At 70.1% G+C, this 442310-nt stretch carries 406 protein-coding genes, 3 tRNA genes, 1 other RNA gene, 5 riboswitches and 1 other annotated feature (2 of these 416 cut by a window edge); of the genes, 228 read left to right on the forward strand and 182 right to left on the reverse strand.

All coding sequences use genetic code 11. From position 1 onward, the window contains the following. The 3 genes from ACSQ4M_RS24310 to ACSQ4M_RS24320 form a co-directional block, all read right to left on the reverse strand. Positions 1–233, reverse strand: partial view of a MacB family efflux pump subunit gene (locus ACSQ4M_RS24310; RefSeq protein ID WP_436194063.1) — the beginning only. The gene continues 1666 nt to the left of window position 1, outside the view; only the first 233 of its 1899 coding nucleotides appear in the window; the start codon lies at positions 231–233; its stop codon lies beyond the left edge, outside the window. A gap of 59 nt (positions 234–292) precedes the next feature. Then, the gene (locus ACSQ4M_RS24315) at positions 293–1501 is read right to left on the reverse strand and encodes an efflux RND transporter periplasmic adaptor subunit (RefSeq protein ID WP_436191974.1); all 1209 of its coding nucleotides are present in this window, start codon (positions 1499–1501) and stop codon (positions 293–295) included. Positions 1502–1570: 69 nt separating this feature from the next. After that, positions 1571–2833: a TIGR03862 family flavoprotein gene (locus ACSQ4M_RS24320; protein WP_436191975.1), complete on the reverse strand. Its 1263-nt coding sequence runs from the start codon at positions 2831–2833 to the stop codon at positions 1571–1573. A gap of 142 nt (positions 2834–2975) precedes the next feature. Between ACSQ4M_RS24320 and trxA the strand changes: the two genes are divergently transcribed. The 5 genes from trxA (at position 2976) to ACSQ4M_RS24345 (ending at position 8272) form a co-directional block, all read left to right on the forward strand. Next, on the forward strand, positions 2976–3308 hold the full coding sequence (trxA, locus tag ACSQ4M_RS24325; RefSeq protein ID WP_056673284.1) for a thioredoxin TrxA: 333 nt from the start codon (positions 2976–2978) through the stop codon (positions 3306–3308). Positions 3309–3509: 201 nt separating this feature from the next. Beyond that, on the forward strand, positions 3510–4772 hold the full coding sequence (gene rho, locus ACSQ4M_RS24330) for a transcription termination factor Rho (RefSeq protein WP_436191976.1): 1263 nt from the start codon (positions 3510–3512) through the stop codon (positions 4770–4772). A gap of 123 nt (positions 4773–4895) precedes the next feature. Continuing rightward, entirely contained in the window at positions 4896–5153 is a 258-nt protein-coding gene (locus ACSQ4M_RS24335; protein WP_056673290.1) for a type B 50S ribosomal protein L31, read from the forward strand. Positions 5154–5240: 87 nt separating this feature from the next. Then, positions 5241–6932: a hypothetical protein gene (locus ACSQ4M_RS24340; protein ID WP_436191977.1), complete on the forward strand. Its 1692-nt coding sequence runs from the start codon at positions 5241–5243 to the stop codon at positions 6930–6932. Next, positions 6932–8272 (forward strand): MATE family efflux transporter, encoded by a 1341-nt coding sequence (locus ACSQ4M_RS24345; RefSeq protein ID WP_436191978.1) that lies wholly within the window; start codon positions 6932–6934, stop codon positions 8270–8272. The genes ACSQ4M_RS24340 and ACSQ4M_RS24345 overlap by 1 nt, the downstream gene beginning before the upstream one ends. Here the strand turns inward: ACSQ4M_RS24345 and phoR are convergent. The 7 genes from phoR to pstS form a co-directional block, all read right to left on the reverse strand. Continuing rightward, a complete protein-coding gene (gene phoR, locus ACSQ4M_RS24350; RefSeq protein WP_436191979.1) occupies positions 8256–9596 on the reverse strand; it encodes a phosphate regulon sensor histidine kinase PhoR in 1341 nt (446 codons plus the stop codon). The two genes, ACSQ4M_RS24345 and phoR, sit on opposite strands and share 17 nt — an antisense overlap. Before the next feature lie 37 nt (positions 9597–9633). After that, a complete protein-coding gene (gene phoB / locus ACSQ4M_RS24355) occupies positions 9634–10392 on the reverse strand; it encodes a phosphate regulon transcriptional regulator PhoB (protein WP_436191980.1) in 759 nt (252 codons plus the stop codon). Beyond that, positions 10389–11090, reverse strand: coding sequence for a phosphate signaling complex protein PhoU (phoU, locus tag ACSQ4M_RS24360; RefSeq protein ID WP_056673305.1), 702 nt, complete (start codon positions 11088–11090; stop codon positions 10389–10391). Before phoU ends, phoB begins: the two co-directional genes overlap by 4 nt. A 31-nt stretch (positions 11091–11121) precedes the next feature. Next, positions 11122–11907, reverse strand: a complete 786-nt coding sequence (gene pstB, locus ACSQ4M_RS24365) for a phosphate ABC transporter ATP-binding protein PstB (RefSeq protein ID WP_436191981.1) — start codon at positions 11905–11907, stop codon at positions 11122–11124. A 24-nt stretch (positions 11908–11931) separates the two neighbouring features. Continuing rightward, positions 11932–12798: a phosphate ABC transporter permease PstA gene (gene pstA, locus ACSQ4M_RS24370; RefSeq protein WP_436194064.1), complete on the reverse strand. Its 867-nt coding sequence runs from the start codon at positions 12796–12798 to the stop codon at positions 11932–11934. Positions 12799–12836: 38 nt separating this feature from the next. Then, positions 12837–13799: a phosphate ABC transporter permease PstC gene (gene pstC, locus ACSQ4M_RS24375; RefSeq protein ID WP_436191982.1), complete on the reverse strand. Its 963-nt coding sequence runs from the start codon at positions 13797–13799 to the stop codon at positions 12837–12839. A gap of 120 nt (positions 13800–13919) precedes the next feature. Further along, positions 13920–14960: a phosphate ABC transporter substrate-binding protein PstS gene (gene pstS / locus ACSQ4M_RS24380; protein ID WP_436191983.1), complete on the reverse strand. Its 1041-nt coding sequence runs from the start codon at positions 14958–14960 to the stop codon at positions 13920–13922. Positions 14961–15134: 174 nt separating this feature from the next. Between pstS and ACSQ4M_RS24385 the strand changes: the two genes are divergently transcribed. The 12 genes from ACSQ4M_RS24385 (at position 15135) to ACSQ4M_RS24440 (ending at position 26637) form a co-directional block, all read left to right on the forward strand. Continuing rightward, a complete protein-coding gene (locus tag ACSQ4M_RS24385) occupies positions 15135–16640 on the forward strand; it encodes a Ppx/GppA phosphatase family protein (RefSeq protein ID WP_436191984.1) in 1506 nt (501 codons plus the stop codon). 162 nt (positions 16641–16802) lie between these two features. Continuing rightward, on the forward strand, positions 16803–18587 hold the full coding sequence (locus tag ACSQ4M_RS24390) for a nitrite/sulfite reductase (RefSeq protein WP_436191985.1): 1785 nt from the start codon (positions 16803–16805) through the stop codon (positions 18585–18587). A gap of 15 nt (positions 18588–18602) precedes the next feature. Then, positions 18603–19016: a DUF934 domain-containing protein gene (locus ACSQ4M_RS24395; protein ID WP_436191986.1), complete on the forward strand. Its 414-nt coding sequence runs from the start codon at positions 18603–18605 to the stop codon at positions 19014–19016. Positions 19017–19034: 18 nt separating this feature from the next. Then, positions 19035–19658 (forward strand): phosphoadenosine phosphosulfate reductase domain-containing protein, encoded by a 624-nt coding sequence (locus ACSQ4M_RS24400; RefSeq protein WP_436191987.1) that lies wholly within the window; start codon positions 19035–19037, stop codon positions 19656–19658. Between the two features lie 54 nt (positions 19659–19712). Beyond that, a complete protein-coding gene (gene cysD, locus ACSQ4M_RS24405) occupies positions 19713–20675 on the forward strand; it encodes a sulfate adenylyltransferase subunit CysD (RefSeq protein WP_436191988.1) in 963 nt (320 codons plus the stop codon). Then, the gene (locus ACSQ4M_RS24410) at positions 20675–22018 is read left to right on the forward strand and encodes a sulfate adenylyltransferase subunit 1 (protein WP_436191989.1); all 1344 of its coding nucleotides are present in this window, start codon (positions 20675–20677) and stop codon (positions 22016–22018) included. The genes cysD and ACSQ4M_RS24410 overlap by 1 nt, the downstream gene beginning before the upstream one ends. A gap of 124 nt (positions 22019–22142) precedes the next feature. Continuing rightward, positions 22143–22472 (forward strand): ferredoxin FdxA, encoded by a 330-nt coding sequence (gene fdxA, locus ACSQ4M_RS24415; protein WP_056673330.1) that lies wholly within the window; start codon positions 22143–22145, stop codon positions 22470–22472. Positions 22473–22485: 13 nt separating this feature from the next. Then, positions 22486–23508: an NAD(P)/FAD-dependent oxidoreductase gene (locus tag ACSQ4M_RS24420; RefSeq protein WP_436191990.1), complete on the forward strand. Its 1023-nt coding sequence runs from the start codon at positions 22486–22488 to the stop codon at positions 23506–23508. A gap of 45 nt (positions 23509–23553) precedes the next feature. Next, entirely contained in the window at positions 23554–24615 is a 1062-nt protein-coding gene (locus ACSQ4M_RS24425) for an SAM-dependent methyltransferase (RefSeq protein WP_436191991.1), read from the forward strand. Between the two features lie 34 nt (positions 24616–24649). Next, on the forward strand, positions 24650–25222 hold the full coding sequence (locus tag ACSQ4M_RS24430) for a DUF2878 domain-containing protein (RefSeq protein WP_436191992.1): 573 nt from the start codon (positions 24650–24652) through the stop codon (positions 25220–25222). Beyond that, positions 25215–26015, forward strand: coding sequence for a DUF1295 domain-containing protein (locus tag ACSQ4M_RS24435; protein ID WP_436191993.1), 801 nt, complete (start codon positions 25215–25217; stop codon positions 26013–26015). Before ACSQ4M_RS24430 ends, ACSQ4M_RS24435 begins: the two co-directional genes overlap by 8 nt. Then, a complete protein-coding gene (locus ACSQ4M_RS24440; RefSeq protein ID WP_436191994.1) occupies positions 26005–26637 on the forward strand; it encodes a DUF6134 family protein in 633 nt (210 codons plus the stop codon). Before ACSQ4M_RS24435 ends, ACSQ4M_RS24440 begins: the two co-directional genes overlap by 11 nt. Before the next feature lie 6 nt (positions 26638–26643). Here ACSQ4M_RS24440 and ACSQ4M_RS24445 read toward each other — a convergent pair whose 3' ends face one another. Beyond that, complete coding sequence (locus ACSQ4M_RS24445) at positions 26644–27567, reverse strand: LysR substrate-binding domain-containing protein (RefSeq protein ID WP_436191995.1); 924 nt, start codon at positions 27565–27567, stop codon at positions 26644–26646. A gap of 107 nt (positions 27568–27674) precedes the next feature. Between ACSQ4M_RS24445 and ACSQ4M_RS24450 the strand changes: the two genes are divergently transcribed. Together ACSQ4M_RS24450 and ACSQ4M_RS24455 are read left to right on the forward strand one after the other, a co-directional pair. Continuing rightward, complete coding sequence (locus ACSQ4M_RS24450; protein ID WP_436191996.1) at positions 27675–28439, forward strand: SDR family oxidoreductase; 765 nt, start codon at positions 27675–27677, stop codon at positions 28437–28439. Between the two features lie 131 nt (positions 28440–28570). Then, positions 28571–29812, forward strand: coding sequence for a serine hydrolase domain-containing protein (locus ACSQ4M_RS24455; RefSeq protein WP_436191997.1), 1242 nt, complete (start codon positions 28571–28573; stop codon positions 29810–29812). An 18-nt stretch (positions 29813–29830) separates the two neighbouring features. Here ACSQ4M_RS24455 and ACSQ4M_RS24460 read toward each other — a convergent pair whose 3' ends face one another. Further along, positions 29831–30628 carry a flagellar regulator YcgR PilZN domain-containing protein gene (locus ACSQ4M_RS24460; RefSeq protein WP_436191998.1) on the reverse strand — a complete coding sequence of 266 codons (798 nt, stop codon included), beginning with the start codon at positions 30626–30628 and terminating at the stop codon, positions 29831–29833. A gap of 218 nt (positions 30629–30846) precedes the next feature. Here ACSQ4M_RS24460 and ACSQ4M_RS24465 point away from each other — a divergent pair, with 218 nt between their 5' ends. Genes ACSQ4M_RS24465 through ACSQ4M_RS24480 form a run of 4 tightly spaced genes read left to right on the forward strand, consistent with a single transcriptional unit; the run spans position 30847 to position 36437 of the window. Next, complete coding sequence (locus ACSQ4M_RS24465) at positions 30847–31428, forward strand: DUF2760 domain-containing protein (protein WP_436191999.1); 582 nt, start codon at positions 30847–30849, stop codon at positions 31426–31428. Beyond that, the gene (locus ACSQ4M_RS24470) at positions 31425–33239 is read left to right on the forward strand and encodes an Hsp70 family protein (RefSeq protein ID WP_436192000.1); all 1815 of its coding nucleotides are present in this window, start codon (positions 31425–31427) and stop codon (positions 33237–33239) included. The genes ACSQ4M_RS24465 and ACSQ4M_RS24470 overlap by 4 nt, the downstream gene beginning before the upstream one ends. Next, entirely contained in the window at positions 33239–35956 is a 2718-nt protein-coding gene (locus tag ACSQ4M_RS24475; RefSeq protein WP_436192001.1) for an Hsp70 family protein, read from the forward strand. Before ACSQ4M_RS24470 ends, ACSQ4M_RS24475 begins: the two co-directional genes overlap by 1 nt. A gap of 52 nt (positions 35957–36008) precedes the next feature. Then, positions 36009–36437, forward strand: coding sequence for a DUF2177 family protein (locus ACSQ4M_RS24480; protein WP_436192002.1), 429 nt, complete (start codon positions 36009–36011; stop codon positions 36435–36437). 1 nt (position 36438) lies between these two features. On the opposite strand, the gene ACSQ4M_RS24485 is transcribed toward ACSQ4M_RS24480, so the two are convergent. The 3 genes from ACSQ4M_RS24485 to ACSQ4M_RS24495 are packed head-to-tail and all read right to left on the reverse strand — an operon-like array spanning position 36439 to position 38199. Next, a complete protein-coding gene (locus ACSQ4M_RS24485; protein ID WP_436192003.1) occupies positions 36439–36843 on the reverse strand; it encodes a tautomerase family protein in 405 nt (134 codons plus the stop codon). A gap of 19 nt (positions 36844–36862) precedes the next feature. Continuing rightward, entirely contained in the window at positions 36863–37525 is a 663-nt protein-coding gene (locus tag ACSQ4M_RS24490) for a ChrR family anti-sigma-E factor (protein ID WP_436192004.1), read from the reverse strand. Next, positions 37522–38199 carry a sigma-70 family RNA polymerase sigma factor gene (locus ACSQ4M_RS24495; RefSeq protein ID WP_436192005.1) on the reverse strand — a complete coding sequence of 226 codons (678 nt, stop codon included), beginning with the start codon at positions 38197–38199 and terminating at the stop codon, positions 37522–37524. The genes ACSQ4M_RS24490 and ACSQ4M_RS24495 overlap by 4 nt, the downstream gene beginning before the upstream one ends. A 119-nt stretch (positions 38200–38318) precedes the next feature. On the opposite strand from ACSQ4M_RS24495, the gene ACSQ4M_RS24500 reads away from it, so the two are divergent. The 3 genes from ACSQ4M_RS24500 to ACSQ4M_RS24510 are packed head-to-tail and all read left to right on the forward strand — an operon-like array spanning position 38319 to position 41721. Continuing rightward, a complete protein-coding gene (locus ACSQ4M_RS24500; protein WP_436192006.1) occupies positions 38319–39680 on the forward strand; it encodes an NAD(P)/FAD-dependent oxidoreductase in 1362 nt (453 codons plus the stop codon). Beyond that, a complete protein-coding gene (locus ACSQ4M_RS24505) occupies positions 39677–40471 on the forward strand; it encodes a DUF1365 domain-containing protein (RefSeq protein ID WP_436192007.1) in 795 nt (264 codons plus the stop codon). The genes ACSQ4M_RS24500 and ACSQ4M_RS24505 overlap by 4 nt, the downstream gene beginning before the upstream one ends. Continuing rightward, the gene (locus ACSQ4M_RS24510) at positions 40468–41721 is read left to right on the forward strand and encodes a class I SAM-dependent methyltransferase (protein ID WP_436192008.1); all 1254 of its coding nucleotides are present in this window, start codon (positions 40468–40470) and stop codon (positions 41719–41721) included. The genes ACSQ4M_RS24505 and ACSQ4M_RS24510 overlap by 4 nt, the downstream gene beginning before the upstream one ends. Before the next feature lie 149 nt (positions 41722–41870). Here ACSQ4M_RS24510 and ACSQ4M_RS24515 read toward each other — a convergent pair whose 3' ends face one another. Then, positions 41871–42008, reverse strand: coding sequence for a hypothetical protein (locus ACSQ4M_RS24515; RefSeq protein WP_436192009.1), 138 nt, complete (start codon positions 42006–42008; stop codon positions 41871–41873). Between the two features lie 50 nt (positions 42009–42058). Here ACSQ4M_RS24515 and ACSQ4M_RS24520 point away from each other — a divergent pair, with 50 nt between their 5' ends. Beyond that, entirely contained in the window at positions 42059–42859 is an 801-nt protein-coding gene (locus ACSQ4M_RS24520) for a hypothetical protein (protein ID WP_436192010.1), read from the forward strand. A gap of 9 nt (positions 42860–42868) precedes the next feature. Here the strand turns inward: ACSQ4M_RS24520 and ACSQ4M_RS24525 are convergent, their stop codons facing one another. Then, complete coding sequence (locus ACSQ4M_RS24525) at positions 42869–44665, reverse strand: ATP-binding protein (RefSeq protein ID WP_436192011.1); 1797 nt, start codon at positions 44663–44665, stop codon at positions 42869–42871. Positions 44666–44702: 37 nt separating this feature from the next. Beyond that, positions 44703–45023, reverse strand: a complete 321-nt coding sequence (locus tag ACSQ4M_RS24530) for a LuxR C-terminal-related transcriptional regulator (protein ID WP_436192012.1) — start codon at positions 45021–45023, stop codon at positions 44703–44705. 234 nt (positions 45024–45257) lie between these two features. On the opposite strand from ACSQ4M_RS24530, the gene ACSQ4M_RS24535 reads away from it, so the two are divergent. Beyond that, entirely contained in the window at positions 45258–45899 is a 642-nt protein-coding gene (locus ACSQ4M_RS24535) for a helix-turn-helix transcriptional regulator (protein WP_436192013.1), read from the forward strand. A 32-nt stretch (positions 45900–45931) separates the two neighbouring features. Further along, positions 45932–46720, forward strand: coding sequence for a lipase family alpha/beta hydrolase (locus ACSQ4M_RS24540; RefSeq protein ID WP_436192014.1), 789 nt, complete (start codon positions 45932–45934; stop codon positions 46718–46720). Here the strand turns inward: ACSQ4M_RS24540 and ACSQ4M_RS24545 are convergent. The 12 genes from ACSQ4M_RS24545 to ACSQ4M_RS24600 form a co-directional block, all read right to left on the reverse strand. Next, the gene (locus ACSQ4M_RS24545; RefSeq protein WP_436192015.1) at positions 46684–47928 is read right to left on the reverse strand and encodes a PP2C family protein-serine/threonine phosphatase; all 1245 of its coding nucleotides are present in this window, start codon (positions 47926–47928) and stop codon (positions 46684–46686) included. The two genes, ACSQ4M_RS24540 and ACSQ4M_RS24545, sit on opposite strands and share 37 nt — an antisense overlap. After that, positions 47897–48778 (reverse strand): patatin-like phospholipase family protein, encoded by an 882-nt coding sequence (locus ACSQ4M_RS24550; RefSeq protein WP_436192016.1) that lies wholly within the window; start codon positions 48776–48778, stop codon positions 47897–47899. Before ACSQ4M_RS24550 ends, ACSQ4M_RS24545 begins: the two co-directional genes overlap by 32 nt. Continuing rightward, positions 48775–49119, reverse strand: a complete 345-nt coding sequence (locus tag ACSQ4M_RS24555; RefSeq protein WP_436192017.1) for an STAS domain-containing protein — start codon at positions 49117–49119, stop codon at positions 48775–48777. Before ACSQ4M_RS24555 ends, ACSQ4M_RS24550 begins: the two co-directional genes overlap by 4 nt. A 17-nt stretch (positions 49120–49136) precedes the next feature. Continuing rightward, a complete protein-coding gene (locus tag ACSQ4M_RS24560) occupies positions 49137–49607 on the reverse strand; it encodes an ATP-binding protein (RefSeq protein ID WP_436192018.1) in 471 nt (156 codons plus the stop codon). Then, positions 49604–50995: an ATP-binding protein gene (locus ACSQ4M_RS24565; RefSeq protein ID WP_436192019.1), complete on the reverse strand. Its 1392-nt coding sequence runs from the start codon at positions 50993–50995 to the stop codon at positions 49604–49606. The genes ACSQ4M_RS24560 and ACSQ4M_RS24565 overlap by 4 nt, the downstream gene beginning before the upstream one ends. Continuing rightward, positions 50992–51351: a response regulator gene (locus tag ACSQ4M_RS24570; RefSeq protein ID WP_436192020.1), complete on the reverse strand. Its 360-nt coding sequence runs from the start codon at positions 51349–51351 to the stop codon at positions 50992–50994. The genes ACSQ4M_RS24565 and ACSQ4M_RS24570 overlap by 4 nt, the downstream gene beginning before the upstream one ends. Position 51352: 1 nt before the next feature. Then, positions 51353–52786, reverse strand: coding sequence for an ATP-binding protein (locus ACSQ4M_RS24575; RefSeq protein WP_436192021.1), 1434 nt, complete (start codon positions 52784–52786; stop codon positions 51353–51355). 189 nt (positions 52787–52975) lie between these two features. Next, complete coding sequence (locus ACSQ4M_RS24580) at positions 52976–54691, reverse strand: acetyl/propionyl/methylcrotonyl-CoA carboxylase subunit alpha (protein ID WP_436192022.1); 1716 nt, start codon at positions 54689–54691, stop codon at positions 52976–52978. After that, on the reverse strand, positions 54688–56259 hold the full coding sequence (locus ACSQ4M_RS24585) for a 5-oxoprolinase/urea amidolyase family protein (RefSeq protein ID WP_436194065.1): 1572 nt from the start codon (positions 56257–56259) through the stop codon (positions 54688–54690). The genes ACSQ4M_RS24580 and ACSQ4M_RS24585 overlap by 4 nt, the downstream gene beginning before the upstream one ends. Then, positions 56259–57017, reverse strand: coding sequence for a LamB/YcsF family protein (locus tag ACSQ4M_RS24590; protein ID WP_436192023.1), 759 nt, complete (start codon positions 57015–57017; stop codon positions 56259–56261). The genes ACSQ4M_RS24585 and ACSQ4M_RS24590 overlap by 1 nt, the downstream gene beginning before the upstream one ends. Before the next feature lie 12 nt (positions 57018–57029). Next, on the reverse strand, positions 57030–57686 hold the full coding sequence (gene pcp / locus ACSQ4M_RS24595; RefSeq protein ID WP_436192024.1) for a pyroglutamyl-peptidase I: 657 nt from the start codon (positions 57684–57686) through the stop codon (positions 57030–57032). Between the two features lie 23 nt (positions 57687–57709). After that, on the reverse strand, positions 57710–58681 hold the full coding sequence (locus tag ACSQ4M_RS24600) for a Bug family tripartite tricarboxylate transporter substrate binding protein (RefSeq protein WP_436192025.1): 972 nt from the start codon (positions 58679–58681) through the stop codon (positions 57710–57712). A gap of 186 nt (positions 58682–58867) precedes the next feature. Between ACSQ4M_RS24600 and ACSQ4M_RS24605 the strand changes: the two genes are divergently transcribed. The 7 genes from ACSQ4M_RS24605 to ACSQ4M_RS24635 all read left to right on the forward strand — a co-directional run bounded on the left by ACSQ4M_RS24605 (position 58868) and on the right by ACSQ4M_RS24635 (position 65455). After that, the gene (locus tag ACSQ4M_RS24605; protein ID WP_436192026.1) at positions 58868–59554 is read left to right on the forward strand and encodes a GntR family transcriptional regulator; all 687 of its coding nucleotides are present in this window, start codon (positions 58868–58870) and stop codon (positions 59552–59554) included. Positions 59555–59586: 32 nt separating this feature from the next. Beyond that, positions 59587–60450 (forward strand): peptidoglycan DD-metalloendopeptidase family protein, encoded by an 864-nt coding sequence (locus tag ACSQ4M_RS24610; RefSeq protein ID WP_436192027.1) that lies wholly within the window; start codon positions 59587–59589, stop codon positions 60448–60450. 102 nt (positions 60451–60552) lie between these two features. Further along, positions 60553–61260 carry a FadR/GntR family transcriptional regulator gene (locus tag ACSQ4M_RS24615; RefSeq protein WP_436192028.1) on the forward strand — a complete coding sequence of 236 codons (708 nt, stop codon included), beginning with the start codon at positions 60553–60555 and terminating at the stop codon, positions 61258–61260. Further along, positions 61260–62261, forward strand: a complete 1002-nt coding sequence (locus tag ACSQ4M_RS24620; protein WP_436192029.1) for an NAD(P)-dependent oxidoreductase — start codon at positions 61260–61262, stop codon at positions 62259–62261. Before ACSQ4M_RS24615 ends, ACSQ4M_RS24620 begins: the two co-directional genes overlap by 1 nt. After that, positions 62258–63424 carry a mandelate racemase/muconate lactonizing enzyme family protein gene (locus ACSQ4M_RS24625; protein ID WP_436192030.1) on the forward strand — a complete coding sequence of 389 codons (1167 nt, stop codon included), beginning with the start codon at positions 62258–62260 and terminating at the stop codon, positions 63422–63424. The genes ACSQ4M_RS24620 and ACSQ4M_RS24625 overlap by 4 nt, the downstream gene beginning before the upstream one ends. Before the next feature lie 25 nt (positions 63425–63449). Then, complete coding sequence (locus ACSQ4M_RS24630; RefSeq protein ID WP_436192031.1) at positions 63450–64433, forward strand: tripartite tricarboxylate transporter substrate binding protein; 984 nt, start codon at positions 63450–63452, stop codon at positions 64431–64433. Positions 64434–64462: 29 nt separating this feature from the next. After that, complete coding sequence (locus ACSQ4M_RS24635) at positions 64463–65455, forward strand: Bug family tripartite tricarboxylate transporter substrate binding protein (protein WP_436192032.1); 993 nt, start codon at positions 64463–64465, stop codon at positions 65453–65455. 54 nt (positions 65456–65509) lie between these two features. On the opposite strand, the gene ACSQ4M_RS24640 is transcribed toward ACSQ4M_RS24635, so the two are convergent. Then, a complete protein-coding gene (locus tag ACSQ4M_RS24640) occupies positions 65510–66016 on the reverse strand; it encodes a DUF1993 domain-containing protein (RefSeq protein WP_436192033.1) in 507 nt (168 codons plus the stop codon). Between the two features lie 193 nt (positions 66017–66209). Between ACSQ4M_RS24640 and ACSQ4M_RS24645 the strand changes: the two genes are divergently transcribed. Further along, positions 66210–66818: a response regulator transcription factor gene (locus tag ACSQ4M_RS24645; protein WP_436192034.1), complete on the forward strand. Its 609-nt coding sequence runs from the start codon at positions 66210–66212 to the stop codon at positions 66816–66818. Next, a complete protein-coding gene (locus ACSQ4M_RS24650) occupies positions 66815–68602 on the forward strand; it encodes an ATP-binding response regulator (RefSeq protein ID WP_436192035.1) in 1788 nt (595 codons plus the stop codon). Before ACSQ4M_RS24645 ends, ACSQ4M_RS24650 begins: the two co-directional genes overlap by 4 nt. Positions 68603–68612: 10 nt before the next feature. Here the strand turns inward: ACSQ4M_RS24650 and ACSQ4M_RS24655 are convergent, their stop codons facing one another. The 3 genes from ACSQ4M_RS24655 to ACSQ4M_RS24665 form a co-directional block, all read right to left on the reverse strand. Continuing rightward, complete coding sequence (locus tag ACSQ4M_RS24655; RefSeq protein WP_436192036.1) at positions 68613–69437, reverse strand: hypothetical protein; 825 nt, start codon at positions 69435–69437, stop codon at positions 68613–68615. A gap of 142 nt (positions 69438–69579) precedes the next feature. Continuing rightward, positions 69580–70995: an aspartate ammonia-lyase gene (gene aspA / locus ACSQ4M_RS24660; protein ID WP_436192037.1), complete on the reverse strand. Its 1416-nt coding sequence runs from the start codon at positions 70993–70995 to the stop codon at positions 69580–69582. An 86-nt stretch (positions 70996–71081) separates the two neighbouring features. Then, a complete protein-coding gene (locus ACSQ4M_RS24665) occupies positions 71082–72572 on the reverse strand; it encodes a PLP-dependent aminotransferase family protein (protein WP_436192038.1) in 1491 nt (496 codons plus the stop codon). Between the two features lie 96 nt (positions 72573–72668). On the opposite strand from ACSQ4M_RS24665, the gene gabT reads away from it, so the two are divergent. From gabT to ACSQ4M_RS24700, 7 genes are all read left to right on the forward strand, one after another. Further along, entirely contained in the window at positions 72669–73952 is a 1284-nt protein-coding gene (gene gabT / locus ACSQ4M_RS24670) for a 4-aminobutyrate--2-oxoglutarate transaminase (protein ID WP_436192039.1), read from the forward strand. 16 nt (positions 73953–73968) lie between these two features. Further along, entirely contained in the window at positions 73969–75429 is a 1461-nt protein-coding gene (locus ACSQ4M_RS24675) for an NAD-dependent succinate-semialdehyde dehydrogenase (protein ID WP_436192040.1), read from the forward strand. Between the two features lie 137 nt (positions 75430–75566). Beyond that, positions 75567–75673: riboswitch (TPP riboswitch) on the forward strand. An 86-nt stretch (positions 75674–75759) separates the two neighbouring features. After that, positions 75760–77898, forward strand: coding sequence for a TonB-dependent siderophore receptor (locus tag ACSQ4M_RS24680; protein WP_436192041.1), 2139 nt, complete (start codon positions 75760–75762; stop codon positions 77896–77898). 45 nt (positions 77899–77943) lie between these two features. After that, positions 77944–78019 (forward strand) — tRNA-Asn (locus tag ACSQ4M_RS24685). A 17-nt stretch (positions 78020–78036) separates the two neighbouring features. Further along, positions 78037–78112, forward strand: a tRNA-Asn gene (locus ACSQ4M_RS24690). Positions 78113–78201: 89 nt separating this feature from the next. Continuing rightward, on the forward strand, positions 78202–78549 hold the full coding sequence (locus ACSQ4M_RS24695) for a hypothetical protein (RefSeq protein WP_436192042.1): 348 nt from the start codon (positions 78202–78204) through the stop codon (positions 78547–78549). Continuing rightward, positions 78536–78769, forward strand: coding sequence for a hypothetical protein (locus tag ACSQ4M_RS24700; protein ID WP_056673431.1), 234 nt, complete (start codon positions 78536–78538; stop codon positions 78767–78769). The genes ACSQ4M_RS24695 and ACSQ4M_RS24700 overlap by 14 nt, the downstream gene beginning before the upstream one ends. Positions 78770–78799: 30 nt before the next feature. On the opposite strand, the gene ACSQ4M_RS24705 is transcribed toward ACSQ4M_RS24700, so the two are convergent. Further along, positions 78800–79345, reverse strand: a complete 546-nt coding sequence (locus tag ACSQ4M_RS24705; RefSeq protein ID WP_436192043.1) for a glycine zipper 2TM domain-containing protein — start codon at positions 79343–79345, stop codon at positions 78800–78802. Positions 79346–79444: 99 nt separating this feature from the next. Here ACSQ4M_RS24705 and ACSQ4M_RS24710 point away from each other — a divergent pair, with 99 nt between their 5' ends. Together ACSQ4M_RS24710 and ACSQ4M_RS24715 are read left to right on the forward strand one after the other, a co-directional pair. Further along, positions 79445–80455: an aldo/keto reductase gene (locus tag ACSQ4M_RS24710; protein WP_436192044.1), complete on the forward strand. Its 1011-nt coding sequence runs from the start codon at positions 79445–79447 to the stop codon at positions 80453–80455. A gap of 276 nt (positions 80456–80731) precedes the next feature. Further along, positions 80732–81364 carry a response regulator gene (locus ACSQ4M_RS24715; RefSeq protein WP_056673440.1) on the forward strand — a complete coding sequence of 211 codons (633 nt, stop codon included), beginning with the start codon at positions 80732–80734 and terminating at the stop codon, positions 81362–81364. A 71-nt stretch (positions 81365–81435) separates the two neighbouring features. Here the strand turns inward: ACSQ4M_RS24715 and ACSQ4M_RS24720 are convergent, their stop codons facing one another. From ACSQ4M_RS24720 to ACSQ4M_RS24730, 3 genes are all read right to left on the reverse strand, one after another. After that, positions 81436–82173: a hypothetical protein gene (locus ACSQ4M_RS24720; protein ID WP_436192045.1), complete on the reverse strand. Its 738-nt coding sequence runs from the start codon at positions 82171–82173 to the stop codon at positions 81436–81438. A 123-nt stretch (positions 82174–82296) separates the two neighbouring features. Next, the gene (locus tag ACSQ4M_RS24725) at positions 82297–82803 is read right to left on the reverse strand and encodes a disulfide bond formation protein B (RefSeq protein ID WP_436192046.1); all 507 of its coding nucleotides are present in this window, start codon (positions 82801–82803) and stop codon (positions 82297–82299) included. A 111-nt stretch (positions 82804–82914) separates the two neighbouring features. Continuing rightward, complete coding sequence (locus ACSQ4M_RS24730; protein ID WP_056673449.1) at positions 82915–83145, reverse strand: hypothetical protein; 231 nt, start codon at positions 83143–83145, stop codon at positions 82915–82917. 183 nt (positions 83146–83328) lie between these two features. Here ACSQ4M_RS24730 and ACSQ4M_RS24735 point away from each other — a divergent pair, with 183 nt between their 5' ends. Together ACSQ4M_RS24735 and ACSQ4M_RS24740 are read left to right on the forward strand one after the other, a co-directional pair. After that, complete coding sequence (locus ACSQ4M_RS24735; protein ID WP_436192047.1) at positions 83329–83925, forward strand: TetR/AcrR family transcriptional regulator; 597 nt, start codon at positions 83329–83331, stop codon at positions 83923–83925. After that, on the forward strand, positions 83922–85328 hold the full coding sequence (locus tag ACSQ4M_RS24740) for an MATE family efflux transporter (protein WP_436192048.1): 1407 nt from the start codon (positions 83922–83924) through the stop codon (positions 85326–85328). Before ACSQ4M_RS24735 ends, ACSQ4M_RS24740 begins: the two co-directional genes overlap by 4 nt. Here the strand turns inward: ACSQ4M_RS24740 and ACSQ4M_RS24745 are convergent, their stop codons facing one another. The 4 genes from ACSQ4M_RS24745 to ACSQ4M_RS24760 are packed head-to-tail and all read right to left on the reverse strand — an operon-like array spanning position 85329 to position 88456. Continuing rightward, positions 85329–85883, reverse strand: a complete 555-nt coding sequence (locus ACSQ4M_RS24745) for an NADPH-dependent FMN reductase (protein WP_436192049.1) — start codon at positions 85881–85883, stop codon at positions 85329–85331. A gap of 48 nt (positions 85884–85931) precedes the next feature. Continuing rightward, a complete protein-coding gene (locus tag ACSQ4M_RS24750; RefSeq protein ID WP_436192050.1) occupies positions 85932–86717 on the reverse strand; it encodes a MetQ/NlpA family ABC transporter substrate-binding protein in 786 nt (261 codons plus the stop codon). Positions 86718–86739: 22 nt separating this feature from the next. Continuing rightward, the gene (locus ACSQ4M_RS24755; RefSeq protein WP_436192051.1) at positions 86740–87411 is read right to left on the reverse strand and encodes a methionine ABC transporter permease; all 672 of its coding nucleotides are present in this window, start codon (positions 87409–87411) and stop codon (positions 86740–86742) included. Beyond that, positions 87404–88456, reverse strand: coding sequence for a methionine ABC transporter ATP-binding protein (locus ACSQ4M_RS24760; RefSeq protein ID WP_436192052.1), 1053 nt, complete (start codon positions 88454–88456; stop codon positions 87404–87406). The genes ACSQ4M_RS24755 and ACSQ4M_RS24760 overlap by 8 nt, the downstream gene beginning before the upstream one ends. A 106-nt stretch (positions 88457–88562) precedes the next feature. On the opposite strand from ACSQ4M_RS24760, the gene ACSQ4M_RS24765 reads away from it, so the two are divergent. Beyond that, positions 88563–89528, forward strand: a complete 966-nt coding sequence (locus tag ACSQ4M_RS24765; RefSeq protein ID WP_436192053.1) for a DMT family transporter — start codon at positions 88563–88565, stop codon at positions 89526–89528. Here the strand turns inward: ACSQ4M_RS24765 and ACSQ4M_RS24770 are convergent. Then, positions 89422–90558 carry an MFS transporter gene (locus ACSQ4M_RS24770; RefSeq protein ID WP_436192054.1) on the reverse strand — a complete coding sequence of 379 codons (1137 nt, stop codon included), beginning with the start codon at positions 90556–90558 and terminating at the stop codon, positions 89422–89424. The genes ACSQ4M_RS24765 and ACSQ4M_RS24770 overlap by 107 nt on opposite strands. Before the next feature lie 198 nt (positions 90559–90756). Between ACSQ4M_RS24770 and ACSQ4M_RS24775 the strand changes: the two genes are divergently transcribed. The 14 genes from ACSQ4M_RS24775 to yghU all read left to right on the forward strand — a co-directional run bounded on the left by ACSQ4M_RS24775 (position 90757) and on the right by yghU (position 105677). Then, on the forward strand, positions 90757–91980 hold the full coding sequence (locus ACSQ4M_RS24775; RefSeq protein WP_436192055.1) for an ABC transporter substrate-binding protein: 1224 nt from the start codon (positions 90757–90759) through the stop codon (positions 91978–91980). A gap of 200 nt (positions 91981–92180) precedes the next feature. Then, positions 92181–93098: a branched-chain amino acid ABC transporter permease gene (locus ACSQ4M_RS24780; protein ID WP_436192056.1), complete on the forward strand. Its 918-nt coding sequence runs from the start codon at positions 92181–92183 to the stop codon at positions 93096–93098. A 177-nt stretch (positions 93099–93275) separates the two neighbouring features. After that, the gene (locus ACSQ4M_RS24785) at positions 93276–94238 is read left to right on the forward strand and encodes a branched-chain amino acid ABC transporter permease (protein WP_436192057.1); all 963 of its coding nucleotides are present in this window, start codon (positions 93276–93278) and stop codon (positions 94236–94238) included. Beyond that, positions 94235–94984 (forward strand): ABC transporter ATP-binding protein, encoded by a 750-nt coding sequence (locus ACSQ4M_RS24790; RefSeq protein WP_436192058.1) that lies wholly within the window; start codon positions 94235–94237, stop codon positions 94982–94984. The genes ACSQ4M_RS24785 and ACSQ4M_RS24790 overlap by 4 nt, the downstream gene beginning before the upstream one ends. Continuing rightward, positions 94984–95694, forward strand: a complete 711-nt coding sequence (locus ACSQ4M_RS24795; protein ID WP_436192059.1) for an ABC transporter ATP-binding protein — start codon at positions 94984–94986, stop codon at positions 95692–95694. Before ACSQ4M_RS24790 ends, ACSQ4M_RS24795 begins: the two co-directional genes overlap by 1 nt. Positions 95695–95787: 93 nt before the next feature. Further along, positions 95788–97149 carry an aspartate aminotransferase family protein gene (locus tag ACSQ4M_RS24800; protein WP_436192060.1) on the forward strand — a complete coding sequence of 454 codons (1362 nt, stop codon included), beginning with the start codon at positions 95788–95790 and terminating at the stop codon, positions 97147–97149. 2 nt (positions 97150–97151) lie between these two features. Further along, positions 97152–97814 (forward strand): GntR family transcriptional regulator, encoded by a 663-nt coding sequence (locus ACSQ4M_RS24805; RefSeq protein WP_436192061.1) that lies wholly within the window; start codon positions 97152–97154, stop codon positions 97812–97814. Positions 97815–98017: 203 nt separating this feature from the next. Further along, complete coding sequence (locus ACSQ4M_RS24810; protein ID WP_436192062.1) at positions 98018–98695, forward strand: class II aldolase/adducin family protein; 678 nt, start codon at positions 98018–98020, stop codon at positions 98693–98695. Further along, complete coding sequence (locus ACSQ4M_RS24815; RefSeq protein WP_436192063.1) at positions 98692–99633, forward strand: 3-hydroxyacyl-CoA dehydrogenase NAD-binding domain-containing protein; 942 nt, start codon at positions 98692–98694, stop codon at positions 99631–99633. The genes ACSQ4M_RS24810 and ACSQ4M_RS24815 overlap by 4 nt, the downstream gene beginning before the upstream one ends. Positions 99634–99701: 68 nt before the next feature. Further along, on the forward strand, positions 99702–100412 hold the full coding sequence (locus tag ACSQ4M_RS24820; protein ID WP_436192064.1) for a M12 family metallopeptidase: 711 nt from the start codon (positions 99702–99704) through the stop codon (positions 100410–100412). Then, complete coding sequence (locus ACSQ4M_RS24825) at positions 100381–100875, forward strand: hypothetical protein (RefSeq protein WP_436192065.1); 495 nt, start codon at positions 100381–100383, stop codon at positions 100873–100875. Before ACSQ4M_RS24820 ends, ACSQ4M_RS24825 begins: the two co-directional genes overlap by 32 nt. 8 nt (positions 100876–100883) lie before the next feature. Then, positions 100884–102947 carry a caspase family protein gene (locus tag ACSQ4M_RS24830; RefSeq protein WP_436192066.1) on the forward strand — a complete coding sequence of 688 codons (2064 nt, stop codon included), beginning with the start codon at positions 100884–100886 and terminating at the stop codon, positions 102945–102947. Positions 102948–103106: 159 nt separating this feature from the next. Further along, the gene (locus ACSQ4M_RS24835) at positions 103107–104783 is read left to right on the forward strand and encodes a hypothetical protein (RefSeq protein WP_436192067.1); all 1677 of its coding nucleotides are present in this window, start codon (positions 103107–103109) and stop codon (positions 104781–104783) included. Between the two features lie 18 nt (positions 104784–104801). Further along, a complete protein-coding gene (yghU, locus tag ACSQ4M_RS24840; protein ID WP_436192068.1) occupies positions 104802–105677 on the forward strand; it encodes a glutathione-dependent disulfide-bond oxidoreductase in 876 nt (291 codons plus the stop codon). Here the strand turns inward: yghU and ACSQ4M_RS24845 are convergent. The 5 genes from ACSQ4M_RS24845 to ACSQ4M_RS24865 form a co-directional block, all read right to left on the reverse strand. Further along, positions 105674–106957, reverse strand: coding sequence for a flavin-dependent oxidoreductase (locus ACSQ4M_RS24845; protein ID WP_436192069.1), 1284 nt, complete (start codon positions 106955–106957; stop codon positions 105674–105676). The genes yghU and ACSQ4M_RS24845 overlap by 4 nt on opposite strands. 68 nt (positions 106958–107025) lie before the next feature. Continuing rightward, entirely contained in the window at positions 107026–107895 is an 870-nt protein-coding gene (locus tag ACSQ4M_RS24850) for a VOC family protein (RefSeq protein ID WP_436192070.1), read from the reverse strand. 110 nt (positions 107896–108005) lie between these two features. Further along, complete coding sequence (locus ACSQ4M_RS24855) at positions 108006–109949, reverse strand: response regulator (protein WP_436192071.1); 1944 nt, start codon at positions 109947–109949, stop codon at positions 108006–108008. Then, the gene (locus tag ACSQ4M_RS24860) at positions 109942–110406 is read right to left on the reverse strand and encodes a response regulator (protein WP_436192072.1); all 465 of its coding nucleotides are present in this window, start codon (positions 110404–110406) and stop codon (positions 109942–109944) included. Before ACSQ4M_RS24860 ends, ACSQ4M_RS24855 begins: the two co-directional genes overlap by 8 nt. A 14-nt stretch (positions 110407–110420) precedes the next feature. Then, entirely contained in the window at positions 110421–112607 is a 2187-nt protein-coding gene (locus tag ACSQ4M_RS24865) for an ATP-binding protein (RefSeq protein ID WP_436192073.1), read from the reverse strand. A gap of 131 nt (positions 112608–112738) precedes the next feature. Here ACSQ4M_RS24865 and ACSQ4M_RS24870 point away from each other — a divergent pair, with 131 nt between their 5' ends. The 3 genes from ACSQ4M_RS24870 to mnmC all read left to right on the forward strand — a co-directional run bounded on the left by ACSQ4M_RS24870 (position 112739) and on the right by mnmC (position 115398). Beyond that, positions 112739–113230 carry an EVE domain-containing protein gene (locus ACSQ4M_RS24870; RefSeq protein ID WP_436192074.1) on the forward strand — a complete coding sequence of 164 codons (492 nt, stop codon included), beginning with the start codon at positions 112739–112741 and terminating at the stop codon, positions 113228–113230. 65 nt (positions 113231–113295) lie between these two features. Continuing rightward, entirely contained in the window at positions 113296–113568 is a 273-nt protein-coding gene (locus ACSQ4M_RS24875) for an oxidative damage protection protein (protein WP_056673535.1), read from the forward strand. A gap of 6 nt (positions 113569–113574) precedes the next feature. Next, positions 113575–115398, forward strand: a complete 1824-nt coding sequence (gene mnmC / locus ACSQ4M_RS24880; RefSeq protein WP_436192075.1) for an FAD-dependent 5-carboxymethylaminomethyl-2-thiouridine(34) oxidoreductase MnmC — start codon at positions 113575–113577, stop codon at positions 115396–115398. Positions 115399–115452: 54 nt separating this feature from the next. On the opposite strand, the gene ACSQ4M_RS24885 is transcribed toward mnmC, so the two are convergent. From ACSQ4M_RS24885 to ACSQ4M_RS24900, 4 genes are all read right to left on the reverse strand, one after another. Then, on the reverse strand, positions 115453–116655 hold the full coding sequence (locus tag ACSQ4M_RS24885) for a branched-chain amino acid ABC transporter substrate-binding protein (protein ID WP_436192076.1): 1203 nt from the start codon (positions 116653–116655) through the stop codon (positions 115453–115455). A gap of 105 nt (positions 116656–116760) precedes the next feature. Continuing rightward, positions 116761–117102, reverse strand: coding sequence for a hypothetical protein (locus tag ACSQ4M_RS24890; protein ID WP_436192077.1), 342 nt, complete (start codon positions 117100–117102; stop codon positions 116761–116763). 4 nt (positions 117103–117106) lie between these two features. Continuing rightward, positions 117107–117538, reverse strand: coding sequence for a DNA polymerase III subunit chi (locus ACSQ4M_RS24895; protein ID WP_436192078.1), 432 nt, complete (start codon positions 117536–117538; stop codon positions 117107–117109). Positions 117539–117567: 29 nt separating this feature from the next. Continuing rightward, positions 117568–119052 (reverse strand): leucyl aminopeptidase, encoded by a 1485-nt coding sequence (locus tag ACSQ4M_RS24900; RefSeq protein WP_436192079.1) that lies wholly within the window; start codon positions 119050–119052, stop codon positions 117568–117570. A 23-nt stretch (positions 119053–119075) separates the two neighbouring features. Between ACSQ4M_RS24900 and lptF the strand changes: the two genes are divergently transcribed. From lptF to ACSQ4M_RS24925, 5 genes are read left to right on the forward strand one after another with little or no spacing between them, the layout of a single operon-like run. Beyond that, positions 119076–120191: an LPS export ABC transporter permease LptF gene (gene lptF, locus ACSQ4M_RS24905; RefSeq protein WP_436192080.1), complete on the forward strand. Its 1116-nt coding sequence runs from the start codon at positions 119076–119078 to the stop codon at positions 120189–120191. Continuing rightward, positions 120188–121288, forward strand: coding sequence for an LPS export ABC transporter permease LptG (gene lptG, locus ACSQ4M_RS24910; protein ID WP_436192081.1), 1101 nt, complete (start codon positions 120188–120190; stop codon positions 121286–121288). The genes lptF and lptG overlap by 4 nt, the downstream gene beginning before the upstream one ends. Further along, the gene (locus ACSQ4M_RS24915) at positions 121285–121641 is read left to right on the forward strand and encodes a sirohydrochlorin chelatase (RefSeq protein ID WP_436192082.1); all 357 of its coding nucleotides are present in this window, start codon (positions 121285–121287) and stop codon (positions 121639–121641) included. Before lptG ends, ACSQ4M_RS24915 begins: the two co-directional genes overlap by 4 nt. A 42-nt stretch (positions 121642–121683) precedes the next feature. Then, positions 121684–122625: a CysB family HTH-type transcriptional regulator gene (locus tag ACSQ4M_RS24920; RefSeq protein ID WP_436192083.1), complete on the forward strand. Its 942-nt coding sequence runs from the start codon at positions 121684–121686 to the stop codon at positions 122623–122625. A gap of 22 nt (positions 122626–122647) precedes the next feature. After that, positions 122648–123814, forward strand: coding sequence for a pyridoxal phosphate-dependent aminotransferase (locus tag ACSQ4M_RS24925; RefSeq protein WP_436192084.1), 1167 nt, complete (start codon positions 122648–122650; stop codon positions 123812–123814). On the opposite strand, the gene ACSQ4M_RS24930 is transcribed toward ACSQ4M_RS24925, so the two are convergent. After that, the gene (locus ACSQ4M_RS24930) at positions 123815–124786 is read right to left on the reverse strand and encodes a tripartite tricarboxylate transporter substrate binding protein (protein WP_436192085.1); all 972 of its coding nucleotides are present in this window, start codon (positions 124784–124786) and stop codon (positions 123815–123817) included. A gap of 160 nt (positions 124787–124946) precedes the next feature. On the opposite strand from ACSQ4M_RS24930, the gene ACSQ4M_RS24935 reads away from it, so the two are divergent. Continuing rightward, the gene (locus tag ACSQ4M_RS24935; RefSeq protein ID WP_082551431.1) at positions 124947–125105 is read left to right on the forward strand and encodes a DUF3309 family protein; all 159 of its coding nucleotides are present in this window, start codon (positions 124947–124949) and stop codon (positions 125103–125105) included. A gap of 4 nt (positions 125106–125109) precedes the next feature. On the opposite strand, the gene ACSQ4M_RS24940 is transcribed toward ACSQ4M_RS24935, so the two are convergent. The 3 genes from ACSQ4M_RS24940 to xseA form a co-directional block, all read right to left on the reverse strand. Continuing rightward, positions 125110–125748, reverse strand: a complete 639-nt coding sequence (locus ACSQ4M_RS24940; protein WP_436192086.1) for an FABP family protein — start codon at positions 125746–125748, stop codon at positions 125110–125112. Between the two features lie 90 nt (positions 125749–125838). After that, positions 125839–126420, reverse strand: a complete 582-nt coding sequence (locus tag ACSQ4M_RS24945) for a superoxide dismutase (protein WP_436192087.1) — start codon at positions 126418–126420, stop codon at positions 125839–125841. Between the two features lie 63 nt (positions 126421–126483). Further along, complete coding sequence (xseA, locus tag ACSQ4M_RS24950) at positions 126484–127785, reverse strand: exodeoxyribonuclease VII large subunit (RefSeq protein WP_436192088.1); 1302 nt, start codon at positions 127783–127785, stop codon at positions 126484–126486. 348 nt (positions 127786–128133) lie between these two features. Here xseA and ACSQ4M_RS24955 point away from each other — a divergent pair, with 348 nt between their 5' ends. From ACSQ4M_RS24955 to adk, 6 genes are all read left to right on the forward strand, one after another. Then, positions 128134–128769 carry a MotA/TolQ/ExbB proton channel family protein gene (locus ACSQ4M_RS24955; protein ID WP_436192089.1) on the forward strand — a complete coding sequence of 212 codons (636 nt, stop codon included), beginning with the start codon at positions 128134–128136 and terminating at the stop codon, positions 128767–128769. Further along, on the forward strand, positions 128766–129188 hold the full coding sequence (locus ACSQ4M_RS24960) for an ExbD/TolR family protein (RefSeq protein ID WP_436192090.1): 423 nt from the start codon (positions 128766–128768) through the stop codon (positions 129186–129188). Before ACSQ4M_RS24955 ends, ACSQ4M_RS24960 begins: the two co-directional genes overlap by 4 nt. Before the next feature lie 11 nt (positions 129189–129199). Further along, complete coding sequence (gene lpxK / locus ACSQ4M_RS24965) at positions 129200–130195, forward strand: tetraacyldisaccharide 4'-kinase (protein WP_436192091.1); 996 nt, start codon at positions 129200–129202, stop codon at positions 130193–130195. A gap of 30 nt (positions 130196–130225) precedes the next feature. Then, the gene (locus tag ACSQ4M_RS24970; RefSeq protein ID WP_056673586.1) at positions 130226–130408 is read left to right on the forward strand and encodes a Trm112 family protein; all 183 of its coding nucleotides are present in this window, start codon (positions 130226–130228) and stop codon (positions 130406–130408) included. A gap of 56 nt (positions 130409–130464) precedes the next feature. Further along, on the forward strand, positions 130465–131217 hold the full coding sequence (kdsB, locus tag ACSQ4M_RS24975) for a 3-deoxy-manno-octulosonate cytidylyltransferase (RefSeq protein ID WP_436192092.1): 753 nt from the start codon (positions 130465–130467) through the stop codon (positions 131215–131217). A 123-nt stretch (positions 131218–131340) separates the two neighbouring features. Then, complete coding sequence (adk, locus tag ACSQ4M_RS24980) at positions 131341–131997, forward strand: adenylate kinase (RefSeq protein WP_436192093.1); 657 nt, start codon at positions 131341–131343, stop codon at positions 131995–131997. A 1-nt stretch (position 131998) separates the two neighbouring features. Here the strand turns inward: adk and ACSQ4M_RS24985 are convergent, their stop codons facing one another. Next, a complete protein-coding gene (locus ACSQ4M_RS24985) occupies positions 131999–132964 on the reverse strand; it encodes an asparaginase (RefSeq protein WP_436192094.1) in 966 nt (321 codons plus the stop codon). A gap of 103 nt (positions 132965–133067) precedes the next feature. Here ACSQ4M_RS24985 and lexA point away from each other — a divergent pair, with 103 nt between their 5' ends. From lexA to ACSQ4M_RS25000, 3 genes are all read left to right on the forward strand, one after another. Continuing rightward, positions 133068–133757, forward strand: a complete 690-nt coding sequence (gene lexA, locus ACSQ4M_RS24990) for a transcriptional repressor LexA (protein ID WP_436192095.1) — start codon at positions 133068–133070, stop codon at positions 133755–133757. Between the two features lie 124 nt (positions 133758–133881). After that, positions 133882–134169 (forward strand): hypothetical protein, encoded by a 288-nt coding sequence (locus ACSQ4M_RS24995; protein WP_436192096.1) that lies wholly within the window; start codon positions 133882–133884, stop codon positions 134167–134169. Positions 134170–134254: 85 nt separating this feature from the next. Next, on the forward strand, positions 134255–135262 hold the full coding sequence (locus ACSQ4M_RS25000) for a D-2-hydroxyacid dehydrogenase family protein (RefSeq protein WP_436192097.1): 1008 nt from the start codon (positions 134255–134257) through the stop codon (positions 135260–135262). A gap of 32 nt (positions 135263–135294) precedes the next feature. Here ACSQ4M_RS25000 and ACSQ4M_RS25005 read toward each other — a convergent pair whose 3' ends face one another. Next, positions 135295–137493, reverse strand: coding sequence for a hypothetical protein (locus tag ACSQ4M_RS25005; RefSeq protein ID WP_436192098.1), 2199 nt, complete (start codon positions 137491–137493; stop codon positions 135295–135297). Positions 137494–137555: 62 nt separating this feature from the next. Here ACSQ4M_RS25005 and ACSQ4M_RS25010 point away from each other — a divergent pair, with 62 nt between their 5' ends. From ACSQ4M_RS25010 to ACSQ4M_RS25035, 6 genes are read left to right on the forward strand one after another with little or no spacing between them, the layout of a single operon-like run. Then, entirely contained in the window at positions 137556–139076 is a 1521-nt protein-coding gene (locus ACSQ4M_RS25010) for a 3-hydroxyacyl-CoA dehydrogenase (RefSeq protein ID WP_436192099.1), read from the forward strand. A gap of 13 nt (positions 139077–139089) precedes the next feature. After that, the gene (locus ACSQ4M_RS25015) at positions 139090–139872 is read left to right on the forward strand and encodes an oxepin-CoA hydrolase, alternative type (protein ID WP_436192100.1); all 783 of its coding nucleotides are present in this window, start codon (positions 139090–139092) and stop codon (positions 139870–139872) included. Between the two features lie 45 nt (positions 139873–139917). Continuing rightward, the gene (locus ACSQ4M_RS25020) at positions 139918–140637 is read left to right on the forward strand and encodes a Crp/Fnr family transcriptional regulator (protein WP_056673616.1); all 720 of its coding nucleotides are present in this window, start codon (positions 139918–139920) and stop codon (positions 140635–140637) included. Between the two features lie 31 nt (positions 140638–140668). Next, positions 140669–141754, forward strand: coding sequence for a phosphotransferase (locus ACSQ4M_RS25025; protein WP_436192101.1), 1086 nt, complete (start codon positions 140669–140671; stop codon positions 141752–141754). A 25-nt stretch (positions 141755–141779) separates the two neighbouring features. Continuing rightward, on the forward strand, positions 141780–143051 hold the full coding sequence (locus ACSQ4M_RS25030) for an acyl-CoA dehydrogenase family protein (RefSeq protein ID WP_436192102.1): 1272 nt from the start codon (positions 141780–141782) through the stop codon (positions 143049–143051). A gap of 13 nt (positions 143052–143064) precedes the next feature. After that, positions 143065–143757, forward strand: coding sequence for a glutathione S-transferase family protein (locus ACSQ4M_RS25035; RefSeq protein WP_436192103.1), 693 nt, complete (start codon positions 143065–143067; stop codon positions 143755–143757). Positions 143758–143776: 19 nt separating this feature from the next. Here the strand turns inward: ACSQ4M_RS25035 and ACSQ4M_RS25040 are convergent, their stop codons facing one another. The 6 genes from ACSQ4M_RS25040 to thiC all read right to left on the reverse strand — a co-directional run bounded on the left by ACSQ4M_RS25040 (position 143777) and on the right by thiC (position 151212). Further along, positions 143777–145387, reverse strand: a complete 1611-nt coding sequence (locus ACSQ4M_RS25040) for a methyl-accepting chemotaxis protein (protein WP_436192104.1) — start codon at positions 145385–145387, stop codon at positions 143777–143779. 302 nt (positions 145388–145689) lie between these two features. Then, positions 145690–147282, reverse strand: a complete 1593-nt coding sequence (locus ACSQ4M_RS25045; RefSeq protein ID WP_436192105.1) for a bifunctional hydroxymethylpyrimidine kinase/phosphomethylpyrimidine kinase — start codon at positions 147280–147282, stop codon at positions 145690–145692. Then, positions 147279–148103: a thiazole synthase gene (locus ACSQ4M_RS25050; protein ID WP_436192106.1), complete on the reverse strand. Its 825-nt coding sequence runs from the start codon at positions 148101–148103 to the stop codon at positions 147279–147281. Before ACSQ4M_RS25050 ends, ACSQ4M_RS25045 begins: the two co-directional genes overlap by 4 nt. Positions 148104–148106: 3 nt before the next feature. After that, positions 148107–148322: a sulfur carrier protein ThiS gene (thiS, locus tag ACSQ4M_RS25055; RefSeq protein WP_436192107.1), complete on the reverse strand. Its 216-nt coding sequence runs from the start codon at positions 148320–148322 to the stop codon at positions 148107–148109. Beyond that, complete coding sequence (locus ACSQ4M_RS25060) at positions 148319–149362, reverse strand: FAD-dependent oxidoreductase (RefSeq protein WP_436192108.1); 1044 nt, start codon at positions 149360–149362, stop codon at positions 148319–148321. Before ACSQ4M_RS25060 ends, thiS begins: the two co-directional genes overlap by 4 nt. Then, the gene (thiC, locus tag ACSQ4M_RS25065) at positions 149362–151212 is read right to left on the reverse strand and encodes a phosphomethylpyrimidine synthase ThiC (protein WP_436192109.1); all 1851 of its coding nucleotides are present in this window, start codon (positions 151210–151212) and stop codon (positions 149362–149364) included. Before thiC ends, ACSQ4M_RS25060 begins: the two co-directional genes overlap by 1 nt. Positions 151213–151304: 92 nt before the next feature. Then, positions 151305–151413: riboswitch (TPP riboswitch) on the reverse strand. A 147-nt stretch (positions 151414–151560) separates the two neighbouring features. Here thiC and ACSQ4M_RS25070 point away from each other — a divergent pair. From ACSQ4M_RS25070 to ACSQ4M_RS25080, 3 genes are all read left to right on the forward strand, one after another. Then, positions 151561–151637, forward strand: a tRNA-Arg gene (locus tag ACSQ4M_RS25070). A gap of 189 nt (positions 151638–151826) precedes the next feature. Beyond that, the gene (locus ACSQ4M_RS25075; RefSeq protein ID WP_436192110.1) at positions 151827–153518 is read left to right on the forward strand and encodes an AIPR family protein; all 1692 of its coding nucleotides are present in this window, start codon (positions 151827–151829) and stop codon (positions 153516–153518) included. Between the two features lie 28 nt (positions 153519–153546). Then, positions 153547–153858 (forward strand): HTH-like domain-containing protein, encoded by a 312-nt coding sequence (locus tag ACSQ4M_RS25080; protein WP_436192111.1) that lies wholly within the window; start codon positions 153547–153549, stop codon positions 153856–153858. A 42-nt stretch (positions 153859–153900) separates the two neighbouring features. Here ACSQ4M_RS25080 and ACSQ4M_RS25085 read toward each other — a convergent pair whose 3' ends face one another. Further along, positions 153901–154185, reverse strand: coding sequence for a helix-turn-helix domain-containing protein (locus ACSQ4M_RS25085; RefSeq protein WP_436192112.1), 285 nt, complete (start codon positions 154183–154185; stop codon positions 153901–153903). An 81-nt stretch (positions 154186–154266) separates the two neighbouring features. On the opposite strand from ACSQ4M_RS25085, the gene ACSQ4M_RS25090 reads away from it, so the two are divergent. The 4 genes from ACSQ4M_RS25090 (at position 154267) to ACSQ4M_RS25105 (ending at position 158248) form a co-directional block, all read left to right on the forward strand. Further along, positions 154267–154683 (forward strand): hypothetical protein, encoded by a 417-nt coding sequence (locus tag ACSQ4M_RS25090; protein ID WP_436192113.1) that lies wholly within the window; start codon positions 154267–154269, stop codon positions 154681–154683. A 325-nt stretch (positions 154684–155008) separates the two neighbouring features. Beyond that, the gene (locus ACSQ4M_RS25095; protein ID WP_436192114.1) at positions 155009–155257 is read left to right on the forward strand and encodes a hypothetical protein; all 249 of its coding nucleotides are present in this window, start codon (positions 155009–155011) and stop codon (positions 155255–155257) included. After that, positions 155254–157257, forward strand: a complete 2004-nt coding sequence (locus ACSQ4M_RS25100; RefSeq protein WP_436192115.1) for an AAA family ATPase — start codon at positions 155254–155256, stop codon at positions 157255–157257. The genes ACSQ4M_RS25095 and ACSQ4M_RS25100 overlap by 4 nt, the downstream gene beginning before the upstream one ends. A 448-nt stretch (positions 157258–157705) precedes the next feature. After that, a complete protein-coding gene (locus ACSQ4M_RS25105) occupies positions 157706–158248 on the forward strand; it encodes a hypothetical protein (RefSeq protein ID WP_436192116.1) in 543 nt (180 codons plus the stop codon). Here ACSQ4M_RS25105 and ACSQ4M_RS25110 read toward each other — a convergent pair. Further along, positions 158212–159437 (reverse strand): IS3 family transposase gene (locus ACSQ4M_RS25110; protein ID WP_157086564.1). Its coding sequence is split into 2 segments (ribosomal slippage): positions 158212–159149 and positions 159149–159437, totalling 1227 coding nucleotides; the frame shifts between segments, so codons are not numbered across the junction. The genes ACSQ4M_RS25105 and ACSQ4M_RS25110 overlap by 37 nt on opposite strands. Continuing rightward, positions 159043–159159: a sequence feature (AL1L pseudoknot), on the reverse strand. It overlaps the preceding gene by 117 nt. Before the next feature lie 94 nt (positions 159438–159531). Between ACSQ4M_RS25110 and ACSQ4M_RS25115 the strand changes: the two genes are divergently transcribed. The 6 genes from ACSQ4M_RS25115 (at position 159532) to ACSQ4M_RS25140 (ending at position 163575) form a co-directional block, all read left to right on the forward strand. Beyond that, complete coding sequence (locus tag ACSQ4M_RS25115) at positions 159532–159765, forward strand: hypothetical protein (RefSeq protein ID WP_436192117.1); 234 nt, start codon at positions 159532–159534, stop codon at positions 159763–159765. Between the two features lie 704 nt (positions 159766–160469). Continuing rightward, the gene (locus ACSQ4M_RS25120) at positions 160470–161312 is read left to right on the forward strand and encodes a hypothetical protein (protein ID WP_436192118.1); all 843 of its coding nucleotides are present in this window, start codon (positions 160470–160472) and stop codon (positions 161310–161312) included. Next, the gene (locus tag ACSQ4M_RS25125) at positions 161302–161571 is read left to right on the forward strand and encodes a hypothetical protein (RefSeq protein WP_436192119.1); all 270 of its coding nucleotides are present in this window, start codon (positions 161302–161304) and stop codon (positions 161569–161571) included. The genes ACSQ4M_RS25120 and ACSQ4M_RS25125 overlap by 11 nt, the downstream gene beginning before the upstream one ends. A gap of 178 nt (positions 161572–161749) precedes the next feature. Then, on the forward strand, positions 161750–162040 hold the full coding sequence (locus tag ACSQ4M_RS25130) for a hypothetical protein (protein WP_436192120.1): 291 nt from the start codon (positions 161750–161752) through the stop codon (positions 162038–162040). Between the two features lie 29 nt (positions 162041–162069). Next, positions 162070–162543, forward strand: a complete 474-nt coding sequence (locus ACSQ4M_RS25135) for a hypothetical protein (RefSeq protein ID WP_436192121.1) — start codon at positions 162070–162072, stop codon at positions 162541–162543. 474 nt (positions 162544–163017) lie between these two features. After that, a complete protein-coding gene (locus ACSQ4M_RS25140; RefSeq protein ID WP_436192122.1) occupies positions 163018–163575 on the forward strand; it encodes a hypothetical protein in 558 nt (185 codons plus the stop codon). Between the two features lie 30 nt (positions 163576–163605). On the opposite strand, the gene ACSQ4M_RS25145 is transcribed toward ACSQ4M_RS25140, so the two are convergent. After that, positions 163606–164847 carry a tyrosine-type recombinase/integrase gene (locus ACSQ4M_RS25145; protein ID WP_436192123.1) on the reverse strand — a complete coding sequence of 414 codons (1242 nt, stop codon included), beginning with the start codon at positions 164845–164847 and terminating at the stop codon, positions 163606–163608. Between the two features lie 697 nt (positions 164848–165544). On the opposite strand from ACSQ4M_RS25145, the gene ACSQ4M_RS25150 reads away from it, so the two are divergent. The 7 genes from ACSQ4M_RS25150 (at position 165545) to ACSQ4M_RS25180 (ending at position 175379) form a co-directional block, all read left to right on the forward strand. Further along, a complete protein-coding gene (locus tag ACSQ4M_RS25150; protein WP_436192124.1) occupies positions 165545–168493 on the forward strand; it encodes an EAL domain-containing protein in 2949 nt (982 codons plus the stop codon). Further along, positions 168490–168657: a hypothetical protein gene (locus ACSQ4M_RS25155; protein ID WP_436192125.1), complete on the forward strand. Its 168-nt coding sequence runs from the start codon at positions 168490–168492 to the stop codon at positions 168655–168657. Before ACSQ4M_RS25150 ends, ACSQ4M_RS25155 begins: the two co-directional genes overlap by 4 nt. Positions 168658–168709: 52 nt before the next feature. After that, on the forward strand, positions 168710–169552 hold the full coding sequence (locus ACSQ4M_RS25160; protein ID WP_436192126.1) for an HDOD domain-containing protein: 843 nt from the start codon (positions 168710–168712) through the stop codon (positions 169550–169552). Positions 169553–169561: 9 nt separating this feature from the next. Beyond that, positions 169562–170494 carry an ATP-binding protein gene (locus ACSQ4M_RS25165; RefSeq protein WP_436192127.1) on the forward strand — a complete coding sequence of 311 codons (933 nt, stop codon included), beginning with the start codon at positions 169562–169564 and terminating at the stop codon, positions 170492–170494. 81 nt (positions 170495–170575) lie between these two features. Next, positions 170576–171817 carry an HD domain-containing phosphohydrolase gene (locus ACSQ4M_RS25170; RefSeq protein WP_436192128.1) on the forward strand — a complete coding sequence of 414 codons (1242 nt, stop codon included), beginning with the start codon at positions 170576–170578 and terminating at the stop codon, positions 171815–171817. A gap of 705 nt (positions 171818–172522) precedes the next feature. Next, on the forward strand, positions 172523–174694 hold the full coding sequence (locus ACSQ4M_RS25175) for a phosphocholine-specific phospholipase C (RefSeq protein WP_436192129.1): 2172 nt from the start codon (positions 172523–172525) through the stop codon (positions 174692–174694). 19 nt (positions 174695–174713) lie between these two features. After that, positions 174714–175379: a PEP-CTERM sorting domain-containing protein gene (locus tag ACSQ4M_RS25180; protein WP_436192130.1), complete on the forward strand. Its 666-nt coding sequence runs from the start codon at positions 174714–174716 to the stop codon at positions 175377–175379. 317 nt (positions 175380–175696) lie between these two features. Here ACSQ4M_RS25180 and ACSQ4M_RS25185 read toward each other — a convergent pair whose 3' ends face one another. Further along, the gene (locus ACSQ4M_RS25185) at positions 175697–176413 is read right to left on the reverse strand and encodes a Bug family tripartite tricarboxylate transporter substrate binding protein (protein ID WP_436192131.1); all 717 of its coding nucleotides are present in this window, start codon (positions 176411–176413) and stop codon (positions 175697–175699) included. Here ACSQ4M_RS25185 and ACSQ4M_RS25190 point away from each other — a divergent pair. The 3 genes from ACSQ4M_RS25190 (at position 176307) to ACSQ4M_RS25200 (ending at position 177812) form a co-directional block, all read left to right on the forward strand. After that, positions 176307–177131, forward strand: coding sequence for an ABC transporter substrate-binding protein (locus ACSQ4M_RS25190; RefSeq protein WP_436192132.1), 825 nt, complete (start codon positions 176307–176309; stop codon positions 177129–177131). The genes ACSQ4M_RS25185 and ACSQ4M_RS25190 overlap by 107 nt on opposite strands. A gap of 109 nt (positions 177132–177240) precedes the next feature. Further along, positions 177241–177387, forward strand: coding sequence for a hypothetical protein (locus tag ACSQ4M_RS25195; RefSeq protein WP_436192133.1), 147 nt, complete (start codon positions 177241–177243; stop codon positions 177385–177387). A 107-nt stretch (positions 177388–177494) separates the two neighbouring features. Next, positions 177495–177812, forward strand: coding sequence for a hypothetical protein (locus ACSQ4M_RS25200; RefSeq protein WP_056673649.1), 318 nt, complete (start codon positions 177495–177497; stop codon positions 177810–177812). A gap of 37 nt (positions 177813–177849) precedes the next feature. On the opposite strand, the gene ACSQ4M_RS25205 is transcribed toward ACSQ4M_RS25200, so the two are convergent. Beyond that, positions 177850–178209: a hypothetical protein gene (locus ACSQ4M_RS25205; RefSeq protein WP_436192134.1), complete on the reverse strand. Its 360-nt coding sequence runs from the start codon at positions 178207–178209 to the stop codon at positions 177850–177852. Positions 178210–178494: 285 nt separating this feature from the next. Between ACSQ4M_RS25205 and ACSQ4M_RS25210 the strand changes: the two genes are divergently transcribed. After that, positions 178495–180096 (forward strand): sensor domain-containing diguanylate cyclase, encoded by a 1602-nt coding sequence (locus ACSQ4M_RS25210; RefSeq protein ID WP_436192135.1) that lies wholly within the window; start codon positions 178495–178497, stop codon positions 180094–180096. Here ACSQ4M_RS25210 and hglS read toward each other — a convergent pair. From hglS to ACSQ4M_RS25225, 3 genes are all read right to left on the reverse strand, one after another. Then, positions 180086–181468 carry a 2-oxoadipate dioxygenase/decarboxylase HglS gene (gene hglS, locus ACSQ4M_RS25215; RefSeq protein WP_436192136.1) on the reverse strand — a complete coding sequence of 461 codons (1383 nt, stop codon included), beginning with the start codon at positions 181466–181468 and terminating at the stop codon, positions 180086–180088. The two genes, ACSQ4M_RS25210 and hglS, sit on opposite strands and share 11 nt — an antisense overlap. Before the next feature lie 253 nt (positions 181469–181721). Then, positions 181722–183140 (reverse strand): FAD-binding oxidoreductase, encoded by a 1419-nt coding sequence (locus ACSQ4M_RS25220; RefSeq protein WP_436192137.1) that lies wholly within the window; start codon positions 183138–183140, stop codon positions 181722–181724. Then, entirely contained in the window at positions 183137–184141 is a 1005-nt protein-coding gene (locus ACSQ4M_RS25225) for a Bug family tripartite tricarboxylate transporter substrate binding protein (RefSeq protein ID WP_436192138.1), read from the reverse strand. Before ACSQ4M_RS25225 ends, ACSQ4M_RS25220 begins: the two co-directional genes overlap by 4 nt. Positions 184142–184386: 245 nt before the next feature. On the opposite strand from ACSQ4M_RS25225, the gene ACSQ4M_RS25230 reads away from it, so the two are divergent. After that, complete coding sequence (locus ACSQ4M_RS25230) at positions 184387–185283, forward strand: LysR family transcriptional regulator (protein WP_436192139.1); 897 nt, start codon at positions 184387–184389, stop codon at positions 185281–185283. A 6-nt stretch (positions 185284–185289) separates the two neighbouring features. Here the strand turns inward: ACSQ4M_RS25230 and ACSQ4M_RS25235 are convergent, their stop codons facing one another. From ACSQ4M_RS25235 to ACSQ4M_RS25265, 7 genes are all read right to left on the reverse strand, one after another. Next, positions 185290–186642, reverse strand: coding sequence for an LLM class flavin-dependent oxidoreductase (locus ACSQ4M_RS25235; protein WP_436192140.1), 1353 nt, complete (start codon positions 186640–186642; stop codon positions 185290–185292). 292 nt (positions 186643–186934) lie between these two features. Beyond that, positions 186935–187393: an azurin gene (gene azu / locus ACSQ4M_RS25240; protein ID WP_436192141.1), complete on the reverse strand. Its 459-nt coding sequence runs from the start codon at positions 187391–187393 to the stop codon at positions 186935–186937. 78 nt (positions 187394–187471) lie between these two features. Beyond that, positions 187472–188713, reverse strand: a complete 1242-nt coding sequence (locus tag ACSQ4M_RS25245; protein WP_436192142.1) for a M20/M25/M40 family metallo-hydrolase — start codon at positions 188711–188713, stop codon at positions 187472–187474. After that, positions 188710–190488 carry a 2-oxo-4-hydroxy-4-carboxy-5-ureidoimidazoline decarboxylase gene (gene uraD, locus ACSQ4M_RS25250; RefSeq protein ID WP_436192143.1) on the reverse strand — a complete coding sequence of 593 codons (1779 nt, stop codon included), beginning with the start codon at positions 190486–190488 and terminating at the stop codon, positions 188710–188712. Before uraD ends, ACSQ4M_RS25245 begins: the two co-directional genes overlap by 4 nt. Before the next feature lie 2 nt (positions 190489–190490). Continuing rightward, entirely contained in the window at positions 190491–191456 is a 966-nt protein-coding gene (puuE, locus tag ACSQ4M_RS25255; protein ID WP_436192144.1) for an allantoinase PuuE, read from the reverse strand. A 238-nt stretch (positions 191457–191694) separates the two neighbouring features. Next, positions 191695–192420 (reverse strand): GntR family transcriptional regulator, encoded by a 726-nt coding sequence (locus ACSQ4M_RS25260; protein ID WP_436192145.1) that lies wholly within the window; start codon positions 192418–192420, stop codon positions 191695–191697. 167 nt (positions 192421–192587) lie between these two features. Next, a complete protein-coding gene (locus tag ACSQ4M_RS25265) occupies positions 192588–193508 on the reverse strand; it encodes a LysR substrate-binding domain-containing protein (RefSeq protein WP_436192146.1) in 921 nt (306 codons plus the stop codon). A 120-nt stretch (positions 193509–193628) separates the two neighbouring features. Here ACSQ4M_RS25265 and gcl point away from each other — a divergent pair, with 120 nt between their 5' ends. From gcl to ACSQ4M_RS25320, 11 genes are all read left to right on the forward strand, one after another. Next, a complete protein-coding gene (gene gcl / locus ACSQ4M_RS25270) occupies positions 193629–195425 on the forward strand; it encodes a glyoxylate carboligase (RefSeq protein WP_436192147.1) in 1797 nt (598 codons plus the stop codon). A gap of 10 nt (positions 195426–195435) precedes the next feature. Next, the gene (hyi, locus tag ACSQ4M_RS25275; RefSeq protein ID WP_436192148.1) at positions 195436–196209 is read left to right on the forward strand and encodes a hydroxypyruvate isomerase; all 774 of its coding nucleotides are present in this window, start codon (positions 195436–195438) and stop codon (positions 196207–196209) included. 19 nt (positions 196210–196228) lie between these two features. Further along, positions 196229–197134 (forward strand): 2-hydroxy-3-oxopropionate reductase, encoded by a 906-nt coding sequence (locus ACSQ4M_RS25280; RefSeq protein ID WP_436192149.1) that lies wholly within the window; start codon positions 196229–196231, stop codon positions 197132–197134. 118 nt (positions 197135–197252) lie between these two features. Beyond that, positions 197253–197612 (forward strand): hydroxyisourate hydrolase, encoded by a 360-nt coding sequence (uraH, locus tag ACSQ4M_RS25285; RefSeq protein WP_436192150.1) that lies wholly within the window; start codon positions 197253–197255, stop codon positions 197610–197612. A gap of 235 nt (positions 197613–197847) precedes the next feature. Further along, positions 197848–199326, forward strand: coding sequence for a nucleobase:cation symporter-2 family protein (locus tag ACSQ4M_RS25290; protein ID WP_436192151.1), 1479 nt, complete (start codon positions 197848–197850; stop codon positions 199324–199326). A gap of 146 nt (positions 199327–199472) precedes the next feature. Further along, a complete protein-coding gene (locus tag ACSQ4M_RS25295; RefSeq protein WP_436192152.1) occupies positions 199473–200747 on the forward strand; it encodes a hypothetical protein in 1275 nt (424 codons plus the stop codon). Continuing rightward, positions 200744–201877, forward strand: a complete 1134-nt coding sequence (locus tag ACSQ4M_RS25300; protein WP_436192153.1) for a hypothetical protein — start codon at positions 200744–200746, stop codon at positions 201875–201877. Before ACSQ4M_RS25295 ends, ACSQ4M_RS25300 begins: the two co-directional genes overlap by 4 nt. A gap of 211 nt (positions 201878–202088) precedes the next feature. Further along, a complete protein-coding gene (locus tag ACSQ4M_RS25305; protein WP_436192154.1) occupies positions 202089–202919 on the forward strand; it encodes a metal ABC transporter solute-binding protein, Zn/Mn family in 831 nt (276 codons plus the stop codon). 2 nt (positions 202920–202921) lie between these two features. After that, positions 202922–203650: a metal ABC transporter permease gene (locus ACSQ4M_RS25310; RefSeq protein ID WP_436192155.1), complete on the forward strand. Its 729-nt coding sequence runs from the start codon at positions 202922–202924 to the stop codon at positions 203648–203650. 10 nt (positions 203651–203660) lie between these two features. Beyond that, entirely contained in the window at positions 203661–204167 is a 507-nt protein-coding gene (locus ACSQ4M_RS25315) for a Fur family transcriptional regulator (protein WP_436192156.1), read from the forward strand. A gap of 201 nt (positions 204168–204368) precedes the next feature. Continuing rightward, on the forward strand, positions 204369–208193 hold the full coding sequence (locus tag ACSQ4M_RS25320) for a response regulator (protein WP_436192157.1): 3825 nt from the start codon (positions 204369–204371) through the stop codon (positions 208191–208193). 303 nt (positions 208194–208496) lie between these two features. On the opposite strand, the gene ACSQ4M_RS25325 is transcribed toward ACSQ4M_RS25320, so the two are convergent. Further along, positions 208497–208886: an MAPEG family protein gene (locus ACSQ4M_RS25325; RefSeq protein ID WP_436192158.1), complete on the reverse strand. Its 390-nt coding sequence runs from the start codon at positions 208884–208886 to the stop codon at positions 208497–208499. 125 nt (positions 208887–209011) lie between these two features. Between ACSQ4M_RS25325 and ACSQ4M_RS25330 the strand changes: the two genes are divergently transcribed. Continuing rightward, complete coding sequence (locus tag ACSQ4M_RS25330) at positions 209012–209695, forward strand: response regulator transcription factor (RefSeq protein ID WP_436192159.1); 684 nt, start codon at positions 209012–209014, stop codon at positions 209693–209695. Here ACSQ4M_RS25330 and ACSQ4M_RS25335 read toward each other — a convergent pair whose 3' ends face one another. From ACSQ4M_RS25335 to ACSQ4M_RS25345, 3 genes are all read right to left on the reverse strand, one after another. Next, on the reverse strand, positions 209696–213628 hold the full coding sequence (locus tag ACSQ4M_RS25335) for a response regulator (RefSeq protein WP_436192160.1): 3933 nt from the start codon (positions 213626–213628) through the stop codon (positions 209696–209698). It lies immediately after the preceding gene. Positions 213629–213759: 131 nt separating this feature from the next. Further along, positions 213760–215013: an HD-GYP domain-containing protein gene (locus tag ACSQ4M_RS25340; protein ID WP_436192161.1), complete on the reverse strand. Its 1254-nt coding sequence runs from the start codon at positions 215011–215013 to the stop codon at positions 213760–213762. Positions 215014–215025: 12 nt separating this feature from the next. Beyond that, positions 215026–216657 (reverse strand): methyl-accepting chemotaxis protein, encoded by a 1632-nt coding sequence (locus ACSQ4M_RS25345; protein WP_436192162.1) that lies wholly within the window; start codon positions 216655–216657, stop codon positions 215026–215028. A 357-nt stretch (positions 216658–217014) separates the two neighbouring features. Between ACSQ4M_RS25345 and ACSQ4M_RS25350 the strand changes: the two genes are divergently transcribed. Beyond that, the gene (locus ACSQ4M_RS25350) at positions 217015–217581 is read left to right on the forward strand and encodes a restriction endonuclease (protein WP_436192163.1); all 567 of its coding nucleotides are present in this window, start codon (positions 217015–217017) and stop codon (positions 217579–217581) included. On the opposite strand, the gene ylqF is transcribed toward ACSQ4M_RS25350, so the two are convergent. After that, complete coding sequence (gene ylqF / locus ACSQ4M_RS25355) at positions 217578–218519, reverse strand: ribosome biogenesis GTPase YlqF (RefSeq protein WP_436192164.1); 942 nt, start codon at positions 218517–218519, stop codon at positions 217578–217580. The genes ACSQ4M_RS25350 and ylqF overlap by 4 nt on opposite strands. Before the next feature lie 244 nt (positions 218520–218763). Between ylqF and ACSQ4M_RS25360 the strand changes: the two genes are divergently transcribed. The 19 genes from ACSQ4M_RS25360 (at position 218764) to ACSQ4M_RS25450 (ending at position 240267) form a co-directional block, all read left to right on the forward strand. Beyond that, positions 218764–219570 (forward strand): class II aldolase/adducin family protein, encoded by an 807-nt coding sequence (locus ACSQ4M_RS25360; RefSeq protein ID WP_436194066.1) that lies wholly within the window; start codon positions 218764–218766, stop codon positions 219568–219570. A gap of 49 nt (positions 219571–219619) precedes the next feature. Then, positions 219620–221182 carry an ABC transporter substrate-binding protein gene (locus tag ACSQ4M_RS25365; RefSeq protein WP_436192165.1) on the forward strand — a complete coding sequence of 521 codons (1563 nt, stop codon included), beginning with the start codon at positions 219620–219622 and terminating at the stop codon, positions 221180–221182. Between the two features lie 79 nt (positions 221183–221261). Continuing rightward, positions 221262–222233 carry an ABC transporter permease gene (locus tag ACSQ4M_RS25370; RefSeq protein WP_436192166.1) on the forward strand — a complete coding sequence of 324 codons (972 nt, stop codon included), beginning with the start codon at positions 221262–221264 and terminating at the stop codon, positions 222231–222233. Positions 222234–222404: 171 nt separating this feature from the next. After that, on the forward strand, positions 222405–223247 hold the full coding sequence (locus ACSQ4M_RS25375; RefSeq protein ID WP_056673755.1) for an ABC transporter permease: 843 nt from the start codon (positions 222405–222407) through the stop codon (positions 223245–223247). Beyond that, on the forward strand, positions 223244–224893 hold the full coding sequence (locus tag ACSQ4M_RS25380) for an ABC transporter ATP-binding protein (protein ID WP_436192167.1): 1650 nt from the start codon (positions 223244–223246) through the stop codon (positions 224891–224893). The genes ACSQ4M_RS25375 and ACSQ4M_RS25380 overlap by 4 nt, the downstream gene beginning before the upstream one ends. After that, positions 224890–225798, forward strand: coding sequence for a 2-hydroxyacid dehydrogenase (locus ACSQ4M_RS25385; protein ID WP_436192168.1), 909 nt, complete (start codon positions 224890–224892; stop codon positions 225796–225798). The genes ACSQ4M_RS25380 and ACSQ4M_RS25385 overlap by 4 nt, the downstream gene beginning before the upstream one ends. Before the next feature lie 16 nt (positions 225799–225814). Next, the gene (locus ACSQ4M_RS25390; RefSeq protein ID WP_436192169.1) at positions 225815–227194 is read left to right on the forward strand and encodes an aminotransferase; all 1380 of its coding nucleotides are present in this window, start codon (positions 225815–225817) and stop codon (positions 227192–227194) included. A 1-nt stretch (position 227195) separates the two neighbouring features. Continuing rightward, complete coding sequence (locus ACSQ4M_RS25395) at positions 227196–228233, forward strand: histone deacetylase family protein (RefSeq protein ID WP_436192170.1); 1038 nt, start codon at positions 227196–227198, stop codon at positions 228231–228233. After that, entirely contained in the window at positions 228230–229474 is a 1245-nt protein-coding gene (locus ACSQ4M_RS25400) for a Zn-dependent hydrolase (RefSeq protein WP_436192171.1), read from the forward strand. Before ACSQ4M_RS25395 ends, ACSQ4M_RS25400 begins: the two co-directional genes overlap by 4 nt. Continuing rightward, positions 229471–230364, forward strand: a complete 894-nt coding sequence (locus tag ACSQ4M_RS25405) for a DMT family transporter (RefSeq protein ID WP_436192172.1) — start codon at positions 229471–229473, stop codon at positions 230362–230364. Before ACSQ4M_RS25400 ends, ACSQ4M_RS25405 begins: the two co-directional genes overlap by 4 nt. Positions 230365–230395: 31 nt before the next feature. Continuing rightward, positions 230396–231085 carry a GntR family transcriptional regulator gene (locus tag ACSQ4M_RS25410; protein WP_056673774.1) on the forward strand — a complete coding sequence of 230 codons (690 nt, stop codon included), beginning with the start codon at positions 230396–230398 and terminating at the stop codon, positions 231083–231085. 527 nt (positions 231086–231612) lie between these two features. Then, positions 231613–232317 (forward strand): SDR family oxidoreductase, encoded by a 705-nt coding sequence (locus ACSQ4M_RS25415; RefSeq protein ID WP_436192173.1) that lies wholly within the window; start codon positions 231613–231615, stop codon positions 232315–232317. Positions 232318–232335: 18 nt separating this feature from the next. Further along, positions 232336–233364: a histone deacetylase family protein gene (locus ACSQ4M_RS25420; RefSeq protein ID WP_436192174.1), complete on the forward strand. Its 1029-nt coding sequence runs from the start codon at positions 232336–232338 to the stop codon at positions 233362–233364. 2 nt (positions 233365–233366) lie between these two features. Then, a complete protein-coding gene (locus ACSQ4M_RS25425) occupies positions 233367–234458 on the forward strand; it encodes a phosphotransferase (RefSeq protein ID WP_436192175.1) in 1092 nt (363 codons plus the stop codon). Beyond that, on the forward strand, positions 234451–235728 hold the full coding sequence (locus ACSQ4M_RS25430) for an aspartate aminotransferase family protein (protein ID WP_436192176.1): 1278 nt from the start codon (positions 234451–234453) through the stop codon (positions 235726–235728). Before ACSQ4M_RS25425 ends, ACSQ4M_RS25430 begins: the two co-directional genes overlap by 8 nt. A 43-nt stretch (positions 235729–235771) precedes the next feature. Beyond that, a complete protein-coding gene (locus ACSQ4M_RS25435; RefSeq protein ID WP_436192177.1) occupies positions 235772–236548 on the forward strand; it encodes a sterol desaturase family protein in 777 nt (258 codons plus the stop codon). Beyond that, entirely contained in the window at positions 236487–237437 is a 951-nt protein-coding gene (locus tag ACSQ4M_RS25440) for a fatty acid desaturase (protein WP_436192178.1), read from the forward strand. The genes ACSQ4M_RS25435 and ACSQ4M_RS25440 overlap by 62 nt, the downstream gene beginning before the upstream one ends. An 8-nt stretch (positions 237438–237445) precedes the next feature. After that, entirely contained in the window at positions 237446–239350 is a 1905-nt protein-coding gene (locus ACSQ4M_RS25445; protein ID WP_436192179.1) for an iron-containing redox enzyme family protein, read from the forward strand. Next, the gene (locus ACSQ4M_RS25450) at positions 239347–240267 is read left to right on the forward strand and encodes a DUF6999 family protein (RefSeq protein WP_436192180.1); all 921 of its coding nucleotides are present in this window, start codon (positions 239347–239349) and stop codon (positions 240265–240267) included. The genes ACSQ4M_RS25445 and ACSQ4M_RS25450 overlap by 4 nt, the downstream gene beginning before the upstream one ends. 1 nt (position 240268) lies before the next feature. Here the strand turns inward: ACSQ4M_RS25450 and ACSQ4M_RS25455 are convergent, their stop codons facing one another. The 3 genes from ACSQ4M_RS25455 to ACSQ4M_RS25465 form a co-directional block, all read right to left on the reverse strand. Beyond that, positions 240269–241519 carry a D-amino acid dehydrogenase gene (locus ACSQ4M_RS25455; RefSeq protein ID WP_436192181.1) on the reverse strand — a complete coding sequence of 417 codons (1251 nt, stop codon included), beginning with the start codon at positions 241517–241519 and terminating at the stop codon, positions 240269–240271. Positions 241520–241629: 110 nt separating this feature from the next. Beyond that, entirely contained in the window at positions 241630–242127 is a 498-nt protein-coding gene (locus ACSQ4M_RS25460) for a cupin domain-containing protein (protein ID WP_436192182.1), read from the reverse strand. 14 nt (positions 242128–242141) lie between these two features. After that, entirely contained in the window at positions 242142–244013 is a 1872-nt protein-coding gene (locus tag ACSQ4M_RS25465) for a diguanylate cyclase domain-containing protein (RefSeq protein ID WP_436192183.1), read from the reverse strand. Between the two features lie 198 nt (positions 244014–244211). Here ACSQ4M_RS25465 and ACSQ4M_RS25470 point away from each other — a divergent pair, with 198 nt between their 5' ends. The 8 genes from ACSQ4M_RS25470 to ACSQ4M_RS25505 all read left to right on the forward strand — a co-directional run bounded on the left by ACSQ4M_RS25470 (position 244212) and on the right by ACSQ4M_RS25505 (position 251289). Continuing rightward, positions 244212–245258: an amino acid ABC transporter substrate-binding protein gene (locus tag ACSQ4M_RS25470; protein ID WP_436192184.1), complete on the forward strand. Its 1047-nt coding sequence runs from the start codon at positions 244212–244214 to the stop codon at positions 245256–245258. A gap of 9 nt (positions 245259–245267) precedes the next feature. Continuing rightward, positions 245268–246308, forward strand: coding sequence for an amino acid ABC transporter substrate-binding protein (locus ACSQ4M_RS25475; protein ID WP_436192185.1), 1041 nt, complete (start codon positions 245268–245270; stop codon positions 246306–246308). A 25-nt stretch (positions 246309–246333) separates the two neighbouring features. Then, a complete protein-coding gene (locus ACSQ4M_RS25480) occupies positions 246334–247395 on the forward strand; it encodes an amino acid ABC transporter substrate-binding protein (protein ID WP_436192186.1) in 1062 nt (353 codons plus the stop codon). Positions 247396–247622: 227 nt separating this feature from the next. Further along, positions 247623–248411, forward strand: coding sequence for a GntR family transcriptional regulator (locus tag ACSQ4M_RS25485; RefSeq protein WP_436192187.1), 789 nt, complete (start codon positions 247623–247625; stop codon positions 248409–248411). After that, positions 248408–249202: a transporter substrate-binding domain-containing protein gene (locus ACSQ4M_RS25490; RefSeq protein WP_436192188.1), complete on the forward strand. Its 795-nt coding sequence runs from the start codon at positions 248408–248410 to the stop codon at positions 249200–249202. Before ACSQ4M_RS25485 ends, ACSQ4M_RS25490 begins: the two co-directional genes overlap by 4 nt. 21 nt (positions 249203–249223) lie before the next feature. After that, the gene (locus tag ACSQ4M_RS25495) at positions 249224–249886 is read left to right on the forward strand and encodes an amino acid ABC transporter permease (RefSeq protein WP_436192189.1); all 663 of its coding nucleotides are present in this window, start codon (positions 249224–249226) and stop codon (positions 249884–249886) included. A 4-nt stretch (positions 249887–249890) separates the two neighbouring features. After that, positions 249891–250544 carry an amino acid ABC transporter permease gene (locus tag ACSQ4M_RS25500; protein ID WP_436192190.1) on the forward strand — a complete coding sequence of 218 codons (654 nt, stop codon included), beginning with the start codon at positions 249891–249893 and terminating at the stop codon, positions 250542–250544. After that, the gene (locus ACSQ4M_RS25505) at positions 250528–251289 is read left to right on the forward strand and encodes an amino acid ABC transporter ATP-binding protein (RefSeq protein WP_436192191.1); all 762 of its coding nucleotides are present in this window, start codon (positions 250528–250530) and stop codon (positions 251287–251289) included. The genes ACSQ4M_RS25500 and ACSQ4M_RS25505 overlap by 17 nt, the downstream gene beginning before the upstream one ends. Here the strand turns inward: ACSQ4M_RS25505 and ACSQ4M_RS25510 are convergent. Further along, positions 251258–252490, reverse strand: a complete 1233-nt coding sequence (locus ACSQ4M_RS25510; protein WP_436192192.1) for an MFS transporter — start codon at positions 252488–252490, stop codon at positions 251258–251260. The two genes, ACSQ4M_RS25505 and ACSQ4M_RS25510, sit on opposite strands and share 32 nt — an antisense overlap. Before the next feature lie 126 nt (positions 252491–252616). On the opposite strand from ACSQ4M_RS25510, the gene ACSQ4M_RS25515 reads away from it, so the two are divergent. The 3 genes from ACSQ4M_RS25515 (at position 252617) to ACSQ4M_RS25525 (ending at position 255896) form a co-directional block, all read left to right on the forward strand. Further along, positions 252617–253522 carry a LysR family transcriptional regulator gene (locus ACSQ4M_RS25515; protein WP_436192193.1) on the forward strand — a complete coding sequence of 302 codons (906 nt, stop codon included), beginning with the start codon at positions 252617–252619 and terminating at the stop codon, positions 253520–253522. A gap of 61 nt (positions 253523–253583) precedes the next feature. Then, on the forward strand, positions 253584–254504 hold the full coding sequence (locus tag ACSQ4M_RS25520; RefSeq protein WP_436192194.1) for a LysR family transcriptional regulator: 921 nt from the start codon (positions 253584–253586) through the stop codon (positions 254502–254504). A 135-nt stretch (positions 254505–254639) separates the two neighbouring features. Next, positions 254640–255896 (forward strand): sensor domain-containing phosphodiesterase, encoded by a 1257-nt coding sequence (locus ACSQ4M_RS25525; RefSeq protein WP_436192195.1) that lies wholly within the window; start codon positions 254640–254642, stop codon positions 255894–255896. A 10-nt stretch (positions 255897–255906) separates the two neighbouring features. Here ACSQ4M_RS25525 and ACSQ4M_RS25530 read toward each other — a convergent pair whose 3' ends face one another. The 7 genes from ACSQ4M_RS25530 to ACSQ4M_RS25560 form a co-directional block, all read right to left on the reverse strand. Continuing rightward, entirely contained in the window at positions 255907–256371 is a 465-nt protein-coding gene (locus ACSQ4M_RS25530) for a copper chaperone PCu(A)C (RefSeq protein ID WP_436192196.1), read from the reverse strand. Positions 256372–256401: 30 nt separating this feature from the next. After that, positions 256402–256989 carry an SCO family protein gene (locus ACSQ4M_RS25535; RefSeq protein ID WP_436192197.1) on the reverse strand — a complete coding sequence of 196 codons (588 nt, stop codon included), beginning with the start codon at positions 256987–256989 and terminating at the stop codon, positions 256402–256404. 14 nt (positions 256990–257003) lie between these two features. Next, positions 257004–259139, reverse strand: coding sequence for a TonB-dependent receptor (locus ACSQ4M_RS25540; RefSeq protein ID WP_436192198.1), 2136 nt, complete (start codon positions 259137–259139; stop codon positions 257004–257006). Continuing rightward, positions 259136–260518 carry a PepSY-associated TM helix domain-containing protein gene (locus ACSQ4M_RS25545; RefSeq protein WP_436192199.1) on the reverse strand — a complete coding sequence of 461 codons (1383 nt, stop codon included), beginning with the start codon at positions 260516–260518 and terminating at the stop codon, positions 259136–259138. The genes ACSQ4M_RS25540 and ACSQ4M_RS25545 overlap by 4 nt, the downstream gene beginning before the upstream one ends. After that, positions 260518–262497: a TonB-dependent receptor gene (locus ACSQ4M_RS25550; RefSeq protein WP_436194067.1), complete on the reverse strand. Its 1980-nt coding sequence runs from the start codon at positions 262495–262497 to the stop codon at positions 260518–260520. Before ACSQ4M_RS25550 ends, ACSQ4M_RS25545 begins: the two co-directional genes overlap by 1 nt. Positions 262498–262679: 182 nt before the next feature. Next, complete coding sequence (locus ACSQ4M_RS25555) at positions 262680–263039, reverse strand: DUF2946 family protein (RefSeq protein WP_436192200.1); 360 nt, start codon at positions 263037–263039, stop codon at positions 262680–262682. A gap of 130 nt (positions 263040–263169) precedes the next feature. Then, positions 263170–263745, reverse strand: coding sequence for a pseudouridine synthase (locus tag ACSQ4M_RS25560; protein ID WP_436192201.1), 576 nt, complete (start codon positions 263743–263745; stop codon positions 263170–263172). A 77-nt stretch (positions 263746–263822) separates the two neighbouring features. Continuing rightward, a riboswitch (cobalamin riboswitch) is annotated at positions 263823–264100 on the forward strand. A gap of 121 nt (positions 264101–264221) precedes the next feature. Between ACSQ4M_RS25560 and ACSQ4M_RS25565 the strand changes: the two genes are divergently transcribed. Next, positions 264222–264911, forward strand: coding sequence for an energy-coupling factor ABC transporter permease (locus ACSQ4M_RS25565; protein ID WP_436192202.1), 690 nt, complete (start codon positions 264222–264224; stop codon positions 264909–264911). Positions 264912–264966: 55 nt separating this feature from the next. Here the strand turns inward: ACSQ4M_RS25565 and ACSQ4M_RS25570 are convergent, their stop codons facing one another. The 9 genes from ACSQ4M_RS25570 to ACSQ4M_RS25610 form a co-directional block, all read right to left on the reverse strand. After that, on the reverse strand, positions 264967–265575 hold the full coding sequence (locus ACSQ4M_RS25570; RefSeq protein WP_436192203.1) for a vWA domain-containing protein: 609 nt from the start codon (positions 265573–265575) through the stop codon (positions 264967–264969). A 41-nt stretch (positions 265576–265616) separates the two neighbouring features. After that, a complete protein-coding gene (locus tag ACSQ4M_RS25575; RefSeq protein ID WP_436192204.1) occupies positions 265617–266693 on the reverse strand; it encodes an ATP-binding protein in 1077 nt (358 codons plus the stop codon). After that, positions 266690–270463, reverse strand: coding sequence for a cobaltochelatase subunit CobN (gene cobN, locus ACSQ4M_RS25580; RefSeq protein ID WP_436192205.1), 3774 nt, complete (start codon positions 270461–270463; stop codon positions 266690–266692). The genes ACSQ4M_RS25575 and cobN overlap by 4 nt, the downstream gene beginning before the upstream one ends. 717 nt (positions 270464–271180) lie before the next feature. Further along, complete coding sequence (gene cobW, locus ACSQ4M_RS25585; protein WP_436192206.1) at positions 271181–272224, reverse strand: cobalamin biosynthesis protein CobW; 1044 nt, start codon at positions 272222–272224, stop codon at positions 271181–271183. A gap of 25 nt (positions 272225–272249) precedes the next feature. Beyond that, positions 272250–273254 carry an LLM class flavin-dependent oxidoreductase gene (locus tag ACSQ4M_RS25590; protein ID WP_436192207.1) on the reverse strand — a complete coding sequence of 335 codons (1005 nt, stop codon included), beginning with the start codon at positions 273252–273254 and terminating at the stop codon, positions 272250–272252. Then, complete coding sequence (locus tag ACSQ4M_RS25595) at positions 273244–274017, reverse strand: ABC transporter ATP-binding protein (RefSeq protein WP_436192208.1); 774 nt, start codon at positions 274015–274017, stop codon at positions 273244–273246. The genes ACSQ4M_RS25590 and ACSQ4M_RS25595 overlap by 11 nt, the downstream gene beginning before the upstream one ends. Then, positions 274014–275030: a FecCD family ABC transporter permease gene (locus tag ACSQ4M_RS25600; protein WP_436192209.1), complete on the reverse strand. Its 1017-nt coding sequence runs from the start codon at positions 275028–275030 to the stop codon at positions 274014–274016. Before ACSQ4M_RS25600 ends, ACSQ4M_RS25595 begins: the two co-directional genes overlap by 4 nt. Continuing rightward, a complete protein-coding gene (locus ACSQ4M_RS25605; RefSeq protein ID WP_436192210.1) occupies positions 275012–275923 on the reverse strand; it encodes an ABC transporter substrate-binding protein in 912 nt (303 codons plus the stop codon). Before ACSQ4M_RS25605 ends, ACSQ4M_RS25600 begins: the two co-directional genes overlap by 19 nt. 690 nt (positions 275924–276613) lie before the next feature. Next, complete coding sequence (locus tag ACSQ4M_RS25610) at positions 276614–278815, reverse strand: TonB-dependent receptor (RefSeq protein ID WP_436192211.1); 2202 nt, start codon at positions 278813–278815, stop codon at positions 276614–276616. Positions 278816–278943: 128 nt separating this feature from the next. After that, positions 278944–279160: riboswitch (cobalamin riboswitch) on the reverse strand. Between the two features lie 171 nt (positions 279161–279331). Here ACSQ4M_RS25610 and ACSQ4M_RS25615 point away from each other — a divergent pair. Genes ACSQ4M_RS25615 through ACSQ4M_RS25625 form a run of 3 tightly spaced genes read left to right on the forward strand, consistent with a single transcriptional unit; the run spans position 279332 to position 281798 of the window. Beyond that, on the forward strand, positions 279332–280342 hold the full coding sequence (locus tag ACSQ4M_RS25615) for an ABC transporter substrate-binding protein (RefSeq protein ID WP_436192212.1): 1011 nt from the start codon (positions 279332–279334) through the stop codon (positions 280340–280342). Positions 280343–280344: 2 nt separating this feature from the next. Beyond that, positions 280345–280821 carry a nucleoside deaminase gene (locus ACSQ4M_RS25620; RefSeq protein ID WP_436192213.1) on the forward strand — a complete coding sequence of 159 codons (477 nt, stop codon included), beginning with the start codon at positions 280345–280347 and terminating at the stop codon, positions 280819–280821. Beyond that, positions 280818–281798: an isopenicillin N synthase family dioxygenase gene (locus tag ACSQ4M_RS25625; protein ID WP_436192214.1), complete on the forward strand. Its 981-nt coding sequence runs from the start codon at positions 280818–280820 to the stop codon at positions 281796–281798. Before ACSQ4M_RS25620 ends, ACSQ4M_RS25625 begins: the two co-directional genes overlap by 4 nt. Here ACSQ4M_RS25625 and ACSQ4M_RS25630 read toward each other — a convergent pair. Continuing rightward, the gene (locus ACSQ4M_RS25630; protein WP_436192215.1) at positions 281785–282732 is read right to left on the reverse strand and encodes an MBL fold metallo-hydrolase; all 948 of its coding nucleotides are present in this window, start codon (positions 282730–282732) and stop codon (positions 281785–281787) included. The two genes, ACSQ4M_RS25625 and ACSQ4M_RS25630, sit on opposite strands and share 14 nt — an antisense overlap. 63 nt (positions 282733–282795) lie before the next feature. Between ACSQ4M_RS25630 and ACSQ4M_RS25635 the strand changes: the two genes are divergently transcribed. From ACSQ4M_RS25635 to ACSQ4M_RS25660, 6 genes are all read left to right on the forward strand, one after another. Continuing rightward, a complete protein-coding gene (locus tag ACSQ4M_RS25635) occupies positions 282796–283212 on the forward strand; it encodes a VOC family protein (protein WP_436192216.1) in 417 nt (138 codons plus the stop codon). A gap of 65 nt (positions 283213–283277) precedes the next feature. Beyond that, a complete protein-coding gene (locus tag ACSQ4M_RS25640; RefSeq protein WP_436192217.1) occupies positions 283278–284318 on the forward strand; it encodes an SPFH domain-containing protein in 1041 nt (346 codons plus the stop codon). A 66-nt stretch (positions 284319–284384) separates the two neighbouring features. Next, entirely contained in the window at positions 284385–285884 is a 1500-nt protein-coding gene (locus ACSQ4M_RS25645; RefSeq protein ID WP_436192218.1) for a DUF4178 domain-containing protein, read from the forward strand. Positions 285885–285909: 25 nt separating this feature from the next. Beyond that, a complete protein-coding gene (locus ACSQ4M_RS25650) occupies positions 285910–286131 on the forward strand; it encodes a DUF350 domain-containing protein (protein ID WP_436192219.1) in 222 nt (73 codons plus the stop codon). A gap of 4 nt (positions 286132–286135) precedes the next feature. Then, positions 286136–287659 (forward strand): polyamine aminopropyltransferase, encoded by a 1524-nt coding sequence (locus ACSQ4M_RS25655; protein WP_436192220.1) that lies wholly within the window; start codon positions 286136–286138, stop codon positions 287657–287659. Continuing rightward, the gene (locus ACSQ4M_RS25660) at positions 287656–289227 is read left to right on the forward strand and encodes an FAD-dependent oxidoreductase (protein ID WP_436192221.1); all 1572 of its coding nucleotides are present in this window, start codon (positions 287656–287658) and stop codon (positions 289225–289227) included. Before ACSQ4M_RS25655 ends, ACSQ4M_RS25660 begins: the two co-directional genes overlap by 4 nt. Here ACSQ4M_RS25660 and ACSQ4M_RS25665 read toward each other — a convergent pair. After that, positions 289190–289594 carry an S-adenosylmethionine decarboxylase family protein gene (locus ACSQ4M_RS25665; protein WP_436192222.1) on the reverse strand — a complete coding sequence of 135 codons (405 nt, stop codon included), beginning with the start codon at positions 289592–289594 and terminating at the stop codon, positions 289190–289192. The genes ACSQ4M_RS25660 and ACSQ4M_RS25665 overlap by 38 nt on opposite strands. A gap of 16 nt (positions 289595–289610) precedes the next feature. Then, positions 289611–290051 (reverse strand): FKBP-type peptidyl-prolyl cis-trans isomerase, encoded by a 441-nt coding sequence (locus ACSQ4M_RS25670; RefSeq protein ID WP_436192223.1) that lies wholly within the window; start codon positions 290049–290051, stop codon positions 289611–289613. A 171-nt stretch (positions 290052–290222) separates the two neighbouring features. Between ACSQ4M_RS25670 and ACSQ4M_RS25675 the strand changes: the two genes are divergently transcribed. The 3 genes from ACSQ4M_RS25675 to ACSQ4M_RS25685 all read left to right on the forward strand — a co-directional run bounded on the left by ACSQ4M_RS25675 (position 290223) and on the right by ACSQ4M_RS25685 (position 292979). Further along, complete coding sequence (locus ACSQ4M_RS25675; protein ID WP_436192224.1) at positions 290223–290897, forward strand: PEP-CTERM sorting domain-containing protein; 675 nt, start codon at positions 290223–290225, stop codon at positions 290895–290897. 89 nt (positions 290898–290986) lie between these two features. Beyond that, positions 290987–292162, forward strand: coding sequence for a patatin-like phospholipase family protein (locus ACSQ4M_RS25680; RefSeq protein ID WP_436192225.1), 1176 nt, complete (start codon positions 290987–290989; stop codon positions 292160–292162). Between the two features lie 37 nt (positions 292163–292199). Then, positions 292200–292979 (forward strand): 3-hydroxybutyrate dehydrogenase, encoded by a 780-nt coding sequence (locus ACSQ4M_RS25685; protein ID WP_056673907.1) that lies wholly within the window; start codon positions 292200–292202, stop codon positions 292977–292979. Positions 292980–293015: 36 nt separating this feature from the next. Here the strand turns inward: ACSQ4M_RS25685 and ACSQ4M_RS25690 are convergent, their stop codons facing one another. From ACSQ4M_RS25690 to ACSQ4M_RS25705, 4 genes are all read right to left on the reverse strand, one after another. Beyond that, entirely contained in the window at positions 293016–293330 is a 315-nt protein-coding gene (locus ACSQ4M_RS25690) for a putative quinol monooxygenase (protein WP_436192226.1), read from the reverse strand. Between the two features lie 68 nt (positions 293331–293398). After that, positions 293399–294823 (reverse strand): efflux transporter outer membrane subunit, encoded by a 1425-nt coding sequence (locus ACSQ4M_RS25695; RefSeq protein WP_436192227.1) that lies wholly within the window; start codon positions 294821–294823, stop codon positions 293399–293401. Position 294824: 1 nt separating this feature from the next. After that, a complete protein-coding gene (locus ACSQ4M_RS25700; RefSeq protein ID WP_436192228.1) occupies positions 294825–298004 on the reverse strand; it encodes an efflux RND transporter permease subunit in 3180 nt (1059 codons plus the stop codon). Positions 298005–298022: 18 nt separating this feature from the next. Next, positions 298023–299297, reverse strand: a complete 1275-nt coding sequence (locus tag ACSQ4M_RS25705) for an efflux RND transporter periplasmic adaptor subunit (protein ID WP_436192229.1) — start codon at positions 299295–299297, stop codon at positions 298023–298025. Positions 299298–299554: 257 nt separating this feature from the next. Between ACSQ4M_RS25705 and ACSQ4M_RS25710 the strand changes: the two genes are divergently transcribed. Together ACSQ4M_RS25710 and ACSQ4M_RS25715 are read left to right on the forward strand one after the other, a co-directional pair. Continuing rightward, entirely contained in the window at positions 299555–300253 is a 699-nt protein-coding gene (locus ACSQ4M_RS25710; RefSeq protein WP_436192230.1) for a haloacid dehalogenase type II, read from the forward strand. A gap of 47 nt (positions 300254–300300) precedes the next feature. After that, positions 300301–301287: an LLM class flavin-dependent oxidoreductase gene (locus tag ACSQ4M_RS25715; RefSeq protein WP_436192231.1), complete on the forward strand. Its 987-nt coding sequence runs from the start codon at positions 300301–300303 to the stop codon at positions 301285–301287. Between the two features lies 1 nt (position 301288). Here the strand turns inward: ACSQ4M_RS25715 and ACSQ4M_RS25720 are convergent, their stop codons facing one another. After that, positions 301289–301489 carry a hypothetical protein gene (locus ACSQ4M_RS25720; RefSeq protein ID WP_436192232.1) on the reverse strand — a complete coding sequence of 67 codons (201 nt, stop codon included), beginning with the start codon at positions 301487–301489 and terminating at the stop codon, positions 301289–301291. A gap of 157 nt (positions 301490–301646) precedes the next feature. Here ACSQ4M_RS25720 and ACSQ4M_RS25725 point away from each other — a divergent pair, with 157 nt between their 5' ends. Beyond that, a complete protein-coding gene (locus tag ACSQ4M_RS25725; RefSeq protein WP_436192233.1) occupies positions 301647–302357 on the forward strand; it encodes a ProQ/FINO family protein in 711 nt (236 codons plus the stop codon). A 10-nt stretch (positions 302358–302367) separates the two neighbouring features. On the opposite strand, the gene ACSQ4M_RS25730 is transcribed toward ACSQ4M_RS25725, so the two are convergent. Next, entirely contained in the window at positions 302368–302850 is a 483-nt protein-coding gene (locus tag ACSQ4M_RS25730) for a hypothetical protein (protein ID WP_436192234.1), read from the reverse strand. 163 nt (positions 302851–303013) lie between these two features. On the opposite strand from ACSQ4M_RS25730, the gene ACSQ4M_RS25735 reads away from it, so the two are divergent. After that, entirely contained in the window at positions 303014–303637 is a 624-nt protein-coding gene (locus tag ACSQ4M_RS25735) for a glutathione S-transferase family protein (RefSeq protein WP_436192235.1), read from the forward strand. Between the two features lie 3 nt (positions 303638–303640). Here the strand turns inward: ACSQ4M_RS25735 and ACSQ4M_RS25740 are convergent, their stop codons facing one another. From ACSQ4M_RS25740 to ACSQ4M_RS25750, 3 genes are read right to left on the reverse strand one after another with little or no spacing between them, the layout of a single operon-like run. Further along, the gene (locus tag ACSQ4M_RS25740; protein ID WP_436192236.1) at positions 303641–303997 is read right to left on the reverse strand and encodes a translation initiation factor Sui1; all 357 of its coding nucleotides are present in this window, start codon (positions 303995–303997) and stop codon (positions 303641–303643) included. Then, positions 303997–305172 carry a PLP-dependent aminotransferase family protein gene (locus ACSQ4M_RS25745; RefSeq protein ID WP_436192237.1) on the reverse strand — a complete coding sequence of 392 codons (1176 nt, stop codon included), beginning with the start codon at positions 305170–305172 and terminating at the stop codon, positions 303997–303999. The genes ACSQ4M_RS25740 and ACSQ4M_RS25745 overlap by 1 nt, the downstream gene beginning before the upstream one ends. Before the next feature lie 18 nt (positions 305173–305190). Continuing rightward, a complete protein-coding gene (locus ACSQ4M_RS25750) occupies positions 305191–306801 on the reverse strand; it encodes a gamma-glutamyltransferase family protein (protein WP_436192238.1) in 1611 nt (536 codons plus the stop codon). Between the two features lie 72 nt (positions 306802–306873). Between ACSQ4M_RS25750 and nth the strand changes: the two genes are divergently transcribed. After that, positions 306874–307515 (forward strand): endonuclease III, encoded by a 642-nt coding sequence (gene nth / locus ACSQ4M_RS25755; RefSeq protein WP_436192239.1) that lies wholly within the window; start codon positions 306874–306876, stop codon positions 307513–307515. A 172-nt stretch (positions 307516–307687) separates the two neighbouring features. Here nth and ACSQ4M_RS25760 read toward each other — a convergent pair whose 3' ends face one another. Together ACSQ4M_RS25760 and cobT are read right to left on the reverse strand one after the other, a co-directional pair. Next, positions 307688–309859, reverse strand: coding sequence for a sensor domain-containing protein (locus tag ACSQ4M_RS25760; protein ID WP_436192240.1), 2172 nt, complete (start codon positions 309857–309859; stop codon positions 307688–307690). A gap of 9 nt (positions 309860–309868) precedes the next feature. After that, positions 309869–310942: a nicotinate-nucleotide--dimethylbenzimidazole phosphoribosyltransferase gene (gene cobT / locus ACSQ4M_RS25765; protein WP_436192241.1), complete on the reverse strand. Its 1074-nt coding sequence runs from the start codon at positions 310940–310942 to the stop codon at positions 309869–309871. A 121-nt stretch (positions 310943–311063) separates the two neighbouring features. On the opposite strand from cobT, the gene ACSQ4M_RS25770 reads away from it, so the two are divergent. Both ACSQ4M_RS25770 and ACSQ4M_RS25775 read left to right on the forward strand, forming a co-directional pair. Beyond that, on the forward strand, positions 311064–312269 hold the full coding sequence (locus ACSQ4M_RS25770) for a DUF3182 family protein (protein WP_436192242.1): 1206 nt from the start codon (positions 311064–311066) through the stop codon (positions 312267–312269). Next, positions 312250–313107 carry an alpha/beta hydrolase family protein gene (locus ACSQ4M_RS25775; protein WP_436192243.1) on the forward strand — a complete coding sequence of 286 codons (858 nt, stop codon included), beginning with the start codon at positions 312250–312252 and terminating at the stop codon, positions 313105–313107. Before ACSQ4M_RS25770 ends, ACSQ4M_RS25775 begins: the two co-directional genes overlap by 20 nt. Positions 313108–313125: 18 nt before the next feature. On the opposite strand, the gene ACSQ4M_RS25780 is transcribed toward ACSQ4M_RS25775, so the two are convergent. Both ACSQ4M_RS25780 and ACSQ4M_RS25785 read right to left on the reverse strand, forming a co-directional pair. Beyond that, entirely contained in the window at positions 313126–316140 is a 3015-nt protein-coding gene (locus ACSQ4M_RS25780) for an MHYT domain-containing protein (protein ID WP_436192244.1), read from the reverse strand. Positions 316141–316189: 49 nt separating this feature from the next. Further along, positions 316190–317674, reverse strand: a complete 1485-nt coding sequence (locus ACSQ4M_RS25785; RefSeq protein ID WP_436192245.1) for a cobyric acid synthase — start codon at positions 317672–317674, stop codon at positions 316190–316192. Positions 317675–317733: 59 nt separating this feature from the next. Between ACSQ4M_RS25785 and ACSQ4M_RS25790 the strand changes: the two genes are divergently transcribed. Beyond that, positions 317734–320424 carry a bifunctional acetate--CoA ligase family protein/GNAT family N-acetyltransferase gene (locus ACSQ4M_RS25790; RefSeq protein WP_436192246.1) on the forward strand — a complete coding sequence of 897 codons (2691 nt, stop codon included), beginning with the start codon at positions 317734–317736 and terminating at the stop codon, positions 320422–320424. Between the two features lie 107 nt (positions 320425–320531). On the opposite strand, the gene ACSQ4M_RS25795 is transcribed toward ACSQ4M_RS25790, so the two are convergent. The 3 genes from ACSQ4M_RS25795 to ACSQ4M_RS25805 form a co-directional block, all read right to left on the reverse strand. After that, positions 320532–321320: an SGNH/GDSL hydrolase family protein gene (locus ACSQ4M_RS25795; RefSeq protein WP_436192247.1), complete on the reverse strand. Its 789-nt coding sequence runs from the start codon at positions 321318–321320 to the stop codon at positions 320532–320534. Positions 321321–321407: 87 nt separating this feature from the next. After that, complete coding sequence (locus tag ACSQ4M_RS25800; protein WP_436192248.1) at positions 321408–322505, reverse strand: WD40/YVTN/BNR-like repeat-containing protein; 1098 nt, start codon at positions 322503–322505, stop codon at positions 321408–321410. Positions 322506–322517: 12 nt separating this feature from the next. Further along, positions 322518–322814 carry a MoaD/ThiS family protein gene (locus ACSQ4M_RS25805; RefSeq protein WP_436192249.1) on the reverse strand — a complete coding sequence of 99 codons (297 nt, stop codon included), beginning with the start codon at positions 322812–322814 and terminating at the stop codon, positions 322518–322520. A 93-nt stretch (positions 322815–322907) separates the two neighbouring features. On the opposite strand from ACSQ4M_RS25805, the gene ACSQ4M_RS25810 reads away from it, so the two are divergent. Beyond that, on the forward strand, positions 322908–324488 hold the full coding sequence (locus ACSQ4M_RS25810; protein WP_436192250.1) for a phospholipase D-like domain-containing protein: 1581 nt from the start codon (positions 322908–322910) through the stop codon (positions 324486–324488). A 1-nt stretch (position 324489) separates the two neighbouring features. Here ACSQ4M_RS25810 and ACSQ4M_RS25815 read toward each other — a convergent pair whose 3' ends face one another. Next, complete coding sequence (locus tag ACSQ4M_RS25815; RefSeq protein WP_436192251.1) at positions 324490–325161, reverse strand: YceI family protein; 672 nt, start codon at positions 325159–325161, stop codon at positions 324490–324492. Positions 325162–325221: 60 nt separating this feature from the next. Here ACSQ4M_RS25815 and ACSQ4M_RS25820 point away from each other — a divergent pair, with 60 nt between their 5' ends. Then, a complete protein-coding gene (locus tag ACSQ4M_RS25820; protein ID WP_436192252.1) occupies positions 325222–326148 on the forward strand; it encodes a ketopantoate reductase family protein in 927 nt (308 codons plus the stop codon). Positions 326149–326422: 274 nt separating this feature from the next. Then, the gene (locus tag ACSQ4M_RS25825) at positions 326423–327232 is read left to right on the forward strand and encodes a THxN family PEP-CTERM protein (protein WP_436192253.1); all 810 of its coding nucleotides are present in this window, start codon (positions 326423–326425) and stop codon (positions 327230–327232) included. A gap of 74 nt (positions 327233–327306) precedes the next feature. Here ACSQ4M_RS25825 and ACSQ4M_RS25830 read toward each other — a convergent pair whose 3' ends face one another. Beyond that, positions 327307–329034, reverse strand: a complete 1728-nt coding sequence (locus ACSQ4M_RS25830) for a methyl-accepting chemotaxis protein (protein ID WP_436192254.1) — start codon at positions 329032–329034, stop codon at positions 327307–327309. A gap of 203 nt (positions 329035–329237) precedes the next feature. On the opposite strand from ACSQ4M_RS25830, the gene ACSQ4M_RS25835 reads away from it, so the two are divergent. Further along, positions 329238–329471, forward strand: coding sequence for a DUF1653 domain-containing protein (locus ACSQ4M_RS25835; protein ID WP_436192255.1), 234 nt, complete (start codon positions 329238–329240; stop codon positions 329469–329471). A gap of 19 nt (positions 329472–329490) precedes the next feature. Here ACSQ4M_RS25835 and lpdA read toward each other — a convergent pair whose 3' ends face one another. The 17 genes from lpdA to ACSQ4M_RS25920 form a co-directional block, all read right to left on the reverse strand. Further along, complete coding sequence (lpdA, locus tag ACSQ4M_RS25840; protein ID WP_436192256.1) at positions 329491–330891, reverse strand: dihydrolipoyl dehydrogenase; 1401 nt, start codon at positions 330889–330891, stop codon at positions 329491–329493. A gap of 189 nt (positions 330892–331080) precedes the next feature. After that, positions 331081–332343 carry a dihydrolipoamide acetyltransferase family protein gene (locus ACSQ4M_RS25845; RefSeq protein ID WP_436192257.1) on the reverse strand — a complete coding sequence of 421 codons (1263 nt, stop codon included), beginning with the start codon at positions 332341–332343 and terminating at the stop codon, positions 331081–331083. Between the two features lie 2 nt (positions 332344–332345). Beyond that, complete coding sequence (locus ACSQ4M_RS25850; protein ID WP_436194068.1) at positions 332346–333350, reverse strand: alpha-ketoacid dehydrogenase subunit beta; 1005 nt, start codon at positions 333348–333350, stop codon at positions 332346–332348. Positions 333351–333409: 59 nt separating this feature from the next. Then, positions 333410–334645: a 3-methyl-2-oxobutanoate dehydrogenase (2-methylpropanoyl-transferring) subunit alpha gene (locus ACSQ4M_RS25855; protein ID WP_436192258.1), complete on the reverse strand. Its 1236-nt coding sequence runs from the start codon at positions 334643–334645 to the stop codon at positions 333410–333412. A gap of 128 nt (positions 334646–334773) precedes the next feature. Beyond that, a complete protein-coding gene (locus ACSQ4M_RS25860; RefSeq protein ID WP_436192259.1) occupies positions 334774–335139 on the reverse strand; it encodes a 5-carboxymethyl-2-hydroxymuconate Delta-isomerase in 366 nt (121 codons plus the stop codon). A gap of 10 nt (positions 335140–335149) precedes the next feature. Further along, complete coding sequence (locus ACSQ4M_RS25865) at positions 335150–335548, reverse strand: cytidine deaminase (RefSeq protein WP_436192260.1); 399 nt, start codon at positions 335546–335548, stop codon at positions 335150–335152. Continuing rightward, a complete protein-coding gene (locus ACSQ4M_RS25870) occupies positions 335545–336525 on the reverse strand; it encodes an aldo/keto reductase (protein ID WP_436192261.1) in 981 nt (326 codons plus the stop codon). Before ACSQ4M_RS25870 ends, ACSQ4M_RS25865 begins: the two co-directional genes overlap by 4 nt. A 66-nt stretch (positions 336526–336591) precedes the next feature. After that, complete coding sequence (locus ACSQ4M_RS25875; RefSeq protein ID WP_436192262.1) at positions 336592–340743, reverse strand: PAS domain S-box protein; 4152 nt, start codon at positions 340741–340743, stop codon at positions 336592–336594. Between the two features lie 217 nt (positions 340744–340960). Continuing rightward, positions 340961–345142, reverse strand: coding sequence for a response regulator (locus tag ACSQ4M_RS25880; protein WP_436192263.1), 4182 nt, complete (start codon positions 345140–345142; stop codon positions 340961–340963). 195 nt (positions 345143–345337) lie between these two features. Further along, positions 345338–346243: an adenosylcobinamide-phosphate synthase CbiB gene (gene cbiB / locus ACSQ4M_RS25885; RefSeq protein WP_436192264.1), complete on the reverse strand. Its 906-nt coding sequence runs from the start codon at positions 346241–346243 to the stop codon at positions 345338–345340. Beyond that, entirely contained in the window at positions 346240–346809 is a 570-nt protein-coding gene (cobO, locus tag ACSQ4M_RS25890; RefSeq protein WP_436192265.1) for a cob(I)yrinic acid a,c-diamide adenosyltransferase, read from the reverse strand. Before cobO ends, cbiB begins: the two co-directional genes overlap by 4 nt. A gap of 10 nt (positions 346810–346819) precedes the next feature. Then, positions 346820–347581 (reverse strand): ABC transporter ATP-binding protein, encoded by a 762-nt coding sequence (locus ACSQ4M_RS25895; RefSeq protein ID WP_436192266.1) that lies wholly within the window; start codon positions 347579–347581, stop codon positions 346820–346822. A gap of 721 nt (positions 347582–348302) precedes the next feature. Further along, entirely contained in the window at positions 348303–349277 is a 975-nt protein-coding gene (locus tag ACSQ4M_RS25900; protein WP_436194069.1) for a FecCD family ABC transporter permease, read from the reverse strand. A gap of 20 nt (positions 349278–349297) precedes the next feature. Further along, on the reverse strand, positions 349298–350164 hold the full coding sequence (locus tag ACSQ4M_RS25905) for an ABC transporter substrate-binding protein (RefSeq protein WP_436192267.1): 867 nt from the start codon (positions 350162–350164) through the stop codon (positions 349298–349300). Next, a complete protein-coding gene (locus ACSQ4M_RS25910; RefSeq protein ID WP_436192268.1) occupies positions 350161–350721 on the reverse strand; it encodes a bifunctional adenosylcobinamide kinase/adenosylcobinamide-phosphate guanylyltransferase in 561 nt (186 codons plus the stop codon). Before ACSQ4M_RS25910 ends, ACSQ4M_RS25905 begins: the two co-directional genes overlap by 4 nt. Continuing rightward, positions 350709–352043 (reverse strand): cobyrinate a,c-diamide synthase, encoded by a 1335-nt coding sequence (locus tag ACSQ4M_RS25915; protein WP_436192269.1) that lies wholly within the window; start codon positions 352041–352043, stop codon positions 350709–350711. The genes ACSQ4M_RS25910 and ACSQ4M_RS25915 overlap by 13 nt, the downstream gene beginning before the upstream one ends. Further along, complete coding sequence (locus ACSQ4M_RS25920; RefSeq protein WP_436192270.1) at positions 352028–353908, reverse strand: TonB-dependent receptor domain-containing protein; 1881 nt, start codon at positions 353906–353908, stop codon at positions 352028–352030. Before ACSQ4M_RS25920 ends, ACSQ4M_RS25915 begins: the two co-directional genes overlap by 16 nt. A gap of 68 nt (positions 353909–353976) precedes the next feature. Then, a riboswitch (cobalamin riboswitch) is annotated at positions 353977–354211 on the reverse strand. Positions 354212–354250: 39 nt separating this feature from the next. On the opposite strand from ACSQ4M_RS25920, the gene ACSQ4M_RS25925 reads away from it, so the two are divergent. The 10 genes from ACSQ4M_RS25925 to ACSQ4M_RS25970 all read left to right on the forward strand — a co-directional run bounded on the left by ACSQ4M_RS25925 (position 354251) and on the right by ACSQ4M_RS25970 (position 362161). Next, complete coding sequence (locus tag ACSQ4M_RS25925; protein WP_056674026.1) at positions 354251–354511, forward strand: cell division protein ZapB; 261 nt, start codon at positions 354251–354253, stop codon at positions 354509–354511. After that, positions 354508–354822: a cell division protein ZapA gene (locus tag ACSQ4M_RS25930; RefSeq protein ID WP_436192271.1), complete on the forward strand. Its 315-nt coding sequence runs from the start codon at positions 354508–354510 to the stop codon at positions 354820–354822. Before ACSQ4M_RS25925 ends, ACSQ4M_RS25930 begins: the two co-directional genes overlap by 4 nt. A gap of 64 nt (positions 354823–354886) precedes the next feature. Then, positions 354887–355066: non-coding RNA, 6S RNA (gene ssrS, locus ACSQ4M_RS25935), on the forward strand. Between the two features lie 28 nt (positions 355067–355094). Next, complete coding sequence (locus ACSQ4M_RS25940) at positions 355095–355904, forward strand: sulfite exporter TauE/SafE family protein (protein ID WP_436192272.1); 810 nt, start codon at positions 355095–355097, stop codon at positions 355902–355904. After that, positions 355901–356743: an SAM-dependent methyltransferase gene (locus tag ACSQ4M_RS25945; protein WP_436192273.1), complete on the forward strand. Its 843-nt coding sequence runs from the start codon at positions 355901–355903 to the stop codon at positions 356741–356743. The genes ACSQ4M_RS25940 and ACSQ4M_RS25945 overlap by 4 nt, the downstream gene beginning before the upstream one ends. 214 nt (positions 356744–356957) lie before the next feature. Beyond that, a complete protein-coding gene (locus ACSQ4M_RS25950; protein WP_436192274.1) occupies positions 356958–357923 on the forward strand; it encodes a choice-of-anchor A family protein in 966 nt (321 codons plus the stop codon). Positions 357924–357967: 44 nt separating this feature from the next. Next, positions 357968–358927 carry a glycerophosphodiester phosphodiesterase family protein gene (locus tag ACSQ4M_RS25955; protein ID WP_436192275.1) on the forward strand — a complete coding sequence of 320 codons (960 nt, stop codon included), beginning with the start codon at positions 357968–357970 and terminating at the stop codon, positions 358925–358927. A 33-nt stretch (positions 358928–358960) separates the two neighbouring features. Then, positions 358961–360235, forward strand: a complete 1275-nt coding sequence (locus ACSQ4M_RS25960; RefSeq protein WP_436192276.1) for a putative DNA modification/repair radical SAM protein — start codon at positions 358961–358963, stop codon at positions 360233–360235. Beyond that, a complete protein-coding gene (locus ACSQ4M_RS25965) occupies positions 360222–361670 on the forward strand; it encodes a UdgX family uracil-DNA binding protein (protein ID WP_436192277.1) in 1449 nt (482 codons plus the stop codon). Before ACSQ4M_RS25960 ends, ACSQ4M_RS25965 begins: the two co-directional genes overlap by 14 nt. Then, positions 361667–362161 (forward strand): flavodoxin family protein, encoded by a 495-nt coding sequence (locus ACSQ4M_RS25970; RefSeq protein ID WP_436192278.1) that lies wholly within the window; start codon positions 361667–361669, stop codon positions 362159–362161. Before ACSQ4M_RS25965 ends, ACSQ4M_RS25970 begins: the two co-directional genes overlap by 4 nt. 19 nt (positions 362162–362180) lie before the next feature. On the opposite strand, the gene ACSQ4M_RS25975 is transcribed toward ACSQ4M_RS25970, so the two are convergent. Beyond that, positions 362181–363083: a LysR family transcriptional regulator gene (locus tag ACSQ4M_RS25975; RefSeq protein WP_436192279.1), complete on the reverse strand. Its 903-nt coding sequence runs from the start codon at positions 363081–363083 to the stop codon at positions 362181–362183. Between the two features lie 115 nt (positions 363084–363198). Here ACSQ4M_RS25975 and ACSQ4M_RS25980 point away from each other — a divergent pair, with 115 nt between their 5' ends. From ACSQ4M_RS25980 to ACSQ4M_RS25990, 3 genes are all read left to right on the forward strand, one after another. Then, positions 363199–364065 carry a pirin family protein gene (locus ACSQ4M_RS25980; protein WP_436192280.1) on the forward strand — a complete coding sequence of 289 codons (867 nt, stop codon included), beginning with the start codon at positions 363199–363201 and terminating at the stop codon, positions 364063–364065. Between the two features lie 75 nt (positions 364066–364140). Further along, positions 364141–364767, forward strand: a complete 627-nt coding sequence (gene ycaC / locus ACSQ4M_RS25985; protein ID WP_436192281.1) for an isochorismate family cysteine hydrolase YcaC — start codon at positions 364141–364143, stop codon at positions 364765–364767. A 15-nt stretch (positions 364768–364782) separates the two neighbouring features. Beyond that, positions 364783–365472, forward strand: a complete 690-nt coding sequence (locus ACSQ4M_RS25990) for an isochorismatase family protein (protein WP_436192282.1) — start codon at positions 364783–364785, stop codon at positions 365470–365472. Positions 365473–365493: 21 nt separating this feature from the next. Here ACSQ4M_RS25990 and ACSQ4M_RS25995 read toward each other — a convergent pair whose 3' ends face one another. The 7 genes from ACSQ4M_RS25995 to hemN form a co-directional block, all read right to left on the reverse strand. Further along, on the reverse strand, positions 365494–365826 hold the full coding sequence (locus ACSQ4M_RS25995; RefSeq protein ID WP_436192283.1) for a hypothetical protein: 333 nt from the start codon (positions 365824–365826) through the stop codon (positions 365494–365496). Positions 365827–365891: 65 nt separating this feature from the next. Then, positions 365892–367193, reverse strand: a complete 1302-nt coding sequence (locus tag ACSQ4M_RS26000) for an HD-GYP domain-containing protein (protein ID WP_436192284.1) — start codon at positions 367191–367193, stop codon at positions 365892–365894. Between the two features lie 33 nt (positions 367194–367226). Next, on the reverse strand, positions 367227–368804 hold the full coding sequence (locus ACSQ4M_RS26005; protein ID WP_436192285.1) for a methyl-accepting chemotaxis protein: 1578 nt from the start codon (positions 368802–368804) through the stop codon (positions 367227–367229). A gap of 69 nt (positions 368805–368873) precedes the next feature. Further along, complete coding sequence (locus ACSQ4M_RS26010; RefSeq protein ID WP_436192286.1) at positions 368874–369296, reverse strand: hypothetical protein; 423 nt, start codon at positions 369294–369296, stop codon at positions 368874–368876. An 11-nt stretch (positions 369297–369307) separates the two neighbouring features. Beyond that, positions 369308–370501, reverse strand: a complete 1194-nt coding sequence (locus tag ACSQ4M_RS26015) for a porin (protein WP_436192287.1) — start codon at positions 370499–370501, stop codon at positions 369308–369310. Positions 370502–370849: 348 nt separating this feature from the next. After that, complete coding sequence (locus tag ACSQ4M_RS26020; RefSeq protein WP_436192288.1) at positions 370850–371560, reverse strand: sulfite exporter TauE/SafE family protein; 711 nt, start codon at positions 371558–371560, stop codon at positions 370850–370852. Between the two features lie 190 nt (positions 371561–371750). Then, positions 371751–373160, reverse strand: coding sequence for an oxygen-independent coproporphyrinogen III oxidase (gene hemN / locus ACSQ4M_RS26025; RefSeq protein WP_436192289.1), 1410 nt, complete (start codon positions 373158–373160; stop codon positions 371751–371753). Positions 373161–373275: 115 nt separating this feature from the next. Between hemN and fnr the strand changes: the two genes are divergently transcribed. Then, a complete protein-coding gene (gene fnr, locus ACSQ4M_RS26030; protein ID WP_436192290.1) occupies positions 373276–373995 on the forward strand; it encodes a fumarate/nitrate reduction transcriptional regulator Fnr in 720 nt (239 codons plus the stop codon). Here the strand turns inward: fnr and ACSQ4M_RS26035 are convergent. Genes ACSQ4M_RS26035 through ccoN form a run of 7 tightly spaced genes read right to left on the reverse strand, consistent with a single transcriptional unit; the run spans position 373973 to position 379056 of the window. Then, the gene (locus ACSQ4M_RS26035; protein ID WP_436192291.1) at positions 373973–374218 is read right to left on the reverse strand and encodes a hypothetical protein; all 246 of its coding nucleotides are present in this window, start codon (positions 374216–374218) and stop codon (positions 373973–373975) included. The two genes, fnr and ACSQ4M_RS26035, sit on opposite strands and share 23 nt — an antisense overlap. Positions 374219–374226: 8 nt before the next feature. Further along, complete coding sequence (locus ACSQ4M_RS26040; RefSeq protein WP_436192292.1) at positions 374227–374478, reverse strand: nitrogen fixation protein FixH; 252 nt, start codon at positions 374476–374478, stop codon at positions 374227–374229. A gap of 10 nt (positions 374479–374488) precedes the next feature. After that, positions 374489–375910: a cytochrome c oxidase accessory protein CcoG gene (ccoG, locus tag ACSQ4M_RS26045; protein ID WP_436192293.1), complete on the reverse strand. Its 1422-nt coding sequence runs from the start codon at positions 375908–375910 to the stop codon at positions 374489–374491. A 7-nt stretch (positions 375911–375917) separates the two neighbouring features. Further along, positions 375918–376817: a cytochrome-c oxidase, cbb3-type subunit III gene (gene ccoP, locus ACSQ4M_RS26050; RefSeq protein WP_436192294.1), complete on the reverse strand. Its 900-nt coding sequence runs from the start codon at positions 376815–376817 to the stop codon at positions 375918–375920. Positions 376818–376826: 9 nt separating this feature from the next. Beyond that, the gene (locus ACSQ4M_RS26055; RefSeq protein ID WP_436192295.1) at positions 376827–376964 is read right to left on the reverse strand and encodes a cbb3-type cytochrome oxidase subunit 3; all 138 of its coding nucleotides are present in this window, start codon (positions 376962–376964) and stop codon (positions 376827–376829) included. An 11-nt stretch (positions 376965–376975) separates the two neighbouring features. Then, a complete protein-coding gene (gene ccoO, locus ACSQ4M_RS26060; protein WP_436192296.1) occupies positions 376976–377599 on the reverse strand; it encodes a cytochrome-c oxidase, cbb3-type subunit II in 624 nt (207 codons plus the stop codon). 20 nt (positions 377600–377619) lie between these two features. Further along, complete coding sequence (ccoN, locus tag ACSQ4M_RS26065; protein WP_436192297.1) at positions 377620–379056, reverse strand: cytochrome-c oxidase, cbb3-type subunit I; 1437 nt, start codon at positions 379054–379056, stop codon at positions 377620–377622. Between the two features lie 150 nt (positions 379057–379206). Between ccoN and soxR the strand changes: the two genes are divergently transcribed. From soxR to ACSQ4M_RS26090, 5 genes are all read left to right on the forward strand, one after another. Continuing rightward, the gene (gene soxR / locus ACSQ4M_RS26070) at positions 379207–379671 is read left to right on the forward strand and encodes a redox-sensitive transcriptional activator SoxR (RefSeq protein ID WP_436192298.1); all 465 of its coding nucleotides are present in this window, start codon (positions 379207–379209) and stop codon (positions 379669–379671) included. 156 nt (positions 379672–379827) lie between these two features. Next, the gene (locus ACSQ4M_RS26075; protein ID WP_436192299.1) at positions 379828–380982 is read left to right on the forward strand and encodes an efflux RND transporter periplasmic adaptor subunit; all 1155 of its coding nucleotides are present in this window, start codon (positions 379828–379830) and stop codon (positions 380980–380982) included. Further along, positions 380979–384116: an efflux RND transporter permease subunit gene (locus ACSQ4M_RS26080; protein ID WP_436192300.1), complete on the forward strand. Its 3138-nt coding sequence runs from the start codon at positions 380979–380981 to the stop codon at positions 384114–384116. Before ACSQ4M_RS26075 ends, ACSQ4M_RS26080 begins: the two co-directional genes overlap by 4 nt. Beyond that, a complete protein-coding gene (locus ACSQ4M_RS26085; protein WP_436192301.1) occupies positions 384109–385536 on the forward strand; it encodes an efflux transporter outer membrane subunit in 1428 nt (475 codons plus the stop codon). The genes ACSQ4M_RS26080 and ACSQ4M_RS26085 overlap by 8 nt, the downstream gene beginning before the upstream one ends. 33 nt (positions 385537–385569) lie before the next feature. Beyond that, positions 385570–386151 (forward strand): superoxide dismutase, encoded by a 582-nt coding sequence (locus tag ACSQ4M_RS26090; protein WP_436192302.1) that lies wholly within the window; start codon positions 385570–385572, stop codon positions 386149–386151. Here the strand turns inward: ACSQ4M_RS26090 and ccoS are convergent. Together ccoS and ACSQ4M_RS26100 are read right to left on the reverse strand one after the other, a co-directional pair. After that, entirely contained in the window at positions 386148–386282 is a 135-nt protein-coding gene (ccoS, locus tag ACSQ4M_RS26095) for a cbb3-type cytochrome oxidase assembly protein CcoS (protein ID WP_056899354.1), read from the reverse strand. The genes ACSQ4M_RS26090 and ccoS overlap by 4 nt on opposite strands. Continuing rightward, the gene (locus ACSQ4M_RS26100; protein WP_436192303.1) at positions 386282–388639 is read right to left on the reverse strand and encodes a heavy metal translocating P-type ATPase; all 2358 of its coding nucleotides are present in this window, start codon (positions 388637–388639) and stop codon (positions 386282–386284) included. Before ACSQ4M_RS26100 ends, ccoS begins: the two co-directional genes overlap by 1 nt. A gap of 104 nt (positions 388640–388743) precedes the next feature. On the opposite strand from ACSQ4M_RS26100, the gene ACSQ4M_RS26105 reads away from it, so the two are divergent. Continuing rightward, on the forward strand, positions 388744–389187 hold the full coding sequence (locus tag ACSQ4M_RS26105; protein WP_436192304.1) for a universal stress protein: 444 nt from the start codon (positions 388744–388746) through the stop codon (positions 389185–389187). A 113-nt stretch (positions 389188–389300) separates the two neighbouring features. Beyond that, positions 389301–390476 carry a helix-turn-helix transcriptional regulator gene (locus tag ACSQ4M_RS26110; RefSeq protein ID WP_436192305.1) on the forward strand — a complete coding sequence of 392 codons (1176 nt, stop codon included), beginning with the start codon at positions 389301–389303 and terminating at the stop codon, positions 390474–390476. Between the two features lie 14 nt (positions 390477–390490). Here ACSQ4M_RS26110 and ACSQ4M_RS26115 read toward each other — a convergent pair whose 3' ends face one another. Together ACSQ4M_RS26115 and ACSQ4M_RS26120 are read right to left on the reverse strand one after the other, a co-directional pair. Continuing rightward, on the reverse strand, positions 390491–391258 hold the full coding sequence (locus ACSQ4M_RS26115) for an SDR family NAD(P)-dependent oxidoreductase (RefSeq protein WP_436192306.1): 768 nt from the start codon (positions 391256–391258) through the stop codon (positions 390491–390493). A 52-nt stretch (positions 391259–391310) separates the two neighbouring features. Next, positions 391311–391919, reverse strand: coding sequence for a DJ-1/PfpI family protein (locus tag ACSQ4M_RS26120; RefSeq protein WP_436192307.1), 609 nt, complete (start codon positions 391917–391919; stop codon positions 391311–391313). Positions 391920–392008: 89 nt separating this feature from the next. Here ACSQ4M_RS26120 and ACSQ4M_RS26125 point away from each other — a divergent pair, with 89 nt between their 5' ends. After that, positions 392009–393343 (forward strand): PLP-dependent aminotransferase family protein, encoded by a 1335-nt coding sequence (locus tag ACSQ4M_RS26125; RefSeq protein ID WP_436192308.1) that lies wholly within the window; start codon positions 392009–392011, stop codon positions 393341–393343. An 11-nt stretch (positions 393344–393354) separates the two neighbouring features. On the opposite strand, the gene ACSQ4M_RS26130 is transcribed toward ACSQ4M_RS26125, so the two are convergent. After that, entirely contained in the window at positions 393355–394344 is a 990-nt protein-coding gene (locus ACSQ4M_RS26130) for an NAD(P)H-quinone oxidoreductase (protein ID WP_436192309.1), read from the reverse strand. Between the two features lie 101 nt (positions 394345–394445). Here ACSQ4M_RS26130 and ACSQ4M_RS26135 point away from each other — a divergent pair, with 101 nt between their 5' ends. The 5 genes from ACSQ4M_RS26135 to ACSQ4M_RS26155 all read left to right on the forward strand — a co-directional run bounded on the left by ACSQ4M_RS26135 (position 394446) and on the right by ACSQ4M_RS26155 (position 397514). Continuing rightward, positions 394446–395378 (forward strand): LysR family transcriptional regulator, encoded by a 933-nt coding sequence (locus tag ACSQ4M_RS26135; RefSeq protein WP_436192310.1) that lies wholly within the window; start codon positions 394446–394448, stop codon positions 395376–395378. A gap of 245 nt (positions 395379–395623) precedes the next feature. Next, entirely contained in the window at positions 395624–395944 is a 321-nt protein-coding gene (locus tag ACSQ4M_RS26140) for a metalloregulator ArsR/SmtB family transcription factor (protein ID WP_436192311.1), read from the forward strand. Between the two features lie 7 nt (positions 395945–395951). Beyond that, the gene (locus tag ACSQ4M_RS26145; protein WP_436192312.1) at positions 395952–396386 is read left to right on the forward strand and encodes a YeeE/YedE family protein; all 435 of its coding nucleotides are present in this window, start codon (positions 395952–395954) and stop codon (positions 396384–396386) included. A gap of 10 nt (positions 396387–396396) precedes the next feature. Beyond that, positions 396397–396843: a DUF6691 family protein gene (locus ACSQ4M_RS26150; RefSeq protein WP_436192313.1), complete on the forward strand. Its 447-nt coding sequence runs from the start codon at positions 396397–396399 to the stop codon at positions 396841–396843. Beyond that, positions 396840–397514: a DUF599 domain-containing protein gene (locus ACSQ4M_RS26155; RefSeq protein ID WP_436192314.1), complete on the forward strand. Its 675-nt coding sequence runs from the start codon at positions 396840–396842 to the stop codon at positions 397512–397514. Before ACSQ4M_RS26150 ends, ACSQ4M_RS26155 begins: the two co-directional genes overlap by 4 nt. A 7-nt stretch (positions 397515–397521) precedes the next feature. Here ACSQ4M_RS26155 and ACSQ4M_RS26160 read toward each other — a convergent pair whose 3' ends face one another. Further along, complete coding sequence (locus tag ACSQ4M_RS26160) at positions 397522–398859, reverse strand: sigma-54 interaction domain-containing protein (RefSeq protein ID WP_436192315.1); 1338 nt, start codon at positions 398857–398859, stop codon at positions 397522–397524. 243 nt (positions 398860–399102) lie between these two features. On the opposite strand from ACSQ4M_RS26160, the gene ACSQ4M_RS26165 reads away from it, so the two are divergent. Genes ACSQ4M_RS26165 through ACSQ4M_RS26180 form a run of 4 tightly spaced genes read left to right on the forward strand, consistent with a single transcriptional unit; the run spans position 399103 to position 403705 of the window. Continuing rightward, on the forward strand, positions 399103–399294 hold the full coding sequence (locus ACSQ4M_RS26165; protein WP_436192316.1) for a YgaP family membrane protein: 192 nt from the start codon (positions 399103–399105) through the stop codon (positions 399292–399294). Between the two features lie 4 nt (positions 399295–399298). Then, the gene (locus ACSQ4M_RS26170; RefSeq protein WP_436192317.1) at positions 399299–400183 is read left to right on the forward strand and encodes an MBL fold metallo-hydrolase; all 885 of its coding nucleotides are present in this window, start codon (positions 399299–399301) and stop codon (positions 400181–400183) included. A 40-nt stretch (positions 400184–400223) separates the two neighbouring features. Next, a complete protein-coding gene (locus tag ACSQ4M_RS26175; RefSeq protein ID WP_436192318.1) occupies positions 400224–401900 on the forward strand; it encodes a TIGR01244 family sulfur transferase in 1677 nt (558 codons plus the stop codon). Further along, positions 401900–403705, forward strand: coding sequence for a SulP family inorganic anion transporter (locus ACSQ4M_RS26180; RefSeq protein ID WP_436192319.1), 1806 nt, complete (start codon positions 401900–401902; stop codon positions 403703–403705). Before ACSQ4M_RS26175 ends, ACSQ4M_RS26180 begins: the two co-directional genes overlap by 1 nt. 315 nt (positions 403706–404020) lie before the next feature. Here ACSQ4M_RS26180 and ACSQ4M_RS26185 read toward each other — a convergent pair whose 3' ends face one another. Genes ACSQ4M_RS26185 through ACSQ4M_RS26200 form a run of 4 tightly spaced genes read right to left on the reverse strand, consistent with a single transcriptional unit; the run spans position 404021 to position 408744 of the window. After that, positions 404021–405571, reverse strand: coding sequence for a malonate--CoA ligase (locus ACSQ4M_RS26185; protein ID WP_436192320.1), 1551 nt, complete (start codon positions 405569–405571; stop codon positions 404021–404023). Positions 405572–405590: 19 nt separating this feature from the next. Then, positions 405591–406577, reverse strand: a complete 987-nt coding sequence (locus tag ACSQ4M_RS26190) for a Bug family tripartite tricarboxylate transporter substrate binding protein (protein ID WP_436192321.1) — start codon at positions 406575–406577, stop codon at positions 405591–405593. A 54-nt stretch (positions 406578–406631) separates the two neighbouring features. Beyond that, positions 406632–408053, reverse strand: a complete 1422-nt coding sequence (locus tag ACSQ4M_RS26195) for a malonyl-CoA decarboxylase (RefSeq protein ID WP_436192322.1) — start codon at positions 408051–408053, stop codon at positions 406632–406634. A 22-nt stretch (positions 408054–408075) separates the two neighbouring features. Next, on the reverse strand, positions 408076–408744 hold the full coding sequence (locus tag ACSQ4M_RS26200) for a GntR family transcriptional regulator (RefSeq protein WP_436192323.1): 669 nt from the start codon (positions 408742–408744) through the stop codon (positions 408076–408078). A gap of 148 nt (positions 408745–408892) precedes the next feature. Between ACSQ4M_RS26200 and ACSQ4M_RS26205 the strand changes: the two genes are divergently transcribed. The 3 genes from ACSQ4M_RS26205 to ACSQ4M_RS26215 are packed head-to-tail and all read left to right on the forward strand — an operon-like array spanning position 408893 to position 409958. Next, on the forward strand, positions 408893–409399 hold the full coding sequence (locus tag ACSQ4M_RS26205) for a CinA family protein (RefSeq protein ID WP_436192324.1): 507 nt from the start codon (positions 408893–408895) through the stop codon (positions 409397–409399). Next, positions 409396–409620, forward strand: coding sequence for an oxidoreductase-like domain-containing protein (locus tag ACSQ4M_RS26210; protein WP_436192325.1), 225 nt, complete (start codon positions 409396–409398; stop codon positions 409618–409620). The genes ACSQ4M_RS26205 and ACSQ4M_RS26210 overlap by 4 nt, the downstream gene beginning before the upstream one ends. Then, on the forward strand, positions 409617–409958 hold the full coding sequence (locus ACSQ4M_RS26215; protein WP_436192326.1) for a tetratricopeptide repeat protein: 342 nt from the start codon (positions 409617–409619) through the stop codon (positions 409956–409958). Before ACSQ4M_RS26210 ends, ACSQ4M_RS26215 begins: the two co-directional genes overlap by 4 nt. 3 nt (positions 409959–409961) lie before the next feature. Here ACSQ4M_RS26215 and lgt read toward each other — a convergent pair whose 3' ends face one another. The 5 genes from lgt to ACSQ4M_RS26240 all read right to left on the reverse strand — a co-directional run bounded on the left by lgt (position 409962) and on the right by ACSQ4M_RS26240 (position 415378). Continuing rightward, positions 409962–410783, reverse strand: a complete 822-nt coding sequence (gene lgt / locus ACSQ4M_RS26220; RefSeq protein ID WP_436192327.1) for a prolipoprotein diacylglyceryl transferase — start codon at positions 410781–410783, stop codon at positions 409962–409964. A 101-nt stretch (positions 410784–410884) separates the two neighbouring features. Further along, a complete protein-coding gene (locus tag ACSQ4M_RS26225) occupies positions 410885–412411 on the reverse strand; it encodes a UxaA family hydrolase (protein WP_436192328.1) in 1527 nt (508 codons plus the stop codon). Between the two features lie 23 nt (positions 412412–412434). Beyond that, positions 412435–413424, reverse strand: a complete 990-nt coding sequence (locus tag ACSQ4M_RS26230; protein WP_436192329.1) for a Bug family tripartite tricarboxylate transporter substrate binding protein — start codon at positions 413422–413424, stop codon at positions 412435–412437. Between the two features lie 37 nt (positions 413425–413461). Beyond that, positions 413462–414388, reverse strand: a complete 927-nt coding sequence (locus ACSQ4M_RS26235; protein WP_436192330.1) for a 3-keto-5-aminohexanoate cleavage protein — start codon at positions 414386–414388, stop codon at positions 413462–413464. 24 nt (positions 414389–414412) lie between these two features. Beyond that, positions 414413–415378, reverse strand: a complete 966-nt coding sequence (locus ACSQ4M_RS26240; protein WP_436192331.1) for a 3-hydroxyacyl-CoA dehydrogenase — start codon at positions 415376–415378, stop codon at positions 414413–414415. A 286-nt stretch (positions 415379–415664) separates the two neighbouring features. Between ACSQ4M_RS26240 and ACSQ4M_RS26245 the strand changes: the two genes are divergently transcribed. Next, positions 415665–416447, forward strand: a complete 783-nt coding sequence (locus ACSQ4M_RS26245) for a GntR family transcriptional regulator (RefSeq protein ID WP_436192332.1) — start codon at positions 415665–415667, stop codon at positions 416445–416447. 27 nt (positions 416448–416474) lie between these two features. Here ACSQ4M_RS26245 and ACSQ4M_RS26250 read toward each other — a convergent pair whose 3' ends face one another. The 6 genes from ACSQ4M_RS26250 to ACSQ4M_RS26275 form a co-directional block, all read right to left on the reverse strand. Further along, positions 416475–417053 (reverse strand): DUF924 family protein, encoded by a 579-nt coding sequence (locus tag ACSQ4M_RS26250; protein WP_436192333.1) that lies wholly within the window; start codon positions 417051–417053, stop codon positions 416475–416477. Next, entirely contained in the window at positions 417028–418815 is a 1788-nt protein-coding gene (locus ACSQ4M_RS26255; protein WP_436192334.1) for a monovalent cation:proton antiporter-2 (CPA2) family protein, read from the reverse strand. Before ACSQ4M_RS26255 ends, ACSQ4M_RS26250 begins: the two co-directional genes overlap by 26 nt. 107 nt (positions 418816–418922) lie before the next feature. Then, positions 418923–419192 carry a hypothetical protein gene (locus tag ACSQ4M_RS26260; RefSeq protein WP_056664420.1) on the reverse strand — a complete coding sequence of 90 codons (270 nt, stop codon included), beginning with the start codon at positions 419190–419192 and terminating at the stop codon, positions 418923–418925. Positions 419193–419243: 51 nt separating this feature from the next. Continuing rightward, the gene (locus tag ACSQ4M_RS26265; protein ID WP_436192335.1) at positions 419244–419774 is read right to left on the reverse strand and encodes a hypothetical protein; all 531 of its coding nucleotides are present in this window, start codon (positions 419772–419774) and stop codon (positions 419244–419246) included. Positions 419775–419778: 4 nt separating this feature from the next. Further along, complete coding sequence (locus ACSQ4M_RS26270) at positions 419779–421155, reverse strand: aldehyde dehydrogenase family protein (protein WP_436192336.1); 1377 nt, start codon at positions 421153–421155, stop codon at positions 419779–419781. Positions 421156–421189: 34 nt separating this feature from the next. Next, entirely contained in the window at positions 421190–421963 is a 774-nt protein-coding gene (locus ACSQ4M_RS26275; RefSeq protein WP_436192337.1) for an SDR family oxidoreductase, read from the reverse strand. Between the two features lie 102 nt (positions 421964–422065). On the opposite strand from ACSQ4M_RS26275, the gene ACSQ4M_RS26280 reads away from it, so the two are divergent. After that, entirely contained in the window at positions 422066–422971 is a 906-nt protein-coding gene (locus tag ACSQ4M_RS26280) for a LysR substrate-binding domain-containing protein (protein ID WP_436192338.1), read from the forward strand. Between the two features lie 128 nt (positions 422972–423099). Continuing rightward, complete coding sequence (amt, locus tag ACSQ4M_RS26285) at positions 423100–426504, forward strand: ammonium transporter (protein WP_436192339.1); 3405 nt, start codon at positions 423100–423102, stop codon at positions 426502–426504. A gap of 7 nt (positions 426505–426511) precedes the next feature. Here the strand turns inward: amt and ACSQ4M_RS26290 are convergent, their stop codons facing one another. Then, positions 426512–427450, reverse strand: a complete 939-nt coding sequence (locus tag ACSQ4M_RS26290; protein WP_436192340.1) for a LysR family transcriptional regulator — start codon at positions 427448–427450, stop codon at positions 426512–426514. A gap of 100 nt (positions 427451–427550) precedes the next feature. Here ACSQ4M_RS26290 and ilvD point away from each other — a divergent pair, with 100 nt between their 5' ends. After that, complete coding sequence (ilvD, locus tag ACSQ4M_RS26295) at positions 427551–429242, forward strand: dihydroxy-acid dehydratase (RefSeq protein WP_436192341.1); 1692 nt, start codon at positions 427551–427553, stop codon at positions 429240–429242. Positions 429243–429257: 15 nt separating this feature from the next. On the opposite strand, the gene ACSQ4M_RS26300 is transcribed toward ilvD, so the two are convergent. Further along, positions 429258–429500, reverse strand: coding sequence for a TIGR04438 family Trp-rich protein (locus tag ACSQ4M_RS26300; RefSeq protein ID WP_436192342.1), 243 nt, complete (start codon positions 429498–429500; stop codon positions 429258–429260). A 94-nt stretch (positions 429501–429594) separates the two neighbouring features. Between ACSQ4M_RS26300 and ACSQ4M_RS26305 the strand changes: the two genes are divergently transcribed. The 3 genes from ACSQ4M_RS26305 (at position 429595) to ACSQ4M_RS26315 (ending at position 431380) form a co-directional block, all read left to right on the forward strand. Beyond that, positions 429595–429906 carry a c-type cytochrome gene (locus ACSQ4M_RS26305; RefSeq protein ID WP_436192343.1) on the forward strand — a complete coding sequence of 104 codons (312 nt, stop codon included), beginning with the start codon at positions 429595–429597 and terminating at the stop codon, positions 429904–429906. Between the two features lie 86 nt (positions 429907–429992). After that, entirely contained in the window at positions 429993–430706 is a 714-nt protein-coding gene (locus ACSQ4M_RS26310) for a helix-turn-helix transcriptional regulator (RefSeq protein ID WP_436192344.1), read from the forward strand. A 59-nt stretch (positions 430707–430765) separates the two neighbouring features. Next, positions 430766–431380: a glutathione S-transferase family protein gene (locus ACSQ4M_RS26315; RefSeq protein WP_436192345.1), complete on the forward strand. Its 615-nt coding sequence runs from the start codon at positions 430766–430768 to the stop codon at positions 431378–431380. Positions 431381–431506: 126 nt separating this feature from the next. Here ACSQ4M_RS26315 and acs read toward each other — a convergent pair whose 3' ends face one another. Beyond that, positions 431507–433510 carry an acetate--CoA ligase gene (gene acs, locus ACSQ4M_RS26320; protein ID WP_436192346.1) on the reverse strand — a complete coding sequence of 668 codons (2004 nt, stop codon included), beginning with the start codon at positions 433508–433510 and terminating at the stop codon, positions 431507–431509. 222 nt (positions 433511–433732) lie between these two features. On the opposite strand from acs, the gene ACSQ4M_RS26325 reads away from it, so the two are divergent. Both ACSQ4M_RS26325 and ACSQ4M_RS26330 read left to right on the forward strand, forming a co-directional pair. Further along, positions 433733–436258, forward strand: a complete 2526-nt coding sequence (locus tag ACSQ4M_RS26325; protein WP_436192347.1) for a membrane-bound PQQ-dependent dehydrogenase, glucose/quinate/shikimate family — start codon at positions 433733–433735, stop codon at positions 436256–436258. Between the two features lie 125 nt (positions 436259–436383). Then, positions 436384–436989 (forward strand): TIGR00645 family protein, encoded by a 606-nt coding sequence (locus tag ACSQ4M_RS26330; protein ID WP_436192348.1) that lies wholly within the window; start codon positions 436384–436386, stop codon positions 436987–436989. 18 nt (positions 436990–437007) lie between these two features. On the opposite strand, the gene ACSQ4M_RS26335 is transcribed toward ACSQ4M_RS26330, so the two are convergent. Continuing rightward, positions 437008–437910, reverse strand: coding sequence for a LysR family transcriptional regulator (locus tag ACSQ4M_RS26335; RefSeq protein WP_436192349.1), 903 nt, complete (start codon positions 437908–437910; stop codon positions 437008–437010). Positions 437911–437981: 71 nt separating this feature from the next. Here ACSQ4M_RS26335 and ACSQ4M_RS26340 point away from each other — a divergent pair, with 71 nt between their 5' ends. The 4 genes from ACSQ4M_RS26340 to proW all read left to right on the forward strand — a co-directional run. After that, positions 437982–439079, forward strand: a complete 1098-nt coding sequence (locus ACSQ4M_RS26340; RefSeq protein WP_436192350.1) for a mandelate racemase/muconate lactonizing enzyme family protein — start codon at positions 437982–437984, stop codon at positions 439077–439079. Between the two features lie 25 nt (positions 439080–439104). Then, complete coding sequence (locus tag ACSQ4M_RS26345) at positions 439105–440109, forward strand: Bug family tripartite tricarboxylate transporter substrate binding protein (RefSeq protein ID WP_436192351.1); 1005 nt, start codon at positions 439105–439107, stop codon at positions 440107–440109. Positions 440110–440471: 362 nt separating this feature from the next. After that, a complete protein-coding gene (gene proV, locus ACSQ4M_RS26350; RefSeq protein ID WP_436192352.1) occupies positions 440472–441671 on the forward strand; it encodes a glycine betaine/L-proline ABC transporter ATP-binding protein ProV in 1200 nt (399 codons plus the stop codon). 22 nt (positions 441672–441693) lie between these two features. Then, positions 441694–442310, forward strand: partial view of a glycine betaine/L-proline ABC transporter permease ProW gene (proW, locus tag ACSQ4M_RS26355; protein WP_436192353.1) — the 5' end (the start) only. 658 nt of this gene lie beyond the right edge of the window; only the first 617 of its 1275 coding nucleotides appear in the window; its start codon is at positions 441694–441696; the stop codon falls past the right edge of the window.

The raw sequence follows: 442310 nt of genomic DNA on the forward strand, positions 1-442310 counted from the left end.
AGCTGGTAGCGCTGGAACACGAAGCCGAAATGCTCGCGCCGCAGCGCGGCCAGTGCGTCGGCGTCGAGCGCGCCGACGGCGCGGCCGGCCACGCGGTAGCTGCCACGCGTGGGCCGGTCCAGGCAGCCCAGGATGTTCATGAGCGTGGACTTGCCCGAGCCCGACTGGCCGACGATGGCCACCATCTCGCCGGCGTGGATGCTGAGGTCGATCTCCTGGAGCACGGCCAGCATGCCATCGGCCACGGGGAACTCGCGCCAGATGCCCTGCAGCGCGAGCAGCGGCACCCCATTCACCGGGGCGGCCCCATGCGCGCGCCTGCGCCACGCAGCGCCTGGGCATCGCCCAGCACCACGCGTTCGCCTTCCTGCAGGCCTTCGAGCACCTCGGCGCGCACCTTGTTGTCGATGCCGATGCGCACGCTGCGCGGCTGGGCCTGGCCCTGCGCGTCGAGCACGCGCACCTGCTGGCGGCCGTCGGGCGCGCGCACGCCGAGCGCGCCGACCGGGATCGTCAGCGCTCCCTTGGCCTCGCCGCGCACGATGTAGACCGTGGCCGTCATCGAGATGCGCAGCGCGCGGTCCGGGTTGGCCACGTCGAACAGCCCGTTGTAGTAGATGGCCGTGGCACTGGCCGTGCTGTTGCTGCTGGTCGAGGACGACAGCGTGCTGCCGGCACTGGTCTTGATCGCGTCGGTGGCCGGCTCCACTGTGCGCAGCTTGGCCTCGAAGCGCTTGTCGGGTTCGCCCAGGATCGTGAAGTACACGCGCTGGCCGGGCCGCACGCGGGTCACGTCGGCCTCGGAGATCGAGGCCTTCACGGTCATGGTGTCGACCTGGGCCAAGATGACGATGGTCGGCGTGGTCTGGTTGGCGTTGACGGTGGTGCCCTCCTCGGTCACCACGGCCACCACCTGGCCGGCGATCGGCGCGACGATGCGCGTGTAGCCCAGGTCCACGCGCGCGGTGTCCACGGTGATGCGGGCCTGGGCCACCTGGGCCTGCAGCGCGGCGACGCTGGCGCGGCCGGTGGCGACGGCCGCCTCGGCGGTGTCCAGGTTGGCCTGCGAGGTCGCGTCCTGCGCGCGCATGCGGCGTTCGCGGCCCAGCGTGGTCTCGCTCTGGGCCAGCGTGGCGCGGGCCGAGGCCAGTTGCGCCTGGATGCTGGCCAATGCGGCTTCGGCCGTACGGATCTTGTTCTGCTGCGGCACCGAGTCGATCTCGGCCACCAGCTGGCCGGCCTGCACCTCGTCGCCGAGCCTGACCTTGAGCGACTTCACCTGGCCCGAAACCTGGGCACCCACGCTGACCTGGCGGAAGGCCTGCAGCGTGCCGTTGGCCAGCACGGTGTTCTCGATGTCGGCCCGCGTCACGGGCGCGGTGACGTAGGCCGGCGGCGGCGCAGCCGCGAAGACCCCACGGTACAGGCCATAGGCCAGGGCGAGCAGGACGGCGGCGGCGAGGACGAGGCGCAGGCGCCGCGGTACAGGAGAAGACGGCATAGGCGGGCGGCATTCTCGGCCAGGGCCATGACGCCCCTGCCCGCCCGTGGGTAAAGCTTTGTGAACCGGCTAGGCCTGCTGCAGGTGCGCAAGCACGCCCTCGGCCGCCACCACGCCGCTGGCCATGCAGGCCGTCAGCAGGTAGCCGCCGGTGGGGGCTTCCCAGTCCAGCATCTCGCCGGCGCAGAACACGCTGGGCACGGCCTTGAGCATCAGGCCGGCGTCCAGCGCCTCCAGCGCCACGCCGCCCGCTGTGCTGATGGCCTCGGCCACCGGCCGCGGCGCCGCGAGTTGCAGCGGCACGGCCTTGATCGCCAGGGCCAGCGCGGCCGGATCGTGCAGGGTCTCGGGCACCAGCACCTCGTGCAGCAGCGCGAGCTTGATGCCGTCCAGCGCGAGCCGGCTCTTCAGGTGGCTGGACAGCGAGCGCGCGCCGCGTGGGTGGCGGCAGGCGGCCAGCACCTGCTCGGGCGTGCGGTCGGGCAGCAGGTCCAGCCACAGCCGGGCCTGGCCTGCTCGCACGATCTCCTCGCGCAGCAGGCGCGATGCCGCGTAGACCAGGCTGCCCTCGATGCCCGTGGCCGTGGCCACGAACTCGCCCTTGCGCGCGAACCAGCCGCCCTGGCCATCGGCACAGCGCAGCGCGACCGACTTGAAGGGCTGGCCCGCGAAGCGCTCGGCGAAGTGCGCGCTCCAGCCGGCACCGTCCTGCGCGCGCGGCGTGGGCACAAGGTCGAAGCCGCAATTGGCCGCCGCCAGCGGCGTGATCGCCACCTGGCGCGCGGCCAGCAGCGGCAGCCAGGCCGCGTCCGAACCCAGGCGCGGCCAGCTGGCGCCGCCCAGCGCCAGCACCGTCGCGGCGGGCCGGGTCTGCACCGGGCCGGCGGGCGCGTCGAATTGCAGGCTGCCGTCCCCGGTCCAGCCGGTCCAGCGGTGCCGCATGTGCAGGCGCACACCGGCTTCGCGCAGGCGGTGCAGCCAGCCGCGCAGCAGCGGCGCGGCCTTCATGTCGACCGGGAACACGCGGCCCGAAGTGCCGACGAAGGTGGCTACGCCCAGGCCCTCGGCCCAGTCGCGCACGCCCTGCGCATCGAGCCGCGCCAGCCAGCCTCCCACCACGCCCTGCTGCGCGCCATAGCGCGCCACGAAGCGCGCGGCGTCCTCGGAATGCGTGAGGTTAAGCCCGCCCTTGCCGGCCAGCAGGAACTTGCGGCCGACCGAGGGCATGGCGTCGTAGAGGTCGACCGACAGGCCGGCGCGGGCCAGCCGCTCGGCCGCCATCAGGCCGGCGGGGCCACCGCCGACCACCGCGATTTGCGGGGTCTGCCTCATGTTTTTCCTGCCGTGCACGGCGCCTGTTCAATAGCCGCTTTGGCTATGGCGGCTATAGCCTTTCGGCCCCCGCTTGGGTACTTGGTTTCTGTCACAATGCCGCGACTTTAGCCGTACCGTATCACCATAAAGGAAGCGACCAATGGCCAACGAATTGATCAAGCATGTGTCCGACGCGAGCTTCGAAGCCGATGTGCTGAAGTCCGCCACGCCCGTGCTGGTGGACTACTGGGCCGAATGGTGCGGCCCGTGCAAGATGATCGCCCCGATCCTGGACGACGTCGCCACCGGCTATGCCGGCAAACTGCAGATCGCCAAGATGAACGTGGACGAGAACCGCGACATCCCCGCCAAGTTCGGCATCCGCGGCATTCCCACGCTGATGCTGTTCAAGGGCGGCGAGCTGTCCGCCACCAAGGTCGGCGCCATGAGCAAGGCCCAGCTGACCGCGTTCATCGACCAGCAGCTCGCCTGAGCTTCGCTCCACCGCCTGCCCGAACCGGTCTTCCCCGCACCGGCCCATCGGACAGGCGTTCTTTCCTGTCATAATCCCCCGCAGTTCACCGCTACCCCCACCAGGGGCCAGCGGTTCGATTCAGGTGCAAGGCGCTCGCCGCCTCATCCGCACCACCTCCCCCGCGTAAGCCACCACTGAACTCCCCGACGGAGTCACCCCATGCACTTAAACGAACTCAAGGCTCTGCACGTGTCCGAAGTCCTGCGGCAGGCCGAGGAACTGGAGATCGAGAACACGGGCCGCATGCGCAAGCAGGAGCTGATGTTCGCCATCATCAAGAAGCGCGCGCGTGCCGGCGAGCAGGTGTTCGCCGACGGCGTGCTGGAAATCCTGCCCGATGGCTTCGGTTTCCTGCGCAGCCCGGACACCAGCTACACCGCCAGCACCGACGACATCTACATCAGCCCGAGCCAGGTGCGGCGCTTCAACCTGCACACCGGCGACATGATCGAGGGCGAGGTGCGCACGCCCAAGGACGGCGAGCGCTACTTCGCGCTGAACAAGCTGGACAAGGTCAACGGCGGCGGCCCCGAAGAGAACAAGCACAAGGTCATGTTCGAGAACCTGACCCCGCTGTTCCCCAAGGAGCAGATGAAGCTCGAGCGCGAGCTCAAGGGCGACGAGAACATCACCGGCCGCATCATCGACATCGTCGCGCCCATCGGCAAGGGCCAGCGCGCGCTGCTGGTGGCCCCGCCCAAGAGCGGCAAGACGGTCATGATGCAGCACATCGCGCACGCCATCGCGGCCAACTATCCCAACAGCTACATGATGGTGCTGCTGGTCGACGAGCGTCCGGAAGAAGTGACCGAGATGCAGCGCTCGGTCAAGGGCGAGGTCATCGCCTCCACTTTCGACGAGCCCGCCGCCCGCCACGTGCACGTGGCCGAGATGGTGATCGAGCGTGCCAAGCGCCTGGTCGAGCTCAAGAAGGACGTGGTGATCCTGCTGGACTCCATCACGCGCCTGGCCCGTGCCTACAACAACGTCGTGCCCTCCTCGGGCAAGGTGTTGACCGGCGGTGTGGATTCCAACGCGCTGCAGCGCCCCAAGCGCTTCCTGGGCGCGGCCCGCAACGTGGAAGAAGGCGGCTCGCTGACCATCATCGGCACCGCCCTGGTGGACACCGGCAGCCGCATGGACGAAGTGATCTTCGAAGAGTTCAAGGGCACGGGCAACTGCGAAATCCACCTGGACCGGCGCCTGTACGAGAAGCGCGTGTTCCCCTCGATCCAGCTGAACCGCAGCGGCACGCGCCGCGAGGAACTGCTGCTGGCCCCCGAGATCCTGCAAAAGAGCCGCATCCTGCGCCAGTTCATGTACAACATGGACGAGATCGAATCCATGGAGCTGATGCTCAAGAACATGCGCGCGACGAAGACCAACACCGAGTTCTTCGACATGATGCGCCGCGGCGGCTGATCCCCTTGCCCGTGAATATGTGATAATCGCAGGCTTTTCGCGGCAAGTATTTCGGCTTTGGATTGCATGAGAGGTTCATGCAAGGCACGGGACGGCTGCCGCAGCTGAAACAGAGGAATTCCCATGAAAGAAGGCATCCACCCGAACTACCGCGAAGTGGTGTTCCAGGACATGTCCAACAACTTCCAGTTCGTCACGCGTTCGTGCGTGAACACCAAGGAAATGATCAAGCTGGAAGACGGCCGCGAACTGCCGCTGTTCAAGCTGGACACCTCGAGCGAATCGCACCCCTTCTACACCGGCACGCAGAAGTCGGTGGACAACATGGGTGGCCGCGTCGAGCGCTTCCGCAACCGCTTCGGCAAGACCGCTGCCAAGTAAGCAGCTGTTCGCAAGGCACGCAGCCCAAGGGCAGCCCGGTTCGACCGCGCTGCCCTTTTTGCTGCCCTCTTCCATCTTCTCCCGCCAGTGAACCAGCCCAGTCCCGCCATCGTCGCCCAGAGTTCGGTCCGCCGCCTGCCGCGCTGGCCCTTGCTGCTGCTCTGTGCTGCCTATGTGCTGGCCGGGTTCGTCGGGCGCGACCCGCTCAAGAACACCGACGTCGCCACCTTCGGCACCATGCTGGAGCTGGTCGCCGGCACCACCTCGTGGTGGGACCCCACGCTGATGGGCCAGCCCGAACCCGGCGTGCTGCTGCCGTTCTGGCTGGGCGCCGGTGCGCTGGCGCTGGCTCCGTCCTGGGTCGACCCGGCCTTCGCCGCGCGCATCCCCTTCATGCTGCTGTTGGCCGCGGCGCTGGCCTGCACCTGGTACGGCGTGTACTACCTGGCCCGCGCGCCGCGCGCCCAGCCGGTGGCCTTCGCCTTCGGTGGCGAGGCCCGCCCGGCGGACTACGCGCGTGCGCTGGCCGACGGCGGCCTGCTGGCCTTGCTGGCCTGCCTGGGGCTGGCCCAGCTCTCGCACGAGACCTCGCCGGCGCTGGTGCAGCTCAGCTGCGCAGCGCTGGCCTTCTTCGGCCTGGCAGCCCTGCCCTATCGCCAGGCCCAGGCGCTGGCCGCCCTGGCGGCCGGCCTGTTCGGCCTGGCGCTGTCCGGTGCCCCCACCGTGGCGGGGCTGCTGGGCCTGGGAGGCGCAGCCACCAGCCTGATCGAGCGCGGCGAGGACGACAGCCCGGCCGACCGGCGCCGTGCCGCCCTGTGCGTGCTGGTGCTGACGCTGGCGGCTGCGGGCACCGCCTTCGCGCTCGACCTGTGGCAATGGCGCATCGCGTTGCCGGCTGCGCAGTGGAGCAGCTGGCGCAGCCTGGGCCGCCTGCTGCTGTGGTTCACCTGGCCGGTCTGGCCGCTGGCGCTGTGGACGCTGTGGCGCTGGCGCAGCCAGCTGCTGGGCGGCCGGCCCGAACGGCATTTCGCCATCCCGCTGTGGTTCCTGCTCGTGCTGCTGGGCGGCACGCTGGTGGCCCCGCCCTCCGACCGCGCCCTGTTGCTGGGCCTGCCGGCCATGGCCGCGCTGGCCGCCTTCGCGCTGCCGACCTTCGGCCGCAGCATGGGGGCGCTGATCGACTGGTTCACGCTGCTGTTCTTCTCCAGCTGCGCCATCACGATCTGGGTCATCTGGATCTCGCTACAGACCGGCGTACCGGCCAAGCCGGCCGCCAACGTGTTCAAGCTGGCGCCGGGCTTCGAACCGGTGTTCTCGCCGCTCGCCTTCGTGCTGGCTCTGGTCGCCACGGGGGTCTGGATCTGGCTGCTGCGCTGGCGTGTCGGCCGCCACCCGTCCGCGATCTGGAAGAGCCTGGTGCTGCCGGCCGGCGGCACGGCGCTGTGCTGGTTCCTGCTCATGACGCTGGGCCTGCCCACGCTGAACTACGCGCGCAGCTACGCGCCGCTGGTGCGCCTGGTGCAGGCGCAGATGCAGGGCCCGCAGGGCTGCGTAGAGATCCACGGCTTCACGCGCGCGCAGATCGCGGCCTTCCGCTTCCACGGTGGCATGAACCTGCGGCCAGCCACGGACCAGCCTTCCGCCTGCCCCTGGCTCCTGGTGCATTCGGATGCCACCTCCACGCTGCGCGCCACCATCGGCGCCCAGCCCTGGGCCCTGGTGGGCTCCGTCCGCCGCCCGGCCGACAAGGACGAGGACATGCTGCTGTTCCGGCGCTGATGGCGTCGGCGGAACTCTCGCGCATCGCCCGGCACGCCGGCACCATCCTGGTCGGCCAACTGGCCGTGATGGCCTTCGGCGTGACCGACACGCTGGTGGCCGGCCGCCATTCCGATGCGGCACTGGCCGCGTTGTCGGTCGGCTCTGCCCTGTACATCAGCGTCTATGTCGGCCTCATGGGCGTGCTGCAGGCCCTGCTGCCGGTCTGGGCCGAACTGCGCGGCGGCGGCCGCGGCCAGGAGATCGGCCGCTCGGTGCGCCAGTCGCTCTACCTGGCCGCCGCCTGCGCCCTGCTCGGCTGCGGCGCGCTGCTGGCGCCCGCGCCGCTGCTGCGCTGGGCCGATGTGCCACCGGCCATGCGCGCCGAGGTGCAGGACTACCTGGCCGTGCTGGCCATGGCCTTGCCGCCCGCGCTGCTGTTCCGTCTCTACAGCACCTTGAACCAGGCGCTGGCCCGGCCGCTGTTCGTGACCTGGCTGCAGGTCATCGGCCTGGCGCTCAAAGTGCCGCTGTCCATCTGGTTCACCTTCGGCGGCGCGGGGCTGCCGGCGAGCGGCGCGGTCGGCTGCGCCTGGGCCACGCTGGTCGTGAACTACGCCATGCTGGCCGTGGCCTGGTGGATGCTGCACAGCCAGCCGCTCTATGCCGAACTGGCCATCCGCGCCCGCATCGAGGCGCCGGACTGGCGCCGGCTGGCCGAGTTCCTGCGGCTCGGCGTACCGGCCGGCCTCGCGGTGCTGGTCGAGGTGACCTCGTTCACGCTGATGGCGCTCATGATCGCGCGGCTGGGCACGGTGGCATCGGCCGGCCACCAGATTGCCGCCAGCATGACGGCCGTGCTCTACATGGTTCCGCTGTCGCTGGGCCTGGCGACCAGCGCGCGCGTGAGCTGGTGGCGTGGCCAGGACGACGCGGGCCGCGCACGCGCGAGCCTGCGCACCGGCCTGGCCCTGGCCGCCGGCATGGCGCTGCTGCTGGCCGGCACGGTGGCGCTGCTGCGCGAGCCCATCGCCGCGCTGTACGCGGGCAGCCCGGCCGTGGCTGCGGTGGCGGCAAGCCTCCTGGGCTGGGTCGCGCTGTACCACCTGGCGGATGCGGTGCAGGCGGTGAGCGTGTTCGTGCTGCGCAGCTACCGCGTGACGCTGGCGCCGCTGCTGGTCTACGGCCTGCTGCTGTGGGGCGTGGGCCTGTACGGCGGGCAGTTGCTGGCCTACCGCGGCCTGGGGCCCTGGCCGGCGCTGCAGTCGCCTACGGCCTTCTGGATGGCGGGTGCCGCTGCACTGGGCACCACCGCCGCCGTCTTCCTGCTGCTGCTCTGGCGCCTCACACGGGCGCGCTGAGCGGCGCGCTGGCCCGCACGCGACTGGCGGGGAACACGATGGCAAAGCGCGAGCCCTTGCCCAGCGCCGACTGGATGCGCAGCTCGGCACCATGGCGCTGCACCACGTGCTTGACGATGGCCAAGCCCAGGCCCGTGCCGCCGGTCTCGCGCGAGCGGCTGCGGTCCACGCGGTAGAAGCGCTCGGTCAGGCGCGGCAGGTGCTCGGGGGCCACGCCGGGGCCGGTGTCCTCGACGGAGAACTCCAGCTGGCCGGCCGGCAGCGTCTGCCAGGCCACCTTCACACTGCCGCCACCCGGCGTGTAGCGCACCGCATTGCTCACGAGGTTGGACAGCGCGCTCATGAGCTCGGTGCGCGAGCCCGCCAGCGCCAGCGCCGGCGGCGGCGCGAACTCCAGCGCATGGGGCGCGCTCTGGCCTGCCGTCAGCAGCGCCGACAGGGCCTGGACCTCGTCCTCGCATTCCGCGCTGAGCTGGTCCAGCGCCGTCCATTCGCCGCGGCCAGGTGGTGGGCTGCCTTCGATGCGCGACAGCGTCAGCAGGTCGCTGACCAGGGTCTGCATGCGCGAGGCCTGCTGCGCCATGAGTTCCAGGTAGCGCGCCCGCTCGGTCTCGTCCAGCGGCAGCGACTGCAGCGTCTCCACGAAGCCGGTCAGCACCGTGAGCGGCGTGCGGATCTCGTGCGAGACGTTGGCCACGAAATCGCGCCGCATCGCCTCGGCCTGCTCGAGTGCCGTGACGTCGTTGGACAGCATGAGCCGCCGGCCTTCGCCGTAGAAGTGCAGGCGCACGGCCAGCCGCACCGGGCGGCCGGCGCTGTCGCCACGGCCGGTGACGATGGCGTTGCGTGTGGGGTCGGGGTTGGCGTAGTAGGCCGTGAAGGCCGGGTCGCGCACCAGATTGCCGATCAGTTGCTCGTGGTCGCGCTCGGTGTCGATGCCGAAGTGCGCGGCCGCCGTCGGATTGCACCAGTTGATGCGCCCCTCCGCGTCCAGCAGGATCACACCGTTGGACGAGGCCTGGATCGCTTCGAGGAATTCCTGCAGCCGGCGCTCGCTGTCCTGCTGGCGGCGTTCTCCGATGCGCTGCTGGCGGCGCAGCCGGTCCGCGAACTCGCCCCACAGGCCGCCCATGCGCGGCAGGTTCTGGGGGTCGCCGTCACGCAGGCTGCGCAGCACGCGCAGCGCGCGCACCAGGTCGACCACCCACCAGGCCAGGCCCGCCAGCAGCATGCCGGCGCAGGCGGCAGGCCAGCCCCGCAACCACCAGCCCATGGCGGCACCGGCCACCAGCAGGACGACGAAACTCGTGAAACGCAACCACATGCGGACGATTGTCGCGGCTGCCCGCGCGGGCTGAGGTTCAGGAGGCGGACGCCGACGTGGAAGGCGCCGACGCGACGCGTGCGGCGCGGGTGGTGGCCACGGGTGCGACCGGCTGCGCCGTGATGCGGTAGCCCGCGCCGCGCACCGTCTCGACCATGGGGCCGGCCGCGCCCAGTGCCTCGCGCAGGCGCTTGACGTGCACGTCCACCGTGCGTTCCTCGATGAACACGTGGTCGCCCCAGACACGGTCCAGCAGCTGCGAACGGCTGTGCACGCGCTCGGCATGCTGCATGAGGTAGTGCAGCAGCTTGAACTCGGTCGGGCCCATCTTGAGCGGCTGGCCCTCGAAGCTCACGCGGTGCGTCGAGCTGTCCAGCAGCAGCGCGCCGATCTGCACCGAACCACCGGCCTGCTCCGGCGCGCGGCGCCGCAGCACGGCGCGGATGCGCGCCAGCATCTCCTTGGTGGAGAACGGCTTGGCGATGTAATCGTCGGCGCCCGCATCCAGGCCGGCCACGCGGTCGTGCTCGTCGCCGCGCGCGGTCAGCATGATGATGGGCACGGCCTTGGTGCGCGGGTCGGCGCGCCACTTGCGCGCCAGCGACAGGCCGCTCTCACCGGGCAGCATCCAGTCCAGCAGGATCACGTCGGGCAGCACCGCGTCCAGCTCGACCTGCGCGGTCACGCTGTCCATGGCCCAGGTCGGCTGGAAGCCGCTGTGGCGCAGGTTCACGGCCAGCAACTCGGCGATCGCGGGCTCATCCTCGACGATCAGGACACGCGGCATGTGCTTCATTGGACGGCGGACTCGACCTGTTCCATGCTGGCATGGCGCACGTCGGCTCCCTTGACGATGTAGATGATGAACTCGGCGATGTTCTTGGCGTGGTCGCCAATGCGCTCGATGGCCTTGGCCAGGAACAGCAGGTCCAGGCTGGCGGAGATGGTGCGCGGGTCTTCCATCATGTAGGTGATGAGCTTGCGCACGAAGCCGTCGAACTCGCGGTCGATCAGGTCGTCCTCCTTGAGGATGCTGACGGCGGCCGCCGTGTCCAGCCGCGCGAACGCGTCCAGCGCCTTGCGCAAGAGGCCCGAGGCCAGATCGGCCGAGACGCGCAGGTCCAGCGTCGGCAGCTGGCGCGCCGAGCCGCTCTGCGCAATGGACTTGGCCATGCGCGCGATCTTGGCGGATTCGTCGCCCACGCGCTCCAGGTTGGCCGTGGTCTTGGAGATCGCCAGCAGCAGGCGCAGGTCGCGCGCGGTCGGCTGGCGTCGGCCGATGATGGAGGCCAGCTCGCGGTCGATCTCCACTTCCATGGCGTTGACCTGCTGCTCGGCCGCCTCGACCTCGTCGGCCACCTCGGTGCTGAACTGGGCCAGCGCGTAGATCGCCTTGCGGATCTGCGATTCCACGAGCCCGCCGAGTTCCATGACGCGGCTGGACACGTTGTTCAGTTCGGCATCGAACTGGGTCGAAAGATGTTTGTCCGACATGTTGTGTTCCCTCTTGGACCAATGATCCGGATCAGCCGAAGCGGCCGGTGATGTAGTCCTCGGTCTCCTTGCGCTTGGGCTTGAAGAACAGCTGCTCGGTGGCGCCGAACTCCATCAGGTCGCCCAGGTACATGTAGGCCGTGTAGTCGCTGCAGCGGGCCGCCTGCTGCATGTTGTGGGTCACGATCACCACCGTGTATTCGGTCTTCAGTTCGGTGATCAGCTCCTCGATCTTGGAGGTCGAGATCGGGTCCAGTGCCGAGCAGGGTTCGTCGAGCAGCAGCACCTCGGGCTTGATGGCGATGCCGCGGGCGATGCACAGGCGCTGCTGCTGGCCGCCGGACAGGCCCGAACCGCTCTGGTTCAGCTTGTCCTTGACCTCGGTCCACAGCGCGGCCTTGCGCAGTGCCCACTCCACACGCTCTTCCATGTCGGTGGCCGAGAGGTTCTCGAACAGCTTCACGCCGAAGGCGATGTTGTCGTAGATCGACATCGGGAACGGCGTGGGCTTCTGGAACACCATGCCGACCTTGGCACGCACCAGGGCCACGTCCTGCTTGCTCTCCAGCAGGTTCTCGCCGTCCAGGATGATCTGGCCTTCGGCGCGCTGCTCGGGATAGAGCTCGAACATGCGGTTGAAAGTGCGCAGCAGCGTGGACTTGCCACAGCCCGAGGGGCCGATGAAGGCGGTGACCTTCTTCTCGGGGATTTCGAGGTTGATGCCCTTGAGGGCGTGGAACTTGCCGTAGTAGAAGTTCAGGTCCTTGACGGCGATCTTGGCGCGTTCCGTCACCGGGGCGGCGATGCTTGCGGGCATATCGGTTCTCTCTTGGGATTCGGTTTACTGCTTGGAGCGCGTCAGCACGCGGGCCAGGATGTTCAGGCCCAGCACGGCCACCGTGATCAGGAACACACCGGCCCAGGCCAGCTGTTGCCAGTTCTCGTACGGGCTCATCGCGAACTTGAAGATCGTCACCGGCAGGCTGGCCATGGGCTCGCCCATGCTGGAGGTCCAGAACTGGTTGTTCAGTGCGGTGAACAGCAGCGGTGCGGTCTCGCCGGCGATGCGGGCCACGGCCAGCAGCACACCGGTCACGACACCGGCACGGGCCGCGCGCAGCGTGATCGCCATGATCACCTTCCACTTGGGCGTGCCCAGGGCATAGGCGGCCTCGCGCAGGCCGGGCGGCACCAGCTGCAGCATGTTCTCGGTGGTGCGGATCACCACGGGGATCACGATCAGCGCCAGCGCGATGGAGCCGGCGATGCCCGAGAAGGAGCGCATCTGCGTGACGACCACGGCATAGACGAACAGGCCGATCACGATGGACGGGGCCGACAGCAGGATGTCGTTGACGAAGCGCGTCACCGACGCCAGCCAGCCCTTGGGTTCGTACTCGGCCAGGTAGATGCCGGCCATGATGCCGATGGGCGTGCCCACGCAGGTGGCGACCAGCACCATCAGGAAGGAACCGTACAGCGCGTTGGCGATGCCGCCCGCCTCGTTCGGCGGCGGCGTCATCTCGGTGAAGGTGGCGATGGCCAGGCCACCGACGCCCAGGCGGATGGTTTCCCAGAGGATCCAGACCAGCCAGAACACGCCGAAGGCCATGGCCCCCAGCGACAGGAACAGCGCGATCTGGTTGACCCGCTTGCGGCTGGCGTACTTGGCGGCCTTGCCGGCCTCGTAGGCGGCCTTGTTGAGCAGGGTCTGGCTGGTGCTGGGTGCGGGATTGGGAGTGGCGCTCACGACTTGGCTCCTTCGCTCTTGCGCAGGCGGGCCAGCAGCAGCTTGGAGCAGGACAGCACGACGAAGGTGATGAAGAACAGGACCAGGCCGAGATACATCAGTGCCGCCTGGTGCAGGCCGGCACCGGCTTCGGCGAATTCGTTGGCCAGGGCCGAGGTGATGGAGTTGGCGGCCTGGAACAGGCTCAGCGAATCGAGCTGGTTCATGTTGCCGATCACGAAGGTGACGGCCATGGTCTCGCCCAGCGCGCGGCCCAGGCCCAGCATGATGCCGCCGATGACGCCGGCCTTGGTGTAGGGCAGCACGACCTTGGACATGACTTCCCAGGTGGTGGCACCCAGGCCGTAGGCCGATTCCTTGAGCAAGGGCGGCGTCACTTCGAACACGTCGCGCATCACCGAAGCGATGAACGGGATGATCATGATGGCCAGGATGATGCCGGCCGACAGGATGCCGATGCCCACCGGGGGGCCGGAGACCAGCGCGCCCAGGTAGGGCACGCCGTTCAGAAGACTTTGCAGCGGTTGCTGCACGTAGGTCGACAGGATGGGGCCGAACACCAGCAGGCCCCACATGCCGTAGACGATGGACGGCACCGCAGCCAGCAGCTCGATGGCCGTGCCCAATGGGCGCTTGAGCCAGGCTGGCGACAGTTCGGTCAGGAACAACGCGATGCCGAAGCTGACGGGCACGGCGATCAGCAGCGCGATGACGGAGGTCGTCAACGTGCCGTAGATCATGACCAGGCCGCCGAACTCTTCCTGCACCGGATCCCAGGTGGTGCTGGTCAGGAACGACAGGCCGTACTTGGAGATCGCCGGCCAGGCGCCCTGGATCAGCGACAGCAGGATGCCGATCAGCAGCAGCAGCGTGAGCCAGGCCGCGCCCTTGGCGGCCAGGCCAAACAGCCTGTCTGCCATGGGACCACTGCGGGCCTTCTTGGGGGGAGGTGTTGTCATCGCGCGTTCGCCCCCTTTGCCGACACCCTTGCCGGACAGATCGAAAGGGGCGCCGTTCGCTGGAAGTGTAGAAGACACGTCAGTGGCTCGGCTGGTTCATGTCGCAGGACTGGTGGCTAATCAGTTCGCAGCCAGCGCGACCGGCTTGCCGGAAGCGTCGACGATCTGGCCCCAGGACTTCTCGATCACGCTCTTGACGGCGGCAGGCATCGGCACGTAGTCCAGGTCGCTGGAGGTCTTGTCGCCTTCCTTGTAGGCCCACGAGAAGAACTTCAGGGCGGAAGCGGCCACGGCCGGCTTGTCCTGCTTCTTGTGCATCAGGATGAAGGTCGCGCCGGTGATGGGCCAGGCACCGTCGCCGGTCTGGTTCGTCAGGATCTGGTAGAAGCTCTTGTCCCACTGGGCGCCGGCGGCGGCTGCCTTGAAGGCCTCGTCATCCGGGTGCGGGAACTTGCCCGATGCGTTCTGCAGCAGGGCGTAGGTCATCTTGTTCTGCTTGACGTAGGCGTACTCGACGTAACCGATCGAGTTGGGCAGGCGACCGACGAACGCGGCCACGCCTTCGTTGCCCTTGCCACCCGCACCAGTGGGCCAGTTCACGGCCGTGCCTTCACCGACCTTGTCCTTCCACTCGGCGTTGACCTTGGAGAGGTAGTTGGTGAACAGGAAGCTGGTGCCCGAACCGTCGGCGCGACGCACCGGGGCGATGGCAGCGTCCGGCAGCTTCACGCCGCTGTTCAGGGCCACGATGGCGGGGTCGTTCCACTTGGTGATCTTGCCCAGGTAGATGTCGCCCAGCACCTGGCCGCTGAGCTTCAACTCGCCGGCCTTGATGCCCTGGATGTTGACCACGGGGATCACGCCGCCGATCACGGTGGGGAACTGCATCAGGCCCTTGGCTTGCAGGTCGGCATCCTTCAGGGGCGCGTCGGAAGCGCCGAAGTCCACGGTCTTGGCTTCGATCTGCTTGAGGCCAGCGCCGGAACCGACGGACTGGTAGTTCACCTTGGTGCCGGTGGCCTTGTGGTAATCGGCAGCCCACTTGGCGTACAGGGGGGCCGGGAAGCTGGCGCCGGCGCCGGTCACGTCCTGGGCCGAAGCGAAGCCCGAGAGGGCCAGGCCCAGCAGGCCGATGGTGGAGAAGCGGATCGTCGATTGCATGAAAACCTCTTGCGGTGCTGAAGGTTGGTAACCAGGCGGCAGGATTGCCACCCTCGATGGCCGTGAATTTAAGAAGCTTGTGTGACAGCAACATGACACGAAAACGGTATGCAGACTTTTGCAAAAGCGCGCAGCGTTGCAGTGCAGCATCGGTGCTAGCATCCCGCCCCAGCCATGCAGAACGGAACCCTTCTCGCCGCCCTCGACCTGGGCTCCAACAGCTTTCGGCTGGAGATCGGCCGTCTGGACCATGGCCAGATCCGCCGCACCGAGTACCTCAAGGAAGTGGTGCGCCAGGGCAACGGCCTGGACGAAGCCCGCAACCTCAGCGAAGACGCGATGCAGCGCGGGCTGGACTGCCTGGCCCGGTTCGCCGAACGCCTGGCCGGCTTCCAGAAGCACCAGGTGCGCGCCGTCGCCACGCAGACGCTGCGCGAAGCGCGCAACCGCGACGAGTTCCTGCGCCGCGGCCATGCCATCCTGGGTTTCCCGATCGACGTGATCCCGGGCCGCGAAGAGGCCCGGCTGATCTACCAGGGCGTCTCGCGCCTGCTGCCGCAGTCCGAGGAACGCCGCCTGGTGGTGGACATCGGCGGGCGCTCGACCGAGATGATCCTGGGCCAGGGCTTCGAGGCCCGGGTCATGGAATCCTTTCGCGTGGGCAGCGTGGCCTGGTCCATGCGCTACTTTCCCAAGGGCGAATTCACGGCCGACGCCTTCCGCATGGCCCAGATCGCAGCCGAGGCGGTGCTGGACGAAGCCCTGGCCGCCTATGGTGCCGGCCATTGGGACACGGCCTACGGCGCCTCCGGCACGGTCGGCGCGGTGGCCGACATGCTGGCCGCGGCCGGCGGCCCGCCCGGCCTGATCCCGCGCGCCGGCCTGGAATGGCTGCGCGAACGCCTGCTCAAGGCCCGCTCGGTCGACAAGCTGCAGCTCGAGGGCATGAAGGACGACCGCAAGCTCGTGATCGGCGGTGGCCTGTCGGTGCTGCTGGCGATCTTCGATCTGCTGGGCATCAGCGAGATGTACGCGGCCGACGGCGCGCTGCGCCACGGCGTTCTCTACGACCTCATGGAACGCGACGGTGCCGACAGCGACGTGCGCTCGGCCTCGGTGCGCCGGCTGGCGCGCAAGTTCGACACCGACCAGGCCCAGGCCCAGCGCGTGGGCAACGTGGCCAACCAGTTCTTCGCGCAGCTGCAGGCCGGCGGCGAGCAAACGGCCGAGGAAATCGACCGCATGCAGCGCAAGCTGTCCTGGGCCGCGCAGCTGCACGAGATCGGCTTTCTGATCTCGCACAGCAGCTACCACCGCCATGGCGCCTACGTGCTCGACAACGCCGATGCGCCGGGCTTCGCCATGCCCGAACTGCACCGGCTGAGCCAGCTGGTGCTGGGCCACCGCGGCAAGCTCAGGAAGCTGGAGGCCGACCTGGCGGACCCTGCCCTGGCCCAGCAGCTGCTGGCCTTGCGGCTGGCCGTGATCCTGTGCCATGCCCGGCGCGATCCCGACATCGACGGTCTCAAGCTCTCGGCCGGCAAGGGCCGCCAGGCCTCGCGCACGCTGAGTTGCCGCACCGGCTGGACCGAGGCCTTCCCACAGTCCGCGCACCTGCTGCGCGAGGAAGCCCAGGCCTGGTCCAAGACCCCGTGGCCGCTGGCCCTCGGCGGTTTTTAACGGCTTTTAGCCGCCCCTGGCGCTTTGCTTATAACCAAGCACACATAGCGCCAGAACAAATAAGTAGTTTGGATCTAAGGACTCCTTCCTTAGAGTACGCGGGTTTCCACTGAGTCTTGACCCCGCCGGCCCTGCGCGGCCACCGCCTTCTCAAGCACCACGATGTACAAATACACAGATTTCGACCGCGAGTTCGTCCAGCTGCGTGCTGCCCAGTACCGTGACCAGCTCGAGCGCTGGCAGAAGGGCGAGCTGGCGGAAGACGAATTCCGCCCGCTGCGGCTGCAGAACGGCTGGTATGTGCAGCGCTTCGCGCCCATGCTGCGCGTCGCCGTGCCCTATGGCGAGCTGCAGTCCGCCCAGCTGCGCGTGCTGGCGAAGATCGCCCGCGAGTACGACGACCGCGGCGCGCACGACCTGGCCAAGGCCAACGCCGGCCTGTCGGACCTGACCAGCCTGCCCGACCATGTGGCCCACTTCACCACGCGCCAGAACGTCCAGTACAACTGGATTCCGCTGGACAAGAGCGCCGACGTGATGGACCTGCTGGCCAGTGTCAACATGCACGGCATCCAGACCAGCGGCAACTGCATCCGCAACATCACCAGCGACGAGCGCGCCGGCATCGCGGTGGACGAGATCGTCGACCCGCGCCCCTTCGCCGAGATCCTGCGCCACTGGAGCACGCTGCACCCCGAGTTCGCGTTCCTGCCGCGCAAGTTCAAGATCGCCATCAGCGGTGCCACCGACGACCGCGCCGCCACCTTCTGGCACGACGTGGGCCTGCACGTGGTGCGCAACGCCGCCGGCGAGGTGGGCTTTCGCGTGCTGGTCGGCGGCGGCATGGGCCGCACGCCCGTGGTGGGCACGGTGATCCGCGAGTTCCTGCCCTGGAACCAGATCATCAACTACCTGGAAGCCGTGGTCCGCGTCTACAACCGCTGGGGCCGGCGCGACAACATCTACAAGGCGCGGATCAAGATCCTCGTGAAGGCCGAAGGCCAGCGCTACATCGATGAGGTCGAAGAGGAATACGCTGCCATCCTGGCGCACGACGGCGCGGCCCACACCATCACCCAGGCCGAGCTCGACCGCGTGTCGGCCTCCTTCCACGCGCCCGCCCGGCCCGCCGCCGCCGAGGTCGACACCGCACTGCGCGCCGCCGCGCAACTCGACGCCAAGAGCGACGTGGACTACACGCGCTGGCTGCAGCAGAACGTGGCGCCGCACAAGAACCCCGAGCTGCGCATCGTCACGCTGTCCTTCAAGCGCGTGGGCTTCGCGCCCGGCGACGCCACGGCCGACCAGCTCGACCGCGCGGCCGACCTGGCCGACCGCTTCAGCGCCGGCGAAGTGCGCGTCACGCACGACCAGAACCTGGTGCTGCCCTGGGTGCGCGCCGAAGAACTGCCGGCGCTCTGGCAGGAGGCCCGCAAGCTGGGCCTGGCCAAGTCCAACGTGCGCCTGCTGACCGACATGATCGCCTGTCCCGGCGGCGACTTCTGCGCGCTGGCCAACGCCCGCTCGCTGCCGATCGCGCACGCCATCACGGCCCGCTACCAGGACATGGACGAGCTGCACGATCTGGGCGAGATCGACCTGCACATGAGCGGGTGCATCAACTCCTGCGGCCACCACCACACCGGCCACATCGGCATCCTGGGCGTCGACAAGGACGGCCAGGAGTGGTACCAGATCACGCTGGCCGGCTCGGACGGCTCCAACCTGTCGGGCGCGCCTGCAGCCGGCAAGGTGGTCGGCCCGTCCTTCGCCGCGGCCGAAGTGCCCGAAGTGATCGAGGCCCTGCTGGACACCTACCGCGCCCAGCGCAGCGGCGGCGAGACCTTCATCTCCACGCTGCGCCGCGTCGGCCACGACCCGTTCAAGGCCGCGGCCAATGCCGCCCGCGTCAGCACGGCGCGCAAGCCCGAAGCCCAGACCGCCTGAAGAAGAGCCGCCACGATGAACATCCTGACTTTCGAAGCCCACCAGGCCCCGGCCGAAGGCGACGCCAGCACGCTGGTGGTGGACAACACCGTCGATCCGCGCAGCATCGCGCTGGACGGCGTGCAGCGCATCGACCTCCACTTCCCCAAGTTCACCGACGGCCGCGCCTACAGCCAGGCCTACCTGCTGCGCCGCCGCCTGGGCTTCACGGGCGAGATCCGCGCCACGGGCGATGTGCTGATCGACCAGCTGGTGCAGATGGCCCGTTCGGGCTTCACGACGGCCGTGCTGCGCCAGGGCCTGAAGGCCGACGCCGCCCAGCGGCAGTTCGACCGCTTCAAGGGCTTCTACCAGGGCGATGCGTCGCACCCGGCGCCGCATTTCGCCGATGCCGACGCGGCCGAAGTCGAGCACCAGGTCGCCGCCTGAGCGAGCGAGGAATCCGCCATGTCCAGCATCGACCTCGCCCGCATCAACACCGAACTCGGCCGCAACGCGCCCGCGCTGGTGGATTGGGCCCTCGGCCTGCACCAGCCGGCCATCGTCACCACCAACTTCCGCCCGTTCGAGGCGGTCATCCTGCACCTGGTCACGCAGGCGAAGCCGGATGTGCCGGTGGTGTGGATGGACAACGGCTACAACACCGAGGCCACCTACCGCTTCGTCGACGAAGTCACCCAGCGCCTGAAGCTGAACCTGCACGTCTACCTGCCGCGCCGCTCGCGTGCACACCGTGAAGCCGTGGAAGGCGCCACGCCTGCGCTGGACGACCCGCGGCACCAGGCCTTCACCGAGGAAGTGAAGCTGGAGCCCTTCACCCGCGCGCTGCGCGAGATGGCGCCCAAGGTCTGGTTCACCGCCTTGCGCGCGACCGACACCGCCGTGCGTGCCCAGATGGAGCCGGTGAGCCTCAACCCCGACGGCCTGATCAAGGTCGCGCCCTTGCTGCACTGGTCGTCCAAGGAACTGCACGACTACTGCAAGGAACACGACCTGCCCAACAACTTCGACTATGTGGACCCCACCAAGGGTGAAGACAACCGCGAATGCGGCCTGCACCTGAGCCACTGAAGCCCACCTGAACCGATCAGGCCCATCCTGGCGCACCGAACAACCGACCCAACCATGAACGCCCGCACCCAATTCGAAGAACAAGCCGACGTGCTGCACCCGCCCGTTGCCCATGCGCCGCTGGCCGATGCCCAGCTCGACGCACTGGAAGAAGAAGCCATCTTCATCCTGCGCGAGGTGGCGGCCGCGTTCGAGCGCCCGACGCTGCTGTTCTCGGGCGGCAAGGATTCGCTGGTGCTGCTCAAGTGCGCCGAGAAGGCCTTCGGCGCGGGCCGCATCCCCTACCCGCTGCTGATGATCGACACCGGCCACAACTTCCATGAAGTGACCGACTTCCGCGATCTGCGCGCCAAGGAACTCGGCGCCGAACTCATCGTGCGCAGCGTGGAAGACTCCATGGCCCGCGGCACCGTGCGGCTGGCGCACCCGGGCGAATCGCGCAACGTGCACCAGTCGGTCACGCTGCTCGAAGCCATCGAGGAATTCCGCTTCGACGCGCTGATCGGCGGCGCCCGCCGCGACGAGGAGAAGGCCCGCGCCAAGGAGCGCATCTTCTCGCACCGCGACAGCTTCGGCCAATGGCAGCCCAAGGCCCAGCGCCCCGAACTGTGGACGCTGTTCAACACCCGGCTGCAACCCGGCGAGCACTTCCGCGTGTTCCCGATCTCCAACTGGACCGAACGCGACGTCTGGCAGTACATCGCCCGCGAGAACATCGCGCTGCCCTCGCTGTACTACAGCCACGAGCGCACGGTGGTGGAGCGCCGCGGCCTGCTGGTGCCCGTGACCGAACTCACGCCGTTGAAAGATGGCGAGGTGGCCGAACGCCGCCAGGTGCGTTTCCGCACCGTGGGCGACATCACCTGCACCTGCCCGGTCGAAAGCCTGGCCAGCACGCCCGACGAGATCGTCGTGGAGACGCTGCTGTCCGACGTCAGCGAGCGTGGCGCCACGCGCATGGACGACAAGACCTCCGAAGCCTCGATGGAAAAGCGCAAGAAGGACGGTTATTTCTGATGACTGCTACTTTGGAACACCCCGTGACGATCGCAGCCAACGACGCCGCACCCACTGCCGCGCTCAAATTCATCACCTGCGGCTCCGTCGACGACGGCAAGAGCACGCTGATCGGCCGCCTGCTGGTGGACAGCAAGGCCGTGCTGTCCGACCAGTTGGCCGGTGTGCAGCGCCAGGGCCAGGACGGCCGCGAGACCGACCTTGCGCTGCTGACCGACGGCCTGTCGGCCGAGCGCGAGCAAGGCATCACGATCGACGTGGCCTACCGCTATTTCTCGACCACGCGGCGCAAGTTCATCATCGGCGACACGCCGGGCCATGAGCAGTACACGCGCAACATGGTGACGGCCGCCTCCAGCGCCGACGCCGCCGTGCTGCTGGTCGACGCGACCAAGCTGGCCTGGCAGGACGACAGCTTCCCGCTGCTGGCGCAGACGCGCCGCCATGCGCTGCTGGTGCAGTTGCTGCGCGTGCCGGCCATCGTGTTCGCCGTGAACAAGCTCGACGCCGTGGCCGACCCCAAGCAGGCCTACACCCGCATCGAGGCCGCATTGCGTGGCTTCGCGACGGATGCCGGCATCGCGGTGGAGGCCATCGTGCCCGTCTCCGCGCTCAAGGGCTGGAACGTGGTCGACGCGGCGCCCTCCTCGCCCGATGGCAGCCACTGGTGCGGCTACCACGGCTTAAGCCTGCTGCGCATCCTCGAAGGCCTGTCGAACACACCGCCCGAGACCGGCCTGCCGCTGGCCTTCCCCGTGCAGTGGGTCGAGAAGTTCTCGTCCTCGTCCGACACGACCCAGGGCCGCCGCGTGTTCTGGGGCCGTGTCGCCACCGGCGAAGCAACGGTCGGCCAGCGCGTGCGCGTGCTGCCCAGCGGCCAGAGCGCCGTGGTGGCGCGTGTGCTGAGCCACGTGCGTGACGAGCAGGACGTCGCCGCAGGCCACAGCGCCGGCATCGTGCTCGACCGCGAGGTCGATGTCTCGCGCGGCGACTGGTTGCTGGCCGAAGCCGAGGACGGCACGGCACTGCAAGGCGCGCGCGAAATCTCCGCCACGGTCGCCTGGATGGACGACGAGCCGCTGGTGCCGGGCCGCGCCTACTGGGCGCTGCATGGCCACCGCTGGGTCAAGGCCAAGGTACGCCGCATCGTGCACAAGCTCGACATCCACACGCTGGCCGAGCAGGACGCTGCGCAACTGGAAGCCAACGCCATCGGCGAGGTCGAGCTGGTGCTGCAGGACAGCATCGCCACGCTGCCCTACGCCCAATCGCGCACCCTGGGTGCGCTGGTGCTGGTCGACCAGGCCTCGCACAAGACGGCTGCTGCCGTGCTCGTGCGCTGAATCTGCACCTTCTGCGTGCGCCTCACCCATGCCGGCCCAAGGGCCGCGCACGGGTGATCGTACAAATGTCCTTAAAATCGCGGGTTTCCCCCAGCGGCCTCGCCCGCCCGCACCGCCAAGCACCATGACCCACGTCGTCTCCGAAAACTGTATCCGCTGCAAATACACCGACTGCGTCGACGTGTGTCCCGTGGACTGCTTCCGCGAAGGCCCGAACATGCTGGTGATCGACCCGGACGAGTGCATCGACTGCGCGGTCTGCATCCCCGAGTGCCCGGCCAATGCCATCTTCGCCGAGGAAGACCTGCCCGCGGACCAGCTGGCCTTCATCAAGCTCAACGCCGAACTGGCGCTGGCCGATGGCTGGAAGAGCATCACCAAGCGCAAGGCGCCGCTGGCCGATGCCGACGAGTGGAAAGACAAGCCGAACAAGATCGCCGAACTGGTGAAGTGAAGCGGCGGTGCGCGTGATCGAGACCGACGCGCTCATCCTCGGCGCCGGCCCCGCCGGCCTGTTCCAGGCCTTCCAGCTGGGATTGCAGGAGATCCGGGCCCACATCGTCGACGTGCTGCCCTACGTGGGCGGCCAGTGCGCCGCGCTGTACGCCGACAAGCCCATCTACGACATTCCTGGCGTGCCGGTGTGCACGGGGCGCGAGCTCGTCGCCTCGCTGCAGCGGCAGGTCGCGCCGTTCGCGCCGCAGCTGCACCTGGGGCAGGAAGTCACTGAATTCGCCACGCTGCCCGACGGCCGCCTCCAGCTGACCACCGGCACCGGCAAGCAGTTCGTCGCGCGCACGGTGTTCATCGCGGCCGGCATCGGCGCCTTCCAGCCGCGTCGGTTGCGCATCGCCGGCATCGAGGCCTTCGAGGGCGGCGCGCTGCACTACCACGCGCCCGAGCCGACCAGCGTCGCCGGCAAGCACCTGGTCATCGCCGGTGGGGGCGAGGAAGCCGTGGCCTCGGCCATCGCCTTGGCCGATGCGTCACCGGCGTCGCTGACGCTGCTGCACCGGCGCGAGGCCTTTGAGGCCGAACCGCAGCAACTGGCCACATTGCAGCGCCTGCGCGAGAGCGGCCGCGTGCAGGTCGTGACGGGCCAGCCGACAGGCTTTGCGACGGGTGGCGATGGCGAACTCGTGCAGCTCGTGCTGAGCCATGCCGAGGGGGCGGACACGCCGCTGAACCTGGACCTGCTGCTCGTGCGCCAGGGCCTGTCGCCCCGGCTTGGCGCCCTCGCCGACTGGGGTCTGGCGATGGAGCGCAAACAACTCGTGGTCGACCCCACCACCTGCGCCACCAGCCTGCCGGGCGTCTATGCCGTGGGCGACATCAACCACTATCCGGGCAAGAAGAAGCTGATCCTGTGTGGCTTCCACGAGGCCACGCTGGCGGCGTACGACGCGGCCGAGCGGCTGGTCACCGGTCGCAAGGTGATGGTCGAATACACGACCACATCGACACGCCTGCACACGCTGCTCGGCATCTGACACCGCGCGGGTGATCCACCCGCTCCCCCGCCGCGTACCAGCGGCATGACGCGCAACCCCGACGTTTCCTCCGCCATCGCCCTGCGCTGGGCCGAACAGGGCCGGCTGCCCGACCGCGTGGTCCGCAGCGGCATCCGGCACCTGCTGCGCCAGCGCCTTGCGGAACTGCACAGCGGCGATGCCGAGGCCGGCGCCCAGCGGACCCAGGACTTCGTGGCGCAGATGCGCAGCGCCGCGCTGGCGCCGCTGCCCGAGAAAGCCAACGAACAGCACTACGAGGTGCCGGCCGCCTTCTTCGCCCAGGTGCTGGGCCCGCACCGCAAGTACAGCAGCTGCCACTGGCCGCCAGGGGTGAACACGCTGGCCGAGGCCGAGGCCACCGCGCTTGCCACCACCTGCAGTCGCGCGCAACTGCAGGACGGCCAGCGCGTGCTGGAGCTGGGCTGCGGCTGGGGTTCGCTCTCGCTCTGGATGGCCGAGCGCTACCCGAACAGCTGGATCACCGCACTGTCGAATTCACAGTCGCAGCGCGCATACATCGAGGCCCAGGCCCTGGTGCGCGGCCTGTCCAACCTGCGCGTGCTGACCCGCGACATCAACCGCTTCGACACCGACGAGCGCTTCGACCGCGTGGTCTCGGTCGAGATGTTCGAGCACCTGCGCAACTGGCCGCGCGCGTTCGCCCAGGTGGCGCGCTGGCTGCAGCCCGGCGGCCGGTTCTTCATGCACGTGTTCGCCCACCGCGAGGCGCCTTACGCCTTCGAGGTCCGCGACGAGAGCGACTGGATGAGCCGCCATTTCTTCTCCGGCGGCATGATGCCCAGCGACGACCTGGCCCTGCAGTGCCAGGACGATCTGCGGCTGCTGCAGCGCTGGCGCTGGGACGGCCGCCACTACCAGCGCACGGCTGCCGCCTGGCTGGCCAACATGGACGCCGGCCAGGCCGCGCTGATGCCGCTGCTGGCCGCGACCTATGGCGCGGACCAGGCCGGCATCTGGTGGCAGCGCTGGCGCCTGTTCTTCATGGCCGTGGAAGAGCTGTTCGGCCATGCCGACGGGCAGCAGTGGTGGGTCAGCCACTACCTGTTCGAGCGCCGCCCGGGCTGACAGCTTGCTGATGCCAAGCTGCTGGCCACAGCCCATGCCCGCCACCTTGCCCGCTGGCGCCAGGCCCACGCGTGCGATGCAGCTGGCGAACTTCGCGGTGTCCCAGGCGGCCTGGTTCGCCGCCGTGCTGGGGGCCGCCCACCACCAGCCGCTGGCTGGCACGCTCAGCGTTCTGGCGGCCATCGGCTGGCACCTGGCGGTGTCGGCGTGCCCAGCCCACGAAGCTGGCCTGGTGCTCTGGGCCTGCCTCGTCGGCGTGGTGGCCGAGACAGGGATCGTGCTGCAAGGGCACGTGGTCTACCCCTCGGGCCAGCCGTTCGCGCAACTGCCGCCCTACTGGATGGTGGCCCTGTGGGGCCTGTTGGCCATCGCGCTCAACGTCACGATGCGCTGGCTGCGCGGGCGCCTGTGGCTGGCGGCCGGGTTGGGTGCCGTGGTCGGGCCCATGGCGTTCTCCGCCGGCGTGCGCCTGGGCGGTGCGCAGTTCCTGCAGCCCGGCGCCGCGCTGGCCACGCTGGCGCTGGTCTGGGCCGCGGCGCTGCCACTGCTGGTGTGGCTGTCGGTGCGCTTCGATGGCGTGGCCGAACCGGAGCCGCCGCATGCCTGAGACCATGCCGCTGTGGGCCACGGCGCTGGCCGGCCTCGCCTTCACGCTGGCGGCCGCAGTGCTGGCCTGGCTGGCCAGCGTGGTGCGCCGCGATGTGAGCCTGGTCGACCGCTTCTGGGCGCCGCTGATCGTGGGCGCTGGCTGGGTCTACTGGGCGCTGCTGCCGGCGCCATCCGAGCGCGGCCTGGCCATGCTGCTGCTGGCCAGCCTGTGGGCGCTGCGGCTGGCGGCGTTCATCACCTGGCGCAACTGGGGCCACGGCGAAGACCGGCGCTACCAGGCCATACGCGCGCGCAACCAGCCGGGCTTCGCGTTCAAGAGCCTGGTCCTGGTGTTCGCGCTGCAGGCCGTGCTGGCCTGGTGGGTGTCGGCGCCCTTGCTGGCCGGGATGGTGGCTGGCAAGCCGCTGCATTGGCTCGACGCGCCGGGCCTGCTGCTGGCCGCGTTCGGCCTGGTGTTCGAGGCCGTGGCCGACCTGCAGCTGGCGCGCTTCAAGGCCACGGCCACGCACCAGGGCCGGGTGATGGACCAGGGCCTGTGGCGCTATTCGCGCCACCCGAACTACTTCGGCGAGTTCTGTGTGTGGTGGGGCCTGTGGCTCACGGCGCTGGCCGGCGGCTGGGGCTCTGCCTGGAGCATCGTGGCGCCGCTGCTGATGACGGTGTTGCTGCTCAGGGTTTCCGGCGTGCGCCTGCTGGAGCAGGACATCGCCGAACGCCGCCCGGCCTACCGCGACTACATGGTGCGCACCAACGCGTTCTTCCCTGGCCCGGTGCGTCCCCATGCGAACTGAACACAGACGACTGGCCTGCCTGGCCACCCTGTGGCTGGCCGCCCTGCCCGCGCTGGCCCAGACGCTGGACTTCGCGGTGACGCTGGACGACAAGCCCATCGGCGCGCACCGCTTCACGCTCGGCGGCACGCCGCAGGCGCGCACCGTGCGCAGCGAGGCCGCCTTCGCCGTCAAGCTGCTCGGGCTGACGGTCTACCGCTACCGCCACGAGGCCAGCGAGCAGTGGCGCGGCGACTGCCTGGCAGGCCTGCAGGCCGAGACCGACGACGACGGCAAGACCGGCAAGGTGGTGGCCCAGTCTGCCGGCGCGGGGCTGGAGGTCACCGGCCCGGCCGGCGTGCTGCAGTTACCGGCATGCGCGATGGGCTTTGCCTACTGGCACCCGGCCATGCGCACGCAGAGGCAGCTGCTCAACGCCCAGACCGGCCGCTACGAGGCCGTGCGGGTCCAGCGCCTGGGCAGCGGAACGGTGGCGGTACGCGGCCAACCGCAGGCGGCCGAGCGCTGGCGCATCGAAGGGCCGGAGCATCCGCTCGACGTCTGGTACACACCTGCCGGCGACTGGGTCGGCCTGGATTCCACCGTTGGCGGCGGCCGCCAGCTGCGTTACCGGCTGCGCTGAGCCGGTTCAAACAGCCTCCACCAGCCGCTCGAAGCCGCGCGCGCGGAACTGCTCCAGCACGAAGTCCACGAACACCCGCGTGCGCGCCGGCAGCAGCTTCTTGGCCGGGTAGTACAGCGAGATCGGCCCGGCCTCGGCCGACCAGCCCGGCAGCACCCGCACGAGGGCCCCGCTCTGCAACCAGGGCACGGCGAAGGGCATGGGCAACAGCGCCACGCCCAGGCCCAGCAGCGCGGCCTGGCACATGGCCTCGGGGTCGTCGAACACCACGCGCGTGCGCAGCGTGGCCGCCGCCACCTCGCCGTCGGCACGGCGCAGCGTGTACTGGTAGATGCGGCCGTTCTGGCTGGAACGGCGCACGATGCCGTCCAGCGCGGCCAGTTCGGACGGGTGGCGCGGCCCCCGCCGGCCTGCCAGGTAGCCCGGGGCCGCCACCGCCACGATGTGGATGCGGCCCAGCGTGCGCGCCACCATGCCCGGCTTGAGCTCCAGCCCGCCGCCGATGCCGGCGTCGAAGCCTTCGCCGATCAGGTCCACCTGGCGGTTCTCGAAGCGCCAGTCGGGCACCACGGCCGGGTAGCGCCGCAGGAACTCGTCGAGCAAGGGCACCAGGTAGGCGCGGCCGAAGGCCTGGCCCATGCTCACGCGCAGCGTGCCGGCGGGCTGGCGGTCCTGCTCGGCGGCATGGCCGACCGCATCGGCCAGCGCGGCCAGCGGGCCGCCGACCTGGGCCAGCAGGCGCTCGCCGCCCTCGGTCAGGCTCAGCTGGCGCGTGCTGCGCTGGAACAGGCGCACGCCGAGCTCGGCCTCCAGCCGCGCGATGTTCTTGCTGACCGCGGCCGGCGTGAGCTCCAGCAGCCGCGCAGCGGCCGAGAAGCTCCCGCGCTCGGCGGATTTGACGAAGCAGTCCAGGTGGCTCAGGGCAGGCATGCCGTAATTTTCAACCATTGGTTGAAATTGATCCATCCCATTCATGGCTACCGCGATCAGCCCATCGTCCCGACACTCCCTTCACCAACCACCCACAGGAGTTCTCCATGACCGCATCCACCACTTCCTCTTCCCCGGTCCTGGCCGGCAAGGCCGCCTTCGTCACGGGCGGCTCCCGCGGCATCGGCGCGGCCATCGTGCGCCGCCTGGCGCGCGACGGCGCGGCCGTGGCCTTCAGCTACGCCGGTTCCGAAGCCGCGGCGCGCGCCCTGGCCGCCGAGATCGCGTCCACCGGCGGCCGCGCACTGGCCGTGCAGGCCGACAGCGCCGACGCCGACGCGCTGCGCGCCGCCATCGACCGTGCCGCCGCCCAGTTCGGCCGGCTCGACATCCTCGTCAACAACGCCGGCGTGGCCGTGATGGGCGAATTGGACAGCTTCCGCCTGGAAGACCTGGACCGCACGCTCAACGTCAACGTTCGCGCCGTCTTCGTCGCCGTGCAGGCGGCCGCACGCCACATGGGCAGCGGCGGGCGCATCGTCAACATCGGCAGCACCAATGCCGAGCGCATGCCCTGGGCCGGCGGCGCCGTCTATGCCATGAGCAAGGCCGCCATCGTCGGCCTCACGCGCGGCCTGGCGCGCGACCTGGGCCCGCGCGGCATCACCATCAACAACGTGCAGCCCGGCCCCGTCAACACCGACATGAACCCGGCCGACGGCCCGATGGCGGCCGGCATGCACGGGCTGATGGCGGTGGACCGCCACGCCCACCCCGACGAGATCGCCGGCATGGTGGCCTACCTGGTCGGCCCGGAGGCCGGCATGGTCACGGGTGGCAGCCTGCTGATCGACGGCGGGTTCGCGGCGTGATGGCCGCCTGATTGCGTATTGAAACAATTGGGCGCGCTCGGCAGGCGCTCTCCGGGGGTTTACCCGTTCGTCACTTGAAGCCAAAGATCGGAAGAATCTGCGCGCTTAAACAACGAATCGGGAGACAAGGCATGACGATCACGCGGCGCCAACTCGCTTTTTCCGCCCTGGGCAGTACGTTTCTGGCCGGTTGTGCCAGCACGCCGGCCGTGCCGCGCACGGCCGTGTCGGCCGACCGGCTGGCTCGCATCGCGCCGGCGCTCAACGCCCAGGTGGGCATCGGCACCTTCGCGGGCGCAGTCTCGCTGGTGGCGCAGGATGGCAATGTCGTGCACCACGAGGCCGTGGGCTTCCTGGACGCGGCCAAGACCCGCCCGATGCCGCGCGACGCCATCTTCCGCCTGGCCTCGATGACCAAGCCCATCACCTCGGTGGCGACGATGATGCTGGCCGAGCAGGGCCAGCTCAAGATCAACGACCCGGTGACCAACTGGCTGCCCGAACTCAGGAACCTCAAGGTCGAGACGCCGCAGGGCGACGTGGCGCTGGCGCGGCCCATCACCGTGCAAGACCTGCTCATGCACACGGCCGGCCTGGTCTACGGCCCGGCCAGCCCCTCGCCGCGCATCGCCAAGATGTACGCCGAGCTCAACATCGAATCGCTGGAGACCGACATCACGGGCGACGAGATGCTCAAGCGCCTGGGCACCATCCCGCTGCTCTACCAGCCCGGCACCACCTGGTTCTATTCGATCGCCACCGACGTGCTGGGCCTGCTGCTCGAGCGCGTGTCGGGCAAGCGGCTCGATGCGCTGACTCAGGAACTGCTGCTCGGTCCGCTGGGCATGACCGACACGGCCTGGTGGGTGCCGCCCGCCAAGCGCGCCCGCCTGGCCGAGACGCTGGACAGCGACCCGCTCAAGGCCGCCATGACACGTGCCTACCGGCAGGACAGCGACCCGGCCCCGCGCCAGTACCTCAAGGGCGGCGCCGGGCTGACCGGCACGGGCGCCGACTACCTCAAGTTCGCGCAGATGGTGCTCAACGGCGGCACCGACGGCCGCACGCGCTACCTTTCGCGCAAGACCACCGAGTTCATGCTGTCCGACCACCTGGTCGGCAAGACCGGCGTGCCCAACGCCACCACCGGGCCGGGCTACGGCTTCGGCCTGGGCTGGGGTGTGCGGCTGTACGACGGCGTGGGCTGGACGCCCGGCAGCGTGGGTGACGCGATGTGGGCCGGCGCCTGGGGCACGAGCTTCTGGATCGACCCGCGCGAGCGGCTGGCCGGCGTGCTGATGGCGCAGTGCCCGTCCAACCGCATCCACACGCGGATGCTCTACAAGAACCTGGTGTACGGCGCGGTGTCCTGAACCGGCCTGGCGGCGCGCCTACAGCGCCGTGTCCTGGAACGCGCCCGCGCCCGAGCCTGGACCCATGCGCGCCAGCACCTTCTGCACGGCCTGCTGGCTGGCTTCGCCCAGGTCGACGAACTCGCAGCCGAAGTGCAGCTGCTCGCCCGCGAGGAAGGACTTGTAGGACCGGCGCGAACAGAGGTCCAGCCGCAGGTCCATCAGCACCACGGAGCCGAGTTCCAGCCGCACCCGGTCCAGCCGCAGGCCGGCCACCAGGTCGCGGTGCTCGGCCAGCGGGCCGCGCAGGCCCACGCCGCCCATCGACAGGTCGTCCACGGTCAGCACACGCCGCTTGCCCTTGGCCTGGAACACCGCGCGCAGCGTCGGCCCCAGCGGCGTCTCCTGCCGCGTGAAGCGGCGCCGCTGCAGCTGCAGCAGGCTGGCCGGCAGCGGCGCGCGGGCGGCCAGCAGGTCGCCGGCCTGCTGCTGCCAGGCGAAGTCGCCCTGGAACTGCAACCGCAGCCCCTCGGGCGCGGCCACCACCAGCGCGCCGCCCGCCGCGGGCGCCTGGGCCGCACGCACATGGAGCACGACGCGCCCCTCCGGTTCGACCACCTGCACCAGCCGGCCGCATTGCGGCGTGCCGCCATCGCCCGGGTACAGCGTGACGGGCTCGGCGCGCATGGCCAGGTCCCGCAGCACGGCCAGCACGCGGCGCGGGTCGTCCACCTGCAGCGCCGTGGGCACCAGCGCCTCGCCGATCGGCGCGATCAGCGGAAGTGCCGGATCGGCTTCGGGAGCAGGGTTGCGACTGAAGAACGAGGGCCAGATCATGCGGAGACAGCGGTAATGGCGGGCGGGAAGTATCCGGTTGTATCACCTCCGGCCGGCTGGGCCGGGCCGCCGGCCGCCGCCCGTCGGCTGTGGAGCGCAGCGCGCCCGGCACTGCGGCATTTCCCGTGGCGCGGGGCGGCATCGCCGCATCCAAGACAATAGCGGCCGCAGGGCCCGGCGTTCGACCGGGCCATCCGCCCTGTTGCGCACCATCTTCCATGACAGAACCACAAGCCCTCCCCTTCTTCTCCCGCCTGTCCCTGGCCATCGGCAGCTTCTTCGCGCTGCTGGGTGATGGCCGCCTGGCAGCGCGTGTGCAGTCTCTGCGCGACGGCGCGCCACTGGCCAGCGAAGTGCCGGCGCCGCCTCCCGTGCAGGCCCCGCCGCCCCCGCCACCGCCCGCACCCGTGCGTGCCACGGCCCATGTGGACGCCGCGCTGCAGCTGCTGGCCCTGTTGCAGCGCGAAGCGCGCTTCGTCGACTTCCTGCAGGAAGACATCGCCGCCTACTCCGATGCCGATGTCGGCGGCGCCGCGCGCCTGCTGCATGGCGGCGCGCGCAAGGTGCTGAAGGAGAGCTTCGACCTCGAAGCCGTGCGCCCCGAGACCGAAGGCAGCCGCCTGACGCTGCCGGCCGGCTTCGACGCCGCCGCCGTGCGCGTGACCGGCAACGTGGTCGGCCAGCCGCCGTTCACGGGCACGCTGCAGCACAAGGGCTGGCGCGCCACGGCCGTGCGGCTGCCGGCGCTGACCGAAGGGCATGACACGCGCGTGATCGCGCCGGCGGAGGTCGAGCTGTGAGCCGGTACGCCATCGGCATCGACCTGGGCACCACGCACAGCGCGCTCTCGTGGGTCGACCTGCAGGCCGAGGGCGCGGCGCCCGAAATCCTGCCCATCGCCCAGCAAAGCGGCCCCGGTGCCGTGCAGGACTTCGCCCTGCTGCCGTCCTTCCTGTACATGCCGAACGCGAGCGAATTCGCCGCCGGCGACCTGGCACTGCCCTGGAACGCCGCGCCCGCGCACATCACCGGAGAATGGGCGCGCAGCCACGGCGCACTGACGCCGATCCGCCTGGTCTCCAGCGCCAAGAGCTGGCTCGGGCATGCCGGCGTGGACCGGCGCGCTGGCATCCTGCCGGCCGATGCGCCGGCCGAGGTCGAACGCATCTCGCCGCTGGCCGCCAGCACGCACTACCTGCAGCACCTGCGCGACGCCTGGAACCACCGCCATCCCGAGGCGCCGTTCGAGCAGCAGGCGGTCACCGTCACCATCCCGGCCTCCTTCGACCCGGCCGCGCGCGAGCTCACGGCCGAGGCCGCCCAGGCCGCCGGTTACCAGGGCATCACGCTGCTGGAAGAACCCCAGGCCGCGCTGTACAGCTGGATCGCCGGCAGCGCGGGCGACTGGCGCAAGCAGGTCCAGGTCGGCGACGTGATCCTGGTCGTCGACGTGGGCGGCGGCACCAGCGACTTCTCGCTGATCGCCGTGACCGAGGACGCCGGCAACCTGCAGCTGAACCGCGTGGCCGTGGGCGAGCACATCCTGCTGGGTGGCGACAACATGGACCTCGCGCTGGCCCATGGCGTGGCGCGCGGCCTGGCCGCCGAGGGCAGGCAGCTGGACCCCTGGCAGATGCGCGCGCTGACCTACGCCTGCCGCCTGGCCAAGGAGCAGTTGCTCAGCGACGACCAGTTGCAGAGCGTGCCGCTGGTCGTGCCCAGCCGTGGCTCCAGGCTGATCGGCGGCTCGGTCAAGACCGAGCTGCAGCGCGAGCTGCTCACCACCATCCTGCTCGAAGGCTTCTTCCCGGCCGTGGAGAGCAGCGCCCGGCCCGTCAGCCGCCCGCGCGCCGGCCTCACGCAGATCGGCCTGCCCTATGCGCAGGATGCTGCCGTCACGCGCCACCTGGCCGCGCTGCTGGGCCGCCAGCTCGGCGCCACGGCGCAGCTGGCAGGCTTTGCGCAGGCCGAAGGCGCCAGCTTCCTGCACCCCACAGCCGTGCTGTTCAATGGCGGCGTGTTCAAGTCCGAGCTGCTGGTGGCGCGCGTGCTGGACACGCTGAACGCCTGGCTGGCCGCCGACGGCGCGCCCGCCGCGCGCTTGCTGCAGGGCGCCGACATGGACCACGCCGTGGCGCGCGGTGCGGCCTACTACGGCCAGGTGCGGCGCGGCCAGGGCATCCGCATCCGCGGCGGCACGGCCCAGGCCTATTACGTGGGCATCGAGTCCAGCATGCCGGCCGTGCCGGGGCTGGAGCCGCCCGTGCAGGCGCTGTGCGTGGCGCCCTTCGGCATGGAGGAAGGCTCGGAGGCGCCGCTGCCCCCGCAGCAGCTGGGTTTGGTGGTGGGCGAATCGGTGCGTTTCCGCTTCTTCGGTTCGTCCGTGCGGCGCGATGACCAGCCCGGCACCTTGCTGGACTTCTGGTCACCCGAGGAGCTGCAGGAACTCGCGCAGATCGAAGCCACGCTGCCGGCCGAAGGCCGCGCCGTCGGCGAGGTCGTGCCCGTGCAGCTGCGCGCGCGCGTGACCGAGATCGGCACGCTGGAGCTGCTGGCCGAGGCAGCCGGCGGCGCGCAATGGAAGGTGGAGTTCGACGTCCGCAGCGACTGATGACGGCCGCCTTCCGCATCGGCATCGACCTCGGCACGACCCACACCGTGCTGGCCTTCGCACCGGTCGGTGCGGACGAGATCCAGGTCTTCCCGGTCCCGCAGAGCATCGCGGCCGGCGAGGTCGCGCCGCGGCCCCTGCTGCCCTCGCTGCGCTTCCATGCGGCGCAAGGCGCGCTGGCGGCGGCCGACCTGCCGCTGCCCTGGCCCTCGGAGGAGCCTGCCATCCTCGGCGCCTTCGCGCGCGAACTGGGCCAGCAGACACCGGGCCGGCTCGTGGCCAGCGCCAAGAGCTGGCTGTCCCATCCCTCGGTGGACCGCACCGCCCCCATCCTGCCCTGGGGCGCACCGGACGAGGTGGCCAAGGTTTCGCCGCTCCAGGCCAGCGCCAGCTACCTGCGCCACCTGCGCCAGGCCTGGGACCAGGCCCATCCCGAGGCGCCGTTGGCGCAGCAGCCCACGGTGCTCACCGTGCCTGCCTCATTCGACGACGGCGCCCGCCAACTCACGCTGCAGGCCGCCGGCTTGGCCGGCCTGGGCACGGTCCACCTGATCGAGGAGCCGCAGGCCGCGTTCTACGACTGGGTGTTCGCCCACCGGGCCGACCTGGCCAGCCAGTTGGCCGGCACGCGCCGCCTGCTCGTGGTGGACGTGGGCGGCGGCACCACCGACCTCACGCTGATCGAGGTCACGCTGGACGCCACGGGCCAGCCGCAGCTCGCGCGCACCGGCGTGGGCGACCACCTGGTGCTGGGTGGCGACAACATGGACCTCGCGCTGGCGCGCTGGATCGAGCCGCGCCTGTCCGGCGGCCAGCCGGGTGTGCGGCTCAGCGCGGTCCAGCTGGCCCAACTCACGCAGCGCTGCCGCAGCGCCAAGGAACGCCTGCTCGCTCCGAACGGCCCGGTGGAGACCACGGTCACGCTGCAGGGCGGCGGCAGCCGGCTGATCGGCGGCGCACGCTCGGCCACGCTCACGCGCGCCGACCTGGACCGCCTGTTGGTCGAGGGCTTCTTCCCGCAGGTGGCGGCGGATGCCCAGCCACAGCGCGCCCGCAGCGCCCTCGTCGAGTTCGGCCTGCCCTATGCGGTTGATGCCGCTGTCACGCGCCACATCGCCGCATTCCTGCAGCGCCAGGGCGGCGCCCTGCCCGACACCGTGCTGCTCAACGGTGGCGTGTTCCATGCGCAGGTGCTGCGCGAGCGCCTGCTGGCCACGCTGCGCAGCTGGCAGCCAGCCGGTGCCCCGCCGATGCGCCTGCTCGATGCGCCGCAGCTCGACGCCGCCGTCGCGCGCGGCGCCGTCGCCTACGCGATGGCCCGCGCTGGCAGCGCGCCACGCATCCGCAGCGCTGCGGCGCGCGCCTACTACCTCGTGCTCGAAGACGGCCAGGGCGTCTGCGTGCTGCCGCATGGCACGCCCGAGGGCGAGGCCGTGCAGTTGAAAGCCCAGCGCTTCAGCCTGCGCCTGGGCCGCCCGGTGCGCTTCAACCTGGCCACCAGCGCCGTCGACCTGCAGCACCGCGCTGGCGACGTGGTCGCGCTGCAGGACGGCCTGCAGCGACTGCCACCCATCGCCACCGTGCTGCAACCAAAAGCCGGCGCGGCCGGCGAGGTGCAGGTGTTGCTCGATGTCCAGATCACCGAGGTCGGCACGCTGGAGATGCACTGCGTCGCTGCCGATGCGCCGCACCAGCGCTGGAAGCTCGAGTTCCAGCTGCGTGGCGATGTGGCCGCGCAGGATGTGGACACGCCCGTCGTCGCCCATCCGCGCCTGCCCGAAGCCCTGGCCGCCATCGCCCGCGTCTACGGCGACAAGAAGCAGGGCGTGGACGCCAAGGAAGTCCGCCAACTCCGCGCCACGCTGGAGCGTCTGCTCGGCGAGCGCGCCACCTGGCATGCCGCGTTGCTGCGCACGCTGTTCGGCGCGCTGCTGCAGGGCGCAAAGCGCCGGCGCCGCTCGCTGCAGCACGAGCGCAGCTGGTTCAACCTGGTCGGCTTCACGCTGCGCCCCGGCTTCGGTGACCCGCTGGACGGCTGGCGCATGGCGCAGATGTGGGAGCTGTTCGGCCCCGGCATCGCGCACAGCCACGATGCCCAGCAATGGTCGGAGTGGTGGACGCTGTGGCGCCGCATCGCGGGCGGGCTGGACGCCGAGCAGCAGCAGATGGTCTACGAGGTCATCGCCTACTACCTGCAGCCGCCCGGCTGCAACGACATCGCCACGCCCGAGGGACCGCCCATGCAGGCGCTGGACGAACTGCTGCGCATGGCGGCCTCGTTCGAGCGCATCGAGCCGGCCGACAAGACGCAGTTCGGCGGCTGGCTGCTGCAGCGCCTGCAGCAAGGCGCCACGGCCGAGCTCTGGTGGGCGCTCGGCCGCCTGGGCGCGCGCCAGCCGCTGTACGCCAGCCTGCACCACGTGCTGCCGCCCGCGACCGCGCAGGACTGGCTCGCGCAGATCGCCGCCATCGCGCCGGACTGGGCCCGCCATGAGGCGCCGGCCTTCGCGGTGGCCCAGATCGCGCAGGCCACGGGCGACCGCGCACGCGACCTGCCCGAGGCCCTGCGCCTGCAGATCGCCGAACAGCTGGAGGCCGCCCATGCCGCGCCGAGCTGGGCCGCGATGGTGCGCGCGCCCACGGTGCTGGACGAGGCCGACCAGCGCCGGGTGTTTGGCGAGGCGCTGCCGCCCGGGCTGGTGTTGCTGCGCGGGTGATCCAAAACGGCGGTGGCCGCGTACCGCCGGCATGTCCCGCCGGAGTCTGTCCATGCCGCTGCCCCAGATCGCCATCGCCTACGTCGCCGCCGCCCTCACCTTCCTGGCACTGGACGCCGTCTGGCTGGGCAGCATGGCCGAGCGCCTGTACCGGCCCGCCATCGGCCACCTGATGGCCGAGCGCTTCGCCATCGGGCCAGCCGCGCTGTTCTATGCGCTCTATGTGGGCGGCATCGTGTTCTTCGCCATCGCGCCGGCGCTGGAAGCACGCCGGCCACTGTTCACGGCCTTGGGCCATGGCGCGCTGCTGGGCCTGCTGGCCTACGGCACCTTCGACCTGACCAACCAGGCCGTGCTCAAGGACTGGCCCTGGCATGTGACGCTGGCCGATCTGGCCTGGGGCAGCTTCGTCACGGCGGTCGCGGCGGCGGGCGGCGCGGCGGCTGCACCGTGGCTGCATGGGCTGTTCGACAAGACCTGAACTAAACGTCGACCGGATAGCCCAGCTCGACGTCGCAGACCGGCAGGCCGCCGCGCACGCCGATGTTTTCCGGAGGCAATTCGTGCAGCCGGATCAGCACACAGGCGCCCGGGATGCCCAGCAGCGCCAGCCCGTCGACGAGCAGCCGGTACAGCCTGCGCTTGGCCGCCAGGGAGCGGCCCGGCAGCACGAAGATGCTGATGTTGGTCAGGCGCTCGGGGTCGGGGCAGTCGGTGCGCCCCAGGAAGCGGTGCGGCGCATGCACGACCAGCGTGACGTTGCGGTGGACCGGCGACACCTGGAAGGCCTGCACGATGGCCGCGTGAACGGTCTCCAGCAGCTGCACTTCCACCTCGGGTGCGTAGGTGGTCCGGATGTCGACGATGGCGCTGGGCATGGCCGGCATGGTAGCCAGCCCGCGCCCGCTACATCCCCACCAGCGCGCCCAACGAGCGCGCGAACCAGCCGTCGAACTCCAGCCGTCCCTCGATCGAGGCCAGGCAGATGCATTCGCTGCCGGCCTGCACCACCGGCTGGTGGTGCACCTGGGTGTCGGCCGCATCGAAGTCGCCCGCGCTGAACTGCGCCCGGCCGTCGTGAAAGCTGCCGTGCAGCACCTGCGTGAACTCGCGGTCGCTGTGCGTGTGCTGGGCCAGGTACATGCCGGCGGCGATGCGCAGCAGCACCACATTGGCAGAAGGATCACGCGGCACGCGCACCCGGGCATAGCGCATGCCGGGCGCCATCCAGCGCCAGCGCGTGATCTGGCAGCCGGCCAGTGCGCCCGGCCAGTGGGCGCCTGCCGGCAGCGGCGGCAGGCCACGCACGGGCACGGCCGCAGGTGCGGGGCGCGGCGCGTCGATGGCGGCCAGCGTGCGCGCCAACGCGTCCTCGCGCAGCGTGGCCGGCGCCAGCTCCTGCAGCAGCGCGCCGCCAGCGGCCTCGAGCACGCGCAGTTGCTCCTGGCACTGCGTGCAGCCGTCCACGTGGGCGGTCAGCACCAGCGCGGGCGCGGTCGGCAACTGCCCTGCCGCCAGGGCCAGCAACAGATCGTCGCCGGGGTGGTGTTGGATGCTTTCGGAACTCATGGCGTGGGGTCTTCGAACGCTGCCAGCAGGCGGCGCAAATGGTTCACGGCCAGCCGCACGCGCGACTTCACCGTGCCCAGCGGGATGCCCAGCTGCTCGGCGATGCGCGCGTGCGGCTGGTCTTCGTAATAGGACAGCTGCAGCACTTGCGCCTGCTCGGCCGGCAACTGGCGCAGCGCGGCCTGTACCTGGCGTTCCATGCGCAGGGCGTGCAGCTGGGCCGCGGGCTCGGGCGCGGCGTGCGCCAGGGCGTCGAGGTCGACGTCATCCTGCTGCAGCGCAGCCGCACCGCCCTGGCGGCGGAAGCGGTCCACGCGCAGGTTGCGCGCGATGGTGAAGACCCAGGTGGCGGCGCCGGCCTGGGCCGCGTCGAACTGCGCGGCCTTGCGCCACAGCTGCACCATGGTCTCCTGTGCCAGGTCCTCGGCCAGACCATCGTCGGTGCCGGCGCGCAGCAGGTAGCTCTTGATGCGCGGTGCGAAGTGGGCGAACAGCTGGCCGAACGCGTGGCGGTCGCCCGCCTGTGCCACGGCGCGCACCCAGGCGGCCAGTTCTTCGGGGCTGGGCGCTGGGCTGCGGGAACCGGGAGGGGGCACGATGGACAGATGGCTGGGACGCAGCCCGGACGCGACGGACTCCGTCGGTGCGGATGGAGGAAGCGGCTGCGGGTGCATGGTCGATCTTACGCATCCGGCCCGGCATCGGATCACTGTGGATCCTGCGCAGATCCAAACGGCCCGCGGCCGCGTAGAAGCCGCACAACATGGCCCAAAGGCTTCCAAGGATCTTGCGCATGCAGCCAGCACACACCTTGTCCCAGGCACCGTCCGCCAGGGCCGGCGCCCAGCCCCTGCGCGTGGCCGTGGTCGGCAGTGGCATCGCCGGACTGTCGGCGGCCTGGCTTCTGGGCCAGCGGCACGAAGTCCACGTGTTCGAGGCCGACCGCCGCCCCGGCGGGCACAGCCACACCGTGGATGCGCCGGGCCCGGGCGGAACCGTGGCCGTGGACACCGGCTTCATCGTCTACAACGAGCCCGCCTATCCCAACCTCACCGCGCTGTTCGCCCACCTGGGCGTGGCCACGCAGGCGACCGACATGTCCTTCGGCGTGAGCCTGGACGGCGGCGCGCTCGAATATGCGGGCACCGACCTCAACGGCCTGTTCGCCCAGCGCAGCAACCTGCTGCGTCCGCGCTTTTGGGGCATGCTGCACGAGCTGCTGCGCTTTTACCGCGAGGCCCCCGGCCACGCCGCCGCAGCCGGCCTGCAGCCGCTGGACGCTTACCTGGACCAGCACGGCTACGGCCGTGCGCTGCGCGAGGACCATCTGTACCCGATGGCCGCGGCGATCTGGTCGACCCCGGCCGCACAGGTCGGCCGCTACCCGACCGCCGCCTTCGTGCGCTTTTGCGAGAACCACGGCCTGCTGCGCGTGCGCGGCCGGCCGCGCTGGCGGACCGTGCAGGGCGGCAGCCGCAGCTACGTGCGCGCGCTCACCCAGGGTTTCGGCGAGCGCCTGCACCTGGACAGCGCCGTGCTGGAGGTGCAGCGCGGCGCCGAAGGCGTGCGCCTGCGCACCCACCGGGGCTGGCATCCCGAGCGCTTCGACCAGGTGGTGCTGGCCTGCCACGCCGACCAGGCCCTGCGCCTGCTGCCCGACGCCAGCGGCGAGGAGCGCCACCTGCTGGGCGCCTTCGGCTACAGCCGCAACCTCGCGGTGCTGCACAGCGACCCGGCGCTCATGCCGCGGCGCCGCGCCGTCTGGTCGGCCTGGAACTACCTGGCCGACCGCACGCGGCCCGATGCGCTGTGCGTGAGCTACTGGATGAACCGGCTGCAGGGCATCGCCGACGACCGGCCGCTGTTCGTCACGCTGAACCCGCCGCAGGCCCCGCGGCCCGAGCACCTGGTGCGCACCGAGGTCTACGAACACCCGCTTTTCGACGTGGAGGCGCTGCGCGCCCAGGCCCGGCTGTGGTCGCTGCAGGGCCAGCGGCGCAGCTGGTTCTGCGGCGCCTACTTCGGCGCTGGCTTCCACGAGGACGGACTGCAGGCCGGCCTGGCCGTGGCCGAAGCCCTGGGCGGCGTGCGTCGGCCGTGGACCGTGGCCAACGAATCGGGCCGCATCGTCCTGCCCAACGCGATGGCCGCATGAACAGCGCGCTCTACACCGGCATGGTCTCGCACCAGCGGCTGCGCCCGCTGCGCCACCGCCTGCGCTACCGCATGTTCTCGCTGCTGCTGGACCTGGACGAACTGCCGGCCCTGGCGGCGCGGCTGCGGCTGTTCTCGCTGGACCGCTTCAACCTGTTCAGCGTGCACCGGCGCGACCACGGCGCCGGCGAGCCCGAGGGCCCGCGCGCGCATGTGGAACGCCAGCTGCGTGCAGCCGGCCTGCCCGCGGGCGGCACGATCCGCCTGCTGGCGATGCCGCGCATCCTCGGCTATGCCTTCAACCCCCTCGCGGTGTACTTCTGCCATGCACCGACGGGGCCGCTGCAGGCCATCCTCTACGAGGTCAACAACACCTTCGGCGAACGGCACAGCTACCTGGTCCCGGTCCCGGTCGATCCCGCGCAGGACGGGGCCTGGATCGACCAGCGCTGCGACAAGCGCATGCACGTCTCGCCGTTCCTGCCGCTGGACATGCACTACCGCTTCCGCGTGCGGCCGCCGGGCGAGCAGTTGTCCATCGGCGTGCAGACCCACGATGCACAGGGCGCCGTGCTGCTGGCGCGGCTGGACGCACAGCGCCGCCCGCTCACCGACGGCGCGCTGCTGCGCGCCTTCTGCACGCACCCCTTGCTCACGCTCAAGGTCATTGCCGCCATCCACTGGGAAGCGCTCCAGCTGTGGCGAAAGGGTGCGCGCCTGCACCCACGCCCGCCGGCCCCGGCCGAGTCCGTCAGCTTTGCCAACCGCCCTTCGCCCGACCGCACCCCATGAAGCCTGCCACCGACCTGCAGCCCCACGCCGCCACGCCCAGCCCGCCCGCGACCTGGCTGCAACGCCTGCTGCGCCAGGCCCTGCGCCGCCAACTGGCCGAACTGCCCTGCGGCGAACTCACGGTGGTGTTGCCGCATGGCGAGCGCCTGCTGGCGCGCGGCAGCGCGCCCGGCCCGCACGCCCAGCTGGTGCTGCACCGCTGGCGCCCGCTGCTGCGCCTGGCGGCCCAGGGCGACCTGGGCCTGGCGCTGTCCTACCGCGACGGCGACTGGTCCACGCCCGATCTGGTGGCGCTGCTGCAGTTCGGCGCTGCCAACGACCAGCAGTCCGGCCAGCGGCTGCAGGGCAAGGCCTGGTCGCGCGCGTTGGCCCGGCTGGCCCACCTGCGTCGCGCCAACACCAAGCGCGGCAGCCGCGACAACATCGCCTTCCACTACGACCTGGGCAACGCCTTCTACGCCCAGTGGCTGGACGCCAGCATGCTGTACTCCAGTGCGCTGTACCGGCGGCCCGAGGCCACGCTCGAGGAAGCCCAGGCCGAGCGGCTGGACCGCATCGTGGCCCTGGTCGATGCGCCGCCGGGCGGCGAGGTGCTGGAGATCGGCTGCGGCTGGGGCGCGCTGGCGCTGGCCCTGGCGCATCGCCGCGGCGCGCAGGTGACCGGACTCACGCTGTCGACCGAGCAGCTCGCCTTCGCGCGCCGGCGCGCGCTGGCCGAGGGCTGCGCCCGGCAGCTGGACCTGCGCCTGCAGGACTACCGCGATGTGCAAGGCACGTACGCGCGCATCGTCTCCATCGAGATGGTCGAGGCCGTGGGCGAGGCCTGGTGGCCGACCTACTTCGCCACGCTGCGCGAGCGCCTGGCGCCGGGCGGCCATGCGGTGCTGCAGGCCATCACGATCGCCGACGCGCATTTCGAGGGCTACCGGCGCGGCGCCGACTTCATCCAGCGCTGCATCTTCCCGGGCGGCATGCTGCCCTCGCCCACCGCGCTGCGCGAACAGGCGGCGCGCGCCGGCCTGGTGCTGCAGGAAGAGCTGCTGTTCGGCGACAGCTACGCCGCCACACTGGTGGAATGGCGCCGGCGCTTCCTGGCGGCCTGGCCGGCCATCGCGGACCAGGGCTTCGATCTGCGCTTCAAACGGCTGTGGGAGTACTACCTCTGCTACTGCGAGGCCGGCTTTCGCAGCGGGCGCGTGGACGTGGGCCTGTACACGCTGCGGCACGCGGACGCACCACCGGGCGGATAGACGCGCACCCCGTGTTGATGGGATGACGGCGCAGCGAGCGGCGCGCCATCAATCAGCCTCACGCCGCTGAGCAGCCTGTCGGTGGACGGTCTGGCCGTTGACGCCGGCTACGGCGTACAGCCGGGGCCCGACGGCGCGCAGTTCACGAACTACGTGACCTTGGCCATCACGCCACCGCCTGGCGCCAGCGTGCCACCCGAGCGCCAGTTGCCGATCGGCTGGAGCGGCACGGACAACACCGTGGCCCTGGCCGCACTCGACCCGAGCGCGCGCGAGGCCAGGCTCAAGCTGCTGCACTTCAGCGGCTACGCCCTGCTGCTGGCGCGCCAGAGCACCAATGCCACGCTGGAGCCTGCCCGCCACCGGCTGGTCGGCGACGCCGAGGCCCGGCTGCAGAGCCTCACGGCCGAGCGGCCGCTGCAGGAGCGCCAGCGCCAGCTGCTGGGCCTGGCCGGCAGCCCCGGTCTGGCTGCAGGACGCCGAGGCCGCCACGGCCAAGTGCCTGAACTTCGAGCTGCAGATCGATTCGCAGATGGTCATGACCGAGGGCACGGACGTGGATGCGCACACCGTGCGCGAGAGCATCGGCACGCGCCTGCCGCTGCCGTTCAACCTGGGCATCGCCTTCTTCGAAAGCGGCGGTTCCTACGTGGCCGTCTCGACCGATGCGGCGCCCGTGAACTCGACGGCCTACTCCGTCGCCTACCAGTACACCTGTGCCTCGGTGAACAGCACCACGCCGCTGGGCCTCACCCTGCGCGGTTCGCCGGGCTTCACGGCACGCCAGGGCGGTGTGGCGCAGCGCGCCCAGGTCGAGGACTTCTACCTGACGCCGGCCTTCGCACCCACCGGCTTCGCCGGCTCCAGCTACAGCGTGACGCGCTCGACGCCGCGCAACCCCACAGGTTGCGAGAACCCGGCCACGCACACGGAGCACGAGAACTGGTTCACCTCGGCCCTGCCGACCTGGCTGGACCCGTTCGCCGACCCGACGCTGGCTCTGGCCATCCGCAACTGGACCACCGTCGGCGGCGCCGTGATGGCGACCAGGGAGGCCACCACGCGCAGCGAGGCCGGTGCAAGCGAGAACGTGACCGTGAACACGCAGCTGGTGCCGTTCCACAAGCCGGCGCCCTGAGGCAAGGCGTCAGTCGGTGGGCGGCGACCGACTGGCCGCCCGCGCATGCAGCGCCTCGTTGATCGCAGCGGCCAGGCTGCTGTCGGTGACGGGCTTGCGCAGGCAGGGCACGGCCAGCCGCTCTGCCTGCTCGCGCAGTTCCACCGAGCTGTCGGCCGACACCAGCACGGCGGGCAGGTCCAGCCGGTGCTGGCGCAGCAGCGCGATCGCCCGCAATCCATCCACCGCGCCCAGGCGGTAGTCCACCAGGGCCACGTCCGCCGGCTCGGCGGCCACCAGCGCGCAGGCCGCCTCCACCGTGGCTGCGACATGCACCACGCAGCCCAGGCTGGCCAGCGCATGCTGGTAGGCCAGGCGCACGGCCTCGTCGTCGTCCAGCACCAGCACGCGCCGCGCGATCAAGGCCGGCTGTGCGTGCGTGGCGTGACCGACCACCGGCGCGGACGCGCCGCAGGCCGGAATGTCCAGGTGCACGCGCGTGCCTTCGCCGACACGCGATTCGACCGCGTAGGTGATACCCAGCAGCTGCACCAGGCGGCGCACGATGCCCAGGCCCAGGCCATGGCCACCGCGCCGGTCGCGCTGCGGGTTGCCGACCTGCGCGAAATCCTCGAACACCTGCCCCTGGTCCCGCGCGTCCAGCCCCCGCCCGGTGTCCCACACCGTGAGCCGGATGCGGCTCCCGTCCAGTGGGCCGGCCTGCGCGCCGATGCTGCCGTGGTCGGTGAACTTCAGCGCGTTGTCGAGCAGGTTGGAGACGATGCGGCGCAGCATCTCCACGTCGCTGGTCACGAACAGCCCCTCCGCACATTCGCTGCGCAGTGCCAGCGACTTGGCATGCGCTGCAGGCCGGAAGCGCTCGCAGACACTGTCCAGGAAACGCTTGAGCGGGATCTGCTGCAGGCGCGGGTGCACCGCGCCGACATCGAGCTGCGAGATGTCGAGCAGACCGTCGAGCATCTGGCGCAGGACCTCGATACCTTCGCTGATTTCCTGGGCGATGGCGCGGCTCTCGCCATCCAGGTGCATGCGCGTCAGGGTGCCGCTGTTCAGGGCCAGGCTCTGCATGGGCTGGCGCAGATCGTGGCTGGCCGCGGCGAGGAAGCGGCTCTTGGACAGGTCCGCACGCACCGCGGCATCGCGCGCCTCGGCGAGCCGCTCGCGTTCCTGCGACAACTGCTCGAGCAAAGCGGCGTTTTCCGTGCGGATGCGAAATGCTTCCTCGAAGACGCGGCGGTTCTGTTCGGAAAAGCGGAACTGCACGCCCAGCAGCATCAGCAGCAACGCGGCGATGGCCCAGGACCACCAGTGCGGATGGCAGGCCCACACCAGCGCCGAAGGCACGATCACGCCGCCCTGCAAGCCGATGCTGACCGGCCGCGCGGTGTAGGAGGTGGAGGCGCTGCCGGCGGCCAGCGACATCGAGATCATCGTGAGCACCGCGCTGCCGGCCGTGTCCATCCAGAACATGAACACGGCGCTGGCGCCGTGCAGGCAGCCCAGCGCCAGCGTGCTCCAGGCGGCCTGGCGCAGCCGCGCGCGCACGGGCCGCTCCACCTGGGCCACCAGGCGACGGAACAGCGCCAGGCGCAGTTCCCGCGCCACCGTGACGGCGACCGCCCAGGCCACCGGCCAAGGCCATGACAGCCCGCCGACGATGGCCATGGCGGCGATCATGGCCACTGCGGCGAGGATCTGCCAACGCAGCTTGGAGGAGAACTCGGTGAAGGTCTGCAGCCGCAGCTCGTCGAGCTCGTCGAGCTCGTCGGCGAAACCGGCTGCCGTCGCATGGACGTCGGGGTGCATGGGGAAATCTCGCTGGGCCGGCGCCGTGCGTGCGAGGTCAGCCCAGCGCCTGCGCGGCGCCGGCCTGCAGCACGCGGCACAGGGCCGAGACGCGGCTCGTCACGCCGAGCGCCCGGTACACCATCGGCAGATGCACCTTGACCGTGCCCTCCGCGATGTCCGGGCGGCGCGCGATGCTCTTGTTCGGCAGCCCCTGCAAGGCCAGCGCCAGCACCTCGCGCTGGCGGCCTCCACGTCGAGCACGGACTGGAACTGCAAGGCCCCCGCCGACCCCGCCGGCTTCGCGGTGCATGTCCTCCTGCAGGCGCCGCGTACCGTTCCAGATCAGCGGATGGTCATCGACCAGCACAACATGCACAGCACACCTCCCTCCAGGCTGGCATGGCCGCCGGCAGCCTGGGCAGCCACCGGGGCGCACGCTGCCGCCAGCTTAGCCCACGCGGGCGGGTACCGGCACGGCATGCCACTAAACCAAAGCACTAGCCGTTGGACAACGACCGAAGGCGATGCCGCGCAGGCGACGGTTTACTGGTGGGCGCTGGACCCGCTGCCTAGACTTTCCCCATCGGTTTGACCACAGGAGGACCCCCAAATGCAGACAGCGACAACAGGCCCCGAGCGGGAAACCGTCAACGCCAACGCCGAGGCACCATGGGGCGGCGATGCCGTGCTGGCTGCGCTGCTGGCGGGGCTGGACCGGTGCGCCCACGGCATGGCACTGCTTGACGCCGAAGGCCAGGCGTGGTTCGCCAACACCAGTGCACGCGCCCTCTTCAAGCGTCTGGCGGGAGACGCGGACGCGGATCCGCAACGCCTGCGCTGGCCCAGCGACCGGCATGCCGCGCTCGCCAAGGTGTGCGGCCAGGGCCGCCGCGAGCTGGTGGAGCTGCGGCTGCCCAAGGGCAGCGTGTCGGTGGCGCTGCTGCCCGTGTCGCTGCCGGACCGGCAGCTGGCGTTCGCGCTGTTCGGCCGCGAGGAGATCTGCGGGCCCGTGGAACTGCAGCAGTTCGCGCTGCGCCACCAGCTCACGCTGGCCGAGACCCAGGTGCTGGGTGCGCTGTGCAAGGGGCTCGCGGCCAACGACATCGCGCTGGTGCACGGCGTCGCCCGCACCACCGTGCTCACGCAGATCGCGGCGATCCGCACCAAGACCGGCAGCCCCAGCGTGCGCGCGCTGCTGGCGATGATCTCGCGCATGCCGCAGCTGGTGCCGTTGATGGGTGTGGTGCACTAAGCTCTGCAGCCCCGCAATTGGAGACGCACACCATGGCCCGCATCGTTCTCGCGCACGGCATCCTCGGTTATGGCGACCAGGACCGATTCGGCGTCCGGATCCGCAGCCCCTATTTCAACGGCGTGGCGGCGCACTACGAGAAGAACCCGGAGCACGAGGTGCTGGTGCCCACGGTGCCGCCACTCGGCCCCCTGGAGGATCGGGCCGCGGCACTGGCCGCTGCCATCGACGCGCACTGGCCTGATCAGACCGGCATCGTGGTGATCGGCCACAGCATGGGCGGCCTGGACATCCGGCGCGCCGTAGCGCGCCACAAGGACACGCTCGCCAAGCGCATCCGCACGATTGCCTGCGTGGCCACACCGCACAAGGGAAGCCCGCTGGCGGATGCCGTGCTTGAAAAATCACACCCGTTGCGCCCCTTCATTCCGCCCATGTTGCTCAACCTGCTACAGCACCACACCGGCGCGGTCGATGACCTGCGCACAGACCGCACCCCGCAGGACGACGACGTGGAGGGCATCCGCTACCTGGAGGTCGGCTGCGACTGCACCCAGGCGGTTCGGCCGTCCGTGTTGTTCGAGCTGTCGCAGGAAATCGCCGGCTTGCCCCGCGTCGGCAACGATGGCGTCGTGACCCTGGAATCGGCCCGCTACAAGCATCGGCCGCTGCACGCCACCTGGCCGGCAGACCACCTGGACGCGGTCGGCTGGCCCACGGACGGATGGGGGGTGTTGCCGCTGCTGCAGGCCTTTGCCGGCTCGCCCGCAGACCACCTGCGCCGCTACGACGCCCTGCTCGCCGCGGCACTGGCGCCTTGAAGCCCACGCACCAGCCCGAACAGCGTCACATCGTCGTGCGGCTCGAAGCCGCCCACATGCGCGGCCAGCTGCGCGCGCACGCCGTCCACCAGCGCCTGCGCCGATGCGGCCGGCCGGACCAGCGCGCGGGCCAGCGCCTCCTCGCCGAACGGCCCCGTGGCGCCGCGCGCCTCGGTCGCGCCATCGGTGTAGAGGAACAGCCGGGCACCGGCCTGCAGCGACAGCGAGCGCACCGCGCAGCGCATGCCCGCCATCAGCCCCACGGCCGGCCCGGTGGTGCCGAGCCTGACCATCTCGCCGTCCGCCAGCTGCAGCAGGAATGGTGCCTCATGGCCCGCGTTGAGGTAGTGCAGCTGCCCGCTGCCCGGCTCCAGCAGCGCGAAGAACAGCGTGGCAAACATGTTCTCGTGGCCGTGCACGCTGGCGATGTAGTCGTTGGTGAAGGCCACGCTGCGCACCAGCGTGGCCTGCAGCGTCTCCGAGGGCACGACATGGCTGGCCACGGCGCGCAGCAGCGTGCGGAACAAGGCCATGTACAGCGCCGCGCCCACGCCCTTGTCGCAGACATCGGCCACCACCATGGCAAGCGCGCCCGTGGGCAACTGGTAGGCGTCGTAGAAATCGCCCCCCACCTGGCGCGCCGGCACGCAGCTGGCGCCGAGCGACCACCCGGCCAACTGCGGCAGTTGCGCGGGGAGAAAGCCGAGCTGGATGCGCTGGCCGATCCGCAGCTCGCGCGAGAGCGCCGCGAGCAGCTGGCTCCTGTGGTCCTGCAGCCGCTTCTTGGCCAGCGAGGATTCGATGCGCGCCTGCAGCACCACCGGGTTGAAGGGCTTGGAAACATAGTCGTCGGCCCCCAGCTCCAGGCAGCGCACCACGCTGTCGGTCTCGTCGATGGCCGAGACCATCACTACCGGCAGCTGCGCCAGCCGCGGGTCGGCGCGGATCTGCTGCAGCGCCGCGTAGCCGTCCATCTCGGGCATGGTGATGTCCAGCAGCACCAGGTCCCAGTCCTGGGCACGCAGCTGCTCCAGCGCTTCGCGGCCGTTGCTGGCGGTGCCGGTGGCGTGGCCCAGCCGCGCGATGCGGCGCACCAGCAGGTCGCGGTTGAGTTCGAGATCGTCGACCACCAGGATGCGCATGGGCCGCTCCGGCCCCGTGCCGCCCGCCCCGCCCTCAGGCGGCGGCAAGGTGCTGGCGGTCGGCATCGAACAGCGCCTGCAGGTAGGGCAGTTGCTGGCGGGCGGCCTCCTCGCCCTCCTGGATGATGTAGGGCACCTTGTGGGTGTCGAACAGGCGCACGCGCTCCTTGAACTGCGGCACGATCAGGATCATTTCCGAGTGGTGCGTGGCGCTGTGGAAGGCCACGCGCGACTTCTGCAGGTTGTTGGCCAGGATCGCGCTGAGCTGCGACGCGAAGCGGCTGGCGCTGCGGATGTTCTCCTGGTACGGCGTCTCGAACCCCAGCGCGACGATCACGCGGCTGCCGTTCTTCATCGCCACGCTGACCGGCATGGGGTCGGCCAGGTAGCCGTCGACCAGCAGCTTGCCGTCCAGCGCCACGGGCTTGAAGGCCAGCGGCAGCGAGGCGCTGGCGCGCAGCGCGGCGACCAGGTCGCCGCGCGTGAGTTCGACCAGCTCGCCGTTGGCGAAATCGGTGGCCGTGATGTGCAGCGGGATCGGCGCGTCCTCGATGCGCCGGTCGCCGAAGACAGCGCGGAACGCGGCCAGCATCGGCGCATCGTCGCGCAGCCCGAAGCTGTCGGCCCGAAAACCGAACAGCTTGGGCGCCAGCAGGCGCAGCATGCCCATGTGGTTGCGCTTGGCGGTGACCTGGCGCGTCCAGGTGCGCAGCGTGATGTCGGTCATGCGGGCGGCGTCGAAGCCGAAGGCCACGCCGGCAGCGAACAGTGCGCCGCCGCTGCAGCCAACCACCCGGTCGATGCCGATGCCGGCCTCGGACAGCGCCTTGACCACGCCGATAGACGCCGCGCACTTGACGCTGCCCGAGCCGATCACCAGCGTCACCGTGCGCTGCGGAATGGGCGCCGCGTTCATGCGCGGGCTCCGAAGCTCGCGACCGCCGCCGGGACGTCGGCGAAGATGTTGAGGATGCTCGTGAAGCCGGCGATCTCCAGCACCCGCGCCACGGGCGGCTGCAGCGCCGCCAAGCGCAAATCGCCGCCGGCCAGGCGGCAGCGCTTGACGGTGCCGAGCAAGGCGCGCAGGCCGGCGCTGCTGGTGTAGCCGACCTGCGCGAAGTCGGCGACCAGGCGGACGGCGCCCTGGTCGATGGCCTCGGCAAAGCGCTGCGTGAGTGCGTCGGCACTGAGGCTGTCGACGCTGCCGGCAATGGCCAGGACGAGCACTGTGTCGTGTGGGATGGTGGCGATTTGCACGTGGGTTCTCCTCGAAGTCAATCGGATGGGGTCGGCGGGAGCCGCTTCTCGATGGTCAGGACATTGCCGTGCCGCGGGTCGCGCCGGTAATGCTGGCGGTCCGACAGCTGGCGGAGCAGGTGCACGCCCAGGCCACCGGGCGCCCGCGCCTCGGCTGCGGCACGGGTGTCGGCCGGCGCCAGCGACAGCGGATCGAAGGGACGGCCCTGGTCGCTCAGCGTCAGCACGACGCGGCGCCCGGCGCCGTCCTGCACGGCCTGCACGGCCAGCACCAGCGGCCCCGGCCGTGCGGTCGGATAGGCATGCCGCATGACATTGACGCAGGCCTCCTCGGTGACCAGTTGCAGGTCGTGCAGCGCCTGCGGGTCCAGCCGCAGGCGCTGGCCGACGCGGGCGACCAAGGCCAGCAGCTGCGGCAGGTTCTCCATCTCGGCACGGCAGGCGACGCGGCCGGAGCAGCCCAGGTCCACGCCGCGCGGCCCTGTCATGTGGCGCGCTCCTGCAGTGGCAGCCAGACCGTGAAGCAGGCGCCCTCACCCAGCGTGCTGGTCACCTCGATGTCGCCACCCATGAGCCGGCACATGCGGCGGCTGATGGCCAGCCCCAGGCCGCTGCCGCCGAAGGCCCGCGTGGTGCCCGCGTCGGCCTGCAGGAAGGGCTGGAACAGGCGCGCGATCTCGTCGGCATGCAGGCCGATGCCGGTGTCCTCGACCGCGAAGCGCACCTGCCGCATGCCCGTGGGCGCCGTGTGCGTGCTGGCGCGCAGCCACACGTCGCCGGCATAGGTGAACTTGGCGGCGTTGGACACCAGCGCCACCAGCACCTGGCGCAGCCGCAGCGCATCCACGTGCAGCACCGCCAGCCCGGGTGCGAGCTCCACCTGCATGCGGTTGCCGTTGGCCTGCATCAGTGGCTGCGTGGCGGTCTGCACCGAGGCCAGCAGCCCGCGCAGGTCGCAGTCCTCGGCGTCCAGCTGCACGGTGCCGGCGTCCAGCCGGGTCAGGTCGAGCACGGCGTTGATCATGGCCAGCAGGTCCTTGGCCGAACCCTTGATACGGCCCAGGTCGGCCAGCGCGCCGGGCGGCACCGTGTCGGCCAGATCCTCCTCGAGCAGCTCGGTGTAGCCGATCACGGCATTGAGCGGCGTGCGCAGCTCGTGGCTCATGTTGGCGAGGAAGGCGCTCTTGGCCTTGTTGGCCGCCTCGGCCTGCGCACGCGCCTGCTCCAGGTTGAAGGCCTGGGCCTCGATCTCCTGGTTGCGCTGCTGCAGGGCCGAGCGGATGCGCGCGGTGCGCAGGGATTCCGCGTGGACGGCGTGGCCGAACAGCGTGAGGTACAGCGCCGCGCCCGCAGCCGACAGCGCCACGGTCAGCAAGGAGGTGTCGGGGCGCACCTCGAAGCCGTTGAGCGCACCGCCTGCGACCACGCCGACGGCCATCAGCGCCAGGCCGCGAACGGCATGGCGCCAGCCGCCCGATCCCAGGTTGGACGCGTGCATGGCACCGCCCAGTGCCACGATGATCCAGGGGTTGAAGCCCGAAAGGCCGCCATACATGCCCATCAGGAACGAATCCACCAGCAGGGCGCGCAACTCGCTGCGCTTGCTGTCCCGGGCGCGCCGGCTCAGCCAGTAGGCCAGGTGCGGCCAGGCCAGCATGACCAGTGCCACCCACCACATCTGCGCCGGCGGGCGCATCATGAAGACCGACCCCAGCAGCAGCGCGCCGGCCAGGTGGGCGCCGATGCGCACGGGGTAGTTCACGTGCACGGAGCCGTGCAGGCGGCGCGCGGGTGCACGGCCCTCGGCCGTTGCCGGCGCGGCCGCAGGCACTGCGCTGGCGCGGGTGGCTGCAGGCAGCGGCGGCAGTGCGGTCACAGCAGGCCTTCGATCTTGCGCAGCAGGCGCTCGAACTCGATGGGCTTGGTGTCGAAGTCGTCGCAGCCCGCCGCCAGCGCGCGCTCGCGGTCGCCCTCCATGGCGTGCGCGGTGAGTGCGATGACCGGGATCGCGCGCAACTGCGGGTCGGCCTTCAGGCGGCGCGTGGTCTCCCAGCCGTCCATGAGGGGCAGGCTCATGTCCATGAGCACCAGCGCCGGCCGGGCGCTGGCCGCCATGCCCAGGGCCTCCAGGCCGTCGACCGCCATGACCACCTCGTAGCCGCGCCGCGCCAGCCGGCGCGACAGCATGTCGCGGTTGAGTTCGTTGTCTTCGACCAGCAGGATGCGCACCATGTCAGTTTTCCGGGGTGCGTTCGGCGATGGGCAGGTGCGCCAGTACCGACGCGCGGAACTGGCTGCCTTCGCCGGCCTGGCTGGTGGCCGTGACGTCGCCGCCGAGCAGGCGGCACAGGCGCCGGCTGATCGCCAGCCCCAGGCCGGTGCCGCCGTAGTGGCGCGTGGTCTCGGCGTCGGCCTGCACGAAGGGCTGGAACAGCCGGCCCAGCTGCGAGGGCGTCATGCCGATGCCGGTGTCGCGCACCTCGAAGACCACGGTCGGCCGCCCGCCCGCGTCGTGCCCGCGCGTGACCTCGATGCGGATGCGGCCCCCGTGCGTGAACTTGGCCGCGTTGGACACCAGGTTGAACAGCACCTGCCGCAGCCGCATGAGGTCCGACTGCAAGGTGCCCAGGCCCGGCCCGGGTGGGAGCTCCAGGCGGTTGCCGTTGGCGGCCAGCAGCGGCTGCGTGGTCGAGGCCACCTGGTCCAGCAGGCCGGCGATCTCGAAGCGCTCGACGCTGAGCTCGATGCGGTCGGCCTCGATCTTGGACAGGTCCAGCACCTCGTTGATCATCTGCAGCAGATGCCGGGCCGCGCCCTTGATGCGGTCCAGGTCGCCGCGCGCCTGCACCAGGTCGCTGCGCCCGGCGAAGTCTTCCTCCAGCATCTCGGTGTAGCCGATCACCGCGTTGAGCGGCGTGCGCAGCTCGTGGCTCATGTTGGCCAGGAAGCTGCTCTTGGTGCGGTTGGCAGCCTCGGCCTGCTCACGCGCGCCCTCGGCCACCACGCGGGCCTCGTCGGCAGCGGCGCGGGCCTGCTCCAGATCCGCCTTCTGCTGTTCGATGACGCGGTTGCGCGCGCGCAGTTCGCGCCTCGCGGCAATCGCCTGGCGCGTCTGGAAATGCGACACCAAGCCGAAGGCGGCCGTGTAGGTGACGACGGCCAGCGCCGTCATGGCCTGGGCCAGCACCGGCACCGGCCAGACCTCGAAACCGAACAACAGCCCCGCCGTCCCCATGCCTCCCAGGAAGGCCGCGACGCCGAGCAGGCCCAGCCGCACCCCGCCGATGCTGAGGTTGGCCGCGTTGATGGCGGTGAACGAGACGATGCAGATCCACAGGTCCAACCCTGTCAGCAAGGAGAACGCCCCCATCAGCACGCTGTCGATCAGCAGGTTGCACTGCTCGGCGCGCTTGCTGTTGCGCACGCGGCTGGCGGCCAGGAAGGCCAGGTGCGGCCACAGCACCGCGGTGCCGCACATCAGCACCCAGAGGCCGAACGGCACGTCGCGCACGTGCAGTACCGAGACCGCCACCGCGCCGAAGAACGCGTGCCCCACCACGCGCAGGCCGTAGTCCAGCCGGACGGTGGGATGGACGCGGCGCGGCGCCACCGGGGGCGGCGCGCGCTGCGGAGCGGCGATCAGCGAAAGGTCGTGCGCGGGGTCCATGGAAGGCGGCACCGGCCATCCATGGGTACGGCGACACGGCGGCAGACTATGACCGCTCGCGCGCTCCGTGCGTCAGGTCCGGCGCGGGCAGAACCACAAATGTCCATGATTCGGTGGACAAAGTCTCGCCACGACGGGAAAACACCTATGGCACTGGATCACTCTGCACGGTCCTGACGAAGCTCGCGCTCATTCGATGCGCGCCAGCGCTGCGCCGGCCGCCAGGTAGGCGCCGGGCTCGGCCTGGCGGGCCAGCCGGCCGGTGCGGTGGGCAAGCACCTGGGTCTCCATCTTCATGGCCTCCATGACCGCGACGAGATCGCCTTCGGCGACGGCGGCGCCGTCCTCCACCTTCCACGCCGCCACGGTCCCGGCCACGGGGGCGGCCAGCGCGGCGGCGTCGACGGCGACCTCGGGCGCCGCCGCGGCCCGCGGGGCCTGCAGGCCGCCGAGCAGCGCGGCCGGCAGGCCCAGCTGCACGCGCCGGCCGTCGATCTCGATGGCTGTGCGCACGAGTGCCCCGTCGGCCTGCGGCGCGGCGCGCACGGCCGCCGCCAGGTCGTTGGCGAAGTCGGTCTCGATCCAGCGCGTGTGCACCGCGAAGCCGTCCTCGCCCGTGAAGTCGGCATGCGCCATCACCGCGCGGTGGAACGGCAGCACCGAGGCCAGGCCCTCGATGCGGAACTCCCGGAGCGCGCGCCGGGCCCTGGCGATGGCCTGCTGGCGCGTGGCGCCGGTCACGATGAGCTTGGCCATCAGCGAATCGAAGCTGCCCGGCACCACCGAGCCGGCGACCACGCCCGTGTCCACGCGCACACCGGGGCCGCCGGGCGCCTCGAACACCGCCACCGGGCCGGGTGCGGGCAGGAAGCCGCGGCCCACGTCCTCGGCGTTGATGCGGAACTCGAATGCATGGCCCTGCGGCGCGGGCGTCTGCAGGATGGACAGCGGCAGTCCGTCGGCCACGCGCAGCTGCTCGACCACGAGGTCGATGCCGGCCGTCTCCTCGGTCACCGGGTGCTCGACCTGCAGCCGCGTGTTGACTTCCAGGAACGAGACCGCGCCGCTGGCGCTGAGCAGGAACTCCACCGTGCCGGCGCCCACGTAGCCGGCGCGCGCACAGATGTCACGGGCGGATTGGTGGATGCGCGTGCGCTGCGCGTCGGTGAGGAAGGGCGCGGGCGCCTCTTCCACGAGCTTCTGGTTGCGCCGCTGCAGCGAGCAGTCGCGCGTGCCGAGCACGACCACATGGCCATGGGTGTCGGCGATGACCTGGGCCTCGACATGGCGCGGCCGGTCCAGGAACTGCTCGACGAAGCACTCGCCGCGGCCGAAGGCGGCCACGGCCTCGCGCACGGCCGAGGCGTACAGGTCGGCCACCTCGTCCATGGCACGCGCCACCTTGATGCCGCGCCCGCCGCCGCCGTAGGCCGCCTTGATGGCGATCGGCAGCCCATGCCGCTCGGCGAAGGCCAGCACCTCGTCGGCGCCTTGCACCGGGCCGGGCGTGCCGGCGACCAGCGGCGCGCCGACTTCCAGCGCGAGCTTGCGGGCCTGCACCTTGTCGCCCAGGGCGGCGATGGCGGCGGGTGGCGGGCCGATCCAGGTCATGCCGGCGTCCAGCACGGCCTGGGCGAAGCCGGCGTTCTCGGACAGAAAGCCGTAGCCGGGGTGGACAGCGTCGGCTCCGCTCTTCTTCGCGACGTCGAGCAGCTTGGCGATCGACAGGTAGGTGTCGGCCGGGCGGCTGCCCGCCAGGCCCCAGGCCTCGTCGGCCACGCGGGTGTGCAGGGCGTCGAGGTCGGGGTCGGCGTAGACGGCGACGGAGCGCACACCGTAGTCGGCGCAGGCGCGGGCAATCCGTACCGCGATCTCGCCGCGGTTGGCGATCAGCACTTTGTTCATGGCTCGATGGGCGCGAAGGCGCGGATGGGGTTGAAACGGATGCGGGCGCCGATGGGGATCTGGCCCGCCAGGTCGAGATGGTGTGGCGCCACGGCCGCGATGACGGGGTAGCCGCCCGTGAGCGGGTGGTCGGCCAGGAACAGCACGGGCTGGCCGCTGGCCGGCACCTGGACCGCGCCCAGGGCCGTGCCTTCGCTGGGCAGCTCGTCGTGGCGGCTGCGCGCGAGCGGCTGCGCACCGGCCAGGCGCAGGCCCACGCGGTTGGACTGCGGTGTGACGGACCAGGTCTGGGCCGCGAACAGGGCGATGGCCTCGTCGGTGAACCAGTCGGTGCGCGGGCCGGGCACCACGTCGAGCACCACGGTCTCGTGCAGCGTCGGCAAGGCGGGCGGCAGCTCGGGCGCACCGACCACGCCCTGAACCGTGGGCCGCACGGCCAGCCGGTCGCCGGCACGCAGCGGCTCCGGGCCGACCCTGGCCAAGGTGTCGGTGGCGCAGCTGCCCAGCACAGGCGCCACGTCGAAGCCGCCGCGCACGGCCAGGTAGGTGCGCAGGCCGGCCTCGGGCGCGCCGATCTCCAGCAGGTCGCCGTCGGCCAGTGCGAAGGCCGCGTGGCGCGGCAGCGGCCAGCGCCGGCCCGTGGCGTCGGTGCGCGTGAGCGGCCCTTCGGCGCCGGCCACGGCCAGCACCGTGTCGCCCTGGCTGCGCAGCGCGAAGCCGCCGTCCACGATCTCCAGCGCCGCCATGCCCGGCGCGTTGCCGGCCAGCCGGTTGGCGGCGCGCAGCGCGCCCTGGTCCAGTGCTCCCGAGGCCGAGACGCCCTGCCCGGCCTGGCCATGGCGGCCCAGGTCCTGGAACAGCGCCTGCAGGCCGGGCCGCACGATCTCCAGCGCCGGGCCGTCGCCGGCCACCGTCGGCGCCGCGGCGGGCGCGCTGCTGCGCGGGAGCGCCGGCCGCCCCGTCGCGTCGACGAAGCGCACGCGAAAGCCGGGCTGCAGCAGCGCCGGCACCGGCCGAGCGAGGTCCCACATGGGGGTGGCGGTGATGCCGATCAGTTGCCAGCCGCCCGGGCTCTGCTGCGGATAGACCGCGCTGAAATCGCCGGCCAAGGCCACCGAACCGGCCGGCACCTGGGTGCGCGGCGTCTTGCGGCGCGGCACGACGAGGCGCGGGTCGCCGCCGCTCAGGTAGGCGAAGCCTGGCGCGAAGCCGGTGAAGGCCACGGTGTATTCGCTGCCGGTGTGCCAGGCGATGACTTCCTCGCGCGAGGCGCCCAGCAGGTGGGCCACCGCGTCCAGGTCTTCGCCGCGGTAGTCGACGGCGATCTCGACCAGCGTGCCGGCGCGTTCGGCGGCACGGTCCAGCCGGCGACCGGCGATGGCCGTGGCCAGCGCCTGGGCCGACACCGCGCTGGGCCGGAACCGGACCAGGATGGTGCGCGCCGCGGGCACCAACTCCAGCACGCCTGGCAGCGGCTCGGCCTGCAGCGCGGCCAGCAGCGCCAGCGTCTGCGGCAGGTCGTCGAGTTCGACCAGCAGTGCGTCCAGGTTGACGGGCAGGAAACGCATCATGCGGCGAAGGCCTGCACCGTCACGCCGGCCTGCTCCAGCACCTGGCGCACCTGGCGCGCCATGGCCACGGCGCCGGGGCTGTCGCCGTGCACGCAGATGGAATCGGCCTGCACCCGCACGGTGCTGCCGTCGATGGCCTGCACCACGCCCTCCCGCGCGAGGCGCAGCATGCGCGCGGCCACGGCGTCGGGGTCGTGCAGCACGGAACCCTTCTCGCGGCGCGAGACCAGCGTGCCTTCGGGCGTGTAGGCGCGGTCGGCGAAGGCCTCGGCCACCACCGTGAGGCCGGCCTCGCGCGCCCATGCGACGAGCGGCGCGCCCGCCAGTGCGACCAGCACCAGGCCGGGATCGATGGCGCGGATCGCGGCGATCACGTCGCCGGCCTGGCGCCGGTCGTGCGCGATGGTGTTGTACAGCGCACCATGCGGCTTGACGTAGCGCACGCGCGTGCCGGCAACCTTGGCCAGGCCCTGCAGCGCGCCGATCTGGTAGACCACATCGGCCTGCAGGTCGCTGCTGGCCACATCCATGTTGCGCCGGCCGAAGCCGGCCAGGTCGGGATAGGCCACGTGGGCGCCGACGGCCACGCCCCGTTCGGCGGCGGCGCGCAGTGTCTTGAGGATGCCGGCCGCGTCGCCGGCATGGAAGCCGCAGGCCACGTTGGCGCTGGAGACGATGGACAGCATGGCGGCGTCGTCGCCCATGGTCCAGGCGCCCAGGCTCTCGCCGAGGTCGCTGTTGAGGTCGATGTGCATGGGGGGGTCCTTTCAATGCAATTGGCCACCGGCGGCGACGATGTCGGTCTCGACGGCCAGCGCCGTGCGCAGCGTCACGCGCAGCGCCTCCACCTGCGCCGCCAGGGCCATGCTGGGCAGGCCCGGGTGGCGGGCGGCCTGCTCGGGCAGGGCCGGCACGTGCACGAAGCCGCCGCGCACGCCGGGCAGGCCCGCGAGCCGGTGCATCAGCGCATAGAAGACATGGTTGCAGACGAAGGTGCCGGCGGTATTGGAGACGGAGGCCGGCAGGCCCGCGGCACGCAGCGCCTGCACGATGGCCTTGATCGGCAGCGTGGAGAAGTAGGCGGCCGGCCCGCCTGATACCACCGCGGTGTCCACGGGCTGGCGGCCGGCGTTGTCGGGGATGCGCGCATCGTCGCAGTTGATTGCCACGCGCTCGGGCTGCCACTCGGTGCGCCCGCCGGCCAGGCCCAGGCCGACGACCAGCCGGGGTTGCCACTGGGCCAGTGCGGTGTCGAGCCGCGCGGCGGCCTGGCCGAAGACGCAGGGCAGCTGCACGGCCCGCACGGTGGCGCCGCCGCAGTCCCAGCCTTCGAGTGCGCGCGCCACCTCCCAGGACGGGTTGATCGGGTCGTTGTCGAACGGCTCGAAGCCGGTGACGAGAACGTGGGAGGGGGCAATGGGCATCGGCATCCTCGGCAGGTTGGCGATCAGTCGACCTTGATGCCGGCGTCGTCGATCACCTTCTTCCAACGGGCCGCATCGGACTTGATCAGGGCGGTCAATTGTGCGGGTGCGCCGCCCACCACATCGAGGTTCATCTCGGCCAGCTTGGCCTGCACGTCCTTCTCGACCAGGATCTGGTTGATGCTCTGGTTGAGCTTCGTGACGATGGCCGGCGGCGTGCCCGTGGGTGCGACGAAGCCGTACCAGAAGGTCACGTCCAGGTCCTGCCCGCCGGACTCGGCCACGGTGGGCAGCTCGGGGTAGCCGGCCAGGCGCTTGTTGCTCGTGACCGCCAGCGCACGCAGGCGGCCACCCTTGACCATGGGCATGGCCTCGGGCACCAGCGCGATCATCAGCTGCGCCTGCCCGCCCATCACGTCCTGCAGGGCCGGCGCACCGCCCTTGTAGGGCACGTGCACCGGGTCGACGCCGTTGGCGCGCTTGTAGTACTCCATGCCCAGGTGGCTGGGCGTGCCGGCACCGGCCGAGGCGTAGCTCACGCTGCCGGGCTTGCTCTTGAGGTAGCTGCCCAGCTCGGCCATGGTCTTGACCGGCACCGAGGAATGCACCACCACCACGCTGGGCACCGTGGCCGCGAGCACGATGGGCACGAGATCCTTCTGCACGTCGTAGGGCAGCTTGGGATACAGGCCCGGGTTCACCGCCAGGCCGCTCAGCGTGGACAGCAGCAGCGTGTAGCCGTCCGGCGCCGACTTGGCCACGTGCGTGATCGCGATCTGCTCGCTGGCGCCGGGCCGGTTGTCCACCACCACTGGTTGGCCCAGTTGCTTGCCCAGCCGCTCGGCCACCAGCCGGGCCAGCGTGTCGGTGGAGCCGCCCGCCGCATAGGGAACGACGATGCGGATCGGCTTGGCGGGATAGTCGGCCGCGCTGGCGGACAGGGGCAACCAGGCCAGCAAGGCAGCGGCGGCAAGCAAGGGACGGCGGTTGAACATCGGTGGCTCCGGGCAGAACAGGGACTGGGACGACGGCAACAATCGCGGCAAATGATGGGACACATCACGATTGATTGTTGAACAATCGTAATTTGATTGGTCACGCAAATCAACAACAGTTTCCAGAAAATTTCTTGGGGTGTTCCACATGCTGGCTGGTTGTGGTTTCTGCTAAAAGGCCTGCCTATGCCGACGCCCGCCCTCGCCCCCTCTTCCGAACCGAACCTTGCCGAACGCCTGGCGGCCCGGTTGCGCCAACAGATCGCTGCTGGCGAGCTCGCCCCCGGCCAACGCCTGCCCGAGCAAAGCCTGAGCGAGAGCCTGGGCGTTTCACGCAACACGCTGCGCGAGGCCTTCCGCATGCTCACGCACGACGGTCTGGTCACGCACGCACCCAACCGCGGCGTCTGCGTGGCCGTGCCGAGCATCGCGACCATCATCGACATCTACCGCGTGCGCCGGCTCATCGAATGCCAGGCCCTGGCCCAGGCCTATCCGCGGCATCCGGCCAAGAAGCGCATGCGCGCGGCGGTGGAAACGGCGCTGGCCCGGCGCGCTGCGGCCGACTGGTCCGGCGTCGGCACGGCCAACATGGACTTCCACATGGCGGTGGTCGAGCTGGCCGACAGCGAGCGCCTGAACGGCATGTTCACGCCCATCCTGGCCGAGCTGCGGCTGGCCTTCGGCATGCTGCAGGACGCCGAGTTCCTGCACGCGCCCTATGTGGACATGAACGTGAAAATCCTGGAGCTGACCGAGGCCGGGCGCTATGCCGAGGCCGCGGCGGCATTGCAGGACTACCTCGTGCACTCCGAGCGCATCGTGCTGGCGGTCTACGCACGGCGGCTGGCGGAGACCGGCGCCCCGGGCTGAGAGGGGATGGGCACGGCGGCCACAATCGGCCCATGCCTTTCCACCCCTCCCGCCGAACCGCCCTGCTCGGCGCCGCCGGCCTGCTCACGCTGCCGGGCCTGCAGGCCGCACCCGCCAAGAAGCTCCCGCCACCGCCCGATGTCTGGCCACGGCCAGCGGTCGTCCCCGGCGGCGTGGCCCGCCTGTCGCTCGGCCCCGCCGCCACCCGCCCGCAGGCCCATGCCGGCGAGGTGCCGCTGCTGGTCGTGGGCGACGCCATCGAATGGACTGCCCTGGTCGGCATCGCACTGGCGGCCCCAACCGGCGACGCCGCGATCACGGTCACCGCGCCGGGCGAGGCGCCGCGCCGCGTGCCTTACCGGGTCTTGCCCAAGAAGTACCAGGAACAGCGCCTGACGGTCTCGCCGCGCACCGTGGACCTCTCGCCCGAGGACCAGGCCCGCTACGAACGCGAGCGCGAGCACCTGGCCGGCGTGATGGCCACCTTCAGCCCGGCGGTGCCGCCGCGGCTGCAGATGCAGGTGCCCGTGCCGGGCCGGCGTTCCAGTTCGTTCGGCCTGCGCCGCGTGTTCAACGGCCAGGCCCGCAATCCGCACAGCGGCATGGACATCGCGGCGGCCACGGGAACGCCCGTGCGTGCGCCGCTGGATGGCCGCGTGGTCGACGTCGGCGACTACTTCTTCAACGGCGGCACGGTCTGGCTGGACCATGGCGCCGGCCTGCTCAGCATGTACTGCCACCTGAGCGCGATGGACGTGAAGCCGGGCGACCAGCTGCGCGCAGGGGACGCCTTCTGCAAGGTGGGTGCCACCGGCCGCGTGACCGGACCGCACCTGCACTGGTCGGTGATGCTGAACCGGGCCATGGTGGACCCGGCACTGTTCATCGACGCCTGAAGACATCGAGCACCCGGCCTGGGTAAACCCCAGGCGCGGCCACGGCGCGGACACCCGAGAATTGGTTTAACCAGTTTGGCCTAACCAATTTGGTCTCACCAATTGACCGCTCACATCCTCGATACCAGCCACGTGCTGGCCCGCATCCTTCCGTTCATCCGCGCACGCGGCTATGCGCCAGGCGAGCGCATCCCGTCCGAGCGCGAGCTGGCGGAGCGCTTCCAGGTGAGCCGCGGCATCCTGCGCGAGGCGCTGGCGGCGCTGGAGGCCATGCGCGTGATCGAACGGCGGCCGCAATCGGGCATCTACCTGCGCGATGTCGCCCGCGAAGCCTCGGTCGACATGCTGGCGCTGGAAGCCGACCTGGGCCTGCCGATGTCCGGCGCCGATGTGCAGGACCTCAACGAGTTCCGCTCCATGCTGGAGGTGCAGTCGGTCGCACTGGCGTGCCAGCGCCGCACCGAGGCCGACCTGGCCCGCATCGACACCGTGCTGCGCGTCTCCGCCGACCGCCTGGCATCCGGCCAGTCGCTGGCCGAGCAGGACGCCGATTTCCACCGCGCGCTGTGCGCGGCCAGCGGCAACAAGCTGATCCAGCGCGCCGCCAATGCCTTCTGGCTGGCCTCGCGCGCACGGCGCGAACACTACTTCGCCGACCCGGCCAACGCCCGCCGCTCGCTGGCTCAGCACCAGGCCTTGCGCGATGCCGTTGCCCAGGGCGACGGCGCGCGTGCACAGGACGTGCTGAACGCGCATCTCGGCAACGTCGAGCGCTACTGGATGACCCAACTCGACCCCCGCTCCACCTGATGCCGGCAGAACGTCCCCTGGTCCTGCTGACCAACCCGATCGATGCGGCCGTCGCCACCGGACTGCAGCCGCAGTTCGAGCTGCGGCTCGCGCCCGCCACCGACGCCGCCACGCTGTGCGCAGCCGCGCGCGACGCCAGCTACATCGTAGTGCGTGCCGCGCTGCCGCCCGCACTGTTCGACAACGCCCCGCGCCTGCGCGCCGTGGTGCGGCATGGCGCTGGGCTGGACATGATCCCGGTGGGCCTGGCCAGCCACCACGGCGTGGCCGTGGCCAACGTGCCCGCCGCCAACGCCCAGAGCGTGGCCGAGTACGCCGTGGCCCAGATGCTGGCCCTGGCGCGCCGGCTGCCGGCGATCGACGCCGCACTGCACCGCGACGGCTGGCCGGCCGCACGCGCACTGGCCGACGGCGCCTGCGAGCTGCAGGGCAAGACCCTGGTGGTGGTCGGACTGGGCGCGATCGGCCAGGCGCTGGCACGCATCTGCACACTGGGCTTCGGCATGCAGGCCATCGGCGTGCGGCGCACGCCGCGGCCCGGCGGCGAGATCCGCGAGATGGCCTTGGACGATGCCTTGCCGCTGGCCGACCACCTGGTGCTGGCCTGCCCGCTCACGCCCGAGACCCGCGGTCTGCTCGATGCGCGCCGCCTCGGCCTGCTCAAGCCCGGCGCACGCCTGGTCAACGTGGCACGTGGCCCCGTGATCGACGAGGCCGCGCTGCTGGATGCGCTGCACAGCGGCCGCCTCGCCGGCGCCGCGCTGGACGTCTTCTCCACGCAGCCGCTGCCGCCTGCATCGCCCTTGCTGCAACTGCCCCAGGTCCTCGCCACGCCGCACCTGGCTGGCCTGACCGACGAGGCCATGGCCCGCATGAGCCGCGGCGTGGCCGACCAGCTGCTGCAGATGCTGCAAGGCCAACTGCCGCGCCACTGCGTCAACCCCGAGGCGCGCGAGGCCATCCTCGCGCGCTGGTCCACCCTGAACCGAGACAACCCATGAAGATCAAGAGCGTCCACGCGCGCTGGCTGCACGTCCCCATTCCCTACGAGAAGCAGCATGTGTCCGACTTCGGCCGCGTCGCCTCGTTCGACTCGGTGCTGGTGCGCATCGAGACCGCCTGCGGCCTGGTCGGCTGGGGCGAGGCCAAGGAAGAAGTCGGCAGCGAAGGCAACAGCCACGGCGTGGTGGCCATCGTCAACCAGAAGTTCGGTCCGCAGCTGGTGGGCGAAGACCCGCGCGACATCAACCGCCTGACCGAGCTGATGTACAGCGGCTGCCGCGGCCACTATGCCTTGGCCCATGGCCACGTGTTCCCCATCCTCGGCCGGCGTGGCGTGTCGGTGTCGGCCATGAGCGGCATCGACCTGGCGCTGTGGGACTTGCTGGGCAAGCATCTGAACGCGCCGGTCTGGCGCCTGCTGGGTGGGCGCAAGGCCGAGCGCATGCCGGCCTATGCCTCGGGCGGCTGGGCCGACGCCGACGGCATCGGTCGGCAATTGCTGGGCTACGTCGAGCGCGGCGGCTTCTCGGCCGTGAAGATGCGCGTGGGCGTGATCGACGGCGACCCGGTGAACTCCGCACGCCGCGTGCGTGCCGCACGCGAAGCCCTGGGCCCGGACATCGGCCTGGCCTGCGATGCCCATGGCACCTACACCGTGGCCGAGGCCAAGCGCTTCTGCCGGCTGGTGGAAGACTGCAACCTGCTGTGGTTCGAAGAGCCGGTGACGGCCGACGACAAGCGCGGCATGGCCGAGGTGCGCGCCGCCACGGCGATCCCGATCGCCACCGGCGAGAGCGAGTTCAACCGCTTCGACTTCCGCGACATCGCCGAGCTGCGCGCGGCCGATGTGTTCCAGCCCGACCTGGCCATCTGCGGCGGCATCTCCGAGGCCATGCGCATCGGCGCCATCGCCTCGGCCTGGAACCTCAAGCTGGCACCGCACCTGTGGACCGGGGCGCTGGCCTTCGCCGCCGGCATGCACGTGGCGGCGGCCTCGCCGGCCGGTTGGCTGCTCGAGTACTCGGTGGGTGCCAACCCGCTGCTGCAGGAGCTGGCCGAAGAGCAGTTCACCGTGTCCGCCGGCACGGTCGAGATCCCCGACCGGCCCGGCCTGGGCATCACCGTGCGGCAGGACTTCGTCGACCGCTACACGGTCGTCTGACGCAACATTTCAAAAAGGAGGAGACATGCAAGGTACCGCCCTGACCCGCCGCCGCGCCACCGCGCTCGCGGCCGCCGGCCTGGCCCTGCTGGCCTGCAACGCACGCGCGCAAACCGCGTGGCCGCACAAACCGATCCGCCTGGTCGTGCCGTTCGCGGCCGGCGGCACCACCACCATCCTCGCGCGGCTGCTGGCCGACCGCCTGGGCCAGGGCCTGGGGCAGCCGATGGTCGTCGACAACCGCGCCGGCGCCGGCGGCAACGTCGGCATGGACCATGTCGCCAAGAGCGAGGCCGATGGCTACACGCTGCTGATGGGACCGATCGGCATGGCGATCAACCCGGCGCTGTACGCCAAGATGCCATTCGACCCGTTGACGGACCTGACACCGATCGGTCTGTACGCGGGCGTGCCCAACCTGCTGGTGGTGAACCCCAGCGTGCCGGCGCAGAACCTGGCCGAGCTGATCGCGCATGCCAAGGCCAACCCCGGCAAGCTGCACTACGCGTCCAACGGCAATGGCACCTCCAGCCACCTGGCGGCCGAGATGCTGAAGTCCGCTGCGGGCGTGGACATCGTGCACGTGCCCTACAAGGGCGGCGCGCCGGCCATGCAGGACCTGATCGGCGGCCAGGTGGCGATGCTGTTCGACCAGATGCCGGCCGTGCTGCCGCAGGTGCAGGGTGGGCGCGTGCGGGCCTTGGGTGTCTCCAGCGCCAGGCGCTCGGCGGCCGCGCCGCAGGTACCGGCGATCGCCGAGACGCTGCCGGGCTTCGACATGACGGTCTGGTTCGGCATCCTGGCGCCACGCGGCACGCCGGCCGACATCGTCACGCGCGTGAACGCCGAGATGCAGCGCGTGCTGCAGGACACGGCGTTCCAGCAGCAACTGGCCGGCATGGGCGTAACACCGATGGGCGGCAGCGCCGACGCCTTCGCCAGCTACCTGCGCCGCGAGACCGAGCGCTGGGCCAAAGTCGTGCGCGACTCCGGCGCGCGCATCGACTGACGGCCTGCACCACTTCGAGGAGAACCTGCATGAAGATCCTGCCCGCCCTCACCCGCCGTGCTGCCGTGGCACTGGCCTGCGCCGCGGCGCTGGCGCCCGGCCTGGCCAACGCAGAGAACGACTACCCGAACAAGCCGATCCGCGTGATCGTGCCCTTCCCGCCCGGCGGCGCGTCCGACACGCTGGGCCGCCTGGTGGCCCAACACCTGCAGCAGGCCTGGGGCCAGACCGCGCTGGTGGAGAACCGACCTGGCGCGGGCGGCAACATCGGCGCCGAGGCTGGTGCCAAGGCCGCACCGGACGGCAGCACGCTGACGCTGGCGGCGGCCGGCTTCATGGCGGTGAACCCCTCGCTGTATCCCAAGCTCAACTACGACTCGGCCACCGACTTTCAGCCGATCGCGCTGCTGGTCAAGGCACCGCTGCTGCTGGTGGTGAACCCGGCCAGGGTGCAGGCGCACACCGCGCGCGAGCTGATCGACCTGGCCAAGCGCTCGCCCGGCAAGGTCACGGTCGGCAACGGCGGCACGGGCACGGCCCAACACCTGGGCGGCGTGAACTTCGCGCTGGCCGCGGGCATCGAGGTCGCGCACATCCCCTACAAGGGCAGCGCACCGGCCACCAACGACCTGCTGGGGGGCGTGTTCGACGCGCAGTTCGACAACCTCGTGACCTTGGTGCCCTTCGTCAAGAGCGGCAAGCTGCGTGCGCTGGCGGTGTCGTCCGCCAAACGCGTGGCGGCGCTGCCCGAGGTGCCGACGCTGGCCGAAGCGGGCCTGCCGGGCTTCGAAGACGGCACCTGGTACGGCATCGTCGCGCCGCGCGGCACGCCGCAGCCCATCGTCGACAAGCTGAACGCCGAGCTGCTCAAGATGCTGGCCCAGCCCGAGACGCGCGACAAGCTGCTGGCCATGGGCCTGGAGCCGGCCGGCAACAGCCCTGCCGACTTCGGGCAGCTGATCCGCAGCGACATCGCCAAGTACGCCAAGGTGATTCAGGCCGGCAAGGTCAAGATCGACTGAACGGGCGCGACGGGCGCCCCGCTGGCGCAGCGGATGGCACCCCTACTGGCCAGCTCAGGGCTGGCCGAGGTAGTCGCGCTTGCCGATCTCCACGCCGTTGTGGCGCAGGATGTTGTAGGTGGTCGTGACGTGGAAGTAGAAGTTGGGCACGGCGTGGCCCAGCAGGAACTGCATGCCCACGTAGTGCGTTTCCTTGTCGCCGCGCTTCGTCACGATGGCCTTGTCTTCCGTGCCGTCGATCTTGTCGGCCGGCACGCTTTGCAGGTAGGCGATGGTCTTGGCGACGCGTTCCTTCAGCGCGGCGAACGTGGTCTCGTTGTCCTCGAACACGGGCGCGTCCACGCCGGACAGGCGGGCGATGACGCCCTTGGCCGAGTCGCAGGCGATCTGCACCTGGGTGGCCAGCGGCAGCATGTCGGGGAACAAGCGGTAAGCGGTCAGCGTGGCATCGGCGATCTTCCTGGCGTCGATGTGGGCCTGCGCCTTGTCCAGGATCTTCGACAGGTTGCCGAGGATGTTGACGAAGCGCGGCACGCTGGCCTGGTACATGGAGATGGTCATGGGGAGTGTCTCGGGGTGGTTCCCGGCACAAGCGCCGGGGCGCGCGGATCATAGGGGGCCTGCATGCCTGCAGAATGCGCGGCCCGATTGGCCGACGCCGCGCAAGGTCAACGCGGCCGGACGCCGGAGCGCACCGATGGTGCACGCGGAATCGGAGATCATTGCGCCCCGCACGCCTGCGCCGACCTTTTCCATGCAACTGCTGCTGATCGACGACCATCCACTGTTCAGCCTCGGCTTCGCACACGCGCTGTCGCATGCCCGACCCGGCGTGCGCGTGCAGACGGCTGCCGGCGTGGAGGAAGGGCTGGCGTTGGCGCGCGCCAGCGCCGACCTGGAGATCGCCCTGATCGACTACCGGCTGGCGGCCCTCGACGGCCTGGAAGGCCTGCGCCGCTTCGGCGCCGCCCATCCGCTGGTGGCGCGCGTGCTGATCTCCGGCGACGAGACCACCGCGCTGGCGGCACGCGCACGCGCGGCCGGGGCATCGGGTTTCATCGGCAAGTCCATGGCCATCGCGCAGATCCTGCGCGCGCTCGACGCCATCTGCGCCGGACAGGAATGGTTCGGGCCGCAGGCGCTCGCCGCCCACGCCGATCTCCAGGGGCCGGGCACGCCCACGGCGCGCCAGCTCGAGGTGCTGGCCCTGGTCGCCACCGGGCAGCAGAACAAGCAGATCGCCGAGGCGCTGGGCATCGCCGAGCGCACCGTCAAGCTGCACGTGACGGCGCTGCTGGACAGCCTGGGCGCGCGCAACCGCACCCACCTGCTGGTGCTGGCACGCGAGCGCGGCCTGCTGTGAGCAGCACCGGCCCGGCACGGCCACGCTGGCGCAGCCTGTCGCTGCAATGGGTGCCGACCGAGGTCGAGGCCGAGCAGCTCGAGCGCATGGTGCGGACCACGCCGTGGTCGTGGTTGCTGAGCACGGTCGCGGCGCTGATCTGCTACCTGCAGTACGCCGACCATCCGGCCGGTGACAGCCTGCGCTGGTGGTTCGCCGCCTACGTGGCCGTGGTGGCCGCGCGCCTGGCACTGTGGGCCGCCTGGCTGCGCCTGCGCACGCAGATCGCACTGTGGGTGCTGCCGGCCCTGGGCACCACACTGGCCATGGCCGCGCTGTGGGGCGCCCTGTGCACGCTGCTGCCGGTGGACAGCAGCCCGCAGGCCGAATCCATCCTGCACATCGCGCTGGCCTGCGTGGCGCTGGGCGGCACTGCGCGCATGGCCTGCTTCGACCGCGCGCTGGTCGGCTATGTGGTGCTCATCCTCGGTCCCATGATCGTGCGCGACCTGCTGATCGGCGGGGCCTACCACTGGCTGATGGCCCTGCTGCTGTTCCTGATCGGCGTCTACGGGCTGCTGAACGGCACCAGCATCTCGCGCGCCCTGCGCGAGGTGCAGAACCAGCGCCGACGCAATGCCGAGCTGGTGGAGCAACTGCGCCAGGAAGCCGAACGCAGCAGCAGCGCGCACCAGCAGGCGCTGCAGGCCGGCGCGGCGAAGACGCGCTTCTTCGCCGCCGCCAACCACGACCTGCGCCAGCCGCTGCACGCCATGGGCCTGCTGGTGCACACACTGCGCACGCCGAACACGGGCGCCGCACCGCTGCCCGACATGGCCGGACGCCTGGCCGACTGCGTGGACGGCATGACGCTGGTGATCGATGGCCTGCTGGACATGAGCCGCATGGACGCAGGCGAGATGGCGCCGCAGTGGTCGGTGTTCGCACTCGACGAACTGGTGCGCGAATGCTGCGCGCCGCTGCGCATCGTGGCGCAGGCCCAGGGCCTGGCGTTCACCACCGACATCGTGCCGGCCACCGTGCGCAGCGACCGTGTGCTGCTGGCGCGGGTGCTGGCCAACCTGGTCTCCAACGCCATCCGCTACACGCACGAGGGCGCGGTCCACGTGGTGGCGCGGGCGGATGGCGGGCAGGTCCGCCTGACGGTGGAAGACACCGGCATCGGCATCGCGCCGGAGCACCTGCCCAGAATCTTCGATGCGTTCTACCAGGTCGGCAACGCCGGGCGCGACCGCCGTCTCGGCCTCGGGCTGGGCCTGTCGACGGTGCAGCGCATCGGCGCGCTGTTGTCGCTGCAACTGACGGTGCGCTCGCAGCCAGACCAGGGCAGCGCGTTCACGCTCGTGCTGCCGCGCGTGGCATCGGTGGCCGAAGGCAGCGGCGAGCTGGCAGATGCCGGCCCGTCCTCGCCGCTGCGGGGCCGGCGCGTGCTGGTCGTGGACGACGATGCCGATTCACGCGACGCCATGGTCCACCTGCTGGCCTCGTGGGCCTGCGCCGCGCATGGCGCGGCCAGCGCGGCCGCGGGCCTGGCGCGGCTGGCCGATGGCTTTGCGCCCGATGCATTGGTGGTGGACCTGCGGCTGGCCGAGGGCGCCAGCGGCATCGACGCAGTGCAGACCCTGCAGGCCGCGGCGGGCCGGCCGCTGCCCGCGCTGATCGTGACCGGCGATGCCGGCAGCGAGCACCTGCAGCGCGCACGGACGGCGGGCCTGCAGGTCTGCGTCAAGCCGGTGCGGCCAGTGCAGCTGCGCGCATTCCTGGCCCAGGCCTTCGCGGACTGAAGCAGCGGCGTCAGCGCTTGACGTGGCAGACGCCGTCGGGCGTCACGTTGATCGACTGCAGCACTGCGCCGGCGTTGGCGAACAGGCTCGGATTCTGGTCGCCGATCACGCACAGCTCGGTGGCGCTGGTCTTGGACCAGACCATGTGGTTCACGATGCCGGTGACCAGCGCCATGCGGGTCCAGTGCGCCGCGATGCCGGCAGCCGACTGCGCGGACGTGATCTCGCCCTGGCCGATGGTGGTGGGCGGCAGCGGTGCGCCCGTGCCCGTGCAATCGGCCGAGCCGTACTGCACCAGGCCGCTGCCCCAGGTGAAGCCGGTGTCGGAGGTCGGCGTCACGCGCACCAGGGTGCGTGCCGAGCTGGCCGCGCCGAGCCGCGTGCAGCGGCGCAGTTCCCAGTCGCCGGCCAGCGCCTGCACGCCGCCGGCCAGGGCCGCGCTGCAGGTGACGGTGACATCGCTGACATCCGCAGACGCCGTGCCGCTGCCATTGGCGACCACGCATTGCTGGCCTGCGGGCGGGGTCTTGACCGTGACGGCATAGGCCGCACCCGCGCCCACGGCCGTGGCGAACACCAGGCTGCCATTGGCGCCCACGCTGAGATCGTCGCTGCCGTTGTTCTGCAGCACCAGCGTCTTGCCGCTGTCCAGGCCCGTGACGGTGGCGGCGACCTTGAACCCGGCCGCGCCGGCGGGATCGTCGTCATCGTCGCCGCCACCGCCGCAGGCGGCCAGCACGAGCGGCAACGCGGCGAGCAGCAGGCAGGAGCGGCGTGCGGAAAACGGTGCAAAAAAGCGTGCGCAATGCACGGGCTGATGCGGGAGGCGAGGCATGGAATGTTCCTGTCGGTAGATGCGGGGTTGAGATGTCGCAATTGCTACCGGCATGGTGGCCTGGTGCGCCCCGTGCGGGAACAGCACCTTCGGGCAGGTGTGGCACCGCACACCCTGCCCGCCTCTTTCTCTCAGGACCGCTTCAGGGCCGGCTCAAGGGTGTCGGCTGCGTCAGCACCTCGGGCCGCAGGATCTCGTCGAGCTGCTGCTTGGTCAGCAGCCCCTTGGCCAGCACGATGGCGTAGACGCTGCCGCCCGTGGCATGTGCCTCCTGCGCCACGGCCGTGGCGTTGGCGTAGCCGATGTAGGGGTTCAGCGCGGTGACGATGCCGATGGAGTTGGCGACCAGCTCGCGCAGATGCTCGGCATTGGCCGTGATGCCGTCCACGCAGCGCGAGGACAGCGTGAGGCAGGCGCTGCGCAGATGCGCCACGCTCTTGAACAGGCTGTGCGCGATGATGGGCTCGAAGGCGTTGAGCTGCAGTTGCCCGGCCTCGGCCGCGAAGCTGACCGTGATGTCGTTGCCGATCACCTCGAACGCCACCTGGTTCACGACCTCCGGGATCACCGGATTGACCTTGCCCGGCATGATGCTGGAGCCAGCCTGCATGGGCGGCAGGTTGATCTCGTTGAAGCCGGCGCGCGGGCCGCTGGACAGGAGGCGCAGGTCGTTGCAGATCTTGGACAGCTTGACCGCCACGCGCTTGAGCACGCCCGACAGCTGCACGAAGGCGCCGCAGTCCTGCGTGGCCTCGATCAGATTGGGGGCCGTGACGAGCGGGATGCCCGTGATGCGCTGCAGGTGCTTCAAGACCAGCGGCGCGTAGTCGGGGTGGGCGGTGATGCCGGTGCCGATGGCGGTGGCGCCCATGTTGATCTCGCAGATCAGCAGCACGGCCTCGCGCAGGCGCTGCTGGTCTTCCTCGATCATCACGGCATAGGTGCCGAACTCCTGGCCCAGCGTCATGGGCACGGCGTCCTGCAGCTGGGTGCGGCCCATCTTGAGGATGTCCTTGAACTCCTCGGCCTTGCGCGCGAAGGACTGGCGCAGCACCTCCATCGCATCGACCAGCCCGCCGATGCCGAACCAGGTGGCGATCTTGAGCGACGAGGGATAGACGTCGTTGGTGCTCTGGCCGATGTTGACCTGCTCGTTGGGATGCAGGTGCTGGTACTGGCCCTTGGCATGGCCCAGCAATTCGAGCGCGCGGTTGGCGATGACCTCGTTGGCGTTCATGTTGGTCGAGGTGCCGGCACCGCCCTGGATCACGTCGACCACGAACTGCTCGTGCAGTTGGCCCGCCAGCAGCTCGTCGCAGGCGGCCGAGATGGCGTTGCAGCGCTTCTCGTCCAGCAGGCCCAGTTCGTGGTTGGCGTGGGCGGCCGCCTGCTTGACGCAGGCCAGGGCCTTGATGAGCTCTGGGTAGATGGAGATCGCGGTGCCGGTGATCGGGAAGTTCTCGACGGCGCGCAGCGTGTGCACGCCGTAGTAGACCTCGGCCGGTACCTCGCGGTCGCCCAACAGGTCGTGCTCGATGCGGAACGCGGGGGTGCTCATCTGGGGCTCCTTGGGTGGTGGTGGAAGCAGTGTAGGAGCGCGCCTGCGGCCATGGCATGCCGAGTTTGCATGCCGATCTGCCGGCGTCAGGCATGCCGCTCGAGCACGGCCGCGAGGCGGTCGAAGCCGGCACGGATCTCGGGTTCGGTCACGGCACCGTAGCCCAGCACCAGGCCCTTGTGCGGCGCGGGGCGGCGCAGGCTGTACATCGACAGCGGCCGCGTCATCACGCCAGCGGCCAGGGCCTCGTCCGCCACGGCGGCGTCATCGGCCCCATCTGGCAGGCCCAGCACCAGGTGCAGCCCGGCATCGCTGCCCAGCAAGGGCAAGCGCGTGCCGAAGCGCGCCGTGACGGCCTCGATCAGCACGGCCCGGCGCGCGGCATAGACGCCGCGCATGCGCCGGATGTGGCGCGCGTAGTGGCCTTCGCGCAGGAAGCGCGCCAGCACCACCTGCTGCAGCGTCTGGCCCTCGCGGTAGAGCTCGTTGAGCGCCCGCGTGAAGCTCTCGACCAAGTCGCGCGGCAGCACCAGGTAGGCCAGCCGCAGCGAGGGGTACAGCGTCTTGGAGAAGGTGCCCAGGTAGAGCACGCGGCCCTGCTCGTCCAGGCCCTGCAGCGCGGGCAGCGGCCGGGCGGCGAAGCGGAATTCGCTGTCGTAGTCGTCCTCGACGATCCAGACGCGGTGGCGCGCGGCGTAGTCCAGCAGCTGGCGGCGCCGGCCGTGGCTCATGAGCACGCCCGTGGGGTACTGGTGGGCGGGCGAGAGGAACATCAGCCGTGGCGGTTTTTCCAGCTGCTGCGCGCTCGGCGCCAGGCCTTCGGCGTCCAGATCCACGGGCTCCAGCGCGAGGCCGGCCGCGCGGAACATGGCGCGCGCGCCCCAGTAGCCCGGGTCTTCGAGCCAGACCCGGTCGCCACTGTCGGCCAACAGATGGGCCACGAGATGCAGCGCCTGCTGCGTGCCGCTGGTCACCACCACCTGGGCCGCATCGCAGGCCACGCCGCGCGTGCCGCCCAGGTAGTCGGCGATGGCCTCGCGCAGGGCCGGGTGGCCGGCGCCCGTGGCGTAGCTCAGGTGGGCCGGCTGCACCTCGCGCCAGGCCTGGCTCTGCAGGCGGCTCCAGACCTTGGCGGGGAACATGCGCACCTCGGGCACACCAGGCGTGAACGCGCCCCATTGCATGGGGCTGGCCAGTGCGCCCTGCACCAGGTCGGCACCGCGCTGCGAGAGCGGCGAGGCGGCCGCACCGCCGCCGCGCGGCGCAGCGCGCACACGGCCGACGAAGCCTGGCGCCGCCTCGGCCACATAGGTGCCGCGGCCCACGCCGGCCTGCGCCAGGCCTTCCAGCACGAGTTGCTCGTAGACCTGCACGACGGTGTTGCGCGCGATGCCCAGGGCCTCGGCCATGGCCCGCGTGGGCGGCAGCTTGTGCCCGGCGGGCAGCGTGGATTGCCGGATGCCACCCTGCAGGATGCGGTAGAGCTGCTGGTGGTTGTACTCGCCGTTGCCGGGCGCGAACTGCTGCAGCACGAAGTCCGGCAGCGCCTGCGCCTCCTGGCCTGATATTGGCTCCATTGGACTTGAATAAATTGGTTCTTTTGTTGGAATCAATGTATTCGTAGACTGCGCCCGTGTCCAGCCAACCCGGGCCTTGCAGGCCAGCACCCCGTCATGACCACCGCCCTTGAAACCAGCACCAACCAGCAGATCGACGCGCGCCGCGTCGCCGCCACGCCGCGCGGCGTGGGCATCGGCTTCCAGATCTACGCCGAACGCGCCGAGAACGCGCAGATCTGGGATGTGGAGGGCCGCCGCTACATCGACTTCGGTTCGGGCATCGCGGTGCTCAACACCGGCCACCGCCATCCGCGCGTGATGCAGGCGGTGAAGGAGCAGATCGAGCATTTCACGCACACGGCCTACCAGGTCGTGCCCTACGAGAGTTCGGTCGCGCTGGCGGAACGCCTGAACGCGCTGACGCCAGGCCAGCACGCCAAGAAGACGGCCTTCTTCACCACCGGCGCCGAGGCCGTGGAGAACGCCATCAAGATCGCGCGCGCGCACACGCGCCGCCCCGGCGTCATCGCCCTGACGGGTGCCTTCCATGGCCGCACCTTCATGGGCATGGCACTGACCGGCAAGGTCGTGCCCTACAAGACCGGCTTCGGCCCCTTCCCGGGCAGCATCTACCACGTGCCGGCGCCCGTTGCACTGCACGGCACCACGGTCAAGCAGTCGCTGGCCGCGCTGACGCAGCTGTTCAAGGCCGACATCGATCCCGAGCAGGTGGCCGCCATCATCGTGGAGCCGGTGCAGGGCGAAGGCGGCTTCTACGTGCAGCCACCCGAGTTCATGCGGGCGCTGCGCGAGGTCTGCGACCGCCACGGCATCGTGCTGATCGCCGACGAGATCCAGACCGGCTTCGGCCGCACCGGCAAGCTGTTCGCGATGGAGCACTACGACGTGCTGCCCGACCTCATGACCGTGGCCAAGAGCCTGGCCGGCGGCCTGCCGCTGTCGGGCGTGGTGGGCCGTGCCGAGATCATGGACGCGCCGGCCCCTGGCGGTCTGGGCGGCACCTACGCCGGCAACGCGCTGGCCATCGCCGCGGCCCATGCCGTGCTCGACGTGATCGCGGACGAGAAGCTCAGCGCCCGCGCCGAGCGCCTGGGCCAGCACCTGAAGTCGCGCCTGAACGCCCTGCGCAAGACCGTGCCGCAGATCAGCGACGTGCGCGGCCTGGGCGCCATGGTGGCCATGGAATTCGCCCAGCCCGACGGCACGCCCGATCCGGCGTTCACCAAGCAGGTGCAGGAGCGTGCCCGCGATGCCGGCCTGCTGCTGCTGACCTGCGGCGTGCATGCCAACGTGGTCCGCTTCCTGTTCCCGCTCACCATCGAGGACGCGCTGCTGGACGAAGGCCTGGACATCCTGGCCGCGGCCCTGCAGGCCTGAGGCAAAGGACGCGACCATGCTGCAACTCAAGGACCCCGGCCTGCTGCGCCAGCAGGCCTTCATCGCTGGCGAGTGGAAGGATGCCGACAGCGGCAAGACCACGGCCGTGACCAACCCGGCCAACGGCGAGACCATCGGCACCATCCCCATGTGCGGCACCGCCGAGACCGAGCGTGCGATCGCCGCAGCGGCCGTGGCCCAGCGCGCCTGGCGCGAGGTGCCGGCCAAGGAGCGCGCCGCCGTGCTGCGCAGGCTCAACGACCTCATGCTGGCCCACCAGGACGACCTGGCACTGATCATGACCACCGAGCAGGGCAAGCCGCTGGCCGAGGCCAAGGGCGAGATCGTCTATGCGGCCTCGTTCATCGACTGGTTCGCCGAGGAGGCACGCCGTGTCTATGGCGACACCATCCCTGCCACCAGCGGCGACAAGCGCATCCTCGCGCTCAAGCAGCCCATCGGTGTCACGGCCGCCATCACGCCCTGGAACTTCCCGACCGCCATGCTCACGCGCAAGGCCGGTCCGGCGCTGGCAGCGGGCTGCGCCATGGTGGTCAAGCCGGCCACACAGACGCCCTACTCGGCGCTGGCCTTCGCCGAGCTCGCGGCGCGCGCCGGCGTGCCCAAGGGCCTGCTGTCGGTGCTGACCGGCTCGGCGTCCGAGATCGGCGGCGAGATGACGCGCAGCCCGGTGGTGCGCAAGCTGACCTTCACGGGTTCGACCGAGGTGGGCCGCACGCTGATGCGCCAGTCGGCCGACACCATCAAGAAGCTCTCGCTGGAGCTGGGCGGCAACGCACCCTTCATCGTGTTCGACGATGCCGACATCGACGCCGCTGTCGAGGGCGCGATGGTCTCCAAGTACCGCAACACGGGCCAGACCTGCGTCTGCGCCAACCGCCTGTACGTGCAGCGCGGCGTGCTGGAGCAGTTCACGCAGAAGCTCGTGGCCAAGGTGCGGGCGCTGAAGGTCGGCAATGGCCTGGACGCTGGCGTGACCCAAGGTCCGCTGATCGACGCCAAGGCCGTGGCCAAGATCGAGGAGCACGTGGCCGATGCCGTGGCCAAGGGTGGCCAGGTGCTGACCGGTGGCAAGCGCCATGCGCTGGGCGGTCAGTTCTACGAGCCCACCGTGGTCGGCAATGCCACGGCGGAGATGCTGTTCGCCAAGGAGGAGACCTTCGGCCCGCTGGCGCCGATCTTCACCTTCGACAGCGAGGAAGAGGTCATCGCCCAGGCCAACGACACCGAGTTCGGCCTGGCCGCCTACTTCTACAGCCGCGACATCGGCCGCATCATGCGCGTGGCCGAGCAACTGGAGTCGGGCATGGTGGGCGTGAACACCGGGCTGATCTCCACGGCCGAGGCGCCCTTCGGCGGCGTCAAGCAGTCCGGCCTGGGCCGCGAGGGCTCCAAGTACGGCATCGAGGAGTTCCTGGAGACCAAGTACGTCTGCCTCGGCGGGCTTGACAAGTAGGCCTGGGCACCGCGCCGCCTGCCGCCCGGCACCGGCATCGACCAGCCCATGCGCACGCAGCGCGAGCGCATCCATCCAAACCACGGCCGTCACAAAGCCGAAATAGCTGGCCTAGAATCCTGCCCGCGCCCGCAAGGGCGCTTCGCTAGGGGTGTCGTGCGCTGCCAAGGCAGCGTGTGGCTGAGAAAGTCCCTTTGAACCTGATTGAGGTAATCCTCGCGCAGGGAAGCATTGACCAGATTGGGCCGCGCCACTGCACAGGTGGCCTCTCGCACGGCCATCAGAAGATCCGGCAGGCCGACCTGCTATGACGTCGAAAGCGTTGTGGCAATGAACCGTTTTTCTTTCCGACCGCATGCCCTGGCGGGCGCCGTGGCGGTGCTGTTCGCCTCGGCGACGGGCGCACAGACCACCGCGCCCACGCTGCCCACCGTGCGCGTGGAAGCCAGCCAGCAGGCGCCCCAGGCCGACATCACCGGCTTTGGCGACCAACCACTCAAGGAGTTGCCGATTTCGGCCACCGTGGTCGATGCCCAGGCGCTGCAATCCAGCGGTGCGCGCCGGCTTGCCGATCTGACGCAGTTCGACGCCTCGGTCACCGACGCCTACAACTCGCCCGGCTACTGGGACTACCTGAGCATCCGCGGCTTCACGCTGGACAACCGCTTCAACTACCGGCGCGAAGGCCTGCCGATCAGCGCGGAGACCTCGATCCCGCTGGACAACAAGGAGCGCATCGAGATCCTCAAGGGCACGAGTGGCATCCAGGCCGGCACCAGCGCGCCGGGCGGACTCGTGAACTACGTGGTCAAGCGTCCGACCGAGAAGGACCTGCGCAGCGCCACCGTGGAAGTCTCCGGCCGCGGCGGCGTGCTGGGCGCCATCGACCTGGGCGGGCGCTTCGGCGTGGACCGCGTGTTCGGCTACCGCTTCAACGTGGCGCACGAGACCCTGCGCCCGCGCATCGACGATCTGGATGGCCGACGCAGCCTGGTCGCGCTCGCGACCGACTGGCGCGTGGGCCGCGACACGGTCGTCGAGGCGGAGGTCGAGTGGAGCCACAAGTCGCAGCCCAGCCAGGCCGGCTACAGCCTGCTCGGCAACCGGCTGGCGCCCGTGCCCAGCCCGCACCTGAACCTGAACAACCAGCCCTGGTCGCAGCCCTCGGTGTTCGGCGCGCTGACGGGCACACTGCGCATCGAGCAGGCCTTGAATGCGGACTGGCGCTGGTCGGCGCAGGTGGGGCAGCAGCGCTTGAAGACGGATGACCGGTTGGCGTATGCCTTCGGCTGCAGCGCGGAGAACATCTGGGATCGCTACTGCAGCGACGGCACCTTCGACATGTCGGACTTCCGCAGCGAGAACGAGCAGCGACGGCTGACTGCCGCGCAAGTCAAGCTCAAGGGTCGCCTGGCCACTGGCAGCGCGCAGCACGACCTGGCCTTCGGCGTGCTCGGTTCGCGCCTGCGCAACCGCTTCGAAAACCAGACCTACCAGCCGGTCGGGATCGGCAACGTCGATGGCACTGCCATCACCCCGGCCAATCCGGTGCCGAACGACCAGAGCACCAACCGCGACGAGCGCTCGCTGGAGTTCTCGGCGCAGGACACCATCCGCTGGTCGCCGCAATGGACGACCTGGATGGGCCTGCGCCACACGCGGCTGCACCGCGAGAGCATCCGCACCCTGCTGGATGCCAACAGCGAGCCCAGCCCCACGGACTACGACGCCAGCCTCACCACGCCGTGGATCGCGCAGGGCTACCAGTTCGCCGACGGCCCCCTGCTCTACGCCAGCTACGGCGAGGGCGTGGAATCGCACCTGGTCCCGAACCGCAGTCGTTACCTCAATCCCGGGGTCGCCTTGCCGGTGCGCAAGTCCAGGCAATGGGAGCTCGGCGCCAAGGGCGGCGACGATGCCTGGAACTGGCAACTGGCCTGGTTCCGCATCGTGCGGCCGATGACGAACATCGATACCTGCAGCACCGGCTGCACCGGAGCCTACGACGGCGAGGCGGTCCACCAGGGCTTGGAGGGTACGCTGGGCTGGCGCGGCGGCCCATGGCGCCTCGACGGCGGCGCCACGGCCCTCGATGCCAAGCGCCGCGGCAGCGCGGACGCCTCGCTCAATGGCACCCGCCCCGTCAATGTGCCCAAGCTGGTGCTGCGCGGCCGGGCCTCCTACACCGTCGCCAGCATCCCCGGCCTCGCGCTGGACGGCACCGTGGTGCACGAAGGCCGTCGCTCCGTGCTTCCAGACGCGTCGATCGAGTTGCCCTCGTGGACGCGTGTCGACGCCGCGCTGCGCTATGCGACCAAGCTCGGCGGCACGGCCACGCATTGGACGCTGGGCGTCGAGAACCTGTTCGACCGCCGCTACTACAAGGAGTCGCCGACCCAGTTCGGCCACGTCTACCTGTTCACGGGCGCACCGCGGACTTTGCGGCTCGCGATGCAGGCGGATTTCTAAGCGCCGGAAAGTCGCAAAAAAGACGCTATAATCGTGGGCTACCGTTCCTCAATAGCTCAGTTGGTAGAGCGCCGGACTGTTAATCCGTAGGTCCCTGGTTCGAGCCCAGGTTGAGGAGCCAGAAATTCACCGATCTTTTCCTCAATAGCTCAGTTGGTAGAGCGCCGGACTGTTAATCCGTAGGTCCCTGGTTCGAGCCCAGGTTGAGGAGCCAGAAAGCCAAGGCCCTGCGTCGCACGATGCGGGGCCTTTCGCTTTGTCGCCACGCTTGCATCGGCAGTGTCCGGCCCCATGTACCAGAGCATGAAGACCACGCACTCCACCCTTTCCGAACTCGCACCGGTCCGCGTTCTGGCTGCATTGCTGGAGCGGCTCGAACACAGCGCCATTCCCGTCGATGCAGCCCAGTACCAGGCCGTGGTGGCACGGTTGGATGCAGCGTTGCGCACGGTGAAACCGAGCGATGCACTGCGGGATTTGCTGGCCGAACATCCAGCAGCCTCAGAGTTGTACGAAAATGCGCATTACGAGGTCGCTGGACTGTGCCGCTCGCCACTGGAGTCATCCGTGGCGGCCGAACAGCAGGCCAGGACCGTGATCCAGCGCGCAATGCAAACACCCAGGGAGAGTTCCGCCAATGGCCAAAGCTGAAGTGAAAACCGCAATCTTGGCTGACGGGTTACGCTACAAGACCAAGGTCTCCGGTTCGCCCTTCACCGCAGGTACGTCGATGGGCGGCTCCACGATGTCGTGCTTTCTGTGCGGCAAGCACCGCCTGCGTTCCCAACTGGGCACGCGCAAGGTGATCGGCAAGTCGCAAGCCGTCTGTGCTCCGTCCTGCAAGGAACTGGACGAACTGCTCGCCCGTTGAGCCCGGCGGCGCCTGTGCCGCCCGTTCGTTTCAATGTTCGAAATGGCCGTCGCCACCCCTTGGTGGCGGGCTTGGCTGCGCCTGCATGACGATGCCGGGCTGCAGTGGCGCGGGCACGACCTGCACTGCCAGCGTCGGCCCGGGATCCTGCGGCAACTGAACGCGGTATGACCTGCCGGCGTAGGCGTAGTGCACGTCGTAGGCGACCACCTGCGGCTGCGGCACGCCCTGCAGCGTGCAATGCCGCACCTGCTGCATCTGTGGCGCGGGCCGGCCTTCAATGCGCTCGCCCCACACGGCACCGAGCACCACGCCGAACAGGGTCGCCAGCGCGCGCCCCTCGCCGCTGCCGAAGCGGTTGCCGACGACACCGCCCGCCACCGAACCCAGCAAGGCACCGCCGCCGGTCTCGGCTTGCGGCGCGACCTCCTGCGCGATCCGGCACACCTGCTGCGCGACGGTGCGCTGCTGCACCACGGGCACGGCCGACAGCACCCGGGCCTGCTCCTGTGCGATGGCGGGCGCGGCCGCTCCGGCCGAAGCCGCCAGTACCATGCAGATCCAACGCTTGTTCATCGCGGCAACTCCAGGGCCAAGGCCCTCGGGAACGGAAGCGTCATTATGGTGACGGCCCGACGAGCACGCGCCATTCCCCTGCGTGACACCGGAGCACCCATGCACTACCGCCCTCTCGGCAAGAGTCCCCTGCGCATTTCCACCCTGTGCCTCGGCACGATGATGTTCGGCGACCAGACGGCGCTGGCCGAGGCCAGCGACATCGTCGCGCACGCCCAGGAGCATGGCGTCAACTTCCTCGACACGGCCGATGTCTACAAGCAGGGCGCATCCGAGGAAATGCTGGGCCAGGTCCTGGCGGGCCGGCGTCACCAGTGGATCGTGGCAACCAAGCTGGGCAACAAGATGGCCGATGCGCCCAACCACAGCCACTACTCGCGCCACTGGGTGCTGACCGAGGTGGAGAACAGCCTGCGCCGGCTGCGCACCGACCACATCGACATCTACTACCTGCACCGCGACTACGACGGGCTGGACCTGGAGGAGCCACTGCGCGCGATCGACACCTTGCTGCGCGCCGGCAAGATCCGCTACTGGGGCCTGTCGAACTTCCGCGGCTGGCGCATCGCGGAAGCCGCGCACCTCGCGCAACGCCTGAACATGCCCGGCCCCGCCGTCTGCCAGCCCTACTACAACCTGCTCAACCGCATGCCCGAGGTCGAGATCCTGCCGGCCTGCCGCCAGTACGGGCTGGGCGTCGTGCCCTACAGCCCGATTGCGCGCGGCATCCTGTCGGGCAAGTACCTGCCGGGCACCGCCCCGGACGCGGACAGCCGCGTGGGCCGCGGCGAAAAGCGTGTGATGGAAACCGAGTTCCGCGATGAATCGCTGCAGGTCGCGCAAACGCTGCAAGCCCATGTGCAGCACCGCGGCATCACGCTCGCGCAGTTCGCGACGGCCTGGGTGCTGGGCAGTGGCACGGTGTCCTCGGTCATCGCCGGCCCGCGCACGCTGGCGCAATGGAAGGACTACCTGCCCGCCCTGGACTATGCCCTCACCGCCGAGGACGAGGCCATCGTCAACCGGCTCGTTCCGCCCGGCCACCCCTCCACGCCAGGCTACACCGACCCGTCCTATCCCGTGGTCGGCAGACAGGCCCGGGCGGGCTGAGAACAGCACGGGCGAACACGACAAATGTCACGCCTGGCCCGACGGACTGCAGCGCGATGTCTTGTGGCTGCCATGGGCGCGGCCTACATTCACGGCGACGGCGGTGCGGCCAGTGCCCGCACCAGACAGATTGGCAGTCCAACGTGCCGACGCCGTCGCCAGATTCCGCTGCGCGCCCTGCGCAGCCCTGATTTGGCCGCTGTCCTACAGACGCCCCAGTGCGGCCAAAGTACAACCCCTTCCATAGCAACAACACGCTTCACCGGAAGGAGCCAGATGATCAAAGTCGGCATCGTGGATGACCACGCCATCGTGCGTTCAGGTCTGCGGCAGTTCTTCTCGGACCACGTGGATCTGCGCGTGGTCGGCGAAGCCGCCAGCGGTCGCGAAGCCATCGACCTGGTCCGCAACACAGAGATGGATGTGCTGCTGATGGACCTGTCCATGCCAGGACAAACCGGCATCGACGTGCTCGCCATGATCCGTGCCAAGGCGCCGGATCTCGGCATCCTGATCCTCTCGGGCTATCCGGAGGAACACTACGCGATGAACCTGATCCGCCAGGGTGCCAGCGGCTACCTGAACAAGGAATGCGATCCCATGGAGATCGTCAACGCGATCCGCACGGTCGCCATGGGGCGGCGCTACATCACCCCTGCCGTGGCCGAGTTGCTGGCCCAGCAGATCAACCGCAAGGGCGACGAGGCGCCGCACGAGCAGCTGTCCGAGCGTGAGTTCCAGGTGTTCCTGAAGCTGGCCAAGGGCGAGACCGCAGGCGACATCGCCAAGACCTTGTCGCTGAGCGTGAAGACGGTCAGCACCTACCGCACGCGGCTGATGGAAAAGCTCAACCTGAGCTCCAACAGCGACCTGACCTACTACGCGCTCAAGAACAAGCTGATCGATTGATCGGCGACCACGCCAAAGAAAAAGGGGCTCGCACACCGAGCCCCTTTTTCATGCCACGGAGAACCGCGGGCTCAACCCCAGCGCACGTCGCCATCCTCCGCCGCCGGCTGCACGTCGAACTGCAAGCGCACGGTCTGCGGGCCCCATTGCAGGCGCACGCCCTCGGCCTGCGCCAGCGCCTCCACGTCCGACCAGGTCAGCAGCCGGTAGGCCTTGGCGCGTTGTGCCGGGTCTTCGGCATCGGGCATGGGCTGCAGCGACATCGAGAGATTCGCCACCATGCCGTCGACGCCAGCCTCAATGCGCACTTGGGCTGGCATGGCCGCGGCGTCCGTCAGCGCCATCAGGCAAGCCGGCACCAGCGTGCGCAGGCCCAGGCGCGCGACGCGCGCGCTCTCTGCCTGGGTCGCGTCCACCACCGTGAAGCCGCGGAACGACAACTCGGTGGTCAGCAGATGCAGGCAGTCGGCGACCCCTTCGTTCAACGCGACCTGCTCGCCCTCGTGCGGCGCCAGCCAACCCATCAAGGCCACGCATTCGCTGCTGGCCGAGCGGGCCAGCGTGTTCATCTCGCTGCAATTGCGCCGCAGGGCTTCCAGGTTGGGCGCCGGCGCCTGCACGCGCCGCTCCACCAGCGAGGCGATCATGCTGACCGGCTGCAGCGATCCCGCGATCTGGTGCCGGATGGCCGAACCCATCCGGCGCAGCACTGCGTAGCGGGCTGCTTCCTGGGCCATGGACAGCGCGTTGTCGTCCGCCAGGCTGGCTGGCGGCACGGCTTCGAGAGCATGCAACGCGGCTGATGACATGAACCAACACTCCCCATTTGAATCGATGCGGCTACGGTAGCGCACGACCCGGCAGTTGCGGTCAGGTTTGGGCACCAGCCTCTGTAGGCCGACGCCGACACCTCTTGCAACAGATGTGGAGGTTCAGCGGGCCACGCTGCGGCGCCACAGGAGTGCCAGCATCGCCACGCCGATGGCGACAAAGCACAGGAAAGACCAATTGGCGATCGAGCCGCCCAGGAAGGTCCAGTCGACCGCCGCGCAATCGCCGCCGCCGGCGAAGATCATGGGCACGGCGCGCTTGAGCGGGAAGGTTTCGATCATGCCGTAGAAGTCGCGGCCGCAGCTCGCGACCTCTGGCGGATACCACTGCAGCCAGGTCTGCCGCGCTGCGACGAAGGCGCCGAAACCGGCGATCAGCAAGGTCAGCAGGCCGCCGGCCAGGTGGGCGCCGCGCGAACGCAGCATGGCGGTAAGCCCTGCCACGACGGCCACGAGCACGAGTGCGTAGCGTTGCACGATGCACATGGGACAGGGCTCCAGGCCCAGGCCATGCTGCAGGTACAGGCCAAAGCCCAGCAAGGCGATACAGAACAGACTCACCAGGGCCAGCACGGTACGCGGTGCCTGGTCCAACATTCGCAGCAGCATTCCCACCCTTTCTTGCGACGCTTCTTGTGGCGCGCGCCCTCCGGCGGAGGGCATCACGGTATTGTCGGCGATGGGATTGCGGCGGCCGGGCTTTGGTTCCCGGCCCGGGCTTCAATCGTCGCGGCGCCAACGCCGGCCGTCGCGGTAGCCGTAGCCGCGGTCGTCGTCGTAGCGGGGCCGGCCCTCGTAGCCCGGGCGCACGATCACGACCGGCGGCCCGACCACGGGGGGCGCCACCACCACCGGGCGACGGTGGCCGTAGTAGCCCGGGCCGACGGGCGCCACCACGCAGCCGCTCAGCGCAGCAGCGGCCAGCACGGCAAGCAGGGACAGACGTTTCATGCGGATCTCCAACAGAGCGGAACGAGATGCGCATTCAACGGCCCGGCGCCCGCTCCGCCGACATCCGGCGCATGAAGTTCTGTAAAGAGCGGTAGCCGCGCGTTCGTCCAAAAACATGATGATCAACATCTATTCCATGATCCGATTTATGATGTCTGTCATTTATCTGAAATGGAGCGTCGCATGCCACGCGTATCCCAGCAACAGACCGACCAGAACCGCATCGCGATCGAGAAGGCCTCCGCGCGCCTGTTCCGCGAAAAGGGCCTGCACGGCGTCAGCGTCGCCGAGGTGATGGCCGCGGCCGGCCTCACGCATGGCGGTTTCTATGGCCATTTCTCTTCCAAGGAAGGCCTGGCCGCCGTGGCGTGCGCCAAGGCCTTCGAACATTCCGGTGCGCGCTGGGACCAGCGTTTCGCCGAACTGCCCGAGCGCAAGGACCGCCGCCAGGCCTATGTCGAAGGCTATCTGTCCACGGCCACACGCGACCGCCCCGGCAACAGCTGCACGGCCGCCGCGCTGGCCGGCGACGTGGCGCGCGCCGATGCCGACGCACCCGTGCGCGCGGCCTACCTGGACGGCGTGAAATCCATGGCCGCGCGCCTGGCCAGCCTGCAGCCCGACGCCGGCACGTCCGAAGCCGAGCAGCGCGCGCTGGCCGACGTGGCCACGCTGGTCGGCGCGCTGCTGTTGTCGCGCGCCACCAAGGGAGACCCGATCTCCGAAGCGCTGCTGGCCAGCGCACGCACGCGCCTGCTGCAGGAAGGCGCGCAACCATGAGCGCCGTTCCCGCCACCCCGGCGGCCGCGGCCGCACCCGGCAAGGCCGCACTCGCCGCCCAGGCCCGCTCCCAGCGCCTGCTGCACGGCCCGGTGCTGGCCACCTTGCTGCTGCTGGCCGCGCCCAACCTGGTCGTGATGCTGGCTCAGGCCGCCGCCAACTTCCTGGAGAGCTACTTCGTCGGCCTGCTGGGCGTGGACGCGCTGGCCGGCGCGGCGCTGGTGTTCCCGCTGGTTATGCTGATGCAGACCATGTCGGCCGGCGGCATGGGCGGGGGCATCTCCTCGGCCATTGCACGCGCCATTGGCGCTGGCGACACGCACAAGGCGCAGGCGCTGGCGCTGCACGCGCTGGTCATCGCGCTGGCGTTCGGCGTGGCCTGCATGCTGGGCGGGCTGCTGGGCGGGCCGCTGCTGTACCGCGCCATGGGCGCCACGCCGGCCGTGCAGGAGACCGCCCTCGCCTACTCCAACGCGATCTTCGTCGGCGCCGTGTTCCTGTGGCTGGCCAATGGCATGGCCAGTGTGTTGCGCGGCAGCGGCAACATGGCGCTGCCGGCGATGGTGCTGTCCGGCGGCGTGCTGCTCCTGCTGCTGGCCTCGCCCGTGCTGATCTTCGGCTGGGGGCCGGTGCCGGCCCTGGGCATCACCGGCGCGGGGCTGGCGCTGGTGGTCTATTACGTCGCCGCGGCGGCGGTGATGCTGGTGGCGGTCTGGCGCGGCAACGGCGGCGTGCAACTGCGGCTGCACCACCGGCTGCACTGGCCGCTGTTCCGCGACATCCTGGGCGTGGGCGCGCCCGCCATCGTCAACAACGTCACGCTCAACCTGTCGGTGCTGACGGCCACGGCGCTGGTCAGTCCGCTCGGCAGCCACGCACTGGCCGGCTTCGGGCTGGGTATCCGACTCGAATACCTGCAGATCCCGATCGTGTTCGGTTTCGGGGCGGCCATGGTCACCATGGTGGGCATGAACACCGGCGCGGGCCAGCGCGTGCGCGCGCGTCGCGTGGCGTGGACGGGGGCACTGCTCGCCGCGGCCGTCACTTCGCTGGTGGGCCTGGCCGCCGCGCTGTTCCCGGCCGCCTGGCTGGGCCTGTTCACGCACGACCAGGAGGCGATCCGCGTCGGCACGCAGTACCTGCGCACCGTGGGGCCGGCCTATGGGCTGTTCGGGCTCGGCTTGTCGCTCTACTTCGCCTCGCAGGGCGCACGCCGCATGGGCTGGAGCATCGTGGCCGGCGCAGCGCGCTTGCTGGTGGTGTACCTGGCCGGGCATCTGGCGCTGCACCTGGGGGCGGGCCTGCCTACGCTGCTGGCGATCATGGTCGCAGCCCTGGTGTTCTATGCGCTGCTGAATGCCTGGCCCTGGTTTGCGCGGCCGCAGGACCGGCCGCGCGGCTGATCAGCCCGCGGTGTGCAGCCGCACCCAGGCCAGGTACTTGTCGAGCCAGCCCTGCAGGAAGGCGCGGCTGGCCTCGCCGATGCTGCCGTCGGCATTGAACAGGCCGTCCTTGGCCTGCACGAAGGCCTCAGGCTGGCCCAGGGTGGGCACGTCCAGGTAGGCCAGCACATTGCGCAGGTGCTGCTGCGCCAGGGCCGTGCCGATGGCGCCGACCGACACGCCGATCACGCCCGCGGGCTTGCCCGGAAACGCGCTCTTGCCATAGGGCCGCGAACCGTGGTCCAGCGCGTTCTTGAGCACGCCCGGGATCGAGCGGTTGTACTCGGGCGTCACGAACAGCAGGCCCTGCGCCGACTGGATTTCCGCCTTCAGCCGGGTGACGCTGGCAGCCGGGCTGCCGTCGTCGTCCTGGTTGTACAGCGGCAGGTCGTCGATGCGCACCTGCTCGAACGTCACATCGCTGGGCGCGAGCTTGGCCAGCGCAACGGCCAGCTTGCGGTTGAACGAGTCCTTGCGCAGGCTGCCGACGACGACGGCGATCTTGATCTGGGCCACGGGGCTGTCCTTTCAGAAGTGGTGAAGGGCGCCCACCTTAGCCCAGAATCAAAAACCTGCGAGCACCGCGCCCTTGAACTCGGTCTGGATGAACTTGCGGATCTCGTCGGAGTGGTAGGCCTTGACCAGCTTGCCGACCCAGGGCTTGTCCTTGTCCTGCTCGCGCACCACCAGCACGTTCACGTAGGGCGACTTGGCGCTCTCCTGCGCGATCGCGTCCTTGCCCGGGTTCAGGCCGGCCGACAGCGCGAAGTTGGTGTTGACGGCCGCCGCGTCCAGGTCGTCCAGCGAGCGCGCCAGTTGGGCAGCCTCGAGTTCGACGAACTTCAGCTTCTTGGGGTTCTCGACCACGTCCAGCGGCGTGGCCTTCAGGCCGGCGGATGGCTTGATCTTGATCAGCCCCTTGTCCTGCAGCACCAGCAGCACGCGGCCGCCGTTGGTTGGGTCGTTCGGAATGCCGAAGCGCGCGCCTTCCCTGAGGTCCTTCAAGTCCTTGACCTTCTTGGAGTACAGGCCGATCGGGTAGTTGACGGTCTGCGCGACGGACACAAGCTTGTAGCCCCGGTCCTTGACCTGCAGGTCCAGGAAGGGCTGGTGCTGGTAGCTGTTGGCGTCCAGGTCGCCGGCTGCCAGCGCGGCATTGGGCTGGATGTAGTCGCTGAACTCGACGATCTGGATCTTCAGCCCGTCCTTCTCGGCGATGCGCTTGACCTGCTCGAAGATCTGCGCGTGCGGGCCGGCCGTGACGCCAATCTTGAGTGGCTTGTCCTGCGCGATGGCGGTGGAGGCCAGCAGCGCGAGTGCGATGGTGGAAATGAATGTACGTTTTTGCATGGAAAGCTCCTGAAGAAATCAATCAATGGCGGATGCGGCGCACCAGCCAGTCGCCGGCGCTCTGCACCAGCTGCACGAAGACGATCAGCACGAGGACCACGGCGGCCATGACCTCGGGCAGGAAACGCTGGTAGCCGTAGCGGATACCCAGGTCGCCCAGGCCGCCGCCACCGATCGCGCCGGCCATGGCCGAGAAGCCCGTCAGGCTCACCAGCGTGATCGTCAGCGCCGCCACGATGCCGGGCAACGCCTCGGGCAGCAGCACCTTCCAGACGATCTGCGACGTGGTGGCGCCCATGGCCTGGGCGGCTTCGACGAGGCCGTGGTCGACCTCGCGCAGCGCCGTCTCCACGAGCCGGGCCACGAAGGGCGCGGCCGCCAGCGTGAGCGGCACCACGGCCGCGGCCGTGCCGATGGACGAGCCCGTCACGAAGCGCGTGAACGGGATGATCGCCACCAGCAGGATGATGAAGGGCGTGGAGCGCACTGCATTGACGATGCCGCCCACGACACGGTTGACGGGCGCGTTCTCGCGCACGCCGCCGCGGTCGGTCAGGCGCAACAGCACGCCCAGCGGCACGCCGATCAGCGCACCGGCCAGGCCCGAGATGCCGACCATCACCAGCGTCTCCCACATCGACGTGGCGAACAGGTCCAGCAGGGGGCCGTTGAAGGTCTCGAGGAAATCAAACATGGGCACTCTCCTGCGCCAGCGGTTGGACGTTCACGCCGGCCTGGCGCAGGTGCGCGATGCCGGCCTGCAGTTGGTCGGCCGCGCCGCGCGCGAACACCGCCAGCTGGCCGAAGGGCTGGCCCTGCACCTCGTCGATCTGGCCATGCAGGATGGACAGGTCCAGCCCGAAGCGGCGCACCAGCTCGGTCAGCAGCGGTTGGTCGGCGCCATCGCCCGCGAAGGCCAGGCGCAGGCCCTGCCCTTCGCCGGCAGGGCTCGCGCCCATCAGCGTGCGCAGGCGCGCCAGCACCGAGTCGGGCAGCTCCTGCGGCACGATCTCCTCGATCAGGCTGCGCGTGGTGGCGTGCTGCGGCCTGGAGAACACATCGATCACGCGGCCCTGCTCCACGATGCGGCCCGCGTCGATCACGGCCACGCGCTCGGCCACCTGCTTGATGACCTGCATCTGGTGCGTGATCAGCACGATGGTCAGGCCGAACTCCTGGTTGATCTGGCGCATGAGGCCCAGGATGGAGCGCGTGGTCTCCGGGTCCAGTGCCGAGGTCGCCTCGTCCGACAGCAGCACCTTGGGCCGGTTGGCCAGCGCCCGGGCGATGCCCACGCGCTGCTTCTGCCCGCCGCTGATCTGGGACGGATGCCGCCTGGCCAGCGCCGACAGGCCGACCAGTTCCAGCAGCGGATCCACCCGCTTCTTGATCTCGCCATCGGACAGGCCCGCGATCTCCAGCGGCAGCGCCACGTTGTCGTAGACCGTGCGCGAACTCAGCACATTGAAATGCTGGAACACGATGCCGATCTCGCGCCGCGCGATGCGCAGCGCGGCCTCGGGCAGCGTCGTCATCTCGCGGCCGTCCACCAACACCTGCCCGGCCGTCGGCCGGTTCAGCAGGTTGATCACGCGCACCAGCGAGCTCTTGCCCGCGCCGCTGCGGCCGATGATGCCGAACACCTCGCCCCCCGCCACCTCCAGGTCGATGCCGCGCAGCGCCTGTACCGGTCCGCTGCTACCCTGGTAGGTCTGGGTGATACCCCTCAACTCGATCATTGCTTGCACTGGCCTCCACAACGGTGGAAACCCTTATTCACTGGAAGGGGCGTGAATCTACGCTCTTTCTTATAAAACTCATAAGAATATAAAGTTCATTGCTTATATGAGACCGAACGGAATCCTGCTCCACGTGCTGGGTTTGTGGGTGTTGTCGGGGTTGGACGCCAGCGGCAAGTACCTCGCGCTGCTGGGTGTGCCGGTGCTGCTCGTGGCCTGGGTGCGCTATGCCGTGCACACGGCCTTGTCCAGCGCCATCCTGCTGCCGCGTCGCGGGCTCGGCCTGCTGCGCACCCGCTCGCTGCGCGGACAGCTGCTGCGCGGCGTGCTCATGATCGGCTCCACGCTGCTGTTCTTTTCGGTCTTGAAGCGTGTGCCGCTGGCCGAGGCCACGGCCATGAACTTCATGGCGCCGATCTTCCTGCTCGCGCTGGCACCCTGGCTGCTGCACGAACCGCACCGGCTGCACCGCTGGCTGGGCGTGGCGCTGGGATTCGCCGGCATGCTGCTGGTGGTGCGGCCGGGGGCGGGGCTCGACACCGTCGGCGTGCTGCTGGGCGTGGCCACGGCGCTGACCTTCGCCGCCTTCCAGATCGCCACGCGCCGGCTGGCCGGCGACGATCCGCTGACAACCAACTACTACGGCGGCCTGGTCGGCACCGTGGCACTGACGCCGCTGCTGCCCTGGGTCTGGGAGCTGCCGGCGCTCACCGCAGGGCAATGGGTGCTGCTGCTGTCCACCGGCGTCACCGGCGCCATCGGCCACGGCCTGCAGTCAGCCGCCTACGCGCGCACGCCGGCCACGCTGCTCGCGCCGTACAGCTACCTGCAGATCCTCTCAGCCGTAGGCCTGGGCTGGGCCGTGTTCGGCCAGCTGCCGGACGCCACCACGGCGCTGGGCATCGCCTGCATCTGCGGCGCCGGCATCGGCGTGACGTTGGTCGAACGCCAGTTCAATCGCCGTCTCAAGCAGCCAATGCGCGCCGCGCCAGTGCCGCCTGCAGCAGCGCACAGCCCACGACCAGCCCCAGCGCCACCGTCAGCGAACTGCCATGGGCCACGAAGCCGATGATGGACGGCCCGACCATGAAGCCGCAGTAGCCCAATGAGGCCACGGCCGAGATGCCCTGCGCCGGCGCCACGCCCGGCACCTGCGCCGCGGCGCTGAACAGCACCGGCACCACGTTGGCCAGGCCCACGCCCACCAGCGCGAAGCCGGCCAGCGCCAGCGGCACGCTGGGCGACAGCAGCACCCCGGCCAGTGCCACGGCCGCCATGCAGGCGCTGGCGCGCAGCAGGCCCACGGAGGACCAACGCGCGCGCAGCCGGTCGCCCACGAAGCGCGTGGCCGCCATCGCGGCCGAGAAGCTGGCATAGGCCAGCGCGGCTTGCTGCTGCGGCGCGCCGCGCTCGCTGGCCAGGAACAGCACGCTCCAGTCGTAGATCGCGCCCTCGACCACGAAGCCCAGCGCCGCGAGCAGGCCCACCAGCGCCAGCCGCCCGCGCGGCAGCACGAAACGCCCGTGCGCTTCCTCCGCTGCGGCCGGCCCCGGCTGCATCTGCCGCACGCTCCAGCCCACCAGCAGCATGCTGGACACGGCCACCGCGAGCAGCTGCAGATTCGGCGCCATGCCGGCCGTGAACAGCAGCCCGCCCACGCCCGCCCCCACCATGCCGCCCAGGCTGAACATGCCGTGGAAGGCGCTCATGAGCGGCCGGCCGGCCTGGCGTTCGAGCTCGGAGGCGTCGGCGTTCATGGCCACGTCGAGCAGGCCCGTGGCCAGACCGAACAGGCCCAGCAATCCCCACAGCAGTACCAAATGCGGCATGTGCAGCAACAGCACCAGGGCCAGCGCCGACAGCAGCGCGCCCCACCCCGCCACGCGGCGCGCACCATGGCGCGCGATCAGCCAGCCGGCCTGCGTGAGCCCCAGCACCGAACCCACACCGGCCGCCAACACCAGCCCGCCGATGGCGCCCACACCCAGGCCGTAGACCGCCTTGACCGTGGGGATCTGCACGCCCCAGGTGGCGAACATGAATCCAGCCGCAAAAAACAAAAAGCGCGCAGCCCAGTGCGCGCGCACAGTCGAAGAAGTCATGGCGCCGACGATAGCCGAGCGGCATGACAGCACCCGGCCTGAACCCCTGCCACCGCGGCGCAGCAGCCACGGAAACCCAGCGCTCGACACCCGATCAAGTAGGCCGCGTCGCACACGTCCGTGACGCAGCAGCCATGGTGCCCTCCGGGTAAGCCACCACGGTTGTCGTACTCTTTTAGTGAACAATGCGGCCCGCCGATGGCGCGCCGCGCGCTCCAGTCCGTCGGCCAGACCAACGACCAGGAGATCGACTTGAAACCCACGCTTCTCGCCGGCGCGCTCGCAGCCATCGCCTTCGGCCTCGCAGCGCCTGCCCAGGCCCAGACCCCCGTCAAGATCGGTTTCATGGCCGAGCTCTCGGGCCCACAGGCTGCGCTGGGCCAGGACATGCTGGACGCCTTCATGCTGGTGGTGGAGCAGAACGGCGGCAAGCTCGGCGATGTGCCGGTCAATGTGCTGCGGCGCGACAGCCAGCTCAAGCCCGAAGTCGCCAACCAGATCGCCGACGAACTGATCGAGAAGGAGAAGGCGCCCATCGTCGCCGGCATCACCTTCTCCAACATCATGATGGCCGTGAGCAAGAAGCTGACCTCGGCCGGCGTGGTCGTGGTCGGCGGCAACGCCGGCCCCGCGCCGCTGGCAGGCGCCCAATGCGCGGCCAATCTGTTCATCGTCTCCAAGCAGAACGACCAGTTCGCCGAGGCCATGGGCAAGTACGCCAGCGACAAGGGCTACAAGCGCATCATCGCGATGACGCCCAACTACCAGGCCGGCAAGGACTACGTGGCCGGCTTCAAGCGCGTCTACAAGACCCCGCTGGCCGACGAGATCTACACGCCTTTGACGCAGCTCGACTTCTCGGCCGAACTCTCGCGCATCGCGGCCGAGAAGCCCGATGCGGTCTACGCCTTCTACCCGGGCGGCCTGGGCGTGGCCTTCGTGCGCGCCTACCAGCAGGCGGGCCTCACGGCCAAGATCCCGCTGCTGACCGTGTCCACCGCCGACGGCACCACGCTGCCCGCGCTCAAGGACAGCGCGCTGGGCGTGATGTCGGCCTCGGCCTGGGGCCCGGACCTGCCGAACCCGGCCAACCAGAAGTTCGTCGCCGACTTCGAGGCCAAGTACAAGCGCACGCCGTCCGAGTACGCCGCCCAGTCCTACGACGCGGCGCTGCTGATCGACTCGGCCCTGCGCAAGACCAAGGGCAGCACCGACAAGGCCGCGCTGCAGACCGCGCTGAAGGCGGCCGACTTCAAGTCCGTGCGCGGCAACTTCAGCTTCGGCGCCAACAACTTCCCGGTGCAGGACTTCTACGTGTTCGAGGTGGCCAAGGACGCCAAGGGCAACGCCAACCTCAAGACGGTCAGCAAGCAGCTCACGGCGCACAAGGATGCCTACGCCCAAGACTGCCCGATGAAATGAAACCACCCCCGTTTGGACTTCGCACTGCGTGTAGAAGTCCCATCCCCCCTCCAGGGGGCCCACCCGGCGGCCTGGCAGAGCCAGTTCCGCGGCTGCGCTGGCATGGCCTGCTCCGCGGCCTCCCGACCAGCGGCTTGCGAGCCGGCTTCGTGTCCTGCGGGCGGCGCGACAGTGCAATAGACACCTGAGATGAGTCCGTCTTGATCTGGAGCCTGTTCTTCTCCCAGCTGCTGAACGGGGTGCAGCTCGGGATGCTGCTGTTCCTGCTGTCGGCCGGCCTCACGCTGGTGTTCGGCATCATGAACTTCATCAACCTGGCGCACGGCTCCTTCTACATGCTGGGCGCCTACTTCGCGGCGGCCGCGCTCGCGCGCACGGAATCCTTCCTGCTCGCCGGCCTGGCCGGCATCGGCGGCGCCATGCTGCTCGCGTTCGCGATCGAGCGGCTGGCGCTGCGCCGGCTCTACACGCGCGACCACCTGGACCAGGTGCTGGCCACGCTGGGCCTGATCATGTTCTTCAACGAGGTGGTGCGCATGGTCTGGGGCGCGCAGCCCGTGTTCACGTCGCAGCCGGCCTGGCTCGGTGGTTCGCTGCAGTTCGGCGACTTCAGCTACCCAGCCTACCGGCTCATGATCATCGTGGCCGGGCTGCTGGTGGCCGCCGGCATCCACCTGCTGATCCATCGCACGCGCGTGGGCATGCTGGTGCGCGCCAGCTCCACGCATCCCGACACCGTGGCCGCGCTGGGCGTCAACGCGCGGCTGCTCAACACCTTGCTGTTTTCGGTCGGCGCGGGCCTGGCGGCGCTGGCCGGCTGGCTGGTCGGCCCCATCGTCTCGGTGCAGTCGGGCATGGGCGACAACGTGCTGATCCTCGCGCTGGTCGTCATCGTGATCGGCGGCATCGGCTCCATCCGCGGCGCCTTCTACGCGGCGCTGCTGGTCGGGCTGGTGGACACCATGGGGCGGGCCTACATGCCGCAGATCACGCGGCAGTTCTTCGAGCGCAACGTGGCCGACGCGGCCGGGCCGGCGCTGGCCTCCATGCTGATTTATTTGTTCATGGCCGTGATCCTGGCGGTCAAGCCGGCGGGGCTGTTTCCGGTGCGGCGATGAGATTGAGCTGGCATGTTGAGGTTGCGCAGGACCACGCCGACGGTGTGCTCCACTCCGCGAATGTCCCCCGCCCCGGGCCGCCTGCGGCCCAGGCTGGGGACATTCGCGGAAGGGGCCACCCGGTGGCCTCGGCCCGCGCACCACGCCTGCGCCAGATCCTGTTGCAGGCACGACGAGATGTTTCCTGAATCCCTCTCCTGGCGTTCACCACGCGCCTGGCTGGCCGCGGCCATCGTCCTTCTGATGTTGCTGGTGCCGCTGTTCGCGCAGTGGGCCGGCTCCAGCTTCTACCTGGGTTTCGCCACGCGCATCGTGGTGTTCGCCATCGCCGCCAGCGGGCTCAACCTGGTGCTGGGCTACGGCGGCATGGTCAGCCTGGGCCATGCGCTGTACGTGGGCCTGGGTGCCTACGTGGTCGGCATCGCGGCCTTCCACGGGCTCACCAACGGCTGGGCCCAGCTCGGCATCGCGCTGGTGCTGGCGGCCGGTGTGGCGGCCGCCACCGGCCTGGTGTCGCTGCGCACGCGCGGCATCGGCTTCATCATGATCACGCTGGCCTTCGGCCAGATGTTCTATTTCCTCGCCGTCAGCCTCAAGCCCTACGGCGGCGACGACGGCCTGCCGCTCACCGAGCGCAGCCAGCTCGCGCCGCTGCCCACACTGGACGGCAAGGTGGCGCTGTACTACCTCGCGCTGGCCGTGCTGTTCGCCGTGATGCTGCTGGTCTGGCGCGCCGTGCACAGCCGCTTCGGCATGGTGCTGCGCGGCTTGCATGCCAACGAGCGGCGCATGCTGGCGGCCGGCCATCCGCGGCTACGCTACCAGCTCACGGCCTATGTGCTGTCGGCCCTGGTCTGCACGCTGGCCGGCGTCCTGCAGGGCAACCTCACGGCCTTCGCCTCGCCCTCCTACCTGTCCTGGCAGGCCTCCGGCGAGCTGATCCTGATCGTCGTGCTGGGCGGCATGGGCACGGTCATGGGGCCGCTGGTCGGCGCCGTGGTGCTGCTGGTGCTCGAAGAGGCGCTGTCGGGCTGGACGCAGCACTGGATGGCCATCCTGGGGCCGCTGATCCTGCTGGTCGCGCTGGTGTCGCGGCGCGGCATCTGGGGCGTGGTCACGCAGTGGGAGAAGCGGCGATGAACCCGGCCTTTCTGGCCGTCGAGGGACTGGTCAAGCGCTTCGGCGGCCTCACCGCCACCGACCGGCTGGAACTGGCCCTGGCGCCGGGCGAGACGCACGCGCTGATCGGCCCGAACGGCGCCGGCAAGACCACGGTCATGGGCCAGCTGACCGGCGAGCTGCTGCCCGACGCCGGCCGCGTGCTCTACGACGGCCAGGACATCACGCACTGGTCCGTGCCCCGGCGCGCGCTGGCCGGCATCGCGCGCAGCTACCAGATCACGCAACTGCTGCACGGCTTCTCGGTGCTGGAGAACGTGATGCTCGTGGTGCAGGCACGCAGCGGCCATTCCTTCGGCGCCTGGACGCCCGTGCACCGCCAGCGCGCGCTGACCGAACCTGCCCTGCAGGCCCTGGCCCAGGCCGGCCTGGCCGGGCGCGCGCAGGACGACGTGATGGCCCTGGCCCATGGCGAGCACCGCCAGCTGGAACTGGCCATGGCCCTGGCCATGCAGCCGCGCCTGCTGCTGCTGGACGAGCCGCTGGCCGGCATGAGCCAGGGCGAGTCGGCCCGCATGGTCGAACTGCTGCAAGGCCTCAAGGGCCGCTACACCATGCTGCTCGTGGAGCACGACATGCAGGCCGTGTTCAGCCTCGCCGACCGCGTGAGCGTGCTGGTCTACGGCCGCGCCATCGCCTGCGGCACGCCGGGCGAGGTGCAGGCCGATCCGGCGGTGCGCCAGGCCTACCTCGGAGACGACCACTGATGGCCGCACTGCTCCAGGTCCAGGGCCTGCAGGCCGGTTACGGCGCCAGCCGCGTGTTGCACGGCATCGACCTCACCGTCGGCGACGGGCGCATCGTCACGCTGCTGGGCAAGAACGGCATGGGCAAGACCACCACGCTCAAGAGCGTGATGGGCCTCGTGCCCAAACAGGCCGGCAGCGTGCAGTTCGCCGGGCGCGACACCACGCGCATGGCCGCCTTCGAGGCCGCGCGCCTGGGGCTGGGCTGGGTGCCCGAAGGCCGCCAGGTCTTCCCCACGCTCACGGTGCAGGAGAACCTCGTGGCCACGGCCGCCAACCGGCATGGTGCGGCCGAGCCCTTCACCCTGCAGCGCGTCTACGACTTCTTTCCGCGCCTGGCCGAGCGCGCCGGCAACCTGGGCAACCAGCTCTCCGGCGGCGAGCAGCAGATGCTGGCCATCGGCCGCGCGCTCATGACCAACCCCCGGCTGCTGATCCTGGACGAGGCCACCGAAGGCCTGGCGCCGCTGGTGCGCGCCGAGATCTGGCGCGTGCTGGGCGCGCTGCGCGCCACCGGCATGGCCATGCTGGTGGTGGACAAGAACCTGGGCGCGCTGCTGGAGCTGGCCGACCAGCATGTGGTGCTGGAAAAGGGCCGCATCGTCTGGCAGGGCGACGGCGCCGCGCTGCAGGCCGACCGCGCCACCGTCCAGGGCCACCTGGGCATCTGAATCGCTTGATCACAATGGCGCATGTACCATTAGCGCCATAGGTGAGATCGGCTGCTTATGATCAAAAGCTCCACCATCTCGTCACTGACCAGCATGTCCAGCAGCGCCATTTCCCCCGACCGCATCGCCCAACTCACGGCCCGCGAGCGCGCGCGCTTCGCCGCTGCACGCCCGCACAGCGCCGCGCTCGCCGCGCGCAACGCCGAGCACTTGCTGTTCGGCGTGCCGCTGCACTGGATGAGCGACTGGGGCACGCCCTTCGCGCTGCATGTGGCCGAGGCCCGCGGCGCGCAGCTGACCGACGTGGACGGCCATCGGCTCGTGGACTTCTGCCTGGGCGACACGGGCGCCATGTTCGGCCATTCCCCGGCGCCCGTGGTCGCGGCGCTGCAGGCCCAGGCCGCGCGCGGCCTGACGGCGATGCTGGCCAGCGAAGATGCGGCCGCCGTCGGCGAACTGCTGGCCGCGCGCTTCGGCCTGCCGCGCTGGCAGTTCGCGATGACGGCCACCGACGCCAACCGCTTCCTGCTGCGCTGGCTGCGCGCCGTGACCGGCCGCTCGGTGCTGCTGGTGTTCAACGGCTGCTACCACGGCACCGTGGACGACGTCTTCGTCGACCTCGTGGACGGCCGGCCGGTGCAACGTCCCAGCCTGCTCGGCCAGGTGCACGACCTCACGCAGACCACGCGCGTGGTCGAGTTCAACGACCTGGCGGCGCTGGAGGCCGCGCTCGCGCCCGGCGACGTGGCTTGCGTGCTGGCCGAGCCCGTCATGACCAACATCGGCATGGTGCTGCCCGAGCCCGGCTTCTGGCCGGCGGCGGCCGAGCTGGTCCGCCGCCACGGCAGCCTGCTGGTGCTGGACGAGACCCACACCATCAGCAGCGGCCCCGGTGGCTACGCCCGTGCCCACGGCCTGGCGCCCGACGCGCTGGTGCTCGGCAAGCCGCTGGGCGGCGGCATGCCCTGCGCGGCCTATGGCTTCACGGCCGAACTGGCGGCCCGCTGCGAGGCCGCCAAGCGCGCCGCGCCGCCCGGCCACTCGGGCATCGGCACCACGCTCACGGCCAACCTGCTGGCCATGGCCGCCATGCGCGCCACACTGTCCTCGCTGATGACGGATGCCGTCTACCAGCCCATGCTGGCCCTGGCCGGCGAACTGGCGCAAGGCCTGCGCGGCGCCATCGCGCGCCACGGTCTGCCCTGGTGCGTGAGCCAGGTCGGCGCGCGCGCCGAGTTCCAGTTCTGCGACCGGCCGCCGCGCAACGGCAGCGAGGCCGCCGCGGCGATGAACGACGCGCTCGAACATCTGCTGCACCTGGCGCTGCTGAACCGCGGCGTGCTGATCACCCCCTTCCACAACATGATGCTGGTCTGCCCCGAGACCAGCGCAGCCGACGTCGAACGCCTGGTCCAGGCCTTCGACGCCGTGCTGGCCGAACTCACCGCCCCCTGACGATGCCCCCAGAGCCCGCCGCCTCCGCCACACAGCAGGACGCCATCTACGCGCAGCTGCGCCAATGGGTCACGGTCGGCCGCTTCCAGCCCGGCGAGCGGCTCAAGATCCGCGAGCTGGCCGAGCGCCTGGGCTGCGGCCTGATGCCGGTGCGCGCCGCCCTGCAACGCTTGGCGGCCGAAGGCGCGCTGCGCAACGTGCCCAATGCCGGCGTGGTCGTGCCCAAGCTCTCGCCGGCCGAGTTCGACGACCTCGTGCAGATGCGCATGCTGCTGGAGGGCGAGGCCGCCGAGCGCGGTGCACTGCGCATCGACGAGCCCGGCCGCGCCGCGCTCGTGGCGCTGGGCACGCGCATGCGCGAGGCGCTGGCGCAGAACAACGCCGCCGGCTACCTGGCCGCCAACGAGGATTTCCAGGTGCGGCTGTACCGCGCGGCCGGCTCGCCGCTGCTGTTCGACCTCATCGAGACGCTGTGGCTCAAGGCCGGTCCGGTGTCCAATCGCCTGTTCGAGGTGCCCGAAGCCGCCGTCGCGCTCAAGGACGCGCACGAGCCCACGCTCGCCGCGCTCGCGCGCCACGATCCCGTGGGCGTGCGCCTGGCCGTGGAGCGCGACCTGTTCATCGCCAGCCAGTTCATCCGCCGGCGCCTGCGCGCCATCCGCTAGACATGAGCCCACCCCGTTTGGATGGCGCACTGCGTGTAGCCATCCCATCCCCCAAGGGGCGCACCCGGCGGCCTGGCAGAGCCAGTTCCGCGGGTGCACTGGCATGGCCTGCTCCGCGGCCTTCGGAACCTCTGCATGCGAGCCAGGTTCTGACCCTGCAAGAACACATGTCGCACTGAACGACTCTTCCGAAGGAAAACACCATGGAACCCGACGCCCTCGAGTCCGCGCAACTGCTGGTGCGGCGCGCCGGCCGCGCGCTGGCCCGGCACGGCTTGCTGCACGCCTACGGGCACTGCAGCATGCGGCTCGATGCCGACCACTTCCTGGTCTGCGCCGGCCAGCCGCCCGGCACCATCGGCTTCGGCGTGCCGGGCACGGTGGTGCCGCTGGCTGGCGACTTCCCCGACGACCTGCTGGGCGAGGTGCGCATCCACCGCGAAATCTACCGGCGCCGCCCCGACATCGGCGGCGTGGTGCGGGCCATGCCGCCCAAAACCATGTCGCTCTCGACGATGCGCCGCACGCCGCGCGTGCTGCACGGCATGGGCAGCTACTTCCACCCCGGCACGCCGCTCTGGGACGACGTGCAGCTCCTGCGCTCGGACGCGCAGGCCGAGGCCTTGGTGGCGCAGATGGGCCAGGCACCGGCCATCGTCATGCGCGGCAACGGCGTGGTCGTGGCCGGCCCCAGCCTGCCCGACGCCGTGGTGCTGACCTGGTACCTGGAGGACGCCGCCCGCATCGAGCTGGACTGCGCGGCCGCAGGCGGCACGCCTGTCGAACTCACCGCCGACGAAGCCACGCACCGCGCCACGCGCGCCGGCCGCATCTTCGAACGCATGTGGGACCACCTTTCGCACGGAGATACCGAAGTTTGAAGACTGCAGACCAAGCCCCCATCGCCGTGCTCGGCGCGGGCGTCATCGGCGCCGCCTGGGCGGCTTTTTTTGCACTCGCAGGCCGTGCGGTGCGCGTGGCCGACCCGGCGCCCGACGCGCAGCAGCGCCTGGACGACATGCTCGCGCGCGCCCGCCCCGCCATGCAGGCGCTGGGCCTGCTGCACGACCACCCCACGCTGCCGCGCCTGTGCGCCGGCATCGAGGAGGCCGTGCAGGGCGTCGGCGCCATCCAGGAGGCCCTGCCGGAACAGCTGGAGCTCAAGCGCGCCGCCTACCGCGCCGTGGAGGCTGCGGCGCCGGCCGATGCGCTGCTGATGTCCAGCTCCTCGGGCCTGATGCCCACGCTGCTGCAGCAGGGCCTGGCGCATCCGGAGCGCCTGCTGATCGCCCATCCCTGCAACCCGGCCTACCTGATGCCGCTCGTGGAACTGGTCGGCGGCCAGGCCACCAGCGCCGCAACCATGGACCGGGCCGAGGCCTTCTACCGCGCCCTGGGCAAGCAGACCGTGCGCCTGCAGCGCGAGGCCACGGGCCACCTCGTCAACCGCCTGCAGGCCGCGCTGTGGCGCGAGGCCGTGCACCTGGTCGCAGGCGGCTACGCCAGCGTGGCCGACGTGGACCGCGCCGTGACCGAAGGCCTGGGCGCGCGCTGGACGGTCTGCGGCCCGCACGCGATCTTTCACCTCTCGGGCGGGCCCCGCGGCATGGAAGCCTTCCTGGAGCGGCTCGGCCCGGCCGTGGAAAGCTGGTGGGCCGACCTGGGCCAGCCGACGCTGGATGCGGACACGCGCGCCAGGCTCGTCGCGCAGATGCAGGAGGCCGCGGCCGGCCGCAGCACCGAGGCCATGGCCGAGCAGCGCGACGCCCACATGCTGCGCGTGATGCGGCTGCTGCAGGGCGATCCTCCACCCGTCTGAGGATTGCGTTCGCCGGTGGGCGCCGCACAATCCGCAGCACGGCCTGCCGGCCGTGCAAGGAGCCCACGATGAGCGAAGAACGCAAGCAATGGATCTGCACGGCCGTCGACATCGACGGCGGACAGCGCGTGGCGGGCAACCCCATGCAGCTCACGCCCATGGGCGTGGCGGCCAGGAACAAGCTCTGGCCGCGCGACAAGGTGCTCAAGGTGCGCTTCCTGCAAGGCACTGCGCCGCTGCACGAACGCACGCTGAAGACCGCGCAGGCCTGGATGCTGGACGGCGTGCACCTGAAGCTGGAACAGGCCCAGCCCAGCGAAGCCGGCGACATCCGCATCAGCTTCGACCCGGCCGCCGGCTCCTGGTCCTACGTGGGCACGGACGCCAAGGGCATCCGCAGTTCGCAGGCCACCATGAACCTGGGCTGGGCCGCGCTGGACACGCCCGAAGAGGACTTCTCCAGCGTGGTGATCCACGAGTTCGGCCACGCGCTGGGCCTGCTGCACGAGCACAACCACCCCGGCGCGCTGGTGCAATGGGACAAGGCCGCAGTCAAGGCCGACCTGGGCGGCTCGCCCAACTTCTGGGACGACGCGACCATCGCGCACAACGTGTTCGCCAAGTTCGACGCCTCGACCACCATCACGACCGACTTCGACAGCGCCTCGGTCATGATCTACACGATCCCGGCCCACTGGACCACCAACGGCAAGAGCTTCATGCCCTCGTGGAAGCTGTCGGCCGGCGATGCCGCCACCATCCGCAAGCTCTACGCCTGATCTGCTGGCCTTCCTGGGCCTGCGCATGCGCGTGCACCGCATCGGGCTGACCCACTGGCAGCCCGGCGCGCGGCTGCGCAGCTGGGGCGTGGCGCCGCTGCACCGCAGCGGCGAGCAGCTGCTGGTGCCCTGCGGCGCGCACGAGGCCCTGTGGCTGGGTTTCTGGCAGGACGAAGAGGACGGCTCCGGTGCCACCGTGGAACTGCACGACCGCGCACACGGAAGATCCGCCGGCATCGTGCTGCCGCCCGACTTCCAGCTCACCGCACTACGCGGTGCCGACGGCGCGGCGCAGCCGATCGCACCGCCCGTGGCGCGCTACGAGCTCGCGCTGTCCACGGGCGGCGCCCAGTGCCTGCTCACGCTGCAGCTGCAGCCGCCGCGCGAATGGGCGCAGGCCGCCGGCCGCGCCGCACCGGCTGCCTTGGGCGACCCGCCCCCTCCTCCACCCCGTTACGGCTAGGAAACCCCATGGCCCTGGAACCCGTTGCCAACACGCCCGGCCTGTGGCGCGACCCGCAGTGGCAGCCCGGCATGCCAGGCCTGTACGCGCTGCTGGCCGGCGTCAGCGCCTACCCGCACCTGGAAGGCGGCAGCGCGCCCGCGCCCGATGCCTTCGGCCTGGGCCAGCTGGGCGCCTCGGCCAACACCGCGGCCAGCCTGTTCGACTGGCTGCGCGCCGACTTCCGCCACAACGGCCTGCCGCTGGTCTGGTGCCAGCTGCTGCTGTCGCCCACGGCCGGGGAGAAGGCTGGCTTCGCCGCGCGCGGCCTCGTGCACTACGCGCCGGCCGACCACGCCACGCTGGTCAAGGCGATCCAGCGCTGGACCGGCCAGGTGCCCAGCGCGCCGGCCGCTGCGCGCCAGAGCCGCACCCTCTTCTTCTTCAGCGGCCACGGCGTGCAATCGAACTGGCGCGCGCTGTTACTGCCCAGCGACTACCTGGACCCGGACCCCGGCGCACCGCAGCTGCAGAACTGCATCAGCACGCGCGAGCTGCAGGACTGGATGGAGCAAAGCCCCGTGGCCGAGCATCTCGCGCTGATCGACGCCTGCCGCAACGAGTTCTCGCCGCTGGCCTCGCGCGGGGCCACGGCCAACACCTGCTTTCCGCTGCTGCAGGCCAGCACCCAGGTGCCGCGCACGGCCGCCTCGCTGGCCGCCACCTCGCCCGGCACGCAGGCCTACCAGGTGCCGGGCCAGCCGCACACGCTGTTCGGCCAGGCCGTGCTCAACGCCGTGCGCGGCGACGGCGGCGGCGATGCGCGGCTGGAGTTCCGAGAACTCGTGGTGGCCGTGCGCAAGGACGTGAACGCGCTGCTCAGGGCCGCCAGCCAAGGGCAGCTGGAGCAGGCCGTGCGGCCGCGCGTGGAGGGCGACGATGCGCTCGTCGTCACCGAACTGCCGGCCGGCCCCATGCCGCCACCGCCCGTGCCGGGTGGATTGCCGCGCGTGGGCGCCGGCCGTCCCCGCCCCGACGCGCTGACCGAGGCTTTGCGCGCGAGCGCCGAACGCTTCGACCCTGCGCTCGCGGTGCACGACGCCATCGCCTTCGAACTGCTGACGCAGGACTTCGGCGAGATCCACCGCCGCATGGGCCACGAATACACCTCGCACCTGTGGCGCGAAGGCGTGCACGCCTTCGGCCTGGACGACGGCCGCCCGCTCGGTGCGGGGCTGGTGCTGCAGGCTGTCGAGCGCGACGACCCGAGCAGCCTGGTGCAGGTCGACCTGGAACTGCCCGCCCGCGCGGGCGGCGTGCTCCTGGTGTTCGAGGGCACGCAGTACGTGCAGCGCGAACGCCTGGCCGTGGCGCTGCCGACCGATGCCGGCGGGCCGGTGCCGATCCGCCTGTCGCTGCAGTTCGGCTTCGCCCTGCCGGGGGAGCCGCCGCGGCTGCTCAAGTTGCAGGCGCGCCTGGGACCGTCCTCGCACAACCCGCACTACCAGTACGCCTGGCAACTGCTGCGCGAGGCCGAGCTGGGCAGCCCGCGCAAGGCCGCCGAACGCATCGACCCCGAGCGCCTGCGCGCCGCCGCGCAGGATGAACCCAACGGCCAGGTCGCGCTCGTGGCCGGCCTGCTGCTGCAGGCCCGCACCGGCCACGTCGACCAGCTGCAGGCCTTCCCGCGCAGCCTGCTGCAGCGCGTGCCGGAGTTGCCCGATGCGGCCGTGCTCTGGGCCGCCTCGCTGCGTCATGCGCTGGACCACGGCAAGAAAAAGCCCTTCGGCGAGTCCGCCCCGCAGGCCGCGTGCGTGGCGGCGCTGGCCAGCCTGCAGCAGCGCGGCCTGCCCTACTTCGCCGACAGCCTGGAACTGGCCGAGCGCCTGCTGCGCCAGGCGCTGCGCGGGCCGTTGAAGAGCGGCCAGGACGCGCAGTTGCGGGGCGTGCAGCAGGCCATCGCGCAGCTGTACGAGGTGGCCCAGCCCGACGGGCAGTTCCCCGTGCTCGCCGGCCTGCCGCGGCCCGCCGCCTTGCCGGGCCAGGGAGCGCTCAGCGTCGCCGAGATGCGCGCGCTGCTGGGCCGGCGCTGAGCTACCATGCCGGCCGCGGAGCAAGCCGCGCCCGGACCCGCGGGAAGGGTTGAACCCACTTGTCCCCACGCACGCGGCCACGCGTGCGCCTGAGGTCTTTCTCCACCTTTGTGCGGCCGATGCTGCGGGTCCCCGGCTCACCACGCACGGAGGTTTCTCGTGAAGCACATCCCCCCACGGCCCGACGCCGCCCATCTCAAGAAGCAGGCCAAGCAGTTGCTGGCCGCCCTGCGCGCCGCCGAGGCTGACGCCCTGGACCGCATGCGTGCCGCCCTGCCCGCAGCGCACGGTGCCAGCGATGCGGCCATCGCGGCCATGGACCTGCGCCTGCACGATGCGCAATCCTGCATCGCGCGCGAACACGGCTTCGTTTCCTGGTCCGAGCTCATGGGCTTCGTGGCCGCGCGCCTCGCGCATGCCGAGGCCATCGCCGACCCGGCCCGCGCGCGCCTGCGCTGGCTGCAGCTGGCCTATGCCGGCGACGTGGCGGGCGGCACCGGCCGCGCCCAGCCGGCCGTGGCCGCGCGCCTGCTGGCCGAGCAGCCCGCACTGGCGGATGAGGATCTGTCCGTGGCCTGCGCCACGGGCGACGCGGCACGGCTGCGCGCGGCCCTCGCGCGCGACCCTGGCTGGCTGCACCGGCCCGGCGGTGCACTGCAGCTGCCGCCGCTGTTCGCCGTGGCCCACTCCAGCCTGTGGCAGCTGCCGGCCTACCGGCCCGGCCTGCTGGCTTGCGCGCAGCTGCTGCTGGACGCGGGGGCCGACGTCAACCAGTCCGTGGGCAACCGCTGGCCGCCGGCCTCGCTGCAAGCGCCCTCGGCCACCGAACGCTTGTCCGCCCTGTACGGCGCGGCCGGCCAGAACCGCGACCCCGCGCTCACGCGCCTGTTGCTGGCCGCGGGCGCCGAGCCCAACGACGGCGAATCGCTCTACCATGCGCTGGAGAGCGTGGAATGCACCCAGCTGCTGCTGCAGGCCGGTGCGCACGTGACGGGCAGCAACGCGCTGTACCGCGTGCTCGACCTCGACGCCCTGCCCCAGCTGCGCCTGCTGCTCGATCACGGCGCCGATCCGAACGAGCCCGCACCCGGCGCGCCGACCGCCACCTGGGGCCGGCCGCTGCTGTGGGCGATCCGTCGGCGCCGCTCGGCCGCGCATGTGCAGGCGCTGCTGCAGGCCGGCGCCGATCCGCAGGCACGCATGCCGGACGGCACGGATGCGGCCACGCTCGCGCTGCGCTACGGCCTGCCCGAGGTCGCCGCGCTGCTGGTCGCCGCCGGCCTGCCCGCGCCGGACGCACCACTGGAGCGCTTCCTGGCGGCCTGCGCACGCGGCGACGAGGCTGCGGCGCGGCAACTGCAGCAGCCCGGCTGGCCCGCGGAACTGCCCGCCGAGCACCTGCGCCTGCTGCCCGAACTGGCGGCCCAGGGCCTGCTGCCGGCCGTGCGCTGCATGCTGCGCCTGGGCTGGCCCGTGGCCGTGCGCGGCGGCGACTGGGACGCCTCGGCGCTGAACCAGGCCGTGTTCCGCGGCGACGCGGCGATGGCGCGCCTGCTGCTCGCCCATGGCGCGCAATGGACCGAGCGCCACGGCTACGGCGACAACTGCTGCGGCACGCTGCAATGGGCCTCGAGCAACCAGCCCGAGGACAGCGAAGGCGACTGGCTGGGCTGCGCACAGGCCCTGGTCGCCCACGGCATGCCGACGGCCCGACCCGACCCGCAGGACCCCGATGGCGTGCTGGTGGACGGCCAGCGCGCGCGCTTTTCCGACGAGGTCACGCAATTCCTGCTCGAGGCCGGGGCCGCCCAGGCGGGCCCTGCATCACCAGGCTGATGCCGATAGACTGGATCGATGCCTGACGAACCCAACGCCTACACCCCGCCCGCCGTCTGGACCTGGAACAAGGCCAGCGGCGGCCGATTCGCCAACATCAACCGGCCCGTGGCCGGCGCCACGCACGACAAGGAACTGCCGGTGGGCAGGCACCCGCTGCAGCTGTACTCGCTGGGCACGCCCAACGGCGTCAAGGTCACGGTCATGCTGGAGGAACTGCTGGCCTTGGGCCACAGCGGCGCGGAGTACGACGCCTGGCTCATCAACATCGGCGAGGGCGACCAGTTCGGCAGCGGCTTCGTGGCCGTCAACCCCAACTCCAAGATCCCGGCGCTGGTGGACCGCAGCGGTGCGGGGCCCGTGCGCGTGTTCGAGTCCGGCGCCATCCTGCTGTACCTGGCCGAGAAGTTCGGCGCCTTCGTGCCCAGCGGCGGCGCGGCGCGCGCCGAGTGCCTGTCCTGGCTGTTCTGGCAGATGGGCAGCGCGCCCTTCCTGGGCGGCGGCTTCGGCCACTTCTACGCCTATGCGCCGAGCAAGATCGAGTACGCGATCGACCGCTACGCGATGGAGGTCAAGCGCCAGCTCGACGTGCTGAACCGGCGCCTGGCCGAAAGCCGATTCATCGCCGGCGACGACTACAGCATCGCTGACATGGCGATCTGGCCCTGGTACGGCGCGCTGGCCAAGGGCCAGCTCTACGGCGAATCGGGCCAGTTCCTGCAGGTGCAGGAGTACACCCACGTGCAGCGCTGGACCGAGGAGATCGCCCAGCGCCCCGGCGCGCGCCGCGGCCGCATGGTCAACCGTGTGCAGGGCAAGCCCGAGAGCCAGCTGCGCGAGCGCCACGACGCGAGCGACTTCGACACGAAGACGCTCGACAAGCTCGGCGGTTAAACGCTGACGGTCGGCGGTGCCGCGTTGAGCGTCTCGATCGCGAAGCCCGCGGCCGCCTTGTAGCGCGCCATGAAGGCTTCGCGCTCGGCCTTGGGCACCACCTGGTCGATGTCGTCGAACACGCCGCCGCAGCGCTCGTCCACCAGGCCCAGCAGGCCGAACGGGCCGGCGCCGCGGTTGCGCAGCACCAGCGCCGAGATGTCGGCGCACAGCTTGTCGTCGTAGCCGTGCAGCGCGGCCGGCCCCACGCCCTGCGCCTGCAACATCGCGCCCAGCACGCGCGCGTCCACGATGGCCTGGCTCGCGCCGTTGGAGCCCACCGGGTACATCACGTGCGCAGCATCGCCGAGCAAGGCCACGCGGCCGTCGACCCAGGTCGGCACCGGGTCGCGGTCGATCATGGGGTACTCGAACACCTGGCGCGCGCCGCGCAGCAGGGCCGGCACGTCGATCCAGCCGTGGTCCCAGCCTTCGAAGTGGTGGATGAATTCGTCGATCGCCACGCGCCGGTTCCAGTCCCCTTGGGTCCAGCCCTGGGAGTTGTCGACCGTGATCTCGGCGATCCAGTTGATGGTGGCCAGGCCCGTGGCTGGGTCCGGCGGCGAGATCGGGTAGCACACCACGCGGTGCTTCAAACTGCCCAGGCCGACGAAGGACGCACCCGTGCGGACCGGCACGCCCGGCGTGGTGCCGCGCCACATGATGGCGCCACCCCAGTGGATGGGCGGTTGCTGTGGGTGCATCTGCGCGCGCACGGCCGAGTGCAGGCCGTCGGCGGCGACCAGCAAGGCACCCTGCACCTCGCGCCGCTCGCCGTCGCGCGTCTCGACCAGCGCCGCGACGCCATCTTCGCCGTTGCGGTAGCCCGTCACGCGTTGACCCAGCTGCACGGCATCGGGGCCCAGGCGCTCCAGCACGGTGCGGTACAGCAGCATCTGCAGTTCGCCGCGGTGCACCGAGTACTGCGGCCAGCGGTAGCCGGCGGCCAGGCCGCGCGGCTCGGCATAGATCTCGCGGCCGTTGCGGCCGACCAGCGCCCATTCGCGCGCCTGGATGCCGATGCGGTCGAGCACGCGGTCGTCCAGCCCCAGGTCGTAGAGCTCGCGCACGGCATTGGGTTGCAGGTTGATGCCTACGCCCAGCGGCTGCAGCGCTGGCACGGCCTCGTAGACCACGCAGGGCACGCCGATCTGGTGCAGCGTGAGGGCCATGGCCATGCCGCCGATGCCGCCGCCGGCGATCAGGACGGGGGCCGCAGAAGGTGTCTTCGTCTCCAACATGGGGCCGGATTGTGCGGCAAGGCAAGGGGCCGCCACGCTGGCGCCCTGGCGCGCGAGGCGCTCCGCGGTCAGTTGCGGAATTCGGCGATGTCCGGCCGCGCACCCCACATGCAGAACGAGGCCGGCTCGAACGGGAACTGGCGCGGTTGGTGCGCAGGATCGCTGATCTGGCTGACCCCGCTGGAGTACTCGTAGACCATGCCGTCCGGGCCCTCGAAGTACAGGAACATCGCGCCAGAGGTCGGGTGCCGGCCCGGCCCGAACACGGTGCGCACCCCGCGTTCGCGCAGGAAGTACCACGACTGCATGATGTCGTCGATGGACGCCACCTGGTGGTTGATGTGCTGCACGCCCGCGAAGCTGGACGGGAACAGCGCGATCTTGTGGTGCACCGTGTCGATGCGCAGCAAGGGCGCGACGCCGATGCGGTCGCTGACCTTGGCCGACAGCACGCCGGTCCAGAAGGCCTCGTCGCGCACGGGGTCGGTGCTGCGCAGGCCCACGTGCGAGAAGCCGGTGTTGGCCACGGGCCGCGTCGGCGTGAAGGGCCGGCCGGGCTGCGCGGTGGGCGCCAGCAGCTCGATGCAGTTGCCGCTCGGGTCGCGGAACTGGATGAAGGCGTCCACGCGGCGCTGCGCGCATTCAACATCGCTGCCCCGGTGCACCGGATGGCCCAGGCGTTCCAGTTCGGCCGCGGCGGTGTCCAGCGCCACGCCTGCGCGCAGGTCGAAGCCGACCGTGTGGTCGCGCGGGTCGCCGTCGAAGTAGACCAGCGTGTGGTCGCGTGCATCGCTGCGCAGGTAGACGGCCTGGCCGTTCTTGGCATTGCCGCTGCGCCCGCCTTCGGCCAGGCCCAGGATGTCGTGGGCGTAACGCACGGCGCCCTCCAGGTCGCGCGTGCCCAGGCGCACGTAGCGGATGTCGTGCAGGTCGATCATGCTTGTCTCGCTCCAGCGCTCGGACGGCGCCATCGTGGTGGTGCGCCGAGTCTAGACACCGAACGCGTCCGACGGAACCCTCCCGCCGCCGTATCCCGTTTGCGCCGGCGTCACACCTTCGGCCGTGCCAGCAGCTTCTGCAGCACCGCATGCACCTGCGGCGGGTCGACGGGCTTGACCAGGTGGCCGGCGAAGCCCGCGGCAGCGGTGCTGCGCAGATCGCTCTCGGCGCCATAGCCGCTCAGCGCCAGCACTGGCAGGCGGGTGCCGAGCGCGCGGCCGATGTCCACGCCACTGCCGTCCGGCAGGCCCAGGTCCGTCAGCACGATGTCGAAGGCCTGGGCCTGCGCCAGCTGCAGTGCCTCGGCCACGCTGGCGGCGTGCTCGACGGCGTAGCCGTACTCCTCCAGGCACATGCGCAGCGCCATCGCCGCGCCCGGGTGGTCTTCCACCATCAGCACGCGCGCATGCTGGGCCTGCACCGGCTCGGCCACCGGCTGCGACGGTGGCGGCGGCACGGCGCCCTCGCGCAGCGGCATGCGCAGCGTGAAGCGCGCGCCCTTCCCCAGGCCCGGGCTGTCGGCCAACAGCACGCCCCCATGGGCCAGAACCAGATGGCGCGCGATGGCCAGGCCCAGCCCCAGGCCGCCGCGCTCGCGCGCGGTGTCGCCGTCGGCCTGCTCGAAGGCCGTGAAGATGCGTTCGAGCGCATCGGGCGCGATGCCGATGCCCTGGTCGCAGCACGAGAAGACGAACGCGCCGGCCTCCAGCGCCGTCTGCAACTGCACGACGCCACCGGGTTCGCTGAACTTGATGGCGTTGCGCACGAGGTTGGCCATCACCTGCTGCATGCGCACCGGGTCGGCATGCACCCAGGCCGGCCGCTCGGCCAGGGCCAGCTCCACGCGCATGCCGCGCTCGGCGATGGCCTCGGCCAGCATGGCCAGCGCCTCGCGCAGGACGGCGTGCATGTCCACCACCTCGGGCTTGATGCCCAGCTTGCCGCTGGAGATGGCAGAGATGTCGAGCAGGTCGTCGATGAGCCGCGTTTCCACGGCCACGTTGCGGCGCACCAGGGGCATCAGATCCTGGTGCGTCGCCGGCACGCTGGCATGGCGCTCCAGCAGGTGCACGGCGGCCGAGACGGCCGACAGCGGCGCGCGCAGCTCGTGCGAGAGCATGGCGATGAAGCGGTCCTTGGCCTGGCTGGCACGCTCGGCCTCGCGCCGCGCGGCCTCGGCCTGCTCCTTGGCCTCGCGCAGGGCCTGCGCCGCCAGGTGCTCGGCCGTGGTGTCGCGCGCGATGCTGCACCAGCCGACCACGGCGCCGTCCGCGCCATGCAGCGGCATCAGCACGCCTTCGGCCCACAGGCGCGAGCCGTCGCGCCGGCGCATCCAGCGCTGGGTGGCGGCGCGCTGTGCGGTGGCGGCCAGGCGCAGGTCGCGGTGCCAGGCCTCGCGCGCGTCCTCGCCCTCGGGCAGCAGCAGCATGGCGTTGTGGCCCACGGCCTCGCCCCGCTCGAAGCCGAAGATGGCCTGGGCGCCGCGGTTCCAGCTGGTGATGCGGTGCTCGGCGTCGAGCAGCAGCACGGCGTAGTCGCGCAGCGATTCGACGATGTGGGCGTACAGGCTGTCGGCTTCGCGCAGGCGCGTCTCGGCCGCGTCGCGCGCGGCGCGCTCGCGCACCTCGCGCAGCGCGCGCTCCAGCACCAGCGGCAGCCGTTCGAGCCGGCCCTTGCTGACGTAGTCGGTGGCGCCGCGCTTGAGCAGCTCGACGGCGTTGTCCTCGCCGATCACGCCGGACACGAAGATGAAGGGCATCTGCGGCGCCTTCTCTCGGGTGATGGCCAGGGCGTGGTCGCCGCCGAAGCCGGGCAGCTGGTAGTCGGACAACACGGCGTCGAAGCGCTGCGAGCCCAGCGCCTGCACGAAGCCGGCTTCGTCGCGCACCAGCGTGCAATGGGCCTGGGGATGGCTGACGCGGACAGCTTCCTGCACCAGCTCCGCGTCGAACGCGGAATCCTCCAGCAGCAGCAGGGCCAGCGGCTCAGTCATGCGCGAAGCGCCTGGCGACCTTGAGCGAGCCCGGCGGCGGCTCGTTGAGAACCGCCCAGAAGATGCCCAGGTCGGCGATGGCCGCGACGAACTGTTTGAACTCCACAGGCTTGACCACGTAGGCGTTCACGCCGAGCTCGTAGCTGCGGACCACGTCGGTCTCCTGCTGCGAGGAGGTCAGCATGACCACCGGGATGCTGCGCAGCCCGGGGTCGGCGCGCACGGCCTGCAGCACCTCCAGTCCGTTGACCTTGGGCAGCTTCAGGTCCAGCAGGATCACGGTGGGGTTGCCTTCGTCGCGGTCGGCATGCGCATCCTCGCGGCGCAGGTAGGACAGTGCCTGGGCACCGTCGCGCAGCACGACGACGTCGTTGGCCAGTTGGCTGCGCTCGAGCGCCAGCAGGGTGAGTTCGAGGTCGCGGGTGTCGTCCTCGACGAGCAGGATGGGCTTGAGCATGGTGGTGTGGCGGTTCAATCGGTGAGAGCGCCCGGCAGCAGGAAACCGAAGGCCGCGCCCTGCTGCGGCGCACCGCGGGCCCAGACCTCGCCGCCGTGGCGCTCGACAATGCGCTTGACGTTGGCCAGGCCGATGCCCGTGCCTTCGAACTCCTCGGCCGCATGCAGGCGCTGGAACACGCCGAACAGCTTGTCGGCGTACTTCATCTCGAAGCCCACACCGTTGTCCTCGACCTCCAGGCCGGTGCCTGCGGCACGCACGACGGCGCGCACGGCGATGTGGGGCGCGGCCTGCCGGCGCGTGTACTTCTGCGCGTTGGCCAGCAGGTTGCGCGTGGCCACCTGCAGCAACAGGGGGTCGCCGTAGAGCGCCGGCAGGTCGGGCATCACCTCCCAGTGCACGCGGCGGCCAGGGTCTTCGCGCTGCAGTTCGCGCACGAGGTCGGCGACCATGGCGGCGGTGTCCACGCTGCGCGGCTTGAGCGCGGCACGGCCCAGGCGCGAGAAGTCCAGCAGCGCATCGACCAGTTGACCGGCGTATGCAGCGGCCTCCTTCACATGGCCCAGGTAGCGCCGGCCGCGCTCGCTGACATGTGCGCCATCCATCTCCAGCACCAGGTCGGCGTAGCCCGCGATGTGCCGCATCGGCGCACGCAGGTCGTGCGAGACCGTGTAGGAGAAGGCTTCCAGTTCCTTGTTGACACGTCCCAGCGCCGTGGCGGCGTCGGCCATCTCCTGGGCGCGGCGCAGCACGATGCCGATCAGTGCGTCACGCAATTCGCGCACCGCGGCCAGTTCGGACGGCAGCCAACGCGCCGAGCGTCCGCCCAGGTGCTCGACCCAGCTGTCGAAGCTCTTGCGCGGATGGATGCGGCCGGTGTCGTCCAGCGTCTTGCGCGGGTTGCCGGCCCAGCGCACGGTGCGCACGATCTCGGGCCTGAACCACAGGATGACGTGGCGGTGGACTTGCGAGATCGACACCGCCAGCACGCCGGCGGCGCTCTCGCGCAGCGCCGGCTGGCCGTCGAAGTCGCGCGCCAGCGCGTCGCTGGCGTAGACCTCCTCGCCACGGGCGACGACCCAGCGCGCCAGCGACTCGAGCGCGGCCGCAGGCGGGGTGGTGCCGACGGTCCAGACCGCTTCGTCCAGCACCACGGCCGCGCCGCTGGCGCGCGCCAGCCGCAGCAGGCCGCTGGTGTCCACCAGGCGGCTCAGCGTGCCGTCGCTCTCGGCCAGCTGTGCCACGAGCGAGAGCGTGAGCTGGCGCAGTTCCAGTCGCGCGGCCGCTTCCTCGGCGGCCTGCAAGGCGCCGATCTGCAGCGACAGCAACTGGCCCAGGTGTTCGCAGGCCGCGCGTGCGTCGGGGGCCAGCGTGCGCGCCGCATGGTTGTGGCAGGACACCAGGCCCCAGAGCCGGCCGTCGACGACGATGGACACCGACATCGAGGCCAGCGTGCCCATGTTGCGCATGTACTCCAGGTGCACGGGCGAGACGCTGCGCAGCAGGGCATGGGACAGGTCGATCTCCGACGCAGCGCCGCCGCCCAGGCCCAGCAGTGGCACCGGCGCGTAGCGTGCATCGGGGATCAGCCGGAAGTGGTTCAGCAGGTACAGCGCGCGCGCCTGGCGCGGAATGTCGGAGGCCGGGAAGTGGTGGCCGAGATAGCTGTCGTAGTCCGGCTCCAGCGATTCGGCCAGCACCTCGCCGTGGCCGTCTTCGTCGAAGCGGTAGACCAGGGCGCGGCCGAAGCCGCTCACCCGGCGCATCTCCTGGGCTGCGAGCAGGCACAGCGCCGGCAGGTCGCGCGCCTCGTTCAGCCGCGCCAGGAAGTTGCGCGCCAGCGCGTAGAAGGGTGCCGGGCCATGGTCCAGCGCACTGGCGTCCTCGCACTCGACGATCACGTGGGTGGGCGTGCGGTGCGCCGACACCTCCTGCGCCGCCCCGCCCGGCAACTGCACCCGGCCCAGGCCGATCGGCGACGTGCCGGCGCCCGCGGCCGGCAACGAGGACAGTGCCGCGCGATCGAGCGCTGCCAGCATGGCCTCGCGTTCGGACGCAGGCCAGCCCGCGCTGGCGGCCACGGGTTGCAGCGTCTGGGCGTCCAGCACCAGCATGCGGCCATGCGGCTGGATCGCGCCGGGCCAGCGGATCGGTTCGAGATCGCAGGCGGCAAGGTCGGGGGGAAGTGCGTCCGCTGTCATGAGCGGGTGTGTGGGCTGGCAGGCAAACGTTTGGGCGGGCAAAGTGTGCCACCGTGCGCCGGCGGGGCCTGTAGGAGAACGGCGCGGCCCGCTGTGGCATCCTCGCCCGGCCTTCACCCCTCACTTCCACCATGAACGCAGCCACCGCCCGCGCGCCCCACTACTGGCTCATGAAGTCCGAGCCCGACGAATGCTCGATCGACGACGCGCTGGCCTCGCCCGGGCAGACCGTGCCCTGGACCGGCGTGCGCAATTACCAGGCCCGCAACTTCATGCGCGATGGCATGCAGGTCGGCGATGGCGTGCTGTTCTACCACTCCAGCTGCCCGGAGCCCGGCATCGCGGGCATCGCGCGAATCGCCTCCGAAGTGCGGCCAGATCCGACGCAGTTCGACCCGGCCTCCCCCTACCACGACCCGGCGTCCAAGCCCGAGGCACCGCGCTGGCTGCTGCGCGACGTGCAGGCGCTGCGCAAGACCCGCCTGCTGCCGCTGGCCACGCTGCGCGCGCATCCGGAGCTGGCCGCGATGGTGCTGCTGCAGCGTGGCAGCCGGCTGTCGATCACGCCGGTGGAACCCGCGCATTGGACCCTGATCGTCGATGGCTTGCTGGGCGGCCGATAATCCGCGCCCGCAATCCGCATCCCACGAGGCCGCCCACGGCCCGCACCCCTTCAAGGAAGACCGACATGGCACGCATGGTGAACTGCATCAAACTGGGCCGCGAAGCCGAAGGCCTGGATCTGCCGCCCTACCCGGGCGAGCTGGGCAAGCGCATCTGGCAGAGCGTCAGCAAGGAAGCCTGGGCCGCCTGGCTCAAGCAGCAGACCATGCTGATCAACGAGAACAAGCTCAACATGGCCGACCAGCGCGCGCGCCAGTACCTCACGCGCCAGATGGAGAACCACTTCTTCGGCGCCGGTGCCGACGCCGTCCAGGGCTACGTGCCGCCCGCCGCCTGAGCACCGGTGGCCGAGCCCATCGAATGGCTGGCCGATGGCGCTCCCTACAACCCGCGCTTCGGTGACCGCTACCGCTCCGAAGCCGCGCTGGCGCAGGCCCGCGGCGTGTTCCTGCACGGCTGCGGCCTGCCACAGGCCTGGGCCGGACAGCCGCACTGGACCATCCTGGAGACCGGCTTCGGCCTGGGCCTGAACTTCCTGGTGGCCTGGGCCGCCTGGCGCGCCGACCCGCAGCGTCCCGCGCGGCTGCATTTCGTCTCGGTCGAGGCCTATCCCGCGTCGGCCGAGGACCTGCGCCGCAGCACGCAAGCCTTCCCCGAACTGCAGCCGCTGGCCGACGAACTGGCCGCGCAGTGCTGGGGCCTGCGGCCCGGCGTGCACCGGCTGCGGCTGGACCGGGGCCGCGTGCTGCTGACGCTGGCCATCGGCGAGGCCCAGCCCATGCTGCGCGAACTCGTGTGCCAGGCCGACGCCGTGTTCCTGGACGGCTTCAGCCCGGCCCGCAACCCCGACATCTGGAGCCTGGACACGCTCAAGGCCGTGTCGCGCTGCTGCCGCACCGGCACCCGGCTGGCCACCTGGACCATCGCACGTGCGGTGCGCGACAACCTGGCGCCATGCGGCTTCACGGTGCAGCGCGTGGCCGGCGTGCCGCCCAAGCGCGACCGGCTGGAGGCCACCTATGCGCCGGCCTGGACTCCCCGGCTGCGCCAGCAGCCCTGGCAGGACGACGGCCCGCCCGCCCAGCCCGGCCACTGCACCGTGCTGGGCGCCGGGCTGGCCGGCGCCTGCGTGGCGCGCCAGCTGGCAGAGCGCGGCTGGCAGGTGCTGGTGCTGGACGCCGGCGCGGCACCGGCCGCCGGCGCCTCCGGCCTGCCCGCGGGCCTGTTCTCGCCGCATGACGCCGCCAGCGACACCTTGCCCACGCAGCTCTCGCGTGCCGGTGCGCGTTGCACCGCACAGCTGCTGCAGGCACTGCTGCGCGCAGGCGAGGACTACGCGCTGACCGGCGTGCTGGAACGGCGCCTGCGCGGCGCGCACCCGCTGGCCACGCCAGGCGACGCATTCAGCGCGGCCGCCGACGCCGAGCAGCTGCGGGCCGCGGGCCTGCCCGCGGACACGCCCGCGCAATGGCATGCGCTGGCTGGCTGGGTGCGCCCGGCCCGGCTCGTCGAGGCCCTGCTCGCCCATCCTGCGATCCGCTTCCAGGGCGGCTGCCGCACCACCCGGGTGCAGGCCACGCCCCAGGGCTGGTCGCTGCGCGATGCCGACGACCGTGAACTGCACGCCGCGCCGCTGCTGGTGGTGACGGCCGGCATCGGCAGCGCGGCCCTGCTGCAGATGCAGGGACTGCAGAACGTGCGCGGCCAGGTCAGCCTGGGCCCCTGCCCACCCACGCTGCCGGTGCCGGCCACGCCGGTCAACGGCCATGGCCACTTCATTCCCGGCGTGCCTGGCGCACAAGGCCCGGTCTGGATCAGCGGCTCGAGCTTCGAGCGCGGCGACACGGCCACCGACCTGCGCGAGGCCGAGCAGCGCTACAACCTCGAACGGTTGCAGGTGCTGCTGCCAGCCACTGGCCAGGCCATCGCCCAGGGGCCTGCGCCCGCGGGCTGGGCCGGCGTGCGCTGCGCCTCGCCGGACCGGCTGCCGCTGGCCGGCCCCTGGGCCGCCGGCCTGTGGGTGCTGACGGCCCTGGGCGCGCGCGGCCTCACGCTGGCGCCACTGGCCGCCGAGCTGATCGCCGCACGCCTGCATGGCGAACCGCTGCCGCTGCCCGCGCGGCTCGTCGCGGCGCTCGACCCGCGCCGGTTGCGGCCCGCCGCGTAGCCTCTAAAAGACAAGGGGCCCGAAGGCCCCTTGTCGCTGCTGCCGCGGAAAGGCTCAGCGCACGACGGCGAGTTGTTCGCGCTGGCCACCCTTGTAGGTGTACAGCGTCAGCGCGCCGTTCTTGATGTCGCCCTTCTCGTCGAAGGCGATGTTGCCGGTGATGCCCTTGTATTCGATCTTGGCGAGTTCGGGCAGGTACTTCTCGGGCTCGGGCGAACCGGCCTTCTGCATGGCCGTGGCCAGCACCTTCACCGCGTCGTAGACGTAGGGGGCATACAGCTTCACGTCGACGTTGTACTTGGTCTGGAAGTCGGCCTTGAACTTGTCCAGACCTGGCTTCAGGTCGCCATCCACGCCACCGGCTTCGGCGCACACGACCTGGCTGTCGGCCATGGCGTCGCCGGCCAGCTTGGACAGCTCGTTCGTGCAGATGCCATCGCCCCCCATGAACTTGACCGTCAGGCCCAGTTGCTTGGCCTGGCGCAGCATCGGGCCGGCCACGGCGTCCATGCCGCCGTAGAACAGCACGTCGGGTTTGGCGGCCTTGAGCTTGGTCAGGATGGCGTTGAAGTCGGTCGACTTGTCGGTCGTGAACTCATGGCCGATCAGGTTGCCGTTGGCGGCCTTGACGGCCTTCTCGAACTCTTCGGCCACGCCCTGGCCGTAGGCCGTGCGGTCGTCGATCACGGCGACCGACTTGCCGGCCAGTTCGCCCACGGCGTACTTGCCCAGCGTGCTGCCCAGGTGCACGTCGTCGGCTACCACGCGGAAGGCGGTCTTGAAGCCCTGGCGCGTGTACTTGGGGTTGGTGGCGGACGGCGAAATCTGCGGAATACCGGCGTCGCTGTAGATCTTGGAGGCGGGGATGGTGGTGCCCGAGTTCAGGTGGCCGACCACGCCATGGACCTTGCTGTCCACGAGCTTCTGGGCGACCGAGGTGCCCTGCTTGGGATCGGCCGCATCGTCTTCGGCCAGCAGCTCGAACTTGGCGGTCTTGTCGCCAATCTTGAAGCCGGCGGCATTGAGTTCCTCGATGGCCATGCGGGCACCGAGTTCGTTGTCCTTGCCCAGGTGGGCGATTGGGCCGCTGGTGGGACCGACGTGGCCGATGCGGACGGTGACCGTCTCGCCGGCGGGGGCCGCAGCGGGAGCGGCCGCAGCGGGCGCAGATGCGGGCGCTGGCGCCGGTTCTTCCTTCTTGCCGCACGCAACGAGCACCATGGCGGCCAGGGCGACAGCGGTCCATTTCAACTGCATAAGAATCCTCCAGACAGGGAAAAACGAGAGATCAGGTTTATACATCTGCCGGTATGCAATTTGCGGGCCCGGCTGCACTGATCGGCACAAACGCCACTAGGGGTTTCACGCAGGTGGACGCTGGGCCAGTTCGGCCGCGACGGCCTCGGCCACGGCCTGGCGCACGACGAACTCGATCTCCTCGCGCAGGCGCGGCACCAGCGCGTGCGTGTGCTGCAGCACCATGCTGGCAACGGCGTCGTGCAGCTGCTGTTCGAGCGCCAGGTCCACACGCTGCATGACACGGTGCAGCAGCTGGTCTTCGAGCGCCTGCGCGTCGCGCGGCGCTGCCACCGGAGCGGATGGCGCCAAGGGCGGCGGCGGCACGGGCTCCACGCGCGCCGCGGCGCCGACCACCTCGGTCAGCACCGGCACGTAGCGCGGTGGCACGCGGGGCAGCTCGCTCATGGGATCACTCCTTGAGTTCCAGGTCGTGCCGCACGATGGCGTAGCCGCGCGCCACGTAGTGCTTCCAGCGCCCGCGCGCGAGCGAGCGGTCTTCCTCGTCGTTGCTGACCACTTCGATCAGGCGCTCGAAGCGTTCGAAGCCGGCCGGCACCAGGCCGCCCAGGTTCACGAGCACGGGCAGTGCCGGTGCCTGCAGCACGTCCACGGCCAGCACCACGGGCGAGGCGGCCAGCACGCGCTCCGGGCTGCTGCCCAGCATGCCGTGCGGCACGAAGTCCAGCGGCGAGAAGGTCCACAGTTGCTGGTCGAGCCGGGCCAGCATGTCGTCCGGGCCGCTCACGACGGCGCGCGCGCCGCCCGCCACGGCCTTGCGCAGCAGCCGGCAGGCATAGGCCAGCTTGTCCGGGGCGTTGAAGTGGAAGGCGATCTCGGTCATGCCCGCGGATGGCTCCCGCTCACAGCTTCTTAGGTCTTGACGCTGCGCTTGCGGGCCGCGGTCTTGGGTGCGGCGGCAGCCTTGCCGGCCTGGTCCAACAGGTAGGCCAGCAGCAGGCCGACCGGACGGCCGGTCGAACCCTTGGCGGCACCACCCTTCCAGGCCGTGCCGGCGATGTCCAGGTGCGCCCAGGCGCGCGTGCCGACGAAGCGCTGCAGGAACTTGGCGGCCGTCACCGCGCCGCCCGCGCGGCCCGCCACGTTGGCGACGTCGGCGAAGTTGGTCTTCAGGCCATCGGCGTAGTCGTCGTCCAGCGGCAGGCGCCAGCAGGGATCGAGCGCGCTCTCGCCGGCGGCCAGCAGCGCGGCGGCCAGCGCCTCGTCGTTGGAGAACAGGCCGCTGCGCACGCCGCCCAGCGCGACCACGCAGGCGCCCGTCAAGGTGGCGATGTCGACGATGGCCGCGGGCTTGAAGCGCTCGGCGTAGGTCAGTGCATCGCACAGGATCAGCCGGCCCTCGGCATCGGTGTTGAGGATCTCGATGGTCTGCCCGCTCATGCTCGTGACCACGTCGCCGGGCTTGATGGCGCGGCCGTCCGGCATGTTCTCGCAGCTGGCGATCAGGCCGACCACGTTGATGGCGGGCCGGATCTCGGCCAGCGCGCGGAACACGCCCAGCACGCTGGCGGCGCCGCACATGTCGAACTTCATCTCGTCCATCTCGCCGGCGGGCTTGATGGAGATGCCGCCGGTGTCGAAGCTGATGCCCTTGCCGACCAGCACCGTGGGCGCCACACCGCGCGCCGCGCCGTTGTAGCGCAGCACGGCGAAGCGCAGCGGCTCCTCGGAACCCTGGGCCACGGCCATGAAGGCACCCATGCCGAGCTTGGCGACCTCGCGCGGGCCCAGCACCTCGCAGCTGATGCCGGGATGGCGGGCCAGCGACTTGGCGGCGTTGGCGATCAGCGTGGGCGTGGCATGGTTGCCAGGCCGGTTGCCCCATTCCTTGGCGAACTCCACGCCGGCCACCAGGCCCACGGCCTGGTCGAACGCGGCGCGGGCCTTGGCCACCTCGGCCACCGCGACGACGACCTGGGCCAGCTTGCGCGGCTCGGGCTTGGACTTGGTGGCGGTGTAGACATAGCTGGCATCGGCCACGGCGGCGATGGCGGCGTGCAGTGCGGACTCGGTCCAGGGCCCGGCGCAGCACAGCACCAGGCGCTTGGCCTGGCGCAGCGTGCCCATGCCGGCCAGAACGGCCTGGCGCACGGTGCGCGCGCTGCCATCGCCGCTGCCGGCCAGCACCACCCGCGTGGCCGCCACGCCCTGCGGCTGGTACAGGGCCAGCGTCTTGCCGGCCTTGCCGTCGAAGTCGCCGGATTTGCGCGCCTGCGCGATCCAGCCGGACAGTGCGTCCTTGCCCGCTGCCGCGGTTTCGGGCACCAATACCAGCAGGGCATCGCACCTGGCGCTGGCACAGCCTGCCGCGTCGAGGGACTTGAGTTCGAAGTTCATAATCCAGCCTTTTTTGGCTGGCGATGTTATTCCATTCCTCCCTACGCAAGGAGCTGGCCAGGGGCTTTGGCGCAACCTTCGTCGCGCTCATCACCATCGTGATGACCATGCTGCTGATCAGCACGCTGCGGCTGGCCTCGCGTGGGCGCGTGAACCCCTCGGACGTGCTGCAGGTGCTGGGCTACACCATCCTGGGCCACCTGCCCACCATCCTCACGCTGAGCCTGTTCGTGGCCTGCGTGGCCACGCTCTCGCGCATGTACCGCGACAGCGAGATGGTGATCTGGTTCACCGCAGGCCAGGGGCCGGCGCGGCTGTTCGTGCCGCTGCTGCGCTTCGCCTGGCCGATGCTGCTGGTGGTGGCCAGCATGGCGCTGGTGGTCTGGCCCTGGTCTAACCAGCAGATCCAGGAGCTGCGCACGCGCTTCGAGCAGCGCAGCGACGTGGAGCGCGTGACGCCGGGCCAGTTCCAGGAATCGGCCGACGGCAGCCGCGTGTTCTTCGTCGACAAGGATTCGCCGGACGCGATGAACGTAAACAACGTGTTCATGTCCGCGCAGGACGCGGGCAAGGAGTCGGTGACCTCGGCCCGTGCGGCCCGCACCGAGATCCGCGGTGACGACCGCTTCGTGCTGCTGACCGATGGCCAGCGGCTGGAAACCATCGCCGGCAAGGAGTCGCTGCGCATCACCGAGTTCCAGGAGTACGGCACGCGCATCGGCGACAGCAACGTCGGCGGCGCGCAGCGCGTGAACCCGCGCACGCTGTCGACCATGGCACTGCTGGCCGAGCCCACGCCCGCGAACCAGGCCGAGCTGTCCTGGCGCATCGGTTTTGCGATCGCGGCCTTCAACTTCCTGCTGCTCTCGCTGGCGCTGGCCAGCGGCAACCCGCGCTCGGCGCGCAGCGGCAACCTGGTGCTGTCGCTGTTCGCCTTCGTCGTCTACTACAACCTGATCAACCTGGGGCAGAGCTGGATCGCCAGCGGCCGCGTCGGCTTTGCGGCCTTCGTCGTGCTGGTGCATGGCGGCGTGCTGCTGCTGGCGCTGCTGGCGCTGGCCCAGCGCCACCACCGCTTCAGCCTGCGTGCCTGGCTGCGCCGCGGCCGCGCCCTGCCCGACTCCGCGCAAGCCACATGAAAACCATCCGCCGCCTGATCTACCGCGAGCAGCTGACGGCCGTGGGCTTCGTCACGCTGGGCTTCCTGGCGCTGTTCTTCTTCTTCGACTTCGTCGACGAGCTGTCGGACATCGGCAAGTACGGCGCTGCGGGCTACCAGCTGACCCATGCGCTGCTGTACGTGGCGCTGCTGGTGCCCAATCACCTCTACGAACTGCTGCCGATCACGCTGTTGATCGGCACCATCTTCGTGATGGCGCGCTTCGCCCAGAGTTCCGAATACACCATCCTGCGCACCAGCGGCCTGGGGCCGTGGCGCGCGCTCGGCACGCTCGTGGCGCTGGGCCTGGGCTTCGTGCTGTTGACCTTCGCCGTGGGCGACTACGTGGCACCGGCCACCGACCGCATGGCGCAGTTGCTCAAGGCGCGCTATCAGGGCCGCATCACGATCGGCCAGACCGGTGCCTGGCTCAAGGAGGGGCAGCGCGAGCACTCGTATGCCGCCAACGTCGCGGCGCTGACGCCGGACGGGCAGATGCAGGGCGTGCGCATCTTCGAATTCGACGGCCACAACAGCCTGCGCTCGGCCGTGCAGGCCGAGCGCGCGCGCTTCGCCAGCGGCGGCTGGGAACTCGAAGGCGTGCAGCGCACCACCTACCGCCACAGCGGCGACGAGGCCAGCGTGCAGCGCGAGCGCCTGCCCCAGCTGCGCTGGGACACCGGCATCACCTACGAGATGGTGACCACCGCACTGCTCAAGCCCGACCGCATGCGCACCATCGACCTGTTCCAGTACATCCAGCATCTGAACGCGAACCAGCAGTCGGCCCAGCGCTTCGAGATCGAGTTCTGGCGCAAGGTGTTCTACCCGATCAGCTGTGTGGTGATGGTGGTGCTGGCCCTGCCCTTCGCCTACCTGCACTTTCGCAACACCGGCATCGCGGGCTATGTGTTCGGCGGCGTGATGGCCGGCATCAGCTTCTTCCTGCTCAACAACGTGTTCGGCTACATCGGCAACCTGCAGAACTGGCAGCCCTGGCTGACGGCGGCGGCACCGGGGCTGATCTACAGCGCGATCTCGCTCGGGGCTTTCGGCTGGCTGGTGCTGCGGCGATGAAGGGGATCGTGCTGTTCGGCCATGGCTCGCGCGACGCGGCCTGGCGCGCCCCCATGGAGGCCGTGGCCGCGCGCATCACGGCGCAAGCCGGGGCGCCCGCGGTGCGTTGCGCCTACCTGGAGCTGTGCACGCCCGATTTCGCCACGGCCAGTGCCGAACTCGTGGCGCTGGGCGTGACCGAGTTGCGCGTGCTGCCCATGTTCCTCGGCATGGGGCGCCATGCGCGCGAGGATCTCCCCGCTTTGGTGCATGCGCTGCAGGAACGCTGCCCCCGTCTCAGCATTCAGGTGCTTCCGCCCGTGGGGGAGCACCCCAGCGCACTCGACCTGTTCGCCCAGCTGGCAAGTCTTTAGACGATTGCGACATAATGATCTTCGTCGTTAGGCGAAATCATTATGAATTTGCACCAGTTCCGCTTTGTCCAGGAGGCCGCGCGCCGCAACCTCAACCTCACCGAGGCGGCCAAGGCCCTGCACACCTCGCAGCCCGGGGTGTCCAAGGCCATCATCGAACTGGAAGAAGAACTGGGCATCGAGATCTTCGCGCGCCACGGCAAGCGCTTGAAGCGCATCACCGAGCCCGGCCAGCATGTGCTGCGCAGCATCGAGCTGATCATGCGCGAAGTTGGCAACCTCAAGCGCATCGGCGAGCAGTTCAGCGCCGAGGACAGCGGCACGCTGTCGATCGCCACCACCCACACCCAGGCCCGCTATGTGTTGCCTGTGCCCGTGGCCAGGCTGCGCGAGGCCTACCCCAAGGTCAACGTGAGCTTGCACCAGGGCGCGCCCGACCAGGTGGCACGCATGCTGATCGACGAGGTGGCCGAGATCGGCATCGCCACCGAATCGCTGTCCAACTACACCGAGCTGCTGACCCTGCCCTGCTACGAATGGCAGCACGTGCTGGTATTGCCCAAGGACCACCCGCTCGTGGCCAAGGAGCGCCTGACGCTGGAAGACATCGCGGCCGAGCCCATCATCACCTACCACCCCTCGTTCACGGGCCGCACGCGCGTGGACCATGCCTTCGCGCAGCGCCACCTGACGCCGCGCATCGCGCTGGAGGCGATCGACTCGGACGTGATCAAGACCTACGTGCGCCTGGGCCTGGGCCTGGGGATCGTGGCCGAGATGGCGGTGCGCGACGACACTGGCGGCGAACTCGTGTCGCGCCCCATGGGCCAGCTGTTCGGCATGAACGTGGCGCGCGTGGCCTTCAAGCGCGGCGCCTACCTGCGCAATTTCGTCTACCGCTTCGCCGAACTGCTGAGCGACCGGCTGGACCGCAACCTGGTGGCCAAGGCGATGACCGGCCACGCCAACGATTACGAGCTCTGACCCCACCCCACGCGTTCATCCGATGACCATCGCACCCCGCACCCCCCCAATACAGAGCAAGCTGCCCAAGGTTGGCACCACCATCTTCACGGTCATGTCCGCACTGGCGACCGAGAAGAACGCGGTGAACCTGGGCCAGGGCTTTCCCGACTTCGCCTGCGACCCGCTGCTGGTGGATGCCGTGAACCAGGCCATGCGCGAGGGCCTGAACCAGTACCCGCCCATGGCCGGCGTGCCGGCGCTGCGGGAAGCCGTGGCCGCCAAGATCGAAGCCCTGCACGGCAAGCGCTACAGCGCGTTGGATGAGATCACCATCACGGCCGGCGCGACCCAGGCGATCCTGACGGCCATCCTGGCCATCGTGCGGCCCGGCGACGAGGTCATCGTGCTGGAGCCCTGCTACGACAGCTACATCCCGAACATCGAGCTGGCGGGCGGCACGGTCGTGCGCGTGCCGCTGGTGCCGGGCACGTTCCGGCCGGACTTCGACAAGATCGCCGCGGCATTGAGCGCGCGCACGCGCGCCATCCTCGTCAACTCGCCGCACAACCCGAGCGCGACGATCTGGTCGGCAGACGACATGCGCCAGCTCGAGGAGCTGCTGGCGCCGACCGACGTGTTCCTGATCAGCGACGAGGTCTACGAGCACATGGTCTACGACGGCCGCGCCCACGAGAGCGCGGCGCGCTTCCCGGGCCTGGCGGCGCGGGCCTTCGTGGTCTCCAGCTTCGGCAAGACCTACCACGTGACGGGCTGGAAGGTCGGCGTGGTGGCCGCACCCGCGGCGCTGACGGCCGAGTTCCGCAAGGTGCACCAGTTCAACGTGTTCACGGTCAACACGCCCGTGCAGCACGGCCTGGCGCGCTACATGGCCGATGCGCAACGCTACCTGGCGTTGCCGGCCTTCTACCAGGCCAAGCGCGACCTGTTCCGCGCGGGGCTGCAGGCCAAGACCCGCTTCAAGCTGTTGCCCAGCGAGGGCAGCTTCTTCCAGTGCGTGGACATCTCGGCCGTCAGCGACCTGCCCGAGGCCGCGTTCTGCCAGTGGCTGACCACCGAGATCGGCGTGGCCGCGATCCCGCTGTCGGCCTTCTATGCCGACAACTTCGACCAGCGCGTGGTGCGCTTTTGTTACGCCAAGGAAGACGCCACGCTGCGCACCGCGCTGGACCGCCTGGCCAAGCTGTAGTCAGCTCTTGGCCGCCAGGCCGAGCCGCTCGATGGTGGCCTTCTCGGCCGCGTAGCTCTCGCGCGCGAAGCGCGTGTAGTCCTCGGTGTTCTTGTAGATGATGGTCTGGTCGAACTTGTCGAAGGTGGCGAGCACGGCCGGGTCGTCCAGCGTCTTGCGGAAGGCGTCGTGCAGCACGCGCACCACGGCCGGGTCCATGCCCTTGGGGCCGCAGACGCCAAACGGTGAGTCCGACACCGTCTTGTAGCCCAGCTCGTCCAGGGTCGGCACATTGGGCCAGCGCTTGGTGCGCTGGCTGCCGTAGGTGGCCAGCAGGCGCAGCTTGCCGGCTTCCACATGCGGGCCCCAGCCCGTGGCGTCGCTGGCCGACATCACGTGCTCGCCGAGCACGGCTTGCATGTTGTCGGCATTGCCCTTGAACGGCACATGCACGAGCTGGATGCCGGCGCGCTGCGCGAACTCTTCCATCGCCAGATGCGGGCTGGTGCCGGCGCCGGTATGGCCATAGGTCATCTTGCCGGGGTTGGCCTTGGCGTAGGCGACGTAGTCCTGCAGGGTCTTGATCGGCGAAGAGACCGGCACCACGAGGCCGAAGGTGTAGCCCGTGAGACAGGCGATCCAAGTGAAGTCCTTGAGCACATCGAACGACACCTTCTGCATGTGCGGGATGCGGAACACGCCATGCGGCAGCTGCGAGACGGTGTAGCCATCGGGCTTGGCGTTGACGAGCTCGATGGCGCCCAGGGTGCCGCCGGCGCCGGGCTTGTTGTCGATGATGATGCTGGTGCCCAGGGTGCGGCCGGCGCTCTCCGCCAGCGAGCGCATCACGGCGTCGGTCGAGCCGCCTGCGGGCCAGGGGCAGATGTAGCGGATCGGCCGGGCCGGAAAGGCCTGCGCACGCAACACGGCGGGCGCAGCCACGGTGGCCAGCGCGGCGGCGGAGCGGGCCAGGAACAGGCGGCGGTCGGTCATGCAGTCTCCTTGTCGGGCAGTGGAAGTCGCCGCACTCTAGGGAAGATGCGCCTGCGTCCACCGTAGGAAAACCCTCACCGCCTGTCGCGCCCGGCACCTGCCGACGCCGCCTGGCCGCGCGCGGACGATGGCGCCATCACAACAAACCCGAGGGATGGCCATGACGCTTTCGACGATTCTCCTGATCGTGTTGATCCTGCTGCTGATCGGTGCGCTGCCCTCGTGGCCGCACAGCCGCAACTGGGGCTACGTCCCGAGCGGCGGCCTGGGCCTGGTGGTTCTGGTCGTCGTGATCCTGCTGCTGATGGGCAGGATCTAGGGTCTCACGCCGGCCGCGCCAGCGGGTTCGGCGTGGGCCCGGCCACGCGGCGCAGCAGGTTGCGGTCGGTGTGGTGGAACGGCTGGTCCTGGCCACGGATCATGAGCACGGTGTCCTCCTCGTAGCCCCAGCTGCCGTCCTCGTGGATCTGCACCGTGATGGTGAAGCCCACGGTGCGGAAGTTGTTCTCCAGGAAGGGCGTCGAACAGATGCCCCAGTGTTCGTGGCCCTGCGTGGACTGCAGCGTGAAGCGGGCTGCGTCGGGCGCGGCGGTGCCGGCCGCCATCGCGGTCTGCCCGCGCGGGATCGTGAGCGTGTGCACCACGGCCCCGGTGGCCGGTTCCCAGAGCCAGTAGCCGACCTGCTCGTGGTAGGTCTTGACCTGGTCGGGCTTGGTGATGTGCGTGTGGTAGCGCAGCCCATACAGCAGCTGCGGCCCGTTGGTCACGGGGTCGATCGGCTGCAGGCTGATGCGCTCCACGTAGGCCTGCTTTTTCGGGCCCTCGGCCTTGGGCTTGACGTCCAGGCCGCGCGTGCCCTCCCAGACGCCGGCCATGGCGCGCAACGGGCCGAGGTTGGCCAGCGTGTCGAAGTCGACCGGATGGGGTTCGGTGTAGATGTCGGCGGGTTGCAGTTCGTTCATGGTCAAACGCTCGTTGGCTGGATCGCTGCACGCAAGCAAAAAAGAAGCCCCGCGCTGCGGGGCTTCTGTGCATGCCGGATTCCCGGGCGCTCAGGCGAAGTTGGCCTGCGCGAAGTCCCAGTTCACCAGCTTGTCGAGGAAGGTCTCGACGAACTTGGGACGCAGGTTGCGATAGTCGATGTAGTAGGCGTGTTCCCAGACGTCGACCGTCAGCAGTGCCTTGTCGGCGGTGGTCAGCGGCGTGCCGGCGGCGCCGGTGTTGACGATGTCGACCGAGCCGTCGGCCTTCTTGACCAGCCAGGTCCAGCCCGAACCGAAGTTGCCCACGGCGGACTTGACGAAGGCTTCCTTGAAGGCGGCGTAGCTGCCCCACTTGGCGTTGATGGCGTCTGCCAGCTTGCCGCTGGGTTCGCCGCCGCCGGCGGGCTTCATGCAGTTCCAGAAGAAGGTGTGGTTCCAGATCTGGGCCGCGTTGTTGTAGATGCCGCCGCTGGACTTCTTGACGATCTCTTCCAGCGTCAGGTTCTCGAACTCCGTGCCCTTTTGCAGGTTGTTCAGGTTCACGACGTAGGCGTTGTGGTGCTTGCCGTGGTGGAACTCCAGCGTTTCCTTGGAGTAGTGGGGTGCCAGCGCATCGATCGCGTACGGCAGTTCAGGCAGCTTGTGTTCCATGTTTTTTCCTCGTGGGTGGGTTGGAGAAATGATGGGGTCTGGTGGGACGCGGCATTGTAGGAATTAAACGCGCCGGGTCTTCGTCACCTGCAGATCGGCCTCGCCGTCGGCAAGGGTAGCGCGCACGGCCGCGCCTGCGGGCAGCTGCGCCACGCTGGTCACGGTGCTGCCCGCCGCATCCGTGAGCCAGGTGTAGCCGCGCTGCAGCACCACGCGCGGGTCCAGCAGTTCGAGCCCGCGGGCCGCATGGGCCAGGGCCTGGCGCGCCTGCTGTGTGCGGCCCTGCACGGCGGCCTGCAGCCGCGGCCGCTGCATGTCGAGCCGATGGCGCCGCTGCGCCAGCTGCGTGGCCAGGCCATGCTGCAGGCGTTGCGCGAGCTGGGCCAGGTGCAGGCGCTGGCGGCTCGCGCCCTGCGACGGGCGGCCGAGCCGGGCCGCGGCCTGGTCCAGCCGCTGCGCGCGCTGGTCCAGCGCGCGCATGGCGGCGTCGTGCAGGCGCGTGGCCATGCCGTCCAGCACGGCCAGCCAGACCTCGCGCGGCTGCGCCGCCAGTTCGGCCGCCGCCGTGGGCGTGGGCGCGCGCAGGTCGGCCACGAAATCGGCGATGCTGAAGTCGGTCTCGTGGCCCACGCCGCTGACCAGCGGCACCGGGCTCTGGGCGATGCAGCGCGCCAGCGCCTCGTCGTTGAAGGCCCAGAGGTCTTCGACCGAGCCACCGCCGCGCACCAGCAGGATCAGGTCGATCGGCTGGCCCGCGCCAGCGCGCGCATGCGCGTAGAGCCGCTGCAGCGCGCGCACCAGGTCGGCCGGCGCCTCGGCGCCCTGCACCAGAGCCGGCGCCAGCAGCACGGGCACATGCGGCAGGCGCCGCCGCAGCGCCGTGACCACGTCGTGCAGGGCCGCCGCGCCCGGCGAGGTCACGAGGCCGATGCCGCGCGGCAGGGCCGGCAGTGGCCGCTTGCGCGTCGCGTCGAACAGGCCTTCGGCCTCCAGCCGGGCCTTCAGGCGCAGGAACTGCTCCATGAGCGCGCCGGCGCCGGCACGCTGCAGGCTCTCGACGACGAGTTGCAGGTCGCCGCGCGCCTCGTAGACCGACAGGCGGCCACGCAATTCCACCAGGTCGCCATCGCGCGGCGAAAAATCGACCAGGGCGGCCGCGCGGCGGAACATCGCGCAGCGGATCTGGCCTTGCCCGTCCTTGATCTGGAAGTAGCAATGCCCGCTGGATGCGCGTGAGAAGCCCGAAATCTCGCCGCGGACCGCGACGGGATTGAACTTCTGCTCCAAGGCCCCAGCAATGGCGCGGCACAGCGCCCCAACCTGCCACACAAGCGGCGCCGTTGCTGGACTCAGCGGGCCGTGCATGGGCTGACCTTTGCTGCAGTACAGCATTCGGCGGACGAATACTCCACAGCGCCGCCAGTAGGCACCGTGGCCCCCCTCAGGCACCCGATCCGCCCAGCACTTATGTGGAAGCGCCTTGATTTCATTGGTATTTTTTGTGCCTGCGTTTTAATCAAAGTGTCAAAGAACCGCGCCAATGCTGGGTTTTGGCCGCGCGAACCAGAGTTCTTCACAAAGTTATCCACATCTCCTGTGGGTACTGTCCGACGGACACCGACAGACAGGGCTGGCGGGGCCGCCTGCGCATGGCGCCCGAAAAACACTGCGCCATAATCCGCGCGGCGTTCCATTGCCAGGGGAGATTTGCTCTTGTTTTCGATCATACAAGCCGCCGGTTGGCCCATCTGGCCTCTGATCGCGTGCTCGGTACTGGCCTTGGCCCTGGTCATCGAACGGTTCATCAATCTCAATGCGCGCCGCATCGTCCCGCCCAAGCTGCTGGAGGAGGCCATCACGGTGTCGCAGAAGTCCGTGCCCGAGCCGGGCGTCGTGACGCAGCTGGCGCAGAACTCGGCGCTGGGCGAGGTGCTGGCCAGCGGACTGCGTGCGCTGCACAGCAATCCGCGCTGCAGCGAGGACGACTTGCGCGCCAGCATCGAGAACACCGGCCGTGCCGTGGCGCACCGGCTCGAGAAGTACCTGACGGCGCTGGCCACCATCGCGTCGGCGGCGCCGCTGCTGGGCCTGTTGGGCACGGTGATCGGCATGATCGAGATCTTTGGCTCCCAGCCTGGTGCCGCCGCGGGTGCTGCGGGCAACCCGGCCCAGCTGGCGCAGGGCATTTCGATCGCGCTGTACAACACGGCGTTCGGGCTGATCGTGGCGATCCCCTCGCTGATCTTCTGGCGCTATTTCCGTGCCCGCGTCGACGGCTACCTGCTGACGCTGGAACTGTCGGGCGAGCGCTTCGCACGCCACCTGAACGGCCTGCGCAAGAGCGCATGAACTTCCGCCGCCGCGGGACGGAAGAGCCCGAGATCAACCTGATCCCGTTCATCGACGTGTTGCTGGTCGTGCTGATCTTCCTGATGCTGTCCACGACCTACAGCAAGTACGCCGAGCTGCAGGTCCGCCTGCCCCTGGCCAATGCCGAGGTGCAGCGCGAGCGCCCGCGCGAGGTGGTGGTGTCTATCGCTGCCGACGGCCGCTACGCCATCGACCGCCAGGCGCTCGAGGGCCGCAGCGTGGAGCTGCTGGTGCAGGCGCTGCTGGGCGCCACCAAGGGCGTGCAGGAGCCCATCGTCGTCATCAGCGCCGACGCCAGCACGCCGCACCAGGCGGTGATCACGGCCATGGACGCGGCCCGCCGCGCCGGCCTGCAGCAACTCACCTTCGCCACGCAGCGGTCCGCCAGCGGACGCTGAGGCCGGCTCACATGCGTGGCTGGCTCTCTGCGTTGCTGCCGCGGCTGTGGCTGTCGCGCACCCTGGCCTGGCCGCTGTGGCCCCTGTCGCTGCTCTATGTGGCCGTGACCGGCCTGCGCCGCCTGCTCTACCGCACAGGGCTGCGGCGCAGCACGCGGCTGCCGGTGCCGGTGCTGGTGGTCGGCAACGTGGTGGCCGGCGGCTCGGGCAAGACGCCGGTGACCATGGCGTTGGTGCAGCGCCTGCAATCGCAGGGCTGGCGCGTGGGCGTGCTCTCGCGCGGCTATGGCCGCAGCACGCGCGACTGCCGCGAGGTGCTGCCCGACAGCCCGGCCCAGGAGGTCGGCGACGAACCCGCGCTGATCCGGCGCCACTGCGACGTGCCCGTGTTCGTGGCGGCGCGCCGGGCCGAGGCCGGCCTGGCCCTGCTGGCCCGGCATCCCGGGACCGATCTGCTGCTCTGCGACGACGGCCTGCAGCACCTGGCGCTGGCACGCGACCTGGAGGTCTGCGTCTTCGACGACCGCGGCGTCGGCAACGGCTGGCTGCTGCCGGCGGGGCCGCTGCGCGAGCCCTGGCCGCGCGCCGCCGACCTCGTGCTGCACAGCGGCGAGCGGCCGGCCTTCGCGGGTTTTCGCGCGCGCCGCAGCTTGGCGGCGCAAGCGCAGCGGGCCGACGGCCAGCGCCTGGTCCTGGCCGACCTGGCTGACACGCCCGTGCTGGCGCTGGCCGGCATCGCCCGGCCCGAGCGCTTCTTCGCCATGTTGCGCGCCGCCGGCCTGCGCCGGCTGCAGGAGCTGCCGCTGGCCGACCACCAGGACTTCGCAGGCTGGCAGCCGCCCGCCGATGCGCCGGCCGTCTGGCTCTGCACCGAGAAGGATGCCGTCAAGCTGTGGGCGCGCCACCCGGGCGCCTGGGCCGTGCCGCTGCTGGTGGAACTCGATGCCGACGCCTGGCAGACGCTGGATGCACGGCTCGCGGCGCTGCGGCCGCCCCGGGTACCATAGCGCCCTTTCGATTCCCCTCACTTCGACCCCATGGACAGCAAGCTTCTGGAACTGCTCGTCTGCCCCGTCACCAAGGGCCCGCTGCAGTACGAACGCGAACGCCAGGAACTGGTGTCGCGCAGTGCGCGGCTGGCCTACCCCGTGCGCGACGGCATTCCCATCCTGCTGGAAAACGAAGCCCGCACGCTGAGCGACGAGGAACTGGGGCTGTGAGCACCGCCGGGCCGCCCCAAGGTGCTCAGGACCGCAGCGCGCAGAGCGAAGGCTCAATGCCCCGTTTCACGGTGCTGATCCCGGCGCGCCTGGCCTCCACGCGCCTGCCGAACAAGCCGCTCGCGGCGCTCGGCGACGCGCCCATGGTGGTGCGTGTGGCACAGCGCGCGATGCGCTCCCAGGCCGCCCGCACCGTGGTCGCCTGTGACAGCGACAAGATCATGCAAGCCTGCGCCGCCCATGGCGTGCAAGCCATCCTGACGCGCGACGACCACGCTTCCGGCAGCGACCGCCTGGCCGAGGCCTGCGCGCTGCTGGGCCTGGACGGCGACGATCTGGTCGTCAACGTGCAGGGCGACGAACCGCTGATCGCACCGCCGCTGATCGACGCCGTTGCCGCGCTGCTGGACCAGCATCCCGAGGCCAGCATGAGCACGGCCGGCCACGCCATCGACAGCGTGGAAGACCTGCGCAATCCCAACGTGGTCAAGGTCGTGTGCGATGCGCGCGGCCGGGCCCTGTACTTCAGCCGCGCCCCGATCCCGTGGTGGCGCGACGGTTTCGCCGAAGGCATCAACGCCCTGCCCCAGCCGGCGCCGCTGCGCCACGTGGGCATCTACGGCTACCGCGCCGGCTTCCTGCGCAGCTTCCCGATGCTGGCCCAGGCACCGATCGAGCAGACCGAGGCGCTCGAACAGCTGCGTGCCATGTGGCACGGCCACCAAATCGCCGTCCACGTCACCGAGCACGCGCCCGGTCCGGGCGTGGACACGGCACAAGACCTGGAACGGGTTCGCCAGCTGTTTTGACGAACTGTTGCGCCGGGGACTGACGGCCCCGGGGTGCATGCTATCCTTTGACGGAGAAGCACTGCGACAGCCTGCGCGCTGTCAGCGCTGCCGTCAACATCTACAAGCAATCCGAGGACATCCATGAGACTGATTCTGTTGGGCGCGCCAGGCGCAGGCAAAGGCACGCAAGCCACGTTCATCTGCAAGCAGTTCGGGATTCCCCAGATTTCCACAGGCGACATGCTGCGTGCCGCCGTCAAGGCCGGCACGCCGCTGGGCCTGCAGGCCAAGTCGGTCATGGATTCGGGCGCGCTGGTCAGCGACGACATCATCATCGGCCTGGTCAAGGAGCGCATCGCCCAGCCCGATTGCGCCAAGGGCTTCCTGTTCGACGGCTTCCCGCGCACCATCCCGCAGGCCGACGCCATGAAGGCGGCCGGCGTCAAGCTGGACTTCGTGCTCGAGATCGACGTGCCCTTCGACGCCATCATCGAACGCATGAGCGGCCGCCGCTCGCACCCGGCATCGGGCCGCGTCTACCACGTGCGCTTCAACCCGCCCAAGGTCGAAGGCCTGGACGACGTGACGGGCGAGGCGCTGGTGCAGCGCGAGGACGACAGCGAGGCCACCGTGACCAAGCGCCTGGACGTCTACAGCGCGCAGACGCGCCCGCTGATCGACTACTACACCCAGTGGTCCAAGGACGACCCGGCCCACGCGCCCAAGTACCGCAAGATCGACGGCACCGGCAGCGTGGACGAGATCACCGCGCGCGCACTCGCGGCCCTGGCCGCCTGAGTCAGGCGCCCAGCAGGTCCAGCTGCAGCTGGATCCGCGCCTTGACCGGCGACAGCGCCCCGGCCCCGGGCAGCGCGTCGCCCCCTCCTCCCATCACCCGCCCCTGCTCGCAGCGGCTGGCGCGCAGCACGCGCAAGCCCGCTGCCTGTGCGCGCAGCAGGGCCGCTTCCAATGCATGGTGCACGCTGCCATTGCCGGTTGCAGCGACCACGATGCCGCGCGCGCCGTCGCGCACCAGCGCATCGACACCGGCGCCGCTCGCGCCCGCGTGGCTGAACACGATCTCCACCCGCGGCCAGGCCTGCGGCACTGCCGGCAGCCGTGCCAGCAGTCCGGCCGTGGGCACGGTCTGCGGCCAGTCCCGCAACTGGCGCAAGGCGCCCGCCTCCACATAGCCCAACGGGCCGGCGTCCCCCGAGCCGAAGGCGTCCAGCCGGTAGCCGTGCACCTTGCGCACGTCGAACGCTGCATGCACCACGCCGGCACAGACGGCCACCACGCCGTGCGCACCCGGCTGCGCCGCCACGGCGAGCGCGTCGCGCAGGTTCTGCGGCCCGTCCGGCATGGCCGCGTTGGCAGGCCGCATCGCGCACGCCAGCACCACCGGCTTGGCCGGCGCCAGCACCGCCTGCAGGAAGTAGGCCGTCTCCTCCAGCGTGTCGGTGCCGTGCGTGATCACGATGCCCTGCACATCGTCGCGCGCGAGTGCCTCGGCGCAGCGCTGCGCCAGCCGCAGCCACACCGCGGCATCCATGTCCTTGCTGTCGATCTGCGCCACCTGCTCGACCTGCAGCACACAGCCGGGCGGCGCCTCGAAGCCCGCCAACAGCTGCGCCACGCCGACCTGGGCCGCCTGGTAGCCCAGCGTGTCGCCCGCACGCGGCGCCAGGCCCGCGATGGTTCCGCCCGAGCCCAGGACGAGCAGCGTGCGCGGGGATGCCCCTGGAAATACGTCTGGTGCTTGCATGCTTGTAGAAACTGATTGAAAATACAGGTACTGGAAATTTACACAGACCACTGTGTCGCTCCAGCCCATAGGGTAGCTGTACCACGTCGCACAAGGAACTGCCATGCCAGACGCCTCTTCTGCATTTCCGGCCAAGCTCACGGCACGCCAGCAACAGATCCTGGAACTGATCCAGGCCGCCATCGCGAACACTGGCGCCCCGCCCACGCGTGCAGAGATTGCCGCCGAACTGGGCTTCAAGTCCGCCAACGCCGCAGAAGAACACCTGCAGGCCCTGGCGCGCAAGGGCGTCATCGAACTCGTGAGCGGCACCTCGCGCGGCATCCGCCTGCGCAGTGACATGCTGCGCTCGGTCAACGAACGCCGCAGCAAGCAGTTCACGCTGCCCCTGCAGGAATTGGCGCAACTGGCCCTGCCGCTGATCGGCCGCGTGGCAGCGGGCTCGCCCATCCTCGCGCAGGAGCACGTGGACCAGACCTACTACGTGGAAAGCAGCCTGTTCCAGCACAAGCCCGACTACCTGCTGCGGGTGCGCGGCATGTCCATGCGCGACGCCGGCATCATGGACGGCGACCTGCTCGCCGTGCGCGCCACCAAGGATGCCAAGAACGGCCAGATCGTCGTGGCCCGACTCGGCGACGATGTCACCGTCAAGCGCTACAAGCGCACCGCCGACAGCATCGAACTGCACCCCGAGAACCCCGACTACCCCACCATCTTCGTGGAGCCCGGCGACCCCTTCGAGATTGAAGGCCTGGCCGTGGGGCTGATCCGCAACACCATGCTGATGTAGGCCCCCAAGCCTTTTCGCACAGTGTCAGGTGGCGGGCGTCCGCCGCGCAGCGCGCGGCAACCCTGGTGCTGTGCCTTTCAACCAATCCTGCCCCAATCCGCCCGATGGACGGAAGGAGTTTGAAATGGGAATCGCAATGCTGACCGCCGTGCGCGTGGCCCGGTTGCCGCAGTGGTTTGAGGAGTTCGGTCCGCGGCTGGCGGGCCGCCTGCAGCAGCGGCTGCGCCGCCGGTCGTTGCAGGTGGTGCCCGCCGTGGCCCGCCCCACACCGGCCCTGCGCGTGTTGCGCGTGCTGGAGCCGCACCAACCCCGCACGGCGGCGGGCCGCATGGTCATCTCCGGCCGCATGGCCGATGTGTGCGCAGAACTGGACCGCTTGGCCGCAGTGGAATCCGCGTCCACACGGCACTGACGACGCGGCATGGGAGCAGCGCCCAGCGTGGGCGCCATACCCGCTGGCGCCCTGGCGCCATGGGGGCGCGAGGCACAATGGCCGCATGAACATTGTGATCCTCGATGACTACCAGGACGCGGTGCGCAAGCTCGAATGCGCAGCCAAGCTCGAACCCTATGCGGCCAAGGTCTACACCAACACCGTCAAGGGCCTGGGACAGTTGTCGGTCCGGCTGCGTGACGCGGACATCCTTGTGCTGATCCGCGAACGCACCCACCTGAACCGGGCGCTGATCGAGAAACTTCCCCGCCTCAAGCTGATCGCGCAAACAGGGCGCGTCGGCCCGCACATCGATGTGGCGGCCTGCACCGAACGCGGCGTGGCCGTGGCCGAAGGCGTGGGCTCGCCGGTGGCACCGGCCGAACTGACCTGGGCCTTGATCATGGCGGCCACGCGCCGTCTGCCGCAGTACATCGGCAACCTCAAGCATGGTGCTTGGCAGCAATCCGGCATGAAGACCGCCTCCATGCCGCCCAACTTCGGCCTGGGCACGGTGCTGCGCGAACGCACCATGGGCATCTTCGGCTACGGCCGCATCGGCCAGATCGTCAGCACCTATGCACGCGCCTTCGGCATGCGCGTGCTGGTCTGGGGGCGGGCCGGCTCCTGCGAGCGCGCGCTGGCCGACGGCCACCAGATCGCGGCCAGCCAGGAGGAGCTGTTCGCCAACAGCGACGTGCTGTCGCTGCACCTGCGCCTCAACGAGGAGACACGCGGCATCGTCAAGCTCGACGACCTGGCGCGCATGAAGCCGACCTCGCTGCTGGTCAACACTTCGCGCGCCGAACTCATCGAGCCCGATGCGCTGCTGGCCGGCCTGAACCGCGGCCGCCCCGGCATGGCTGCCGTCGACGTGTTCGAAAGCGAACCCATCCTGCAGGGCCACGCGCTGCTGCGTCTGGAGAACTGCATCTGCACGCCGCACATCGGCTATGTGGAACTGCAGAGCTACGAGATGTACTTCAACGCCGCATTCGACAACGTGCTGAACTACATCCGCGGCACGCCCACCAACATCGTCAACCCGGGCTCACTGCAGGTACGCCGCTGAAGGCCTCGAGGGGGCGGTAGCCCCCCGGGACCTCAGCGCGTGGACTTGGGCGCGATGCGCGCCTCGGTGTTCGGATCGAACAGGTCGAAGTCGATCAGGCCGCTGTCGATCTCGGGCTTGTCGGACCTGGCCGGCATGCTGGCGGGCGGGGCCATCGGGGTGGGCGCCGATGCCGGCGCCTCGGCGAACGCGTCATCGTCCAGCAGCGGCAGGTCGATGTCGACCAGCGACAGCTCCGGAAGCGCCGCGACCTCGCCCGTGCTCGTCGACAGGTCGATGTCGAGCTCCAGCCCAGTACCGTCATGCGCTGTTGGCAGAGGAGCCTGCCCGGAATCCGGCACGAGATCCAGCATCGAATCCGTGGCGGCGCTGGCCATGAGCGGCGCACCGGCCTGCGGGCCTGCGCCCAATCCACGCTGCCCGGCCACCGCCGGTGCAGGCGGAGCGATCACCCCGAAGCCGGAAGGCGAGCGCGTGCCGCCCGCGGGCACGAACACATCCTGCGCCACGCCATACAGCATCAGCAGATCCCGGTAGGCGGCCAGGTCGAGGGGACGACCGGTGTCGTCCGGATGGCGCAGCAGGTTGGCCTCGATCGTGTCCAGCACGCGCACGTGGCCCCAGGCGGTCTCGATGCTGAGCAGCGTCGCCGGATAGTCCTCCAGCCCCAGGCCTTCGTCGGCAAAGGCAGCGAAGTTGGGCACATGGGCGTTGAAGCGCCGCTCGAAGCGCGCACGCAAGGCGTTGAAGTCGTCCTTGCGGCCCTGCTGGTGGTAGATGCCGAACAGTTCCAGGAAGGCCAGCGGGCTCATGTCCTGGTGCTCGTCCAGGTGCTGCTGCAGCACTTCGATGGCTTGCTCGTACTGGCCCAGCGAGACGAAGAAATCGGCATGTTGCTGCACATCGACGAATTCGTCCGGACGCACGGGCCGCGATGCGTCCACCGACTGCACCCGGTCGTGCGCAAAGACCGCCGCTGCCACGGCACCCGTGTCCACCGTCGACGGCCGTCCGACGCCGAGCGCGGAGGCGGGCTCGCTGTCCAGGAATTCATCGGCCAGCGATGGCCGGGACACCACGGGTGGCCGCGTCACGGGCGGCGGGACGGCGGCGGGCACCGGCACGCCTGCGGTGGCGCGCGGGGCAGCCTCGCCGCTCCAGTGCGCCGCAGCCAGCGCGGCCTGGCGGGCGCGTTGCCAGAAGTACGCCGCCAGGCCGACCATGAGGGCCAGCAATGCCAGCAGCCCGTAGACGAACAGGATGTCGATGCGGCCACTCTCGGCCTCGTCGAGCCGGCGCTCCGCACGCTCCAGCCGGGCGCGGAGTTCGCGCTCAGCCGCGCTCGGCTCGGCCGCCTGCTTGCGCTGCACGGCCTGTTGCGCCTCCAGCGCTTCGAGGCGCTGCTTGTCGCGCACGATCTCTTCCGGCGTGGTGCGCAGTGCGCGCCAGATGGCGGCCACAGCCTCACGCTGCGCCGCATCGTCGATGAGTTGCGAGTTCAGCGCCGGACTGGGCTGCATGCCGGCCACGGGCGTGGCCGGCGCATCCAGCGTCAGGCGCGGCACGCCCGTGGCTGGCGCCGAAGCCGCTGCCTGGGCCTTGACGGGGGCTGGCCGCGGCGCGGGGGGGGATTTCGGCGCGGCGGCCTGGGCCTGTGCACGCGCAGGTGCGGGCGGGCGGGCCGGGCGCGGTACCGGACGCGGCGCTGGCGCCGCTGCGGCACGGGGCGGTGGCGCCGGCGCCGGCCGCACCGATTCGGCCGGGGGTAGTGGCGCGGCCGCAACAGCAGGCGGCGTTGGAGGTACTGCGGGCACCGGTCTCGCCAGGTCTACCGGCCCGGCGGCCATCTTCAGCTCCGCCGGGAATTCAGGCAGGAAGTCATAGCGCCGTACGCCGCCCTGGCCGCACAACGCATGCAGCACCAGGCCCACGACGGGCTCGTCGATGACGGCGTTGGAACGGATGCGCAGCACGGCTTCCTGGGAGCCGGCGGCCGGCGCCTGCACCACGAGGCGCACCCGAGACGACTCCACCAGCGTGTCGCCGTGGAACACCTCGATGCGAAAACACTGCGCCGTGGCATCTTCAGGCTGGTCGACGCGCACCTCCACCGCCAGGCTCAGCGGCTGGCCGAGAACCACGTTGCCGCGTGCCCGCCCAAGACTCAATGCCGAACTGCCGACCGCCACCCCCAGCAGCCCCAGCCCCACCAGCTTGTGTTGTAGTTTCACAGTGAGTGCTTATGCGTCTTTCGCGCACCTTACCACGCAGGTCGGCGCGTCATAATTGCTCGATGGATACAGCATATCGCGTTGTCGGCGTGGTCGGCGCCGGCGCAATGGGCCGCGGAATCGGTCAAATTGCAGCACAAGCAGGTAGTACCGTCAAACTCTTCGACGTGGCCCCCGGCGCTGCCGCCAAGGCCAGGGATGCGGTGTATGCACAGTGGTCCAGGCTGCACGAAAAAGGCAGATTGGACACACAAACGCTCCAGTCGCAGCGCGCGGCGCTGGTCGAAGCCGCGACCCTGGCCGACCTCGCCGACTGCGACCTGGTCATCGAGGCGGTGGTCGAGCGGCTGGACGTGAAGCAAGGCCTGTTTGCAGAACTCGAAACAATCGTCCGTCCGGACGCGGTGCTGGCGAGCAACACCTCTTCGCTGTCGATCACCGCCATCGCCTCGGCGCTCCAGCGCCCCGGGCGCTTCGCCGGCTACCACTTCTTCAACCCCGTGCCGCTCATGAAGGTGGTCGAGGTCATCGCCGGGCTCAAGACCGATGCCGCCGTCTGCCAGGGCCTGACCCGGTACGCACGCGCCATGGGGCACACGCCCGTCCAGGCGGCCGACACACCCGGCTTCATCGTCAACCACGCAGGGCGCGGCTACGGCACGGAAGCGCTGCGCATCGTCGGCGAGTCGGTCGCCGATTTCGCCACCATCGACCGCATCCTCAAGGACCAGGCCGGCTTCAAGCTGGGGCCGTTCGAGCTCATGGACCTGACCGGCCTGGACGTGTCGCACCCGGTCATGGAATCGATCTACCGCCAGTACTACGAAGAGCCACGCTACCGCCCCAGCGCGCTGGCCGCCCAGCGCGTGGCCGGTGGCGTGGTCGGCCGCAAGGCCGGCGAAGGCTTCTACCGCTATGTCGACGGCACCGCACAGCTGCCGGCCGAGCCACCTGTGCCACAGGTCGACCAGATCCCGCCGGTCTGGGTGTCGCCACGCGCCGCGCGCCGCGCCGAACTGTTCCAACTGCTCAAGGACCTGGGCGCCCGCATCGAAACCGGCCAGTCGCCCTCGATGGAAGCGCTGACCCTGGTGGCGCCGCTCGGCTTCGACATCACCACCGTCGCCGTGGTCGAGCGGCTGGACCCCGCGCGCACCATCGGCATCGACATGCTGTTCGACGATGCCGCGACCAAGCGTCGCGTGCTTGCGACAAATCCGGCCACGCGCGTCGACATGCGCGACGCCGCGCACGCGTTGTTTGCGCGCGACGGAAAGGCCGTCAGCGTGATCCGCGACAGCGGCGGTTTCGTCACCCAGCGCGTGGTGGCCACCATCGTGAACATCGCGGCCGACATCTGCCAGCAGTCCATCTGCAGCCCGCGCGACCTCGAACTGGCCGTCACACTGGGCCTGGGCTACCCGGCCGGCCCGCTGGCCCTGGGCGACCGTTGCGGCCCGACCAACGTACTGGAGGTGCTGTTCAACCTGCAGACCGTCTACGGCGACCCACGCTACCGTCCCAGCCCCTGGCTGCGCCGCCGCGGTGCCATCGGCCTGTCCCTGCTGCACGAAGAAACCTGAATCCGCCCGCCCCATGCCCGCCGCCCTGCTCAGCACCCGCCATGGCGCGACCATGGTGCTCACCCTGTCGCACCCGGAGCGCCACAACGCGCTGGGGCCGGATCTCTGGGCCGCCGGCGTCGAGGCCCTGAACGTGGCCGAGTCCAACGCCGAGGTCGCCAGCGTGGTCATCACCGGTGCCGGCGCCCTGTTCAGTGTGGGCCACGACCTGGAGCAGTTGCAGGCCAGCCGGCGCGAGAGCGCCGCGCACCAGGTCGCGCTGACCGAGGGCCTGCACAGCTGGATCGAGGCCATCCGCAGCTTTCCCAAGCCCGTGGTCGCCGCGGTCGAGGGTGCGGCCGCCGATGCCGGCTTCGCGCTCGCGCTGGCCTGCGACTTCATCGTCGCCGCACGCAACGCGCAGTTCGCGCTGGCCGCCAGCGCACTGGGCCTGTCGCCCGACGCGGGCGCCAGCTGGAGCCTGGCGCGCGCGCTGCCGCGCCAGCTGGCTGGCGAATTGCTGATGCTGGGCACGCGCATGAACGCCGAGCGGCTGCACGCGCTGGGCGTGGTCAACCGCATCTGCGGCCCGGGCACGGCGCTCGGCGAAGCCCTGGCGATGGCCGAGCAGATCAATGCGCGCGCGCCGCATGCGGTCGCCAGCGCCAAGGAGCTGCTGGCCCTGGCCGGCAGCGCCACGCTGCCCGAACAACTGGCGTACGAACGCGACCGCTTCGTCACCAACCTGCACCACGCAGGCACCGGCGCGGCCATCGCCGCGTTCCGCGAACAGCGCGGCACGCTCCCGCCCGTTTGATCCGCGCCCCCGGCCGCCCGGCCACAGTCACCCAAAAGACAGACCATGGACGAACCCATTCTTAACATCGCCGAGCGCGAAGCGATCAACGCCGGGCGCTGGTTCTCATCCCTCTCCCCCTCGCTGCGGCACGACATTCTTCGATGCGCCTACGTTCGACGTTACAAGAACGGCGAACTGATCGCCGCCCGCGGCGACATCGCGGAAGAGTGGATCGCCTGCGCCAAGGGCGCGGCCCGCGTGAGCTCCACCTCGATCACGGGCAAGCAGATCACGCTGACCTATGTGGAGCCCGGCATCTGGTTCGGCGATGTGGCCTTCTTCGACAGCGACCGCCGCACCCACGACGTCTACGCACATGGCGCGACCACCATCGTCTGCGTGGCGCGGGCCGACTTCAAGAAGATCCTGGCCGCGCACAGCGAGCTCTACGAAGCGCTGATGTGGTTGCAGTCGCGCCGCATCCGGCTGCTGTTCGGCCTGGTGGAAGACCTCAACACCCTGCCCCTGCGCGCACGCCTGGCCAAGCAGTTGCTGCACCTGGTGCGCAGCTACGGCGTGCCCAGCCTGGAAGATGGCAACGAGGTCCGCATCAGCCTGCAGCTGGCGCAGGAAGAGCTGGCCCAATTGCTGGGAGCCTCGCGCCAACGCGTGAACCAGGAACTCAAGACCATGGAGCGCGAGGAAGCCATCCGCATCGAAGCGACCGGCCTCATCGTGCGCGACCGCGACGCGCTGATGCGCATCGTCGAGACCGACCGCTGAACCACAACACCGACACAGGGAGACAACCCGCATGAGCGAATTCGACCATTTCGAAGGCACCAAGGAAGTCAGCGGCCAGCACGCCTTCGACGTCCAGCGCTTGACCGACTGGCTGGCTGCGCAGCTGCCCGGCTTTGCCGGCCCGCTGCAGGTCGCGCTGTTCAAGGGCGGCCAGTCCAACCCCACCTACAAGCTCACCACGCCCACGCAGCGCTACGTGATGCGCTCCAAGCCCGGCCCCGTCGCCAAGCTGCTGCCCTCGGCCCACGCCATCGAGCGCGAGTTCGCGGTGATGGGCGGCCTGGCGGGCACCGACGTGCCCGTGCCCGCCATGCTGTGCCTGTGCGAGGACGAATCGGTCATCGGCCGCGCCTTCTACATCATGGAGTTCAAGGAAGGCCGCGTGCTGTGGGACCAGGGCCTGCCCGGCATGGACCCAGCCGGCCGCGCCGCCATCTACGACGAGATGAACCGCGTGATCGCCGCGCTGCACAGCGTGGACTTCGCCGCGCGCGGCCTCGCGAACTACGGCAAGCCCGGCAATTACTTCGAGCGCCAGATCGGCCGCTGGAGCAAGCAGTACGTCGCCTCCATCACGCAGCCCATCCCCGAGATGGACAAGCTCATCGACTGGCTGCCGCGCAACATGCCGGCCAGCGCGCGCGACGAGCGCTTCACGAGCATCGTGCACGGCGACTACCGGCTCGACAACACCATGTTCCACGCCAGCGAGCCGCGCATCATCGCGGTGCTGGACTGGGAACTCTCCACGCTGGGCCACCCGCTGGCGGACTTCAGCTACCACTGCATGTCCTGGCACATCAGCCCGGGTCAGTTCCGCGGCATCGCCGGGATCGACCTGAAGGCGCTGGGCATCCCCGCCGAGGCCGACTACATCGCGCGCTACTGTGAGCGCACCGGCTTCGCCACGCCGCAAGACCTCCAGCGCGACTGGAACTTCTACCTGGCCTACAACATGTTCCGCCTGGCCGCGATCCTGCAGGGCATCGCCAAGCGCGCCGAAACCGGAACGGCCTCCAGCGACCGCGCCGCCACCTCGGGCGCAGGCGCACGGCCGCTGGCCGAACTGGCCTGGAAGTTCGCGCAGCAGGCCTGAGCCAACCACCAAGAGGAGACAAGCCATGGATTTTGACTACTCCCCCAAGACCGAAGCCCTGCGCCAGCGCGTGCTGCGCTTCATGGACGAGCACATCTACCCCGCCGAAGCCGTCTACCACGCCGAACTGCAGGCCAACACCGCGGCCGGCAGGCGCTGGACACCGCTGCAGATCATCGAAGACCTCAAGGCCAAGGCCCGCGCGCAGGACCTGTGGAACCTGTTCCTGCCCGAAGACACGGCCGAGTTGTCCGGCTTCAAGGGCGCCGGGCTGACCAACGAGGAGTACGCGCCGCTGGCCGAGATCATGGGCCGCGTGCCCTTCGCCTCCGAGGTCTTCAACTGCTCGGCGCCCGACACCGGCAACATGGAGACCATCGCACGCTACGGCAGCGAGGAGCACCGTGCGCGCTGGCTCAAGCCCCTGCTCGAAGGCCAGATCCGTTCGGCCTTCGCGATGACCGAGCCCGACGTGGCCTCCAGCGACGCCACCAACATCGCCACCCGCATCGAACGCGACGGCGACGACTACGTGATCAACGGCCGCAAGTGGTGGATCTCGGGCGCGGGCGACCCGCGTTGCGCGGTCTACATCACCATGGGCAAGAGCGATCCCGACGCGGCGCGCCACCAGCAGCAGAGCATGGTCCTGGTGCCGGCCGATGCACCCGGCATCACGGTGCTGCGCCCGCTCAACGTGATGGGTTACGACGACGCGCCGCACGGCCACATGGAAATGGTGTTCGAGAACGTGCGCGTGCCGGCCTCCAACATGCTGCTGGGCCAGGGCCGCGGCTTCGAGATCGCCCAGGGCCGCCTGGGCCCGGGCCGCATCCACCACTGCATGCGCCTGATCGGCCTGGCCGAACGCGCGCTGGAGCTCATGTGCCGGCGCGCCGCCTCGCGCGTGGCCTTCGGCAAGACCGTGGCCCAGCAGACCGTCACGCAGGAGCGCATCGCCGAGGCGCGCTGCAAGATCGACATGGCACGCCTGCTCACGCTCAAGACCGCCTGGCTCATGGACAAGGCCGGCAACAAGGTGGCCAAGAACGAGATCGCGATGATCAAGGTCGTCGCGCCCAGCATGGCCTGCCAGGTCATCGACTGGGCCATGCAGGTGCATGGCGGCGGCGGCATGTGCGACGACTTCCCGCTGGCCTTCGCCTACACCCACGCCCGCACGCTGCGCTTTGCCGACGGCCCGGACGAAGTGCACCGCAACGCCATCGCCAAGATGGAGCTGGGCAGGTACTCGGACCGGCCGCAGCAGCACGACATGCCCGTGACCCGATTCTGAGAGGGCTCAGCGCATGATCACCGTCCACAGCTGGGCCACGCCGAACGGCCACAAGGTCCACATCATGCTGGAGGAGTGCGGCCTGCCCTACGAGGTGGTGCCGGTGGACATCGGTGCGGGCGAACAGTTCCGACCTGAATTCCTGCGCATCAGCCCCAACAACAAGATCCCGGCCATCGTCGATCCCGACGGGCCGGACGGCCGCCCCGTCACGCTGTTCGAATCGGGCGCCATCCTGCTGTACCTGGCCGCCAAGACCGGCCAGCTGCTGCCCGAGGGCGACCGCGCGCGTTACGCCGTGCTGCAGTGGCTGATGTTCCAGATGGGCGGGGTCGGCCCCATGCTGGGCCAGAACCACCATTTCCGGCTCTATGCGCCCGAGAAGCTGGACTATCCGATCCAGCGCTACACCGACGAAGCCCGTCGGCTGTACGGCGTGATGGACCGCCAGCTGGCCGACAACGCCCACATCGCCGGGCCCGAATACAGCATCGCCGACATCGCCATCTTCCCCTGGCTGCGCAACTGGCAGAACCAGGGCATCGCCTGGGCCGACTATCCGAACCTGAAGACCTGGTTCGACCGCATCGCCGCACGTCCGGCGGTGCAGCGCGGCGTGGCCGTTCTAGCCGACCTGCGCAAGCCCATCACGGACGACAAGGCGCGCGAAAACCTGTTCGGCGCCACGCAGTACCAGCGCCGCTGAAGCAAGCGGCGCCGGCCGCTCAGGCCGCGGTGAGGGCCGGGCGCGTGGCGTGGCCCAGCACCGGTTCCGTACGGGTGCCTTGCCGCTCCGCGCCCACCTTGAACACCGCCATCGCCTGCACCAGCTGCTCGGCCTGGTGGCGCAGGCTGTCGGCCGCCGCGGCCGATTGCTCGACCAGCGCGGCGTTCTGCTGCGTGGCCTGGTCCATCTGCGTGACCGCCTCGCCCACCTGCGAGACGCCCGCGCTCTGCTCGCTGCTGGCCGCGCTGATCTCGCCCACCAGGTCGCTCACACGCTGGATGGCGCCGACCACCTCCTGCATCGTGCTGCCAGCCTCGCCGACCAGCACCGTGCCCTGCTGCACGCGCTCCACGCTGGTGCCGATCAGGGCCTTGATCTCGCGCGCCGCTTCGGCCGAACGGCCGGCCAGGCTGCGCACCTCGGTCGCCACCACCGCGAAGCCGCGGCCCTGGTCGCCCGCGCGCGCGGCCTCCACGGCCGCGTTGAGCGCCAGGATGTTGGTCTGGAAGGCGATGGAATCGATGGTGCCGATGATGCTGGCGATCTTGCCCGAGCTCTCGTCGATGCCCTTCATGGTGTCGACCACGCGTGCCACGACCTCGCCGCCGCGGCCGGCGACGCTGGAGGCGTTCTCGGCCAGGCTCTTGGCCTGGCGCGCGTTGTCGGCGTTCTGCCGCACGGTGGAGCTGAGCTGCTCCATCGACGCGGCCGTCTCCTCGAGCGCCGAGGCCTGCTGCTCGGTGCGAGCGGACAGGTCGTTGTTGCCGTGTGCGATCTCGGCACTGGCCGTGGCCACGCCGTCGGCATTGCGGCGCACGCCGGCCACCACGCTGGCCAGCTGCTGCTGCATGTCGCGCAGCGCAGCGGACAGGTCGGTCGCTTCGTCTCGGCCTTCGACCTGCACGGCCTGCGTGAGGTCACCGTCCGCGATGCGCCGCGCCACCACGCCGGCCTCGGCCAGCGGCTGCGTGATCGAGCGAGAGATGGCCCAGGCGAACAGGGCGCCAAGCAACACTGCCGCCACACCGCTGGCGATCAGCACGGTCTGGCCCTGGGCGGCGGCGGCCTCGGCCTCCTGCAGCGACTGGGCATAGAGATCCTGCTGGCGCTTCTCCAGCGTGCGGATGCTCTCGCTGTAGGCGGTAGCGAGCGGGCGCAGCGTGCGCTCCAACTCGGCCGACACATCCTCGCCTGCCAGCCGGCGCTTGAGAATCGCGGCACGCGGGGTGCGGTACGCCTCGCGGCGGGCATCGATGTCCTGCAGCATGCGCTTGCCGGCCTCCGTCACCACCAGCTGGTGCAGGCGCTCGCGCGATGCAACGGTGACCTGCGAGGTCTTGTCCATCTCGGACTGCCAGCGTGGGATGCGGCTGGTGTCCGAATCCATCAGCGCCGCCTCGGTGCGCACCCAGTTCAGGTCGATGGTCTGGCGCCAGATGATTGCCGCCTCCTGACGCTCCTTGTCCACCGTGCCAAGCCGATGGGTGGTGGAACTCGACTGGCTGAGCCGCCACACGCCCATGGCCGCGCTGGCGGCCACGATCAACAGGATCACGCCGAACGCCAGCCCCAGCCTGGCGCCGATGCGCAGCTTGCGCAGGCCGCTCATGGTCGGCACTCCGGGTACGCGGTGCGGCGCGCGGGGGAAGAAGCAAGTACGTGCATGGGATCCCTGCGGGTTGGAAGATGGTTCGGCGTGGCAACGCACGAATGCGCACACGCTGTCCATGTCCGGTGCCTCCTGCGGGATGCAACCCAGTCGCCCCATCCTGCGCATTCGCGCTGAACGGGGTCCCTGTGGCTCTGCGTGCGCACGCTCCTTGCGCTGCAGTCGAAAAGTCTAACAGTGCAACAAATATGAAGCAAATAAAGCGATGAATTTGTTGAATCAGAGAAACAGTTTGACGGCGCTCAAGTCCTCAAGGTCGGCCGTGGCCAGGGCACGGAACTGCCTGCCGGTGACGCGGTGGGCCAGTTGCCGGCCAGCGCGGCGCACATGGCCGGCACCGTGGCCGCCGGGTCCTCGCCCAGCATGCGCACGACGCAGATGCCGTCGGCCCCGGCCCCGGCCGCTGCGCTGATCTGCGCAGGCGCGAGGATGCCGCCGATGGCCACCACCGGCGAGCCGGCCATCGCACACCACCAGGCCAGGTTGCCCAGACCCTGGGGTTGCCAGGGCATGGCCTTGGTCAGTGTGGGCCAGACCGGGCCACAGGCGATGTAGGCCGGCGCCAGGCTGCGTGCCCGGGCCAGCTCCCACAGGCTGTGCGAACTGATGCCCAGCGCCAGGCCGCTGGCACGCAGCGCGGCGCGCTGGTCCGGCGCCAGCGCCAGCAGGTCTTCCTGGCCCAGGTGCACGCCGTGCGCGCCATGCCGCGAAGCCAGCTGCCAGTGGTCGTTGACGAACAGGCGTGCGCCCACGGCCCGGCAGGCCGCCGCGGCCTCGGCCACCTGGGCGTGGAGCGCATCCCACCAGACGGGCGTGGCGGCCTCGGGCTGCTTGATGCGCAACTGCACACTGCGAACGCCGCTGGCCAGCACCGCCTGTACGCGGGCCGCGCTGTCGACGATGGCGTACAGGCCCAATGGGCCCGCGCGGCCGGCCGCTGGCGACGCCCAGGCCGGCTCCGCGTCCCAGCCCATGGTGGGCAGCAGGCCCGGCTCGGCATGGAAACCAGCCCGCGCCAGCACCTGGCCCGGGCCGCGCCCGGCCGCATGGCCATGGCGCAGCGCGTGCGTGGCCGCCATCTTGGCCAGCACCACGGCATCGGCCGCGACGAAGCCATGCGCCAGCGCCGCCGCGGCGCTGCTGGCGAACGTACAGCCCGTGGCATGGGTGTTGCCCGTGCCGATGCGCGGCAGCGCGAGCCAGCCGCTGGCCTGCGGGCTGTCCAGCCAGTCCAGCGCCAGGCCGGCTTCCTCCGGTGCGGCGTCGTCGGGCACGTGCCCGGCATCGGCCGGATCGCCGCCCGTGATGCAGACGGATTGCACGCCCAGCGCACGCAGGGCGGCGGCGGCTGCAGGCACCTCGTCGCGGCGCAGGCTGGGCCGCCCCAGCAGCCGCGCGGCCTCGCGCCGGTTCGGCGTGATCAGCGTCGCGCGCGGCAGCAGGTGCGCACGGTAGGCGGCCACCGCGCTGTCGTCGGCGAAGTTGGCACCGCTGCTCGCGCCCAGCACGGGGTCGACCACGAGCGGCAGGCCGGGAGCCGCCTCGCGCAGGCGGTCCGCCCAGGCGGCCACGCTGCGCATCTGGGCGGCGTCCGCGAGCAGCCCGGTCTTGAGCGCGGCCGGCGGCATGTCGGCCTCCAGCGCGGCCAGTTGCGCGTCCAGCAGCTGCGGGCTGACCGCCTCCACGCGCGTGACGGCCTGCGAGTTCTGCGCCGTGACGGCGGCCACCACGCCGCAGTAGTGGGTATCGGGCCAGGCGTCCAGCGCACGCTGGTCGGCGGCAAGGCCGGCGCCGCCGCTGCTGTCGGTGCCGGCGATGCTCCAGACGCGCTTCATGCTGCGCCTCCTAGCAGCAGCGGCGCGCCGCCCACCGGCGTGCTGGGCACGGCGAAGTCCTGGCGCGCCATCACGCCGGCCTGCCAGGCCGCCCTGCCCGCCTGCACGGCCGCGCGGAAAGCACCGGCCATGCGCACCGGATCGCGCGCCTGCGCCACGGCCGAGTTCAGCAGCACGGCGTCGAAACCGAGTTCCAGCGCCTGCGCCGCGTGCGAAGGCGCGCCGATGCCCGCATCGACGATCAGCGTGGCGTCCGGCAAGCGCTCGCGCAGCGTGCGCAGCGCGAACGGATTCAGCAGCCCGTGGCCCGAACCGATCGGCGCACCCCAAGGCATGAGCACGGGGCAGCCCGCGTCGAGCAGACGGCGGCTCAGCACCAGGTCGTCCGTGCAATAGGGCCAGACCACGAAGCCCTCGCGCACGAGCTGCTGCGCGGCCTGCAGCAGTTCGAAGGGGTCGGGCTGCAGCGTGTGTTCGTCGCCCACCACCTCGAGCTTGAGCCAGGGCGTGTCGTAGAGCTCGCGTGCCATCTGCGCCAGTTGCACGGCCTCGCGTGCCGTGCGGCAGCCCGCTGTGTTCGGCAGCAGCCGCGCGCCCTGTTGCTGCACTGCCGCGCGCACAATGGCGACGAAGCCGTTGTCGCCGCCCGCCGCGAGTGCGCGCTTGAGGCCCACGGTGACGACCTCGGCGCCCGCGGCCGCGATGGCCTCGCCCAAGACGTGGGGCGAGGGGTAGCCGGCCGTGCCGAGCAGGAAGCGGCTCGTGAGAGAAATGCCGGCAACCTGCCAGCGGTCATCGTTCGGTGCTCCAGCGTCAGGCATGGCTCATCCTCCGGTGATGGGTTGGAACAGCACGACGGCATCGCCAGCGTGCAGCGCGAGGTCGTGGCGGTGGCCGCGGGCGACGAAGACGCCGTTGACGGCCGTGCCCACGGCCTCGGGCCGGTGGCCGAGCGCGTCGACCAGCGCGGCCAGCGTGCTGCCCGCGGCCAGCGCATGCGGCTGGCCGTCCAGCACGATGGGGACGGTGTCCGGCGTCATGCGGCCTCCCCTTGGCGCAGAAGCGCCAGCGCATCGTCGACAAGCGCCGGCGCCATCAGCCAGCCATGGCGGAACAGGCCATTGATGCGCAGCAGCCCTTCTTCGTGCTCGGTGCGCGGCAGGTGGTCCGGCAGCGCCGGCCGCAGGTGCCGGTCCAGCCGCAGGATTCTTGCCTCGGCCAGCATGGGCAGCACGCTGTGCGCCGCGCTCATGAGCTCCACGGCACTCTTGAGCGAGACCGGCGAGCGGTCCTCGCTCTCGATCTCGGTCGCGCCCAGGAACAGCAGATCGTCCGGCCGCGGCACGAGGTAGACACGGTGGCGCGGGTGCACGAGGCGCAGGGGGCGTGTGAGGCCGTGGCCGGGCGCGTGCAGCCAGACGGTTTCGCCGCGCACGCCGCGCAGCGGCAGGCTTGGTGCGGCCCCCAGCCCACGCACATCGACCACGCAGTCGAACGCGGCGCTGCTGCCGTCGGCGAATTGCAGTCGCCCGGGCACCACTTGTGCGACGGGCCGCTGCCAATGCCAGGTCACGCCCTCGGCCGCCGCATGCAGGGCCGCCAGCGTGGCCAGCGGATCGATCTGCGCCTCGCCCGGCAGCAGCCAGGCATGGGCCGGTGGCGGCAGCGCGGGTTCTAGCCGCGCCAGCGCGGCCGCGTCCAGCGCTTCGGGTGCGGCATGCGTCTCCTCGGCCAGCCGCGCCAGCACGCGCTGCGCGCTGGCCAGGTCGCTGCGGTGCGCCACGAGCAGGCTGCCGCGCTCGGCGAAGAATGGCCGCGGCGCGTGCAGCGCCGCGACGATGCCGCGCCACAGCGCAATCGATCGCCAGCCCAGCGCGGCCACGCGCGCGTCCGCATGGTCGCGCTCGGCCAGCGGACAGAGCATGCCGGCCGCGCTGAACGCGGCCGGGCCCTGCGCGTCGAACGCTGGCGCAGGGCCGGCCGCGGCGTCGAACACCTGCACCTGCGCACCCGCGCGCGCCAGCTGCCAGGCCAGCAGCCGGCCCAGCAGGCCCGCGCCGGCAATGCCGAAGTGCTGCATCAGCTGCGCTCGACCGGGATGTAGAACGCGCCACCGCCGGCCTTGAACTCGGCCGACTTCTGGGCCATGCCGCTGGCCGCGTACTCACGCACCTCCTGCGTGATCTTCATCGAGCAGAACTTCGGGCCGCACATGGAGCAGAAATGCGCGACCTTGCTGGCGTCCTTGGGCAGGGTCTCGTCGTGGAATTCACGCGCGGTGTCGGGGTCCAGGCCCAGGTTGAACTGGTCGGTCCAGCGGAACTCGAAACGCGCCTTGCTGAGCGCGTCGTCGCGCGCACGCGCGCCCGGATGGCCCTTGGCCACGTCGGCCGCGTGCGCGGCGATCTTGTAGGCAATGATGCCCTGCTTGACATCCTCGCGGTCGGGCAGACCCAGGTGTTCCTTGGGCGTCACATAGCACAGCATCGCCGTGCCCATCCAGCCGATCATGGCCGCGCCGATGGCGCTCGCGATGTGGTCGTAGCCCGGCGCGATGTCGATGGTCAAGGGGCCCAGCGTGTAGAACGGCGCCTCGTGGCAGTGCTTGAGCTGCTCGTCCATGTTGGCCTGCACCAGGTGCATGGGCACGTGGCCCGGGCCTTCGATCATGGTCTGCACGTCGTGCTTCCAGGCGATCTGCGTGAGTTCGCCCAGCGTGCGCAGTTCGGCGAACTGGGCCTCGTCGTTGGCGTCGGCCGCGCAGCCGGGGCGCAGGCCGTCGCCGAGCGAGAAGCTCACGTCGTAGGCCTTCATGATCTCGCAGATCTCTTCGAAGTGCGTGTAGAGGAAGCTCTCCTGGTGGTGGGCGATGCACCACTTGGCCATGATGGAGCCACCGCGCGAGACGATGCCCGTCATGCGGTCCGCCGTCAGGTGGATGAAGGGCAGGCGCAGGCCGGCGTGGATGGTGAAGTAGTCCACGCCCTGCTCGGCCTGCTCGATCAGCGTGTCGCGGAAGATGGCCCAGGTGAGGTCTTCGGCCACGCCGCCGACCTTCTCCAGCGCCTGGTAGATCGGCACCGTGCCGATCGGCACCGGGCTGTTGCGCACGATCCAGTCGCGCGTGGTGTGGATGTTGCGGCCGGTGCTGAGGTCCATCACGTTGTCCGCGCCCCAGCGGATCGCCCAGACCAGCTTGTCGACCTCCTCCTCGATGCTGGAGGTCACGGCCGAGTTGCCGATGTTGGCGTTGATTTTCACCAGGAAGTTGCGCCCGATGGCCATGGGCTCGACCTCGGGGTGGTTGATGTTGGCCGGGATGATGGCGCGGCCGCGCGCCACCTCGTCGCGCACGAACTCGGGCGTGATCGGGCCCTTGGGCAGCGCCGCGCCCAGCGGGTTGCCGGCCAGGCGGCGTTCGCGGGCGGCGTCGCGCTGGTACTCGGCCATCCATTCGCGCCGGCCGTTCTCGCGCAGCGCCACGTACTCCATCTCGGGCGTGACGATGCCGCGGCGTGCGTAGTGCATCTGGGTGACGTTGCCACCAGACTTGGCGCGGCGCGGCTGGCGCTGCAGGGCCGCGGCCTCGGCGCGCAACTGGGCCAGCCGCGCATCGTCCTTGCCGCCATCGTCCAGGGCCTGGCGGATGCGGCCTTCGTAGACCTCGGTGTCGGCGCGGCTGGCCAGCCAGGGCGCGCGCAGGGCCGGCAGGCCGCTGCGCACGTCGATGGCGGCCGCCGGGTCGGTGTAGGGGCCCGAGGTGTCGTACAGGTGGATGCGCTCGCCGTTGGTCAACAGCACTTCGCGCAGCGGCACCTGGAGATCAGGGCGCGAACCTTCGAGGTAGACCTTGCGCGAACCGGGAAACGGTTCGCGTGTGAGCGCAAGCCGCTCGGCAAGGGGAACGGCGTGGCGGTCGGGGGCGTTCATGCGGGCAATCTCCTTGGGTTGGATGGATTGCTCCGCATCGGCCGGGATGCACGCACGCACGCCACGGAACACCGTGAGGACGTGCGCAGGCACCCAAGCACTGCAGCTCTTCTTACGCTGGTATGACCCAGATCAAGTTCGCGGTTCCGGCGATCAGGTTCGCCATCTCAGCACGCCATACGTGCACCCCGGAGCGGGGGCGAGTCTAGCGGCGTGTCGCGCAGGGTGTCAATGCGCGGCCGCGCGCCAGCGACTTCGCTATCATCGCGGCCTTCGCACCAACGCCATCTGCGGAGCGCTCCGCAAGCGCAGCACCAAACTGCAGCAAGGAATGGCGCATGTTCAGCACTGCCCGTAGCTCAGTTGGATAGAGCAACAGCCTTCTAAGCTGTGGGTCACAGGTTCGATTCCTGTCGGGCAGGCCAGAAAACTGGCTTCAAGAACAAGCACTTACGACCTTCCCTGCGAAGCCTCAGTCGAGTGCCGGGCGCAGCCCGAACACGAATTCAACACAGACGTGACGGCCCCTAGTTTTTCGAGGGCGGCCGAGGCCAGCCTTCGCTGTGTGATGCAGCGAAGCGGCTATGCTCGCCCCCTTATCAGGGGGTTCGCACATGCATCGGATAGTCAAAGCACATCTAGAAAGCTTTGTGGCAAGTTTTTCGCTGGAGGCCGACGATGAGGCCAAGCAATTTGAAAAATTCGCCACGTACTCGGTCATCTCCAATCGCTTCAGCGGCGCATTCGATCTGGACGATGTTGTCACTGGCGAGGGGGATGAGGGCATCGATGGAGTAACCATCGTAATTGATGAGGCGGTAACTGCATCTATAGAAGATGCGCAGGCCGTATTCGCATCTCCGAGGCGGAATCACGATGTGGATATGGTATTTATCCAGGCGAAACGTTCCGAAGGTTTTGATCTTGGCGACTTCCTCAAATTCAAGGAAGGCGTCCTGCGTTTCACTACCGCGAATCCTTACACCGCTACCGACGAAGTATTGCTGGAGTCGCGCGGGATTTTCGATGTAGTACTGCAGCAAGTTCCCAAATTAAGAAATGGCAGGCCATCATTAATTGCGAGGTTTGTGGCGACCGGAATCTATCAGCAGCCTGATGCCTTGGAGGTTGCGCTTGGAGATTTTCAGAAGCAGGTTGCCGCTCTTGGAATTTTCCATGAAATTGACATCAAGTTTATTGACCGAGACGAATTGACACGTCTTTGGGTTGGAACCTACTCTGGTGTCAACGCCAGTCTTCCCACCTTCAGCACCGCGGCCTTGCCAAACATCGCCGGCATCGATGAAGCTTACCTCGCGGTCGTGAGAGCTAGCGATTTTGTGGGAAATCTTCTGACAACGGAGGATGGGAACCTTAGAACGCAGGTGTTTGAGGAAAATGTCCGCTCATTCCTAGGCCTTGACAACGCTGTCAACCAATCAATCGCGGCAACCCTTGCATCAGAAACGTCGAGCAGATTCCCTGTACTCAACAACGGCATCACCATAGTTAGTCCAGACGTCCAACTGCAAGGCAACACCCTTCATCTCACCAACTTCCAGATCGTCAACGGCTGCCAGACATCTAACGTTCTTTTTGAGAATAAGGATGCGCTCGGCAATGTGATGGTCAATATTAAGGTGGTTGAGACGCAGTTGGAAGACGTCTTTTCGGAGTTGGTTCGCGCCACGAATAGTCAGACAAAGGTTGAGGACAACCAATTTTTGTCGTTGCGCCCAATTGTCCGGAAGGTGGAGCAGTACTTCAATACGTACGAGGGAACAGAGAGTCGCCTGTATTTAGAGCGAAGAGATCGCCAGTATGTGGGGCAAGACATTCCAAACACGCGGATCTTCTCTTTGCACAACGCGGCCAAGTGTGTAGCGGCCATGGCCTGCAATCGCCCAGAGCTAGCATCACGCTATCCAAAGGCAATGTACGAAGAGCTGACCTCCATCATATTTGCGGACGATGTTAAGGAGATTGTCTATTACGCTGCCTGCGTGACCATGTACCGATTTTCTTTACTTGTATCCAACAACACCATTCCACAAAATCTCAAACGATTCAAATGGCACATGCTCCCTGTAGTTTGGGCCATGGTTAATGGAAAAAATACTCCGCCACTAAACTCGCGGCAGGTTGAGCGCCAGGCGCAGGCAGTAATTGACATCATGGGTCAGCATGGCGCCCCTGCCAATGACATCTTTAATCGAGTGGCTACGATTTGCAATGGCTTAGGCGAGGTAACAATTGATCGCTTGAAGCGGCAGGCCATATTGCAAGAAATGCTGGCAATGGTTTGATCGCCGGCGCCAATCACTTCCGTCCAGCATGAAAAATTCGTCAAAAAGCCGCTCAAATGAAGGGCGGAAAGAGATTTCCCCCTCGGATTTGTCGGCAAAAAATTCGAATCCCCTCGTTTATGCTGAGATAACGAAAAAAATCGGTTTAGCTGCCGAGAGCGGCGCCAAAATGGCGATGTTTCACTACCTAGTTTTCAAGAACTACGAAAAGATCGGGAGTGACCATCCGACTGAGTTCTGTAGAAGGGTTGGCGTACCGCTCAGCTATGCGACCGAGTTTCGTAAAATGGTCAATCTCGCGGAATTAGTGAAGAACCAAGGCGCCTTGAAGCCGAAGTAGCGCACCGCCTGTGAATGCTAGTCGCTGGGCGCAACCATTTGGTCAGGCGCGCCCCTTAGTCTTCTTGCCCTTCGGGAGCAGCCCCCGCTCCCGCTGCTTCAAGTACTCACCCAGCAGCTCGGCCGGCGGCACGCCCAGTGCCTCCGAGAACTCCACCAGTTCCACAGCGTCGATCCGGCGCTCCCCACGTTCGCATTTCGACACGAAGGTCTGCGTGTTTCCCAGCCGCTCAGCTAGCTCGACCTGTGACACGCCCATCCGCTTGCGCGCCGCCTTGAGGACGGCCAGCAGGGTCTGGTAGTCGGGGTTGTGGGTCGATTGGGACATGCGTGCGCTGACTTGCAGGGCGTCGCATGCTAAAGTTCATATTGGATTAGTCCAAAATAGACTATTTATGCATGAGGTCCCATGAAGCGTGTTTCCCTCCTTCTCTCTGTGCTCGCGGGTGCACTCGTGCTCGGCGCCGTGCTCGCCCCGCGCAAAGATCCAGCGATTGCCGCCGAGCCTGAGAAGAAGGCAGCCCCTGAGAAGCCACTCACCGCCGCCGAAAAGAAGGCCCAGCAAGAGAAGTTCTTCGGGCCTGAGACCATCGTCGCGGCCCAACGCGCTGTACGGGCAACGCTGAAAGATCCCGACTCGGCCCAGTTCAAGGAGGTCTATGCGAACTACACCGAGGCCTTCGATCTGGTCGCGTGCGGGAGCGTCAACGCAAAGAACAGCGTTGGTGGATACACGGGGTTTAAGCGCTTCGTCTCCAGCGGCAAGAGCGTGATCCTGGAGGGCCGCGACAACCTGGCCGATGCCTGGGCGAAGGCCTGTCGATAGCCCATCGGTCTCACCAGGCAGCCCGTGCCGCATCCGGGCGCCTTGTTCCTGGGGCTAAGCAGCGCTCGGCCGTCCAGACTCTCCGTGGCCTCACCAGATCGGCCGTGAGGCGCGTTGGTGTACTCGTGGTGGCCTATGAGGTAAATTGATCAGCAATCACCCCGGCAATCGGGGCGAGGACTGCCGCCAGGCAGTCAGAAGTGTTGACGGTGGCAAGAACAGCCGTGGCCCTCCCATGACAACGGGGTGCAGGGTCCGATTCCAGGCGACAGGCCTGGAAGTCACCCGCAGCGTCGCTGTGGGCGCATCTTGCTGGAATCTTTCCATGTCCGTATCACGTGCTCGCATCCCGCGGCCGCTGGCCGAACTCCACGCCTTGCCCGATGAGGCACTTCTCGACACCAAAGAGGCTGCCGCCTTTCTGGCGCTCGCCCCCAACTCGCTGCCGTGGTATCGCTCCCAAGGCGGCGGGCCTGCCTTCATCTACGTGGGCGCCAGCGTCCGCTACAAGCTTGGCGTTCTGCGAGCCTACATCGGGGAACGCCGCCCCTTCGTGGCTGGAGGCGCTCAATGACGGAGCCGCAAAAGGAAAAGCCCCCTGAGGCAACAGGGGGCCTTCCAAAACATCAACTAACCTCAGAGCATCGCAATCATGCCGCCGCGTCGTCGGCTGCAGAGCCATCGTTTGACGCCTACCGCGGTGTCCGCCTGGAACTGATCCCGCTGCGCTCGCGCGACAAGATGCCCGCTGATCGTCGCTGGCAGGATCGCGAGTACGACCACGGCGCCGTCATGGAACGGGTTCGTCGCGAGGGCCTGAACCTCGGGGTTCGTCTTCCCGCCGATGTGGTCGTGGTGGACGTGGACCCGCGCAACTTCCCCGCAGGCCGCGACAGCTTGGCCGAACTCGTGGCGAAGGTCGGGCTGAACCTGTCGGCAGCCCCGCATGTCATTACGGGCAACCTCGACCATCGCGGCCACCACTACTACTTCAGGAAGCCCAAGGGCGCGGCGTTGCTCGACAGCGTGGAAGGCTTCGAAGGCGTGGAGTTCAAGTCGCTGGGCAGGCAGGTAGTCGCGGCGGGATCGATCCATCCCACGGGTGGCATCTATGCGTGGGCTCCTGACTCGGCGCCTCTGCATGACATGCCCGACCTGCCCTTGCGCCTGGTCGAGATGGCCCGGCGCCCCGAGCGCACCAATGGCTCCGATGCCGGTGAGATCACGGCCGAGCAGTTGGCGCGGTCGCTGGAGGCGCTGGACCCTTGCGGCTTCCGCGACCATGACGCTTGGCGCGAACTGATGATGGCCTGCCACCACGCGACGGATGGCGAAGGCCGGCAGGAGTTCATCGACTGGAGCACGTCTGACCCGACCTATGCGGACCACGAATGGATCGTCGGGCGCCGCTGGGACTCGCTGCATTCCAACAGGGATGGTGCCGTCACCATCGCCACCCTGCGCAAGCATCTGAACGATGCGGGCGCCGATATCCCCGCGGCCGATCCCGAGGACGACTTCGAGGTCTGGGACGAGCCCCCTGAACACACCGCCCCTGAACGCAGCAGGTGGAGTTTCCTGAGCATCGATGAACTGGAGGCACTGCCGCCGCCGAAGTGGCTCATCCCTGGCGTGTTGGTGGAAGGCAGCGTCGCCGCGATCTATGGCGCGCCTGAGTCGGGCAAGTCGTTCCTTGCGGTGGACATGTCCATGGCCATCGCAGGCGGCCTGGATTGGCATGGTCGTGCCGTCGAGCGTGGCGCTGTCCTTTACATCGCCGCTGAGGGCGCGCCCGGTCTCGGCAAACGAGTGCGGGCCTGGAAGAAGGATCGCCATGCCCAAGGCCGCCCCTTCGAGTTTCGTCTGATGCGCGATGAGCTGAACCTCGCGGCCGAAAAGGATAGCGGCGTGCGTGCCTTCGTCCAGGCCGTCACCGATGAACTGGGCCCCCTGCGCCTGATCGTCATCGACACGCTGAACCAGACGGCTGCAGGCGCCGACGAGAACTCGGCCAAGGACATGGGGCGCTACATCGCCAGCATGAAGCAGTTGCGGGACGCGACGGGCGCGGCGGTGGTCGTGGTCCACCACTCGGGCAAGGACACGAGCAAGGGCATGCGCGGCAGCAGCGCGCTTCTGGGCGCGATGGACACCACGGTGGAGGTCGAGCGGGACAAGGATGGTCGCTCGATCAGGGTGGCTGTGCAGAAGCAGAAGGACGCCGAGCGCGAGCCGCTGATGCTGTTCAACCTGGAGAAGGTGGCCGACTCCCTGGTGCTCCGTGCTGCCGTCATCGCAGACGCTGGGGCGGACTTCATGGTCGATCCCATCATCGAACTCGCCTGCGCGATGGCGGACGACAGCGGCGCTGTGTCATTGAAGGATCTGGCCGAATCCCTGGCCCGACGAGAAGGCATATCGGACAAGACGGCACGACGCCGAATCAGTGACGTGATCCCTGAAAAACGCCGGCACGCCAAGACCGCGGCGGATGGGTCGGAGGTCTGGCAGGAGCCCCTGAATGCTGCAAATCCGAAGCTGGGGATCGTGGTTCGAATCGAAAAACAAGGCTGAATTTCGAAAGACAAGGGCGGCTAAAAATCGAGCTCGATGGACAACGCCCTTGTCTTTCAGAAAGACGCGATGGACAAATTCGAAAGACAAATGACAATCTAAACGAATCAACGACTTAGGCTGCTTTCGGCCACCGATGGACAAACCGAAAGACAAGGGCGGATTTGATTGTCAGTTAGGACGACAGTCTATAGACGTCGTCCTTGACAATCGAACGTCTATCAAAAATTTATCCCATTCATCTATTCCATCGTTTGAGTGCAGGTGGTCGGATTTTTGTGCCAGAAGGCTCGCTGTCTTTCACCTTCTTGCGCGAGAAACCTTAACCCCTGATCTTCGATTAGAGGGCTCGGCAGCCCTAAGTCTTTGAATGGGCTGCCTAAATAATGGCATGCCCGCACCATATATCACGGCCCAATCAACTCTGAAACCATCAACGGAGTTGCCCATGGGCTACCCTAGAAAATTCACCCCTGCAATTCAAACGCTCTTCCTGAAGGTTTTGGAAGAGACCGCATCCCCGAAAAAGGCTGCCGAGGTCGTCGGCGTCTCGCGTGAGCTGGCCTACACCTACCGCGAAAAGGACCTCGAGTTCAGGCGTCGTTGGGACGCTGCGATTCAAGTCGCACTGGACGGCCTCCTTGAAGAAGGCTTTCGGCGGGCAGTGGTCGGAGTCCAGGAACCTGTCGTCTATCAAGGGCAGGTTTCCACCAAGGTCGATGCCTCTGGGCAAGAGCACGCCGTAACCATCCGCAAGTACAGCGATCGCCTTTTGGAGGTAATGCTTAAGTGGCGCTACCCGCAGATGGCCGACAAGCTCAGCGTGAAGGTCGAGGACACGGGCTTGAGCGCCGAGTCGCTGATGAAGATGAGCAGCGAAGACAGGCAGGCGCTGACGGCGCTTCTGGGGAAGTATGAACCGCCCCGGAATTCGCGGAGGCCCGTTGGCTTGAGTCAGGCCGACATGGCCTGCTGCTCAAGAGTTCGATAGTAGTTGGCCTCGAACTCGGCCGGTGGCACGTACCCGATGGGTTCGAGCAGGCGCTGGTGGTTGAACCAGGCCACCCATTGCAGCGTCGCCAGCTCTACCGATTCCTTGGTCTTCCACGCACTGCGCCGATGGATGACTTCGGCCTTGTACAGCCCATTGATGGTCTCGGCCAGCGCGTTGTCGTAGGAGTCGCCCTTGCTGCCCACGGAGGGCTCGATGCCGGCCTCGGCAAGCCGTTCGGTGTAGCGGATGCTGACGTACTGCGATCCGCGGTCGGAGTGGCACACAAGGGCATCTTCGCGCTGCGGACGACGGTCGTACAGCGCCTGCTCCAGTGCGCCCAACACGAAGTCCGTCCGCATGGAGCTGCTCGTGCGCCAGCCCACGATGCGCCGCGCAAACACGTCCACGACGAAGGCCACGTACAGCCAGCCTTGCCAGGTGGACACGTACGTGAAGTCCGACACCCAAAGCTGGTTGGGCCGCTGCGCGTTGAACTGGCGATTGACCCGGTCCAGCGGGCAAGGCGCTTTGGCGTCGCTGATCGTGGTGCGTGCGGCCTTGCCACGCATCACGCCGCGCAGACCCATGTGGCGCATGAGTCGTTCCACGGTGCAGCGGGCCACCGTGACGCCCTCGCGCTGCAACTGGTGCCAGACCTTGTCGGCGCCGTAGACCCGCAGGTTCGATTGCCACACGCGCTCGATCTGCGGCATCAGCACCGCATCGCGTTTCGCGCGGGCGCACAGCAGCTCGGGGTGGCGCTGGCGGGCCGCATGGCGCCGGTACGCCGACGGGGCGACCTGCAGTGCCCTGCAGATCGGCTCGACCCCGTGCGCGGCGCGATGCGCGTCGATGAACGCCTTCACGACTTCAGCCGGCGGTCGAGCTCCGCCTGGGCGAAAAACGCGCTGGCCAGCTTCAGGATCTCGTTGGCCTTGCGCAGCTCGCGGTTCTCCCTTTCAAGCTCCTTCATGCGCTGCGTCTGCGTCGTGGTCACGCCCTCGCGCTGGCCCGTGTCACGCTCTTGTTGGCGCACCCAGTTCAGCAGCGTCTGCGGCGTGCTGCCGATCTTGCCGGCAATCGACACCACCGCCGCCCACTGCGACTCGTACTCACCGCGGTGCTCGAACACCATGCGCACGGCGCGCTCGCGTACCTCGGGCGAAAACTTCACTGACTTCCTCATGGCTCCATCCTCTCAAAAGTTGGAGCCTCCTCAAAATACGGGGCGGTTCAGTACGCAGGCAGCAAGGACGACGGCGACGGCGAAGGAGATGGCGATGAGTAAGGGTCTCACGGTTCAACAGGCTCTGGAGAAGGCTGAGCTGATCGACCGGACCCTGGCCGCTTTCATTCAGACCGCACCGAACACTTTGGGTACTGCTGATGCTCTCGTCCAGGTCGCCGAAATGACGGTCATCGGCCCGATTCCGAGGCTCGATGCAGCCACCTGGGAGAAGGCGTCCATGGAGTACGAAAAGAAACGATGGGCGCGCCATGCCGCCCTCGCTTAACGACCTGCCCAGGCGCGTCCATCGGGCGCTGGGCGAGGAAGGGAACGGATGGAGGCAATCCATTGAGGTGGAAATCGAGGGAGTCCGATACGCCAACGCGGATGCCGCGGGTGCAGCGTTGGGCATTCCCTACAGCACCGTCAACTACAGATGCCGCAGCGAGCGCTTCCCCGCCTGGATTCGGCTCGGTAATCGGGTGGTGGAAAAGGCCCGGAGCGAAGTGGCGGCCCCGCCGGAGGAACCCATCGAGCCGGCCCCATGGGCCTTCGACGGCGGCCGCACCCGCAGGCCCTCTCTAGACCCCAACTTCAACCCTCCTCGGGTCCTCGGTCATGTGGGGTGGGTCAAATGCCTGAAATGCTGGAGTTGGTGTTGGAGCAGAGACGTGGTGAAGCAGCGCAGGTGCTGTGACTGCGGCGGGACCGCAGGCATGCCAAAAACCATGGCGGAGCTGAAGGATTGCGGGCGCCCTGACTCGGCATCAGAGGGTCCAGCCGACCTAAGCCCTTGATCGCACTGCCACGTCGATGGCGGTGCCGATCACGGGGACACAGCGCGACAACGTTGGCGTGCGCCGAACAGCCTGCGCGACACATTCAAACCCAACACTCGGTCGTGCATTGGCGCTACGACCTACCCTCTTGGTGAGGGACACGCTTGACGCGGGACCGGGGTTCGCCAACCTCAATGGAGCCCTTGCAAGCATGTCCTTTCTCACCAACACCCCTTTCCTGAGCGTCGCCCAGATCGGCGAAAAGTCCAGCGCCCTCGACGCGCTGCACACCCGCGTCCTCAAGGCCATCGAGCGCCTGAACAAGGACGTACAGACCCGCAAGATCGAAATCTCGCGGCGCTGGGGTACCAAGTCGGGACATGCCACCACCGACGGTGGCCAGCATCCCATCAGCCCCGCCGACATGGCCAGCTGGAGCGCGATTCCTCTGCAGGACCGGGAGCGCTTCGCGACGAACGAGACGCTCGCCAGCATCCGCATCATCAAGCAGACCGCGGAACCCGAGCTGAACAAGTACCTCAAGGACGCTGGTCCCATGCATGAAGCTCTCATGTCGCAGCGCCCCTACTACAGCTCGCCCGTTCAAGTCCTGAACCGCGTCTCGCTCGGCGATCCCAAGCGCACGACCTTCCTCCATCAGCTTCAGTTCGCAGGTCCCGCCGAGCTGGGCCATCTGGCGCAGGTGGCAGTCGCGACGCACGATGTTCCGCTGGCCGCCGCTGTCGTGTCCCTGCTGGATCGGATGCCGACGAAGGAGCGACCGGTCGGTCCCGTCGAGGTGGCTGCGGCGATGAAGCTGGAAGAGTTCGTGAAGGTGCAGCAGTACCTGAAGCTCGGAGACGCGCGCCTGCAAGGCATCATCATTGCAGTCCGTACCTGGAAGCAGGGCAAGTCCAACCCGATCAACACGCTGTCGATGGCGCTGCGGGAACGCGACCTGGAGAAAGACATCCTGAAGGCGGATGGTGGCGAGGACGACGCTCCGCTCAACGAGGACGACGCTCCGTTCAAGGGTGAATGGAATGACGCATAACCCCGCGCTGCCGGTAGCCCTGTCCCTCGCGCTCAGCGGGCGGGCGTGGGCCAAGCGCCGGGGTATCCCTGTCCTCGACGCGCTGGCCGAACAGTCTCGGGACTTCGGGGTGCAGCCTTTCCAGGATGACACCTTCGATGTGGCTGCCGCCATCGTTGGCGAGTACTACTGCAAAGCGCTGGATCTGTATGTTGATCGGGCCACGTACGAACGCGCGAAGGGCCTCCACTTCACGGAGGCGCACAGGGCATTGATTTGATCGCTCGTTACGGAGCCGCACGTGCGCAGAACGTGCTTGAAGGACCGGGGTCTTGCACCCTTGGTCCTTCTTTTTTATAGCCTTGGATCGCCGTTGCGTTTCAACTGCAAATCAGGGGGCTCGCGGATGCCCCTCTTCTCGACCTAATGAACTTTTCCATCCAACCGAGAAAGTTCACATGAAGAAGATCAGCATCCAGTGGTTCACGGCCTACGTCGATGAAGACGGCTGGGACATCTGCGATTGCGCTGCCTGCGAGGGCTTCCACCAGCCTGCCACTGCCACGCCTTCGTTCGGGTTCTGGGAGATCAGCGTGTCCGACTGGCGGTTCCCAAAGGGTCGCGTGATCGGCCAGCGCCTCACATTGGATGAGGCCATGATCTTCGGGCAGCAGTACCTCGACGGCCCGGTAAAAGCCGACAGGAACGCGGGCACATGGGGCTCGCAGCTCCCAGCATCCGCGACCTAATCACTTCCAGCATCAACCCTGGAGTGACCATGAACGCCCAACAGCTCGCCGCCGCGCCCTTCTCTGAACTGCTGGCCCTGCACAACGCCATCGCCGACAAGGCTGCAGGGCCGAAGACTTTCAGCAGTCGTCCTCGGCTGCTCGACCGAATTCGCAAGGTCGCGGCAGCCAAGAACATCAACCTCGCCAAATTCAGGCAGGAACCAACGGCCGAGGTGGCCGAGGCGCAGGTGCAACCTAGTGCCGAAGCTGTCGAATCGGTCGCGGCTCCGACAGAACCCGAGAAGAAGCCCAACGGCATGGGGGTCGGCAAGCTCGCAAGGGAGTACCTGATGCTGCCCAGCGGGTGGCCGCACCAGACCATTGCGGACCAGATCAACACGCAGATTCCAGGGGCGAAGGCGTCGGCGGCATCTGTGCGCTGGTACGCCAACAAGATGCGCAAAGAAGGGATCGCTGTTCCGCCACGTCGCAGGCCTGCTGTCGAAGCCGAACCCTGCTGAGCCCTTGCCGCCAACAACGAAGCCGCCCATCGAGGCGGCTTCTTCATTTCCAGGGCCGACTGACCAGATGGCTCCACGTCGCGCCCGAACTCATCGGAAGGGGCAAGCCAGGGCCTCGGTCCTCGGATGCGACGTGGACCATTCTGGTGGACCTGGGGCATGTCGAGGAAGGGAAGCAGTGAGGGCCGTGGCCGCCTCTCGTGCTTCGATCGTGCAAAAAGAAAGGGCCACCACGGCGGCGCCCCTTCCGATTCATCGGCTTGTGCGGACCGACGCGCTGACACAGGATCAGGCGGCACTCAGATCGTGCCACGAGACCTGCGTCAACAAACGATTGGAGCTGATGCATTCCGCCCACAGGTCGACGCAAACGTTTATGTTTTTCTGTAGACGGCGCGCCCAAAATTCTCTCCATCGCGATGTGCTGAGGGACGCCTCAGCAGCAACCCGTTTCGCAACTTTGGAGAGTTTCAAATGATCGCCATTCCCGCAAACCACACGACCAGCATCAACATCGCAAAGCTGGTTTATGACAACACCATCAGCGCCCACCAGCACCATATCGAGATGCTCGGTCTTGAACTGGAACATGCCTCCGGGGTCCGTGCGCTCGCCGCCGACTTCTTGATCCGCAAGTATGGCGAAGACCACTTCGATGAAGACAGGCTGTTCAGCTATTGCGACGCTCTCGTTGGCAATGATCGCCTGTTCGAATCTCATGATGACGAAGCCAATCGGATTCCGACCGACTTCGTCCTCGATGTAGGCTGCCCGTTCGGTTCACTTGGCTCGTATCTCGCACTTCGCGAGCTGCTGGGTGACAACTGGCTCCTTCTCGCAACCATCGAATACGCAGCTAGGTGGGGCAGCGCCGACCTCCGCAGCGATCCTGCGGAAAAGGCTGCGCTGCTGGTGGAACGCGCCCGCGCTGCATTTCAGCAAGCCCGCCACGCAAAGTTTGAGCGTTGGCATGACCTCGGTCGCTTCACTGGATTCGATGAGGAGATGGCGGGCGTGGATGTCAACGCATAAGACCGCGTAACTCCTGGTGGCAAGGGCAGCTCACGTGGGTTGCCCTTCCATTTCCTCTTCGGTTTGTTTAACCTGCGGCGCAACTTCTTCCTGCCTCATGCGGGGAGGCCATTCGCCTTCGGTCCATTCGAGACCCAGCACGTCGAGGATGTAGCCGCTGGCCTTCACCTGGTATTGCATCAGGTGCTCGGGTCCAACATGGATGTAGCCCATCGTGACGTTGGACGCCGCATGGTTCAGCAGGTACTTGAGTTCCAGCAACGGCACGCCTGCCTGCACCGCCAACGTGGCGTAGGAATGGCGCAGTGCATGCCCCGTGAGCCCGCCGAGTTCGGCCTGCGCCACCTCGACAACATGCCCGCTCTTGCTCTCCGCAGGGAACACCCACAGGGCCTTGCGATCCAGCAGCGGCGAGTGCTTTGCACGATGGGCCAGCAAGTCGTGCAGAGGTCCCGACAGAGGCAGGTCGAATGCCCGCGCACTGCCGCCCTTGGGCTTCGGCACATGCAGGATCTTCTTGTCCAAGTGCATGTCCGCGATCTTGGCCTCGCAGCTCGACGTGCGCCGCATGCCCGTGAGCAGCATGAACAGGTGCAGGTCGCGACGAACAGGGTGCAAGTCCAGCACTGCCCTGCCCCACGCCTTCAACCGCTCTGCCGCCACATCGACCTTGCGCCGCTTGAGCCCGTGGAAGTCCACGTTGGTGGCCGGATTGGGCGGGAGGTCGGGATGCTCGCGCAGGCCTCGGTTGTAGATGGCGCGCACCACGCGGAACGTGATGTCGGCGCAGGTGGCGCCGTTCTTCGTGGTGATCTTGCGATGGCGCTCACGAACGGCAGACCGATCCGCACCCAGTTCAGACAGAGGCTTGTCGAGCCAGTCGGGGACGTACTGGTCGAGGTGGTAGCGGTAGGTCTCCTCCGTTCGCGTGGTGACCGACAAGGCACCAAGGTGAAGCTCCAGCGCTTCGCGCAGCGTGATGCCTCGCGCCCGCTTCTTGCGCCGCTCCTCGTTGGGATTCGTGCCTGCGCGCATGGTTACGAGGGTCTTGCGTGCGAGGTCTCGCGCCTGCTTCACGTCCAATGCAGGATGGTCGCCCAACTTCGAGCGCACCTGCTTGCCGTTCACAGAGGACTGGACGTAGAACCCGCGCTTGGTCGGCGTCACGACGAGGTAGAAGCCCCGCAGCTCGGGATCGGCATATAGTTCTGACTTCCCTCGTTCGGGTGCTGGCGCTCGTTCGACAAGCGCCTGGGTGATCTTGGCTTTCAACTGTTGGGCTCCTTGTTGCGGGGCCACAGCGCAGACACGTTTCCTCGCCAAAGCCTGGCACGTGTCCACAAATCAGTTTCAGCCCCGATGCCCCATTAAGTCGCGTTGTTTCAACGTTGTCAGCGCCCTGGACCACCTGATTTCACAGCGTCACAAAGCAAGCGTGTCCGGACTTCTAAGCTGTGGGTCACAGGTTCGATTCCTGTCGGGCAGGCCACAAATAGCCATCCACATCATGCGCTGCGACGCTCCCCGCGAAGCGTCGTGCGAACGCCGGGCACAGCCCGAACACGAATTCAACACAGACGTGACGGACCCTTGAATTTCGAGGGCGGCAAGGTCACCCTTCATCGTGGATGACGTGGCCTGGCGCTTCAGGCGGACCTCGTTGCCGGCCTTGGGCAGGTGCCCCTCGCGGCTGCGCTTGCCGGTGCCGGTATGCATGTGCACAAGCGGGCGTTGTTCGGCAAGGGCACACCGGCGTGCGGAGCATGGGTGCGCAGCTGTGTGTGCGGGCGATGCCAGCGGCGCTGCGGCAAGCTCCACGGCAGCCTAGCGCAAGGGAGGGTGGACCCGCGACGCGATTTCGTGTATCAATCGCACGCGCAACTTGCACGCGTGCTGATTCTCTTCAGCAGACCGCTCCGGTCTGCGCCAGGCAGCCGATGTTGTGAACATGAACTTGCCGACCTCATCGATGGCAGACGATCCGGCGTGGCGCGCAGCCAATGGCCCGCGTGACGCATTGCCGGACCACATCTACCGCCATCTCGTTGAGCAGGCACAGGTCGCCTTGTTCATCGCGCAGGGGAATCGCTTCCTCTTCGTCAACCCGCAGTTGGCGGCATTGTTCGGCTTTTCCCGCGAGGAAATGCTGGACGGCATGGATCCATTGAATCTGTGCGCGCCCGAGCATCGGCACCGCGTGCGCACGCAGATCGGGCAACGCGTCGAGGGTGTGCGCGGCCACGCCTACGAGATCGAAGGCCTGCGCAAGGACGGCAGTCGCGTCAGTGTCCAGGTCTGGGGTGTGCGGACCACGCTGCTGGGACGGACCGTGGATCTCGTCACCATGCACGACGTGGGCAACGTCAAGCAAAGCGCGGTGCTGGCCGAGCGCCGTGCGCAGCTGATGAGCAACGCCGAAGAGCTGGCACGCATCGGCTCCGCCGAAGCCGATCTCCTGACCGGCACCATGACCCTGTCCGCCGGCATGTGCAGCATCTTCGGGGAGCCGCCCTCCGACCTCGCGGTCCCCAGGGAATGGTTCTATTCCCGGCTGCCGACCACGGAGCGGCACTACATCGAGGCCCTCTGCGACGAGGTGGCGCCAGGGGAGACGTTCGAGTTCCAGCACCGCATCCGGCACGCGGACGGTGGCCTGCGAACCGTGCTGCACCGCCGGCTCGTCGAGGCCGACGAGCAGGGGCGGGCCATTCGCTCGGTGATGCTGCTGCAGGACGTGTCCGACCAGAAAGCCGCGGAGCAGCGCCTCGACCGCCTGGCCAATACCGACCAGATCACGGGCCTGCCCAACCGCCACGCGTTGATGGACCGGCTCGAGAGCCTCGTGCGCCACGGCGGCCGGGAACAGCAGGACATCGCGCTGCTCGGACTGCGCATCGACCAGCTGGAACTGGTCACGGAGTCGCTGGGCTATGCCGGAAGCGACATGCTGCTGGCAGCCGTGGCCGCGCGCGTACAGGAGGCGGTGACACCACCGCAGTTGCTGGCCCACCTGGGCAGCGGCGAGTATGCCGTGCTCGCCCACAACGAGGATGCCGCGACGGCACAGACGGCGGCGGAATTGGGCCATCGCATTCTGGAGCGGCTGGCAGCGCCGTTGAGCATCGGCGACACCGAGGTGAAGGTCACGGGCGCGATCGGCATCGCGCTCTGTGCCGCAGAGGGCCAGGCGCCCGACAAGCTGCTGCACCAGGCCCAGGCGGCCGCCTACCACGCCCGCGAGCGCGGCGCCAACCAGGTGTGCCACTACAGCGCCGACATGCATGCCAAGGCGGCATCGCGCCTGGCCATGGAAGCCGCGCTGCGGCGTGCGCTGGAGCACGACGAGTTCCACCTCGTCTACCAGCCCAAGCTCGATCTGGGTTCGGGCGACGTCATCGGGGTGGAGGCCCTGCTGCGCTGGAACGCCCCGGAGGTGACGGCGGCTTCGCGCGTCGAATTCATCCGCGTCGCCGAAGAGACGGGATTGATTCTGCCGATCGGTGAGTGGGTGCTGCGCCGTGCGTGTGCGCAAGCTGCGGCATGGAAGCGCCAGGGCCTGGCGCTGCGGGTGGCGGTGAATCTGTCGCCGCTGCAGGTCCAGCAGCCGGACATCGTGCGGCGTGTACAGGCCATCCTGCGCGAGGCGGCACTGGAACCTGCGCTGCTGGGGCTGGAGATCACCGAGCACGCCCTGAACGAGGAGAGTGCGCACCTCGCCCGCGCGCTTGGCGAACTCAAGTCGCTGGGCATCGAGATCGCGCTGGACGACTTCGGAACGGGCCGCTCCAATCTGAGCTACCTGCGCACGCTGCCGATCGATGTGATCAAGATCGATCGCTCCTTCGTGCACGACGTCACGGCTGCGCCACAGGATGTCTCGATCACGCGCGCCATCATCACCATGGCGCACAGCCTGCAGCGCAGGGTGCTGGCCGAAGGGGTGGAAAGCGAGGGGCAGCTCGCCCTGCTGGTCGCCAACCACTGCGACCAGATGCAGGGCCGCTACCTGAGTCCGCCGGTCGCCGCTGACGAGGTCGCGCCCTTCGCACAGCGCGGCGGCCATCTTCCAGCGCATCTGCTGCAGCGCCACCAGCGCCAGCGGACCTTGCTGCTCGTGGACGACGAGGACAACATCCTGTCAGCGCTGCGGCGGCTGCTGCGGCGCGACGGCTACCGCGTCGTCACGGCATCCAGCGGCGAGCAGGGTCTGCAGGCGCTTGCGGAGCATCCGGTCGACGTCATCGTGACCGACCAGCGCATGCCGGGCATGACCGGCGTGGAGTTCCTGCGGCGCGCCAAGGAGCTCTACCCGGACACCATCCGCATGGTGTTGTCCGGCTACACCGAGCTGCAGTCCATCACCGACGCCGTGAACGAGGGCGCCATCTACAAGTTCCTGACCAAACCCTGGGATGACGAACGGCTGCGGGGACACATCGCCGAGGCCTTTGCGCTGCAGGAGATGGCCGAGGAGAACAAGCGCCTGGGCAGCGCCGTCATCGTTGCCAACCAGGAGCTCAGCCAGGTCAATGCCCAGCTGCAGAAGCTGCTGGCCAGCCAGCAGGCCCAGATCAGCCGCGAGGAAACCCATCTCGTCGTCGCGCGCGAGCTGCTCGAGAACGTGCCGGCCGCCGTGATCGGCTTCGACCTCGACGGCATGGTCGCCTTCATGAACGCCGAGGCGCAGGCACTGTTCCCGCCCGGAGGCAACCTGCTCGGGTGCGATGCGCAGGATGCCCTCGATCCGGACCTGTTGCGGGTGTGGCGGGCCTGCGATGGCCTGCAGCGGGCGGTGCAGGTGGGCGGGCGGATGTTCCACGCGGTCTGCCGCGCGATGGACAGCACGACGCAGGCCCAGGGCAGGCTGATGCTGCTCACGCCTGCCTTCGCGGCCGAACAGGAGGAGCTGGCGCCATGAAAGAAACCGAGGGAACCGCCCCAGCAGGCGGGATGCGCACCGATGCCGCGCGCGATGCGCTGCTCGCGCGCATCCGGCATCTGTTCCGCCACGCCGAGCGTGCGCAGCAGACCAACCCCCTGCAACCCTTGGTGGCACGCCACCAGCTCGGCAAGAGCCCATGAGTACCGCCGGGCCGCCCCAAGGTGCTCAGCACCGCAGCGCGCAGGTACACCAGTGAGCGCCGACCCTGTCCACGACTTCCTCGGCGGACTGCGCGAACTCCCGGTGCTGCCCGCGGTCGTGCTGGAGCTGATCGACTCGCTGGCGCAGGCCCAGGTCACGATGGGCGAGCTGGCGCAGAAGATCGCGCACGACCAGGCGCTGGCCGCCAAGACGCTGCGTCTGGCCAACTCGACCTTCTACGGCATGCCGCGCCAGGTCAGCGCGATCTCGGAGGCGGCCACGATCCTGGGCCTGCGCACCTTGCGCAGTGTCGCAACCGCGGCCGGCCTGGTCGGTGGCCTGACACCTGGGGCCTGCGCAGGCTTCGATTTCCAGTCGTTCTGGCGCCACGGCATCGCCACCGCGCTGTGCGCACGGCTGATCGCGCGCGCACGCGCGATGGACGAGGAAGCCGCCTTCACGCTGGGGCTGCTGCACGACATCGGGCGCCTGGCTCTGGTCACGCGCTATCCGCAGGCCTATGCCCAGGTGCTCGCGCGCCAGCACGCCACGGACGAAGCCACCTTGGACGCCGAACGCGGCGTGCTCGGCCTGGACCACGCGGCCGCCGGGGCGGTGATGGCGCGCCACTGGCGCTTCGCACCCGAGGTCGCCCAAGCCATCGCACTGCACCACGACCCGCCCCTGGACGGCCAGCCCGGCCTTATCGACGTCGTCCACGTGGCCGACTGCATGGCACACGCACTCGATCTCGCGCAGTTGGAGCACGATGCGGTGCCGTCCCTGTCACTGGCCGCCTGGCACCGCCTGGCGCTGCAGCAGACCGAGTGCCTGGACCTGTTCGGCGAGGTCGAACGCCAACACGAAGCGGTGTGCCAGGCACTGCTCACCTAGGAGTCGCCCATGACCGATGTCTTCACGCCCGCGCCGGAACCTGCGGGCCTGGTCCCTGGTCTTCCCGGTCAGGCCCAGGAACTGCTGCAAGCCAACGATGCGCTCAGGCAGATCAATGCACGGTTGTCGCAGGCGCAGGAGAAACTGATCCAGTCCGAGCGCCTGGCCTCCATCGGTCAACTCGCGGCCGGCGTCGCCCACGAGATCAACAACCCGATCGGCTTCATCTTTTCCAACTTCGGCACGCTGGAAAAATACCTCGGCGACCTGTTCCGGATGCTGCAGGCGTACGAGGAGGCCGAAGCAGCGCTGGCCGGCACGCCCGCCGCTGCCAAGCTCCAGGGCCTGCGCGAAGCAATCGAGCTGGACTTTCTCAAGGAGGACATCCCGACGCTGATGCGTGAGTCCAAGGACGGCATCACCCGGGTCCGCGCGATCGTGCAGAACCTCAAGGACTTCTCGCGCGTCGACAACTCCCAGGAGTGGGTGATGGCCGACCTGCACCAGGGCCTGAACTCCACGCTGGGCATCGTGAACAACGAAATCAAGTACAGAGCCGACGTCGTCAAGGAATACGGCAGCCTGCCGGAGGTCGAATGCCTGCCGTCCGAGCTCAACCAGGTCTTCATGAACCTGCTGGTCAATGCGGCACATGCCATCCAGAAGGAGCGCGGCCGCATCACGCTGCGCACGGGGACGCAGGCGGACAAGGTCTGGGTGGAAATCGAGGACGACGGCACCGGCATCGCCAAGGAGAACCTGGGCCGGATCTTCGACCCCTTCTTCACGACCAAGCCGGTGGGCAAGGGCACGGGCCTGGGACTGTCGCTGTCCTACGGCATCGTTCAGAAGCATGCCGGGCAGATCGAGGTCACCAGCGAACCCGGCGCCGGCACGCGCTTTCGGGTCACGTTGCCGGTCCGGCATGCCCAAGGAACCTAGCCCATGCAAGACCCTGCCGAAGTGCCAGAGCAAGCGCCTGCGCAGCCCGCGGCCAGACCGGTGGCGGCCCGGATCCTGTGCGTGGACGACGAGCCCCACATCGTGGCTGCGCTCAAGCGCCTGTTCCGCACCCACGGCTATCCCGCGCTGACGGCCACCAGCGCGGAGGAAGCGCTGGCCCTTCTGGCCTCGGAGGCCGTGGACATCGTGTTCTCCGACATGCGCATGCCCGGCATGGACGGCAACCAGTTCCTGGAGGTGGTGCAGCAACGCTGGCCGGACACCGCGCGCGTGCTGCTGACCGGCTACGCCGATGTCCAGTCGGCGGTTGCGTCCATCAACCGCGGCGGCGTCTACCGCTACCTCACCAAGCCATGGGACGAGATCGAACTCCTCGCCACGGTGCGCCAGATCCTCGCGCACCAGGGACTGCAGCGGGAACGCGACCGCCTGGAAGCGCTCACGCAGGCGCAGAACCAGGCCTTGCGCGAACTCAACGGGCATCTGGAAGAGAAGGTGGAGCAGCGCACACAGGAACTGGCCCAGCTCAACCAGAAGCTCAAGAAAAACTACCTGACCTCGATCAAGGTGTTCTCCAATCTGCTCGAGTGGCGCGGCGGGCCATTGGCCGGCCATGCGCGCCGCGTCGCAGGCCTGTCCCGCAAGACGGCCCGCGCCATGGGTCTGGCCGAATCCGAGCAGCAGGAGCTTTTCATTGCAGCCTTGCTGCACGACATCGGTGAGATTGCGCTGCCGGACGAGGTGCTCAAGCGCCCTGTCCCCCGGCTCACGGAAGAAGAGTCGGCCCAGTACCGCAGGCATTGCGTCCTCGGAGAGCAGGCCCTGATGGCCATGGACGACATGCAGGGGGTCGCGGCGCTGATCCGCACCCACCATGAGCGCCACGACGGCAACGGCTATCCCGACCGCCTCGCCGCGGACCAGATTCCGCGGGGCGCACGCATCCTGGCGGTGGCGGACACCTTCGACGATCTGCTGGCCGGGCGCTTGAGCGCGACACCGCTGAACCCAGCCGACGCGCGTTCGATGATTGCCCGTGGGCGCGGCACCCAGTTCCACCCGGAGATCGTCGATGTGTTCCTGCAGGTGCTGCTGGAGGCCGCGCCGGTAGTGGCAGCGCCGCCGCGGATGTTGGCCTCGGCGCAACTGGAATCGGGCATGCGGCTGGCACGCGATCTGGTGTCCGGGGAAGGGGTCGTGCTGCTGGCCGCCGGACAACTCATGACCGTCGAATTGATCCATCGCATCCAGGCTCGCGAGCGGCGTGAGGGCGCTCCCCTGGTGCTCGCCATCCAGGGCTGAGAAGCTGTGAACGAACCGCTCACGCCCACGCGAGGCCCCCAATGACGAACTTCTCACGTTGCGACCGCTGCTCCCAGGGCCTCGCCCTTCGGGCCGGGGCGCGCCAAGCCACATGCGGGCGTTGCAGTCCTTGCCCGGGCACGAGCCCGGGCGGCGGACTGCGCCTACGCCTGTGGCCCGGCGCACCCCGTCGTGGACGCGATCGGTTCACTCACAGCTTCTGAGCGCTCTGCCGGCTGGAGCCGTCCTGGATTCCGTGGTCGGCGCGCCGGTGTGAATTCAAGCGGGGGCACGCTCGCCCGGCAACGATTCTTCCGAGCCCCAGCAGGACGGCCAGTGGGGGTCGGCCATTTCGCCGAATCCAGGTTCACTGCTGCGCAGGGTCATCGGCAGCGTGCCCGCATTGATCGCCTATGTCGATGCGCAGGAGCGCTATGTCTGTGCGAACGAGCCGTACTGCTCGGCAGCATGTGCATGCCATCGCCCGCGCGGGCGACCGGACCGCTGCTGCCCACCGACCCGGATGGCGCCACATGCCGGGCTGCGACGTCCGGTGCGCTGGCGTGCCACATGCGTCATCGAGTTTTCACGGTCGATGCCTACATTGCTCTGGCCCTGACGGCGAACACGCCTGTCGGCACCCCATCGACTGGAACCTCCAGTGCATTCCTACAACATCGCGTTCCCGCGCACGAAGGCGCAGCCATGAGCCGCCGCGACTTCCTGCGCACCCTCGCCCAGGCCGGCGGCGCCAGCGCCGTGCTCGCCAGCTTCCCGCCGGCCATCCAGCGCGCCCTGGCCCTGCCCGCCAACCAGCGCACCCGCACCCTGCAGGACGTCGAGCACATCGTCGTGCTGACGCAGGAGAACCGCAGCTTCGACCACTACTTCGGCACGCTCGAAGGCGTGCGCGGCTTCGGCGATCCGTTCCCGATCCCCGTGAAGGACCGGCAGAACCTGTTCAGCGGCAAGTCCGTGTTCGTGCAGCAGACGGTGGGCGGCGCACCCGTGCCGGGCCGCCCGAACTGGCCGACGAGCAAGCCCATCGCACCGTTCCGCCTCAACACCGAGCAGGACTTCCCGGTCATGCGCGTGGCCGGCACACCGCACTCCTGGCTGGACGCGCAACTGGCCTGGGACCACGGCCGCATGAACGACTGGTGCGCGGCCAAGCAGAACCACTCCATGGGCTACTACGCCGAGGGCGACCTGCCGTTCCAGTTCGCCCTGGCACGCGCCTTCACGCTGTGCGACCACTACCACTGCGCGACGCAGACCGGCACCAACACCAACCGCCTGTTCCTGTGGACCGGCCACAACGATCCGCTGTCCGTCGCGGGCGGCCCGTCGACCGACAACAGCCGGGACAGCTTCAACCCCGACCAGAACACCGACTACCGCTGGACCACCTACGCGGAACGCCTGCAGGCCGCCGGCATCAGCTGGCAGGTCTACCAGAACATGGCGGACAACTTCACCGACAACCCGCTGGCCGGCTTTCGCAGCTTCCGCAACGCCTGGTACCTGCGCCCGGGCTACTCGCAGGCGCTGCGCGACCGTGGCGTCAGCACGCGCGACCTGGACCTGCTCAAGGCCGACGTGCTGGCCGACCGGCTGCCCCAGGTCAGCTGGATCGTCGCCACGGCAGAGGGCTCCGAGCATCCAGGGCCCTCGAGCCCGGCCTCGGGTGCCGACTACACGGCCCGCGTGCTGGACGCCCTGACGTCCAACCCCGAGGTCTGGAGCAAGACCGTGCTGCTCATCAACTTCGACGAGAACGACGGCTTCTTCGACCACATGCCGCCGCCAGCCGTGCCCTCGTACCTGGCCTACAACGCCAACCCCGCACAGGCCCAGCTGGCCGGTGCCTCGACGGTGGACACCACGGGCGAATACCACAACGTGCTCAACGGCGCGGACCCCCGCACCATCAACCGCCCCTACGGCCTGGGCCCGCGCGTGCCCATGTACGTGGTCTCGCCCTGGACCAAGGGCGGCTGGGTCAACTCGCAGGTGGCCGACCACAGCTCGGTGCTGCGCTTCATCGAGGCGCGCTTCGGCGTGCAGGAGCCGCTGATCAGCCCGTGGCGCCGGGCCGTCTCGGGCAACCTGCTGTCCTGCTTCGACTTCGTGCACCCCGAGGACAACGGCTTCATGCAGCTGCTGCCGGCCACGGCCGCACGCCGCGCGCAATCGCTGGCGCTGCCCAACACCAAGGTGCCGGCCACGCCGACCACGCTGGCCGCGCCGGTGCAGGCCGCCGGCGTGCGCCCCGCGCGCGCGCTGCCCTACGAGCTGCAGGTGCAGGCCCAGGTCGAGACCGGCGCCGTGCTGCTGACCTTCGAGAACGCCGGGGAAGCCGGCGCCGTGTTCCATGTCTACGACCGCCTGGCGCTGGACCAGGTGCCACGCCGCTACACGGTGGAAGCCGGCAAGCAGCTGCAGGGCCGCTGGGCCGCCACCGCCGCCTACGACCTCTGGGTGCTGGGGCCGAACGGCTTTCACCGCCACATCACGGGCGACGTGCGCCGCGCCAGCGGCGCGGCCGTGCCCGAGGTGATCGTGCGTGCCGAGCGCGCGACGGGCGAGCTCGTGCTGGAACTCGTCAACAACGGCGGCCAGCCCTGCACCTTCCAGCTGACGGCCAACAAGTACTACACGAACACCTTGCCCGAGGTGCGCGTGGTGGCGCGCTCGCGCAGCAGCCTGCGGCTGCCGCTGGGCACGAGCTCGCACTGGTACGACTACAGCCTGCGCGTGAACGGCCTGCCCACCTGGCTGCGCCGCTTTGCCGGCCACCTGGAGAACGGCCTGCCCTCGATCAGCGATCCGGCGATGCAAGGCCCGGCCCAGCTGGACCAGTTCCGCATCAACTGAACCCCAAGGACTTCCTGCAATGAACTTTCGACACCTTCTTGCCACGGCCCTGCTCGCCGTGGCCTGCAGCAGCCAGGCGGCTGCCGTCTATGGCAGCAACCTGGTCGTCAACGGCGACGCCGAGGCCGGCACCGCCGGATGGAGCGGCTACGACACCTACGGCAGCATCCAGTCCGTCAGCTACGGCAGCAACTGGGTGCTGCCCACGCAGCCGGGGCCGGACGACCGCGGCGCCAAGATGTTCACGGGCACCGGCGCCTACGCCGTCGGCTACCAGGCGCTGGACTTCGGCACGGCCACGACCCAGTCCATCAGCTACTCGCTGAGCGGCTGGCTCGGCGGCTGGAGCAACCAGACGGACAACGCGCTGTTCTACGTGCAGTTCCTCGATGCCTTCGGCGCCGAGATCGGCGGCGCTGCCATCGGCGCCGTGACGGCCGCCGACCGCAACAACCAGACCGGCCTGTTCTACCGCGAGACCGACGGCCTGCTGCCGGTGGGCACCAGTTCGCTGGCGTTCTGGCTGTCGATGGAGCGCAACGGCGGCGGCGACAACGACGGCTATGCCGACAACCTGGCCTTCGTGCTGGAAGCGCCTGCAGGCGAGGTGCCCGAGCCGGGCATGGCCTCGCTGCTGCTGCTGAGCCTGGGCGCCCTGGGCTGGGCCCGCCGCCGGGCCCGCTGAGGGTTCGCTGGCGTCTGCGCGTGCCGGCCCGGGCGCGAGGTCCGGCATCTCAGGGCCGGGGAGCCGGCAGCGTCCTGGCGATCGCCCAGGACGTTCCGCGCGCGTGATGCGCTTCTTCGCAGGATGCAAGCGGTGATCAAGCCCTCCGCTTCGCGCGGCGCAGCGGACCCCGCGCCCTGCCGCCAGTGCCCGATGTCATCGCCGCTCGCCTGCACGAGGGGCTAGAAGACCGCCCTCCCCTCACTGCCCCTGCCTGGGCAGGTTCAGGCTCTGCAGCAATGGGATCCAGCGCTCGGACTCGGTCTTGATGAAGCGGTTCAGCTCCTCCGGCGCGCCACCACGCGGCTCCATGCCATGGCGCGGGCACGCGCCACGAAGTCGGGGTCGGCGATGACCTGGTTGACCGCGCGGTTGAGCCGCTCGACCACGTCCTTGGGCGTGGCCGCCGGCACCGACAGTGCGTACGCGAGCAGCGCCTCGATGCCGTAGCCCTGCTCCTTGAAGGTCGGCGCTTCGGGCACCTGCGGCAGGCGCTTGCTGTCCATCACGCCCAGCACCACCATCTTGCCGGCCTTGATGTGCGGCAGCGGGCCCGTGATCGAGGTGCCGTGCACGTCGATCTGGCTGCCCAGCAGCGCCTGCAGGCCCGGCGTGTCGCCGTTGAACGGGATGTGCATGGTGCGGATGCCGACCTGCTGCTCGAACGCCAGCGGTGCGAGATTGGTCAGGATGGAGGCGCCCGGCGAGCCCCGGTTGATCTTGCCGGGATCGGTCTTGGCGTAGGCCACCATCTCCTTGATGTTCTTGTACGGCAGGTCGGGCCGGCCGACCAGGATCGCCGGCTGGTAGGGGGTCTGCGAGACCGAGGCAAAGTCCTTGACCGGGTCGTAGGGCAGCTTGTCGTAGAGGACGGTGTTGGTGGCCAGGATGCTCAGCGAGGTCATCAGCACGGTCAGCCCGTCGGGCCGCGAGCGCGCCACGTGGTCGGCCGCGACGATGCCGCTGGCGCCCGGCTGGCAGGCCACCGCAGCCACGCGCTGGCAGTTCCGGCTGCGGCCCGGTGTGCGCTTCCACGACGGCAGTGCGTTCACGGCCGTCGACGCCAAGTTCTCGCTCGAACGGGCCATGGCATCGCCTTCGCTGCGCAGCTTCCAGTTGCGCGGCGTACGCACCGTGCGCGTGCTGGACACGCTCGCCATCGAGATCGAACTCGATGTGCCCGACGCCTTGCTGCCCCAGAAGCTGTTCGGCGTGGCCATGATGAACAAGGCCTGGTGCGAGCAGCACGGCGTGGCGGCCGCCCAGGACTTCAACGCCCGGCAGGAGACCCACGCCGTGCGCAACGCCAACGGCACCGGCCCGTTCCGGCTGCTGCGCTACGAGCCCGATGTGCGCACCACGCTGGAGCGCTTCGCCGGCTACTGGGGCTGGCAGGACCGCCACAGCGGCAACGTGGAGCAGGCGCAGTTCGTGGTGATCAAGTCCGACGCCACGCGGCTGGCGGCACTGTCCTCGGGCAAGGTCGATGCCGTGCTGGACCCACTCTTGCAGGACATCGCCCGGCTGCGGAACGACGCCCGCCTGAACCTGCTCAGCACCGCCGACCTGGGCCAGCAGTACCTGGCCTGCGACCAGGCGCGTGACGAGCTGCAGGACAGCGACGTCAAGGGCCGCAACCCCTTCAAGGACCTGCGCGTGCGCCAAGCCGTCTACCCCCTACCTGTCGCTGAACGCCCTGTCGCGCAGCCATGACCCGAGCGGCCTGGGCAGCTTCAACGCGGGCCGCTACAGCAACCCGAAGCTCGACGCGCTGATCGACCAGATCCGCGTCGAGCCCGACCCGGAGCACCGCCGCACGCTCGTGGCCACCGCGCTGCGGCTGGTGCACGAGGAACTGCCGCTGGTGCCGCTCTACCGGCGCACGCTGAACTGGGCGCTGGCCAGCAAGGTGCATGCGGTGCAGTGGCCCAGCGACATGATCGAGCTGCGCTGGGTCCGGCTGCGCTGAAGACAGCCCCGCAGACGGCATGCCTCGCCCAACGGTGGCATCCGGGCGACCGCAGGCGGCTCCGGCCCGGACGGCCCGGCGCGCTGGCACCTACATTCACTGGCCACATGCAGAGTCCCGACATCCGCGCCCGCCTTGAACATTGTCAAAGCCTGCTCGGCACCATCGCCGTGCCGGCCGAACTGGACGACCTGGCGTCCGACCTGATCGCCCACCTGCTCCAGTTGCACGACGCGAACCGCCTGACGCCGGCCTTCCTGCTGCTGGGAATGAAGGCGTTCGAGGAGGTCGAGGCCCTGGCGCCTGTGCTGGCGCCGCTGGCCGAGATCGCCAGCGCCCAGGCCCAGGCCGAGGGACACCGGGAACCCAAGGAATTTTCAGGACGTCCCTGGGTCGTCTCCCGGTACGACCCCTTGCAGGCGTGAAGCCGCGTCGCGCAGCGCGGCCCCCGCGCAGCCCAGGCTAGCGCCCGAGCCTGGAGCCACCGCGCAACGCCGGCTTGCGCAGCTTGGACGGATCGCTGTCGCTGGGCCGGGCACGGCGCCAGCGCATGGGCTCGCCGTCGTGGCCGCGCAGTGCCAGCAGGTCGTCGCTGCGCGCCAGCACATCCTTCCCGTCCGGCGACCACAGCGCAAATTCGGGCAGATCGGCCGTGAACGCGATCAACGGCGTGCGCGAGGTGATCACCCACCAGCCCGAGGCCTGTCCCGGCGGCAGTGGCGCCTGCGCCTGGTAGCGGCGCAGCACGTGCACCAGCACACCCACATTGGCTTCGTGGCTGCTGCGGGCGATGACCGCCATGATTCCGGGCGCGATGTCCATGGGCGCGCAGTATCTGGTTGCACCTTCCGAACGAAAGCCAACTATTCCACGGACATATCTGCGCGTTGCGAAGAGCAGGCGAATCCGTGAACAGATGGCGCCGTTCGCCGGACGAATGGCGCTCGCCCACCGCACGCCAGGGGTCGGCGCGAAATCACCCCACTCACTTGCTACATTTTTTGTGCGATAACATGCCAATCAGCGCGCGCTGATTGAGCGAATCCGACCTCGGCGGCCATCTTCTACGCCCTCGGCCGTTGGTGCCTCCCTTGCGCAGCACTGGACATGTCCACCCCACCAGGCGTTCAGCCACCGTCGCAAGTCCACGCGGGCCCGCCATCGGGCTTCAGCGACCTTGCCCCCCTGGGCCAGCCACCGGACGCCCCTGCGCCGGCACGCGACCCGATCCGGCGTGCGCGCTGGATGGTGGTCTTCGTCTGCCTGGCACTGCTGGCCACCAACGTCTGGCTCATCATCGATGCGCGCGCCCACGCCATCGCCCAGGCGCGACTGGCCAGCACCAACCTCGCGCGCGCCGTGACGGAGCGCATGGAAGCGGCGGTCTCCGAGGCCGACCACATCCTGGACGGCCTGGTCTACGAGCTCGAGCGCACGGACCTCTCTGCGACCGCGCTCGAGCCCATGCAGCCGCTGCTCGTCAACCACGTGGCGCGCACAGAGCAACTCAAGGGCTTGTTCGTCTACGACGCGCGGGGCGGCTGGGTCGCCACATCGGTGCCGCAATGGGATCCGGGCTGGAGCAACGCCGACCGCGCCTACTTCATCCACCACCGGGACAACCCGAGCGCGTCGACGCTGATCAGCCCGCCGATCTTGAGCCGCTCGTCCGGCGAGTGGATCGTGCCGGTCTCGCGCCGGCTCAACGGCATCGACGGCGAATTCGCCGGCGTGGCGCTGGCCACGCTGAGCGTGCCGCATCTGCGCAGTGTGCTGGAGCGCTTCGACGTGGGTGAAGGCGCGATCCTGCTCACCGCGGCGGGCCGCATGGTGGCGCGCAACCCCTCCATCGATGCCGACATCGGCAAGCCGCTCCCGCCCTCGGACGTGACCACCTTCCTGGCGACGCACCGCTCCGGCACGGTCGATGCGCGCTCGCCGCTGGACGGCGTGGTGCGGCTCATCAGCTTCGAACATGCACGCAACTACCCCCTGCAGGTCACGGTGGCAGCCAGCAAGAGCCAGGTGCTGGCCAACTGGCGCATCAACTCGGCGCTGCAGACGGTCTGGGTCGCTTTCCTGTGCCTGCTGCTGCAGCGCGCCGGCGCCTACACGCGCCGCACCATGGAACAGCGCCTGCGGGCCGAGGCCGGCCTGCGCGATGCACGCGATGCACTGACCCAGGCCAACGAGCAGTTGGCGGCCCTGGCCCGCATCGACGATCTGACCCGATTGCCCAACCGGCGCTATTTCGACCGGCGCTTCGCGCGCGTGTTCCGCCAGGCCCAGCGCGACGGCAGCCCGCTGGCCGTGGTCATGGTCGACGTGGACGACTTCAAGAAGTACAACGACCACTACGGCCATGTGGAGGGCGACGAATGCCTGCGCCGCGTGGCCGCGGCGCTGCGCGCCACCGTGCAGCGGCCCGAGGACTTCGTCGCGCGCTACGGTGGCGAGGAGATGGTGCTGCTGCTGCCGCAGACCGATCAGCTGGGTGCCACCATGGTGGCCGAGGCGGCACGCACTGCAGTGGCTGCCATGGACATTCCGCACGCGGCCGTGGTGGCCGGCAAGGTCACCATCAGCCTGGGCGTGGCCGCCATGGTGCCCGGCCAGCAGGACAGCGCGCCGGCCCTGCTCAAGGCCGCCGATGCCGCGCTCTACGAGGCCAAGCGCAAGGGCCGCAACCAGGTCGCCGTCAGCGGCTGAGCAGCGCCTGGTACTGCGCGCGCAAGGCGTCGATCGAGGCCTGTTGGCTCTGTTCGTACAGCGCGATCTCGTCGGCCACCGGCGCACCCAGCGCGGCCTCGAAGGCCTCCTGGGCGGCGTTGGCGGCGTAGCTCTTCTGCTCGGCTCCGCCCAGGTTGGACTGGAAGATGCCGGCCGCGCTGACGGGCAGGAAGTCCTCGTAGACGATGGGGCTGGCCGCCACCAGGTCCTGCGCGCGCAGCGCCTGCAGGTCGAACGCCGCACCACTCGCGGCCACGCGGGCCAGTCCGTCGGCGTCCAGCACGCGCCAGCGGAAGAAGGCCAGGCCGCGCTCCAGCAATTGGTCCAGGTCGTCGGGAAACTGCTGGAATGCCGCGGCCAGGCGCTCGCTGTAGTCGGCCGAGGCACTGCCCGCGCCCTGCATCGAGCGCACGCCGGCCAGCAGCTGGTCGTACAGCGCGCGGCCGGCGCGCGTGAGCGCCATGCCGCGCTGCTCGATCTCGCCGAAGCGCGCCGTGTGCGAGCCATCGGCGCCGTCCTCGGCGAAGACGATGGGCTCTTCCAGCGCCTTGAAGCTGGTCTGGCGCAACAAGATGGCGTGCTTGCGCCGCGGCGGGCCTTCCACCACCTCCTTGGCGGCGATGCCCCGGCGCGGCATCTCGGCCTGGGCCGCGTCGATGTCCAGCGTGCGCGGCGTCAGGTGGTTGATGTGCGGACCCTTGAACGAGACCACGTCGGCCACCAGACGGTGGGCGCCGTGCAGCTGGCGGTAGGTCGCATGGGGCACGGTGGCCTCGCTGTGCCAGCGGAAGGTCTGCGTCACCTCCTGCACGAACTCTGCGGCCTGGGCCTCGGTCAGACCGCCGGCTTCCTCGGCCAGCGCAGTCAGTTCGAGCGCGCGCGGCGTGAAGATGGCGCGCCGGGCCAGGATGGCCTCGGCCTGCGCGCGCAGTGCCGCATCGGCGATCAGCTCCAGCCGCAGCAGCGAGGTGAACACGCGGAAGGGGTTGCTGCGCAGGGCGTCGTCGCTGACCGGGCGGAATGCCGTGGCATGCACGGGCACGCCGGCCACCGAGAGATCGTAGTAGCCGACCGGGAACATGCCCATGACGCGGAAGATGCGCCGCATGTCGGCCAGTTCCCGGGCCGTGCCCAGGCGGATCGCGCCGTGGCGCTCCACGTCCAGGCGGCGCAGCTCGTCGGCGGCCTCCAGCGCGCCGCGCAGGGCGGCGTCCTGCGCGAGCGTCGTGCGGTTGATGTCCGCCACCAGGTCGAGCAAGGTGCCGTACTGCGGCACCTCGGTCTTGTACATGGCCGACATGGACCGGGAGAACTGGTCGCGGATCTGGTCCGCATGGGCAAACGTTGGCATGAAGAGGGAAAGAGAAGAGTGGTAAGGGCTCAGAAGCTGTGAATGAACCGATCGCGTCCACGACGGGGTGCGCCGGGCCACAGGCGTAGGCGCAGTCCGCCGCCCGGGCTCGTGCCCGGGCAAGGACTGCAACGCCCGCATGTGGCTTGGCGCGCCCCGGCCCAAAGGGCGAGGCCCTGGGAGCAGCGGTCGCAACGTGAGAAGTTCGTCATTGGGGGCCTCGCGTGGGCGTGAGCGGTTCGTTCACAGCTTCTCAGTCCTGGCGCGCCAGCACGCGGCCCGGGTTCAGGATGTCCAGCGGATCGAAGGCGACCTTGACCGCGCGCATGAGGTCCAGCGCCACGGGCGACTTGTGCAGCGGCAGCTTGTGGCGCTTGAGCTCGCCGATGCCGTGCTCGGCCGAGATCGAGCCGCCGAATGCGCTCACGGTGTCGTAGACGATGCCCGTGATCTGCGCCTCGTGCTGCTGCACGAAGGCCCTGGAGTCGCCCCCGGCCGGGGCCTGGATGTTGTAGTGCAGGTTGCCGTCGCCCAGGTGGCCGAAGTTGACGAAGCGCACGCCGGGCACGGCCGTGGCCAGCGCGGCGTCGGCCGCGCGCACGAAGTCGGGGATGCGCGAGACCGGGATCGAGATGTCGTGCTTGATGTTGAAGCCCTCCTCGACCTGCGCCAGCGTGATGCTCTCGCGGATGTGCCAGAGGTCGTGCGCCTGCTTCATGCTCTCGGCGACGATGGCGTCGGCCACGATGCCCTGCTCGAACGCGGTTTCCAGCAGGCGCTCGAACAAGCCACGCGCATGCGCCTCCGATTCGTGGTCCGAAACCTCCAGCAGCACGCACCAGGCGGTGTCACGCCACATCGGCACGCGCAGCTGCGGGTAGTGCTGGTCCACCAGGCCCAGTGAAAACCGGTTCATGAGTTCGAAACCCGTGAGGCCGGCGGCCAGCTGCTGGTGCGCCAGCCCCAGCAGGCGGTTGGCGTCCTCCAGCGAGGGCACGGCCGCCCAGGCCGTCAGCTGCGCCGCCGGCTTGGGGTACAGGCGCAGCGTGGCGGCCGTGATGATGCCCAGCGTGCCTTCGCTGCCGACGAACAGGTCGCGCAGGTCGTAGCCCGTGTTGTCCTTGCGCAGGCCGGCCAGGCCGTCCCAGACCTGGCCCCGGGCCGTGACGACCTCCACGCCCAGGCACAGCTCGCGCGCATTGCCGTAGCGCACCACCTGGGTGCCGCCGGCATTGGTCGCGAGGTTGCCGCCGATGGTGCAGCTGCCTTCGGCGCCCAGGCTCAGCGGGAACAGGAAGCCGGCCGCATCGGCTGCCTCCTGCAGCGTCTGCAGGATGCAGCCGGCCTCGACCGTGATGGTCATGTTGTGCGCATCGACGGCGCGCACGGCCGCCATGCGGCGCAGGCTCAGCACCACCTGCGTACCGGTATCGTCGGGCACCGAGCCGGCCACCAGGCCCGTGTTGCCGCCCTGCGGCACGATGGACACGCGCGCGGCGGCGCAGGCCTGCACCACGGCGGCGACCTCCTGGGTGGAGCCGGGCCGCACCACGCACAGCGCCCGGCCCTGGGCGCGGCGGCGCCAGTCCTGCTCGTAGCCCGACGCATCCTCGCCGGTCAGCACATGGGCTGCGCCGACGATGCCGGCCAGCGTCTCGATCAACGTGCTCATTGCACCGTCACGCCGGCGTTCTTGATGATGGTGCCCCAGTGCTGGTACTCCGCATGCGCAAAGCTGCGGAAGGCATTGGTGTCCATCAGGCGCACTTCGCCGCCCAGCGTCCCCACGCGCGTCTTGAAGTCGGCGCTGCCGGCCACCTTGAGGACGGCGTCCTGCAGCTTCTTCTGCACGGCCGGTGCCGTGCCCTTGGGCGCCAGCACGCCGTTCCAGGTGGCGGTCACGAAGTCGGGGTAGCCGCTCTCCTTCATGGTCGGCACATTGGGCAGGGCCGGCAGGCGCTCGGCCGAGGTCACGGCCAGCGCGCGCAGCTTGCCCGACTGCACGAACGGCAGGGCCGGCGTCACGTTCTCGAAGATGAAGTCGATCTGCCCGCCCATCAGGTCGGTCAGCGCCGGTGCGCTGCCCTTGTAGGGCACGTGCAGCAGGTCCAGCTTGGTGGCGGTCTTGAACAGCTCGCCCGACAGGTGCACGGTCGAGCCCGTGCCCGGCGAGCCGTAGCTCAGGCCGGCGCCGCGCTTGCGCTCGGCCGCCACGAAATCGGCCACCGTACGCACAGGTGTCTTGCTCTCGTTGACGACCAGCACGTTGGGGATGCTGGTCACGAGCGCGATGTACTCGTAGTCCGAGAGGTTCTTCTCGCCCAGGTTGCGGTACAGGCTCTGGTTGATGGCCTGCGTGCCGGCCGTGCCGAACAGCAGCGTGTAGCCGTCGTTGGGTGCGCCCGCCACGCGGCTGGCACCGATGGAGCCGTTGGCGCCCGCCAGGTTCTCCACGATCACGGGCTGGCCCAGTTGCTCGCCCAGACCCTGGGCCAGCATGCGCGCGATGAGATCGGTGTTGCCGCCCGGCGAGAACGGCACGACCAGCTTGATGGGCTTGTTCGGGTAATCGCCCTGGGCGAAGGCCGGGGTGGCGAGGCCGGTGGCCAGCAGGGCCAGCGCGGCGAGGAACTGCTTGCGCGTGGAGGTCTTGGTCAGGAGGGAACGGTTCATCGGGAGGGGTCTCGGGAATGGGTGGCGTGGCCCCGGAGGGGCAGGCCGCGAAGACACGGATGTTTCCGACAAGCGGTCTTGAGATCAATCAATGTTTCGGAAGAAGTTCATTCGTGAACGGAATGAACCATTGCGGAAAATACGTAGGCTGTGGTTACTAGAATCGCACGCATCGCGGCAATTTTCTCTCCCAAAAGCCACGCAGGCGCGGACTCCGGCGTGCGCCCGCACCGCCCACGAAGTTCATGCATTCACGGAAATACCTCCCCTCCATGGGCCTGCTGGTGGCCTTCGAGGCCTGCGCGCGCTTGCAGAAGTTCACGGCGGCCGCCGAGGAGCTGAGCCTGACCCAGAGTGCGGTGAGCCGGCAGATCCGTGCGCTGGAGGACATCGTCGGCGTGGAACTGTTCGCGCGCGAACGCCAGACCGTGCGCCTGACCCCCGCCGGCGAGGCCTATGCCGAGGAGTTGCGCCAGGCCCTGCGCGCCATCTCGCAGGCCACGCTGCGGCTCAAGGCCAGCCCCGGCGCCGGCACGCTCACGCTGGCCATCCTGCCGACCATGGGCACGCGCTGGCTGGCGCCGCTGCTGCCCGACTTCACGCAGAAGAACCCCGGCGTGACGCTGAACCTCGTGACGCGGCTGGAGCCCTTCAACATGGAGACCGACGGCGTGGACGCCGCCCTGCACTACGGCACGCCCGAGTGGCCGCGCGCCGAACTCGACCTCCTGTTCGAGGAGACCGTGGTGCCGGCCTGCTCGCGTGCGCTCAAGGCGCAGCACGGCTTCGCGGCGCCGGCCGACCTGCTGACCGCGCCGCTGCTGCACCTGGCCTCGCGGCCGCAGGCCTGGGCCGAATGGTTCGGCGCCCAGGGCCTGGTGTTCGGCGGCGGCGTCGGCATGAGCACCGACCAGTTCGCCACCGCCATGCAGGCCGCTGCGGCCGGCCTGGGCGTGGCGCTGCTGCCCGAATTCCTGTTCCAGCAGGAGCTGGCGCGCGGCGAGCTTGTGTCGGCCGTCGACGTCCGCAGCCGCAGCGCCGGCCGTTACTACCTGGCCTGCGCCGCCAACCGGGCCTGGTACCCGCCGCTGACCGCGTTCCGGCGCTGGATCCGCACGCAGGCGGCGGAGATCACCGCCTGAACGCGCTCAGGCCGCGGCGCGCTGCGCCTGCGCGAACGCGTTGCCCGGCCGCTCCAGCCCCAGGTTCTCGCGCAGCGTACGGCCTTCGTACGCCGTGCGGAACAGCCCGCGCCGCTGCAACTCGGGCACCACGAGATCGACGAACTCGTTGAGCGAGGCCGGCAACACGGGCGGCATCACGTTGAAGCCGTCGGCCGCGCCGTTCTCGAACCACTCCTGCATGCGGTCGGCGATCTGCGCGGGCGTGCCCACCACGACCCAGTGGCCGCGTGCACCGGCCAGGTACTCGTAGAGCTGGCGGACCGTGAAGCGCTCGCGCCGCGCCAGTTCCAGCACCACGTGGGCCCGGCTCTGGATGCCCTTGGGCGGCTCGGGGATGGTGGGCGGCGGCGCGTCCAGGTCCCAGCGGCTGAGGTCCTCGCCGGGCCAGAACGGTGCGATCGCGGCCAGGCCCACCGCAGGATGAATCAGCGATTGCAGTTCCGCCCACTTGGCCTGCGCCTCTTCTTCGGTGCGGCCGATCACGGGCGAAATGCCGGGCAGCACCAGCAGTTGCTCGGACCGACGGCCGTACCTGGCCATGCGGCCCTTGACGTCGCGGTAGAAGGCCTGGGCCTCGGCCAGGCTGGTCCAGGCCGTGAAGATGGCCTCGGCCGTGGCAGCGGCCAGTTCCTTGCCGTCCTCGGACGAGCCGGCCTGCACGATCACGGGATAGCCCTGCGGCGGGCGCTCCAGGTTCAGCGGGCCCTTGACCCGGAAGTGCTTGCCCACGTGGTTCAGCGCGTGCAGCTTGACCGGGTCGAAGTAGACGCCGCTGCCCGCATCGCGCACGAACGCATCGTCCTCGAAGCTGTCCCACAGCCCCTTGACCACCTGTACGAACTCGTGCGCGCGCTCGTAGCGCAGCGCCGGGTCCGGGTGCGCGTCCAGGCCGAAGTTGCCATGCACGTTGTCGGCGCTCGTGGTCACCACATTCCAGGCCGCGCGGCCCTTGCTGATGTGGTCCAGCGAGGCGAACTTGCGCGCCAGCAGGTAGGGGGCTTCGTAGGTCGTCGAAGCCGTGGCGACGAAGCCGATGTGCTTGGTCACGGCCGACAGCGCGGCCCACAGCGTGACGGGCTCGAAGTAGGACACGCGGCCCTGGCGGCGCAGCGCCTCCTCGTCGCCGCGAAAGCCGATGCCGGGGCTGTCGGCCACGAAGACCTGGTCGAACAGGCCGCGCTCGGCCGTCTGCGCGACTTCGATGTAGTGGTCGATGTTGACGCCCGAGTCGATCTGCGAACCCGGGTGGCGCCAGGCCGCGATGTGGTGGCCCGTGGCCATGATGAAGGCGCCCAGGCGCAGTTTGCGTTGTGCCATCAGACCATCCCCGCGGCTTGGTTCACGGCAAGGGGGTTCCAAGGCTTGCACGGTGCGAGCCTGGCGAACCGGACGGTCCAGCGCGTCATCGGACGGCGGTGAAGAATCGGACATGCGGGCTCCTTGCGCGCCGCCACCACCGGCGGCAGTACACGGCGCGCAGCAGGCCATTGTTCGAAGCCGGCGACCACAGTCCAACGAAGCTTTTGGTACTTGCTTATGCGAAGTACGCGAGCCAGAAAAAAGCGGCCGGGGCTCAAGGCCCACAGCCGCCTGCGCACAGAAGCCCGGCTTACTTGGCCAGCGTCAGCGCGCCCTTCATGATGGCCGAGTGGCCGGGGAAGGAGCAGAAGTAGCTGTAGGCCTCGCCGGCCTTGAGCTTGGCCACGTCGAAGCTGACCGAGGCGCTTTCGCCGCCGCCAATGATCTTCGTCGCGGCGATCACGCGGGCATCGCCGGCCTTGAGGTAGTCGTTGGGCAGGCCGGCGGCGATGCCGTCGCTGGCCACGCCCGCCATGTCCGCCGTCTTGGCCAGCACCCAGTTGTGGCCCATGGCGGCCTTGGGCAGCTTGCCCACGTGCTTGAGCGTGAGCTTGAACTGCTTGCAGCTGGCCGGCACGGTCAGCGCAGGCTTGTTGAATTGCATGGCATCGTTGCCTTCGATCTCGGCTTCGCAGGGGCCGGCCGCCAGGGCCGGGCCAGCCAGCACGACAGCAGCAGCCAGTGCCAAGGCATTGCGTTGAATGGTCATGTCTTGTCCTCTCGGGTTTCTTGGGAAGGGGTTGGGGCAGACTCTAGGACCGATGCAGCGACGAGGCCTTGACGTGGATCACGCCTTGAGCAGATCGAACAGCGTGCGCGCCACCACCTTGGTGGCGCGGCGCAGGTCTTCCAGCACGATGTGTTCGTCGGCGCGCTTGGCGTTGGACTCGAGCACGGTGCGCGGGCCGGCGCCGTAGATCACGGCCGGAATGCCGCGCTCGCTGAACAAGCGCGCATCGGTGTACAGCGGCGTGCCCGAGGCCTTGACGGGTTCGCCGAACAGAGCCGTGGCATGGCTGCACAGCGACTCGACCAACGGCGCATTGCCGGCCAGCGGCTTCATGGCATGGGCCAGCAGCAGGCGCTTGATCTCCACATGGATGCCGGCCTGACCTGCTGCTGCCTGCTCGATCAGACCGCGCAGCCGGGCTTCCACCGCGACCGGATCTTCCTCGGGGATCATGCGACGGTCGACCTTGAGCACGACCTTGCCGGGCACCACGTTGGTGTTGGTGCCGCCGTTGATCTGGCCCACGTTGATGTAGCCGTGGTTGATGCCTTCCACCGCGCTCTTGGTCTTGCGCAGTTCGCCGTTTTCGGCGTACAGCGCGGTCAGGATGCGGTTGGCGGCCTGCAGCGCGTCCACCGCCGTCTCGGGCACGGCCGCATGGCCCATCTTGCCGTGCACCGTGACCTCCATCTGCAGGCAGCCGTTGTGGGCCGTCACCACCTGGTAGCTGAAGCCGGCCGCGATCTCGAGGTCGGGCTTCGTGATGCCCTTCTCCAGCAGCCAGGCCGGGCCGAGTTCGCCGCCGAATTCCTCGTCGTAGGTGAACAGCAGGTCGACACCGCCGGCCAGCGGCACGCCGGCCGCCTCCAGCGCGCGCGTGGCGAAGCTGAAGGTGGAGAAATCGCATTTGCTGACGGCCGCCGCGCGACCGTACAGCTTGCCGTCCACGACCTCGCCGCCGTAGGGCTTCTGCGTCCAGCCTTCGCCGGGCGGCACCACGTCGCCGTGGGCATTCAAGGCAACCACGCGGCCGCCCTGGCCGTAGCGGCGCTGCACCACGAGGTTGGTGATGGACTGCAGACCATGTGCCTGCACGGTCGCGGCCGGCACTTCGTGGGCCTGCGCCGCGAAGCCGAAGTCCTTGAGCAGTGCGGCCGTGCGTTGGGCATGCGGCGTGTTGTTGCCAGGCGGCGTGTCGGTGGGCACCTGCACCAGGGCCTGCAGGAAGCGGACCTGCTCGTCGAAGTGCGCATCGACCCAGCGGTCGATGGCTTCGTAGGTGGTGTTCGTCGTGGTCATGCTTGCTCGCTCGCGAGTTGGGTCAGGAGAGTCTGGAACGCGCGCACGCTGAGTTCCATGTCGTGGTTGGTGGTCGATTCCAGCGGGTTGTGGCTGATGCCGGCGTTCTCGCCGCGCACGAACAGCATGGCCTGGGGCATGATTTCGTGGAGCTTCATGGCGTCGTGGCCGGCCCCGCTGGGCATGCGGTACAGCGGCAGGCCCTGGGCCTGCACGGCGGCTTCCCAGCGCTGCTGCCAGGCAGGCGCGCTGGGCGCGGCCGAGGCGCGCATGGTCTGCTCGACCTGGTGGTGCACGCCGCGGCGCTCGCAGATGGCCTGCAGCTCGGCCAGCACGTCGCGCTCGCAGGCGTCGCGCGCCGCGTTGGTGGTGGCGCGGATGTCCAGACTGAACTTGCAGCGGCCCGGCACCACGTTGATGGAGCCGTTCGGCACCTCCAGCATGCCCACGGTGGCGACAAGATGCGGCTCGGCCGCGGCGCGCTTCTCCATGAACAGCACGAGCTCGGCCACGGCCGCGGCCGCATCGCGGCGCCGGTCCATGGGCGTGGTGCCGGCGTGGCTGGCCATGCCGATGACCTCGCCCACGTAGCGCACGCTGCCGTTGATCGAGGTCACGATGCCCAGTGGCAGGTCCATCTCGTTGAGCACGGGCCCCTGCTCGATGTGAACCTCGACGAAGCCCAGGTACCTGGCAGCGTCGCGCTTCAATGCCGCGATGTCCTCTGCGCGCAGGCCCGCATGCGCGATGGCAGCGCGCATGGTGATGCCGTCGGCATCCTGCTGGTCCAGCCAGTTGGCGTCGAAGTCGCCGGTCAGCGCGCCCGAGCCCAGGAACACCGCCTTGTAGCGTTGGCCCTCTTCTTCCGAGAAGCCGACGACCTCGAAGCCGTAGGGCAGGCGCTTGCCCGCGCGGTGCAGTTCGCGCACACAGGCCATGGGCACCAGGATGCCGAGCCGGCCGTCGTACTTGCCACCATTGCGCACCGTGTCGTAGTGGCTGCCGGTCAAGAGGCGCGGCGCACTGCGGTCGGTGCCGTGGTAGATGCCGACCACGTTGCCGACGGCGTCGATGCCCACCTCGTCGAAGCCGCAGTCCTCGCGCATCCAGGCGGCCAGCTGCGCGGCGCAGGCGCGGTGCGCTTCGGTCAGGTAGGTCACCGTGAGTTCACCGCGCTCGGCATAGCCGGGGTCGGTGTACCGGGCCAACTGCTCCGACCAGTCCCAGACCAGGTTGCCCAGGGCGGGCGCCTGGCCGAACTTGTCGTCCAGACGGATCTCGGCGATGCGGTGGATCGCACGCAGCGCTTCGGCGAACTCGTAGTCCGGGTGGTGGTTGAGCCGGCGCTGCACCGTGGCGATGATCTGCTGCTTGGACAGCCCGGTGCCGCGCGGCCCGCGCACCGGCATGATGAACGGGAAGCCGAAGCGTGCGTTGTACTGCGCATTGAGCCGGCCGATCAGCGCGAGCTCATCGGGCGTGCAGTTCGTCAGGCCCGCCTTGCTCTGCTCGTTGGTCGACTCGGCCGTGAGCGTGTTGCTGGCCATGGCCTTGCCGGCCAGCTCCGGGTGGGAACGCACCAGCGCCATCTGCTGGTCGCGGCCCGCGCGGCGCACCGATGCGGCCAGCGCCGCCTTCAGCGCCGGCAGCGAGGCGAAGGGCCGTGCAGCCCAGGCGCCTTCGGCGACCCAGGGCGAGTGTTCGTAGGTGCCGTCCAGCAAGGCGACGAAGTCGGCCTGCGTGGCGGCGTTGAGTTGCTCCAGCGTGAGCGGCATGTTCACTCCCAGACAAAGGCGGTGTTGGCATCGAAGGGATGCACCTGCTTCCAATGGCGCGCGATGTCGACGCGGCGCGTGACCCAGACCCGGTCGTGCGCCTGCACGTGGTCCAGGAAGCGTTGCAGCGCACGCATGCGGCCGGGCCGGCCGAGCAGCCGGCAGTGCATGCCGATGCTCATCATCGAGGGGCGCTCGTCGCCCTCGGCGTAGTGCACGTCGAAGGCATCGCGCAGGTACTCGAAGAACTCGTCGCCATGGCTGAAGCCCTGTGGCAACGCGAAGCGCATGTCGTTGCAGTCCAGCGTATAGGGCACGACCAGTTGCGGCGCGAAGCTCTCGTCGGTCTTGCGCACCTGCAGCCAGAACGGCAGGTCGTCGCCGTAGTAGTCGCTGTCGTACTCGAAGCCGCCGTAGTCGGCCACCAGTCGGCGCGTGTTGGGGCTGTCGCGGCCGGTGTACCAGCCCAGCGCGCGCTGGCCGGTCATCTGCTGCAGCACCTCCATGCCCAGGCGCATGTGCTCACGCTCCTTGGCCTCGCTGGTGTTCTGGTAGTGGATCCAGCGCCAGCCGTGGCAGGCGATCTCGTGGCCCAGCTCGACGAAGGCGGCCGTGACCTCGGGGCTGCGCTGCAGTGCCATGGACACGCCGAACACCGTGAGCGGCAGGCCGCGCTTCTCGAACTCGCGCAGCAGCCGCCACACGCCCACGCGCGAGCCGTACTCGTAGATGCTCTCCATGCTCAGGTGGCGCGACGGAAAGGCCGTCGGGTTGAACATCTCGGACAGGAACTGCTCGCTGCCGGCGTCGGCGTGCAGCACCGAGTTCTCGCTGCCCTCCTCGTAGTTCAGCACGAACTGCACGGCCACGCGGGCCCGGCCGGGCCATTGGGGATGGGGCGGGTTGCGGCCGTAGCCGCGCAGGTCGCGCGGGTACCGGGGAGTGGCGCTGGAGGGGCCTTGGGTCACGTGGTGGTCTTTCAGGTCAGAGCTTGTGTAGGAATTGATTGGACTCACGACGGGGAGTCCGCAGGCGCCGGGCAAGGCGCGTCGCGCAGTCCGTATCGAGATACGGCCAGCGGCGCAACGCCGCCCGGAGCCTGTGGGCGCCCCGGCCCGCAGGGCAAGACCCCGCAACACAACGCCCGATAGGGACGCGTGGTGCATCGGGGTCTTGCGTGAGTTCAAGCGACTCCTTCATAAGCTCTCAGGTCTTGGGCCGCAGGACAGCGGCCAGGTCGGGGGTTCGGGGATCGAGCCGCAAGTTGCGTTCCACGCTCGTGATGTGCTGCTCCATGAGCCGGGCGGCGGCGCGTCCGTCGCGCTTCTCCAGCGCCTGGACGATCTCGATGTGCTCGGACTGCGAGTGCTCGGCCGAATGGCCGCTCTGGTACATCAGCGCGATCAGCTGCGAGCGCAGCAGCAGGTCGGCGATCAGTTCGGCCAGCACCTCGTTGCCGAGCAGCCGCGCCAGGATCACGTGGAAGTGCGCCAGCAGCCGCGTGCGCCCGCTCACGTCGGCGCGCTTGACGGCATCGCGCTCGTCCTGCAGATGCGCACGCAACTGGGCGATCTGCGCATCGGTGATGCGGGCGGCCAGCTCGCGCGCCATGCCGCCCTCCACCAGCCGGCGCAGCTCGTAGACCTGGCGCGCCTCCTCGGCCGACATGGTGGCCACGAAGGCGCCGCGCGCGGGCAGCAGGGTGACCAGGCGGCTGCGGCTGAGCTGGTTCAGCGCCTGGCGCACGACCGTGCGCGAGACCGAGAACACATCGGCAATCTGCTGCTCCACGAGCTTGGTGCCGGGCATCAGGCGCTGCTCGACGATGGCACCCGTGATGGACTCGACGATCTGGTCCGTGGTGCTGGGCGCATCGCGTGGCGTGCGCACCGGTTCCACCAGGCGCAGGGATGAAGCGGGCTTGCGGGGCATGATGGATTGAAGACGATTTACGTCTTTAATTGTGTACAGTAATTCCACGATGCGCAAGTCCCGGATGGTCGGATGGGTATCCGGACGCATGTCTTTCCAATGGGCAGGGAGGGCGTTTGCGCTGAAGCCCGGAAAAAACTGAATACAGCCGACAGGCGGGAACTGCCCTACTCGGCCTGCGCGAGGTCCACACCCCACCACTCGCCCTGCAGCTGCTGCTGCAGCCAGGCGATGAAGGCCGTGACCTTGGCGGGCACCAGCTTGGGCGAGGGAAACACCGCATGCATCTCCTGCGACGGCAGCGCGTGGTCGGCCAGCAGCTGCACGATGGAGGCGTCGGCGTGCGCGGCGTTGGCGACATACCAGGGCAGCACGGCCAGGCCCATGCCGGCGCGGCAGGCCGCCAGCAGCGCTGACAGGTTGTTGGACTTGAGCGTGGCACGCACGGGCACGGCCAGCTCCTCGCCCGCGGGCGTGATGAAGGGCCAGCGTGCATCGCCCTGCACGCTGCTGTAGACCAGACAGTCATGGCCCGCGAGGTCGGCCGGCTGATGCGGCGTGCCGCGCGCGGCCAGGTACGCGGGTGCACCGGCCAGCATCCACGGGTTGCGGCCCAGGTAACGCGCACCCAGCGCCGAATCGGCCAACCGGCCCATGCGCACGGCCAGGTCCACGCCCTGCTCCACCAGGTTCACGTAGCGGTCGTCGAAGGACAGCTCCACCTGCAACTGCGGATGCGCCTGCATGTAGCGCAGCACCAGCGGCACCAGCACGCGGCGGCCGAAGGCCACGGAGCAGTTGATGCGCAGCAGGCCGCTGCCACCGCCCTGCACCAACGCGGCCACGCTGTCGGCCTCGTCGGCGTCGCGCACCAGGGCCTTGCAGCGCTCGTAGTACAGCAGGCCCACCTCGGTCGGCGTCACGCCGCGCGTGCTGCGGTGCAGCAGGCGCGCACCCAGCCGGCGTTCGGCCTCGGCCACGGCCTTGGTGGCCGTGGGTTGGGTGGTGGCCAGCTCGGCCGCGGCCTTGCTGAAGCTGCCCGTCTCCACGACGCGCACGAACACCTGCATGGTCATCAATCGGTCCATGGCTTCAGTGTAGGCATGTCTATTCCGGCGCGGAATAGTTGATATCCAGCGGCAGGCGTTCACGCCGGGTGAGGCTCTCGCGACCATTGGCGCCAGTTGCACCAACCCAGGAGACTTGCAATGGCAAAGATGAAGGCGGCGATGGCCGCAGTGCTCGTGATGGAAAAAGAAGGCATCACCCAGGCCTTCGGCGTGCCCGGCGCCGCCATCAACCCGCTCTATGCGCAGTTGCGCGAGCGCCAGACCATCAGCCACGTGCTGGCGCGCCATGTCGAGGGTGCCTCGCACATGGCCGAGGGCTACACGCGGGCCAAGGCCGGCAACATCGGTGTCTGCATCGGCACCTCGGGCCCGGCCGGCACCGACATGGTCACGGGCCTGTATTCGGCCAGCGCCGACAGCATCCCGATCCTGTGCATCACGGGCCAGGCGCCGCGCGCACGGTTGCACAAGGAAGACTTCCAGGCGGTGGACATCACCAGCATCGTCAAGCCCGTGACCAAGTGGTCCACCACGGTGCTGGAGCCGGCCCAGGTGCCGCGCGCCTTCCAGCAGGCCTTCCACCTGATGCGCTCGGGCCGCCCGGGCCCGGTGCTGATCGACCTGCCCTTCGACGTGATGATGGCCGAGATCGAGTTCGACATCGACACCTACGCGCCGCTGCCGGTCTACAAGCCGGCCGCCACGCGCGCACAGATCGACAAGGCGCTGGACATGCTGGAGAGCGCCGAGCGCCCGCTGATCGTGGCCGGTGGCGGCATCATCAACGCCGACGCGAGCGAGTTGCTCGTGGAGTTCTCCGAGCTGACTGGCATCCCGGTCATCCCCACGCTGATGGGCTGGGGCACCATCCCCGACGACCACCCGCTCATGGCCGGCATGTGCGGCCTGCAGACCAGCCACCGCTACGGCAACGCCAACATGCTGGCGTCCGACTTCGTGCTGGGCATCGGCAACCGCTGGGCCAACCGCCACACGGGCAGCCCCGAGGTGTACTGCAAGGGCCGCAAGTTCATCCACGTGGACATCGAGCCCACCCAGATCGGCCGTGTGTTCGCACCGGACTACGGCATCGTCTCCGACGCCAAGGCCGCGCTCGAACTCTTCGTGCAGGCAGCCCGCGAGCGCGCCGCGCAGCGCAGGCTGCCCGAGCGCTCCGCCTGGGCCGCCGAATGCCAGGACCGCAAGCGCGACGTGCAGTACCTGCGCAAGACCAACTACGACAGCGTGCCCATGAAGCCGCAGCGCGTCTACCAGTGCATGAACAACGCCTTCGGCAAGGACGTGACCTACGTCTCCACCATCGGCCTGTCGCAGATCGCCGCTGCGCAGTTCCTGCATGTCTACGGCCCGCGCCAGTGGATCAACTGCGGCCAGGCCGGCCCGCTGGGCTGGACCGTGCCGGCCGCCCTGGGCGTGCGCGCCGCCGACCCGAGCCGCAAGATCGTCGCGCTGTCGGGCGACTACGACTTCCAGTTCATGCTGGAGGAGCTGGCCGTGGGCGCGCAGTTCAAGCTGCCCTACCTGCACATCGTCGTGAACAACAGCTACCTGGGCCTGATCCGCCAGAGCCAGCGCGGCTTCGGCATGGACTACTGCGTGCAGCTGGCCTTCGACAACATCAACACGCCGGCCGACGAGGCGGTGCGCAGCTACGGCGTGGACCACATCAAGGTGGTCGAGGGCCTGGGTTGCAAGGCCATCCGCGTGCACCGCTCCGAGGAGATCGCACCGGCCATTCGCCAGGCCGAAGCCTGGATGGAGGAGTACCGCGTGCCGGTGGTGGTGGAGGTGCTGCTCGAGCAGGTGACCAACATCGCCATGGGCACCGAGATCGACAACGTGGTGGAGTTCGAGGACCTGGCATCGGGCAAGTCCGACGTGCCCACGGCCATCGCCGCCGCCATGCTGGATTGAGGAGAACGCCATGCCCAAGTTCGCTGCCAACCTCTCCATGCTGTTCACCGAGGTGCCCTTCCTGGAGCGCTTCGAACGTGCTGCGCACGCCGGCTTCGGGGCCGTCGAGTTCATGTTCCCCTACCCGTATTCGGCCGCCGACATCCTGGCCCGCATGCAGGAACACCGGCTGCAGCTCGTGCTGCACAACCTGCCCGCCGGCGACTGGGATGCCGGCGAGCGCGGCATCGCCTGCATCCCGGGACGCGAACGCGAGTTCCGCACCGGCGTGGGCCAGGCCATCGAGTACGCCCGCGTGCTCGGCGTGCGCCAGCTGAACTGCCTGGTCGGCAAGACGCCGGCCGGCGTGGATCCGGCCCAGGTCCACGCCACGCTGGTGGAGAACCTGCGCTATGCCGCGCTGCAACTGGCCGATGCGGGCCTCAAGCTGCTCGTGGAGCCCGTCAACAGCTACGACATCCCGGGCTTCCACCTGAACCGCAGTGGACAGACGCTGGCGCTGCTCGACGAGGTCGGCGCGCCCAACCTCTTCCTGCAGTACGACATCTACCACATGCAACGCATGGAAGGCGAGCTCGCGGCCACGCTCACGAAGCAGCTGCCGCGCATCGCCCACATCCAGCTGGCCGACAACCCCGGCCGCAACGAGCCGGGCACGGGCGAGCTCAACTACCCGTTCCTGTTCGCCCACCTGGACCGCATCGGCTACCAGGGCTGGATCGGCTGCGAATACAAGCCCGCGGGCCGCACCGAGGACGGCCTCTCCTGGATTCCCCAACACTGACAACGACCTGCTTTCAGACATGACTTCTTCCTCTCTCAAGATCGGTTTCATCGGCCTGGGTGTCATGGGCACGCCCATGGCCGGCCACCTGATCCAGGCCGGCCACCAGCTCTTCCTGCACACGCTGGGCAAGGTGCCGGCCGCGCTGGCCGAGACCAGCGCCACGCAGTGCACCTCGGCCCGCGGCGTGGCCGAGCGCGCCGACATCGTGATCACCATGCTGCCGGACACGCCCGACGTGGCGGCCGTGCTGTTCGGCGAGGACGGCGTGGCCGCCGGCATCTCGGCTGGCAAGCTCGTCATCGACATGTCCTCGATCTCGCCCGTGGAGACCCAGGACTTCGCGCGCCGCATCGAGTCTCTGGGCGCCGACTACCTGGACGCGCCGGTCTCCGGTGGCGACGTGGGCGCGCGCAACGCCACGCTGTCCATCATGTGCGGCGGCAAGCCCGAGGTGTTCGAGCGCGCCCGGCCGGTGCTGGCCGTGATGGGCAAGAACATCACGCGCGTGGGTGGCAGCGGCGACGGCCAGTCCTGCAAGGTGGCCAACCAGATCGTCGTGGCGCTGACCATCCAGGCCGTGGCCGAGGGCCTGCTGTTCGCCGCGCGTGCCGGTGCCGACCCGGCCCGCGTGCGCGAGGCGCTGCTGGGCGGCCTGGCCAGCTCGCGCATCCTCGAGGTGCTGGGCGAGCGCATGGTCAAGCGCACCGTGGAGCCGGGCTTTCGGATCGCCCTGCACCAGAAGGACCTGAACCTGGCGCTGGGCGCGGCACGCCAGCTGGGCCTGGCGCTGCCGGGCACGGCCGGCGCGCAGCAACTGTTCTCGGCCTGCGTGGCCCAGGGCGGCGCGGCCTGGGACCACTCGGGCATGGTGCGTGCACTCGAGACTTTGTCGCAGTTCAAGATCGGCGATAAACCGGCCTGAGCCAACCCACTCCTCCTGGTACGGCGCTTGCATCGCCTCCGTGGCTGCGGAGGCGTGCGGGCGCCGTATCGCGTATACGATCCACCCCTGCCCACCCTCTTCGAAAGGAACAACGACCATGGGACACCTGAGCACCCACGTTCTCGACACCGCCCACGGCTGCCCGGCCGCCGGCATGCAGGTCACGCTGCAGCGCGTGCAGGCCGACGGCAGCGCGCAGACCGTCAAGACCCTCACGCTGAATGCCGACGGCCGCAACGACGGCGGGCCGCTGCTCGATGCCGCCAGCATGGAAACCGGCCGCTGGCGCCTGGTGTTCGAGGTGGCGCCGTACTTCCGCGCACGCGGCGTGGAGCTGCCCGAGTACCCCTTCGTCGACAGCGTGCAGCTGGACTTCGGCATCGCCGACAAGGCCGGCCACTACCACGTGCCGCTGCTCGTGAGCCCCTACAGCTACAGCACCTACCGCGGCTCCTGAACCCTTCTTCGTATGCGATCAAAGGGTTTTTCCGGAGACAAAAACCTTCTATTGTGTATACGATAAGCCATATATCCAGGTCGCCGCGGGTCTCCTCTTCTGAGGGGTTTTGCGACCACAGCTCCTCACAGAACCCGCTGTGGTGGGGGGAAGAACCGGCCGGCACTGGCCGCGGCTTCCCCCACTGAAAGCCGCCCAGCGCGCGTGCACTTTTTCGAAGTCCTGGAGACACCCGATGACCACGCCCGCTGTCCACCCCGTGGATGAACGCCTGCCCACCGGCCGACTGGCCGCGCTGGGCCTGCAACATGTTCTCGTGATCTATGCCGGCGCCGTGGCGGTGCCGCTGATCGTGGGTCGCGCGCTGCAGCTCTCGCCGCACCAGGTCGCCATGCTGATCAGCGCCGACCTGTTCTGCTGCGGCATCGTCACGCTGATCCAGTCCTTCGGCATGACGCGCTGGTTCGGCATCAAGCTGCCCGTGATGATGGGCGTGACCTTCGCGGCGGTCGGCCCCATGGTGGCCTTCGCCAACGCCATGCCCGGCGTGGAGGGGGCGCGCGCGATCTTCGGCGCCATCATCGGCGCGGGCGTCATCTCCATGCTGATCGCGCCGGCCATCAGCAAGATGCTGCGCTTCTTCCCGCCCGTGGTCACGGGCACCATCATCGCCGTCATCGGCATCAGCCTGATGCGCGTGGGCGTGGGCTGGGCCATGGGCGGGCCGGCCTCGATGGCGCAGACCGTCGATGCCGAGGCCCTGGGCCGGCTGGTGGACGCCACGCGCGCGGCGGCCGAGGCCAAGGGCGTGCCCATGGGCCAGCTGCTGGGCCCGATCCCGATGATGGACAACCCGCGCTACGGCGCGCTCGACACCATGGGCATCGCCGCAGCGGTGCTGGTCTTCATCCTGCTGCTGGTGCGCTTCGGCCGCGGCTTCGTCGCCAACATCTCGGTGCTGCTGGGCATCGTGGCCGGCTGCGCCGTGGCCGTGGCCATGGGCAAGATGGATTTCCACAAGGTGGCCGAGGCGGCCTGGTTCGACATCGTCACGCCGCTGGCCTTCGGCATGCCGACCTTCGACCCGGTCATGATCCTGACCATGACGCTGGTGATGGTCGTCGTGATGATCGAGTCCACCGGCATGTTCCTCGCGCTGTCGGACATCACGGGCAAGAAGATCTCGCAGGCCGAACTGGCCGCGGGCCTGCGCACCGACGGCCTGGGCACCGTGATCGGCGGCTTCTTCAACACCTTTCCCTACACCAGCTTCAGCCAGAACGTGGGCCTGGTCGGCGTGACCGGCGTGCGCAGCCGCTGGGTCTGCGTGGCTGGCGGCATGATCATGGTGGTGCTGGGCCTGTTGCCCAAGATGGGGGCCCTGGTGGAGAGCGTGCCCACCTTCGTGCTGGGCGGCGCCGGCCTCGTGATGTTCGGCATGGTCGCGGCCACCGGCATCCGCATCCTGTCGGCCGTGGACTTCCGCGGCAACCGCAATAACCTCTACATCGTCGCGCTGGCGATCGGCTTCGGCCTGATTCCGCTGGTGGCGCCGCGCTGGATGCAGCAGATGGCGCACGGCCTGCACCCGCTGCTGGAGTCCGGCATCCTGCTGACGGCGATTGCCGCCGTGCTGCTCAACATCTACTTCAACGGCACGGGCGACAACACCGCCGATGCGATCGAGGCCGCCAAGGCCGCAGAAGCGCACTGACACCGTTCTCCTCCCGGAGCCCCAGGGCCGAATGCGCATCGCGCATCCGGCCCTTGTCCTTTGTGCCTGGCGTCATTGGATGTGACTGTGTAACATGTTATGTTATAACTATGCATTCTGCAAACCAGGCACGTCAGAGGAGAACCATGCCAAGCCACGCCGCTTCCCGTTCCACCCGTTTCGCACTGGGCCTTGTCGCCGCTCTTGCCCTGGCCGCCTGTGGTGGCGGCGGTGGCGACGACGACCATGCCCACGAGGACTACGACATCGACACGGCCGGCCGTCTGGCGATCGCCGAGAGCGGCTCTCCCACGTTGCGCCTGCACGACCTGGACAGCGGGGCCGTGGTCGGCAGCTTCACGCTGGCCAACAGCCCCAGCGCCGTCTACGCCAGCCCCGGTGGCCGGTACGCACTGGCGCTGCAGCGCCCGCAGGACGTCACGCAGATCGTCGATGGCGGCATCTGGCAGGAGGACCACGGCGACCACGACCACGACTACAAGCAGGATCCGCGGCTGCTGACCATGCGCGTGGACGGCCCCCAGCCCACGCACTACGACGACCGCGCCGGCCAGGCCGCGCTGTTCATGGATGGCCGCGCCGCCACTGCGCAGAACGCCTCGGCGCTGCTGCTCACGGACGCCGGCATCGCGGCGGGCCAGGTGTCGGCCACGCTGCCCCTGACCGCGCCCATGCACGGCTTCGCCGAGCCCAACGGCGACCACCTGGTGACGAGCGCGCTCGTGGCCGGCGCCACCTCGCCGACCCAGGTGGAAATCTACCGCCGCCAGGGCAGCGCATACAGCTTCGTGCAGCGGCTTGACGCCGTGTGCCCGGGCATGCACGGCAGCTACACGCAGGGCACGACCACCGTGGCCGGCTGCAGCGACGGCGCCATGCTCGTGCGCCCGGTGGCCAGCGGCGGCTTCGCTGCCACGCGCGTGACGGCGCCCTCCGGCATCAGCACCATCGCCGGCCACCCCGAACTGGCGCGTTTCGTGGGCGTCGGCAACAGCGGCACGCCGTCGACCACGCGCTTCTACGACATCGATCCCGCCACCAACGCGGTGACGCCGATCGCGATCGCCGGCTGGGGCGAGGGCCGCCTGCGCCGCGCCCACGGCTTCGACCGCGAAGGCCGCACGCTGTTCGTGCTCGACGACCAGGGCACGCTTTACGCGCTGCAATACGGCGCTGGCGCGTGGACCACGCGCGCCACGCTGACCGGCGCGGTGCCGGCCATGCCCGCGGCCGCCCCCTTTCCCGCCTTCGCTGCCAACGGCGCGCGCGACGAGGTCTACCTGAGCGATCCGAGCGGCAAGCAGCTGCTGGTGGTGGATGCCGCGCAGCTGCAGGTCAAGCAGCGCGTGGCCCTGGGCTTCACGCCCTCCTACCTGGCCTGGCTGGGGATCGCACGATGAAGCGCTTCGCCTTGACGGCCGCACTGGCCGCGGCCACCAGCGCGCAGGCGCAGGATCCGTCGCCAGCGGAGCGCTGGCAGTTCGGCGCCGTGCTCGACGTGGCCGCCTCCTCGCGCGTCCCGGCCCTGGGCCAGCGCGTGCAGGGCCTGGGCCTGGGCCACAGCGACATCAGCCTGTTCGGCCCCATCGGCAGCGCGCTGCAGGCCCAGGTGACGACCGCTGTGCACAGCCACGACGACGACCTGGAGGCCGAGCTGGAAGAGGCCTTCGTGCAGACGCGCAGCCTGCCGGCCGGCCTGCAGGCGCGCGCCGGGCGCTTCTCCTCGCAGCTGGGCTATCTCAACGAGCAGCATCCGCACGCCGACGACTTCGTGGAGCGTCCGCTGCTGTACCGCGCCTTCCTGGGCGGCCACTGGTACGACGACGGCGTGCGCCTGAACTGGACCGCGCCGACCGACCTGTACCTGCGCCTGGGCGCCGAGGTGTTCCGCGGCAAGCAGCTGGTGCAAGAGGCCAGCCGCTCGCAAAGCCCGGGCGCCTTCGTGCTGACCGCGCGCACGGGGGGCGACATCGGCACATCGCACAGCTGGCAGGCCGGCCTGTCCTGGCTGCATAACCGGCGCGAGGCGGCACTGGAGGAAGACCACGACCACGGTGGCGACGACCATGACCACGGGCATGACCATGCGCATGCCCATGGCGCGGCCTACAGCGGCAAGCAGCTGTACCTGTTCGACCTGGCCTACAAGTGGGCGCCGGACGGCAACAACAGCCGCCAGCAGCTGCGCCTGGCCTACGAGTACGCCGAGGTGCACGACCTCAACCGTTACGCCGCCAGCAGCGACAAGCACCGCGCGCACTACCTGAGCGCCGTCTACCGCTTCGCGCCGAGCTGGGAGGTGGGCGTGCGCACCGACCTGCTGCGCGTGCGCCAGCCGCACGGCGACCATTTCCACGGTGCCCGCCTGGCCGAAGATGCGGTGATGCTGGCCTACAAGCCCACGCACATGCAGAGCCTGCGCCTGCAGTTCACGCGCCAGCGCGACGCGGTCGGATTCGACACCGGCAAGCATGCGCTGCAGTTGCAATACGTCCTGTCCTTCGGTGCCCATGCTGCGCATGCTTTTTGACCTCCCCCAGTCTGCGCGCTCCGCGCTCCGGCCCCCCCCGGCAGGGGGCGCCGTCAGCGGCCTGGCAGAGCCAGTTCCGCGACGGCCGCTGGCATGGGTGGGCCAGGTGCAGGCCGAACGGCCCCACAACAAGCGCGCACGGGCATGGTTGCTCCCATGGGCTGCCGCCTGTGCGCTGTGCGCCGCCGCGGGCGCCAGCCACGCCCTGACCGTGTTCGCCTGCGAGCCGGAATGGGCTGCGTTGGTGAAGCAGCTGGCGCCGCAGGCCCAGGTCAGCAGCGCCACCCACGCGCGACAGGACCCGCACCACATCGAGGCCCGGCCCAGCCTGATCGCCGCGCTGCGCCGGGCCGACCTGGCCGTGTGCACCGGCGCCTCGCTGGAGACCGGCTGGCTGCCGATGCTGCAGCAGCGCGCGGGCAATGCACGCGTGCAGGACGGCACGCCCGGCATGTTCTACGCGGCCGACCATGTGACGCTGATCGACCCGCGCCCGCCCGGCACCCCGTTCGATGGCGACGTGCACAGCGAAGGCAACCCGCACGTGCAGCTCGACCCCGACCGGCTGCTGGCGATCGCCCAGGCGCTGTCGCAGCGGCTGCAGCAGCTCGAGCCGGCACGCGCGGCCGCGCATGCTGCACGCTGGCAGGCCTTCGAGCGCGACTGGCGCGCACGCATGGCGGCCTGGCGCGAACGTGCGGCGCCGTTGCGCGGCATGCAGGTCGCGGCCCAGCACACCACCTACGCCTACCTGTGGCACTGGTTGGACATGGCGCAGGTGGCCGACCTGGAACCCAAGCCCGGCATGCCGCCCACGCCGGGGCATCTGCAGCGGGTGCTGGAGACCACGCGCGCGGCGCCGCCGCGTGCGGTCGTCGTGTCGCTCTACCAGGACGCGCGGCCGGCGCAATGGCTGGTGCAGCAGCTGGGCCGCGGCACGCGGCTGCTGCAGCTGCCGTCCACCGTGGCCGATGAGGGACAGGCGAGCGACCTGGCGGCGCTGTTCGATCTGCTGATCGCGCAGCTGCTGCCGCCGCGCTGAGCATGGAAGCGCTTGCCTGGCTGGCCGCACCGGTGGCCGCGCTGGCCGTGGCCTGCCTGGCGCTGGTGCCGCTGGGGGGTCAGGTGCTGGCGCGCGGCGTCGTTTTCATCGATCTGGCCGTGGCGCAGGTGGCGGCCTGCGGTGCGCTGGCCTGCGCCCTGCTGGTGAACCACCCGCCCGCATGGGCCACGGCGCTGGCAGCGGCGGTCTCGGCCCTGGCCGGCGCCGGCACGGTGCGCGCCATTGCGCGCCGCGCACCGCGCCAGCGAGAAGCCCTGATCGGTCTGGTCTACGTGGCCGGCGCCAGCTGCGCGGTGTTGGCTGCCGCTCAGGCACCGCACGGGCGCGAGCTGCTGGCCGCGCTGCTGGCGGCCGACGTGCTCTGGGCGCCGTGGTCAGCCACGGGGCTGCTGGCCGGCGCGGCACTGCTGGTGATGCTCAGCGCCGGTCGGCTCGCACGCGACGCCTGGTTCTACCCCGTGTTCGCCCTGGCGCTCAGCGCTGCGGTGCCGGCGCTGGGCCTGTACCTGGTGTTCGCCCTGCTGATCGCGCCGGCGCTGTGGCTGACGCGCGGCATGCGCCAGCCACTGGCGCTGTCGCTGGCGGCCCTGGCCTGCGCGTTGGGGCTGACCCTGTCGTGGGCGCTGGACTGGCCCAGCGGCGCCTGCGTCGCCTTGGCGCTGTGCGGGTTGGGATTGGCCGCGGCGCTGCCCAGGGAAAGGCCGGCCTAGAATTCCGGCCATGCCCCGCAAGACCGCCTCCCGTGCCCCCGTGCAGACCGCCAAGCAGCCCACGCCGCGGCAGCACCAGCAGGCACTGGCCGACGCCCAGGCACGCTGCGCGGCCCAGGGTGCGCAGATGACCGAGCAGCGCGCGCTGGTGCTGGAGCTGCTGCTGGCGCGCGACGGCGCAGGCAAGGCCTACGACCTGCTGGCCGACATGCGCGCGCTGAACCCGGGCGTGGCGCCAATGACGGTCTACCGCGCCCTCGATTTCCTGGTCGAACAGGGCCTGGTCCACAAGGTCGCGGCCACCAGCAGCTTCGTGGTCTGCAAGCACGGCCCGCACCCGCACAACGACCCGGTGTTCCTGGTCTGCGGCCGCTGCGGCGATGCCACCGAGTGGGACAACCCGGCCCTGGGCAACCAGGTCGAGCAGGCGCTTGCCGGCCTGGGCCTGCATGCCCACGGCATGGAGATCAGCGTGGATTGCGCACGCTGCCAGGCCCAGGATCTGCAGCGGCGTTAGTCCCCGCACCGAAATCACCCCTGCCGGTCGACGGCCGCCACAAGGCCGATGCCTCCACCGGTCGACGGCACCGGGACCGACGTGCCGCAGATCACGCAGGCCGGGTGAGCCAAAGGCCGTGCTCGTCGCCCTGTCCTACGCGGCCCAGCCGGCGACGCGCTTAGGCTCGGCGGTTTTGCAGCCGCCCCCCGGAGGTTTGCCATGCCGCCCACGGACCCGCTCAGCCCGCGCCTGAAGTTCGCCCGGCTGGCCTGCGCGCTGTCGGCGCTCATGGCCTTGGCGGTGCTGGTGGGCTGGGCGTTCGACCTGCCAGCGCTGCGCAGCGTGATCCCGGGCGCGGCGCAGATGAAGGCCAACGCCGCCCTGGGCCTGCTGGCCTGTTCGGCTGCGCTGTGGTTGCGCACCCGGCCCGGCCCTGCGGCCGACCGCTGGGCCCAGGCACTGGTCGGTGCCGTGGCCCTGCTGGGCCTGGTGACGCTGGCCGAGATCCTGTTCGACTGGAACCCCGGGCTGGACGAGGCGCTGTTCCGCGATGACGACACGGCCTTCAACCCCGCGCGCGGCCGCATGTCGCCCTACAGCGCCATCGCGCTGGTGGCCTTGGCCGGCGCCATCGCCGCCATGCCGCACCCGCGCCTGCTGACGCTGGCCCGCACCGCGGCCGCCCTGGTGGCCGGCATCGGCATCGTGTCGTTCACCGGCCACCTGTGGAACGTCAGCGCCATCGTGACCGACCGCATCGCGCCGCCGGTGGCCTTGCACACGGCCTGGGCCTTCATGCTGCTGGGCACGGCGGCGCATCTGCTGGCCGCGACGCTGCACGCCCAGCCCGGCTCGCGCGTGCGCAGCCGCATCGAGACCCTGGTGCTGTCGGGCTTCATCCCGACCGCGCTGTTCGTGCTCATGGGTGGTGGGCTGACCTATACGACGGGCGTGCGCTTCGCCGACACGGCGCGCCTGATCGCGCACACGCAGGAGGTGCGCGCCGAGCTGGCCGGCGTCTACGGCGCGATCGCCGACGCCGAACTCGCGCGCCGCAACCAGATGCTGACCGGTGAGCTGCAGTTCTCGGCCGACTACGAGAGCTGGGCCGCCGCGACGCGCCGCAACCTGGCCGAGCTGCGCGGCCTGGTCAGCGACAACCCCGAGCAACTGGCGCGCCATGCGCGCCTGACGCAGCTGACCGAGGCGCATCTGCGCATGCTCGAGGCCGTGGGCTCCGCGCTGATCCGCGAAGGCCTGGCGCCCGCGCGCGATCTGCTGCGCAACGAGGGCACGCGCCAGAACCTGCAGCAACTGCGCGAAAGCGTGCGGGACATGGATGCCGCCGAGGCTGCGCTGCTGGAAACCCGGCTGCGCCGGGCCGAGTCGCAGCGCGATTCCACGCTGGTGGCCCTGCTGGTCACGCTGGTGCTGCTGACGGCCTTGTTCGTGCTGCTGTTCCGCGGCGTCCGCCAGGAGGTGCGGGCCCGGGCCGTGGCCGAGAACCACCTGCAGCAGCTCAACGCCGGTCTGGAGCAGCACGTGCAGGAGCGCACCAGCGAGCTGCAGTTCCAGCAGGCCTTCCTGCGCCGCGTGATCGACCTGAACCGCAACCTGATCTTCGCCAAGGACGCCGAGGGCCGCTTCGTGCTGGCCAACCAGGCGCTGGCCGAGGCCTACGGTACCGACGTGGAGACCCTGGTCGGGCGCAGCGAGCTGGACTTCAACCCCGACCATGCGCAGGTGCGGCGCTTCTTCGCCGCCGACCGGCAGGTCATCGAGAGTGGCCGCGACCTGCTGATCGAGGAGGAACGGCTGGTCGCCGCCGACGGCAGCACGCGCTGGTTCAGCACCATCAAGCGCCCCATCCTGTCGCTGGACGGACGCCAGCGCATTCTGCTGGGCGTGGCCACCGACATCACCCAGCGCAGGCAGGCCGAGGACGAACTGCGCCAGATGGCCGCCACGCTGGAGCAGCGCGTGCAGGAGCGCACGCTGGCCCTGCAGCAGGCCAATGCGGCGCTGGTGGCCGCGCGCCAGGAGGCCGATGCCGCCAGCCGCACCAAGTCGGCGTTCCTGGCCAACATGAGCCATGAGATCCGCACGCCGATGAACGCCATCATCGGCCTGACGCACCTGCTGGCGCGCGATGCGCGCGACCGCACCCAGCGCGAGCGGCTGGACAAGGTGGGCGCCGCCGCCCAGCACCTGCTGCAGGTCATCAACGACATCCTGGACATCTCCAAGATCGAGGCCGGCAAGCTCACGCTGGAGAACATCGAGTTCTCGCTGGACGGCGTGCTGGCCCGCGCCATCGAGCTGGTGGCCGCGCCGGCCCGCAGCAAGGGCCTGGAGCTGATCCTGGACCAGGACCACCTGCCGCGCCGTCTGCGCGGCGACCCGACGCGGCTGTCGCAGATCCTCATCAACCTGCTGACCAACGCCGTCAAGTTCACAGAGACGGGCTGGGTGCGCGTGCGCGGCGCGGTCGTCCGGGAAGACGCGGACCGGCTGCTGGTGCGCTTGGAGGTGCAGGACACCGGACCGGGCATCTCGCGCGGCCGCCAGGCGGCGCTGTTCAACGCCTTCGAGCAGGCCGACAACTCCTTCTCGCGGCGCCATGGCGGCACCGGCCTGGGCCTGGCCTTGTCGCGCCAGCTGGCGCGCGCCATGGACGGAGACGCCGGCGTGGACAGCGCGCCCGGCTCCGGCAGCAGCTTCTGGTTCACGGCCTGGCTGGGCCGCGCGGCACAGGCGCCCCGGCCCGCCATCCAGCCCGTGCTGCAGGGCCTGCGCGCGCTGGTCATCGACGACCTGCCCGAAGCCCTGGCCGTGATCGGCGAGCAGCTGCAGCTGCTGGGCGTGCAGGTCGATGCGGTGGGCAACTGCGACGAGGCGGCACGCCGCATCGAGACCCGCATGGCGGCGCGCCAGGCCTACGACGTGCTGCTGATCGACTGGCGCATGGAGCCGGCCGACGGCATCGAGACGCTGGCGCGGCTGCGCGCGCTGCTGGGCGACGGCATCCCGCCCAGCATCCTGGTGACGGCCTTCGACGAACCGACGCTGGTGGCACGCGCCCGCGCCGCGCACTTCGACGCCGTGATGCTCAAGCCGCTGACCTCGGGCGCCCTGCAGGAACGCCTGGTCGAGCTGCTGCGCAGCGCGGAGACCGAGGCCGAAACGGCCGGCCTGCACGCCTCCGATGCCGCCAGCCTGCTGCAGCAGCGCCACGCCGGCCAGCGCATCCTGCTGGCCGAGGACAACCCCGTGAACCGCGAGGTCGCGCAGGACCTGCTCCACCTCGTGGGCCTGGTGGTGGAGACCGCCTGGGACGGCGGCCGTGCCGTGGAAATGGCGCTGTCGCGCCCGTACGACCTGATCCTCATGGACGTGCAGATGCCGGTGATGGACGGCACCGAGGCCACGCGCGCGATCCGCCAGCGCGACGGCGAGGGCACGCCCATCATCGCCATGACCGCCAACGCCTTCGCCGAGGACCGCCAGGCCTGCCTGGACGCGGGCATGAACGACCACGTGGGCAAGCCCGTCGACCCCGAGGCCCTGTACGGCAAGCTGCTGCGCTGGCTGCCGCTGCGCGAGTCGGCCTCCTCCGGTCTGCAGCCGCTGGCGCAGACCGGTACCTCCGGGCACAGCGAGCCGCTGCAGGCGCGGCTGGAGCGCGTGCCGGGCTACGACGTGGAGCAGGCGCTGCGCCATGTGGCCGGGCAGATGCCCATCCTGGAACGCGCGCTGGGCCGCTTCGTCGAGACCTATGCGCAGGGACTGCCGGAACTGCTGGACACCAGCGGCACGCCTGCCGAGGTCGGGGCGCGCTGGCGCAAGGTCTGCCACTCGGTGCGCGGCGCACTGACCACGGTGGGCGCGCCCGCGCTGCTGCAGGCCCTGCGCGGCTTCGAGCAGCAACTGGCCGACGGCGCCGCGCCCGCCACGCTGGCCGCGCCGGGCCTGCAGCTGCACCGCGACCTCGTGCAACTGGTGCGCCGGCTGGCGCGCGAACTGGGCCGCAGCGCCCAGGGCTGACGGCGGCCCGCCACCGGCTGAACGCTTGCCGCAGTGCACGGCTCCTGGTCGGACTCCACCGCATCCGGGCGATCCCCAGCACATAAGTTATAAAACTGTTTCAGAATTTGGCCGTTGCAAACAAGGAGTCCCATGCCGTTGGCGATGCGGTTCGCGGCGCCCGGCCGTGGCTCGGTGCCGGCCACCGCCCACAGCGTGCAGGCCTTTCTCTGCAGCGCGCGCCTCCAGCAAGAGCAGGCCGATCCTGCGCCCGGCACCTGCACCGGCCCCGCCGGCGTGGTCGCCGTGCGCCTGCGCAAGCCGTCAGCGCACGAAGAACAGCGCCACGCTGACCGCCAGGCCCGCCGTCCAGGCCAGGCTGCGCAGCGTGCTCCTGTCGCGGATGTAGAGCGACACATAGACCACGCGCAGCAGCAGGTAGGCCAGGGCCAGCGCATCGATGCGCGCCTGCGTGGCGCCGAACTGGTGGGCCGCCAGCACGCCGGCCATGAACAGCGGCAGGCCTTCGAAGCCGTTGTGCTGCGCCGCCAGCGCGCGGGCACGCCAGCCGTCCTGGCGCGCCGCCCAGGCGCGTGGCGCGCGGTTGTCGCCGCGCCCGAAGGCACCGGCCTTGGCGATCCAGGCGCTCACGTAGGGCAGCATGGCCGCGGCCAGCAGGCACCAGTAGGCCAGCGTCAGATGGTGGGTATGCATGGAAGGCAGTCTCCTCGGGGTGGCAGATGGGCCGCGATTGTCAGCGCCGACCCCAGCGCCGCTCCCGCACTGCGGCGCCTGGCCACCGTCCGCGCCGACATTCCGATGTTTTAGGAGGATCAAGAATGCACATCGCCATCCTGGAGGACGACCCCGTGCAGCGCGAGCTGCTGACGCTGCTGGTGCAGCAGGGCCGCCACACCTGCAAGGGCTTCGAGACGGCCGCCATGTTCCAGGCCGGCGTGCAGGCCGAGACCTTCGACCTGGCGCTGATCGACTGGATGCTGCCCGACGGCAACGGCGGCGAGGTCCTGCAATGGGTGCGCAAGACCATCGGCTGGCAGCTGCCCTGCATCGTGATCACCGCGCGCGAGGAAGAGCCAGTGACGGTGGCCGCGCTGGAGGCCGGCGCCGACGACTACATCGTCAAGCCGGCCAAGCCACTGGAACTGCTGGCGCGCATCGCTGCCGCCTCGCGCCGCGCCCGCCCTGGCCAGCTGCCGGTGCTGCGTGCGGGCGAATACGAGATCGACATCGCGCGCCAGCGCCTGGCCATGGCCGGCCAGTCCATGGACCTCACGCAGAAGGAGTTCGACCTGGCGGTGTGCCTGTTCCAGAACATGGGCAAGCTGCTGTCGCGCGATTTCCTGCTCGACAAGGTCTGGGGCGTGTCCACCGAGGTCGACGCGCGCACCGTCGACACCCATGTCAGCCGGCTGCGCCGCAAACTCAAGCTGGACGGCACGCACGGCTGGAAGATGGTCTCGGTCTACGGCTTCGGCTACCGCTTCGAGCGCGTGGGCGGCTGATCAGGCGAGCCGCTGCGCAACGGCGGCCACCAGCGCGTCGAGTTCGGTGCGCAGCGCCTCCAGCGGGGCCTGCAGGTCCTGCAGCGGTGCGCCCTTGGCCAGTGCGGCCTCCACGGCCGCGCCCATGTCGCGCAACCGGGCCGCGCCGATCATGCCGACCACGCCGCGCAGCCCGTGCAGCGCACGCGCCAGGGCGGTGCGGTCGCCCTCCTGCAGCAGCCGCACCAGCGTGGCGCCGGTGGCCGCGTAGTGCGACACGAACTGCTGCAGCACGCGCAACAGGATGTCGCTCTGGCCGGCCGCGTACTCCAGCGCCAGCGGCAGGTCGATCAGTGAGGCCATGCGCGCGACGATGTCGGCCGAGCCCACCGGCGTGGCCGGTTGCGGCGCGGGACTCGGTATGGCCGGCCGCGCGGGCTCCTGCCCGGCCAGCGGCGCCGGTGGCCGGCCTTCGCCAAGCCGCGCCGGCAGCCAGCGCAGCAGCGCGGCATGCAGCTCGCGCGGGTCCACGGGCTTGGCCAGGTGCTCGTTCATGCCGGCATCCAGGCAGGCCTGGCGGTCCTCGGGAAAGGCGTTGGCGGTCATCGCGATGATGGGCAGCTGCGCCAGCGCCGGCTCCTGCCGGATGCGGCGCGTGGCCTCCAGACCGTCCAGGTGCGGCATCTGCACGTCCATCAGCACCAGGTCGTAGGGCCGGCTGCGCGCCATGTCCAGGGCCTGGGCGCCATCGCCAGCCACGTCCACATGCACGCCGGCCGCGTGCAGCAGCTGCACGGCCACCTCCTGGTTGACGAGGTTGTCCTCGGCCAGCAGCACGCGCGCGCCGGCCGTGCTGGCCAGCAGCGTCTGCGGCCGGGCCTGGGTGTCGACGGCGCCGGCGTCGGCCACCAGCCGCAGCAAGGTGTCGCGCAGCAGGCCGGCCGTGACGGGCTTGGCGAGCACGGCGCCGAAGCCGGCGTCGCGTGCCAGCTGGTGCAACGATGCGCGGTCGCGCGTGGCCAGCAGCACCATGGCGCGCGGCGGCGCCAGCGCGGCCAGCCGGGTGCCGGCCTGCACGCCGTCCAGGCCCGGCATGGCCTCGTCCAGCAGCAGCAGCTCGTAGGGCCGGCCGGCCTGCAGGGCCTGCTGCGCCTGGACCAGGGCCTGGGTGCCGTCCGGCGCCGTGTCGGCCACCATGCCCAGACCATCCAGCAGCTCGGCCAGCGTGTCGCGCGCCTCGGGCAGGTCGTCCACCACCAGCGCGCGCAGACCCTGCAGCGGTACGGGCTGCGGCACCTGCGCCGCCTGGGCGATGCCCAGGCGCGCCGTGAACCAGAAGCGGCTGCCGCTGCCGGGCCGGCTCTCGGCGCCGACTTCGCCGCCCATCTGCTCGGCAATGCTGCGCGTGAGCGCCAGGCCCAGGCCGGTGCCGCCGTGGCGCCGCGTGCTGGTGCCGTCGGCCTGGGCGAAGGGGGTGAACAAGCGGCCCAGGTCTGCGGCGGCGATGCCGATGCCGGTGTCCTGCACGGCAAAGCGCAGCAGCAGCTGGCCGCCTTCCTGGCCCAGCAGCTCCACGCGCAGCATCACCAGGCCGCGCTCGGTGAACTTCACGGCGTTGAACAACAGGTTCAGCAGCGCCTGCAGCAAGCGTGCGGCGTCGCCGCGCAGCAGGTCCGGCACGGGTTCGACATGCAGCACCAGCTCGATGTCCTTCTGCCGCGCCGCGTCCACCACGGCGGCGCAGCTGCGCGCGAGCAGCGCGTCGAGCGAGAAGTCGGCATGGTCCAGCCGCAGCTGCCCGGACTCGATGCGCGACAGGTCCAGGATGTCGTTGAGCTGATGCAGCAGCTGGCTGGCCGCACCGACGATGCGGCCGAGCTGCTGCTGCTGGGCCGCGTCGTCGATCTCGCGGCGCAGCAGGTGGGCGAAGCCGAGGATGGCGTTGAGCGGCGTGCGGATCTCGTGGCTCATGTTGGCCAGGAAGATGGTCTTGGCCTGGTTGGCCGCGTTGGCGCGGTCGCGGGCCTGCTTCAGCTGCTCGTGGCGCTCGTGCAGCAACAGCTCGGCCTGCTTGTCGCGCGTGATGTTGGTGGCCAGCACGACGAAGCCCTTGACCTCGCCCTCGCGCCGGTCGGGGATGTACTGCACGCGCGTGTCGGCGCGTTCGCCGCGCACGCTGTACTCGGTCTGCTCGAACTCCTGCGGCGTGCCGACCAGCGCGGCGGCCACACGGGGCGCCACGCGTTCGGCGAAGGCAGCGCCGCGCACCTCCACCAGCGTGCGGCCGATCACGCCCTCGGTGGTTTCGCCGAACCATTCGCGCTGGGTGCGGTTGACGAAGCGGCAGCGCAGCCCGCTGTCCCAGTAGACCAGCCGGCCCGGCACGCTGTCGGCCACCAGGTGGGCAAAGCGCTCGGCCTCCTGCAACTGGGCGTTGAGGGCCTGCATGCGCTGCTCGGCCTGGGTGCGCTCGTGCAGCATGCCGGTCAGCTCGCGCGTGCGCGACTGCACCTCGCGCTCGAGCTGCTCCAGCGCCTGGCGCTGGCTTTGCTGCTGCACCGTGACGTCGGTGACCGAGCAGACCACGGCGCTGAGCGCGCCTTCGGGGCCGCCGTGCACGGGTTCGGCGTTCACGCACAGCCACTGGCGCCGGCCCAGGCGGTCGGTGCGCGCGACCAGCACGTCGCGGCGGGCCTGGCCGTCGGCCAGCACGCGGCCGACCGGTGTCTGGCCGGCCGCCAGCGGCTGGCCCTGCGGGTCGTGCAGCACCAGGCCCCAGCCTTTCGGGTGCGTGCCCAGCATGTCTTCGGCGCGCAGGTCCAGCAGGCGCTGGGCCGCAGGGTTGACCGCCGTGGCCATGCCCCGCGCGTCGTAGGCGATCACGCCTTCGTTCAGGGACGCCAGCAGCGAGCGGTGGAACTCTTCGCTGCGCGCCAGCGCCTCGTTGGCCTGGCGCACATCGTGCACGTCGCTGCTGGTGCCGAACCAGCGCGTGGGCCGGCCCTCGGTGCCACCCACCGAGCCGAAGCGCACATTGCACCAGCGGTAGCTGCCATTGGCATGGCGCAGCCGGAAGTCGGACAGGCGATCCGTGCCACTGGCCTGCAGGGCGCGCCATTCGCCCAGCACGGTCGGGCGGTCGTCCGGATGGATCAGGTCCAGCCAGCCGGCGCCCAGCAGTTCGCGCAAGGGTTTGCCGCTGAACTGGACCCAGCGTTCGTTGAGGTATTCGCACTGCGCGTCGGCGTCGCAAATCCAGACCAGCTGTGGCAGCAGGTCCAGCATCCGGCGGTGCTGGCCGGCGTCGGTCCGCAGGGCCGTCTCGAGCTTGCGCCAGCGCCGCTCCCAGCGCCAGGCCGCACCCAGGCCCAGCAGCAGCAGCGCAGCCAGGGCCGACCAGGCCAGCGCATAGCGTTGCTGCTGCACGGCGCGCGCCTGCGCCAGGAGGTTTTCGCTCTGGGTCTCCACGCGCTCGGCCTCCTGCAACAGCGCCACCAGGGCCGAACGGCTGGGGCCGGCGTCCACGCCGGTCCAGGGCGAGCGCGCCAGATCCAGGCCGGCCCACTGCGCATGCAGCGCCTGGGCCTGCTGGGACAGCGTGTTGGGCAGGCCGAGCGGCCCGCCCGCCACGCGCTGGCCCAGCACATCCATGCGCTCCAGCGCATGCAGCCAGGCCGCGCGTTCGGCCACGCCTTGCGTTGCATCGCCCTCGGCCGGCCCGGCCTGCAGCCGCGGCGCCAGCGCGGCCCGCACCACGGCGAGCTGGCGCAACGGGCGCATCTGCTGCTCGAAGTGGTCGGCCTGGAAACGGTCCATCGCGGCCAGCCCGAGCGAGGCCAGGGCCGCCACCAGCCACAGTGCCACGGCCGCGCGCAGCAGCCGCCGCGGCGCCGCGGACGGGCGCACGCCGGCCAACTCGGGGAACGGGCCTTCGGTGCGGACGGGATGTGGCATGCGCGCTCAGGCTTCAGGAATGGGATGGCACATTGGGCCCGAGACCGGCGCCACAAATGTGGCGCAAGTGTGTTAGGGCCTGGCCCTGGCCAACTGGACCGGGCCCTGCAGCCGGCCGCGTTCCCGTGCCTTCACGGTGCCCCCCCTTCCTGCGGGCCGGACCGCAGCCTCTTCAGGCCGCAGAGTTCGTCCAGGTCCTGGAAACGCCAGTCGGATGGCGTCTCGTAGCGCTCGATGGCGTCACCCAGGGCGGCGTCGGCCAGGTCGACTTCGCGCGGGTAGACCCGCACGTTGGAACCCAGGTCGAAGAAGGCCTTGACGCGCGGCGCCAGCAGGTTGGCCGGGTTCTGCTCCACGACCACGGCAAGCCTTCCCGAGCGCAGCCGCACCAGGGAGCCGATCGGGTAGATGCCCACCGTGCGCACGAAGGCCTGGAACACCTTGGGGTCGAAATGGCCCTTCCACTGCACCATCTGGCGCAGCGATTCCGCCGGGCTCCAGGCACGCTTGTAGGGCCGGTCGGAAGTGATGGCGTCGTAGACGTCGCAGATGGCACCCATCTTGGCGACGGTGCTGATCTGGTCGCCGGCCAGGCCGTGGGGGTAGCCGGTGCCATCGACCTTCTCGTGGTGGTGCAGACAGACGTCCAGCACCACCGGCCCGGCGCCGCCGCCTTCCGTGAGCAGTTCGTGCCCGCGCACGGGATGGCTGCGCATGACGCGAAACTCCGCGTCCGACAGCTTGCCGGGCCGGTTCAGGATGTCCAGCGGCATGGCGGCCTTGCCGACGTCGTGCAGCATGCCGGCCAGGCCGACCTTGCGCAGCAGCCTGTCGTTCAGGCCGAGCTGGCGCCCCAGCCCGATCATGAGCGCGCACACCGCCACCGAATGCATGTAGGTGTATTCGTCATGGCGCTTCAGGCGCGCCACGCTGATGAGGGCATGCGGCTTGGACATGACCGACTCGCAGATCTCGTCGACCATGCTTTCGCACCCCGGCAGGTCTAGCGCCTTGCCCAGCCGCGCATCGGAGAACATCGTCGCGATCCTGGGCAGCGAGCGATGGATGAGCTCCAGGGCCTGCCCCACATCGTCGCCACCCTCCGGCACCATGGGCATCAGGGGCGCGGGCATGGTCGCGAGATGCTCCAGCTCCTGCTCCACCATGACCCTGACCTGCGCCTCGGGAATGCCGGTCTCGATGTCCAGGCCCTTGTCGGTGTCGATCCACAGCTCCTGGACGCCGCTGCCGTGCACCTTGGACAGCTGCGCCTCGGTTCCGACCAGGAATTTGGCACGCCAGAACGGGTGGTCCATCCACGAGCCACAGAACTCTTGCACGTACATGCCCAGCCGCAGCTGCGCGGACGGAATCTTCTTCAGCATGGCTCCCGGCGTCTATGCCGACCTGAGGTTCAAGGCGCCACGGCGACGCTGCGGCAGGGCCCGGGGTGAAGGACGTGCGTTTGCAGAACCTGACGGCGCGGACTTGCCGGTGCGGAAGATCGCGACGGACTCGACCAACTCCTGGGCCTGCTTGCTCAGGCTTTGCGCGGCAGCTGCACTTTCCTCGACGAGCGCCGCATTCTGCTGGGTGGCCTGGTCGATGTGGGTGATGGCCTCGCCCACCTGCGCTACGCCCATGCCTTGCTCGGAACTTGCATTGCCGATCTCGCTGACGACTTCCGTGACCCGGCGAATGGAGTCGACGATTTCGTGCATCGTCGCGCCGGCCGTATCGACAAGCTGAGCGCCATGCTCGACGCGTCCAACACTCTCTCCGATCAGGGCCCTGATCTCCTTCGCCGCTTGCGCCGACCGGCCTGCCAGGGTGCGGACCTCGCCGGCAACGACCGCAAAGCCGCGGCCCTGCTCGCCAGCGCGCGCCGCTTCGACCGCGGCGTTCAACGCAAGGATATTGGTCTGGAAGGCGATCCCATCGATGGTGCCGATGATGTCGGCAATCTTCTTGCTGCTGTCGCTGATGGCCTTCATGGTCGTCACGACCTGCCCGACAGCGGCGCCGCCGCGTTCGGCAACCGCACGGGCTGCGGTGGCATGCGCATTCGCCTGGACTGCGTTGGCCGCGTTCTGCTGCACGGTCGCCGTCAGCTCGTCCATGGCCGCTGCCGTCTGCTGCACCGCCGAAGCCTGCTGTTCGGTGCGGGTGCTCAGGTCGGCATTTCCCTGGGAGATCTCGGAGCTTGCCGTGGCCACGCTGTCCGCGTGTTCACGCACGCCGTCGACAACCTGCGTCAACGAAGCCTGCATGTCCGCCAGGGAGGCCAGCAGCGGAGAGAACTCATCGCGGTGGCGGTCGACCACGGGCTGCGTGAGGTCGCCATCGCGCACACGCTCGGCAACGACACGGGAGTGCCCAACACGCTGACGAAGTGTTCTTGCAAGGTACCAGGCAAACAGGAAGAGGCCCACCGTCGCACCGATCACCAATGGGATCAGCGCGCGCATGACATCGGCGGAATCCTTGCGGATCTCCGAGATGTCGCCGCGCAGGGCGCCCTCCTGGAACTTGACGTTGTCTCCCAAGACGGCCAGGAATGCATTGCGTGCAGGGATCGTCTTGTCCACCAGGAAGGCGAACGCCTCCTCCTTGCGCCCCTCCATGATTGGCTGCAAGTTGCCCTCGCCAGCCTGCCAGAACGCATCGGACTGCTTGCGAAGATCGGCGGCCCGGCTGGCTGCATCTGCGCCGGACAGATTGGCTGCGTAGGCGCTCAATGCATCGGCGATGAGCTTGCGCTTGACATCGATGTCCTTCAAGGCCGTCTCGCGTTCCTGCGGCGTGCGCGCAAGAATGGCATGTCGAAGCTGCAGCGATACCCGCGTGACATTCAGCTCCATGGCCGACACATGCTGCAGCTGCGGCACACGCAGCTCCTCCGTCGTCCCGGCGAGCGCCACGATCTGATTCAGCCGCTGCTGAGCAAAAATGGCAATGAATGCCATGAGAGCAGCCAGCACCGCTGCGATGGCGTATGTTCTTCCTACAATCCCGAAGCGCTTGTTCATCTTGGCCTCCAGTTTCAGAACTGCATGAGGTGTTTCAGTGCAGTGCAGCGCTTTCGGCCAGCCGTTCGATGACCCCTCGAAAGCGGATCGATTCTCTGGACACGGAGCGCCCGGATTGTGACGACACTGTGAATGCAGGAATGGCCCGGCAGGTCCTGGCTTGTTGCGGGCGCCCTCCAGAGAACCTCTCCACGCGACCCGTTTTCGCCGGCGCGCCGATGTGGCGTTGCCGCCAGCAAGGACCAGGCGCCGCCCCGCTGGTACCGCCTCGATGACCCAGCGCTTTGCGGCACCGCGCCACGTGCTACAAACCCAGCCTTTTCCAACCGCATTCCGACACGCCCGAGGCGCCCCCGCATGAAACTGAAGATGGCCGAAAACTCGCTGTTCGCGATCCTGCTGCGCTCGCGCTGGTGGATCAGCCTGGCGATCGCCTGCGGCTTCGTGCTGGTGGCCGCGGCGCTGCTGCCGCGCGAATACGCGCTGGCCGGCGCGCTGGGCGGCGTGCCCTTCGCCATCATCGGCGCCATCGCGCTCAAGCGGCAGTGGGGCGCGCCGAGCGCGGCCATGGTCGAGGCACAGCTCGCGCGCGCCGCGGGCATGTCGTGGAACGAGTTCGCCGCGGCGCTGGAGTCGGCTTACCGCAAGGCGGGCTACGAGGTGAAGAAGACCACGGGCGGCGCCGACTTCGTGCTCGAAAAAGGCGGCCGCACCACGCTGGTCAGCGCCAAGCGCTGGAAGGCCGCACGCCAGGGCGTGGAACCGCTGCGCGAGCTCGACGCCGCGCGCCGCGCCAAGGAGGCCGATGCGGCCGTGTTCCTGGCGCTGGGCGAGCTCAGCGAGAACGCCGGCGCGTTTGCCAGGCAGGCGCCGATCCGGGTGATCCAGGGCCCGGACCTGGCCGTGCTGCTGCGCGCCGCCTAGGCTTCCGAGGCGCCGCCGCGCTGCGGCTGCTTCTTCTGCTTGCGCGCTGCCTGCTTCGCAGCGCGCTCGGCATCCGCCACATCGGCCGCGGCGCGCCAGGCGGCGAACTCCTCCAGCGTCTCCAGTGTCACGCGGCCCCAGGCGCTGCTGCGGAAGTCGTGGATCGCGATCTCGGCCGCCTTCTGCAGATCGGGCCGCCCGCCCGGCAGCAGCGGCGCGCGCCGGCGGCCGATCTCGGCCAGCACGGCCTCGTCGTTCAGGCCTTCCATGTCCTTGAGCTTGTAGCGCTCGCGCAGCCGGTCGGGATAGCGGCCCAGCATCTGCGTGAGCAGGGCCAGCGCCACCTCGACATCGTCGTAGGCGTTGCGGCCGACCGCGCCGCTGGCGGCCAGCAGCTCGCCGCTCTGCGCCACCGCGATGCGCGGCCACAGCATGCCGGGCGTGTCGTACAGGTAGAAGTCGTCTTCCAGCACGATGCGCTGCTCGGTCTTGGTGACACCGGCCTCGTCACCGGTCTTGGCCTTGCGCTGGCCGCGCAGGCTGTTGATCAGCGTGGACTTGCCCACGTTGGGGATGCCGCAGACCAGCACGCGCATGGGCTTGGCCATGCCGCCGCGGTTGGGTGCCAGCGCCCGGCAGGCCGGTGCCAGCGCGCGGATCGGCGCCGGTGTGCCGGAATCGAGCGCGATGGCGTTGGTGCCGACCGCTGACTGGTAGTGCGCCAGCCAGCGCGCAGTCTGCTCCGGGTCGGCCAGGTCCTGCTTGGTCAGGAGCTTGAGCGACGGCTTGCCCTGCGTCAGCTCGGCGATCAAGGGGTTGGCGCTGGAGCCCGGCAGGCGCGCGTCCAGCAGCTCGATCACCACGTCGATCTCGGGCAGGCGCTCGGCGATGGCCTTGCGCGTCGCGTGCATGTGACCGGGAAACCATTGGATGGACATGCGGGCGGACTCTCTCAGTGCGGGTGGCGGGGCCGGATTGTCGGCCATCCGCGGAACCGGCCCGCTGCACACCCGGCGTGCGCTGCATGCACCCGGCTGGTGCATTTCCGGGCCTTGATGCGCGACAAGACCGCCGATTCCCGGGTTTTTGCGGATGTTTTGCCTGGCACGGGATCTGCATCATGTCAGCTGTCGACAGATGACAGACAACACTTCAGGAAACACCGTGGAAACAGCAGAACGCATCGCCCCGGCCACCCATCCCGCCGATCGCACCGTCAGCCGCCCCGCCATGTCGGCGGCCGAACGCCAGGTCCGCGAGGACCTGGCCGCCGCCTACCGGCTCGTCGCCCTGTACGGCATGGACGACAGCATCTACACCCACATCTCGGCACGCGTGCCCGGCACCGAGGACCAGTTCCTGATCAACCCCTTCGGCATGCTGTTTCGCGACATCACGGCGTCCTCGCTCGTGAAGATCGACCTGGAGGGCAACATCGTCGAGCCCAGCGCATGGGACGTGAACCCAGCCGGTTTCACGATCCACAGCGCCGTGCACGCGGCCCGCCACGACGCCGTCTGCGTGCTGCACACCCACACCGTGGCCGGCGTGGCCGTGTCCTCGCTGGCCGACGGCCTGCAGCCCTGCAACCAGTGGGCACTGCAGTTTCACAACCGGGTCACCTACCACCAATTCGAGGGCATCGCGCTGAACCTGGAAGAGCGCGAACGCCTGGTGGCCGACCTGGGCCCCACTTCGCGCGCCATGATCCTGCGCAACCACGGCTTGATCACGCTGGGCCGCACCATCTCCGAGGCCTTCATCCTCATGCACAACCTGGAGCGCGCCTGCCGCGTGCAGGTGGCCATCCAGAGCACGGGCCAGGCCATCCACCCCGTGCCCGAGGAGGTCTGCGAGCTGACCGCGCGCCAGTACGAGAGCGGCGACACCAACCGCCTGGCAGCCCAGCCCACCGACCCCTACGCCCGCGAGTGGCGCGCGCTGCTGCAACGCCTGGAGCCGGCCTCGACCGCCTCCTTCCGCGCCTGATCCCCTTCCCTTCCCAGCCCTTGCCCCACACACAGAAAGGTCCGCACCGATGAAACGCCGCCACCTGATCCAAGCCGTCCCCGCTGCCCTCGGCCTGTCCATCGCCGGGGTGCCCCTGCACAGCCTGGCCCAGGCCAAGAAGGGCGTCGTCAACGTGCTGGTCCAGCCCGAACCGCCGGGCCTGATGATGGGCATCGTGCAGAACGGCCCCACGCAGCTGATCGCCGGCAACATCTACGAAGGCCTGCTGCGCTACGACGAAAAGCTCGCGCCCCAGCCCCAACTGGCGACCTCCTGGACCGTGAGCCCGGACAGCAAGACCTACGTCTTCAAGCTCAAGCCGAATGTGAAGTGGCACGACGGCAAGCCCTTCACGGCCGACGACGTGGTGTTCTCCTGCGACGTGTTCCTGCGCAAGACGCATGCGCGCTTCCGCGCCAGCCTGGCCCACGTGGAGTCGATCAAGGCGCTGGACCCGCTCACGGTGGAGTTCAAGCTCAAGCAGCCCTTCGGTCCCTTCCTGGGCATCTTCGAGAACGGCACCATGCCCATGGTGCCCAAGCACATCTACGAGGGCACGGACTTCCTGACCAACCCGGCCAACGCCACGCCCATCGGCACCGGCCCGCTCAAGTTCAAGGAATGGGCCAAGGGCTCCTACATCCACCTGGTGGCCAACGAGAACTACCACCAGGCCGGCGCCGTGACGGTGGAGAGCGTGTACTTCCACGTGATCCCGGACGCCGCCGCGCGCGCCGCCGCCTTCGAGTCGGGCAAGGTCGACATCGCGCCGGGCGGCACGGTGGAGTACTTCGACGTGAGCCGTTTGTCCAAGCTGCCCGGCGCCTCGGTGACGACCAAGGGTTGGGAGTTCTTCGCGCCGCACAGCTGGCTGTGGATGAACAACCGCACCAAGCCGATGGACAACGTGAAGTTCCGCCAGGCCATCTGGACCGCCATCGACCGCGAGGCCATGGCCAAGATCGCCTGGTACGGCTATGCCAAGCCAGCCACCGGCCCGTTCAACAGCCACATCGCGTTCGCCAGCGAGGACGTGGCCAAGTACCCGCGCGACCTGGCCAAGGCCAAGAAGCTGCTGGCCGAGTCGGGCTACAAGGGCGAGACGCTGCGCCTGCTGCCCCTGCCCTACGGCGAGTCCTGGCAGCGCCAGGCCGAGATCGTGCGCCAGAACCTCACGCAGGCTGGCGTCAAGATCGAGATGGTCGCGACCGACGTGGCCGGCTGGAACCAGCGCTGCAACGAGTGGGACTTCGACCTGGCCTTCACCTACGTCTACCAGTACGGTGACCCGGCCCTGGGCGTGGGCCGCAACTACACCAGCGACAACATCGCCAAGGGCTCGCCGTTCAACAACGTGGCCGGCTACACCAATGCCAAGGTCGACGAACTGTTCGCCGCCGGTGCCAAGGAAGGCGACCCGGCCAAGCGCAAGGCGATCTACCTGGAAGCCCAGAAGATCCTGGTCGACGAGGTGCCGGTGGCCTGGCTGCACGAGATCAACTTCCCGACGCTGTACCGCAGCAAGATCCAGAACATCGTCTCGTCCGGCATCGGGCTGAACGACAGCCTGGGCCGCATCAAGCTCGCTTGATCCGGCTGGCCTGATCTCTCCCTCCCCGCATGCGCTGGCCGGCCAGGCCTGGCCGCCGCATGCCTGACCCGAGCTTGCGATGAAAAGACTCCAGTTCATGTCCGTGCGTGTCCTGCAAGGCCTGTTGGCCCTGCTGGTCATCGCCACCGCCAACTTCATGCTGGTGCGCGCCGCGCCGGGCGACCCGGTGTCCATCATGGCCGGCGAGGCCGGCGCGTCCGACCCGCAATTCGTGGCCCAGCTGCGTGCGCAGTTCGGGCTGGACCAGCCGCTGCCCACGCAGCTGGCCAACTACCTGGGCCATGTGGTCCAACTCGACCTGGGCTACTCCTACCGCCAGCAGCAGCCCGTGGCCGACCTGATCCTGGAGCGCCTGCCCGCCACGCTGCTGCTGACCGGCACGGCGTTCGCACTGTCGCTGGCCATGGGCATCGGGCTGGGCGCACTGGCCAGCCGCCACGCCGGCAAGTGGATCGACAGCGCCATCACCGTGGTGGCCCTGGTGTTCTATGCCACGCCGCTGTATTGGCTGGCGATGATGGCCGTGCTGCTGTTCACCGTGCAGCTGGACCTGTTGCCGGCCTTCGGCTTCTTCACCGTGGGCGCCGACCTCAGCGGCCCCGCCAAATGGCTGGACATCGCCAAGCACCTGATCCTGCCCGCCGGCACGCTGGGCCTGTTCTACATGGCGGTCTATGCCCGCATGACGCGCGCCGCCATGCTCGAGGTCGCGCAGATGGATTTCGTCAAGACCGCGCGTGCCAAGGGCGTGCACCCCGGCCGCATCCAGCGCAAGCACATCCTGCGCAACGCGCTGCTGCCCGTGGTCACGCTGGCCGGCATCCAGGCCGGCGGCATGATCGGCGGCGCGGTGCTGACCGAGACCGTCTTCGCCTGGCCCGGCATCGGCCGCCTGATGTTCGACGCCCTGCTGCAGCGCGACTACAACCTGCTGATGGGCTGCTTCCTGTTCACCGCGGCCATGGCCGTGCTGTTCAACCTGATCACCGACTTCGTCTACACGCTGGTCGACCCGCGAATCGAACTATGACCACCCCCGTTTCGCGCTCACTGCGTGTGCGCGCATCCCCCCTCAAGGGGGCGCACCCAGCGGCCTGGCAGAGCCAGTTCCGCGGGTGCGCTGGCGAAGACAGTGCGGCTGAATCGTCCGGCTCGGCAGCTGTCTGTCGCGTCCCCTGTCCACCGAACTGAAGAGGTTTGTATGAAAAGCAGTTTCTGGCGGCGCTACTGCCGCAACAAGGGTGCGGTCTTCGGCCTCATCGTGCTGATGCTGGTGGCCCTGGTCACCGTGCTGGGGCCCTTCATCGCCCAGAACAACCCCTGGGACATGGTCGGCATGCCCTTCGCCCGGCCCTGGGCCGAGCAAGGCCTGCCGCTGGGCTCGGACACCATGGGCCGCGACATCTTCGCGGGCATCGTGGCCGGCGCCCGCGTGTCGTTGCTGATCGGCGTGGTCTCCACCGTGGTCTCGCTGCTGATCGGCGTGTCCATCGGCGCCATCTCGGGCTACTTCGGCGGCTGGGTCGACGCCACGCTGATGCGCTTCACCGAGCTGTTCCAGGCCATCCCGAGCTTCGCGCTGGCCATCGTGCTGGTCGCCATCTTCGAGCCCTCGGTGGGCTCCATCGTGGCCGCCATCGCGGTGGTCTCCTGGCCGCCCGTGGCGCGCCTGGTGCGCAGCGAGTTCCTCACGCTGCGCCAGCGCGATTTCGTGGCTGCGGCCCAACTGGCGGGCCAGTCCACGCCGCGCATCATCCTGACCCAGATCCTGCCCAACGCGGCCTCGCCCATCGTGGTCATGGCCTCGCTGATGGTGGCCACCGCCATCCTGCTCGAATCGTCCCTGAGCTTCCTGGGCCTGGGCGACCCGAACCAGATGAGCTGGGGCTACATGGTCGGCTCGGCGCGCACGGTGCTGCGCCAGGCCTGGTGGATGGCGGTGTTCCCGGGCGTCGCCATCCTGCTCACGGTGCTGGCCCTGAACCTGGTCGGCGAAGGCCTGAACGACGGACTCAACGCACGCGCCGATGGGAGAGGGAAATGAAGATGGAAGAGATCGCTTCGCTGGTTCGACCCGTGCTGGACATCCAGGGCCTGGACATCCGCCTGCCCCGCGGCGCCGACCGTGAACTGGCTGTGCAGGGCGCCTCGCTGCAGCTGCTGCAGGGCCAGACACTGTGCGTGGTGGGCGAGTCCGGTTCGGGCAAGTCCATGATCGCCAACGCCATCATGGGCCTGCTGCCGCGGCCGCACGTGGAGCCTGTCGCCGGCAAGATCCTGTTCGACGGCCAGGATCTGCTGCAGCTCGATGAATCCCAGCTGCGCGAACTGCGCGGCCGGCGCATGGGCATGGTGTTCCAGGAGCCCATGACGGCGCTGAACCCGGTCATGCGCATCGGCGAGCAGATCGCCGAGGTGTTCGATGCGCACGTGAGCCTGTCGGCTGCCGAGAAGCGCAAGCGCATCCTCGCCGCACTCGCCGACGTGGGCCTGCCCGAGCCCGAAGTTCTGATCGACAGCTACCCCTTCCGCCTGTCGGGCGGCCAGCGCCAGCGCGTGATGATCGCCTGCGCGCTGGTGCTGGAACCGGCCCTGCTGATCTGCGACGAACCCACGACCGCGCTGGACGTGACCACGCAGGCGCAGATCCTGAAGCTCATCCGCGAGCTGCAGCAGCGCAAGGGCACGGCCGTGCTGTTCATCACGCACGACTTCGGCGTGGTCTCCGAGATCGCCGACCAGGTCGTTGTGATGCAGACCGGCCAGGTGGTCGAGGCCGGCCCGGCCGCCGCCGTGCTGGCGCATCCGCAGCACGCCTACACGCGCAAGCTGATCGCCGCGATCCCGAACGGCCAGGTGCGCACCACCGCCGACGAGCGCGAGGTGGAGCATGTGCTGCAGGTGCAGGACCTGCGCAAGACCTACGTCACGGGCGGCAGCCTGTTCAAGAAGGGCCGCCGCGTCGAGGCGGCCAAGGGCCTGTCGTTCGACGTGCGCCGTGGCGAGACGCTGGGCCTGGTGGGTGAGTCCGGTTCGGGCAAGTCCACCGTGGGCCGCTGCATCGTGGGCCTGGCGCCGTTCGACAGCGGGCGCATCCTGTTCAAGGGCCGCGCGCTGCAATCGGGCGCGCAGTTCCGCCAGCAGACGCAGGGCAAGATCCAGATGGTGTTCCAGGACCCCTACGCCTCGCTGAACCCGCGCCACCGCGTGGGCTCGGCCATCGCGCAGGGGCCCATCGCCCAGGGCCTGTCCAAGGAGAAGGCCATGGCCCGCGCCATGGAGCTGCTGGAATTGGTGGGCCTCAAGCCGGACGCGGCCGACCGCTTCCCGCACGAGTTCTCGGGCGGGCAGCGCCAGCGCATCGGCATTGCGCGCGCGCTGGCCATGGAGCCGCAGCTGCTGGTGGCCGACGAGCCGGTCTCCGCGCTCGACGTGTCGGTGCAGGCCCAGGTCTTGAAGCTCTTCGCCGAGGTGCGCGAGCGCTTCCAGCTGGCCATGGTCTTCATCACGCACGACCTGCGCGTGGCCGGCGAGATGTGCGACCACATCGCCGTGATGCAGCGCGGGCAGATCGTGGAGTACGGCGAGACGGCCAAGGTGCTGGCGAACCCGCAGCATGCCTACACGCGCACGCTGATCGAGGCGCAGCCGAGGTTGTCGGCGGCTGCAGTGGAGGCCGTCGCCGCATGACATTGAACATCGCCCTGGTCTCGGACCAGATCGCCATGGACTACCTGCGCCCGGCGTTCGCGGCGCGGTTTCCCGACGCCAGGTTCCACCGCATCGACACCGAGGTGCAGGACCTGGCCGCGCTCGCCGACATCGACGCCGTGGTCTGCTGGTCGCCCCCCGTCGGCCTGCTCGCCCGCATGCCCCGGCTGCGGCTGATCCAGTCGGTCGGCGCCGGCACCGACCACATCACGCGCGACACCGGGCTGCCCGATGTGCCGATCTGCCGCATCGTCGATTCCGACATGGCCGCCGGCATGAACGCCTACGTGGCCTGGGCCGTGGTGCACGGTCAGCGCCACATGGGCGGCTACATCGAGAGCCAGCGCCGCGCGGCCTGGGAGGAATCCCCCGTCGTGCCGCCGGGCCGCCACCGCGTGGGCATCGCGGGCCTGGGCGTGCTGGGCCAGTCCGCCGCGAAGGCCCTGGCCGCCATTGGCTACCCTGTGCGCGGCTGGAGCCGCAGTCCCAAGAGCGGGCTGCCCGAAGGCATCGAGGCCTTCCATGGCGACGCCGCACGCGCTGATTTCCTGGCCGGCTGCGACACGCTGGTCTGCCTGCTGCCGCTGACCGAGGACACGCAGAACATCCTGAACGCCGAGCTGTTCGCGCAGCTGCCGCGCGGTGCGCGCCTGGTCAACGCCGGCCGCGGCGCCCAGCTCGTGCAGGATGATCTGCTCGCGGCGCTGGACAGCGGCCACATCGCCTCGGCCGTGCTGGACGCCTTCGTCGAGGAGCCGCTGCCGCAGGCCCACCCGTTCTGGCGGCACCCGCGCATCACCGTCACTCCGCACATCGCCACGCGCACCGGCCCCGAGGCCATCGCGCGGCAGACCGAAGACAACCTGAAACGCCTGAGCGTTTAAAACCAAGAGGAGCCCCATGGCCAAAGACCTGCTGAGCACCGGCGACAAGGACGTCGCCACCCACCTGCACTCCTACACCAACCTGGCCGCGCTGCCGCAGACGCCGCCGCTGGTCATCGTCGGCGGCGACGGCATCCACGTCGTCGACGACCAGGGCAAGCGCTATGTCGAGGGCATGTCTGGCCTGTGGTGCGCCTCGCTGGGCTTTTCCAACAAGCGCCTGGCCGCGGCCGGCGCCAAGGCCCTGGACACCCTGCCCTACTACCACACGTTCAACCAGCGCACCAACGTGGCCGTGGCCGACCTGGCCGAGAAGCTGCTGGCGCTGGCGCCCGTGCCCATGGCCCGCGTGTTCTTCGCCAACTCGGGTTCAGAGGCCAACGACAGCGCGGTCAAGATGGTCTGGTACTACCACAATGCCATCGGCAAGCCCGCCAAGAAAAAGATCATCGCGCGCCGCAATGCCTACCACGGCGTGACCGTGGCCGCGGCCAGCCTGGGCGGCCTGGACGGCAACCACCGCGACTTCGACCTGCCGATTGCCACGGCGCCCGAAGCCCGGTTCCTGCACGTGGACTGCCCGCACCACTACCGTTATGCCGAACCCGGCGAGACCGAGCAGGACTTCTCCACGCGCCTGGCCAAGCAGCTCGAAGAACGCATCCTGGCCGAAGGCCCCGAGACCGTCGCCGCCTTCATCGCCGAGCCCGTGATGGGCGCGGGCGGCGTGCTGGTGCCGCCGGCCGGCTACTTCGAGAAGGTGCAGGCCGTGCTGCGCAAGTACGACGTGCTCATGATCGCCGACGAGGTGATCTGCGGCTTCGGCCGCACGGGCAACATGTTCGGCTCGACCACGCTGGGCATCCGGCCCGACATCCTGTGCTGCGCCAAGGCGCTGTCGTCGGGCTACGTGCCGATCTCGGCCGTCATGGTCAACGACAAGGTGCACAGCGCGATTGCGGCCAACAGCGGCAAGCTGGGCAGCTTCGGCCACGGCTACACCTACTCGGGCCACCCGGTCGCCTGCGCCGTGGCGCTGGAGACGCTGCAGGTGTACGAGGACGACAAGCTGCTCGACCGTGTGCAGGCGCTGGCACCTGCCTTCCAGGCCGGCCTCAAGAGCTTCGCCGAGCGCCGCTGGGTCGGCAACGTGCGCGGCGTGGGCCTGATCGGCGCCATCGAACTCATGGCCGACAAGGCCGCGCGCACGCCGTTCGCGGCCGACAGGAAGGCCGGCTACCGTTTCGCCGCACTGGCGCTGGAAGAAGGCCTGATCGTGCGCGCCATGGGCGACAGCATCGGCCTGTGCCCGCCGCTCATCATCACCGCGGCCGAACTGGCCGACCTGTTCGCACGCCTCACGCGCGCCATGGACCGTTTCGAAGCGGAGATGTGACATGCAGGCCTTCTTCTCCGACGACCAGCTGCTGCACGACCCGCAGCAGTACATGCGCCTGGGCCGCATCTGCAAGCCCACCGACCTGCCCACGCGCGCCGAGGCGCTGATGGGCACGCTGGCCCAGCGCGGCATCACGGTCAGCGCGCCGCCCGAAGCCGGCCGCGCCGCGCTGGAACTGGTGCACAGCACCGACTACCTGGACTACCTCGAAACCGCCTACGCACGCTGGCAGCAGGCCGGCGCCTTCGGCCTGCAACCCGGCCCCGAGGTGCTGCCCAACCTGTCGCCGCACGGCCAGCGCATCGGACCCTGCCCATCGCCCTCCGTGGTCGCGCAGACCGGCTGGTACATCGGCGACCTGTCCTGCCCCATCGGCCCGAACACCTGGCGCTCGGTGCTGCGCTCGGCCCATGCCGCGCAGGCCGCGGCCGAGACTGTGCGCACCAGCGGCGGCCTGGCCTATGCGCTGTGCCGCCCCTCGGGCCACCACGCCCAGCACGCACGCGCCGGCGGCTTCTGCTACGTGAACAACAGCGCCATCGCCGCCGCCACGCTGCGCCGCACGCATGCCCGCGTGGCCGTGCTCGACATCGACGCCCACCATGGCGACGGCACGCAGCAGATCTTCTACGAGCGCGGCGACGTGCTGACCGTCTCCACGCACGCCGACCCGGCCGGCTACTACCCCTGGTACACGGGCTACGCGCACGAGCGCGGCACGGGCGCGGGTGAAGGCTTCAACCTGAACCTGCCGCTGGCCCATGGCAGCGGCAACGCCGAGTTCGCGCTGGCGCTGGACCAGGCCATGGCCGCCATCGAGCGCTTCCAGCCGCAGGCGCTGGTGATGCCGCTGGGCTTCGACACCTACAAGGACGACCCGATCAGCGTGCTGAAGTTCGACATGGAGGCCTTCCGCCTGGCCGGTGCGCGCGTGCGTGCGCTGGGCCTGCCCACCGTGGTGGTGCAGGAAGGCGGCTACATGGTGGAGGCCATCGGTGCGGCGCTGGACGCCTTCCTGGAAGGACTGAAGGGATGACGATCTCGGTAAATGGCGCGCGGCTCTGGCAGAGCCTCATGGACCTGGCCAGGGTCGGCGCGACGCCCAAGGGAGGCAACTGCCGGCTGGCCCTGAGCAAGGAAGATGGCCAGGGCCGCGACCTCGTGGTCGGCTGGATGCGCGAGGCAGGCCTTGAGATCACGGTGGACGAAGTCGGCAACATCTTCGGCGTGCGTGCGGGCCGCGACCCGGCGCGCAAGCCCGTCATGACAGGCAGCCACATCGACACCCAGCCCACAGGCGGGCGCTTCGACGGCTGCTTCGGCGTGATGGCGGGCCTGGAAGTCATGCGCACGCTGAACGACCAGGGCATCCAGACCGAGGCGCCGCTCGCGCTGACCATCTGGACCAACGAGGAAGGCACGCGCTTCGTGCCCGTCATGATGGGTTCGGGCGTGCACTGCGGCGTGTTTCCGCTGGAAACCGCGCTGTCGGCCGCCGATGTGAACGGCCTCGTGGTGCGCGATGAACTCGCGGCCATCGGCTACGCGGGCCAGGCGCCCATCGGCACGGTGCAGGCCGGCAGCTACCTCGAGGCCCACATCGAGCAAGGCCCGATCCTCGAGGCCGAAGAAACCACCATCGGCGTGGTCACGGGCTCGCTGGGCCTGCGCTGGTACGACGTGACCGTGACCGGCATGGAGGCCCATGCCGGCCCCACGCCCATGGTGCTGCGCCGCGACGCGCTGTACGCCGCCACCCACCTCATGCAGGCCGTGGTCGACATCGCCAACGATCCCGCGTTCGCGCCGGCAGGCCGCGGCACGGTCGGCGTGGTCAACGTGCACCCGGCCTCGCGCAACGTGATCCCGGGCCGCGTCGCTTTCACCGTAGACCTGCGCCACGAGGACGCCGCCCTGCTGGAGCAGATGGAGCAGCGCTTCCGCGCCGCAGCCGCCGCGCTTTCCGCGGGCGAAACCACGGGCACGCCCGTGCAGGTCGACATCGCCTTCGTGCAGGAATTCCCGCCCACGCCCTTCGACCGCACGCTGGTCGAACGCGTGCGCAGCGAGGCCATCGTGCGGGACTACAGCCAGCGCAACATCCTGACCGGCGCCGGCCACGACGCCGTCTACATGGCACGCTGCGTGCCCACCGCCATGATCTTCGTGCCCTGCAAGGACGGCATCAGCCACAACGAGGTGGAAGATGCAGATCCGCGGCACCTGGAGGCCGGGGCGAATGTGCTGCTGGGAGCGATGCTCGCTCAAGCGGCATGAGCACCGTACCGGCCTCAGCACCCCTGCGGCGCAGCGACAGCACGGCCACCGGTATCGCGCTGTTCCTCGGTGCGCTGGTGCTGTTCGCGGCCTACGACGCCTTCGCCAAGCAGATGGTGGCGCACTACGCGCCGGCCGTCGTGAACCTGGGTCGCTACACCGCGATCGGCACGCTGGCCCTGGTGCTGCTGCTGCGCCATGGCGACCTGCGCCTGTGGCGCCAGCCGCACCAGAAGCTCTTGAGCGCGCGCAGCGTGTCGCTGGCCATCGTGGCCACCTGTTTCATGACGGCGCTGGTCACCATGCCGCTGGCCGAGGCCACGGCCATCTACTTCACGGCCCCGCTGATCATGGTCGCGCTGTCGCCCTGGCTGCTCGGCGAGCGCGTGGGCCGCGCGCAGTGGACGGCCGTGCTGCTGGGTTTTGCGGGCATGCTGTGCATCGTGCGGCCCGGCGGCAGCCTGCCGCTGGTCGGCACGCTGCTGATGGCCGTCTCGGCCGTCTGCTACGCCATCTTCCAGGTGCTCACGCGCAAGCTCTCGGGCCTGGTGCCCGGCCCCGTCCAGTTCGCCCACATGGCGCTGGCCTGCCTCATCGTCACCAACATCCCCGTGCTGTTCATGCCGCACGTCGCGTTGCCACCCTGGCCCGAGATGGCGCTGCTGATCGCCGGCGGCGCTGTGAGCGGCAGCGCCCAGCTGCTGTTGCTGGCCGCGTTCCGGCGCGTTGGCGCGGCCACGCTGGCACCGCTCAACTACGTGCAGCTGCTGCTGGCCGTGCTGATCAGCACGCTGTGGTTCCAGCGGCCGCCGGACGCACTGGCACTGGTCGGCATGGCGTTGATCGCCGTCGCGGGGGTGTACCTCGCGCGGGCGCGCCGGCCCGCCTAGATCCACACACACGAGACAAAGGGAGCACACCATGGTCACCAGCCGGCTTGAGGCCGCCGCACCACCCGCCTTCTCCTCCATCCAGGTGCCCGACCTGGTCGGCGTGGTCGAGGCGCAGTTGCAGGAAGCCATCCTGTCGGGCCGCATCGCGCCCGGCGAGCGCATCGTCGAGGCCGAGCTCGCCAGGCAGATGGGCGTGAGCCGCGCACCCGTGCGCGAGGCCGCGCGCCGGCTCGAAAGCCTGGGCCTGCTGGTCTCGCGGCCACGCCACGGCTTTGCCGTGCGCACGGTCTCGGCCAAGCAGGTCAACGACCTCTACGAGGTGCGCATCCAGCTCGAACTGCTGGGCGCCGCGCTGGCCTGCCAGCATGCCAGCGACGCCGAGCTGGCGGCAATGGATGCGCGCGTGAACGACATGGTGGAGCGCGCCGAGACCCTGGCCTCGCAGGAGCGCGTGGCGCTGGACCTGGACTTCCATTTCGCGATCAGCGCGCTCTCGGGCAACCATTACCTGCACCGGCTGTTCGACAACATGCAGACCGAGGTGCGCATGTTCCTGGCGCTCAGCGAAGACAGCTACGGCGACCTGAAGGAACTGGCCGAGACGCACCGGCCGATTGCCCATGCGCTGGCCAGGCGGGATGTGGATGCGGTGCAGCATGCGTTGCGCTTCCACCTCGAAGATGCCAAGGCGCATGCCAGTGGCTTGTTCAAGAACTGAGATGCGCAGCCCCGCCAAGAACATCGGCCGAGCGAAGCGACGGCCCGAACCCCAGGCCGAGCGCAGCGATGGCCCGTGTGGGACTTCCCCCTGTGCCCCTGCCGAGGAGCGCAGTGCCATGGGCTGCGCGGGGAACCTCGCGCTTTGTCATCTGACTCATTGCGCTTGTCCGAGCGAAGTGAACGCAGTGAACGGTGCGAGTTGCGCAATGCAGCCCATGGCGCGAGCACCGCAGGTTGCCCGGAGCGCCAGCGCAGGGACAGGGGCACCGGGGTCGCCTTCTTTTGCTTACTTTTCTTGGCGAAGCAAGAAAAGTAAGTCCGGGTGTGGGGTGGACAGCCCCACCTCCTCACGTCGATCAGACGTAGTGTTTCCTGCTGGCACCAGAGGCCGGGATATGCCCCCGGCAGTGCAGTCACTTTCTTTCGTTTCGCCGAAAGAAAGTAACCAAAGAAAGGGCGACCCCGGGCACGGGGTCACATCCGGGCCATCGCCGCGCTCGGCCACGCAGTTGAAGGACCGCTGAGATGAATGACCACTCCCGCATCGCCATGGTCAGCGGCGGCACCCGCGGCATCGGCCTGGCCATCGCCCGCGAACTGCTGGCCCACGGCTGGCGCGTGAGCGTCGGCGCGCGCAGCGCCACCGATGCCTATGCCGGCTACAGCACCGACCAGTTGCGTGTCTACCGCTTCGACGCCAGAGACAAGCAGAGCGAGACCGACTGGGTGGCCGCCACCGTGCGCGACTTCGGCGGCATCGACGCGCTGGTGCACAACGCCGGCATCCTCAGCACACGCTCGGTGGTCGCGGCCGACGACGAGGAGGTCGACCGGCTGCTGGAGGTCAACGTCAAGTCGCCGCTGCGCCTCACGCGCAAGGCCTGGCCGCATTTGCTGGCCGCGCGCGAAGGCAAGGTGCTGGTGATGGCCTCGCTCGCGGGCAAGCGCGTGCGCAATGCCGACGCCTCGCTCTACGCGCTCAGCAAGGCCGCGGTGCTCTCGCTGGCCCACGGCATCCGCCATTGCGGTGCCGAGGCCCGCGTGCGCTGCACGGCCCTGTGCCCCGGCTTCGTCGCGACCGACATGGTGGCCGGCCTGCCGCTCGAACAGCAACAGCAGGCCACGCGGCCCGAAGACATCGCCCGCATCGCACGCATGGCGCTGGAACTCCCCGCCTCGGCCAGCGTGGCCGAGATTCCCATCAGCTGGACCGTCGAACCCCAATACTGAACCGAGGTTGAACTCCCCATGAAAGTCATCTACAGCGACCAGCACGTCGGCCACGACCCGCAGCAGTTCATCGTGCGCGGCCGCATGAAGCGCAGCAACGAGCAGCCCGAGCGCGGCACGCTGCTGCTCAATGCCGCCCGCGCGCAGGGCCATGAAATCCTCGCGCCCGAAGACCATGGCCCCGGCCCGCGCGCGGCGATCCACACGCCGCAGTACCTGCGCTTCCTGGAGACTGCCTGGGAGCGCTGGCAGCAGCTCGAAGGCGCGTCCGAAGAGGTGATGCCCAACGTGCACCCCTTCCCGGGCCAGCCCTTCACCTACCCCGACAGCCTGGTCGGCCAGGCCGGCTACCACATGGGCGACATGGCCTGCTCCATCGGCCGCCACACCTGGCATGCCGCGACCTGGTCGGCCCACGTGGCCACGCACGCGGCCCAACTCGTGCTGGACGGCGAACGCGCCGCCTACGCGCTGTGCCGCCCGCCCGGCCACCACGCCTATGCCGATCGCGCCAACGGCTTCACCTACCTCAACAACGCGGCCATCGCGGCCCAGCACCTGCGCGGCCGGCACGACCGCGTGGCGATCCTGGACATCGACGTGCACCACGGCAACGGCACGCAGGGCATCTTCTGGCGCCGCAAGGATGTGCTGACCATCTCGCTGCACGGCGACCCGCATTTCTGCACGCCCTTCTTCACAGGCCATGCGCACGAGGTCGGCGAAGGCGAAGGCCTGGGCTACAACCTGAACCTGCCACTGGCCCGCGGCACGCAGGACGAAGGCTTCCTGGCGGCGCTGGCCACGGCCCTGTCGACCATCCGCGCCTACGCGCCGGGCGCGCTGGTCGTGGCCCTGGGTCTGGACGCGCACGAGCATGACCCCTACCAGATGCTGGCCGTCAGCACGCCCGGATTCGGCCGCATCCTGGGCGAGATCGCGCGCCTGGGCCTGCCGACCGTGCTCGTGCAGGAAGGCGGCTACCTGTCGGAAGACCTGGGGCCCAACCTGGCGAGCGCGCTGGGCGGGTTCGAGAAGGCGGCCTGAGCATGGAAGACCTGGACGCCGCGATCCGCGCGGCCTTGCCCGAGGCCGCCGTGCTGACCGCCCCGCCGGCCCCGGTCGCCACCGACTGGGCGGCCGACCTGCTGCAACGCCTGTACGGCATGCAGGGCCAGCTCAAGCCGCTCACGGGCGAGCGCGATGCCAACTTCCTGCTGGAGCCGGCCGGCGGCGGCGCGCGCTGCATGCTCAAGCTCTCGCACCCGGACGAAGACCCGCTCGTGGCGGACTTCCAGACCCAGGCGCTGCTGTATGTCGCGCGCACCGACCCCGGCCTGCCCGTGCAGCGCCTGCTGCCGGATCGGCACGGCGCACCCTCAGCGCAGATCCAGGATGCTGAAGGCCGCACGCGCGTGGCCCGCGTGTTCAGCTACCTCGAAGGCCTGCCGATGCCGCAGGCGCCGCGCTCGGCCGCGCAGCGCAGCAGCGTGGCCCGCATGCTGGCCCGGCTCGACCGTGCGCTGGCCGGCCTGGAGCATCCGGCCGCCGCGCGCGAGCTGCCCTGGGACATCCAGCGCGCCGACCGCGTGCGCCCGTTGCTCGTGCATGTGGCCGACCCGGCCCGCCGCGCATTGGCCGAGGCCGCGCTGGCCGGTTTCGAGCAGCGCACCAAGCCCAAGCTGGCCGAGCTGCGCCGCCAGCCCATCCACAACGACTTCAACCTCTACAACCTGCTGGTCGACCCGGCCGATGCTGCCCGTGTCTCCGGCATCCTGGACTTCGGCGACATGGTGCACGCGCCGCTCGTGGACGACCTGGCCGTCGCGGCCTCGTACCACATCGACGAGCAGGGCGATGCGCTGGCCACCATCGCGCAGTTCGCGGCCGACTACCACGCGGTCTCGCCCTTGACCGACGCAGAAACCATGGCGCTGCTCGACCTCGTGCGCGCACGCCTGTCCATGGTGGTGGCCATCAGCGGCTGGCGCGCAGCCCGCCAGCCCGAGAACGCGCCCTACCTCATGCGCAACAACGCCGTGTCGTGGGCCCGCCTGCAGGCCTGCGCCGACCTGACGCCCGAACAGGTGCAGGACGCCATCCACGCCACCTGCCGCACACTGGAGACCACCCATGCCTGAGACCTCCACCGCCGACCTGCTGGCCCGCCGTGCGCGCCTGCTGGGCCCGGCCTACCGGCTGTTCTACGAAGAGCCCTTCCACCCCGTGCGCGGCGAAGGCGTGTGGCTCTACGACCAGAAGGGCACGCCCTGGCTGGACGCCTACAACAACGTGGTGCCGCTGGGCCATGCGCGGCCCGAGGTGGTCGAAGCCATCGCGCGCCAGGCCTCCGTGCTCAACACGCACACGCGCTACCTGCACGAGGGCATCCTCGACTACGCCGAGCGCCTGCTGGCCACCATGCCGGCCGAACTCGGCCACGCCACCTTCACCTGCACGGGCAGCGAGGCCAACGACCTGGCCATGCGCATCGCCACGGCCCACACGGGCGGCACCGGCCTCATCGTGACGCGCTTCGCCTACCACGGCGTGACTTCGGCCATTGCCTGCGCCTCGCCTTCGCTGGGCCAGTACGTGCGCATCGGCGACAACGTGCGGCTGGTCGATGCGCCCCAAGCAAGGTTCAGCGGCGATGCCGAGACCGGCAAGCGTTTCGCCGACGGCGTGCGCGCCGCCATCGCCGACCTGCAAGCCCATGGCCTCAAGCCCGCTGCCCTGCTCGTGGACACCGTGTTCTCCAGCGACGGCGTGTTCACGGCCCCGGCCGGCTTCCTGCGCGAAGCCGTGGAAGCCATCCACGCGGCCGGCGGCGTGTTCATCGCCGACGAGGTGCAGCCCGGTTTCGGCCGCACGGGCGAGGCCTTCTGGGGCTTTGAGCGCCACGGCGTGGTGCCCGACATGGTGACCATGGGCAAGCCCATGGGCAACGGCCACCCGGTCGCGGGCCTCACGGTACGCCCCGAGGTCATGAAAGCCTTCGGCCAGGCCAGCCGCTACTTCAACACCTTCGGCGGCAACCCGGTCTCGATGGCTGCGGCCTCGGCCGTGCTCGACGTGATCCAGCAGAACGACCTGCAGCGCAATGCGCTCAACGTGGGCAATTACCTGCGCGAGAAGCTGGCCGCGCTGGGCCAGCACCATGCCATCGTGGGCGAGGCGCGCGGTGCCGGCCTGTTCGCGGGCCTGGAACTCGTGAGCGACCGCGCCACCCGCGCGCCGGCGACGGCCGAGGCGGCCAAGGTCGTCAACGGCCTGCGCCGGCGCCAGGTGCTGCTGAGCGCGACCGGGCCCGACGCCAACGTGCTGAAGATCCGCCCGCCGCTGGTGTTCCAGCGCGAGCATGCCGACCTGCTGGTCGAGCGGCTGGACGAGGTGCTGGGCACGCTCTGAGCGCGGGAGGGGATGGCGCTGGGCTATCCTTCGGCCCGCAACCATGGGCCAAGCCTTCCAATCCCTCTCGATGCCGGCCGTGATGGCCTGGGGCCTGCTGTTCTTCGGCGGCATCTACCTCGTCTTCGGCGCGCTGAACTGGCTGCTCACGCGCCGCCTGCTGCCGGCGCTGGGCATTGGCCGCGTGCTCGACCCGCGGCCGGTCACGTCCGAGCAGCTGCGGCGCGAACTGCTGCAGTCGGGCGGCTCGGTGCTGGTCTTCGGCCTGGGCATGGTCTTTCCCTGGGGCCTGTTGCAGCTGGGCTGGGCCCGCTTCGCGGTCGACCCCAGCGGCTGGCGCATCGCGCTGGAGATCCTGGTGCTCGTGGTCTGGAACGACATCCACTTCTGGATCAACCACCGCCTGCTGCACACGCGCTGGCTCAAGCGCTTCCACGGCCCGCACCACCGCTCCATGGTCAGCACGCCCTGGTCCACCTACAGCTTCCACCCGGTGGAGGCGGCCATGCTGGGCAACGTGATCCTGCTGCCCATGGTGCTGCACGACTTCAGCTTCTGGGCACTGGCCTCGGTGCCGGTGTTCAGCCTCGTGCTCAACAACATCGGCCACGCCAACTACGACTTCTTCACCAAGGTGCCCTACGGCCACTGGTTCGCGGCCAGCCGGCGCCACCACCTGCACCATGCAGCGCATGCGGGCAACTACGGCTTCCAGTTCACGTTCATGGATCGCTTGTTCGGCACGCGGCTTCCTGCCGATGCCGCCGATCCGCAGATCGCCGCCTGGCGGCGCAGGCAGGCCCGGCGTGCGCAGGGCTGACCGGCTCCCGCGCCTGCGCCACCGCAGCGACTGGCAGAGCCTGCTCTACCTGGCGGCGCTGCCGGCGCTGGCCGCCTGGCAATGGATCCATGGTTTCCACCTGCTGCTCTACGCGCTGATGCTGTTCCTCACGCTGGGCATCGGCGTGATCCACCACAACCACACCCACCTGCGCATGTGGCGCGGGCGCCGCACCAACCGCGCCACCGACCTCTGGATCACGCTGCTGCAAGGCCATCCGAGCTTCGTGTTCTGGCCCGCCCATGTGGCCAACCACCACCGCCACCGGCACGGCCCCGAGGACGTGGCGCGCACCTACCGCTTCGGCGGCGACACCAACCACCTGCTGGGCTATCTGCTGCATCCGCTGCAGGCGGCCTGGGTGCTGTACCCGCTGTTCCTGCGCTGGCTGGCCAGACTCCACCGCCACCAGCCAGGCGCCTTCCGCTACTGCATGGCGCAGTACGCGGTGTGGCTGGGCTCCTGGGCGCTGCTGCTGGCGCTGGACTGGAAGAAAGCGCTGCTGTTCGTGATCGTGCCGCAGCTGCACGGCCTGCACTGGCTGCTGGCCACCAACTACCTGCAGCACGCCCATGCCGACGGCAGCGCAGGCGGTCGCCAGCCAGCCGGGCAGCTCAACTACGCGCGCAACTTCGAGGGCTGGCTGAATCCGCTGCTGTTCAACATCGGCCTGCACACGGCCCACCACGAACACCCGCATGCGCACTGGTCGGCCCTGCGCGGCCTGCACCATGCGCACTACCGCGCGCGGGTGCACCCGGCCCTCAACGAAGGCGGGCTCGTGCCCTATATGCTGCGCGTCTTCGTGCTCGGCAGCCTGCTGCCGCGCTACCGCAGCCGCTCGCTGATGCTGGCCAACAACAACTGACCCAGAACATGCCCGTCACCTTCGACCGTGTCTTCGTCCAGAGCGCCGGCTACTTCATGCCCGGCGAGCCGGTGGCCAATGCGCAGATGGACGCCTACATCGCGCCGTTGAACCGGATGTCCTCGCGCATCCAGCGCCGCATCCTGGCCGAGAACGGCATCCAGCAGCGCTACTACGCGATCGACACCGAAGGCCGCACCGTCTTCAGCAACGCCGAGATGGCAGCCCATGCCGTGCGCGACTGCCTGCAGCGCGCAGGCCGCCTGCTTTCCGACGTCTCGCTGCTGGCCACCGGCAGCTCGGGCGGCGACACGCTGATGCCGGGCTTTGCCAACATGGTGCAGGGCGAACTCGCCGCGCCGCCCATGGAGACGCTGTCGGTGCACGGCATCTGCGCGGCCGGCGTGTCGGCCATCCAGGCCGCCGCGCAGGGCGTGCAGCTGGGCGCGCACCGTGCCGCGCTGGCCGTGGCGGCGGAGATGCCCTCGCGGCTGTTCAAGCGCTCGCGCTTCGCGGCGCGCGGCTACGACATCGACTTCGACGCGCACTTCCTGCGCTGGATGCTGTCCGACGGCGCCGGCGCGCTGCTGCTCTCGGGCAGCACCGCCGCCCTGCCCCAGGCGCCCGGCCTGCGCTTGCAGCTCAAGTGGATCCACCAGCGCGCGTTCTCGGGCGACTACCCGGTCTGCATGCAGCTGGGCCTGACCGAAGACCGCGCGCGCGGCCACCTGGACTTCGACTCCTGGACCGAGGCCGAGGCGGCCGGCGCGCTGTCGCTGCGCCAGGACATCCGGCTGCTGCCGCACCTGTTCGACATCGGCATCCACGAGTACGCACAGCTCGTGCACGGCGGCTGGCTCGATCCGTCCAAGGTCGACCACTTCCTGTGCCACTACTCGTCGGAGAAGTTCATCCCCGTGGTCGAGGACCTCATGGACAAGGCGGGCCTGGCGATCCCGCGCGAGCGCTGGTACAGCAACCTGGCCTGGCGCGGCAACACGGGCGCGGCCTCCATCCTCGTGATGCTGGCCGAGTTCCTGCAGACGCGCGAACTCAAGGCCGGCCAGCAGCTGTTCTGCTACGTGCCCGAGTCGGGCCGCTTCATGGCGGCCTACATGCTGCTGGAGGTCCAGGACGCCGATGCGCCCGTCCCGGCACGCCCGGCCGCGCGCGTGGCCGCGCCGGACGAGACCGCCATCGCGCCGCCGCACGACCCGGCCACCGCCCCCGCGCCGCTGCGCGAGCTGCTGACCGAGCTGGCCGCCATCTGGCACGGCTACCGTTCCGAGGTCTGGCGCACGCCGCTCGTGCGGCAGATCCGCGAGCGCCGCATCAAAGTGCCCGACTACCTGAACTGGATGGAACACTGGGTGCCGCAGGTGCGCGAAGGCAGCCTGTGGATGCGCGAGGGGGCGGCCTCGCTCAGCGCGCCCTACCAGGGCCTGGCCGCGCTGATCGGCGTGCACGCTGGCGAGGAACAGAACGACTTCCAGATCCTGTTCGACGACTACCGCAAGGCCGGCGGCACGGTGGCCGACATCGCCGCGCTGCGCCGCAACCCGGGCGGCGAGGCGCTCAACGCCTACCTGCACCGCCTGGCCGCCACGCCCGACCCCTTCGGCCTGCTCGGCGCGATCTACATCATCGAGGGCACGGGCCAGCGCATCGTGCCGGCCCTGCTGCCCCTGCTGAGAGCCAGCCTGCCGCTGCCGCCCGAGACGTTCCGTTTCCTCGAATACCACGGCCACAACGACGAGAACCACCTCGCGCGCTGGCTCATGGCGGTCGAAATGGTCATGGCGCTGGACGAAAGCGGCCGCGCCGCGCAGCAGATCGTCGCCACCGCGCGCCACACGGCAGCGCTGTACCTCATGCAGTTCCAGCACGTCACCGAAGGGCGCCCTTCGCCATGAGCAAGAAGCCCCTGCCCGACTTCCTGGCCCGTGCCCACGACGACCGCGATCCCAGCCCCTGGCTGGCTCTGTGGCTGGACCAGAGCACACCCCTGCCCGACCCCGTGAAGACAGCCTGGCTGGCCGACTCCAGCTCGGCCTCGCGCCAGTACCTGCTGCCCTTCCTGCGGCCGCTGGCGCGCACCTTCATCGTGCTGCTGCAGGTGCTCAAGGTGTTCTTCCCGCGCAATTGGTCGCACTCGGGCGCGCTGCACGGGCTGCTGGTCTGGGGGCTCAAGCGCTTCGTGTCACCCGAGGCGAACTGGCTGATCCTGCGGCACTTCCACCTGGGCTCGCAGGTGCTGGCCTTCATCGGGCGCAACTCGCCCGCGCCGGTGCCCACGAGCCCGCTGGAGCCGGCCGACATCGACGCGCTGCGCGACGACCTGTTCTTGAAGCACGACCTGAACCTGTTCAACTTCGTGATCCGGCTGAACCAGGCGCTGCGCGACCAGGGCCTGGAGCTGCGCAAACCCGCGCATCTGGACCTCACGATGCTGCGCGACCCGGGCCTGCAGCTCGAGGACATGCCGCGCGGCCGGCTGAACTTCCTGGACCTGCAGAGCGCCATCGAGCTGTTCACGCCGCTCTACCAGCTGCTGCTGACCGACAACGACTTCTGGCGCGCGGCCAACTCGCTGCAGCTGGACGAGACCATCGGCATCTACTGCGCGACGCTGCTGGCCGCGCCCGAGCATCTGGTGCTGGTCAACAACAAGCACCCGCTGGTGCCGCTGTCCACACTGCGCGCGGGGCACCGGCTGGTCATCCACGGCCTGTCGACCGAGATGCTGCACGCGCTCTTGATGCGCTTCAAGGCGGCGCAGGCCGAAGGCGGTGTGGTGCACACCACCAGCGGCGACGCCTCCGCTCAGTAGCTCAATAGCGCGCCAGGCTCAGGCCTTCGGTGTCGATCGCCGGCTTGCGGCCCGCCAGCCAGTCGGCCATGAGGCGGCCGGTGCCGGCCGCCATCGTCCAGCCCAGCGTGCCGTGGCCCGTGGACAGCCACAGCCTGGGGTAGCGCGTGGGCCCCAGGATGGGCGTGCCGTCCGGCGTCATGGGCCGCAGGCCGCACCAGAACTTGGCTTGTGATAAGTCACCGCCCCTGGGGAACAGGTCGCTGACCACATGGTCCAGCGTGCGCCGGCGCTCGGGTTTCAGGCTCAGGTCGAAGCCGCCCAGCTCGGCCGTGCCGCCCACGCGGATGCGGTCGCCCAGGCGCGTGACGGCCACCTTGTGCGTCTCGTCCATGACCGTGGATTCGGGCGCGCCCTTGGCGTCGGTGATCGGCAGCGTCAGCGAGTAGCCCTTGACCGGGTAGACCGGCAGGTGCAGGCCCAGGGGCTGCAGCAACAGCGGCGAGTAGCTGCCGAGCGCCACGAGGTAGCGGTCGGCCTGGATGAGGCCTGCGTCGGTGCGCACACCCGTGATGTCGCCGCCGGCCTGCTCCACAGCCTGGATCTTCACGCCGTAGCGGAACTGCACGCCCATCCCCTCGGCCAGTTGGGCCAGGCGCTGGGTGAACAGGAAGCAGTCGCCGGTCTCGTCGCCGGGCAGGCGCATGCCGCCCACGAACTTCTGGCGCACGGCCTGCAGCGCGGGCTCGTGGCGCACGCAGCCGTCCATGTCCAGCACCTCGTAGGGCACGCCGTATTGCTTCAGCACCTCGATGTCGCCGGCCGTGCCGTCGAGCTGCTTCTGTTCGCGGAACAGCTGCAGGGTGCCCTGGCTGCGCTCGTCGTAGGCGATGCCGGTCTCGGCGCGCAGCGCCTGCAGGCAGTCGCGGCTGTACTCGGCCACGCGCACCATGCGCGCCTTGTTGATGCGGTAGCGCTCGGCCGTGCAGTTGCGCAGCATGGACGCGCCCCAGCGCCACATGGCCGGGCTCAGCAGCGGCTGGATCACGAGCGGGCTGTGGTGCATCAGCAGCCACTTGATGGCCTTGACCGGCACGCCCGGGCCGGCCCAGGGCGCGGAGTAGCCCGGCGAGACCTCGCCCGCATTGGCGAAGCTGGTCTCCATGGCCGGTGCCGGCTGGCGGTCGACGACCGTGACCTCGTGCCCCTCGCGCGCCAGATAGAAGGCCGCCGTCGTGCCGATCACGCCACTGCCCAAGACCACCACTTTCATACACCCTCCCGCTGCATTCGTGTGGCGGGATTGTGGAAGCGATTGCTGCGCTGCGGCACGCCGCGGCGGCGATCGCATCCGCCATTAGCGGGGCTGATCGGGCCGTGCGCTCACACCCCGCCGTGCGGGTGCGTGGGGTCGACCCACAGTACGGTGTCGGGCTGCTCCACGGGCGCGATGTCCAGGTTCACGGCCACCGCCTCGCCGTCGCTGCGGCACAGCACGCACTCCAGCGCCTCGGTGGCGCTGGCGTTGATCTCCTGGTGCGGCACATAGGGCGGCACGTAGATGAAGTCGCCGGGTCCGGCTTCGGCGGTGAATTCGAGCTGCTCGCCCCAGCGCATCCGCGCGCGGCCGCGCACCACGTAGATCACGCTCTCCAGGTGGCCGTGGTGGTGGGCGCCGGTCTTGGCATTGGCGTGGATGGTCACGGTGCCGGCCCACAGCTTGCTGGCGCCCACGCGCGCGAAGTTGATCGCGGCCTTGCGGTCCATGCCGGGCGTCTGCGCGGTGTTGCCGTCCAGCTGGTTGCCGGGCACCACGCGCACGCCGTCGTGCTTCCAGCGGGCCTGTTCGTCGTGGTCATGGTGGTGGTGTTCGTGCGCCATGGTGTTCTCCCTGTTCATTCGAAGGCAAAGGTCTTGAGCGCGCGGCGCTGGCGCTTGACGCTGTACATCGCGGCGTCGGCGTCCATCAGCACCTGCTCCGGGCTCTCCTGGCTGCCCACCAGCAGGCGGATGCCGATGCTGGCCGAGCAGCGGTGCGTCTCGCCGCGCAGCTGGTCGTTGCGCTCGATCGCATCGAGGATCTTGTCGGCCACGGTGTTGACATGGTCGGCCGCCGTCTTCTCGTCCACGCCAAGCTCTTCGAGCAGCACCACGAACTCGTCACCGCCCAGCCGCGACACGGTGTCGTGCTGGCGCACCGCGGCCTGCAGCCGACGGCCGATCTCGATCAGCAGCTGGTCGCCGACCTCGTGGCCGAAGCTGTCGTTGACGCGCTTGAAGCCATCCAGGTCGATGAACAGCACGCCGAAATAGCTGCGCTGGCGGCTGCTGGACAGCTGGGCCTGGCGCAGCCGGTCCATCAGCAGGCGCCGGTTCGGCAGCCGCGTGAGCGGGTCGTTGAAGGCCATGGCGCGGATCTCCGCTTCCATGACCTTGCGCCGGCTGATGTCCCGCGCGATGACCGAGATGCCGGCGATGCGCCCACGCGCGTCGAGCACGGGCGAGACCGCCATCGACAGATCGATCACCGTGCCGTCCTTGCACAGGCGCTGGGTCTCGTAGGCCTGCAGGCTCTCGCCGCGCTGCACCCGCGCGATCAGCATGGCGTCCTCGGCGCGCCGACCCGCCGGCGCCAGCCGCTCGGCCGAATGGCCCAGCATCTCGGCTTCGGTGTAGCCGAACATCTGCTCAGCACCGCGGTTCCAGGTGGTGATGCGCCCCTGCAGGGTCTTGCTGACGATGGCATCCGACGAGCTTTCCACGATGGCCTCGAAGCGGTTGTGCAACGCGCGCAGCTGGCGGCGCGACGAGCGCACCTGCACCAACCAGGCCCACAGCGTGAGCACGATCGTCAGGCCCGCCAGCGCCGCCACCATCAGCGTGTTGGCACGCCAGCCGGCCATGGCGTCCTGCATGGATTGCCCCACCACCACATAGAACGGATGGTCGCGCAGGCGCCGGTAGGCGTTCAGGCGCTGGTGGCCGTCCACGGTTCCCGCGGCCTCGTACGAGCCTTCTGCCGGCGCCAGGCCAACGGCCTGGCGCAAACCGTCCGATACGCCGACGGGCACGCCCTGCGCCGCCGGGTGGTAGTGCACGGCCTGCAGATCCTCGGTGCGCAGCGAGGCGGCGCCATGCGCGCCGAAATCGACCCCGTCGAACAGCTGGTCGAACTGGGCGCCGGACATGCCGGCGAACACGACGCCGCGCAGCGCGCCGCCGGCATCGCGCACCGCCCTGGCGAACACGACGCGGGACACACCGTCCTGCGTGCCGGCCGGCCCGTCCTGCACCGGCGCGACCACCACCACCATCGCGCCGCGCGGTTCGGCCACCGCACGCCGGAAGAACGCCTGCGTGCCGACCTGCGCCATGGACGCGGGCAAGGCCATGGTGTGCAGCCGCACGGCGCCGTCGGCATCGGCGATGGCCACGTCTTCCAGGTCGACCCGCGCCAGGCGCGGCTGCACCTGCAGCGCCGTGCCCCCGCCCGCGGCGCCGCCCTGCAGCAGCGCCCCATGGCGCGATGCCACCAGTTGCAGGTAGACGTCGATCTTGTCGAAGTTGTTGGAGAGCTGCGCCTCGATCAGCCGCGCGAGGTTCTGGGTTCCCACCAGGGCACGCTCGCGGCTGCGCGCATGGTCGGTGGCGATCGCCAACACCGCCAGCGCCAGCACCAGCACGATGACCAGCAAGGGGCCCGCGGCCTGGCCCAGCCGGGGCGGCAGCATGGGCAGGCGGGCGCGGGAAGCTTCGGGAGCGTTCATGCGGGTCGTGACGTGCGGCGGGAGCTGGCCATTCTAGGAGCCCGCCACGCACGACGCCGGCATGCAGGCCACCCCAGGTTCTCGCACCGCATGCACCGTGCTGCGCTACTATTTGCCAGCGCCCAATACCAAATTCCCGAAAGGATTGGCACAAGATATGCGCACCTCAAGAATGCCGCGGCAGGCCATATGACCGCGATGCACACGAAGTCGGCCACGGCCTGGTGGCGTCGCGTGGCCATGGCGCTGGGCATGCTGGCGCTGCTGCCTGGCGCCGCACAGGCCGGCCCCACGCTGGAGGCTGTGCGCGCGCGCGATGCCGTGCTGTGCGGCATCAGCCCTGGCATGCTGGGCTTCTCGCACCCCGGCACCGCGCCCGGCAGCTGGGAGGGCATGGACGTGGACATCTGCCGCGCCGTGGCAGCCGCCGTGCTGGGCAGCGGCGACAAGGTGAAGTTCGTGCACCTGCAGGTCGACGAACGGTTGCCGGCCCTGCGCGAGGGGCGTTTCGACATCCTCGCCTTCGCCGTCAGCGTCACCATGTCGCGCGACACCAGCATGGGCGCGCAGGCCACGGTGGTCACCTACTACGACGGCCAGGGCTTCCTGGTGCCCACGGCCAGCAAGCTGCGCACCACGCGCCAGCTGCGCGGCAAGCCGATCTGCGTGACGACCACGGGCAGTTCCGAGCAGACGCTGCAGGAATACTCCAACGCCCAGAAGATGGACTTCAGGCTGCTGCGCTTCGCCCGCTTCAAGGAAGCCATCGAGGCTTACATGGCCCGGCGCTGCGCAGCCATCTCGGCCGACGCCACCAGCCTGGCCGTGGTCCGGCGCACGCAGACGCCGCTGCCGGCCGACCACGTCATCCTGCCCGAGCTGATCTCCAAGGAGCCGCTGGGCCCGCTGGTGCGGCGCGGCGACGAAGAATGGGCCAGCATCGTCAGCTGGGTCGTCCGGGGCCTGATCGCGGCCGAGGAGCATGGCCTCACGCGCGCCAACGTGGTCCAGCAGGCCGCCAGCAACCCGAACGCCGAGGTGCAGCGCATGCTGGGGCGCAGCGGCGACACCGGCAAGATGATCGGCCTGGAACGCGACTGGCTGCTCAACGCATTGCGTGCCACCGGCAACTACGGCGAGATCTTCGCCCGCAACGTCGGCGCCGATTCGCCGCTGGGCCTGCCGCGCGGCCTCAACGCGCTGTGGAACCACGGCGGCCTGCAGTACGCGCTGCCGATCCGTTGAAGCGCCGGCATGCCCCGCAGCCTGTACCCGCCCACCGTCCTGCTGCGGCGCGGGGCGCTGCTGCTGGCGTTGGCCGTGGCCGGCCCCTGCAGTGCGGGCCCCACGCTGGACGCCGTGCGCGCCCGCGGCCAGCTGGTGTGCGGCGTCAACACCATGCTGCCGGGTTTCGCCGCACCCGATGCGCAGGGCCGCTGGCAGGGTTTCGACGTGGACATCTGCCGTGCCGTGGCCGCCGCGGTGCTGGGCGACGCAGAGAAGGTGCAGTACGTGGGCCTGTCGGCGCCGCAGCGCTTCGTGGCGCTGCAGAGCGGCGCGATCGACCTGCTGTCGCGCAACACCACGGTCACGCTGGCGCGCGATGCGTCGATGGGACTGCAGATGACGGCCATCGCCTTCTACGACGGCCAGGGCTTCATGGTGCCGGCCGGCAGCAAGATCCGTTCGGCGCTGGAACTCAAGAACAAGTCCGTCTGCGTGCAGCAGGGCTCCACCACCATCCACAGCCTCACCGAGTTCGCGCGCGTGCACCGGCTCAACATCCGCCAGCTGGCGTTCGACCGGCTGGAAGACGCCAACGCCGCCTACTTCGCCGGCAAGTGCGACGCCTACACCAGCGACGCCTCGCAGCTGGCCTCGCTGCGCGTGAAGTCTGCAGCCAAGCCGGCCGACCACGTGATCCTGCCCGAGGTGATCGCCAAGGAGCCGCTGGGGCCGCTGGTGCGCCGCGGTGACGACGACTGGGCCAGCATCGTGCGCTGGGTGCTCTACGGCCTGATCGAGGCCGAGGAACTGGGCATCACGGCGGCCACGGTCGAGGTGCTCAGGCGCAGCACCGATCCCTCCGTGCTGCGCGTGGTCGGTGCGGGCGAAGACACGGGCAAGCTGCTGGGCCTGGACCGCGAATGGCTGGCACGTGCCGTGCGCGCCACCGGCAACTACGGCGAGATCTTCGAGCGCAACCTGGGCCCGAGGACGGCAGTCGGGCTGCCGCGCGGCATCAACAACCTGTGGAACAAAGGGGGGCTGCAGTACGCGCTGCCGGTGCGCTGAGCTTCCCGTCACCGAGGACACCACCATGCCTGTGCCGTCCACACGCCACGCACGTCCCGCGCACCTGCTGCGCCGTCTCGTCCTGTGCTTGCTGGCCAGCGCCTGTTGGAGCACCGCCGCGCTGGCCGGGGCCACGCTGGACGCGGTGCGTGCCCGCGGGCAGCTGGTCTGCGGCGTCAGCAGCAACGCGCTGCTGGGCCTGTCGGCCCAGGCCGGCGACGGCCGCTGGCAGGGGCTGGACGTGGACATGTGCCGCGCCGTCGCGGCGGCCGTGCTGGGCGACGGCGAGAAGGTGCGCTACGTGCCGCTGTCCAACGCCCGGCGCTTCACGGCGCTGCAGGCCGGCGAGATCGACATGCTGTCGCGCAACACCACCATCACGCTCGCGCGCGACGCGTCCATGGGCCTGCACATGACGGCCGTGGCCTTCTACGACACCCAGGGCTTCATGGTGCCGGCCAAAAGCCGCATCCGCTCGGCGCGCCAGCTCAAGGACAAGACCGTCTGCGTGCAGCAGGCCACCACCACGGTGCGCAACCTGGCCGAGTACTCGCGCAACCACCGGCTGGAGCTCAAGACGCTGGCCTTCGAGGAGTTCGACGAGGTCAACGCCGCCTACTTCGCCGGCCGCTGCGATGCCTACAGCGGCGACATGTCGCAGCTGGCCTCGCTGCGCGCGCGCCTGGTGACCGCGCCCGACCTGCATGTGCTGCTGCCCGAGATCATCGCCAAGGAGCCGCTGGGGCCCCTGGTCCGGCGCGGCGACGCCGAATGGACCGCCATCGTGCGCTGGGTCATCTACGGCCTCATCGAGGCCGAGGAGTACGGCGTGACCCAGGCCAACCTGGAGCAGCTGCGCACCAGCAGCCAGGAGCCGGCCGTGCAGCGCATCGTGGGCACCGGCGACGACCTGGGCAAGCTGCTGGGCCTGGAGCGCGACTGGCTCGCGCGCGCGATCCGCACCACCGGCAACTACGGCGAGATCTTCGAGCGCAACCTGGGCCGCAACACGCCGCTCGCCTTGCCGCGCGGGCTCAACAGCCTGTGGAACAAGGGCGGGCTGCACTACGCCTTGCCCGTGAGATAGGAGCTCCCCCGTTTGAACTTCTCGCTTCGTGTAGAAGCTCCATACCCCCCAAGGGGGCGCCGCCAGCGGCCTGGCAGAGCCAGTTCCGCGGCGTCTGCTGGCATGGCCTGCTCCGCGGCCACTGGATCAGTGGCATGCCATCCGACGTCGTGCCTCGGCGATTCGCGCTTCAGTCTGGTGCATCGATCTTGCATACCAGCAGGCACGCTTCCTGCTGAGACATCTGCATGCCCAGCACCGCATCCGAGATCAGCGAACGCATCGTCCAGGCCGTCATGGCGCAGAAGCTCGCGCCCGGCGCCCGGCTCGGCGAGCAGCAGCTGGCCATGCTGTTCGACTGCAGCCGCACGGTGGTGCGCGAGGCGCTCACGCGGCTGGCGGCGCGCGGCATCGTCACGGTCAGCGCGCGGCGCGGCTGGTATGTGATCGAACCCTCGGAAGACGATGCGCGCGAAGCCTTCGAGGCCCGCCGCGTGATCGAGACCGGCCTGATCCGCAGCCTCAAGACGGTGCACAAACCCGCACTGAAAAAGCTCAAGACCCACCTGGCCCGCGAGAAGGCCGCGCTGGCCGGCACCGACGTGGGCGCGCGCAGCTTCCTGCTCGGCGACTTCCATGTCTGCCTGGCCGAATGCCTGGGCAATTCGCTGCTGGCCGACACGCTGCGCGACTACACGGCCCGCACCACGCTGATCGCCATGCTCTACCAGTCCCCGAACAACGCCGAGGCTTCCTGCGAGGACCATGTGCAGATCGTCGCGGCGCTGGAGCGCGGCGACTTCGCCGCGGCCGAGGCCCTGATGCACCAGCACATCGGCGCCGTGCACGATGCCCTGCGCCTGCCCGTGGAGAACGACCCGCTGGCCCGGCTGCGTGATGCACTGGCGCCGGTCGACGGACCTGCGGCACAAGTCTTGCGTACAAGAACCCCGCCACGCCGGTCCGCCCGCGCCGATGCACCAGCATCGGGCGACGGCCCGGACGAACCATCCACCTACCTCGGAGCCCTGCTATGAAGCACCTGACCCGCCGCCTCGCCCTTGCCACTTCGGCCGCCCTGCTCGCCAGCCTGGCCGTCGGCGCCCATGCCCAGAACGCACTGGACAAGGTGATGGCGTCCAAGAAGATCACCATCGCCATCCCGACCGACTTCCCGCCCTACGGCTTCGTCGGCACCGACATGGCGCCCCAGGGCCTGGACATCGACACCGCGCGCTACATCGCCGACAAGCTCGGCGTCAAAGTGGAGCTGACGCCCGTGACCAGCGCCAACCGCATTCCCTACCTGCAGAGCGGCAAGGCCGAGCTGGTGATCTCCACGCTGGGCAAGAACCCCGAGCGCGAGAAGGTGATCGACTTCACGGCTGCGTACTCGCCCTTCTTCCAGGCCGTGTTCGCGCCCAAGACCATGGCCATCAAGAGCTTCGCCGACCTGGCCGGCAAGAGCGTGGGCGTCACGCGCGGCGCGATCGAAGACCAGGAACTGACCAAGCTGGCCCCGGCCGGCGCCGACATCAAGCGCTTCGAGGACAACAACGCCACGGTCTCCTCCTTCGTCGCGGGCCAGGTGCAGCTGATCGCCACGGGCGCCTCGGTAGCAGGCAACATGATGGCCAAGAACCCGCAGCTGGGCACCGAGTACAAGCTGCTGCTCAAGGACTCGCCCAACTTCATCGGCGTGGCCAAGGGCGAGGACAAGCTGCGCCTGAAAGTCAACGAGATCCTGGTCGCGGCAAAGGCCTCGGGCGACCTGGACAAGCTGGCCCAGAAGTGGCTCGGCCGCCCGGCCGGCGACCTGCCCCAGTAAGGCGCGGCCGAGCAGCCCGCCATGCGCATCGAACTCGACTTCGGGGCCGTGCTGTCCCAGTGGCCGCTGCTGGCCACCGGGCTGCTCTGGACCATCGGCCTGACGGCCATCTCCGCGCTGCTGGGCGTGGCGCTGGGCGTGGTGTTCGCCTGGGTGCGCTCGCACGGCGCGCCCTGGCTCAAGTGGGTGGTCGGCACCTATGTGGAGCTGATCCGCAACACGCCCTTCATCGTGCAGCTGTTCTTCATCTACTTCGGCCTGCCGGCCGCGGGCGTGAAGCTCAATGCCGAGACCGCCTCGGTCATCGCCATGGTGGTGAACCTGTCGGCCTACGCCACCGAGATCATCCGCGCCGGCATCGACGCCACGCCCCGGGGCCAGATCGAGGCCGCCGCCAGCCTGGCACTCAGCCGCATGCAGACCTTCACGCGGGTGGTGCTGCCGCCCGCGCTCAAGAAGGTCTGGCCGGCCCTGGTCAGCCAGACCATCATCGTGATGCTGGGCTCGGCCGTGTGCGGCCAGATCTCCACGCCGGAGCTGAGCTACGCGGCCAACCTGATCCAAAGCCGCAACTTCCGCGCGTTCGAGGCCTTCATCGTCGCCACGCTGCTGTACCTGCTGCTGGCCATGGCGCTGCGCAAGCTGCTGAACTGGGCCGGTCCTCGCTTCATCTACGGAAGGTAGCCCCATGGTCGACTTCACCCTCTGGGACATCCTGCGCAACCTGCTGCTCGCGCTGCGCTGGACCGTCGTGCTCTCGCTGATCGCCTTCGTCGGCGGCGGCCTCGTGGGCCTCGGCCTGCTGGTCGCGCGCCTGTCGGGCCGGCGCGGCATGGACGCCATCGTCGGCGGCTACGTGCAGCTGTTCCAGGGCACGCCGCTGCTCATGCAGCTGTTCCTCGCTTACTTCGGCATCGCGCTGTTCGGCATCCAGACCTCGGCCTGGGTGGCGGCCTCGGTGGCGCTCACGCTGTACACCAGTGCCTTCCTCACGGAGATCTGGCGCGGCTGCGTGGCCGCCATCCCCAAGGGCCAGTGGGAGGCCGCCGACAGCCTGGCATTGAGCTTCGGCGAGAAGCTGCGCCATGTGGTGCTGCCGCAGGCCGTGAAGATCGCCGTGCCGCCTACCGTGGGCTTTCTCGTGCAGGTGGTCAAGGGCACGGCCCTGGCCTCGGTGATCGGCTTCATCGAACTCACCAAGGCCGGCACCATGATCACCAACGCCACCTTCAAGCCCTTCGTGGTCTACAGCTGCGTGGCGCTGCTGTACTTCGTGCTGTGCTTCCCGATCAGCCTGTACGCCAAAACCTTAGAGAGGAAACTCCATGTCCGCCCTGCCTGAGGCCAAGGCCGCCCCCATCGTCGAGATCAGCGGCCTGCGCAAGTCCTACGGGGCCAACGAGGTCCTGAAGGGCATCGACCTGCAGGTCCAACCCGGCGAGGTCATCGCCATCATCGGCAAGAGCGGCTCGGGCAAGAGCACGCTGCTGCGCTGCATCAACGGGCTGGAGGTGTTCCAGCACGGCAGCCTCACGGTGGACGGCAAGCCGCTTCTGCACGACGACGCCAACGCCATGCGCACGCTGCGCCAGCGCGTGGGCATGATCTTCCAGAGCTTCAACCTGTTCCCGCACCTGACCGTCGGCAAGAACGTGATGCTGGCGCCCGCACTCGTCAAGAAGAAGGACGCCGCGGCTGGTGCCGAGCAGGCCAAAAAGCTGCTGGCCCGCGTGGGCCTGGCCGAGAAGTTCGACGCCTGGCCCGACCAGCTCTCGGGCGGCCAGCAGCAGCGCGTGGCGATCGCGCGTGCGCTGGCCATGGAGCCGGCCGTGCTGCTGTGCGACGAGATCACCAGCGCGCTCGACCCCGAACTCGTCGGCGAGGTGCTGCGCGTGGTCGAGAGCCTGGCCGAGGAAGGCATGACGCTGCTCATGGTCACGCACGAGATGAACTTCGCGCGCAAGGTCAGCGACCGGCTGATCTTCATGCACCAGGGCCGCGTGCACGAGATGGGGCCGCCGAACGAGCTGTTCGCCAACCCGCAGACGCCCGAGCTCAAGCAGTTCCTGTCGTCGCTGCACGGCTGACGAACCCCGCCGCCAGCGCCAGCAGCGTGGCCAGTGCGAACGCCGCCCGCGTGCCCGCCGCCACCGCCTGCGGCGAGGCGACGGCCGGATCGGCCACCCCGGAGCCGAGCAGGAACACGGCGCCCATCAACGACGCCCCCGCCACCAGCCCCAGGTTGCGCGACAGGCCCAGCAGGCCGGACACCTGGCCCCTGCGCTCGGCTGCGGCCCCGGCCATCACGGCCGTGTTGTTGGCCGCCTGCACCAGCGCATAGCCGGCGGTCATCAGCACCAGCGGCAGCACATAGCCCAGGACACCCCAGGCCAGCGGCGCCAAGGCCAGCACGGAGCAACCGGCGGCCATCGCCGCGAGGCCCGCGCGCAGCATGCGGCCCGCGCCCCATTGGTCGACCAGGCGGCCCGCCGGCAGCCCGACCAGCGCCGCCACCAGCGGGCCGCAGGCCATGGCCAGGCCGATGCGCGCGGCGTCCAGCCCCAGCGCGCCGGCCAGGTGGAACGGCCCGACCACCAGCGTGGCCATCACCACGCAGGACACGAGCAGGCTGACGGCCAGCCCGCTCGCCAGCCCTGGCGCCCCGCGCCATGGGCCCAGGCTGGCCGGGCGTGCCGGCACCGCAGCGCCGCGCTCCACCGGCAGCCGCCCCACCAGCACCAGCGCCACGGCGGCCAGCGGCAATGGCGCCCAGAACAGTGCGCGCCAGCCGAAGCCTGCCAACAGCACCCCGCCCAGCGCCGGCCCCAGGGCGGTGCCCAGCGCAGACACCGTGCCCAGCAGACCCATGGCGCTACCCACGCGCGTCCTGGGTGCGGCCTGCGCGACCAGCGCCAGCGTCAGCGCCATCAGGCAGGCCGCTCCCGCGCCCTGCACCGCGCGCGCCGCCACCAGCCAACCCAGCGTGGGCGCCAGCGCACCGAGGCCGCTGGCCATGCCGAACAGCGCGATGCCGCCCAGCAGCACATTGCGCCGCCCCCACCAGTCGCCCAGCCGGCCGGCCGGCAGCACCAGCGCGGTGACCGCCAGCAGGTAAGCCAGCACCACCCACTGCACCTGCTGGAACGGCGCGCCGAAGGCCTGCGCCAGCGCCGGCAGCCCGACGTTGGCGATGCCCGCGCCGAGTGCGGACAACAGCATCGCGGTGGCCAGGCCGGCCAGGGCAAAGCGCGAATGCGAAGTGACGGGAGCAAGCGTGGTGGTGGGCATGGCGTGGTCGGCAAGGAAGTCCAGGAGAGCCTGCAGCGTAGGCGGCGCAGCGCCGCGGCGGAAGGCGCGCCGCCTGCACGCCACCCGTGCACGCCACGCCATGTCTTGCGTGCTAAGGTGCCCGGCGTGCCACGACCCGACCTCAACCTGCTCGTCACGCTGGACGTGCTGCTCGCCGAAGGCAGCGTGGCCGGCGCCGCGCGCCGCCTGCGGCTCAGCCCCTCGGCCATGAGCCGCACGCTGGCCCGGCTGCGCGCCGCCACCGGCGACGCGCTGCTGGTGCGCGCCGGCCGCGCCCTGGTGCCCACGCCGCGCGCACTGGAACTGCGCGCCCGCGTCGGTCCGCTGGTGCAGGAGGGCGAGGCGCTGCTGCGCCCCGGCACCGCGCCCGACCTGCGGCAACTGCAGCGCCAGTTCACGCTGCGCACACGCGAAGGCTTTGTCGAAACCTTCGGCCCGGCCCTGCTGGCGCGCATCGCAGCCGAGGCCCCCGGCGTGCGCCTGCGCTTCATCGCCAAGCACGACAAGGACAGCGCCCTGCTGCGCAGCGGCGCGGTGGACCTGGACACCGGCGTGGTCGACGGCACGGCCGGCCCCGAGGTGCGCACCCAGGCGCTGTTCAGCGAGCGCTTCGTCGGCGTGGTGGCGCCCGGCCATGCGCTGGCGGCGCAGCCGGCCACGCCCGAGCGTTACGCGGCCTGCCGCCACGTGCAGGTGGCGCGCCGAGCGGCAGCCGCCGGCCCGGTGGACGAAGCCCTGCGTGCGCTCGGCCTTGCGCGCGACATCGCCACCACGGTCGACAGCTTCTCCGCGGCGCTGGCCCTGGTGCGCGCCGCCGGCCTCGTGGCCACCGTGCCCGAGCGCCACACCACCGGCCTGCGCGCCGGCCTGCACACCATGGCACTGCCGCTGGCCCTGCCCCCCATGGCCATCGCGCTGCTGTGGCACCCTCAGGCACACGCCGACCCTGCGCACAGATGGCTGCGGGCCTGCGTGCGCGAGGTGTGCGCGGCGGTGCTGGGTGGCGACTGAGCGCCCCCTACACTGCGGTGGCCGGCTGCGCGACTGGCAGCTCCATCCACCCGCCACGCCCATGAGCGACAGCCTGCATTCCCTGAACCTGCACGACCTGCGCCTCCTGTCTCTGCTGCTGGCCGAACGCAGCATCACGCGCGTGGCCGAGGCCAGCGGCCAGGCCCAGCCAGCCGTCAGCCGCAAGCTGCAGCGCCTGCGCGAGGTGCTGGCCGACCCGCTGCTGGTGCGCAGCGGCACGCGCATGGTGCTGACCGAGCGCGCCCAGACGCTGCGCGAGCCTCTGCGCGAGATCATGGCCCAGGCCGCGCGGCTGGAGGCCGGCGGCAGCTTCGATCCGGCCAAGGCCGAGCGCGCCTTCCACATCGTGTGTTCGGACTGCCTGCCGCCTGATTTTTTGCCCGGCATCGTGGCCCGGCTGGCCAGCGCCGGCCCGCGCATCGCCGCCCACATCCGGCCGGCTGACGCGGCCTTCGACCTGGCCCAGGCGCTGGACGACGGCAGCGTGGACCTGGTCATCAACAACGACCCGCGCCCGCGCGAAGACCTGCGCATGGCCGTGCTGTTCTCCGACGAGATCGTCTGCCTGATGCGGCGCGGCCACCCGCTCGCGCAGGAGCGCCGCATTCCGCTGGCGCGCTACCTGCGCATGCGCCACCTGGCGCCGCACACCGGATCGCAGCCGCGCACCGGGCCCATCGATGGCGAACTGGCCAAGACCGGCTACCAGCGCCAGATCGTCGCCACCGTGCCCGAGTTCAACCTGGCGCCCTATGCGCTGCTGGAGAGCGACCTGGTGTTCACCACCGCCCGCCGCTTCGCCGACCACTACGCGGCGCGACTGCCCCTGGTGGTGGCGCCCGCGCCGGCCGAACTGCCGCCCATGCGCTTCTACCAGCTGTGGCACGAGCGCAGCCATGCCAGCGCGGCCAGCCGCTGGCTGCGTGGCCAGGTGCAGGCACAGGCAGCGCCGGCTGGCTGAACTGCCCCACATTCCTGCTGGCCTACAGCACGGACCGGCACAAGCCGATAGCACCACCGCAGGGCGTGTGCCAACAATGAACTCCGGCACTTCGGTGCGGGCTCTGCCCGCGGGGCCGGTCCAGAAAAAGACAGCATGCAGACCGCAGACGCGCAAGCCACAGCAGGCACGGCAGCCGAGCCAGCCCCCAGGCCGCAGGACGCCGACAGCCTCGAATCCATCCTGCGCATCGTGCGCCGCTACCTGGGCATGGACGTCGCGTTCGTGTCGCGCTTTCGCGAAAAGGACCGCCTGCTCGAACTGCTGGACGACGAATCGCATGGCCCGCTGCACCAGGGCCAGGCGATCCCGCTGACCGAGGGTTACTGCCTCAAGGTGGTGCGCGGCGAGTTGCCTGAGTTCATTCCGGACACCTCGCGCAACGCCTTGGCGCGCGCCTTGCCGGCCACCTCGGAGGTCCCCATCGGCTCGCACCTGAGCGTGCTCATCGTGCTGCCGGACCAGCATGTCTACGGCACGCTGTGCTGCTTCAGCTACCACACCAACGACACTCTGGACGAGCGCGACGTGCAGCTGTTGCGCGCCTGCGCCGATTTCCTCGCGCTGCACTTCGAGAACACCGCCCGGCGCGAGCGTGAGCGCGAGTACACGGCGGCGGCGATGCGCGCCGTCATGGCCCAGGGGGCACCGCGCATCGTGTTCCAGCCGGTCTACCACCTGCCCGACCTGCACCTGCATGGCTTCGAATGCCTGTCGCGCTTCGACACCGAGCCGCGGCGCACACCCGACCGCTGGTTCACCGTCGCGCACGATGCCGGCGTGGGCCTGGAACTGGAACTGCAGGCCATCCGCAATGCACTGGCCTACCTGGAGCGCATGCCCGTCGGCCCCTGCATGAACATCAACAGCTCGCCCGAGATGATCCTGTCGGGCCAGCTGCTCGCCCTGCGCGATGCCGGCCACGACCTCTCGCGCGTGGTGCTGGAGATCACCGAGCACGCCGTGGTGCGCGACTACGCCGCGCTGTCGCTGGCGCTCAAGCCGCTGCGCGCCGAGGGCGTCACCCTGGCCGTGGACGACGCCGGCGCGGGCTACTCCAGCATGCGCCACATCCTGAGCCTGGAACCCGACATCATCAAGCTGGACATGGAGCTCACGCACGGCATCGACGCCGACCCCAAGCGCAAGGCCCTGGCCAAGGGCCTGACCAGCTTCGCGCACGAGATCGGCTCGCTGGTCGTGGCCGAGGGCGTGGAGACCCAGGCCGAGCTGTTGGCGCTGGCCCGGCTCGGCGTGGACTGCGCCCAGGGCTACCACCTGGACAAGCCGCTGGACTTCGCGCAGGCGCTGGAGCGCTGCCGCGGGCCCATCGAGCACGGACGCTGCGGCTGACCTGCAGGAATCAGTGCTTGTGCTGCGCGGCCGGCGCGGCGCTGGCGTTGACCGCGCGCACGGGCGCCTGCACCTGAACCGACTCGCGCTGCCCGTCCTTGCCTTCGAACACCAGCGTCAGCGGCACGGTGTCGCCGGCCTTCACTTGCGCGGGCAGGTCCATCAGCATCACGTGGTAGCCACCGGGGCGCAGCTCCACGGTCTTGCCGGCCGGAAGCTCCAGGGCGGGCACCTGGCGCATGCGCATCACGTTGTCCTGCAGCGCCATCTCGTGCACCTCGACGATGGGCGCGCTGGGCGAGCTGGCCGACACCAGGCGCACGTCCTTGACCGAGCGCAACTGCATGAAGGCGCCGGTCCCCTTTTGCTGCGGCACGGTGGCGCGCACCCAGGCGTCCTGCACGGTGACCTGGGCCTGCGCGGCACCGGCGGCGAGCGTGGTGGCGGCGAGGAGGATGCGAAGTGTGGTGTTCATGGAAGGTTCTCGTTGGAGGGAGGATGGGTGTCAGGCCAGCAGCCGGCGCAGGTCCTGCGCGACCTGCTCGGCGCTCTGGTCGTGCTTCAGGATGAGGCGCAGCTTGCCGGCGGGATCGTAGACATAGCTCAGCGCCGTGTGGTCCATGGTGTAGGAGGAGCCGGTCGGCACCTTCTTGTAGTACGCCTTGAAATTCCGCGCGAGTTCTGCGGTCTCGTCGAGCGAACCATACAGGCCCAGGAAGCTCGCGTCGAAGGCCCCGGTGTAGGCCTTCAGCACCGGCGGCGTGTCGCGCTCGGGGTCCACCGTGACGAAGATGACCTGCAGCCGCCCGCCCTGCGTGCCCAGCAGCGCCTTGGCCTGGGCCGCGCGGGCCAGCGCAGTCGGGCAGACGTCGGGGCACTGCGTGAAACCGAAGAACAGCAGCACGGCCTGGCCCTGGAAATCCGCCAGCGTGCGTGTGCGGCCGTCGGGGTCCTGCAGCTTGAAGTCGCGGCCGTGGTCAGTGCCTGACATGTCGATGCCGTTGAATGTGGGTGTGGCGGGCTGGCAGGCCGCCAGAAGTGCCGCGCCGCCTGCCACGAGCAGGCGGCGGCGGTGGTGGTCGATCGGGTGCATGTTCTCGCCTGGCATCAAAAGGTGTACAGGGCCGACAGCTGCACGTTGCGCCCCTGCGCCGGCGTGACCCAGCGCGCCACATGCAGGTGGCTGGAAACGTAGTACGCCTTGTCGGTCAGGTTGCGCAGCGCCAGCTGCAGTTCCACGGCCTGGCCGCCGCCCAGCGGCTTCTTCCAGGTCTGCGTGAGGTCCAGGCGCGCATAGCCCGGCAAGGTGACCGTGTTGGCGCGGTCGGCCCAGCGCGCGCTCTGCGCGTACAGGCCGGCGCCCGTCACCCACTTCGCATCGGAGGCGATGGCCCAGGTGTACTCGCCCCACAGGCTCAGCGCATGCGGCGCGACGTTGGGTGCGGTCGTGCCGGCGAGCAGCGAATTGGCCAGCACCTGCGCGCGCGTGTAGGCATAGGCGGCGCGCACGGTGACGCGCTCGGCCACCTCGCCGGTCAGCGCCAGCTCCACGCCGCGCGAGCGCCCGGTGCCGTCGACGGTGAAGTCGAAGTTGTTCTGCGGCGTGCTCTGGTCGGCCGAGATCATGTTGCGCTGGTCCAGCTGGTAGACCGCCACGTCGGTGGTGAGCTTTCCACCGCGCCACAGCGACTTCCAGCCCAGCTCGAACTGCTCCGAGCGGCGCGAGGGCAGCGACTGGCTGGAGGACGACGACACCTGGTTGGGCGCCATGCCCTTGGCCCAGTTGGCGTACAGGCTGTCGGTGTCCGACAGGCGGCGCAGCACGCCGAGCTTGGGCGAGAAGACCGACTCGTCCACGGCCCGCGTGCCGGCGCCGCCGTAGAGAAAGTCCTGCTGCGTCCAGCGCAGCCCGGCCACGAAGGTCCAGGCGCCCAGATCCACCGTGTCCTGCACCGAGGCGGCAACGCTGCGCAGGTTCTGCGTCGTGAGCCCGCCTGCCGCCAGCGCGCTCCAGGCCGGGATGGCGACCCGGCCGAACACCGGGTTGAACACGTTGATGGACGGGCTGGCCGAGGCCGGCACGAGCAGCGAAGGCTGGTCCAGCGTCTCGCGGTAGTAGTCCAGGCCGAAGAACAGCTGGTGCCGGGCCGCGCCCGTGGCCTGCCGGCTGGTGAGGGACACGGCGGCCGAGTCGATGCGCCGATCGGTGCCGGGCTCCACGGCCGCGCCCCGCGCCCAGGTGCCGACAGGCGTGGCGGGCGTCACGGGGAGCGGGTTGCCGTTCAGGAAGCTCTTGACCGAGGTCGAGTCCGCCCACAGGTGCGTGAGGTTCACGGCCAGCCGCGTATCGGCGGACAGTGCCACATCGCCATGCAGGTCGACGATGCGCGTGTTCGTCGTCGAGTCCCGCCCCGGCTCACCGAACTGGCGGTCGCGCGGCACGTCCACCGGCCTGTCCCCCAGCGAAGGGATGCCGTAGTCGGGCTGGTAGCGCTGGTTGATCGCCTCGAAGCCCGCGCGCAGGTGGTAGCGGTTGCCGTCGCTCTTGGCGATGCCGAGCTTCAGGCCTTCGAGCTTGTCGGGCACGTGGCGCCATTCGCTGGCGTCCGATTTCGTCAGCACCACCCGGGCAGCCAGTTCCTGCTCGGCGTTCAGCACGCGGTTGACATCGGCCGACAGTTCGAGCGCGCCCGAGCTGCCCACGCCCACGCCGACCGCGCCGAAGTTGGCGAGCCGCGGCTGCTTGGTCACGAGGTTGACGGTGCCGCCCGGCTCGCTGCGCACGCCCAAAGCGGCACCCGGGCCGCGCAGCACGTCGATGGACTCGACGAACGCGGATGCGAAGGGGTAGTTGGACAACCGCACGCCGTCGCGCAGGATGCGGCTGGAGCCGGTGCCGCTGTCCATGATGGCGCCGCGCAGCGTGAAGAACTGGGTGTGCGAGCCGTTGAAGCCCGAGTCGGCCTGCACACCGGGGATGTTGCGCAGCGCCTCCTGCAGCGTGGTGCCGCCCTGCGCGCGCAGCACGTCCACGGGCAGGCTGGAGGCCGAGAACGGTGTGTCCATGGTCGAGGCCGCAGACCCGGTGGCCAGGTTGCCCGCGCGCAGGGTCTTGGGGGCCGCGGCCTCGCGCACGGTGACGGAAGGCAGCGCGTTGCCGGGGGCGCCCTGGTTCTGCGCCAGGGCCATCGGTGAGGTGGCCGCCGCGAGGGTCCAGGCCAGGATCTTGGTGTGGGGGTTCATTGCACCTTTCCAGTCAAAAAGTGATCCAGCGCCCACATCGCCAGCAGCGAAGCGCCCATCAGCGGGAACGCCAGGCCGCCCAGCACCAGGAACGCGAGCACCGCGCGCAGTGCGCGGCGGTCCGCTGGCGACGGCGGTACGCCCAGTGCGCCGGCCGGCCGGCGCTTCCACCACATCGTGGCGGCGCTGACGCACAGCAGCACGATGGCCAGGCAGGCCACGACCAGCAGCGCCTGGTTGGCCACGCCGAACTCCTGGCCCATGTGCACGTTGATGCCCCACTCCAGCCAGCGGCCGAGCGGGCCGTAGTCGCCATAGCCCATGTCCAGCAGCACCGCGCCGCTGTATTGGTCCAGGTGCACCACGCGCTGGCGCGCCAGGTCGTGCGGATAGACCGAGGCGGTGTAGACGCCGGCCGGCCCCTGCGGCAGGACCAGCGTGTAGCCCGGGGCCAGGCCCAGGCGCTCGACGATGGCCATGGCCGCGTCCAGGCCGAGCGCACCCGGTGCGGCGCCCTCCCCTGCAGCGCTGCCGTGCCCGGCATGGCCAGCGTGGGCCGACTGCGGCAGCCGCGCCTGCTCCAGCGACCAGGCCGTGGGGCCGCCCTCGGCCAGGCGCTGCTGCGACATCGGCACCTGCACGCGCACGCCGGCCGGGTAGCCGAAGTTGTGCCCGTTGGCCCACTGGTTCACCTGCTGGCCCCACAGCACCGACCAGGGCATGCCGGTGAGGGCCAGGAACACCAGCATGGCGCCGACGAACACGCCGGTGACGGCATGCAGGTCGCGCCAGAACACGCGCTGGCGCGGCGCGCCGCGCACCGTCACCACGCCGCCACGGCGCCCGCGCGGCCACCACAGGTAGATGCCGGTCGCCACCAGCACGATGGCCCAGCCGGCCGCGATCTCGATGGCGCCGCGCGCGACGGGCCCGAAGTACTTGAGGCTGTGCAGCCTGCGGATGGTCCAGGCCACGCTGCCGCCCTCGGGCAGCGCGCCCAGCACCTGGGCGCGCCAGGGGTCGACGTAGACCGACAGGCGCTCGCCACGGGCGGTGGCGATGCCGACCTCGGCCGAGGCCGATGGCGCCGCGGCAGGCGTGTACTTGCGCAGCACACCCGGGTACGCGGCCAGTGCCGCGGCCGTGATCTCGCCATGCCCGCGCGGCACGGTGGCTGCCGGCACCACGGTCTTCAGCCCGTGGTGGAACCAGCCGTCGATCTCGGCCTTGAACACGTACAGCCCGCCCGTGATGGCGAGCCAGACCAGGAAGGGCAGCACCAGCAGGCCGGCGTAGAAGTGCCAGCGCCACACGGCGCGGTACAGGCTGGCGCCGGCCCGCACCGGTGCGTCGGCTTCAGCAGGCAGGGTCGCGGCCATCAGAAGCGCACATCCAGGCTGGCATAGGCGCCGCGGCCATCACCCGGCGAATAGCCGGACGATCCGCTGTCGTACCAGGCATAGACGTACCGGCGGTCGGTGACGTTCTTCACCTGCAGGCCCACATCCACGGCGGCCGAGACGCGGTAGGTCGCGCCCAGGTTGAGCAGCGCGTAGCCACCGGCCTTGGGCTGGGTGTTGGTGCGCTCCAGGAAATAGTCGCCCTGGGCATTGCCCCAGGCGGACAGCTTGAGCCGCTCCGTCGCCTGCCAGTCCACGCCGGCCGAGACCAGCCAGCGCGGCACGTTCTCGATCTCCTTGCCCAGCGTGGTGGGCGCGCTCGGGTCGGGCGCGGTGATGCGGGCCTGCTGGCGCGAATAGGCGACCCAGGCCGTGGTGCTGGCCGTGGCCTTGGCACCCAGCTGCACGTCGAAGCCCTTGCGCAGCGTCTTGCCCACGTTGCCCAGGCCGCCGGGGTCGGGCAGGCCATCGACGCCCAGCACGCGCGCCACTTCGCCCGAGGCGCGCTGCTCCCAGTACGCGACGCGGCCGTCCAGCCAGGGCAGCGGGCTGAACTTGACGCCGGCCTCCCAGCCATGGTTGATGGAGGGCTTGAGCTTGCGCGCCTGCGTGCGGTAGGCATCGATGCCCGATCCGATCTGGAACGTGCGGCCCCAGTTGGCGTAGACGCTGGCCTGCGGGTTCAGCGTGTAGGCCAGGCTGATCTTGGGCTGCCGGATGCTGCCGTAGTCGTGCACCGGCGCCTGGGTGCCGGCGATGCGGTCGCGGAAGTGGCCGCGCACCCGGTCCACGCGCAACGCCGGGCTGATCTTCAGCGCCGGCACCGGGCGCACCACGGCCTGCAGGTAGGCACCCTGCGTGTCCAGGTCGAAGTCCCAGTCGCGGAACTGCGCGGTGCGCACGCGCTCCACGGTGCGCCAGCGCTGGCCGATGTTGTCCTGCCATTGCGCGTCGAAGCCGCCCTCCAGCGTGAACGCGTGGGCCCAGGCCACCTGGGGCCGCCAGGTCAGCGTGGTGATGGCGCCGTGCTGCTTCTCGTCGTTGCCGCGCTCCTGCTGCACGCCGGCCGCCGAGAAGCGCGCCCAGCGCTGGTTCTCGTAATGGTTGGTGTAGAGCCTGGCGGACCAGGACAGGTCTTGCGCGAGTTCCCCGTCGAGGTGGGCGCTGAGCTGCAGCGTCTCGCGCTCGCCGCGGTCGGCCGCCGCGTAGGACGGCGAGCTACGCGGTGCGTCCATCGCCTGCTGCAAGCTCAGGTAGCCCGACTCCAGCGCCTTGTTGCGGTAGTAGCGCGCCATCAGGCCGGCGCGCCAGCGCGCGTCATCGCTGGTGTAGAACCACTTGCCCGACAGCGCCACCTTCTCGGCGTCGGCGTGGTCCCGGTAGCCGTCGGAGTCGCGCCAGGCCAGGAAGTAGTTCTGGCTCCAGTTGCCGCTCTCGATGCCCTTGGCGACCTGCACTTCCCGCGTGCCGAAGCTGCCGACCGTCAGGCTGGCGCGGCCCTCGTTGCCGCCGCTGCGCGTCAGCACGTTGGCGTTGCCGGCGATGTTGTGCAGCCCGTAGCGCGGATCGTTGGTGCCGCGCACGATCTCGATGGCCTCGATGTCCAGCGGGAACACGGCATCGAGGAAGGGCATGCCGCCCGCGTTGTCGTTGCTCGGGATGCCGTCGATCAGCAGCTTGACGGCGTTGATGCGCCCCTCGCCGTTGAAGCCGCGGAACGAGAAGCGGCCGGCGTCCGTGCCCTGCTTGAACTGCGTGACCTGCACGCCCGGCGCGCGCGTGAGCAGCTCCCAGCTGTAGTCCACGTGCTGGTCCTGCAACAGGCTGGCGCCCAGGATGTCGACGGAGCTGAACACGTTGCGCGCGGGCAGCGGGCCCGCAGGATTGGCGTGGATGGTGACGGTGCCCAGCGTCAGCATGGAGTCGGCCGCGTCCTGCGCACCGGCAGAAGGCACCATGGCCAGCGCGGCACAGCCGGCAAGAAGCCGCGGCGTGCGGCGGCGAAAGGGGCGGAATGCGTGGAACACGGCACAACCTCGGGGAAGCAGGGACTGGTCGCGCAGGCCGTTCGCCAACGCGGCGGCACTGCACAGGAGCGCGATCGCGTGCCCTCGCGGGCCTCACGCGTCGCGGCGGGGGCTCAGACCAGGGAGGGAGGGCCGCGTGGCGGCAGCGGCGCGCCGACCAGCGCCGCGATGTGCGCGGCCACCGAAGGCTGCAGTGCATGGGCCAGCGGCTGCGGCGCGGCGCAGGGGGCCCGGTACGGCGCCGGCGGCAAGGTGGCCGCCAGGCACATCGGGCAATCCAGGGTGTGGTGCACGGCGGCACCGTCCTGCGCATCGTCGCCCAGCGCCACCAGCTTCACGCCGCCGCTGGCCGTGCAGACCAGTTCCATGGCCTGCGGCTGCACCAGAGGCGAGGCGATCGCCACGCCCATGGCCAGCACGAACCACGCCAGAACGAGGCGGGCCAGCAGCGTGGAGCGGCGCAGCAATTGCATGGGCGGCGATCATAAGGTGGCCGGCACGCTGGCGCCTCTGGCCTCCAGTGGGGCAAATTGACCCAGGCAGAGCCCGCGCGCCATCGTGAACACACGGTGACGAAAGCGCAGGACGCCCGACACGTTCTCTCTACGGCTGCATCACCGGCTGCGTCACCGGCTGCCAGGTGCCCACGGCCAGTCCCTCCAGCGTGTGCGGCCCGATGGCCGCACGCACCAGCCGCAGCGTGGGAAAGCCGGCGGCCGCCGTCATGCGGCGCACCTGGCGGTTGCGGCCCTCGGTGATCGCCAGTTCGACCCACGACGTGGGAATCGCCTTGCGCACGCGGATCGGCGGGTCGCGCTCCCACAGCACCGGGGCGGCAGGCAGCAGCCGCGCCCTGGCAGGCAGCGTCAGGCCGTCGTTGAGAGTGATGCCCTTGCGCCAGGCCGCCAGCGCTTCCTCGTCGGGCACCCCTTCGACCTGCACCCAGTAGGTTTTCTCGAGCTTGAAGCGCGGATCGGCGATGCGCGCCTGCAGCTTGCCGTCGCTGGTCAGCAGCAGCAGGCCTTCGCTGTCGGCGTCCAGCCGCCCTGCTGCATACACGCCAGGCAGGTCGATGAAGTCCTCCAGACCGCGCCAGCGCCCTTCGGACCGGAACTGGCTCAGCACGCCGTAGGGTTTGTTGAAGCGGATGAGGTGCGGTGGGGGCGGCTGCGCGGGCATGCGCGCAGTATGCCCACCAGCTCAGCCGCGGCCCGCGGTGTGCTGGCTATACTCCGCGCGCCCTCGGAACCTGTTCCGCGGGCATCCGTGCGACAGGTGTCCGCATGCCCTGCATGTGGAGTAAACGGGAACGGGGTGAAGGCGCAGCGATGCAGCCCAGGCCCCGGCTGCCCCCGCAACGGTAAGCAAGCGACAACGCCGATCGCCCCCTGGCACCAGCTGCCGGGCGGGCCGTCACTGGGTTCGCACGTGGTCTGCCAGCGCAGATGCGCGACGGGCCTGGGAAGACGCGGCGCCGGCAGAGCCTTCTCTGCCCCTTGCGAGCCCGGAGACCGGCCTGGCGCGTTCGTGCATGCCCCGCATGCACAAGCCGGCCGTCTGCGGGGTGCTGACAGCGGCGCCTGCGCATGCGCGTGCCGCGGCGGGCGTTGCTGTCACAGCAGGCGGCGCGGTTCTCTCCCCGAAAGGAAACCCGCATGCACATCGAACCCGGCGTCGTCGACGCCGCCAAGATCACCCTGAGCTACGCCACGGCCGCCGCCGCCTTCGGCCTCACCGCCTTCATGGCGCGCCAGGACGCGCGCGCCGACGCCCACCGCGGCGGCTGGGCCGCGCTGGCGGCGCGCAGCGTGCTGACCACGCTGGCCGTGTTCTGCTTCTTCGAGGTGTTCCCGCACGCGCCCGTGGGCGTGTCCGAAGTGCACCTGATCCTGGGCTCCACGCTGCTGCTGCTGTTCGGCGCGGGCGCCACCGCCATCGGCCTGGCGGCTGGCCTGCTGGCGCAGGGCCTGCTCTTCGCGCCGGCCGACCTGCCGCAGTACGGCATGAACGTGACCACGCTGCTGGTGCCGCTCTATGCCATCCACCAGCTTGCGCAGCGCATCATCCCGGCGCGCACGGCCTATGTCGACATCCAGTACCGCCAGGCGCTCGCGCTGTCGCTGGCCTACCAGGGCGGCATCGTGCTGTGGGTGGCGTTCTGGGCGCTGTACGGCCATGGTGTGGGTGCGGACACGCTGGCCGAGGTTGGCAGTTTCGGCGTGGCCTACATGGGCGTGGTGCTGCTGGAGCCACTGGTCGACCTGGGCGTGCTGTGGGGCGCCAAGATGCTGGCGGGCCGCACGCGTGGCCGATGGTTCACGGCGCGGCTGCACTCGCCCGCTTGAAGGCGCTGCTGCTCCAGGGCAGCCAGGGCGTTCCGCCGGCCACCGGGGCCGGTCTTCAGGACCAATCCTCGGCGCGCAGGCACTCTGCGCCCCAGGCCCGCGCCAGCGCCTGCGCGCGGCCCAACCGCAGGCGGCCCTGCTCGAAATCGACCACGCGCAGTTGCGCGGCCTCGGCAGGACGCGCGGGCCAGTCGCGCGAACGGCCGTCGGTCAGCAGCCAGAGCCAGCCCTCGCCGCCACCCCGGGCCAGCAGTCGTGCCGCCTGCGCGATGGCCGGGCCCAGTGGCGTGCCGCCGCCCGCGCCGATGGCGTTCACCCAGTCGTCGTTCCAGGCTGCGGCCTTGCGCGGCGGCAGGCGCAGTTCCACGCGCGTGCCGGAAAAGCACAGCAGCGCCACGCGCTCGCGCCGGCGGTAGGCCTGTTCCATGAGCGCGAGCAGCACGCCCTTGGCGCGCGCAAGCGCGCCGCCGGTGGCCATCGAGCCCGAGCAGTCGAGCACGAAGCAGTGCAGCCGCTCGCTGGAGGGCGGCTGCGGCCGGCGGCGCAGGTGCGCCAGCGCCAGCGGCGCGGCGCCGCGCGCGGCGAAGGTGGCCGGCCAGTTCCAGCCACCCGTGGCGGGGCCGCGCTGCGGCGGGTTCGCGGTTTGTGCCTTCGCGCCGGGCATGCGCCCCGCCGCCAGGCCGGGTGCGGCGTCGGCGCGAAGGCTCAGGCTTTTTTTGCGGCGGCCTCCCTGCCGGTGGGCAGCAGTTCGGGCACGGACAGGTGCACGGTGCCCACGGGCTCGGGCGGCATGGCGCCCCAGTCCGCGGCGTCTGCGCTGGGGCCCCAGGCCGCGCCGTCGCGGCCGTTCGACTGCGGCCGTTCGGCCTGGGGTGCAGGAGCCGGCGCAGCCGCAGGCGGCGGCACGCCGGGCTTGCGGCGGTGCACCAGCGCCAGTTCGGCCACGGCCTGCACATGCGCGGGCGTGACCTCGGCCTCGCCCTGCCATGCGGCCCAGGCCCGCGCCGCGCGCAGCAGCACGAGGTCGGCACGCAGGCCGTCGACCTGGGCCTGCACGCACAGCGCGCCCGCGGCCTGCAGCACGGCGTCGGACCAGGGCAACGCCTCGGGCGCCTGCACGCGCGCGCGGGCCGCGGCCAGGCGGTCGGCCAGCGCGGCCTGCTGCGCCGCATGCCGTGCGCGGAAGGCCGCGGGGTCGGCCTCGAACTGCAGCCGCGCGCGCACGATGGCCTGGCGCTGGTCCAGGTCGGCCACGTTGGCCAAGCGCACGCACAGGCCCAGGCGGTCCAGCAGCTGCGGGCGCAGCGCGCCCTCCTCCGGGTTCATGGTGCCCACGAGCACGAAGCGCGCGGCATGGCGGTGCGAGATGCCGTCGCGCTCGACCACGTTGACGCCGCTGGCCGCGGCATCGAGCAGCACGTCCACGAGCGCGTCGGGCAGCAGGTTGATTTCGTCCACGTACAGCACGCCGCCATCCGCGCGTGCGAGCAGCCCCGGCGCGAAGCGCACGGCGTGGCCGGCCAAGGCCTGCTGCAGATCCAGCGTGCCGGCCACATGCTCGAGCGAGGCGCCCAGCGGCAGCGTGACGAAGGGCGCGGCCGGGATCAGTTCGGCCAGCGCACGCGCGGCCGTGGACTTGGCCGTGCCGCGCGGGCCTTCGACGAGCACGCCGCCGATGCGCGGGTCGACCGCCGCCAGCAGCAGCGCCTGGCGCAGCGCGGGCTGGCCGGCGATGGCAGCGAAGGGGAACAGCGGCGGCAGATCGGTGGGGGGTGCGCTCATCGCATGCCTTCCTGTTGGTCTTCATGTGCCAGCAGCAGGTCTTCCAGCTGCTGGCGGTAGTCGCCGGGTTGCTCCCACAGGCCGCGCTGCATGGCTTCGAGCAGCCGCTCCAGCATGCCGCGCAGGGCCTCGGGGTTGTGCTCGGCGAAGAAATCGCGCACGGCGGCGTCCACCACATAGGCATCGGCCACGAGCGCGTAGTGGTGGTCGGCCACCTGGCCCGTCGTCGCGTCGAAGCCGAACAGGTAGTCCACCGTGGCCGCCATCTCGAACGCGCCCTTGTAGCCATGGCGCATGGCGCCCGCGATCCACTTGGGGTTGGTCACGCGCGCACGCACCACGCGGCCGATCTCCTGGTGCAGCGTGCGCACGCGCGGCTGCTGCGGGTTGGCATGGTCGCCGTGGTAGAGCGCGGGTGTCTTGCCCGACACCTCGCGCACGGCCGCGGCCATGCCGCCCTGGAACTGCAGGTAGTCGGACGAGTCGAGGATGTCGTGCTCGCGGCTGTCCTGGTTCTGGGCCACGATGTCGAGTTCGCCCAGGCGCCGGCGCAGCGCATCGCCAGCGGGTTCGCCCTCGCTGTCCTGGCCGTAGGCGTGGGCGCTCCAGCCGATCCAGGCACGCGCGAGGTCGCCGCTGTCCTGCCAGTCGCCGCTGTGCAGCAGCGGGTCCAGGCCCGTGCCGTAGTGGCCGGGCGGCGCACCGAACACGCGCCAGCCGGCCTGGCGGCGGGCCTGCTCGGCCGTGGCGCCAGCGTCCTCTAGAGCCTGGGCTTCGGCCAGGATGCGGGCGCGGATCGGGTTGTCCTCGGCATCCTCCTCCTGCGCGGCCACGGCCTGCACGGCCGCGTCGAACATCTGCACCGCGAGCGGAAACGCGTCGCGGAAGAAGCCCGAGATGCGCAGCGTGACGTCCACGCGCGGACGGTGCAGGCCGGCGCGCGGCACCACCTCGAAGTCCTGCACGCGCTGGCTGCCGGGGGCCCAGCGCGGGCGCACTCCTATCAGCGCGAAAGCCTGGGCCAGATCGTCCCCGCCCGTGCGCATGGTCGCCGTGCCCCAGACCGACAGGCCCAGCGTGCGCGGGTACTCGCCGTGTTCCTGCAGGTAGCGCTCGATGAGCTGGCGCGCGGCCTGCTGCCCCAATTCCCAGGCCGCCTGGGTCGGGATCGCACGCGTGTCCAGCGTGTAGAAGTTGCGCCCCGTGGGCAGCACATCGGGCCGGCCGCGCGAAGGCGAGCCGCTGGGGCCGGCCGGCACGAACAGGCCGCGCAGGCCGCGCGCGAGCTGGCGCAGTTCCTCGGCGCCGCAGGCGTCCAGGGCCGGGGCCAGTTGCTCGTGCACGCGCTGCAGCACGGCCTGGGTCTGCGGCCAATCGATGGCCTGTTGCGTGCCATCCAGCAGCTGCTGGGCGAGCAGTTCCAGGCGCTCGCGCGTGTCGCCCTCGTGGCGCCAGGGCTCGGTGCTCTGCGCCTGCAGCACCGCGGGCCGCGGGCCGGCCCAGGGCCGCGCCGGCTCCAGCCGCAGCGGGTCGAAGCCAGTGTCCGGCAGCAGGTCGGCTGCCAGCGCGCCCAGCAGCCCGGCGTCGCCGCCCGAGGGAAAGCGCGCCAGCGCGAGCAAGGTGTCGCGGCGCTGGCGCCCCGTGGGCGAGGCGCCGAACACGTGCAGGCCGTCGCGGATCTGCGTCTCCTTGAGCTCGCAGAGGTAAGCGTCGATGCGCTCCAGCAGCGCGTCCTCGTCGTTCTCGGTCCCCGCCGGCAGCTCCAGCTCGCCGGCCAGATGCTGGCGCCGCACGGCCTCCACGATCTGGCGGCGCAGCAACGCGGCGCGGCGCGCGTCGACCAGCAGCGCGTCGTAGTACTCGTCGACCAGGCGCTCCAGATCCTGCAGCGGGCCGTGGTTCTCGGCGCGCGTGAGCGGCGGCATCAGGTGGTCCACGATCACGGCCTGGCTGCGGCGCTTGGCCTGCGCGCCCTCGCCCGGGTCGTTGACGATGAAGGGATACAGGTGCGGCAGCGGACCCAGGATGGCGTCTGGCCAGCAGGCGCCGGAGAGCGCCAGGCTCTTGCCGGGCAGCCATTCGAGGTTGCCGTGCTTGCCCACGTGGACGATGGCGTCGACGGCGAACACATCGCGCAGCCAGAAGTAGAAGGCCAGGTAGTGGTGCGGCGGCACGAGTTCGGCGTCGTGGTAGCTCGCGTAGTCCTGCGCGCCGGACTGGTTCAGCGCACGGGCGGGCTGGATGCCGATGAAGACATGGCCCAGCCGCAGGCCGGCCACCATGAAGCGGCCCTGGCGCAATGCCGGGTCGGCCTCGGGCGGGCCCCAGCGCGCGTCGATGGCCTGCGCCATGCCATCGGGCAGCGCGGCCAGGCGCTTCCTGTAGTCGGCCAGCGCGTAGCTTTGCCAAGCGGGGCGCAGCGGCCATTGCGCAGGGTCGTTGGCGATGCCCTGCAGCAGCTGGCGCATCAGCGTGTCTCCGTCTTGCGGCAACGCTGCGTCGCCCAATGCGTAGCCCTCGGCCGCCAGCGCCTGCAGGATGGCGATCACCGAGGCCGGCGTGTCCAGCCCCACGCCGCTGCCGATGCGGCCTTCGCTGCCCGGGTAGTTGGCCAGCACCAGCGCGAGCCGCTTCTCGGCCGCGGAGCGCGTGCGCAGCCGGCACCAGCGCTGCGCGAGTTCGGCCACGAAGTCCACGCGGTCGGGCTCGGCCTGGTAGGCCACGATGTCGGTCTGCGTGACCGGGCAGCGGTGTGCCAGGCCCTTGAAGCTGACCGCGCGCGTGACGATGCGGCCATCCATCTCGGGCAGCACCACCTGCATGGCGATGTCGCGCGGGCGCAGGCCCTGGGCGTCGGCCAGCCAGTCTTCGCGGTTGCCGCCGCTCGTGATGACCTGCAGCACGGGCGCTTCGCCCGCCAGGGCCTGGCCCGGCTCCAGCGCCGAGAAGGCCGTGGTGTTGAGCACGAGCTGCACGGCATGCGTGTCGCACAGCGTGCGCAGCGTGGACAGGCACAGACCGTCCTTGAGCGAGTCCAGCGCCAGCGGCAGCGGGTTCAGGCCGCGCGCGTGCAGCGCCAGGGCCAGCGCATCGAAGGCGGCGGTGTTGCCGGCCAGCAGATGCGAGCGGTAGAAGACCAGCGCGACCACGGGCGCGCCGGGTGTCCAGGCGGCGCGCAGGTCGTCGATACCGGGCACGGCATGGCGCTGCGCGCACAGCGCGGGCGGCACATAGAGCGCGGCCTGCGGCAGCGTGCGCGGCGGCGGCGGGGCCTCGCCCCGCCCCAGACCCAGGTGCGCCACGGCCTGCAGGAAGGCGCGCGCGTTGGCGGGTCCGCCTGCGCGCAGGTACTGCCAGAGCTGGCGGCTTTCGGCCTGTGGCAGCGTGCCGCGCGCGAGCAGGTGCGGGTCTTCCTGCAGATCACCCGAAAAGATGGCCAGGCGCTGGCCCTTGGCACGCGCGAGTGCGGCGATCTGCTGCACACCGTAGGGCCAGGCCGATTCGGAGCCTAGGTGGTCCACCACCACCACGCGCGCGTGCTGCAGCACCTCGTCCACGTACAGATCGAGCGAAGCCGGCTGGCGCAGGTACAGCAGGTTGGCCAGGCGCAGGCTGGGGAAGCCGTCGAGCTGCTGCGCGGCGGCCGACAGCAGGGCCAGCGTGGTGTCGGCCGAGCTCAGCACGACGATGTCGGCGGGCTGCTGGTCGAGGCGCGTGACGATGCTGGGGTCTTCGACGAAGCCGCCGGGGCGGGTGGAGAGCAGGTGCATGTCAGTGGCCTATGGCGCCGGAGATGACTGGGGCCGAGCGCAGCGATGGCCTGAATCGGTCCCCGCATCCGGGGCCCCTGTGCCCACGCCGAGGAGCGCAGTGGCCTGGGCGGCGCGGGGAACCTCGCGCTTCAACATCTGACTCATTGCACTTGTTCGAGCTGAACGAACGCAGTGAGTGGTGCGAGTTGTGCAATGCGCCCAGGCCGCGAGCACCGCAGGTTGCCCGGAGCGCCAGCGCAGGGACGTGGGGACCGGGGTCGCCCTTTCTTTGGTTACTTTCTTTCGGCGAAACGAAAGAAAGTGACTGCACTGCCGGGGGCATATCCCGGCCTCTGGTGCCAGCAGGAAACACTACGTCTGATCGACGTGAGGAGGTGGGGCTATCCACCCCACACCCGGACTTACTTTTCTTGCTTCGCCAAGAAAAGTAAGCAAAAGAAGGCGACCCCGGTGCCCCTGTCCCTGCGCTGGCGCTCCGGGCAACCTGCGGTGCTCGCGCCATGGGCTGCATTGCGCAACTCGCTTCGTTCACTGCGTTCACTTCGCTCGAACAAGCGCAATGAGTCAGATGTTGAAGCGCGAGGTTCCCCGCGCAGCCCATGGCACTGCGCTCCTCGGCAGGGGCACAGGGGGAAGTCCCAGTCGGGCCATCGCTGCGCTCGGCCGCGTAGGGCCTGCGCTGCGCGCGGCGAACACTTCGGGGGCAATGTTCCATCAGGCCTCGACGCCTGCGAGCCCCGCACGCAGCGCGGCTTCGTCCAGGTCCTGGCCGATGAACACCAGGCGTGTGCCGCGGCGTTCGCCTTCGCGCCAGGCACGGTCGAAATGGTGGTCGAAGCGGCGCCCCACGCCCTGCAGCAGCCAGCGCATCGGCTTGCCCGGGATCTCGGCAAAACCCTTCACGCGCAGGACGGTCTGCTGCTCCACGAGCCGCGCCAGCGCCGCCAGCAGGCGCTCGCGGTCCACGGCCGGCAGCTCGATCACATGGGCGTCGAACTCGTCGTGGTCGTGGTCCTCCTCGTGGTCGTGGTGGCTCTCGCGCGCATCGATGGTGGTCTCGGAGGCCTTGGCCAGGCCCAGCAGCACGTCCAGCGGCAACTTGCCCTGGCTGGACTGCAGGATCTTCACGGAAGGCGGCAACTCCTCGCGCACCAGGGCCGTCACGCGTTCGACCGCCGCGGCATCGACGAGGTCGGTCTTGTTGAGCACCACGAGGTCGGCGGCCGCCAGCTGGTCCTCGAACAGCTCGTGCAGCGGCGACTCGTGGTCCAGGTTGGGGTCCGCGCGGCGCTGCGCGTCCACGGCCACGGGGTTGGCCGCGAACTGGCCGGCGTCGGCGGCCGGCGTGTCGACCACGGTGACCACGGCGTCCACCGTGAACACGTTGGCGATCTCGGGCCACTGGAAGGCCTGCACCAGCGGCTTGGGCAGGGCCAGGCCGCTGGTCTCGATCAGCACCGCGTCGATGCGGTCGCGGCGCTCGGCCAGCGCCTGCATGACGGGGAAGAACTCCTCCTGCACGGTGCAGCACATGCAGCCGTTGGCCAGTTCGTAGAGCGCGCCCTGCTGCTCCTGGCCGTCCTCGTCGCAGCCGATGCCGCAGCCCTTGAGGATCTCGCCGTCGATGCCGAGTTCGCCGAACTCGTTGACGATCACGGCGATGCGCCGGCCCTGGGCGTTGTCCAGGATGTGGCGCAGCAGCGTGGTCTTGCCGCTGCCCAGGAAGCCCGTGACGATGGTGGCGGGGATCTTTTGCATGGGTGGATTCTCCAGAAGGTGGATGTCAGAGGGCGCGCAGTGCGGGCAGCACCTCGCGTGCGAACAAGGCCATGGCGTCCAGGGCCTGGGCGTTGTCCCACAGGCCGTTGGCGTTGAAGACACAGCGCAGGTGGCGGATGCCCGTGCGCGCGCGCAGCGCCGCGATCTGCGCATGGCAGTCCTGCGGCGTGCCGTGGATGAACTGCTCGCGCAGCACGCGTTCGGCGTCGATGGGCAGCACCTGCTCGGGCGGCACGCCGCGCTTGCCGGCGAAATGGATGCGGCGCTGGTACAGCTGCGGCCACAGCGCGGCGAGCTGCTGCGCGACGGCGGCGTCGTCGGCACCGATGCAGACGTAGCGGGCCAGCGAGGAGCGCTGCTGCAAGGCCGCGCTGTCGCGGCCCTGCGCGGCGGCCGCGGCCTGCAGCTGCGCCAGCTGCGCGGCCTCGGGCGGCTCCAGGCTCAGCAGCAGCGGCAGGTCCTGCGCGAGCGCAAAGCCCAGCGTCTCGGGCGTGGAGCCCGCCACGTACAGCGGCGGATGGGGGCGCTGCACCGACGCTGGCATGGCGCCACGCGCCGCAATGGTCCAGGCGCCTTGCTCGGCCGGCAGCGCCTCGCCGCACAAGGCCAGCCGCAGCAGGCGGCAGGATTGCTCGAAACGCGCGCGCGTCTCCTCGGGCGCGATCTGCAGCGCCTGCAGCGCGGCCGGTTCGGTGCCGCGGCCGACACCCACGTCGAGCCGGCCGGCGCTCTGGAAGTCCAGCTGCGCGATCTCCTCGGCCAGCATCAAAGGGTGGTGCACGGGCAGCACGAGCACCGAGGTGCCCACGCGCAGCCGTTCGGTGCGCGCGAACAGCGCGGCGGCCAGCAGCAGCGTCGAGGGGTAAGGCCAGGGCTGCGCGGGCAGGCGGAATTCGTTGAACCAGACGCCATCGAAGCCGAGCTGCTCGGCGCGTTCGAACAGCGCGATGAAGCCGCGGTGGTCGCCGCAGGTGGCCTCGCGCGTCCAGCCGGCCAGGTCAATCCGCATGGGGAGCCTCCTGCAGGCGGTGCGCGCGCAGCAGGTGGTGCGGCGGCACCGCCACGCGCTCGAAGCGCACGCCGAACACGGCGTCGAGAGAAGGCGATTGCAGCAGCTCGGCACCGCCGTCCAGCGCCACGCGGCCCTGGTCCAGCACGACGACGCGCCCGAAGTGCTGGAACGCGAGATCCAGGTCGTGCATGGCGACCACGACCAGGCGCCCGTGCCCGCGCGCGGCCAGCGCCTCCACGAGCGCGAGCCGGTGCCGCACGTCCAGCGCCGCGCCGGGTTCGTCGGCCAGCAGCACAGGCGGATCGGTGGCCAGCACCGTGGCCAGCAAGGCCCGCGCCTGCTCGCCGCCCGAGAGCGTGGACCAGTGCCGCGCAGCGAAGGCCGACAGGCCGGCCTGCGCCAGCACGGCGCCGGCGTCCTGCGCCGACTGCTGGCCTTCGAGCCGCATGGCGACGAGTTCGTCGACGCGCAGGTCCCAGTGCGGCGCGAAATGCTGCGGCATGTAGCCCATGGCCTGGGCACGCTGCGCCACGGGCATGGCCGCCAGGTCAGCGCCGTCCAGCAGCACGCGGCCCGCGTCGGGCGCCAGCAGCCCGGCCAGCAGCGACAGCAGCGTGGACTTGCCCGCGCCGTTGGGGCCGACCAGGGCCACGGCGCCGCGCGCGGGCAGCGCGAGGCTTACGCCATCGACCACGGCGCGGCCGCGCCGGCGCAGCGTGAGCGCTTGCGCCTGCAGGCGTGGTGGAGGCAAGCCCGTCATGCAGACCGCAAGCGCCGCGCCAGCAGCACGATGAAGAAGGGCCCGCCGGCCACGGCCGTGATGAGGCCCAGCGGCACCTCGGCCGGCGGCAGCGCGGCACGCGCGATGGCGTCGGCCACGGTCACGACGATGGCGCCGACCAGGGCCGAGGCCGGCAACAGCCTTCTGTGCAGTGGCCCGACCATCCAGCGCGCGATGTGCGGCGCCGCCAGGCCCACGAAGGCCACGAGGCCGCCGTAGGCCACGGCCGCTGCCACGACGAGCGAACCCACGAGCACGGCGCGCGGCACGAAGCGCGCCACGTCCAGCCCGAAGCCCTGGGCCGCCTGGTTGCCGAGGCCCAGCAGGTCCAGCCCGCGCGCGATGCCGCGCGTGGCCGCGAGGCAGGCCACGGTGATCAGCGCAAGCAAGCCCAGGCCGGTCCAGCTCGGTGTCTGGATGCCGCCCAGCACCCAGCTCATGACGACCTGCAGGCTCACTGTCTCGTCGGACAGCGCCAGCATCAAAAAGGAACGCACGGCACCCAGCACGGCCGCCAGCGCCACGCCGGCCAGCAGCAGGCCCGCGGCGTCCAGCGCACCGGCCACCCGCGCCACGCCCAGCACCAGCATGGTGGCGCCCCAAGCGCCGAAGAAGGCCAGCGAGGACAGCGTGAGCGCCTGCGGCATCCCCAGGGGCACCAGCAGCGCGATGGTGGCGCCCAGCGCCGCGCCGCCCGACGCACCGAGCAGGTAGGGCTCGGCCAGCGGGTTGCGGAACACGCCCTGGAACACCGTGCCCGACAGGCCCAGCAGCGCGCCGACCAGGGCAGCGGCCAGCACGCGCGGCAGCCGCCATTCCAGCAGCAGCCGGCTGCGCAGGGCGTCGTCGCCGAGCACGGCGCGCCAGACGTCGGCCGGGCTCGCCCACTGGTGGCCGGCACAGGCGCCCAGCAGCAGGCAGCCGGCCATCAGGGCCCAGGCGGCGCCCCAGGCGCGCGAGGCGTGCCAGGGGATCACGCGGGATGCAGCCATTGGGCCAGCTTCTCCACGCCATCGACCGTGCGCGGGCCGGGAATCAGGAATTCGGAACGCGAGACCGTGACGGCGCGCCCTGCCCGCACGGCGCGCATGTCGCGCCAGCCGGGCTGGGCCACGAGGTCGCGCAGCGCGTCCTGCGCGCCCGCGAACAGCAGCACATCGGGATCAGCCGCCAGCACGGCCTCGGGCGAGACCTGGGGCACGACGCCGGCACCGGCCAGCGCGAAACGGCCGCCGGCGCGCAGCATGGCCTCGCCCGTGTAGGTATCGGCCCGCGCCACGAGCAGCATGCCGTTGCCCAGGCGGCCGGTCAGCATGAGCATGGACGGCAGCGTGCGGCCGGCCACGCGCGCATCGACGGCCGTCAGCCGGGCCTGCAGGCGGCCGGCCAGCGCCTCGCCACGTTCGGGCACGCCGCCGGCCTGCGCGATGAGGCGCACATTGCCCAGCACCTCGTCCAGCGAGCGGCTCAGCAGCACGAGGATGGGCACGCCGATGCGCTCCATGGGCGCAACCAGCTGGTGCGCGGCCTGGCGCGCGGGCGTGACGACCACGAGGTCGGGCCGCTGCGCCACCACCGCATCGGCCGAGAAGCCGAGCCGCCCGCCCACCTTGGCGATGCGCTGCACCTCGGGCGGAAAGCGCGTGAAGTCCTCCACGCCCACGATGCGGTCCAGCATGCCGAGCGACACGACCAGCTCGGTGTTGGACGAGAAGATGGTCACGATGCGCTGCGGCGGCGCGGGCAGCACCACACGGCGGCCGAGGGCGTCGTGCAGCACGATGGGCGCGGCCTGCGCGGGCAGCCCGCCCAGCACCAGAGCGCCCACGGTGCCGTGGCGCAGCAAGGCGCGGCGTGCGGTCGATGGCAAGTCCGTCTCAGTCATGCGTGGCCGAGCGCAGCGATGGCCCGGATGGCGTTGGGGCCCCTGTGCCCACGCCGAGGAGCGCAGTGGCCTGGGCGGCGCGGGGAACCTCGCGCTTCAACATCTGACTCATTGCACTTGTTCGAGCTGAACGAACGAAGTGAGTGGTGCGAGTTGTGCAATGCGCCCAGGCCGCGAGCACCGCAGGTTGCCCGGAGCGCCAGCGCAGGGACGTGGGGACCGGGGTCGCCCTTTCTTTGGTTACTTTCTTTCGGCGAAACGAAAGAAAGTGACTGCACTGCCGGGGGCATATCCCGGCCTCTGGTGCCAGCAGGAAACACTACGTCTGATCGACGTGAGGAGGTGGGGCTATCCACCCCACACCCGGACTTACTTTTCTTGCTTCGCCAAGAAAAGTAAGCAAAAGAAGGCGACCCCGGTTCCCCTGTCCCTCCGCTAGCGCTCCGGGCAACCTGCGGTGCTCGCGCCATGGGCTGCATTGCGCAACTCGCACCGTTCACTGCGTTCACTACGCTCGAACAAGCGCAATGAGTCAGTTCACGAAGCGCGAGGTTCCCCGCGCAGCCCATGGCACTGCGCTCCTCGGCAGGGGCACAGGGGGAAGTCCCACACGGGCCATCGCTACGCTCGGCCTGGGATTCGGGCCGTCGCTGTGCTCGGCCGCGGTGGGGCATCCGGAATCGCTCCATGTCAGAAGTCGACGTGCAGGCCGACCAGCAGCTCGCGCCCCGGCATGGAGGTGCCGCAACCGCCGTTCTGGAAGGCCGCGTTCGCCGTGCAGGGCGAGCGGTCCAGCGCGATGAAGATCGGGTGCCGGTTCAGGTCGAACAGGTTGTTCACGCCCGCATAGAGCTTGACGCCCGGCGACACGCGGACGTCCGCGCGCAGGTTCCAGACCGTGAACGCGCCCTTGCGGTGGATGAAGGTGCTGCTGGGCTCGCCTTGCGGGATCAGCAGGTTCTCCTCGGTGTCGTACCACATCGGTCCGCGCAGCAACGCCGCGATCTGTACGGTCCAGGCGCCCGCGTCGCGTGCCCCCCCCTGCCCGTAGCGCACGCCGGCCGAGCCCTCGTAGCGGTACATGCGCTGTACCTTGTCGGTGTTGAGCGTGGCGGCCGCGCCCTTGTCGCGCATGTCGAAGTGGTAGTAGCCGCTGGCGAAGGCGTCGAGCACCCGGCCGCGCAGCTGCAGCGCGCGCGCCAGGTCCAGGTTGCCGTTGAACTCGATACCGCGCGCCACGATGTCGGCGGCGTTATTGGCGTAGTCCGAGGTGTTGGTCGTGGGCCCGCGCGAGACCGTGGTGATGCGGTCGGAGATGGTGTTCTGGAACAGCGCCGTGTCCAGCCGCCAGCCGGCCGCCTGCAGCGTCGCGCCAACCTCGATCTGCCGGCTGGTCTCGGGCTTGAGGTTGGCGTTGCCGAAGATGCGGCCGCCGCCCACGGCCGTGAAGTCCGACGCCAGCTCCGTGGCCGTGGGCGCACGGAAGCCCGTGGAGGCGCCAGCACGCAGGTTCAGCAACTCGGAGGCCTTCCAGGTCGCACCCATGGACCAGGTGTGGGTGTCGTACTTGCGCGTGGTGCTCACGGCCAGCGGCAGGTTGGGCGTGGCGTCGAAACGCGTCTGGCCCCAGGTCTTGCGCAGCCCGGCGCGCAGGGTGAGCCGGTCGTCCAGCAGGGTTTGCGCGTCCTCGAAGTACAGCGCGTGCACCTCTTCGGTCTGGTTGTTGTCGTAGGGCGCGACCTGGCCGCTGGGGCCGCCGGGCAGGGCCACGCGCTCGCGGTTGGAGCGCAGCCGGCTCTTCTCCCAGTCCAGGCCCAGCAGCAGGTCGTTGCCCTGGCCGAGCTTGAAGCGCGGCTGCAGGCGCAGGCCGCTCACATCCAGCGTGCGCTTGTTGTAGTCGCGCGAGGTGCCGGGCACGGCGGCCGTGCCCGAGCGGACCACGGGCGAGGCCCAGTTGAATTCGTCCACGTCGCTGAGGTCGTAGGCCTGGGCCATCCAGCGCACGCGCTGGTCGGCCGTGGCGCCTTCGTAGGTGAGGTCCAGCGAGCGGTTGTCGCGGTTGTCGCGGCTGTGGACGTTGGCACCCGATCCGCGGAAGCCCGCGTTGTAGATGCCGTCGGTGCGCAGCTGCAGCTGCACGCGGTGGTGGTCGGCCAGTTGCCAGCCCAGCGCGCCGCTGGCGCCGCGGCGCTCCCAGCCGGTGTTGGCCATGGTGGTGCCGCCCTTGCCGGAGTCGTAGTCGTCGCGCGCGCCGCCACTGAAGCCGATGTACCAGTCGAACTTGTTGCTGGCGCCTGCCGTCTGCGCGTGGGCGCGCCACAAGCCCCAGGAGCCGGCCGTGAGGTCTACGCTGGAGCCCGGCTGGGTCGCGCCGGTCTTCATGATGATGTTGACCACGCCGCCCATGTTCTGGCTGCCGTAGACCACGGAGCCCGGGCCGCGCACGATCTCGATGCGCTCCACGTCGGACGGGCTCAGCTTGGACAGGTTGGCCGTGCCGGCGCGGCGGCCGTTCACGAGCACCAGCACCTGGCTGCGGAAGTCGCGGCCCTGGCCGTCGGTGGCGGCGCCGCGGATGTTCATCGAGGTCTGGGCCGCGGTCCATTCGCTCAGGAAGCCCACGGCGTTCTCGGCCAGCAGGTCGGTGACCGAACGCGCGCTGGAACGCGCGATGGTGTCCTGGTCAATGGTCTGCGTGGTGGCTGCGATGCGGCTGCGGTCCTCGGGCCGGGCCGTGGCCGTGACGAAGACCTCGTTCAAGGCACCGGATGCCGGTGCCTCGGTCTGGGCCTGGGCGGGGCCGCACAGGGCCAGCGCGGTGGCGAGCCAGGAGGAGGAAGACAGGAATCCACGGCGGGCAGCCGTGCGCGGACGTGGGATGGGGTGGCGCATGCGTCGTGACGTTCTGGCCCCGCTCTCCCGCAGGGCCGATCCATGAACACACCGCGCACGCAGCCAGCACGACCCGGGCCACGCCACCGGGGCGCAGGCCAGCGTCGGACCAACGCACGCCCGCGGTGTCCGAGTCGATTGCCAAGGCCGGTATCCGGGCTCGCGGAGCGGCGCATGGCGCCAGGCCTCCCGCCTTCCCACGCCCGAGGGCGCAGTGGCTGCCGGCACATGCCGGCATGGGGGGCTTCGATCCGCTGACCGTTGCGGGGGCAGCGCAGGCTTTTCACCTGCTTCCCGTTTGACCACCGGCCCTGCGGCCGGCGGCACCTTGCAACCGGGGCGCGGCGCCCTCCTGTGCGGAGGGGCGCCGCGGCCCGCGCGGATTATCGTCCAGCGGCGCGCGCAGCCCTGTCGCCATAACAGCCTTGTTATGCCCGACATGGCCTGGGCGTGGCTGTTGCCATGGCGCACCGCTTCCTAGACTGCCTGCAACAGCCATCCCTAGGAGCCCCCACGATGCAACGCCGCCAACTGCTCACCCTGGCCACCGCCGCCGCCCTGCCCGCGTTCAGCTTCGCGCAGGGCGGCAAGCCGCAGCCGCTCAAGTTCACGCTGGACTTCCGCATCTCGGGCCAGGTGGCGCCCTTCTTCGTCGCGCTGGCCAAGGGCTATTACGCGCAGGAGGGCCTGGCGCCCAGCTTCGACGTGGGCAGCGGCTCGGTCGCCGCGATCACGCGCGTGGCCAGCGGCGCCTACGACATGGGCTTCGGCGACATCTCCGCGCTGATGGAGTTCCAGGCCGCGCAGGGGCCGCTGGTGCAGGCCGTCTACCAGTACTACAACCGCGCGCCCTTCGTGATCATCGCGCGCAAGGACCGCGGCGTGAGCGACTTCAAAAGCCTGGCCGGCAAGCGCATCGCGGCGGCAGCCGTGGAGTCCACGCGGCGCGCCTGGCCGATCGCGGCCCGGCATGCCGGCATGAAGGCCGACGCCTTCGAGTGGGTCACGACCGACTTCTCGCAGCGCGACAACGTGATCGTGCGTGGCGACGTGGACGGCGCGACCTACTTCCACGATTCGGCGCTGTCGCTGTTCCAGCGCGTGGACCCGGCGCAGCTGGCCGTGCTCTCCTACGCCGACATCGGCGCCAGCCTCTACGGCAACGCCATCCTGAGTTCGAACAAGCTTGCCAGCGAGAAGCCCGAGGTGGTGCGCGCCTTCCTGCGCGCCACCAACCGCGGCGTGCAGGATGCGCTGGCCGATCCGCTGGCCGCCATGGCCTTCGTCAAGCAGCGCGAACCCATGGTCGACGAGAAGCTGGAGGCCCAGCGCTTTGCGCTGACGGCCCAGTACATGGTCACGGCCGACACGCGCGCCCATGGCCTGGGCGCGGTGCGGCCCGAGCTGCTGGCGCGCCAGACCGAGGAGATCACGCAGACCTTCGGGCTCAAGACGGCGCCGGTGGCGGCCCAGGTGTTCAACGCGGGCTTCCTGCCGTCGGCAGCCGAGCGGGCTGTCAAGGTCTGAGCATGGACGACCTCAACGAGGCCGATGGCCGCTACCTGCGCCAGGCCATCGCCCTGTCGGCCATCGGCAGCGCGCGCGGCAACCGCCCGTTCGGCGCGGTGGTCGTGGGCGCCGATGGCCGGCTGCTGGCCGAGGCCCACAACGACAACGCCGCCACCGGCGACTGCACGGCCCATGCCGAGGTCAACGCGCTGCGCCAACTCCAACGCGAGGCCATGGCCGGCGCGACCATGTACGCGTCGGGCGAGCCCTGTGTGATGTGCGCGGGCGCGATCTTCTGGAGCGGCATCCGCCGCGTGGTGTTCGGCATCGACGCGGTCAGCCTGCGGCGCTTTCGCGCCACGGACGCCGCGGCCGCAGACCTGCAGATGTCGTGCCGCGAGGTGTTTGCCCACAGCGCGGAGCCGTTCACCGTGATCGGCCCCGCGCTTCTCGACGAAGCGGCGGCGCCGCACCAAGCTTTCTGGGGAATCAAATGAGCTACGAACTGCATGAACTGGCCAAGGAATCGCGCATGGGCGCGGTCGGCACCGAGGCCGCGCGCGAGGTGCGCGTGATCGACCTGTCGGACTTCGAACGCCGCCACGCCGAGATCGCCGACCAGCTGTGGGACGCCGCGGTCGACGTGGGCTTCTTCCAGCTGTCCAACCACGGCATCGCGCTGGCCAAGGTGCGCGAAGCCTTTGCGATGACCGAGCGCTTCTTCGCGCTGCCCGACGCCGTCAAGGCGCGCCACCCGCTCAAGAAGGGCCTCAACGCGGGCTGGGAAAGCCGCGCCCAGGTGCGCCCCTCCACGGGCACGCCGGACCAGAAGGAGAGCTACCAGATCACGCGCCCGCACATGGAGGGCCTGTGGCCCGGCGAGGACGCCCTGCCCGGCTTCCAGGACACCATGCTGGCCTTCGAGGCCCAGGCCTGGAATGTGGCCATGCGCGTGCTGTCGTGCTTCGCCGTGAAGCTGGGCTTCGCACGCGAATTCTTCACGGCCGCGCACGACCCCAGCCAGCCGGACTACCAGAGCACGCTGCGCATGCTGCACTACTTCGCGGTGGACCCGGCGCTGCGCGAGCAGATGGGCCTGTGGCGTGCCGGCGCCCACACCGACTTCGACTGCCTCACGCTGCTGTTCCAGCGCAGCGGCCAGGGCGGCCTGCAGCTGCTGCCGGGCAAGGACATGGACACGCAGGCCTGGACCTCGATCACGCCGTCCGACGAGCTGATCACCTGCAACATCGGCGACATGCTGATGCGCTGGAGCGACGACCAGCTGCCCAGCAACTTCCACCGCGTGAAGAACCCCGCGGCCCACGAGTACCAGGGCGCGCGCTACAGCCTGGCCTTCTTCGCCCAGGCCAACCGCAGCGTCATGATCGACAGCCCCTCGGGCAAGTACCCGAGCATCACGGCCGGCGACTTCCTGCAGCAACGCATCGCGGCGAACTTCAAGAAGTACTGAGACGGTAGACGCCTTCGGCGTCCACCTGCACCTGGCCATCGGCCAGCAGTTCTTCCAGGTGCTGCGCGATGGTGCGGGCCTCGGCGGAATCGACCCACCAGCTCTGGTGGTCCGGCGGGTACAGCAACCGGCAGGCGACGAGCTGGGCCAGCGTCTTCGGCGACTCGGCCAGCAGCGCACGCAGGCGCGCGCTGCGTTCGTCGATCTTGGCCGCGAAGGCGGCCAGGTCGCGCAGGAAGCGTTCGCGCTCGGTGTAGACGCCGCGGTGGTGCGAGGTTACCCAGACCTTGGCCGGCACCTGTGGCAGCCGTTGCAGGGTGGCGCGGAAGTCGCGCAGGCTGGAGCCCGCATCGGCGTAGTACGGACCGAAGCTGCTCAGGTCGATGTCGCCGATGAAGGCCACGCCCTCGGGCTCGACCAGCAGCACGGTGTGGCCGGCCGTGTGGCCCGGCATGTGGAAGGCGCGGATGCGCGAGCCGCCCAGTTCCCAGCAGGCGCCGTCGGCATAGGCCTGGGCGTCCGGGCGCGGCGCGTAGTAGAAGTCGCGCTGGTAGCGGGCCAGCACTTCCTCGCCGAGCGCAGCACTGGCCACGCCCATGGCCGCGAGCAGGCCGGGCCAGCTCTGCGCGGCCGGCAGGTCGGCATGGTGCACGTGCACGGGAGCATGGGGCAGGCGGTGCAGCCCGGCCATGTGGTCCTCGTGCACATGGCCCATGACCACGAGTTCGCTCGCGTCGAAGGCCTCGCCGATGAAGTTGGAGACGATGGGCGTGTCCATGGCCGCACGCGTGTCGGTGCCGCGCACCAGCACCTGGTTGCCGTCGGGGTACTTGCCGCTGCGCTGACCGAAGAAGACCGAGACCCGGCCGAACTCGACATGCTGCACGCCGGCACGTGGCGCAGGATGGTGCGCAGCGGTCTGGGAGGCGCTCATGGGCTCGGCACCATACCAGAGCGGCACCGGTGCACTGTCGCGCGCGGCGCACAATCGCGCCCCATGCAAAGCATCTTCCACCTCGCCTTCAACGTCCGTGACCTGGACACCGCGCGCCGCTTCTACGGCGGCGTGCTCGGCTGCCGCGAAGGCCGCAGCACCGAAACCTGGGTCGATTTCGACTTCTTCGGCCACCAGATCTCGCTGCACCTGGGCGAGCCCTTCGCCACCGCGCGCACCGGCCATGTGGGCGACAAGCTGGTGCCCATGCCGCACTTCGGCCTGATCCTGCAGCTGGACGACTGGCAGGCCATGGCCAGGCGGCTCACGGACGCGGGCACCGACTTCGTGCTGGAGCCGCAGGGCCGCTTCGAAGGGCAGCCCGGCGAGCAATGGACCATGTTCTTCCTCGACCCCTTCGGCAACCCGATCGAGGTCAAGGGCTTCCGCTCGCTCGCGTCGGTGTACGACGCGCAGTAACGCCTTGCAATAGCGCCACCGCGCGGGGCTATCATCCCGCGACCCAGAACACGAGGAGGGGCACCATGGCCTTGATGGACTTCATCCGCAAGCAATTCATCGACGTCATCCAGTGGACGGAGGACGGCGACGGCACGCTGGCATGGCGCTTTCCCATGCAGGACATGGAGATCCAGTACGGCGCCTCGCTGACCGTGCGCGAGTCGCAGATGGCGGTCTTCGTCAACGAGGGCAAGGTGGCCGACGTGTTCGGCCCGGGCCTGTACAAGCTCACCACGCAGAACATCCCGCTGCTGACCAACCTCAAGAACTGGGACAAGCTGTTCGAGTCGCCGTTCAAGAGCGATGTCTACTTCTTCAGCACGCGCCAGCAGGTCGACCAGAAATGGGGCACGCCCCAGCCGGTGACGATCCGCGACAAGGACTTCGGCGCCGTGCGGCTGCGCGCCTTCGGCAACTACAGCTTCCGCATCGCCGACCCCAGGGTGTTCCACACCGAGATCTCGGGCACGCGCCCGGCCTACGGCACGGCCGACCTCGAGGGCCAGCTGCGCGGGATGGTGCTGCAGCACCTGTCGGACGGCATCGCGCAGAGCGGCATCCCGTTCCTGGACCTGGCGGCCAACCAGATCGAGTTCGCCAAGGCCCTGGCGGCCGAGCTGGGGCCGGCCTTCGCGGCCATCGGCTTGAAGCTCGAGGGCATGACGGTGCAGAACGTCTCGCTGCCCGAGGAGCTGCAAAAGATCCTGGACCAGAAGATCGGCATGGGCATGGTCGGCAACGACATGGGCAAGTTCATGCAGTACCAGACCGCCCAGGCCATCCCGAAGTTCGCCGAGGGTGCGGGTGGCGGCAGCGGCGTGGCCGGCGATGCCATGGGCCTGGGCGCCGGCGTGGCGCTGGGCCAGGTGCTGGCGCAGAACCTGCAGCAAGGCCTGCAGCGGCCGGCCCCGGCCCCGGCCGCGCCTGCGGCGGCCGCCGCGGTGCTCAAGCCCGAGGACGTGCTGGCCACGCTGGAGCGCCTGGGCGAACTCAAGACCAAGGGCATCCTGACGGACGAAGAGTTCGCCAGCAAAAAGGCCGAGCTGCTCAAGAAGCTGGTCTGACCCTGGACTGCGCGGTGGTCTCGGCCTGACCGGCCGGGCCCGCCGTGCGCCTGCCGCACGCCTCGCATGGCCAACGACACCCCACAGCGCAGCTACAGCGCGCCCTGCCCCGGCTGCGGCGCGCCGGTCACCTTCCTGCACGCGCAATCCACCCACGCCATTTGCGCCTACTGCCAGAGCACGGTGGTGCGCGAAGGCGAGGTGCTGCGCCGCCTGGGCAAGATGGCCGAGCTGTTCGACGACCACAGCCCGCTGCAATTGCAGGCGAGCGGCACCTGGCAAGGCCAGGCGTTCACGCTGGTCGGCCGGCTGCAGTACCGCGGTAGCAACGGCACCTGGACCGAATGGGAGGCCCTGCTCGCCGACGGCAGCCTGGCCACCCTGGGCGAGGACAACGGCAGCTATGTGTTCAGCCGGCCCGGTGCGCCGCAGCAGGCCCTGCCCGCGGCCGGAACGTTGCGCGTGGGTCAGCGGGTCGCGCTCTCGGGCACTGCCTACAGCGTCGCCAGCCGTGACCAGACCACGCTGATCGCCGCCGCGGGCGAGCTGCCGCACCTGCCGCCCCTGGGCCAGGCATTCGAGATGGTGGAGCTGCGCAGCGCCGACGGCGAGGTGCTCAGCATCGACTACGGCCGCCAGCCGCCGCTGGTCGCGCGTGGCCGCGCGGTGCTGCTCGAGGATCTGCAGCTCCGTGGCCTGCGCGATGGCATCGCGAAGGAGGAGCGCGCGCGCCAGTTCGCCTGTCCGCAGTGCGGCGCGCCCGTGCAGGTGACCTTGGCCAGCAGCAAGACCATCACCTGCACGCAGTGCCACGCCGTGATCGACCTGTCCGGCGGTATCGGTGGCGAGCTGCGCCACGCGCTGCAGGACGAGCCGCATCGTCCGCTCATCGCGCTGGGCAGCATCGGCCGGCTGCAGGGCGTGGACTGGCAGGTGGTGGGCTTCCAGCACCGGCTCGGCCGCGACCCCGAAGACCCCGACGAGACCTTCGGCTGGAGCGAATACCTGCTCTACCACGCCAAGCGCGGCTTCTCCTTCCTCGTCGATTCGCAGGACGGCTGGAGCATGGTCGCGCCGACCACGGGCGCGCCCCAGCTCTCGGGCGACGGCCGCAGCGCGAGCTACCTGGGCAGCCGCTACGATCTGCGCGAGCGCTACCAGGCCGAGACCGACTACGTGGCCGGCGAGTTCTACTGGCCCGTGCAGCGCGGCCAGAAGACCAGCAACAGCGACTTCGCCAAAGGGCGCACGCTGCTGTCGATGGAGCGGACGGCCAACGAGATCACCTGGTCCACCGGCGGGCAGCTGGACAGCGCCACGGTGGCCCAGGCCTTCAAGCTGGAGGGCCGCAAGGACCTGTTCAAGCGCAGCGACGCGGCGCCGCTCAGCGCGGCCTCCGGCCTGAGCCGCACCACCATCGTGCTGGTCGTGCTGCTGGTGCTGGTGATCCTGTTGGTCGCGCGCTGCGACGACTGCGACCCGCAGCGCGAGAACTGCAGCCATGGCAGCAGCCGTTCCAGCGGCGCTTCGTACGGCGGCTACAGCACCGGCGGCGGCCACAAATGAAGACTCTTTCTGACGGAGGTTCCCCATGGGACTGGAATGGTTGAGACCCGGCGCCTTCTTTGGCTCCATCCTGTACGCGCTGATCGGCGTGGTGGTGTTCTGGCTGGCGTTCGTCGTGATCGACAAGATCACGCCCTACGACCTGTGGCAGGAGCTGGTCGAGAAGCAGAACGTGGCGCTGGGCATCGTGGTCGGCGCGATGTGCCTGGGCATCTCCATCATCGTGGCCGCAGCGGTGCACGGTTGAGCGCGTGACGACCGCCGCTTCGCGGCCGGTGGCGGTCGCGCTGCTGGCCAGCGTCTTCGTCGTGGCCGCCTGCGGGCTGGTCTACGAACTGGCCGCGGGCGCCCTGGCCTCCTATGTGCTGGGCGACTCCATCCTGCAGTTCTCCACCATCATCGGCAGCTACCTGTTCGCGATGGGTGTGGGCTCGTGGCTGTCGCGCTACTTCGAGCGCCAGCTGCCGGCGCATTTCCTGCGCATCGAGCTGCTGGTGGCGCTGGTGGGCGGTGCGCTGCCGGCCATCCTGTTCATCGCCAACGCCTGGACGCCGGACGCCTTCCGGCTGCTGCTGTACGGGCTGGTGTTCCTGGTCGGCACGCTGGTGGGACTGGAGATCCCGCTGGTGATGCGCATCCTCAAGCGCGACGTGGCGCTCAAGGACCTGGTCTCGCAGGTGCTGACCTTCGACTACCTGGGCGCGCTGGCCGTGTCCGTGGCGTTCCCGCTGCTGCTGGTGCCGCACCTGGGACTGGTGCGCACGGGACTGCTGTTCGGCTTCATGAATGCGGCCGTGGCGCTGTGGGCGCTGTGGCTGTTCCGCCATGAGCTGCGCCAGTTTGGCGCCCACGCGCTGGCCTGCGTGCTGACGCTGGCCGTGCTGGCCACGGGCTTCGTCGGCGCCGACCGCATCACCACGCTGGCCGAGGACCGCTTCTACCAGGACCGTGCCGTGTTCAGCGAACAGACGCCCTACCAGCGCATCGTCGTCACGCACGGCCGTCACGGCCACCGGCTGTACCTGAACGGCAACCTGCAGTTCGCCGAGCACGACGAGTACCGCTACCACGAGGCCCTGGTGCACCCGGCCATGGCCGCCCATGGCGCACCGCGCAAGGTGGCGGTGCTGGGCGGTGGCGACGGCATGGCCGTGCGCGAGATCCTGAAGTACCCGACCGTCGAGCAGGTCACGCTGGTCGAGCTGGACCCGGCCATGACGCGGCTGTTCCGCGACCACGCACCGCTGGCCGCGCTGAACGGCGAGGCGCTGCGCTCGCCCAAGGTGCGGGTGGTCAACACCGACGCCTTCCGCTGGCTGGAGGAGACGCAGGACATCTTCGACGTGGTCGTGGTGGACTTCCCCGATCCGACCAACTTCTCCATCGGCAAGCTCTACACCAACTCGTTCTATGCGCTGCTGGACCGGCACCTCGCGGCCAGCGGCTACGCGGTGGTGCAGTCGACCTCGCCGCTGCTGGCGCGCCAGAGCTTCTGGACCGTGGTCGCCACCATCGAGTCGGTGGGCCTGCAGACCGCGCCCTACCACGCCCATGTGCCGAGCTTCGGCGAATGGGGCTTCGTGCTGGCCGGGCGCCGGCCCTGGCGCGCACCAAAGCAGCTGCCCGAGGGCCTGCGCTTCCTCGACCTGGACGGCGTGGCGGCGCTGTTCGACTTTCCGCGCGACATGGCACGCGTGCCGGCCGAGGTGAACCGGCTGTCCAACCAGGTGCTCGTGAACCTCTACGAGGACGAATGGGGCAAGGCCAAGCCATGATCTCGCGGCGCGCCTGGCTGGCCGGCGCAGCCCTGCCGCTGCTGCAGGGCTGCGATACGCCGGCATCGCCGCTGGCCGGCGCCTTCGTGGGCGCCAGCCCCGAGCGCGGCCACCTGCTGCGCTCGGCCATGGCGCAGGCGCCGGCCCGCACGCAGCGCACGCGCGTGCTGATCGCTGGCGGCGGCGTGGCCGGGCTGGCCGCGGCGCGTGCGCTGCGCCAGCGCGGCATCGAGGACTTCGTGCTGCTGGAACTGGAAGACCAGGCCGGCGGCAACAGCCGCGCCACGCAGCTCCAGGGCCTGCCCTGCCCGCTGGCCGCGCACTACCTGCCGCTGCCCACGGACGCTGCGCACGAGGTGCAGGACCTGCTTGAGGAACTCGGCCTGCGCCAGCGCGTGGCGGGCCGTTGGGAGTATGAAGAGCGCCACCTGTGCCACAGCCCGCAGGAGCGGCTCTACCGCAACGGCCACTGGCAGGACGGCCTGCTCCCCCTGCAGGACATCGGCGCCGGCACGCTGGCGCAGTACCGGCGCTTCGCCGCGCGCGTGGCGGCGCTGATGCGCAGCGCCCCGTTCGCCCTGCCCGCGCAGCGCGTGCCCTTCGCGACCGAACACGCGGCGCTGGACGCCCAGACCATGGCGCAGTGGCTGGGCCGCGAGGGCCTGGACGACGCGCAGTTGCACTGGTATCTGGACTACTGCTGCCGCGACGACTTCGGCGCGGGGCTGGAGAGCGTGTCGGCCTGGGCCGGCATCCACTACTTCGCCAGCCGGCATGGCTTCCATGCGCCCGGTGATGCCGATGCCGAACGCGAGGCGGTGCTGACCTGGCCCGAGGGCAATGCCTGGCTCACACAGCGGCTCGCGCAGCCGCTGGGCGATCGGCTGCGCTGCGCACGCGTGGTGAGCCGCATCGCCCCCCAGCGGCAGGGGGTGACCGTACAGGCGTTGGACCTGGCCAGCGGCCAGCTGGAACAGTGGGAAGCCACGCACTGCATCGTCGCGCTGCCGGTGTTCGTGGCCGCGCGCGTGCTGGCCGAGCCGCCGGCCTTCGTGCGCGAGGCTGCCACCACGCTGCGCTACGCGCCCTGGCTGGTGGCCAACGTGCACCTGCGCGCCGCACTGGACGACCACGGCGGCGCGGCGCCGAGCTGGGACAACGTGGTCTACGGCAGCCACGCGCTGGGCTATGTCGACGCCGGCCACCAGGGCCTGGCGCAGCGCCGCCCGGACAGCCCGCGCGTGCTGAGCTGGTACCACGCGCTGGGGCTGGCACCCGAGGCGCGCGGCGCGCTGCTGCAACAGCCCTGGCAGCACTGGGCTGGGCTGATGTTCGACGAACTCGGCCCCGCCCACCCGGACCTGCGCGCCAAGGCCACGCACATCGCGGTCGCGCGCTACGGCCACGCCATGGCCACGCCGGTGCCGGGGCTGGTGCAGCGGCTGCGCGCCAACCCGGCGACGCCGCAGGCCGGCCCGCTGCTGTTCGCGCACGCGGACTGGTCGGGTTACTCGGTGTTCGAGGAAGCCTTCACGCGCGGGCACCTGGCAGGGCTGGCGGCGGGCTGAGGCCGCGCTCCAGTGCCTGGCGCAGCACCTGTTCGGGCGCAAAGCGCGCCACCAGCGCATCGAGCAGCGCCCGGGCCTGGCCGCGGTGGTCGGCGCCGAAGTTGCAGACGTAGACGTCCAGCGTCACGGCCGCCTGCTCGGGCCAGGTGTGCACGCACAGATGCGATTCGGCCAGCAGCACCGTGGCGGTCACGCCGCCCGGGCCCTGGTCCGTGTCGGGAAAGCGGTGGACCAGCTGCCCCACGGGCTGCAGGCCGGCATCGCGCACGGCCTGCACGCACCAGGCACCCAGCGCCTGCGCGTCGATGAGCCAACGCGGCGCGCAGCGGCAGCCGTGCAGGTCGGCGGTCAGGTGCAGGCCGCGCATGCTGCCCCCGCAGGCATCACTTGCCGTTGATGCCAAGCAGCTCGACCTCGAACTGCAGCGTGGCGTTCGGCGGGATCACGCCGCCCGCGCCACGGCTGCCGTAGGCGATGGCGGCCGGGCAGGTCAGCCTGGCCTTGCCGCCGACCTTCATCTTCTGCACGCCCTCGGTCCAGCAGGGGATCACGCCGCTGAGCGGGAACTCGATGGGGGCGTTGCGCTTGTAGGAGCTGTCGAACTCCTTGCCGTCCAGGAAGGTGCCGCGGTAGTGCACCTTGACCTTGTCGCTCGCGCCGGGGCTGGCGCCCTTGCCGTCCTGCAGCGAGCGGTAGACCAGGCCGGACGTCGTGGTCTGGGCACCGGGCTCCTTGGCGGCAGCGTCGAGCGTGGTGGCGGTCTGCGCAAAGGCGGCGCCGGTGAGGAGTGCGGCCAACAGGACGGCGGACGGTCCGAGATGCATCGAGGGTTCCTTCAAGGGGCAAAGCTGCGAATTATGGCCAGCCGCACGGTTGCCGGATTCGGCAGGCGCATACGGTGCGGCGGCGGAATCCTTTCTCAGGGATCTCACGCATGGTTGCTTTGTATATTTGAATACACTTCTTTCCTTTTTTCTACGTTCGATTGGTTTGACATGAAGAAGTTGATCGCGGCAGCCAGCGTGATGGCATCAGTACTTTGGTCCCCTGCCCAGGCTGCTCCCACGACCCTCACGTGGGTCGATTCCGGTGCCTACACGGCTGCAGGCTTCGCCAATCCGGCCAGCACCAACTACCTGGCCGGAAACTGCGTCGACCCGTGGTGCCAGACGATCCAGGGTGATTTTCGGAACTTCTTCGTTTTCGACACCGCGCCGCTGGTCGGCACGGTGACCTCCGGGATCCTGCGGCTGCGCAACGGCTTCGTACCCGTTGGCGGTGTCTATTCGATCTTCGATGTCACCACCCCGATCACGGCACTGCGCGAAGGCGGCACCGGCCTGACTGGCGTCTACGACGACCTGGGTTCAGGTGTCCTGTACGGCAGCACCCCCGTGGAGAGCAGCGATGTGACCGGCCGCGCCTTCGTCGACGTGGTCCTCAACGCGGCGGCCATCGCCGCCATCAACGCCAGCAACGGCCTGTTCGCGCTGGGCGGCAACTTTGACTCCACGATGTTCGCGTTCGGCGGCACCAACACGGACGAGCGCAGACAACTGATCCTCGAGATCAACGACGTGCCGGAACCCTCGTCCGTGGCACTGTGCGCATTGGGCGTCGGGTTGGTTGCCGCCGCGCGCCGCCGCAAGCTGCCCACCGCGGCACGCTGACCTGCGCGCAGGCCGGCAACCGGGCCGGCCCGCGGCCTATACTGCACTGCAACAAGCGGGCTGCAGCCCGCGCTCCTGAAGGCTTCCCGGTGTCGACATCCTCCTCTCCCGCGCGCGCCCATTCCGGGCAGGCCGAACACTGTGTCCTGGTGCTGCAAGGCGGCGGCGCCCTCGGTGCCTACCAGGCCGGCGTGTACGAGGCGCTGGCCGAACGCGGCGTGGCGCCCGACTGGGTGGCCGGCGTCTCCATCGGTGCGATCAACGCCGCGCTGATCGCCGGCAACCCGCCCGAGCGCCGCGTGGACCAGTTGCGCGCGTTCTGGGCCCAGGTCTCGTCGGGCCTGCCCATGCCCGCGCTGCCGGCGAGCTATGGCGACGAAGCGCGCAGCCTGTTCAACACCACCAGCGCCGCGCTGGTGGCCAGCTTCGGTGTGCCGGGCTTCTTCATGCCGCGCGTTCCACCTGCCCCCCTGCAAGCTGCAGGGACCGTGCCGGCCCTGAGCTGGTACGACACGACGCCGCTGCGCAGCACGCTGGAGCGCCTGCTCGACTTCGACCGCATCAACGACGCGCACTGCCGCGGCAAGGTGCGGCTGTCGGTCGGCGCGGTGGACGTTGAAAGCGGCAACTCCGTGTACTTCGATTCGGCGGACCCGACCTGCACCCACCCCATCGGCCCCGAGCATGTGATGGCCAGCGGCGCGTTGCCGCCAGGCTTCGCGCCGATCGCGGTGGACGGCCGCTGGTACTGGGACGGCGGCGTGGTCTCCAACACGCCGCTGCAGTATGTGATCGACCAGCCCTCGGTGCAGGACATGCTGGTGTTCCAGGTCGACCTGTTCAGCGCGCGCGGCGCGCTGCCGCGCAACCTGGACGAGGTGGCCGAACGCGCCAAGGACATCCAGTACGCGAGCCGCACCCGCCTGAACACCAACCTCGTGGCCGCGCAGCAGCGCCTGGCCGAGGCCGCCCAGCGCCTGGCCGACAAGCTGCCCGCCAGCCTCCAGGGTGACCCCGACCTGCAGGCCCTGCTCAACGCCGGCAACTGCAACGCGGTCACGGTCATGCACCTGATCCACCGTAGCAAGAGCCACGCCGGCCAGTCCAAGGACTACGAGTTCTCGCGCCAGACCGTTGCCGACCACTGGGCCGCCGGCCGGGCGGACGTGGAGGCCAGCTTCGCCAACCCGCGCTGGCACGACCGCCCGCGCAAGACGGCCGGCATCACGGTGCTCGATCTCGCCCCGCGGCCCTCGGGCCGTTGAACCGCTCCACACCCCGCCCCCCCTGAAAGGACCCGCCATGAAACTCAAGGACAAAGTCACGCTCGTCACTGGCGCCGCCAGCGGCATCGGCAAGGAGATCGCCTGCACCTACGCACGCGAAGGCGCGCGCGTGGCCATCGCCGACATGAACAAGGCCGCGGCCGACGCCACAGCCGCCGAACTGCGCGCGGCCGGCCACCAGGCCATGGGCGTGGCCATGGACGTGACCAGCGAGGAGCAGGTCAACGCCGGCGTGGCCGAGGTGGTGGCCGCCTGGGGTACGGTGGACGTGCTGGTCAGCAACGCCGGCATCCAGATCGTGCACCCCATCGAGGACTTCCCGTTCGCCGAGTGGAAGAAGATGCTGGCCATCCACCTGGACGGCGCCTTCCTGACGACCAAGGCCGTCATCCCGCACATGTACAAGCAAAAGAGCGGCTCCATCATCCTGATGGGCTCGGTGCACTCCAAGCTGGCCTCGGTGCTGAAGGCACCTTACGTGACGGCCAAGCACGGCCTGCTGGGCCTGGCCCGCGTGCTCGCCAAGGAAGGCGGCCCCTACAACGTGCGCGCCAACGTGATCTGCCCGGGCTTCGTGCGCACGCCGCTGGTGGACAAGCAGATCCCCGAGCAGGCCGCCACGCTGAAGATCAGCGAGGAAGATGTGATCAAGAAGGTCATGCTCAAGGACACGGTGGACGGCGAGTTCACCACCGTGGCCGACGTGGCCGAGGTGGCGCTGCTGTTCGCCTCGTTCCCGAGCAATGCGCTGACGGGCCAGTCGCTGATCGTGAGCCACGGCTGGGCCATGGAATGAAGAACGGGGGCCGCGGCCCCCGTTGTGTTTGAAGCGTCAGGCGCCGACCGGCTCCAGGACATGGATCGCACGGTTGGCTACCCACTCCTTGGTCTTGGCACCGTAGGCCGCCATGTGCGGCGCCTTGGCATGGGCCTTGAGCGCATCGAAGCTGGCCCATTTCTCGACCACGACCAACGTGTCGGGGCCGAAGGTGGCCCAGCCTGGCGGCAGGTTGGCGGCGTCGACCACGGCACCGTACTCGATGCAGCCGTCCTCGGCCAGCACCGCCGCGCGGTTCTCGTTGAAGGCGGCCAGCACGTCGCCGCGCTTGCCGGGATGGGTGGTGATGATGGCCAGCACCTGGATCATGGAATCGGTCTCCTGAAGAAGGCGGCCCCACTGGCCGCCGGCGGCGCCGATTCTGCCCGCGTGCCCGCTCAGCCCGCTGTCGCGGACGGAGCAGTGGCTTGCGCGTTCCAGCCACCGCCCAGCACCTTGTAGAGCGTCACGCGGTTGGCCTGGTCGGTCAGCTGCAGGCCGATCAGCGTCTGCTGCGCCGTGTACAGCGTGCGCTGCGCGTCCAGCACCTCCAGGTAGCTGCCACTGCCGCCCTTGAACAGGGCCTGGGCCAGGTCGAAGCTGCGCGCCGTGGCCGCAACCAGGGCACGCTGGGCGTCCAGCCGCTCGGCCAGCGTGCGGCGCTCGGCCAGCGCATCGGCCACTTCGCGGAAGGCGGTCTGCAGGGTCTTCTCGTAGCTGGACAGCACGATGTCGCGCTGCACCTCGGTCGCACGCAGCTGGTTGCGGCGCGCACCGTTGTCGAACAGCGGCAGGTTGATGGACGGGCCGAAGCTCCAGATCCGGCTGCCGCCCTCGAACAGGTTGGACAGGCTGGGGCTGGCCACGCCGGCCGAGCCGGTCAGCGTGATGCGCGGGTACAGGGCCGCGCGTGCGACGCCGATGTCGTGGTGGGCGGCGCGCAACGCATGCTCGGCTGCGAGCACGTCGGGCCGCTGCTGCAGCACGCTGGACGGCAGGTCGGCCGGCGGCGTGGGCAGCGGCGCGACCGTGACCGATTGGTCGCCCGGCAGCAGGTCGGCCGGCAGCTGCATGCCGGCCAGCAGCGCCAGCGCGTTGCGGCCCTGCTCGACCAGGCTGTCGTAGGCCGCCACCTGGCCACGCGCGGACTCCACCGTGGTCTGGGCCTGGGCCAATGCGACGCCGGACTGCGCGCCCAGCGCATGGGCCTGGCGGATCAGTTCGTAGGAACGCTGCTGGCTCTGCAGCGTCTCGCGCGCCAGGCGCAAGCGCTGCTGGTCGGTCGCCAGCTGCAGCCAGGACTGGGCAACGGACGCCACCAGGCTGATCTGCACGCTGCGGCGCGCGTCTTCGGTGCGGAAGAATTCCTCCAGCGCCGAATCGGACAGGTTGCGCACGCGACCGAAGAAATCGAGCTCGTACGCGGTGAGGCCGAAGTTGGTGCTGAAGCGATCGGCAACGCTGGCGTTGCCGTTCGCGGTCAGGGCCGCCGGCGTGCGCGTGCGCGTGGCCGCGCCGCCCAGATCCACCGAAGGCAGCGTGGCGGCGCTGCTCACGCCGTACAACGCACGCGCGCGCTCGATGCTGAGCGCGGCGGAGCGCAGGTCGCGGTTGTTGTCCAGCGCGAGCGCCAGCGCACCGCGCAGGCGCTCGTCGACGAAGAACTCCTGCCAGCCGGCCAGCGGCTGGCCGGTGCCGGCGGCCTGGCCGCCGGCGGGCCAGGCCTGCGGGATCGGCGCAGCGGGCTGCTGGTAACGCGGCGCGAGGTTGGCGCAGCCGGACAACAGGGCCAGCACGGCCAGCGGAATCAGGGCACGGCGCATCTCAGTGGCCCCCCTGCTCGATCAAGGGGGTCTGCACGGTCGCGGTCTCCCTGCGCTTGCCGCGCCGCTCCAGCCAGCCGCGGATCAGCACGAAGAACACCGGCACGAAGAAGATGCCCAGCGCCGTGCCGATGGCCATGCCGCCCAGCACGGCAGTGCCGATGGCAACGCGGCCGCCGGCGCCAGCGCCAGTGCCGATGGCCAGCGGCAGCACGCCGAAGCCGAAGGCCAGCGAGGTCATCAGGATCGGGCGCAGACGCAGGCGGACCGCCGCCATGGTGGCGTCGAACACGCTGCGGCCCTGCTCCTGCAGCTGCTTGGCGAACTCCACGATCAGGATGGCGTTCTTGGACGACAGGCCCACCGTGGTCAGCAGGCCGACCTGGAAGTACACGTCGTTGGTCAGCCCGCGCGTGCTCGTGAACAGCAACGCGCCGATGATGCCCAGCGGCACCACCAGGATCACCGAGAACGGCACCGACCAGCTCTCGTACAGCGCCGCCAGGCACAGGAACACGAACAGGATGGAGATGGCATAGAGCAGCGGCGCCTGCGCGCCCGACAGCCGCTCCTGGTAGGAGGCGCCGGTCCACTCGTAGTCGATGCCGGCCGGCATCTCGCGCATGATCTCTTCCACGATCGCCATGGCGGCACCCGAACTGATGCCGGGCGCGGCCTCGCCCGTGAACTCGTAGGCCGGCGCACCGTTGTAGCGTGCCAGCTGCGGCGAGCCATAGCTCCAGCGCGAGCTGGAGAAGGCATGGAACGGCACCATCTGACCCAGGCTGTTGCGCACGCTCCAGCGCTCGACGTCGGAGGGCAGCATGCGGAAGGCGGTGTCGCCCTGCATGTAGACGCGCTTGACGCGGCCGTTGTTCAGGAAGTCGTTGACGTAGGTACCGCCCATGGCCGTGGACAGCGTGCTATCCACGGAACTGGTGGCCAGGCTCAGCGCGCCAGCACGCGCGTCGTCGATGTCGATGCGGAACTCGGGCGTGTCGTCCAGGCCGTTCATGCGCACGTTGCGCAGCTCGGGCCGGGCCTGCAGCAGCTCCAGCGTCTTGCGCTGCGCGGCGACCAGGGCCTCGTGGCCCAGGCCGTTGATGTCCTTGAGGAAGAAGTTGAAGCCCGAAGCCGCACCCAGTCCGCGCACCGCCGGCGGCAGCTGCACGATGATGCGCGCGTCGCGGATCTTGCCGAGCTCGCGGCCAGCCCGCGCCGCGATGGCGGCCGCAGAGGCCGAGGCCTCGGCGCGCTCGTCCCACTCCTTGAGTTTGACGAAGGCCCGCGCCGAACTCTGGTCACCGTTCTGGCCGGTCAGCACGTTGACGCTGACCACCTCGGGCTGCTGGGCGAAGTATTCCTGCACCTGGTTCACGATGGGTTGCAGGCGGGCGTTGGACGCGCCGGGCGGCAGGTTCATCTGCACGGTCACGAAGCCCTGGTCCTCGTCGGGCAGGAAGGCCGTTGGCAGGCGCATGAACAGCACCGTGACGCCCGCCAGGATCAGCGCATAGACGATCAGGCTGCGCTTGCCGCGCTTCAGGATGCCGCCGACCGCGCCCTGGTAGGCGCCGGCGCTGCGGTCGAAGCCGTGGTTGAAGTGGACGAAGAAGCGGTCCACCCAGCCCAGCGGGCCGCGGCGAGGTGCCGCGCCATGCGGTCCGTGGGCGCCCTTGGGAATCGGCTTGAGCAGCGTGGCGCACAGGGCCGGCGTGAGCGACAGCGCCACCAGAACCGACAGCACCATGGACGAGACGATGGTGATCGAGAACTGCCGGTAGATCACGCCCGTGGAGCCGCCGAAGAAGGCCATGGGAATGAACACGGCCGACAGCGTCAGCGCGATGCCGACCAGCGCCGGCGTGATCTCGGCCATGGACTTCTTGGTCGCCTCCTTGGGCGAGAGACCCTCGTCGCTCATCACGCGCTCGACGTTCTCCACCACCACGATGGCGTCGTCCACCAACAGGCCGATGGCCAGCACCATGGCGAACATGGTCAGCGTGTTGATCGAGTAGCCGGCCGCCGACAGCACGCCGAAGGTGCCCAGCAGCACCACGGGCACGGTGATCGCCGGGATCAAGGTGGCGCGGAAGTTCTGCAGGAACACGTACATCACGATCACGACCAGCAGCACGGCCTCGAACAAGGCCTTGACGACCTCCTCGATGGACGCGCTCACGAAGGGCGTGGTGTCGTAGGTCACGAAGCTCTCGAGCTGGTTCGGGAAGAACGGCTGCAGCTCGGCGATCTTGGCGTTGACGGCCTCGGCGACCTTGACGGCGTTGGCACCGTCCGCCAGCACGATGCCCATGCCGGCACCCGGGCGGCCGCGCAGGATGGAGCGCACCGTCAGATTCTCGGCACCGAGCTCGAGCCGGGCCACGTCCTTCAGGCGCACGACAGCGCCGTCCGGCGTCACGCGCAGCACCACGTTGCCGAACTGCTCGGGCGTCTCCAGCTTGCTGCGCGCGGTGATGGTGGCTGTCAGTTGCTGGTCGGCGACGGCAGGCAGCGCGCCGAGCTGGCCGGCCGAAACCTGGGCGTTCTGGGCCTGCAGCGCGCTGTTGATGTCGGAGGGCATCAGCGCGTACTTGCGCAGCTTGTCCGGGTCCAGCCAGATGCGCATCGCGTAGCCCGTACCCAGGACCTGCACGTCGCCCACGCCATCGACGCGGCTGATCACGTCGACCAGGTTGCTCGTGATGTAGTCGCCGACGTCCACGGCCGAGGCGCTGCCGTCGCCCGAGTAGAAGGCGATGACCATCAGGAAGTCGTTGCCGCCCTTGGTCACGAACACGCCGCGGCTTTGCACCTGCTGCGGTAGCCGCGACATGGCCGGCTGCATCTTGTTCTGCACCTGCATCTGGGCCACGTCGATGTCGGTGCCCGGCGCGAAGGTCAGCGTGATGCGCGACTGGCCCGAGGAGTTGCTGCTGCTCTGCATGTACAGCAGGTTGTCCAGCCCCTTCATCTGCTGCTCGATGATCTGCGTCACCGAATCCTCGACCGTCTTGGCCGAAGCGCCGGTGTAGGTGGAGCCCACGGACACGCGCGGGGGCGCGATGTCGGGGTACTGCTCGAGCGGCAGCGTACGGATCGACAGCAGACCCGCGAGCATCACGATGATGGACAGCACCCACGCGAAGATGGGGCGCTCGATGAAGAACTGCGCCATGGATGGACCTCCTGGTGCTCAGCGCACGATCTTGGCGTCGACCAGCGGACTGGCGCTGGCCACCGGGCCCGGCCCGGGGCCGCCCTTGCCATTCACCGGGGCCGGCGCGCCGGCGCCGGCCTTGGGGGCGACCTCGCTGGCACGCACCAGATCGCCGGCGCGCGCGCGCTGCGAGCCCTCGACCAGCACGCGGTCGCCGGCCTGCAGGCCCTCGAGCACCTGCCAGCGGCTGGCCACCGCACGGCCCACGGTCACGGCGCGCCGGACCAGCTTGTCGTCCGGCCCCACCACGAGTGCGGAGGCACTGCCATCGGGGGCGCGCGTCACGGCCTGCTGCGGCACCAGCAGCGCGTCCTCGGCCACACCCTCCTCGAGCACGGCGCGCACGTACATGCCGGGCATCAGCATGCGGTCGGGGTTGGGCACCACGGCGCGCAGCGTCACGCTGCCGGTGCCGGCGTCCACGGTCACGCCGGCGAAGGTCAGCTTGCCTGCGTGGGGGTAGACGCTGCCGTCCTCCAGCAGCACGCGGATCGGCGCCTCGTCGGCGCGGCCACGCGACAGCCGGCCGCTGGCCAGTTCCCGCTTGAGGCGCAGCAGCTCCGCGCTGGACTGGGTCACGTGCACGTTGATCGGGTCGAGTTGCTGCACGGTGGTCAGTGGCGTGGCCTGGTCGGCCGTGACCAGTGCGCCGGCCGTCACGCTGGACAGCTCGATCCAGCCGCTGATGGGCGCCACGATGCGCGTGCGCGCCAGGTTGATGCGGGCGGTCTGCTCGGCCGCGCGGGCCACGGCCACGTCGGCCTCGGCCTGGTCGGCGGCGGCCTGGGTCTGCTCGTTGACCTGCTGGCTGATGGCGTCGATCTTGACGAGTTCGGCATTGCGCCTGGCCACGCTGCGGGCCGTGGCCAGCGTGGTCTCGGCACGCCGCACATTGGCGCGTGCACTGGCGGCCGTGGCCTCGAAGCTGGCCGGGTCGAGCTGGTACAGCACCTGGCCGGCCTTGACATTGGAGCCCTCGGTGAACAGGCGCTGCTGCACGATGCCACCGACCTGCGGCCGGATCTGCGCAATCACCGGCGCCACGGTACGGCCAGCCAGTTCGGTGGTCACCGGCATGCGCTCGGTCTTGAGCGTCACCACACCCACGTCCTTGGCCTGAGGGGCTGCGGCCGGCGCGGCGGCCTTGCTGTCGGCTGCGCCGTTGCGAGAACAGCCTGCGGCGGCCAGCAGCGCGATCAGCAGAGGCACGCACAGGTCGCGTGGGCGCAAGGACGGTTTCAGAATCGGCATGGATGAACCTGTGGGATCTCTGGAAATACCGGACAGCCGAATCCGGGCGTGGCCAGTGGTGGGCGCCACGGTGGACAGGGTCGGCTCCGATGAGTTCCCATCCACGGCCTGCCCAAGGCCAGCTTTGCACAGCAGACACAATGGCAGACCCCAAGCCGCAAGCAAGCACGATGCCTGCGGCGAACACGCAACGATACACCGGCTTGATACATTTGGTCATGACTCGGGTGTAAAGCGCAGCCAAAAGGAGATCCCGCATGCCACAGCCACCAGCCGTTCTGGCCTTCGACACCTTTGGCACGGTGGTTGATTGGCACGGCGGCATCGCGCGTGAAATCCAGGCACTGCACCCCGAGGTCGATGCCGCGGCCTTCGCCAGTGCCTGGCGCGCCGGCTACCAGCCGGCCATGCAGCGCGTGCGCTCGGGCGAACTCGGCTGGACACTGATCGACGAGCTGCATCGCCTGATCCTGGACGACATCCTGCCGCGCTTCGGCCTGCAGGACATGCCGCAGGAAACCCGCCGCCAGCTCAACAAGGCGTGGCACCGGCTGGACCCGTGGCCCGACGTGCTGGCCGGCTTGGCCCGGCTCAAGCGCCGATACACCATCTGCACGCTGTCGAACGGCAACATCGGCCTGCTGACCAACATGGCCAAGCGTGCCGGCCTGCCCTGGGATTGCGTGCTGTCCGCCGAGGTCTTTCGGGCCTACAAGCCCGACCCGGCCACGTACCTGGGCGTGGCGCGCGTGTTCGACCTGCCGCCCGACCGGGTCATGCTGGTGGCGGCACACCACAGCGATCTGGCCGCGGCGCGCGACTGCGGCCTGCAGACCGCCTACATCGAGCGGCCGCTGGAGTACGGCACGGCCCAGCCCAAGGATGTGGGCGCGCGGCCCGAGAACACGCTGCACTGCCGCGACTTCGGCGACCTGGCTGACCAACTGGACTGCTGAAGCACCACGCCAGCACGGTTTAGCGGGTGTGGCTAGGATCGCCGCCCATGACCGCACTCTCCGTACTCGACCTCTGCCCCATCGTGGAAGGCGGCGACGCCGCCCAGGCCTTCCACAACAGCCGCGATCTGGCCCAGCATGCCGAACGCCTGGGCTACCAGCGCTTCTGGCTGGCCGAGCACCACGGCATGCCCGGCATCGCCAGCGCAGCGACCTCGGTCGTCATCGGCCACGTGGCGGGTGGCACCAAGACCATCCGCGTGGGCGCGGGCGGCATCATGCTGCCCAACCACTCGCCGCTCGTGATCGCCGAGCAGTTCGGCACCCTGGCCTCGCTGTATCCGGGCCGCATCGACCTGGGCCTGGGCCGCGCACCGGGTTCCGACCAGGCCACGGCCCGTGCGCTGCGCCGTGACGCCTTCGAGTCGCCGGACCAGTTCCCGCAGGACGTGGTGGAGCTCATGCACTACCTGTCGCCACAAGCGGCCCATGCGCGCATCCAGGCGATCCCGGGCACCGGGCTGCAGGTGCCCATCTGGATCCTCGGCTCCAGCCTGTTCGGCGCCCAACTGGCGGCCGAACTGGGCCTGCCCTATGCCTTCGCCTCGCACTTCGCGCCAGCTGCGATGATGGACGCCATCGCCATCTACCGGTCGCGCTTCAAGCCCTCGGCGCAGTTGGCCAAGCCGCATGTGATGCTGGGGATGGGGGTGTTCGCCGCCGACACCGACGAAGAGGCGCAGTTGCTGGCCAGTTCCATGCAGCAGGCCTTCGTCAACCTGCGCAGCGGCCGGCCGTCGCGGCTGCAGCCGCCCAAGCCGGGCTATCTGGAACAGCTCTCGGCGCCCGAGCAGGCCATCCTGGCCCAGACCATGAGCGCTGCGGCGATCGGCTCACCGGACACGGTGCGTCGCCAGTTGAAGGAGTTCATTGCGCGCACGGGCGCCGATGAGTTGATGGTCGCCACGCAGATCTTCGACCATGCGGCCCGCGTGCGGTCTTACGAGATCCTGGCGCAGGTGCACCAGGTCTGACTCACCATTCGCCAACGGCGCGCACGCGCTGGTCCAGGTCCGGCCAGTCGCCCTGACCATCGGTGGCCTGTGGTGCCTGCGCCGCAGCGTCCGATCCGGCGGTGCCGCGGCCTGCCAGCCGCTGCATGAACTGCTGTCCTTCGTGCAGTGCAGACGTGACAAAAGACGGGGCGGAAAGGGGGGCGTCGTAGGGGGATGGCATGGCGCGGCTCCTGTTGCGTTCGGGCAACGGAAGTGTAAGGAACGTGCGATGAACAACGCGTGACATGGGCACGCAGACAACGTGACGCATGCACGTTTTCGACCCGGAAATTTGCAAGCGGCTGTGACAACGGCCGGCTTTCTACAATCGCCCCGCAATGACTGACGCTTCCACCACCTCTTCGGCCCCGGCCGACGCATCCTCGCAGCAACGCAAGCGTCGCCGCCAGCCCGGCCGCAAAGGCCCGCAGCAGCGCCCGCAGGGCCGCCCCGTCCATCCGCTGCTGGAGCAGCTCGCAGAGCTGCATCCCGCGCTGTTCGGTGCACGTTTTCGCCCACTCAAGCTGGGCACCTACCAGGACCTGATGGAACGCCACCCCGGCGTGTTCGAACCGGCCGCACTGAAGGAAGCCCTGGGACAGCACGCGCGCTCCTCGCGCTACCTCGAATGCCTTGCGCGTGGCGACCAGCGCCATGACCTGGACGGCCAGGCCGTGGCGCCGCTGGCGCTGGACCATCACCATCACGCACTCGTCGAACTGTTCAAGCGCCGCCAGGCGCGCAGCAAGGAAGACCTGCAGCCCGCGCTGCGCGCGCGTGTCCGCGAATTGTTCGTGCAAAGCGGTCTGGACCGTGCGGGCTACTCCGCCGCAGCCAAGGTCAACCCGGACGCGTTGGCGGCGCTGCTGGACGAAGCCGACCACGACCAGGCCGCCGAGATTGCCCGGCGCGAGGCGCTGCTGCGCGCCTTCGAGCTGGGTGGCGTGGACGAAGCCCAGTTCGCCGACCAGTACGGCCTGGCGCCCGAGGCCGTGGCTCCCCTGCTGGCCCAGGCGCGCGACGACCGGCGCGTGCGCGCCGGGCGCTGAACGGCGCAGTTCAGCGCGGCACCACCAGGACCGGGTTGTCGGTCTTGGGCTCGATGGTGACCTCGGTCTGGCCCGGCGGGACGACCACCGTCTCGACCTCGCGGATCACACCGCCGCCGCCCACGCTGCCGCTCTGGTTGCCATAGCCCAGCACGCGGGCGGTGCAGGCGGCATGGTCTTCGCCACCCAGCGCATCGCAGCGGCGCATGGCATTGGCCACGAGCTGGTCCTGGCCCTGCGTCTGCAGCTCGCCCTTGCGCTTGTCGGCCTGGGCGTTGGCAGCTTCGCGCAGGCAGGTTTCCTGCGCCTGCGGCGTGGCGCCGTTCAGGCAGGCGGCGCGCTCGCGCTCGTAGCTGCCGGAGTTGTCGATGCCGGTGTTGCCCGACGTGGCGACCTGGGCGCTGGCGGCGCCCACGGCCAGCGCACAGACCAGCCCGACATATGCGAAGGGCCGGCTGCGTTGGAATGGCTTGCAAGCTGGGTGCATGGACATGGTGAACCTCTTGGGGGTCGTTCTGACGATGGTTCCAGTCTAGGAACGGACCGCAGCACGGTGCGCCGGACGGCACCTGCGCAGACTGCGCCCCGAATGCCGAGACCGCTGTAGGACAACAGGGCACGCCTACACTCCCGCAGCCTTCACAACCCACCTTGCCATGCTGACGCTCTACTACGCCCCCAAGACCTGCGCGCGCGCATCCCACATCGCCCTGGCGGAAAGCGGCCTGTCCTACCGCATCCAGCGGCTCGATTTCGCAGCGGGCGAGCAACGCCAGCCGGCCTACCTGGCGGTCAATCCGAAGGGCCGGGTGCCGGCGCTGACGACCGAGCACGGCACGCTGACCGAGACGCCCGCGATCCTGGCCTACATCGCGCAAAGCGCTCCGCAGGCGCGGCTGGCGCCGCTGGACGACGCGTTCGCCTTCGCGCGGATGCAGGCCGTCAACGCCTACCTGTGTGCGACCGTGCACGTGGCGCACGCCCACCGCTTCCGCGGCGCGCGCTGGGCCGACGACAAGCCGGCCCAGGAATCCATGCAGCGCAAGGTGGCGTCCAACATGCGCGAGTGCTTCGAGCTCATCGAATCGACGATGCTGGACAGCCCCTGGGTGCTGGGCGAGCAGTACTCGGTGGCCGACGCCTACCTCTACACGATCGCCGGCTGGCTCGAAGGCGATGGCGTGGACCTGGCCGGCCTGCCCGCCACACGCGCGCACCGCGAGCGCATGGAGCAACGCCCTGCCGTGCAGAAGGCCCAGGCCGAGGAAGCCGCAGCCTGAAGCTCAGCCGCCCGAGCGCTTGACCTGGTAGCCCTGCTTGCGCAGGGCCTCCATCACCAGGGTGACATGGTCGCCCTGCACCTCGATCTGCCCGTCCTTGACGGTGCCGCCCGTGCCGCAGGCGGCCTTGAGCTGCTTGCCGAGCTTCTGCAGGCCGTCTTCGTCGATCGGAACACCCCAGACCACGGTCACGCCCTTGCCCTTGCGGCCCTTGGTCTCCAGCCGTACGCGCACCGTGCCATCGCCCTGCGGTGCGGCCGCAGCCTTCTTGCAGGCGCATTGCGCCACGGGCTGGCGGCACACGGGACACATGCGCCCGGCCTCGGTCGAGTAGACCAGGCCGCCGCCACTGCCCTTCATCACAGGGCCTGGCCCAGGCGCGCGATGCCTTCCTCGATCTTGGCCACGTCGGCCGTCGCGAAGCTCAGCCGCAGCGTGGAGAGGTCGGGGTCGTGCGCGAAGAACGGCGCACCGGGCACGAAGGCCACCAATTTCTCGATCGCGCGCTGCGCGAACGCGCCCGCGTCGCGGCCACCGGTCAGCCGGGCCCAGAAGAACATGCCGCCCTTGGGCGCGTCGAAGGTGATGGCGTCGCCCAGTTCGGCACGCAGGCGCGCGGCCATCACGCGCGCGCGCTCGGCGTAGACCTTGCGCACCTGCTCCAGCGCGCCGTCCAAGCGCCCCAAAGTGAGGTAGTGCGCGGCCGTGGCCTGCGTCAGGTTGGAGGTGTGGGCGTCGCTGAACTGCTTGCACATGGTGGCGTTGGCCAGCAGCGCAGCCGGCGCGATGAGCCAGCCCACGCGCAGGCCGGGCGACAGGATCTTGCTCATGGAGCCGCAGTGGGCCAGCCAGTCGCGGCTGCCCGGCACCTCGGCGGACAGCGCCAGCAGCGAGGGCGGTGCGGGCTGGTCGAAGTACAGCTCGCCATAGGGATCGTCCTCGACCACCAGCGTGCCCGTGCGCGCCGCGATCTCCAGAATGCGGCGGCGCCGCTCCAGGCTCAGCATGGCGCCGTGCGGGTTGCCGAAGTTGGGGATCAGGTACACGAGCTTGGGCTTGTGCTCGGCGATCAGGCGCTCGAGCGGCTCGACCAGCACGCCGTCGGCATCGATGGGTGCGCCGATCACGTGGGCCCCGTACAGCCGGAAGCACTGGATCGTGGCCAGGAAGGTCGGCGCCTCGACGATGACCTTGTCGCCCGGCGAAATCATGGTCTTGCCGATCAGGTCCAGCGCCTGCTGGCTGCCGGTGGTCACGATCAGGCCCTCGGGCTTCACCTGCGCGCCTTTGTTGGCCATGAATTGGGCCAGTTGCTCGCGCAGCGGGCCGTAGCCCTCGGTGGCGCCGTACTGCAGCACCGGGCCAGGTGTGTCGCGCAGCACGGCCGCCGTGGAGGCGGCGATGCCTTCGGCATCGAACAGCGTGGGATCGGGGAAGCCACCGGCAAAGCTGATGATGCCGGGCTTGCCGAGCAGCTTGAACAGCTCGCGGATGGCGGAGGTTTCGACGTTCTGGAGACGGTCGGCGAATTGCATGTGTGTCTTTCTTGGAAATCAAAAGCCCGCGGCCAGGCCGTCGCGGCGCGCATCGCTGGCGGCCACATAGCCCTCGACCTGGGGGTCGCCGGCGCGCCAGATGAACTGGCCGGCGCCGAAGTCCTGGTAGGAGTCCTGGATCACCTCCATGCGGTGGCCGCGCGCGGCCAGGCCCTCGATGGTGGCCGGCCGCATGGCGGACTCCACATTGAGCTCCAGGCCGGCGTTGTAGCGCCAGCGCGGCGCATCGCAGGCGGCCTGCGGGTTCTGGCCGTAGTCCAGCATGCGCACCAGGGTCTGCACATGGCCCTGGGGCTGCATGTTGGCGCCCATCACGCCGAAGCTCATGACGGGCTGGCCGTCCTTGGTCAAAAAGGCCGGGATGATGGTGTGGAAGGGCCGCTTGCCCGGCGCCACCTGGTTGTGGCCGGGCGCGAGCGAAAAGCCGTGGCCGCGGTTCTGCAGGCTGATGCCGAACTGCGGCTCCACCGCGCCCGAGCCGAAGCCCATGTAGTTGCTCTGGATGAAGCTGACCATCATGCCGTTCTCGTCGGCCGCGGTCAGGTAGATGGTGCCGCCCTTGACCGGGTTGCCGGCGCCGAAGTCCTGCGCGCGGCCCAGGTCGATCAGCCTGGCGCGCGAGGCCAGGTAGGCGTCGTCCAGCAGTTGCTCGGCCGTGACCTCCATGCTGCCGGGCTCGCCCACGTAGCGGTAGACGTCGGCGAAGGCCAGCTTCATGGCCTCGATCTGCAGGTGCTGCGACTCCACGCCATCGACCCCCATGCCAGCGATGTCGAACTTCTCCAGGATGCCCAGCGCGATGAGCGCCGCGATGCCCTGGCCGTTCGGCGGGATCTCGTGCAGCGTGTGGCCGCGGTAGTCACGCGCAATCGGCGTGACCCACTCTGGCTGGTAGCCGGCGAAATCCTGCGCCGTGAGGCTGCCGCCGTGCGCAGCCGAGAACTTCGCGATGGCGGCCGCGATCTCGCCGCCGTAAAAAGCCGCGCCACGGGTTTCGGCAATGGCACGCAGCCCGCGTGCCGCAGCCTTGAACCGGAACAGCTCGCCCACGCGCGGCGCCCGGCCCCACGGCAGGAAGGCATCGGCGAAGCCGGGCTGGCTGCGCAGCTCCTCGGTCGCGGCCTCCCACTTCTGCTGCACCACCACGGGCAACAGGTAGCCGCGCTCGGCGATCTCGATGGCCGGCTGCATGAGGTCGGCGAAGGGCAGCTTGCCGAAGCGTTCGGACAGCGCGGCCCAGGCACTTACGGCGCCCGGCACCGTGACGGAATCCAGGCCGCGCTTGGGGGGGGTGGCTGCGTCCTGGCCGTACTTGCCCTGGAAGTAAGCCGGCGACCAGCTGGCCGGGGCGCGGCCGGACGCATTGAGCCCATGCAGCTGCCGGCCGTCCCACAGGATGCAGAAGGCGTCCGAGCCCAGGCCGTTGCTGACCGGCTCGACGATGGTCATCACCGCGGCCGCCGCCACCGCGGCATCGACCGCGTTGCCGCCCTGTTGCAGCATGCGCAGGCCGGCCTGGGCGGCCAGCGGATGCGAGGTGCTGCAGACGTTGCGTGCGAACACCGGCGTGCGCACGGAGGTGTAGGGATTGCTGAAATCGAAGTGCATGGGCGGGCGGTCTCCTGGCAAGCCGGCCATTGTAGAAGTCGCCCTGCGCCTGAACTCCTACACTGCCGCGCCATGACTCCCCACGACATCGAGCAGTTCTTCGCCACGCTGCACGCCGCCAACCCCACCCCCGTGACCGAGCTCGAGTACACCAGCGTGTTCGAGCTGCTGGCCGCCGTGCTGCTGTCCGCCCAGGCCACCGACGTGGGCGTCAACAAGGCCACGCGCCGCCTGTACCCGGTGGCCAACACGCCGCAAAAGATCCTCGCGCTGGGCCTGGAAGGCCTGGAGAGCCACATCCGCACCATCGGCCTGTACCGCACCAAGGCGAAGAACCTCCTGGCCACCTGCCAGATCCTGGTGGAGCAGCATGGCGGCGAGGTGCCGCGCACGCGCGAGGCACTGCAGGCCCTGCCCGGCGTTGGCCGCAAGACCGCCAACGTGGTGCTCAACGTGGCCTTCGGCGAGCCGACCATGGCGGTGGACACACACATCTTCCGCGTCGCCAACCGCACGGGCCTGGCACCGGGCAAGACGCCGGACAAGGTCGAGCAGGGCCTGCTGGCGCGGGTGCCGCCGCGCTACCTGGTCGACGCCCACCACTGGCTGATCCTGCACGGCCGCTACGTGTGCCAGGCCCGCAAGCCCCAATGCTGGCGCTGCGGGGTGGCGCGCTGGTGCGATTACCAGCCGAAGTCGGCCCTCCCCGTTTGAATGGCGCACTGCGTGTAGCCATTCCATCCCCCCAGGGGCGCCGCCAGCGGCCTGGCGGAGCCAGTTCCGCGGCGTCCACTGGCATGGCCTGCTCCGCGGCCTTCGGCATCTTTGCTTGCGACCGACGCCATGGACCGCAGCCGACGTGCGACGCCTCGACGGATGCAGCCGGCTACTGCTGCGGGTTGCCGGCGAGCCAGACGGCCAGCGCCTGTGCAGGCATCGGCCGGCCGTACAGATAACCCTGCACGATGGTGCTGCCGCGCTCGGCCAGCAGCTGCGCCTGCTGGGCGTTCTCCACGCCCTCGGCCACCACGGTGAGCTTCAGGCTGTCGCCGATGCGCAGGATGGTGTTGGTCAGCGCGCGCGCGGTGGCGCTGTCGGCCAGGTCGCGCACGAAGCTCTGGTCCAGCTTGAGCTCGTGGATCGGCAGGCGGTGCAGGTAGCTCAGGCTGGAATAGCCGGTGCCGAAGTCGTCCAGCGACAGGTGCACGCCCATGGCGCGCAGCGCGTGCAGCGCGGCCAGCACGCTGGGCGTGGCGTCCAGCAGCATGCTCTCGGTCATCTCCAGCGTAAGGTCGCCGGCCACCAGGCCATGGGCGTCCAGCAGGCCGGCCACCATGGGCACCAGCCCCTCCTCCTCGAAGTTGCGCGTGGACAGGTTCACGGCCACGCGCGGCACCGGCAGGCCCTGGCGCCGCCACTGCGCCATCTGGCGACAAGCCTCGGCCAGCGCCCAGCGGCCCAACTCGGCCACCATGCCGGCCTCCTCGGCCAGCGGGATGAAGCGCGCCGGCGGGATCTCGCCGAGTTGCGGATGCGACCAGCGCGCCAGCGCCTCCACGCCGTACAGGCTGCCGGAACGCCGGTCGATCTGCGGCTGGTAGTGCAGGCGCAGGCCACCGTCGCGCAGGCCCAGGCGCAGCGCCGCCTCCAGCGCCACGCGTTCGCGCGTGCGCTGCTGCATCTCCTCGTTGAAGAAGCGCGCGCCGCCGCGCCCGCCCAGCTTGGCCTGCGTGCGCGCCATGTCGGCATGGTGCAGCAGGGTGTCCACATCGGTGCCGTCGTCGGGAAACATGGCCACGCCGATGCTGGCGGTGGGCTGCAGCGTCACACCCGGCAGCACCAGCGGCGCAGCCACCGCCGCCAGCAGCCGCTCGGCTGCCGTGGCCGCCTGCCGCACCGGGCAGGATGGCAGGATCACCGCGAACTCGTCGCCGCCGAGCCGGCCAGTCAGGTCGATGCTGCGCACGCAGCCCATCAAGCGGCGTGCGGTTTCGCGCAGCAACTGGTCGCCGCTGTCCGGACCCTGGGTCTCGTTGACGAGCCGGAAGCGGTCCAGGTCGATGCACAGCACCGCCATGGGTGCGCCCTTGCCGGCCAGCTCCTCCAGCAGCTGCGTGGCGCGCGACTTCAGCGCCATGCGGTTGGCCAGCCCGGTGAGCATGTCGACGCTGACCAGGCGCTCCATGCGCACGCGGGCGCGCTCGCGCTCCAGCGCCAGCGCACACAGCCGCACGCAGATCCCGGCCAGGCTGCGGTGGAACGCGCTGGGGCCGCGGCAGCTGGCGAAATACAGCGCGAAGACGCCGACCACGGTGCCGTCGCTGGCCCGCACCGGGCAGGACCAGCAGGCCTTAAGGCCCTGCGGCAGCACCAGATGCAGCAGGTCCTGCCAGGCCGGGTCGGCGGCGATGTCGACGACCTCCACGGCGGCGCCGGTCCAGGCGGCCGCGCCGCCGCCGCCGGCCTGCGGACCGACCGGCAGCCCGTCCAGCGCCTCGCCCAACGCCACCGGCAAGCTCGGGCCAGCCAATGGGTGCAGCCTGGCGAAATCGTCCACGTCCAGCACGGTGCAGAGCAGTTCGGGTGCGATGCGCTCGACCTCCTCGCAGACCAGGTCCATCAGCGCGGCCACGGACAGCTCGTGCACCATGGCGTCGAGCACACGGTGCTGCAACACCTCGTGCACCTTGGTCAGCGTGATGTCCGAGAGCATCGAGCAGATGTACTGGGGCCTGCCCTGCGCATCACGCACCACGTTGGTCGTGATCGAGACCCACAGCGGCTGGCCGGTGCGCGTGTAGACCAGCAGTTCGAGCCGGAAGTTGGCCGGCCGCTCGGGGTCGCGCGCGGCGGCCAGGGCCCGCAGGTCGGTCGAGGGGCCGGCCAGGACGTCGGCTGGCCGCTTGCCCTTCAGATCGTCCAGCTGGTAGCCCATCAGCCGGCAGAAGCCGGGATTGACGTACAGCGTGCGCAGATCGGGGCCGCAGACCACGACCGCGTTGTCACTGGCCTCGACCACGAGCGCCGCCAGGGTCTGCAGGGAAGCGTCGTGGGTCATCGGGAAAGTCTAAACGGCCAGTTCGCCGCGGTTGGACACGCCTGCGCCCGTGAAACTGGCCATTTCGCGCAACAACAGGCTGGCCGACTGCAGCAGCGGCCAGGCCAGCGCGGCGCCAGAGCCCTCGCCCAGCCGCAGGCCCAGGTCCAGCAGCGGCCGCACGCCCAGGTAGGCCAGCGCGATCGCGTGGCCACGCTCGCCCGACAGGTGCGAGAACACGCAGTAACCGCGCACGGCCGGTGCCAGCGCCTGAGCCACCAGCACGGCCGCCGTGGTGATGAAGCCGTCGACCACCAGCACGCGGCGTTCGCGCGCGCCCTGCAGCAGCACGCCCACCAGCGTGGCGATCTCCAGCCCGCCGAAGGCGGCCAGTGCCGCCAGCGGTGTGCGCGCATGGGCATGGCGCAGGTACACGGCCTGCAGCACGCGCAGCTTGTGCGCCAGCGCCGTACCGGCCATGCCGGTGCCCGAGCCGGTGCAGGCCGCCACCTCGTGCCCGGTCAGCCGCGCCGTCAGCAGCGCCGCGGCCGAGCTGTTGCCGATGCCCATCTCGCCCAGCAGCAGCGCGTTGCCGGGCAGCTCGCGCACCAGGTCCATGCCATGGGCGATGGCCTCGGCGCACGCGGCCGCGCCCATCGCCGGCCCGAGCGAGGCGTCGGCCGCGCCGGCCGCGGCCTTGCGCACGCGCAGACCCGGCCGGTCGCCGCCGAAGTCGTGCGCCACGCCGCAATCGACCACCGTCAGCGCGATGCCGTGCTGGCGCGCCAGCACGCTCACGGCGGCACCGCCGGCCAGGAAGTTCTCCACCATCTGGCGCGTCACCTCCTGCGGGAAGGCCGACACGCCCTGCGCGGCCAGCCCATGGTCGGCCGCGCACACCAGCATCTGCGGCGCCTGCAGCACCGGCGCCTCGCTGGCCAGGATCAGGCCCAGCTGCTGGGCCAGTTGCTCGATGCGGCCCAGCGAACCGGGCGGCTTGGTCTTGTTGTCCAGTAGCTGTTGCAGCCGCTGGGCCCGCGCACTGTCTTCGGCATCGGCGATGGCCGGCAGGCGCAGCAGGGAAAGGATGTCGGATTCGGTCACCGCGCAATTGTCGCGCGCCGCGGTGTAGGCGGGCACCGACGCGCAATGACGACCTCGGCGGATGGCGGCCATGGCGCCGCCTTGGCGACAGTCATGCCAGCTTTTTCGCACGAGGTCACCGATGACACTGCCACCGTACCCCGCCGACGCCATGAGCGCATGGCCCGCTGCCGACCGGGCCGGGCCACTGGAAGGCATGGCCGCGCCGGCTGGCGCGCGCAGCATGGGCACGGCCATGGCCTACACCCAGGGCCTGCGTGGCTACGCCAGTGCCCACGAGCAGATGACGCGCATGGAGGTGGTGCGCCGGCTGGCCCGGCTCAAGGGCTATGCCGTGTCCGAGGAGTTCGCCCAAGCGCCGCTGGGCCCGGTCTACCTCGTCCCCAGCGACACCCTGGTGGGCATCGAACGCGCGCAGGCGCTGGGCATCCATGGCCGCGACGACTTCTTCGGCGGCGTGGTCCCCTACCCCTTCGTCTCGACCAAGGCCATCACCCATCCGCTGGTCGCGGCCGGCGCCCACGCGCCCGAAGGCTGGAACCCGGCCTTCAGCCGCATGGTCGGTGATGCCGTGCTGCCCGGCTTCACGGCCTTCACGCGGGCCGACGCGGCCGTGGCGGCCGACGCGCTGCTGCAGGCCGGCCCGGTCCGCATCAAGCTGGTGCGCGAGACCGGCGGCAACGGCCAGACCGTGGCCAGGGACCGCGCGGCCTTCGACGCCTGCCTGGCCGGCATCGCCGACGAGATGCTGGACCGCGACGGCGTGGTCGTCGAGCAGAACCTGCGCCAGGTCCAGACGCTGAGCGTCGGCCAGGTGCACGTGGCCGGCATGGTGGCGACCTACTACGGCCAGCAGCGGCTGACCCACAACCACCAGGGGGCCGAGGTGTACGGCGGCTCCGACCTCACGGTGGTGCGCGGCGACTTCCAGGCGCTGCTCTCGCTCGCGCTGGCGCCGGAGGTGCGCACCGCGGTGGAGCAGGCGCTGCTCTACGACAGCGCCGCGCAGGCCTGCTTTCCCGGCTTCTTCGCCTCCCGCATCAACTACGACGTGGCCCAGGGCCTGATGCCCGACGGGCAGTGGCGCTCTGGCGTGCTGGAACAATCCTGGCGTGCCGGCGGTGCCACCGGCGCCGAAATCGCCGCGCTGGAGGCCTTCCAGGCCGACCCGCAGCGCAGCGTCGTGCGCGCCAGCGGCTACGAGATCTTCGGCCCCTGCGACGCGCTGCCGCCCGGCGCCGTGGTCTATTTCCGCGGCGTGGACGACCAGGTCGGCCCGCTCACCAAGTACACCATCACGGCGAGCGATGACCACCACCCGGCATAACAGCATCCACATCCCCGTCGGCGACCGCAGCATCGCCGGGACCCTGGTCGGCCCCAACAGCCTGATGCCCGGCGTCATGCTGGTGCACGGCTGGGACGGCAGCCAGGAGCAGTACATCGCCCGGGCCCACGAGATCGCCGCGCTGGGCTGCATCTGCCTGACCTTCGACCTGCGCGGCCACGCCCAGGACCGTGCCGCGCGCGACGCCGTCACGCGCGAGGACAACCTGGCCGACATGCTGGCCGCCTACGACGTGCTGGTAGGCCACCCTTCGGTGGACGGCTCCGCGGTGGCCGTGGTGGGCAGCAGCTACGGCGGCTACCTGGCGGCCATCCTGTCCACCTTGCGGCCGGTGCGCTGGCTCGGCATGCGGGTGCCGGCGCTCTACAAGGACGCCGACTGGCTGGTGCCCAAGCGCGCGCTGAGCCGCGAGGAACTGGTGGCCTACCGCAACAGCGTGGTCGCGCCGGCCAGCAACCGGGCGCTGTCGGCGGCTGCGCAGTTCGAGGGCGACGTGCTGCTGGTCGAATCGGAGTTCGACACCATGGTGCCGCACCCGGTCATCAAGAACTACCTGGACGCCTTCCAGAAGGCGCATTCCATGACCTACCGCGTGATCAAGGGCGCGGACCACGCGCTGTCGCAGAAAGCCTGGAGCCAGTCCTACACCAACGTGCTGGTCAACTGGGTCGGCGAGATGGTCAAGGGCGCCAAGGAAGAGGCCGAGGCCGCCCGCAGCCGCAAGGCCGCAGCACGCGACAGGACCGGCCCCAAGGCGCTGCACTCGGCCAGCGGCAAGGTGCTGGCGTCGGGGGCCGATTCGCCCGCCATCGCCTAGGCGCAAGCGCCGCAGCGCTCAGGCGCGGACGTGGGCGCTCCAGCGGTCCAGCGCGTCCAGTGCTTCATCGAAGCGGTAGTCACCGACGGCCTCCATCACTTCCTCCATGACCGGCTGCGCGGTGCTGCCAGCCGCCGCCGCACGCAGCGCCTCGCCGAGGTTCAGGGCATCGGGGTCGGATTCCAGCAGCAGCGCGCGCAGTTCGCCCGCCAGCTCGAGCAGGCGGGCCTGGGCCTGCGCCGGCGCCTCGCTGGCTGCCGGCACCACCGGCTCATCCGCCGGTGCCAGCAGCGTGGCCAGCCCGGCCAGCACCGGCGACAGCTCGCGCCCGACGCGGGCCAGCGCAGCCATCTGCTGCGCGCGCGCCCGCCCCTGGTTGCAGGCCAGCTCCAGTTCGGTGGCCGCCTCCCAGACGCCGTTGGCGCCGATGGTGCCGGCGGTGCCGCGCAGCGTGTGCGCCAGCCGCGCCGCCAGGGTCAGGTCGCCGCCGTCCAGCGCCGCCGTGAAGGCCTGCGAAAAGCGGGCGTTGCTGCTGGCGAACTTGTCCAGCATGCGGCGGTACAGCTGCGCGTTGTTCTGCGTGCGGCGCAGGCCGCCCGCCACGTCGATGCCTGGCAGCGCACCGGGGGCCCCGCTGGCCGGCACCGGCGCGGCCGCCTTGGCCACCACGGCCGGGCGCCGCATCTTGGGCCGGATCCAGCGGGCCATGGTGACGAACATCTCGTCCACGTCGATGGGCTTGGAGATGTGGTCGTTCATGCCGGCCGCCAGCACCCGCTCGCGGTCGCCGGCCATGGCGTTGGCCGTCATGGCCAGCACCGGGAGATTGGCCCAGCGCGCCTCGGCCCGGATCGCGCGCGTGGCCTCGAAGCCGTCCATCACGGGCATCTGGCAATCCATCAGCACGCCGTCGAAATCGCCGTCGCGCGCCAGCGTCTCCAGCGCCTGGCGGCCGTGCTCGGCCACGACCACGTGCAGGCCGGCCTGCCCCAGCAGGTCCAGTGCCAATTCCTGGTTCAAGGCGTTGTCTTCCACCAGCAGCACGCGCGCGCCGGCCAGCGCCGCTGCTGCTGCGCCCGGTAGCAGCGTGGGTGTGGCCGGCGCCGTCGCGGCCTTGGGCGCGAGCACCTCGCCGATGGTCTCCAGCAGCGTGGACGGCGTGACCGGCTTGGTCAGCACGGCCTGCAACGACACGCCGGCCGTGCGCGCCGACTCCATCACTTCCTCGCGCGCATAGGCCGTCACCATGATGCTGGCGCGGGCGTGGTCGATCTGCTGTTCCTGCAGCTGGCGCAGCGCCTCCACGCCGCTGATGCCCGGCATCTTCCAGTCCACCAGCAGCAGCTCGTACGGCGTGCCGTCGCGCGCGGCAGCGGCGGCAGCCTTCACGGCGGCCTCGCCGCTGATGGCCACGTCCACCTTCAGGCCCATCTCGGCGGCCAGCGCGGCCGTGATGTCGCGGGCCATGGCGTTGTCGTCCACCACCAGGGCGCGCAAACCCTCGATCTGCTGCGCCAGCGGCATGCGCGGCGCGGCCGGCTCGGTGGCTTCGGCCTGGCGCACGAAAGGCAGCACGAACTGGAAGCACGAGCCCTTGCCGGGCTGGCTGTCGGCCCAGATGCGCCCGTCCATGAGACTGACCAGGTGCCGCGAGATCGCCAGCCCCAGGCCCGTGCCGCCGTAGCGGCGCGAGGTGGAGCTGTCGGCCTGCGTGAAGGATTCGAAGACCGTCTCGACCTGGGCCGGTGTCATGCCGATGCCGGTGTCCTTGACGTGGAACTGCAGTTCGGCGTGGCCGGTGTCGGTGCGCAGCGCGCGCACACCCACCGTGACCTCGCCCCGGTCGGTGAACTTGACCGCGTTGTTGGCCAGGTTGAGCAGCACCTGGCCCAGGCGCAGCGGGTCGCCGACCAACAGCGTCGGCACCTCGCTGGGCAGATCGAACACCAGCTCCAGGTCCTTCTCGTCGGCCTTGAAACCGACCTGGTTGGCCAGGTCGTCCAGCACCTGGTCCAGGCGGAACGGCACCTGCTCGATGGTCAGCTTGCCGGCCTCGATCTTGGAGAAATCCAGGATGTCGTTGATGATGCCCAAGAGGCCCTTGGCCGCGCGGTGCGCCTTCTCCACGTAGTTGCGCTGGCGCGGCGAGAGGTCGGTCTGCAGCGCCAGCAGCGACATGCCGATGATGGCGTTCATGGGCGTGCGGATCTCGTGGCTCATGTTGGCCAGGAAATCGCTCTTGGCACGCGCCGCCTGCTCGGCCTGTTCCTTGGCGGTCATGAGGTCGTGCATGAGTTCGGAGTTGCGCTCGCTCATGCGGGCGTCCAGCACCGTCAGCAAGATGGTGAAGCCCAGCACCACGAAGGCCAGCACGCTGACGGCCGCCGCCAGCCCGGTGCCTGGCAGGCCCCAGGCGCTGGGCACGCTCACGCAGTTGTCGGCGAAGCGCGCCGCGGCCATGCCGGTGTAGTGCATGGCCGCCACGGTGCAGCCCATGACCAGCGCGCCGAGCGCGCGCGTCCAGGCCGCGCCAGCCTGGCGCGCATGGCGGAAGGCCAGCCAGACACCGGCGATGGACAGGCCCACGGCCACGCCCACGGACACCAGCACCATGCCCCAGTCGAAGCGGATCGGCGGCGCCAGCTCGATCGCCAGCATGCCGCTGTAGTGCATGGCGCCGATGCCCGAACCCAGGATCACCGAGCCCAGCAGGATGTGGCCGGCGTGCGGCTTGGGCACCTTGCGGATCAGCATCAGCAGGCCGGCCGAGGCCAGCGTGGCCGGCAGCATGGACAACCCGGTCCACAGCGCCTGGTAGCTGAACTCGATGGGCACGCGCAAGGCCAGCATGCCGACGAAGTGCATGGCCCAGATACCGAAACCCATGGACAGGGAACCCCCGGCCAGCCAGCCGCGCCAGGAGCTGTCGCGGCTGTAGGCCAGGCGTCCGGCCAGGCCAAGTGTGGCGTAGGCTGCCACGACGGCGATGGCCACCGACAACGCGACGAGCCAGAAGTTGTAGCTGGTGGTCAAGGTTTCGGCCGCTCGGTTTATGAGCGGCAAAGTGTACCGATTTGTTGCATTATGAGTGCATTAGTTTGCCGAGCACGTCCGCCTCGACATGGCTGTCCAGAAAATCCGCGAGACCGTCGAACACCTGGTCCAGGGACTTGCCGGCAGCGCCGAACAGCGCCCGCAGCACGCCCGGATCCTCGAACAAACCATGCAGGTACAGCCCCAGCACCCGGCCCTGACCGCCCTGCCAGCCCAGGCCGCCGGGCAGCACGGCCGTCGCCAGGTCGCCGCTGCGCGCCATGGCCGCGTGGGCGGCGGTCTGGCCATGGTGGATCTCGTAGCCCTGCACCGCCAGGCCGGACAGCGCCTGCCAGGGCCCCTGCACGGCGCCGAAGCGCGTGCGCGTGGCGCGCACCGTCTTGTCGCGCGCGAACTGCGTGACCAGCGGCAACAGGCCCAGGCCGGGCGCGTTGCCGTCGATGCCGTGCGGGTCGACCAGCGCCTCGCCCAGCATCTGCAGCCCGCCGCAGATGCCCAGCACGGCGCCGCCGGCCTGGGCGTGGCGGGCGATCGCGCCATCCAGGCCCTGGGCCCGCAGCCAGGCCAGGTCGCCGCTGGTGTGCTTGGAGCCGGGCAGCACGATCCAGTCGGTCGCCGCCGACAGTCCGGCCAGCTGGGCCGGCGAACGCACCCACACCAGGCGCAGCCCAGCCACGTTCTTGAGCGGCTGGAATTCGTCCAGGTTGCTGATGCGCGGGTAGGCGATGACGGCCACCGTGCGCTGCACGCTGCCGGCCGTGCGCGTCCTGTCGTCGAACACGCCGTCTTCCTCGGGCAGGCCGTGCTGCCACCACATCGGCAGCGTGGCCACGGTGGGCACGCCGGTCATCTGCTCCAGCATCTGCGGGCCGGGTGCGAGCAGCGCGGCGTCGCCACGGAACTTGTTGAGCACGAAGCCGTGGATCAGCGCGCGCTGGGCCGGCGGCAGCAGCGCCCAGGTGCCGTACAGGTGGGCGAAGGCGCCGCCGCGGTCGATGTCGGTCACGAGCAGGCAACGCGCGCCGGCATGTTCGGCCACGCGCATGTTGACGATGTCGCTGTCCGCGAGGTTGATCTCGGCCGGCGAGCCCGCGCCCTCGATCACCACCACGTCGTTCTCGGCGCGCAGCGCGTCCAGCGCCTGCGCCACCTGCGGCCAGACCCTGGCGCTGCGCCCGCGCCAGGGCATCCCCGTCAGCTCGGCATCCACGCGGCCCAGCAGCACCACCTGGCTGTGGGTGTCGCGCTCGGGCTTGAGCAAGAGCGGGTTCATGCGCACGTCCGGCACGGCACGCGCGGCCAGCGCCTGGAAGTACTGCGCGCTGCCGATCTCGCCGCCCTCGACCACGCGTGCGTTGTTGCTCATGTTCTGCGCCTTGAACGGCGCCACCTTGAGACCCTGGCGCGCGTACCAGCGGCACAGCGCCGTGGTCACCCAGCTCTTGCCCGCCCCGCTGGTCGTGCCCAGCACCATGACGCAGCGCGCCGGCCCCTCGTTCTGCTTGATCTGCATCACCGGATTCTCGCGGCTGACATCGGAGCGCCCCGCGCGCCCTTCACAATCGATCCACCATGGACAAGCACTACCTGACCCCGCTCTTCGCACCGCAGGCCATCGTCGTGCTGGCCGGCGACCCCGACGCACCCGACAGCCTGACACCGCAGGCACGCCAGCTGCACCAGGCTCTGCGCGCGCAACGCTTCCAGGGCCAGCTGAACTTCCTGGACGTGCGCACCAGCGGCACGCTGGCCGACCTGGCCCAGGCCCGCGCCGACCTGGCCATCGTGGCGCTGCCACCGGGCGAGATGGTCCAGGCGCTGGAGCTGGTCGGCCGCATCGCCTGCCGCGCCGCGCTGGTGCTGGGCAGCGGCATCGACGCCAAGCTGGCGGCAGAACTGCAGCGCATCGCGGCGCGCGAAGGGTTCCACCTCATGGGCCCCAACGGGCTGGGCCTGCAGCGCCCGGCGCTGGGCCTCAATGCCTCGGCGCTCGGCGCCCTGGCCGCCCCCGGGCCGCTGGGCCTGGTCGCGCAATCGGGTGCGCTGACGGCCGCCATGCTGGACTGGGCGCGCAGCAATGCCGTGGGCTTCTCCTCGGTGGTGGCGCTGGGGCCCAACCCCGGCGTGGACATCGCCCAGGCGCTGGACTTCATGGCCAACGACCCGGCCACGCACAGCATCATCCTGTACCTGGAGGGCATCCACTGCGCACGCCGCTTCATGAGCGCACTGCGCTCGGCCGCCAATGCCAAGCCCGTGCTGGTGCTCAAGGCCGGCCGGCGCCCGGCCGGCAACGCGGCGGCGCAGACGCACAGCGGCGCCATCGTCGGCGCCGACGACGTGTTCGATGCCGCGCTGCGCCGTGCCGGTGCCGTGCGCGTGCGCTCCTTCGTCGAGCTGTTCTCGGCCGCCAAGTGCCTGGCCTCGCGCTACCGGCCCGTGGGCCGGCGCCTGGCCGTGGTCACCAACGGCGGCGGCCCCGGCGTGCTGGCAGCCGACTGGGCCAACGAGATCGGGCTGGAGCTGGGCCGGCTGTCCGACGCGACGGTGGCGGCACTCAAGCCCCAGTTGCCGGCCCATGCCTCGCTCGCCGAGCTGATCGACCTGTCGGAAGAGGCGGATGCCGCGCAGTACCGCGCGGCCGTGGAGGCCGCCGCACGCGACCGCCAGGTCGACGGCGTGCTGGCCATCTACTCGGCCAAGCCCGGCGGGCCGGCCGACGATGTGGCCCAGGCCCTGGCCGCGGCCAAGCCGGGCACGCCCAAGCCGCTGCTGGCCTGCTGGATGGGCGATGCCTCGGTCGGTGCGGCGCGCCAGGCCCTCAACGCGGCCGCGATCCCGAACTTCCGCACGCCCGAGGCGGCGGTCGGTGCCTTCGGCAACATCGCCTCGTTCTACCAGAACCAGCAGCTGCTGCAGCAGACGCCGGCGCCGCTGTCGACCTTGGCCAAGCCCGACATCGAGGCCGCGCGCCTGGTCATCGAGAGCGTGCTGGCCGAGCGCCGCAAGGTGCTGACCGAGATGGAGAGCAAGACCTTGCTGTCGGCCTTCCACATCCCGGTCACGCAGACCACGCTGGCACGCAACGCCAACGAGGCCATGATGATCGCCACGCAGCTGGGCTTTCCGGTGGCGCTGAAGATCGACTCGCCCGACATCACCCACAAGAGCGACGTGCAGGGTGTGGCGCTCAACATCATGAGCGGCGCCGCCGTGCGCGACAGCTACCAGGACATGGTCGAGCGCGTGGCGCGGCTGCAGCCGGGCGCGCGCATCCACGGCGTGACGGTGCAGAAGATGGCGCGCGCCCAGCGCGGCCGCGAGATCTGCATCGGCATGGTCACCGACGACCCGTTCGGGCCGGTCATCGTGTTCGGCGCGGGCGGCACCATGATCGAGCTGATCCGCGACCGCGCCATGGAGCTGCCGCCGCTGAACCAGTTCCTGGCGCGCCGGCTCATCGAGCGCGCGCGCGTGGCCGAGACGCTGGCCGAATGGCGCGGCGCCGCGCCCGTGGACATGGACGCCATCGAGCGCGTGCTGCTGCGCGTGTCCGAGATGGTCTGCGAGCTACCGCAGCTGCGCGAGATGGACATCAATCCGCTCATCGTCGACGAGAACGGCGTGGTGGCCGTGGACGCGCGCATCGTCGTCGACCACGCGCCGCAAAGCCTGGGCCAGGCCGGCGGCAGCTACGACCACCTGGCCATCCTGCCCTACCCCGCACGCTACGAGCAGCAACTGCCGCTGCGTGGCGGCGGCGAGTACCAGATCCGGCCGATCCACCCGGGCGACGCCCAGATGCTGCAGACCTTCGTGCAGGCGCTCTCGCCCGAGAGCCGCTACTTCCGCTACGTGTCCTCGATGACGCAGCTGCCGCCCGGCATGCTGGCGCGCTTCGCGCTGATCGACTACGACCGCGAGATGGCGCTGGTGGCCGTGCTCAAGCAGCGCAGCGCCGCCACCGACGGCTCCATCGTCGAGACCGAGCGCGTGATCGGCGTCTCGCGCTACGTGACCAACCCGGACCAGGCCAGCTGCGAGTTCTCGCTCGTGGTGGCCGACGACATGGCCGGCAAGGGCATCGGCTCGCGGCTCATGGACGCCATCATGCAGGTGGCGCGCGACAAGGGCCTGTCGGAGATCCAGGGCCTGGTGCTGTCGGTCAACCCCAACATGCTCAAGCTCATGCGTTCACTCGGGTTCGCGGTCAAGCCGTTTCCGGAAGATCCGGACTTCCGGCTGGTGACGCACGCGCTGTAGGCGCCGCTGTGCGAGCTGTTGTGCATCGCAACGCCTCGACCACCGGCCATCGGCCATCGGCCATCGGCCATCGTGCCCAGTCCATCCCACACAGACGCGCCAGCCTGCTACGCCCCCAGCCCCGCCTGCCGCAGCACCGGCTTCCAGGCGTTGGTTGCGATCTTCTTGAAGCCGCCCCTGGTCGGGTGCAGTTCGTTAGCCCATTCGCCGGCACCCAATTGACCACGACTGTCCACGACCAGCAGATGGCCGGGGTCCATGGCCGTGATGCGCACCAGCATGGCATGGAAGGCGTCGATCAGGTGCCGCACGCAGGCCTGCCGCAAGGCAGTGGGCACGCGAGCGTCATCCAGCGCCGGGCCCAGCCAGCCTTTGCCATGGCCCAGGCCCTGGCCGTTGGGAATCGCATAGTCGTAGCTGTGCATGACGATCACGCAGTCGAGCCGCGTGTAGGTGTAGATGAGCCCGACCAGCCGGCGGTAGGCGTCCTCCGTGCGCTCCAGGAAGCCGTCGAGACCGCTGTCCCCCGGCTTGAAGCAGGCCGGTGCATCTGCCGCGCCCGCGCAATCGGGCTGCAGCAGCGGACGCATGTCGTTGAAGCCCGCGAAGTCGTTGCCGCCGCCACTGATGAAGACCGCATTGAGGCCATCGCCATAGAGCTTGAGTGACGTCTTCACAATGCTGGCGTACTTGCCGTCCACGTATTCGCGCGCCTCCGCACCGTTGTTGCCCTTGGCGAGGATGGTGTTGCCCTTCTTCGCGACGATGGGGCCCAGATAGTTGACCAGGCTGCCGCCGAAGAACGGGTACCAGAACCAGGAATCGCCGATCGCCAGCACGGTGGGGAACACCCCGTCCTGCTGCATCTGCTGCTCGCTCCAATAAAAGCTGGACATGGTGGGCTCGCTCGCCGAATTGGTGGTGGGCCCATTCCAGCAGGTCGCCACCGGCCCGGCATCCTCCATTCGCAGGACGCGCCTGGCTCAGCCCGCGAAGCGCACCGCCGCCACCGGTGCGAGGTCGCGCGCCAGCGGCTGCCAGCTCTCGCCTGCATCGTCGCTCGCCCACAGCGCGCCCGTGGTCGAGGCCATTGCCAGCGTGCGGCCGTCCGGCGCCACCGCCAGGCCGTGGCGGTAGACCAGGTGGAAGGCGTCGTGCTGCGGCAGCCCGGCGTCGAACTGCTGGAAGTGCGCGCCGCCGTCGTCGGTGCGCGTGACCACCATGCGCCCGCCGACCGGCATGCGCAGCGCATCGGCCGCCGCCGGCACGAACCAGGCGCGCATGGGGTTGGTCGGGTCGGCCGCCACGGCGAAGCCGAAGTCCGACGGCGCCGACGGCGCGATGCGCTGCCACTGCTGCGCGCCGTCGACCGAGCGGTAGATGCCGCAGTGGTGCTGCACCCACAGCACCTCGGGCGCCGCGGCGCACTGCACCAGGCAGTGCGGGTCCTGGATGTTCTGGTCGTCCGCGCGCTCGGGCGGCATGAACGTGGCCTGCATGCCGCGCGCCGCCAGGGCCCAGTGGGCGCCGCCGTCGTGCGTCTGCCAGATGCCGCCGCAGGAGATCGCCACGGTCAGGTGGCGCGCATCGCGCGGATCGACCAGGATGGAATGCAGGCCCGCATGGTCGTAGCCGCCGCCCATCCAGTCACGCCGGCCCGGCTGCTCCCAAAGCGCCGACACTAGTTGCCAGCTGGCGCCGCCATCTTCGGTACGGAACAGCCCGGCCGGGATGCAGCCGGCCCACAGCACGCCCGGCTCGTCCGGCCCGCCGGCCGCCAGCTCCCAGAGCAGGTCCACGCTCCAGGGCGTGGGGTCGTCGGCCCAGGGGCCGGTGGTCGGCTTGGGCGGAAAGGCCGGCGCGGCGATCTCCTGCCAGTGCGCGCCGCCGTCCAGGCTCCTGTGCAGCTTGACGCCGAAATGGCCCAGCCGCAGCGCGCAGTACCAGGCCCCGTTGCGCGGGTCGGCCAGCACCTGGCTCACGGGCTCGCCCGCGAAATGCAGGCCGGCGATGCGCCAGCGCGTGCCATCGCCTTCCACCACGACCAGCCCCTTGCGGGTGGCTACCAGCATCGTGCGCATACGTCCTCCGTTTCAGCCGCCCGTCAGGGCCTGCAAGACCAGCACCCGGTCGCCACCGGCCAGGGGGCTGTCCAGCCGCTGGCGGTCGTGCACCATCTGGCCGTTGACGAACACCGCCACGTGCTTGCGCACCTGGCGTTGGTCGTCGAACACGTAGCCTGCCAGCGCAGGCGCGCCGGCCAGCGCGGCTTCGAGCACGCTACGCAGGGAGCCCGGCGTCACGCGCTGCGGCGCGCAGGCCTGGTGGCGCTGCAGGCTGGCGGCGAATTCCACGAGCACCGTGGCGGCTGCAAGGGCGGCGTCGGGCATCGCGGCATTTTCACCACAGAGGCGGCCAGGCGCCAAGGAATGGGCACACTACGGCCCGCCATGCCCCCGCGCCCGCCCCTGCCCGTTCGCACCATGTCCATCGCCAGGCTGGCCGGCTGGCTGCTGGGCTGCACGCTGGTCCTGCTGGCCGGCTGCGCCGGCCTGCCGCCGGACCTGGCCGGCCCGCCCGCCCAGGCCCTTCCCGCGGTGGCCGACGCGCCGCTCGTGCGCACCGCCCGCGCTGCCCAGCCCGATGCCGAGCTGAGCGGCTTTCGCCTGATCCCCAGCGGCGACTACGGGCTGGACGCGCGGCTGGCCTTGATCGCCCGGGCCCGCCACACACTGGACGTGCAGTACTACCACCTGGAGACCGATGCCACCGGTCTGCACTTCCTGCGCGCGCTGCGCGACGCGGCCCGGCGCGGCGTGCGCGTGCGCCTGCTGCTGGACGATCTGTACACGGGTGGCGACAGCGCGCTGCTCGACGCGCTGGCGGCCACGCCCAACCTGGAGTTGCGGCTGTACAACCCGATCCCCCTGCGCAGCGCCAAGGTGGCGCTGCGCTTTGCCGCATCGCTGTGGCACTTCGACCGGCTGCAGCGCCGCATGCACAACAAGCTGCTGTTGGCCGACGGCGCGCTGGCCGTGGCCGGTGGGCGCAACATCGGCGGGCGCTACTTCTTCCAGACCGCGGGCGAGAACTTCCTGGACCTGGACGTGCTGGTGGCCGGCGCGCTGCTGCCGCGCCTGGGCGAGCTGTTCGACCGCTACTGGAACAGCCCGCACGTGGTGCCGCTGGCGCGCCTGGTCGCAGCCGATGGTGATGCCACCGCCCGGCAGGCCCGCTTCGAGGCGCTGACCGATGCAGCCCATGCCCCCACGCCGCGCCTGCCGCCGCCCAACGACATGCTGGGCTACGCGCCGGTCTCGCAGGAGCTGCAGGCGGGCCAGCTCAGCCTCATCTGGGCCACGGCCCAGGCCTACGCCGACACGCCCGAGCGCGCCATCGGCTACCAGGCGCAGTACGGTGGCGTGCCACTGCAGGACGTGGACAGCGTGCGCTACAACCTCGTGGAGGGCATCCGCCGCGCGCGCACCAGCGTGCTGCTGTGCTCGCCCTACCTGGTGCCCGGCACGCACGGTCTGCAGGTGCTGCGCGAGGCCCGCGCGCGCGGCGCCACGGTGCAGCTCATCACCAATTCGCTGGCGGCCAGCGACGAGCCCTTCGTGCACACCGCCTACCGGCGCTACCGGGCCGAACTCGTGGCCCTGGGCGTGGAGATCGACGAGGTCAGCAGCCGGCGCGTGGCCGGCAGCCCCAAGCTGCCGTTGTTCGGCGCGGCCACGGGGCGGCTGCACACCAAGACCGCCGTGCTCGACGGCGAGCTGCTGTTCGTCGGCTCGCTGAACTTCGATCCGCGCTCGGAACTGCACAACACCGAGATCGGCCTGTTCATCCGCAGCCGCCCGCTGGCCGCCCAGATGCTGCGGCTGGCCCAGGTGCTGCGCGAGCAAGGTGTCTGGCGCGTGCAGGCCGGCGCGGGCGGCGCGCTGGAGTGGCACGGCGAGGACGACGGCGCGCCCACCGTGCTGCACAGCGAACCCGACGCCAGCTGGTGGGACCGGATCCTGCTGGAACTGGTGGCGCCGTTCACGCCCGAGCAACTGCTGTAGTTCAGCGCGCGGCCGCGGGCACCAGCACCGCCTCGACCTGCACCAGCAGCCGCACGCGGTCCTCGAAGCCGAACTGCAGGCCCCAGGTGATGCCCCATTGGCTGCGCAGGATCTCGGCCTCGAAATCGCCGCCGCAGACCTGGCGCCCGTGCAGCGGGCTCACATAGCAGTTGAAACGCACGGCGCGCAGGTCCACTGGATGGGTCTGGCCCAGCAGGGTGAGCCGGCCGCGCAGCGCCTGCACGCGGCCTTCCTCGATGCGCACGTCCTCGGCCTGGTAGCGTCCGGTCGGGAAATCGGCCACGTTCAGGAAGTCGCTGCTCTGCACGTGGCGATTGAGCAGGTCCACGCCGGTGTTGATGCTGGCCATGTCGAAGCTGACGTCCACGCGCGCCCGCTGGCCAGCGGCGTCGACCTGCACCTGCCCGTCGCGCGTGCCGAAGCGGCCGCGGTTGGTGCTGGTGCCGTAATGGCCCATCTCGTACAGCACGAAGGTGTGGGTGGGGTCCACCACATAGCGGCCGCCCGGCTGGGGCGGGCCCGCGGGCCGGGCCGCCATCTCGGGCGCCGCGCCCGCGGTGGGCGACTGCGCATGGGCGGACCAGGACAGCGGCAGCGCGGCGGCCAGGCACAGGCACAGGCGGTGGAACGAAAGACGGCTTGCGGTGGGCATGGGGCCGCAGTGTAGGCGGGGCCGCCACAATGCCGCTCCCCTCGTTTCGACCACTATCCCATGTCCCAGTCCGCACAGCTCCCCACCCCTTTGCAGGTTGCCGTCGTCGGCGCCGGCGCCGTCGGCTGTTACTACGGCGGCATGCTGGCGCGTGCCGGCCACGCCGTCACGCTGATCGGCCGGTCGCAGCATGTGGACGCCGTCAACGCGCAGGGACTGCGCATGCAAACGCTCGGCTTCGACGAACAGGTGCGCGTGCAGGCCAGCACCGACCCGGCCGCCGCGGCCTGCGCCGATCTCGTGCTGTTCAGCGTGAAGTCGCCCGACACCGAGGCCACGGGCCGCCAGCTGCTGGCGCACCTGCCCGCCCAGGCGCTCGTGCTCACACTGCAGAACGGCGTGGACAACGCCGAACGGCTGCGCACCGTGCTGCCGCAGGAGGTGGCGGCCGCCGTGGTCTACGTGGCCACCGAGATGGCCGGCCCTGGCCACATGCGCCACCACGGGCGCGGCGAGCTCGTCATCGAACCCGGGCCGCGCAGCGCGGCGCTGGCGGAAGTGCTGCGCGCGGCCGGCGTGCCGACCGAGGTGTCGGCCAATGCCCGTGCTGCGCTGTGGTCCAAGCTGGTGCTCAACTGCGCCTACAACGCCCTGTCGGCCATCACCCGCTTGCCCTACGGCCGCATGGTGCGGGGCGTGGGCGTGCCACAGGTCATGGCCGACTTGGTGGCCGAGTGCCTGGCCGTGGCCGGCGCCGAGGGCGTGGCGCTACCGGCCGACATCCATCAGGCCGTGGAGCGCCTGGCCCGGACCATGCCCACGCAGAGTTCTTCCACCGCGCAGGATCTGGCGCGCGGCAAGCCGACAGAGATCGACCACCTGAACGGCCTGGTGGTGCGCCGCGGCGAGGCCCTGGGTATTGCCACGCCGGTCAACCGGGCCATGTGGGCGCTGGTCAAGCTGCTGGAGCAGGCGCCGCAGCCCTGACCCGGCACCTCCATCAGAGCGCGGCCACTTCTGCACAAATGGCGCCCCGTATTCGTTCGCAATGCAACCTATTGATTTTCAAAGCTTCTTTTTGACGGGCTGCCGCACTGTCGACAAGTTTTTCACTCATGCCGCTGGGTTTCGACAACTTCACACAAAAGAACTTTAAAAACAATATACAAGGAGACGTGGCACGCATGCTGCTATTTCTGCCAGGTCGACTGCGGTCGACTTGTCTTTGTTAGTGACTCATTGAATGCAAAAAGGAATACACATGCGACATGCATCCATCGGCGCACTCGGAGCCATCGGCCTGGCCTTGGCTATCGCGAGCGGCAGCGCCGCTGCCGCCCCCATCAACTGGGACTACACGGTCACCAGCTCCTTCTCGGTCCTCCCCGGTTCGACCACCTTCACGAGCGGCAGCGGTTGCCAGAGCGTTTCGGGTTCGGCGATCACCTGGGGCGCATGTCCCAGCGGCCCCGCTGGTGCCGGCCGCAGCGGCATCGGCATCAGCAACAATCCCCAGACCGGTACGCTGGCGACCAATGGCGCGGCAGAGAGCGCGAACACCTACACGCACAGCAACAACGTGGTGTCCAGTGCCTATGCGACGCTGAGGAGTGCCACCATCAACGCCACGCTGGGCCTGCGGGCAGAAGGCAGCAGCGATCCCTACATCTATGAGACCGCTACCTACAAGATCCTGTTCGCCGAAACGCCCAACTCCGCTGGCACCTGCGCGGCGACCAGCCCGGTCGGCAATCCCTGCAACGACATCTGGGTGCTGGACGGTTCCCTGAACAAGTCGATCACTCTGGGCGGTGACGAGTACTTCTTCAGCTTCTTCGCCTCGCCCGCACTGGCCACGCTGCCCAATGCCGTCTGCGCCGCAGCAGGCGCAGCCAACGGCTGCATCGGCTTCACGACGATCGAAGGCCAGGAGAACGAGGTCAACTTCCTGCTGAAGGTGACCAGTACGCCGTTGGTGGTCGAAGTGCCCGAGCCGGCATCGGTCGCACTGCTGGGCCTCGGCCTGGTGGGCCTGGCCGGCGTGAGCCGCCGTCGACAGAACAAGGCCTGAGCCCCCACCCGGCTCCCTCACCAACCCCGCTGCGGCGGGGTTTTTTCATGGCACCCGTGCGAGCGCGTCAGCGTTCAGAAGGATTCCCAGTCGCCATCGCCCTGCGCCAGCGCCGGGGCCGGGCGAGCGGCCTTGGCGACGCGCGTGGGCGCTGCCACAGCCGGACTGCGGCTGACCGGTGCCGGCGACAGCTTGCGCGGCGCCTGGGGCGCCGGCACAGCGGCGGCGCGCGCTGCGCCCACGGCCGACCGCGGGGCCGCGCCACCCTCGATGCGGAACACGCTCACGGCGCTCGCCAGCTGGCTGGCCTGGGCCTTCAAGGCGCCGGTGGCGGCGGCCGCCTCTTCGACCAGCGCCGCGTTCTGCTGCGTCACCGTGTCCATCTGCGAGACCGCCTGGTGCACCTGCTCGATCCCCTGGCTCTGCTCCTGGCTGGCGGCCGTGATCTCCGCCACCAGGTCGCTCACGCGCTGCACGCTCTGCACGATGGCGTCCATGGTACGGCCGGCCTCGGCCACCTGGGCGCTGCCCTCCTCGACCTTGGCCACCGAGTCGCCGATGAGCTGCTTGACGTCCTTGGCTGCGGCGGCCGAACGCTGCGCCAGCGCCCGCACCTCGCCCGCCACCACGGCGAAGCCGCGGCCCTGCTCGCCAGCACGGGCGGCCTCCACGGCGGCATTGAGCGCCAGGATGTTGGTCTGGAACGCGATGCCGTCGATCACGCCGATGATGTCGGCGATCTTGCGGCTGCTGTCGTTGATGGCGCCCATGGTGCCGACCACGCCGGCCACCACCTGGCCGCCCTGCACAGCCGTCTTGGAGGCCGAGGCCGCCAGCTGGTTGGCCTGGCGCGCGTTGTCGGCGTTCTGGCGCACGGTGCTGGTCAATTGCTCCATCGAAGCGGCTGTTTGCTGCAGCGAACTGGCCTGCTCCTCGGTGCGCGAGGACAGGTCCTGGTTGCCCGCGTCGATCTCGCTGGAGGCCGTGGCGATGCTGTCGGTGCCGGACCGCACGCTGGCCACCACCCCGGACAAGCTGGCGTTCATGTCCTGCAAGGCTTGCAGCAGCTGGCCGGTCTCGTCGCGCGAGGGCACGGTCACGCGGCTGGTCAGGTCGCTCGCGGCGACGGCGCGCGCCACGCGCACGGCCTGGGCCAGCGGCTGCGTGATGCCCACGGTCAGGCGCCAGGCGAACAGCCCGCCGGCCAGCAGGCCGAGCAGGCCCAGGCCCAGCATCAGCAGGCGGCTCTCGCCGTAGATGCCGTCGATGCGCTGGGCGGTGGCGTCGATGCGCGTGCGCTGCAGGTCCAGCAGCTGCTGGATCAGGCTGGTGTACTTGTCGGTGGCCGGCAGGTAGACCTGGGTCAGCAGGCGCTCGGCCTCCTCGGCCTGGCCATCGCTCTTGGCCTTGACGGCCTGGTCGCGCGAGGACAGGTAGAGCACGCGCCCTTGCTGGATCTGCGCCCACAGCGCCTGCTCCTCGGGGCTGTTCAAGAGCGGCTCGATGCGCTTTTGCAGCTCGCCCGATTCCTTGGTGCTGCTGGCCGCGTCGGCGGCGAAGAACTGGCCGAGCGAGGGGTCGGTGCTCTTGACGATGGCCGTGGTGCGACGCGCGCCGCTGTACACATAGCGGTACCAGTCGCTGATCATGCGCTCCATGGCCAGTGGCTGCTGGGTCATGGCCTGCGTGGCCTGGGCCACGGTCTGCAGGCGCCACAGGCCAACCGCCGTGATGAGGGCCATCACGACCAGGATGAGCGCGAACCCGCCGCCCAGGCGGGTACCGATGCGTAGATTCTTCATACGAGGAGAAACGGAGGTGGACAAAGGCGGTGATCCGGCCCTGTCACGACCGGTGCATCAATTTGTCCATTTTCCGCGCAAATTGTTTCGATCATTGGATCGGAATACCCGCTGACGGCACGGATGCGACCGGTCATCGCACCAGCCCGGGCCGCAGGCCGCTCGCATAGCTGTGGCAAGCTCCGCCACTTTGCGCCGCATCCATGGAAGACGACCTGCCCCCTTTGCCCCCCATCGCACCTGGCCGCTACCGCCACTACAAGGGCGGCGAGTACGAGGTGCTCGCCATCGCGCGGCACAGCGAGACGCTGGAGCCGCTCGTGGTCTACCGGCCGCTGTACAACGCCACGGGCTGGTGGGTGCGGCCGCACGCCATGTTCGTGGGGAACGTGGAGATCGACGGCAGGGAGCAGCCCCGGTTCACCTTCATCGGCTGACCGGGATCGCGCGGCGCCGCTACAGATGGATGGCCCGCCCCAGCGCGCGCAGGGCCGCCTCCTGCACGGCCTCGCCCAGCGTGGGGTGCGCATGCACGATGCCGCCCACGTCCTCCAGCCGCGCGCCCATCTCGATCGCGTAGCCGAAGGCCGCAGCCAGCTCGGACACGCCCTGGCCCACGGCCTGCCAGCCCAAGACGAGATGGTTGTCCCGGCGCGCCACCACGCGCACGAAGCCCTCCCCGCCCTCCATGGTCAGCGCGCGGCCGTTGGCCGCAAACGGGAACTGCGCGCTGAGCACCTCGATGCCCGCCTGCGCGGCCTGGGCCTGCGTGAGGCCCACGGCCACGACCTCGGGATCGGTGAAGCACACGGCCGGGATCGCCAGCGGCACGAAGCGGCGCTTGTGGCCCGCCATGCACTCGGCCGCCACCTCGCCCTGGGCCATGGCCCGGTGCGCGAGCATGGGCTCGCCCGTGAGGTCGCCGATGGCCCAGACATTGCGCATGGAAGTGCGGCCCGTGGCATCGACCTTCACGGCGCGGCCGTCCATGTCCAGCTGCAGCGATTCGAGGCCGGCGGTGCGCGGGCGCCGGCCCGCGGCGACCAGCACCTGGTCCGCGGGCAGCACGAACTCGTCGGCATGCCGGCTGCGCACACGCAGGCCGCTGCCGTCGGCCGTGAGGCCCTCGGCCGTGCAGCCCAGGTGCAGCACGATGCCCAGTCGCTTGAGCGCGGCCAGCACCGGCTTGCCCAGGTCCTCGTCGTAGCCGGGCAGCACGCGCTCGGCCACATCGACGACCGTGACCTCGGCACCCAGCTTGCGCCAGGCCATGCCGAGTTCCAGGCCGATGTAGCCGGCGCCGACCACGACCAGATGCTGCGGCACCTCGGTCAGCGCCAGAACTTCGGTCGAGGACAGCACCTTGCCGCCAAACGGCAACTGCGGCAGCGCCATGGGCTCGGAGCCCGTGGCCAGCAGCAGGTGCTCGCACTGGATGCGCAGCGTCTCGCCGCTCTCGTGCGCCACGTCCACTGTCTTGCCGTCGACGATGCGGGCCCAGCCCGGCACCACCCGCACGCCGGCCTTGCGCAGCAATGCCGCCACGCCGCCCGTGAGCTTGCCGACCACACCCTCTTTCCAGGCCTGCGTGACGGTGAGGTCGATGCTGGCTGCTTCGGCGCGGATGCCAAGCGGCGAACTGACCGCGCCGGGCGTCGCGCGGCGCACGCGGTCGAATGCGTCGGCCGCATGGATCAGTGCCTTCGACGGGATGCAGCCGATGTTCAGGCAGGTGCCGCCGGGCGCCATGCCTTCCACCAGTGTGGTTGCCACGCCCAGTTGCGCCGCGCGGATGGCGGCCACGTAGCCGCCCGGCCCGCCGCCGATGACGAGCAATGTTGTCTTCTTATCGTTCATTTCTGTTGTCGACGCAGTTGCGTTGCAAGACGGGAGACTGCTTGGCAAGCAGCCGTTCGAGAGGCCGCGGAGCAGGCCATGCCAGCAGACGCCGCGGAACGGGCTCTGCCCGGCCGCTGGCGGCGCTCCCTTGAGGGGGGATTGGACTTCTACACGCAGTGAGAAGTCCAAACGGGGGTGGGTTCATGCTTACTCCACGAACAGCAGGGCCGGGGTTTCCAGCAAGGCGCGCACGGCCTGGATGAACTGCGCCGCGTCCATGCCGTCGACCACGCGGTGGTCGAACGAGGATGACAGGTTCATGAGCTTGCGCCCCACGACCGCGCCGCCGCGGAACACCGGGCGCTCGACGATGCGGTTCACGCCGACGATGGCCACCTCGGGATGGTTGATGACGGGCGTGGTCACGATGCCACCCAGCGGGCCCAGGCTGCTGATCGTGATGGTCGAGCCCGACAGCTCGTCGCGCCCGGCCTTGCCGCTGCGGCCGGCCTCGGCCAGCCGGGCGATCTCCCGCGCACAGGCCCAGGGGTCCAGCGTCTCGGCATGGCGCAGCACGGGCACCAGCAGGCCGTTGTCGGTCTGCGTGGCCATGCCCAGGTGCACGGCCTCGTAGCGCGTGACCACGCCGGCATCGTCGTCGAAGCGCGCGTTCATCTGCGGGAAGTCGCGCAGCGCGAGCACCAGCGCGCGGGCCAGCAGCGGCAGCAGGGTGAGCTTGCCGCGCGCGGCGCCGTAGCGGTCGTTGAGCTGCGCGCGCAGGGCTTCGAGCTCGGTGACGTCGATCTCCTCCACGTAGCTGAAATGCGGGATGCGGCGTTTGGCCTCCTGCATCTTCTGCGCGATCTTGCGGCGCAGGCCGATCAGCGGGATGGCCTCTTCGCCATGGCGCTGCGCATAGCCGCTGCCGGCGCTCGGCGTGCGTGGCTGGCCGCCAGAGACCAGGTAGACGTCCAGGTCCTCGTGCGTGATGCGGCCGGCCGGGCCGCTGCCGTGCACGAACTGCAGTTCGATGCCGAGCTCCCAGGCACGCTGGCGCACCGCGGGTGAGGCAACAGGCTTTTCGCCGGGCGCGCGCATGGCCACGGGGGCGGCGACCGGCGGGCGTTGCACGGGGACCGGTTCTGCCGCTGCAGGGGCTGCGACCGGTCCAGCGACTGGCGCTGCGACAGCGGCCACCTGCGGCGCCTTGGCGGCCACGTTGCCTGCGCCCGCAACCTCCAGCCGGATCAGCTCGGCACCGACCGCCAGCAGCGCACCGGGCTGGCCACCCAGTTCCAGCACGGTGCCGGCCACAGGCGACGGGATCTCCACGGTCGCCTTGTCGGTCATCACGTCGGCCAGGATCTGGTCCTCGGCCACGCTGTCGCCAGGCTGCACGCGCCATTCGACAAGTTCCACTTCGGCGATGCCTTCGCCGATGTCCGGCATCTTGATGGTGTACTGGCCCATGGTCATGCCTCCATCGCGCGCTTGAACGCTGCACCGACGCGGTCGGGCCCCGGGAAGTACGCCCATTCCTGGGCATGCGGGTACGGCGTGTCCCAGCCGGTCACGCGCTCGATCGGCGCCTCCAGCTGGTAAAAGCAGTGCTCCTGCACCAGGGCCGAGAGTTCGGCGCCGAAGCCGCTGGTTTTCGTCGCTTCATGCACGACCACGCAGCGGCCGGTCTTCTTCACGGAGGCGACGATGGTGTCCAGGTCCAGCGGCCAGATCGAGCGCAGGTCGATGATCTCGGCGTCGATGCCGGTCTCGCGCGCCGCGCACTCGGCCACCCAGGTCATGGTGCCGTAGGTCAGCACCGTGAGCTGGTTGCCGGGGCGGAACACGGCGGCCGACTCCAGCGGCACGCGGTAGTAGCCCTCGGGCACCATGCCCAGCGCATGCTTGGACCAGGGCACGACCGGCCGGTCGTGGTGGCCGTCGAATGGCCCGTTGTAGAGCCGCTTGGGCTCCAGGAAGATCACCGGGTCGTTGCACTCGATGGCCGCGATCAGCAGGCCCTTGGCGTCGTACGGGTTGCTGGGCAGCACGGTGCGCAGGCCGCTCACGTGCGTGAACAGCGCCTCGGGGCTCTGGCTGTGCGTCTGCCCGCCGTAGATGCCGCCGCCGCAGGGCATGCGCACCGTGATCGGGCAGCTGAAGTCGCCGGCCGAGCGGTAGCGCAGCCGCGCCGCCTCGGAGACCAGTTGGTCCGAGGCCGGGTAGAAGTAGTCGGCGAACTGGATTTCGGCCACCGGGCGCAGGCCGTAGGCGCCCATGCCCACGGCCACACCCACGATGCCACCCTCGCTGATCGGCGCATCGAAGCAGCGTGTCTTGCCGTACTTGGCCTGCAGGCCTTCGGTGACGCGGAACACGCCGCCGAAATAGCCCACGTCCTGGCCGAACACGACCACGTCGGGGTCGCGCGCCATCACCACCTCCAGCGCCGAACGCAGGGCCTGGATCATGGTCATGGGCTTGCTGCTCGCCTCTGCGGTTTCCACCGCCGGGTTCTTGACTTCGGTCAGCATGCTCAGACTCCCAGTTCCTGGCGCTGGCGCCGCAGATGCTCGGGCATGGTCTCGTAGACGTCCTCGAAGATCGTCGCGGCGCTCGGGATGTGGCCGTCGAGCAGGCTGCCGTGGCTTTCCGCCTCCTTCTGCGCGGCGGCAACCTCGGCCTCCAGCTCCTTGTGCACCTGCTCGTGCTCCTGTTCGGACCAGATGCCCAGGCCGACCAGGTGGGTCTTGAGCCGTTCGATCGGGTCACCGAGCGGGAAGCGCTCCCAGTCGTCGGCGGGCCGGTACTTGGACGGGTCGTCCGAGGTCGAGTGTGCGCCGGCGCGGTAGGTCACCCACTCGATCAGCGTCGGACCCTGGTTGGTGCGCGCGCGCTCGGCCGCCCACTGCGAGGCCGCGTAGACCGCGAGGAAGTCGTTGCCGTCCACGCGCAGCGAGGCGATGCCGCAGCCCACGCCGCGCGCCGCGAAGGTGGTGGATTCACCGCCCGCGATCGCCTGGAAGCTGGAGATCGCCCACTGGTTGTTGACCACGTTCAGGATCACGGGCGCGCGGTAGACATGGGCGAAGGTCAGCGCGGTGTGGAAGTCCGACTCGGCCGTGGCGCCGTCGCCAATCCAGGCCGAGGCGATGCGGGTGTCGCCCTTGATCGCCGAGGCCATGGCCCAGCCCACGGCCTGCGGGTACTGCGTGGCCAGGTTGCCCGAGATGCTGAAGAAATCGGCCCGCTTGAACGAGTACATCACGGGCAGCTGGCGCCCCTTCATGGGGTCGGCTTCGTTGCTCATGAGCTGGCAGATCAGCTCGACCATGGACACGTCGTCGCGGCTCAGCAGCAGGCCCTGCTGGCGGTAGGTCGGAAAATGCATGTCGCCCTTGTCGAGCGCCATGCCCTGCGCCACCGCGATGGCCTCCTCGCCCAGGCACTGCATGTAGAACGAGGTCTTGCGCAGGCGCTGGGCGATGGTCATGCGCGCGTCGAAGATGCGCGTCTTCATCATCGCGCGCAGGCCGCGGCGCAGCTGGGTGCCGTCGATCTGCGGCGCCCAGGGGCCGACGGCCTGGCCGTCGCGGTCGAGCACGCCGATCAAGGCGTAGGCCAGGTCCGCGGTCTCGAAGTGGGAGGTGTCGACCGGCGGTTTGCGGACGGTGCCCGCGCCGGAAATCTGCAGGAAGGAAAAGTCGGTGGCACAGCCAGGTCGCCCGGTGGGCTCCGGCACATGCAGCCGCAGGGCTGGGTGCTCGCGCATCGATGTCTCCGCACGCGGTGGCGTGCTTGGGTTGGTACAGGGCACGGCCACGGGTGAGTGGCCGGCCCCTGGGTGCCGCGCGGGTAAGCGCGGCCCGACCAGTGTACGACGGGCGATTCAGCCCCGGCTCAGGCCAGCTTGATCTTGGTGTAGCTGCCGCGGTCCATGTCGACCACCTCCACGCTGAGGAAGGCTTCCAGGCCCGGCGGCAGCACGTTCAGGTGGACGCGCAGCGCATCGGCCACGCGCCGGCTCAAGTCCTTCTTGGCCTCGGCCGTGCGGCCGGCCAGGATCCGCAGCTGCACGTGCAGGTAGCCACGGCCGCTGTCCGCCAGGCCCACGCGGAAATGGTCGGCGCGCAGCACGCGCGCCTTGAGGTCGGCCTCGTCCTGGACCTCGGGGCTTTCCGACAGCGCCCGCGTGGTCGAGGCCAGCATGGCGTCGAACGGCAGCTCGCCGAGGTTGGGGGTGTATTCGATGACGATGTGGGGCATGCAGAAACGTCTAAACGGGTGGCAGGTGTCGGGGGCCGAACGACGCGGGCAGCAATTCGTCGAGCGTGAAGCTGGCCAGCACGCCGGCCGCGCCCGCCGCGTGCACGCGCGTGGCGGCATCGGCGAACTCGCGGATGCGCTGGCGGCAGTTGCCGCAGGGCGTGATGGGCTCCGGCCCGTCGCCCACGACCAGGATCTCGGTGATGGCGCGCCCACCGGCCGCGACCATGGCCGCGATAGCCCCGGCCTCGGCGCAGGTGCCGCTCGGGTAGGCCGCGTTCTCCACATTGCAGCCTGCGAACACGCGCCCGTCGGGCGTGGCCAGCGCGGCGCCGACCTTGTAGCGCGAATACGGCGCATGGGCGTTGGCCTGCGCCGCGCGCGCCGCGGCCAGCAGGGACTCGGTCACGAGAAGCCGACCACCGCGTGGGGGACGTAGGGCGCTTCCAGCGCCGCGGTCTCCTCGGGCGTGAGGGTGAGCGACAGCGCGGCCACCGCGTCGTCCAGGTGCTCGACCCTGGTCGCGCCGACGATGGGCGCCGTCACGCCTGGCTGCTGCAGCACCCAGGCCAGTGCGACCTGCGCGCGCGGCACGCCGCGGGCGGCCGCGACCTGGGCCACGGCCTCGACCACCTTGCGGTCGGCCTCGGCGGTGTTCGCGTACAGCGTGCGGCCGAAGGCATCGGTCTCGGCACGCGCGCTGGCAGCATCCCAGTCGCGTGTGAGGCGGCCGCGCGCCATCGGGCTCCAGGGGATCACGGCCACGCCCTGGTCGCGGCACAGCGGCAGCATCTCGCGTTGCTCCTCGCGGTACAGCAGGTTCAGGTAGTTCTGCATGGAGACGAAGGGCGTCCAGCCGTAGCGCTCGGCCACGGCCTGGGCCTTGGCGAACTGCCAGGCGTACATGGAGGAGGCGCCGATGTAGCGCGCCTTGCCGGCCTTGACCACGTCGTGCAGCGCCTCCATGGTCTCCTCGATCGGCGTGGCGTGGTCCCAGCGGTGGATCTGGTAGAGGTCGACATGGTCCATGTCGAGGCGCTTGAGGCTCTGGTCGATCTCCGACAGGATGGCCTTGCGCGACAGGCCGGCGCCGTTGGGGCCGGGCCGCATGCGGCCATGCACCTTGGTGGCCACGACGACCTCGTCGCGCGGCGCGTAGTCGGCCAGCGCGCGGCCGACGATCTCCTCGCTGCTGCCCGCCGAGTAGACGTTGGCGGTGTCGAAGAAGTTGATGCCGAGGTCCAGCGCCTTCTTGAGGAAGGGCCGGCTCGCGGCTTCGGGCAGGGTCCAGGCATGGTTGCCCTGCGCGGGCGCGCCGTAGCTCATGCAGCCCAGGCACAGGCGCGAGACCTGCAGGCCGGTACGGCCGAAACGGATGTGGTCCATGGGAAGAGGCTTCACAGGAAAAGGAAGCGGGCCATGATAGACGCGGCGCCTGCCGGGCCGACCGCTTCAGGCGGTCGCCTCGATCACCACGCCTTGCTGCACCGCGGCATCGCGCACGGCCACCAGCGCGGCATCGAAGTCGAAGGCCTGCACGGCCCGCGCGATGGTAGCCAAGGCCTCGGCCCCGCAGACCTGCGCAAGCGCAGCGCGGTGCGCGGCCAGGTAGTCCTCGGCCTGCGCATCGCAGTCGACCAGCAGCCGGGCGAACTGCTGGGCGTGGCTGGCAGCCTGCGCCGCATCGATGGCCAGGGCACCGGCCGGCGCCGCCGCGGGCACGCCGGCGTCCGCGCCCCAGGCCGCGCGCAGCGCCCGCACGCAGGCCGACAGCTCGGCACCGAAGGCTGCCAACGCCTGCAGCACGTCGCCACCATGGCGCAGGCTTTCCTCCAGCGTGGTGGCCGCTGCGTGCAGGGTCGCCAGACCCATGTTGCCGGCCACGCCGCGCACGGTGTGGGCCACGCGTTCAGCCTCCTCCTGCCGGCCGTCGGCCAGCGCGGCCTCGATGCGCTGCACGGCATCGGCCTGGCCGTCGGCGAACTGGTGCAGCAGCCGCAGGTACAGCGCGCGGTTGCCGCCCACGCGGCGCAGGCCGGCGGTGGTGTCCAGGCCGGGGATGTCGGGCAGGTCCTGCGCTGGCTGGGCTTCTCGCCGGGATGCGGCAACCACGGGCTCGGCCGGCAACGCCTGCACCCAGCGCAGCAGCGACTTGAACATGGCCGGCGGGTCCAGCGGCTTGGTGATGTGGTCCACCATGCCCGCGGCCAGGCAGCGCTCGCGCTCTTCCACCATGGCGTGCGCCGTCATCGCGATGATGGGCAGCGCGTCGAAGCGCGCATCCGCGCGGATCAGCCCGGTGGCTTCCAGCCCGCCCATGACCGGCATCTGCAGGTCCATCAGCACGGCGTCGAAGGACTCGCCGGCCAGGACCAGGTCCACGGCCTCCTTGCCGTTGCCCGCCACCCGCACGCTGGCGCCCGCCCCCTCCAGCAGCTCGATGGCGATCTGCTGGTTGATCTCGTTGTCCTCGGCCAGCAGCAGCCGCACGCCGCGCAGCAGGTCCGGCGCCAGTTCCTGCGTGGGCGCGGTGCGCGCCAGCGGTGCCGCATTGGGCACCAGCGCCGTCATCAGCGCGTCGACCAGCGCCGAGGCCCCGACGGGCTTGACCACGAAGGCTTCGATGCCCGCCTCTTCGGCATGCGCGCGCACCTCGTCGCGTCCATACGCCGTGGCCATCACGATGCGCAGGCCGTCGTTCAGCCCGCGCACGCGCCGCGCGGTCTCGATGCCGTCCAGGCCTGGCATCTGCCAGTCCACCACCATCAGGCCGTAGGGCTTGCCGGCCTGCGCACGGGCCACCGCGGCCAATGCGTCCTCGCCGCTGCCCACCGTGTCCACCGCAAAGCCCATGCCCGAGAGCTGCGCGCCCATGAGTTCGCGCGCCGCGTCGTTGTCGTCCACCACCAGCGCACGCATGCCGCGCATCGCGCCCAGGGCCGCAACGTCGCGCCCGCCCTTGTCCTCGCCCACGCCCAGGCGCACCGTGAACCAGAACAGGCTGCCCTGCCCGGCGGTGGATTCGGCATGGATCTCCCCGCCCATGAGTTCGACCAGCCGCTTGCTGATGGTCAGGCCCAGCCCGGTGCCGCCGTACTTGCGCGTGGTCGAGCCGTCGGCCTGCGTGAAGGCCTGGAACAGGCGTGCGGCCTGCTCGGGCGTCATGCCGATGCCCGAGTCGCGCACGTCCACGCGCAGGCGCACCTGGGCACCTGCTCCCTCGCCCTCTTGCTCCAGCAGCTGCACCGAGACCACGACCTGGCCCTTTTCGGTGAACTTCACGGAGTTGCTGACCAGGTTGGTGACCACCTGGCCGATGCGCAGCGCATCACCCACGAGAACCGATGGCACCTCGCGCGCGATGTCGAACAAAAGCTCCAGGCCTTTGTCGCCGGCCTTTTGCGCCAGCAGCGCCGCCACGTTGTCCAGCACCTCGTCCAGCCGGAACGGCGCGGACTCGATGTCCAGCTTGCCGGCCTCCACCTTGGAGAAATCCAGGATGTCGTTGATGATGCCCAAGAGCGCCGTGCCCGCGTTGTGCACCTTGCTCACGTAGTCGCGCTGGCGCTTGTCCAGCTCGGTGCGCAAGGCCAGCATCGACAGCCCGATGATGGCGTTCATCGGCGTGCGGATCTCGTGGCTCATGTTGGCCAGGAACATCGACTTGGCCTGCGCGGAGTCCTCGGCCGCCTGCTTGGCCTCGGCCAGCGCCTGGCCGATGGCACGCTCCTCGGTCACGTCCTCCATGAACCAGACGCTGCCCTGGCTGGTGTCGGCATCGATGTGGCGCGCCGTGATGCGGCCCCAGAAACGTGTGCCGTCCTTGCGCACGAACTCCTGGTCGTGCAGGCTGTCGCGCGGCGCGCCAATGCGCTGCTCCAGCTTCGCCCGGGCCTCAGTGTGGTTCGCGTCCTCGCCGTACCAGATGCCCAGCGGCCGGCCCTGCAGTTCGCCCGGCGCGTGGCCGAACATGCTGTCGAGCTCGCGGTTGCAGCGGACCATGGTGCCATCGCGCACGAAGGTGATGCCCACGCCTGCCGCCTCGAACATCGCGGCCTGCTCCTTCTGCGCCACGCCCAGCGCGCTCTCCGCCGCCTTCAGTGCCTCCAGGTCCACCAGCACGCCCACCAGCCCGCCCGGGCTGCCATCGCGCTGGCGAAAGCCGCTGACCGAGTACAGCACCTGGTGCACGCGCCCGTCGGCGAAGCGGACCCGCATCTCCCGGCGCACATGGCCGGCCTCGGCAATGACACGCTCGTCCTCGGCCTGCAACTCGCTGCGCAGCGGCTCGGGAATGTGCTCCAGTTCGTCCAGCCGCTTGCCCAGTATGACCTCGCGCGGCACACCGAAGGCCTCCTCGAAGGCATGGTTGCAGCCCAGGAAGCGCGTGTCCGGCCCCTTGTAGAACACCGCGTTGGGCATGCGGTCGATCATGGTCTGCAGGAACACCGCCATCTCCTTCATCTGGCGGCGCGCCTCCTTCGCGGCCGTGATGTCGCTCACGGTGAACTGGACCAGTGTGCGGCCCCGGTAGCGGAACGGCGTGCCGTGCACTTCGGCCATCCACTGCCTGCCGTCGGGCCGCTGGTGGAGCCACTCGAAGGTCGGCATCTCCTTGCCACGGCTGGACAGGTTCTTGCGGCCCATGGCCAGCATCTCGGCCGAGGACATGCCGTTCTCCTGGACCGGTGCGGAAACCGACAGCACGTTGCGCCCGAGCAAGTCCTCGCGCCGCTCCAGCCCGTAGAGCCGGCGGGCGGCCTCGTTGCAGTCGGTGTAGCAGTCGTTGACGGGGTCGTAGATCGACATCGCGATGTGCGAATCCTGCAGCATGCGGCTGTAGGTTTCGTTGTCCTGCCGCGCCTCCTGCGCGCGGCGCAGGTCGCTCTCGTCGTCGACGATCCACGCCACGGCGCTGCCGCCGCCCGGAAGTTCCACCGTGCGACCCCGCGCATAGACCTGGAACACGCTGGCGTCCTGGCGCCGCGCCCGCCAGGTGATGCTGCAGGTCGGGCCATCCGCGAACGAGCGCGCGGTCTCGGTGCAAAAACGCTGGTACTCGGTGGCGTCCTCGAACAGCCCCGGGATCTCCAGGCCCACCATGCCGTCGGCATCGGCGTAGCCATGCATGCGCGCGAAGCTGGCGTTGGCCCGCAGCAGCCTGCCGTTGCCGACGAGCGCGGTGCCGGCCAGCAGGCTGCCCAGCAGCAACGCCCGCTCCGCATCCGGCTGCCGGGCGGACGCAGGGGGCGGATCGCAGGGGATGACCCAGGCGCTGTACCAGGTCTGGCTGCCGGCCGGCGATGCCACGCACTGCAGACGGGCCAGGAACGCCGAACCGTCCTGGCGCAGCAGGCGCAGCTCCAGTGCATCCACGGCGCCATCGGTGTCCGCCAGCGCCTGCAGCAGCCGGCGCAGCCCGGCCTCGCCCTCGGCATACAGCGCCGCCTCAAACAGCGAGGGTCCCTGCCCGGCCGCCCGGCCGAAGAGGCGCGTCCAGGCGGCATTGGTGCGCTGGATCTGCCCGCCGCGCTCGCACACGATCAGCGCCGCAGGCGCAGAGCCAGGCACAGCGGCGACGTCCGGGGCATCACGGTCCTGCATGGACGGGGCAGGCATGGCAGACGCGGCCACCTACCCGTGCAGCGTCGCCGACGGTGCCGACGAAACCATCCGAAAGCGCTTGTGGTGCATGGAAAGACGGGTGACGTTGGTTTGTTGCCGTTTATAAATGAATTCGACGGCGGATTTGATCTACGCGAGTAGCCATTCTGCAGCCTGGCCCGGGCGCCGACGGTCCGGGGCTGGCGCAGCGTCTGCTTCAGGCCATCGCCCCGATCACAACGCCCTGTTGCACGGCGGCATCGCGCACGGTCTGCAGCGCGGCATCGAAGTCGAAGGCCTGCACGGCCCGCGCGGTGGCGGCCACGGCCTCGGCCCCGCAGACCTGCACCAGCGCGGCGCGATGCGCGGCCAGGTAGTCCTCGGCCTGCGCATCGCAGTCGGCCAGCAGCCGGGCGAACTGCTGGGCATGGCCGGCCGCCTGCGCCGCGTCGATGGCCGGCGCGCTGGCCGGTGCTGCCCCCGCCATGCCGGTGTCCGCGCCCCACACCGCACGCAGCGCCTGCACGCGGGCCGACAACTCGGCACCGAAGGCCGACAGCACGGCTGGCACGTCGCCGCCATGGCGCAGCGCTTCCTCCAGCGCGGTCGCAGCAGCGTGCAGCGTGGCCAGCCCCATGTTGCCGGCCACGCCGCGCACGGTGTGCGCTGCGCGCTCGGCCTCCTCTCGTCGGCCGCCGGCCAGCGCGGCCTCGATGCGCTGCACGGCGTCGGCCTGGCCGTCGGCGAACTGGTGCAGCAGCCGCAGGTACAGCGCACGGTTGCCGCCCACGCGGCGCAGGCCGGCGGCGGCGTCCAGCCCTTCGATCGTGGGCAGTTCCTGCACGGCCGGCTGCGGTGGCGCCGCCAGGGCCGGCGCCACCGTGCCGGCCTCGGCCGGGCGCGCCTGCACCCAGCGCAACAGCGACTTGAACATCGCCGGCGGGTCCAGCGGCTTGGTGATGTGGTCCACCATGCCGGCCGCCAGGCAGCGCTCGCGCTCCTCCACCATGGCGTGCGCGGTCATGGCGATGATGGGCAGCGCGTCGAAGCGCGCGTCCGCGCGGATCAGCCGGGTGGCTTCCAGCCCGCCCATGACCGGCATCTGCAGGTCCATCAGCACGGCGTCAAAAGACTCGCCGGCCAGGACCAGGTCCACGGCCTCCTTGCCGTTGCCCGCCACCCGCACGCTGGCGCCCGCCCCCTCCAGCAACTCGATGGCGATCTGCTGGTTGATCTCGTTGTCCTCGGCCAGCAGCAGCCGCACGCCGCGCAGCAGGTCCGGTGCGATCTCCTGGGTCTGCACCGCGCGGGCCGACGGCGCCGCGTTGGGCACCAGCGCCGTCATCAGCGCGTCGACCAGCGCCGAGGCCCCGACGGGCTTGACCACGAAGGCTTCGATGCCGGCCTGCTCTGCATGCGCGCGCACCTCGTCGCGTCCATACGCCGTGGCCATCACGATGCGCAGGCCGTCGTTCAGCCCGCGCACGCGCCGCGCGGTCTCGATGCCGTCCAGGCCTGGCATCTGCCAGTCCACCACCATCAGGCCGTAGGGCTTGCCGGCCTGCGCACGGGCCACCGCGGCCAGCGCGTCCTCGCCGCTGCCCACCGTGTCCACCGCAAAGCCCATGCCCGAGAGCTGCGCGCCCATGAGTTCGCGCGCCGCGTCGTTGTCGTCCACCACCAGCGCACGCATGCCGCGCATCGCGCCCAGGGCCGCAACGTCGCGCCCGCCCTTGTCCTCGCCCACGCCCAGGCGCACCGTGAACCAGAACAGGCTGCCCTGCCCGGCGGTGGATTCGGCATGGATCTCCCCGCCCATGAGTTCGACCAGCCGCTTGCTGATGGTCAGGCCCAGCCCGGTGCCGCCGTACTTGCGCGTGGTCGAGCCGTCGGCCTGCGTGAAGGCCTGGAACAGGCGTGCGGCCTGCTCGGGCGTCATGCCGATGCCCGAGTCGCGCACGTCCACGCGCAGGCGCACCTGGGCACCTGCTCCCTCGCCCTCTTGCTCCAGCAGCTGCACCGAGACCACGACCTGGCCCTTTTCGGTGAACTTCACGGAGTTGCTGACCAGGTTGGTGACCACCTGGCCGATGCGCAGCGCATCACCCACGAGAACCGGTGGCACCTCGCGCGCGATGTCGAACAAAAGCTCCAGGCCTTTGTCGCCGGCCTTTTGCGCCAGCAGCGCCGCCACGTTGTCCAGCACCTCGTCCAGCCGGAACGGCGCGGACTCGATGTCCAGCTTGCCGGCCTCCACCTTGGAGAAATCCAGGATGTCGTTGATGATGCCCAAGAGCGCCGTGCCCGCGTTGTGCACCTTGCTCACGTAGTCGCGCTGGCGCTTGTCCAGCTCGGTGCGCAAGGCCAGCATCGACAGCCCGATGATGGCGTTCATCGGCGTGCGGATCTCGTGGCTCATGTTGGCCAGGAACATCGACTTGGCCTGCGCGGAGTCCTCGGCCGCCTGCTTGGCCTCGGCCAGCGCCGCGCCGATGGCACGCTCATCCGTCACGTCCTCCATGAACCAGACGCTGCCCTGGCTGGTGTCGGCATCGATGTGGCGCGCCGTGATGCGGCACCAAAAGCGCGTGCCGTCCTTGCGCACGAACTCCTGGTCGTGGTGGCTGTCGCGCGGCATGCCGATGCGCTCCTGCAGCCGCGCCTGGGTGGCATCGAGATCGGCTTCGCCGCCATACCAGATGCCCATGCGCTGGCCCTGCAACTCGTCCACGCCATAGCCGAACATGCGGCCGAGTTCGCGGTTGCAGCGCACGATCGCGCCCTCGCGCACGAAGGCGATGCCCACGCCGGCCGTCTCGAACATGGCGGCCTGCTCCTTCTGCGCCACGCCCAGTGCGCTCTCGGCGGCCTTCAATGCCTCCAGGTCCACCATCACGCCGACCAGGCCGCCGGGGCTGCCGTCGCGCTTGCGAAAGCCGCTCAGCGAGTACAGCACCTGGTGTTCGCGCCCGTCCGCGAACCGGAACCGGGTTTCCCGGTGCACATGCGATGCGTCTGCCACCACGCGCTCGTGTTCGGCCTGCATTTCGCTGCGCAGCGGTTCGGGCAGGTGGTCCATCTCGTCCACGCGCTTGCCGAGCAGGTCCGCGCGCTGCACGCCGAAGGCCTGCTCGAAGGCCTCGTTGCAGCCCAGGAAACGTGTGTCCGGCCCCCGGTAGAACACCGCGTTGGGCATGCGGTCGATCATGGTCTGCAGGAAGACCGCCATCTCCTTGACCTGGCGCTGCACCTCCTTGGCCGCGGTGATGTCGATCAGCGTGAACTGGATCAGCGTCCTGCCGCGGTAGCGGAAGGTCGTGCCACGGCATTCGGCCGTCCAGTCCGTGCCGTCGGGCCGGCGGTGGCGCCATTCGAAGCTGGGCGACTCCTGGCCGGCCTCGTTGAGGTTGCGCCGGCCGGCCGCCAGGATCTTCTCGGTCGGGCCGCGCTCCTGCATGGGCGCCGAGATCGACAGCACGGTGCGTCCGCGCAGGTCCTCGGCGCGCTCGAAACCGTAGAGCTTGCGCGCCGCCTCGTTGCAGTCCACGTAGTAGTCGGTCGCCGGGTCGTAGATCGAGATCGCGATGTGCGACTGCTGGAACATGCGGCTGTAGCTCTCGTTCTCCTTGCGGATCTCCTCCGCATCGCGGATCTCCGCCTCGTCCTCGATGATCCAGACCGTGGCGTCGTTGCAGTCGGGAATCTCGATCGCCCGGGCCCGCCCGCAGGCCATGAAGCGGCCGCCGTCCTGGCGCCGGGCGCTCCAGGTGACGCTGTAGTTCGTCTCCTGCGCGAAGGTGCGGGCCAGTTCGGCACCGACGCGCTGGGCCTCGGCTTCGTCCTCGTACAGGCATGCCGTGTCCAGGCCGACCGGCGCCTGCGGATCGGCGAAACCATAGATCTGCGCGAACTTCGCATTGGCGCGCAGGATCCTGCCGCCGCCTGTGAAGACGATGCCCAGCTGCAGGTTGTGCAGCAGTCCGGCTTCGCCGCCCAGCCCTTGCAAGGGCTGGGCGGCCTCGCCCTGCCCGGTCTCCTCGCAGGCCCAGGCCGTGTACCAGGTCTGGTTGCCCGCCTGCAGCCTGGTGCATTGCACGCTGGCCATGAACACCGAGCCGTCGTGGCGCCGCAACGGCAGATGCAGGTCCTGCACGGCGCCGCTCCCGACGTCCAGCGCCCGCAGCAGCTGCTGGACGCCGGCCTGCCCATTCACATACAGAACGGGATCGAGCAAGGACGGGGCCGGACCGCCGGGCGCGGCGAACAGCTGCAACCAGACGGCGTTGGCCTGCTGAACGCGGCCGGCCGCGTCGCAGACGAGCAACGCGCGCGGCGCCATGCGAGCGACTGCGACCTTGGCAGCGGAGCCGCTGCTCTGCATGGGAGGCTTAGCGTCCATGGCGCAAGCTTCGTTCAGACGCTCAACGGAAACGTCGTCGGTAACGGAACAGTCATCCGTGGCGCTCCTGGCGTGACAGTCTGGGTCGGTTTTAGTTGTTACCGTTTATAAATGAATTCGCTCCCAGATTCGACCCATATCGATACCGGTTCCCCACGGAACGGAAAAGCCTGATGCGGTGATGCGCTGTACGCATCACAGCAGCAGCGCCGCCAGCGCGCCCAGCAGCACACCCGCGGTGGCCACGGCGCGCCCGGCCAGTTGCAGGGCATACGCCACATCGGCAGCCAGCGGCGCCCTGCCCTGGGCATTGAGCGCGTAGACGCCGGGCTTGCGCAGCCGCACGCCCAGGCGCAGGGCCATGGCCGCCATGGGCCAGCCGCTGTTGGGCGAGCTGGTGCGGCGGGCCTCCACCGCCAGCGCGGCATGGGCGCGCAGCGGGCACAGCAGCCAGGCCGTGGCGCGCGCCGGCACCCAGCCCAGCACGTCGTCGGCCCGCGCGGCCCACTTGCCAGCCCATTCCCAGTCGCGCCCGCCGCGCACGCAGCGGTAGCCCCACATGGCGTCGGCCGTGTTGGCGAACCGGAACACCGCGGCGCCCGGCAGGCCGGCCACGAGGAACCAGAACAGCGGCGCGACCACCGAGTCGTTGAGGTTTTCGGCCAAGGATTCGATGGCGCTCTCGCGCACGGTGCCGGCGTCCAGCGGCGTCACGTCGCGGCTGACCAGCATGGCCAGCCGTGCCCGCCCCGCTGCGAGCGACTGGCCCAGCGCGGTCTCCACCGCCTGCACCTCGTCGTGCAGCATGCGCCAGGCCAGCATGGGCTTGAGCGCCAGGCCCAGCAGCAGTGCGGCGGCCCAGCCGGGCAGCCAGGCCAGCACGGCCCATTGCAGCGCCGCCGCCAACGCGCCGACCACCAGCGCACCCGCGCACCAGGCCAGCGCGCCGGCCGCGAAGGCAGCGCGGGGCGTCTGCGGCAGCCGCCGGCCAGCCCACCCCAGGTAGCGGCCCATGGCCACGACCGGGTGCAGCGCGGCCGGCGGTTCGCCCCACAGGCGGTCCACCAGCAGCGCGATCCACAGGGCCGCAGCGGCCGTCAATCCTCGATGCCGCGCTGGGCCGGGACGCCGGCCTTGAACGCGTGCTTGATGAGCGTCATCTCGGTCACGGTGTCAGCCAACGCGATGAGTTCGGGCGGACAGCGCCGGCCGGTCAGCACCACGTGCACATCCTTCGGGCGTTCGCGCAGCGTGGCCAGCACGTCGTCCAGCGGCAGCCAGCCGTAGACCAGCGGGTAGGTGATCTCGTCCAGCGTGACCATGAAGTACGCGCCCGACAGGATGGCGGCCTTGGCCTTCTCCCAGCCCTCGCGGGCGAGCTGGCCCGAGCGTTCCAGGTCCTGGCTTTTCCAGCTGAAGCCGTCGCCCAGGCCCTCGATGGGGATGCCCAGCTGCTCGAACATGCGGTGCTCGCCGAAGCGCGCGGTCGGCACCTTCATGAACTGGTAGACCTTCACGCGCTTGCCGCGGCCGTGCGCGCGCAGCGCCAGGCCGAAGGCGGCCGTGCTCTTGCCCTTGCCGTCGCCGGTGTTGACGATGACGATGCCGCGGCGCTCGCCCTCGGGCTTCTCGTAGGGCTTGGTGGTGGGTGGGGTTTCGATCTGCATGGGGGAGTTTTCAGCGGGAGATGGTGATCCATTGGCCGGCGACGGAATGGACCGCGACGCGCTGGGCGAATACGGCCTCCAGCGCGCGGTGCGTGGCGGCGTCGCTGCTGGCGCCGTGGTGCACGATGCGGCCGGCCTCGACGATGACCAGCGCATCGGCCTGCAGCGCGGCCGGCAGCTCGTGCAACACGCTGACCACGGTGCGGCCGGCGCGTGCCAAGGCGCGTGCCATGGCCAGCCAGTCGGCCTGGTGCGGCGGGTCGAGGTTGGCCAGCGGTTCATCCATCAGCAGGATGGGCGCCTGCACGGCCAGCGCGCGCGCCAGCAGCACGCGCTGGCGCTCGCCGCCCGAGAGCCGGCCCAGCGGGCGCGCCGCCCAGTCCAGTGCGTGCGTGGCGCGCAGGGCTTCTTCGACGGCAGCGTGGTCGGCCGCGCCTGGCGCGGCCAGCCAGGCGCGGTGCGGCAGGCGGCCCAGCATCACCACGTCGTAGACCGAGAGGTCGTCGGCCGCGGCCTCGTTCTGGCCCAGCCAGGCGATGCGCCGGCCGCGCTCGCGCCCGCCGTAGGCCGCCAACGGCCGGCCATCGAGCAGCAGTTCGCCGGTGCTGGGCAGCAGGCCCGCCAGCGCCTTGAGCAAGGTGGACTTGCCGGCACCGTTGGGGCCGACCACGGCGGTCCAGCAGGCCACCGGCAGCCGCAGGTCCACGCCGTGCAGCACCTCGACCAGGCCCTGGGAGGCGCGCAGATTGCGGGCTTCGAGCGTGGTGATCACGTCTCGTCTCCAAATACCTGGGCCGAGCGCAGCGATGGCCCGTATGTGACCCCGCTCCCACCCCTGTGCCCACGCCGAGGAGCGCAGTGGCCTGGGCGGCGCGGGGAACCTCGCGCTTTGTTGACTGACTCATTGCACTTGTTCGAGCTGAGTGAGCGCAGCGAACGGTGCGAGTTGTGCAATGCGCCCAGGCCGCGAGCACCGCAGGTTGCCCGGAGCGCCAGCGCAGGGACGGGGGCACCGGGGCCGCCTTCTCTTTGGTTACTTTCTCTTGGCGGGACAAGAGAAAGTGACTGCGCTGCCGGGCGCATATCCCGGCTCCAGGTGCTCGCGCGAAAGCAGTGTGTTCTATCGAAAACTACGTCTGATCGAGGTCCAGAGGCGGGGATTTCGCCCCCGCACGGCGACTGACTTTTCTTGGCAATCGCCCAAGAAAAGCAAGCAAAAGAAGGCGACCCCGGTGCCCCTGTCCCTGCGCTAGCGCTCCGGGCAACCTGCGGTGCTCGCGCCATGGGCTGCATTGCGCAACTCATGCTGTTCACTTCGTTCACTGCATTCGAACAAGCGCAATGAGTCAGATGTTGAAGCGCGAGGTTCCCCGCGCAGCCCATGGCACTGCGCTCCTCGGCAGGGGCACAGGGGAAATGCCGATCCGGGCCATCGCTGCGCTCGGCCTCGCGCTCGGGCCATTGCTGCGCTCGGCTTGGGGTCATTTCTGCGCTCACAGCACACCGCCTCGCGTGCGCTGGCGCATCAGCCACAGCAGGTAGGTGCCGCCCAGCACCGCCGTCAACACCCCCACCGGCAACTCCTGCGGCGCGATCAGCCAGCGCGCCAGGATGTCGGCCGCCAGCAGCAGCACGCCGCCCATGCCCGCGGCCAGCAGGATCAGCCGGCCGTGCGTGACCTTGACCAGCGAGCGCGCCAGGTGCGGCGCCGCCAGGCCGACGAAGGCGACCAGGCCGGTCTGCGCCACGGCCGCGCCCGTCGCCAGGCCCAGCGTGGCGACCAGGGCCATGCGCATGGCGGGCAGCGGAATGCCCAGGCTGGTGGCCGTGGCCTCGCCCAGGGCCAGCGCGTCCAGCGTGGGCGACAGCGCCCAGGCCACCAGCGCGGCCAGCGCCAGCGGCACAGCCATCAGCACGCAGGCCGACCAGCCCACCGTGCTGGTGTTGCCCAGCATGAAGGCCTGCAACGCCTGCATGATCTCGGGCGAGAGCAGCATCAGGAGCGAGGTGAAGGCGCTCAGCACCACGCCCACGATCACGCCGGCCAGCAGCAGGCGCAGTGTGTGCTGCACACCCTGGGCCAGCGCCAGCGTGAGCAGCACACCGGCCACGGCGCCGACGAAGGCCGCGCCGGCCAGGCCCATGCGTGCGATCCACGACAGCGCGAACGGCGAACCGCCCAGCGCCGCCATGCTGGCCGCCACGCCCAGCAGTGCGCCCGAGCCGCTGCCCAGCAGGTAGGGGTCGGCCAGCGGGTTGCGGAACAGGCCCTGGGCGATGGCACCGGCCAGGCCCAGCAGCGCGCCGGCCAGCCAGGTGCCCAGCGTGCGCGGCAGCCGGATGTCGCGCACGATCTGCCAGCCCATGGGATCGTCCTGCAGCCGCCAGGGCCAGTCGAAGCCGGTGCTGCCGACGCTGGCGCCGAACAGCGCGAGGGCCGCGGAGAGCAGCGCCAGCGCAAGGGCCAGCCATGTCGCACGCCGCTGGTTCACGGCGCCTTGGCCTTCAGGCAATCCACCATCACCCGCGCGGCCTGGTCCATGCGCGGGCCGGGCCGCACCACGATTTCGGCGTCGTCCAGCGAGAACAGGCAGATGCGCTGCTCGCGCACCGCGCGCATGGCGCGCCAGCCCGGGTAGTCGATCTCGGCCTGCATGGTGCGGTTGGCCAGCATGATGAGGTCGGGGTCGGCGCGCACCACGTACTCGGGGTTGAGCTTGGGAAACGGGCCGAGCGCGGCGGGCACCACGTTGGCCACGCCCAGGCGCGCCAGCGTCTCGCCGATGAAGGACGCCGCGCTGGCCGCGTAGGGGCCGCGGCTGACCTCGATGTAGACGCGGGCACGGCGCGCATTGGCGGGCAGCGCGGCGGCGGCCGCGTTCAGGCCTTCGTCGATGCGCTGCCACACGCCAGCCGGTGCGCTGTCGGGCAGGCCCAGCAGCCGGCCCACGGTGCCGAGCACGCGGCGCACGTCGGCATGGTTCTTGGGCTCCAGCACCACCACCTTCAGGCCCAGGCCGCGCAGGCGCTCGGCCACGCGGCCGCTGTGCGAGACCAGCACCAGGTCCGGCCGCGTGCGCACCACGGCCTCGATGTGGGGGTCGACGCCGCCGCCCAGCTGCGGCAACGCACGCACCTCTGGCGGCCAGTTGGAGAAGCGGTCCACGCCGACCAGCCGCGCACAGGCGCCGAGCGCGCAGACGGTCTCCGTCAGCGAAGGCAGCAGCGAGACGATGCGCGCGGGCGGCGCGTCCAGGTGCACGCGCGCGCCGGTCTCGTCGACGACCTCGTAGGCCGCGGCCAGCGTGCTGCAGCAGCAGGCCAGCGCCAGCAGCAGCAGGCGGAACACGTTCATGCCGAGTCGTCCTTCAACACCAGCGGCAGGCCCGCGGCCATCAGCGTCACGCGGGCGCAGCAGGCCGCCATGCGCTGGTTCAGCGTGCCCAGCGCGTCCACGAAGGCGCGCACCTCGCGCCCCATGGGAATCACCCCGAGCCCGATCTCGTTGCCCACCAGCAGCAGCGGGCCACGCGCGCCGCGCACAGCCTGCTCCAGTGCCTGCTGCGCGGCTTCGAGGTCAGCGGCGCTGCAGGCCGGGCCGGCCAGGGGCATCAGCCGGTTGGTCAGCCACAGCGTGAGGCAGTCCACCACCAGCAGGGTATGCGGCGTGCCGAGGGCCGTGATGGTCTCGGCCAGCCGCAGCGGCTCTTCCACCGTGGCGAGGCCCGGCACGCGCGCGGCGCGGTCGCTGCGGTGGCGCGCGATGCGTGCGCGCATCTCTGCATCGTGGCCGGATGCGGTGGCGATCAGCACGGCGCTGCGCCCGGTGTCGCCGGCCAGCCAGTCGCGCGCCAGCAGTTCGGCGCGGCGCGACTTGCCGCTCTTCTGGCCGCCCAGGATCAGTTCGGCCATGTGAACAGGGCGGCCGTCGCGGCCGGTGAGGACGCGAACCAGGCGTGGAAATAGCTCGCGCGGATGCTGCCCTGCTGCAGCAGGGCCTCGCCAGCATCCGGCGCAGGCGCCTGGCCTGGACGCGACGTGCGCGCGCCAGGTGTCAGCGGCGTCGCGCAGGTGGAGTAGTGGAAGGTGTGGCCGCGGAGCAGGCCGGCCGGCAGCGCCAGTTGCTGCGGCCCCAGCGCCGCGAGCCGCGGCTGCATCTGCACGCGGCCGGGCAAGAGGCCCCACAGCGCGTGCGCCTGCCCTTGGGTGTCCACCAGGGTGTCGAACAGCGCCATCATGCCGCCGCATTCTGCCCAGACCGGTTTGCCCGCATCCACGTGCGCCTGCAGGCTGGCGCGCAGGCCGGTGTTGGCCGACAGGCGGGCTGCATGCAGCTCGGGGTAGCCGCCGGGTAGCCACAGGGCGTCGCAGGCCGGCAGCGCGGCGTCGGCCAGCGGCGAGAAGAAGCGCAGTTCCGCGCCGAGTGCGCGCAGGCAGTCCAGGTTGGCGGCGTAGATGAAGCAGAAGGCCGCGTCGCGCGCGACGGCGATGGTCCGGCCCGCCAAGGGCCGGCCGGCCGGTGCGGCGGCTGATGGACTGAAGTCCACGGCCCAGCGCTGCAGCGCGGCCGCGTCCATCTGCCCCAAGGGTGTGGTGGCCAGCGCATCGGCCGCGGCATCGAGCCGGGCCATGGCGTCGTCGAGTTCGGTCGCCACGGTCAGGCCCAGGTGGCGCTCGGGCAGCGTCATGCCCTCGTCGCGCGGCAGGCCGCCCAGCCAGTCGGCCGGCTCGCGCAGGCCGGCCCGCAGCAGCTGGGCATGGCGCGCACTGGCCACGCGGTTGGCCAGCACGCCGGCCCAGCGCAAACCCGGCTGGTAGTGCTGCAGTCCGAAGGCCAGCGCGCCGAAGGTGTTGGCCATGGCCGCAGCGTCGACCACGGCCAGCACCGGCAGATGGAGGCGGCGCGCCAGGTCGGCCGCGCTGGGCTCGCCGTCGAACAGGCCCATCACGCCTTCGACGATGACCAGGTCGGCCTCGCCCGCCGCCGCGTGCAGCCGCGCGCGGCAGTCGTCCTCGCCCGTCATCCACAGGTCCAGCTGGTGCACGGGCGCGCCGCTGGCCTGCGTGAGCCAGAACGGGTCGAGGAAGTCCGGCCCGCACTTGAAGGCGCGCACGCGCCGGCCCTGGCGCGTGTGCAGCCGTGCCAGCGCGCAGGCCACGGTGGTTTTGCCCTGGCCCGAGGCCGGGGCCGCGACCAGGATGGCCGGGCAGCGCTGGTTCAGTTCGGCGCCCACTTGAGTCCGACCCACAGCGTGCGGCCACCCGTGTCGTATAGCCGCGCGGTCTCGTACTGCTTGTCGGTGAGGTTGTCCACGCGTGCGCTCAGCGTGAAGTCGCGTGCGACCGGGGTGCTGGCGTGCAGGTTGAACAGCGTGTAGCCGCCCAGTGTGTACACGCTGCCGCCGAAGTCGTCGTACTCGCGGCGCTTGCTGGACAGCTGCGCCTCGGCGCCGAGCGACCATCCGGCGACCTGCGTGTCCGCGCCCAGCGTGGCGAAGCGCTTGGCGCGGCGTGCAAGTTGCCGGTCCTTCTCCAGGTCCCTGGGGTCCTGGAAGTCGACGGAGGCGCGCAGCCGCACATTGGCGATCTGGTGCTGGCCCGCCAGCGTGATGCCCTGGTACTGCGCCCGGTTCACGTTCTGGTAGCAGCCCCAGGACGAGGCGCAGGCACCGGCGCCGTCGATGTAGTCGATCATGTGGCGCACGCGGTTGCGGTAGACCGTCACGCTGGCGCTGCTGGCGCCTTCGGTCCAGCGCAGGCCGGCTTCGATGTTGCGGCCTTCTTCGGGCTGCAGGCTGGCCGAGCCGTATTCGCTGAAACGCTGGTACAGCGTGGGCACCCGGAACGAGGTGCCGGCCGACACGGTCGCACGCAGCGCGCGCGTGATGGCGTAGCCGTAGGCCGCGCTGCCGGTGGTCTTGCCTCCGAACTCGCTGTCGTCGTCGCGGCGCAGGTGCAGCTGCAGCGCATGCGGGCCGGTGTTCAGGCCGTAGCCCAGCGCCAGTGCGTTCTGGCTGCGGTCACGGTCGATCGGGTCGTTGCGCAGGCTGTCCTCGCGGCGCTCCAGCGTGGCCGACCACGTGTGCACGCCAAGGCGGTATTCGTTTTGCCACAGGTAGCCGCGCAGGTCGGTCTCGGTGCGGTAGAAGGACGGCGTGGTGGCGTAGCGCGCGTGCGAATCGGTGAGCTGCAGCCGCGTGCTGTAGGCCTCGGTCCACTGGCTGGACAGGGTCACGCCTGCGGTGCGCAGCCGGTTGTGGGTGCGGTCGTCCTGCGGACTGGCCGGGTTGTAGGAGAAGGAATCGTCGTACTGCGATTCCAGCTGGCTGGCCAGCAGCGTGGCGTCGATCCGGTGCGCCTTGTTGATCTGCAGGCCCAGGCGCGCGTTGCCGGACAGGCGCTCGTAGCCGTCCTTGTCCGGGTTCGTTGCGCTGTCGAAGGCGCCGCGCAGCCGCGCCGGCATGGCGTCGAAGCCGCTGCTGCGCTCCTTGCTCACGCCCAGGGCGTAGTCGATCGCGCTGTCGGTGCCGGCACGGCCGCTGATGCCGCCCTCGGCGCGCCAGCTGCCGTGGCTGCCGCCCCCCACGCCGATGAAGGGCGCGGGCTTGCCGGCCTCGCCCTTCTTCGTGAACAGCTGCACCACGCCGCCGACTGCGTCCGAGCCGTAGACCGCGGCGGCCGGGCCGCGCAGAACCTCGATGCGGTCGAGCTGCGACAGCGGAATCTGCTCCCATTGCACACCGCCGGTGGACTGCGAGTCCAGCCGCACGCCGTCCAGGTAGACCAGCGTGTAGCGCGATTCGGCGCCGCGCACGAACACGCTGGTGGTGCCCCCCGGGCCGCCGCTGCGCGCGAACTGCACGCCGGGCAGGCGCGCCAGCAGGTCGGCCACGCCGATGGCGCCGCTGCGCTCGATGGCTGTGCGGTCGATGATGGACACATCGGCCACGAGGTCGGCCAGTGGCCGGGCGCTGCGCGTGGCGGTGACCACGGTGTCCTGCAACGCAGGCTGGCTTTGCGCCGTGGCAACGAGCGGCCAGCAGGCGGACAGGGCCAGGGGGAGCGCAGCCAGGCGCACGTGGGACGAAGAGAACTTCATGGAAGCAGAACCCGAATAAACCACCCGCGCCAGCTTCCCCGCCGGCGATGGGCACACAGGCTGCGCAGCGCGCAGCCACCTCGTTGGCCGGTATCCGGGCTGGCGGCGCACACTCCAATGCCTTCCCACGAGCAGGGCTCGCAGTGGCGTCGTGATGGAGGAGAAGCCCGTGGAGGGCTTCGGCCGCTTACCGTTGCGGGGGCAGCGCAGGTTAGATGGCGCGTGTGGGGCGGCACCCTCCTGCTTCCCGTTGAACCGCGGCGCGTGAACCACGCCGCGAGCACCAACGGCGCGGATTCTACGGGCCGGCCAAGCCGCGTGCCTCCTACAATGCGCCCCGCCATGGACCAAGCCACGCAAATCCAGCAGATCGCCGAACGCACGGAGCGGCTGCTGGTCCGCCACCGTGAACTGCAGCGCACCAATGCGCTGCTGACCGAGCAGGTCGCGCTGCTCACGCACGAACGCGATTCGCTCAAGTCGCGCCTGGGCGCGGCCCGCGCCCGCATCGACGCCCTGCTCGAACGTCTGCCCGAATCGGTCACGGTCGCACCGGCTCCGGCCTACCGCAAGGACGGCCAGGACGTGGGAGACCTGCCATGAAGCAGATCGAAGCCAAGATCCTCGGCCAGACCTACCTGCTGGGCTGCCCGGACGGCGGTGAGCAGCGCATGCTCGAGGCCGTGCACCGCGTGGACAGCGCCATGTGCGCGATCCGCGACGCCGGCAAGATCCGCGCGCGCGACCGCATCGCGGTGCTGGCCGCGCTGAACCTCGCGTTCGACCAGACCGAGCCGCCTCCCGCGAACACGGCCGGTGTCGCGACCGCCGCGTCTGTGCCCGCCGATGCGCAGCTGGCCGCCATCCTCGCGCAGCTCGACGCGGCGCTGGGTGACGACGGCAGGCTCCTGTAAAGCCTCAACACCGCACTCTGTACGTTCTTTGCGCAACCGAGTCCGCACATTCGTCCTAGAATGAAAGCGTCTGCGGTGCGCACCGGGCTTTTATGTCCTTGAACCAATGCTCATATGAGCACGGGCTTGGAACATTTCCTGGGGAGCGTGAACGTCTCGCGTCAGATGATCCCAACTCCGGGCTGACCTCGCCCACCTGAACCGCCGGTTCAGGCTGCGGCTCGGTGGCACTTGCAGACACCTTTTTCCTCTCCCTCCCCGCCCCCCTTTCCATGTCGCTGGTGCTGGTGATCGAGCTCGTGCTGCTGGGCGTGGGCAGTGGCTTTCTGGCGGGTCTGCTGGGCATCGGCGGCGGCATGCTGATGGTGCCGTTCCTGACCTTCCTGCTGTCCAGGCAGGGCGTGGGAGCCGACCTGGCCGTGAAGATGGCGATCGCCACCTCGATGGCCACCATCATGTTCACCGCGATTGCCAGCGTGCGCGCGCACCACAAGCGCGGCGCGGTGCGCTGGGACATCGTCAAGACGCTCGCACCCGGCATCGTGCTGGGCAGCCTGGTGGCCAGCCTCGGGGTGTTCGCGTTGCTCAAGGGCGCTTACCTGGCGATTTTCTTCGGCCTGTTCGTGGGCTTCTCGGCCACGCAGATGTTCCTGGACAAGAAGCCCAAGCCCACACGCCAGCTGCCCGGCACGCCGGGCCGGCTCGCCGCCGGCGGTGCCATCGGCTTCCTGTCGGGCCTGGTGGGCGCAGGCGGCGGCTTTGTCAGCGTGCCCTTCATGGCCTGGTGCAACGTCGCCATCCACAACGCGGTGGCCACCAGCGCGGCGTTGGGCTTTCCGATCGCCGTGGCCAACGTGGCGGGCTACCTGGTGGCCGGCCAGGGTGTGGCCGAGCTGCCGCCCGGCGCGCTGGGCTATGTCTGGCTGCCCGCGCTGGCCGTGATCGCGCTGGCGAGCTTCTTCACCGCGCCCTACGGCGCGCGCGCCGCGCATGCGCTGCCCGTGGCCATGCTCAAGCGCGTGTTCGCCGGCATGCTGTATCTGCTGGCCGCCTACATGCTCTACAAAGGTCTGACCGCTTGAACGCACTGCTCCGCTCACGCATCGCCGCCATCGGCCTGGCCGCCGCCGCCCTGTTCGGCGCGCCCGCCCAGGCACTCGAAGAAGTTCCCTTCGTCACCTCACCCGACAACGTCACGCTGGAGATGCTGCGCATCGCGCAGGTCGGACCGCAGGACCGTGTGATCGACCTGGGTTCGGGCGATGGCCGCATCGTGATCGTGGCCGCGCAGCGCTTCGGCGCCAGCGGCCTGGGCGTGGAGATCGTGCCCGACCTGGTGCGCCAGAGCCAGGAGAACGCCCGCATCGCCGGTGTGGCCGAGCGCGCGCAGTTCCGCGTCGAGGACATCTTCCAGACCGACCTGTCGGGCGCCAGCGTCATCACCATGTACCTGCTGCCCGATGTGAACCTGGCGTTGCGCCCCAGGCTGCTCGCGCTCAAGCCTGGCACGCGCATCGTCTCGCACGACTGGGACATGGGCGACTGGAAGCCCGACCAGACCACGGTGCTGCCCGTGCCGGACAAGAAGGTGGGCCTGGACAAGACCAGCAAGGTGCAGCTGTGGACGGTGCCGGCCCAGGTGGACGGCTTGTGGTGCGGCGCTGGCATGCTGCAGGGCACGCAGTTCGCCGTGCAGCAGAAGTTCCAGGAGTTCACGGCGACGATGACGCGCGGCCAGCGCGTGCGCTCATACGAGGGCCGCATCCAGGGCGATACCCTGCATTCTCTGCCGGGTGCGCGCACGCAGATGCAGCTGCGTCTGCAGGGCGACCAGTTGGTGCTGGCACAGGCCGATGGCGCGCTGGGCCTGCTCAAGGGCGCAGCCCTCACGCGTGCCAACGGCGCAGGCTGCGCGGACTGATCCCTGGGCGGACCGCCCCGCTGTTGCGCCGCAGCCGCAGCCGCGGGTGTGACGTAGTTGCGCAAAACGCGGGCCATTCGCATGGCGCCGTGAACTACTCGGCAGTTTGCCCGCGGCCCCTGCAGCGGCCACAGAATTTGTTTGAATTGCTGAACACAATCCTGCTCACTCGCTCAGTTTTACGCCGGTTTCGGCACGAGTTTCAGGATTCAGAATGTTCAAATCGTCTCGCCTTCTGCTCGGTTTCGCCGCCCTCCTCGGTGCTTCGACGGCCTTCGCCGCGCCGGTCGACCTGGGCCTGGCCAGCGCCTACAGCCTGGTCAGCTTTGGCGACTTCAAGAGCAACAACAACAGCATTGGCGGCAACGTCGCCGTCGCCGGCGATTTCGCGGCCAATGGCTTCGCGCTGAACGGCAAGAGCCTGGTCGTCGGCGGCGACCTCGCCTACCGCAATGGCTCCATCGCCGGCAACGCCTATGTCGGCGGCACGCGCGACACCCAGGGCATGAGCATCAACGGCCAATGGCTCTCCGGCGAGGCGCCGCTGGGCTTCGCCGCCCTGGCTCAGCAGATGGGCAGCCTGTCCAGCGGCCTGGCGGGCCTGGGCGCCACCGGCAGCAGCCAGAGCCAATGGGGTGGCCTGTACCTGTCCGGCACGCAGAGCGCGGTCGAGGTGTTCCAGCTCACCGCCAGCGACTTCACCGGCAACGGCTGGAGCAACCTGGCCAACCTGGCGTACGGCAGCACCCTGATCTTCAACATCGGCGGCAGCAACTTGACGCTGTCCAACGGCATGCTGGGCGGCCTGTCCGGCTACAACGTGCTGCTGAACTTCTACGAAGCCCAGAGCATCACCTTCGCCGGCATCGCGCTGGACGCGAGCATCCTGGCGCCCAACGCCACGGTGAAGGGCGGCAACGGCACCATCAGCGGCAACGTGGTGGTGGGCGACTGGCAGGCGCAGCTGACGCTGCCGGGCACGCGCAGCTTCCAGGCCACCGAGGTGGCCGCCTACAAGCTGCCCGAGCCGATCCAGCCCGAGCGCCCCGACGTGGTGCCGGTGGCCACGCTGCCCGGCGAAGCCGTTGCCGAGGTGCCCGAACCCAGCCAACTGGCCCTGTTCGCGGTCGGCCTGGCCATGCTCTGCATCGCCACGCGCCGGCGCAAGCTGCTGGCTTGAAGCCCTTGGCGGAGGCGCCGCAGGCCGTGCCCTAACATGGGGCCATGCGAACTCCCCTGGTTTCCCGCCGCACCGCGCTGGCGCTGGCCGCGGCCAGCTGCCTGCCGGTGCATGCCGAGCGCAGGAAGCGCTGGCCCACGCGCGACGGTGCCGCGCCCCTGGTCATCGCCCACCGCGGCGCCTCCGGCTACCTGCCTGAACACACGCTGGCCGCCTACGAGCTGGCCGTGCGCATGGGCGCCGATTGCATCGAACCCGACCTGCACCTCACGCGCGATGGCCAGCTGGTGGCCATGCACGACGCGACGCTGGAGCGCACCACCGACGCCGCCACCCGTTTCGGGGCGCGCAACGGCGGCTGGCGCGTGGCCGACTTCTCGCTGGAGGAAATTCGCCAGCTGGCGATGCGGCCGCAAGGCAGCGCCGCACTGAGCGTGGCCGGCTTCAAGCCCAGCAGCGCCCATCCGCTGCGCGTGCCCACGCTGGAGGAGATCATCGGACTGGTGCGCCGGCTGGAGGCCGAAGGCACGCGTGCCATCGGCCTGTATCCCGAAGCCAAGCAAGCCGGCCCGCGCCTGGCCAGCCACCTGCTCAACGTGCTGTCGGCGGCGGGCTACGTGGGCAGCGACAAGGTCTTCCTGCAGTCCTTCGACGCCGACACGGTGCGCGGACTCGGCCGGCGCCAGCAGGCGCTGGGCCTGGGCTACCGCCTGGTGCTGCTCAGCGGTTCGGCGAACCGCCTGCTGGCCATGGACCTGGCCCAGATCGCGGGCTTCGCAAGCGGTGTCGGCGTCAACATCCGCGGCGAGGGCATGTCGCGCAGCTTCATCGCGATGGCGCACGCGGCCGGCCTCACGGTGCACGGCTACACCTTCAACGAGGCGCGTGCGGCCAGCGCCCTGCCCGAGTACCGCAAGTTCATGGGCTGGGGCATGGACGGGGTGTTCAGCAACTACCCCGACCTCGCGCTGCAGGCGCGCGCGGCGGAAAGCCACTTCGTTTGATGCTGTTTTTTTACCCAGTATCATGGCCCTGCCATGGAACTGGACCGCAAGCTCGCCATCCTCGCCGACGCCGCCAAGTACGACGCCTCCTGCGCGTCCAGCGGCACGGCGAAGCGCGACTCGGTGGGCGGGCGCGGCATCGGCTCCACCGAGGGCGCCGGCATCTGCCACAGCTATGCGCCGGACGGCCGCTGCATCTCGCTGCTCAAGGTGCTGCTGACCAACTGGTGCCTGTACGACTGCCTGTACTGCGTGAACCGCGTCAGCAGCAATGTGCCGCGCGCGCGCTTCACGACCGCGGAGGTGGTGCAGCTCACGCTGGACTTCTACCGGCGCAACTGCATCGAGGGCCTGTTCCTGTCCTCCGGCATCATCCACAGCCCGGACCGCACCATGGAACTCGTGGTCGAGGTGGCGCGCAGCCTGCGCGAGGACCACGACTTTCGCGGCTACATCCACCTCAAGACCATTCCCGAGGCCCATCCTGAGCTGCTGGCCCGCGCCGGCCGCTACGCCGACCGCCTGAGCATCAACATCGAGCTGCCGACCAGCGAAGGCCTGGTGGCGCTGGCGCCCGAGAAGGACGGCCAGGCCATCCGCCGCTCGATGGCGCGGCTGCGCGTGCACATCGACGACGCCAAGGGCGAACGCACGGCAGCGCGGCCCACCTCGCTGCCCGCGGTGCGGCCCCGGCCGGCCGAGGCGCCGCGCTTCGCGCCGGCCGGCCAGAGCACGCAGATGATCGTCGGCGCCGACGCCGCCACCGACAGCAGCATCCTCGCCACCAGCGCCACCCTCTACGGGTCCTACCGGCTGCGCCGCGTCTACTACTCGGCCTTCAGCCCCATCCCCGACGCCTCGCGCCAGCTGCCGCCCGCCGCGCCACCGCTGGTGCGCGAGCACCGGCTCTACCAGGCCGACTGGCTGATGCGCTTCTACGGCTTCGCGCACGACGAGATCGCCGGCGGCAGCGACGGCATGCTGGCGCTGGACATCGACCCCAAGCTGGCCTGGGCGCTGGCGCACCGCGAGCGCTTCCCGGTCGACCTGAACCGCGCGCCGCGCGAGCTGCTGCTGCGCGTGCCGGGCCTGGGCGTGAAGTCGGTCGACCGCCTGCTGCTGGCGCGCCGCCTGCGCGTGCTGCGCGTGGACGACCTGGGCCGCCTGGGCGTGCCGCTGCGCAAGCTGCTGCCCTTCGTGAGCGTGCCGGGCGCCACCGCGCGCGGGCTGGACAGTGCGCAGCTGGCGGCCCGGCTGCGGCCCCCGCCGCGCCAGGCCTCGCTGTTCGATGCCCATGCGGACGCTTGAACGGGTGCATGCGGTGCGGCTGGCCGCGCCCGACGACCTGGCCAGCTTCAAGGCCGCGGTGCGCCGCCTCGTTGCGCAGCAGCTGCCGCCCGAGGCCGTGCAATGGCAGCTGGCCGACGCAGGCGACCTGTTCGACGACGGCCCCCACGCGCCGCAAGCCGCCACCGCCGCGCCGTTCCGCCTGCCAGCCGACATGGTGGCGCTGCTCGAAAGCGCCGCGCTGCACCGCGACCCGGGCCGCTTCGCGCTGCTGTACCGCCTCGTCTGGCGCCTGCTGGCCGAACCCGGCCTGCGCGAGGACCCGCTCGACGCCGACCGCCTGCTGGCCGAGCGCATGGCCCGCGCGGTGCGGCGCGACATGCACAAGATGACGGCCTTCGTGCGCTTTCGTCCGCTGCACGGTGGCCGGCACGTGGCCTGGTTCGAACCCGAGCACCACACGCTCATCGCCACCGCCCCCTTCTTCGCGCGCCGCTTCGCGCAGATGCACTGGGCCATCCTGACGCCCGAGCGCAGCGCCCATTGGGACGGCCAGGCGCTGGCCTTCGGCCCCGGCGCGCGCCGCGAGGACGCGCCCGGCCCCGATGCCGGCGAGCAGCTCTGGCTGACCTACTACGCCCACATCTTCAATCCGGCCCGGCTCAAGCCCGCGATGATGCAAAAGGAGATGCCGCGCCGCTACTGGAAGAACCTGCCCGAGGCCCAGCTGATCTCCCCGCTCATGCACGCGGCGGCGCAACGCAGCGGCCGCATGCTCGAAGAAGCCGCCAGCGATCCGCAGCACCGCCGGCCGGCCGCCTCCATCGCGCTGCGCCTGGACCAGCGCCCGGCCGAGACCGCCGCGCCCGACACGCTGGCCGCGCTGCGCCTGGCCACGGCCCAATGCCGCGACTGTCCGATCGGCCAGCACGCGACCCAGGCCGTGCACGGCGAAGGACTGCCGGGGGCGGCCCTCATGCTGGTGGGCGAGCAGCCCGGCGACCAGGAAGACCTGCGCGGCCAGCCCTTCGTCGGCCCGGCCGGCCAGTTGCTGCGGCGTGCGCTGGAGCAGCTGGGCTGGCCGTCCGAGGCGCTGTACCTCACCAACGCCGTCAAGCACTTCAAGTACGAACTGCGCGGCAAGCGCAGGCTGCACAAGACCGCCGGGCAGAAGGAGGCCGCGATCTGCAGCCAGTGGCTGGAGCGCGAGATCGGCCTGGTGCGCCCGCGCGCGGCCGTGGCGCTGGGCGCCACCGCAGCGCGTGCGCTGCTGGGCCGTGCCGTGCCCATCGGCGAGACGCGCGGCCAATGGCTGCGCCGTGCCGACGGCCTGCCCGTCCTGGTCACCCTGCACCCGGCAGCGCTGCTGCGCATGGACGCGCCCGACCCCGAGTCCGCCTTCGCCGGCTGGCTGGCCGACCTGCGCGCGGCCGCGCCTATCATGGCCGCCCCATGAAGAAGACGCTGCTGATCGTCCACCACAGCATGACCGGCGGCACGGCGCAGCTGGCCCAAGCCGCACTGCGGGGCGCGCAGACCGAGCCCGGCGTGGGCACGCGGCTGCTGCGTGCGGAGCAGGCCGGCCCCGACGACCTGCTCGCAGCCGATGGCTACCTGTTCGCCACGCCCGAGAACCTGGCCGCCATCGCAGGCCTCATGAAGGACTTCTTCGACCGCTGCTACTACCCGGTGCTGGACCGCATCCAGGGCCGGTCCTACGCCACGCTGGTCTGCGCCGGCAGCGATGGCAGCAACGCGGCGCGGCAGATCGCGCGCATCGCGACGGGCTGGCGGCTCCAGGCCGCGGCCGAGCCGCTGATCGTCTGCACCCATGCGCAGACGCCCGCGCAGATCCTCGCGCCCAAACAGATCGGCGCGGCCGACCTGCAGCGCGCCGAGGAACTGGGCGCAGGGCTGGCCGCGGGCCTGGCGCTGGGCGTGTTCTGAAGCGCAGGCAGGCGCTGCTTCAGTCCTCGTCCAGCGCCTGGAACCGGTCCGCCAGGAACTCCACCAGCGCCCGAACGGCCGGCAGCAGGCCGCGCCGCGAGGCGAACACCGCGTGGATGATCTCGCGCCGCGGCGCCCAGCCCGGGATCACGTGGACCAGCACGCCGCGCGCGATCTGCTCGCGCACCATCATCGAGGGCAGCTGCACCACGCCCACGCCGGCGATGGCCGCCGCCCGCAGCGCCACCATGCCGCGCGTGACCAGGCGCGGCCGGTGGCGCAAAGCCACCTGCGCGCCGTCGGGCCCGACCAGGTTCCACACATGCTCGTGCTGCGGCAGCCCCAAGTCCATGCTCGGCAGGCCCGCCAGATCGGCCGGCACCGCGGGAATCCCGCCCGACAGCAGCCGCGGGCAGGCCACCAGGCACTGGCCGCGCTCGGCCAGCACGCGCATCACCAGCTCGCTGTCCTCGATCGGCGGCGGGCGCACGCGGATGGCCACGTCGATGCCTTCGCCCACCACGTCCACGCGGCGGTTGGTTTCCTCCAGGTGCAGCTCCACGCGCGGATGGGCGGCGAGGAAGGCCGCCACCATGTCGGCCACGCGTGTGTCCAGCAGCGCCACCGGGCAGCTCATGCGCACCACGCCGCGCGGCTCCGCATGCGTCAGCGCGATGGCCTCGTCCGCGGCCTCGGCCTGCACCAGCATCGCCTTGCAGTGGCCGTAGTAGGTCTGGCCGGTCTCGGTCACGGCAAAGCGCCGCGTCGAGCGCTGGATCAAGCGCGTGCCCAGGCGCTCTTCCAGCAGCGCGATGCGCCGGCTGAGCTTGGACTTGGGCACGCCCAGCGCCCGGCCGGCCGGCGCGAAACCGCCGTGGTCCACCACCTGCACGTAGTAGTAGAGGTCGTTGAGGTCTTGCATCGTTCAAAAAATAGAACGCTGATGGCAAATATCGGCGACTACCGGGAGCGGCGTTCAAATCCTATTCTCTCTCCATCGGCCAGGACCGGTGTCCTGGCGAAGCAAGGAGATGCACATGAAGAAGATCCTCGGTGTCTACAGCGCCCCCCGTCCGCACTGGGTGGGCGATGGTTTTCCGGTGCGTTCGCTGTTCGGCTACGACGGCCTGGGCAAGCACCTGAGCCCGTTCCTGCTGCTCGACCACGCGGCGCCCACGCCGTTCGCGCCGGCCGCACAGCCGCGCGGCGTCGGCCAGCATCCGCACCGCGGCTTCGAGACTGTGACCATCGTCTACCAGGGCGAGCTGGAGCACCGCGACTCCACCGGGGCTGGCGGCCTGATCGGCCCGGGCGACGTGCAGTGGATGACGGCCGGCGGCGGCATCCTGCACGAGGAGTTCCACTCGCGCGCCTTCACCGCGCGCGGCGGCACGATCGAGATGGTGCAGCTCTGGGTCAACCTGCCGGCCAAGGACAAGATGAGCGACGCGCACTACCAGACCCTGCTGGATGCGCAGATTCCCTCGGTGGCGCTGCCGGACGACGCAGGCCGCGTGCGGGTGATCGCCGGCGCGTTCGATGGCCAACGCGGCCCGGCGCGCACCTTCACGCCGATGGACGTGTGGGACATCCGCATCGCGCAAGGCGGCACGGCCCGCTTCGATGCCCAGCCGGGCCACACGCTCGCGCTGGTGGTGCTGCACGGCACGGTGCAGGTCAACGGCGACACCATCGCCCGTGAAGGGCAGTTGGTGCACCTGGACCGCGCCGGCAGCGGCGTGGCCATCGAAGCCAACGGCGACGCCACCGTGCTGTGGCTGTCGGGCGAACCGATCGCCGAGCCCATCGTGGGCTACGGCCCGTTCGTGATGAACAGCCAGACCGAGATCCAGCAAGCCATGGCCGACTTCCATGCCGGCCGGTTCGGCCGGATGGCGGCCTGACATCCGGCGGCCCCGGCAACGAGGCCGTTTTTTCCGCCCGTTCCGGGCCATTTTGCGACCCCAAGGAGAGACACCATGACCAAACCCTATGTCCGACTCGACAAGAACGATGCCGCCGTGCTGCTGGTGGACCACCAGACCGGCCTGTTGTCCCTGGTGCGCGACATCGACCCCGACAAGTTCAAGAACAACGTGCTGGCGCTGGCCGACATGGCCAGCTACTTCGCGTTGCCGACCGTGCTGACCACCAGCTTCGAGAATGGTCCCAACGGCCCATTGGTACCGGAGCTGAAAAGCCAGTTCCCCGACGCGCCCTACATCGCCCGGCCCGGCAACATCAACGCCTGGGACAACGAGGACTTCGTCAAGGCGGTGAAGGCCACCGGCAGAAAGCAGCTCATCATCGCCGGCGTGGTGACCGAGGTGTGCGTGGCTTTTCCGGCGCTGTCGGCCATCGAGGCCGGCTTCGATGTGTTCGTCATCACCGACGCCTCCGGCACATTCAACGAGATCACCCGCCAGGCGGCGTGGGACCGCATGTCGCAAGCGGGCGTGCAACTCATGAGCTGGTTCGGCGCCGCCTGCGAGCTGCACCGCGACTGGCGCAACGACGTGGAGGGTTTGGGCACCCTGTTCTCCAACCACATCCCCGACTACCGCAACCTGATCACCAGCCACACCATGCTCACCCAGGGCAAGTAAGCACGGGAGACCACCATGACCCCCTCCAATACCATCGCCAACTTCAACGGCGCCCGGCCCGTCATCGACGCCGACAACGCGGCGATGCTGCTGATCGACCACCAGAGCGGCCTGTTCCAGACCATCAAGGACATGCCTTTCACCGAGGTGCGCGCCAACGCCACCACGCTGGCCAAGGTCGCCACGCTGGCGAAGATCCCGGTCATCACCACGGCATCGGTGCCGCAGGGACCGAACGGCCCGCTGATCCCCGAGATCCACCAATACGCCCCGCACGCGCAGTACGTCGCGCGCAAGGGGGAGATCAATGCCTGGGACAACGCCGAGTTCGTGGCTGCCGTGCAGGCCACAGGGCGCCGCCAGCTCATCATCGCCGGCACCATCACCAGCGTGTGCATGGCCTTCCCAAGCATCGCCGCAGTGCATGCGGGCTACCAGGTGTTCGCGGTGCTCGACGCCTCCGGCACCTACTCCAAGATGGCCCAGGAAATCACGCTGGCGCGCATCGTGCAGGCCGGCGTCGTGCCGATGGACACCGCCGCCGTGTGCTCGGAGGTGCAAAAGACCTGGCACCGCGAGGACGCGCTGCAATGGGCCGAGGCCTACAGCGCGGTGTTTCCGCCGTACCAGTTGTTGATCGAAAGCTACGCCAGGGCGCAGGAGGTGGCGAAGAACAAAGAACTTCTGGATTCGCAGCGCGCTTGAGCGCCGCGCACTCGGCGTCGCTCAGCGGGCCGGCACGACGTTGGCCCGGCCGTCGCGCGAAGGCACGGGGTCGGACGAGGTCGGTGGTGGCGGCGCACCCTCGGGTGTGACCACGGTGGCGCGGCCGTCCGGCGTGGTCTGCGGTATCTCCGGCGGCGGCCCGCCGCGCGCGGCATCGCGCCGGCGGCCTGCCTCGCGCACGCAAGCCTCGCGCGCCGGGGCCGACAGCTGGCCGCTGTTGCAGATCGCAAGATCGCTTTGGTACACCTGCTCCACGGTGTTGGTCTGGCCCCAGGCGGACCCCGCGCCCGCGAACGGAACGAGCAGTGCGGCGGTGACCAGAGGCAAACGCATGGAAAGAGTGAGCACCGCGGCGCGCCGCCGCCATGTGGGCCTGGGCCGCGTCGGCCTGTCGGACCTCATACCGCAACGGCTGGCCGCGCCGGCACCTGGTGTTCGTAGAAGCAGCGCACGCGCGACACGGGCGCCAGGTAGGCTCGCGCGCTCGCAGGCAGCTGCGCCGGCTTGAGGCTGCGGCGGATCCCTTGCTCCGGCACCGATTCCAGGTCCAGGATGAGGGCCTGGTCGGGCGGCACGGCCGGGTCGTGCACGAGCACGCGCGGCTTGAGCGGGCGCGTGGAGTTGACCGACACCACCAGCGCATAACGCTCGTTGGCCAGTTGCACCACCGAGCCCGGCGGGTACACGCCCATCATGCGGATGAAGGCGCCCAGCACCTCGGCGTCGAAGCAGGCCTTGTGGCGCGCGAAGGTCAGCGCCAGCGCCTCGTGCGGCGTCAGCGCCTGCGCCTGCGCCAGGGGGGGGGGATTGCACAGGCGGTCGTAGCGGTTCACGAGCGCGAGCACCTTGCCGCCCGTGCTCATGTCCTCGCCCTGCACACCGGCGGGAAAGCCGCTGCCATCGGCCATCTCGTGGTGCTGCCCGATGGCCTGCAGCGCCCAGGCCGACAGGCCCATGCGCCGGCCGGTCTTCACGCTCTCGCGCACATGGCTGCGGTAGATGGCCATGTCTTCGGGCGTGTAGCGCTCGTCGCGCATGCGCAGGCGCGCCGGCAACTGCTGCTTGCCCAGGTCGTGCAGCAGCGCGGCGATGCCCAGTTCGGTCAGGCCATGCGCGGGCAGGCCCAGGGCCCGGCCCAGCAGCAGGGCCAGCACCATGGTGTTGGCCGGGTGCGTGGCCTGGCTCTCGCCCGTGCCCTCGGACAACAGGCGGATCGTGGCCTCGCCATCGACCAGGATCTCGGCCACGCAGCGGGCCACCAGCGCCTCGCACTGCTCGCGCATGGCGACGGGCCGTGCGGGCAGTTCCTCGACCACGCGCTGGTACAGCTGCACCACTTCGCCGAAGCGCTGCTCGCAGTGCTGCAGGTTGGCCTGCTGGGTCGCGAGCTGCTGGTGCCGCTGCGCCTGCAGGGCGCGGGCCTCGGCCTGCAGCCGGTCCTGCACCGCGTCCTCGGAGCGCACATCGCCGCTGCTGGAGAGACCGCCGAAATCCGAAGGCGGCTCCTCGGGATCGCTGCGGTCGGGGAAGTAACGCACCTGCGTCAGGCCCAGCGCGCGGATAGTGCGGATCTGGTTGCTCGAGGTGATCTTGAAACTGCCGCGTGGGAAGGGATGGTCCATCCAGCCCAGGTCGAGCTGGATGAACAGGCCGCGCCGGAGTTGACCGACATCGATCAACTGCGAGCTCTTGTCATCCATGGCGAAAACAGCACGCGGCCTGGCATCGGAACATTATGTCGTGGCCATGGCATAGGTCGACACGGCTTGCGCGGTCTGCGCCACAGGTGCCGCCACCGCCCCGAGCCGGAAGCGCTCGACCGCCTGCTGCAGGTTGCCGGCCTGCGACTGCATGCTGCCCGCGGCGGCGGCGGCCTGCTCGACCAGCGCGGCGTTCTGCTGCGTCATCTGGTCCAGCTGCACGATGGACTGGTTCACGTCGGCGATGCCCTGGCTTTGCTCGGTCGAGGCGGCCGTCACCTCGCCGATGATGTCGGACACGCGCTGCACGCTGGCCACGATCTCGCCCATGGTGGCGCCCGCGTCCTTGACCAGCAGCGCCCCCGAGCCCACGCGCGCCACGTTGGTCCCGATCAGCACCTTGATCTCGCGCGCCGCCGCGGCGCTGCGCTGCGCCAGCGAACGCACCTCGCTGGCCACCACCGCGAAGCCACGGCCCTGCTCGCCCGCGCGTGCCGCCTCCACCGCAGCGTTCAGCGCGAGGATGTTGGTCTGGAACGCGATGCCGTCGATCACGCCGATGATGTCGCCGATCTTGCGCGAGCTGGCGCTGATGTCCTCCATCGTGGTCACCACCTGGCTCACCAGCTCGCCGCCCTTTTGCGCCACGCTGGCGGCCGAGCCGGCCAGCTGGTTGGCCTGGCGCGCCGCATCGGCGCTCTGGCGCACGGTCTCGGTCAGCTGCTGCATGTGCGAGGAGGTCTGCTCCAGCGAGCTGGCCTGGCGCTCGGTGCGCTCGGACAGGTCCTGGTTGCCGGCCGCGATCTCGCGCGAGGCCACGGTCATCGCATCGGTGCCGCCGCGCACGTTGGCGACGATGGCGGCCAGGCCCTGCGCCATGTCGCGCACCGCCGCCAGCAGGCTGGCATCGGCGCCGCTTGCCACCTTGATCGACTGCGACAGGTCGCCCTCGGCCATCTGGCGCATCACGTCGCGCGCGTACTGCGGCTCGCCGCCGAGCTGGCGCCAGATGTTGGCGATCAGCAGCCACGAGCCCAGCGCCAGCACGGCGACCACGACGAGACCGCTGGCCACGGTCACCACCACACCGGAACGCACGCCGGTCTCGGCGCGCGCCAGGTCCTCGTCGAAGCTGGTGCCGGCATCCTTCTGCATCGTCCCCAGCTCGGTTTCCAGGCGCTTGAGCGCCGCCTGCATGCGCGGGATGGAGCCGGCCTGGTCGCCCTGCTTGATGCCCAGGAACAGCTGCGCGGTCTCCACGGCCGCGGCGTAGTAGGTCTCGAAGTCGCGCTCGAGCTGCGCTGCCGCCTCGGCCTTGCCGTGGATGGCCTGGATGCGCGCCAGCGTCTTGCGCATGGCGGCGGCACGCTCGGCCGCCTCGTCGAGCCGCTTCTTCTCGCCCTCGGCCACGGCGCTCTGCACCGTGTTGCCCAGGCCTTCGAGCTGGCTGGCGAATGTGTTGGACGCGTCCAGGTAGGGGTGCGAGACGTCCCCGACATGGTCGATCGCACCCTGCGTGCGCGTCGCAAAGAACAGCACCACCGCGATGCCGATGCCGAACAGCACGGCCGCCAGGACGGGCAACAGCACGATGCGTGTTTTCAGATTCATGCCAAGCTCCAGGGTGGCCGCTGCAGCGGCTCCGGCCTGCCGGCACCGGAACCGCCGAGCGGCATGCCGTCAATCCACGTTCAACACCACCTTCACCGAGCCATCGACGGCCGATTTCTCGATGTAGCCGATGGCGTCCGGATTGGCCGCCACGAAGCTCTTCACATCGGCCGCGCTGGCCAGTTCCTTGGGCGGCGTGGCCTTGCCCGAGAACACCAGCCGCGACCAGCCGGCCTTGACCTGGGCCGAGGACTTGCCCGTGACCTTGGTGTAGAACTGCTCGCGCACCGCGGCACTCTCGGGCAGGTCGGCGGCGGCTGCCGCCGCGCCGCTGGGCAACTGGTTGCTCTTGCCCAGGAAGATGCTTGCGACCTGGTCGGCCGTCATGGCCGCCGTGGCGCTTTTGGCGCCGACCACCACGGCCACCTGGGCCTGGGCGGACAACGCGGCAGCGGACAGCGCCAGCGTGCAGAGGATTCTGATGCGGTTCATGCGGCGCCCCCTCAGAACACGAAGTCCACAGCCAGGCTGTAGACGCTGACACGCTTGTCGGAGAAGCTCGGCAGTGCGTTGTAGAACTGGCCGGCGCCGGTGGTCTTGATGCTGTCGATCTGGGCCTTCACGGCGATGTTGCGCATGGCATCCCAGCGCACGCCCAGTCCGATGGTCTTCTGCGGCGTGCTCTGCAGGCCCACCGCGTAATCCACCAGCGCACGCTGCGGCAGAACGGCCGGGATGGTGTTGTTGACGTTGGTGTCGTCCGTCTTGAGCCGCGACAGCGTGGCATAGGGCGTGAACTTGCCGATGCGGTAGCCCAGCGTCGCATACCAGCCCGTGGTGTCGGGGATGAAGGACTTGGTCTTGCGCTTGGTGTACTCGGCCATGGCCACCCAGTTGCCCACGTCATAGCTCAGCCCGATGCCGCTGAAGCTGGCGCGCTTGTCGGTCGGGTCGATCTCGTCGCCCACGCTGGCGAACGGTGTCTGCCGCAGCAAGCTCACAAGCTGGGCGGCCCCGGTCGAATGCACCGTGAGCTTGCCCGTCGCGTGGCCCAGCCGCAGGTTCAGGCCGTCCACCAGCTCCAGCGTGGCGTTGACGCCGACCAGCGACTTGATCTCCACCTTGACCGTCTCGACGGTGGACGAGGCCTTGCCGCCGAAGGCCTGCAGCGTCAGCGTCTTGCCGGCCACGCTGGTCTGCCAGCTCACGTCGGCGCCGTCGAAATGGCTGACCGGCACCTGGCCGTAGACATCGATGGGCGGGCGCAGCCAGGTGTTCGCATAGCCCACGTCACGGAAATCGGACACCGCGAAGAACGGCCCGCCGATGCGCCCGACGCGCAGCGCCAGACCGGGCGTGACCTGCCACTTGGCGAAGGCCCATTCGATGTCGGGCCAGAAGCTGCCGTCGCCATCCTGCTTGCTGAGCACCTGCACCGTGGCCGAGAACTGGTTGTTGAACTTGGCACCGAGCTGCACCCCGAGCTTGCTGTCGACTTCGCCGCTCCAGGACGACTTGTTGCCGCCGCGGACCTGGCCCGGAATCACGTAATCGGCCCCGTCCCTGCTGGTACTCACCAAGCCGGCGGTGCCGAAGCCCGACAGCGAGAAGATCGAATCGGCCTGGCCCTGCGCGTGGGCTCCCGTTCCCAGGCCGGCCAACGCCGCTGCGGCGACCATGCCAAGCTGAAATCTCATGGCGTACTCCTTCGATGAACTGCGCAGCGTGCAAGGCCCGTGCGGCGACGAGTGCACCCTGCGATTCGCGCAGGCGGTCAGCGCGAGACCGGCAGCGCTCTGGCGATCCGACCATTCAGCGGCCGGTACGTATCGATGGCGAAACCAGGTGCATGTGTGCTATTTCTTGTAGCCCCCTTTCGTGCATGCATGCTACGTGGCAGGACTTCAGCGATGACATGCATCCCCCGGCCGGCTGTCGCCTCCAGAATGCCGGTCATAGACAGATGGCGACGAGGCGACTGCACCTGGCGCATTGCATGCCGCCGCCATGTGGCGGCGGTGTGGTGCCAGCAGGAGCGCAGTTGCTTACCGCGGCAGGCACCAGGGCGCCTGTGCGTGCACAAGGCCGTGCCACAGCGCCCAGGAAGAACTGCCCAGCAAGGCCAGGCCGGCCAGGCGCGTGCCCCAGGCCGAGAGTGCCTCCGCCCGACCGGCCAGCACGCCGTGCGGCCCGCCGGCCAGCGCCGGCAGGCGCAGCACCAGCCAGGGCGCCGCCCACAGCGACAGCGCGGAACCGGCCGCGAAGGCCAGCATGGCGCCCGCACCACGGGCCACATCGCCCGCGAGCGCCGCCGTCAGCAGCGCCGCCTGCAGCAAGCCGCAGGGCATCAGCGCCCAGGCCAGGCCCACAAGGAAACTGCCGCCACGCCGCGGCGCCAGCGCGCGCACGCGCTGCCACAGCGCCCGGCTCTGGCGTTCCAGCCAGGCCGGCTGGCGTGCCTGCAGCAACAGCACCAGCCCCAGCGCGATGGCGGCCAGGTGCACGAAGCTCCAGAGTGGCCGCAAGGCCACGCTGGCGCCGCCCAGCCAGCCCAGGCCCTGCATGGACCAGGCGGCCAGCGCGCCCATGGCCGCGTAGCCGGCGGCCCGGCCGGCATGGAATTGCGCCAGCGCGCGGCCGCCCTGCGGCCCGGCGGCGCGGCCGATGCCAGCACAGGCCGCGCCGCACATCAGCGCGCAGTGCGGGCCGCCGGCCAGACCCATCAGCAGCGCCGTCATGCCCAGTTCGGCGGCCATCTCAGTTATCCATTGCGCTGGCGCGCCACCCGCAGGACACGAAACTGGGACGCAAGCCACTGCTCCGAAGGCCGCGGAGCAGGCCATGCCAGCGGACGCCGCGGAACGGGCTCTGCCCGGCCGCTGGCGGCGCCCCTGGAGGGGGATGGAATGGCTGCACGCAGTGAGCCGTTCAAACGGGGTGGTTCCATTACAGGATGCGCGAGAAGCGCGCGCGGGTGCGGTCGGCCTGCACGTAGCGGTCGAACACCATGGCCACGGCGCGCACCAGGTACCAGCCCGTCGCCGTGACCTGCAGGCCCTGGGCGTCGATCTGCACCAGGCCGTCGTCCTGCAGCACGCGCATCTGCTCCAGTTCGGCTCTGAAATACTGGCGGAAGTCGATCAGCCAGGCCAGCTCGACGGGTTCGAACTGCAGCGCGCCCTGGCACATCAGCGCCATGATCACGCTGCGGCGCAACAGGTCGTCGCGCGTGAGCGCCAGCCCGCGCACCACGGGCAGCGCACCCTGGTCCAGCAGGTCGCAGTACTGCTCCATGGTCTTGGCGTTCTGCGTGTAGCTGGCGCCAATCTTGCCGATGCCCGACACGCCCAGCGCGATCAGGTCGCAATCGGGCTGCGTGCTGTAGCCCTGGAAGTTGCGGTGCAGCCGGCCCTGGCGCTTGGCCACGGCCAGCGCGTCGCCGGGCAGCGCGAAATGGTCCATGCCCACGTAGACGTAGCCGGCGGCTTCGAAACGCGCCAGCGCCGCGCCCAGCATGGCCAGCCGCGCCGCGCCGTCGGGCAGCTGTTCGGCATGGATGCGGCGCTGCGGCTTGAAGCGCTCGGGCAGGTGCGCATAGCCATACAGCGCGATGCGTTCGGGACGCAACGCGACGACCTGCTCCAGCGTCTGCGCGAACGAGGCCGGGGTCTGCAGCGGCAGGCCGTAGATCAGGTCCACATTGATGGACTCGAAGCCCAGGCCGCGCGCGCTGTGCACCAGCTGCTCCACCTGGGCGTAGGGCTGCACGCGGTGCACGGCCTTCTGCACGGCGGGGTCGAAGTCCTGCACGCCGAACGACAGCCGGTTGAAGCCCAGCGCCGCGAGGTGCTGCAGCCGCGCAGCGTCCACGGTGCGCGGGTCAATCTCGATGGCGTATTCGCCGCCCGGCGCCAGCGCGAAGCGGCTGCGCAAGAGGTCCATGAGCCGGGCCAGTTCGGCATCGTTCAGAAAGGTCGGGCTGCCACCGCCCAGGTGCAGCTGCGAGACCGGCTGGCCTTCGCCCAGCGCGGCCACGTACAGGTCGATCTCGCGCGCCAGGTAGTCCAGGTAGGGCGCGGCCCTCTCATGGCGCTTGGTGATGATCTTGTTGCAGGCGCAGTAGTAGCACAGCGACTCGCAGAACGGGATGTGCACGTACAGCGAGAGCGGCAAGGCCCGCCCCGCCCCGCCGTGGCGGCGCTGCGCCAGCGCCTGCTGCAGGTCGTCCGGGCCGAAGGCCTCGACGAAGCGGTCGGCCGTGGGGTAGGAGGTGTAGCGCGGGCCGGGCCGGTCGAAGCGCTGCAGCACCTCGGTGGGAATGGCGTGGGCAGCAGGGCAAGCCAGTGGAGTCGTCATGGGAAATCCTCAGACTCTGGACTGTGCCTGCGTCGACCTGACCAGACCTTGATCAAGATCAAGCCTTTGTTCGCTCATTTTTGAGACAATTTGCGTCACGTCATGAAAGGACGCCATGCTGCCGCACACCATCAAAGTCGCCTGTTCCAACTGCAACCTGCGTGAGCTGTGCATGCCCATGCAGCTGGACCAGCAGGAACTCGAGCGCATCGACGAAGTGGTCGCGACGCGCAAGTCCGTGAAGCGCGGCGCCACGCTGTTCCACAGTGGCGAGAAGTTCGTCTCGCTCTACGCGATCCGCACCGGCTTCTTCAAGACCACGGTGGCCACCGACGACGGCCGCGAGCAGGTGACGGGCTTCCAGATGGCCGGCGAGATCATCGGCCTGGACGGCATCGTCAACGACAAGCACAGCTGCGACGCCGTGGCGCTGGAAGACGCCGAGGTCTGCGTGATGCCCTTCGACCGGCTCGAAGAGCTCTCGCGCGAGGTCAACGCGCTGCAGCACCACGTGCACAAGATCATGAGCCGCGAGATCGTGCGCGAACACGGCGTGATGCTGCTCCTGGGCAGCATGCGCGCCGAGGAGCGCGTGGCGGCCTTCCTGCTGAACCTGGTCAAGCGCCTGCATGCCCGCGGCTTCTCGCGCAGCGAACTCGTGTTGCGCATGACGCGCGAGGAGATCGGCAGCTACCTGGGCCTCAAGCTCGAAACCGTGAGCCGCACCTTCTCCAAGTTCGTGGAGGACGGCACCGTCGAGGTCAAGCAGCGGCACCTGCGCATCCTCGATGCCGATGCGCTTGCCCGCATCGTCAATCCCCAGGTCTGCCACTGACCGTCTCCGGTGTCGCCAGCAGCAGCGTGAGCGCGCTGCCCGCCATGGCCACCACCCAGAACGCGAAGAAGCTCGCGGTGTAGACCGCCATCGCCGACCAGTCCAGCGCCCGGCCCAGCCAGTGCAGGTCGTGCGGATCGACCAGCGCGAACACGATGATCTCCAACACGCCGGCGGCCAGGAAGGCCGGCCAGGCGATCCACATCCAGCGCCGCGCGGCCATGGCCTGCCTCAGCGCCGCGCCGGCACGCCGCCGGTCGCCGCGTGGTTGCGCCCCGCCATCGCGGGCTGCAGGTCGAAGGCATCCTCGGCCGCGACCTGCGCCGGCGGCGCCGTGACCACCGGGTCGGCCCCGCGGAAGGCGATCACCGCCGTCGCGATGCCGGCTACCACGACCACCAGCGGGCCGCCGATCACCATCCAGACCATGCCGTAGCGCCACCAGGGGCGCACGACGCGGCTCGCTTGCTGTTGTTCTTGCATCAGAGTCTCCTCACCGGGGAACCAGGAACACGGACTTCTCGCGCACCTGCTCGTTGCCGTCCAGCATGCGCAGTTCGAAAAGGATGGGGTGCGAGCCACCGGCCGCCCCGCCCTGCTGCAGCGGCAATTGCAGGCGCACGGCGACCCAGCGCGAGGCCGTGGCGTCGACCTCGACCTCGGGCTCGGATGTGACGACGAGCCCGGGCAGCCCGCTCGCGGCGATGGCGAAGCGCTGCTGCGACTCGGTGGCGTTCATGATCTGCAGCCGGTAGACGTTCTCGATGGCGCCGCCGGCCACGATGCGCGCCATGGCACCGCGGTCGCGCACCACGTCCACCTTGAACGGCGTGCGCAGCGCCAGGCTCACGGCCAGGCCCAGCGAGATCGCGAGCAGCACGCCGGCATAGACCAGCACGCGCGGGCGCAACACCCTGCGCCAGATCTGCGCGCGACTCCAGCCCTTGGCCAGCCCTTGTTGCGTCGTGAACTTGACGAGGCCGCGCGCGTAGCCCATCTTGTCCATCACGCCGTCGCAGACGTCGGCGCAGGCGCCGCAGCCGATGCACTCGTACTGCAGGCCCTTGCGGATGTCGATGCCGGTCGGACAGACCTGCACGCACAGCGTGCAGTCGATGCAGGCACCCAGGCCGCGCGCCGCCGCGTCGGCGTTGCGCGGGCGGCTGCCGCGCGGCTCGCCGCGGGCGCTGTCGTAGCTCACGATCAGCGTGTCGCGGTCGAACATCGCGCTCTGGAAGCGCGCATAGGGGCACATGTACTTGCAGACCTGCTCGCGCAGGAAGCCGGCATTGCCGTAAGTGGCCAGGCCGTAGAACAGCACCCAGAAGACCTCCCACGGGCCCATGGTCGTGGTGATGAAGGACATGGCCAGCTCGCGGATCGGCGTGAAGTAGCCCACGAAGGTGAAACCGGTCCACAGCGCGAAGACGATCCAGGCGGTGTGCTTGAACCACTTCTTGACGAACTTCTCCATCGACAGCGGGGCCGCATCGAGCTTCATGCGCGCACCGCGGTCGCCCTCGATGCGCCGCTCGATCCACAGGAAGATCTCGGTGTACACCGTCTGCGGGCACGAGAAGCCGCACCACAGCCGGCCAGCCACGGCCGTGAACAGGAACAGCGACAGGGCCGAGATCACCAGCAGGCCCGCCAGGTAGATGAAGTCCTGCGGGTACAGCACCAGGCCGAAGATGTAGAAGCGCCGCGCCTCCAGGTCGAACAGCAGCGCCTGCCGCTCGCCCCACTGCAGCCAGGCGGTGCCGTAGAAGGCCAGCTGCGTGAGCCAGACCAGGGCCCAGCGCCAGTTCTGGAAGAAGCCCGCGACGGTGCGCGGGTAGACCGTCTTCTGGGCCTCGAACAGCGGGACCAGTTCGGACTCGGGCTGGATGGGAATGAGCTTGCGCTCCGCGCTCATGGCAGCCTCAACGGTTCGACAGGCCCCAGACGTAGGACGCCAGCACGCGGATCTGCTCCGCGCTGAACTTGCCTTCCTGCGCCGGCATCTGGTTGGTCTTGCCGTTGTTGACCATGGCGACGATGGCCTCCTCGCCCCAGCCGTGCAGCCAGATGTCGTCGCTCAGGTTGGGCGCGCCCAGCAGCGGATTGCCCTTGCCGTTGCTGCCGTGGCAGGCCGCGCAGACCGTGAACTTGGCCTTGCCCAAGGCGGCGCGCACCGAGTCGTGCGGGCCATTGGACAGGCTCAGCACGTAGTGCGCCACGTTGCGCACGTCGTCCGGCGTGCCCACCGCCGCGGCCATGGGCGGCATGGTGCCGATGCGGCCCTTGGCGATGGTCTCGGCGATCTTCTCGGGATCGCCGCCCCACAGCCAGTCGCCGTCGGCCAGGTTCGGGAAGCCCTTGCTGCCGCGTGCGTCCGAGCCGTGGCACTGGGCGCAGTTGTTCATGAACAGCCGCTCGCCGATGGCATGGGCCTGTGCGTCCTTGGCAATCTCGGGCACAGGCATCGCGGCGTACCTGGCGTAGACCTGCGCGGTGGTCTCCTTGTGCTTGGCCACGTCGGCCGCGTGCTCGCCCACCGAACTCCAGTTCAGCGTGCCCGGCTTGTCGCCCAGGCCGGGGTACAGCACCAGGTAGAGCACGCCGAACACCACGGTGATGACGAACATCCACACCCACCAGCGCGGCAGCGGGTTGTTCATCTCGCGCAGGTCGCCGTCCCAGACATGGCCGGTGGTGTTGTCGCCGGTCGGCGAGACGCGCGCCTTGCCGGCGCCCCACAGCAGCAGCACGCAGCCGAGGATGCCGCCCAGGGTCACGGCAATGATCGCGATGGACCAGAAGCCGCTTGTGAAATCGCTCATGGTGTCCTCTTACTCCTGCTCGAAGGGCAGTTGCGCTGCCTCGTCGAACGATTGCTGGTTGCGGCGCGACCAGGCCCAGGCCCAGATCGCAATGAAGGCGATGAACGAGGCCACGGTGGCCACGGAACGCAGGGTGTTGATGTCCATGGTCCAGTTCCTCACTTCACGGCCAGGCCGAGCGACTGCAGGTAGGCGATGGTGGCCTCCATCTCGGTGCGGCCCTTCACGTCGGCCGGCGCCTTGGCGATCTCTTCGTCGCTGTAGGGAACGCCCAGGCGGCGCAGCGCGCGCATGTTGGCGGCCAGTTGCGCGCCGTCGATCGTGGCCTTGTCCAGCCAGGCGTAGGCCGGCATGTTGGACTCGGGCACCACGTCGCGCGGGTTCAGCAAGTGGATGCGGTGCCACTCGTCGTTGTACTTGCCGCCCACGCGGTGCAGGTCGGGACCGGTGCGCTTGCTGCCCCACTGGAACGGGTGGTCGTAGACGAACTCGCCGGCCAGCGAGTGGTGGCCGTAGCGCAGCGTCTCGGCCTGCAGTGGGCGGATCATCTGCGAGTGGCAGTTGTAGCACCCCTCGCGCAGGTAGACGTCGCGGCCGGCCAGCTGCAGCGCGGTGTAGGGCTTGACGCCTTCGATGGCGACCGTGGTGGTGCGCTGGAAGAAGAGCGGCACGATCTCCACGAGGCCGCCGACCAGCAGCACCAGCAGGATCAGCACGATCATCAGGAAGTTGTTGGTCTCGATGCGCTCGTGCGCACCGGGCTTGTCGAGGTTCTGCGACATGGTTGTTCTCGTGCGTGGGTTCAGTGGGCTGCCACGGGTTGCGGGATCACGACCGTCGCGGGCCTGGCGTTGAGCATGGTCATGACCATGTTCCAGGCCATCACCAGCATGCCGCCCAGGTACAGCAGGCCGCCCAGCAGGCGCACCGCGTAGAACGGGTACGTGGCCTTGACGGACTCGGCGAAGGTGTAGGTCAGCGTGCCGTCGGCGTTGACGGCGCGCCACATCAGGCCCTGCATCACGCCGGCGATCCACATCGCGGCGATGTACAGCACGATGCCGATGGTGGCGGTCCAGAAGTGCAGCTCGATGGCCTTGACGCTGTACATCTGCTTCTGGCCGAACAGGCGCGGGATCAGGTAGTACAGGCTGCCCATGGTGATGAGCCCGACCCAGCCCAGCGCGCCCGAGTGCACGTGGCCCACGGTCCAGTCGGTGTAGTGGGAAAGCGCGTTGACGGTCTTGATCGACATCATCGGGCCCTCGAAGGTGCTCATGCCGTAGAACGACAGGGCCACGATCAGGAAGCGCAGGATGGGGTCGTCGCGCAGCTTGTGCCAGGCGCCCGACAGCGTCATGACGCCGTTGATCATGCCGCCCCACGAAGGCGCCAGCAGGATCAGCGAGAACACCATGCCGACCGACTGCGTCCAGTCCGGCAGGGCCGTGTAGTGCAGGTGGTGCGGGCCGGCCCACATGTAGGTGAAGATCAGCGCCCAGAAGTGGACGATGGACAGCCGGTAGCTGTAGACCGGGCGCTCGGCCTGCTTGGGAATGAAGTAGTACATCATCCCGAGGAAGCCCGCCGTGAGGAAGAAGCCCACGGCGTTGTGGCCGTACCACCACTGCACCATCGCGTCCTGCACGCCGGCATAGGCCGAGTAGCTCTTCCAGAAGCTGGCGGGCATCTCGGCGCTGTTGACGATGTGCAGCAGCGCCACGGCGATGATGAAGGCACCGTAGAACCAGTTGGCCACGTAGATGTGGCGCACCTTGCGCGTGCCGATGGTGCCGAAGAACACGATGGCGTAGGACACCCAGACCACGGCGATCAGCACGTCGATGGGCCACTCCAGCTCCGCATACTCCTTGCCCGTGGTGTAGCCCAGCGGCAGCGTGATGGCGGCGGCCACGATCACGGCCTGCCAGCCCCAGAATGTGAACGATGCGAGCCAGCCGCCGAACAGCCGGACCTGGCAGGTGCGCTGCACCACGTAGTAGGCCGTGCCGAACAGCGCGCTGCCGCCGAACGCGAAGATCACTGCATTGGTGTGCAGCGGCCGCAGCCGGCCGTAGCTGAGCCATGGAATGCCCAGGTTCAGTTCCGGCCAGGTCAGCTGCGCGGCGATGATGACGCCCACCAGCATGCCCACCACCCCCCACACCACGGCCATCACGGAAAACTGGCGCACGACGGCGTCGTTGTAGACCGCGGCCGGGCTCGTCGATTGATTCATCGCTGCCTCTCTTGAACGCTTTTTCAGCACTGCGGGGCAGTGTCGGACGGGGCCGGCAGGGGCGCTTTGATGCATGTCAAGCGACATGCAGGTGCCGCACGGCACCCGGGCCGCGCCCTACACTGCGGGCCCGATCCGAGAACCGACGGCATGTCCACACCCCACACCGACCCGCCGCGCTACCTCAGCGTGGGCGAGGTCGCAATGCGCAGCGGCGTGGCGGTGTCCGCGCTGCACTTCTATGAATCCAAGGGGCTCATCAGCAGCGTGCGCACCGAGGGCAACCAGCGCCGCTTCACGCCCGGCGTGCTGCGCTACATCGCCATCGTCAAGGTCGCGCAGCGCGCGGGCATTCCGCTGGAGGAGGTGCGCCAGGCCCTGGGCGAGTACCGACCCGAGGTGCGCGTGACGGCCGCGCAATGGCGTGCCGTGGCCTCGCGCTGGCGCCGTGCCATGGACGAACGCATCCTCCAACTGCAACGCCTGCGCGACGAACTGGACAGCTGCATCGGTTGCGGCTGCCTCTCGCTCAAGGACTGCCCGCTGCGCAACCCGGGCGATGCGCTGGCCCAGCAGGGACCAGGGCCGCGCATCCTGGAACGCCCTCTGCGTTGAGCTGCGCCGCCCGCCTGGCCACGCGCCACTGGCGCGGCGGCACCACAGCGAATAACCCTGCCGCTTGACCTCAAGTTCACTTGAGGTCTTACAAACGCGGTCGACCGCCAGGCGCCGGGCACGTTGCCCCGCCTGCAGCGGCAGGGAGAACACAAGATGCAAGAACCATTGCCGGACGCCGCGCGCGTCCGCAGGCCCGCCGCGTGGAAGGCGCTGGCCACCGTCGCGGTCGCGGCGGCGCTCGTGGCCGCCGCGCTGGCCGCCTGGCGCGCCAGCCGCCCCGCCCCACCCGCCTGGTCCGGCGGCGCCCCGATCGATGTGGCGGCCACCACGCTGCAGGCCGAGACCGCGCCGCGCACGCTGCAGGCCCTGGGCGAGCTGCGCGCCGTGCGCCAGGTCATGCTGCCGGCCGAGGTGGCGGGCCGCGTGGCCGCGATCCGTTTCGAGGCCGGCCGCACGGTGCAGGCCGGCCAGCTGCTCGTGCAGCTGGACGACGCGACCGAGCAAGCCGACCTCGCCGCGGCCCAGGCCCAGGCGGCCTTCGCGCGCCAGCAGCTCGCGCGGGCCCATGCGCTGGCGGCCACGGGTGCGCTCGCGCAGGAGGTTCTGCAGCAGCGCCAGGCCGAGCACGACCAGAGCGCGGCCCGGGTGCTGCAGCTGCAGGCACGCATCCGCCAAAAGCGCATCGAGGCGCCGTTCGCGGGCGAGCTCGGCCTGCGCCGCATCGACCTGGGCCAGTACCTGCAGCCCGGCGAGGCCGCCGTGAGCCTGACCGATCTCACCAGCCTGCAGGTGAACTTCGACCTGCCGCAGCAGGAACTGGGCAACGTGCGCGTGGGCCAGCCGCTGCTGCTGCACAGCGGCGCGCCGGACACCGCGCCCGTGCGGGCCCGCGTCAGCGCGGTCGAACCCCAGGTGGGCCGCGACACACGCAGCGCGACCGTGCAGGCCACCGTGCCGCGCACGTCCCACGCCCACCCCGGCCTGCGGCCCGGCATGTACGTCACGGTGGCGCTGGAGCTGCCGCCCGAGGCCGGTGCGCTGCTGCTGCCGGCCACGGCCGTGATGACCTCCTCCTCGGGCGACCAGGCGCTGCGCGTGCGCGCGCCCTCGGCCGATGGCATCGGCCAGGCCGAGTTCGTGCCCATCACGCTGGGCCGGCGCATCGGCGAACGCGTGGTCGTGGCGCAGGGCCTGGTGGCCGGCGACGTGGTCGTGACCGAGGGCCAGCTGCGCGTGCAGCCTGGCAGCGCGCTGCGCGTGGTGGCGGCTTCGTCGGCTTCGGCCGCGCAGAGTGGAGGCCAGCCATGAGCACCGCCGGGCCGCCCCAAGGCGCGCAGCGCGAAGCTTCATCCACAGGCTTCACCGACCTGTTCATCCGCCGCCCCATCCTGTCGGTCACGCTCTCGGCCCTGATCCTGCTGACCGGCCTGGCCGCGCTGTTCTCGCTGCCGATCCGCCAGTACCCGCAGATGGAGAGCGCCACCATCGTCGTGGCGACCAGCTACCCTGGCGCCTCGCAGGAGGTCATGCAGGGCTTCGTCACGACGCCGCTGGCCCAGGCCATCGCGAGCGCGAGCGGCATCGAGTACCTGTCGTCCACCTCCACACCGGGCCGCAGCGAGGTCAAGGCCAAGCTGGTGCTCAACGCCAACGCCGACCGCGCCATGACCGAGGTGCTCGCCAAGGTGCAGCAGGTCAAGTACCGGCTGCCCCAGGGTGCCTTCGACCCCGAGATCCGCAAGATCACGGACGGGGTCTCGGCCGTGCAGTACCTGGACTTCTCGAGCCCGCAGCAAAGCATCCCCGAGATCACGGACTTCATCGCGCGCGTGGTGCAGCCCATGGTCACGGCCGTGCCGGGCGTGGCCTCGGCCGAGATCCTGGGCGGCCAGACCTATGCCATGCGGCTGTGGGTGGACCCCGTGCGGCTGGCCGCGCGCGGGCTCACGGCCGCAGACCTGGCCTCCGCCCTGCGCGCCAACAACGTGCAGGCCGCGCCGGGCGCGTTGCGCGGCGCCGACACGTTGGTGCCGATCACGGCCGCGACCGACCTGCGCAGCGTGCAGGACTTCCGCGACATGGTGCTCAAGCGCGGCCCTGCCAGCGTGGTGCGCCTGGCCGATGTGGCCACCGTGGAACTCGGCGGCCAGAACGACAACAGCAGCTTCCTGGGCGACGGCCAACGCTCGGTCTCGCTCGGCATCGCGCCCACCCCCGACGGCAACCCGCTTCAGATCGTGCGCGGCGTCAACGCGCTGCTGCCCGAACTGCAGCGCGCCGCGCCGCCCGGGCTCGCGGTCGGCAACGTGTTCGACACGGCGCGCTTCGTCAACGCCTCGATCGACGAGGTCCTGCAGACGCTGCTGGAGGCCGTGCTCATCGTGGTCGTCGTGATCTTCCTGTTCCTGGGTTCGCTGCGCGCGGTCGCCATCCCCGTGGTCACGATCCCGCTGTCGCTGGTGGGCACGGCCGCATTGATGCTGGCCTTCGGCTTCTCGCTGAACCTGCTCACGCTGCTGGCCATGGTGCTCGCGATCGGGCTGGTCGTGGACGACGCCATCGTCGTGGTGGAGAACATCCACCGCCACATCGAGGAGGGGCTGTCGCCCGCCCACGCGGCGCTGGTCGGCGCGCGCGAGATCGTCTGGCCCGTGGTCGGCATGACGGTCACGCTGGCCGCCGTCTACGCGCCCATCGGCCTCATGGACGGACTGACCGGTGCGCTGTTCAAGGAATTCGCGTTCACGCTGGCTTGCGCGGTCATCGTCTCGGGCGTGGTGGCGCTCACGCTGTCGCCGATGATGAGCAGCTTCCTGCTGCGCCGTGATCTGTCGGCAGGCCGGCTCGCGCACCGCATCGAGCAGGCCATGCAGGCGCTGGCGGCCCGCTACGGGCGCCTGCTGGGCCATGCGCTGCAGGCGCGCGCAGCGGTGCTGCTGGCCTGCGTGCTCGTGTGCGGCGGCATCGTGGTGATGTTCCTGGGCGTGCAGCGCGAACTCGCGCCGGCCGAGGACCAGGGCTACGTGTTCGTCGCGGCGCGCGCGCCGCAGTACGCCAGCAAGGACTACACCGAGCGCGCGGGCCACGCGGTCGAGGCCTTGTTCCGCCAGCTGCCGGACTACCAGAACAGCTTCTTCACGAGCGGCACGAACGGGCAGAACAACGGCTTCGGTGGCGTGGTGCTCAAGCCCTGGGCGCAGCGCGAGATGGCGGCCAGCCAGGTCGAGGCCCAGCTCAACGCCCAGGCCGGCAGCGTCACGGCGGCGGCCGTCACGGCCTTCCAGGCCGCGCCGCTGCCGGCCGGCAGCGACGGCCTGCCCGTGCAGATGGTGCTGCGCGCGCCGGTCGCGTTCGCCGAGCTGCACCAGGCCCTGGAGACGCTCAAGGCCGCGGCCCGCGGCAACGGCCTGTTCGCCTACGTGGACAGCGACCTGGCCTTCGACAGCGCCCAGGCACGCCTGACGGTGGATGCGGCCAAGGCCGGCGAGATGGGCGTCAGCATGGGCGACATCGCCGACACGCTGGCCGTGCTGGTCGGCGAGAACGTGATCAACCGCTTCAACTGGTTCGACCGCTCCTACGACGTGATCGCCCAGGTGCCGCGCGCGCAGCGCCGCACGCCCGGCGACCTCACGGGCTACTACGTGCGCGCGGCGTCGGGCCAGCTCGTGCCGCTGGCCACGCTGGTGCAGGTGCAGGTCCGGCCCCAGGCCAACCGGCTGCCGCAGTTCAACCAGATGAACGCGGTCACGCTGTCGGCCGTGCCCATGCCCGGCGTGACCATGGGCCAGGCCGTGGACTTCCTGCGCGGCCAGCCGCTGCCCGCGGGCGCGCAGATCGACTGGCTGTCCGACAGCCGGCAGTTCGTGCAGGAAGGCAACCGGCTGCTGCTGTCCTTCGGCTTCGCGCTCGTGGTGATCTTCCTCGTGCTGGCCGCGCAGTACGAGAGCCTGCGCGACGCGCTCGTGATCCTGGTCACGGTGCCGCTGGCCATCTGCGGCGCGCTGCTGCCGCTGTGGCTGGGCTACGCCACGATGAACATCTACACGCAGATCGGCATGGTCACGCTGATCGGCCTGATCTCCAAGCACGGCATCCTGATGGTCTCGTTCGCCAACGACATCCAGCGCCAGGACGGGCTCGGGCCGCTGGCGGCCATGCACAAGGCGGCCGTGATCCGCATGCGGCCCGTGCTCATGACCACGGCCGCGATGGTGGCCGGCCTGCTGCCGCTGCTCGTGGCCAGCGGCGCCGGCGCGGCCAGCCGCTTCGCGATCGGCGTGGTCGTGGTGTCCGGCATGCTGGTCGGCACGCTGTTCACGCTGTTCGTGCTGCCCGCGGTCTACGCGCTGCTCGCGCGCGACCATGGCGCGCAGGCGGCCTCGCCGCGTGCCCGCGCGCTGGCGCTGGCATCCGCGCAAACGGAGGTGCGCCATGTCTGAGCACCGGCTGCTGCGCCCCACCGCCACCACCCTCGCCCTGGCCCTCGCGCTGCTGGCCGCCGGCTGCTCCTTCGTGCCGGCCTACGAGCGCCCGGCCACGCCGCTGCCCGCGCACTGGGACACGCAGGCCGCCGCCACGGCCGCGGCGCCGCCCTCCCCCGCAGCCATGCCGACCTGGCAGGATGTCGTGGCCGACCCGCAGCTGCGCGCGCTGGTCGCGCGGGCGCTGGCGAACAACCGCAGCCTGCGCCAGACCCTGCTGGACGTGCAGGCGGCCCGCGCGCTGTACCGCGTGCAGCGCGCCGAGCAGTTGCCCGGCCTGCAGGCCGAGGCCGGAGGCCAGCGCCAGCGCCAACCCGAGGACCTGCGCACGCCGGGCACGCCCGCCGTGCAGAGCATCCTGCAGGCCGGCGTGGGCCTGGCCGCGTTCGAGCTGGACCTGTTCGGCCGCGTGCGCGCGCTGTCCGACGCTGCGCTGCAGGAGGTCCTGGCCACCGAGGAGGCCGCGCTCGGCGCGCGCGTGAGCCTCGTGGCCGAAGTCGTCCAGGCCGCTGCGGCGCGCCAGGGCGCGCAACAGCGCCAGCAGCTGGCCCGCCAGACGCTGCAGGCGCGCGAGCGCGCGCTGGACCTCGTGCTGCAGCGGCAGGCGGCGGGCGCGGCCACCGCGCTCGACGTGCAGGAGGCCCGGGGCCTCGTGCATGCGGTGGCGGTCCAGCACGAGCGCATCGCGCGCGAGGAGCGCCAGGCCGGCCATGCGCTCGCGCTGCTCGTGGGCGATCCGGGCGGCGTGCCGGCCACCGGCGACGGCCCGCTGCTGCGGCAGGATCTTGGCGCGGGCCTGCCCTCGGAGCTGCTCGCGCAGCGGCCCGACATCCGCGCGGCCGAGCACCGCCTGCGTGCGCGCAATGCCCACATCGGCGCGGCGCGCGCGGCCTTCTTCCCGCGCATCGCGCTGACCGGCCTGTTCGGCAGCGCGAGCGCGGACCTGTCCGGCCTGTTCAGCGCGGGGCAGCGCAGCTGGTCGTTCGCACCGCAGCTCACGCTGCCGCTCTTCGACGGCGGCCGCAACGCTGCCAACCTGGACCTCGCGCTGCTGCGCAAGGACCAGGCCGTGGCCGCCTACGAGCTGAGCATCCAGACGGCCTTTCGCGAGGTGGCCGACGCACTGGCGGCCACCGAGACGCTGCGGCGCGAGGAAGCCGCGCAGCGCGCGCTGGTCGACACCAGCCGCGAAGCCCTGCGCCTGGCGCAGGCGCGCTGGCAGAGCGGCGCCGACGACCACCTGCGCTACCTCGACGCCCAGCGCAGCGCGCTCGCGGCGCAGATGGACTGGATCGCGGTGCACACCGCGCACCAGATCGCGCTGGCCACGCTGTTCCGCGCGCTGGGCGGCGGCTGGCAGGCCGCGGCCTCCTCCTGAATCCCTTGTCCCACCAACCTGAAAGGAAACCCCATGGAACACCAACTTCCCCCTCTGCCGTACGCCATCGATGCGCTGGCACCCCACTACTCCAAGGAAACGCTGGAGTTCCACCACGGCAAGCACCACAACGCCTACGTCGTGAACCTGAACAACCTGCAACAGGGCACGGAGTTCGAGAACCTGACGCTGGAAGAGATCGTCAAGAAGTCCAGCGGCGGCATCTACAACAACGCGGCCCAGATCTGGAACCACAGCTTCTTCTGGAGCTGCATGAAGCCGGCCGGTGGCGGCGAACCCAGCGGCAAGCTGGCGGACGCCATCAACGCCAGGTGGGGCAGCTACGCCGCGTTCAAGGAAGCCTTCGTCAAGTCCGCCGTGGGCAACTTCGGTTCGGGCTGGACCTGGCTGGTCAAGAAGGCCGATGGCTCGGTCGACATCGTCAACACCGGCGCCGCCGGCACGCCGCTGACCACCGCCGACAAGGCACTGCTGACGGTCGACGTCTGGGAGCACGCCTACTACATCGACTACCGCAACCTGCGTCCCCAATTCGTCGAGACCTTCCTCGACAAGCTCGTGAACTGGGCGTTCGCACAGGCCAATTTCGGCTAGTCGCGCAGGATGCGCTCGCCCTCGGCTTCGATGTCCTCGAACTGGCCGCGCTCGATCGCCCACCACAGGCCGCCGAGGATGCAGAAGACCAGGACCACGGACAGCGGAATCAGCAGGAACAGGATGTCCATCAGGGGCTTTCGGTGGCGGGGCGCGCCAGATGCACAGGTGCGGGCGGCTCCTGCGCATTCTGCGCGTCCGGCGGGGCCGAGGCCAGGCGCAGCGCATTGAGCACCACGAGCAGCGAGCTCACCGCCATGCCCAGGCCGGCCAGCCAGGCCGGCATCCAGCCCGCCACGGCCAACGGCACGCTGACCGCGTTGTAGAACGCGGCCCAGGCCAGGTTCTGGCGCACCACGGCCATGGTCCGGCGCGCGAGCGCCAGCGTGTCGGCCACGGCCATCAGCCGGCCGCCCGGCACCACGAAGTCGGCCTGGGCCTGGGCCAGCGGCACGGACTGGCCGAAGGCGAAGGACACGTCGGCGCCCGCCAGCACCGGGCCGTCGTTGAGCCCGTCACCGACCATGGCACTGTGCCGACCCTGCCGCTGCAGCGCGCGCAGGGCCTGCAGCTTGTACTGAGGCGAGCACGCGCCGCGCGCCTCGCCGATGCCAAGCTGCGCAGCGACACGCGCCACGGCCGCGTCCGCATCCCCGGACAGCAGCTGCACCGCCACGCCCATCTGCGCGAGCCGTTGCACCGTGGCCGCCGCATCGGCGCGCAGGTCTTCATGCAGCACGAAGGATGCCAGCATGCCCTGCTCGTCGGCCAGCCAGGCCATGGTCTCGGCGCCAGGCGGCGCCGCGATGCCGCAGTGCGCGGCCGAACCCAGGCGCAGCACACCGGGCCAGGGCCAGCCGTTGCGCAACAGGCGCCCGCGCAGGCCCAGTCCGGGTTCCTCGCCGAGGTCGGTCACCTGCCACTGCTCCACGTGCGCGCCGCCCTGCCCGGCCGCCGCGAGCGCGCGCGAGGCCGGGTGCAGCGAGTGCGCGGCCAGCGCCGCGGCCATGGCCAGCGCCTGCGCGCGGTCGATTCCGGCGCGGGTCTGCACGGCGCCCAGCACGAGCGCATCGCGCGTGAGCGTGCCGGTCTTGTCGAAGACCACGGTATCGACCTGCGCCAGCGCCTCCAGCGCCTGCAGCCGGCGCACCAGCACGCCGCGGCGCGCCAGCGTCCCGGCCGACGCGAGCATCGCGGCCGGCGTGGCCAGCGAGAGCGCGCAGGGGCAGGTCACGATCAGCACGGCCACGGCGACCATGAGCGCGTGGCCAGGGTCGTGGCGCCACCAGAACAGCGCCGCGCCCAGTGCCGCCAGCAGCACCACCAGCAGGAAGGGCCGCGCGATGCGGTCGGCCAGCTGCGCCAGGCGCGGCCGCGAGCGCGCCGCCTCGTCCATGAGCGCGGCGATCTCGGCGAAGCGCGTGTCGGTGCCGGCGGCCGTCACGCGCACGCACACGGCCGCCGCCAGGTTGTAGCTGCCGGCCAGCACGCGCGCACCCGGGCCGCGCGCCACGGGGCGCGACTCACCGGACAGCAGGGCTTCGTCGACCAGCGTCTCGCCGTCCAGCACCAGCGCGTCGGCCACGAAGGCCTCGCCGGGCCGCACGTGCAGCACGTCGCCCACCACCACGCGGTGCGCGGCCACCTGTTCGCGACGTCCGTCCGCGCCCTCGCGCTCCACGCCTTCGGGCAGGCGCTGCAGCAGCAGGTCGAGCGCGCCGCCCGTGCGGTCGCGCAGGCGCGATTCCAGCCAGCGGCTGCCGAGCAGGAAGAACACGAACATGGTCAGCGAATCGAAATAGACCTCGGCGCCGAAGATGCCGTCCGGCTCGAAGGTGCCCCAGCTGCTGACGACGAAGGTGATGAGGATGCCCAGCGTGACGGGCGTGTCCATGCCCACGCGACGCAGGCGCAGGTCGCGCAGCGCAGCCCGGAAGAACGGCCCGCACGAGAACAGCATGACGGGCAGGCTCAGCACCCAGGCGGCCCAGCGCAGCAGCGCCTGCGCGTCGGCCGAGATCTCGCCGGGCGCCGCGGTGTACGCGGGCCAGGCGTACATCATGACCTGCATCATGCACAGCCCGGCCACGAGCCAGCGCCACAGCACCAGCCGGGCTTCGCGCCGGCGCTCGGCGCGCAGCGCGAGGTCGGCCAGCGGCACGCCGCGGTAGCCGGCTCGGCGCACGGCCGCGAGCCATTGCGAGGGCCGCGCCTGGCCCGCGCGCCAGACCACGCGCGCGCGCCGGCTGGCCGCGCCGACGTCGGCCGCCAGCACGCCGGGCACGGCGCGCAAGGCCTCTTCGACCGTCAGCGCGCAGGCCGCGCAGGTCATGCCCTCGATGGCCAGGCTGGACTCCCAGGCGCCGCTGCCATGCTCGCCTGACGGGCGGCTGAACGCGGCCCATTCGCCGGGGTCGTCGATCCAGTCCAGGCCGCGCGGCACGGCGGGCGGCGCAGGTTCCGCGGCAAACGAGGGGCTGGACAGCATGGCTCCTAGCGTAGCCAGCACCTATTCCCCACGTCTTGACGTACATCAACCCATTCCGGCGCAGGCCGCCTATGCTGAACACACCACTTCAAAGGAGAAACACCATGTACCAACGCATCCTTGTTGCCACCGATGGTTCGGAGTTGTCGCAAAAAGCCGTCGACAGTGCGCTCGACCTGGCCGCCAAGCTCGGCGCGGCCGTGGTCGCCGTGAAGGTGGTGCCGCCCTATCCGCACAGCTACTTTGACGGCGCGATGGCCATCGACCTGAAGGAGATCGAGCGCACCGAGGCCAACTGGAAGGCCGCCGCGCTCAAGGACCTGGAGGCCGTGCAGTCCGCCGGCGTGCCCAGGAACGTCACCGTGACGCCCGTGGTGGTGCGCGGCGACCAGGTCTCCGAGGCCCTGATCGCCACCGCGCAGAAGCACCACTGCGACCTGATCGTGATGGCCTCGCACGGCCGCCGCGGCGTGAGCCGGCTGCTGCTGGGCAGCGAGACCCAGCATGTGCTGACGCACTCGCACATTCCGGTGCTGGTGCTGCGCTGAACGGGGTGGCGCAAGAACTGGGGTAGATTCCCCGAGAACCGCGGCGATCGCCGGATCGCCCCGGTCCTCGTGTCGGTTCGGCTCGCCCGTGGCGGCGAAGGGAGTCTGCCTGGATGTCGGTCCTGGGTCTGCAGCGTGCACAACTGGTGGCAAGCGTCTACGAAGCCGCCCTCGATCCTTCGCGTTGGGGCGGCTTCCTGTCCGAACTGGTGTTCGCGACGGGCTCCACCACCGGCATCATCTGGGGCCATGATTTCAGCCAGCGCACCGTCACCGTGCCGGGCCGGACCAGCGACACGCTGTTCTGCTCGGTCGGTTTCTCCGAGCAGGCGCTGGCGCAGTTCGACGCCCACTACGGCGCGCTGAACGTCTGGCTGCAGAACCCTGCGCTGCATGTGGGCGGCACCGTGGTCCACGGCGAGATGCTGTTTCCGAACAGCCAGCTCAAGAAGACCGAGTACTGGGCCGACTGGCTGCGGCCGCAGGACCTCTTCTACTCGTCCGCCGCGATCGTCGAACGCACGCCGGACCGCTCGCTGAACGCCACGGTGTGCCGGCCCGAGGGCGCAGGCCCCTACAGCGCCCAGGAGCTGGGCATCCTCGCGGAACTCATGCCGCACCTGCAGACCGGCTTCGCCCTGCACCGCAAATTCCGCGACCTGGACGTGCTGGCCGGTGCCTCCACCGCGGTATTGGACCGCATGCCCCTGGGCGTGGCGCTGTTCGACGAGTCCGGCGCCCTGGTCCACCACAACATCCGTGCCAAGCAGCTGCTGGCCGAGTCCAGCGACATCCTGGCCGTGCGCGGCGGCCGGCTGGTCTGCAGCCGCCCGCGCGAGAACGACAGGCTGGCCGCGTTGCTGCGCGCCGCCGTGCGCACCGGCCTGGCGGAATCCGGTAGCGCCGGTGGCGCCGTGCGGCTGCAACACTCCGGCGGCGACACGCTGCATCTGTTCGTCACACCGCTACCCTCCTGGTCCGGGCCGTTCGGGCTGCGCGCTGCGGCGGCTGTCTTCCTGAGCCGGCCCGACGGCAGCATAGGCGCGTTGGCCAAGGCCTTGCAGCAGGTCTACCAGATGACGCCGGCCGAATGCCGCCTGACCGAGGCGCTGGTCAATGGCCTGTCCGCCAAGGAGTACGGCGCGCAGGCCGGTGTCTCCATCAGCACGGTGCGCACGCAGATCCGCACGGCCACGGCCAAGGTCGGTGCACGCCGCCAGGTGGACCTGGTGCGCACGGTGCTGCTGGGGCCGGCGGCGCTGTCGCGGTCGGCCGAGCTCTGGTGCTGAGGCCGCGCCGGTCCTCACTGCGCCAGGAAACCCCCATCCACCGCGAGCACATGGCCCGTGACCATGGAAGCCGCGGGGCTGGCCAGGAACAGCACGGCATGCGCAACCTCGTCGGGCTCGGCGAGCCGGCGCAGCGGCGTGACATCGCGGATCCGTTGCATCACCTCGGGCATGGACTCCAGCTGGCCGATGAAGCCCGTGCGCGTCCAGGTCGGCGCAACCGCGTTGACGCGGATGCCCTGCCCGGCCCATTCCACGGCCAGCGCGCGTGTCATGTTCACGAGCCCGCCCTTGGTGGTCTGGTAGGAGATGTTGGGGTACAGGCCGCCGCCCGACATGCCCATGATGGACGCCATGTTCACGACGCTGCCGCCGCCGGCCGGCATGAAGCGCGCGGCCTCGCGCGCGCAGACGAAGGCGCCCGTGAGGTTGACCGCGACGACCTGGTTCCATTCGGCGATGTCCAGCTCCTGCGTGGACTTGCGGACCGCCGTGCCGGCGTTGTTGACCAGGATGTCGATGCGGCCGGTCTGTTGCGCGATGGCGGCCATGGTCTGCGCCACAGCGGGTGCATCCGCGACGTCCAGACCGAACGCCAGCGCACCGGCGATGTCGGCCGCCACCCGGGCCGCCGCCTCGGCGTCGCGGTCGACCACCACCACGCGCGCGCCGGCCGCCGCCAGCAGTTGCACGCAGGCCAGTCCGATGCCGTTGGCACCGCCAGTCACGACGGCCACCTGGCCGTCCACGCGGAATCGATCGAGGCTGGCTGGCGCTGTCATCGCAGGTCCTTGTCTCTGGAGTGGCGACGATGATAGCGACGCCACCTGTGCGTCACGCAGCCGGGGCCAGCGACGGCGCGACGTGGCGCATGGCGCGCTCCACATAGTCCTCCTTCTCGCCCACCGGCGCCACGTAGTGCATGGCCTCGCGCGCGGCGGCCTCGCCCTGCAGCCGCGCGATCAGCCAGCAGGCCAGGTACTGCGAGGCCAGGCAGCCGCCGGCCGTGGCCACGTTGCCGCGCGCCACGAAGGGCTGCTCCAGCACGGCGATACCAGCCTCCTGCACCCAGGGTTTGGTGGTCAGATCGGTGCAGGCCGGCAGGCCCTGCAGCAGGCCCAGCCGCGCCAGCACCAGCGTGCCCGAGCATTGCGCGGCCAGCAGCTGGCGTGCCGGATCCAGCCGCAGCTGCGCCATCAGCGCGGCATCGGCCACCACCTCGCGCGTGCGCACGCCGCTGCCGACGACGACGGCATCGGCCGTGCAGGCCTGCGCCAGCGTGGCCTGAGCCTGCAGCACCACGCCGTTCATCGAGCGCACAGACGGCATGGGGCTGGCGATGGAGACGCGCCAGCCCGGCGCCTTGACGCGGTTCAGGATGCCGAGCGCGATCAGCGAATCGAGTTCGTTGAAGCCGTCGAAGGTCAGGATGGCGATGTGCATGGTGTGAGCCGTGGGGTTGCAGATGCTGCCATGCTAGGCACATCACTCAATACAATCAAAAAATTGTATTGAATACATTGGGGTGCCCGATGGTCCAGGCCCGCTACAAATCCGTGGTCGATGCGCTCGCCGCCGAGATCCGCGCCGGCCACCTGGCGCCCGGCACGCGGCTGCCCACGCACCGGCAGCTGGCCGCGCGCGAGGGCCTGGCGCTCGTGACGGCCACGCGCGTCTACGCCGAGCTGCAGGCCATGGGCCTGGTCAGCGGCGAGGCCGGGCGCGGCAGCTTCGTGCGCGAGGCCGCGCTGCCGCCCGGCCTGGGCATCGACCAGCAGGCCACGGCGGCCGGCATGGTCGACCTCAACTTCAACCACCCCGCCCTGCCCGGCCAGGCCGAGTTGCTGCGCGCGGCGCTGCGCCAGCTGGCCGCGGCAGGCGACCTCGACGCGCTGCTGCGCTACCAGCCGCACGGCGGGCGGCCGCACGAGCGCGCCACGGTGGCCCGGCACCTGGCGCTGCGCGGGCTGGCGGTCGCGCCCGAACAGGTGGCCATCGTCGACGGCGCCCAGCATGGCCTGGCAGTCACCGTGATGGCCCTGCTGCAGCCCGGCGACGTGGTGGCCGTGGACGCCCTGACCTACCCGGGCTTCAAGCTGCTGGCCCAGGCGCACCGGCTCGAACTGGCGCCGCTGCCGGCCGCTGGTGCCGGCCCCGACCTGGACGCGCTCGCAGCGCTGTGCCAGCGCCGCCGCGTGCGCGCCGTCTACGCCATGCCCACGCTGCACAACCCGCTGGGCTGGGTCATGGGCCTGGTCCGACGCCGCCAGCTCGTGGCCATCGCGCGCCGCCATGGGCTGCTGCTGATCGAGGATGCGGCCTATGCCTTCCTCGCGCCCAGTCCGCCCGCACCGCTGGCCGCGCTGGCGCCCGAATGCACGGTCTACGTGTCCGGCCTGTCCAAGAGCGTGGCCACGGGCCTGCGCGTGGGCTTCGTCGCCGCGCCTGCGGACTGCATGGCGCGCATCGAACGCGCCATCCGCGCGACGACCTGGAACACGCCCGGCGTGATGACGGCCATCGCCTGCGGCTGGATCGAGGACGGCACCGTGCTGCGGCTCGAAACCGGCAAGTGCGCGGACGCCGCCGCGCGGCAGGCGCTGGCTGGCCAGGCGTTCGCCGGGCTGCGCCCGGTGCGACATCCGCACGGCTACTTCGTCTGGCTGCCGCTGCCCGCGGAACAGCGGGCCGACAAGGTGGCGCAGGCCCTGCTGCACGAAGGTGTGGCGGTGTCCACGGCCGAGCCGTTCTCGGCCGGCGGGCAGGTGCCGCATGCGCTGCGGTTGGCCCTGGGATCGGTGCCGCTGGACGCGCTGGGCACGGCCCTGGCCACGGTGCGCCGGGTGATCGACGCACAGCCGCTCTGACCGCCCCCCGGTCAGGCCGCGTCCGGCAGCAGCAGAATCTTGCCCACGCTCTGCCCCGATTCCATGCGCCGGTGCGCCTGGGCGGCCTCGGCCAGCGGGTAGCGGCTGTCGATCACGGGCCGGACGCTGCCATCCGCCAGCGCGGGCAGCCAGCGCGCGGCGAAGCGCTGCACCATGGCCTGCTTGACCGCGGGCGGGCGCGACTTCATCACCGTGCCGAAGATCTGCAGGTGGCGGAACAGCAGCAGGTCCATCGGCAGGGGTGCTGGCTCGGCGCCGCCCAGCAGGCCCACGACGACCAGGCGGCCGCCCGGCGCGAGCGAACGCAGGTTGCGCTCCAGGTAGGGCGCGCCGACGAAGTCGATCACCACGTCCACGCCCTGGCCCGCGGTCTCGCGCGCCACGACGGCCTGGAAGTCCTCGCCGCGGTGGTCGATGAAGACATCGGCGCCGAAGCCCGCCACGGCCGCGCGCTTGTCGCCGCCGGCCGTGGCGAACACGCGCGCACCGGCCGCATGCGCCAGCTGCACCGCGGCCGAGCCGACGCCGCCCGCCGCCGCATGCACCAGCACCGATTCGCCGGCCTGCAGCCGGGCCAGGTGGAACAAGGCCTCGTGCGCGGTCACGAAGACCTCCGCCACCGCGCCCGCATCGGCCAGTGCCAGGCCCGGCGGCACCGGCATGGCCATGCGGTGGTCGATGCGCGAATACTCCGCGTAGGCACCGCCGCCCACGATGCCCATCACGCGGTCGCCCACGGCGAAGCCCTGCACCTGCGGCCCGGCCTCCACCACGGTGCCGGCGATCTCCAGGCCCATGGTGTCTGCGTCGCCGAAGTGGGCGCGTCCATAGGCGCCCTTGCGGTGCGCGATGTCGGCACGGTTCACGCCGATGGCGGCATTGCGCACCAGCAGGTCGTGCGGGCGGAGTTCGGGGCGCGGGACGGCGCGGGCCACGAGCACTTCGGGGCCGCCGAAGTGGTCGAAGACGATGGCTTGCATGGTGAGGTGTGTCATGGCTGCGCAGCTTAGGCCCGGACAGCGCATGCAAAGCGCAGCGATTCCGCTCTACAGTGCTGCAAATCTGCATCACCACAACAGCCATGAACTGGGACGACGCCCGCATCTTCCTCGCCGTGACGCGCCAGCCTTCTCTGCGCGCGGCGGCGCGCAGCCTGGCCATCGACCAGGCCACGGTGGGACGGCGCCTGAATGCACTGGAAGCCGAGCTCGGCGCCAAGCTGTTCCTGCGCGCCCGGGACGGCTACCTGCTCACCGCGGCCGGCGAAGCCGCGCTCCACGCGGCACGGCGCATGGAGACCGCGGCCCTGGACCTGCGCAGCAAGATCGAGGGCCAGGACGAGCACCCCGCGGGGCTGGTGCGCGTGACCAGCTCGGACACCATCGCGGCGGAGTACCTGCTGCCCGCCATCGCCCGCCTGCAGCAGCGCTGGCCGCAGATCCGCGTGGACCTGGAGGTCTCCACCCAGGTGCTCAACCTCGGCCGGCGCCAGGCCGACATCGCCCTGCGCAACGTGCGGCCCGAAGCGCCGGACCTCGTGGTGCGCCGCGTGGCGTCCTGGCCCGTGGGCCTGTTCGCCAGCGCCGCCTACCTCGCACGCTACGGCGAACCCCGAGCCGAGGACGAGCTGCGCGGCCACCAGGTCGTGGCCTACGCCCCCTACCTGGAGAACAAGGCCTGCGCGACCGTGGCCGAGGTGCCGGCACGCCAGGCCCGCATCGCGATGGCGGTCAACTCCAGCCTGCTGCTGCGCAAGGCGGTCGCGGCCGGCATCGGCCTGGGCGAGATGCCGGTGCGCATGGGCGAGCGCGACGGCCTGGTGCGCGTGTGGCCGCAGCGCCGGCGTGCGGCCGACCACGAGGTCTGGCTGGTCATGCACCCGGATCTGCAGCGCACGGCGAGGGTCAGGGCGACGGCGGAGTTTCTGGTCGAGGCATTGGGGGCATCTGGTGACCGAGCGGCGCCTTTGTCCGTGACTGTTGGTGGGCCGGCGGGAGATGTGAATGGCAGCTGAGCGCCCATTGCTCTCCTTCGATCAACAGCCCTGAACGGCCGCTGCGAGCGCCCGTTGCCCTTGCCTTCGGCCGTGCCGACCACGGTGGGCTGCGGGTCCAGCGCGTCGAAGGCGCAGTTCGCGCTATTGGCGCTTCGTGCCCTGGGTGTTCTGACCCACGCTGCCTGGACGCACGGCAGTTCACACATTCACAACATACATTTTATATCTCCATATATTATGTGACCCGTAAACAAAGAACTGCCATGCCCTCCGCCCGCGTCCTCATCGATCCCGAAGCCCTGCGCGCAGCCGCAGGCACGGCCGTGGCCACGCTCAAGGTGCTCGCCAACGAAGACCGGCTGCTGCTGCTGTGCCAGCTCTCGCAGGGCGAGATGTGCGTGAGCGACCTGGAGGCCACGCTGGGCATCCGCCAGCCCACGCTGTCGCAGCAACTCGGCGTGCTGCGCAACGAGGGCGTGGTCGAGACGCGCCGCGAAGGCAAGCAGATCTTCTACAGCGTGGCCGACAGGAACCTGCTCAAGGTGTTGGAGCTGCTGTACCGCCTCTACTGTCCCAAGGAGTGACCCCACCATGACCATCGCCTGGAACGCCTTCACGCCCTATGCCGCATTGGCAGGGGGCGCCCTCATCGGTCTGGCGGCCGCCATCTTCGTGCTGTTCAACGGCCGCATCGCCGGCATCAGCGGCATCCTGGGCGGGCTGCTGCGGCCCGCGTCGGGCGGCGTGGGCTGGCGGCTCGCCTTCCTGGCCGGGCTGGTCGGCGCACCCCTGGTCTACGCGCTGGTCACCGCCCTGCCCCGCCCGCAGATCGACGCCGGCTGGGGCGCACTGGTCGCCGCCGGCCTGCTGGTCGGCGTGGGCACGCGCTACGGGTCGGGCTGCACCAGCGGCCACGGCGTGTGCGGGCTGTCACGCCTGTCGCCGCGCTCGCTGGTGGCCACGCTGTCCTTCATGGGCGCGGGCTTCGCCACCGTCTACGTCATCCGCCACCTGCTGTCCGCCTGAGGAGCACGCCATGCCCATCATCACCGCCCTGCTCGCCGGCCTGGTCTTCGGCCTGGGCCTCATCCTCTCCGGCATGGCCGACCCAGCCAAGGTGCTGGGCTTCCTGGATCTCGCCGGGGCCTGGGACCCGTCGCTGGCGCTGGTGATGGCCGGCGCCATCGCCGTCGGCCTCGTGGCCTTCACGCTGGCCAAGAGCCGCACGCGCAGCCTGCTCGGGCTGGAGATGCAGTTGCCCCAGGGCAGCCGCATCGACCGGCGCCTGGTCGGCGGTGGGCTGCTGTTCGGCATCGGCTGGGGCATCGCCGGCTTCTGTCCGGGGCCCGCGCTGGTGGCCCTCGGCATGGGCGAGGCCAAGGCCGCCGTGTTCGTGCTGGCCATGCTGGCCGGCATGGGGATCTTCGAGCTGCTGGAGCGCCGGCCGGCCGGTCCGTCCGCCCCCGCCCAGCCGGCGCGGTGAGCGCCGCGGTCGCAGGCAGCTGGCTCGCGGTGCTGGCGACGCTGGCCCTGGTGCTGCTGTACGAAGCCGTGCTGGTGCTGCTGCAGCGCCGCCGCCCCGGGCAGGTGGCGTGCTCGGCGCATGCGCGCTTGCGGGAGGACTGGTTCCTCGCCGTGTCCGCCGCCAAGGGCTCCGAGGTGCTGGCGGTGCAGACGCTGCGCAACTCGCTGATGTCGGCCACCATGCTGGCCTCCACCGCCGCGCTGGCGCTGATGGGCACGGTCACGCTGGCCGCGCCCTCGCTGCACGCCATCGTGGACCACGCAGCGGACGTGGCGTCTCTCACCCTGGTCACGCCGCGCCTGCTGCTCGAACTCGTGCTGCTGTCGCTGCTGTTCGCCTCGCTGGTCTCCACGCTGATGGCCGTGCGCTTCTACAACCACGCGGGCTTCGTCGGCGGCATGCCGGTGGATTCCGAAGCCCGCGTCCGCTGGACGCCGCTGGGCGTGCGCTACGTGCGCAAGGCCGGCCTGCTGTACGGCTTCGGGTTGCGGCAGCTGGTGCTGGTGGCACCCGTGGTGGCAGCCATGCTGCACCCGTTCGCCGGGCCGGTCGCGGCGCTGGTGGTGGCATGGGTGCTGTATGCGTTCGACCGGGTGGCCGCCGAGTCGCAGGGCATCGGGGACGCCTGAACGCCCCTCATCCCAACCCCAGCGCCTTGAGCCGCCGGTACAGGGTGCGTTCGCTCAGGCCGAGCTGTTGCGCAAGTTGCTTGCGCGTGCCGCGCAGCGTGGCCACGGCGTGGCGGATGGCGGCCTCGTCCACCTCGGCCGCAGCGCCTGGAGCCGGTGCCACGGCGGCGGCAACGGCCTGCGGCGGCACGGCACCCAGCGACGGCGGCAGATGCGCCACGCGCACCACCCCGTCGTCGGCGAACAGCCGCGCGCGTTCCAGCACGTTGCGCAGTTCGCGGATGTTGCCGGGCCAGGCATGGGCCTGCAGCCGCGCCATGGCGGCCGGCTCCACCACCAGCCGTGGCTGGCCGGCGGCAGCGCGCTGCAGGAAGGACTGCACCAGCAGCGCGATGTCGTCCAGCCGCTCGCGCAGCGGTGGCAGCGCGATGGGGAAGGCGCTGATGCGGTAGTACAGGTCCTGGCGGAAGCGGCCGTCCTCCACCATCTGCTGCAGCGGCTTGTGCGTGGCCGCCACGAGGCGGAAGTCCGACTGCAGCGTCTCCAGCCCGCCCACGCGGCGGAAGGTGCCGGACTCGATCAGCCGCAGCAGCTTGACCTGCATGGCCAGCGGCACGTCGCCCATCTCGTCGAGGAACAGCGTGCCGCCCTGCGCCGTCTCCACCAGGCCGGGCTTGCGCGCATGGGCGCCCGTGAAGGCGCCCTTCTCGTAGCCGAAGAGTTCGCTTTCGAACAGCGTCTCGGTCAGGCCCGAGCAGTCCACCACCACGAAGGGGCCGCGTGCGCGCGGGCTGGCCTCGTGCACGGCACGCGCGAACAACTCCTTGCCCGTGCCCGACTCGCCCAGCAGCAACACGGGCAGCATGGACGGCGCCACGCGCTGCACGGCCTCGATGGCGGCGTTGAAGGCGGGCGACTGGCCCACCAGGCCCTCGCCGCTGGGCCGTGCCGAGGCGCTGCGCACCGTGGCCAGGCGCTCCACGTAGGCCACCACCTCGCGCCGCGCATCGAGGATGGGGCGCAACTCCACATCCACATGCTCGGGGCCGCGCGGCGTGTGGTGGATGTGCAGCACGCGGTCCGGCCCCTTCTGCTCCAGCGCCTTCTTCATCGGGCAGTGCTCGCCGGCCTGGTCGCAGGGCACGTCGTAGTGGTGCGAGACGCGGTAACACTTCTCGCCCAGGTAGGGCTTGCCCACGGCGCCGAACTGGCGCTGGTAGGCGGTGTTGGCGGCCAGGATGTGGTAGCCGGGGTCGAGCACGATCATGGGCTGGGCCTCGTGCTCGAGGTAGGACAGCAGGGCCTGCATGGGGGCGGCGGTGGGCGTGTCGTTGTCGTGCGGCATGGTCGTGATTGTGCGGCGGGACTGCCACGTCTGACACATGACTGCCATATGACTGCCAAAACACTGCCAGATCTCGACTGCCAAGTTACCCCGTCACGGCCTCGCCCATCAGCACCTCAGAAAGTTCAATCACATCAACCACTTGCAGGAGCCGCCTGCAAATACCCGGCTGGCATGCCTCTTGATATGGGTAATGCACCGCTGCCCTGCGTGCAGCACAACCCACCCCAAGGAGACCCCACCATGAAGACCAATGCAGGCACCCTGGACCGCACCCTGCGCATCGTCGCCGGGCTTGCGCTGATCGCCCTCGCCGCCACCGGCACGGTCGGGCCGTGGAGCTGGATCGGCGTGGTGCCGCTGCTGACGGGCGCCATCGGCAACTGCCCGCTCTACAGCCTGCTGGGCATCAACACTTGCCGCGTCCGGAACTGAGCCCATGCCCGCCCGCCCCACCCTGCAGGTCGAAGGCTTCTTCGACGAAGCGACCTCCACCGTCAGCTACATCGTGCTGGACCAGGCGACGATGCAGTGCGCCATCGTCGACAGCGTGCTGGACTACGACCCCAAGTCCGGCCGCACGGCGCACGCCAGTGCCGACAAACTGATCGCCCGCGTGCGCGCACTCGGCGCCAGCGTGCAGTGGCTGCTGGAGACACATGTGCATGCCGACCACCTCTCGGCCGCGCCCTATCTGAAGCAGGCGCTGGGTGGGCGCACCGGCATCGGCCAGCACATCACCACCGTGCAGAAGGTGTTCGGCGGGCTGTTCAACGCGGGCGAGGGTTTCGCGCAGGACGGCCGCCAGTTCGACCACCTGTTCGCCGACGGCGAGACCTTCGCCATCGGCGCACTGCAGGCGCGCACCATGCACACGCCCGGCCACACGCCGGCCTGCATGACCTACGTGGTGGGCGACGGCACGCAGAGCGCCGGCTTCGTGGGCGACACGTTGTTCATGCCCGACTACGGCACGGCGCGCTGCGACTTCCCCGGCGGCGACGCGCGCACGCTGTACCGCAGCATCCACCGGGTGCTGAGCCTGCCGCCCGAGACAAAGCTCTACATGTGCCACGACTACCAGCCCGGCGGGCGCGAAGTGAAATTCGTCACCACCGTGGCCGAACAACGCGAGGCCAACATCCACGTGCGCAACGGCATCGGCGAGGACGCCTTCGTCGCCATGCGCCAGGCCCGCGACGCCACGCTGGCCATGCCCGTGCTGATCCTGCCCTCGGTGCAGGTGAACATGCGCGCCGGTGAACTTCCGCCGCCCGAGAACAACGGCACGCGCTACCTGAAGATCCCGCTGAACGCGCTCTGACCGCCGCTCGTCCACAACAACACGCAACGGAGACAGCCCCATGGACATCCGCCCCCTGACCGACGCGCTCTCGGTCTCCCCGCAGATCACGGCCGCCGACATCGAGGCCGTGCGCGCGGCCGGCTTCCAGGCCATCGTCTGCAACCGCCCCGACGGCGAAGGTGCCGACCAGCCCGGCTTCGACGAGATCGCGCGCGCCGCCCATGCCGCCGGCCTGCAGGCCCACTACCTGCCCGCCGAATCCGGCAAGGTCACCGACGCGCAGGGCGCCGCCTTCGGCACGTTGATGGAGCAGTTGTCCAAGCCCGTGCTGGCCTTCTGCCGCACCGGCACGCGCTCCACGACCATGTGGGCGCTGTCGCAGGCCGGCCGCCTGCCGCTGCCGCAGATCCTGGAGACCGCCGCGCGCGCCGGCTTCGACCTCAAGGGCGTGGTGCGGCGCATCGCCAACGGCGGCAGGACGCCGGTGGAGGTGGCCGACGCCGCGCACGCCGTGCTCATCGTGGGTGGCGGCGCGGCCGGCATCGCCGTGGCCTCCAGCCTGCTGGCGCGCGACCCGAAGCTGGACATCGCCATCATCGACCCGGCCGACGTGCACTACTACCAGCCGGGCTGGACGCTGGTGGGCGCCGGCGTGTTCGACGCGGCCAGCACCGCGCGCACCCTGGCCAGCGTGCTGCCGCCCGGCGTGCACTGGCTCAAGGCCGCCGTGGCCGCCTTCGAGCCCGAGCGCAACGCCGTGGTGCTGGACGGCTGCCGTGTCGTGCGCTACGAACAGCTCGTGGTCTGCCCCGGCCTCAAGCTGGACTGGCACGGCATCGAAGGCCTGACCGACACGCTGGGCCGCCACGGCGTGACCAGCAACTACCGCTACGACCTGGCCCCCTACACCTGGGAACTGGTGCAGCAGCTCGCGCGCGCCAGGGGCGGCCGCGCCATCTTCAGCCAGCCGCCCATGCCCATCAAGTGCGCGGGCGCGCCGCAGAAGGCCATGTACCTCTCGGCCGACCACTGGCGCAGCGCCGGCGTGCTGCCGGCCGTGGACATCCAGTTCTGCAACGCCGGCGCCGTGCTGTTCGGCGTGGCCGACTACGTGCCCGCACTGATGGAATACGTGCAGGCCTACGGCATCCATTTGAACTTCGGCGAGACGCTGGTGGCCGTGGACGGACCCGCGCGCCGCGCCACCTTCAGCCGCGCATTGCCCGACGGCGGCAAGGAGCGCACCGTGCGCGAGTTCGACATGCTGCACGCCGTGCCGCCGCAGAAGGCGCCGGACTTCGTGCGCGTGAGCCCGCTGGCCGACGCCGCCGGCTGGGTCGACGTGGACCCGGCCACGCTGCGCCACAGGACGTTCGCCAACGTCTTCGCGCTGGGCGACGCCGCCAACACCACCAACGCCAAGACCGCCGCGGCCGCGCGCAAGCAGGCACCCGTGGTGGCGCACAACCTGCTCGTCACGCGTGGCACGGCCAAGGGCGATGCGCAGTACGACGGCTACGGCTCCTGCCCGCTCACGGTGGAGCGCGGCAAGATCGTGCTGGCCGAGTTCACCTACGGCGGCAAGCTCGCGCCCAGCTTTCCCAAGTGGCTGATCGACGGCACGCGGCCTTCGTCGCTGGCCTGGCTGCTGAAGGAGCGCATCCTGCCTCCGCTGTACTGGGACGGCATGCTCAAGGGCCGCGAGTGGATGGCCCAGCCCGAGATGGTGGGCTGATGGCCGCGCTGCCCGCCGCCGGGACCGCGCCCGGCGCCACGGCAGCGCCCGCGGCCTGGCGCCGCCTGCTGCCCGCCCTGCCCATCCTCGACTGGGGCCGGCACTACGACCGCGCCAGCTTCGCCAGCGATGCGGTGGCGGCGCTGATCGTCACCATCATGCTGATCCCGCAGAGCCTGGCCTACGCGCTGCTGGCCGGCCTGCCGCCCGAGGTGGGGCTGTACGCCAGCGTGGCGCCGCTGCTGCTGTACGCCGTCTTCGGCAGCAGCCGCGTGCTGGCCGTGGGGCCAGTGGCCGTCGTCTCGCTGATGACGGCCGCGGCCGTGGGCGAACATGCCGCGCCGGGCTCGGCCGCGTACTGGCCGGTGGCCATCACGCTGGCCTTCCTGTCGGGCGCGATGCTGCTGACCATGGGGCTGCTGCGGCTGGGCTTCATCGCCAACTTCCTGAGCCACCCGGTGATCTCGGGCTTCATCACCGCCTCGGCGCTGCTGATCGCGGCCAGCCAGCTCAAGACGCTGATGGGCGTGCAGGCGCAGGGTCAGCACTTCGCCGGGCTGCTGCTGGACCTCGCGCGCCAGGCGCCGCAGACCGACCTGCGCACGCTGGTGGTGGGCGTGCTCGCCACGGCCTTCCTGCTCTGGGTGCGCCAGCGGCTCAAGCCGCTGCTGGTGCGCTGGGGCCTCCCGCCGCAGGCCGCCGACTTCCTGGCCAAGGCCGGTCCGGTGACGGCGATTGCCGTCACCACGCTGCTGGCCTGGGCGCTGGACTGGCAGGCCCAGGGCCTGAAGGTGGTGGGCGCCATTCCGCCGGGCCTGCCGCCCTTCACGCTGCCCAGCTGGGACCCGGCGCTGTGGCGCCAGCTCGCCGTGCCGGCGCTGTTGATCAGCGTCGTGGGTTTTGTGGAATCCGTCTCGGTGGGCCAGACGTTGGCCGCGAAGCGGCGCCAGCGCATCGCGCCCGACCAGGAGCTGGTGGCGCTGGGCGCGAGCAACCTGGGCGCGGCCTTCACGGGTGGCTTTCCGGTCACGGGCGGCTTCGCGCGTTCGGTAGTGAACTTCGACGCCGGCGCGCAGACGCCCGCGGCCGGCGTGTTCACGGCCATCGGCATCCTGCTGGCCACGCTGCTGCTCACGCCGGCGCTGCACCACCTGCCCCAGGCCACACTGGCGGCCACCATCATCGTGGCCGTGTTGTCGCTGGCCGATTTCGGCATCCTGCGCCGCACCTGGGCGTATTCGAAGCCCGACTTTGCAGCCGTGGCCGCCACGCTGCTCGCCACCCTGGGCCTGGGCGTGGAGGCCGGGCTGCTGGTGGGCGTAGGTGTGTCGCTGGCGCTGTACCTGTGGCGCACCAGCCGGCCGCACATCGCCACCGTGGGCCTGGTACCGGGCACCGAGCACTTCCGCAACGTGTTGCGCCACCCCGTGCGCACCAGCCCCGCGCTGCTGGGCCTGCGCGTGGACGAGAGCCTGTACTTCGCCAACGCCCGCGCGCTGGAAGACCATGTGAACGACGCCGTGGCCGCCCAGCCCGCGCTGCGCCACGTGGTGCTGCAGTGCGCGGCCATCAACGCCATCGACGCCAGCGCGCTGGAAAGCCTGGAGGCCATCGCGCACCGCCTGCGCGACGCGGGCATCACGCTGCACCTGTCCGAGGTCAAGGGACCGGTGATGGACCGGTTGCAGGGCACGGCGCTGCTGCAGCAGCTCGGTGGTCCGGTGTTCCTCACGCACTACCAGGCAGTGGCGGCGCTGGCGCCCGAGGCGCTGGGCGAGCTTCCAGGATCGGCACCATGCCCCTGAAGATCGCGCAGTGCTCGCTCGTGCGAGCGAGTTACTTCCAAAGTCGGCAGCGCCGCTCTGACTGCGTTGCTGGAGTGACCGCAGGAATGATCGTGTCCATGGTTGCAGCTCCTTCGATGAGCGAGGCGGGATGGCCTCGCCATCGACGGTGGCACCATCGCAGGGATCAGCCGCCCAAGTTCAGCGCGGAGCGCCTACCGCACGAACGGCTTAGCCCACTGGCCGAATGCAGCCACTCCAAGCGGCTTCCTTCAACCCCGCAACAAGCCGCCAGCCCAAGCCACAGGAAAGCCGACCTGCGCTGGCACGAAGCCTTCAAGCGAACAAGCCCTTGTGCTGCTCGCGCAGCAGGTTCTTCTGCACCTTGCCCATGGTGTTGCGCGGCAGGCTGTCGACCACGAAGGCACGCTTGGGGATCTTGAAGTTGGCCAGCTGCTGCCTGAGCGCACCCAGCAGCGCCTCGCCGTCCAGCGCCGCGCCGGGCTTGCCGATCAGCACGGCCACGCCGACCTCGCCGAAATCCGGATGCGGCACGCCGACCACGGCGCTCTCGGCCACGCCCGGCATCTCGTTCAGGAAGCCCTCGATCTCGGCCGGGTAGACGTTGTAGCCGCCGCTGATGATGAGGTCCTTGCTGCGGCCCACGATGGTCACGTAGCCGGCTGCGTCCACGCGGCCCACGTCGCCGGTCTTGAAGAAGCCGTCCGCCGTGAACTCCTCGGCCGTCTTCTCGGGCATGCGCCAGTAGCCCTGGAACACGTTGGGGCCGCGCACCTGGATGCCGCCGATCTCGCCCTGCGGTACCGGCTGGCCCGCGTCGTCCACCACGCGCAGGTCCACGCCCGGCAGCGCAAAGCCCACGGTGCCGCCGCGGCGCTCGCCGTCCTCGGCACGGTAGGGGTTGGAGGTCAGCATGGCGGTCTCGCTCATGCCGTAGCGCTCCAAGATGGTGTGGCCGGTGCGGGCCTGCCAGTCCTTGAAGGTCTCGATCAAGAGCGGCGCCGAGCCAGAGATGAACAGGCGCATGTTGCGCACCGCCTCCTTGGTCAGCGCGGGATCGGCCAGCATGCGCACGTACAGCGTGGGCACGCCCATGAAGACCGTCGCCTCGGGCAGCCTGGCGATCGCCGCCTTGGGGTCGAACTTCGCCATCCACAGCATCTTGCTGCCGTTGAGCAGCGCGCCGTGCAGCGCCACGAAGAGCCCGTGCACATGGAAGATGGGCAGCGCGTGCAGCAGCACGTCGCCCTTCTGCCAGCCCCAGTAGTCCTTGAGCACGCGCGCGTTGCTGAGCAGGTTGCCGTGGCTCAGCATGGCGCCCTTGCTGCGGCCCGTGGTGCCGCTGGTGTACAGGATGGCGGCCAGGTCATCGGCCCCGCGTTGCACCGGCGTGTGCTGGTCGCTGCAGTGCGATGCACGTTCGAGCAAGGTGCCGTTGCGGTCCTCGCCCAGCGTGAACACGTAGCGCGTGCCGGCCTGGAACGCGATCTTGCTGACCCAGCCGTGGTTGGCCGGGCTGCAGACCACGACGGCCGGCTCGGCATTGCCGACGAAGTAGCCGATCTCGGCGCTCTGGTAGGCCGTGTTGAGTGGCAGGAACACGTGGCCGGCGCGCAGCGTGGCCAGGTACAGCAGCACGGCCTCGACCGATTTTTCGACCTGCACCGCGATGCGCGAAGCCGGCGGCAGCTCCAGCGACTCCAGCAGGTTGGCGATCATGGCGCTGGCGCGGTCGAGGTCGCCCCAGCTGTAGCGCAGCGGCTGGCCACCCGGCTCGGTCGCGTCGACGGCAATGGCGTCCAGGTCGGCTGGGAAGGCTGCGCGCAGCGCGGCGTAGAGGTTCTGGTTCTCGGTGACTGGGCTCATGGTGGCGGGAAGAAAAGGCTCATTCGAGTTTTGCGCCGGACGCTTGCACGACGGCGGCCCAGCGCTTGATCTCGGCGCTCACGAAGCGGCCGAACTGCGCGGGCGTGAGGGTACCGAATTCTGCGCCGTTGCTGGCCCAGACCGTCTTGATCTCGTCCGTCGCGCCGGCGCGCTGTACCTCCTCAACCACGCGGGCCTGGATGTCCGAAGGCGTGCCCTTGGGCGCCCACAGGCCATACCAGGTGGTCACGGTGTAGTCGGGCAAGCCGACCTCGGCCGCGCAGGGCACGTCGGGCAGCGCAGGATTGCGCTTGCCGCCCGACACCATCAGCGGCTTGATCCGGCCGCCCTTGATGTGCGCGGCGGAGGAGCCCAGGCCGTCGAACATCACGTCCACGTTGCCGGCGATCAGGTCGGCCAGCGCGGGGCCGGCACCGCGGTAGGGAATGTGCGTGATGAAGGTGCCGGTCTGCTGCTTGAACAGCTCGCCCGCCAGGTGGTGCGAGGTGCCGGCGCCGGCCGAGGCGTAGTTGTAGCGCGCCGGGTTGCGCTTGACGAGCGCGAGGAAGCTCTTGAGATCGCCGGCCTCCACGCGCCTGGGGTTCACCACCACCACCTGCGGCACGTTGGCCAGCAGCGCGAGCGGGATGAAGTCCTTCTCCAGGTCGTAGTCGAGCTTGGGGTACATCGAGGGCGCGATGGCGTGGTGCACGGCCCCCATGAACAGGCCGTAGCCATCGGGCTGCAGCCTGGCCGCGGCACTGGCGCCCACGGTGCCGCCGGCGCCGCCCTTGTTGTCGACGACCAGCGTCTTGCCCGTGAGCTTGGCGAACTGGGCGGCCAGCGGCCGCGCGAAGGCGTCGGTGCCGCCGCCGGCCGGGAACGGCACGACCAGCGTGACGGGTTTGCCGGGCCAGCCGGACTGCGCGCGGGCCGCCAGCGCGGCGGGCAGCAGGCCTGCGCCAGCCAGCTGCAAGGCGCCGCGGCGCGTGATGGGAACGTGCATGCGTGTCTCCTTCGTTGTGGAACAAGGCGGTCTGCCGCCGCCTCGGTGTGCCGCTCAGAGCAGCCAGCGCTCGACCTCGGACGACAGCGGGATGTTCCCCGCCGCCGTCATGGCCCGGTGCTTGTCGAGCCGGCGCAGATCGTACAGATAGTTGACCATGAGCCCGCAGGACTGTTTGAGGCCCTTGGGCGACGGGTCGCCGGCCCAGTTGAGCCGCTCCACGCGCGCGCCGTTGCCCAGGTGGAAGCGCGCGACGGGGTCGAGCGGGCGGCCCTGGTCGAGCTCGCGGCCCAGGTACTCGGCCGCGCAGCGCAGCAGGAACTGGCGCGTGGGGGATTTTTCCTCCAGCGTCAGCACGTGCTCGGTGGCGGCCAGCACATGCCCGGCCTCGGGCACCTTGGCGCCCAGCGCGCGGCCGAGTTCGGCGCGCGCCTTGTCGGGCATGCGCGCCAGCATGCCGTCCGCGTTCTTGCTGAGCCAGGCGCGGAAACCCGGGATCGGCGACAGCGTGGCGAACTGCTTGAGCTTGGGGAACTCGGCGCGCAGCGTCTCCACCACGCGCTTGATCAGCGAGTCGCCGAAGGACACGCCGCGCAGCCCGGTCTGGGTGTTGCTGATGGAGTAGAAGATCGCCGTCGTGGCCTTGCCGATGTCGTGCACGGCGGCCTGCTCGTCCAGCAGCGGACCGATGCCGCCGGCCAGGTGGTCGATCAGCGCCACCTCGACGAAGATCAGCGGCTCGTTCGGCAGCCGCGGGTGGAAGAAGCCGTAGCAGCGGCGGTCGCTGTCGAGCCGGTTCTTCACGTCGGCCCAGCTGCGGATGTCGTGCACGGCCTCGTACTTGATGAGCTTTTCGATCAGCGAGGCCGGCGAGTCCCAGCTGATGCGGCGCAGCTCCAGGAACGGCAGGTCGAACCAGCTGGAGAACAGCGCGGCCAGCTCGGCATCCAGCGGCTGCAGCCGGCGCTCGGACTTGAGCTGCGGCAGCAGCTCGGCGCGCAGGTCGACCAGGAAGTGCAGGCCCTGCGGGTCGACCGCGAAGCGCTGCAGCATGCGCGTGCGCGGCGAGATGAAGGCGCTGCGCAGCCGGATCTCGGCAGCGCCCTGGTCGGCCGTGCCGTGCACGGCGTCGTAGTGCTCGCGCGCGGCGCGCACCTCGTCGGCATCGGGCGCGAACTGCTCGACCAGCAGCAGCCACAGGTCGCGCCGCTCGGCTGCCGTGGCCGTGCCGTACCAGGCCATGACCTTCTGGGCGCGGCGGCCGGCCTCGGCCTCGCTGACATGCGGGTCGACCACAGCCTGCAGTTGCGCCAGCAGGCGGCGCAGCGCGCTGGGCGTCAGTGCTTCGGGCTCGCGGCGCAGCGTGGCGCGCAGGCGCTCGGCCATCGGGCGGGGCGCGTCCGGGGTGGCAGCCGGCGGCTTGGCGGCCGGTTTGAGCAGCGCCAGGCTGCGGGCAATCCAGTCGGTGGCGTTCATGGTGTGTCCTTGGAATGCATGTTCAGGGAGCGATCCGGTTGGCCTGGCTGCGCGCCACCTCGCGCAGCGCCTCGCGCTGGCGCACCAGGTGCTCGTGCATGGCGGCCTGCGCGGCCTGCGCGTCGCGCACCTGCAGCGCGGCGAACACCGCGAGATGCTCGGCGCAGCTCTGCTCGATCCGGCCGGGGGCCTGCAGCTGCTGCAGCCGCGCGAGCTTGGCCAGCTTGCGCAGGTCGCCGATCACGCGGGCCAGCCAGGGGTTGTCGGTCAGCGCGATGATGGCCTCGTGGATCGCGACGTTGGCGGCGTAGTAGTCGGCGATGCGGCGGGCCCTGGCATGGCGCTGCAGCCGCTCGTGCAGCGCCTGCAGCGCCTGCAGCTCGGCGTCGCTTGCCTGCTGGGCGGCCTCGAACGCGGCGCGGCCCTCCAGCAGCGCCAGCAGCGGGAAGATCTGGTCCAGGTCCTGCGACGTCACCTGGTTCACGAAGCTGCCGCGGCGCGGCTCGTGCCGCACCAGGCCCTCGGCCGCGAGCACCTTGAGCGCCTCGCGCAAGGGCGTGCGCGAGATCGCCATGCCGGCGCACAGCGCGGACTCGTCGATGAAGCTGCCGGGCGCCAGTTCGCCCTCGAAGATCAGCGTGCGCAGCCGCTCGGCGACTTCGTCGTGCAGGGAGCTTCGGACCGGGCGCATGGCGTGGTGGGCAGTTCGGGACGCGCCGCGCGGGCTTGGAAGCTGGAAGCGGCGCCGTAATTTCCCGTAATTATGGCTAATTACTTTGGCGGTGTGGCTGACCCAGCGGCAAACGCCGCACGCGGCGCGGCTGACACAATCGCGGCCCATGTCCGCCTCCACTGAACTGCCCTCCCTGCCCGATCTGGCCACCCGTGTCGCTGCGCGCCTGCGCGAACGCCGCGACACCGTGGCCGTGGCCGAATCTTCGGCCGGCGGCCTGGTCGCCGCCGCGCTGCTGGCCGTACCGGGTGCGTCCAGCTACTTCCTGGGCGGCGCCGTGGTCTACTCGCGCCGCGCCGGCAAGGCCCTGCTGGGCCTGGTGCCGGCCGACATGGAAGGGCTGCGCGCCGAAACCGAGCCCTATGCGCTGCTGCTGGCCGGCAAGGTGCGTGCGAACCACCGCGCCAGCTGGGGCCTGGGCGAGACCGGGGCGGCCGGCCCGTCCGACAGCCCGGCCGGCGACCCGGCCGGCCGCGCCTGCCTGGCCGTGGTCGGCGCCGCGCAGCGCAGCCGCACGGTGCTGACGGGCAGCACCGTGCGCGCCGCCAACATGGACCTGTTCGCGCGCGAGCTGCTGGCGCTGTTCGACGCCGTGCTGGCCGAGGCGCCATGACGGCGCCTCCGACCGACGCGGCGTCGGCACGCACCGCCATCGCGGCGATCGCAGCGCGGCTCGCGGCACACGGTATCGCCGGCATGCGCGCACCGCCGCCCGAGCCCACCACCTGCTGCGGCCGCGGCTGCAACGGCTGTGTCTGGGAAGGCTACCTGGGCGCCGTGGTCTGGTGGTGCGAGGACGCCCAGGCCCTGCTGGCCTCGGCCGCTCCGGCATGACGGCCGCGGCCCGCGCCGCGCTGCGCGCCAATCTCGAGAAGCTGCTGGCCAGCGGCCGCGATGGCGCGCTGCTGCGCTTCGGGTTGGGCCAGGCAATGTTGCAGGAAGGCCAGCCGCAGCCTGCGGCCGTGCACCTGCAGCAGGCCACGGCCCAGGATCCGCACTATTCGGCGGCCTGGAAGCTGCTCGGCAAGGCGCTGGAGCAACTGGGCCACACCGAGGAGGCCGAAGCGGCCTGGACCCAGGGCCTGGCGGTGGCCGGCCAGCGCGGCGACATGCAGTCCGTCAAGGAGATCACCGTGTTCCTGCGGCGCCTGCAGCGCGCGCGGGGCGGCTGAGGCTCAGGCCCGGGCCGGCACCCCAGCGCCGCGCCGCCCGCACCAGACCCACATCGCGATGCCGGCCAGCACCATGGGCACGCAGAGCCACTGGCCCATGCTCATGCCCAGCGACAGCAGGCCGAGGAAGGCGTCGGGTTCGCGGAAGAACTCGGCCGTGAAGCGCAACAGGCCGTAGCCGATCAGGAAGGCGGCCGCGACCTGGCCTTCGGCGCGGCGCTTGCGCGCGTACAGCCACAGCAGCACGAACAGCAGCAGGCCTTCCAGCAGGAACTGGTAGACCTGCGAGGGGTGGCGCGGCAGCATCGAGCCGCTCTGCGGGAACACCATGCCCCAGGGCAGGTCCGGGCTGGAGAAGCGGCCCCACAGTTCGCCGTTGATGAAGTTGCCGACGCGGCCGGCCGCCAGGCCCGTGGGCACGCAGGGCGCGACGAAATCGGCCACCTGCATCCAGGGCCGCTGGCGCGAGCGCGCGAACCAGACCATGGCCGCGATCACGCCCAGCATGCCGCCGTGGAAGGCCATGCCGCCCTGCCAGACATAGAAGATCTCCAGCGGATGCGTGAGGTAGTGGCCGGGCTTGTAGAACAGGCAGTAGCCCAGCCGCCCGCCGACGACCACGCCGACCACGCCCAGGAACAGGATGTCTTCCACATCCTTGCGCGTCCAGGGCGGCACCAGCGACGCGAAGGGCTGGTGCTTGAGCCGCAGGTTGCCCAGGAACATGAACAGGCCGAAGGCGACCAGGTAGGTGATGCCATACCAGTGGATGGCGACAGGACCGATCTGCAGCGCGACCGGATCGATCTGGGGGTACATGAGCATCGCGCGATTGTGCCGTCAGCCCGAATGCGCTCGGTCCGGGTACGGAACCGCAGCGGCCGTGGCCTCCGGCTCGGCGGCGATCGGCCGCTGCCACGCCGCGCCTACATCTGGGCGCCGATCATCCAGGGCACCGTTTCCTCGTTGCCCACGCCGAGCGCTTCGCTCCTGGACTTCTCGCCCGAGGCGATACGCAGCATCAGGTCGAAGATCTCCCGGCCCTTGGACTCCAGCGTCGCGCCGCCGTCCATCACGTCGCCGCAGTTGATGTCCATGTCCTCCTGCATGCGCAGGAACATCTTGGTGTTGGTCGCCAGCTTGATCGATGGCGCGGGCTTGGCGCCGAAGCACGAGCCGCGCCCCGTCGTGAACGCGACCAGGTTCGCGCCGCTGGCGATCTGGCCCGTCGCGCCCATGGGGTCGTAGCCCGGTGCGTCCATGAACACCAGGCCGCGGGCCGTGATCGGCTCGGCGTAGCGGTAGACCCCCATCAGCGCGGTCGAACCGCTCTTGGCCACCGCTCCCAACGACTTCTCCAGGATCGTCGTCAGCCCGCCGGCCTTGTTGCCCGGCGTCGGGTTGTTGTCGATGCTGCCCTTCTCGCGCTCCGCATAGCCCTCCCACCAACCGATCAGGTCCACGATGCCCTGGCCCACTTCGCGCGACGCGGCGCGGCGTGTGAGCAGGTGCTCGGCGCCATAGATCTCGGGCGTCTCGCTCAGGATGGCGGTGCCGCCCTGCGCCACCAGCAGGTCCACGGCCACGCCGAGCGCAGGGTTGGCCGTGATGCCCGAATACCCGTCGGAGCCGCCGCATTGCAACGCGACGGTCAGATGCGCGGCCGACACCGCCTCGCGCCGGCACTGGTTGGCCACGGGCAGCATCGCCTCGACCGCGGCAATGGCGGCCTCCACCGTCTTGCGCGTGCCACCCTGCTCCTGGATGACCAGCGGCGCGATGAGCTTGCCCGCCTCGATGCCCTCGGCCATGAACAAGGCGCCCATCTGGTTGGCCTCGCAACCCAGGCCGATCACCACCACGCCGGCGAAGTTGGCGTGCTTCACGAAGCCGCCCAGGGTGCGGCGCAGTTGCTGCACGCCGCTGCCGTTGTGCTCGATGCAGCAGCCGAAGCTGTGCGTGATCGGCACCACGCCGTCCACATGCGGGTAGTCCTCCAGCGCATCGCCTTTGGCGAAATGCTCCACCACCAGCTTGGTGACGGTGGCGGAGCAGTTCACCGTGCTCACGATGCCGATGTAGTTGCGCGTCGCCACGCGGCCATCGGCCCGCACGAAGCCCTGGAAGGTGGCCGGCTCGGCAGCCGGCACCAAGACCCTGGCGTCCTCACCGAAGGCGTGGTCGCGCGCGAACGCGCCCATCGCCAGGTTGTGGGTGTGCACGTGTTCGCCGGGGCTGACGGCCTGGGTGGCGAAGCCGATGATCTGGCCGTAGCGCTTGACGGGCTCGCCCGCCGCGACCGGCACCAGCGCCAGCTTGTGCGCAGCGGGCACATCGGCCAGCACGCGCAGGCCATCGAATTCCGCCAGCAGCGTGCCGCTGGCGAGGGCGTGTCGCGCGATCGCGACGTTGTCGCTCGGGTGCAGCCGCAGGGCGAGGGAGTCTTGGCGCATCGCTTTCTTTCGGTGGTGGCGGCCTATTCCGCGCGGATGTTGTTTCTGCGGGCGACCTCGCCCCACAGTGCGTAGTTGTCACGCGTCACGGTGCCCAGGCGCTGCGCTGTGCCACCACCCACCATGTCGCCGTTTTTCACGATCTGGCCACTGACCGACGGGTCGGCCAGTGCGGCGTTCAGCGCGGCATTGGCTTTGTGCACCATGTCGGCTGGCATCCGGGGTGGACCCCACAGGCCCACGAACACCGTGACGACGAAGTCCTTGACGCCCAGTTCGGTGGCCGTCGGCACATCGGCCAGCGCGGGCAGCCGGGTGCTGCCGGTCACCAGGATGGGCCTCAGCTTGCCGCTGGCGATGAACGGGATCAGCAGCGACGCCGCATCCATCAGGCAGGGCACCTGGTTGCCCACCAGGTCCTGGATGGCCGGGGCGCTGCCGCGGTAGGGCACCTGGCTCATTTTGGGCAGGCCCGTGCGCTCGCGGAAGTACTCCATGGCCAGGTGCGTGTTGCCGCCGTTGCCCGAAGAGGCATAGCTGAAACCCCTGGCGCTCTCGGCCTTGACCCAGGCCACGAACTCGGCCAGGTTGTGTGCGGGCGTGGCCGGGTTGACGCACAGCACCAGCTGCGATTCGAGGATCAGCCCGATGGGCGTGAACTCCGTGGGAATCGGCGAGGCCGTCGGATACGTGTGCGGGTTGATCGTGAAGCTGGTGTTGGCCACCAGCAGCTTGTAGGGGTCATTGGCACGCTGGACCTCGGCGGCGGCGATGTTGCCGCCCGCACCCGGCTTGTTCTCGACCAGCACGGGCTGCGCCAGCGCCGTGGCCATGCCGCGGCTGAGGAAGCGCGCGCCGGCATCCGTCAGGCCACCCGGCGGGTAGCCCACCAGCAACGACACGGGTTTGGTGGGCCATGCCGGCGCCTGCGCCCATGCGCCCGCGCTCAGGGCCGTGCTGAGGGAGCCGGCCGCGGCCAGCTTGAGGACATCGCGCCTGGATGTGGGGTTCATGTCGATTCGTCTCCGTTGTTGTGGGGTGTCGTGGGAGTCAGAACGCGACGTCCTGGCCGCCCTTGAGTTGCAGGATCTCGCGCGCGTCGTCCGGAGTGGCCACCACCAGCGACATGCCTTCCAGGATGCTGCGCATGCGCCGCACCTGCTCGGCGTTGGTCCTGGCCAGCTCGCCGGGGCCGTTCCACAGCGAATCCTCCAGGCCCACGCGCACGTGGCCGCCCATGGCGGCCGATTGCGCGCCGATCGTCATCTGGCTGCGCCCGGCCGGCAGCACCGACCACCTGTAGGCGTCGCCGAACAGGCGGTCTGCCGTGCGGCGCATGTGCAGCACGTCTTCCGGGTGGGCGCCGATGCCGCCCAGGATGCCGAACACCGACTGGATCAGGAACGGCGGCTTGATCAGCCCGCGCTCGATGAAGTGCGCGGCGGTGTAGAGGTGGCCGATGTCGTAGCACTCGATCTCGAAGCGGGTGCCGTTGTCGCTGCACGACTGCAGGATGTGCGCGATGTCGGTGAAGGTGTTCTTGAAGATGCGGTCGTGGCTGCCCGACAGGTAGGGCTCCTCCCAGGCGTGCTCGAACGCCTTGAAGCGGTTGAGCATGGGGTACAGACCCATGTTCATCGAGCCCATGTTGAGCGAGGCCACCTCGGGCTTGAACTCGTGCGCCGGGCGCAGGCGGTCCTGCAGCGACATGGTGGGCGCGCCGCCCGTGGTGAGGTTGATCACCACGTTGCTGGCGGCCTTGATCTGCGGCAGGAACTGGCGGAACAGCGCGGGGTCTTGCGACGGGCTGCCGTCCTCGGGGTTGCGCGCATGCAGGTGCACGATGGCGGCGCCGGCCTCGGCAGCGCCGATGGCCGACTCGGCGATCTGCGCGGGCGTGACCGGCAGGTAGCGTGACATCGACGGGGTGTGGATCGCGCCCGTGACGGCGCAGGTGATGATGACTTTGCGGGACATGGGGTCTCCAGGGGATGTGCAGGCTCAGGAAAGGGGGGCCTGGCGCTTGTGCGCCGCCAGCGCCATCAGCCGGCGGTCGCGCCAGGCCGAGCGCTTGCCGATGTCGGCCACGTCGAGCTGCGCGCGGCGCTCTGCGTCCACGCGGGCCACCGTGTCGGCGCTCCAGCCAAACGGCGGCGCATCGGCCAGCGTGTCGCGGTTCTGCTGGCCATAGCGCTGCGCGTAGTCCTTCACGCCGGCTGGCGCATTGAGGTCGATGGTCTCGAACGGCCCCATGAACGACCAGCGCAGGGCCAGCCCGTCCTTGAGCACCTTGTCGATGTCGCCGGCACTGGCCAGCCCCTGCTCGAACAACGAGAAGCACTCGTTGAGCACGGCGGCCTGCACGCGGTTGAGCAGGAAGCCGGCGATCTCGCGGGACAGGGACACCGGGGTCTGGCCGGCGCCCGCGTACATGGCATGGGCCCGCTGCATGACCTGCGGGTCGGTCCAGGGCGCAGGGCACAGCTCGACCAGCGGCACCAGATACGGCGGGTTGGTCGGATGGCCCACCAGGCAGCGTGCGCGGCCCGGCAGTGCCGCAGTGAACAGCGACGCGGGTAGCCAGGAGGTGGAACTGGCGAGCACGGCGTCCGGTGGCGCCAGCGCGTCGAGCTGGGCGAACAGCGCGGTCTTGGCCTGCACGGTTTCGCGGATGTTCTCCTGCACCATGACCACGCCGCGCACGGCGTCTGCCAGGTCGGCCTCGCAGCGGATGCGGGCCAGCACCACCGCGGGTGCGTCCTGCAGAAGGCCGAAGCCGGCCAGTTCGTCCAGCCGCTCGCCGATGTAGGCCAGGCTGCCGGCCATGGTGGCCGCGTCGGCATCGTGCAGCCGCACCGGATGGCCGGCGCGTGCGAACACGATCGCCCAGGCGCGGCCGATCAGCCCGGCACCGACCACCGCGACGGGCTGCTCCGAGCGCGGCGCGCCCTCGAACGAAGCGGTCATGGCGAACGCTCCAACGCAGCGCGCGCGCCGAAGTGCGGCGCGCCGGCGACGGCGGCGATTCCGCGGGATCTGGTGTGCATGTCGTGCTCCTGGTCGGTGAAGAGGTGGCAGGTGAAAGATGAAGGCCCCCGATGGCAGGGCTCTCCCGTGTCCCGGTGCAATCATATCCACTGTGATCACATATCGCAAATACCAAATATCTACTTTCTGCGATCAAAGCAGAACTGCCGGCGCTTCGTGGTGTGTGCTAAAAGATCACACCGAACAGCAACAGATCCGCGCCAGCATGGACCTTTCCACCCTCGTCACGCCACTGACCCGCCAGACGCTCAGCGGCGACGTCTACAAGCAGTTGAGCGACCTGCTCATGAGCGGGCGGGCGGTGCCAGGAGAACAGCTGTCCTTGCGCACCATTGCCGAGGGGCTGGGCGTGAGCGTGATGCCGGTGCGCGAAGCCGTGCACCGCCTGCTGTCGGAGAAGGCGCTGGAACTGCTGCCCAACCGGGTGCTGCGCGTGCCCACGTTGACGGTGCGGCAGTTCCGCGAGATCACCGACATCCGCGTGCACCTGGAGGGCCTGGCCACGGCGCGTGCCGCCAGCCTGGTCGACGCTGCGGGGCTGCAGGAGATCGCGGCCGTGAACGAGCGTTTCGCGCGCGAGATGGCGCTGAAGCGGCCCAACAGCTCGAACCTGATCGCGCTCAACAAGGAGCTGCATTTCGCGATCTACCGGCAGGCCGGCATGCCCATGCTGCTGGAGATGATCGAATCGCTGTGGCTGCGGATCGGCCCGATCCTGAACTACGACTTCCGCTCGGGCTCGGCCCGCATCACAGAGCACGTGTCGGTCGACCACCACGAGCGCATCATCGCGGCCTTGAGGAACCAGGACGCCGCCGCGGCGAGCGCGGCGTTGGCCGGCGACCTGCTGGGCGCAGCGGACTACATCGTGTCTGCCGGCGTGCTGCTGGCCGAAGAGGTGGCGTCCCCGGCGCAGCCACGCACGGCCGGCGCCGCGGCTGCGGCCAAAGGTGCGCGCAAGGTCCGCGCGAGCAAGCGGCCAGGCTAGTGCTGCAGCGCGCGCAAGCGCGTCGCGTCAGCCGGCAAATCCGCCGGCCTTCAGGAACGCCTCTTCGTCCGCAGAAGACTGCCGCCCCAGCATGGCGTTGCGGTGCGGAAAGCGGCCGAAGCGTGCCACGATGTCCAGGTGGCCCTGCGCATGGCTGGCGAACGGCTCGCCCAGCGCGCGGTTCAGCGCCAGCGCCCGCTCCTGGTCGGGCAGCTGCTCGGAATGCGAGAGCGGCAGGTAGAAGAACAGCCGCAGGTCCTGCGGCACCTGCCGATCCAGGCCGGCGTCCAGCGCCTGGCGGCAGAACATGCGCGCCAGCGGGTCGGTCGCGTACATGTGGCCGGTGCCGCGGAAGCTGTTGCGCGGGTACTGGTCGAGCAGCAGCAGCAGGGCCAGCGCCCCCTCGGCCGTCGCGGCCCAGGCGTCGCAGCGGCGCGCGGCCGCGGCGAAATGCAGGTCGTGGAAGCATTCGCGGAACTGGCGGTCGAAGGCCGCGTCCTTGGCGAACCAGCGCGCAGGACCGGCGTCGCGCCAGAACTGCACGACGGCGGCGGCCTCCGTCAGCGGCACGGCCTTGTCTTCAGGCGGGCTTGGCTTGCGTGGCATCGTCGTTCTCCTTGTTGCGCAGATGGCCCAGCACCAGGGCCCTGCCGGCGAAGGCGTCGCCGGCCACCTCGAGGTCGAAGCGCTCGCCGTCCAGGCGACGCAGATCGGCCATCACGGCATCGGCCTCTTCGGGCGTGGCGCCCGTGGCCAGCACGGCCTCGCGGCCCAGCAGCATGGCCGACTCGAAGGTCTCGCGCACCACGTAGTCCGCGCCGCCAGTCTTGACCAGGGCCAAAGCATGCTCGCGGTCGAAGGCGCGCACCAGCACGCGCGCGTGCGGGCACTCGGCCTTGGCGTTCTCGGCAATGCGCGTGGCGGCAGCCTTGTCGTCCACGCAGACCAGGATGGCGCTGGCGCTGTGGGCGCCGGCCGCGTGCAGCACGTCGGCGCGGGCACCATCGCCGTAGTAGACCTTGAAGCCCAGGTAGGACTGGGCATCGCGGATCACCTGGGTGTCGTTGTCGATCACGGTCAGCGACGCGCCCCGCGCCACCACGCCCTGGCTGGCGATCTGGCCGACGCGGCCGAAGCCGATCACGAGCACGCTGGCGCGCCGGTCCTGCGCGGCCTCCACGCCCTCCATCGAAGTCGCGGGGCGCGGGCCAAAGCGCCCGTGCAGCAGCACCACCAGCGGCGTGAGCGCCATGGACAGCACCACGATGGCCGTCATGTTGGCATTGACCGTGGCGTCGATCACGCCTGCGCCCAGCGCCGCGGCGAACAGCACGAAGGCGAACTCGCCGCCCTGGGCCATCAGCACGGCGCGGTCCAGCGCATCGGCATGCGAACTCTTGGCCAGCCGCGCCACGCCGTAGATGCACAGCGCCTTGACCGCCATCATCGCGACCACGCCGGCCGCGATCAGCGGCCAGTTGCGCGCCACCACGGCCAGGTCCAGCGACATGCCCACGCCCAGGAAGAACAGGCCCAGCAGCAGGCCGCGGAAGGGCTCGATGTCGGCCTCCAGCTGGTGGCGGAAGGTCGATTCGGACAGCAGCACGCCGGCCAGGAAGGCGCCCATGGCCATGGACAGGCCGCCCAGCTGCATCAGGAGCGCCGCGCCCAGCACCACCAGCAGCGCGGCCGCCGTCATCACCTCGCGCGCCTTGGCCGTGGCCAGCACGCGGAACAGCGGGTTGAGCAGCCACACGCCGGCCGCCACCAGCGCGGCCAGCGCCCCCAGCGCCAGGCCGACGACGCCCCAGCGCGAAGGCGCCACCGCCGCGGCGTCCAGCGCCGGTGGTGCGATGCCGACGATGGCCAGCAGCGGCACGATCAGCAGGTCCTCGAACAGCAGGATGGAGACGATGCGCTGGCCGCGCGGCGCGGCGATGTCGCCGCGCTCGCCCAGCAGCTGCATGACGATGGCCGTGGAAGTCAGCACGAAGCCCATGGCGCTCACAAAGGACACGGCCAGCGGGAAGCCGAAGCCCACGCCCACCAGCGTCAGCAGCAGGCCGCAGACCAGGCACTGCAGGCTTCCGAGCCCGAAGATCTGGCGCCGCAGGCTCCACAGGTGCGAGGGCTGCATCTCCAGCCCGATCACGAACAGGAACATCACCACGCCGAGCTCGGCCACGTGCAGGATGGCGTGCGGATCGTCGAACAGCCTGAGACCGAACGGCCCGATGGCCAGGCCCGCGGCCAGGTAGCCCAGCACCGAGCCCAGCCCGAGCCGCTTGAACAACGGCACGCCGACCACCGCCGCTCCGAGCAGACTGACGACGCGGACCAGATCGTTCGCACTTCCTTCAACAGCCATCGAGGCCCTCCCGAAAAACAAAAAAGCGCGGCCCTGTCGACAGGCCGCGCCCAGATCCACCACGGATCAACGGGGTCCGCACCCCGAACGGATGCTTCTTCTCGTGATCAGCTGCGCGACAGTTGCCAGGCCACCAGGCCTGCCACCACCGCCGGAACGGCGAACACGATGAGCAGGATCGGCAGTTCTTCCCGCACTGTATAGCCAGCGTGCGTCACGCCCACCCACATGTTGAGCAGCGCGACCAGCAGCCAGACCGGCATGAAGGCCTTGGCGGCCAGCGCCATGGCAGTGCCGCTGGCGCCCCACAGCCATCCGAACAACACGAACACCACGAGCAGCAACACCCCCGCCCCCATCGTCATCGCCATGTGCATGGCAGCCTCCCTTTCAAGATTTGAAACATGTGCACCGCATGGGGCACTTTGCTAGCGTACCAGCGTGCGGTAGAAGTCCAGCCCGGCCCGCAGGTGCGGTGCCAGCGGCAGGCTGCGGCGCAGCATCTCGTCCAGCTCGGGCTGTGCGATCTCCATCACGTAGCTGTTCCGCGTGGCGACCAGCCGGGTGGGCGGCATGGCGAGGGCGGCCATGTCGCGCCCGCCATACCACTTGGCCGGGTCGGCGTGGCCGGCCTCGATGCCGCGGCCGGCCACCTCCAGGCGCCAGCCGCCGTCGAGCAGCGTCCAGAAGCTGGCCATGCCGCGCTGGCTGCTGGCCACCTCGGCCCCGGGCTCCACCGACCATTCGCGCGAATGGTCGATGACCCACTGCAGCTGCTCGTTCGACATGCCGCGGAACATCGGCACCTTGGCCAGCAGGTGCAGGTAGGTGGTCGAGGCCTTCATGCCGGGGCCGGGTGGCGTGGCGCCGGAGCTGGCGCAACCCGGCAGCGCGGCGCCCAGGGGCAGTGCCGCCGCAGCGGCCAGCCATCGGCGTCTGGTGGAAATGCAAATGCGCATGTGTTCACTCCGAGAAGACCGACAGGTTCTTCGCGATGTCCTTGCCCGCGTAGGGCGGGAACACATCGAGCACCTGGTCGGGGTTGCCCAGGAGCATGGCCTTGGTGTTGGACAAGGCGTCGAAGCCGGCCTTGCCGTAGTACTTGCCCATGCCCGAATAGCCCACGCCGCCGAACGGCAGGCTGTCGATCCAGCAATGCAGGTTGGTCTGGTTCACGCAGCCGCCGCCGAAGGAGACGCACCCCAGGAAGCGGTCGATGTGGCCCTGGTCCTTGCTGAAGATGTAGGCCGCCAGCGACTTGGGCTTGCGCATCACGGTCTCCACCATGGCGTCGAAGTCGTCGTAGGGCAGCACCGGCAGCACGGGGCCGAACACTTCCTGCTGCATGGCCGGATCGTCCCAGGTCGAGGGATAGAGCACGGTGGGTTCCACGTAGCGGTCGGCCACCTCGTAGCGGCCGCCGTGCACCACCTTGTCCGGCAGGATGTAGGAGGCCACGCGCTCGGTGTCGTGCGTGCTGATCATGCGCGCGAAGTCGGGGCTTTGCTGTGGATCGGTGCCGTACATCGCGGTCAGCGAACGCTTGAGCCGCGCGATGAAATCGTCGGCGATGGAGCGGTGCACGTAGACGTAGCCCGGTGCGATGCACCACTGGCCCGAGATCGCGTTGTGGCCCCAGGCGATGCGGTCCACCGCGATGTCCAGGTTGGCGGTCTCGTCGACCACCGTGGGGTTCTGGCCGCCGAGCTCCAGGACCACGGGCGTGAGATGTTCGGCCGCCGCCCGCATGACCACCTTGCCCACAGCGGAACTGCCGGTGAAGAAGATGAAGTCGAACGGCAGCTCCAGCAGCGAGGCGATCTCCTCGCGCCCGCCCGTGACGATGGACACGGCCTCGGGTGCGAAGTAGCGCGGCACCAGCTCGGCCAGCAGCGCCGCCACGCGCGGCGTGGTGTTGGCCGGCTTGAGCACCACCGTGTTGCCGGCCGCCAGCGCGGCGATGGCCGGGTCGAGCAGCAGCAGGATGGGCGCGTTGAAGGGCCCGATCACCAGCGTGACGCCGTACGGCTCCTTGTGGATCACGCCGCGGTTGCCCGTGGCCTCCAGGCCCTTGGGGATCGCGACGGGCTGCGGCGCCATGAGTCCGGCCAGGTTCTTCTGGTAGTAGGACACCACGCCCAGCGGCACCGTGATCTCGAACAACTGCTCGAAGGGCGGCTTGCGGAAGTCCTGGTAGAGCGCATCGCACAGCGCCTGCTGGTTCTCGCGCAGCAGCCGCTCCATGCGCCCGAGCTGGTCCATGCGCCAGGCATGGGACCGGCTCGCGCCGCTGAAGAAGAATTCCCGTTGGCGATCCAACACGGCTTGGAATCGGTTCATGGTCGACGCTCCTGGGCGGCGCGTGCCGCAACGCTCAGCGGGTGGTGTAGCCGCCGTTGGCGAAGATGGTCTGGCCGGTGATCCACCAGCCTTCGGTGACCAGGAACTTGACGATCGGGGCGATGTCCTCGATGTCCGTCAAGCCCTTCTTAGAGTAGCCCGACAGCGCAGCGGCCGACGCGTGGTAGGCCGTCGATTCCTTGGACTCCTGTCCGTAGAAGAACGGCGTGTCCATGGGGCCGGGGCCGATGGCGTTGACACTGATGCCGCGGGCGCCGAACTCCTTGGAAGCCGCGCGCGTGTAGTGCTCCACCGGCGCCTTGCTGCCGGGGTAGACGGCGTAGGAATCGGTGTAGGCCGCCAGCAGCGAACTCACGATGGTCACGATGCTGCCGCGCTCGGCCAGCACGCGGCCGGCCTGCTGGATGAAGAAGAACGCCGCCTTGGAGTTGGCCGCGAAGCTCTTCTCGTAGTCGTCTTCCGTGACCTGCAGGATCGGCTTCTTGATCACGACGCCTGCGGTGTTGATCGCCAGGTTGACCTCGCCGAAATGCCCGACGGCCCGGTCGAACAGCTGCACGCAGTTGTCGACCACGGACAGGTCACCCTGGAAGGTCAGCACGTCGACGCCCTTGGCCTTGAGCGCGGCGGCGGTCTTTTCCGTTTCGTCACGCGAGCCGTCGCTGTTGTAGTGCAGCACCAGGCCCCGCGCGCCGCCGTCGGCGAACTGGTGGGCGATCAGCGCACCGAGATTCTTGCCGCCGCCGGTCACGACAGCCACTTTGTCCTTGAGGGTCGGAGAAGACATGCATTACCTCTTTGTATGGAATGGAGGGGCAAGTCTATGTTTGGAAACAATCGAGATAAAGTCGGCACCTTCGTCTACACCATCCAGGAATCCCGAACAATCATGGACCGGCTGGACCACCTCCGCATCTTTCTGCGCATTGCGCAATGCAACAGCTTCACCCTGGCGGCGGACCAGCTCGGCCTGCCGCGCGCCAGCGTTTCGGGTGCGCTGCAGCAGCTCGAGACCCGCCTGGGCGCGCGCCTGCTGCACAGAACGACCCGCCGCGTGCGGCTCACCGCCGAGGGCGAGAGCCTGCTGGAGCGCGCACGTTCGCTGGTCCATGGCATGGAGGCACTGGAACAGCAGTTCACTGCGGGAGGCCAGGGCCTCAAGGGCCGGCTGCGCGTGGACATGCCCAGCCGGATCGCCCACCGGCTGGTGGCGCCGGCACTGCCCGACTTCGTGGCCCGCCACCCCGGCGTGGAACTCGAACTCGGCTCCAGCGACCGGGCCGTGGACCTGGTGCACGACGGCGTGGACTGCGCGCTGCGTGTCGGGACGCTGGCGCCCAGCAGCCTGGTGGCGCGCCCGCTCGGCTCGTTCGCGGTGATCAGCTGCGCCAGCCCGCTTTACCTGGCGCGCCACGGCACGCCGCGCACCGCCCAGGATCTGCTGACCCGGCAGCACCGCCAGGTGAACTACGCGCCCGCCGCGGGCGGGCGCTACGCGCCCTGGGAATGGACCGAAGATGGCCGCACCCGCTCGGCCGTGCTGCCCGGCAATGTGGCCGCCGGCAATGTGGAGACCTACATCGCCTGCGCCGTGGCCGGCATGGGGCTGATCCAGGTGCCGGCCTACGACGTGCAGGACCACCTGCAGAGCGGTGCCCTGGTCGAGGTGCTGTCGCCCTGGTGCCCACCGCCCATGCCCGTGCACCTGGTCTACCCGCACCGCCGCCACCTGGCCGACCGCGTGCAGGCCTTTGCTGCCTGGATCGAGGACCTGCTCGCACCCCACCTGGATTGACGTTGGCCATCCCGGCATACAGCCGGGAATGCAAATTGCTTGTCTGCATCGGAGACACAAACACCCGATCCGATGCCCCCCGCCTTTCCCACCCTCACCTTCCTGCTCGCCGCTGCCGGAGCGCGGCAGTGAGCGCCGCCCAGCCGCTGGACCTGCTCTGGATCCTGCTCTGCTCGGCCCTGGTGTTTTCCATGCAGGCCGGCTTCCTGTGCCTGGAATCGGGCCTCACGCGCAACAAGAACTCCATCAATGTGGCGGTCAAGAACGTGGCGGACTTCGCCATCGCCACGGCCGTGTACTGGATGGTCGGCTTCGGGCTCATGTTCGGCGCCTCGCAGGACGGCTGGCTGGGGTTCTCGCACTTCGGCCTGGCCGACCAGCTCTCGCTGAGCGCGCCGCTGATGGCCTTCGTGCTGTTCCAGCTCATGTTCTGTGCCACCTCGGCCACCATCGTCTCGGGCGCGGTGGCCGAGCGCATGCGCTTCTCGACCTACATGGCGGTGACGGCCGGCGTGGCCATGGTGATCTACCCGGTGTTCGGCCACTGGGCCTGGGGCGGCATCCTGGAAGGCCGGCCCAGCGGCTGGCTGGCGCGGCTCGGCTTCGTGGACTACGCCGGCTCCACGGTCGTGCACAGCGTGGGCGGCTGGGTCTCGCTGGTGGCCGTGGCCATGATCGGCCCGCGCACCGGCCGCTTCGTGCCGGGCGAGCCGCCGCGGCCGCTGCCGGCCGGCAACCTGCCGCTGGCCATGCTGGGCGTGCTGATCCTGTTCTTCGGCTGGTTCGGCTTCAACGGCGGCAGCACGCTGGCGCTGAACGCGCGCGTGCCCGGCATCGTGGTCAACACCGTGATCGGCGGTGCCGCCGGCATCGTCGGCGGCATCGCCATGGGCATCTGGCGCCGCGGCTACTGCGAGATCGGCTACCTGATCAACGGCGCCATCGCAGGCCTCGTGGCGATCACGGCCAACTGCCATGTGGTCTCGCCGCTGTCGGCCTGGCTGATCGGCGGGGTCGCCGCCGTGCTGATGGTGTTCGTGTCCGAGTGGCTGCTGGCCTGGCGCCTGGACGACGCGGTCGGCGCGATCCCGGCGCACCTGGCGCCCGGCATCTGGGGCACGCTGTCGGTCGGCCTGTTCGGCGACCTGGAGCGCATCGCCAACGGCAACACGCGGCTGGAGCAGATCGGCGTGCAACTGCTGGGCGCCCTCGCCTGCTGCCTGTGGGCCTGCCTGATGGCCTGGCTGCTGCTGCGCGGCATCGGCCGCTTCGGGCCGCTGCGCGTGCGGCCGCAGGACGAGCACGTGGGCCTGAACGTGTCCGAGCACGGCACGCGCACCGACCTCATCGAACTCGTGGACGCGATGGAGGAACACCGGCGCAGCGGCGACCTGCGCCAGCGCGTGCCGGTGGAGCCCTTCACCGAGGTCGGCCAGGTGGCCTCGGCCTACAACCGCGTCATCGGCGCGCTGGAGGCCGCCACCGACCAGACCCGCGCCATCGTGCGCGACATGCGCGACGGCATCGTCACCTTCACGCGCGATGGCGTGCTGACCAGCCTGAACCCCGGTGCGGAGAAGCTGCTGCAGCTCAGCGCCGACCAGGTGGTCGGCCACCCGTTCCAGGCGCTGCTGCGCCAGGCCGGCTACAGCGGGCCGGCAGCGCGCGAGGACCTGTGCCGCCCCGGCACCAAGCTGGAGCTGCGCAAGGTCCGCTCCGGGGCGCCGCGCGTGGTCTACGAGATCTCGGTCAGCGAGAACCATGTGGGGCCGGAGTTGCGCTTCACGGGCACCGTGCGCGACATCTCCGAGCGCAAGCACGTCGAGGCCCAGCTGCACCGCGAGCGCGACCTGGCCCAGGTCACGCTGGCCTCCATCGGCGACGGCGTGGTCACCACCGACGAGGCGGGTATGGTGCAGTACATCAACCCGGTGGCCGAACGGCTGACGGGCTGGTCGGCCGCCGAGGCCCAGGGCCGCTCCATCAACGAGATCTACCGGCTGCGCGACGCCCACAGCGGCGACCTGCTGCCCGTGCCCGTGCGCGAGGTGCTCACGCGCGGCCAGGTGGTCGCGCGGCTCGACCATGCACTGCTGCTGCGGCGCGACGAGCTGCCCATCCCGGTGCAGAACACGGCTGCGCCGATCCGCTCGCGCGAGGGCTTTCTGATCGGCGCCGTGCTGGTGTTCCACGACGTGACGGTCACGCTGAACCTGGCCCAGGAGCTGCAGCACCAGGCCAGCCACGACGCATTGACCGGCATCCCGAACCGGCGCGCGTTCGAGCGCCGCCTGGGCGAGTTGCTGGACCGCCCGCGCGACGAGGGCCAGACCCATGTGGTGTGCTTCCTCGACCTGGACCAGTTCAAGCTCGTCAACGACACCTGCGGCCACGTGGCAGGCGACGAGCTCCTGCGCCAGGTGGCCGCGCTGGTCCGCAGCCACCTGCGCGCCTCCGACATGCTGGCGCGCCTGGGCGGCGACGAGTTCGGCCTGGTGTTGGAGTCCTGCCCCATGCAGCGCGCCATCACCCTGGCCGATGCGATCCGCGAGGACATCGCCGACTTCCGCTTCGCCTGGGAGGGCAAGTCCTTCTCGATCGGCGTGTCCATCGGCCTGGTGCCCGTGCTGGGCACCGACCGCGACCTGGGCGCCGTGCTGTCGGCCGCCGACGCCGCCTGCTATGCAGCCAAGGACGAGGGCCGCAACCGCATCCACGTCTACCAGATCAACGACCACGCGCTGATGGAGCAGCAAGGCCAGATGCAATGGGCCACGCGGCTGCAGAACGCGCTCGACGAAGACCGGCTGCGCCTGTACGCCCAGGCCATCGTGCCGCTGCCTTCGGGCGTGGACCGCGCGCCGCACTTCGAGATCCTGGTGCGCATGGAGGAAGGCGGCCGCCTCATCACGCCAGGCAGCTTCCTGCCCGCGGCCGAACGCTACGGTCTAATGCCGCGGGTAGACCAGTGGGTGGTGCGCAACACGCTGGCCTGGATCGGCGACCGCGTGCGCCGCGAGGGCGCACTGCCCGGCGTCTACAGCATCAACCTGTCGGGCGCCTCGCTGTCCGACGAGCGCTTCCGCCAGGACCTGCGCGACACGCTGGAGCGCCTGCGGCTGCCGCACGGCGCCGTCTGCTTCGAGATCACCGAGACCTCGGCCGTGGCCAACCTCAGCAAGGTCGTGCCCTTCATCCGCGAGATCAAGCAGCTGGGCTGCTTCTTCGCGCTGGACGATTTCGGCAGCGGGCTGTCCTCGTTCGCCTACCTCAAGAACCTGCCGGTGGACTTCCTCAAGATCGACGGCAGCTTCATCAAGGACATCGTGCACGATCCCATCGACCTGGCCATGGTGGAGGCCATCAACGCCATCGGCCATGTGATGGGCCTCAAGACCATCGCCGAGTACGTGGCCGACGAAGACATCCTGCGCCGTGTGGAAGCCATCGGCATCGACTTCGCCCAGGGCTACCACCTCGGGGCTCCGCAGCCCCTGGCCGACCAGGGCGCGGTGCGCATGATGCCGCGGTGATCCGAAGCTAAGCGGCGGTGGCCACCCGCGCGCGCACGAAGTCGACGAAGCGGGCCAGCGCGGGTGACATCGCATCGGCCGGCCAGACCAGGCTGGTCTCGCACAGCGGCAGCGCCGGCCGCTTGCGACCCATGGCCAGCTGCGCTGCCTCGCGGTAGACCACGCCGGCGCGGCGGAACTGCATCACGCTCGCCGGCACCCAGGCCAGGCCGTTGCCGCCCCAGACCAGGTTGACGATGGTCTGCATCTGGATCGCCTCTTGCGCCACCAGCGGCACGGCGCCGTGCGTGCGGTAGAGCTCGACCACCGCGTCGTGCAGCGAAGGGAGGATGCGGCGCGGGAACAGCACCAACGGCTCGGCCAGCACCGCGGCCAGCGGCAAGGGATCGCGCCGCGCCAGCGCATGGCGCGCACCCAGCGCCAGCACCAGCGGCTCCTGGCCCACCACCAGACGGTCCAGCCCGGCCGGCGCCTGGCCCGGCGCGTGCAGCATGAGGCCGGCGTCGATGCTGCCGCGCGCGAAGGCGTCCAGCTGCACGTCGCCGGTGGCCTCCACCAGCTCCAGTGCCACGCCCGGATGCTCGGCATGGAAGTCGCGCACCCACAGCGGCAGCTGCGCGAAACCCACGGTGGAGACGAAGGCCAGCCGCACACGGCCGTGCTCGCCCGCCGTCGCCGCACGGGCCAGCGCGGGGAGGCCCTCCGCACGGGACAGCAACTCGCGCACCTCGGGCAGCAGCGCCTCGCCCGCCGGGGTCAGCGCCACGCTGCGCCGCGTGCGCTCGAACAGCGCCACGCCCAGGCCTTTCTCCAACTGGGCGATGGCCTGGGTCAGCGGCGGCTGCGTCATGTGCAGGCGCCGCGCCGCGCGGCTGAAGTGCAATTCCTCGGCCAGCACCGCGAACTGGCGCCACACACGCAGGTCGGGCGAAGCAGCGTTTTTCATATGCACAGCATATCAATCAATGCAGCAGAAGCGATTGGAACCAATCAGGCATCGTTGGCATACTCGGCGCTCCCCCCGATCCACCCACGAGAGAGACACGATGGAAACCAAGACCATCCAGATCAACCGCCGTTCGGCCAACATCGTCGAAGGCAAGTCGCGCGCGCCCAACCGCTCGATGTTCTACGCCATGGGCTACGAAGAGGGCGACTTCAAGAAGCCCATGGTCGGCGTGGCCAACGGCCACAGCACCATCACGCCGTGCAACTCGGGCCTGCAGAAGCTGGCCGACGCGGCGATTGCCGGCATCGAGGAAGCCGGCGGCAACGCCCAGGTCTTCGGCACGCCCACGATCTCCGACGGCATGGCCATGGGCACCGAGGGCATGAAGTACTCCCTCGTCAGCCGCGAAGTCATCAGCGACTGCATCGAGACCTGCGTGGGCGGCCAGTGGATGGACGGCGTGCTGGTGGTCGGCGGCTGCGACAAGAACATGCCCGGCGGCATGATGGGCATGCTGCGCGCCAACGTGCCCGCCATCTACGTCTACGGCGGCACCATCCTGCCGGGCCGCTACAAGGGCCAGGACCTGAACATCGTCAGCGTGTTCGAGGCCGTGGGACAGAACGCCGCCGGCAACCTCAGCGACGAAGACCTGACCCAGATCGAGCGCCGCGCCATCCCCGGCACGGGCTCCTGCGGCGGCATGTACACGGCCAACACCATGTCGTCGGCCTTCGAGGCGCTGGGCATGAGCCTGCCCTACTCGTCCACCATGGCCAACCCGCACGACGAGAAAGAGAACTCGGCCAGGGAATCGGCCAAGGTGCTGATCGAGGCCATCAAGAAGGACCTCAAGCCGCGCGACATCGTGACCAAGAAGGCCATCGAGAACGCCGTGGCCGTGATCATGGCCACGGGCGGCTCGACCAACGCCGTGCTGCACTTCCTGGCCATCGCCCACACGGCCGGCGTGGAATGGACCATCGACGACTTCGAGCGCATGCGCAAGAAGGTGCCGGTGATCTGCGACCTGAAACCCAGCGGCAAGTACCTGGCCGTGGACCTGCACCAGGCCGGCGGCATCCCGCAGGTCATGAAGGTGCTGCTCGATGCCGGCCTGCTGCACGGCGACTGCATCACGATCACGGGCAAGACGATTGCCGAGACGCTGGCCGACGTGCCCGCACTGCGCGCCGACCAGGACGTGATCCGCCCGATCGACAAGCCCATGTACGACGAGGGCCACCTGGCCATCCTCAAGGGCAACCTCTCGCCCGAGGGCGCGGTGGCCAAGATCACGGGCCTCAAGAACCCCGTCATCACCGGCCCGGCCCGCGTGTTCGACGACGAGCAGTCGGCGCTCCAGGCCATCCTGGACGGCAAGATCAAGGCCGGCGACGTGATGGTGCTGCGCTACCTGGGCCCCAAGGGCGGTCCCGGCATGCCCGAGATGCTGGCGCCCACGGGCGCGCTGATCGGCGCAGGGCTGGGCGAGAGCGTCGGCCTGATCACCGACGGCCGCTTCTCCGGCGGCACCTGGGGCATGGTGGTGGGCCACGTGGCGCCAGAAGCGGCGGCCGGCGGCACGATTGCGTTCGTCAACGAAGGCGACTCCATCACCATCGACGCACACAAGCTGGTGCTGGAGCTCAACGTGCCCGAGGCCGAGATCGCCAAGCGCCGCGCAGGCTGGACGGCGCCCAAGCCGCGCTACACGCGCGGCGTGCAGGCCAAGTTCGCGTTCAACGCAAGCACGGCCAGCAAGGGCGCGGTGCTGGACGACTATTGATCCGAAGGAGCGGCCTCAGCGCCGCTTCCTTACGTTCAAGCCCAGGGCATCGCGCTGGCGGTCGATGCGGGCGGCCTTGCGCGCCGCGTCGCGCTCCATGGCCTTGCGCTTGGTGTAGCCCGAGGCATCTGCCCAGGCCCACCACGCCATGGCCAGCCCGAAAGGCGCCAGCACGATCCACCAGGCCCAGCCGGCGACGGGGCCGTACTCCGCCCACTTGAGCGCGAGCAGCACCAGGCCCAAACCCAGCAGATACATGACGGCCTCCTTGCGCTTGTTGCCTTGGAGCCAGGGAACCCGGCTCTCTAGAATGGGTCGAAAGACTGTACCCCAACCCCTACGAGGAACAACGATGAAACGAGTGTTGCTGAGCGCCATCCTGCTGGCAGGCGGCGTGCTGGCGCTGCCGAGCTGGGCCGACGAGGCGCTGGCCAAGTCCAAGAACTGCATGGCCTGCCATTCCGTCGACAAGAAGCTGGTCGGCCCGGCTTACAAGGACATTGCGGCCAAATACAAGGGCGACGGCACAGCCGTCGACAAGCTGGCCACCAAGATCCAGAAGGGCGGCTCTGGCGTCTGGGGCCCGGTGCCCATGCCCGCCAACCCGCAGGTCAACGAGGCCGACGCCAAGAAACTGGCAGCCTGGGTGCTGGGCCTCAGTTAAGCCGGCCCCGGTTCGGCAGCAAGCCCGCCGCGCAGCGGGCTTTTTTGTGCGCGTTCGGCGGGAGCACGGCTGCCTACACTGCAGCCATGTCGAGAGCCGCCCGCCTGCTGCACCTGCTGGAACATCTGCGCGCCCAGCGCCAGCCCCTGCCCGGGCCGCAGCTGGCGGCGCAGGCCGGCGTCAGCCTGCGCACGCTGTACCGCGATGTCGCCACCCTGCGCGAACAGGGCGCGCGCATCGAGGGCGATCCGGGCGTGGGCTATGTGCTGCGGCCCGGCTTCACGCTGCCGCCACTGATGTTCAGCGAAGAGGAACTGGAGGCCCTGGTGCTGGGCGCGCGCTGGGTCGCCAGCCAGTCCGCCGACCCGGCGCTGGCGCAGGCCGCCGAGGGTGTGATGAACCGCATCGGCGCCACGCTGCCCGAGCCGCTGCGCATGGCGGTGCAGACCAGCGGCCTGTTCGTCCCCCCGCGTTCGGGCCCATCGCTGGCCGCGCCCTGGCTCGCGGCCCTGCGCCACGCCGTGCGGGCCGAGCACGCCGTGTGGCTGGACTACGTCGACGAGGCCGGCCAGACCACCAGGCGGCGCGTATGGCCCTTCGCCATGGCCTTCTTCGACCAGGCGCGGCTGATGGCCGCCTGGTGCGAACTGCGGCAGGATTTCCGGCACTTCCGCGCCGACCGCGTGCTGGGCCTGACCGACACGGGCGAGCGCTACCCCGAGCGCCGCCACCTGCTGATCCGCCGCTGGAGCGTGCGCATGGGCCATGCGCGGCATGCGCACGCTGCTGACAGAAGCTGACACCCGCCCCCGCGACACTGGTGCCGCACTCTCCGCAACACAACGAAAGGACCCGCACCATGAGCGCAGCACTGACCTTCTACACCAACCCCATGTCGCGCGCCCGCGTGACGCGCTGGATGCTGGAGGAAACCGGCCTGCCCTACCAGACCGAGATCCTGGAATACGGCACCAGCATGAAGGCCGCCGCCTACCGCGCCATCAACCCCATGGGCAAGGTGCCGGCGATCCGGCACGGCGAGACCGTCGTGACCGAGAACGCCGCCATCTGCATGTACCTGGCCGACCTGGTGCCCGAGAAGAAGCTGGCGCCGCCCGCGGGCAGCCCGGCGCGCGGCCCCTACTACCGCTGGATCAGCTTCATGGGCCCGCTGGAGCAGCTCATGGTGGCCAAGTCCATCGGCGCCAAGTTGCCCGAGCCGGGCACGGCCGGCTTCGGCACCGAGGAGGACCTGGTGCAGACGCTGGCCGGCGCCGTGGAGGGCCGCGACCACCTGGCGGGCGACGGCTTCACGGCCGCCGACCTGCTGGTCTCGGCCTACATCGGCTGGTATCTGCAGTTCCAGCTGCTGCCGGCGCTGCCCGCGTTCACGCGCTTCGTCGAACTGCACCGCAACCGCCCTGCGGCTGCGCGTGCGAACGAACTGGATGGGCCGATCCCCGAGCGCGCCTGATTCAGTACGCCTGGCCCAACTGCTCAAGGATGGCCGGATTCTGCCGGCACATCACATCGCCTGCGGCGATATGAGTGCCGTCAAACCCTGCAAGCGCTACGCGCTCGCGCCTGCGGCGCGCCTGGATCAATTGGCTTGCGCCAATTGATCCAGGATTGCAGGGTTTTCGAGCGTTGACGTGTCCTGCGTGATCGCCTCGCCCTTGGCGATGGAGCGCAGCAGCCGCCGCATGATCTTGCCGCTGCGCGTCTTGGGCAGGTTGTCGCCGAAGCGGATGTCCTTGGGCTTGGCGATGGGGCCGATCTCCTTGGCCACCCAGTTGCGCAGCTCCGCGGCAATGGCCTTGGCCTCCTCGCCCGTGGGCCGCGCGCGCTTCAAGACCACGAACGCGCAGACGGCCTCGCCCGTCACGTCGTCGGGCCGGCCCACGACTGCGGCCTCGGCCACGAGGTCGGTCTTGGACACCAGCGCCGATTCGATCTCCATGGTTCCCAAGCGGTGGCCCGAGACGTTGAGCACATCGTCGATGCGGCCGGTGATGCGGAAGTAGCCGCGGTCGGTGGACCGCACCGCGCCGTCGCCGGCCAGGTAGATGGTGCCGCCCATCTCCTCGGGGAAATAGGCCTTCCTGAAGCGCTCGGGGTCGCCCCAGATCGTGCGGATCATCGAGGGCCAGGGCCGCTTGATGACCAGCATGCCGCCCGAACCATTGGCGATGTCCTTGCCGGTCTCGTCGACGATGGCCGCTGCGATGCCGGGCAGCGGCAGCGTGCACGAGCCCGGCACCAGCGGCGTGGCGCCCGGCAGCGGCGTGATCACGTGGCCGCCGGTCTCGGTCTGCCAGAAGGTGTCGACGATGGGGCAGCGCTCACCGCCCACGTTCCGGTGGTACCACATCCAGGCCTCGGGGTTGATCGGCTCGCCGACCGAACCCAGGATGCGCAGGCTCTGCAGGTTCCAGTTCTTCGGGTGCACCTTGGCGTCGGTGTCGGCCGCCTTGATCAGCGAGCGGATCGCCGTCGGCGCGGTGTAGAAGATCGAGACCTTGTGCTTCTCGATCATCTGCCAGAAGCGGCCGGCATGCGGGAAGGTCGGGATGCCCTCGAACACCAGTTGCGTGGCACCGGCCGCCAGCGGCCCGTAGGCCACGTAGCTGTGGCCGGTGATCCAGCCGATGTCGGCCGTGCACCAGAACACATCGTCCGGCCGCAGGTCGAAGGTCCAGTCCATGGTCAGCCTGGCCCACAGCAGGTAACCCGCGCTGGCATGCTGCACGCCCTTGGGCTTGCCGGTGGAGCCCGAGGTGTAGAGGATGAACAGCGGGTGCTCGGCATCCACCGGCACCGGCGCGCATTCCAGGCCCTGCCCGGCCAGCGCCTCGGCGAAGGTCTTGTCGCGCCCCTCGACCTTGTTCCAGGCCGTGGGCGTGCGCTCGTAGACCAGCACGGTCTTCAAGGTGTCGCAGCCGCCCAGGGCCAGCGCATCGTCGACGATGGACTTGAGCGGCAGCTCCTTGCCGCCGCGCAGCTGGTAGTTGGCCGTGACCACGGCCACCGCGCCCGCGTCGATGATGCGCTCCTGCAACGCCTTGGCCGAGAAGCCGCCGAACACCACGGAGTGCGTGGCACCGATGCGCGCGCAGGCCTGCATGGCCACGATGCCCTCCACGCCCATGGGCATGTAGACCACCACGCGGTCGCCCTTGGCGATGCCCTGGGCCTTGAGCGCATTGGCGAACTGCGCCACGCGTGCCAGCAGCTGCTTGTACGTGACATGCGTGACCGTGCCGTCGTCGGCCTCGAACACGATGGCCGTCTTGCCTTCCACGGGCGTGCCCATGTGCCGGTCCAGGCAGTTGGCCGAGACGTTGAGCTGGCCGTCGTCGAACCAGCGGTAGAACGGGGCCTTGGACTCGTCGAGCACATGCGTGAAGGGCTTGGTCCAGGCCAGGTTCTCGCGCGCCAGCCGCGCCCAGAAGGCCTGCGGATCGCGCTCCGCTTCATCGCACAGGGCTTGGTACGCCGCCATGCCGGCGATGCGGGCGCCCTGCACGGCGGCGGCGGGTGGGTCGAACACACGGTTCTCGACCAGCACGGATTCGATGGCCGACGACGTCGGGGAAGTGCTCATGGTTTGTCTCCTCTGGTGGCACGCGGGAAATGGCGGCGACTGTCCGGCCTGGCTCTTACAGGCGACTGACACACGCGGCCGGCGCACGCCCCCCCGATCTTCACCCAAGCCACGGGCCCGGCGTCGACTGCCCTGGAAATCGCCTTCGGCCGATTGGGCATGCCGGCCTACACCGACGGCCGTCGCGCTCCCCCAGCATGGGGCGTTTCGGAAAGCCAGACGATGCAGAACAAGCCGCGCAGCCTGTACACCACGATCCTCGGCCTGCTGCTGGCGCTCCCGGGGCTCTTCCTGCTGGGCGGCGGCGTCTGGCTCATGGTCCTGGGCGGCAGCGTCTATTACGCCGTGGCCGGCCTGCTGCTCGTGCTCACCGGGTCGCTGGTGCACCGGCGCGCGCCGTCGGCGCTGTGGGCGTTCGCGCTGCTGTTCGCCGGTTCACTGGGCTGGGCCGTCTGGGAGTCCGGGTTGGACTGGTGGCCCCTGGCCGCCCGCATGGGCGTGCTGTTCGTTCTGGGCCTGCTGATGCTGCTGCCCTGGACGCTGCGCCGGCTGGACCACGGCCGCGGACTGCAGCCAGCACCGGCACCGCTCGGCCGCCCTCTGCGCGCGCCCCGCATGCCTTCGTGGCGCCGGGGCGGCGGCATGGTCCTCAGCGTGGCCATGGCGTGCTTTGCCGTGCTGTCGGCACTCACCTGGGTGCGCGACGTGCACTCGCTGCAGGGCGCACTGCCGCCATCGCAGGGCGCCCTCGTCGACCAGGGCACCGCCGTGCGCGGCGTGCCTGCGGGCGAGTGGCATGCCTATGGCCGCACCGGGTTCGGCCAACGCTATTCGCCGCTGGCCGACATCACCCCGGCCAACGTCAAGGATCTGCAGGTTGCCTGGCACGTGCACACCGGCGACCTGCGCGGCCAGCCGGGCGACCCCGTGGAAACCACCTACCAGGTGACGCCGCTGAAGATCGGCAACCGCCTGTACCTGTGCAACCCGCACCAGACCGTGTTGGCGCTGGACGCCACCACGGGACAGGAGATCTGGCGCCACGCCCCCCAGGTCGGCCGCGACCTCGCGTTGCAGCACCTGACCTGCCGGGGGCTGTCGTACCAGCCACCCGCCACCCCGCAGCCCAGCGCCGGGGCCGCCGACGCGTCCGCTGGTGCCACGCCGCCTGCACCCGCACCCGTCCCGCAAGCCGGCGCCACGCCCGGCGCCATGGCTGCGTCCTGCCCCCACGGCAAGCTGTTCATGCCCACGGCCGACGGGCGCCTGGTCGCACTCGACCCCGAGCGCGGCGTCCCCTGCGCTGCCTTCGGTGGCGGCAAGGGGGAAATCGACCTGTGGGCCCACATGCCGAACCACCGCCCGGGCGCCTACTACGCAACCTCGCCGGTGGTCGTGACGGCGCGGCTCGTCATCGTCGGCGGCACCGTGCTCGACAACGTCTCCACGGCAGAGCAGTCCGGTGTGATCCGCGCCTTCGACATCGACACCGGCGCCCTGGTCTGGAACTGGGATTCCGGCAACCCCGATGCCACCGCCCCCATCGCGCCGGGGGCCCGCTACACGGTCAACTCGCCGAACAGCTGGTCGATCTCCAGCGTGGACGAAGCGCTGGGCATGGTCTACGTGCCCATGGGCAACCAGCCGCCCGACCAGTGGGGTGGCAACCGCAGCGAAGCGGTCGAGAAGTACTCGTCGTCGGTGGTGGCGCTGGACCTCGCCTCCGGCCAGGTGCGCTGGGTCTACCAGACCGTGCACCACGACCTGTGGGACTACGACGTGCCGTCCCAGCCCTCCCTGGTCGACCTGCGCATCGACGGCCAGACCATCCCCGCACTGGTGCAGCCCACCAAGCAGGGAGAACTGTTCGTGCTCGACCGGCGCACCGGCGTGCCCCTTCGCCCGCAGGAAGAGGCTCCCGCACCGCAGGGCGCAGCACAGGGCGACCGCACCGCCGCCACGCAGCCGCGGGCTGCCATCTCCTTCGACCCGCCGGTGCTGCGCGAGCGCAGCATGTGGGGCGTGAGCATGTTCGACCAGCTCGCCTGCCGCATCGCGTTCAAGCGCCTGCGCTACGAAGGCCGCTTCACGCCGCCGTCCACCCAGGGCTCGCTGATCCACCCCGGCAACTTCGGCGTGTTCAACTGGGGCGGTGTGGCGGTCGACCCGCGCCGGCAGATCGCCTTCACCACGCCGACCTACCTGCCCTTCGTCTCCACGCTGGTGCCGCGGCCGAACGACACCGCGCTGGTGGTGCAGGAAGACGGGCCGCCCGCTGGCGCCCTGCCCGCCCTCAACGAGAACTTCGGCGCGCCCTTCGCCGTCCAGCTCCGCCCCTTCCTCTCGCCCCTCGGCGTGCCCTGCGTGGCCCCGCCCTGGGGTTACGTGGCCGGAGCCGACCTGAGCACCGGCAAGATCGTCTGGCAGCACCGCAACGGCACGGTGCGCGACCTCTCGCCGATCCCGCTGCCGCTGCGCATGGGCGTGCCCAACCTGGGCGGCCCCATCGTCACCGCCGGTGGTGTGGCCTTCCTGTCGGGCACGCTCGACAACTACGTGCGTGCCTACGACGTGACCAGCGGAGAACAGCTCTGGGAGAGCCGGCTGCCAGCCGGCGGCCAGGCCACGCCGATGACCTACACCGCGGCCGATGGCCGCCAGTTCCTGCTGGTGGTGGCCGGGGGGCACGGGTCGCTCGGCACGACGCCCGGCGATTCCATCATCGCCTACGCCCTGCCCAGGAACTGAAGCACAGGGCGCCCCGCTGCCGCCGACGGCGGGCCCATCCGGTGGACATGCCGTTGTGGCGAAGGCCTGTTTGCTGCGCCGCAGCACGCCCCTACAATCCGGCGCCCCCACCACCCTTCACGCCCATGTTCGATCCTCTGCAGCCCGCCAAGACCTCTCCGATGCGTCCGCTGCCCAAGCTGATCTTCGCCAGCCGCTGGCTGCAGCTGCCCCTGTACCTGGGCCTGATCGTGGCGCAGGCCGTCTACGTCGTGCACTTCCTGGTGGAACTCACGCACCTGGTCGAGGCCGCGTTCGGCAGCCAGACGGCGCTGCAGGCCCTCATCAACAGCATCGGCTACAAGACCGACGCGCCCATCACCACGCTCAACGAGACCGTGATCATGCTGGTGGTGCTGGCGCTGATCGACGTGGTCATGATCTCCAACCTGCTGATCATGGTCATCGTGGGCGGCTACGAGACCTTCGTGAGCCGCATGAACCTGGAAGGCCACGAGGACCAGCCCGAGTGGCTGAGCCACGTCAACGCCTCGGTGCTCAAGGTCAAGCTGGCGATGTCCATCATCGGCATCAGCTCCATCCACCTGCTCAAGACCTTCATCAACGCCGACAACTACAGCGAAAAGGTGCTGGTCGCGCAGACCGTGATCCACGTCGCCTTCCTGCTGTCGGCCATGGCCATCGCCTACACCGACAAGCTGATGTCTTCGACGGCCAACGGCAAGCACTGAGCCGTCCCCCTGCCGGCCTCAGACCGGCAGCTGTCCGCCCACGGCTTCGGCCAGCGCGTTGCGCAGGCTCAGGGCAGCGCCTTCCAGCGGCTTGTCGCGCGGGAAGACCAGGGCCAGCTCCGCATCCTCGCGCGTGCGCAGCGGCCGCGCCACCAGCCCCTGCCGCTGCGCGTAGCGCGCACCCAGCGTCTCGACGATCGCCACGCCCAGTTGCTGGGCCGCGAACTCGCAGGCCGTGAACGACTGCGACACCTCCATCAGCGGCCGCCATGGCAGGCCCGCGGCGGCCATGGCCTGCTGCGTGGCCAGGCCGGCCGGCAGGGCCGGCGACAGCACGATCAGGTCCAGCGCCGCGAGCTCTCCCAACGTCAGTGCACCATCGCCGCGCGCCTGCGCATGGCCGGGGTGGAACACCGCATGCAGGCGCAGCTGCGCGAGCCGCTCGCGGGCGATGCGCTCGCTGGCCGTGGCCGAGGTGGTGATGACCAGCCCCAGGTCGATGCGGTGGTCGGCCGCCATCTCCATGATCTCCAGCGCCGTGCCCGCGCGCACCGTCAGGGCCACCTGTGGATGCACACGGCGCACCGACACCAGCGCCTGCGGCAGCAGCATGGCCGCCGCCACCGCCACGGCGCCCACGTTCAGCCGCGCCGTCGCGCCCTTGCGGATGTCGCCGGCCAGCCGGTCCACCGTGTCCATGGCCGACAACGCGTTCAAGACCTCGGGCACCAGGGCCCGCCCCTGGCTGGTCAGCTGCAAGCGGCGCTGGTCGCGGCTGAACAGGGCGAAGCCCAGTCGCGTCTCCAGGCCGCGCAGCAGGGCGCTGGCCGCCGGCTGGCTCATGTGCACGCTGGCGGCGGCGGCCGTCACCGTGGGGTGCAGGTACATGGCGCGCAGCAGCGCCAGTTCGCGCCGGCTCATCATCTGGATTTCATATGAAGTCAGCCATTCCATCTATTTGACCACTGGCTGGGCAGGACCAAGAATCCCGCATGCCTGCCAACACCATCGCCTCGGTCACCTGCATCCCGATGCGGCTGCCCTTCCACCACTGGAGCGAGCCCCCGCTGTTCGCGGGCCGGCCGCGCGACAAGCTCGACAGCGCGCTGGTGCGGCTGCAGACGCAGGACGGCACCGTGGCCTGGGGCGAGTCGTACTGCGTGGAGCCGCGCGCGCTGCAGGCGGTGTTCGAGACGCTGGTCGGCCCGCTGGCCTGCGGGCGTCTTGCCGATGACGAGAGCCTGCTGCCCGGCATGCAGCGCGCGCTGCACAACCTGGGCCGCTCCGGCCCCGTGGTGCACGCGCTGGCCGGCCTGGACATCGCTCTGTGGGACCTGCGCGCCAAGCGGGCCGGCGTGCCGCTGCACGCGCTGCTGGGCGGCAAGCGCCGCGACCAGGTGCGCGTCTACGCCTCGCTGCTGCAGTACTACGCGAACGAAAGCCTGCTGGCGCAGGTGACCGACCGTGCGCTGGCCGAGGGCTACACCGAGATCAAGCTGCACGAGCGCACGGCCCCGGCCCTGGCCGCCGTGCGCCGGGCCACCGGCCCGGGCGTGCCGATCATGGTCGACACCAATTGCGCCTGGCTGCCGCACGAGGCCGAAACCGCCATCGCCGCGATGCTGCCGCACGCCCCGTTCTGGATCGAGGAGCCGCTCTGGCCGCCCGAGGACGACCAGGCGCTGGCGTCCCTGCGCCAGCGCTGCCCGGTGCCGCTGGCCGTGGGCGAGAACGCCGCCAGTGCGCTGGCGCTGCGCCGCATGGCGGAGCAGGCGACGGTACAGGTCCTGCAGCCCAGCGTGATCAAGCTGGGGCTGACGGCGGCCCTGGACATCGCACGCGCCTGCGATGCCTCGGGCGTGGTCTGCGCGCCGCAGGTCGCATTCTTCGGCCCTGGCTTCCTGGCCAGCCTGCACCTGATCGCCGCGCAGCAGACCGAGGTCTCACTGGAGCGGCTGTACGTTGAACTGGCCCACGTGCCCTATGCGCGCACCGCGCCCATCGAGCGCGGATGGCTGCAGGTGCCCGACGCCCCCGGCCTGGGCGCCGACCCCGAGCCAGCGCTGGCCGAAGGCCGCTACGCGCACTGAACCCCAACGACCGGAGACGATCCCCATGCCCATGCCCATGCCCACGCCCACCACGCGCCGCCACCTGCTGCACCACGCCACGGCCCTGGGCCTGGGTGCCGCGCTGCCGCTACACGGGGCGCGCGCCGCCGCGTACCCCGACAAGACCGTGCGCATCGTCATCCCCTACCCGGCCGGCGGCGCCACCGACAACCTGGGCCGGCTGTCGGCGCAGACGCTGCAGGCAGCACTGGGCCAATCCTTCATCGCCGACAACCGCGGCGGTGGCGGCACCACCATCGGCACGCGCGCGCTCGCGCAGTCGGCGCCCGACGGCTACACGCTGGGCATGGTCGACAGCAGCTTCACCATCAACCCCGGCCTGCTGGGCGCACGCCTGCCCTACGACACGCTGAAGGACTTCGCGCCCATCTCGCTCGTCGCCACCGCGCCGTTCGTGCTGGTTGTGCACCCCTCGGTGCCGGTCCACGACCTGGCCGCCTTCCTCGCGCGGGCCAAGGCCGCGCCGGGCAGCCTGGCCTACGGTTCGGCCGGCGTGGGCAGCGGCCCGCACCTGGCCGGCGAACTGCTGGCGCAGCAGGCCGGCATCGCCGTGCAGCACATCCCGTACAAGGGCGGCGGCACGGTCATCACCGACCTGCTGGGCGGCCAGTTCCAGTTCGCGTTCGCCACCGTGCCGACGCTGGTCGAGCACATCAGGGCCGGCCGGCTGCGCGCGCTGGCCGTGACGCCGCGCCAGCGCGTGCCGCAGTTGCCCGAGGTGCCGACCTTCGCCGAGGCCGGCCTGCCGGGCGTGGACACCATGCCGCTGTTCGGGCTGATCGCACCGGCGGGCGTGCCGGCCGCCATCGTCGAACAGCTCAATGCCGCGTTGCGCCAGTCCGTGCGCCAGGGCGAGATGCACACGCGGCTCAAGGCCATGGGCTTCGAGCCGGTGGGCAGCACGCCTGCGGAGTTCGGCCAGCGCATCGGCGAGGAGGTCGCCAAGTGGGCCGCCGTGGTCCGCAAGGGCAACATCCAGGCGGAGTGAGGAATGTCATGGCTTGACATGCCTTAGATCGAAAAGTTACAATGCGCCCCGTTCTAACAGTCAACAAGATATGTTGACGGTCTGAGCGCTACTCGCGGAGCACCTTGCCTCCCGTCGCGGCGCCAGACATCCCCGCCGGGTTCTGCCCGGCAACCGGCTGGTTCTCCAGCCACCCCGACGCCGCGTCGCATCGCACCGCTCAGCCCCTTCGACCAGGCCCGCTGACCGGCTCCGCTTTGCGTGACGGGCGCTGGTTGCGGCCTTGCTTCGTCGTCTTCAGTGCCTGCCGTGCGGCTGCGGATCGCGGCCGCCTGCGCCCTCCAGGCGGCCATTGCCCAGCCCCAACCAGGAGGCCAGCCGCAATGGCAAAAGACATCCAGATCGAACACGTCTTCAAGGTGTTCGGAGACGATCCCGACGCAGCGCTGACGCTCGTGCGCCAAGGCCGCAGCAAGCAGGAGATCCTGGCCGAGACCGGCCAGTCCATCGGCGTGTTCGACGCGCATTTCGACATCCAGGCCGGCGAGATCTTCGTGATCATGGGCCTGTCGGGCTCGGGCAAGTCCACGCTCGTGCGCCTGCTGAACCGCCTGATCGAGCCCAGCGCGGGCCGCGTCGTGGTCGATGGCGAGGACATCTTCCAGCACGGAAGCCGCGCGCTGCGCGCGCTGCGCCGCAAGGACATCAGCATGGTGTTCCAGTCCTTCGCGCTGATGCCGCACATGACCGTGCGCGACAACACCGCCTTCGGCCTGGAACTGGCAGGCGTGGCCAAGGCCCAGCGCCTGGCCGCGGCCGACGACGCGCTGGCCCAGGTCGGCCTGGCCGGTTGGGGCGACAGCTACCCCGACGAACTCTCGGGCGGCATGCAGCAGCGCGTGGGCCTGGCGCGCGCGCTGGCGTCCGACCCGTCCATCCTGCTCATGGACGAGGCCTTCTCGGCGCTGGACCCGATCATCCGCACCGACATGCAGAGCGAGCTGCTGCGGCTGCAGCAGGTCAGGCGCCGCACCATCGTCTTCATCTCGCACGACCTGGACGAGGCCATGCGCATCGGCGACCGCATCGCCATCATGAAGGACGGCCAGGTGGTGCAGGTCGGCACACCCGAAGAGATCCTGCGCAACCCGGCCGACGACTACGTGCGCAACTTCGTGCGCGGCGTGGATGCAGCCAAGGTCTTCAAGGCCGGCGACATCGCGCGGCGCAGCCAGGTCGTGGTGTCCGAGAACCCCACGCGCGGCGCCCGCCCCGCGCTCAAGCTGCTGGAAGACCAGGACCGCGAGTTCGCCTACGTGGTCGACCCGCAGCAGCGCTTCCTCGGCATGGTCTCGGCCGACTCGCTGCGCACCGCGCTCCAGGACCACGAAGGCACGCTGGGCCTGCAGCGCGCCTTCCTGCCGGACGTGCAGACCGTGGCTGCCATCCACCCCGTGAACGCGTTGTTCGGCCAGGTCGCGCAGTCGCCCTGGCCGCTGCCCGTGGTCGACGACCAGGGCCGCTACATCGGCGCGATCAGCAAGACCACGCTGCTGCGCTTCATGGACAAGAACTGCGATTGACCACCCCGAGGAGGAACGACAGATGAACGACAACACCACCCTCGCACCGGCCAACCCCGCCATCAGCTCCGCCAGCGGCACCGGCACCGATCCCTGGGCGACCTCGGCACCCGACGCCGCGCCCGCCGTGGAATCGGCACCGGCGGCCGATCCCTGGGGCGCGGCCGATGCACCCGCGACAGCGCAAGGCACCGATGCCTGGTCCACCGGCACCGACGCCGCCGCCGGCGGCGACTGGCTCGGCGCCGCCACCGACGTGGCCAGCGCCCCGCACGACGGCTTTGCCATCTCCCAGCTCTGGGACGGCAGCCTGCCCGTGGAGTCCTGGATCAATCACGGCCTGGCCTGGACCGTGGAGCACTTCCGCCCCTTCTTCCAGACCGTGCGCGGCCCCATCGACGCCACGCTGCAGGGCGTGGAAGGCCTGCTGCAGTCCGTGCCCACCTTGGCCATGATCGCGCTGCTGGGCCTGCTGGCCTGGCAGTTCGCTGGCCGGGCCATCGCCGTCGGCGGCGTCGTCTCGCTGCTGCTCGTGGCCATGCTGGGCATCTGGCCCGAGGCCATGGTCACACTCTCGCTGGTGCTGACCTCGCTGGCCTTCTGCCTGGTGCTGGGCCTGCCGCTGGGCATCCTGCTGGC

The sequence above is a fragment of the Pseudorhodoferax sp. LjRoot39 genome, assembly GCF_964253035.1.
Lineage (GTDB): Bacteria > Pseudomonadota > Gammaproteobacteria > Burkholderiales > Burkholderiaceae_C > Pseudorhodoferax.

What these genes read in the sequence shown, in the direction of transcription:
- ACSQ4M_RS24315 (WP_436191974.1), bottom strand. Translation starts at nt 1,501, where the DNA reads ATGCCGTCTTCTCCTGTACCGCGGCGCCTGCGCCTCGTCCTCGCCGCC.
- ACSQ4M_RS24320 (WP_436191975.1), bottom strand. Translation starts at nt 2,833, where the DNA reads ATGAGGCAGACCCCGCAAATCGCGGTGGTCGGCGGTGGCCCCGCCGGC.
- trxA (WP_056673284.1), top strand. Translation starts at nt 2,976, where the DNA reads ATGGCCAACGAATTGATCAAGCATGTGTCCGACGCGAGCTTCGAAGCC.
- rho (WP_436191976.1), top strand. Translation starts at nt 3,510, where the DNA reads ATGCACTTAAACGAACTCAAGGCTCTGCACGTGTCCGAAGTCCTGCGG.
- ACSQ4M_RS24335 (WP_056673290.1), top strand. Translation starts at nt 4,896, where the DNA reads ATGAAAGAAGGCATCCACCCGAACTACCGCGAAGTGGTGTTCCAGGAC.
- ACSQ4M_RS24345 (WP_436191978.1), top strand. Translation starts at nt 6,932, where the DNA reads ATGGCGTCGGCGGAACTCTCGCGCATCGCCCGGCACGCCGGCACCATC.
- phoR (WP_436191979.1), bottom strand. Translation starts at nt 9,596, where the DNA reads ATGTGGTTGCGTTTCACGAGTTTCGTCGTCCTGCTGGTGGCCGGTGCC.
- phoB (WP_436191980.1), bottom strand. Translation starts at nt 10,392, where the DNA reads ATGAAGCACATGCCGCGTGTCCTGATCGTCGAGGATGAGCCCGCGATC.
- phoU (WP_056673305.1), bottom strand. Translation starts at nt 11,090, where the DNA reads ATGTCGGACAAACATCTTTCGACCCAGTTCGATGCCGAACTGAACAAC.
- pstB (WP_436191981.1), bottom strand. Translation starts at nt 11,907, where the DNA reads ATGCCCGCAAGCATCGCCGCCCCGGTGACGGAACGCGCCAAGATCGCC.
- pstC (WP_436191982.1), bottom strand. Translation starts at nt 13,799, where the DNA reads ATGACAACACCTCCCCCCAAGAAGGCCCGCAGTGGTCCCATGGCAGAC.
- pstS (WP_436191983.1), bottom strand. Translation starts at nt 14,960, where the DNA reads ATGCAATCGACGATCCGCTTCTCCACCATCGGCCTGCTGGGCCTGGCC.
- ACSQ4M_RS24385 (WP_436191984.1), top strand. Translation starts at nt 15,135, where the DNA reads ATGCAGAACGGAACCCTTCTCGCCGCCCTCGACCTGGGCTCCAACAGC.
- ACSQ4M_RS24390 (WP_436191985.1), top strand. Translation starts at nt 16,803, where the DNA reads ATGTACAAATACACAGATTTCGACCGCGAGTTCGTCCAGCTGCGTGCT.
- ACSQ4M_RS24395 (WP_436191986.1), top strand. Translation starts at nt 18,603, where the DNA reads ATGAACATCCTGACTTTCGAAGCCCACCAGGCCCCGGCCGAAGGCGAC.
- ACSQ4M_RS24400 (WP_436191987.1), top strand. Translation starts at nt 19,035, where the DNA reads ATGTCCAGCATCGACCTCGCCCGCATCAACACCGAACTCGGCCGCAAC.
- cysD (WP_436191988.1), top strand. Translation starts at nt 19,713, where the DNA reads ATGAACGCCCGCACCCAATTCGAAGAACAAGCCGACGTGCTGCACCCG.
- ACSQ4M_RS24410 (WP_436191989.1), top strand. Translation starts at nt 20,675, where the DNA reads ATGACTGCTACTTTGGAACACCCCGTGACGATCGCAGCCAACGACGCC.
- fdxA (WP_056673330.1), top strand. Translation starts at nt 22,143, where the DNA reads ATGACCCACGTCGTCTCCGAAAACTGTATCCGCTGCAAATACACCGAC.
- ACSQ4M_RS24425 (WP_436191991.1), top strand. Translation starts at nt 23,554, where the DNA reads ATGACGCGCAACCCCGACGTTTCCTCCGCCATCGCCCTGCGCTGGGCC.
- ACSQ4M_RS24430 (WP_436191992.1), top strand. Translation starts at nt 24,650, where the DNA reads ATGCCCGCCACCTTGCCCGCTGGCGCCAGGCCCACGCGTGCGATGCAG.
- ACSQ4M_RS24435 (WP_436191993.1), top strand. Translation starts at nt 25,215, where the DNA reads ATGCCTGAGACCATGCCGCTGTGGGCCACGGCGCTGGCCGGCCTCGCC.
- ACSQ4M_RS24440 (WP_436191994.1), top strand. Translation starts at nt 26,005, where the DNA reads ATGCGAACTGAACACAGACGACTGGCCTGCCTGGCCACCCTGTGGCTG.
- ACSQ4M_RS24445 (WP_436191995.1), bottom strand. Translation starts at nt 27,567, where the DNA reads ATGCCTGCCCTGAGCCACCTGGACTGCTTCGTCAAATCCGCCGAGCGC.
- ACSQ4M_RS24450 (WP_436191996.1), top strand. Translation starts at nt 27,675, where the DNA reads ATGACCGCATCCACCACTTCCTCTTCCCCGGTCCTGGCCGGCAAGGCC.
- ACSQ4M_RS24455 (WP_436191997.1), top strand. Translation starts at nt 28,571, where the DNA reads ATGACGATCACGCGGCGCCAACTCGCTTTTTCCGCCCTGGGCAGTACG.
- ACSQ4M_RS24460 (WP_436191998.1), bottom strand. Translation starts at nt 30,628, where the DNA reads ATGATCTGGCCCTCGTTCTTCAGTCGCAACCCTGCTCCCGAAGCCGAT.
- ACSQ4M_RS24465 (WP_436191999.1), top strand. Translation starts at nt 30,847, where the DNA reads ATGACAGAACCACAAGCCCTCCCCTTCTTCTCCCGCCTGTCCCTGGCC.
- ACSQ4M_RS24475 (WP_436192001.1), top strand. Translation starts at nt 33,239, where the DNA reads ATGACGGCCGCCTTCCGCATCGGCATCGACCTCGGCACGACCCACACC.
- ACSQ4M_RS24480 (WP_436192002.1), top strand. Translation starts at nt 36,009, where the DNA reads ATGCCGCTGCCCCAGATCGCCATCGCCTACGTCGCCGCCGCCCTCACC.
- ACSQ4M_RS24485 (WP_436192003.1), bottom strand. Translation starts at nt 36,843, where the DNA reads ATGCCGGCCATGCCCAGCGCCATCGTCGACATCCGGACCACCTACGCA.
- ACSQ4M_RS24490 (WP_436192004.1), bottom strand. Translation starts at nt 37,525, where the DNA reads ATGAGTTCCGAAAGCATCCAACACCACCCCGGCGACGATCTGTTGCTG.
- ACSQ4M_RS24495 (WP_436192005.1), bottom strand. Translation starts at nt 38,199, where the DNA reads ATGCACCCGCAGCCGCTTCCTCCATCCGCACCGACGGAGTCCGTCGCG.
- ACSQ4M_RS24500 (WP_436192006.1), top strand. Translation starts at nt 38,319, where the DNA reads ATGCAGCCAGCACACACCTTGTCCCAGGCACCGTCCGCCAGGGCCGGC.
- ACSQ4M_RS24505 (WP_436192007.1), top strand. Translation starts at nt 39,677, where the DNA reads ATGAACAGCGCGCTCTACACCGGCATGGTCTCGCACCAGCGGCTGCGC.
- ACSQ4M_RS24510 (WP_436192008.1), top strand. Translation starts at nt 40,468, where the DNA reads ATGAAGCCTGCCACCGACCTGCAGCCCCACGCCGCCACGCCCAGCCCG.
- ACSQ4M_RS24520 (WP_436192010.1), top strand. Translation starts at nt 42,059, where the DNA reads ATGCCACGCTGGAGCCTGCCCGCCACCGGCTGGTCGGCGACGCCGAGG.
- ACSQ4M_RS24525 (WP_436192011.1), bottom strand. Translation starts at nt 44,665, where the DNA reads ATGCACCCCGACGTCCATGCGACGGCAGCCGGTTTCGCCGACGAGCTC.
- ACSQ4M_RS24535 (WP_436192013.1), top strand. Translation starts at nt 45,258, where the DNA reads ATGCAGACAGCGACAACAGGCCCCGAGCGGGAAACCGTCAACGCCAAC.
- ACSQ4M_RS24540 (WP_436192014.1), top strand. Translation starts at nt 45,932, where the DNA reads ATGGCCCGCATCGTTCTCGCGCACGGCATCCTCGGTTATGGCGACCAG.
- ACSQ4M_RS24545 (WP_436192015.1), bottom strand. Translation starts at nt 47,928, where the DNA reads ATGCCGACCGCCAGCACCTTGCCGCCGCCTGAGGGCGGGGCGGGCGGC.
- ACSQ4M_RS24550 (WP_436192016.1), bottom strand. Translation starts at nt 48,778, where the DNA reads ATGAACGCGGCGCCCATTCCGCAGCGCACGGTGACGCTGGTGATCGGC.
- ACSQ4M_RS24560 (WP_436192018.1), bottom strand. Translation starts at nt 49,607, where the DNA reads ATGACAGGGCCGCGCGGCGTGGACCTGGGCTGCTCCGGCCGCGTCGCC.
- ACSQ4M_RS24570 (WP_436192020.1), bottom strand. Translation starts at nt 51,351, where the DNA reads ATGGTGCGCATCCTGCTGGTCGAAGACAACGAACTCAACCGCGACATG.
- ACSQ4M_RS24575 (WP_436192021.1), bottom strand. Translation starts at nt 52,786, where the DNA reads ATGGACCCCGCGCACGACCTTTCGCTGATCGCCGCTCCGCAGCGCGCG.
- ACSQ4M_RS24580 (WP_436192022.1), bottom strand. Translation starts at nt 54,691, where the DNA reads ATGAACAAAGTGCTGATCGCCAACCGCGGCGAGATCGCGGTACGGATT.
- ACSQ4M_RS24585 (WP_436194065.1), bottom strand. Translation starts at nt 56,259, where the DNA reads ATGCGTTTCCTGCCCGTCAACCTGGACGCACTGCTGGTCGAACTCGAC.
- ACSQ4M_RS24590 (WP_436192023.1), bottom strand. Translation starts at nt 57,017, where the DNA reads ATGCACATCGACCTCAACAGCGACCTCGGCGAGAGCCTGGGCGCCTGG.
- pcp (WP_436192024.1), bottom strand. Translation starts at nt 57,686, where the DNA reads ATGCCCATTGCCCCCTCCCACGTTCTCGTCACCGGCTTCGAGCCGTTC.
- ACSQ4M_RS24600 (WP_436192025.1), bottom strand. Translation starts at nt 58,681, where the DNA reads ATGTTCAACCGCCGTCCCTTGCTTGCCGCCGCTGCCTTGCTGGCCTGG.
- ACSQ4M_RS24605 (WP_436192026.1), top strand. Translation starts at nt 58,868, where the DNA reads ATGCCGACGCCCGCCCTCGCCCCCTCTTCCGAACCGAACCTTGCCGAA.
- ACSQ4M_RS24610 (WP_436192027.1), top strand. Translation starts at nt 59,587, where the DNA reads ATGCCTTTCCACCCCTCCCGCCGAACCGCCCTGCTCGGCGCCGCCGGC.
- ACSQ4M_RS24620 (WP_436192029.1), top strand. Translation starts at nt 61,260, where the DNA reads ATGCCGGCAGAACGTCCCCTGGTCCTGCTGACCAACCCGATCGATGCG.
- ACSQ4M_RS24625 (WP_436192030.1), top strand. Translation starts at nt 62,258, where the DNA reads ATGAAGATCAAGAGCGTCCACGCGCGCTGGCTGCACGTCCCCATTCCC.
- ACSQ4M_RS24630 (WP_436192031.1), top strand. Translation starts at nt 63,450, where the DNA reads ATGCAAGGTACCGCCCTGACCCGCCGCCGCGCCACCGCGCTCGCGGCC.
- ACSQ4M_RS24635 (WP_436192032.1), top strand. Translation starts at nt 64,463, where the DNA reads ATGAAGATCCTGCCCGCCCTCACCCGCCGTGCTGCCGTGGCACTGGCC.
- ACSQ4M_RS24640 (WP_436192033.1), bottom strand. Translation starts at nt 66,016, where the DNA reads ATGACCATCTCCATGTACCAGGCCAGCGTGCCGCGCTTCGTCAACATC.
- ACSQ4M_RS24645 (WP_436192034.1), top strand. Translation starts at nt 66,210, where the DNA reads ATGCAACTGCTGCTGATCGACGACCATCCACTGTTCAGCCTCGGCTTC.
- ACSQ4M_RS24655 (WP_436192036.1), bottom strand. Translation starts at nt 69,437, where the DNA reads ATGCCTCGCCTCCCGCATCAGCCCGTGCATTGCGCACGCTTTTTTGCA.
- aspA (WP_436192037.1), bottom strand. Translation starts at nt 70,995, where the DNA reads ATGAGCACCCCCGCGTTCCGCATCGAGCACGACCTGTTGGGCGACCGC.
- ACSQ4M_RS24665 (WP_436192038.1), bottom strand. Translation starts at nt 72,572, where the DNA reads ATGGAGCCAATATCAGGCCAGGAGGCGCAGGCGCTGCCGGACTTCGTG.
- gabT (WP_436192039.1), top strand. Translation starts at nt 72,669, where the DNA reads ATGACCACCGCCCTTGAAACCAGCACCAACCAGCAGATCGACGCGCGC.
- ACSQ4M_RS24675 (WP_436192040.1), top strand. Translation starts at nt 73,969, where the DNA reads ATGCTGCAACTCAAGGACCCCGGCCTGCTGCGCCAGCAGGCCTTCATC.
- ACSQ4M_RS24680 (WP_436192041.1), top strand. Translation starts at nt 75,760, where the DNA reads ATGAACCGTTTTTCTTTCCGACCGCATGCCCTGGCGGGCGCCGTGGCG.
- ACSQ4M_RS24695 (WP_436192042.1), top strand. Translation starts at nt 78,202, where the DNA reads ATGAAGACCACGCACTCCACCCTTTCCGAACTCGCACCGGTCCGCGTT.
- ACSQ4M_RS24700 (WP_056673431.1), top strand. Translation starts at nt 78,536, where the DNA reads ATGGCCAAAGCTGAAGTGAAAACCGCAATCTTGGCTGACGGGTTACGC.
- ACSQ4M_RS24705 (WP_436192043.1), bottom strand. Translation starts at nt 79,345, where the DNA reads ATGAACAAGCGTTGGATCTGCATGGTACTGGCGGCTTCGGCCGGAGCG.
- ACSQ4M_RS24710 (WP_436192044.1), top strand. Translation starts at nt 79,445, where the DNA reads ATGCACTACCGCCCTCTCGGCAAGAGTCCCCTGCGCATTTCCACCCTG.
- ACSQ4M_RS24715 (WP_056673440.1), top strand. Translation starts at nt 80,732, where the DNA reads ATGATCAAAGTCGGCATCGTGGATGACCACGCCATCGTGCGTTCAGGT.
- ACSQ4M_RS24720 (WP_436192045.1), bottom strand. Translation starts at nt 82,173, where the DNA reads ATGTCATCAGCCGCGTTGCATGCTCTCGAAGCCGTGCCGCCAGCCAGC.
- ACSQ4M_RS24725 (WP_436192046.1), bottom strand. Translation starts at nt 82,803, where the DNA reads ATGCTGCTGCGAATGTTGGACCAGGCACCGCGTACCGTGCTGGCCCTG.
- ACSQ4M_RS24730 (WP_056673449.1), bottom strand. Translation starts at nt 83,145, where the DNA reads ATGAAACGTCTGTCCCTGCTTGCCGTGCTGGCCGCTGCTGCGCTGAGC.
- ACSQ4M_RS24735 (WP_436192047.1), top strand. Translation starts at nt 83,329, where the DNA reads ATGCCACGCGTATCCCAGCAACAGACCGACCAGAACCGCATCGCGATC.
- ACSQ4M_RS24740 (WP_436192048.1), top strand. Translation starts at nt 83,922, where the DNA reads ATGAGCGCCGTTCCCGCCACCCCGGCGGCCGCGGCCGCACCCGGCAAG.
- ACSQ4M_RS24750 (WP_436192050.1), bottom strand. Translation starts at nt 86,717, where the DNA reads ATGCAAAAACGTACATTCATTTCCACCATCGCACTCGCGCTGCTGGCC.
- ACSQ4M_RS24755 (WP_436192051.1), bottom strand. Translation starts at nt 87,411, where the DNA reads ATGTTTGATTTCCTCGAGACCTTCAACGGCCCCCTGCTGGACCTGTTC.
- ACSQ4M_RS24760 (WP_436192052.1), bottom strand. Translation starts at nt 88,456, where the DNA reads ATGATCGAGTTGAGGGGTATCACCCAGACCTACCAGGGTAGCAGCGGA.
- ACSQ4M_RS24765 (WP_436192053.1), top strand. Translation starts at nt 88,563, where the DNA reads ATGAGACCGAACGGAATCCTGCTCCACGTGCTGGGTTTGTGGGTGTTG.
- ACSQ4M_RS24770 (WP_436192054.1), bottom strand. Translation starts at nt 90,558, where the DNA reads ATGACTTCTTCGACTGTGCGCGCGCACTGGGCTGCGCGCTTTTTGTTT.
- ACSQ4M_RS24775 (WP_436192055.1), top strand. Translation starts at nt 90,757, where the DNA reads ATGGCGCGCCGCGCGCTCCAGTCCGTCGGCCAGACCAACGACCAGGAG.
- ACSQ4M_RS24785 (WP_436192057.1), top strand. Translation starts at nt 93,276, where the DNA reads ATGTTTCCTGAATCCCTCTCCTGGCGTTCACCACGCGCCTGGCTGGCC.
- ACSQ4M_RS24790 (WP_436192058.1), top strand. Translation starts at nt 94,235, where the DNA reads ATGAACCCGGCCTTTCTGGCCGTCGAGGGACTGGTCAAGCGCTTCGGC.
- ACSQ4M_RS24795 (WP_436192059.1), top strand. Translation starts at nt 94,984, where the DNA reads ATGGCCGCACTGCTCCAGGTCCAGGGCCTGCAGGCCGGTTACGGCGCC.
- ACSQ4M_RS24800 (WP_436192060.1), top strand. Translation starts at nt 95,788, where the DNA reads ATGTCCAGCAGCGCCATTTCCCCCGACCGCATCGCCCAACTCACGGCC.
- ACSQ4M_RS24805 (WP_436192061.1), top strand. Translation starts at nt 97,152, where the DNA reads ATGCCCCCAGAGCCCGCCGCCTCCGCCACACAGCAGGACGCCATCTAC.
- ACSQ4M_RS24810 (WP_436192062.1), top strand. Translation starts at nt 98,018, where the DNA reads ATGGAACCCGACGCCCTCGAGTCCGCGCAACTGCTGGTGCGGCGCGCC.
- ACSQ4M_RS24820 (WP_436192064.1), top strand. Translation starts at nt 99,702, where the DNA reads ATGAGCGAAGAACGCAAGCAATGGATCTGCACGGCCGTCGACATCGAC.
- ACSQ4M_RS24825 (WP_436192065.1), top strand. Translation starts at nt 100,381, where the DNA reads ATGCCGCCACCATCCGCAAGCTCTACGCCTGATCTGCTGGCCTTCCTG.
- ACSQ4M_RS24830 (WP_436192066.1), top strand. Translation starts at nt 100,884, where the DNA reads ATGGCCCTGGAACCCGTTGCCAACACGCCCGGCCTGTGGCGCGACCCG.
- yghU (WP_436192068.1), top strand. Translation starts at nt 104,802, where the DNA reads ATGCCTGACGAACCCAACGCCTACACCCCGCCCGCCGTCTGGACCTGG.
- ACSQ4M_RS24845 (WP_436192069.1), bottom strand. Translation starts at nt 106,957, where the DNA reads ATGTTGGAGACGAAGACACCTTCTGCGGCCCCCGTCCTGATCGCCGGC.
- ACSQ4M_RS24850 (WP_436192070.1), bottom strand. Translation starts at nt 107,895, where the DNA reads ATGATCGACCTGCACGACATCCGCTACGTGCGCCTGGGCACGCGCGAC.
- ACSQ4M_RS24855 (WP_436192071.1), bottom strand. Translation starts at nt 109,949, where the DNA reads ATGACTGAGCCGCTGGCCCTGCTGCTGCTGGAGGATTCCGCGTTCGAC.
- ACSQ4M_RS24860 (WP_436192072.1), bottom strand. Translation starts at nt 110,406, where the DNA reads ATGCTCAAGCCCATCCTGCTCGTCGAGGACGACACCCGCGACCTCGAA.
- ACSQ4M_RS24865 (WP_436192073.1), bottom strand. Translation starts at nt 112,607, where the DNA reads ATGACAGCGGACGCACTTCCCCCCGACCTTGCCGCCTGCGATCTCGAA.
- ACSQ4M_RS24870 (WP_436192074.1), top strand. Translation starts at nt 112,739, where the DNA reads ATGAACGCAGCCACCGCCCGCGCGCCCCACTACTGGCTCATGAAGTCC.
- ACSQ4M_RS24875 (WP_056673535.1), top strand. Translation starts at nt 113,296, where the DNA reads ATGGCACGCATGGTGAACTGCATCAAACTGGGCCGCGAAGCCGAAGGC.
- ACSQ4M_RS24885 (WP_436192076.1), bottom strand. Translation starts at nt 116,655, where the DNA reads ATGCAGTTGAAATGGACCGCTGTCGCCCTGGCCGCCATGGTGCTCGTT.
- ACSQ4M_RS24890 (WP_436192077.1), bottom strand. Translation starts at nt 117,102, where the DNA reads ATGAGCGAGCTGCCCCGCGTGCCACCGCGCTACGTGCCGGTGCTGACC.
- ACSQ4M_RS24895 (WP_436192078.1), bottom strand. Translation starts at nt 117,538, where the DNA reads ATGACCGAGATCGCCTTCCACTTCAACGCCCCGGACAAGCTGGCCTAT.
- ACSQ4M_RS24900 (WP_436192079.1), bottom strand. Translation starts at nt 119,052, where the DNA reads ATGAACTTCGAACTCAAGTCCCTCGACGCGGCAGGCTGTGCCAGCGCC.
- lptF (WP_436192080.1), top strand. Translation starts at nt 119,076, where the DNA reads ATGTTATTCCATTCCTCCCTACGCAAGGAGCTGGCCAGGGGCTTTGGC.
- lptG (WP_436192081.1), top strand. Translation starts at nt 120,188, where the DNA reads ATGAAAACCATCCGCCGCCTGATCTACCGCGAGCAGCTGACGGCCGTG.
- ACSQ4M_RS24915 (WP_436192082.1), top strand. Translation starts at nt 121,285, where the DNA reads ATGAAGGGGATCGTGCTGTTCGGCCATGGCTCGCGCGACGCGGCCTGG.
- ACSQ4M_RS24920 (WP_436192083.1), top strand. Translation starts at nt 121,684, where the DNA reads ATGAATTTGCACCAGTTCCGCTTTGTCCAGGAGGCCGCGCGCCGCAAC.
- ACSQ4M_RS24925 (WP_436192084.1), top strand. Translation starts at nt 122,648, where the DNA reads ATGACCATCGCACCCCGCACCCCCCCAATACAGAGCAAGCTGCCCAAG.
- ACSQ4M_RS24930 (WP_436192085.1), bottom strand. Translation starts at nt 124,786, where the DNA reads ATGACCGACCGCCGCCTGTTCCTGGCCCGCTCCGCCGCCGCGCTGGCC.
- ACSQ4M_RS24935 (WP_082551431.1), top strand. Translation starts at nt 124,947, where the DNA reads ATGACGCTTTCGACGATTCTCCTGATCGTGTTGATCCTGCTGCTGATC.
- ACSQ4M_RS24940 (WP_436192086.1), bottom strand. Translation starts at nt 125,748, where the DNA reads ATGAACGAACTGCAACCCGCCGACATCTACACCGAACCCCATCCGGTC.
- ACSQ4M_RS24945 (WP_436192087.1), bottom strand. Translation starts at nt 126,420, where the DNA reads ATGGAACACAAGCTGCCTGAACTGCCGTACGCGATCGATGCGCTGGCA.
- xseA (WP_436192088.1), bottom strand. Translation starts at nt 127,785, where the DNA reads ATGCACGGCCCGCTGAGTCCAGCAACGGCGCCGCTTGTGTGGCAGGTT.
- ACSQ4M_RS24960 (WP_436192090.1), top strand. Translation starts at nt 128,766, where the DNA reads ATGAACTTCCGCCGCCGCGGGACGGAAGAGCCCGAGATCAACCTGATC.
- lpxK (WP_436192091.1), top strand. Translation starts at nt 129,200, where the DNA reads ATGCGTGGCTGGCTCTCTGCGTTGCTGCCGCGGCTGTGGCTGTCGCGC.
- ACSQ4M_RS24970 (WP_056673586.1), top strand. Translation starts at nt 130,226, where the DNA reads ATGGACAGCAAGCTTCTGGAACTGCTCGTCTGCCCCGTCACCAAGGGC.
- kdsB (WP_436192092.1), top strand. Translation starts at nt 130,465, where the DNA reads ATGCCCCGTTTCACGGTGCTGATCCCGGCGCGCCTGGCCTCCACGCGC.
- adk (WP_436192093.1), top strand. Translation starts at nt 131,341, where the DNA reads ATGAGACTGATTCTGTTGGGCGCGCCAGGCGCAGGCAAAGGCACGCAA.
- ACSQ4M_RS24985 (WP_436192094.1), bottom strand. Translation starts at nt 132,964, where the DNA reads ATGCAAGCACCAGACGTATTTCCAGGGGCATCCCCGCGCACGCTGCTC.
- lexA (WP_436192095.1), top strand. Translation starts at nt 133,068, where the DNA reads ATGCCAGACGCCTCTTCTGCATTTCCGGCCAAGCTCACGGCACGCCAG.
- ACSQ4M_RS24995 (WP_436192096.1), top strand. Translation starts at nt 133,882, where the DNA reads ATGGGAATCGCAATGCTGACCGCCGTGCGCGTGGCCCGGTTGCCGCAG.
- ACSQ4M_RS25000 (WP_436192097.1), top strand. Translation starts at nt 134,255, where the DNA reads ATGAACATTGTGATCCTCGATGACTACCAGGACGCGGTGCGCAAGCTC.
- ACSQ4M_RS25010 (WP_436192099.1), top strand. Translation starts at nt 137,556, where the DNA reads ATGGATACAGCATATCGCGTTGTCGGCGTGGTCGGCGCCGGCGCAATG.
- ACSQ4M_RS25015 (WP_436192100.1), top strand. Translation starts at nt 139,090, where the DNA reads ATGCCCGCCGCCCTGCTCAGCACCCGCCATGGCGCGACCATGGTGCTC.
- ACSQ4M_RS25020 (WP_056673616.1), top strand. Translation starts at nt 139,918, where the DNA reads ATGGACGAACCCATTCTTAACATCGCCGAGCGCGAAGCGATCAACGCC.
- ACSQ4M_RS25025 (WP_436192101.1), top strand. Translation starts at nt 140,669, where the DNA reads ATGAGCGAATTCGACCATTTCGAAGGCACCAAGGAAGTCAGCGGCCAG.
- ACSQ4M_RS25030 (WP_436192102.1), top strand. Translation starts at nt 141,780, where the DNA reads ATGGATTTTGACTACTCCCCCAAGACCGAAGCCCTGCGCCAGCGCGTG.
- ACSQ4M_RS25035 (WP_436192103.1), top strand. Translation starts at nt 143,065, where the DNA reads ATGATCACCGTCCACAGCTGGGCCACGCCGAACGGCCACAAGGTCCAC.
- ACSQ4M_RS25040 (WP_436192104.1), bottom strand. Translation starts at nt 145,387, where the DNA reads ATGAGCGGCCTGCGCAAGCTGCGCATCGGCGCCAGGCTGGGGCTGGCG.
- ACSQ4M_RS25045 (WP_436192105.1), bottom strand. Translation starts at nt 147,282, where the DNA reads ATGAAGCGCGTCTGGAGCATCGCCGGCACCGACAGCAGCGGCGGCGCC.
- ACSQ4M_RS25050 (WP_436192106.1), bottom strand. Translation starts at nt 148,103, where the DNA reads ATGCCTGACGCTGGAGCACCGAACGATGACCGCTGGCAGGTTGCCGGC.
- thiS (WP_436192107.1), bottom strand. Translation starts at nt 148,322, where the DNA reads ATGACGCCGGACACCGTCCCCATCGTGCTGGACGGCCAGCCGCATGCG.
- ACSQ4M_RS25060 (WP_436192108.1), bottom strand. Translation starts at nt 149,362, where the DNA reads ATGCAGCACTTCGGCATTGCCGGCGCGGGCCTGCTGGGCCGGCTGCTG.
- thiC (WP_436192109.1), bottom strand. Translation starts at nt 151,212, where the DNA reads ATGAACGCCCCCGACCGCCACGCCGTTCCCCTTGCCGAGCGGCTTGCG.
- ACSQ4M_RS25075 (WP_436192110.1), top strand. Translation starts at nt 151,827, where the DNA reads ATGCATCGGATAGTCAAAGCACATCTAGAAAGCTTTGTGGCAAGTTTT.
- ACSQ4M_RS25080 (WP_436192111.1), top strand. Translation starts at nt 153,547, where the DNA reads ATGAAAAATTCGTCAAAAAGCCGCTCAAATGAAGGGCGGAAAGAGATT.
- ACSQ4M_RS25085 (WP_436192112.1), bottom strand. Translation starts at nt 154,185, where the DNA reads ATGTCCCAATCGACCCACAACCCCGACTACCAGACCCTGCTGGCCGTC.
- ACSQ4M_RS25090 (WP_436192113.1), top strand. Translation starts at nt 154,267, where the DNA reads ATGAAGCGTGTTTCCCTCCTTCTCTCTGTGCTCGCGGGTGCACTCGTG.
- ACSQ4M_RS25095 (WP_436192114.1), top strand. Translation starts at nt 155,009, where the DNA reads ATGTCCGTATCACGTGCTCGCATCCCGCGGCCGCTGGCCGAACTCCAC.
- ACSQ4M_RS25100 (WP_436192115.1), top strand. Translation starts at nt 155,254, where the DNA reads ATGACGGAGCCGCAAAAGGAAAAGCCCCCTGAGGCAACAGGGGGCCTT.
- ACSQ4M_RS25105 (WP_436192116.1), top strand. Translation starts at nt 157,706, where the DNA reads ATGGGCTACCCTAGAAAATTCACCCCTGCAATTCAAACGCTCTTCCTG.
- ACSQ4M_RS25115 (WP_436192117.1), top strand. Translation starts at nt 159,532, where the DNA reads ATGAGTAAGGGTCTCACGGTTCAACAGGCTCTGGAGAAGGCTGAGCTG.
- ACSQ4M_RS25120 (WP_436192118.1), top strand. Translation starts at nt 160,470, where the DNA reads ATGTCCTTTCTCACCAACACCCCTTTCCTGAGCGTCGCCCAGATCGGC.
- ACSQ4M_RS25125 (WP_436192119.1), top strand. Translation starts at nt 161,302, where the DNA reads ATGACGCATAACCCCGCGCTGCCGGTAGCCCTGTCCCTCGCGCTCAGC.
- ACSQ4M_RS25130 (WP_436192120.1), top strand. Translation starts at nt 161,750, where the DNA reads ATGAAGAAGATCAGCATCCAGTGGTTCACGGCCTACGTCGATGAAGAC.
- ACSQ4M_RS25135 (WP_436192121.1), top strand. Translation starts at nt 162,070, where the DNA reads ATGAACGCCCAACAGCTCGCCGCCGCGCCCTTCTCTGAACTGCTGGCC.
- ACSQ4M_RS25140 (WP_436192122.1), top strand. Translation starts at nt 163,018, where the DNA reads ATGATCGCCATTCCCGCAAACCACACGACCAGCATCAACATCGCAAAG.
- ACSQ4M_RS25150 (WP_436192124.1), top strand. Translation starts at nt 165,545, where the DNA reads ATGGCAGACGATCCGGCGTGGCGCGCAGCCAATGGCCCGCGTGACGCA.
- ACSQ4M_RS25155 (WP_436192125.1), top strand. Translation starts at nt 168,490, where the DNA reads ATGAAAGAAACCGAGGGAACCGCCCCAGCAGGCGGGATGCGCACCGAT.
- ACSQ4M_RS25165 (WP_436192127.1), top strand. Translation starts at nt 169,562, where the DNA reads ATGACCGATGTCTTCACGCCCGCGCCGGAACCTGCGGGCCTGGTCCCT.
- ACSQ4M_RS25175 (WP_436192129.1), top strand. Translation starts at nt 172,523, where the DNA reads ATGAGCCGCCGCGACTTCCTGCGCACCCTCGCCCAGGCCGGCGGCGCC.
- ACSQ4M_RS25180 (WP_436192130.1), top strand. Translation starts at nt 174,714, where the DNA reads ATGAACTTTCGACACCTTCTTGCCACGGCCCTGCTCGCCGTGGCCTGC.
- ACSQ4M_RS25190 (WP_436192132.1), top strand. Translation starts at nt 176,307, where the DNA reads ATGCTCAGCGAGGTCATCAGCACGGTCAGCCCGTCGGGCCGCGAGCGC.
- ACSQ4M_RS25200 (WP_056673649.1), top strand. Translation starts at nt 177,495, where the DNA reads ATGCAGAGTCCCGACATCCGCGCCCGCCTTGAACATTGTCAAAGCCTG.
- ACSQ4M_RS25205 (WP_436192134.1), bottom strand. Translation starts at nt 178,209, where the DNA reads ATGGACATCGCGCCCGGAATCATGGCGGTCATCGCCCGCAGCAGCCAC.
- ACSQ4M_RS25210 (WP_436192135.1), top strand. Translation starts at nt 178,495, where the DNA reads ATGTCCACCCCACCAGGCGTTCAGCCACCGTCGCAAGTCCACGCGGGC.
- hglS (WP_436192136.1), bottom strand. Translation starts at nt 181,468, where the DNA reads ATGCCAACGTTTGCCCATGCGGACCAGATCCGCGACCAGTTCTCCCGG.
- ACSQ4M_RS25220 (WP_436192137.1), bottom strand. Translation starts at nt 183,140, where the DNA reads ATGAGCACGTTGATCGAGACGCTGGCCGGCATCGTCGGCGCAGCCCAT.
- ACSQ4M_RS25225 (WP_436192138.1), bottom strand. Translation starts at nt 184,141, where the DNA reads ATGAACCGTTCCCTCCTGACCAAGACCTCCACGCGCAAGCAGTTCCTC.
- ACSQ4M_RS25230 (WP_436192139.1), top strand. Translation starts at nt 184,387, where the DNA reads ATGCATTCACGGAAATACCTCCCCTCCATGGGCCTGCTGGTGGCCTTC.
- ACSQ4M_RS25235 (WP_436192140.1), bottom strand. Translation starts at nt 186,642, where the DNA reads ATGGCACAACGCAAACTGCGCCTGGGCGCCTTCATCATGGCCACGGGC.
- azu (WP_436192141.1), bottom strand. Translation starts at nt 187,393, where the DNA reads ATGACCATTCAACGCAATGCCTTGGCACTGGCTGCTGCTGTCGTGCTG.
- ACSQ4M_RS25245 (WP_436192142.1), bottom strand. Translation starts at nt 188,713, where the DNA reads ATGACCACGACGAACACCACCTACGAAGCCATCGACCGCTGGGTCGAT.
- uraD (WP_436192143.1), bottom strand. Translation starts at nt 190,488, where the DNA reads ATGCCGCTCACGCTGGAGCAACTCAACGCCGCCACGCAGGCCGACTTC.
- ACSQ4M_RS25260 (WP_436192145.1), bottom strand. Translation starts at nt 192,420, where the DNA reads ATGCCCCGCAAGCCCGCTTCATCCCTGCGCCTGGTGGAACCGGTGCGC.
- ACSQ4M_RS25265 (WP_436192146.1), bottom strand. Translation starts at nt 193,508, where the DNA reads ATGGACCGATTGATGACCATGCAGGTGTTCGTGCGCGTCGTGGAGACG.
- gcl (WP_436192147.1), top strand. Translation starts at nt 193,629, where the DNA reads ATGGCAAAGATGAAGGCGGCGATGGCCGCAGTGCTCGTGATGGAAAAA.
- hyi (WP_436192148.1), top strand. Translation starts at nt 195,436, where the DNA reads ATGCCCAAGTTCGCTGCCAACCTCTCCATGCTGTTCACCGAGGTGCCC.
- ACSQ4M_RS25280 (WP_436192149.1), top strand. Translation starts at nt 196,229, where the DNA reads ATGACTTCTTCCTCTCTCAAGATCGGTTTCATCGGCCTGGGTGTCATG.
- uraH (WP_436192150.1), top strand. Translation starts at nt 197,253, where the DNA reads ATGGGACACCTGAGCACCCACGTTCTCGACACCGCCCACGGCTGCCCG.
- ACSQ4M_RS25290 (WP_436192151.1), top strand. Translation starts at nt 197,848, where the DNA reads ATGACCACGCCCGCTGTCCACCCCGTGGATGAACGCCTGCCCACCGGC.
- ACSQ4M_RS25295 (WP_436192152.1), top strand. Translation starts at nt 199,473, where the DNA reads ATGCCAAGCCACGCCGCTTCCCGTTCCACCCGTTTCGCACTGGGCCTT.
- ACSQ4M_RS25300 (WP_436192153.1), top strand. Translation starts at nt 200,744, where the DNA reads ATGAAGCGCTTCGCCTTGACGGCCGCACTGGCCGCGGCCACCAGCGCG.
- ACSQ4M_RS25310 (WP_436192155.1), top strand. Translation starts at nt 202,922, where the DNA reads ATGGAAGCGCTTGCCTGGCTGGCCGCACCGGTGGCCGCGCTGGCCGTG.
- ACSQ4M_RS25315 (WP_436192156.1), top strand. Translation starts at nt 203,661, where the DNA reads ATGCCCCGCAAGACCGCCTCCCGTGCCCCCGTGCAGACCGCCAAGCAG.
- ACSQ4M_RS25320 (WP_436192157.1), top strand. Translation starts at nt 204,369, where the DNA reads ATGCCGCCCACGGACCCGCTCAGCCCGCGCCTGAAGTTCGCCCGGCTG.
- ACSQ4M_RS25325 (WP_436192158.1), bottom strand. Translation starts at nt 208,886, where the DNA reads ATGCATACCCACCATCTGACGCTGGCCTACTGGTGCCTGCTGGCCGCG.
- ACSQ4M_RS25330 (WP_436192159.1), top strand. Translation starts at nt 209,012, where the DNA reads ATGCACATCGCCATCCTGGAGGACGACCCCGTGCAGCGCGAGCTGCTG.
- ACSQ4M_RS25335 (WP_436192160.1), bottom strand. Translation starts at nt 213,628, where the DNA reads ATGCCACATCCCGTCCGCACCGAAGGCCCGTTCCCCGAGTTGGCCGGC.
- ACSQ4M_RS25340 (WP_436192161.1), bottom strand. Translation starts at nt 215,013, where the DNA reads ATGCTGAAGAAGATTCCGTCCGCGCAGCTGCGGCTGGGCATGTACGTG.
- ACSQ4M_RS25345 (WP_436192162.1), bottom strand. Translation starts at nt 216,657, where the DNA reads ATGAACAAGCGCTTCGGGATTGTAGGAAGAACATACGCCATCGCAGCG.
- ACSQ4M_RS25350 (WP_436192163.1), top strand. Translation starts at nt 217,015, where the DNA reads ATGAAACTGAAGATGGCCGAAAACTCGCTGTTCGCGATCCTGCTGCGC.
- ylqF (WP_436192164.1), bottom strand. Translation starts at nt 218,519, where the DNA reads ATGTCCATCCAATGGTTTCCCGGTCACATGCACGCGACGCGCAAGGCC.
- ACSQ4M_RS25365 (WP_436192165.1), top strand. Translation starts at nt 219,620, where the DNA reads ATGAAACGCCGCCACCTGATCCAAGCCGTCCCCGCTGCCCTCGGCCTG.
- ACSQ4M_RS25370 (WP_436192166.1), top strand. Translation starts at nt 221,262, where the DNA reads ATGAAAAGACTCCAGTTCATGTCCGTGCGTGTCCTGCAAGGCCTGTTG.
- ACSQ4M_RS25375 (WP_056673755.1), top strand. Translation starts at nt 222,405, where the DNA reads ATGAAAAGCAGTTTCTGGCGGCGCTACTGCCGCAACAAGGGTGCGGTC.
- ACSQ4M_RS25380 (WP_436192167.1), top strand. Translation starts at nt 223,244, where the DNA reads ATGAAGATGGAAGAGATCGCTTCGCTGGTTCGACCCGTGCTGGACATC.
- ACSQ4M_RS25385 (WP_436192168.1), top strand. Translation starts at nt 224,890, where the DNA reads ATGACATTGAACATCGCCCTGGTCTCGGACCAGATCGCCATGGACTAC.
- ACSQ4M_RS25390 (WP_436192169.1), top strand. Translation starts at nt 225,815, where the DNA reads ATGGCCAAAGACCTGCTGAGCACCGGCGACAAGGACGTCGCCACCCAC.
- ACSQ4M_RS25395 (WP_436192170.1), top strand. Translation starts at nt 227,196, where the DNA reads ATGCAGGCCTTCTTCTCCGACGACCAGCTGCTGCACGACCCGCAGCAG.
- ACSQ4M_RS25400 (WP_436192171.1), top strand. Translation starts at nt 228,230, where the DNA reads ATGACGATCTCGGTAAATGGCGCGCGGCTCTGGCAGAGCCTCATGGAC.
- ACSQ4M_RS25405 (WP_436192172.1), top strand. Translation starts at nt 229,471, where the DNA reads ATGAGCACCGTACCGGCCTCAGCACCCCTGCGGCGCAGCGACAGCACG.
- ACSQ4M_RS25410 (WP_056673774.1), top strand. Translation starts at nt 230,396, where the DNA reads ATGGTCACCAGCCGGCTTGAGGCCGCCGCACCACCCGCCTTCTCCTCC.
- ACSQ4M_RS25415 (WP_436192173.1), top strand. Translation starts at nt 231,613, where the DNA reads ATGAATGACCACTCCCGCATCGCCATGGTCAGCGGCGGCACCCGCGGC.
- ACSQ4M_RS25420 (WP_436192174.1), top strand. Translation starts at nt 232,336, where the DNA reads ATGAAAGTCATCTACAGCGACCAGCACGTCGGCCACGACCCGCAGCAG.
- ACSQ4M_RS25425 (WP_436192175.1), top strand. Translation starts at nt 233,367, where the DNA reads ATGGAAGACCTGGACGCCGCGATCCGCGCGGCCTTGCCCGAGGCCGCC.
- ACSQ4M_RS25430 (WP_436192176.1), top strand. Translation starts at nt 234,451, where the DNA reads ATGCCTGAGACCTCCACCGCCGACCTGCTGGCCCGCCGTGCGCGCCTG.
- ACSQ4M_RS25435 (WP_436192177.1), top strand. Translation starts at nt 235,772, where the DNA reads ATGGGCCAAGCCTTCCAATCCCTCTCGATGCCGGCCGTGATGGCCTGG.
- ACSQ4M_RS25440 (WP_436192178.1), top strand. Translation starts at nt 236,487, where the DNA reads ATGCCGCCGATCCGCAGATCGCCGCCTGGCGGCGCAGGCAGGCCCGGC.
- ACSQ4M_RS25445 (WP_436192179.1), top strand. Translation starts at nt 237,446, where the DNA reads ATGCCCGTCACCTTCGACCGTGTCTTCGTCCAGAGCGCCGGCTACTTC.
- ACSQ4M_RS25450 (WP_436192180.1), top strand. Translation starts at nt 239,347, where the DNA reads ATGAGCAAGAAGCCCCTGCCCGACTTCCTGGCCCGTGCCCACGACGAC.
- ACSQ4M_RS25455 (WP_436192181.1), bottom strand. Translation starts at nt 241,519, where the DNA reads ATGAAAGTGGTGGTCTTGGGCAGTGGCGTGATCGGCACGACGGCGGCC.
- ACSQ4M_RS25460 (WP_436192182.1), bottom strand. Translation starts at nt 242,127, where the DNA reads ATGGCGCACGAACACCACCACCATGACCACGACGAACAGGCCCGCTGG.
- ACSQ4M_RS25465 (WP_436192183.1), bottom strand. Translation starts at nt 244,013, where the DNA reads ATGAACGCTCCCGAAGCTTCCCGCGCCCGCCTGCCCATGCTGCCGCCC.
- ACSQ4M_RS25470 (WP_436192184.1), top strand. Translation starts at nt 244,212, where the DNA reads ATGCACACGAAGTCGGCCACGGCCTGGTGGCGTCGCGTGGCCATGGCG.
- ACSQ4M_RS25475 (WP_436192185.1), top strand. Translation starts at nt 245,268, where the DNA reads ATGCCCCGCAGCCTGTACCCGCCCACCGTCCTGCTGCGGCGCGGGGCG.
- ACSQ4M_RS25480 (WP_436192186.1), top strand. Translation starts at nt 246,334, where the DNA reads ATGCCTGTGCCGTCCACACGCCACGCACGTCCCGCGCACCTGCTGCGC.
- ACSQ4M_RS25485 (WP_436192187.1), top strand. Translation starts at nt 247,623, where the DNA reads ATGCCCAGCACCGCATCCGAGATCAGCGAACGCATCGTCCAGGCCGTC.
- ACSQ4M_RS25490 (WP_436192188.1), top strand. Translation starts at nt 248,408, where the DNA reads ATGAAGCACCTGACCCGCCGCCTCGCCCTTGCCACTTCGGCCGCCCTG.
- ACSQ4M_RS25495 (WP_436192189.1), top strand. Translation starts at nt 249,224, where the DNA reads ATGCGCATCGAACTCGACTTCGGGGCCGTGCTGTCCCAGTGGCCGCTG.
- ACSQ4M_RS25500 (WP_436192190.1), top strand. Translation starts at nt 249,891, where the DNA reads ATGGTCGACTTCACCCTCTGGGACATCCTGCGCAACCTGCTGCTCGCG.
- ACSQ4M_RS25505 (WP_436192191.1), top strand. Translation starts at nt 250,528, where the DNA reads ATGTCCGCCCTGCCTGAGGCCAAGGCCGCCCCCATCGTCGAGATCAGC.
- ACSQ4M_RS25510 (WP_436192192.1), bottom strand. Translation starts at nt 252,490, where the DNA reads ATGCCCACCACCACGCTTGCTCCCGTCACTTCGCATTCGCGCTTTGCC.
- ACSQ4M_RS25520 (WP_436192194.1), top strand. Translation starts at nt 253,584, where the DNA reads ATGAGCGACAGCCTGCATTCCCTGAACCTGCACGACCTGCGCCTCCTG.
- ACSQ4M_RS25525 (WP_436192195.1), top strand. Translation starts at nt 254,640, where the DNA reads ATGCAGACCGCAGACGCGCAAGCCACAGCAGGCACGGCAGCCGAGCCA.
- ACSQ4M_RS25530 (WP_436192196.1), bottom strand. Translation starts at nt 256,371, where the DNA reads ATGAACACCACACTTCGCATCCTCCTCGCCGCCACCACGCTCGCCGCC.
- ACSQ4M_RS25535 (WP_436192197.1), bottom strand. Translation starts at nt 256,989, where the DNA reads ATGCACCCGATCGACCACCACCGCCGCCGCCTGCTCGTGGCAGGCGGC.
- ACSQ4M_RS25540 (WP_436192198.1), bottom strand. Translation starts at nt 259,139, where the DNA reads ATGAACCCCCACACCAAGATCCTGGCCTGGACCCTCGCGGCGGCCACC.
- ACSQ4M_RS25545 (WP_436192199.1), bottom strand. Translation starts at nt 260,518, where the DNA reads ATGGCCGCGACCCTGCCTGCTGAAGCCGACGCACCGGTGCGGGCCGGC.
- ACSQ4M_RS25550 (WP_436194067.1), bottom strand. Translation starts at nt 262,497, where the DNA reads ATGGTGCCTTCTGCCGGTGCGCAGGACGCGGCCGACTCCATGCTGACG.
- ACSQ4M_RS25555 (WP_436192200.1), bottom strand. Translation starts at nt 263,039, where the DNA reads ATGCAATTGCTGCGCCGCTCCACGCTGCTGGCCCGCCTCGTTCTGGCG.
- ACSQ4M_RS25560 (WP_436192201.1), bottom strand. Translation starts at nt 263,745, where the DNA reads ATGCCCGCGCAGCCGCCCCCACCGCACCTCATCCGCTTCAACAAACCC.
- ACSQ4M_RS25565 (WP_436192202.1), top strand. Translation starts at nt 264,222, where the DNA reads ATGCACATCGAACCCGGCGTCGTCGACGCCGCCAAGATCACCCTGAGC.
- ACSQ4M_RS25570 (WP_436192203.1), bottom strand. Translation starts at nt 265,575, where the DNA reads ATGCCCGGCGCGAAGGCACAAACCGCGAACCCGCCGCAGCGCGGCCCC.
- ACSQ4M_RS25575 (WP_436192204.1), bottom strand. Translation starts at nt 266,693, where the DNA reads ATGAGCGCACCCCCCACCGATCTGCCGCCGCTGTTCCCCTTCGCTGCC.
- cobN (WP_436192205.1), bottom strand. Translation starts at nt 270,463, where the DNA reads ATGCACCTGCTCTCCACCCGCCCCGGCGGCTTCGTCGAAGACCCCAGC.
- cobW (WP_436192206.1), bottom strand. Translation starts at nt 272,224, where the DNA reads ATGCAAAAGATCCCCGCCACCATCGTCACGGGCTTCCTGGGCAGCGGC.
- ACSQ4M_RS25590 (WP_436192207.1), bottom strand. Translation starts at nt 273,254, where the DNA reads ATGCGGATTGACCTGGCCGGCTGGACGCGCGAGGCCACCTGCGGCGAC.
- ACSQ4M_RS25595 (WP_436192208.1), bottom strand. Translation starts at nt 274,017, where the DNA reads ATGACGGGCTTGCCTCCACCACGCCTGCAGGCGCAAGCGCTCACGCTG.
- ACSQ4M_RS25600 (WP_436192209.1), bottom strand. Translation starts at nt 275,030, where the DNA reads ATGGCTGCATCCCGCGTGATCCCCTGGCACGCCTCGCGCGCCTGGGGC.
- ACSQ4M_RS25605 (WP_436192210.1), bottom strand. Translation starts at nt 275,923, where the DNA reads ATGACTGAGACGGACTTGCCATCGACCGCACGCCGCGCCTTGCTGCGC.
- ACSQ4M_RS25610 (WP_436192211.1), bottom strand. Translation starts at nt 278,815, where the DNA reads ATGCGCCACCCCATCCCACGTCCGCGCACGGCTGCCCGCCGTGGATTC.
- ACSQ4M_RS25615 (WP_436192212.1), top strand. Translation starts at nt 279,332, where the DNA reads ATGCAACGCCGCCAACTGCTCACCCTGGCCACCGCCGCCGCCCTGCCC.
- ACSQ4M_RS25620 (WP_436192213.1), top strand. Translation starts at nt 280,345, where the DNA reads ATGGACGACCTCAACGAGGCCGATGGCCGCTACCTGCGCCAGGCCATC.
- ACSQ4M_RS25625 (WP_436192214.1), top strand. Translation starts at nt 280,818, where the DNA reads ATGAGCTACGAACTGCATGAACTGGCCAAGGAATCGCGCATGGGCGCG.
- ACSQ4M_RS25630 (WP_436192215.1), bottom strand. Translation starts at nt 282,732, where the DNA reads ATGAGCGCCTCCCAGACCGCTGCGCACCATCCTGCGCCACGTGCCGGC.
- ACSQ4M_RS25635 (WP_436192216.1), top strand. Translation starts at nt 282,796, where the DNA reads ATGCAAAGCATCTTCCACCTCGCCTTCAACGTCCGTGACCTGGACACC.
- ACSQ4M_RS25640 (WP_436192217.1), top strand. Translation starts at nt 283,278, where the DNA reads ATGGCCTTGATGGACTTCATCCGCAAGCAATTCATCGACGTCATCCAG.
- ACSQ4M_RS25645 (WP_436192218.1), top strand. Translation starts at nt 284,385, where the DNA reads ATGGCCAACGACACCCCACAGCGCAGCTACAGCGCGCCCTGCCCCGGC.
- ACSQ4M_RS25650 (WP_436192219.1), top strand. Translation starts at nt 285,910, where the DNA reads ATGGGACTGGAATGGTTGAGACCCGGCGCCTTCTTTGGCTCCATCCTG.
- ACSQ4M_RS25660 (WP_436192221.1), top strand. Translation starts at nt 287,656, where the DNA reads ATGATCTCGCGGCGCGCCTGGCTGGCCGGCGCAGCCCTGCCGCTGCTG.
- ACSQ4M_RS25665 (WP_436192222.1), bottom strand. Translation starts at nt 289,594, where the DNA reads ATGCGCGGCCTGCACCTGACCGCCGACCTGCACGGCTGCCGCTGCGCG.
- ACSQ4M_RS25670 (WP_436192223.1), bottom strand. Translation starts at nt 290,051, where the DNA reads ATGCATCTCGGACCGTCCGCCGTCCTGTTGGCCGCACTCCTCACCGGC.
- ACSQ4M_RS25675 (WP_436192224.1), top strand. Translation starts at nt 290,223, where the DNA reads ATGAAGAAGTTGATCGCGGCAGCCAGCGTGATGGCATCAGTACTTTGG.
- ACSQ4M_RS25685 (WP_056673907.1), top strand. Translation starts at nt 292,200, where the DNA reads ATGAAACTCAAGGACAAAGTCACGCTCGTCACTGGCGCCGCCAGCGGC.
- ACSQ4M_RS25690 (WP_436192226.1), bottom strand. Translation starts at nt 293,330, where the DNA reads ATGATCCAGGTGCTGGCCATCATCACCACCCATCCCGGCAAGCGCGGC.
- ACSQ4M_RS25695 (WP_436192227.1), bottom strand. Translation starts at nt 294,823, where the DNA reads ATGCGCCGTGCCCTGATTCCGCTGGCCGTGCTGGCCCTGTTGTCCGGC.
- ACSQ4M_RS25700 (WP_436192228.1), bottom strand. Translation starts at nt 298,004, where the DNA reads ATGGCGCAGTTCTTCATCGAGCGCCCCATCTTCGCGTGGGTGCTGTCC.
- ACSQ4M_RS25705 (WP_436192229.1), bottom strand. Translation starts at nt 299,297, where the DNA reads ATGCCGATTCTGAAACCGTCCTTGCGCCCACGCGACCTGTGCGTGCCT.
- ACSQ4M_RS25710 (WP_436192230.1), top strand. Translation starts at nt 299,555, where the DNA reads ATGCCACAGCCACCAGCCGTTCTGGCCTTCGACACCTTTGGCACGGTG.
- ACSQ4M_RS25715 (WP_436192231.1), top strand. Translation starts at nt 300,301, where the DNA reads ATGACCGCACTCTCCGTACTCGACCTCTGCCCCATCGTGGAAGGCGGC.
- ACSQ4M_RS25720 (WP_436192232.1), bottom strand. Translation starts at nt 301,489, where the DNA reads ATGCCATCCCCCTACGACGCCCCCCTTTCCGCCCCGTCTTTTGTCACG.
- ACSQ4M_RS25725 (WP_436192233.1), top strand. Translation starts at nt 301,647, where the DNA reads ATGACTGACGCTTCCACCACCTCTTCGGCCCCGGCCGACGCATCCTCG.
- ACSQ4M_RS25730 (WP_436192234.1), bottom strand. Translation starts at nt 302,850, where the DNA reads ATGTCCATGCACCCAGCTTGCAAGCCATTCCAACGCAGCCGGCCCTTC.
- ACSQ4M_RS25735 (WP_436192235.1), top strand. Translation starts at nt 303,014, where the DNA reads ATGCTGACGCTCTACTACGCCCCCAAGACCTGCGCGCGCGCATCCCAC.
- ACSQ4M_RS25740 (WP_436192236.1), bottom strand. Translation starts at nt 303,997, where the DNA reads ATGAAGGGCAGTGGCGGCGGCCTGGTCTACTCGACCGAGGCCGGGCGC.
- ACSQ4M_RS25745 (WP_436192237.1), bottom strand. Translation starts at nt 305,172, where the DNA reads ATGCAATTCGCCGACCGTCTCCAGAACGTCGAAACCTCCGCCATCCGC.
- ACSQ4M_RS25750 (WP_436192238.1), bottom strand. Translation starts at nt 306,801, where the DNA reads ATGCACTTCGATTTCAGCAATCCCTACACCTCCGTGCGCACGCCGGTG.
- nth (WP_436192239.1), top strand. Translation starts at nt 306,874, where the DNA reads ATGACTCCCCACGACATCGAGCAGTTCTTCGCCACGCTGCACGCCGCC.
- ACSQ4M_RS25760 (WP_436192240.1), bottom strand. Translation starts at nt 309,859, where the DNA reads ATGACCCACGACGCTTCCCTGCAGACCCTGGCGGCGCTCGTGGTCGAG.
- ACSQ4M_RS25770 (WP_436192242.1), top strand. Translation starts at nt 311,064, where the DNA reads ATGACACTGCCACCGTACCCCGCCGACGCCATGAGCGCATGGCCCGCT.
- ACSQ4M_RS25775 (WP_436192243.1), top strand. Translation starts at nt 312,250, where the DNA reads ATGACCACCACCCGGCATAACAGCATCCACATCCCCGTCGGCGACCGC.
- ACSQ4M_RS25785 (WP_436192245.1), bottom strand. Translation starts at nt 317,674, where the DNA reads ATGCAGATCAAGCAGAACGAGGGGCCGGCGCGCTGCGTCATGGTGCTG.
- ACSQ4M_RS25790 (WP_436192246.1), top strand. Translation starts at nt 317,734, where the DNA reads ATGGACAAGCACTACCTGACCCCGCTCTTCGCACCGCAGGCCATCGTC.
- ACSQ4M_RS25795 (WP_436192247.1), bottom strand. Translation starts at nt 321,320, where the DNA reads ATGTCCAGCTTTTATTGGAGCGAGCAGCAGATGCAGCAGGACGGGGTG.
- ACSQ4M_RS25800 (WP_436192248.1), bottom strand. Translation starts at nt 322,505, where the DNA reads ATGCGCACGATGCTGGTAGCCACCCGCAAGGGGCTGGTCGTGGTGGAA.
- ACSQ4M_RS25805 (WP_436192249.1), bottom strand. Translation starts at nt 322,814, where the DNA reads ATGCCCGACGCCGCCCTTGCAGCCGCCACGGTGCTCGTGGAATTCGCC.
- ACSQ4M_RS25810 (WP_436192250.1), top strand. Translation starts at nt 322,908, where the DNA reads ATGTCCATCGCCAGGCTGGCCGGCTGGCTGCTGGGCTGCACGCTGGTC.
- ACSQ4M_RS25815 (WP_436192251.1), bottom strand. Translation starts at nt 325,161, where the DNA reads ATGCCCACCGCAAGCCGTCTTTCGTTCCACCGCCTGTGCCTGTGCCTG.
- ACSQ4M_RS25820 (WP_436192252.1), top strand. Translation starts at nt 325,222, where the DNA reads ATGTCCCAGTCCGCACAGCTCCCCACCCCTTTGCAGGTTGCCGTCGTC.
- ACSQ4M_RS25825 (WP_436192253.1), top strand. Translation starts at nt 326,423, where the DNA reads ATGCGACATGCATCCATCGGCGCACTCGGAGCCATCGGCCTGGCCTTG.
- ACSQ4M_RS25830 (WP_436192254.1), bottom strand. Translation starts at nt 329,034, where the DNA reads ATGAAGAATCTACGCATCGGTACCCGCCTGGGCGGCGGGTTCGCGCTC.
- ACSQ4M_RS25835 (WP_436192255.1), top strand. Translation starts at nt 329,238, where the DNA reads ATGGAAGACGACCTGCCCCCTTTGCCCCCCATCGCACCTGGCCGCTAC.
- lpdA (WP_436192256.1), bottom strand. Translation starts at nt 330,891, where the DNA reads ATGAACGATAAGAAGACAACATTGCTCGTCATCGGCGGCGGGCCGGGC.
- ACSQ4M_RS25845 (WP_436192257.1), bottom strand. Translation starts at nt 332,343, where the DNA reads ATGGGCCAGTACACCATCAAGATGCCGGACATCGGCGAAGGCATCGCC.
- ACSQ4M_RS25850 (WP_436194068.1), bottom strand. Translation starts at nt 333,350, where the DNA reads ATGACCATGATCCAGGCCCTGCGTTCGGCGCTGGAGGTGGTGATGGCG.
- ACSQ4M_RS25855 (WP_436192258.1), bottom strand. Translation starts at nt 334,645, where the DNA reads ATGCGCGAGCACCCAGCCCTGCGGCTGCATGTGCCGGAGCCCACCGGG.
- ACSQ4M_RS25860 (WP_436192259.1), bottom strand. Translation starts at nt 335,139, where the DNA reads ATGCCCCACATCGTCATCGAATACACCCCCAACCTCGGCGAGCTGCCG.
- ACSQ4M_RS25870 (WP_436192261.1), bottom strand. Translation starts at nt 336,525, where the DNA reads ATGGACCACATCCGTTTCGGCCGTACCGGCCTGCAGGTCTCGCGCCTG.
- ACSQ4M_RS25875 (WP_436192262.1), bottom strand. Translation starts at nt 340,743, where the DNA reads ATGCAGGACCGTGATGCCCCGGACGTCGCCGCTGTGCCTGGCTCTGCG.
- ACSQ4M_RS25880 (WP_436192263.1), bottom strand. Translation starts at nt 345,142, where the DNA reads ATGGACGCTAAGCCTCCCATGCAGAGCAGCGGCTCCGCTGCCAAGGTC.
- cobO (WP_436192265.1), bottom strand. Translation starts at nt 346,809, where the DNA reads ATGCAGATCGAAACCCCACCCACCACCAAGCCCTACGAGAAGCCCGAG.
- ACSQ4M_RS25905 (WP_436192267.1), bottom strand. Translation starts at nt 350,164, where the DNA reads ATGAACGTGTTCCGCCTGCTGCTGCTGGCGCTGGCCTGCTGCTGCAGC.
- ACSQ4M_RS25910 (WP_436192268.1), bottom strand. Translation starts at nt 350,721, where the DNA reads ATGGCCGAACTGATCCTGGGCGGCCAGAAGAGCGGCAAGTCGCGCCGC.
- ACSQ4M_RS25920 (WP_436192270.1), bottom strand. Translation starts at nt 353,908, where the DNA reads ATGAAGTTCTCTTCGTCCCACGTGCGCCTGGCTGCGCTCCCCCTGGCC.
- ACSQ4M_RS25925 (WP_056674026.1), top strand. Translation starts at nt 354,251, where the DNA reads ATGGACCAAGCCACGCAAATCCAGCAGATCGCCGAACGCACGGAGCGG.
- ACSQ4M_RS25930 (WP_436192271.1), top strand. Translation starts at nt 354,508, where the DNA reads ATGAAGCAGATCGAAGCCAAGATCCTCGGCCAGACCTACCTGCTGGGC.
- ACSQ4M_RS25940 (WP_436192272.1), top strand. Translation starts at nt 355,095, where the DNA reads ATGTCGCTGGTGCTGGTGATCGAGCTCGTGCTGCTGGGCGTGGGCAGT.
- ACSQ4M_RS25950 (WP_436192274.1), top strand. Translation starts at nt 356,958, where the DNA reads ATGTTCAAATCGTCTCGCCTTCTGCTCGGTTTCGCCGCCCTCCTCGGT.
- ACSQ4M_RS25955 (WP_436192275.1), top strand. Translation starts at nt 357,968, where the DNA reads ATGCGAACTCCCCTGGTTTCCCGCCGCACCGCGCTGGCGCTGGCCGCG.
- ACSQ4M_RS25960 (WP_436192276.1), top strand. Translation starts at nt 358,961, where the DNA reads ATGGAACTGGACCGCAAGCTCGCCATCCTCGCCGACGCCGCCAAGTAC.
- ACSQ4M_RS25965 (WP_436192277.1), top strand. Translation starts at nt 360,222, where the DNA reads ATGCGGACGCTTGAACGGGTGCATGCGGTGCGGCTGGCCGCGCCCGAC.
- ACSQ4M_RS25970 (WP_436192278.1), top strand. Translation starts at nt 361,667, where the DNA reads ATGAAGAAGACGCTGCTGATCGTCCACCACAGCATGACCGGCGGCACG.
- ACSQ4M_RS25975 (WP_436192279.1), bottom strand. Translation starts at nt 363,083, where the DNA reads ATGCAAGACCTCAACGACCTCTACTACTACGTGCAGGTGGTGGACCAC.
- ACSQ4M_RS25980 (WP_436192280.1), top strand. Translation starts at nt 363,199, where the DNA reads ATGAAGAAGATCCTCGGTGTCTACAGCGCCCCCCGTCCGCACTGGGTG.
- ycaC (WP_436192281.1), top strand. Translation starts at nt 364,141, where the DNA reads ATGACCAAACCCTATGTCCGACTCGACAAGAACGATGCCGCCGTGCTG.
- ACSQ4M_RS25990 (WP_436192282.1), top strand. Translation starts at nt 364,783, where the DNA reads ATGACCCCCTCCAATACCATCGCCAACTTCAACGGCGCCCGGCCCGTC.
- ACSQ4M_RS25995 (WP_436192283.1), bottom strand. Translation starts at nt 365,826, where the DNA reads ATGCGTTTGCCTCTGGTCACCGCCGCACTGCTCGTTCCGTTCGCGGGC.
- ACSQ4M_RS26000 (WP_436192284.1), bottom strand. Translation starts at nt 367,193, where the DNA reads ATGGATGACAAGAGCTCGCAGTTGATCGATGTCGGTCAACTCCGGCGC.
- ACSQ4M_RS26005 (WP_436192285.1), bottom strand. Translation starts at nt 368,804, where the DNA reads ATGAATCTGAAAACACGCATCGTGCTGTTGCCCGTCCTGGCGGCCGTG.
- ACSQ4M_RS26010 (WP_436192286.1), bottom strand. Translation starts at nt 369,296, where the DNA reads ATGAACCGCATCAGAATCCTCTGCACGCTGGCGCTGTCCGCTGCCGCG.
- ACSQ4M_RS26015 (WP_436192287.1), bottom strand. Translation starts at nt 370,501, where the DNA reads ATGAGATTTCAGCTTGGCATGGTCGCCGCAGCGGCGTTGGCCGGCCTG.
- ACSQ4M_RS26020 (WP_436192288.1), bottom strand. Translation starts at nt 371,560, where the DNA reads ATGGCCGCCGAACTGGGCATGACGGCGCTGCTGATGGGTCTGGCCGGC.
- hemN (WP_436192289.1), bottom strand. Translation starts at nt 373,160, where the DNA reads ATGACGACTCCACTGGCTTGCCCTGCTGCCCACGCCATTCCCACCGAG.
- fnr (WP_436192290.1), top strand. Translation starts at nt 373,276, where the DNA reads ATGCTGCCGCACACCATCAAAGTCGCCTGTTCCAACTGCAACCTGCGT.
- ACSQ4M_RS26035 (WP_436192291.1), bottom strand. Translation starts at nt 374,218, where the DNA reads ATGGCCGCGCGGCGCTGGATGTGGATCGCCTGGCCGGCCTTCCTGGCC.
- ACSQ4M_RS26040 (WP_436192292.1), bottom strand. Translation starts at nt 374,478, where the DNA reads ATGCAAGAACAACAGCAAGCGAGCCGCGTCGTGCGCCCCTGGTGGCGC.
- ccoG (WP_436192293.1), bottom strand. Translation starts at nt 375,910, where the DNA reads ATGAGCGCGGAGCGCAAGCTCATTCCCATCCAGCCCGAGTCCGAACTG.
- ccoP (WP_436192294.1), bottom strand. Translation starts at nt 376,817, where the DNA reads ATGAGCGATTTCACAAGCGGCTTCTGGTCCATCGCGATCATTGCCGTG.
- ACSQ4M_RS26055 (WP_436192295.1), bottom strand. Translation starts at nt 376,964, where the DNA reads ATGGACATCAACACCCTGCGTTCCGTGGCCACCGTGGCCTCGTTCATC.
- ccoO (WP_436192296.1), bottom strand. Translation starts at nt 377,599, where the DNA reads ATGTCGCAGAACCTCGACAAGCCCGGTGCGCACGAGCGCATCGAGACC.
- ccoN (WP_436192297.1), bottom strand. Translation starts at nt 379,056, where the DNA reads ATGAATCAATCGACGAGCCCGGCCGCGGTCTACAACGACGCCGTCGTG.
- soxR (WP_436192298.1), top strand. Translation starts at nt 379,207, where the DNA reads ATGTCCACACCCCACACCGACCCGCCGCGCTACCTCAGCGTGGGCGAG.
- ACSQ4M_RS26075 (WP_436192299.1), top strand. Translation starts at nt 379,828, where the DNA reads ATGCAAGAACCATTGCCGGACGCCGCGCGCGTCCGCAGGCCCGCCGCG.
- ACSQ4M_RS26080 (WP_436192300.1), top strand. Translation starts at nt 380,979, where the DNA reads ATGAGCACCGCCGGGCCGCCCCAAGGCGCGCAGCGCGAAGCTTCATCC.
- ACSQ4M_RS26085 (WP_436192301.1), top strand. Translation starts at nt 384,109, where the DNA reads ATGTCTGAGCACCGGCTGCTGCGCCCCACCGCCACCACCCTCGCCCTG.
- ACSQ4M_RS26090 (WP_436192302.1), top strand. Translation starts at nt 385,570, where the DNA reads ATGGAACACCAACTTCCCCCTCTGCCGTACGCCATCGATGCGCTGGCA.
- ccoS (WP_056899354.1), bottom strand. Translation starts at nt 386,282, where the DNA reads ATGGACATCCTGTTCCTGCTGATTCCGCTGTCCGTGGTCCTGGTCTTC.
- ACSQ4M_RS26100 (WP_436192303.1), bottom strand. Translation starts at nt 388,639, where the DNA reads ATGCTGTCCAGCCCCTCGTTTGCCGCGGAACCTGCGCCGCCCGCCGTG.
- ACSQ4M_RS26105 (WP_436192304.1), top strand. Translation starts at nt 388,744, where the DNA reads ATGTACCAACGCATCCTTGTTGCCACCGATGGTTCGGAGTTGTCGCAA.
- ACSQ4M_RS26110 (WP_436192305.1), top strand. Translation starts at nt 389,301, where the DNA reads ATGTCGGTCCTGGGTCTGCAGCGTGCACAACTGGTGGCAAGCGTCTAC.
- ACSQ4M_RS26115 (WP_436192306.1), bottom strand. Translation starts at nt 391,258, where the DNA reads ATGACAGCGCCAGCCAGCCTCGATCGATTCCGCGTGGACGGCCAGGTG.
- ACSQ4M_RS26120 (WP_436192307.1), bottom strand. Translation starts at nt 391,919, where the DNA reads ATGCACATCGCCATCCTGACCTTCGACGGCTTCAACGAACTCGATTCG.
- ACSQ4M_RS26125 (WP_436192308.1), top strand. Translation starts at nt 392,009, where the DNA reads ATGGTCCAGGCCCGCTACAAATCCGTGGTCGATGCGCTCGCCGCCGAG.
- ACSQ4M_RS26130 (WP_436192309.1), bottom strand. Translation starts at nt 394,344, where the DNA reads ATGCAAGCCATCGTCTTCGACCACTTCGGCGGCCCCGAAGTGCTCGTG.
- ACSQ4M_RS26135 (WP_436192310.1), top strand. Translation starts at nt 394,446, where the DNA reads ATGAACTGGGACGACGCCCGCATCTTCCTCGCCGTGACGCGCCAGCCT.
- ACSQ4M_RS26140 (WP_436192311.1), top strand. Translation starts at nt 395,624, where the DNA reads ATGCCCTCCGCCCGCGTCCTCATCGATCCCGAAGCCCTGCGCGCAGCC.
- ACSQ4M_RS26145 (WP_436192312.1), top strand. Translation starts at nt 395,952, where the DNA reads ATGACCATCGCCTGGAACGCCTTCACGCCCTATGCCGCATTGGCAGGG.
- ACSQ4M_RS26150 (WP_436192313.1), top strand. Translation starts at nt 396,397, where the DNA reads ATGCCCATCATCACCGCCCTGCTCGCCGGCCTGGTCTTCGGCCTGGGC.
- ACSQ4M_RS26160 (WP_436192315.1), bottom strand. Translation starts at nt 398,859, where the DNA reads ATGCCGCACGACAACGACACGCCCACCGCCGCCCCCATGCAGGCCCTG.
- ACSQ4M_RS26165 (WP_436192316.1), top strand. Translation starts at nt 399,103, where the DNA reads ATGAAGACCAATGCAGGCACCCTGGACCGCACCCTGCGCATCGTCGCC.
- ACSQ4M_RS26170 (WP_436192317.1), top strand. Translation starts at nt 399,299, where the DNA reads ATGCCCGCCCGCCCCACCCTGCAGGTCGAAGGCTTCTTCGACGAAGCG.
- ACSQ4M_RS26175 (WP_436192318.1), top strand. Translation starts at nt 400,224, where the DNA reads ATGGACATCCGCCCCCTGACCGACGCGCTCTCGGTCTCCCCGCAGATC.
- ACSQ4M_RS26180 (WP_436192319.1), top strand. Translation starts at nt 401,900, where the DNA reads ATGGCCGCGCTGCCCGCCGCCGGGACCGCGCCCGGCGCCACGGCAGCG.
- ACSQ4M_RS26185 (WP_436192320.1), bottom strand. Translation starts at nt 405,571, where the DNA reads ATGAGCCCAGTCACCGAGAACCAGAACCTCTACGCCGCGCTGCGCGCA.
- ACSQ4M_RS26190 (WP_436192321.1), bottom strand. Translation starts at nt 406,577, where the DNA reads ATGCACGTTCCCATCACGCGCCGCGGCGCCTTGCAGCTGGCTGGCGCA.
- ACSQ4M_RS26195 (WP_436192322.1), bottom strand. Translation starts at nt 408,053, where the DNA reads ATGAACGCCACCGACTGGATTGCCCGCAGCCTGGCGCTGCTCAAACCG.
- ACSQ4M_RS26200 (WP_436192323.1), bottom strand. Translation starts at nt 408,744, where the DNA reads ATGCGCCCGGTCCGAAGCTCCCTGCACGACGAAGTCGCCGAGCGGCTG.
- ACSQ4M_RS26205 (WP_436192324.1), top strand. Translation starts at nt 408,893, where the DNA reads ATGTCCGCCTCCACTGAACTGCCCTCCCTGCCCGATCTGGCCACCCGT.
- ACSQ4M_RS26210 (WP_436192325.1), top strand. Translation starts at nt 409,396, where the DNA reads ATGACGGCGCCTCCGACCGACGCGGCGTCGGCACGCACCGCCATCGCG.
- ACSQ4M_RS26215 (WP_436192326.1), top strand. Translation starts at nt 409,617, where the DNA reads ATGACGGCCGCGGCCCGCGCCGCGCTGCGCGCCAATCTCGAGAAGCTG.
- lgt (WP_436192327.1), bottom strand. Translation starts at nt 410,783, where the DNA reads ATGCTCATGTACCCCCAGATCGATCCGGTCGCGCTGCAGATCGGTCCT.
- ACSQ4M_RS26225 (WP_436192328.1), bottom strand. Translation starts at nt 412,411, where the DNA reads ATGCGCCAAGACTCCCTCGCCCTGCGGCTGCACCCGAGCGACAACGTC.
- ACSQ4M_RS26230 (WP_436192329.1), bottom strand. Translation starts at nt 413,424, where the DNA reads ATGAACCCCACATCCAGGCGCGATGTCCTCAAGCTGGCCGCGGCCGGC.
- ACSQ4M_RS26235 (WP_436192330.1), bottom strand. Translation starts at nt 414,388, where the DNA reads ATGTCCCGCAAAGTCATCATCACCTGCGCCGTCACGGGCGCGATCCAC.
- ACSQ4M_RS26240 (WP_436192331.1), bottom strand. Translation starts at nt 415,378, where the DNA reads ATGACCGCTTCGTTCGAGGGCGCGCCGCGCTCGGAGCAGCCCGTCGCG.
- ACSQ4M_RS26245 (WP_436192332.1), top strand. Translation starts at nt 415,665, where the DNA reads ATGGACCTTTCCACCCTCGTCACGCCACTGACCCGCCAGACGCTCAGC.
- ACSQ4M_RS26250 (WP_436192333.1), bottom strand. Translation starts at nt 417,053, where the DNA reads ATGCCACGCAAGCCAAGCCCGCCTGAAGACAAGGCCGTGCCGCTGACG.
- ACSQ4M_RS26255 (WP_436192334.1), bottom strand. Translation starts at nt 418,815, where the DNA reads ATGGCTGTTGAAGGAAGTGCGAACGATCTGGTCCGCGTCGTCAGTCTG.
- ACSQ4M_RS26260 (WP_056664420.1), bottom strand. Translation starts at nt 419,192, where the DNA reads ATGCACATGGCGATGACGATGGGGGCGGGGGTGTTGCTGCTCGTGGTG.
- ACSQ4M_RS26265 (WP_436192335.1), bottom strand. Translation starts at nt 419,774, where the DNA reads ATGCGCATTTGCATTTCCACCAGACGCCGATGGCTGGCCGCTGCGGCG.
- ACSQ4M_RS26270 (WP_436192336.1), bottom strand. Translation starts at nt 421,155, where the DNA reads ATGAACCGATTCCAAGCCGTGTTGGATCGCCAACGGGAATTCTTCTTC.
- ACSQ4M_RS26275 (WP_436192337.1), bottom strand. Translation starts at nt 421,963, where the DNA reads ATGTCTTCTCCGACCCTCAAGGACAAAGTGGCTGTCGTGACCGGCGGC.
- ACSQ4M_RS26280 (WP_436192338.1), top strand. Translation starts at nt 422,066, where the DNA reads ATGGACCGGCTGGACCACCTCCGCATCTTTCTGCGCATTGCGCAATGC.
- ACSQ4M_RS26290 (WP_436192340.1), bottom strand. Translation starts at nt 427,450, where the DNA reads ATGAAAAACGCTGCTTCGCCCGACCTGCGTGTGTGGCGCCAGTTCGCG.
- ilvD (WP_436192341.1), top strand. Translation starts at nt 427,551, where the DNA reads ATGGAAACCAAGACCATCCAGATCAACCGCCGTTCGGCCAACATCGTC.
- ACSQ4M_RS26300 (WP_436192342.1), bottom strand. Translation starts at nt 429,500, where the DNA reads ATGTATCTGCTGGGTTTGGGCCTGGTGCTGCTCGCGCTCAAGTGGGCG.
- ACSQ4M_RS26305 (WP_436192343.1), top strand. Translation starts at nt 429,595, where the DNA reads ATGAAACGAGTGTTGCTGAGCGCCATCCTGCTGGCAGGCGGCGTGCTG.
- ACSQ4M_RS26310 (WP_436192344.1), top strand. Translation starts at nt 429,993, where the DNA reads ATGTCGAGAGCCGCCCGCCTGCTGCACCTGCTGGAACATCTGCGCGCC.
- ACSQ4M_RS26315 (WP_436192345.1), top strand. Translation starts at nt 430,766, where the DNA reads ATGAGCGCAGCACTGACCTTCTACACCAACCCCATGTCGCGCGCCCGC.
- acs (WP_436192346.1), bottom strand. Translation starts at nt 433,510, where the DNA reads ATGAGCACTTCCCCGACGTCGTCGGCCATCGAATCCGTGCTGGTCGAG.
- ACSQ4M_RS26325 (WP_436192347.1), top strand. Translation starts at nt 433,733, where the DNA reads ATGCAGAACAAGCCGCGCAGCCTGTACACCACGATCCTCGGCCTGCTG.
- ACSQ4M_RS26330 (WP_436192348.1), top strand. Translation starts at nt 436,384, where the DNA reads ATGTTCGATCCTCTGCAGCCCGCCAAGACCTCTCCGATGCGTCCGCTG.
- ACSQ4M_RS26335 (WP_436192349.1), bottom strand. Translation starts at nt 437,910, where the DNA reads ATGAGCCGGCGCGAACTGGCGCTGCTGCGCGCCATGTACCTGCACCCC.
- ACSQ4M_RS26340 (WP_436192350.1), top strand. Translation starts at nt 437,982, where the DNA reads ATGCCTGCCAACACCATCGCCTCGGTCACCTGCATCCCGATGCGGCTG.
- ACSQ4M_RS26345 (WP_436192351.1), top strand. Translation starts at nt 439,105, where the DNA reads ATGCCCATGCCCATGCCCACGCCCACCACGCGCCGCCACCTGCTGCAC.
- proV (WP_436192352.1), top strand. Translation starts at nt 440,472, where the DNA reads ATGGCAAAAGACATCCAGATCGAACACGTCTTCAAGGTGTTCGGAGAC.